General features: G+C 58.5%; 337 protein-coding genes, 1 tRNA gene, 5 pseudogenes and 1 riboswitch (1 of these 344 running past the window's edge). Of the genes and pseudogenes, 204 read left to right on the plus strand and 139 right to left on the minus strand.

Going from position 1 to position 374,482, the window contains the following annotated elements; all coding sequences use genetic code 11:
* From GOW56_RS04335 to GOW56_RS04360, 6 genes are all read right to left on the minus strand, one after another.
* Positions 1 to 223, minus strand: partial view of a bifunctional aldolase/short-chain dehydrogenase gene (locus GOW56_RS04335; RefSeq protein ID WP_217358786.1) — the 5' end (the start) only. 1,817 nt of this gene lie to the left of the window's left edge; 223 of the gene's 2,040 nt are visible here — the first part of the coding sequence; it begins with the start codon at positions 221 to 223; the stop codon falls past the left edge of the window.
* A 75-nt stretch (positions 224 to 298) separates the two neighbouring features.
* Positions 299 to 1,393: an S-methyl-5-thioribose-1-phosphate isomerase gene (gene mtnA, locus GOW56_RS04340; protein WP_171205079.1), complete on the minus strand. Its 1,095-nt coding sequence runs from the start codon at positions 1,391 to 1,393 to the stop codon at positions 299 to 301.
* Between the two features lie 121 nt (positions 1,394 to 1,514).
* Positions 1,515 to 1,970: a YaiI/YqxD family protein gene (locus GOW56_RS04345; protein ID WP_171205080.1), complete on the minus strand. Its 456-nt coding sequence runs from the start codon at positions 1,968 to 1,970 to the stop codon at positions 1,515 to 1,517.
* Positions 1,967 to 3,424 carry a Si-specific NAD(P)(+) transhydrogenase gene (sthA, locus tag GOW56_RS04350; RefSeq protein ID WP_152460208.1) on the minus strand — a complete coding sequence of 486 codons (1,458 nt, stop codon included), beginning with the start codon at positions 3,422 to 3,424 and terminating at the stop codon, positions 1,967 to 1,969. Before sthA ends, GOW56_RS04345 begins: the two co-directional genes overlap by 4 nt.
* A gap of 3 nt (positions 3,425 to 3,427) precedes the next feature.
* The gene (fghA, locus tag GOW56_RS04355; RefSeq protein ID WP_171205081.1) at positions 3,428 to 4,261 is read right to left on the minus strand and encodes an S-formylglutathione hydrolase; all 834 of its coding nucleotides are present in this window, start codon (positions 4,259 to 4,261) and stop codon (positions 3,428 to 3,430) included.
* 103 nt (positions 4,262 to 4,364) lie between these two features.
* Positions 4,365 to 5,294: an AEC family transporter gene (locus GOW56_RS04360; protein WP_171205082.1), complete on the minus strand. Its 930-nt coding sequence runs from the start codon at positions 5,292 to 5,294 to the stop codon at positions 4,365 to 4,367.
* Between the two features lie 146 nt (positions 5,295 to 5,440).
* On the opposite strand from GOW56_RS04360, the gene GOW56_RS04365 reads away from it, so the two are divergent.
* Positions 5,441 to 6,058, plus strand: coding sequence for a TetR/AcrR family transcriptional regulator (locus GOW56_RS04365; RefSeq protein WP_170345300.1), 618 nt, complete (start codon positions 5,441 to 5,443; stop codon positions 6,056 to 6,058).
* A 106-nt stretch (positions 6,059 to 6,164) separates the two neighbouring features.
* Here the strand turns inward: GOW56_RS04365 and GOW56_RS04370 are convergent, their stop codons facing one another.
* Positions 6,165 to 7,010 carry a CHRD domain-containing protein gene (locus GOW56_RS04370; protein ID WP_217358788.1) on the minus strand — a complete coding sequence of 282 codons (846 nt, stop codon included), beginning with the start codon at positions 7,008 to 7,010 and terminating at the stop codon, positions 6,165 to 6,167.
* 255 nt (positions 7,011 to 7,265) lie between these two features.
* Here GOW56_RS04370 and GOW56_RS04375 point away from each other — a divergent pair, with 255 nt between their 5' ends.
* Positions 7,266 to 7,688, plus strand: a complete 423-nt coding sequence (locus GOW56_RS04375; RefSeq protein ID WP_171205084.1) for a LysR substrate-binding domain-containing protein — start codon at positions 7,266 to 7,268, stop codon at positions 7,686 to 7,688.
* Between the two features lie 92 nt (positions 7,689 to 7,780).
* Here the strand turns inward: GOW56_RS04375 and GOW56_RS04380 are convergent, their stop codons facing one another.
* Both GOW56_RS04380 and GOW56_RS04385 read right to left on the minus strand, forming a co-directional pair.
* Complete coding sequence (locus GOW56_RS04380) at positions 7,781 to 8,482, minus strand: GntR family transcriptional regulator (protein WP_152460215.1); 702 nt, start codon at positions 8,480 to 8,482, stop codon at positions 7,781 to 7,783.
* 78 nt (positions 8,483 to 8,560) lie between these two features.
* Positions 8,561 to 9,922 (minus strand): formimidoylglutamate deiminase, encoded by a 1,362-nt coding sequence (locus GOW56_RS04385; RefSeq protein WP_171205085.1) that lies wholly within the window; start codon positions 9,920 to 9,922, stop codon positions 8,561 to 8,563.
* Between the two features lie 82 nt (positions 9,923 to 10,004).
* On the opposite strand from GOW56_RS04385, the gene hutI reads away from it, so the two are divergent.
* The 13 genes from hutI to GOW56_RS04450 all read left to right on the plus strand — a co-directional run bounded on the left by hutI (position 10,005) and on the right by GOW56_RS04450 (position 24,339).
* Entirely contained in the window at positions 10,005 to 11,216 is a 1,212-nt protein-coding gene (hutI, locus tag GOW56_RS04390; protein ID WP_171205086.1) for an imidazolonepropionase, read from the plus strand.
* Entirely contained in the window at positions 11,213 to 12,751 is a 1,539-nt protein-coding gene (gene hutH / locus GOW56_RS04395; protein ID WP_171205087.1) for a histidine ammonia-lyase, read from the plus strand. Before hutI ends, hutH begins: the two co-directional genes overlap by 4 nt.
* Complete coding sequence (hutG, locus tag GOW56_RS04400) at positions 12,748 to 13,542, plus strand: N-formylglutamate deformylase (protein WP_171205088.1); 795 nt, start codon at positions 12,748 to 12,750, stop codon at positions 13,540 to 13,542. Before hutH ends, hutG begins: the two co-directional genes overlap by 4 nt.
* Positions 13,539 to 15,221, plus strand: coding sequence for a urocanate hydratase (hutU, locus tag GOW56_RS04405; RefSeq protein ID WP_171205089.1), 1,683 nt, complete (start codon positions 13,539 to 13,541; stop codon positions 15,219 to 15,221). Before hutG ends, hutU begins: the two co-directional genes overlap by 4 nt.
* A gap of 142 nt (positions 15,222 to 15,363) precedes the next feature.
* Complete coding sequence (gene nadA / locus GOW56_RS04410) at positions 15,364 to 16,413, plus strand: quinolinate synthase NadA (RefSeq protein WP_171119198.1); 1,050 nt, start codon at positions 15,364 to 15,366, stop codon at positions 16,411 to 16,413.
* A gap of 6 nt (positions 16,414 to 16,419) precedes the next feature.
* Complete coding sequence (locus GOW56_RS04415; RefSeq protein ID WP_171205090.1) at positions 16,420 to 17,988, plus strand: L-aspartate oxidase; 1,569 nt, start codon at positions 16,420 to 16,422, stop codon at positions 17,986 to 17,988.
* The gene (nadC, locus tag GOW56_RS04420; protein ID WP_171205091.1) at positions 17,985 to 18,833 is read left to right on the plus strand and encodes a carboxylating nicotinate-nucleotide diphosphorylase; all 849 of its coding nucleotides are present in this window, start codon (positions 17,985 to 17,987) and stop codon (positions 18,831 to 18,833) included. Before GOW56_RS04415 ends, nadC begins: the two co-directional genes overlap by 4 nt.
* A gap of 126 nt (positions 18,834 to 18,959) precedes the next feature.
* Positions 18,960 to 19,940, plus strand: coding sequence for a biotin synthase BioB (bioB, locus tag GOW56_RS04425; protein ID WP_152460224.1), 981 nt, complete (start codon positions 18,960 to 18,962; stop codon positions 19,938 to 19,940).
* Positions 19,937 to 21,070 carry an 8-amino-7-oxononanoate synthase gene (locus GOW56_RS04430; RefSeq protein WP_171205092.1) on the plus strand — a complete coding sequence of 378 codons (1,134 nt, stop codon included), beginning with the start codon at positions 19,937 to 19,939 and terminating at the stop codon, positions 21,068 to 21,070. The genes bioB and GOW56_RS04430 overlap by 4 nt, the downstream gene beginning before the upstream one ends.
* Positions 21,067 to 21,687: a dethiobiotin synthase gene (gene bioD / locus GOW56_RS04435; RefSeq protein WP_171119205.1), complete on the plus strand. Its 621-nt coding sequence runs from the start codon at positions 21,067 to 21,069 to the stop codon at positions 21,685 to 21,687. The genes GOW56_RS04430 and bioD overlap by 4 nt, the downstream gene beginning before the upstream one ends.
* Positions 21,684 to 22,970 (plus strand): adenosylmethionine--8-amino-7-oxononanoate transaminase, encoded by a 1,287-nt coding sequence (gene bioA / locus GOW56_RS04440; protein ID WP_171205093.1) that lies wholly within the window; start codon positions 21,684 to 21,686, stop codon positions 22,968 to 22,970. Before bioD ends, bioA begins: the two co-directional genes overlap by 4 nt.
* Complete coding sequence (locus tag GOW56_RS04445) at positions 22,967 to 23,587, plus strand: DUF452 family protein (protein WP_171205094.1); 621 nt, start codon at positions 22,967 to 22,969, stop codon at positions 23,585 to 23,587. Before bioA ends, GOW56_RS04445 begins: the two co-directional genes overlap by 4 nt.
* The gene (locus GOW56_RS04450; RefSeq protein ID WP_171205095.1) at positions 23,584 to 24,339 is read left to right on the plus strand and encodes a methyltransferase; all 756 of its coding nucleotides are present in this window, start codon (positions 23,584 to 23,586) and stop codon (positions 24,337 to 24,339) included. The genes GOW56_RS04445 and GOW56_RS04450 overlap by 4 nt, the downstream gene beginning before the upstream one ends.
* A gap of 4 nt (positions 24,340 to 24,343) precedes the next feature.
* Here the strand turns inward: GOW56_RS04450 and GOW56_RS04455 are convergent, their stop codons facing one another.
* On the minus strand, positions 24,344 to 25,117 hold the full coding sequence (locus tag GOW56_RS04455; protein WP_171205096.1) for a DeoR/GlpR family DNA-binding transcription regulator: 774 nt from the start codon (positions 25,115 to 25,117) through the stop codon (positions 24,344 to 24,346).
* Positions 25,118 to 25,346: 229 nt separating this feature from the next.
* Between GOW56_RS04455 and GOW56_RS04460 the strand changes: the two genes are divergently transcribed.
* From GOW56_RS04460 to GOW56_RS04485, 6 genes are all read left to right on the plus strand, one after another.
* Complete coding sequence (locus tag GOW56_RS04460) at positions 25,347 to 26,279, plus strand: ABC transporter substrate-binding protein (protein WP_254447156.1); 933 nt, start codon at positions 25,347 to 25,349, stop codon at positions 26,277 to 26,279.
* A 74-nt stretch (positions 26,280 to 26,353) separates the two neighbouring features.
* Positions 26,354 to 27,376, plus strand: a complete 1,023-nt coding sequence (locus tag GOW56_RS04465) for a glycine betaine/L-proline ABC transporter ATP-binding protein (protein ID WP_171205309.1) — start codon at positions 26,354 to 26,356, stop codon at positions 27,374 to 27,376.
* A complete protein-coding gene (locus GOW56_RS04470) occupies positions 27,373 to 29,364 on the plus strand; it encodes a proline/glycine betaine ABC transporter permease (protein WP_171205098.1) in 1,992 nt (663 codons plus the stop codon). The genes GOW56_RS04465 and GOW56_RS04470 overlap by 4 nt, the downstream gene beginning before the upstream one ends.
* Before the next feature lies 1 nt (position 29,365).
* Positions 29,366 to 30,247 carry a phosphotransferase gene (locus GOW56_RS04475; protein ID WP_217358790.1) on the plus strand — a complete coding sequence of 294 codons (882 nt, stop codon included), beginning with the start codon at positions 29,366 to 29,368 and terminating at the stop codon, positions 30,245 to 30,247.
* A gap of 8 nt (positions 30,248 to 30,255) precedes the next feature.
* Positions 30,256 to 32,700: an FAD-dependent oxidoreductase gene (locus tag GOW56_RS04480; protein ID WP_171205099.1), complete on the plus strand. Its 2,445-nt coding sequence runs from the start codon at positions 30,256 to 30,258 to the stop codon at positions 32,698 to 32,700.
* 266 nt (positions 32,701 to 32,966) lie between these two features.
* The gene (locus GOW56_RS04485; RefSeq protein ID WP_171205100.1) at positions 32,967 to 33,746 is read left to right on the plus strand and encodes an inositol monophosphatase family protein; all 780 of its coding nucleotides are present in this window, start codon (positions 32,967 to 32,969) and stop codon (positions 33,744 to 33,746) included.
* A 23-nt stretch (positions 33,747 to 33,769) separates the two neighbouring features.
* Here the strand turns inward: GOW56_RS04485 and GOW56_RS04490 are convergent, their stop codons facing one another.
* The 9 genes and pseudogenes from GOW56_RS04490 to GOW56_RS04525 form a co-directional block, all read right to left on the minus strand.
* A complete protein-coding gene (locus GOW56_RS04490) occupies positions 33,770 to 34,780 on the minus strand; it encodes an iron ABC transporter permease (protein ID WP_152460237.1) in 1,011 nt (336 codons plus the stop codon).
* A gap of 1 nt (position 34,781) precedes the next feature.
* Positions 34,782 to 35,732, minus strand: coding sequence for an ABC transporter substrate-binding protein (locus GOW56_RS04495; protein ID WP_254447157.1), 951 nt, complete (start codon positions 35,730 to 35,732; stop codon positions 34,782 to 34,784).
* Positions 35,733 to 35,748: 16 nt separating this feature from the next.
* Complete coding sequence (locus GOW56_RS04500; protein ID WP_171119227.1) at positions 35,749 to 36,522, minus strand: ABC transporter ATP-binding protein; 774 nt, start codon at positions 36,520 to 36,522, stop codon at positions 35,749 to 35,751.
* Positions 36,519 to 36,875, minus strand: coding sequence for a DUF1636 domain-containing protein (locus GOW56_RS04505; RefSeq protein ID WP_171119229.1), 357 nt, complete (start codon positions 36,873 to 36,875; stop codon positions 36,519 to 36,521). The genes GOW56_RS04500 and GOW56_RS04505 overlap by 4 nt, the downstream gene beginning before the upstream one ends.
* Before the next feature lie 97 nt (positions 36,876 to 36,972).
* A riboswitch (cobalamin riboswitch) is annotated at positions 36,973 to 37,170 on the minus strand.
* A 100-nt stretch (positions 37,171 to 37,270) separates the two neighbouring features.
* Positions 37,271 to 37,887: pseudogene (locus GOW56_RS04510) on the minus strand (D-lyxose/D-mannose family sugar isomerase).
* A 64-nt stretch (positions 37,888 to 37,951) separates the two neighbouring features.
* Positions 37,952 to 38,878, minus strand: a complete 927-nt coding sequence (locus GOW56_RS04515) for a carbohydrate kinase (RefSeq protein WP_171205101.1) — start codon at positions 38,876 to 38,878, stop codon at positions 37,952 to 37,954.
* Positions 38,879 to 38,908: 30 nt separating this feature from the next.
* Complete coding sequence (locus GOW56_RS21730; RefSeq protein WP_254447164.1) at positions 38,909 to 39,967, minus strand: ROK family protein; 1,059 nt, start codon at positions 39,965 to 39,967, stop codon at positions 38,909 to 38,911.
* Positions 39,944 to 41,245: pseudogene (locus GOW56_RS21735) on the minus strand (GH1 family beta-glucosidase); the annotation flags it as partial. The pseudogene GOW56_RS21735 and the gene GOW56_RS21730, both read right to left, overlap by 24 nt.
* Complete coding sequence (locus tag GOW56_RS04525; protein ID WP_171205103.1) at positions 41,242 to 42,279, minus strand: LacI family DNA-binding transcriptional regulator; 1,038 nt, start codon at positions 42,277 to 42,279, stop codon at positions 41,242 to 41,244. The gene GOW56_RS04525 and the pseudogene GOW56_RS21735, both read right to left, overlap by 4 nt.
* Positions 42,280 to 42,499: 220 nt before the next feature.
* Between GOW56_RS04525 and GOW56_RS04530 the strand changes: the two genes are divergently transcribed.
* The 14 genes from GOW56_RS04530 to GOW56_RS04595 all read left to right on the plus strand — a co-directional run bounded on the left by GOW56_RS04530 (position 42,500) and on the right by GOW56_RS04595 (position 59,837).
* Complete coding sequence (locus tag GOW56_RS04530) at positions 42,500 to 43,858, plus strand: ABC transporter substrate-binding protein (protein ID WP_171205104.1); 1,359 nt, start codon at positions 42,500 to 42,502, stop codon at positions 43,856 to 43,858.
* 55 nt (positions 43,859 to 43,913) lie between these two features.
* Positions 43,914 to 44,921, plus strand: a complete 1,008-nt coding sequence (locus tag GOW56_RS04535) for a carbohydrate ABC transporter permease (RefSeq protein ID WP_171169556.1) — start codon at positions 43,914 to 43,916, stop codon at positions 44,919 to 44,921.
* A gap of 3 nt (positions 44,922 to 44,924) precedes the next feature.
* Positions 44,925 to 46,073, plus strand: coding sequence for a carbohydrate ABC transporter permease (locus tag GOW56_RS04540; protein WP_171205105.1), 1,149 nt, complete (start codon positions 44,925 to 44,927; stop codon positions 46,071 to 46,073).
* Positions 46,074 to 46,082: 9 nt separating this feature from the next.
* Positions 46,083 to 47,738: an alpha-amylase family glycosyl hydrolase gene (locus tag GOW56_RS04545; protein WP_171205106.1), complete on the plus strand. Its 1,656-nt coding sequence runs from the start codon at positions 46,083 to 46,085 to the stop codon at positions 47,736 to 47,738.
* Positions 47,739 to 47,741: 3 nt separating this feature from the next.
* Entirely contained in the window at positions 47,742 to 48,824 is a 1,083-nt protein-coding gene (locus GOW56_RS04550) for an ABC transporter ATP-binding protein (protein ID WP_171205107.1), read from the plus strand.
* Positions 48,825 to 48,895: 71 nt separating this feature from the next.
* Positions 48,896 to 49,645 carry a sugar phosphate isomerase/epimerase gene (locus GOW56_RS04555; RefSeq protein ID WP_217358792.1) on the plus strand — a complete coding sequence of 250 codons (750 nt, stop codon included), beginning with the start codon at positions 48,896 to 48,898 and terminating at the stop codon, positions 49,643 to 49,645.
* Positions 49,645 to 50,691, plus strand: coding sequence for a LacI family DNA-binding transcriptional regulator (locus tag GOW56_RS04560; RefSeq protein ID WP_171205109.1), 1,047 nt, complete (start codon positions 49,645 to 49,647; stop codon positions 50,689 to 50,691). Before GOW56_RS04555 ends, GOW56_RS04560 begins: the two co-directional genes overlap by 1 nt.
* Positions 50,692 to 50,713: 22 nt before the next feature.
* On the plus strand, positions 50,714 to 51,463 hold the full coding sequence (locus GOW56_RS04565; protein ID WP_171119251.1) for a basic amino acid ABC transporter substrate-binding protein: 750 nt from the start codon (positions 50,714 to 50,716) through the stop codon (positions 51,461 to 51,463).
* A 64-nt stretch (positions 51,464 to 51,527) separates the two neighbouring features.
* A complete protein-coding gene (locus tag GOW56_RS04570; RefSeq protein ID WP_171205110.1) occupies positions 51,528 to 53,174 on the plus strand; it encodes an amino acid ABC transporter permease in 1,647 nt (548 codons plus the stop codon).
* Positions 53,171 to 55,135 carry a beta-galactosidase gene (locus tag GOW56_RS04575; protein ID WP_171205111.1) on the plus strand — a complete coding sequence of 655 codons (1,965 nt, stop codon included), beginning with the start codon at positions 53,171 to 53,173 and terminating at the stop codon, positions 55,133 to 55,135. The genes GOW56_RS04570 and GOW56_RS04575 overlap by 4 nt, the downstream gene beginning before the upstream one ends.
* Before the next feature lie 147 nt (positions 55,136 to 55,282).
* The gene (locus GOW56_RS04580; RefSeq protein ID WP_152460253.1) at positions 55,283 to 56,407 is read left to right on the plus strand and encodes an extracellular solute-binding protein; all 1,125 of its coding nucleotides are present in this window, start codon (positions 55,283 to 55,285) and stop codon (positions 56,405 to 56,407) included.
* A gap of 116 nt (positions 56,408 to 56,523) precedes the next feature.
* Positions 56,524 to 57,636 carry an ABC transporter ATP-binding protein gene (locus GOW56_RS04585; protein WP_152460254.1) on the plus strand — a complete coding sequence of 371 codons (1,113 nt, stop codon included), beginning with the start codon at positions 56,524 to 56,526 and terminating at the stop codon, positions 57,634 to 57,636.
* Positions 57,637 to 57,648: 12 nt separating this feature from the next.
* Positions 57,649 to 58,569, plus strand: coding sequence for an ABC transporter permease (locus GOW56_RS04590; RefSeq protein ID WP_171205112.1), 921 nt, complete (start codon positions 57,649 to 57,651; stop codon positions 58,567 to 58,569).
* Positions 58,566 to 59,837: an ABC transporter permease gene (locus tag GOW56_RS04595; protein ID WP_171205113.1), complete on the plus strand. Its 1,272-nt coding sequence runs from the start codon at positions 58,566 to 58,568 to the stop codon at positions 59,835 to 59,837. The genes GOW56_RS04590 and GOW56_RS04595 overlap by 4 nt, the downstream gene beginning before the upstream one ends.
* A 40-nt stretch (positions 59,838 to 59,877) precedes the next feature.
* Here GOW56_RS04595 and GOW56_RS04600 read toward each other — a convergent pair whose 3' ends face one another.
* The 10 genes from GOW56_RS04600 to GOW56_RS04645 all read right to left on the minus strand — a co-directional run bounded on the left by GOW56_RS04600 (position 59,878) and on the right by GOW56_RS04645 (position 71,142).
* The gene (locus tag GOW56_RS04600; RefSeq protein ID WP_171205114.1) at positions 59,878 to 61,794 is read right to left on the minus strand and encodes a beta-galactosidase; all 1,917 of its coding nucleotides are present in this window, start codon (positions 61,792 to 61,794) and stop codon (positions 59,878 to 59,880) included.
* Positions 61,791 to 62,651: an SMP-30/gluconolactonase/LRE family protein gene (locus GOW56_RS04605; RefSeq protein WP_171205115.1), complete on the minus strand. Its 861-nt coding sequence runs from the start codon at positions 62,649 to 62,651 to the stop codon at positions 61,791 to 61,793. The genes GOW56_RS04600 and GOW56_RS04605 overlap by 4 nt, the downstream gene beginning before the upstream one ends.
* Entirely contained in the window at positions 62,648 to 63,253 is a 606-nt protein-coding gene (locus GOW56_RS04610) for a 2-dehydro-3-deoxy-6-phosphogalactonate aldolase (RefSeq protein ID WP_171205116.1), read from the minus strand. Before GOW56_RS04610 ends, GOW56_RS04605 begins: the two co-directional genes overlap by 4 nt.
* Positions 63,250 to 64,143 carry a 2-dehydro-3-deoxygalactonokinase gene (locus GOW56_RS04615; RefSeq protein ID WP_171205117.1) on the minus strand — a complete coding sequence of 298 codons (894 nt, stop codon included), beginning with the start codon at positions 64,141 to 64,143 and terminating at the stop codon, positions 63,250 to 63,252. Before GOW56_RS04615 ends, GOW56_RS04610 begins: the two co-directional genes overlap by 4 nt.
* 4 nt (positions 64,144 to 64,147) lie before the next feature.
* Positions 64,148 to 64,912 (minus strand): SDR family NAD(P)-dependent oxidoreductase, encoded by a 765-nt coding sequence (locus tag GOW56_RS04620; RefSeq protein ID WP_171205118.1) that lies wholly within the window; start codon positions 64,910 to 64,912, stop codon positions 64,148 to 64,150.
* Positions 64,912 to 66,618 (minus strand): IlvD/Edd family dehydratase, encoded by a 1,707-nt coding sequence (locus GOW56_RS04625; protein ID WP_171205119.1) that lies wholly within the window; start codon positions 66,616 to 66,618, stop codon positions 64,912 to 64,914. Before GOW56_RS04625 ends, GOW56_RS04620 begins: the two co-directional genes overlap by 1 nt.
* 58 nt (positions 66,619 to 66,676) lie before the next feature.
* Entirely contained in the window at positions 66,677 to 68,017 is a 1,341-nt protein-coding gene (locus GOW56_RS04630; RefSeq protein ID WP_171205120.1) for an alpha-glucosidase/alpha-galactosidase, read from the minus strand.
* Positions 68,014 to 68,862 (minus strand): carbohydrate ABC transporter permease, encoded by an 849-nt coding sequence (locus tag GOW56_RS04635; RefSeq protein ID WP_171205121.1) that lies wholly within the window; start codon positions 68,860 to 68,862, stop codon positions 68,014 to 68,016. The genes GOW56_RS04630 and GOW56_RS04635 overlap by 4 nt, the downstream gene beginning before the upstream one ends.
* A 1-nt stretch (position 68,863) precedes the next feature.
* Positions 68,864 to 69,790 carry a carbohydrate ABC transporter permease gene (locus tag GOW56_RS04640; protein WP_171205122.1) on the minus strand — a complete coding sequence of 309 codons (927 nt, stop codon included), beginning with the start codon at positions 69,788 to 69,790 and terminating at the stop codon, positions 68,864 to 68,866.
* Positions 69,791 to 69,882: 92 nt separating this feature from the next.
* On the minus strand, positions 69,883 to 71,142 hold the full coding sequence (locus GOW56_RS04645) for an ABC transporter substrate-binding protein (RefSeq protein WP_152460266.1): 1,260 nt from the start codon (positions 71,140 to 71,142) through the stop codon (positions 69,883 to 69,885).
* Positions 71,143 to 71,283: 141 nt separating this feature from the next.
* Between GOW56_RS04645 and GOW56_RS04650 the strand changes: the two genes are divergently transcribed.
* From GOW56_RS04650 to GOW56_RS04660, 3 genes are all read left to right on the plus strand, one after another.
* A complete protein-coding gene (locus tag GOW56_RS04650; protein ID WP_171205123.1) occupies positions 71,284 to 72,090 on the plus strand; it encodes an IclR family transcriptional regulator in 807 nt (268 codons plus the stop codon).
* Complete coding sequence (locus tag GOW56_RS04655; RefSeq protein ID WP_171205124.1) at positions 72,087 to 73,145, plus strand: ABC transporter ATP-binding protein; 1,059 nt, start codon at positions 72,087 to 72,089, stop codon at positions 73,143 to 73,145. The genes GOW56_RS04650 and GOW56_RS04655 overlap by 4 nt, the downstream gene beginning before the upstream one ends.
* A 318-nt stretch (positions 73,146 to 73,463) precedes the next feature.
* Complete coding sequence (locus tag GOW56_RS04660; protein WP_171205125.1) at positions 73,464 to 75,677, plus strand: NADP-dependent isocitrate dehydrogenase; 2,214 nt, start codon at positions 73,464 to 73,466, stop codon at positions 75,675 to 75,677.
* Positions 75,678 to 76,252: 575 nt separating this feature from the next.
* Here GOW56_RS04660 and GOW56_RS04670 read toward each other — a convergent pair.
* The 13 genes from GOW56_RS04670 to GOW56_RS04730 form a co-directional block, all read right to left on the minus strand.
* A complete protein-coding gene (locus GOW56_RS04670; protein WP_371807874.1) occupies positions 76,253 to 77,215 on the minus strand; it encodes a glycosyltransferase family 2 protein in 963 nt (320 codons plus the stop codon).
* Between the two features lie 266 nt (positions 77,216 to 77,481).
* Positions 77,482 to 78,591 (minus strand): LysM peptidoglycan-binding domain-containing protein, encoded by a 1,110-nt coding sequence (locus GOW56_RS04675; RefSeq protein ID WP_152460270.1) that lies wholly within the window; start codon positions 78,589 to 78,591, stop codon positions 77,482 to 77,484.
* Positions 78,592 to 78,635: 44 nt separating this feature from the next.
* Entirely contained in the window at positions 78,636 to 79,898 is a 1,263-nt protein-coding gene (locus GOW56_RS04680) for a transporter substrate-binding domain-containing protein (RefSeq protein ID WP_171205127.1), read from the minus strand.
* A 21-nt stretch (positions 79,899 to 79,919) separates the two neighbouring features.
* Positions 79,920 to 80,702: a PP2C family serine/threonine-protein phosphatase gene (locus GOW56_RS04685; protein ID WP_171205128.1), complete on the minus strand. Its 783-nt coding sequence runs from the start codon at positions 80,700 to 80,702 to the stop codon at positions 79,920 to 79,922.
* Between the two features lie 3 nt (positions 80,703 to 80,705).
* A complete protein-coding gene (locus GOW56_RS04690) occupies positions 80,706 to 81,743 on the minus strand; it encodes an FHA domain-containing protein (protein ID WP_171169600.1) in 1,038 nt (345 codons plus the stop codon).
* Positions 81,744 to 81,944: 201 nt separating this feature from the next.
* Entirely contained in the window at positions 81,945 to 84,131 is a 2,187-nt protein-coding gene (locus tag GOW56_RS04695; protein ID WP_171205129.1) for a serine/threonine-protein kinase, read from the minus strand.
* 341 nt (positions 84,132 to 84,472) lie between these two features.
* Positions 84,473 to 85,759 (minus strand): dynamin family protein, encoded by a 1,287-nt coding sequence (locus GOW56_RS04700; protein ID WP_171205130.1) that lies wholly within the window; start codon positions 85,757 to 85,759, stop codon positions 84,473 to 84,475.
* On the minus strand, positions 85,756 to 87,798 hold the full coding sequence (locus GOW56_RS04705; protein WP_171205131.1) for a dynamin family protein: 2,043 nt from the start codon (positions 87,796 to 87,798) through the stop codon (positions 85,756 to 85,758). Before GOW56_RS04705 ends, GOW56_RS04700 begins: the two co-directional genes overlap by 4 nt.
* A gap of 68 nt (positions 87,799 to 87,866) precedes the next feature.
* Positions 87,867 to 88,739 carry a hypothetical protein gene (locus GOW56_RS04710; protein WP_171205132.1) on the minus strand — a complete coding sequence of 291 codons (873 nt, stop codon included), beginning with the start codon at positions 88,737 to 88,739 and terminating at the stop codon, positions 87,867 to 87,869.
* Between the two features lie 23 nt (positions 88,740 to 88,762).
* Positions 88,763 to 89,164 carry a hypothetical protein gene (locus GOW56_RS04715; RefSeq protein WP_171205133.1) on the minus strand — a complete coding sequence of 134 codons (402 nt, stop codon included), beginning with the start codon at positions 89,162 to 89,164 and terminating at the stop codon, positions 88,763 to 88,765.
* Between the two features lie 52 nt (positions 89,165 to 89,216).
* Positions 89,217 to 90,968: a dynamin family protein gene (locus GOW56_RS04720; RefSeq protein ID WP_171205134.1), complete on the minus strand. Its 1,752-nt coding sequence runs from the start codon at positions 90,966 to 90,968 to the stop codon at positions 89,217 to 89,219.
* Between the two features lie 8 nt (positions 90,969 to 90,976).
* The gene (locus tag GOW56_RS04725; RefSeq protein ID WP_171205135.1) at positions 90,977 to 92,989 is read right to left on the minus strand and encodes a dynamin family protein; all 2,013 of its coding nucleotides are present in this window, start codon (positions 92,987 to 92,989) and stop codon (positions 90,977 to 90,979) included.
* Positions 92,990 to 92,991: 2 nt separating this feature from the next.
* A complete protein-coding gene (locus GOW56_RS04730) occupies positions 92,992 to 93,585 on the minus strand; it encodes a hypothetical protein (protein WP_254447158.1) in 594 nt (197 codons plus the stop codon).
* A 660-nt stretch (positions 93,586 to 94,245) separates the two neighbouring features.
* Here GOW56_RS04730 and GOW56_RS04735 point away from each other — a divergent pair.
* Positions 94,246 to 94,330 (plus strand) — tRNA-Leu (locus GOW56_RS04735).
* Positions 94,331 to 94,785: 455 nt separating this feature from the next.
* On the opposite strand, the gene GOW56_RS04740 is transcribed toward GOW56_RS04735, so the two are convergent.
* The 3 genes from GOW56_RS04740 to GOW56_RS04750 all read right to left on the minus strand — a co-directional run bounded on the left by GOW56_RS04740 (position 94,786) and on the right by GOW56_RS04750 (position 97,551).
* Positions 94,786 to 95,964: an acyl-CoA dehydrogenase family protein gene (locus GOW56_RS04740; protein WP_171205136.1), complete on the minus strand. Its 1,179-nt coding sequence runs from the start codon at positions 95,962 to 95,964 to the stop codon at positions 94,786 to 94,788.
* A 194-nt stretch (positions 95,965 to 96,158) separates the two neighbouring features.
* Complete coding sequence (locus GOW56_RS04745; RefSeq protein ID WP_171205137.1) at positions 96,159 to 97,178, minus strand: AraC family transcriptional regulator; 1,020 nt, start codon at positions 97,176 to 97,178, stop codon at positions 96,159 to 96,161.
* Positions 97,179 to 97,194: 16 nt separating this feature from the next.
* Positions 97,195 to 97,551, minus strand: a complete 357-nt coding sequence (locus GOW56_RS04750; RefSeq protein WP_171119286.1) for a hypothetical protein — start codon at positions 97,549 to 97,551, stop codon at positions 97,195 to 97,197.
* Positions 97,552 to 97,575: 24 nt separating this feature from the next.
* Between GOW56_RS04750 and GOW56_RS04755 the strand changes: the two genes are divergently transcribed.
* From GOW56_RS04755 to GOW56_RS04780, 6 genes are read left to right on the plus strand one after another with little or no spacing between them, the layout of a single operon-like run.
* Positions 97,576 to 98,889 (plus strand): amidohydrolase family protein, encoded by a 1,314-nt coding sequence (locus GOW56_RS04755; RefSeq protein WP_171205138.1) that lies wholly within the window; start codon positions 97,576 to 97,578, stop codon positions 98,887 to 98,889.
* A gap of 27 nt (positions 98,890 to 98,916) precedes the next feature.
* Positions 98,917 to 99,900 (plus strand): BMP family protein, encoded by a 984-nt coding sequence (locus GOW56_RS04760; RefSeq protein WP_171205139.1) that lies wholly within the window; start codon positions 98,917 to 98,919, stop codon positions 99,898 to 99,900.
* 16 nt (positions 99,901 to 99,916) lie between these two features.
* Entirely contained in the window at positions 99,917 to 101,275 is a 1,359-nt protein-coding gene (locus GOW56_RS04765; protein WP_171205140.1) for an amidase, read from the plus strand.
* Entirely contained in the window at positions 101,272 to 102,792 is a 1,521-nt protein-coding gene (locus tag GOW56_RS04770; RefSeq protein ID WP_171205141.1) for an ABC transporter ATP-binding protein, read from the plus strand. The genes GOW56_RS04765 and GOW56_RS04770 overlap by 4 nt, the downstream gene beginning before the upstream one ends.
* Complete coding sequence (locus tag GOW56_RS04775; protein ID WP_171205142.1) at positions 102,782 to 103,825, plus strand: ABC transporter permease; 1,044 nt, start codon at positions 102,782 to 102,784, stop codon at positions 103,823 to 103,825. Before GOW56_RS04770 ends, GOW56_RS04775 begins: the two co-directional genes overlap by 11 nt.
* Positions 103,822 to 104,763 (plus strand): ABC transporter permease, encoded by a 942-nt coding sequence (locus tag GOW56_RS04780; protein ID WP_171205143.1) that lies wholly within the window; start codon positions 103,822 to 103,824, stop codon positions 104,761 to 104,763. The genes GOW56_RS04775 and GOW56_RS04780 overlap by 4 nt, the downstream gene beginning before the upstream one ends.
* Before the next feature lie 257 nt (positions 104,764 to 105,020).
* On the opposite strand, the gene GOW56_RS21665 is transcribed toward GOW56_RS04780, so the two are convergent.
* The 4 genes from GOW56_RS21665 to GOW56_RS04800 form a co-directional block, all read right to left on the minus strand.
* Positions 105,021 to 105,857, minus strand: a complete 837-nt coding sequence (locus GOW56_RS21665) for a hypothetical protein (protein ID WP_174831712.1) — start codon at positions 105,855 to 105,857, stop codon at positions 105,021 to 105,023.
* A gap of 169 nt (positions 105,858 to 106,026) precedes the next feature.
* Complete coding sequence (locus GOW56_RS04790; protein WP_174831714.1) at positions 106,027 to 106,917, minus strand: cation diffusion facilitator family transporter; 891 nt, start codon at positions 106,915 to 106,917, stop codon at positions 106,027 to 106,029.
* Between the two features lie 164 nt (positions 106,918 to 107,081).
* Positions 107,082 to 107,990: a cytochrome c gene (locus GOW56_RS04795; RefSeq protein WP_171205144.1), complete on the minus strand. Its 909-nt coding sequence runs from the start codon at positions 107,988 to 107,990 to the stop codon at positions 107,082 to 107,084.
* 13 nt (positions 107,991 to 108,003) lie between these two features.
* On the minus strand, positions 108,004 to 108,471 hold the full coding sequence (locus GOW56_RS04800; RefSeq protein ID WP_152460289.1) for a cytochrome c: 468 nt from the start codon (positions 108,469 to 108,471) through the stop codon (positions 108,004 to 108,006).
* Between the two features lie 86 nt (positions 108,472 to 108,557).
* Here GOW56_RS04800 and GOW56_RS04805 point away from each other — a divergent pair, with 86 nt between their 5' ends.
* The 3 genes from GOW56_RS04805 (at position 108,558) to GOW56_RS04815 (ending at position 111,700) form a co-directional block, all read left to right on the plus strand.
* The gene (locus GOW56_RS04805) at positions 108,558 to 109,403 is read left to right on the plus strand and encodes a LysR family transcriptional regulator (protein ID WP_171205145.1); all 846 of its coding nucleotides are present in this window, start codon (positions 108,558 to 108,560) and stop codon (positions 109,401 to 109,403) included.
* 510 nt (positions 109,404 to 109,913) lie between these two features.
* Positions 109,914 to 111,056: a sensor histidine kinase gene (locus GOW56_RS04810; protein ID WP_171205146.1), complete on the plus strand. Its 1,143-nt coding sequence runs from the start codon at positions 109,914 to 109,916 to the stop codon at positions 111,054 to 111,056.
* The gene (locus tag GOW56_RS04815) at positions 111,053 to 111,700 is read left to right on the plus strand and encodes a response regulator transcription factor (protein WP_171169648.1); all 648 of its coding nucleotides are present in this window, start codon (positions 111,053 to 111,055) and stop codon (positions 111,698 to 111,700) included. Before GOW56_RS04810 ends, GOW56_RS04815 begins: the two co-directional genes overlap by 4 nt.
* A 248-nt stretch (positions 111,701 to 111,948) precedes the next feature.
* On the opposite strand, the gene GOW56_RS04825 is transcribed toward GOW56_RS04815, so the two are convergent.
* Positions 111,949 to 112,872 (minus strand): LysR family transcriptional regulator, encoded by a 924-nt coding sequence (locus GOW56_RS04825; RefSeq protein ID WP_171205148.1) that lies wholly within the window; start codon positions 112,870 to 112,872, stop codon positions 111,949 to 111,951.
* A 117-nt stretch (positions 112,873 to 112,989) separates the two neighbouring features.
* Between GOW56_RS04825 and GOW56_RS04830 the strand changes: the two genes are divergently transcribed.
* Genes GOW56_RS04830 through GOW56_RS04840 form a run of 3 tightly spaced genes read left to right on the plus strand, consistent with a single transcriptional unit; the run spans position 112,990 to position 115,623 of the window.
* On the plus strand, positions 112,990 to 113,616 hold the full coding sequence (locus GOW56_RS04830; RefSeq protein ID WP_171205149.1) for a pyridoxamine 5'-phosphate oxidase family protein: 627 nt from the start codon (positions 112,990 to 112,992) through the stop codon (positions 113,614 to 113,616).
* Between the two features lie 59 nt (positions 113,617 to 113,675).
* Positions 113,676 to 114,656, plus strand: coding sequence for an alpha/beta fold hydrolase (locus GOW56_RS04835; RefSeq protein WP_171205150.1), 981 nt, complete (start codon positions 113,676 to 113,678; stop codon positions 114,654 to 114,656).
* 55 nt (positions 114,657 to 114,711) lie between these two features.
* Positions 114,712 to 115,623, plus strand: coding sequence for a PhzF family phenazine biosynthesis protein (locus GOW56_RS04840; RefSeq protein WP_171205151.1), 912 nt, complete (start codon positions 114,712 to 114,714; stop codon positions 115,621 to 115,623).
* 177 nt (positions 115,624 to 115,800) lie between these two features.
* Here GOW56_RS04840 and GOW56_RS04845 read toward each other — a convergent pair whose 3' ends face one another.
* The gene (locus GOW56_RS04845) at positions 115,801 to 117,021 is read right to left on the minus strand and encodes an adenylate/guanylate cyclase domain-containing protein (RefSeq protein WP_171205152.1); all 1,221 of its coding nucleotides are present in this window, start codon (positions 117,019 to 117,021) and stop codon (positions 115,801 to 115,803) included.
* A 349-nt stretch (positions 117,022 to 117,370) separates the two neighbouring features.
* On the opposite strand from GOW56_RS04845, the gene GOW56_RS04850 reads away from it, so the two are divergent.
* The 10 genes and pseudogenes from GOW56_RS04850 (at position 117,371) to GOW56_RS04895 (ending at position 131,835) form a co-directional block, all read left to right on the plus strand.
* Positions 117,371 to 118,396, plus strand: coding sequence for a LacI family DNA-binding transcriptional regulator (locus GOW56_RS04850; RefSeq protein ID WP_171205153.1), 1,026 nt, complete (start codon positions 117,371 to 117,373; stop codon positions 118,394 to 118,396).
* Between the two features lie 95 nt (positions 118,397 to 118,491).
* Positions 118,492 to 119,796 (plus strand): annotated as a pseudogene (locus GOW56_RS04855) (sugar ABC transporter substrate-binding protein).
* A gap of 110 nt (positions 119,797 to 119,906) precedes the next feature.
* Positions 119,907 to 120,773 (plus strand): carbohydrate ABC transporter permease, encoded by an 867-nt coding sequence (locus GOW56_RS04860; RefSeq protein ID WP_152460300.1) that lies wholly within the window; start codon positions 119,907 to 119,909, stop codon positions 120,771 to 120,773.
* A gap of 12 nt (positions 120,774 to 120,785) precedes the next feature.
* Positions 120,786 to 121,616, plus strand: a complete 831-nt coding sequence (locus tag GOW56_RS04865; protein WP_152460301.1) for a carbohydrate ABC transporter permease — start codon at positions 120,786 to 120,788, stop codon at positions 121,614 to 121,616.
* A gap of 12 nt (positions 121,617 to 121,628) precedes the next feature.
* Positions 121,629 to 122,633, plus strand: coding sequence for an ABC transporter ATP-binding protein (locus tag GOW56_RS04870; protein WP_171205154.1), 1,005 nt, complete (start codon positions 121,629 to 121,631; stop codon positions 122,631 to 122,633).
* Positions 122,630 to 123,403 (plus strand): L-iditol 2-dehydrogenase, encoded by a 774-nt coding sequence (locus GOW56_RS04875; RefSeq protein ID WP_171205155.1) that lies wholly within the window; start codon positions 122,630 to 122,632, stop codon positions 123,401 to 123,403. Before GOW56_RS04870 ends, GOW56_RS04875 begins: the two co-directional genes overlap by 4 nt.
* Positions 123,403 to 124,908, plus strand: a pseudogene (locus GOW56_RS04880) (mannitol dehydrogenase family protein). Before GOW56_RS04875 ends, GOW56_RS04880 begins: the two are co-directional and overlap by 1 nt.
* Positions 124,909 to 125,115: 207 nt before the next feature.
* Positions 125,116 to 128,034 carry a M10 family metallopeptidase C-terminal domain-containing protein gene (locus tag GOW56_RS04885; RefSeq protein ID WP_171205156.1) on the plus strand — a complete coding sequence of 973 codons (2,919 nt, stop codon included), beginning with the start codon at positions 125,116 to 125,118 and terminating at the stop codon, positions 128,032 to 128,034.
* A gap of 745 nt (positions 128,035 to 128,779) precedes the next feature.
* On the plus strand, positions 128,780 to 130,519 hold the full coding sequence (locus tag GOW56_RS04890; RefSeq protein ID WP_371807875.1) for a type I secretion system permease/ATPase: 1,740 nt from the start codon (positions 128,780 to 128,782) through the stop codon (positions 130,517 to 130,519).
* Positions 130,519 to 131,835 carry an HlyD family type I secretion periplasmic adaptor subunit gene (locus GOW56_RS04895; protein WP_171205157.1) on the plus strand — a complete coding sequence of 439 codons (1,317 nt, stop codon included), beginning with the start codon at positions 130,519 to 130,521 and terminating at the stop codon, positions 131,833 to 131,835. The genes GOW56_RS04890 and GOW56_RS04895 overlap by 1 nt, the downstream gene beginning before the upstream one ends.
* Positions 131,836 to 131,846: 11 nt before the next feature.
* Here GOW56_RS04895 and GOW56_RS04900 read toward each other — a convergent pair whose 3' ends face one another.
* From GOW56_RS04900 to GOW56_RS04910, 3 genes are read right to left on the minus strand one after another with little or no spacing between them, the layout of a single operon-like run.
* Positions 131,847 to 132,854 (minus strand): ABC transporter substrate-binding protein, encoded by a 1,008-nt coding sequence (locus GOW56_RS04900; protein ID WP_171205158.1) that lies wholly within the window; start codon positions 132,852 to 132,854, stop codon positions 131,847 to 131,849.
* Positions 132,833 to 134,212: a sensor histidine kinase gene (locus tag GOW56_RS04905; RefSeq protein WP_171119310.1), complete on the minus strand. Its 1,380-nt coding sequence runs from the start codon at positions 134,210 to 134,212 to the stop codon at positions 132,833 to 132,835. The genes GOW56_RS04900 and GOW56_RS04905 overlap by 22 nt, the downstream gene beginning before the upstream one ends.
* Positions 134,202 to 134,870 (minus strand): response regulator transcription factor, encoded by a 669-nt coding sequence (locus GOW56_RS04910; RefSeq protein ID WP_152460309.1) that lies wholly within the window; start codon positions 134,868 to 134,870, stop codon positions 134,202 to 134,204. Before GOW56_RS04910 ends, GOW56_RS04905 begins: the two co-directional genes overlap by 11 nt.
* Positions 134,871 to 134,977: 107 nt before the next feature.
* On the opposite strand from GOW56_RS04910, the gene GOW56_RS04915 reads away from it, so the two are divergent.
* From GOW56_RS04915 to GOW56_RS04935, 5 genes are all read left to right on the plus strand, one after another.
* Positions 134,978 to 135,961, plus strand: a complete 984-nt coding sequence (locus GOW56_RS04915) for a tripartite tricarboxylate transporter substrate binding protein (RefSeq protein WP_171119311.1) — start codon at positions 134,978 to 134,980, stop codon at positions 135,959 to 135,961.
* 66 nt (positions 135,962 to 136,027) lie between these two features.
* Entirely contained in the window at positions 136,028 to 136,510 is a 483-nt protein-coding gene (locus tag GOW56_RS04920) for a tripartite tricarboxylate transporter TctB family protein (protein ID WP_152460311.1), read from the plus strand.
* A 1-nt stretch (position 136,511) separates the two neighbouring features.
* On the plus strand, positions 136,512 to 138,023 hold the full coding sequence (locus GOW56_RS04925; RefSeq protein ID WP_152460312.1) for a tripartite tricarboxylate transporter permease: 1,512 nt from the start codon (positions 136,512 to 136,514) through the stop codon (positions 138,021 to 138,023).
* Complete coding sequence (locus GOW56_RS04930; RefSeq protein WP_171205159.1) at positions 138,016 to 139,200, plus strand: CoA transferase; 1,185 nt, start codon at positions 138,016 to 138,018, stop codon at positions 139,198 to 139,200. The genes GOW56_RS04925 and GOW56_RS04930 overlap by 8 nt, the downstream gene beginning before the upstream one ends.
* Positions 139,197 to 139,964 carry a citryl-CoA lyase gene (locus tag GOW56_RS04935; RefSeq protein ID WP_171205160.1) on the plus strand — a complete coding sequence of 256 codons (768 nt, stop codon included), beginning with the start codon at positions 139,197 to 139,199 and terminating at the stop codon, positions 139,962 to 139,964. Before GOW56_RS04930 ends, GOW56_RS04935 begins: the two co-directional genes overlap by 4 nt.
* A gap of 4 nt (positions 139,965 to 139,968) precedes the next feature.
* On the opposite strand, the gene GOW56_RS04940 is transcribed toward GOW56_RS04935, so the two are convergent.
* The 7 genes from GOW56_RS04940 to GOW56_RS04970 form a co-directional block, all read right to left on the minus strand.
* Positions 139,969 to 141,165: an acetate/propionate family kinase gene (locus tag GOW56_RS04940; RefSeq protein ID WP_171205161.1), complete on the minus strand. Its 1,197-nt coding sequence runs from the start codon at positions 141,163 to 141,165 to the stop codon at positions 139,969 to 139,971.
* A complete protein-coding gene (locus GOW56_RS04945; RefSeq protein ID WP_171205162.1) occupies positions 141,162 to 142,559 on the minus strand; it encodes a bifunctional enoyl-CoA hydratase/phosphate acetyltransferase in 1,398 nt (465 codons plus the stop codon). The genes GOW56_RS04940 and GOW56_RS04945 overlap by 4 nt, the downstream gene beginning before the upstream one ends.
* Positions 142,560 to 142,731: 172 nt before the next feature.
* The gene (locus GOW56_RS04950) at positions 142,732 to 144,909 is read right to left on the minus strand and encodes a Tex family protein (protein WP_171205163.1); all 2,178 of its coding nucleotides are present in this window, start codon (positions 144,907 to 144,909) and stop codon (positions 142,732 to 142,734) included.
* A 163-nt stretch (positions 144,910 to 145,072) separates the two neighbouring features.
* Positions 145,073 to 145,813 carry an aspartate/glutamate racemase family protein gene (locus GOW56_RS04955; protein WP_171169686.1) on the minus strand — a complete coding sequence of 247 codons (741 nt, stop codon included), beginning with the start codon at positions 145,811 to 145,813 and terminating at the stop codon, positions 145,073 to 145,075.
* 39 nt (positions 145,814 to 145,852) lie between these two features.
* A complete protein-coding gene (locus GOW56_RS04960) occupies positions 145,853 to 147,091 on the minus strand; it encodes an FAD-binding oxidoreductase (RefSeq protein WP_171205164.1) in 1,239 nt (412 codons plus the stop codon).
* 1 nt (position 147,092) lies between these two features.
* The gene (locus tag GOW56_RS04965; protein ID WP_171205165.1) at positions 147,093 to 149,306 is read right to left on the minus strand and encodes a TRAP transporter fused permease subunit; all 2,214 of its coding nucleotides are present in this window, start codon (positions 149,304 to 149,306) and stop codon (positions 147,093 to 147,095) included.
* 80 nt (positions 149,307 to 149,386) lie between these two features.
* Positions 149,387 to 150,394 (minus strand): TAXI family TRAP transporter solute-binding subunit, encoded by a 1,008-nt coding sequence (locus GOW56_RS04970; protein WP_171119318.1) that lies wholly within the window; start codon positions 150,392 to 150,394, stop codon positions 149,387 to 149,389.
* Positions 150,395 to 150,538: 144 nt separating this feature from the next.
* Between GOW56_RS04970 and GOW56_RS04975 the strand changes: the two genes are divergently transcribed.
* Complete coding sequence (locus GOW56_RS04975; RefSeq protein ID WP_254447159.1) at positions 150,539 to 151,468, plus strand: LysR family transcriptional regulator; 930 nt, start codon at positions 150,539 to 150,541, stop codon at positions 151,466 to 151,468.
* A 44-nt stretch (positions 151,469 to 151,512) separates the two neighbouring features.
* Here GOW56_RS04975 and GOW56_RS04980 read toward each other — a convergent pair whose 3' ends face one another.
* Genes GOW56_RS04980 through GOW56_RS04990 form a run of 3 tightly spaced genes read right to left on the minus strand, consistent with a single transcriptional unit; the run spans position 151,513 to position 155,629 of the window.
* The gene (locus GOW56_RS04980) at positions 151,513 to 153,726 is read right to left on the minus strand and encodes a PAS-domain containing protein (RefSeq protein WP_171205166.1); all 2,214 of its coding nucleotides are present in this window, start codon (positions 153,724 to 153,726) and stop codon (positions 151,513 to 151,515) included.
* Between the two features lie 3 nt (positions 153,727 to 153,729).
* Positions 153,730 to 154,899, minus strand: a complete 1,170-nt coding sequence (locus tag GOW56_RS04985; protein WP_171205167.1) for an FIST N-terminal domain-containing protein — start codon at positions 154,897 to 154,899, stop codon at positions 153,730 to 153,732.
* Positions 154,900 to 154,945: 46 nt separating this feature from the next.
* On the minus strand, positions 154,946 to 155,629 hold the full coding sequence (locus GOW56_RS04990) for a response regulator transcription factor (RefSeq protein ID WP_171205168.1): 684 nt from the start codon (positions 155,627 to 155,629) through the stop codon (positions 154,946 to 154,948).
* 509 nt (positions 155,630 to 156,138) lie between these two features.
* Here GOW56_RS04990 and GOW56_RS05000 point away from each other — a divergent pair.
* The 4 genes from GOW56_RS05000 (at position 156,139) to GOW56_RS05015 (ending at position 160,539) form a co-directional block, all read left to right on the plus strand.
* Positions 156,139 to 156,663, plus strand: a complete 525-nt coding sequence (locus GOW56_RS05000) for a CoxG family protein (RefSeq protein WP_171119324.1) — start codon at positions 156,139 to 156,141, stop codon at positions 156,661 to 156,663.
* 28 nt (positions 156,664 to 156,691) lie between these two features.
* Positions 156,692 to 157,174 carry a (2Fe-2S)-binding protein gene (locus GOW56_RS05005; protein WP_171205170.1) on the plus strand — a complete coding sequence of 161 codons (483 nt, stop codon included), beginning with the start codon at positions 156,692 to 156,694 and terminating at the stop codon, positions 157,172 to 157,174.
* A gap of 80 nt (positions 157,175 to 157,254) precedes the next feature.
* Complete coding sequence (locus GOW56_RS05010; RefSeq protein ID WP_171205171.1) at positions 157,255 to 159,615, plus strand: xanthine dehydrogenase family protein molybdopterin-binding subunit; 2,361 nt, start codon at positions 157,255 to 157,257, stop codon at positions 159,613 to 159,615.
* Between the two features lie 132 nt (positions 159,616 to 159,747).
* A complete protein-coding gene (locus GOW56_RS05015) occupies positions 159,748 to 160,539 on the plus strand; it encodes a xanthine dehydrogenase family protein subunit M (protein WP_171119327.1) in 792 nt (263 codons plus the stop codon).
* A gap of 237 nt (positions 160,540 to 160,776) precedes the next feature.
* On the opposite strand, the pseudogene GOW56_RS22055 reads toward GOW56_RS05015, so the two are convergent.
* From GOW56_RS22055 to GOW56_RS05030, 3 genes and pseudogenes are all read right to left on the minus strand, one after another.
* Positions 160,777 to 160,935: pseudogene (locus tag GOW56_RS22055) on the minus strand (FAD:protein FMN transferase); the annotation flags it as partial.
* Positions 160,936 to 161,245: 310 nt separating this feature from the next.
* Positions 161,246 to 163,072, minus strand: a complete 1,827-nt coding sequence (locus GOW56_RS05025; protein WP_171205172.1) for a BCCT family transporter — start codon at positions 163,070 to 163,072, stop codon at positions 161,246 to 161,248.
* Between the two features lie 424 nt (positions 163,073 to 163,496).
* Entirely contained in the window at positions 163,497 to 164,441 is a 945-nt protein-coding gene (locus GOW56_RS05030) for a PDR/VanB family oxidoreductase (RefSeq protein ID WP_171205173.1), read from the minus strand.
* A 141-nt stretch (positions 164,442 to 164,582) separates the two neighbouring features.
* Here GOW56_RS05030 and GOW56_RS05035 point away from each other — a divergent pair, with 141 nt between their 5' ends.
* The 4 genes from GOW56_RS05035 (at position 164,583) to GOW56_RS05050 (ending at position 168,305) form a co-directional block, all read left to right on the plus strand.
* Positions 164,583 to 165,488, plus strand: coding sequence for a LysR substrate-binding domain-containing protein (locus GOW56_RS05035; RefSeq protein WP_171205174.1), 906 nt, complete (start codon positions 164,583 to 164,585; stop codon positions 165,486 to 165,488).
* A gap of 103 nt (positions 165,489 to 165,591) precedes the next feature.
* The gene (locus GOW56_RS05040) at positions 165,592 to 166,749 is read left to right on the plus strand and encodes an aromatic ring-hydroxylating dioxygenase subunit alpha (protein ID WP_171205175.1); all 1,158 of its coding nucleotides are present in this window, start codon (positions 165,592 to 165,594) and stop codon (positions 166,747 to 166,749) included.
* Between the two features lie 239 nt (positions 166,750 to 166,988).
* Positions 166,989 to 167,228, plus strand: coding sequence for a hypothetical protein (locus tag GOW56_RS05045; RefSeq protein WP_171205176.1), 240 nt, complete (start codon positions 166,989 to 166,991; stop codon positions 167,226 to 167,228).
* 45 nt (positions 167,229 to 167,273) lie between these two features.
* Entirely contained in the window at positions 167,274 to 168,305 is a 1,032-nt protein-coding gene (locus GOW56_RS05050; protein WP_171205177.1) for a GlxA family transcriptional regulator, read from the plus strand.
* On the opposite strand, the gene GOW56_RS05055 is transcribed toward GOW56_RS05050, so the two are convergent.
* From GOW56_RS05055 to GOW56_RS05095, 9 genes are all read right to left on the minus strand, one after another.
* Entirely contained in the window at positions 168,264 to 168,827 is a 564-nt protein-coding gene (locus tag GOW56_RS05055) for a sarcosine oxidase subunit gamma (protein WP_171205178.1), read from the minus strand. The genes GOW56_RS05050 and GOW56_RS05055 overlap by 42 nt on opposite strands.
* A complete protein-coding gene (locus GOW56_RS05060; RefSeq protein ID WP_171205179.1) occupies positions 168,820 to 171,774 on the minus strand; it encodes a sarcosine oxidase subunit alpha family protein in 2,955 nt (984 codons plus the stop codon). The genes GOW56_RS05055 and GOW56_RS05060 overlap by 8 nt, the downstream gene beginning before the upstream one ends.
* Complete coding sequence (locus GOW56_RS05065) at positions 171,771 to 172,058, minus strand: sarcosine oxidase subunit delta (RefSeq protein ID WP_152460339.1); 288 nt, start codon at positions 172,056 to 172,058, stop codon at positions 171,771 to 171,773. Before GOW56_RS05065 ends, GOW56_RS05060 begins: the two co-directional genes overlap by 4 nt.
* Before the next feature lie 12 nt (positions 172,059 to 172,070).
* Entirely contained in the window at positions 172,071 to 173,321 is a 1,251-nt protein-coding gene (locus tag GOW56_RS05070) for a sarcosine oxidase subunit beta family protein (protein WP_152460340.1), read from the minus strand.
* 213 nt (positions 173,322 to 173,534) lie between these two features.
* Positions 173,535 to 174,779 (minus strand): gephyrin-like molybdotransferase Glp, encoded by a 1,245-nt coding sequence (glp, locus tag GOW56_RS05075; RefSeq protein WP_171205180.1) that lies wholly within the window; start codon positions 174,777 to 174,779, stop codon positions 173,535 to 173,537.
* Complete coding sequence (locus GOW56_RS05080; protein WP_171205181.1) at positions 174,772 to 175,119, minus strand: hypothetical protein; 348 nt, start codon at positions 175,117 to 175,119, stop codon at positions 174,772 to 174,774. The genes glp and GOW56_RS05080 overlap by 8 nt, the downstream gene beginning before the upstream one ends.
* Before the next feature lie 331 nt (positions 175,120 to 175,450).
* Positions 175,451 to 176,881 (minus strand): NAD-dependent succinate-semialdehyde dehydrogenase, encoded by a 1,431-nt coding sequence (locus GOW56_RS05085; protein ID WP_171205182.1) that lies wholly within the window; start codon positions 176,879 to 176,881, stop codon positions 175,451 to 175,453.
* A gap of 78 nt (positions 176,882 to 176,959) precedes the next feature.
* Complete coding sequence (locus GOW56_RS05090) at positions 176,960 to 177,925, minus strand: LysR substrate-binding domain-containing protein (protein ID WP_171205183.1); 966 nt, start codon at positions 177,923 to 177,925, stop codon at positions 176,960 to 176,962.
* A gap of 2 nt (positions 177,926 to 177,927) precedes the next feature.
* A complete protein-coding gene (locus GOW56_RS05095; protein WP_171169733.1) occupies positions 177,928 to 178,701 on the minus strand; it encodes an aspartate dehydrogenase in 774 nt (257 codons plus the stop codon).
* A 146-nt stretch (positions 178,702 to 178,847) separates the two neighbouring features.
* Here GOW56_RS05095 and GOW56_RS05100 point away from each other — a divergent pair, with 146 nt between their 5' ends.
* The 8 genes from GOW56_RS05100 (at position 178,848) to GOW56_RS05135 (ending at position 187,863) form a co-directional block, all read left to right on the plus strand.
* A complete protein-coding gene (locus GOW56_RS05100) occupies positions 178,848 to 179,801 on the plus strand; it encodes a dihydrodipicolinate synthase family protein (RefSeq protein WP_171205184.1) in 954 nt (317 codons plus the stop codon).
* 105 nt (positions 179,802 to 179,906) lie between these two features.
* Positions 179,907 to 180,449 carry a 3-hydroxyanthranilate 3,4-dioxygenase gene (locus GOW56_RS05105; protein ID WP_152460347.1) on the plus strand — a complete coding sequence of 181 codons (543 nt, stop codon included), beginning with the start codon at positions 179,907 to 179,909 and terminating at the stop codon, positions 180,447 to 180,449.
* A gap of 23 nt (positions 180,450 to 180,472) precedes the next feature.
* Positions 180,473 to 181,447, plus strand: a complete 975-nt coding sequence (locus tag GOW56_RS05110) for a TRAP transporter substrate-binding protein (protein ID WP_171169737.1) — start codon at positions 180,473 to 180,475, stop codon at positions 181,445 to 181,447.
* A 63-nt stretch (positions 181,448 to 181,510) separates the two neighbouring features.
* Positions 181,511 to 182,044, plus strand: a complete 534-nt coding sequence (locus tag GOW56_RS05115) for a TRAP transporter small permease (protein ID WP_171205185.1) — start codon at positions 181,511 to 181,513, stop codon at positions 182,042 to 182,044.
* Positions 182,041 to 183,300, plus strand: coding sequence for a TRAP transporter large permease (locus GOW56_RS05120; RefSeq protein WP_171205186.1), 1,260 nt, complete (start codon positions 182,041 to 182,043; stop codon positions 183,298 to 183,300). The genes GOW56_RS05115 and GOW56_RS05120 overlap by 4 nt, the downstream gene beginning before the upstream one ends.
* A 121-nt stretch (positions 183,301 to 183,421) precedes the next feature.
* Positions 183,422 to 183,970: a thioredoxin family protein gene (locus GOW56_RS05125; protein WP_171205187.1), complete on the plus strand. Its 549-nt coding sequence runs from the start codon at positions 183,422 to 183,424 to the stop codon at positions 183,968 to 183,970.
* Positions 183,971 to 183,973: 3 nt separating this feature from the next.
* Entirely contained in the window at positions 183,974 to 184,351 is a 378-nt protein-coding gene (locus tag GOW56_RS05130) for a VOC family protein (protein WP_171205188.1), read from the plus strand.
* Between the two features lie 191 nt (positions 184,352 to 184,542).
* Positions 184,543 to 187,863, plus strand: coding sequence for an AAA family ATPase (locus tag GOW56_RS05135; RefSeq protein WP_171205189.1), 3,321 nt, complete (start codon positions 184,543 to 184,545; stop codon positions 187,861 to 187,863).
* 85 nt (positions 187,864 to 187,948) lie between these two features.
* On the opposite strand, the gene GOW56_RS05140 is transcribed toward GOW56_RS05135, so the two are convergent.
* Together GOW56_RS05140 and GOW56_RS05145 are read right to left on the minus strand one after the other, a co-directional pair.
* The gene (locus GOW56_RS05140) at positions 187,949 to 188,980 is read right to left on the minus strand and encodes a D-cysteine desulfhydrase family protein (protein ID WP_254447161.1); all 1,032 of its coding nucleotides are present in this window, start codon (positions 188,978 to 188,980) and stop codon (positions 187,949 to 187,951) included.
* Between the two features lie 149 nt (positions 188,981 to 189,129).
* Complete coding sequence (locus GOW56_RS05145; protein WP_170345468.1) at positions 189,130 to 189,822, minus strand: Crp/Fnr family transcriptional regulator; 693 nt, start codon at positions 189,820 to 189,822, stop codon at positions 189,130 to 189,132.
* Between the two features lie 187 nt (positions 189,823 to 190,009).
* Here GOW56_RS05145 and hemA point away from each other — a divergent pair, with 187 nt between their 5' ends.
* Positions 190,010 to 191,233: a 5-aminolevulinate synthase gene (gene hemA / locus GOW56_RS05150; protein ID WP_171205191.1), complete on the plus strand. Its 1,224-nt coding sequence runs from the start codon at positions 190,010 to 190,012 to the stop codon at positions 191,231 to 191,233.
* Between the two features lie 54 nt (positions 191,234 to 191,287).
* Here hemA and GOW56_RS05155 read toward each other — a convergent pair whose 3' ends face one another.
* The 6 genes from GOW56_RS05155 to GOW56_RS05180 are packed head-to-tail and all read right to left on the minus strand — an operon-like array spanning position 191,288 to position 196,704.
* Positions 191,288 to 191,575, minus strand: coding sequence for a cytochrome C oxidase subunit IV family protein (locus GOW56_RS05155; RefSeq protein ID WP_171169753.1), 288 nt, complete (start codon positions 191,573 to 191,575; stop codon positions 191,288 to 191,290).
* A gap of 4 nt (positions 191,576 to 191,579) precedes the next feature.
* Entirely contained in the window at positions 191,580 to 192,128 is a 549-nt protein-coding gene (locus GOW56_RS05160; protein ID WP_171169755.1) for a cytochrome c oxidase subunit 3, read from the minus strand.
* On the minus strand, positions 192,125 to 194,047 hold the full coding sequence (locus GOW56_RS05165; protein ID WP_171205192.1) for a nitric oxide reductase activation protein NorD: 1,923 nt from the start codon (positions 194,045 to 194,047) through the stop codon (positions 192,125 to 192,127). Before GOW56_RS05165 ends, GOW56_RS05160 begins: the two co-directional genes overlap by 4 nt.
* Positions 194,048 to 194,055: 8 nt before the next feature.
* Complete coding sequence (locus tag GOW56_RS05170) at positions 194,056 to 194,865, minus strand: CbbQ/NirQ/NorQ/GpvN family protein (RefSeq protein ID WP_371807876.1); 810 nt, start codon at positions 194,863 to 194,865, stop codon at positions 194,056 to 194,058.
* Between the two features lie 5 nt (positions 194,866 to 194,870).
* Positions 194,871 to 196,238 carry a cbb3-type cytochrome c oxidase subunit I gene (locus GOW56_RS05175; protein ID WP_152460361.1) on the minus strand — a complete coding sequence of 456 codons (1,368 nt, stop codon included), beginning with the start codon at positions 196,236 to 196,238 and terminating at the stop codon, positions 194,871 to 194,873.
* A gap of 16 nt (positions 196,239 to 196,254) precedes the next feature.
* The gene (locus tag GOW56_RS05180; protein ID WP_152460362.1) at positions 196,255 to 196,704 is read right to left on the minus strand and encodes a cytochrome c; all 450 of its coding nucleotides are present in this window, start codon (positions 196,702 to 196,704) and stop codon (positions 196,255 to 196,257) included.
* A gap of 267 nt (positions 196,705 to 196,971) precedes the next feature.
* On the opposite strand from GOW56_RS05180, the gene GOW56_RS21745 reads away from it, so the two are divergent.
* Positions 196,972 to 198,084, plus strand: a complete 1,113-nt coding sequence (locus GOW56_RS21745; protein WP_254447162.1) for a Hint domain-containing protein — start codon at positions 196,972 to 196,974, stop codon at positions 198,082 to 198,084.
* A gap of 18 nt (positions 198,085 to 198,102) precedes the next feature.
* On the opposite strand, the gene GOW56_RS05190 is transcribed toward GOW56_RS21745, so the two are convergent.
* On the minus strand, positions 198,103 to 199,299 hold the full coding sequence (locus GOW56_RS05190) for an NnrS family protein (protein WP_171205194.1): 1,197 nt from the start codon (positions 199,297 to 199,299) through the stop codon (positions 198,103 to 198,105).
* A 245-nt stretch (positions 199,300 to 199,544) separates the two neighbouring features.
* Between GOW56_RS05190 and GOW56_RS05195 the strand changes: the two genes are divergently transcribed.
* From GOW56_RS05195 to GOW56_RS05330, 28 genes are all read left to right on the plus strand, one after another.
* Positions 199,545 to 201,221, plus strand: coding sequence for a cytochrome D1 domain-containing protein (locus GOW56_RS05195; RefSeq protein WP_152460364.1), 1,677 nt, complete (start codon positions 199,545 to 199,547; stop codon positions 201,219 to 201,221).
* A gap of 124 nt (positions 201,222 to 201,345) precedes the next feature.
* On the plus strand, positions 201,346 to 203,130 hold the full coding sequence (locus GOW56_RS05200; RefSeq protein ID WP_171205195.1) for a NapC/NirT family cytochrome c: 1,785 nt from the start codon (positions 201,346 to 201,348) through the stop codon (positions 203,128 to 203,130).
* 55 nt (positions 203,131 to 203,185) lie between these two features.
* Positions 203,186 to 203,587: a plastocyanin/azurin family copper-binding protein gene (locus GOW56_RS05205; RefSeq protein ID WP_171119356.1), complete on the plus strand. Its 402-nt coding sequence runs from the start codon at positions 203,186 to 203,188 to the stop codon at positions 203,585 to 203,587.
* 198 nt (positions 203,588 to 203,785) lie between these two features.
* On the plus strand, positions 203,786 to 204,547 hold the full coding sequence (gene cobA, locus GOW56_RS05210; RefSeq protein ID WP_152460367.1) for a uroporphyrinogen-III C-methyltransferase: 762 nt from the start codon (positions 203,786 to 203,788) through the stop codon (positions 204,545 to 204,547).
* Positions 204,540 to 204,923 carry a cytochrome c gene (locus GOW56_RS05215; RefSeq protein WP_171205196.1) on the plus strand — a complete coding sequence of 128 codons (384 nt, stop codon included), beginning with the start codon at positions 204,540 to 204,542 and terminating at the stop codon, positions 204,921 to 204,923. The genes cobA and GOW56_RS05215 overlap by 8 nt, the downstream gene beginning before the upstream one ends.
* Positions 204,920 to 206,065 carry a cytochrome D1 domain-containing protein gene (locus GOW56_RS05220; protein WP_171119358.1) on the plus strand — a complete coding sequence of 382 codons (1,146 nt, stop codon included), beginning with the start codon at positions 204,920 to 204,922 and terminating at the stop codon, positions 206,063 to 206,065. The genes GOW56_RS05215 and GOW56_RS05220 overlap by 4 nt, the downstream gene beginning before the upstream one ends.
* Before the next feature lie 3 nt (positions 206,066 to 206,068).
* Positions 206,069 to 207,058, plus strand: a complete 990-nt coding sequence (locus GOW56_RS05225; protein ID WP_171205197.1) for an AsnC family transcriptional regulator — start codon at positions 206,069 to 206,071, stop codon at positions 207,056 to 207,058.
* Positions 207,055 to 207,504 carry an Lrp/AsnC family transcriptional regulator gene (locus GOW56_RS05230; protein ID WP_152460371.1) on the plus strand — a complete coding sequence of 150 codons (450 nt, stop codon included), beginning with the start codon at positions 207,055 to 207,057 and terminating at the stop codon, positions 207,502 to 207,504. The genes GOW56_RS05225 and GOW56_RS05230 overlap by 4 nt, the downstream gene beginning before the upstream one ends.
* Complete coding sequence (locus GOW56_RS05235; RefSeq protein ID WP_171205198.1) at positions 207,501 to 207,983, plus strand: AsnC family transcriptional regulator; 483 nt, start codon at positions 207,501 to 207,503, stop codon at positions 207,981 to 207,983. The genes GOW56_RS05230 and GOW56_RS05235 overlap by 4 nt, the downstream gene beginning before the upstream one ends.
* A gap of 3 nt (positions 207,984 to 207,986) precedes the next feature.
* Complete coding sequence (nirJ, locus tag GOW56_RS05240; protein ID WP_152460373.1) at positions 207,987 to 209,201, plus strand: heme d1 biosynthesis radical SAM protein NirJ; 1,215 nt, start codon at positions 207,987 to 207,989, stop codon at positions 209,199 to 209,201.
* The gene (locus GOW56_RS05245) at positions 209,176 to 210,729 is read left to right on the plus strand and encodes a nitrite reductase (protein ID WP_171205199.1); all 1,554 of its coding nucleotides are present in this window, start codon (positions 209,176 to 209,178) and stop codon (positions 210,727 to 210,729) included. Before nirJ ends, GOW56_RS05245 begins: the two co-directional genes overlap by 26 nt.
* On the plus strand, positions 210,686 to 210,949 hold the full coding sequence (locus tag GOW56_RS05250) for a hypothetical protein (RefSeq protein WP_171119362.1): 264 nt from the start codon (positions 210,686 to 210,688) through the stop codon (positions 210,947 to 210,949). Before GOW56_RS05245 ends, GOW56_RS05250 begins: the two co-directional genes overlap by 44 nt.
* 89 nt (positions 210,950 to 211,038) lie before the next feature.
* A complete protein-coding gene (locus GOW56_RS05255; RefSeq protein WP_174831718.1) occupies positions 211,039 to 211,503 on the plus strand; it encodes a DUF2946 family protein in 465 nt (154 codons plus the stop codon).
* Positions 211,504 to 211,547: 44 nt separating this feature from the next.
* A complete protein-coding gene (locus GOW56_RS05260) occupies positions 211,548 to 213,671 on the plus strand; it encodes a NosR/NirI family protein (RefSeq protein ID WP_174831731.1) in 2,124 nt (707 codons plus the stop codon).
* Between the two features lie 14 nt (positions 213,672 to 213,685).
* Entirely contained in the window at positions 213,686 to 215,593 is a 1,908-nt protein-coding gene (gene nosZ, locus GOW56_RS05265; protein WP_152460377.1) for a TAT-dependent nitrous-oxide reductase, read from the plus strand.
* A gap of 3 nt (positions 215,594 to 215,596) precedes the next feature.
* Positions 215,597 to 216,853 carry a nitrous oxide reductase family maturation protein NosD gene (locus GOW56_RS05270; RefSeq protein ID WP_171205201.1) on the plus strand — a complete coding sequence of 419 codons (1,257 nt, stop codon included), beginning with the start codon at positions 215,597 to 215,599 and terminating at the stop codon, positions 216,851 to 216,853.
* Positions 216,843 to 217,736, plus strand: a complete 894-nt coding sequence (locus GOW56_RS05275; protein ID WP_171205202.1) for an ABC transporter ATP-binding protein — start codon at positions 216,843 to 216,845, stop codon at positions 217,734 to 217,736. Before GOW56_RS05270 ends, GOW56_RS05275 begins: the two co-directional genes overlap by 11 nt.
* Positions 217,733 to 218,554 carry an ABC transporter permease gene (locus tag GOW56_RS05280; RefSeq protein WP_171205203.1) on the plus strand — a complete coding sequence of 274 codons (822 nt, stop codon included), beginning with the start codon at positions 217,733 to 217,735 and terminating at the stop codon, positions 218,552 to 218,554. The genes GOW56_RS05275 and GOW56_RS05280 overlap by 4 nt, the downstream gene beginning before the upstream one ends.
* Complete coding sequence (locus GOW56_RS05285) at positions 218,551 to 219,066, plus strand: nitrous oxide reductase accessory protein NosL (protein ID WP_171205204.1); 516 nt, start codon at positions 218,551 to 218,553, stop codon at positions 219,064 to 219,066. The genes GOW56_RS05280 and GOW56_RS05285 overlap by 4 nt, the downstream gene beginning before the upstream one ends.
* Positions 219,063 to 219,959: an FAD:protein FMN transferase gene (locus GOW56_RS05290; protein WP_171205205.1), complete on the plus strand. Its 897-nt coding sequence runs from the start codon at positions 219,063 to 219,065 to the stop codon at positions 219,957 to 219,959. The genes GOW56_RS05285 and GOW56_RS05290 overlap by 4 nt, the downstream gene beginning before the upstream one ends.
* A gap of 127 nt (positions 219,960 to 220,086) precedes the next feature.
* Positions 220,087 to 220,602, plus strand: a complete 516-nt coding sequence (napF, locus tag GOW56_RS05295; RefSeq protein WP_171205206.1) for a ferredoxin-type protein NapF — start codon at positions 220,087 to 220,089, stop codon at positions 220,600 to 220,602.
* A complete protein-coding gene (locus GOW56_RS05300) occupies positions 220,599 to 220,892 on the plus strand; it encodes a chaperone NapD (protein ID WP_171205207.1) in 294 nt (97 codons plus the stop codon). The genes napF and GOW56_RS05300 overlap by 4 nt, the downstream gene beginning before the upstream one ends.
* Positions 220,889 to 223,381, plus strand: a complete 2,493-nt coding sequence (gene napA, locus GOW56_RS05305; protein WP_171205208.1) for a nitrate reductase catalytic subunit NapA — start codon at positions 220,889 to 220,891, stop codon at positions 223,379 to 223,381. The genes GOW56_RS05300 and napA overlap by 4 nt, the downstream gene beginning before the upstream one ends.
* Before the next feature lie 27 nt (positions 223,382 to 223,408).
* On the plus strand, positions 223,409 to 224,227 hold the full coding sequence (gene napG / locus GOW56_RS05310) for a ferredoxin-type protein NapG (protein ID WP_171205209.1): 819 nt from the start codon (positions 223,409 to 223,411) through the stop codon (positions 224,225 to 224,227).
* Positions 224,224 to 225,141, plus strand: coding sequence for a quinol dehydrogenase ferredoxin subunit NapH (gene napH / locus GOW56_RS05315; RefSeq protein WP_171119373.1), 918 nt, complete (start codon positions 224,224 to 224,226; stop codon positions 225,139 to 225,141). Before napG ends, napH begins: the two co-directional genes overlap by 4 nt.
* A 12-nt stretch (positions 225,142 to 225,153) precedes the next feature.
* On the plus strand, positions 225,154 to 225,591 hold the full coding sequence (locus tag GOW56_RS05320; protein WP_152460388.1) for a nitrate reductase cytochrome c-type subunit: 438 nt from the start codon (positions 225,154 to 225,156) through the stop codon (positions 225,589 to 225,591).
* A gap of 29 nt (positions 225,592 to 225,620) precedes the next feature.
* Entirely contained in the window at positions 225,621 to 226,310 is a 690-nt protein-coding gene (locus GOW56_RS05325) for a NapC/NirT family cytochrome c (RefSeq protein ID WP_171205210.1), read from the plus strand.
* A 13-nt stretch (positions 226,311 to 226,323) separates the two neighbouring features.
* Positions 226,324 to 226,581 (plus strand): hypothetical protein, encoded by a 258-nt coding sequence (locus GOW56_RS05330; RefSeq protein WP_152460390.1) that lies wholly within the window; start codon positions 226,324 to 226,326, stop codon positions 226,579 to 226,581.
* Between the two features lie 69 nt (positions 226,582 to 226,650).
* Here the strand turns inward: GOW56_RS05330 and GOW56_RS05335 are convergent, their stop codons facing one another.
* Complete coding sequence (locus tag GOW56_RS05335; protein ID WP_171205211.1) at positions 226,651 to 227,433, minus strand: DeoR/GlpR family DNA-binding transcription regulator; 783 nt, start codon at positions 227,431 to 227,433, stop codon at positions 226,651 to 226,653.
* A gap of 150 nt (positions 227,434 to 227,583) precedes the next feature.
* Between GOW56_RS05335 and GOW56_RS05340 the strand changes: the two genes are divergently transcribed.
* The 7 genes from GOW56_RS05340 to GOW56_RS05370 all read left to right on the plus strand — a co-directional run bounded on the left by GOW56_RS05340 (position 227,584) and on the right by GOW56_RS05370 (position 239,654).
* Entirely contained in the window at positions 227,584 to 230,007 is a 2,424-nt protein-coding gene (locus tag GOW56_RS05340) for an FAD-dependent oxidoreductase (RefSeq protein WP_171205212.1), read from the plus strand.
* Positions 230,008 to 230,018: 11 nt separating this feature from the next.
* Positions 230,019 to 230,951: a choline/ethanolamine kinase family protein gene (locus GOW56_RS05345; protein WP_171205213.1), complete on the plus strand. Its 933-nt coding sequence runs from the start codon at positions 230,019 to 230,021 to the stop codon at positions 230,949 to 230,951.
* Positions 230,952 to 231,489: 538 nt separating this feature from the next.
* Positions 231,490 to 234,690, plus strand: coding sequence for an adenylate/guanylate cyclase domain-containing protein (locus GOW56_RS05350; protein ID WP_171205214.1), 3,201 nt, complete (start codon positions 231,490 to 231,492; stop codon positions 234,688 to 234,690).
* Between the two features lie 52 nt (positions 234,691 to 234,742).
* Positions 234,743 to 235,624, plus strand: coding sequence for an encapsulin (locus GOW56_RS05355; RefSeq protein ID WP_171205215.1), 882 nt, complete (start codon positions 234,743 to 234,745; stop codon positions 235,622 to 235,624).
* A 14-nt stretch (positions 235,625 to 235,638) separates the two neighbouring features.
* A complete protein-coding gene (locus tag GOW56_RS05360) occupies positions 235,639 to 236,463 on the plus strand; it encodes a DUF3237 domain-containing protein (protein ID WP_171205216.1) in 825 nt (274 codons plus the stop codon).
* The gene (locus tag GOW56_RS05365; protein WP_171205217.1) at positions 236,456 to 238,579 is read left to right on the plus strand and encodes an FAD-dependent oxidoreductase; all 2,124 of its coding nucleotides are present in this window, start codon (positions 236,456 to 236,458) and stop codon (positions 238,577 to 238,579) included. Before GOW56_RS05360 ends, GOW56_RS05365 begins: the two co-directional genes overlap by 8 nt.
* Positions 238,580 to 238,583: 4 nt before the next feature.
* Positions 238,584 to 239,654 carry a polyprenyl synthetase family protein gene (locus GOW56_RS05370; protein WP_171205218.1) on the plus strand — a complete coding sequence of 357 codons (1,071 nt, stop codon included), beginning with the start codon at positions 238,584 to 238,586 and terminating at the stop codon, positions 239,652 to 239,654.
* Here GOW56_RS05370 and GOW56_RS05375 read toward each other — a convergent pair.
* The 4 genes from GOW56_RS05375 to GOW56_RS05390 form a co-directional block, all read right to left on the minus strand.
* Positions 239,645 to 240,115, minus strand: a complete 471-nt coding sequence (locus tag GOW56_RS05375) for a hypothetical protein (RefSeq protein ID WP_171169799.1) — start codon at positions 240,113 to 240,115, stop codon at positions 239,645 to 239,647. The genes GOW56_RS05370 and GOW56_RS05375 overlap by 10 nt on opposite strands.
* Before the next feature lie 72 nt (positions 240,116 to 240,187).
* On the minus strand, positions 240,188 to 240,967 hold the full coding sequence (locus tag GOW56_RS05380; protein ID WP_171169801.1) for a carnitinyl-CoA dehydratase: 780 nt from the start codon (positions 240,965 to 240,967) through the stop codon (positions 240,188 to 240,190).
* 3 nt (positions 240,968 to 240,970) lie between these two features.
* Positions 240,971 to 242,986 carry an acetate--CoA ligase family protein gene (locus GOW56_RS05385; protein ID WP_171205219.1) on the minus strand — a complete coding sequence of 672 codons (2,016 nt, stop codon included), beginning with the start codon at positions 242,984 to 242,986 and terminating at the stop codon, positions 240,971 to 240,973.
* Between the two features lie 2 nt (positions 242,987 to 242,988).
* Entirely contained in the window at positions 242,989 to 244,149 is a 1,161-nt protein-coding gene (locus tag GOW56_RS05390) for an acyl-CoA dehydrogenase family protein (protein WP_152460401.1), read from the minus strand.
* Positions 244,150 to 244,307: 158 nt separating this feature from the next.
* On the opposite strand from GOW56_RS05390, the gene GOW56_RS05395 reads away from it, so the two are divergent.
* Positions 244,308 to 245,177: a GlxA family transcriptional regulator gene (locus GOW56_RS05395; RefSeq protein WP_371807877.1), complete on the plus strand. Its 870-nt coding sequence runs from the start codon at positions 244,308 to 244,310 to the stop codon at positions 245,175 to 245,177.
* A 54-nt stretch (positions 245,178 to 245,231) separates the two neighbouring features.
* Here GOW56_RS05395 and GOW56_RS05400 read toward each other — a convergent pair whose 3' ends face one another.
* A complete protein-coding gene (locus tag GOW56_RS05400; RefSeq protein ID WP_152460402.1) occupies positions 245,232 to 245,834 on the minus strand; it encodes a helix-turn-helix domain-containing protein in 603 nt (200 codons plus the stop codon).
* Between the two features lie 147 nt (positions 245,835 to 245,981).
* On the opposite strand from GOW56_RS05400, the gene glyA reads away from it, so the two are divergent.
* From glyA to GOW56_RS05475, 15 genes are all read left to right on the plus strand, one after another.
* Positions 245,982 to 247,235 (plus strand): serine hydroxymethyltransferase, encoded by a 1,254-nt coding sequence (gene glyA / locus GOW56_RS05405; RefSeq protein ID WP_171205221.1) that lies wholly within the window; start codon positions 245,982 to 245,984, stop codon positions 247,233 to 247,235.
* 11 nt (positions 247,236 to 247,246) lie between these two features.
* Positions 247,247 to 248,629 (plus strand): dihydrolipoyl dehydrogenase, encoded by a 1,383-nt coding sequence (lpdA, locus tag GOW56_RS05410; RefSeq protein WP_171205222.1) that lies wholly within the window; start codon positions 247,247 to 247,249, stop codon positions 248,627 to 248,629.
* A 14-nt stretch (positions 248,630 to 248,643) separates the two neighbouring features.
* Positions 248,644 to 249,588 (plus strand): lipoyl synthase, encoded by a 945-nt coding sequence (gene lipA / locus GOW56_RS05415; protein WP_171205223.1) that lies wholly within the window; start codon positions 248,644 to 248,646, stop codon positions 249,586 to 249,588.
* Between the two features lie 25 nt (positions 249,589 to 249,613).
* Positions 249,614 to 250,987: a sodium:alanine symporter family protein gene (locus GOW56_RS05420; protein ID WP_171205224.1), complete on the plus strand. Its 1,374-nt coding sequence runs from the start codon at positions 249,614 to 249,616 to the stop codon at positions 250,985 to 250,987.
* 78 nt (positions 250,988 to 251,065) lie between these two features.
* On the plus strand, positions 251,066 to 251,488 hold the full coding sequence (locus GOW56_RS05425) for a universal stress protein (protein ID WP_171205225.1): 423 nt from the start codon (positions 251,066 to 251,068) through the stop codon (positions 251,486 to 251,488).
* A 16-nt stretch (positions 251,489 to 251,504) separates the two neighbouring features.
* Positions 251,505 to 252,599: a glycine cleavage system aminomethyltransferase GcvT gene (gene gcvT, locus GOW56_RS05430; RefSeq protein ID WP_171205226.1), complete on the plus strand. Its 1,095-nt coding sequence runs from the start codon at positions 251,505 to 251,507 to the stop codon at positions 252,597 to 252,599.
* Between the two features lie 17 nt (positions 252,600 to 252,616).
* Positions 252,617 to 252,982, plus strand: a complete 366-nt coding sequence (gene gcvH, locus GOW56_RS05435; RefSeq protein ID WP_171205227.1) for a glycine cleavage system protein GcvH — start codon at positions 252,617 to 252,619, stop codon at positions 252,980 to 252,982.
* A gap of 144 nt (positions 252,983 to 253,126) precedes the next feature.
* Positions 253,127 to 255,982, plus strand: coding sequence for an aminomethyl-transferring glycine dehydrogenase (gene gcvP, locus GOW56_RS05440; RefSeq protein WP_171205228.1), 2,856 nt, complete (start codon positions 253,127 to 253,129; stop codon positions 255,980 to 255,982).
* 195 nt (positions 255,983 to 256,177) lie between these two features.
* Complete coding sequence (locus tag GOW56_RS05445; RefSeq protein ID WP_171205229.1) at positions 256,178 to 257,332, plus strand: phosphoserine transaminase; 1,155 nt, start codon at positions 256,178 to 256,180, stop codon at positions 257,330 to 257,332.
* Positions 257,333 to 257,396: 64 nt separating this feature from the next.
* Positions 257,397 to 258,992 (plus strand): phosphoglycerate dehydrogenase, encoded by a 1,596-nt coding sequence (gene serA / locus GOW56_RS05450; RefSeq protein WP_171205230.1) that lies wholly within the window; start codon positions 257,397 to 257,399, stop codon positions 258,990 to 258,992.
* A 119-nt stretch (positions 258,993 to 259,111) separates the two neighbouring features.
* On the plus strand, positions 259,112 to 259,840 hold the full coding sequence (locus GOW56_RS05455; protein WP_171205231.1) for a metallophosphoesterase family protein: 729 nt from the start codon (positions 259,112 to 259,114) through the stop codon (positions 259,838 to 259,840).
* Between the two features lie 36 nt (positions 259,841 to 259,876).
* Positions 259,877 to 260,755: a phosphoserine phosphatase SerB gene (gene serB / locus GOW56_RS05460; RefSeq protein WP_171205232.1), complete on the plus strand. Its 879-nt coding sequence runs from the start codon at positions 259,877 to 259,879 to the stop codon at positions 260,753 to 260,755.
* Between the two features lie 42 nt (positions 260,756 to 260,797).
* Positions 260,798 to 261,127: a helix-turn-helix transcriptional regulator gene (locus GOW56_RS05465; protein ID WP_171119968.1), complete on the plus strand. Its 330-nt coding sequence runs from the start codon at positions 260,798 to 260,800 to the stop codon at positions 261,125 to 261,127.
* Positions 261,115 to 261,543, plus strand: coding sequence for an SRPBCC domain-containing protein (locus GOW56_RS05470; RefSeq protein WP_171205233.1), 429 nt, complete (start codon positions 261,115 to 261,117; stop codon positions 261,541 to 261,543). Before GOW56_RS05465 ends, GOW56_RS05470 begins: the two co-directional genes overlap by 13 nt.
* Positions 261,544 to 261,566: 23 nt before the next feature.
* Positions 261,567 to 261,887 (plus strand): YciI family protein, encoded by a 321-nt coding sequence (locus GOW56_RS05475; RefSeq protein ID WP_171205234.1) that lies wholly within the window; start codon positions 261,567 to 261,569, stop codon positions 261,885 to 261,887.
* A 5-nt stretch (positions 261,888 to 261,892) separates the two neighbouring features.
* Here the strand turns inward: GOW56_RS05475 and GOW56_RS05480 are convergent, their stop codons facing one another.
* The gene (locus GOW56_RS05480) at positions 261,893 to 262,891 is read right to left on the minus strand and encodes an asparaginase (RefSeq protein WP_171205235.1); all 999 of its coding nucleotides are present in this window, start codon (positions 262,889 to 262,891) and stop codon (positions 261,893 to 261,895) included.
* A gap of 179 nt (positions 262,892 to 263,070) precedes the next feature.
* Here GOW56_RS05480 and GOW56_RS05485 point away from each other — a divergent pair, with 179 nt between their 5' ends.
* From GOW56_RS05485 to GOW56_RS05500, 4 genes are all read left to right on the plus strand, one after another.
* Positions 263,071 to 263,607, plus strand: coding sequence for an invasion associated locus B family protein (locus tag GOW56_RS05485; protein WP_171119964.1), 537 nt, complete (start codon positions 263,071 to 263,073; stop codon positions 263,605 to 263,607).
* Positions 263,608 to 263,749: 142 nt separating this feature from the next.
* Positions 263,750 to 263,920 (plus strand): hypothetical protein, encoded by a 171-nt coding sequence (locus GOW56_RS05490; RefSeq protein WP_171119963.1) that lies wholly within the window; start codon positions 263,750 to 263,752, stop codon positions 263,918 to 263,920.
* Between the two features lie 117 nt (positions 263,921 to 264,037).
* Positions 264,038 to 265,225, plus strand: a complete 1,188-nt coding sequence (gene rlmN / locus GOW56_RS05495; protein ID WP_171205236.1) for a 23S rRNA (adenine(2503)-C(2))-methyltransferase RlmN — start codon at positions 264,038 to 264,040, stop codon at positions 265,223 to 265,225.
* Between the two features lie 285 nt (positions 265,226 to 265,510).
* On the plus strand, positions 265,511 to 266,128 hold the full coding sequence (locus GOW56_RS05500; RefSeq protein ID WP_171119961.1) for a cytochrome P460 family protein: 618 nt from the start codon (positions 265,511 to 265,513) through the stop codon (positions 266,126 to 266,128).
* A 6-nt stretch (positions 266,129 to 266,134) separates the two neighbouring features.
* On the opposite strand, the gene GOW56_RS05505 is transcribed toward GOW56_RS05500, so the two are convergent.
* The 3 genes from GOW56_RS05505 to GOW56_RS05515 all read right to left on the minus strand — a co-directional run bounded on the left by GOW56_RS05505 (position 266,135) and on the right by GOW56_RS05515 (position 269,115).
* Positions 266,135 to 267,796, minus strand: a complete 1,662-nt coding sequence (locus GOW56_RS05505; RefSeq protein WP_171205237.1) for a U32 family peptidase — start codon at positions 267,794 to 267,796, stop codon at positions 266,135 to 266,137.
* Positions 267,797 to 267,859: 63 nt separating this feature from the next.
* The gene (locus GOW56_RS05510) at positions 267,860 to 268,198 is read right to left on the minus strand and encodes a hypothetical protein (RefSeq protein WP_170345537.1); all 339 of its coding nucleotides are present in this window, start codon (positions 268,196 to 268,198) and stop codon (positions 267,860 to 267,862) included.
* On the minus strand, positions 268,195 to 269,115 hold the full coding sequence (locus GOW56_RS05515) for a DnaJ C-terminal domain-containing protein (protein WP_171205238.1): 921 nt from the start codon (positions 269,113 to 269,115) through the stop codon (positions 268,195 to 268,197). The genes GOW56_RS05510 and GOW56_RS05515 overlap by 4 nt, the downstream gene beginning before the upstream one ends.
* A gap of 160 nt (positions 269,116 to 269,275) precedes the next feature.
* Between GOW56_RS05515 and GOW56_RS05520 the strand changes: the two genes are divergently transcribed.
* Entirely contained in the window at positions 269,276 to 269,659 is a 384-nt protein-coding gene (locus tag GOW56_RS05520) for a hypothetical protein (RefSeq protein ID WP_171205239.1), read from the plus strand.
* Here GOW56_RS05520 and GOW56_RS05525 read toward each other — a convergent pair whose 3' ends face one another.
* Together GOW56_RS05525 and GOW56_RS05530 are read right to left on the minus strand one after the other, a co-directional pair.
* A complete protein-coding gene (locus GOW56_RS05525; protein ID WP_171205240.1) occupies positions 269,660 to 270,757 on the minus strand; it encodes a cystathionine gamma-lyase in 1,098 nt (365 codons plus the stop codon).
* Positions 270,758 to 270,760: 3 nt separating this feature from the next.
* Positions 270,761 to 271,603, minus strand: coding sequence for a TIGR00730 family Rossman fold protein (locus tag GOW56_RS05530; RefSeq protein ID WP_152459318.1), 843 nt, complete (start codon positions 271,601 to 271,603; stop codon positions 270,761 to 270,763).
* 79 nt (positions 271,604 to 271,682) lie between these two features.
* Here GOW56_RS05530 and GOW56_RS05535 point away from each other — a divergent pair, with 79 nt between their 5' ends.
* The 3 genes from GOW56_RS05535 (at position 271,683) to dapD (ending at position 274,173) form a co-directional block, all read left to right on the plus strand.
* Complete coding sequence (locus GOW56_RS05535; RefSeq protein WP_171205241.1) at positions 271,683 to 272,594, plus strand: threonine/serine dehydratase; 912 nt, start codon at positions 271,683 to 271,685, stop codon at positions 272,592 to 272,594.
* Between the two features lie 44 nt (positions 272,595 to 272,638).
* Positions 272,639 to 273,238 carry a GntR family transcriptional regulator gene (locus tag GOW56_RS05540; RefSeq protein ID WP_171205242.1) on the plus strand — a complete coding sequence of 200 codons (600 nt, stop codon included), beginning with the start codon at positions 272,639 to 272,641 and terminating at the stop codon, positions 273,236 to 273,238.
* Positions 273,239 to 273,345: 107 nt separating this feature from the next.
* A complete protein-coding gene (gene dapD, locus GOW56_RS05545) occupies positions 273,346 to 274,173 on the plus strand; it encodes a 2,3,4,5-tetrahydropyridine-2,6-dicarboxylate N-succinyltransferase (RefSeq protein ID WP_171119955.1) in 828 nt (275 codons plus the stop codon).
* A 139-nt stretch (positions 274,174 to 274,312) separates the two neighbouring features.
* On the opposite strand, the gene GOW56_RS05550 is transcribed toward dapD, so the two are convergent.
* Positions 274,313 to 274,798, minus strand: a complete 486-nt coding sequence (locus tag GOW56_RS05550) for a hypothetical protein (RefSeq protein ID WP_171205243.1) — start codon at positions 274,796 to 274,798, stop codon at positions 274,313 to 274,315.
* 337 nt (positions 274,799 to 275,135) lie between these two features.
* Between GOW56_RS05550 and GOW56_RS05555 the strand changes: the two genes are divergently transcribed.
* Positions 275,136 to 275,480, plus strand: coding sequence for a hypothetical protein (locus GOW56_RS05555; protein ID WP_171119954.1), 345 nt, complete (start codon positions 275,136 to 275,138; stop codon positions 275,478 to 275,480).
* Here the strand turns inward: GOW56_RS05555 and GOW56_RS05560 are convergent.
* Positions 275,477 to 276,535, minus strand: coding sequence for a transporter substrate-binding domain-containing protein (locus GOW56_RS05560; protein WP_171172328.1), 1,059 nt, complete (start codon positions 276,533 to 276,535; stop codon positions 275,477 to 275,479). The two genes, GOW56_RS05555 and GOW56_RS05560, sit on opposite strands and share 4 nt — an antisense overlap.
* Positions 276,536 to 276,745: 210 nt before the next feature.
* On the opposite strand from GOW56_RS05560, the gene dapE reads away from it, so the two are divergent.
* Genes dapE through rnr form a run of 3 tightly spaced genes read left to right on the plus strand, consistent with a single transcriptional unit; the run spans position 276,746 to position 280,770 of the window.
* Positions 276,746 to 277,885, plus strand: coding sequence for a succinyl-diaminopimelate desuccinylase (gene dapE, locus GOW56_RS05565; RefSeq protein WP_171205244.1), 1,140 nt, complete (start codon positions 276,746 to 276,748; stop codon positions 277,883 to 277,885).
* 3 nt (positions 277,886 to 277,888) lie between these two features.
* Positions 277,889 to 278,464 (plus strand): TIGR04282 family arsenosugar biosynthesis glycosyltransferase, encoded by a 576-nt coding sequence (locus GOW56_RS05570; protein ID WP_171119951.1) that lies wholly within the window; start codon positions 277,889 to 277,891, stop codon positions 278,462 to 278,464.
* A gap of 47 nt (positions 278,465 to 278,511) precedes the next feature.
* Positions 278,512 to 280,770: a ribonuclease R gene (gene rnr / locus GOW56_RS05575; RefSeq protein WP_171205245.1), complete on the plus strand. Its 2,259-nt coding sequence runs from the start codon at positions 278,512 to 278,514 to the stop codon at positions 280,768 to 280,770.
* On the opposite strand, the gene GOW56_RS05580 is transcribed toward rnr, so the two are convergent.
* A complete protein-coding gene (locus GOW56_RS05580) occupies positions 280,761 to 281,147 on the minus strand; it encodes a DUF1801 domain-containing protein (RefSeq protein ID WP_171205246.1) in 387 nt (128 codons plus the stop codon). The two genes, rnr and GOW56_RS05580, sit on opposite strands and share 10 nt — an antisense overlap.
* On the minus strand, positions 281,144 to 281,842 hold the full coding sequence (locus tag GOW56_RS05585) for a glutathione S-transferase family protein (protein WP_171205247.1): 699 nt from the start codon (positions 281,840 to 281,842) through the stop codon (positions 281,144 to 281,146). The genes GOW56_RS05580 and GOW56_RS05585 overlap by 4 nt, the downstream gene beginning before the upstream one ends.
* Before the next feature lie 85 nt (positions 281,843 to 281,927).
* Between GOW56_RS05585 and GOW56_RS05590 the strand changes: the two genes are divergently transcribed.
* Both GOW56_RS05590 and GOW56_RS05595 read left to right on the plus strand, forming a co-directional pair.
* Positions 281,928 to 282,641 carry a YafY family protein gene (locus GOW56_RS05590; RefSeq protein WP_171205248.1) on the plus strand — a complete coding sequence of 238 codons (714 nt, stop codon included), beginning with the start codon at positions 281,928 to 281,930 and terminating at the stop codon, positions 282,639 to 282,641.
* 62 nt (positions 282,642 to 282,703) lie between these two features.
* On the plus strand, positions 282,704 to 284,020 hold the full coding sequence (locus GOW56_RS05595) for a lytic murein transglycosylase (protein ID WP_171205249.1): 1,317 nt from the start codon (positions 282,704 to 282,706) through the stop codon (positions 284,018 to 284,020).
* A 54-nt stretch (positions 284,021 to 284,074) separates the two neighbouring features.
* On the opposite strand, the gene GOW56_RS05600 is transcribed toward GOW56_RS05595, so the two are convergent.
* Together GOW56_RS05600 and GOW56_RS05605 are read right to left on the minus strand one after the other, a co-directional pair.
* Complete coding sequence (locus tag GOW56_RS05600) at positions 284,075 to 285,472, minus strand: aspartate aminotransferase family protein (RefSeq protein WP_171205250.1); 1,398 nt, start codon at positions 285,470 to 285,472, stop codon at positions 284,075 to 284,077.
* A gap of 77 nt (positions 285,473 to 285,549) precedes the next feature.
* Positions 285,550 to 286,233, minus strand: coding sequence for a GntR family transcriptional regulator (locus GOW56_RS05605; RefSeq protein ID WP_171205251.1), 684 nt, complete (start codon positions 286,231 to 286,233; stop codon positions 285,550 to 285,552).
* A gap of 140 nt (positions 286,234 to 286,373) precedes the next feature.
* On the opposite strand from GOW56_RS05605, the gene GOW56_RS05610 reads away from it, so the two are divergent.
* The 5 genes from GOW56_RS05610 (at position 286,374) to GOW56_RS05630 (ending at position 291,665) form a co-directional block, all read left to right on the plus strand.
* Positions 286,374 to 287,459, plus strand: a complete 1,086-nt coding sequence (locus tag GOW56_RS05610) for a polyamine ABC transporter substrate-binding protein (protein ID WP_171205252.1) — start codon at positions 286,374 to 286,376, stop codon at positions 287,457 to 287,459.
* Between the two features lie 75 nt (positions 287,460 to 287,534).
* Positions 287,535 to 288,662 (plus strand): ABC transporter ATP-binding protein, encoded by a 1,128-nt coding sequence (locus GOW56_RS05615; RefSeq protein WP_171205253.1) that lies wholly within the window; start codon positions 287,535 to 287,537, stop codon positions 288,660 to 288,662.
* On the plus strand, positions 288,662 to 289,552 hold the full coding sequence (locus tag GOW56_RS05620; protein WP_152459301.1) for an ABC transporter permease subunit: 891 nt from the start codon (positions 288,662 to 288,664) through the stop codon (positions 289,550 to 289,552). The genes GOW56_RS05615 and GOW56_RS05620 overlap by 1 nt, the downstream gene beginning before the upstream one ends.
* Positions 289,549 to 290,367, plus strand: a complete 819-nt coding sequence (locus GOW56_RS05625) for an ABC transporter permease (protein WP_152459300.1) — start codon at positions 289,549 to 289,551, stop codon at positions 290,365 to 290,367. Before GOW56_RS05620 ends, GOW56_RS05625 begins: the two co-directional genes overlap by 4 nt.
* A complete protein-coding gene (locus GOW56_RS05630; RefSeq protein WP_171205254.1) occupies positions 290,364 to 291,665 on the plus strand; it encodes an FAD-binding oxidoreductase in 1,302 nt (433 codons plus the stop codon). The genes GOW56_RS05625 and GOW56_RS05630 overlap by 4 nt, the downstream gene beginning before the upstream one ends.
* Positions 291,666 to 291,674: 9 nt before the next feature.
* On the opposite strand, the gene GOW56_RS05635 is transcribed toward GOW56_RS05630, so the two are convergent.
* The 3 genes from GOW56_RS05635 to GOW56_RS05645 are packed head-to-tail and all read right to left on the minus strand — an operon-like array spanning position 291,675 to position 294,484.
* Positions 291,675 to 292,541 (minus strand): phosphotransferase, encoded by an 867-nt coding sequence (locus tag GOW56_RS05635; protein WP_171205255.1) that lies wholly within the window; start codon positions 292,539 to 292,541, stop codon positions 291,675 to 291,677.
* Between the two features lie 53 nt (positions 292,542 to 292,594).
* Positions 292,595 to 293,257: a flagellar hook capping FlgD N-terminal domain-containing protein gene (locus tag GOW56_RS05640; RefSeq protein WP_171205256.1), complete on the minus strand. Its 663-nt coding sequence runs from the start codon at positions 293,255 to 293,257 to the stop codon at positions 292,595 to 292,597.
* Positions 293,258 to 293,260: 3 nt separating this feature from the next.
* A complete protein-coding gene (locus tag GOW56_RS05645; RefSeq protein WP_171205257.1) occupies positions 293,261 to 294,484 on the minus strand; it encodes a flagellar hook-length control protein FliK in 1,224 nt (407 codons plus the stop codon).
* A 110-nt stretch (positions 294,485 to 294,594) separates the two neighbouring features.
* Between GOW56_RS05645 and GOW56_RS05650 the strand changes: the two genes are divergently transcribed.
* From GOW56_RS05650 to GOW56_RS05675, 6 genes are all read left to right on the plus strand, one after another.
* Positions 294,595 to 294,870, plus strand: coding sequence for a rod-binding protein (locus GOW56_RS05650; protein ID WP_152459295.1), 276 nt, complete (start codon positions 294,595 to 294,597; stop codon positions 294,868 to 294,870).
* Positions 294,860 to 295,219 carry a flagellar biosynthesis protein FlgN gene (locus tag GOW56_RS05655; RefSeq protein WP_152459294.1) on the plus strand — a complete coding sequence of 120 codons (360 nt, stop codon included), beginning with the start codon at positions 294,860 to 294,862 and terminating at the stop codon, positions 295,217 to 295,219. Before GOW56_RS05650 ends, GOW56_RS05655 begins: the two co-directional genes overlap by 11 nt.
* A gap of 209 nt (positions 295,220 to 295,428) precedes the next feature.
* On the plus strand, positions 295,429 to 296,640 hold the full coding sequence (locus GOW56_RS05660; RefSeq protein WP_171119936.1) for a flagellin: 1,212 nt from the start codon (positions 295,429 to 295,431) through the stop codon (positions 296,638 to 296,640).
* A 77-nt stretch (positions 296,641 to 296,717) separates the two neighbouring features.
* Complete coding sequence (gene flaF, locus GOW56_RS05665; RefSeq protein WP_170345565.1) at positions 296,718 to 297,092, plus strand: flagellar biosynthesis regulator FlaF; 375 nt, start codon at positions 296,718 to 296,720, stop codon at positions 297,090 to 297,092.
* A complete protein-coding gene (flbT, locus tag GOW56_RS05670) occupies positions 297,092 to 297,493 on the plus strand; it encodes a flagellar biosynthesis repressor FlbT (RefSeq protein WP_152459291.1) in 402 nt (133 codons plus the stop codon). The genes flaF and flbT overlap by 1 nt, the downstream gene beginning before the upstream one ends.
* On the plus strand, positions 297,490 to 298,284 hold the full coding sequence (locus GOW56_RS05675; RefSeq protein WP_171205258.1) for a DUF1217 domain-containing protein: 795 nt from the start codon (positions 297,490 to 297,492) through the stop codon (positions 298,282 to 298,284). Before flbT ends, GOW56_RS05675 begins: the two co-directional genes overlap by 4 nt.
* Positions 298,285 to 298,384: 100 nt before the next feature.
* Here the strand turns inward: GOW56_RS05675 and GOW56_RS05680 are convergent, their stop codons facing one another.
* From GOW56_RS05680 to GOW56_RS05690, 3 genes are all read right to left on the minus strand, one after another.
* Positions 298,385 to 299,959: a DUF427 domain-containing protein gene (locus GOW56_RS05680; RefSeq protein ID WP_171205259.1), complete on the minus strand. Its 1,575-nt coding sequence runs from the start codon at positions 299,957 to 299,959 to the stop codon at positions 298,385 to 298,387.
* Between the two features lie 106 nt (positions 299,960 to 300,065).
* The gene (locus GOW56_RS05685) at positions 300,066 to 300,767 is read right to left on the minus strand and encodes a helix-turn-helix domain-containing protein (protein ID WP_152459288.1); all 702 of its coding nucleotides are present in this window, start codon (positions 300,765 to 300,767) and stop codon (positions 300,066 to 300,068) included.
* Positions 300,739 to 301,026 carry a hypothetical protein gene (locus GOW56_RS05690; RefSeq protein ID WP_171205260.1) on the minus strand — a complete coding sequence of 96 codons (288 nt, stop codon included), beginning with the start codon at positions 301,024 to 301,026 and terminating at the stop codon, positions 300,739 to 300,741. The genes GOW56_RS05685 and GOW56_RS05690 overlap by 29 nt, the downstream gene beginning before the upstream one ends.
* A 176-nt stretch (positions 301,027 to 301,202) precedes the next feature.
* Between GOW56_RS05690 and GOW56_RS05695 the strand changes: the two genes are divergently transcribed.
* From GOW56_RS05695 to GOW56_RS05710, 4 genes are all read left to right on the plus strand, one after another.
* The gene (locus GOW56_RS05695) at positions 301,203 to 301,661 is read left to right on the plus strand and encodes a hypothetical protein (protein WP_152459286.1); all 459 of its coding nucleotides are present in this window, start codon (positions 301,203 to 301,205) and stop codon (positions 301,659 to 301,661) included.
* Between the two features lie 110 nt (positions 301,662 to 301,771).
* Positions 301,772 to 302,389: a ribonuclease HII gene (locus GOW56_RS05700; RefSeq protein WP_171205261.1), complete on the plus strand. Its 618-nt coding sequence runs from the start codon at positions 301,772 to 301,774 to the stop codon at positions 302,387 to 302,389.
* 107 nt (positions 302,390 to 302,496) lie between these two features.
* Positions 302,497 to 303,597: a site-specific DNA-methyltransferase gene (locus GOW56_RS05705; RefSeq protein ID WP_152459284.1), complete on the plus strand. Its 1,101-nt coding sequence runs from the start codon at positions 302,497 to 302,499 to the stop codon at positions 303,595 to 303,597.
* A gap of 140 nt (positions 303,598 to 303,737) precedes the next feature.
* Positions 303,738 to 305,120 carry an adenylate/guanylate cyclase domain-containing protein gene (locus GOW56_RS05710; RefSeq protein ID WP_171205262.1) on the plus strand — a complete coding sequence of 461 codons (1,383 nt, stop codon included), beginning with the start codon at positions 303,738 to 303,740 and terminating at the stop codon, positions 305,118 to 305,120.
* Between the two features lie 79 nt (positions 305,121 to 305,199).
* Here GOW56_RS05710 and GOW56_RS05715 read toward each other — a convergent pair whose 3' ends face one another.
* Positions 305,200 to 306,336 (minus strand): alkane 1-monooxygenase, encoded by a 1,137-nt coding sequence (locus GOW56_RS05715; RefSeq protein WP_171205263.1) that lies wholly within the window; start codon positions 306,334 to 306,336, stop codon positions 305,200 to 305,202.
* Positions 306,337 to 306,397: 61 nt separating this feature from the next.
* Positions 306,398 to 307,453: an A/G-specific adenine glycosylase gene (mutY, locus tag GOW56_RS05720; RefSeq protein ID WP_171205264.1), complete on the minus strand. Its 1,056-nt coding sequence runs from the start codon at positions 307,451 to 307,453 to the stop codon at positions 306,398 to 306,400.
* Between the two features lie 81 nt (positions 307,454 to 307,534).
* Here mutY and GOW56_RS05725 point away from each other — a divergent pair, with 81 nt between their 5' ends.
* The gene (locus tag GOW56_RS05725) at positions 307,535 to 308,041 is read left to right on the plus strand and encodes a DUF721 domain-containing protein (RefSeq protein ID WP_152459280.1); all 507 of its coding nucleotides are present in this window, start codon (positions 307,535 to 307,537) and stop codon (positions 308,039 to 308,041) included.
* Positions 308,042 to 308,054: 13 nt separating this feature from the next.
* Positions 308,055 to 308,717: a DsbA family protein gene (locus GOW56_RS05730; protein ID WP_171205265.1), complete on the plus strand. Its 663-nt coding sequence runs from the start codon at positions 308,055 to 308,057 to the stop codon at positions 308,715 to 308,717.
* A gap of 39 nt (positions 308,718 to 308,756) precedes the next feature.
* Here the strand turns inward: GOW56_RS05730 and lpxK are convergent, their stop codons facing one another.
* From lpxK to GOW56_RS05755, 5 genes are all read right to left on the minus strand, one after another.
* Entirely contained in the window at positions 308,757 to 309,758 is a 1,002-nt protein-coding gene (gene lpxK, locus GOW56_RS05735; RefSeq protein ID WP_171205266.1) for a tetraacyldisaccharide 4'-kinase, read from the minus strand.
* On the minus strand, positions 309,745 to 310,983 hold the full coding sequence (locus GOW56_RS05740; RefSeq protein ID WP_171205267.1) for a 3-deoxy-D-manno-octulosonic acid transferase: 1,239 nt from the start codon (positions 310,981 to 310,983) through the stop codon (positions 309,745 to 309,747). The genes lpxK and GOW56_RS05740 overlap by 14 nt, the downstream gene beginning before the upstream one ends.
* Positions 310,980 to 311,780 carry a 3'(2'),5'-bisphosphate nucleotidase CysQ gene (locus tag GOW56_RS05745; RefSeq protein ID WP_171205268.1) on the minus strand — a complete coding sequence of 267 codons (801 nt, stop codon included), beginning with the start codon at positions 311,778 to 311,780 and terminating at the stop codon, positions 310,980 to 310,982. The genes GOW56_RS05740 and GOW56_RS05745 overlap by 4 nt, the downstream gene beginning before the upstream one ends.
* Entirely contained in the window at positions 311,767 to 313,113 is a 1,347-nt protein-coding gene (locus GOW56_RS05750) for a TldD/PmbA family protein (protein WP_171205269.1), read from the minus strand. The genes GOW56_RS05745 and GOW56_RS05750 overlap by 14 nt, the downstream gene beginning before the upstream one ends.
* A gap of 172 nt (positions 313,114 to 313,285) precedes the next feature.
* Positions 313,286 to 314,800, minus strand: a complete 1,515-nt coding sequence (locus GOW56_RS05755; RefSeq protein WP_171205317.1) for a DUF2125 domain-containing protein — start codon at positions 314,798 to 314,800, stop codon at positions 313,286 to 313,288.
* A 140-nt stretch (positions 314,801 to 314,940) separates the two neighbouring features.
* Here GOW56_RS05755 and GOW56_RS05760 point away from each other — a divergent pair, with 140 nt between their 5' ends.
* Genes GOW56_RS05760 through GOW56_RS05770 form a run of 3 tightly spaced genes read left to right on the plus strand, consistent with a single transcriptional unit; the run spans position 314,941 to position 317,023 of the window.
* Entirely contained in the window at positions 314,941 to 315,684 is a 744-nt protein-coding gene (locus GOW56_RS05760; protein WP_171172269.1) for an SDR family oxidoreductase, read from the plus strand.
* Positions 315,681 to 316,289, plus strand: a complete 609-nt coding sequence (locus GOW56_RS05765; protein WP_171205270.1) for an enoyl-CoA hydratase/isomerase family protein — start codon at positions 315,681 to 315,683, stop codon at positions 316,287 to 316,289. The genes GOW56_RS05760 and GOW56_RS05765 overlap by 4 nt, the downstream gene beginning before the upstream one ends.
* On the plus strand, positions 316,286 to 317,023 hold the full coding sequence (locus GOW56_RS05770) for a VOC family protein (RefSeq protein WP_171205271.1): 738 nt from the start codon (positions 316,286 to 316,288) through the stop codon (positions 317,021 to 317,023). Before GOW56_RS05765 ends, GOW56_RS05770 begins: the two co-directional genes overlap by 4 nt.
* On the opposite strand, the gene GOW56_RS05775 is transcribed toward GOW56_RS05770, so the two are convergent.
* Positions 317,024 to 317,320, minus strand: coding sequence for an HNH endonuclease (locus GOW56_RS05775; RefSeq protein WP_152459270.1), 297 nt, complete (start codon positions 317,318 to 317,320; stop codon positions 317,024 to 317,026).
* 48 nt (positions 317,321 to 317,368) lie between these two features.
* Between GOW56_RS05775 and GOW56_RS05780 the strand changes: the two genes are divergently transcribed.
* Positions 317,369 to 318,553, plus strand: coding sequence for a TIGR03862 family flavoprotein (locus GOW56_RS05780; protein WP_171205272.1), 1,185 nt, complete (start codon positions 317,369 to 317,371; stop codon positions 318,551 to 318,553).
* A gap of 1 nt (position 318,554) precedes the next feature.
* Here the strand turns inward: GOW56_RS05780 and holA are convergent, their stop codons facing one another.
* The 4 genes from holA to GOW56_RS05800 form a co-directional block, all read right to left on the minus strand.
* Complete coding sequence (gene holA / locus GOW56_RS05785; protein WP_171205273.1) at positions 318,555 to 319,583, minus strand: DNA polymerase III subunit delta; 1,029 nt, start codon at positions 319,581 to 319,583, stop codon at positions 318,555 to 318,557.
* Positions 319,580 to 320,071, minus strand: coding sequence for an LPS assembly lipoprotein LptE (gene lptE / locus GOW56_RS05790; RefSeq protein WP_171205274.1), 492 nt, complete (start codon positions 320,069 to 320,071; stop codon positions 319,580 to 319,582). The genes holA and lptE overlap by 4 nt, the downstream gene beginning before the upstream one ends.
* Entirely contained in the window at positions 320,058 to 322,595 is a 2,538-nt protein-coding gene (leuS, locus tag GOW56_RS05795) for a leucine--tRNA ligase (RefSeq protein WP_171205275.1), read from the minus strand. Before leuS ends, lptE begins: the two co-directional genes overlap by 14 nt.
* 72 nt (positions 322,596 to 322,667) lie before the next feature.
* On the minus strand, positions 322,668 to 323,150 hold the full coding sequence (locus GOW56_RS05800) for a DUF3576 domain-containing protein (protein ID WP_171119915.1): 483 nt from the start codon (positions 323,148 to 323,150) through the stop codon (positions 322,668 to 322,670).
* Positions 323,151 to 323,436: 286 nt separating this feature from the next.
* On the opposite strand from GOW56_RS05800, the gene GOW56_RS05805 reads away from it, so the two are divergent.
* Positions 323,437 to 324,492, plus strand: a complete 1,056-nt coding sequence (locus GOW56_RS05805; protein ID WP_171119914.1) for a porin — start codon at positions 323,437 to 323,439, stop codon at positions 324,490 to 324,492.
* 101 nt (positions 324,493 to 324,593) lie between these two features.
* On the plus strand, positions 324,594 to 325,253 hold the full coding sequence (locus GOW56_RS05810; RefSeq protein ID WP_171172254.1) for a YggS family pyridoxal phosphate-dependent enzyme: 660 nt from the start codon (positions 324,594 to 324,596) through the stop codon (positions 325,251 to 325,253).
* Here the strand turns inward: GOW56_RS05810 and GOW56_RS05815 are convergent.
* Positions 325,237 to 325,737, minus strand: a complete 501-nt coding sequence (locus tag GOW56_RS05815; RefSeq protein WP_171205276.1) for a L,D-transpeptidase family protein — start codon at positions 325,735 to 325,737, stop codon at positions 325,237 to 325,239. The genes GOW56_RS05810 and GOW56_RS05815 overlap by 17 nt on opposite strands.
* Positions 325,734 to 326,825, minus strand: a complete 1,092-nt coding sequence (gene ribA, locus GOW56_RS05820; protein WP_171172250.1) for a GTP cyclohydrolase II — start codon at positions 326,823 to 326,825, stop codon at positions 325,734 to 325,736. Before ribA ends, GOW56_RS05815 begins: the two co-directional genes overlap by 4 nt.
* A 162-nt stretch (positions 326,826 to 326,987) precedes the next feature.
* Here ribA and GOW56_RS05825 point away from each other — a divergent pair, with 162 nt between their 5' ends.
* Complete coding sequence (locus GOW56_RS05825; RefSeq protein WP_117872957.1) at positions 326,988 to 327,674, plus strand: response regulator transcription factor; 687 nt, start codon at positions 326,988 to 326,990, stop codon at positions 327,672 to 327,674.
* 216 nt (positions 327,675 to 327,890) lie between these two features.
* Here GOW56_RS05825 and GOW56_RS05830 read toward each other — a convergent pair whose 3' ends face one another.
* Positions 327,891 to 328,709 (minus strand): DUF2189 domain-containing protein, encoded by an 819-nt coding sequence (locus GOW56_RS05830; protein WP_171205277.1) that lies wholly within the window; start codon positions 328,707 to 328,709, stop codon positions 327,891 to 327,893.
* A 242-nt stretch (positions 328,710 to 328,951) separates the two neighbouring features.
* On the opposite strand from GOW56_RS05830, the gene GOW56_RS05835 reads away from it, so the two are divergent.
* From GOW56_RS05835 to GOW56_RS05850, 4 genes are all read left to right on the plus strand, one after another.
* The gene (locus GOW56_RS05835) at positions 328,952 to 329,740 is read left to right on the plus strand and encodes an exodeoxyribonuclease III (protein WP_171205278.1); all 789 of its coding nucleotides are present in this window, start codon (positions 328,952 to 328,954) and stop codon (positions 329,738 to 329,740) included.
* A 75-nt stretch (positions 329,741 to 329,815) separates the two neighbouring features.
* Complete coding sequence (gene trxA / locus GOW56_RS05840; protein ID WP_152459258.1) at positions 329,816 to 330,730, plus strand: thioredoxin; 915 nt, start codon at positions 329,816 to 329,818, stop codon at positions 330,728 to 330,730.
* A gap of 27 nt (positions 330,731 to 330,757) precedes the next feature.
* Positions 330,758 to 331,399: an LON peptidase substrate-binding domain-containing protein gene (locus tag GOW56_RS05845; protein WP_171205279.1), complete on the plus strand. Its 642-nt coding sequence runs from the start codon at positions 330,758 to 330,760 to the stop codon at positions 331,397 to 331,399.
* Positions 331,396 to 331,581, plus strand: a complete 186-nt coding sequence (locus GOW56_RS05850) for a Trm112 family protein (RefSeq protein ID WP_171119907.1) — start codon at positions 331,396 to 331,398, stop codon at positions 331,579 to 331,581. The genes GOW56_RS05845 and GOW56_RS05850 overlap by 4 nt, the downstream gene beginning before the upstream one ends.
* On the opposite strand, the gene GOW56_RS05855 is transcribed toward GOW56_RS05850, so the two are convergent.
* Positions 331,578 to 332,840 (minus strand): FAD-dependent monooxygenase, encoded by a 1,263-nt coding sequence (locus GOW56_RS05855; protein WP_254447163.1) that lies wholly within the window; start codon positions 332,838 to 332,840, stop codon positions 331,578 to 331,580. The genes GOW56_RS05850 and GOW56_RS05855 overlap by 4 nt on opposite strands.
* Before the next feature lie 52 nt (positions 332,841 to 332,892).
* Here GOW56_RS05855 and GOW56_RS05860 point away from each other — a divergent pair, with 52 nt between their 5' ends.
* The 4 genes from GOW56_RS05860 to GOW56_RS05875 all read left to right on the plus strand — a co-directional run bounded on the left by GOW56_RS05860 (position 332,893) and on the right by GOW56_RS05875 (position 339,083).
* Positions 332,893 to 334,221 (plus strand): amidase, encoded by a 1,329-nt coding sequence (locus GOW56_RS05860; protein ID WP_171205281.1) that lies wholly within the window; start codon positions 332,893 to 332,895, stop codon positions 334,219 to 334,221.
* A 108-nt stretch (positions 334,222 to 334,329) separates the two neighbouring features.
* The gene (locus GOW56_RS05865) at positions 334,330 to 335,511 is read left to right on the plus strand and encodes an aminotransferase class I/II-fold pyridoxal phosphate-dependent enzyme (protein ID WP_171205282.1); all 1,182 of its coding nucleotides are present in this window, start codon (positions 334,330 to 334,332) and stop codon (positions 335,509 to 335,511) included.
* Between the two features lie 14 nt (positions 335,512 to 335,525).
* Positions 335,526 to 338,447 carry a DNA translocase FtsK gene (locus GOW56_RS05870; RefSeq protein ID WP_171205283.1) on the plus strand — a complete coding sequence of 974 codons (2,922 nt, stop codon included), beginning with the start codon at positions 335,526 to 335,528 and terminating at the stop codon, positions 338,445 to 338,447.
* 39 nt (positions 338,448 to 338,486) lie between these two features.
* Positions 338,487 to 339,083: an outer membrane lipoprotein carrier protein LolA gene (locus GOW56_RS05875; protein ID WP_152459252.1), complete on the plus strand. Its 597-nt coding sequence runs from the start codon at positions 338,487 to 338,489 to the stop codon at positions 339,081 to 339,083.
* A gap of 14 nt (positions 339,084 to 339,097) precedes the next feature.
* On the opposite strand, the gene GOW56_RS05880 is transcribed toward GOW56_RS05875, so the two are convergent.
* Both GOW56_RS05880 and GOW56_RS05885 read right to left on the minus strand, forming a co-directional pair.
* Positions 339,098 to 339,679, minus strand: a complete 582-nt coding sequence (locus GOW56_RS05880) for a lytic transglycosylase (protein ID WP_152459251.1) — start codon at positions 339,677 to 339,679, stop codon at positions 339,098 to 339,100.
* 60 nt (positions 339,680 to 339,739) lie between these two features.
* Positions 339,740 to 340,621, minus strand: coding sequence for an AEC family transporter (locus GOW56_RS05885; RefSeq protein ID WP_171205284.1), 882 nt, complete (start codon positions 340,619 to 340,621; stop codon positions 339,740 to 339,742).
* 80 nt (positions 340,622 to 340,701) lie between these two features.
* Here GOW56_RS05885 and hspQ point away from each other — a divergent pair, with 80 nt between their 5' ends.
* Positions 340,702 to 341,028: a heat shock protein HspQ gene (gene hspQ / locus GOW56_RS05890; RefSeq protein WP_117872061.1), complete on the plus strand. Its 327-nt coding sequence runs from the start codon at positions 340,702 to 340,704 to the stop codon at positions 341,026 to 341,028.
* A 35-nt stretch (positions 341,029 to 341,063) separates the two neighbouring features.
* Here the strand turns inward: hspQ and ggt are convergent, their stop codons facing one another.
* The 3 genes from ggt to GOW56_RS05905 form a co-directional block, all read right to left on the minus strand.
* Positions 341,064 to 342,641: a gamma-glutamyltransferase gene (gene ggt, locus GOW56_RS05895; protein ID WP_171205285.1), complete on the minus strand. Its 1,578-nt coding sequence runs from the start codon at positions 342,639 to 342,641 to the stop codon at positions 341,064 to 341,066.
* Between the two features lie 216 nt (positions 342,642 to 342,857).
* On the minus strand, positions 342,858 to 343,307 hold the full coding sequence (locus GOW56_RS05900; RefSeq protein ID WP_171205286.1) for an ATP-binding protein: 450 nt from the start codon (positions 343,305 to 343,307) through the stop codon (positions 342,858 to 342,860).
* Positions 343,308 to 343,328: 21 nt separating this feature from the next.
* On the minus strand, positions 343,329 to 343,667 hold the full coding sequence (locus GOW56_RS05905; RefSeq protein ID WP_117872067.1) for an STAS domain-containing protein: 339 nt from the start codon (positions 343,665 to 343,667) through the stop codon (positions 343,329 to 343,331).
* 102 nt (positions 343,668 to 343,769) lie between these two features.
* On the opposite strand from GOW56_RS05905, the gene GOW56_RS05910 reads away from it, so the two are divergent.
* The 13 genes from GOW56_RS05910 (at position 343,770) to rarD (ending at position 357,893) form a co-directional block, all read left to right on the plus strand.
* A complete protein-coding gene (locus GOW56_RS05910; RefSeq protein WP_171205287.1) occupies positions 343,770 to 344,942 on the plus strand; it encodes an acetyl-CoA C-acyltransferase in 1,173 nt (390 codons plus the stop codon).
* Positions 344,943 to 345,015: 73 nt separating this feature from the next.
* Complete coding sequence (locus GOW56_RS05915; protein WP_171205288.1) at positions 345,016 to 345,471, plus strand: GAF domain-containing protein; 456 nt, start codon at positions 345,016 to 345,018, stop codon at positions 345,469 to 345,471.
* Between the two features lie 141 nt (positions 345,472 to 345,612).
* Positions 345,613 to 346,362, plus strand: a complete 750-nt coding sequence (locus tag GOW56_RS05920; RefSeq protein ID WP_171205289.1) for a hypothetical protein — start codon at positions 345,613 to 345,615, stop codon at positions 346,360 to 346,362.
* A 333-nt stretch (positions 346,363 to 346,695) separates the two neighbouring features.
* The gene (locus tag GOW56_RS05925; RefSeq protein WP_152459243.1) at positions 346,696 to 347,265 is read left to right on the plus strand and encodes a helix-turn-helix domain-containing protein; all 570 of its coding nucleotides are present in this window, start codon (positions 346,696 to 346,698) and stop codon (positions 347,263 to 347,265) included.
* Entirely contained in the window at positions 347,265 to 347,888 is a 624-nt protein-coding gene (locus tag GOW56_RS05930) for a LysE family translocator (protein WP_171205290.1), read from the plus strand. Before GOW56_RS05925 ends, GOW56_RS05930 begins: the two co-directional genes overlap by 1 nt.
* Before the next feature lie 4 nt (positions 347,889 to 347,892).
* Positions 347,893 to 348,273 carry a GFA family protein gene (locus GOW56_RS05935; protein ID WP_171205291.1) on the plus strand — a complete coding sequence of 127 codons (381 nt, stop codon included), beginning with the start codon at positions 347,893 to 347,895 and terminating at the stop codon, positions 348,271 to 348,273.
* Positions 348,274 to 348,288: 15 nt separating this feature from the next.
* On the plus strand, positions 348,289 to 350,736 hold the full coding sequence (locus GOW56_RS05940) for an FAD-dependent oxidoreductase (protein WP_171205292.1): 2,448 nt from the start codon (positions 348,289 to 348,291) through the stop codon (positions 350,734 to 350,736).
* A 15-nt stretch (positions 350,737 to 350,751) separates the two neighbouring features.
* Positions 350,752 to 351,228, plus strand: a complete 477-nt coding sequence (locus tag GOW56_RS05945) for a cupin domain-containing protein (RefSeq protein ID WP_171205293.1) — start codon at positions 350,752 to 350,754, stop codon at positions 351,226 to 351,228.
* Between the two features lie 12 nt (positions 351,229 to 351,240).
* Positions 351,241 to 352,293, plus strand: a complete 1,053-nt coding sequence (locus GOW56_RS05950; RefSeq protein ID WP_152459238.1) for an alcohol dehydrogenase family protein — start codon at positions 351,241 to 351,243, stop codon at positions 352,291 to 352,293.
* A gap of 11 nt (positions 352,294 to 352,304) precedes the next feature.
* On the plus strand, positions 352,305 to 353,198 hold the full coding sequence (locus tag GOW56_RS05955) for a homocysteine S-methyltransferase family protein (protein ID WP_171205294.1): 894 nt from the start codon (positions 352,305 to 352,307) through the stop codon (positions 353,196 to 353,198).
* Between the two features lie 5 nt (positions 353,199 to 353,203).
* Positions 353,204 to 354,181 (plus strand): GlxA family transcriptional regulator, encoded by a 978-nt coding sequence (locus tag GOW56_RS05960; RefSeq protein ID WP_171205295.1) that lies wholly within the window; start codon positions 353,204 to 353,206, stop codon positions 354,179 to 354,181.
* 89 nt (positions 354,182 to 354,270) lie between these two features.
* Complete coding sequence (locus GOW56_RS05965) at positions 354,271 to 356,724, plus strand: FAD-dependent oxidoreductase (RefSeq protein WP_171205296.1); 2,454 nt, start codon at positions 354,271 to 354,273, stop codon at positions 356,722 to 356,724.
* 263 nt (positions 356,725 to 356,987) lie between these two features.
* Positions 356,988 to 357,893, plus strand: coding sequence for an EamA family transporter RarD (rarD, locus tag GOW56_RS05970; protein ID WP_171205297.1), 906 nt, complete (start codon positions 356,988 to 356,990; stop codon positions 357,891 to 357,893).
* On the opposite strand, the gene GOW56_RS05975 is transcribed toward rarD, so the two are convergent.
* Positions 357,884 to 358,594, minus strand: coding sequence for an SGNH/GDSL hydrolase family protein (locus GOW56_RS05975; protein WP_171205298.1), 711 nt, complete (start codon positions 358,592 to 358,594; stop codon positions 357,884 to 357,886). The genes rarD and GOW56_RS05975 overlap by 10 nt on opposite strands.
* 2 nt (positions 358,595 to 358,596) lie before the next feature.
* Complete coding sequence (locus tag GOW56_RS05980; RefSeq protein ID WP_152459232.1) at positions 358,597 to 359,007, minus strand: nuclear transport factor 2 family protein; 411 nt, start codon at positions 359,005 to 359,007, stop codon at positions 358,597 to 358,599.
* Positions 359,008 to 359,103: 96 nt separating this feature from the next.
* On the opposite strand from GOW56_RS05980, the gene GOW56_RS05985 reads away from it, so the two are divergent.
* Positions 359,104 to 359,751, plus strand: coding sequence for an RluA family pseudouridine synthase (locus GOW56_RS05985; protein ID WP_171205299.1), 648 nt, complete (start codon positions 359,104 to 359,106; stop codon positions 359,749 to 359,751).
* A 2-nt stretch (positions 359,752 to 359,753) separates the two neighbouring features.
* Here the strand turns inward: GOW56_RS05985 and GOW56_RS05990 are convergent, their stop codons facing one another.
* On the minus strand, positions 359,754 to 359,945 hold the full coding sequence (locus tag GOW56_RS05990; RefSeq protein ID WP_171205300.1) for a hypothetical protein: 192 nt from the start codon (positions 359,943 to 359,945) through the stop codon (positions 359,754 to 359,756).
* Positions 359,946 to 360,051: 106 nt separating this feature from the next.
* On the opposite strand from GOW56_RS05990, the gene GOW56_RS05995 reads away from it, so the two are divergent.
* The 4 genes from GOW56_RS05995 (at position 360,052) to GOW56_RS06010 (ending at position 363,024) form a co-directional block, all read left to right on the plus strand.
* Entirely contained in the window at positions 360,052 to 360,744 is a 693-nt protein-coding gene (locus GOW56_RS05995; protein ID WP_171119887.1) for a YafY family protein, read from the plus strand.
* A gap of 126 nt (positions 360,745 to 360,870) precedes the next feature.
* On the plus strand, positions 360,871 to 361,542 hold the full coding sequence (locus GOW56_RS06000) for an OmpA family protein (protein WP_171205301.1): 672 nt from the start codon (positions 360,871 to 360,873) through the stop codon (positions 361,540 to 361,542).
* 132 nt (positions 361,543 to 361,674) lie between these two features.
* Entirely contained in the window at positions 361,675 to 362,217 is a 543-nt protein-coding gene (locus GOW56_RS06005) for an NADPH-dependent FMN reductase (RefSeq protein ID WP_171119885.1), read from the plus strand.
* Between the two features lie 15 nt (positions 362,218 to 362,232).
* Complete coding sequence (locus GOW56_RS06010) at positions 362,233 to 363,024, plus strand: acyl dehydratase (protein ID WP_171119884.1); 792 nt, start codon at positions 362,233 to 362,235, stop codon at positions 363,022 to 363,024.
* Here GOW56_RS06010 and GOW56_RS06015 read toward each other — a convergent pair.
* Positions 363,016 to 364,050 carry an FAD-binding oxidoreductase gene (locus GOW56_RS06015; protein ID WP_171205302.1) on the minus strand — a complete coding sequence of 345 codons (1,035 nt, stop codon included), beginning with the start codon at positions 364,048 to 364,050 and terminating at the stop codon, positions 363,016 to 363,018. The two genes, GOW56_RS06010 and GOW56_RS06015, sit on opposite strands and share 9 nt — an antisense overlap.
* 55 nt (positions 364,051 to 364,105) lie before the next feature.
* Between GOW56_RS06015 and mnmD the strand changes: the two genes are divergently transcribed.
* On the plus strand, positions 364,106 to 364,771 hold the full coding sequence (gene mnmD / locus GOW56_RS06020) for a tRNA (5-methylaminomethyl-2-thiouridine)(34)-methyltransferase MnmD (protein ID WP_171205303.1): 666 nt from the start codon (positions 364,106 to 364,108) through the stop codon (positions 364,769 to 364,771).
* Positions 364,768 to 365,637 (plus strand): DMT family transporter, encoded by an 870-nt coding sequence (locus GOW56_RS06025; RefSeq protein WP_171205304.1) that lies wholly within the window; start codon positions 364,768 to 364,770, stop codon positions 365,635 to 365,637. Before mnmD ends, GOW56_RS06025 begins: the two co-directional genes overlap by 4 nt.
* Here GOW56_RS06025 and GOW56_RS06030 read toward each other — a convergent pair.
* Complete coding sequence (locus GOW56_RS06030) at positions 365,611 to 367,584, minus strand: lytic transglycosylase domain-containing protein (protein WP_171172203.1); 1,974 nt, start codon at positions 367,582 to 367,584, stop codon at positions 365,611 to 365,613. The two genes, GOW56_RS06025 and GOW56_RS06030, sit on opposite strands and share 27 nt — an antisense overlap.
* A gap of 134 nt (positions 367,585 to 367,718) precedes the next feature.
* Here GOW56_RS06030 and dapA point away from each other — a divergent pair, with 134 nt between their 5' ends.
* Complete coding sequence (gene dapA, locus GOW56_RS06035) at positions 367,719 to 368,591, plus strand: 4-hydroxy-tetrahydrodipicolinate synthase (protein WP_171172202.1); 873 nt, start codon at positions 367,719 to 367,721, stop codon at positions 368,589 to 368,591.
* A gap of 135 nt (positions 368,592 to 368,726) precedes the next feature.
* Here dapA and GOW56_RS06040 read toward each other — a convergent pair whose 3' ends face one another.
* The 4 genes from GOW56_RS06040 to pta form a co-directional block, all read right to left on the minus strand.
* Positions 368,727 to 369,599 carry a DmsC/YnfH family molybdoenzyme membrane anchor subunit gene (locus tag GOW56_RS06040; RefSeq protein WP_152459220.1) on the minus strand — a complete coding sequence of 291 codons (873 nt, stop codon included), beginning with the start codon at positions 369,597 to 369,599 and terminating at the stop codon, positions 368,727 to 368,729.
* Positions 369,599 to 370,348, minus strand: a complete 750-nt coding sequence (locus GOW56_RS06045; RefSeq protein WP_171172200.1) for a 4Fe-4S dicluster domain-containing protein — start codon at positions 370,346 to 370,348, stop codon at positions 369,599 to 369,601. The genes GOW56_RS06040 and GOW56_RS06045 overlap by 1 nt, the downstream gene beginning before the upstream one ends.
* A 109-nt stretch (positions 370,349 to 370,457) precedes the next feature.
* A complete protein-coding gene (locus GOW56_RS06050; RefSeq protein ID WP_171205305.1) occupies positions 370,458 to 373,277 on the minus strand; it encodes a molybdopterin oxidoreductase family protein in 2,820 nt (939 codons plus the stop codon).
* A 90-nt stretch (positions 373,278 to 373,367) separates the two neighbouring features.
* Positions 373,368 to 374,375, minus strand: a complete 1,008-nt coding sequence (gene pta, locus GOW56_RS06055; protein WP_171205306.1) for a phosphate acetyltransferase — start codon at positions 374,373 to 374,375, stop codon at positions 373,368 to 373,370.
* Between the last annotated feature and the right edge of the window lie 107 nt (positions 374,376 to 374,482).

A 374,482-nucleotide genomic window follows, 5' to 3' on the forward strand; every position in this document is an offset into this window, starting at 1 on the left:
CAGATCCCTTGACATGCAGAACGCTCTGCGGATCGCCGAACAGATCAGGGCGTTCCAGTTTGACCGACGTGTTGCCTCCTCCGTGCATCAGGAGGTCCGGGTTCTGACCGATCAGCCGCGAGGTATAGACACGTTCGCCCAGCTCCTGATCTGCGGGATCTGTTCCGGCCCGATCCCGCCATTTCCGTGCCTCGTCGGCCCTGTACCAGTTTTCAATCATCATTCATTCTCAGCAAGTTAAGCGGGTGCATGATCCGCGTGGGCGATTGCACAATTCAGGACTGTGCTAAACAAAGTGTTAACCAGCCCGTTCGGGAAACAACCGGGCAAGCCCGTCGGCAGAAGCCTCGCTGACGCCGCGCTCGGTGATAAGCCCCGTCACCAGCCGGTTTGGGGTGACATCAAAGGCAGGATTGCCACCTTCCGTGCCATCCGGCGTCACGCGTACATCCGAGATACTCCCCTGCTCATCAACCCCCATGACATGAGTGACTTCCCTGGCATCACGTTCTTCGATCGGGATTTCGGCCACACCGTCGCGAACGGTCCAGTCAATCGTGGGTGAGGGCAGGGCGACATAAAATGGCACACCGTTGTCCCGCGCAGCCAAAGCTTTCAGATAGGTCCCGATCTTGTTGCAAACATCACCTTGGGCCGTGGTTCGGTCCGTGCCCGTAATCACCAAATCAACCAGGCCGTGCTGCATCAAATGACCGCCGGCATTGTCCACGATGTAACGATGTGGAATGCCATGTTCGCCCAATTCCCAGGATGTCAGCGCTCCCTGGTTGCGTGGTCTGGTTTCATCCACCCAGACGTGCAAGGGGATGCCCGCGTCATGTGCGTGATACATCGGGCTTGTGGCCGTGCCCCAATCCACAGTCGCCAGCCATCCCGCATTGCAATGCGTCAGCAACCGAACCGGTTCTCCGGCGGGTTTTCGGGCCGCGATATCCTTGATCAGTTCAAACCCGTGCCGGCCGATTGCGGCGTTGATCTCGACATCTTCGTCTGCAATCTCCTGCGCCAGCGACCAGGCGCGCTCGGCACGGTCACCCGGAGCAAGCGGCATCAGCGCTTCTCGGCATCTATCCAACGCCCAGCGCAGGTTGATTGCCGTGGGTCGGGTTGCATGCAAAACGTCATACGCGGCGTCAAAGGAGGCTTCGGAACTGTCCCGAGACATCTGCTCGGCAATTCCAAACGCAGCGGTCGCGCCTATCAAGGGTGCGCCCCTGACCCACATATCCCGTATCGCAGCTGCAAATTCATCAAGGGTTTTCAGGGTTACGACCCGAAAATCATGCGGCAACCACCTTTGGTCGATGATCCGAACCACGCCTGCCGGTTTGTCCCACCAAATAGACCGATAATGGGTGCCTTGTACTTTCATAACGCAGTCTCCGTATTCGAAAAGCCTGATCGGAATTCAAGCACAGGGTGCGTTCTAATGAGGTACTTGTAAACGGGCGTTTCGGAATTCGGGTTAGTAATTGATCCGGCAAAAGGAATGATCATCCCTTTCTGGCGGCACGTATTTCCCGTTCCAAGGCGTCCAGAAACCGCGAGCGGTCGGCTTTGCCGAAGGGTCGCCCACCGCCGCCGGTTCCCAACGGATTGGCCGCGCGCAGATCGGCCATCAAGTCACGCATTGCCAGTTGTTGGCCAATATTTGCCGCAGTGAAGGTTTCACCATTCGGGCGCAGCACGCGTGCGCCCGCTTCGACGCATTTTGCGGCCAAAGGGATGTCAGACGTTATGACGACATCCCCTTCTCCACAGCGGTCGGCAATCCATTTGTCGGCCTCATCCGCGCCTTCGGAAACGACAATGACCTGTACCAGCGGGTTGGCCGATGGACGAAGCCCGCCATTGGACACCAACGCCATCGGCACTTTGTGCCGCGTCGCGACCCGTTCGGCCTCGGCTTTTACGGGACAGGCATCGCCATCGACATACAGCGTCGTCACGCCTTCTTTGCCTCTTTCTTTGCTGGTTCCACCGGTTTCTTTTTGACTTTGAATTCCTCGGGTATAGGCATGCGGTTGAACGCATCTAGGCCCGCGATTTTATACGCTTCGGCAAGTGTCGGGTAGTTGAACGTGTTCTGAACGAAGTAGTCCACCGTACCTTTCAGGTTCAGCACGGCCTGCGCGATATGGATCAACTCCGTCGCGCCTTCACCAACGATCTGGACGCCCAGCACCCTGCGGGTCTTGAGCGAGAACAGCATTTTCAACATGCCGTGTTCCAGCCCCATGATATGCCCGCGTGACGTCTCGCGGAATCGTGCGACACCGACCTCGTAGGGGATGTTGCGCTCCTGCAATTCTTCTTCCGACATTCCGCAGGTTGATATTTCGGGCACTGAATAGATGCCATAGGGGTACCACGGGCTTTCCGGCAGCGTGGGCGTTTCAAGCGCGTGACAGGCAGCCACGCGCCCCTGCTGCAAAGAGGTTGATGCCAGCGACGGATGTCCGATCACATCGCCCGTGGCATAGATATGCGGTACCGCCGTTTGATATGTCTTGCGGTCTACCTTGATCCGGTTGCGGTGGTCCGTCTCCAGCCCGACGGCATCCAGATTGAGTTTGGACGTCGCCCCCATGCGTCCGGCCGCAAACAGAAGCATTTCAGCGCGAACGTGGCGACCGTTTTCAAGGGTCACTTCCACATGTTCACCGGCGTCTTCAATTTTCTCGACAGCCGAGCCCAAACGCAGGTCGACACCGTTTTCCCGGATCTGATGGGTAAAGTCGTGGATCAACCGGCTGTCGATGAAATCCAGAAACGTGTCGCGGGGTTCAATCAGCGTCACACGCACGTCCAGGGCTGAAAACATCGTGGCATATTCCACGCCAATGACCCCGGCACCGATAACGACCAGCGAGCGCGGAATCTCTGCCATTTCCAGAAATTCGTCACCATCCACCACCGTCTTGCCGTTGAACGGGACATAATCCGGGCGATAGGTTTTCGTGCCTGTCGCGATCAGGAACTTCGCGGCCGTCACACGCGTTGTTTCCCCGGCATCGGTTGCGACCTCTACTTCGTGCGGCCCGACAAATCTGGCCAGACCGTCCAAGGTTTCGACGTGGTTCCTGTTGAACTGATGCTCCAACACATCGACTTCATGGTCGAGGGTCATATGCAGGCGGGCTTTCAAGTCTTCTGCCCGGATCTGATCCTTTACCCGGTATGAACGCCCGTAAAAGCTGCGCTCGCGCCAGCCCGACAGGTTCAGAACCGTTTCGCGCAGGGTCTTGGACGGAATCGTACCGGTGTGGACAGAGACGCCACCAAAACGGTCTTTGCGGTCGATGACCAGCACACGCCGTTTCAGTTTGCCTGCCTGAATCGCCGCAGAACGCCCGGAAGGCCCCGACCCTATGATGATCAGGTCATAATCGTAGCTGCTCATCCCTCAGTCTCCGTACAGTGCCTCGGCATGGAAGATGACGTGATCTTCCATAAACGTGGACACAAAGAAGTACGAATGATCGTAACCCGGCTGGAAGCGATACGTCGCTTGCTGGCGACGTTCGGCGATGGCTTGCGCCAACGCTTCGGGGCGCAGAAAATCCATGAACTGATCGTTTGCACCGGTGTCGATCAGGATCGGACCGTCGAAGCCGGTTTTCTTCATCAACAAGGACGCATCGTGTTTTGACCAAAGCGCTTCGTCGTCACCAAGGTAGGCGCTCAGCTGTTTGCGGCCCCAATCCGCTCCGGTCGGGTTCGAGATCGGCGCAAAGGCTGACACCGAACGGAAGCGTCCGGGCAGGTTCATGGCAAGTGTCAGGGCGCCGTGCCCCCCCATGGAATGGCCCGTAATGGCCTGGCGTTCGCTGTCGATGGCGAAGTTTTCGCACAGCAGGGCGGGCAGCTCTTCGGCAACATAGTCCCACATCCGAAAATGCGGTGCCCAGGGTTCCTGTGTTGCGTTCACATAGAACCCCGCGCCCTGACCCAGGTCGTAATCTTCGTGATCTGCGACGCCGTCACCACGCGGTGACGTATCTGGAAACACCACGGCAATTCCCTGTTCCGCGGCCCACGCCTGAGCCCCGGCTTTGGTCATCGCGTTTTCATGGGTGCAGGTCAATCCCGACAAATACCAAAGAACCGGGACCGGGCCGTCCTTGGCCTCGGCTGGAAGAAACTGGCCAAAAGTCATGTCACACTTGCACGACGAGGAAGCGTGGCGGTACACGCCCTGCACACCGCCGAAACAGGCATTTTCCGAAATGGTTTCCATCAGGCACCGTCCTTGTTTTCGAGTCGCAACATGGCTAACGATCCGCGGACCCGGCGTAAAGTCTGTGCGCCTTCGTTGAGAGTATTTTTCGAAAAGGTGAAGGTCAGAATGTGCCCGCCCAGGCGATCACCATCGGCACGGTGAGAATACTTACGATTGTGGATAGAAGGATTGCCGCCGACGCGCGATGCGGGGCAATGCCGTAATGCGCGGCCAGCATGTAAACATTGCCCGCCACAGGCAAAGCAGCGGCAGAGATGGCAACAGTTGCGGGAAAAGTATCAATCGGTATCAGCCATAACAGAGCGACCGCAACGCAGGCCGGATGGATCACCAGTTTGCAGAAGCTCAACCATGCCGCGATCTGGACACGTTCAGCCGACTTGTCTGCCAATGATGCACCAATGGCGAACAATGCACCCGGAGTTGCTGCCCCACCGAGAATGATAAGAAAATCGCCAAGAGGTTCAGGAACAGGCAATTGCAGCGAGGACCAGATGAGACCGGCCGAGATGGATACGATCATGGGATTGCGGACCAAACCCAGTCCGATCAGCTTGAAGGTGGTCGGGGTCAATCTACCGTCACGGCCGCCGTTGATCAGGATCACGATGAGGGAAGAGAACACGACCAGATCGACGGTCAGGACCAGCATCACGGGCCCGATCGCAGCCTCGGAGAACAAAAGGGAAAGCATGGGCAGCCCGAGGAACCCGACATTGCCGATGGCCGCGCACTGAGCCTCGACCGCAGCAGTCGGAATGTCGAGCCCGCGCAGCCAGGCGATGGCCGACGCCAGAACGTAAACGGTCATGGTTCCCAGCAGATATCCTAGGATGAGCCGGGCATTGAAAATCTCGGCAAAGGGAAGGGTGGCTGCAAAGCGAAACAGCATCGCTGAAAGCGCAAAGTAAAAGACGAACTTGGTCAGATAGGCCGTGGCTTCAGCCGTGAAGAACCGCGTGCGCCCCGCCCAAAAGCCCAGGCCGATGATCGCGAAAAACGGAAGGGTGCGCAGAAAGATTTCGACCATGGGCCAAGTCCTAGCACGGTTTGAACGCGCTGCAAGTACCCGACATCAAAGCAAATGCATCGTCAGCTTCGCTGAAATATTCGAGAATCGTTGTATCTAAACCGAACGGTTTATAAACTGGCGCAGTTATCGATCGAGGAGACGACATGACCCAGACTGCCACCATCCTGCGCACCGGCCGGAAATTCGATCAGGTTCTGCGCGGGGCTCGAGAGGTTTTCATGGCGGATGGGTTTGAAGGGGCAAGTGTGGATGACATCGCTCGCGCAGCCGGTGTGTCAAAAGCAACGCTCTACAGTTACTTCCCTGATAAGCGCCTTTTGTTCATGGAAGTCGCCCAAACAGAATGCTGCCTGATGGCCGAGCGGGTCATCTCGATGATCGACGAAACCAAGCCGGCCCGCGAAGTGCTTCAGATCACGGCGACACAGCTGACCAGATTTCTTGTGTCAGATTTCGCGCAACAGGTTTTCAGGATCTGCGTTGCCGAACGCGACAGGTTCCCCGAACTGGGTCGCGCGTTCTATGAGGCGGGGCCACAAAATGGCCAGCGACAGATGGCCGAGTATCTGGAAAAAGCCGTGGCCAAGGGCGAATTGGCCATTGATGATGTACATATCGCTGCCGAGCAGTTTTCCGAACTGTGCAAAGTGCGGATCTGGACCCGGGCGGCTTTTGGCATTCAGAACACCTTCACCCAGGAAGAAATAGATCAGGTTGCTGCTCAGGCTGTTGACATGTTTCTTGCCCGTTACGGGGTCTGAACCACAAAAGTGATGGCCCGCGCCCGGAACAGGGGCGCAGACCACCGCTCACTCACCAAAACACTCGATACACAACAGTTTAAAGCTGTAAGTCTTGTAAAACCGTTTACTCGATGAAAGTTCCGGCCAGACCCTCGCTGACAGGCTGCGCCAGATACGCAATCACCGCGCGTTCGCCTGTGTTGACGAACAGGTCTTCGGGCATGCCGGGGACCAAGTCCAAAGCCGCCACTTCGTCGGATTGCTGATCGTTCAGTTTGACCCGGGTCTTGTAATAGCTCTCGCCTGTCCGTTCATCCTTGAATGCGTCGGCTGAGATATCAAAGAGGGAACCCCGGGCCTCGGGCACATCGGCCGGCGCAAAAGCCGGCAAACGAATCCGTGTGGCCTGACCCATTTTCAGCTTGTTGACGTCACCAAGTCTAATCCGGCCCGAAATCGCCGAATTGCAACCGATAAGGATGTCGTCGCCGCCTTTACCGTTCTGCGGATCATCGCCGACCGCGCCGTTCAGCGCATTGGTCAGATCGCTGACGACAATCACGTCGCTATCATCCGAGGCAACGACGTTCTCAATTGAAAACAGCACATCGGTCTCGGCCTGGTTCGAGATCACGTCCTGACCGATGACACCGATGCCCCCTGATGCGTTCACATTCAGCTTGGCGCCTGCATCCGCCAGCGTTTCCTGTACAACCGGGCCGTTTTGGCCGACCCACCCATTGTGCGGATGGATGGCCGAAACTGCGCCGGGGATGGGCGTGTTCAGGTCAGCTTCGTTCCGCCCGACAACGCTCAGTTCGCTGGAATACGAGACTTCTCCGGTCGCCGAATTCCGGGTGATGACTACGGTCGCGTGGCCGGTGACCTTGCTGTCCGAGGTCGGCCCGGGCTCTTGCTCCGCGTTCAGGCTACCGCTCAGGGTGACGGTGCGAATGTCAACCTTGGCCAACCAGAGCAAAAAACTTGAACAGGAATTGGGAACCGATCTTTTCCTGCGCCTCAACAACGAGGTGCCTCGACACTGTACGGTGCCCGTGTCGTTGAACTGGCTGGGCGCCTTCTGAACGATGCGCAGAAAATCCGTGACACCGCGACCGAGTTCCGCGACCCTGAAACAGTTCCTTTGACCGTCGGAATGCCTCCGACTTAGGCCCCTTATCTGACCGGGCATCTCTCTGAACCCTCCAGCTCGCTGTTTCCGTGGATGCGGGTCACGCTGGTCGAGGATCTGCCTGAAAAAATGTTGCGTATGGTCGATGATCACTTGCTGGACATGGCGCTTGCGGCGAAGATCAACAGCAGCGCCACTTTGGATTTCACTTCGATCTGGTCTGAACTATTGTTTCTGGCCCTTCGAAAAGGGCAACCGCTTTGCGCCTTGTCGTCCACCACCCCAGAGGATGTTCCGCCATATGATTTCATCCGGCTTCCACACGGTTTCGGATACGAACTTGAGGGGAGGCTTCCCAAACATGACGGATCAACCCGGATCAGCAAAGGTTTCGACCTGACCACGCTGAGGTTCGAGACGATCTGCCGCCATATTTGCCATTCCGACGATTGTACAATTGTCTCGGCCTTGGCCGCTGAACAACGAGAACCAAATCTCGGCTGCTTCGGACGCTGAACGGGCAAAGGTGACTGCCACGACAGTCAGGAAGGTGGGATCGAAGCGATAAGGTTTTGCCTCTATGTCAAAACCTGTTCGGTGCTCTGGCCTCAATACGTGGTGCGCATCTGGTATCCCTGGTGGAAAGTCATGCGCACGAAAGTAACCGGATCGCTGCGAAACCAAGTCGTACGTTCCAGCTGAAACAACGGTGTGCCGGGCGGTACCGCCAGAAACTCCTGCAAATGCCCTGTTGCGGGGACGGCCGAGAAGGCAATTTCAGCGTTTGAAAACGGCACCTCGGACAGCAGCCATTCATTCGGCCCGGTGGTCAGGAAATCTTCGTCGAGAACCTGAGGCACGGTGCTGACGTTGATCCAGCGTTCCTCGAACTGGAATGGACGGTTGTCGGCGTGGTGCATACATTGCAGATGGACGACCTGCGCACCTTCCGGGATATTCAGCTTTGCCTGCAACCACGCGGGGCAATCGATCAGTGTTCGGCTGACCAGAGCATAACGGTATTCGGCGTTCATTTCTTCGATGGTCTGCCGAACGACAGTGATCGGCAATTTCGCCTGCTTTACCGGTGTGGTCACAACACGCGTTCCACCCTTGCGTTTGCGGGTGACAATTCCCTGTTCGGCAAGTTCCCGCAGCGCCCGATTGACCGTCGCCCGTGCAACGCCGAATTCGGCTGCCAGTTCCATCTCGGTGGGCAACAGGCTGCCCTGCGGCCAGACACGGGTTTGAATGCGGTTCACGACTTCGTCCCGAATGTCCTGAAAGCCGAGAGGTTTTTGATCGGTCACGTGGTTTTCATCCAATTACGTACAAACATATTGCTATTATGATGCCATTTTTGTCAGCCCGTAAAGGCGGCAGCAAGCTCAAAGCCTCGGCATGAGATCAGCCATGGCCCGCCGATAGTCAGATACGATCCGATCCCGAGCAATATGTCGGCCCAGGCGCACCTGATGGCGGCCGGCCGACCACAGATCGGTCACTACGTGGTCCTTCGCGGCAAAGACCAACCCGTCGAGCAACTGTTCAGGACGCAGGGCACAAAGTGCCGGATCCTGGCTGTCAATGGCAACAAGATCCGCCAGCATCCCTGCTGCGATCTGGCCCGCCGCGCGACCCAGGGCCTGCGCACCGCCCAAAGCCGCATTGCAATACAGTGTCTGTCCTACCGAACCGTCCCCTTCGACCAGGACATTGCGCGACAGGTCTCGCAGGCGTTGGGAATACTCCAGCGTACGCAGTTCCTCTGTCATCGAAACCAACACGTTTGAATCCGACCCAACCCCGAAACGACCACCGACTTCAAGAAAGACGGCCCCATTGAAAGGGCCATCCCCCAAATTGGCTTCGGTGATCGGGCAAAGCCCCGCGACCGCGCCCGTTACAGCCATATCGCGGGTCTCCTTTTCCGTCATGTGAGTGGCGTGGATGAGGCACCAGCGATGGTTTACCGGTGCATTGCTCAGCAGCCATTCCACCGGGCGGGCGCCCAGACCCTCGTGAACCTGCTCAACTTCCATGGGTTGTTCCGCAATGTGGATATGGACAGGTCCCGTCTTTTTTGCGTCCAGAACCCGGGCAAGATCTTGTGGTGATGTCGCGCGCAAGGAATGTGGTGCAATGCCTATCTGACAGTCATCCGGCAGATCGCCCAGTGCCACTTGCGCTTGCTCGACCAACGCCAGATAGCGGTCTACATCATTGCCAAATCGTTGCTGTCCCGATTCCAATGGTTGCTCGCCGACCCCTGCGTAAGAATAAAGTACGGGCAGATGCGTCAGCCCGATTCCCGTCTCGTCCGCAGCAGCCATGATCCGCTGGGACAGCTCTGCAAGATTGTCATAAGGTGTGCCGTCTGGCTGGTGATGCAGATAATGGAATTCACCAACCGAGGCGTAACCGGCTTCCTGCATCTCCATATAGACCAGAGCGGCAATCGCCTGCACGTGATCAGGCGTCAGGTGCTGGGTGAAACGATACATCAGTTCCCGCCACGTCCAGAAACTGTCGCGACCGGCCTTTCGGTATTCGGTCATGCCTGCCATCGCGCGCTGAAATGCGTGGCTGTGCAGATTGGCCAATGCGGGCAGCAAAGTGTCGACGCAAGTGTCACCCTCTTGCGCCGTCGCGCCCTGTTGCAGCGACAATATCAGCCCTTGGCTGATTTCCACCCGCAGGTTCGTAGCCCAACCAGTGCTCAATAATGCGCGATTAGCGAAGATAGCCATTTTCCACCTCATTTTATGCATAGACATATAAATGATAGAAATGTACTAGAAAAGAAGGAAATGCATGGAGGGTGCGAGTCACATGCAGACGCAAACGCAGGTTTTGACGGATCTTGATGCCGCAACGATGACCGAAGGCGGCGCGCCATACGGTTTGGTCCCGGATGCCGCGATCGCGTTGCAGGACGGACAAATCGCATGGATCGGAGCTGTCGCTGACCTTCCTTCAAGATTCGCCGACCAGCCGCGGACTCGACTCGGTGGACGCCTGGTTACGCCTGCGTTGATCGATTGCCACACTCATGTGGTTCACGGTGGCCATCGCGCCACAGAATTCGAAATGCGCCTGAACGGCGCGAGCTACGAAGAGGTTGCCCGCGCCGGGGGTGGAATCATCTCGACCGTAAAGGCCACGCGCGCGGCCGGCGTGGAGGAGTTGGTCGCACAGGCATTGCCGCGAGTTGATGCGATGCTGGCCGTAGGGGTATCGGTCATCGAAGTGAAGTCCGGTTACGGATTGGATGACGATACCGAATTGAACATGTTGCGCGCGGCTCGGGCGTTGCCGGATCATCGTCCCGTCCGCGTTCTGACCAGCTTTCTGGGGGCGCATGCGGTGCCTCAGGACTATAAGGGCAGGGCGTCGGACTACATTCATCAGGTCTGCATTCCCACGCTTCGCGCCGCTCATGCCGAGGGATTGGTCGATGCGGTCGATGCCTTCTGCGAAGGCATTGCTTTTCAACCGGAAGAGTTGATCCCACTGTTTGAAGTCGCGACAGATCTTGGCTTGCCGATCAAGATCCACGCCGAACAATTGTCGAATTTGGGCGGCGCAAAACTGGCTGCCGGATACGGCGCGCTTTCGGCAGATCATATAGAATATCTTGACGAAGCAGGTGTTCAGGCCATGGCGCGGGCCGGAACCGTAGGCGTCATTTTGCCGGGTGCGTTCTACACACTGCGCGAAACACAGGCGCCACCGATTGACCTGTTGCGCCAGCACGGTGTGCCCATGGCGCTTGCCACGGATTGCAACCCCGGTTCGGCGCCGATGACCTCGCTGTTGCTGGCGATGAACATGGGATGCACCCTGTTTCGCATGACGCCAGAAGAGGCCCTGCAAGGCGTGACGGTTCACGCGGCCCGCGCTCTCGGGTTGGCTGACTGCGGTCAGATCTCAGTCGGGCGGCGCGCTGATCTGGCGGTTTGGAATGTCGAACACCCTGCGGAACTGGCCTATCGCATCGGCTTCAACCCTCTTCATACTCGCATATTCGGAGGTATATTTTGACGACGCTCACCCTCACCCCGGGCACCGTTACCCTGTCGCAGCTGGAACAGATCTTTCGCGAAGAGTGCGCTGTTCGGTTGGACCCCGCCTGCCGCCCGGCCGTCGAAGAAGCGCACAAGCGCATCGCCGATGCGGCGGCGGGAGAGGCCGCCGTATATGGCGTGAACACGGGGTTCGGGAAACTGGCAAGCGTCAAAATCGCGGCCGAGGACACGGCAACCTTGCAGCGCAACCTGATCCTCAGCCATTGCTGTGGTGTGGGCCCTGCGATCCCGCGCGCCCTTGCCAGATTGATGATGGTTCTGAAATTGCTGAGCCTGGGGCGCGGGGCCTCGGGGGTTCGGCCAGAAGTGATCACCCTGCTGGAAGGGATGTTGTCCAAAGGTGTGACCCCGGTGATCCCGGCGCAGGGTTCAGTCGGGGCTTCGGGTGATCTTGCGCCCTTGTCCCACATGGCTGCCGTCATGATGGGCGCTGGTGAGGCCGAATTCGGTGGCGATGTGATGCCCGGTGATGCTGCGCTGTCCAAAGCGGGTCTGCACCCGATCGAATTGGGCCCCAAAGAAGGGCTGGCGCTGATCAATGGCACCCAGTTTTCGACGGCCTTTGCGCTGTCCGGCCTGTTTGGCGCATGGCAGGCGGCGCAAAGCGCGCTGGTTACCTCGGCGCTGACGACGGATGCGATCATGGGTTCGACCGCCCCGTTGCAACCGGAAATCCACACGTTGCGCGGGCATCGCGGGCAGATCGAGGCCGGCGTGACCATGCGGGCGCTGCTGGCCGGGTCGGTCATTCGTGAAAGCCATCGGGATGGCGATACCCGGGTTCAGGACCCGTATTGTATCCGCTGCCAGCCTCAGGTGGTGGGGGCCGCGATGGATGTGCTGAGGCAGGCCGCAACAACGCTGGAAATCGAGGCCAACGCGGCGACGGACAATCCTCTGGTTCTTTCGGAAACCGGCCTGATCGTTTCGGGTGGGAATTTTCACGCCGAACCCGTTGGGTTTGCCGCAGACATGATCGCGCTTGCCGTGGCCGAGATCGGGGCAATTGCACAACGCCGCATTGCGTTGATCGTTGATCCGGCGCTCAGCTTTGATCTGCCGCCTTTTCTGACTCCCAATCCGGGCCTGAATTCGGGCTATATGATCGCTGAGGTGACGACTGCCGCACTGATGAGCGAAAATAAGCATCTGGCCAATCCATGTGTGACGGACTCGACGCCCACATCGGCCAATCAGGAAGATCACGTTTCGATGGCGGCCCATGGTGCGCGGCGATTGGGGCAGATGGTTGCCAATCTGGAACGTATTCTGGGGGTCGAACTGCTGTGTGCCACACGAGGGGTCGAGTTCCGCGCGCCGCTGCCTACGAGCGAAACGTTGCAGGCCGTGATGGCACGGCTGCGTACGGTGGTGCCGGCCTTGGGTGACGATCGCTATATGGCACCCGAGATCGAAGCAGCCTCGGCCCTGATTGCCAGTGGTGAGATTGCCCGTGGCACGGGCATCGCCATGCCGGAACTTGGCGCATGAGCGGCCAGGTCGAGATTTCGCGCGGTGACGGTCCGATCGTGCTGGGTCTGCCGCATACCGGCACCCATGTTCCGGCCACGATCGAGGCCAAGTTGAATGCGCGGGGCAAGGCTCTGGCGGATACGGATTGGAATGTCCACACCTTGTATGAAGGACTTCTGCTCGGTGCGACGACGGTTCGGGCAACCTTCCACCGATATGTGATCGACGCCAACCGGGATCCGTCGGGCGTGTCGCTTTATCCCGGCCAGAACACGACCTCTCTTGTGCCGCTGACGGATTTTGACGGCCAGGGCATCTGGGACATCCCGCCTTCGGAAAAGGATATCCTCGAACGACGGGAAGCTTTTCATGCACCGTATCATGCCGCCCTGAAGGCCGAGCTGGAGCGCGTGAAGGCGGCCCATGGGGTTGCGGTGCTGTATGATTGCCACTCGATCCGCAGCCATATTCCTTTTCTTTTCGAAGGTACTCTGCCCGATATGAGCATCGGCACGAACAATGGGGCGACCTGCGCACCGGAAATCGAAGCCGTAGCGCATGAATTCGCGACGTCCTCACCCTATACGGCTGCTCTGAATGGGCGGTTCAAGGGCGGATGGACAACGCGCCATTATGGGCGCCCCTCGGAAGGGGTTCACGCGATCCAGATGGAGCTGGCTCAGTCGACCTACCTGAAAACTGAAGCGCCGCCCTGGGCTTTTGACACCGACAAAGCCGACCGCCTGCGCCGGTGGCTCAAAGACATTCTTGACGCTATCCATGACACTGCATTGGAGCTTGCCCGATGACCGATCCTCGCAAAAATACCCGTGACATCTATCCTCCGACAGGGCCCGAACTGAACGCCAAAAGCTGGATGACCGAAGCCCCGATGCGGATGCTGATGAACAATCTGCACCCTGATGTGGCCGAGAATCCGCATGAGCTGGTTGTCTATGGCGGGATCGGACGTGCCGCGCGGACGTGGAAAGATTTTGACACCATCGTTGCTAGCCTCAAGGACCTGAAGGAAGATGAAACGCTGGTGGTGCAATCCGGCAAACCGGTCGCCATCGTTCGGACGCATGCCGATGCACCTCGGGTGCTGATCGCGAACTCGAACCTCGTGCCGCATTGGGCCAACTGGGACCACTTCAACGAGCTCGATAAGAAGGGCCTGATGATGTACGGCCAGATGACGGCCGGTTCGTGGATCTATATCGGGACGCAAGGCATCGTTCAGGGCACTTACGAAACCTTCGCCGAGGCTGGACGTCAACACTATGACGGGGACCTGACCGGCAAGTGGATTCTGACTGGTGGTCTGGGCGGCATGGGTGGTGCGCAACCTCTGGCGGCGGTCTTTGCAGGGGCGTGTTGCCTGGCTGTCGAGTGCAATCCAGACAGCATCGATTTCCGCCTGCGTACCAAGTATCTCGACGAAAAGGCCGAGACGCTGGACGAAGCGCTCGAAATGATCGACCGCTGGACCAGGGCGGGCGAGGCGAAATCGGTCGGTTTGCTGGGCAATGCGGCCGAGATTTTCCCCGAGATCTACCGCCGCATGCAGGCGGGTGGTATGCGCCCCGATATCGTGACCGATCAGACCAGCGCCCATGATCCGGTCAACGGCTACCTGCCGCTGGGCTGGAGCATGGCGCAGTGGAAAGACAAGAGGGAAGGCGACCCCAAGGCCGTGGAAAAGGCAGCCCGAGCGTCGATGAAGCAGCACGTGGCCGCCATGGTCGATTTCTGGAACGCGGGTGTGCCGACCTTGGACTATGGCAACAACATCCGGCAGGTGGCGCAGGACGAAGGCTTGGAAAACGCCTTTGCCTTCCCCGGTTTCGTGCCCGCCTATATCCGCCCGTTGTTCTGCCGTGGCATCGGCCCGTTCCGCTGGTGCGCGCTGTCGGGTGATCCCGAGGATATCTACAAAACCGACGCCAAGATGAAGGAACTTTTCCCCGACAACACGCATCTGCACAACTGGCTCGACATGGCACAGGAGCGCATCGCGTTTCAGGGCCTTCCCGCGCGGATCTGCTGGATCGGACTGGGCGACCGCCACAAGGCCGGGCTGGCATTCAACGAGATGGTTAGGAATGGAGAATTGAAGGCACCGGTCGTCATCGGTCGTGACCACCTCGACAGCGGCTCGGTCGCGTCGCCGAACCGCGAAACCGAGGCGATGAAGGACGGCTCGGACGCCGTTTCGGATTGGCCGCTGCTGAACGCGCTGGTCAATACCGCCTCGGGCGCGACATGGGTCTCGCTGCACCACGGAGGCGGCGTTGGCATGGGTTTCAGCCAACATGCGGGTGTCGTGATTTGTGCCGACGGAACCGATGCAGCGGCCAGACGTCTAGAGCGGGTTCTGTGGAACGATCCGGCTTCTGGCGTCTGGCGTCACGCAGATGCGGGTTATGAGGATGCCAAGGCCTGCGCACGTGAACATGGGCTGCGTCTGCCGGGGATTCTGGGCTGATTTGCCATTCATCTTTGAATTTGTCTGCATGGCTTAGCGCTAACGTCTCATTTTCCGGTTTCGAACCGGGGATGTTTCCGCTAGGGCTAAGCCGTTAAGCAGCCCGCCAGGCTAACGACAACTGACAAAGGTGGCTCGCCCGTTGCTCGATATTGCACAAGTCCGCACTGTTCTTTCGGACGTCTATGACCTCGCCCCATCGGCCACGTTGGCCAATGAGATGAAAGACACGTTTGCCCGTATGGATCGTGTGATCAGCCCGCCGGATTGGGCGATCTATGCGCCCTATGTGCGGGCGATCAACGCGCTCAAGAAAGAGCGTAACGCCGTGATCCTTGGGCACAATTACATGACACCGGAAATCTATCATGGTGTGTCCGATTTCGTGGGTGACAGCCTGCAACTGGCGATCAAGGCCAGCGAGGTGGAAGAGGATGTGATCGTTCAGGCCGGGGTTCATTTCATGGCCGAGACATCGAAAATTCTGAGCCCCGGGAAAACTGTTCTGATGCCCGACATGGATGCGGGGTGTTCTTTGGCAGAATCGATTACTGCCGAAGGAATCGACGAAATGCGGGCCAAATACCCCGGCGCGCCGGTTGTGTCTTACGTGAACACCACTGCCGAGGTCAAAGCGGCTTCGGATATCTGCTGCACCTCGTCGAACGCCTTGCAGATCGTGAATGCCATGGAGAGCGACACGGTCATCATGACGCCGGATCAATATCTGGCTCAAAACGTGGCGAATGAAAGCCACAAGAACGTGGTGTACTGGCCCGGTTCCTGCATCGTGCATGAACAATACACCGCACAGGACCTGCGCGACTTCCGGGAATGGAACCCCGGAACACGCCTGATTGCGCACCCGGAATGCCCGCCGGATGTGGTGGCCGAGGCGGATTATTCCGGTTCAACCAGCGGGATCATCAAATATGTGCATGATGAGAAACCCGAAAAGGCGATGCTGATCACCGAATGTTCGATGGCGTCGAACATCGCGGATGAACTGCCCGAGGTCGATTTCGTAGGGCCGTGCAATATGTGCCCGTACATGAAAAAGATCACGCTGGAAAAGATCCTCTATGCGTTGCACACGATGGAAGGCCAGGTCGAGGTCGCCGAAGACGTGGCAGAGCAGGCGCGCAAATCTGTTCAGGCGATGATTGATCTGTCCCGCAAGCTCGGCATCTGATCGGCAATGACCGACATCACCACGGATCGCGTCGTTATTGTCGGGGCCGGGATTGGCGCGCTTTATGCTGCGCTGAAACTGGCGCCGCGCCCGGTGGTGATCATCTCGCCTGATCCTTTGGGCGAAGGTGCAAGTTCGGCATGGGCGCAGGGTGGCGTGGCGGCGGCGATGGACCTGGCTGACAGCCCGGAAAGCCACGCCGTTGACACCGTCAATGCCGGGGCAGGCACTGTCGAGCCTGACGTTGCGGATTTGGTGACGCGAGAGGCGCGGGATTATATTCTGGACCTGACCACTTTGGGCACACCATTTGATCGCACCGAGGGTGGCGGGTATGTCCTGTCCCGAGAAGCCGCGCACAGTTTTGCCCGCGTCGTGCGGGTAAAGGGCGATCAGGCCGGCAGTGAAATCATGGCCGCCCTGATCGAACGAGTGCGCGAAACTCCTTCGGTGCAGGTATTGGAAGGGGTCCTTGCCGTTGCGTTGGAAGTGACGGATGGGCGCGTGGTGGGCGTGGTTTTGCAGGAGGCCTCGGAAAGCGGATCCGCGCCTGTGACGCTTCGTGCGCCTGCCGTATTGTTGGCGGGTGGCGGTTCTGGCGGGCTTTATGCCCTGACGACCAATCCGGCCCGCATCCGCGGACAGGTCATCGGAATGGCCGCTCGGGCGGGGGCGCTGATCGCCGATGCCGAATTCGTGCAGTTCCACCCCACCGCCATGGACGTGGGTGAAGACCCGGCCCCGCTGGCGACCGAGGCCCTGCGCGGAGAAGGGGCAATACTGATAAACAAGCACGGCGAGCGTTTCATGCAGGCCGTTCACCCTGATGCCGAGCTTGCCCCGCGCGACGTTGTGGCCCGGGCGATATTTGCCGAGGTACAGGCCGGCAACCGCCCGATGCTGGACACTCGCAAGGCTTTGGGCGCGCAAGTCAACGAACTTTTTCCGGCGGTTGCCGCATATTGCGCGCGCAACGGAATCGATCCGGTCCGGGATGCGATCCCGGTTGCTCCGGCAGCGCATTACCACATGGGCGGGATTGCCACAGGCACTGATGGCCGCGCGACGCTGGATCGGTTGTGGGTGTGCGGCGAGGCGTCTTCGACCGGCCTTCACGGCGCCAACCGGCTGGCCTCGAACGGTTTGCTCGAAGCGTTGGTGTTTGCACGCATCTGTGCCCAGGACATTGCGCGTTCGTTACCGGACACTTCCGCGTCGGAACCTGTGGCCCTTCGATTTGATCAAGCTGACATCCCTGATACGTCCGATGCGGTCAGTACGTTGCGCACGACCATGTCGCGCGATGTTGGCGTTGTCCGGGACCGCGCCGGGTTATGCCGGGCATTGCGCAGGATTGCCACGCTCGAAGAGCAGCATGGCACATGCCCGTCCTTCAGAAACATGTGTGCCACAGCAACCTTGATCGCCGCGACGGCATTGCAGCGCGAAGAAAGCCGCGGCGCGCATGAGCGATCCGACTTTCCGGAAGCTGCCGATGGCCCCGGCAAACGATCCCGGATGTATCTTAGCGACGCGCTGCACATTCGCGCCGAAGCCTGCAAGGAAATATCATGAGTTTTGCGACCCTGCCCGATCTGATCCTCGAACCCGTCATCCGCGCGGCGCTGATGGAGGATCTGGGAGCATACGGTGATGTGACCACCCGCGCCGTGATCCCACCGAACGCGACCTATACGGCCCGGCTGAATGCGCGTGAGGATGCCGTCGTTTCGGGCATGCAGGTGGCGACGATAGCGTTCCGGCTGGTCGACCCGACGCTTGAGGTTGAGGTGCTTGTCAAGGATGGCCAGCCTTGTCGGCGCGGCGACACGCTGATGATCATCAAAGGGTCCGCGGCCTCGATCCTGTCGGGTGAGCGGGTCGCGCTGAATTTTGCCGGTCGCCTGACCGGTATTGCCACAAAAACTGCCAGCTTTGTTCAGCAGACAAAGGGCACGAATGCCCGCATGACCTGTACCCGCAAAACCACGCCCGGACTTCGCATCGTCGAAAAACAGGCCGTGCTGCATGGCGGCGGTTTCAATCATCGCTACTCTTTATCCGACGCGATCCTGATCAAGGACAACCACATCGCCGCCGCCGGGGGTGTGCGTCAGGTTCTTGAGGCCGCCAAAGCGCAAGCCAGCCACATGATGGCCGTCGAGATCGAAGTCGATCGACTGGACCAGCTGGCCGAAGTCCTCAGGATTGGCGGCGCGTCCGTCGTATTGCTGGACAACATGGATGACGAGATGCTGCGCGAAGCGGTTGCCATGGTGGACGGGCGGATGAAGACCGAAGCCAGCGGGAATGTGACGTTGGGCCGGGTTGCATCAATTGCGGCGACCGGGGTCGATTACATCTCGTCCGGGGCGCTGACGCATTCCGCCCGAACCGTTGATCTGGGTCTTGATTTCTGAAAAATTTCTGAAAAGCGCGGCATTTCTGCTTGATTTGAGATCGTTTGCGCCAACACGGTTGCGCCTTCAGGTTTTATCGATAATAAATCCTCGGCAACGCAAGCTGCAGGAAGTTTTATAGATAAAATGATCATCCCTCATTCCGGCTGGACCCGAAAGTCTGCGCAAGCTGTTCATGACCTCCCGTTGATGGACCTTCTGTTCCGGGCACAGACCGTGCACCGCGAGAACTTTGATCCGAACAAGATCCAGACCTCTAAGCTGCTGTCGATCAAAACCGGCGGGTGCGCCGAGGATTGCGCCTATTGCTCGCAATCGGCCCGCAACGGATCCACCCTGCCTGCATCGAAGCTGATCGAGGTTCAGCGTGTACTGGCCGAGGCCAAAAAGGCCCGCGACGGTGGCGCGACCCGGTTCTGCATGGGGGCCGCCTGGCGCGAGCCCAAGCCGCGCGATATGCCTGCCCTGATTGCCATGGTGGAAGGCGTCAAGGCGATGGGCATGGAAACCTGCATGACGCTGGGCATGCTGGATGACACCCAGGTGGTTCAGCTGCGCGATGCCGGGTTGGACTATTACAACCACAATATCGACACGTCCGAACGCTATTATTCCGAAGTGATCACCACCCGTACTTTCGCGGACCGGATCGACACGATGAACCGGGTGCAGGAAGCCGGAATCAAGGTCTGCTCGGGTGGTATTCTGGGTATGGGTGAACACACTGGCGACCGTATCGATATGTTGCTGACTTTGGCCAACATGACCCCGCCGCCGGATTCGGTGCCGATCAACATGCTGATGCCACAGGCGGATACTCCGCTGGCTGATGCGGAACCGGTTGATCCAATCGACTTTGTGCGGATCATCGCAACCGCTCGCATCCTGATGCCCAAAGCCTATGTTCGGTTGTCCGCCGGGCGCAGCGACATGAGCGACGAGATGCAGGCGATGTGCTTCTTCGCCGGAGCAAATTCCATCTTTGTCGGTGAAACTCTTTTGACGGCGGAAAACCCCGAAGAAGACACCGACTCGATCCTGTTTGCAAAACTTGGCCTTCAGGCCGAAACGGCTGAAGACCATAAGCGCACGGAAGCCGCCGAATGAAAGCAGTCGAACGACTGGAATCCATGCTGGGTGCGCTGGAAGCCCGGCACCGCCGCCGGGTTTTGATCCCGGCGCGCGGGCTGGATTTTGCGTCCAACGACTATTTGGGGTTGGCCGGGTCAAGCCTGTTGCAAGAGGCCGCGCAGGCGGCGCTGGCGCGCGGCGTGCCCGTCGGCTCGGGCGGCTCGCGGCTGCTGCGGGGAAATCACCCCGAGCATGAGGCGCTGGAACACGAAGCAGCTGTGTTCTTTGGGGCCGAGGCCGCATTGTTCATGGGTGGAGGGTTTCAGGCCAATCAGGCAATCTTTTCCACCCTGCCGGCGGCCGGGGATCTGGTTTTGTATGACGAACTGGTTCACGCCAGCGCCCATGAGGGGATGCGCGCCAGCCGAGCGGATCTGCGCGCTTTTCGTCACAACGACGTCGCGGATGCGCGAAACGTTCTGACCGAATGGCGATCCGCTGGTGGGCAGGGTCAGGTGTGGGTTGCCGTTGAAAGCGTCTATTCCATGGAGGGCGATCTGGCTCCGCTGGAAGATTTGTCATGTCTGGCGCGTGAAGCCCAAGCTGTTCTGATCGTGGATGAGGCGCACGCAACCGGCGTTTTCGGGGCAAATGGCAAAGGTCTGGCGCATGATCTGAACGCTGACCTTCTGACCCTGCACACCTGCGGCAAGGGGCTTGGAGTTTCCGGCGGGCTGATCTGTGGCCCGCGGGCGATGATCGATACCCTGATCAACCGCGCACGGCCCTTTATCTTTGCAACGGCGCCGTCCCCTCTGAATGCTGCGCTGGTACGGGCTGTCCTGTGTGAACTGGCCGAGAATGACGATTTGGTCGCTGCTGCACGCAAACGTCTGCGCCATGCACATGAGGCGGCCCGTGAAACAGGGTTGCCTGACGCGGCCTTGAACAGCCAGATCATTCCCGTCGTTCTTGGGGACGAGGCCCGCACGATGGCGATGGCACAGGCTTTGCAACATCAGGGGTTCGACATTCGCGGCATTCGCCCGCCAACCGTTCCAAAAGGCACATCCCGTCTGCGCGTCTCGATCACCGGGAATGTCGGTCCCGAGGACATTTCGGCCCTGTTTGCAACCATCTCCAGCCATCAGTCGGAGGCCGCATGAGCGCTCTGGTTATTGTCGGAACCGACACGGGCGTCGGAAAAACAGTTTTTTCGGCTGGCCTGACGGCGGCCCTGAACGCCACTTACTGGAAGCCGGTTCAATCGGGGCTCGAGGATGCGACGGACACGGAAACCGTCTGCACCTTGTCCGGTGTGGACGTGTTGCCCGAGGCGTATCGCCTGAACATGCCTGCCTCACCCCATCTTTCTGCCGAGGATATGGGCATAGAGATCGATCTGTCCCGGCTCGCGCTGCCGCAAGTTGACGGGCCGCTGGTTGTGGAAGGGGCAGGGGGGCTGATGGTGCCTCTGAACCGCAAATCCTACTATCTGGATCTGATTGCCCAATGGCAGGCCCCGGTCGTTCTGGTCGCACGCACGGCGTTGGGAACGATCAACCACACCACGTTGTCCCTGATGGCGCTTCGACGCGCTGGGTCCGAGGTGGTCGGCGTTGCCTTTGTCGGAGATCCGGAGCCCGACGTGGAACAAACCATCGTCGAAATGAGCAAGGTGCGACACCTCGGACGCCTGCCTTATCTTGGCGACCTGACGCAGCAAAGCTTGTCAGAAGCTTTCTCGTCCATAGACGTGGCGACCATACGGAGGTTTCTGTGACCCCGCTGGAGTTTGACGCCCACCACCTTTGGCATCCCTATACCAACGTGGCCGATCCCGGTGCGATGCATCTTATCGACCGGGCCGAGGGCGTGTATCTTTATCGGGAGGACGGCGCAAAGATGATAGACGCCATGTCGTCATGGTGGTGCGCCATCCACGGCCACAAGCATCCCGAAATCACATCCGCCATGCAATCACAGCTGGAAAAGATGCCTCATGTGATGTTCGGAGGGCTGACACACCATCCGGCCATTGATCTGGGGCGCAGGATGGTCGACATGTTGCCCGAGGGGCTGGATCGCATTTTCTATTGCGACAGTGGGTCTGTTTCGGTCGAAGTGTCGATGAAGATGGCGGTGCAGTATCAAATGGCTCATGGCCGCACCCGCAAATTCGAATTTGCCACAATTCGGGGCGGCTATCACGGTGACACGTGGAAAGCGATGAGCGTCTGTGACCCTGTGACGGGTATGCACGGGCTGTTCCGAGGGGCTTTGTCGATCCAGCACTTCCTGCCGCGTCCCCAGGTTCGGTTGGGGGATGACTGGCCCGAAGACCCGGCGTTGAACGGATTGGAGGCGCTGGAACGACTGTTGGCCGACAAGGGCGATCACCTCGCGGCCCTGATCCTTGAGCCCATGGTTCAAGGCGCCGGGGGCATGTATTTCTATCATCCCCAATGGCTGCGCGCGGCACGCGCCATGTGCGATGCTCATGACGTGCTGATCATTTTTGACGAGATCGCAACCGGATTTGGCCGAACCGGCAAGCTGTTCGCCACCGATCATGCGGGCATAACCCCGGATATAATGTGTCTGGGCAAGGCATTGACCGGGGGGCATATCTCGTTTGCTGCTACCGTGACCAGCAAGCAGGTGGCGTATGGCATTGGCAATAGTGAGGCCGGAGTGTTCATGCACGGCCCGACCTATATGGCCAACCCTCTGGCCTGTGCCGCTGGTTCGGCCAGCCTCAGACTGCTGGCCGAGGGGGACTGGCAGCGCCAGGTGGCCGATATCGAAGACCAGATGCGGACCGAACTGGAGCCAGCGCGCAGTTTGCCGGGCGTTGCAGATGTCAGGGTTCTTGGCGCTATTGGCGTTATCGAAATGAAGGAAACGGTTGATCCTTCGGTTGCTCATCGGCTGGCCCCTGAAACCGGAGTGTGGCTGCGCCCCTTTGCGCGAAACATCTATTGTATGCCGCCTTACATTGTTTCACCTGATGAGCTCGGCCGGATCACCAGCGCGATGGTCGCTTTGGCCGGGGGGCAGCAATGAAACACCAGTGGCTGGCGCAATCGGATGACAGCAAGCTGACCCTGATCTTCGGGGGGTGGGCGCTGGGTGCTGCCCCGTTCCGCGGGCTGACCGGAGGCGGATCTGTTCTGCTGGTGGATGACTATACCCGGCTTGATGATCCCTTGCCCGATCTGGCCGGGTTTGACCGCGTCGAAATGCTTGCGTTTTCCTTCGGTGTCGCATCCGCGGCCCATTGGCTGGCCAGCACAGGGTTTCGCCCTGACCGGCTGGTTGCCGTCAGTGGTACGTTGCATCCTGCCTGCGCAGACCGGGGCATCGCGCCCGATATTGTCCGGGCCACGGCGGATCAGCTGTCATCGGCAAGTTTCGTCAAATTTTGCCGACGCGCCGGACTGTCTGTTGACATACCTGAACTGGACATCGAGCAGGCAAGAAAGGAACTTCACGCGGTCATCGAACGCGGCTCGGCGCCTGATCCCGGCTTTGATCGGGTTTGGATATCAGAGCGGGACCGGATCATTCCGACCAATGCTCAGAGGGCGGCCTGGGCCGCAACCCCGGATGTGGTCAAGGGCGTTGCCGCTCCGCACGTGCCATTTGAACCGGGCCAAAGCTGGGCGGAGTGGATGTTATGACGGCGCAATTGGCGGACAAGGTGCAGCGAAGCTTCAGCCGAAGCTTCCAGACTTACAACGATACAGCCAGCCAGCAGGCCTGGGTTGCCCGCAAGCTGGTTTCCGAGATGCGTCGGGTTGGGGCGCCGAACCGGTTTGATGTGGCCTTCGAGCTGGGATGCGGCACTGGCCATCTGACCCGGTTGCTGCGGCAGAACTTTGACCTTCCCGATTTTCACGTGAACGATATAGCGCCGCAGGCTCGGGCGACGGCAGATGCGGAAAATGCGGCCTTCATTGCCGGAGACGTCCGCCTGGTCGAATGGCCCGCAAAGCTGGATTTGGTCGCATCGGCCTCGATGATCCAATGGATGGAGGATCCGGCCGGTTTGCTGCAACAGGTTGCCGAGGCGCTTGAACCCGGAGGGTGGCTGGCGATTTCCGGGTTTGGTCCATTGCAATATCAAGAGCTTGCGCAAATCGGATCGACAGCCCGTGCACCGGGCCTATGCCTGCCTGACACCTTTGCAACCGCCATAGATGGGCAGTTTAAGATTCTGACGGTTGGCCAAAGTGTTCGGCCATCCTATTTTGACACGCCCAGAGATGTGCTGAAACATTTGCGCAGTACAGGGGTAAATGGCCGGGCTCAGGGTGCATGGACCCGGTCCACCTTGGCCCGGTTCGAAGCTGACTACGTTCAGAAGTTCGGAGCTGACGGCAGGGTTCCTCTGACCTACCACCCGGTGTGGGTCATTGCCGAAAAGCGTTAGGCGCTTATTCGGCGACGACAAGGTCGATTTCATTCGCCGATAGCATCTGGCAGATATCCTCGGGCGGGATCACATCGGTAAAGAACAGATTGATCTTGTCGGCAGGTTCCAATGTGACCGGCGCGCGCTTTCCCAGCTTTTCGCCATCGGCCACGACAATGCGGACCTGTGCGTTTTGAATGGCGACGCGGGCCAAGTTTGCTTCTTGCAGGTCGTGCAGCATAAAGCCCGGGTCCGCATTGACCGCCCCGACTGAAAGAATGGCGAAACGGACGTTCAAACGTTTGATCAGGTCCTGAGCTTCAACACCAAATGCGCCCCCATCGTGCGACCGCAGCTCGCCACCAGCCATGAACACCCGGTTGTTGTTTCTTGAAGCCAATGCCTGAGCAACAAAAACCGAGTTCGTCACGACAAAGAGATCGCTGTGGTTGCCAAGCGCCTGCGCCACATAAGCGGTAGTAGAGCCGATATCGAGGAAAACGGAGTCGCCGTCACTGATGACCTCGGCAACCGCCTTCGCCAGTTTCTCTTTCGCGTCAACCTTCTTGTCCAGGCGGCTTTGCAGCGACGGTTCCAGAATGTCTTCGAGAAGATGAACCCCGCCATGGACCTTGCGCACGATGCCGCGTTCTTCCAGATTGCGGACGTTTCGCCGAATGGTTTCCAGGCTGACCCCAAGTTCATTCGCCAGAACGCTTACCCGGCACGACCCGCCCGCGCGAAAAAGGGCGCGCAGGATTTCTTCTTCTCGTTGGTTTGTGGTTGGCAGGTTCATGTTTCGCGCTCTGATGGCATCGTCATAAGGGACGTTAAGCCATACCACAATACCCACATAAAGCAACGTTATCCGCGGGTATGGCTTTAGAAACTTGCTTCATGCAGGAAATAATGTGGCTTTACGTGGTTTTTATTGACACAAAACCCCACGATGTGGTCGTCTGTACTCAATACCACCGATTCATCGAAAAAAATCACGACAGGGAGAAGGTGTTATGAATTGTAAAATGGGAATTTCTGCGCTGGCCATCATGGCCGCCGGAGCCGCAACAACTGCATGGGCTGTTGAGTCCACGGACCCAATCAAACTGACGCTGCACGACTGGTCGGGGCAGTTGATCAATACCAAGATCATGGGTTCGATCCTGGAAGAAGCCGGGTACAACGTTGAATATGTTCAGGCGGATTACATTGCTCAGTTCGCCGGTCTGAAAACGGGTGACCTGCATCTGGCAATGGAAATCTGGGAAACCACCGGACGCGAAGCGCTGGACGAGGCAACCGGCACCGGCAAGGTCGTCAATGTCGGCGAAACCGGCCTGATGGCGATCGAAGAATGGTGGTATCCCAGCTACATGAAGGAACGGTGCCCGGGATTGCCGAATTGGGAGGCGCTGAAAGACTGCGCCGAGGAATTCGCGACGGCGGAAACTGCTCCGAACGGGCGTTATGTCGGCGGCCCGGTGACCTGGGGTGGCTTCGATGACGAGCGTGTCGAAGCGCTTGAACTGGATTTCGAAGTCGTCCATGCGGGTACCGACGCGGCCCTGTTTGCAGAATTGGAATCCGCTTATCAAAGACAGGATCCAATTGTTCTGTGGGTCTATGTCCCACATTGGGCGCCGGCAAAATACGAAGGCGAGTTCGTCGAGTTCCCGCCATTTACGCCAGAGTGTTACAGCGACCCTTCTGTCGGTGTGAACCCGAATATGGCCTATGATTGCGGCAAGCCGCGTGGCCCGATCTGGAAAGCAGCCTGGTCTGGCCTGCAAGAAAAATGGCCGGGTGCTTATGACATCATCGAAGCCTACAAAATCAACAATGATGAAATGAGCGCTATGGTTGGCAAGGCCGATCTGGACGGCGTGGAAATCGACAGCGTTGTTGCAGAGTGGATGGAGACCAACAAAGACCGCTGGTCTGGCTGGATCTTGAAGTAATCCACTGGCCAGAGCGGGCCTGTCGCTCTCTCGGACCGCTCTGGCCTTTTTCGCGAATGAACCGGACCACCCTGATGCCCCCCAAGACCAAACTGTCGTGCCGAAACGTCTGGAAGCTTTATGGCCCCAACGCAGATCGGTTGCTGCGGACAACCCCCGAACCTACGGCAGAAGAAATTCGCAAGGCAGGCGTGATCGGCGCAGTGCGCAACGCAAATATCGAGATCTCGGAAGGTGAGATTTTCGTCATCATGGGCCTGTCGGGGTCCGGCAAATCCACTCTGGTTCGGTGCTTGTCCCGGTTGATCGAACCAACCGCCGGTGAAGTTCTGTTCGACGATGCTGACCTCTTGCGCGCCAGCGAGAATGAGCTGATCGAAATCCGGCGTCACAAGATGGGCATGGTGTTCCAGCATTTCGCGTTGCTGCCGCATCTGACCGTTTTGCAGAATGTGATGTTTCCGTTGACGATTCAGGCCACACCCAAACCCGAAGCCGACGCCAAGGCCCGCGAGGTGGTGGAACTGGTCGGTTTGAAGGGGCGCGAGGATTATTACCCGCGTGAGCTGTCCGGCGGCCAGCAACAGCGCGTCGGCATTGCCCGTTCCTTGGTGACCGAGCCTGATCTATGGTTTCTGGACGAGCCGTTCTCGGCCCTCGATCCGCTGATCCGGCGCGAGATGCAGGATGAATTCCTGCGGTTGCAGGAGCGGTTGCACAAGACCATCGTTTTCATCACCCATGATTTCGAAGAGGCCGTTCGCCTGGCCGACCGCATCGCCATCATGAAGGACGGAGAGGTGATCCAGATCGCCACGCCGGAAGAGCTGGTGATGCACCCGGCCACAGACTATGTGGCTGAATTCACCAAACATATCCCCCGTTCAAAGGTCCTGACCGTCGGCGGTGTCATGGCCCCCGGCGCTGTGGGCGAGGGCAATCCGATCTCTCAATCCACCCGCATCTCGGACGTGGCGGAACGGATTATCGCGGCAGATGCGCCGATCCCCGTCGTGGACGCAGAGGGCCAGCCCATCGGAGCGATTGACCGCAAGGCCGTTGCGCATGTGCTGTTCGGCGGCGGAGACACGGCATGATCCGCCTGACCCGCAGCCAGATGGCAATTCTGCTGCTTGTTCTGATCACCATCGTGCTTGGCTATTTCGGTCGTGATTTGAGCAAGGCGCTGGATGCGCGCTGGTTGACCAAGTTCCCTTCGGCCTGGGTGATCCCGTTCAAAACCTACATTTCCTCGGCGATGACATGGCTGATCGAGGATGCCGCCATCGGGCCGGTGTCCTTCACCGATGTCACCCGCGCCATCGCGTGGTTGATCGAGCAGCCCTACAATCTGGTATTGGCTCTGCTGGCCGATGGCTTTGTCAGCGGTCAGGGAAATGACGCGCAGGTCATCCTGCCTGCGATCAGCTGGATCGTGGTCATCACCGCCGTTGTCGCCTTGGGTCAATATTGCCGTGACTGGGGATTGGCCGCTCTGGTCGGGGCCTGCTTCGTCTATCTTGCAGTTTTCGGACAATGGGACAGCGCCATGGTGACGCTGGCTTCGGTCCTGATCGCAGTGCCGATTGGAGCGGGCGGCGGGTTGCTGTTGGGCATTCTCGCCTATCGCCATCCGCTTTTTGAAAAGATCATCTCACCAATACTGGACCTGATGCAGACGATCCCGATCTTTGCCTATCTGGTGCCGATCCTGTTCATGTTTGGCTTTGGCCCGATCTCTGCCTTGGTCGCGACGATCATTTATGCGACCCCGCCGATGGTGCGGATCACAACGCTGGCGTTGAAAGGTGTGGATCCTGAGATTCTGGATTTCGGACGCATGGCGGGCACGACCCGGCGACAGTTGATGTGGCGCGTGCTTGTGCCCTCGGCCAGCCACAGCCTGATGGTGGGCGTCAATCAGGTGATCATGCTGACCCTGAACATGGTCATCATCGCCTCGATGATCGGGGCTGGGGGGCTGGGCTTTGACGTCCTCGCCGCGCTCCGCCGTCTGGACATTGGGGCAGGGTTCGAAGCCGGCATCGCCATCGTGGTACTGGCCATCGCCGTCGACCGTCTGAGCCAGGCCTTTGCCGAACGGATGGGGCAGGTGCATCATGAGGTCCCCGGCTCGTGGATCGCGCGTCATCGCCGAACGGTTCTGGTTGTGGTCCTGATGCTGCTGACCTGGGTACTGGGACAGTTCTCGCCTCTGTTGCTGGAATATCCTGAAAGCCAGACCATCACCACCGGCGCGTTCTGGGACAACACGGTCGAATACCTGAACGTCAACTATTTCGACACGTTCGAGGCCATCAAGGTTTTCTTCCTGACCTGGTTCATGATCCCGATCAAAACGGTTCTGCTGGGCATCCCGTGGCCATGGGCCATCGCGATGCTGGCCCTGCTGGGCTGGCACGCAGGCGGTTGGCGGCTAGCGTTGCTGTGTGGGGGAATGGCCTCGCTGATACTTGTCTCGGGCCTGTGGTCAAAGGCGATGGTGACAGTGTATCTGTGCGGCGCATCTGTTATTCTGGCGACGCTGATCGGGGTGCCTCTGGGTGTTCTGGCGGCGCTGAACAAACGCGCTGGAACGGCCATCAACCTGCTGATCGACACACTGCAAACCCTGCCCAGCTTTGTTTATCTGATCCCTGTCGTCATGCTGTTCCGGGTCGGCGATTTCACCGCCCTGATTGCCATCGTTCTCTATGCGCTGGCCCCGGCGGTCCGTTATGCCGCCCATGGTGTGCGCTCGGTAAGTGAGGAACTGATCGAGGCGGGTCTGGTTTCGGGCTGCACCCGCAAACAACTGCTGCGCCATATCCGCCTGCCGATGGCGTTGCCTGAAATCCTGCTGGGCGTCAATCAGACGATCATGCTGGCGCTGTCGATGCTGGTGATCACCGCCCTCGTCGGCACCCGCGATCTGGGGCAGGAGGTCTATATCGCCCTGACCAAGGCCGATACCGGCCGCGGTCTGGTGGCCGGCCTGTCGATTGCCTTCATCGCCATCATCGCTGATCGGTTGATCAATGCCAGTGCCCGCCAGGCCCGCATCCGCTTTGGACTGGAGAGTTGATATGAGCCATCCCGACCTGATGACCCGCATCCGCGCTCTGCCGATCTGGCAGGGAGAGATCGAGGCCACTCCGCTGACCGGTGGCATCACCAATGTGAACTACAAGGTCACGGACGGCAGCGGGTCTTATGTGGTTCGTGTGGGCGACGACATCCCCCTGCATCAGGTGATGCGGTTCAATGAGCTGGCCGCCAGCAAAGCAGCCAATGCGGCGGGTCTGTCGCCTGCCGTGCTGCATTCCTCGGGCGATTTGACAGTGCTGGAATTCATCGAAAGCCGCACATTGACGGAAGAAGATGTACGCCACCCGAACATGCTGCCCCGAGTTCTGGAATTGGTGAAGGCCTGTCATGTCGAAGTGCCGAAACACCTGCGCGGGCCGTCGCTGGTGTTCTGGGTGTTCCATGTCATCCGGGACTATGCCGCAACGCTAACCGAGAATGACAGCGCCCATGCAAAGCTGATCCCCGATCTGATAGACGCAGGCACGCTGCTGGAACGTGAGGCAAGGCCGTATGACATCGTGTTCGGCCATAACGACCTGCTCTGCGGCAATTTTCTGGACGACGGCAACCGCCTTTGGCTGATCGATTTCGACTATGCCGGATTCAATTCTCCGCTGTTCGATCTGGGCGGGCTGGCGTCGAACAACGGCCTGTCGCCTGAGCAGGAAGACTGGGTGTTGGAGAGCTATTTCGAAGCCCCGGTCAACGAGAACCTGCGCCAGCGCTATACGGCGATGAAATGTGCCTCGCTGCTGCGGGAAACCATGTGGAGCATGGTGTCCGAGATCACCTCGGATATCGACTTTGATTACGCAGCCTACACAGCTGAAAACCTGGCGCGGTTCCGCGCAGCCCTTACCGATTTCAAAAATACCTGAGGACAGACATGACCGACCTTCCGAATACAGCCAAAGCCGTCGTTATCGGTGGCGGGATCATCGGCTGCTCGACCGCCTATCACTTGGCCAAGCTGGGCTGGACGGATACGGTGCTGCTGGAGCGCAAGAAGCTGACCTCGGGCACCACCTTCCACGCAGCGGGTCTGGTGGGACAGTTGCGTTCGAACGCCAACATCACGCAATTGCTGGGTTATTCCGTTGATCTGTACAACAAGATCGAAGAGGAAACAGGGCTTGGCACTGGCTGGAAGATGAACGGCGGCTTGCGTCTGGCCTGCAACGAAGAGCGCTGGACCGAAGTGAAACGCCAGGCCACTACGGCGCATTCCTTTGGTCTGGACATGCAGCTTCTGACCCCATCCGAGGCGCAGGAGCTGTGGCCCTTGATGGATGTCTCTGACGTGATCGGCGCGGCTTACCTGCCGACTGACGGTCAGGCGAACCCGTCAGATATCACGCAGGCATTGGCCAAGGGCGCCCGCATGGCCGGGGCGAAGATATTCGAAGATACCAAAGTCACCGATATCGAGATCAAAGATGGCAAAATTCGCGCGGTAATCACCGAACATGGTCGGATCGAGTGTGAAAAAGTGATCTGCTGCGCCGGGCAATGGTCCCGCACCTTTGCCAGCCGCTTTGGCGTCAACGTTCCTCTGGTTCCGATGGAGCACCAGTACATGGTGACAGAACCTTTCGACGTGCCCGGCAATCTGCCCACTCTGCGCGATCCCGACCGGCTGACCTACTACAAGGAAGAAGTCGGAGGTCTGGTTATGGGCGGCTATGAGCCGAACCCGATCCCCTGGGCCACCAAGGGTATTCCGCAAGGTTTCCACTATACCCTTCTCGACAGCAACTTCGATCATTTCGAACAGCTTATGGAGCTTGCGTTGGGTCGTGTGCCCGCGCTGGAGAACGCTGGCGTCAAGACGCTGACCAACGGGCCGGAAAGCTTCACGCCCGACGGCAATTTCATCATCGGCGAAGCGCCCGAGTTGAGGAATTTCTTTGTCGGTGCGGGCTTTAACGCCTTTGGCATCGCGGCTGGCGGTGGTGCGGGCATGGCGCTGGCGGAATGGGTGCATAAGGGCGAGCCGCCCTTCGATTTGTGGTCTGCCGATATCCGCCGCTTTGGCCGCCCGCATTTCGACACCGACTGGGTTCGCACCCGTACCGTTGAAGCATACGGTAAACACTACACGATGGCTTGGCCGCATGAGGTACATGACTCGGGCCGCCCCTGTCGCAAGTCGCCGCTTTATGACACGCTGAGAAAGCAGGGCGCGTGTTTTGGTGAGAAACTGGGCTGGGAACGTCCCAACTGGTACGCGGACGTGTCAAAGGGCGAGGTGCCCAGGGATGAATACAGCTTTGGCCGCCAGAACTGGTTCGATGCCGTGGGGCGCGAACACAAAGCAACACGCGAAGCGGCGGTGTTGTTCGATCAGACGTCCTTCGCCAAATTCGCCCTCAAGGGTCCCGATGCTTTGGCAGCGATGAACTGGATCTGCGCCAATGATGTGGACAAGCCGGTTGGCGCGCTGGTCTATACCCAAATGCTGAACGACAAGGGCGGGATCGAGTGTGACCTGACCGTTGGGCGCGTGGCTCATGACGAGTTCTACATCGTCACCGGCACCGGCTATGCCACCCATGACTTCGACTGGATCAACCGCAGCATTCCCGAGGGTATGAATTGCCAGCTTTTCGATATCACTTCATCGAATGCAGTCCTGTCATTGATGGGGCCAAAAGCGCGCGATGTTCTTGCGGCGGTGACGCGCGATGACGTCTCGAACAGCGGGTTCAAGTTTGGCACGATCCGCACCATCGGCATCGCCGGGTGCCCGGTTAAGGCGCTGCGCGTGACTTATGTGGGTGAACTGGGCTGGGAACTGCACCTGCCGGTGGAATATGCACAAACCGTGTATGACGCCTTGATGGAGGCAGGGCGCCCGCATGGATTGATCAATGCGGGCTACAGGGCGATTGAATCGCTGCGTCTTGAAAAAGGCTATCGCGCCTGGGGCTCGGATATCGGGCCGGATCATACGCCGTTCGAAAGCGGCTTGGGCTGGGCCGTGAAACTCCGGAAAAATATTGATTTCAAAGGGCGCGCCGCCTCTGAGGCGCAAAAAACCGGCGGCGTAAAGAAGATGCTGGCATGTTTCACGGTTGACCCCGAGGTTGTTCTTCTGGGGCGTGAAACGATCTATCGGAATGGCGAAAGGGTCGGATGGCTGACTTCGGGCGGCTATGGTTACACCGTCGAAAAGTCGATCGGCTACGGTTACATCCGAAACGCCAACGGTGTCGACGCACAATACGTCACATCAGGGACATATGAATTGGATGTCGCCACTCAGAGGGTTCCTTGCGAAGTGACGCTGCAACCGCTTTACGACCCGCAGATGAGCCGGGTGAAGACCTGACCCGAGGGTGCAAGAGCAGATCTACCGACACACGCACGGCGATCGGAACACATGGGGAAAGCATGCAAACAGGGCAAATCCGCCCCGAGTGTCCGAATGTTCGTCGAATCTGACGGATTTCGATCCATAAGCCATTGATAAAGTTTCAGTATTGTCACACCTCATGCCCATCTGAAAACTGAACTGCAAGACTTCTCATTCAGCTTTCAGGGCGAACAACCTTTCATCCGTCAGAGATTGGATGACTTCAGCCGAAAGGACCGGAAATGGTAACCCCAGATGCGTTGACTGAACACGCGATGAAGATTGCTGATATTGCCGCGGAGTCCGCGATGCGGTTTTTTCGGGGGTCTTTGGGCATTGAATTCAAACAGGATGAAAGCCCGGTGACGCAGGCCGACAAGGCAGTTGAGGCGGAAGTACGCACCTACCTGAAACAGCATTTTCCCGGACACGGCATCTTTGGCGAAGAGCACGGTCAAGAAGCAGGCGACGGGCGTCATATGTGGGTGATTGACCCGATTGACGGAACCCGTTCGTTTCTGTCCGGCCATCCTTTGTTCGGGTTCCTTTTGGCGCACCTTGTGGATGGGCGCCCTCGGTTGGGGCTGGTCGGAATGCCGGCCTTACATGAGACCTATTTGGGTGTGGTTGGTGACGGGGCCAGACTGAACGGGCAACCGATAGAGGTGTCGAACACCACGCGTCTGGATCAATCGGTTTTGTACGTGAATGAAGGCGACAAAATTTATCGCGATCATCCTGACCTGTTCAGACGGCTGATGAATGCAGGGCAGACGCGCCGATTTGCCTATGATTGTTATCCCCATGCCTTGCTTGCTTCGAGCCATGTCGATGCTGTGGTGGATTACGATCTGCAACCTTATGACTATCTGGCGCTCTCACCTCTGATCACGGCTGCTGGTGGAGTGATGACCGATTGGCACGGGCATGCGTTAACCCTCGATTCAGATGGCGCGGTCGTTTCCGCCGCAACCCCTGAACTGCATGCTGAACTGCTTGACCTCATCAATGTCGAAAAATGACGGTGTTGCGCAACCTTGGAAAACTATCTCCCGCGATCAGATTTGAACAAATACAAAAAGACAAAAAGTGATCCTATCGACGTCGTGACGATTCCGACCGGCAACTCCTGCGGAGCCAGAAGAAGGCGTGACAAGATATCGGACAATGTCAACAGAATCGCGCCCACGATCGCCGAGACGATCAGCAGGTTTCGGTGCAGAGTTCCGGCGATGCCGCGTGCAATATGAGGCACCATCAGCCCGACAAAGCCGATTACACCGGCAACGGAAACGAAACTGGCCGTCGCCAACGCGGCAACGAAAAACATGCTGAACCGCAGTCCTTGAACGGGAATACCCAGTGACGATGCTGTGAAATCCCCGGTCAGCAGCGCGTCAAGCCACCGGCTGCGGTAAAGTGAATAGCTCAGGATCAGGCCCAATCCGATCAGGACAAGCGGGAACGTTTCCCATCTTGCCAGTCCCAGACCGCCAAGCATCCAGAATATCACCGAATGAGCAGCGCGATTGTCGCCAGAGAAAATCAGGTAGTTGGTGATTGCGGAAAACAGAAAGGACACCGCCAGGCCAGCCAGGATCAGTTTTTCGGGTGCGCTTGTGCGCAAGCCCTGAACCAGCGCCAGAACAATGCCGGACGCGATCAGACCACCGCAAAATGCCGCCAGCGGCAACGTCCAGATTCCCAGGACATCACCCGTGACGGTGATCACCAGAACGGCGCCGGCAGCAGCACCCGAGGACAGACCGAACAGAAACGGATCTGCCAGGTCGTTTCGCGTCGTTGTTTGCAAAACGACACCAACGACGCCCAGTCCCGCACCAATCACGGCGGCAAACAAGGCACGGGGCAGGCGAAGGTCGAAGACGATCCGGTGCAAGGGCGACATGTCTCCTTCCACCAGACCGGTTCCGAGGCCGATGGCCGAAAAAACTTCGCGTATGGGGATTGGGGTGGTCCCGTAGACGATCGACAACAGCAAAAGGGCGGTCAGAACAACCGCCCCCAGCACTATCAAACGGCCCAATCGGACCATATCAGTTGGTCTCCGGGTGCATCGCCTTCGCCATCTTCTCGATCGCTTCGATATTTGCCGGGCCGGGCGTCAGTTCCTCGTAACGCAGGCCAATCCAGCGCTCGTTCTTTACCGCGTCCGTTTGTGACATCACCGGGTGATCCTTGAGGAACTGAAAGGTGTCCTCTGCGCCGTTGCCGGATTGATAATCGAGCAGCACCAGAAACTCCGGGTTGGCCGCTGCCACGGCCTCCCACGACGTGCGACCCCAGCTGGTATCCAGATCATGCGTCACGTTCTCGCCACCCGCGGCTGCGATCATTGCATCGGGAATGGCGAACTTGCCGGCGGTAAACGGAGCATCGGCCGGCCCGTCCAGCAGGAACACGCGGGGCTTCGCTAGATCGGCTGTTTTTGCTTCGATGGCGGACAGTTGGTCCTTCCAGCGGGCAACCAGCGCCTCGGCCTTGTCCTCGACCTGCATGACCGTGCCCAGACGCAGAACGTCATCAAACAACAGGTTCATGCTGGCCTCGGGGCGATCCTTGTCCAGATGCACGCAGCTTTCGGACAGGATCATGGTCTTGATACCAAAGGGTTCCAGCGTGTCGGGCGTGACGTCACCGCCGGGTTTCATGCCATAGTACCAACCGGCAAAAAACAGATCGGGTTCGACGGCCACAAGGTTTTCAATGGTCGGGTATTTGGGGGCAAGCTCTGGGATATCGCCACGCTGAGCATCAAAATCAGGGCTTGTTTTGTACCAGCCGGTAATTCCGGTAAGCCCCACGATCTTGTCCTGAAGGCCGAGCGCAAAGGCCATATCCGCCATGTTCATGTCATGCACGACCAGACGTTCCGGCGCCGAGTCAAAAGCCAGCGGTTCGCCGCAATTGTCCACGGTGACGGCTTCCGCTGCCGCGCCACCTGCCAAGCCAGCGAAAACAACCACCGGCCAAAGTTTCTGCATCATATTTAAGTTCCTGTTATTATGACAGTTTCCGTTTTCGGATATCCAGTGCGGGGATCATGCGGCCTTCGTGCTGAAAGCACAGATAATCCACGCCGAATGTCTCACGTACCCGGTCTGGGGTCAGAACTTCGACAACAGGCCCGAACCCCGTCAGACGCGTGGCTTTCATCAGCGCCACATGGGTGGCGAATTCCGGGATCATGACCAGATCATGGACGATCATGACGACCGTTACCCCCAGATCAGCAACCAGAGACAGCATGTGCCCCTTGGCATCGGGGTCCAGATGGTTGGTTGGCTCGTCTAGAAACAGCAAGGACGGGTTCTGGGCCAACGCGCGCGCGATATGTGCGCGCTGACGTTCTCCGCCGGACAGTTGACCCATCGTTTTGTTGGCAAAATGCGACAGCTCGGTCGTCGTCAGAACCCGTTCCAGATCAGCCTTGTGCTGAGCCATCGAACGTTCGCCCTGAATCGGGATTTGCCCCAGCGCAACATAGTCTTGCAGGCGCATCCGCCCGTCAGGCATTTCCTGCTGCCCGACCACAGCAATGGAGCGGGCACGTTGGCGGGCGGACAGGGTCCGAAGGCTTTGGCCTTCTATCCAAACATCACCCAAGATAACCCGTTCGATCCCGCACAGCAGTTTCAGCAGAGTGGTCTTGCCGGCGCCGTTCGGCCCGGCGATTGCCAGAATTGATCCTTCTTCCAGACGAAAGGACACATCCTGCAACAGGATATCGCCATTAAGAGCATAGTACTCCAAATTCTCGGCAACCAGAAAACTCATGAAGCGCCACCGGACGGCAATGCGGGTATTCGCGACAAGGTCTTTGCGAAAAGGGCAGGGGGGCGGTCCGAGGCGCTGGTCCAGCCATCGTCACTGTCGCCGAACTGGGTCGCGAATTCGACCAAGGCGGACAGGTCGTGTGATGTCGTGATATCGCCAAACAGGTACTGCGCTTTGCCCGGGGCCTGAAATCCGACCGTCATGGCCCGTTCACAACCTGCCATGCAGGCCACCATTCGGGTTTCAAAACCGTCAGGCAACCGGGCATTCAGCTCGTCTTGCGCAGCCTCGGCAGACATCGCCCCCTGACATGTTGAACAGATCAGAACGTAGTGATCAGAATAGCAGGTCATAGCCATCTCCGTCGTTTGCCAGACGCAGACAGAGGGCACATACCCAGATATTACGCAAACACGCCATCAAGCCTCCTTCCGAGACGCCCCGCCTCGGGTTGGTTTATAGTGCGATGGCAGGTCTCCTGACTTGCGGGTCGTTGCTTGGCCGACCTTCCCAACCCATGCGGGTCAGTGGTGAAGTGGCGTCGCTCACCGCTTACAGTTGCGGGGGCAGTCACGGACTTGGCACATTCCAGCGCCGCACCGTGTTCCCATTTTCATCCCTTACGGAACCATCCCGCTCAGCTAGTCCGGCAATGCCAGACTTGTCAAGCGGCAGACGAAGGCGGTGGTAGATGGAATTGCAACAGCCGCGCCAGCTGTCCTGCTGCGCCAGCCCGGACCGAACGGTGTCAATAGTCTGATACAAGAAGGAAATCCGGCTCGAAATCTTTCTCGACCTTTGAAAACCGTGGAATTGGCTTTTCAAACACATTGTTCGTACGGTCGTCATTCACGGTCGATACCTCGCCAATAAGGCAATCGCCGCGCTCGGCCCAGAAAGCGTGCCAGATGTCGGGCATCAGAGTTACGCTTTACCCGGGCTTCAGCCGTACGTGCTCTTGGGGTTGCAAGGTTACGGGGCAGGCATCGCTGGGGACCGTCATCGGGTTGCTGCGGTCGACGCCACCGTTTGGATCCGGCGCATGAATTTCCAGAAAGAGATCGCCGCCGCCCCTGTTGATGATGTCTTCTGCCTTGATAATATGCCGGTGCACCGGAGAAAGCTGATTGTCTTTCGAGATCAACAGTTTTCTGCACAGAGCATCCCACGCCCGGATTTCAGATCCTTCGTCTAACCAGTGCGTAGAGTGAACGGGAATAGGTAATGTTCGTCGAAATGGCCTTGTGCGTAATCGGTAATATCCCATCCCAGCCCGCGGCTGCGGATCGTTTTGGCCAGAGGGCTGCGCATTTTCTCGGGCGATCAATCCGCAAAGAGCGGCTATGCGGCGCCGAAAGATTGAATGAACGTCTGGGCCTAGGGCTTGATGTGGTTGATTTCGGATCGTTTCATCATGCCATCCCGCAGATCAAAGTTCGTGCGCCCAAGGGGGTTCCGCCCCGGCTCGGGAAACGGTTACGGCCGCCACGTCAGCGCCCAGTTCCATGGCGGCTTGCAGGCTTTCAACCGTCAATCCGCGCAGACCTGACTTGGTCAGATGCCCAGCGCGGCTGAGCTCGGTCAGGACGCCGGCGTTGAACGTGTCACCTGCGCCGATCGTATCGACCACTTCAACGGGTTTCACAGGAACCGAGACTTCGGAACCATCCGCCAGGTAACCGTGCGCCCCATCACTGCCACGCGTGACGATGACAACGGAAGGACCCGCCTGCAACAGCACAGACGCTTTTGCGGATTCGGCTTCAGCGCCCGGAATGATCCAGTCCAGGTCCTCGTCTGAAACCTTGACGATATCCGCACGCGAGATCATACGGTTCAAACGCGTCCGAAATCGGGTTTGATCCTTGATGAAATCCGGGCGGATATTCGGGTCCAGCATCACTGCCCGGTCGGAACCGTGGCGGTCCAGAAGGGCGGCGTAGGCATCTGCGCAAGGTTCACACGCAAGGCTGATTCCGCCGAGATACAGGGCAGAGACAGCAGGAAGCTGATCGGGCATGTCTTCGGGCAGCAACATCCGGCCCGCAGTGTTTTCATCAACAAAGCTGTACGACGCGTGTCCATCCGAGAGCTGCACAAAGGCAAGCGTGGTCGGACGGTCCGAGGTGATCACATGTGTCGTGTCCACATGGCTCGCTTTCAGCGCATCGATCAGTTGTTGGCCGAACATATCCGATGACAAACCTGTCAGCATCCCTACCGGAACACCCAGACGTCCCATCGCGACGGCTGTGTTCAGAACTGCACCACCAGTATGTGGCACAAAACCAATTGCGCCCGATGCGGTCGGTTCTGAAATCATATCTATCAGCGCTTCACCACAGCACAGGATCATGTCTTGGTCCTTTTTGGTAAGAAACTTCGGTTAGTCTGGTTGCTGTCTCAGCGCATTCTTGCAGAAGTTGTTTGCGCCGATGATCCCGAACTCTGCCTGTTCAGATACGTATAGGTTCAGGGAGCGGCGCAAATCGCTGAAGCGGCCGCCGCCGTTGAACGCATCCTTGAAGTTGTCACTGAATAGCCAGCGGTTTTTCTCGGCAACGCCGCCGACGAGGAAAACGCCCCCCTCCGGCATCAAGGTGACCGCCAGATCACCCATCAAAGCACCCAGATGGGTGGTAAAAATCTGCGCGGCTTTTTCGGCGACCAGATCGGTGCCGTTACGGGCATCGTTCAGAATGTCCTTTGCAGAGCGCGCCTGAGTTCGCGCTTGACCGGCTGCCAATTCAACCGCCTGATACAGGATCGGCAGGCCGGTTCCGCTTAGGAACATTTCTGCTTCCAGCGCTAGGCTGTCCCCAAAGAAACAGCCCGGTGCGATGCGACGTGCCGCCTCAAAGATATCAACTTCGTCGCGATGGCGCGGGTACAGGCCCACGTGCCCGCCTTCGCCGGAAACCGTGTGATACCTGCCTTCGGAATATAGCAACGCACCAACGCCAAGCCCGGTTCCGGGCCCTACGACCAACCGTGTGCCTGCGGGCGGCGTTGCCTGACCCTGCAAGACCGCAACATCCGACCGGGTCACCTCGGCCACCGACCACGCCGCAGCGGTGAAATCATTTATGACAAAGGTGCGCTCTGCTCCTGTTGCTTTCGCCAACTCGGTTTCCGAAAGATCCAGGTTTGCGTTTGTCAGCTGAATCGTTCCGTCCCTGACCGGCCCGGCTCCGGCTGCTACGACGGCCTGTGGGTTGGTTCCGATCTCGTCCCTGAGATCATGGAACGCCTCGAGCAGATCTTCCAATGTACCTGTCGGGTGTTTCCGAAGGTCTGCCAATTCTCCGTTCGTGACGACGCCCAGACGTGTGTTCGTACCGCCGATATCCGCGACCAGATTCCAATGCTCATGCACGGCACCAAATGGTTGCGCTAACGGTTGAGAGACGCTCTGACCCTCGGACAGGGCGGATTTCAGCGCCATGAAAGACGCTTTGGGCGTTCTCACAAGTGTTTCGAAATCCACGTCCACCAGTCCAAACCTCTTCTCGTACCCGAAGGCCCATTCATAATTGTCCAGCAGCGACCAGACAAAATAGCCATTCACCGGAACACCTTGTGCCAAAGCGTCCAGCACGGCCGCAAGGTGCTTGTCGAGATAATCGATACGATCATCGTCCTGCACGCGCTCCTCACTCGCCATACCGTTTTCGGTGATATAGATTGGCAGCGCGCCCGTATAGTCTTTCCTTGTTCTGACAAGAAAGCGGGTAAGGGCAGAGGGATCGATTTCCCATCCCATCTGCGTTTTGGGTAACGGTCCGGGAACCTCTTGCAGGCTGGGCCAGGCGGCGTCCGCCGGGGCAATCAATTTTCGGGTATAGTAGTTCAACCCGCACCAATCGACCTGTGTGCCGATGGTTTCAAAGTCGTTCTGCCAGCCCTTGGGCAAGTGCGGCTCCAACCCCTCCAAGGCTGTTTGGGGATATTCCTTGTTGAAAACACCGCCAAGGAAGAACCGGTTGTAGATCGCATCGTAGCGATCTGCGGCAAGCCGCGCTTCCGCGCTGTCATCTGCTGGCTCGGACCATTCGAGGTTGAACACAGCACCCAGATTGCCCATCCCAAGACTGCGCATGGCCTGAATCGCTCGCCCGTGGGCCAACAAAACGTGATGCATTGCCCGGGCCGCGGCGCGGATATCGCGCAGACCGGGCGCATGGTGGCCTTCAAAATGGCTCAGCCAACTGACACACCAGGGTTCGTTGATCGGCGCGGCACTGAACATCCGGTCGCCGATCCGACCCATGACGACCTGCGTATAGTCCGCGAACCAATCCGCGATGTCGCGATTGCACCATCCCCCCTGATCCGCAAGCGCTGACGGCAGTTCCCAATGATAAAGCGTCACGCAGGGGCGGATACCGCGTTCCAGCAGGGCGTCCGCCAATCGGTCATAATAGTCCAGCCCGGCCTGATTGACCTGACCACGCCCGTCCGGCAGTACGCGTGCCCAGCTGGTCGAAAAACGATAACAGTCAAACCCGGCCTCGCGCACCAGATCGAAATCCTGCTCGAACCGGTTCAGGTGATCGCAGGCGACGTCTCCGTTTTCCCCGCGCACCACGTTGCCCGGCGACGCCGCAAAGGTATCCCAATGAGTTCGCCCCGCCCCGCCCTGCGCGTGGCCTTCAATCTGGTACGCAGAGGTGGCAACACCAAAGAGAAAATCTTTGGGAAAATCAGCGCGTGCGTGTTTCATGGTTGCACCTTGTTGGGCGCAGGGCCGGTTGACCTGCCCACGACCAGTTCGGCCTCCAGCAGCCGGGTTTTGACGGGATCATTCGGGGATTTGATGCGCTGGATCAACATGTCAGCCGCCATTTCACCCGCCTGACGGACGGATGAGCGCGTTGCCGTGAAAATCGGAACATCCTGCCCGTTCTTCAAATAGGACAGGTCGTCGTCATGGGCGATCACTGACACATCCGTACCCATCGCAAGCCCGTTTTCGGACAGCGCACGCCGTACGCCGATGGCAGAGATCATCGATGAACACAAAATAGCGGTCGGAGGGGACTCCAGGCGCAACATGTTCTGCGTTTCGTGATGGCCGTAAACCTCTGTCATTTCAGCGCTGCGCATCAGATCGGCATCGGGCGTAAGCCCGGCCTGACCAAGCGCCTCAAGATATCCGTCGCGGCGGCGTTGGGCAAAATCCATATCTTCCAGACCGTTGATCAGAGCGATACGGCGATGGCCAAGGTCAATCAGAAAGCGTGTGGCGCGCATGAACGAACTTTTGTTGTTGACGTCGATCCAGTCATATTGAGCGTCGACGCCGGTCGACCGTCCGTGCACGATGAATGGGACGCCCATGCGGGTCAGGACTTCGATCCGTGGTTCGTTCACTTTGGGGCCTTGCAGCACAACCCCGTCCACCGCGCCGCGCTGAAAAAGACTCCGATACGCTTCTTCAATCGAAGTGTCGTCGGCATTGGTGAACATCATGTCATAGCCATGTTCAGCGTATTTCTTTGCGGCACCGGCGACGAAATCCCCGAAGATCGGGTTGACCATTTCATGCCGGGACGAGCTGGGAATGACGTGGCCGATCACCATCGATCGTCCGGTCGCAAGCCCTTTGGCGCGACTGTTCGGCCGGTACCCGTGTTTGCGCGCCGCGGCTTGAACGCGCGCACGTGTATCCTCGCTCACTTCGGGGTACCCGTTCAGCGCCCGGCTGACCGTAGTTTGCGAAAGGCCCAGAACTTCCGAGAGCTGCTTCAGGTTCATTTTACGATTCAAAGCGCCTTAAATTGAGTGGCTCTTTTTTGTTTTGTGAGCAAATACGGCATCCGTCAACTTGTTTTGCGTTGAAAGCAGAAAATATAATTTCTTTAGGCGCTGGGAAGCAAAATATTGACAGGGCGCCAATGTTAGCGGATAACACACGTCATCCAAAGCGCTTTGAAAGCGAGTCTTTGAATACATGAAAGCTTGGGAGGAGGATTTGATGAAACACGGGCTTTACGCAGGTGCGGCGGCACTTGCCCTGATGGCCGGATCAGTTCAGGCAGAGGGTGAGATGATCCATGTCGTCGGCGAGGGCAGTTTTGACTGGGATGGGTTTCAGGCCTTTGCCGAAGCGAATGATCTGTCCGGCGAAAGCCTGACCATTTTCGGCCCCTGGCTGGCTGGCGAGGGCAAGTCCTTCGAAAACCTCGTGGCCTATTTCGATGAGGCAACAGGCGCGAATTCCAGCTATGTGGGTTCGGATTCTCTGGAACAGCAGATCCTGATTGATGCGGCCGCAGGCTCGGCACCTAATCTGACTGTTTTCCCGCAGCCTGGTCTGGCGGCAAACCTCGCAAAACAGGGCTATCTGACGCCATTGGCCGAAGGCACTGCGGACTGGATCAAGGAAAACTTCGCCGCCGGTCAATCCTGGGTCGATCTGGGTACGTTTGAGAACGCGGAAGGGTCTCACGATTTTTACGGGTTCTTCTTCAATGTGAACGTCAAATCGCTGGTTTGGTACGTGCCTGAAAACTTCGAAGACTTTGGGTATGAAGTGCCTGAAACCATGGAAGAGTTCAAAGCTCTGATGGATCAGATGGTCGAGGACGGCGAGACGCCCTTGTGCGTCGGTCTGGCCTCGGGCGGCGCAACGGGTTGGCCTGCGACGGATTGGGTCGAGGATCTTATGCTGCGTACGCAACCACCTGAAGTCTATGACCAATGGGTGTCGAACGAAATGAAGTTCGATGATCCCCGCGTCATAGCCGCGATTGAGGAATATGGCAGCTTTACCCGCAATGACGACTATGTGGTAGGTGACGCAGACGACACGGCGGCAATCGATTTCCGTGACAGCCCCAAAGGTCTTTTCGATAGCCCGCCCGCTTGCATGATGCATCGTCAGGCTTCGTTTATTCCCGCCTATTTTCCGGAAGGCACGGAATTGGGGGTGGATTCTGATTTCTTCTACTTCCCGGCTTATGCCGAAAAAGACCTGGGGACGCCGGTGCTTGGGGCAGGGACATTGTTCACAATCACCAACCCAAACCCTGCAGCCGAAGCCTTTCTGGAGTTCCTCAAAACACCTTTCGCCCATGAGATCATGATGTCGCAGGACGGTTTCCTGACGCCTCATCTGGGTGCAGATCCCGCGAACTATTCGAATGATTCACAGCGGGGACAGGGCGAAATTCTGACCAACGCAACGACCTTCCGCTTTGACGGGTCCGACCTGATGCCCGGTGCAGTCGGGGCGGGTACGTTTTGGACCGGGATGGTCGATTACTCGTCGGGTGCAAAAGATGCAGCCACCGTGGCACGTGAAATCCAGGCGTCCTGGGACGCAATCAAGTGACCAACTCATGGGGCGGTCCTGAGGCCGCCCCGTTTGCCAAACGGATGGGCGTATCATGACACCCGCACTACAAGGCCTGCTGACGATCGCCATCGGCGTGTCGGGTTGCGTGGGCTACTTCTATCTTTCCAACCAGTTTCTGGACAAAGTCCTGTTTCCGCCGCGCGGGCCAAATGCGGGCCGAAACATCAACCGCGCGAACTTGATCCGCCCGTGGTTGTTCCTGTTCCCGGCGCTTGCTGCATTGGGGCTGTATCTGGCGTATCCGGTGGTTGAGACCTTGCGCCTTTCGCTTACGGAACGCGTGCCCGGTGGCGGATACCGCTGGGTTGGCCTGGACAACTATACCCAAATGGCGGCCGAGCCGAAGTTTTGGGAGGCCATGCGCAACAACATGTTCTGGCTGATCGTCGTGCCGGCCATGTCAACGGCTTTTGGTCTTCTCGTGGCGCAACTGACCGACCGCATCCGCTGGGGCAACTTTGCCAAATCCCTGATTTTCATGCCGATGGCCATTTCATTTGTTGGTGCATCGGTGATCTGGAAGCTGGTTTATGATGCGCGACCAGCGGAACAGGACCAGATAGGCATCCTCAACGCGCTGTACATCTTCTTCGGCGGCACCGAACCCAACACGTGGTTAACAATTCCTTTCTGGAACAGTTTCTTTCTGATGGTTGTCCTGATCTGGATACAGACGGGTTTCGCGATGGTCATCCTGTCGGCGGCCTTGCGCGGTATTCCCGAAGAAACCATCGAGGCGGCCATTTTGGATGGGGCCAATCCCTTTCAGATCTTCTTCAGGATCAAGGTGCCGCAGATCAAAACCACGATCCTTGTTGTTTGGACGACGATCACGATCACTGTTCTCAAAGTATTCGACATCGTCTTTGCCATGACCAACGGCCAGTGGGAGACGCAGGTGCTGGCAAACTACATGTATGACAAGCTTTTCCGCGCCAATGACTGGGGCGTCGGGTCGGCCTCGGCCATGGTGATCATGTTGCTTGTTGCACCGATCCTTGTCTGGAACGTGCGCAACGCGCGCAAGGAGATGGAGTAAGCCATGAGCGATATTGCCGGAACCAAACCCGCGCTCAGATGGGTGGTGCATCTGTCAGTCGTCTTTCTTGTGACCCTTTGGGTCATCCCTACGCTTGGCTTGTTGATTTCGTCTTTTCGGACGGCAGATCAGATATCGTCCAGCGGCTGGTGGCGGTCGCTGTTTCCCTCCGAGCAAAATCTGACCCTTCGCAGTGCCGCGCCCGAGACGCAGGTTCTGGAAAACGGAGTGTATGTCATTCAGGGGGCGTTGTTCGGCGAAGATGAGCAAGCAACGATTTCCAGATGGGGTATCAGTTCGCGCGAGGTAGATGCATTTGAACCGGGCCAAACAGCAGAATTGCGCCGAGGTGGTACGATCACGGTGGATGCGGCCGGCAACTACCGGATGGAAAACACCGAGGAGTTCACCGGAAAACGTGGCGTGCGCATCTTTGTTACGGTCGAATTGCCGCCCGTGTTCACCTTGGAAAACTACCAAAAGGTTCTTCTGGATCAAAGCAGTACGGACAGCATGGCCAAGGCGTTCTTCAACACGCTGACCGTAACCATCCCGGCGACCATAATTCCGATTTTGGTTGCCGCCTTTGCAGCTTATGCACTGGCGTGGATGGATTTCCCCGGACGCGCCTTGCTGATCGCGGCTGTTGTTGGCCTTTTGGTCGTGCCGCTTCAATTGGCCTTGATCCCGTTGCTGAAGTTTCACCTCAATATCGGGATCGGCAAGGGCTATCTGGGTGTCTGGCTTGCGCATACAGGGTTTGGGATGCCCCTGGCGATTTACCTGCTGCGCAACTACATGGCCGGATTGCCGCGTGATCTGATCGAGAACGCCCGCGTCGACGGTGCCACCGAGTTTCAGATCTTTACCAAACTGATCCTGCCACTCAGCTTCCCGGCGCTGGCGTCTTTCGCGATCTTCCAGTTCCTGTGGACATGGAATGACCTGCTTGTTGCCAAGGTTTTCCTGATCGACGCGACCGGCCAGACAACCGTAATGACGAACCGCATCGTCGAGCTGCTGGGTACACGTGGTGGCAATTGGGAAATCCTTGCGACCGCTGCCTTTGTCTCGATCTTCGTGCCGCTGGTCGTCTTCTTCGCAATGCAAAAATACCTGGTCCGGGGCCTGCTGGCCGGATCTGTCAAATAGAGGCGTCTGATGAACGTGCAGAACAACCTTGAACAATGCAAAGCAACGAAACTGTCTTCGGACTGGTGGCGCGGTGGTGTGATCTATCAGATCTATCCACGCAGTTTTCAGGACAGCAACGGGGATGGAATCGGTGATCTGAAGGGCATCGCTGCGCGACTGGACTACATCGCCTCGCTGGGCGTTGATGCAATCTGGATCTCGCCGTTTTTCAAATCGCCGATGAAGGATTTTGGTTACGACGTCAGCGATTACCGCGATGTCGACCCCATGTTCGGGTCGCTGGCGGATTTCAAAGAGCTTTTGGATCAGGCCCATGCGAAGGGTCTGAGGATCATGATTGATCTGGTCCTGTCGCATACATCCGATCAGCACCCTTGGTTCATCGAAAGCCGTAGCAATCGGGAAAACCCGAAATCCGATTGGTATGTTTGGGCGGATCCCAAACCGGATGGCACGCCACCGAACAACTGGCTTTCGATCTTCGGCGGCTCGGCCTGGCAATGGGATGCCCGACGGCTGCAATATTATCTGCACAACTTCCTGACATCGCAGCCGGATCTGAATTTCCACTGCCCGGATGTTCAGGATGCGTTGCTGGACGTGGCGCGGTTCTGGCTTGATCTGGGGGTGGATGGCTTTCGGCTGGATACCATCAATTTCTATTTCCACGACAAGGCGCTGCGCGACAATCCTGCGCTGCCTATGGATCAACGCAACGCCACGATCGCACCGGCCGTGAACCCCTACAACCATCAGGACCACCTGTTTTCGAAAAGCCAGCCCGAGAACATCGCCTTCCTCGAAAGACTGCGGGCCTTGACGGACGAATATGAAGGCCGGGCTTGTCTGGGTGAGGTCGGAGATGCGCAGCGTGGGCTCGAGATCATGGGCGAATACACATCCGGGGATAAGCGGATGCACATGTGCTATGCCTTCGAGTTCCTGGAAAAACGTTCATTGACAGCAACTTACACCAAGCACGTTTTCGACCAGCTGGAAGCGAAGGCAGGTGACGCGTGGCCATGTTGGGCATTTTCCAACCACGACGTGCAGCGTCACGTCTCGCGCTGGAATCTGGATGACGCGGCAGCCCGCCAGCACGCGGTTCTCATGATGTGCCTGCGCGGCTCTGCCTGCCTGTATCAGGGAGAGGAGTTGGGCCTGCACGAAGCGGATGTGCCGTTCGAGAAACTGCAAGACCCCTATGGCATCGAGTTCTGGCCCGAATACAAGGGCCGCGACGGCTGCCGCACACCGATGGTTTGGGCGGCACAAGATGAACAATCGGGTTTCAGCACCGCAGAGCCCTGGCTGCCGGTAAGCGCACAGCAGGCCGGGCAGGCGGTGGACCGATTGGAGGCGGATCCAAGCTCTATGTTGAACCACTACCGTCGCGCCATTGCCTTGCGGCATGCGCATCCTGCTTTGGCAACGGGGGCGCAGACCGGCATGACGGAAACGGGTTCGATTCTGTCTTTTGTGCGTGAGGATTTGCATGAGCAGATATTCTGCGCGTTCAATCTGGGCACGGATTCTGCCGCGTTCAACCTGCCCGAAGGCAGTTGGCAGGTCATGGGTCAGGACCTGGGCGGTGTCGAAGGAAGCGGCAACGTTGTCCTGAACGCGGCGCAGTTCATCCTGATGTACAGGAAAAAGGGATAAAGCATGTCTGAACTCAACCTCACGGACGTCGCCAAGTCCTATGGCCCTGTCGATGTTTTGAAGAACATCAACCTCGACATCGAACAAGGCGAACTGATCGTTTTTGTCGGTCCTTCCGGATGCGGCAAGTCCACCCTGCTGCGGATGATTGCCGGGTTGGAGAAGATTACAGGCGGCACGCTAGAAATCGAAGGGCAGGTCATGAACGATGTTCCGCCTGCACAGCGGGGCATCGCGATGGTGTTTCAAAGCTATGCTTTGTATCCCCACATGACCGTTCGCGAGAACATGGCCTTTGCCCTGAAAATCGCGAAGATGCCCACGGCCGAGATTGATGCTGCCGTAGACCGTGCCGCTCAAATCCTTCAGCTGGAACCATTCCTGGACCGCCTGCCAAAAGCTCTTTCCGGAGGGCAGCGTCAACGGGTTGCCATCGGGCGCGCGATCGTACGTGACCCAAAGGTGTATCTGTTCGACGAACCCCTCTCGAATCTCGACGCGGCACTTCGGGTGGCCACGCGGATCGAGATCGCGCGTCTGAAAGAGGCCATGCCTGACAGCACCATGATCTACGTGACCCACGATCAGGTCGAGGCGATGACACTGGCCAGTCGGATCGTGGTATTGGCCAACAAGGGCATCGCGCAGGTCGGGACACCGCTTGAACTGTATGAGGCGCCTGACAACGAGTTTGTTGCGCAGTTCATCGGTTCGCCTTCCATGAACCTGCTGTCCGGCACAATCACCGGAACCGGCGAAATGACCACCGTCGAACTGTCATCAGGCGGGATTGCAAGATCCGCGGTTCCAACCGAAGACAGTGACCTGGGGAAAAAGGTCAATATCGGGGTGCGTCCCGAAGACTTGGCCATGACGGAAGAATCCGCGATTCTGTCCGGCAAGGTGGATTTCACCGAAGCCCTGGGCGAAGTCACGCTGCTGTATTTTGAGAAAACCGATGGTGCGGATGCAGTCATTGCAAAGCTGCCGGGAGTTCAGCGCAACCTGCGCGGCCAGACGGTCTCGGTCACGGCCGCACCGGACAAAGTGCATCTGTTCCACAATGGATTGTCCATGCGCAAATAGCAGCGAAACGCAGTTCTTGACAGAATTGCGTTTTGTGTTTCACCATAATTGAAACGTTTCAATGGTGAAAAATGCGGGTATCGGCGCAGCTTTACACGGTTCGGCAATGCGGTGACCTCACGGACCAACTGAAGTTGGTTTCCGCTTGCGGGTTTTCAGATATCGAAACCACCAGTCTGCATGACATGACACCGCAAGAGATGGCGCGCATCGTCCATCAATCAGGTCTTAACCTTCGTTCTGCACATTTCGATTGGGAGGAGTTCCACGAGCGTTTCGACGACATCGTTGAAGTACTGCACCTTTTGGAATGCCAGGTGGCGGTCATGCCTTGGCTGGCGCCACAGGCGCGGCCCGGCACTGTCGAGGGATGGAAGGCAGTGTCGGGCCAGTTGTCCGATTGGGCAAATCGACTAGGAGATCACGGCGTCAGCATGGCCTATCACAACCACGATTTTGATCTGTTCGGGGCGCCGGGAAAAACGCCTCTTGAACAGATTCTGGCGCAAGAAAACATCTATTGGCAACCTGATATCGGTTGGATCGTCGCGGCTGGTCAGGACGCGGCTGACCTGCTGGCGCGCCATGCGGATCGCATCCTGTCTGTTCATGCAAAGGACGTGGACCCGCAGGGCGGATCGGGCGACAGGCGCTGGCGCAATCTGGGTGAGGGTGTTGTCGATTGGGACGCCACGATACGAGCCCTTTCAACCACCAGGTGCACCGACCTTTTCGTCGAGCATGATGAAACCGCCGATCACAGGTGTACCTTGCAAACAGGCCGGTTGTTTTTGACTGAACGGCTTGGGGGCATCGGCTGATGGCGCGGGCAACGATCAAATCGATTGCCCGTATTACCGGCTATTCAGTCGGCACGGTTTCAAACGCACTGCGCGGCGCTTCTTCGGTAAAACGGGAAACGCGGGAGGAGATCCAAAAGGCGGCGTCCGAGCTTGGGTATCGGGTCAATCTGGATGGCCTGAAACTGCGCACCAATAAATCCTACAGGATTGCGGTATTGGTCAGCGTTTCGGGCAGTGCCGCTGAAGAGTGGGAGGGGGTGGAGTTTACCCGGATTCTGGCCGGAATATCCGACGCGGTTCAAGGGTCACGCTATGAGTTGAGCGTCTTCAGTGTACGAGATGTTGAAGCCGCATTGCAGACCCTACATTCCATCGTGCAGGAAGGGTTGGCAGACGGCGTGATCTTTTCCGGAACTCGCGTGAATGACCCGCGTATCGCCTATCTGCAAGATAAAGGTTTTCCGTTTGTCACATACGGGATGAGTGACAGTGCCCAACCACATCCTTACGTGGATCTCGACAGTCAGGCTGCTGCTTTTGATGCAACGGCTCGGCTGCTGGCATTGGGGCATAAGCGGATTGCGCTTATCAACCCGCCGGATGACCAGATCTATGCCCGTCAACGTCGCCAGGGGTATTCAGATGCTCTGACAGCAGGTAGCATGGAGTTTGACCCGGCCCTTGTTTATCCCGGCCCGACCACGGCGAAGACCGGGCAAAGGGCCTTTGCGGCGCTCATGCGAATGCACAACCGGCCAAGCGCCATCATTTGCGCGAACGAGGCGATGACCCTTGGCGCCTTGTCCGCTGCGGCCGACATGGGCGTTCAGGTCGGCAGGGATGTCGTTGTTATTTCAAACGACGATCTGAAGCTTAGCCAGTATTTCATACCCCCGCCCAGCACCTACTATTTGCCGATAGGCGAGACCAGCCGCATGCTGGGGGAATTCATGCTTAAAGCACTGGACGGCGTTGATCCGTCGGAAACGCAAAAAAAGATCAGGGCCACATTGATCGAGCGGCAACCTGACACCCCGGCGCCGGGCATGGCGCAGACCAACTGAGCCAACAGAGGAGAAACCGAACATGTTCAAAAACCTATTTGCCGTTGCAACGCTTGCAATGCTGACAGCGCCGGCGGCTTTTGCCGCCGATCTGGAAGGTCGCGTTCTCAAGATCGGAACGGATGCAACCTATCCCCCGATGGAAACCGTCGACGAAACAACCGGTGAAATCGTAGGCTTTGATGTCGATGTGATGAATGCAATCTGTGAAAAGATCAATTGCGTTCCGAATTTCGTAAACACCGCTTGGGACGGCATCTTTGCGGCGCTTCAACAGGGTGAGTTCGACCTGGTCATCTCGGGCGTATCGATCACGCCCGAACGTGAAGAAACTATGGACTTTTCCGAACCGTACATCGTTGTCAGCCAGGCCATTTTGCTGCAAGTCGACAACGCGGATATGACGCTTGAGGATTTCAAAGCGGGTGGCCAGAAACTGGCGGCACAAACAGCGACGACCAACGCCCAACTGGCGGAAGAGCTTGTAGGGCGCGAGAATGTCAGCCTCTACGACAACTTCTCGGCGGCTATTCTGGCGCTTCAAAACGCAGACGTGCAAGGGGTGATCATCGATGGCACCTCTGCCGCGGCCTACGAGCAGGAGTTTGCCGGAGAACTGACCGTGGGCATCACAGGCCTGCAATCGGATCCATTGGGAATCGTGTTTCAGGAAGGTGACCCGACGGTGGATGCAATCAATGCCGGTCTCGCCGCCATTCAGGAAGACGGCACGCTGGACGCGCTGAAGGCCAAATACTGGGGCACAAACTGATCCTTCAAGCCCTTCTGGGCCCGGGGGCTGAGGCTGCCGGGCCATGTTTCAGCGGAGAAGTTCCATGTCGCGTCTCAGCACGATCCGCCCGAGCAATCTTGTATTGCTCGCAGCCGCCCCTTTCATCATCTATCTGTTCGCCACATCCTCGAAATATCTGCGATCTCTGATTGCAATTCTGGGGATCGGCAACAATGCAGGGCCGATTTTCGTCGGCTTTCTGCTGATCGTCTCGGTTGCAATCCTTGGATATCTTTGCGCCCGGTATGCACGTTTTACCAATCATGCCCCCGGTTGGTTGCGCGCTTCGGCCCTTGCGGCGCTGCCCGCGTCAATTGCGCTTTTGGTCATAAGCTTTTTATCTCCACAGCTTTTGATGCCCTTCGCGGAATCCGTTTTCTTTCATGCGCTCAGCGAGAACACATCAACCCTGATCGACCGGTCCAGTCAGACGTGGGTGTTGTATCCCGAAGTCGTGACCCAGGTTCAAACAGGACTGCAAGTTCTTCTGGCCGCATACACAGCTGTTGTCGGCTTGAGCCTGCTTTCCACGGGGTTGCAACCCCCTTGGCGCAGGCGCGTTCTTTTGGGGCTGGAATGCCTTACAGGTGCGGTTTTGTTCTATCTGATGTTCATGGCCCACTGGCAGTTCGCGACGGGTGTTGCCATTACGTTTCGCGCAGCCATCTTCGCCTATATCTTCTCGGCCATTCTGGGCTTGATCTGGGTGGGGCTGCAATCGTTCAAACCACGGGCGCGCACCACGATTCTGTATGGTTCCATCAGCCTGTCATTGCTTGGGATATCAGCATTTTTCTTCATGCAGCCGCAGGTCAGTTACGTTCTGGTCGGAAGCACCGAAGGGCGCATCGCCATTGTGCGCGGCACGCCACAGGCGCAGGCTGACATCATCCGGTTTGGAGAGTTCGACGGTGCCGGCGAACAACAATACCGCATACGCAGCGCCACTGATGCAGCGGCCGCCCTGGAGCAGATTGAAACCGTAGACAGCGTTTCCGGAGCGTTTGTTCCCGTGGACGTTCATTCACAAGGCTATCCGGTTCTGTGGCAGACCAGTTTCTTGCCTGATAAATATCGAAATCCCGCACTGGCTTTTGCTGTATTCGGCTTTCTGCTGCTGACGCTGACCATTGGTGGCGCACAGCACAAGCTGCATCCCTTGGCGGTCGGGGCCGAATTTTTCGTGGACACGATACGCGGCATTCCGATGTTGGTGATCATTCTTTACATCGGCCTGCCCTTGGCGGGCGCGGTCAAGGATGCCACGGGGGGCGGCATTGATATGACCAACATGACACGCGGGATCATCGCGATTTCGGTCGGGTATTCGGCCTATATGGCCGAAATATTCCGCTCTGGGATCGAGGCCATCCCGAAAGGGCAGCTGGAAGCGGGCAGTTCGCTGGGCTTGTCGCGCTGGCAGACGGCGCGGCTGATCGTTCTGCCACAAGCCCTGAGGATCGTCACCCCGCCATTGGGCAACGAATTTATCGCGATGATCAAGGATACCTCGTTGCTGTCCATCCTGTCCGTCCGCGACATGACCCAAAGGATGCGAGAGTTTCAGGCAGCTAGCTTTCTGCCCTTTGCGCCGTTCAATACGGCAGCAATTCTGTATGTGGTACTCACCCTCTGTTGCGCAAGCTTCCTGAAATGGATCGAACGGCGCACGGCAAAGGACAACCGATGAGCAAACTGGAGCTTGGGGTTTGCTACTACCCCGAACAATGGGACCCGTCCCAGTGGCGCAGTGACGTCGCACGGATGGCCGGGATGGGTTTGGATTGGGTTCGGATCGCCGAGTTCACCTGGGGTCTGATTGAACCGGAACGCGGCCGGTTTCACTGGGACTGGTTGGATGACGTCATCGAGATTCTGGGGCGGGCCGGCCTGCGGGTCATGATGTCGACTCCAACGGCTGCGCCACCCAAATGGCTGATTGATGAGCACCCCGAAATTCTGCCGGTTGGCCCGGACGGTCGGGTCAGGGGTTATGGTTCCCGCAGACATTATTGTTTTTCCAGTGACGTGTACCTGGCCGAGGCGCAAAGGATCGCCACGGAATATGCCGCCAGGTATGGCCAGAACCCTCATGTCCATGCCTGGCAGATCGATAATGAGTACAATGACCACGACACCGTTCTCAGCTATTCCGATGCCGCACGGGCGGGATTTCGGCGCTGGCTGGCACAACGATACGGCACAATTAACGCACTGAACGAGGTCTGGGGGACCGTGTTCTGGGGGAGCCTCTATTCCGGCTTCGACCAGATTGAACTGCCCAATGGTTTGGTTGCTACACCCAACCCCACGCATGCCCTTGATTTCAGGCGCTATTCCTCGGACCGGGTGCGGTTGTTCAACAAGACACAGGTGGACGTGCTGCGCGAACATGCGCCGGGTCGAGATATCACGCACAACTTCATGGCCGGCAGTTTCGAATTCGATCACCACGCAGTGGCTGCCGATCTGGATATAGTCGGCTTCGACAGCTACCCGCTGGGTAATCTGATGGGCTCAACCCTGTCAGAGAAGGAAAAGCGCCGTTATCTGCGAACCGGCGCGCCAGATTATCAGGGATTTCATTGTGACCTGTATCGCGGTCAGGGGCGGGGGCGGGTATGGGTGTTGGAACAGCAGCCGGGGCCGGTGGACTGGGCGGCACAGAACCCTTCCCCAGCCGAAGGGATGGTTCGGCTTTGGACCTGGGCCGCATATGCACACGGCGCGCAAGCTGTGATGTTCTTTCGATGGCGACAGGCAAAGTTCGCGCAGGAACAATACCATACAGCCTTGCTGCGCTCGGATGACAGTCTGGATCAAGCCGCGCTCGAACTGGCTCAGATTGTGAAGGATCGCGAAAACCTGCCGTCAACGACGCGCGTTAAAGCCTCGGTGGCGATGATGCTGGATTACGCTTCGATCTGGGCGGCCGATATTCTGCCGCATGATGATGACTTCCCCAATTCCCATATCTTCCGCGAATGGTACACCGCCTTGCGCTGTCTGGGGGTGGACATTGATTTTGTGGGTCCCGAGGATGGTTTGGAAGGTTACGCCCTGATCGTGCTGCCGCAAAGCATGATAGTGACCCCGGATCTGGCCACAAGACTTGAGGTTTCGGGGGCAAAGCTTTTGATTGGTGCCCGATCCGGCAGCAAGACAACTCAAATGCAGACCCCTTCGAATCTGGCGCCGGGTGCGTTGGCGGATCTGACCGGCGTCCGTGTCGCCCGTGTCGAATCGCTGCCGGATATTGCAAGGGAATCTGTGCAGTTGCAGAACGGTCAGCTTTTTGACTTTGCTGGTTGGCGCGAAATCGTCGAGACCGAGGCAAATGTCCTGGCGCGCTTCAAAAGTGCCTATTGCGACGCCAGCCCAGCGGTCGTCCGGTCGGATCGTGCGACATATCTGGCCATGGTCCCCAGCGGTGCGCTCTTGCACGCGATCATGCGCGATGTCTTGGAATGGGTAGGGCTGAAGCCTCTGGACTGCGATCCAGACCTACGCGTAACCCGACTCGGTACGTTGCATTTTGCTTTCAATTTTGGTGACATGTCCAAACCCTTGCCCGGTGGTGGATCACGACGAATTTTGATCGGCTCGGATCCGGTTGGCGCGCGCGATCTTACCGTATGGCAGGTAAACTAACGCTCTGAAATTCAACCGAAACGTGTCAAGAACAAAAACTGGACATAAGAATTCCGTAAACTGTCACTTTTGGACTGACGAACGGGCACAGAAAGTCCTATGAATAAAAATACAAAAACAAACTCATCCAACAATGGGAGATCACCTATGGCTAAACATTCTTCATTTTCGAGACGCTCTGTGTTGAAAGGCGCAGGTGCCGCGGCACTTGCGGCACCCCTTTACAGCAAGAGCGCTCTGGCTTCGTCGGGCGAAATCAACATTCTGATGTGGTCGGACTACCTGCCGCCCAGCTTCATCGAAGAGTTTGAGACGCTTACTGGAATCAAGGTGAACTATACCGGTATCGGCTCGAACGAAGAGATCATCAACAAGATGAAGGCCACCAAGGGCCAGGGTTTTGATATCGTTTCACCGACCAACAACCGGTCGTTGCAGTGGGAACCGCTGGAGCTGCTCCAGCCCTTCGACATGAACAAGGTTCCGATCGATCTGGTGAACCCTGCCATGGCCAAGATTGGTACTGATGCGTGGAACTTTGGCGATTCAGGTGCGCACTGGCTGCCGCATATCTGGGGTACAGAAGGAATCGCTTACCGTACTGACCTGTGGCTACCGGATGGTGATGCGCCGTCCTATGGCGACGTGTGGTCGGAAGCGAACGCCGGGAAAACCATGGGCCGCGCGCATTCCATGATGCTGGGCGCCGGCCTTTATATGGAACGCGCTGGCGAGATGGAGCCGGGTTCGGTCTGGGCGGCATATGGTGATGAAGACACTATGCGTAAGGTTTGGGGCCAGATCACCGATTGGTGCGTTGCACGCAAGGACCGCATCAAACTGATCTGGAACGACGCCGACACACAGAAGAACGGTCTTCTGAACGAAGGCGTTATTGTTGGCCAAACCTGGGACGGCCCACCCCTTGCACTGAAATCCGCAGGCGAGCCGGTGCACTATCAGGCGCCTGTCGAAGGTGCGATGGCTTGGGTGGATGGTATGTCCATGCCGACTGGTGCCGCAAATATCGATCAGGTTTACGCTTTCATCGACTTTGCCTATCAGGCCAAGCCGGCCGGTGTTGCCATTGACAGCCACGGCTACAACTCGCCGGTATTGGGCGCCGACCAGTATTCCGGCGACACCTACAAGAAGAACTTTGCCGAGGCCTATCCGGGCGACTCGCTGGCCAATCTCAATCCGTGGCCGGCAGAAGCGCCGTGGTATGCTGAAACCCGGACCGAGTTCGTCAACAAGTTCAAGAGCGCTTAAGCGTTCCGAACCTTCGCCCTCCGCATCCTGCGGGGGGCACCCATCTGCGCGCCGTCCCGGCGTGGCGGACACTAATACTGTGTGGTGACAACACGCACCTCAGGGAGAAACCAAAAATGAGTGCAGGGGTCGGAGTCGATCTGGAAAACCTGTGGATCCGTTTCGGCGACTTTGTCGCCGTGCGCGATGCAAACGTCAACATCAACGGGGGCGATTTCTTTTCTTTCCTCGGGCCATCGGGCTGCGGAAAAACAACCATTCTGAGGGCAGTGTCCGGCTTTCTTGAACCAAGCGAAGGCAACGTCCTCATTGGTGGCAACAATATGCGTGGCATCGGGCCCAACAAGCGTCCGACGGCGCTGATCTTTCAGAACCTCGCATTGTTCCCGCTGATGAAGGTCTGGGAAAACATCACGTTTTCCATGGAAATCAAAGGGGCCAGTGCTGCCGAACGCCGCAGGCGCGCCGATGAGCTTCTGGACATGATTGCGTTACCGGGGCAGGGGGACAAGCTGCCAAGCGAATTGTCAGGCGGTCAACGTCAGCGTGTTGCGATTGCCCGGGCACTCTGCGCCGAACCGGACGTGCTGTTGCTGGACGAGCCCCTTTCGGCACTTGACCTGAAACTGCGCCAGCACATGCGGACCGAGTTGCGTGAAATTCAGCAGCGCGTGGGCATTACCTTCATCTACATCACGCACGACCAGGGCGAAGCGCTGACCATGTCGGACAATATCGCCGTCATGCGTGCCGGTGTGATTGATCAAATCGCCGACGGGAAGACGATTTACAACGATCCCAACACGGCTTTCGCGGCTTCATTCGTCGGCGAAAACAATGTGTTCCGCGGTAAAATCAAGCAAGTGATGGGCAAGGAAGCTTTGATCGCGACCAACCGTTCGGGTGATCTGGTGGCAAGGATTTCGACGGCCAATCAGGGCAAGATGAAAGAAGGTGATGATGCGATGATGTTCATCCGTCCCGAGGCCTTTGCAATTGCCCCCGATGGCGCAACGGGCGATCACTTCGTCACCGCCCGGGTCAATCATGAAGAGTTCGAGGGCAACGTCTTTAACATCTTCACAGAAGGTGAAGGTGGAAAAGAAATCAAGGTCTCGATCCCCAACCATGGGCAATCTTTCGAGGACCACACCGGACAGAACATCACGCTGGAATACGAGACGCACAACGCGGTCATCGTTCCTGCCGGTGAACTGGCAGCGGAATAGGGGGACGATCTCATGCCCCGATTTCTGAAAGAATTCTTCAATCGCAACGGCACCGGTATGGGCTTGGCGATCCTGGGTCTGGTTCTGTTCTGGACCATCGGCCTTATCATCCTGCCGCAGCTGTCGATGCTGGATTTCTCGTTCCGTCCAAACCTCCCGCCTCCAGAGATTGGCGGGCCGAAGGACGTCTATACGCTGGAGAACTACAAGTACCTGATATACGGCCCTGAAGGCGGCAGTCAGGATTACAACACGGTTGACCTGCGGGTGTTCTTCCGCACCCTCGTGGCGGCCGTTTGCGTCACGATTTTCAACCTGATCATCTGCTATCCGATCGCCTACTATCTGGGGCAGTCCGAAGGCAGCCACATCCGCATCTTCGCGATCATGCTGATCATCCCTTACTGGATCAACGAAATCCTGCGCGCCTTTGCGTTGCGCATTATCTTCGGTGAAACAGGTGTTCTGAACACGTTGTTCGTGGGGCTGGGGATCTGGGATGTGCCGTTCGACTTCATTCGGAACGATATCGCTCTCTATGCCGGGCTGGGCTATGCCTATATTCTGCTGATGATCTTCCCAATGTATAACGTCATAGAAAGTTTGGATAAAAATCAGATCGAAGCCGCGCGCGACCTTGGTGCGCCGTGGTGGCGGATACATTGGCGTGTGGTCATTCCTTATGCCAAGCCAGGGATCAGTTCGGGCTGTACGATGGTGTTCATGCTGTCTGCGGGCGCGCTGGCGGCACCGCAGATCCTGGGCGGGCCTTCGTCGCTGTGGTTCACACAGCTGATCTATCAGCAGTTCAACGATAACAACGACTGGCCGCAAGGGGCTGCTTACGCGATCGTCCTGCTGGTGACCTGTATCCTGTTCGTGCTGGCCATGATGCGCCTGTTCAAAGTGAACATGGGGGATATCGGGAAATGAACAATTCCTTTCTCCGCATAAGCATCTGGGTCTATCTGGCGATCTTCTTCCTTTATCTGCTGGGACCGCTTGTGATCATGTCGATCACCGCGTTCAACTCGTCCGGCTTCCCACGGATGAGCCCGTGGGAATGTCTGACCTTCCAGTGGTTTGGCGAGCTGTTTCAGGATCAGCGCATCCTGAACGGTATCAAGAACTCACTGATCATCGGGATCGGCACGGTCATCCTGTCAGTGGCCATGGGTCTGGCGGGTGCACTGATGCTGACCCAGATCTGGCCAAAACTTCGGGCGACTTACTATACGATCATTATCGCTCCGATCCTGATCCCGGGTGTTGTTCTGGGTATCTCGACGCTGGTGTTCTGGGATCGTATCAACCGGATGCTGGGACTGGGGGCGGACAGCTTCCTGTCAAATGGCATTTTTCTGACGGTGATCGGCCAATCAACCTTTATCGCCAGCTACTGCATGCTGGTGTTGGTGGCACGCTTGCAGCGATACGACGTGGCCTTGACCGAGGCTGCGCTGGACCTTGGTGCCAGCCACGCACAGGCCTTCCGCAAGATCCTGTTGCCGTTCATGCGCCCGGCGATTGCATCGGCAGCGGTGTTGGCGTTCCTCGCATCGTTCGAAAACTACAACACCACCACCTTTACCTTCGGTGAATACCCGACGTTGACGATCGAACTGGCCCAAAAGGTCCGTTATGGCATCACACCCGCGATCTCGGCGCTGGCCTTCATCATCGTGGCGCTGACAGTGTTCTTCGCTCTGCTGAACGAAGCCAAGCTGAAACGTCAGGAACTGGTGGCAGCGGCGCGCAAGAACGCGACGGTTGAAGAGCTGGCCGGCAAGATCAAACTGCCCAGCTTCTTTTCCGGCAACATGGCAGCGGTTCTGTTGGTTGTATTTGCCGTCGCAACGATCACAGTTGTCGGCACTGCGGCCACCTACAATCCGGCGCAGTGTATCGCCGATGTCCGCGAGCAGAAGAAGCTGGAAGCGGAACAGCGTATTCAGGAGTTGCGCAAACAGCGTGAAGAACGCCTCAAGCAACGCGAAGCTGAAGAAGCGGAACAGGGCGGTGCGCAATCCACCCCGAAACCGTCGAACAACAGCGGCTTTGGCAATGTTTTTGCACCGAACTCTTTAGGGGGTGACGAAAACGAAGGCGCAGATGGTGGGTCTGACTCCGAAAGCGCTCCGTCCAACAACAGTGGTTTCGGCGGGGTGTTTGACCCCAATAGCCTGCAAAGCGACGAATAGCAGCGCAGCTTCGTAACCTCGGCACCCGCCCGGACTGACCTCAGGTCAGTTCGGGCGGATTGCGTTTCAGGATTTTGACGTCACAACCTTCGACGGTGAGCCCGTTCCAATTCACCGGCCCTGCGTTGTAGTTGATCAGGAAGTCATGATTGGCCGTCTCGCGCAGTCGCAGGCCTTGCGGCATCCTGCGCAATGTCAATTCGGCTTCTTCCGCCGCCATGGCTATCACGCGGTCCCAAAGGTCTGCATCGGGAAAGCCTGCCAAGTACCATATTCCGTCCCCTGCCTTGAGAGCAGGTGTTCCGTCTTCGAAACTCAGCAGGTCTTTGGCCGTTCCTGACAATCGGTCGATCCAATGCCGCGCCGCGCCGCCACCCTTGACCGTGCGTTCAACCGTGGGCGGCAGAGTTTCGACCAGATCGACATCGCAATCGATCCTGCTCAGACCGGGTCTGCCCTTTTCAGGAATTTGAAAATCGCGGGTGATCGCGCCGCTGCGCGGTCCCAGAATGGCAAGATCGCATCTTTCTGCCAGGCGTTGTTCCAAATCAGGATCCATTGTGGCCAAACCGGGGGCAAAGATCACCGAGTAATCGGCAGGAATGTCCTTTGCCGAAACAAAGTCTACCGACAAACCGGCCCGTCGCAGCGCGCGATAAGCCGAAAAAACCAATCGGAAATAGTCAAATCCCGCGCCTTGTGGTTGTGTGGTCCACGCCCAGTCCGAGGCGTAATCAAACAGAATGGCCACTTTGGCCTGTATCTGTTGCACCGCACCCAACGAGTTCAGGTCATCTGCGGTCTGACGGGCTTCTGCCAGTGCAGCAGCAGGGTGATTGTTCGACGTCAGCAAGCCGGCATGCATTTGCTCTTGCGCAAACGGGGCTTGCCGCCATCGGAAATAACTCACCACCTCGGCGCCATGAGCAACCGCCTCCAATGACCAAAGCCGCACCATTCCGGGCAGCGGCGCCGGATTATACGGTGCCCAATTCACCGGGCCGGGTTGTTGTTCCATCACCCACCAACGGCCACGCCCGACCGCCCGGTAGAGATCATGATGAAACGCCTGCATGTCCGGATCGCCCTGTTGCAAAAAGGCGGTCTTGTGCGCGTCGTCGGCTTCCAGCCGGTCCGACAGAAAACCGATCGGATAACTGTCCCAGGTAGCGATATCCAGATCCGCGCCAACTTTGAAATGGTCGAAGTCCAGAATACGGCCCATGTAATTGTGCAAGAGCGGCGCATCAGTCAACGGCCGCAGCGTATCCACCTGTGCTTTGTTGAAAGCCGCGACCTGATCCGAACTGAAACGCCGGAATGCCAGTACATGAGCCGGGTTCGGCTCGGTCACGGTTTGATTGGGCAGGTCGATTTCGTTGAAGTCGCGATATTCCATCGACCAGAATACATTGCCCCACGCCTGGTTCAGCGTTTCAATTGTTCCGTACCGTTCGGCCAGCCAATGGCGAAACGCCTGTTGGGCAGCAGCGCTGTAGCTGAGAGTGGTGTCGTGACACCCATATTCATTGTCAATCTGCCACGCGACCACATGCGGGTTCTTACCGTACCGTTCACCCAATATCCGGGCGATGCGGGTAGATTCGTCGATATAGCCTTGATGGCTAAAGCAGTAATGCCGCCGGGATCCGAACTTGCGCGGGTTGCCATTTTCATCGGCAGCCAGCATGTCCGGGTGTTTGTCCAACATCCAGCGCGGCGGCGTTGCGGTTGGCGTGCCCAGCACGACCTTCAATCCGGCTGCTCCGAGTGTCTCAATCGCGCGATCCAGCCATTCGAATTGCAATACGCCGGATTGCGGCTCGATGCGGCTCCACGCGAACTCGCCAATGCGCACGCATGTCAGGCCTGTTTCGACCATTTGCGCGGCATCGTCGGCCCACATCGCCTCTGGCCAATGTTCAGGATAATAACAAACGCCCAGTTCCGGCTTCATAAGATGACCTTGTGTTCTGCCTGACCCTGACCTGCATTTCGCGCGGCAAAGGTCATGCCGTTGGTCGGTTGGCTGTCTATTGTTTCTGCGCTCAATCCCTGACGGGCCGTTGTGCAGAAAAGCATATTCAGTTCATCGCCCCCGAAAGCGGGACATGACGTATGGGATGCGTCAAATGCAACGGCCTTCAGAAACATGCCGTCGGCCGTGTATGCCGCAATCCGGCTGGCACCCCATTGTGCAATCCAGATATTCCCCTGGGCATCGATGACTGCACCATCCGGATTCAGACCTTCTTTGCGCAAATCCAGAAAAACTGCGCTGTCGCCTTCCGGCCACCCGGTTTCGGCGTTCAGACGCCAGTGCCTGACTTGTTTCGTTGCGGTGTCGCAGAAATAGGCCACCGAACGATCGGGGGCAAAACAGATCGCGTTTGAGATTGTTACATCTGGAACCAATCGCCTCAACTCGCCTCTCCAGAAGCGATAGATTGATCCGGCGCCGGGTTCCGCTTGCTTGCCCATTGTGCCGATCCAAAACCCACCCCAAGGATCAGCGCGGCCATCGTTTGAACGGGTGACGGGGTTGTCGGCTTCCAGAGGCGTGATCAAGTTCCGCTTTCCGGATTGCAAATCAAAACGCCACAGCCCCGTTTCCGACGCCATTAGAAGCGTGTCGTGATCCACCCAGCCAGCGGCCGAGACATGTTCATCGAAGCTCCAGCTTTTTGGCGCGTCCCGCTCGCGGGTCATCATGCGCTTGCCGATGATATCGAACCAGAAAAGCTGACGCCTTTCAGGATGCCACAACGGGCCTTCGCCCAACTCGCAGGGGCGGTCGTCAAAGATGGTGCTCATCCGGCGGCCTCGTCATAGGCCGTAACGATATGCCGGGCGCGCTCGGCGATTTCGGCGACATCCATTCCGGGTTTGAAAAGTGCAGAGCCTATCCCAAAGCCATCTGCGCCCGCTTTGATCCATTGCCCGAAATTGTCGGGTCCGGCACCGCCAACAGCAAAAACAAGCGCGCCTATGGGCAAAACTGGTCGTAAGGCGGCCAAACCCGCCGGACCAGCCATCACCCCGGGGAACAGCTTCAAACCGGTGGCACCGGCCTTGAGGGCCGCAAAAGCTTCGGTTGGGGTGTAAACCCCCGGCCAGCTTTGCAGGCCCAACGCGACGGAACGCTTGATGACCTCGGCGTCATAGTTGGGCGATACGATCAACTTGCCTCCGGCGACCGACACAGCGTCCACCTGATCGACTGTCAAAACAGTGCCCGCGCCGATCAGGGCCTGGTTTCCAAACGCATCAACCAAAGTGCCGATACTGTCGAGCGGATCCGGAGAATTGAGCGGCACTTCGATCCGGTCGATGCCGGCATCGATAATGGCGCGGCCAACGGCTTTGGCTTCGTGCGGTCGCAAGCCACGCAATATGGCGATGATGGGACGGCTCATGCGGTTTGCCTTGTCATGTTTCGGGCCAGCGCAAGTCCGGCCAGAGTTGCCTCGGTGGCGTTTGCGGTTTCCACGAACGCGCCTTGCCGTTGCAGGGCTGTTGCATATGTCTGCGACACGCCTTCCGCCCCGATAATGGCCAGTTGCTGCCCCAGCCAATAAGGCCGCGTCGCGGCCAGTTCGGCACCGATCAACATTCCGGAAAGGCGCGCACGCGCGGTGGCTTTGGCCTGACCTTGCAGCAAGTCCGCCGCTCGCAAGTTAAAGAGACGCGCAGCCAATTGTTCGGGCTTTGACAACGTATCCGCAACCGCCTCGGCGAAGGCGTCTTCGTCCCAGCCCGGGCCTACAGAGTGCCGCAGCACGGACTGACCACATAGCAGGTCGAACAACTCACCCGTCATGAAGGTACGAAAGCTTACAACCTCGCCAGCGCTTACCTGAACCCATTTCGTGTGGGTTCCGGGCAGGCAGATGACGCCATCCCAATTCTGGCGCGTGCCCAGAAATCCGGCAATCTGGGTTTCCTCACCCCGCATCACATCCGGTAGGGTTGTCTGTTTCAGACCAGGTATGACAAAGGCCCGAATGCGCGGGTCTGATCCGGGTACGCGGATCGGGACATCCGGCAAGGGTTCCGACGGCACGGTCGAATAAGGGGCTTCCACCCAGCCCTGTCGTGCGCCGACCATTCCGCAAGCGACCACATCTACCGGCGCGCCGGGCAACCAGTTTTCGATCAAATCCAGCAGGGCGGCTTGAAACCCGTCAGGCCCGACATGCGCCATGCCCTTGTCGGATTGCGCATGGTCCAGCGCAGTCGAACCCTGCATGGCCCAGGCCCGTAAATGAGATGTTCCCCAGTCGACGGCGATCCATTCAGTATTCATAACATCACCCCGAAACCACAACGCCGCCATCAACAGCTATACATTGCCCGGTCATCGCATGACTGGCCCTGGACGCCAGAAAAAGTGTTGGTGCTATCATATCCTCGGGCTTCAGGTGCTCTTTCAGACATTGCCGGTCCAAATGGGCCGCCAGATCCTCGGGCGTGGCCCATTTATCCAACTGTTTTTGCGTCAGAACCCAGCCGGGGGCCAGAGCGTTTACCCGGATTTTCCTAGGCCCTAGTTCTCGTGCCAATGACCGTGTCATCCCCGTGATCCCGGCATTCGAGGTCGTATAGATCGGATAGCCAGCATTGCCCATCATGTAACTGATCGAGCTGAAATTGATGATCGACCCGCCATCTTTCATTTGCCGGGCGGCTTCCTGACACGCGAAATAATAGGCTTTCAGGTTCACCTCGATCATCCAGTCCCAGAATTCCGTCGTGGATTCCTCAAGCGTATGACGTTGGTCGTTGGCCGCATTGTTTACCAAAACGTTCAAAGGGCCATGAGCCTCGGCAGCTTTGACCATCGTCGTGTGCAGCAGTTCGGTATCCGTCATGTCGCCTTGCAGGAACAGCGGCGCGCGGCCGTGCTTGTCGCGCATCTCTTCGACAAACCCGCTGGCATCCGACCGACCAATGAAGGCCACATTGGCCCCCTGTGCCATGAATCCATCTGTCAGCGCCGCACCAACGCCCGAGCCGCCGCCGGTGATATAGACAGAGGCCCCGTTGAGATCGTGGAATGTAGCTGGTTGGGTCATCAGTGGCTCTCTCTGGTCACGAGGCGGGTGTCTTTGCCAACAAGGAAATCCAGATCCGCCCCCTGATCCGCTTGCAGCACATGGTCGACGTAAAGTTTTGCATATCCGCGTGTGTAGTGCGGATCATCCGATTGCCACGCGGCGCGGCGGGCGTTCAGTTCGTTTTCGTCGACAAGCAGTTCCAGTTCGCCACTGCTGGCTGAAACACGGATGCGGTCTCCGGTTTTGACCAGCGCCAGCGTGCCACCCGCCTGTGCTTCGGGGCTGACATGCAAAATGACGGTGCCATAAGCTGTTCCCGACATGCGGGCATCCGAGATCCGGATCATGTCTCGTACACCCTCTTTCACCAATTTCGCCGGAATTGGCATGTTGCCGACCTCGGGCATGCCCGGATACCCTTTGGGGCCACACCCTTTGAGCACTAGGATGCTCTTGGTCGTGACCGGCAGGTCTTCACGGTCGATATTGGCCTTTAGGTCTTCGATGTTGTCGAACACGAAAGCCTCGCCCTCGGTTTCAAGAAGCGCGTCAGTGGCCGCCGAAGGCTTGACGATTGCCCCATTCGGCGCAAGGTTGCCGCGCAGAACACGCAGGCCGGCAGCGGGCTTTACAGGATCATCGAAGGGACGGATGACGTCGGTATCGAAACACTCGGCTCCTTCGAAGTGAGCCGAGATATCCTTGTTCAGAACCGTCTTTGCCGGGCGCAGGAACGATTTGAGTTCATTCAGTACCACCGGCATGCCGCCTGCGTAGCAGAAGTCTTCCATCAGGTATTTGCCCGACGGCATGCAGTTGACCAGCAGTGGTATTTCGGATCCGATTTCAAAGTCCTTCAAGGTCAGGTCAACCCCAACACGTCCCGCCAGCGCCAGCAGGTGAACCACCGCATTGGTCGAGCCTCCTAAGGCCGCGTTGGCGAGGATGGCGTTCTCAAACGCCTCTTTGGTCAGGATGTCCGAGGGCTTGAGGTCTTCGTCGACCATCTCGACGATGCGCCGGCCTGTCATGTGCGCCAGCGCCATGCGGCGGGCGTCGACCGCCGGAAGCGCGGCATTGGTGGGCAGGCTCATGCCCATCGCCTCGACCAGCGACGCCATGGTGGACGCGGTGCCCATGGTCATGCAGACGCCAGCGCTGCGCGACATGCCGGATTCGGCGTTCATGAAATCCTGCAAGGTCATTTCGCCAGCCCGAACCGCTTCGGAAAATTTCCAGACATCGGTGCCGGACCCGATATCCTGCCCGCGGTATTTACCGTTCAGCATCGGGCCTGAACTGACGACGATCGAAGGCAGATCGACTGACGCCGCCCCCATCAACTGCCCCGGCGTGGTCTTGTCGCAGCCGCCCAACAGAACGACCCCGTCAATACCATAGGCGCGGATCGAGTCCTCGACATCCATGGCCAGCAGGTTGCGGAACAGCATCGCAGTGGGTTTCATCTGGGTTTCGCCCAGCGACATGACGGGGAATTCTACCGGAACGCCGCCCGCCTCCCACACGCCGCGTTTTACGCCCTCGGCCAGATCGCGCAGGCCCGAGTTGCAGGGGGTCAGTTCCGACCAGGTGTTGCAGATGCCAATTATGGGTCGTCCATCAAAACCGTGGTCGGGAAAGCCCTGGTTTTTCATCCACGACCGGTGGATGAAGCCATCCTTGTCGAGTTTTCCATACCAATGTTGTGAGCGGCGTTTTGTCATTTCTGGCTTTGTTTTTCTTGGCGGAAGTTGGATCTGAGTATTTGTGAAAAGATGAAGATCAGGCGGCGCGGGCCGGGCGGCACCAGTCGGGCAGCCAATCGTTGTGGGCCGTCAGCAGATCCGTGACAAGGTTGCGGATCTGGCGCAGGTCCAGTTCGGCGGCGGTGTGCGGATCCATCATCGCGGCGTGATAGATGTATTCGGGGTTCTGTTCTGTCAGGGCCCGAACAGTCAGTTCCTGTACGTTGATCTGGGTGCGCATCAGGGCAATCAACTGCGGCGGGATGTCGGTCACGACAGAAGGCTGTACGCCGTTGCTGTCCACCAGGCAGGGGGTTTCGACCGCCGCGCCCATGGGCAGTTGCGGGATCTGGCCGGTGTTGGGCAGGTTGCCATAGGCCATGTAGGGCGTGTTCGTAACGATCGCGTTCATCAGGTCGGCCGCGAATTCGTGGCTGCGCGTGACATCGATATTGCGCCCGTCGGTCAGGGTCTTGGCCTGTTCCTTCCACATCTCGACCTGCTCGACGCAGCGGGTGGGGTATTCGTCCAGCGGGATGGAGAATTCCTCGATCAGGTCCTGTCGCCCGTCCTTGATGAACCACGGCACGTATTCGGCCAGGTGTTCCGAGCTTTCTGTGCAGAAATAGCCCAGGTGATCCATCACCTCGTACCGCACCTTGTTGGGGCAGCGCGGCATCAGCAGCGGTGCCTTCGGGAATTTCCCCGTCTGATAGCCCTGGCGCAGTGCCGGATACAGGTCGCGGCCTTGATGTTCCAGTTTCAGAAAGAATGCGACGTGATTGACGCCCGCGACTTTGTAGCGGAACTCATCTTTTGGCAGATCCAGATCGTGGGCCAGTTCCTCGACTGTATTTTGAACCGAGTGACAAAGACCCACATGTTTCAGGGTCGGGAAGCGTTCGGCCAGTGCCCAGGTGTTGATGGCCATCGGATTTACGTATTGTAGCAATGTCGCGTTCGGACAGAGTTGCATCATGTCCCCTGCGACATCCCAAAGCACCGGAACCGTGCGCAGGCCTCGCATGATCCCTCCGACGCCCAGCGTATCAGCGATGGTTTGACGCAAGCCATACTGCTTGGGGATCTCGAAATCGGTAATCGTGCAGGGCTTGTATCCCCCCACCTGAAACGCGGTGATGACGAAATCGGCCCCGTCCAGCGCCGCGCGGCGGTCGGTATGGGTCGAGACTGTCGCCCCGGCCCCGACCGAGCGGATCATGGAGCGCGCAACTGCTTCGCTTTCCGCAAGGCGCTGGGGGTCGATATCCATAAGCGCAAAGTGACTGTCGGCCAGTGCAGGGGTTAACAGAGCATCCCCAACGATGTTCTGCATGAAAATTGTGGACCCGGCACCGATAAAGGTAATTTTGGTCATTTCACAGCTCCGAGGGTCAAACCCGCAATGAAGTGTTTCTGCATCAGGAAGAACATGGCCACCGGTGGCAGAGCCGCCACGATGGAGCCCGCGCTCATCAATTGGTAAGCGGCGCGGAATTGCGCGTTGAAACTGGTGATTCCGGCAGTTACAGGCTGGCTTTCCGCGCCTTGCGTCAGGACGACGGCCCAGAAATAGTCGTTCCAGATGAATGTGAAGATCAGCACGCTGAGCGCGGCGATCGCGGGCTTCATCAGCGGCAGGACCACGTACCAGAAGATGCGCCATTCGCTGATACCCTCGACCCGTGCGGCCTCGATCAGTTCAAAGGGCAGGGCGCGGATGAAGTTGCGCATGAACAGGGTGCAGAACCCGGTCTGAAATGCGATGTGGAACAGGACCAGCCCGGTCTTGGTGTTGTAGAGCCCAAGTTGCAGGGTCAGGTCGCGAACCGGCACCATCAGGATCTGGAAGGGCACGAAGTTCCCGGCCACGAACATGAAAAATATCCAGAGGTTCGACTTGAACTTGTAGATGCCAAGCGCGAAACCGGTCATGCAACTGAGCGCCACCGCTCCGATCACGGTAGGGACGGTGATCATGAATGAATTCAGCAGGTATCGGGGCATGTCCGAATTGAAGAACACCTGCCCATAGTTGAACGCGCCCTCAAAGCTGGACGGCATTCCCCAGTAATTCGCGTTGGTGAAGTCACCAGCGGGTTTTACCGAGAAAAGAGCAACCGCCAGCAGGGGACCCAGCCACAACAGAAGGGCTAAGGGAAGCATGGCTTGATACGTGATCTGCGCCGCGCGGGGTTGTTTTTCGATGGGTTTGGGAAACATCTCAGCGCCCCTTCTCTTCACGGTACATCGACCACAGGAAGTAGGCGATGAAGCACAACATGATCAGGAAAAGGATCACGGCGATGGCTGCGCCATAACCCATGCGGAAGCCATATTCGGACAGGGCGACCTCGAACATGTAATAGGCCAGCACGCGGGAGGATCCGAAAGGTCCGCCTTGTGTCATGATTGAGATCAGGTCGAAAGACCGTAATGCGCCGATGATGGTCACGACAAACGCGATAAAGGTTGCGGGCCGCAATTGTGGAATGATGATGTGCCAGAGCATCTTCCAACCCTTGGCCCCGTCCAGGCGTCCTGCTTCGATTTGTTCCGGGTCTACAGCGTTCAGGCCGGTCAGGTACAGGATCATGCAATAGGCGGTTTGTGGCCAGAGGCCGGCGAAGATGATGCCATAGGTCACGAAACGCTCATCGCCCAACACGTTTACCGGGCCGAGGCCGAAGAAGCCGAGGAATTCGTTCAGCAACCCGAAGGTCGGATCGTAGAACCAGGTGAACACCAGCCCCACCACGACCTGAGAAATCACGAAAGGAAAGAAAAACAGGGACTTATACAGGCGGATGCCCCAAACGGTCTGATTCAGGAACAGGGCGATGAACAAACCTGCCGGAATCGCAGCCAGGTAAAGGATCAGCCAGATCAGGTTGTTTTTCATCGAGATGTAGAAAGCATCCCGATCCACCCACTCCCAATAAAGGCCTTCGTAGTTACGAAAGCCGACGTATTCCGCAGCGCCCAGGCCGTCCCACTCGTAGAGTGACAGGTTGAAGGACTGGAATACCGGGATAATCACATAGACCAAAAAGAACAGCATCCCGGGGGCCAGAAACAGCCAGGGTGCGATGCGTTGTTGGTTGCGATGGAACCAGCTTTCCTGTTCTGAGGCGTCGGCAGCAACTGTCATGGGAAACTCGGGTCTGTTGGAGCAAGGCGGGTCGGAACCCGCCCTACGATTCAAAGGAGCGTGGGCCGGGCTTTGGCCCGACCCTTGCCTAGTCAGTTATCGTAAATACGCTCGCGCGCGCGTTCGAGCTTGGCCAGTATCCGGTCCAAGTTGTCGGGTTTGACCATGAATTCCTGGAAACCTTCCATGGACACTTTGGCCATTTCCGCAGGCGCGTCGCGGTCCCAGAACTGGGCTACCCCACCGGGGCTGTTGGACGAAAGCATTTCAAAGCCCTGTTGCAGGAACTTGTCGTCATCCACAGCGGATTGCGCGTTGACCGGCAATTGGCCGAGATTCGCGCCGTTGTTGATTTCGGTCTGTTCGTCAGCAGAGACCACGAAACGCAGGAATTCGCGCGCAGCTTCCTTGTTCGAAGCATTGGCCGGGATGTGGAACGTGTCGGTCGGAGCGTCTTCGGCCAGCTCAACATCGGGATTGATCGCGACGAACTGGTAGAAATCCAGCTGGTCATCTGTCAGGCCCGCGTCGCGCAACGGCGCCACTGCGAAGTTGCCCATCAGATAGGCTGCTGCCTCACCATTGACCATGAAGGGCAGGGCTTCCTGCCAGCTATACGTCTGGTGATTGTCGATGAAGGCGCCCATGTCGATCAACTGTTTCCAGTTGGCGAAAGTCTGTTTTACCCGGTCATCTTCCCAGCTGACTTCGCCGTTGGCGAGTTGCTGGTGGAAGTCGAAACCATTGGTCCGCATGTTCAGATAATCAAACCAGCCACCGGCGGTCCAAAGGAACTTGGTGCCAATAGTATAGCAGGCCCGTCCGGAATCGACGATTTTCTGGCAGTTGGACAGTTCTTCTTCCCAAGTGGTCGGCTCGCTCAAACCCAGTTCATCAAAGATATCTTTGCGATAGTAGACACCCCACTGATAGTAGGTATAGGGCACGCCCCATTGCTTGCCGTCGATTGTCAAAGCGCCCTTGGTCGAAGCGAGGTTGTCGGCGATTTCGGGCTCGGCCCACAAATCTGAAACATCCTCGAACAGACCCGCCTCGACATATGGTTTCATACGGTTGGCCGCGTACCACGTGGCCACATCCGGTGTGTCAGCTGTCAGGAAATTTCGAATCTGCGTCTTGTACGCCTCGCGGTCGATAACGGTTGTTTCGATTTCCAACCCCGGATGCTGTGCCCCAAAACGCTCGATCATCGCCTCCATCGTCGCGCGTGGCGCCGGGTTCGATGTGTCCAGAAAAATCCGCAGATCTCCGGTGAGTTCCGCAGCAGCTGGCGCCGCCATCGCGACACCAAGCGCCAGCGCAGCCGTCGTGCGCTTGAAAGTTGAATACATGGTTTCCTCCCTGTTGGTCTCCTGCAAAGTTCCAAATAATGAAACCTTGTTTTATATATTGAAAACTACACATCGACTCGGTTACTGTTGTCAAGACCCTCGTGAGGATGGCGAGGGATAATCGGAGGAGAATGATGGCCCGTGTCAGGTGACGGAACTATAGGCAAAGCATGTGATGTGCTGGATCATGTAGCGTCGTTCGAGCGCCCAGTTCGATTCGCTGAACTTTTGGAAAACAGCGATTTTCCAAAGGCGACCCTGTACCGATTTCTGCAATCCCTGACCAACCAGGGAATGCTGTCTTATGACCGCGACAGGCAGACCTATGCGCCCGGGATGCGGTTGGTTCGGTTGGCCCATGCGGCATGGACGCAAAGCTCATTGGCCCCGATAGCGCGGCCTTTTCTGGATGCCCTCAGCCAAGAAACCGGTGAAACCGTGCACCTGGCGCAACTTGATTCCAGTCAGGTTCTTTACGTCGACAAACGCAACGCCGCACAACCGATCGAGATGTACTCTCAGGCTGGAAAAGTTGGCCCGGCCTACTGCACGGGGGTCGGCAAGGCGATGCTGGCCTTCTTGGACGAAGATGCGCTGAACAGGGCGGTGTCGCAGCAAAGCTATCACCGCTTCACCGACAAAACTCTGACATCCGAAAAGATGTTGCGGGCTGATCTTGACAGAATTCGCAGCCGGGGATTTGCCGTCGATGATGAAGAGCACGAGCTTGGCATCATTTGCATCGCCTGCCCAGTTCTGACGTCGAACGGGCGGATGCTTGGGGCGATTTCGATAACCGGGTCCACCGAACGAATGGATTTCGATCAACTCGAAGCCTGGGTGCCGCGCCTGCGGCGTGTGGCTGAACAAATCGGAACCGAGGCACAAGCCTGGCGGTTTCCCGAAACAGGCCCAGGTTCGAAAAACGACAGGATGCTAATGACATGACAGGTGTAACTCTGAATCGGGCAATCAAACGGTACGGTCAGACACAGGTCATTCATGGGATCGACCTGCAAATCGAAGATGGCGAGTTCTGCGTTTTTGTTGGGCCTTCAGGGTGCGGAAAATCCACGTTGTTGCGGATGATTGCCGGGCTGGAAGAAACCTCGGAAGGTGAGATTCACATCGGATCTCGCGAGGTGACACATATGGACCCGGCCAAGCGCGGCGTGGCCATGGTGTTCCAGACCTATGCGCTCTACCCGCATATGTCAGTGGCCGAAAATATGGGATTTGGCCTGCGCATGAACGGTGTCCCAAAAGCCGAGATCGACCAGAAGGTGCAGGAGGCTTCGAGCATTCTGAAGCTTGATCCCTATCTCAAGCGCAAACCCAAGGCCCTGTCGGGCGGGCAACGGCAAAGGGTTGCAATCGGGCGGGCGATTGTACGCGGGCCCGAGGTTTTTCTGTTCGACGAACCCCTGTCCAACCTGGACGCCGAATTGCGTGTCGAGATGCGCGTCGAAATCGCGCGTCTGCATCAGGAAATCGGCGCAACCATGATCTATGTGACCCATGATCAGGTTGAAGCCATGACGATGGCTGACAAGATTGTCGTACTGCGCGATGGCCGGATTGAACAGGTCGGCGCCCCGATGGATCTGTACCGTGACCCCGACAACCGGTTTGTTGCAGGTTTCATCGGTTCGCCTGCGATGAACTTTCTCGATTGCGATTATGCCGACGGCCATGTCACCCATCCCGCTTTGGGCCAGCCATTGCCGATCTCGGCAACTGTTCCTGCAGGAACGGACAAGGTGACGTTGGGGATGCGCCCCGAACATATCCACATCGACCGGTCTGCGGACACCTGCACAGTGGATCTGACCGAAGCGCTTGGGGGTGTTTCCTACTCCTATCTGCTGACGCCAAATGGTGACAAACTGATTGTGGAAGAGCGGGATGACCAGCGCAGCAAAACCGGCGACCGGATTGGCATATCAATTCAACCCGACCGTGCCATGGTATTTGATCCCGTGACAGGACAAAGGTTTCGATAATCCTTGGCCGCAACCCGAAGAACTTCGCGGGACCAGCCGTGCAGCATCATGGAAAACATGTGGCGTGACCTGAAGGGAAACGCCAAAGACAGGCGGGCGAAACGTTGAGCTGATGACATCAAAGGCCATCCACGCCCAGCCCGTGGCAAAACGCGCGGGCACAGATGATTGATTCCCAGCCCAACGTGATTTAAGGGAGGCCCTGTCAAATCAGAGTCACCCAGGGGCGGTATCATGATCGCGCCCCTCCCGCGCCACGCATATGTGGCTTCAACTCTTGGATCGCACGCCCCGAAAGGCTTAAAAAGGTAAAAGAATATGGCAGATAAATCGAACTTCGACATATTGTATACCATTGTAGACGAAGCGCCCGAACTGGCCAGCGCCTCGTTCCTGCCCATCATTCGCAAGTTCGCTTCGGCTGCTGGCGTCAGCGTGGGCACCAAGGACATTTCACTGGCCGGGCGCATTCTGGCAGCCTTCCCCGAGAACCTGACGGATGAGCAGCGTGTCTCGGACGATCTGGCCGCATTGGGTGAACTGGTAAAGACCCCGGATGCTAATGTGATCAAGCTGCCGAACATATCGGCCTCGGTTCCGCAATTGGTGGCCGCCATAGAAGAGTTGCAATCGCAAGGTTATGATATCCCTGCATACCCGGAAGAACCCTCGACCGACGAAGAAAAGGCGATCCGCGCGCGTTATGATGCCATAAAGGGTTCGGCCGTGAACCCGGTTCTGCGAGAAGGTAACAGTGACCGCCGCGCAGCCCGGGCAGTCAAAAACTATGCCCGGAAAAACCCGCATTCCATGGGTGAATGGGCCTCGGACAGCAAAACCAAAGTCTCGTCCATGTCTGGCAACGATTTCTACGCCAATGAGAAATCGGCGACCATCCCCGCTGCCCAGGCGGGTGATGCAAGGATCGAGTTTGTCGATAAAGACGGCAGTGTGACTGTTCTGAAGGATGCGTGGCCGTTGGAGGAAGGCACGGTGACTGATGCGACTTTCATGTCGGTCAAAGCTCTGTCGTCGTTCCTGGCAGAGGCCATCGAGGACACCAAGAAAGACGGCACAATGTTCTCGCTGCACCTGAAAGCCACGATGATGAAGGTCTCTGACCCGATCATTTTTGGCTATGCGGTCAAGGCCTGGCTGGCGCCAGTTTTTGAAAAATTCGGTGCGGAACTGGATGCGCTGGGTGTGAATCCGAACTCGGGTCTTGGCGACTTGCTTGAGCGGGTTCAAGACAATGCCGAGATCGTCGCCGCAATAAATGCGATCAAGGCTGATCGTCCATCCATGTACATGGTGGATAGCGACAAGGGCATCACCAACCTGCACGTGCCTTCCGACGTGATCATTGATGCTTCGATGCCAGCGGTGATCCGCGCGGGCGGCAAGGGTTGGGATGAAACCGGTGCCAAGGGCGATACCAATTGCGTCATCCCCGACCGGTGCTATGCAACTGTTTATGATGAAAGCATCAAGTTCTTCAAAGCCAATGGTGCATTGAATCCGGCCACTGCCGGTGCGGTCGCAAACGTTGGCCTTATGGCGCAGAAGGCCGAGGAGTACGGCAGCCACCCGACCACCTTCGAGGCACCCGCCGACGGCACGATCCGCATCGTTCTGGCCAATGGCGAGACCCTGCATTCGCACGAGGTCGAAAAGGGCGACATCTGGCGGGCCTGCACCGTCAAGAAGGCGCCGATCGAGAACTGGATCCAGTTGGCGATGGACCGTCAGCGCCTGACCGGATCCGAGGCGATCTTCTGGCTGGACGCGAACCGCGCGCATGACGCCGAGCTGATCAAATACGTTCAACCGGCGCTCGAGGCTGCGGGCGTGGCCGACAAGTTCCAGATCATGGCCCCGCGCGAGGCAACCCGTCAGACGCTGGAAACTATCACCGCCGGAAAGGACAGCATCGCCATCACCGGCAACGTGCTGCGTGACTATCTGACCGACCTGTTCCCGATCCTCGAACTGGGCACCTCGGCCAAGATGCTGTCGATCGTCAAGCTGATGAATGGTGGTGGCCTGTTCGAAACCGGGGCAGGGGGCTCGGCGCCGAAACACGTGCAGCAACTGGTCGAGGAAAACCATCTGCGCTGGGATTCGATGGGTGAATTCTGCGCGCTTGGGGAATCCCTGAACTTCCTGGCCGACGCCAAAGGAAACGCGAAGGCAGGTGTTCTTGGCGCTGCGGCAGAGGCGGCAACTCAGGGCATTCTGGACAACAACCGGTCGCCAAGTCGAAAAGTTGGCGAACCGGACAATCGCGACAGCCACTACTGGTTCGCGCGCTATTGGGCCGAAGCCTTGGCTGCCCAATCTGACGATGCCGATCTGGCAGCTGAAATGGCACCACTTGCAAAAGCGCTGGCAGACAAAGAAGAGCAGATCTTGTCGGAACTGGCCGCAGTCCAAGGACCGTCGGTGGATTTGGGCGGATACTATCACACTGACCCGGTCAAAACCGCCGCTGTGATGCGCCCCAGCGCTACGCTGAACGCAATCATCGGCTGATTGCCGTCGAACAGGCGGGCGAGTTTCGTCCGACATCAAGACACGAAGGGACCGCCTTTGCGCGGTCCTTTTCATGGAACGCGGGATTGCCAAAAGACCCGCCCCGAACCTTGCGCCTGACGATCTGTTGCTTGCTGTTGCTGCGCCGTTAAAACCTACCTTGTCAGGTTCTATGAACGGCTTGCGCAAAGTGTGCCCGGGAAGCATCTGCGCATCACTTTGGATTTCAGCGCTTGGCCGTCCGCTCGCCAGGCGCAAATTTCGATCGCTTTCCCGAAACTGCGAACAGGGCGGTCAGCAAGGATCGAAAGATCCTGATTTTTGGAAAAAATTTAAGATTTACGGGATTCCCCCAATAGCGCCGATTTTCAGTCCGCGTTAGGTATTTGGGGACAAAGAATTTCACTGGTGAGGCCTTAGGGCTATATCACTCACTCAGAAAAATGGCCAGCATTTGGGGTGCTGGCCATTTGCGTATCTGGTTCGCCAAATCCTTGAATAATCCAGCGTGTTCAGGCGCTTACGCGCGAACAGGCCGCCCTTTTGCCCGGCAGGAAACTGGGGGATGGTTTTGATCAGCCAAATCGACGGGTTTGAGCCTCGACAAGCGATGGCTTTATTTGGTCAACGCCTGACGCCGCGACACCTTTGTGCTGCAAATATGACAGACGACGTGCTTCCCTCCGGGCAAGAGCCAGAGATTCCAGAATCAAGGCACAGACGATGGACAGCATTGTCGCAACAAAACCGGATACTGCGACGACGACAGACGGGATTCTATCGACAAGCCCTGTTTCCAAAAATTCCCGGAATACGGATACAAACACAAAGAGCGAAGGTAAAAACATCAACACGGCCAATGACAGGAAAAACGCAACGGGCTTTTCATCCTTGATCAACAAGCCGATCATTTTGAGAATCCGCCACCCGTCAGAAAACGTCGCCAGCTTGGAGTTCGAATCTGGCAGGCGTGACGAGTATCTTGTTTGAACCTCACCGATTGGCATGCGCATCTGCATCGCATGAACTGTGAGCTCTGTTTCAATCTCGAACCCGTTTGATACCGCGGGGAAGCTTTTGACAAAGCGTCTGCTGAAAACGCGGTAACCCGAAAGCAGGTCGTTGATTTTGCTGTTGAAGAAGAATTTCACAAGCCAACTGAACAACGCGTTGCCAAATTTGTGGCCGCGTCGATAGGCTTCGGTTTCTTCATTCACACGGGCGCCGTTGACCATATCCAGATTCTGCGAAACGAGCAGGTCAATCAATTCCGGCGCCGCTGCGCTATCATAGGTCGCATCCCCGTCAGCCATAACGTAGACATCCGCATCAACGTCGGCAAACATTCGACGGACCACGTTGCCTTTGCCCTGGTATGTTTCGGAATAGACTAGGGCGCCTGCCTCAAGCGCGACCTTGACGGAGTCGTCGGTGGAATTGTTGTCATATACGTAAATCGTTGCGTCGGGCAGGGCCGCACGGAATTGCCGAACGGTTTCACCTATGGCAACGGCCTCGTTGTAGCAGGGCAAGATCACTGCAACGTCCAAATCCGATCTGGTCGCGGACGACGGTGAGTTATTCTGAATATTGAAGGCGCCCTGTATCATATGCAAATCACGCTCTTTCATTGGCATCAATTGAATGATGATCGTGCTTGGGGTTAGAAGGTGCTGCGCATTTGAGGCTGTTATGAAGCAGATAAGAGGCCAAAATTTGTCATTCTGAAAAACCTCGTGTTTAACGCTGACAAAAAAGGGGCCGATTGAAGAACCGGCCCCAAAGTTTCAGCTGAACCGAGGGATCAGTTCGACGCTGCCATCAGTTTTTCGTTGTGCTCGCGCAGCGTGTCGGAGACGATCGCATACCATTCCCCGGTTTCGCGCATCTCGTTCAGGCCTTTGTTCAACATCGCCAGGTATTGCTTGCCGAACGGATTGCTGCGGTGGCTGATAAAGCGCAGCGAGGAAAGCGAGGTCACGTACGGGTTCTCAACCAGGTCGTTCTGGTTCAGTCCCATTTCAACCATTGTGTCCGAAAACAGCTGAACTTCAAAAGTTGCAACATCTGCGGTGCCGGTAAGGACCGCGTCCAGGCATTCACGTGCGGTGATCGGCTGCATCAGCGTAATGGTTTCACCATTGTGCAGACCTTCCTGTTCCAGATCATGGATGAACCAGCCATCCATACGGCAGATGGTGGCGCCCTTCAGTTCTTCAAAGGTTGTCGCATTCGCATATTGGCTTTCCGGAATGGTGTAGAACCCGACGACAATGTCGTAGACCGGAACAGATGAATCGAACTGTGTGCAGCGCACCTCGGTTTCCCAGGACCATTCGTAAGTGCGGTTGGTGCAATCCGGCATGTTCCACGCCATGGACACGTCAAAGGCGCCAAGAGGCAGAAGGGTTTCCAGGTGCGAGTTCCAGTCATCCACGAAGCTTACGGAATAGTCGCGCGCGTTGCCGCCGCGCTGCAAAGCCGTGGTGCCCAGACGGGTGATTGCTCCGCCACCGTTCAGCGATTCATCTGCGAAAGGTGCCCAGCCATTGCCGGTCACCAGCTTGATCGGCGGCTGGTAGACGCTCGAACGTTTGACGCTGGCTGCACGTTGTTCTTCAGCTGCGATGATTTCCTGCGCGCTCTGACCATTGGGCAGGCTGCCGTCTTCACAGGGAAGGGCCAGAACCAGACCTGGCTCCAGAGCGTTGGGGTTGGTGATTTCGTTCCGGTTCGCGTTGAAGATCGGCTGATAGTTCGACGTACCGTAAGCTGCGATTGCAATGGTCGCCATGGTGTCGCCGTCTTGGACGGTATAGTTGGTACAAGCTTCCTGCGCCGCAGCAGCGCCCGCACTCAGCGCGGTGATAGCGGTTGCTGAAAGCGCTACCTTCTTTATCTTCTCGTTAAACATGTCCACTTCCTCCAGACTTTAGTTTGTCAGGCCAGATCGGGGCCTTATCCATTTTCCATTTGATGACGCAGGGCGGTTGACACGATGTCGCGCCATTCGCCTGATTGCTGCATGATTGCCAGACCCTGATTCAGCGTCTCAAGGATCGCTTCCCCATCAGGATTATCTTTGTGGGTCATGACGTTAAGCGACTTGATGGCCGCAAGGTTGGGGTTTTCGATAATCCGGTGCTTGTACCCAAGCCGTTCAATTGCCTCGGCTGCCAGATGTGCTTCGATGGCGACGATATCTGCGGTGCCTTCCATCAGAGCGTGAAAGCAATCATCCGGTGACGTTGGGCGCAAAAGTTTGATGACCGGTTCGTACAGGCTTACCGCGTCCATGTGAGACAGGGACCAACCCTCCGGCCGGCAGATCGTTGCACCGGCAAAGTCGGCATAGGTCAATGTCTCCTCATAGCCGGAACCTTCCCGGGCGAAGAACGTATCCACAACCTCGTAGAACGGGTTTGAGAAATTGTAGGTCTCGCACCGGTTGCGATCATCTTCCGACAGCGCAACGGCCTCTTCGCAATTGGGGCGCGACCAGGGGAAGGTGGCGTCAAATGCAAGCGTCGGCATCAAGAGGTCCAGATGGGATGACCAGTCATTGACGAACTGAATCTTGTAGGCCTGTTCGGGAGCGGCACGAAACATCGCTGTCTCAACCAGATGGGTATAGAGCCCCCGATTGGGCAGAGATTCATCGGTGAACGGAGCGTAGTTCCCACCGGTGATCAACAGCAATTGACGATCCCGAATCTCGGGCCGTTCACCCGTTCCGGCATTCCGGATCAAAGCGGCAGCTTCGGCGCGGGCGGCTTCGATCTCTTCTTTGGCAGCAGCCCGTGCTGCAACGACCGCCTCTTCACTTGCTTTCTTTGCCTCGGCTTCCGCTGCGGCAACACGTGCTTCTGCTTCGGCCACAGCTTTTTCAGCGCGTTCTTCTGCGGCTTTTACCAGTTCAGCCGCCATTTCCGCAGCCAGCCGCTCTGCCTCGGTATCAGCCAGCACCGGAGCGCGCCCGACATCTTCCAGACAGGGCAGCTCCAGAACGTCGCCGACGCGGATAATATTGGGGTTGGAACCGATAACATCCCGGTTCGCGTCGAAAATGATGCGAAAGTCTTCCGTCGCATACACTTCGATTGCCAATTCCCGTAAGCTATCGCCGCGTTGAATTTCATAACTTGAACACGCCTCTTGCGCGGATGCTGCACCCGTGGCGGCAGCAAGGGCAAGGCTTGATATAAGTAAGTGCTTTTTCATGGGTCCTGTTGCTTTGCCTGTTTAGGTTCTTGTAAGTTTCGCCACTGCGATAGAAAGATTGTCCTGATCCGGGTCACCCCTGGCCTGCACGGCCCTCAGCAATGCTTCGGCAATGTCTTGTGCCAGCCCCTGTTGATGATCCCGCAGAATGGCCTGAATTTCGGTGTCGCTGATATACTGCAACCCATCACTCCCAAGGATCAGGACATCGGCGGGCGACACGATCAATGGATCTTCCGGGCAATCCACTTTGGGAATGGCCCCGCCCGTAACCACGGACGTCAATTGATTGCGGTCCATTTCCCGGGCCACCGCTTCGGTGATCTCGCCAGAAGCCACTTTCGACGCAATCACGGGTGCCATCGAGTGGTCTTCGTTGACCTGCGTCAACGCTCCATCTCGAAACAGGTAAAGAGGGCTGTCGCCGATCGAAATCCAGAACACACGCCGCCCCAGAAGAAGGACACCCAACATGGTCGATCCCATGTTGAACCCTTGGCCCCGGGCCTCGGTGTAGTTGGCGATCGCGGCATTGGCTTGCATGGCGGCCAACGGAAGCGCATCTATCGCGGATCCTTCGTTCAGTGTTTCTGCCTCAAGTTCTGGGTCCAGCGCGTCGCGCCATGCGGCCACAATCATTTCTGAAGCTATTTCACCCGCCTCATGGCCACCCATACCGTCCGCAATCACAACATAACCCGCGTCCGACGCGTCAAACATGCGGGCCGCAATCGCGTCTTCCTGCGTTTCCCGCTGACCCTGGTTCAGGATCAGCGCAACATCATATGCCGGAGTTGCCAGCATCAATCAGGAATCCCGCCAATCAAAGCCGTCGTCACAGAAGGCCATGAACCGGATCGAGGTTTCGCTGATGCGGATCAGGTCTCCGCTGGACAGGGCCACGGTACTGAGAACAGGTTTGCCATTTAGACGTACAAGATTGGCCTTGCCGCCATGGCCCAAGTAACACTTCCGGTCTTCGGGGTCATAGGCGATGACTGCATGGTTCGAGCGCGAAATGCCGGTATCGCCAAAATCCAACTGAATGGCCTGGTCATCGTTGCGTCCGATTTGCATCAGGCCTTCGGTGAGCGTAATGCTTGAACCTCGTCCCGGACCGGCTGTTACTACCAGCCAGCCCACCGGGAATGTCTCTTGCGCCGCTTCTGCTTTCGCTACGGGTTCGGAGGATTCGATCAAGTCCTGAACATGCGTATCGGCGCGCTCAAATCCCAGAAATGTCGTCTTGACCCGTGAACGGCGATCCTCGACCGGGGCGGGGGCTGGTGCAACCTGCTCAATCACCGGCTCAGGGGTCTCTTCGACCTGCTTCGTTTCTAGGGCCGGAGCTTCGGCAACCTCAACCTCGCCGACTTCTGGCTCGGTAGGTTCGGACACGACCTCGGCCGTTGCTTCCTCTGGCGAAGTCTCGGCGGGTGTTTCCGTCACATGCAGGGTGACAACCTGCTCGACCTCAACCAGTTCTTCGACATGCTCTTCCACCAGAACGTTTTTCGGAGCGTCGTCCTCTTCCAAGTTGTCTTCTTCCGAACTGTCTTCGGCGAAGATCGACTCCTCGGCTTCGGTCACTGCCTCCGGCTCGGCCTCGTCGAACTCGGGCATCTTTTCTTCGGGGATCAGTTCATCCGTTTCCTCATAGGATTCGGATGTCATGTTTCCACCGGCCAGGGCGGCGCGCAAAGCGTTGAAATCCGCAATGGGTTCCTGCTTTTCTTCTTCGCTTGCGGCGCCGTCTACTGCGGCCGGTTTCTCGGCAACGTCTTCTTCTTTGGATTTGCCGGCACCTTCGAGAAGCCGGCTCAGAGGGCTTTTGTATTTGAACATGGTGTCGACACCTTCAAGTTAGTGACGCAGATAAGCCGCGTCGTAAGCTGCTACTGTTCCCTGCACGTCAGCGCAGAGCCACTCAATGGATACCCATGGGAACTGGTACATTCTGCGGCGGGCCGGTTCCCGCCAGGGTGGCAAACCTTGATACCACCCTCAGCAAACACACACTGGCAGATCACTTTTGAACCGGTCAGATTACTCCTGTGCAAGCTGCATGATTGCGGCCGTCTCGGCCCCATTGCGCAACACTGTCAGATTTGCCTCAGGCTGCTCGCTTGAAACGAGTGCGGCCAGCATCTCATCAAGGCTTTCCGAGCCGTCAAATGTGATGCCGGAATGGCTTTCATTCAGCAGGACATCGTCTTTTTGCAGGCTTCCTGCCGCGTCAGCCGGAACTGCGTTCACCGTGGTTTGCCATCCGCTATTGCCTTCGGCGCTAACGGTAAAGGTGTAACCATTTTCCAAACCAACGGATCGTATGGCGGGAAGGGCCAACAGACCATTTTGCGCCCGGGTCTGACCCAGCGGGCGATAGCGGGCAGCAACCCTTGTGTACCCATCGGCGTCAACCTTCAGGTTATCCAGAACCTGCGCCGCAAAAGGAACATCCTGACGGACTGGGCTGCCATTCAGGGTATAGATGACAGCGCCACGCTGTACCCAATCGCCGATCACGCTCATGTCCTGATTGGCGTCCACCCCCGTAACTGCAATGGTGGCTCCGGTCGAGCCGCGGCGGCGGGATGTCTGGAAGGGGATATCGACATCCCAATGCGCAAACGCCACCTGCTGTTCCGCCGGAACACCGGCGTTGGCAATTGCATCAGTTGCAGGTGTCTCGATCTCAGACACTGCTGCAATATCAGTCGCTTCTTCCGACTGTGCCGGAACTTCGGAACGTTCAGTGTCTGCGGAGGCTGTTTCTGTGGCAGCTGGCTCCGCAGGTACTGGTTGTGCCTGCTCGACAGGCTCTTCCGGCTTGGGTTCGGGTGCGATGGCCACTTCGGGTTCTGGATCGGTGGCCTCTGTGACAGAAGGATCTGTGACGGGCGCCTCTGTCTCGGCGGATTGTATGTCTGCCGCGGGCTGCGCGACCGGTGTTTCTGCCTGGTCTTCCGTCTTGTCGCCGGACATCACAAAGAAACCACCCGCGGCCAACGCAACTGCAACAACAGCCGCGCCTGCAATCAGCTTGCCGCTGCCGCCGGACCCGCTCTGAACCACTGTATCGACAGCGACCGGGGTTTCCTCTTTCTTAGAGATTTTGGTAAGATCGACATCTTTTTTGTCTTCGTTGCCAAGAACGATGTCCGAGTTTCCGGCCAGCAGGGCCGTAACTACGGCTTCGGCGTTCTCGCTTTCGGCCTTGATCCGGGCCTTTTCTTCCTCTTTATCTTTGCGATCCATTCCGACAATCACGGACACGGGCCGATAGGCGAATGTGTCGAACATGACGCCGGGGCCGCGGAACATGCGCAACCAATCCAATGCAGATTGAAGACGATCCGTGGCGTGAACTTCCATCGCCTTGTCAATCGCCTCGAGGAACCCGTCTGGGTATCCTTCGAAACGACCGGTCAATGGCGTGTAGGGGTCATCCTGCCCGTTGTTGAACGCGTTCAGGCGGCTCTGGCCGTCGATGGGGCGTTCACCGCTGATTGCGTGATAAAGCGTGGCGGCCAGAACATATAGGTCGCTGCTGGGCCCTTGATCCGCGCCCCGCACATAGAATTCGTGCGGAGAGTATCCATCCTTGATGACGCGCAGGGTCAGCAATGCTGCCGATTTGTTCGCCGCTTGCTCGCGTGCGGCGCCAAAATCGATCAGGACGGGGTCTCCGTTCTCATCAATCAGAATGTTGTCTGGCGAAATGTCCCGATGCAACATGCCGCTCTGGTGAATGAAAGAAACCGCGGACAACATTTTTTCGGTGACCTGAACGATGAAATCAGGGCCGCCGTCATTTTCCGGGTTTTCCACGTAATCCAGCAGGTCGCACCCACGGATGAGGTCCATTGCGATATATGCGGTGTCATTGTCTTCGAACACCTGATGCACATCTACGATATTGGGATGTACCAGACGCGCATGATTGCGTGCCTCCTGAATAAAGAGGTCAATGATCGAGCGCAGGTCGTCCTTGAAGGACGGGTCGTTTGGTTCGACCAGATCACCGTTGCGGCGGCACAGCGCTCCGGGGAAGCACTCTTTGATCACGACGTCGCGCTCCAGGCTGTCGCGCGCCAGGTAAGTGATCCCAAACCCGCCGTTGCTGAGATAGCGGAGGATTTCATACTGCCCGCGCAACAGCTTTGCGCCTGGCTGCAATCCTTCAATTTTCGGTTCGTCGTGCGTCGCGCCGACAGCCTGGTTGTGGCTCATTTCAATCCGCCCGTTCTATTCATTTTGCGGCTTAGAAAAACCGGGCCGACAGCCCACGAACTCACAACCAAAAACAACCGCAGGACACTTGAGAACGGTTAGACGTTTCAAATTTGACTTTATTGGGGCCGCCTGATGGCTTCACTATGGATCGTTTTTCGCATGATGGCATATGTTGTGCCTAATGGTATATTCGGATCTATATATTGACAATGAGTATGGGCTGATTGAAAACTTAAACCCGAAATCAAGCGTGTTGGTCCACGAATTCGAAACAATAAAGGGCCGATTCCTCGGCCCTTCGAATCGCTGCAATGCAGCTCAATCTTGACGGGAAAGCGTCAGGTTCCGGTTTTCGGTTGCGCCGCTGCGACCGTGCTGCCAGCCCAGGCAAGGTTGTCGCCCAGCTGCGCCAGAATGCTGATTGCGTCCTTCAATGGTGCGTCCCCGCTTTCGAATTGCAGCAACAAAAGCAAATCTGTCGCCTTTTCAAATTCTGCGGGAATCCAATCAGCTTCGGGGTCGATTTCGCCACCTTGTTCCAGCCGTTCCGCAAAATCTTCGACGATCTCCTGACAGCTGCTCAGAAACGCGGCCGGTTCGATGTCAGAGGTTTCACGTAGATCTTCATAGATGCTTGCTATTGCGGCCAGCCAGTCCTCGAGAATGGGGTTGTTCAACGGGGGCAGGGCAGACCCAAGCGTTGACTGCATCGATGTGGTGTCATTCGAAACAGGCTCTGGCTCTGCGCCCTTCAGCGCCTCAAGATAGGGCAGGAAGTCCTGCTGCAAATCTTTCCGCGCAGCCTCGAGATCGCCACGGCGCCGGTCGGATGCCGCTTCCAGCACGTGTTCCGCAAGGTTCTGCCCGCCGCAGGTTTCCCAAAGCGCAAAGTCGGGCTCGGGCTCTTGCGCCATGGCACGCACGGCGACCGGCGTACCAATTGGGACAACGGCGCGGAACATTCCTTCTTTTTCTTTGTTCAGGCGCGCAAGGACGCGGTCCAGGGCACCCTGCACAGGTGGCAGATCGGCATGTGTTACGGCAAGCAGGCTGTTGGCCCTCAGTTCGGGGGGTACCTGAGACCACAAGTGGCGCTCGGTCTCGCGCCAGGCATTGGTTCCATTTGTGCACCAGATGGCACAATCGACGAATTTCAGCAGATCCAAAGTCGGCTTGTAGGTATCATCCAGAGCACCCGAGCCCGGAAGATCAAACAGTGATATTTCCTTGAGAGCCGGTGTATTGATGCCGACCGATATGAAATCGGGCTGTTCCTCGGCCGCTTTTTCCAGCACTATGCCGGAATAGGTCTTTGGTTCTCTGTTCCACCAACCGACAGTCGTTTCGGGCGCATCCGCGTAGGCGACGATCACCAGCGGCAATTTCAGATGCTGCGGGCCGGTTGGCAGAATGTCCGCGCCAGCCAGCATGTTCGCCAGACTTGACTTGCCTGCGCCGAATTCCCCGGCGAAACCGATATTGACCGCGTTTGACAGACGTTCAGCGTGGGACAGAGCCCGCGCACGCATATCCTCCAACGCCTCGTCAGGCGTCAGGTTTTCAGTTGCGGTCAGGAAGCGCTCCAATTGGCGTACTTCCTTTTCAGTTCCGGGAAATTCAATCATTCCGCAGCCTCTGCTTGTCTTTCATCCGCATCGGGTGTTCCAAAAACCGTCTCCAGCTCAGCTGCAATGCGACGCGCTTTGTCGAATGCACCTTGCGCTTCCGCCTGGGCGTTCAGCTCTCCTGAGTTGGAACGGTGTTCGAGATGACCGGCCAGAAGGGCCATATAGTGGTCCAGAACCGTATTCAGCCGTTCCAACAGATCGTCGCGGGTCGTGTCGATCAGGTCATCCCCGATCAGCTCGAATTCCTGCACGATCAGCCGTTCTGCACGCGCCACAACGCTGTTGCGCGAGATCAGACGCGACAGCCAGTTTACACGCAATTCAACGGTAATGCCACGGGTCAGGGCGGTGGTGTCAGGCCGGAACCAACGTACAGCACTGGTGTTCATGCGATTGTCGACCGGTTCTTGCCATCCCGGCAATGCCCGCAAGGCGGCATTGCAATGCATGTCGATCGCGTAAAGCTCGCTGAGCATGCGCTGCCGAACAACTTGCGACGCCCCTTGTACCAGTTCACGCATACGCTCGCGCAATGGCGTAAAATTGAGCTCGGTCTCTCCGCCTTTTGCCAGCAAAGGCGACTGGCCGTCCGGCCCGCGCACAACGATAGCCACCGATTCCGAGACAGTGTCATCCATGACCCCGCGCAGATTCGACAGGACATCATCCATGTCACGCGTGATCTCCTGCGTTTTTTCAGCAATCAGCTTGCGTAGGTCGCCAAGTGTCTTGTCGCTTTCATCGGCATTTCGAACATCCGAGCCGTCTTCATCTTGCAGCGCCCGCAAACGAACCTGAGAGCGCTCAAGCTCCCCGCGTGCGAAGCTGTCGAGATGTTGCCAGGCCATCCGCAACTGTTCGTTGATCGGTCCGTCCGTCAAAGCCTGAGTGACATGACGACGCAGATCGGGCAGGCCCGACGCGATCATTGCGGCAAAGCGCAGAACCGCTTCGCGGCTGATCGGTCCCGGGCCTTGTTTGATCTCGGCCACACCGTTGAGGTATTGCTGCATCTGTTCCGGGTGAGCGCGCAGCCATGCCAGAACGTGGTCGTGGTTCACTCCGGTTTCATCGCCGGTCAGAGCATAATGCGCCCATTGCGCACTGCCCATCAGGACATCGATGTTCGAGTTGCCGAGCGCCTTTTCCAACCCGTCCAGTACATCCAGACGAACCTTGGCCGCGTCTTCGGCGCCGCCGCCCAATTCGTCCACACGGTTGATGAAGACGACGATCTGCCCAAGTTCCAGCGCTTGCATCAACCGGAACAATTTCAGATCCGCGCGCGACAATGCCTGATGCGCGGACAGAACCACCACAAAGAAATCGGATTCCTTCAGATACTGTCGTGAAATTTCTTCGCGGATCAGCAGGGGGTCATTCACGCCGGGCGTGTCGGTGACCGTCAGCGGAAACGGAAAATGGCCCAGGTCAAAATAGACCTCGGCCTTGCGGGTGATGTCGCTGTAAAGCCCGCGATCACTGCCCGGATCCAAAGCCCCGTCTTCGGACGGATCATCCCCGGCACAGACATATCTGGCGAGGTCATCTGACGTCAGTTCGTCCAGATCGTGCTGTTGCCCCAGCAGTTGTTCATAGCTGTCACCCAGACGTCGACGCGCCCGGACCTTCATGGCCTCGACCTGTTCTTCGATCATCTCGCGCTTATAGCTGTCCTCGTCATCGGGAAACATGTTGCGCAGTTCTTCACCTTCGGCGATCAGCGATTGCCATTGGTAATTGTCGAAGAAATGGAATTCGGCACCTTGGGTCCTGCCGGACGGGTGCCCGAAATGCATATCGGTGATAACAGTTGTCCAGGGGTTTACATCCGAAGGCAAATACTCGGCCTGACCGGTGAAGCCGTTGATCAGACGCGATTTTCCAGCCTTGATTTGCCCGACAAACGCAATTGACGGTTTCAGATTGCTAAGATCACCAATGATGCGCGAAATGAACTGGCGCGTTTCATCATTGGTTGCCCCGTTCATTTCTTCTGCTATGCGAATAAGTTCGCGGCGATTTGTTTCACTCATTACTCATTACCCTGGTTACAATAAAAAACAGATTGAAGTAGTCGAAAATTTGAATTCAACGGAGGCAATCATTTTTCGTCCTCCTGCAAAGAGGTCCACAGGTTGACGACCGCCCCCAGTTTGCGGGCTTCGTGGATGGCGACCGCGATCTGACCACCGTCACTCAAAACGGCCAGACCGGCCCCTTTCCCGCCCGATGGCCGCATGACAATCAACTGCGGGTCTTCACTCTCTTGCTGAGAGTCACCATCCCAGCCGGCAAGATCAGCCACAAAACGGGCCAGCGTGTCCTGGTCGGGATGCATCGGCTCAGATGGCTTGCAAACGCCTTCCAAAAGGGGTGCGGCTTCGTCCGAACTGTCCACAAACACACGACCCGAAGCGAAGCGGCTCGACGCTTCAAAAAAACGTTGGGCAAGTGTTTCCGCTGCATCGGGTGTTGCCTCGGCGGGCAGAGAGTCATCAACAGGTTTCTCAGCACTCGGGACGACGGAAACAATTGGCTCGGACGGAAGCTCGATGGCGGCGCAGGCTTTCTCGATTTCGCTGAAGGTGATACCTACCTCATCCACTTCAAGCGCTGTGTCCGGTCTGCCCGACGTCAACTCAAGCGGAGCAGGCGATGCGGAGATCTCCGACACCAATCCAGCCAGCTTATTAATCAATTCGGCGCGTGATTCCGTTTCAAAGTCCGGAATCTCACCTGCCGGTACCTTGAAAACATCGGTGATCCGGGAGCTGTTCACCTCGATTGCCAGACAATCCCCGTTTGTGGCAGTAAATTCCAACCGGCGCGGCAATACTGTGCCACGGATTGCCCGCAATACCGCTGAACGGCGCGCGGTCGCTGTTTCTCCTGCGATCCTCACGGTCGGAGACAGCCGTGCGACCGAGGTCCGCCTGATATCTTCAAGCAGGTCGAGAATGTCCGTGTCCATCATGCCGTGACCCCCTCTGGTCCCGTTCAAACCGTAGCCGCAACCGGCCCCAGACTGAGATGTGATTTGGTAAGCGCCAGTCCGACATTCGCACTGTTGCGACAGATATAGCAGACCACATGATCAGGATATTCCTTGGTCCGCAGAAAGATGTTTAGCCTGTCCTTGGAAAAAACGGCGACTTCCCCAAAGCCAGCGTTTTCTTCGTCTGCACTGCCAGCCTGACGCAAGAGCGCTTCAAAGGCTGCAACTCCGCGCCCCTGAAACAGATTGGCCACAGCCACCGCCAAAACATCCAACGAATCCGCGCAGTCGGGATCTGAAACAGAGCTGCCCAAAAGCATCCCTGTCTCCATGTCGATATACCCGGCTGCTATACAGTCGGGTATCGTTTCCATGGCGGAGTTCAGTGCGGTTTGAATAGACATCTAATCCATTGTTTTCATTTATGAGTTTCTCACTAGCTCGATTCGGATACCCTTACAACACATGCCATTCAGCGCCGCTATTTTCTTTGGCTTTCGGAATGGATCGAAGTGCCTCTTTGGTTTGCCTTTCGTTGTGTTCAATGGCGATCTGATCAAACTCGGCCAGAAAGGCCTTGAATACATTCTTCAGCCCTTCTGCATCTTGCGGCAGGTCTTCATTTCTCGAAACCTCCTGCCACATATCCGACGCGCTGAGAGGCGATCCGACCGCAACTTCGGGCAGGCCACTCAGCGTGGCAACGCTTCTTTCAACTGCGTCAACCTGTTCGGTGGTGGCCGCTTCGATCAAACCGCTGGTTTCGGGTTCCGGCTCATACTCATCCGCAGTGTTGCCGGTTTGCGCGGCCATCAATGCCGTAATCGAGGATACAGAAACTTCTATGCCGCGATCTTCAGCCAAATCGGCATGCTCGGATTCCTCTTCTTCGCCATCCGGCACGATCGGGGTCTCTTGCATCGAAGTGTTCAGCGAGGCAAGCACATCATCGGAATTGTCAACAGCCGCAAGAGGCGCGGGGCTGATTTCAGCATCATCCAGAGCGCCCGTGTCGTCATCCAATGCGTCCTCCAGATTGGCGTCAACGGACAGATCGAATTCGTCTTCGTCATCCTCAAGGCCCGCGACATTCGTCAATTCCAGCGGGTCGTTCGAGGTGTCCTTGAAAAAGGAACGCAGATCATCGCTTGTGTCGGGTTCAACGGGCAGCGGAACCGGCTCTGCCGTCATCTCTGCGCGCAGCCGTTCAGCCTCTTCCGCATCGATCCGAACCCGCTCGGCCTCATCCGAGCGCCGCTCGACCCGGGCAGGCCGTACCGGAAAGCTGGTTACAACTGTAGCGCCTTCAGCGTTCGATTGCCCGGCGGCCTCCAAGGGGTTCACCAACCTCAAGGGTGTGGCTTCGTCTTTGGCTGTCGGCTCGCTTGATGAACGGGCAGGGCGCAATGGTTTGACTTTGGGTGCGTCGGCCTGGCTCTTGTCGATCTGGTATCGAGCCAGCTGATCGGCGCGGTTGTCCATAATCTGTTCTGTGATCTCCAGGAAACTGTCGATCATCTTGCCTCCGCCGCTGCGCGACCACATCTCGGCATCGCCTGTCTTGTCACGGGCAGTGATTGCGTCGCGGGCCGAGAACAGAATGGACCGATTGAACAGGTGACCAGCTTCGCGGTTAACGCGGCGCAGTACTTTTTGACGGTCTTTGAGGCTCAGGGCATCTGCCCGCGTCACCAAAAGCAAAGAGTTGTGTTGCAACCTCTCGGGTAGGGAAACCCATGTCGCGCGTTCGGTTTCGCGCCAGGCTTGTGTCGCGTGGGTACACCACAAAACGCCGTTTGCCTGACCCACCGCGCGTTGCCACACATCCGTCGAGATCTTGGGGTCCGAAATGCCGGGTGTGTCGATCAGGTCGACAGCCTCCAGAATATCGGCCTCAAGGAAGATGCGGATGAACTGTGCGTCATTGACGCCAACGGTTTCAAGCTGATCCAGCTCGATCAGTTCAGTGCTTCCGTCATGGCGTTTGATATAGGGCGCTTGATTGCCCCAGCTAAACCAGACCGGTGGCAACTGGGTTGCCGTCACCTGCGTCGGCAAGGTCTGCGTTCGCAGCAAAAAGTTCATCAACGTGGATTTACCGGCGCTGAACTCGCCCATCAGGGCGAAAACCGGTTTGCGACGGGACCACTGCTCGATGCGTTCCCATGCCTTCGGAGAAACAAAGCGTGTTTGTGTATCTTTTGCCATTTTTTTACTTATGCCGCTTCGTTGCTTAGATCTTTCAGTATGTCACCCAGAATCTCGTCCTTGGATTTCTGTGGCTGCAAGCCCGCCATCGCCGCCGCAGTCTGACCCGGGTTCTTGTCGGCAGAAGACGAGATGCTCAGCAGTGTTTCCTTCTGCTCGCGCAGGAAATCCGTCAGGATCGCACGGACGTTTTCCAGAACCGCCGCGATCTGGTTTTCCTCGATATCCTTGGTGATCGAGTTTGCCTCGGACGCGATCAACCGCGTGTAATCCGCCGCATATGCCTCAAACCCCTTTCGGCGTTGCCACCAACGTCGCCACCAGGTGCTTTGCAAGTCCAGTGCGATCGTCCGGCCGATGCCGAGAGGCGGCGGAACACGGGGAACAATGGGCGCTTCGATGCTGAATTCGCCCAGATGGTTGCCGAGTATCTTATGATAAAGCGCTTCGACGTCCGCAGCAGCGGTTGCGTACAACGCCCCTGCATCCTTTCGCATGGCGCGGGCGAAACTGAAATAGGCAGCCTTTTGCAACGTCCGCAAACCCGCGGGATCGTATTGCCATGTGCCTTGTTCGCCATTTTTTTCAAGATGCGCGATCAGAGAGTCCGTTGCGCGTTTGACGAAATTGTCCTCGGCTGACTTCAGACGCTCCAACACTTTGTCGCGCAGCGCATTTGTCAACTGGGCGGCTTTCTTTTCGTATTCGGCTGAAACCGTGTTTATCGCCTCTTCGGGCGATACGCCGTCGAGATCCCGTGCAACGCCTTCGCAATCGGACAGATTCTTGGCAACCGCGGTCGCGCGGATCTGACTGGCAATGTTACGCGCCCGATGGCGGACGCGGTCCATCAGGCGCGCTCCGGCACCTTCTGCAATGCGCTCATTCATGGCCAGCAGCAGATCGGGCAGACCGGACAGCGCCCAGATTTTGTCGAGCGAGGCCGCCTGATCACCGAAGCCGGCGGCCAGGTAGAACGTGTTCAAAGCCTGGCGCGACTCTTCTGTCAGAATATCCGGGTTCCCGGTCAACGCCGCTTCGGCCCATAATGCGCTGCCAAACACGACGCTGGTATTCGTGTCGATATTGTTTTGTTTCAGCGTGTCCTGAATGCGGTCACGGATCTCTGGAACCTGGTTCACGGGATCGGACAGCTCGTCGATCCGGTTGACGAACAGGATGATCTGCCGGTTCTCGAACTGCGCGATAATGCGCATCAGAGCCATGTCCATGGTCGTCAGGGCTTGGCTTGCCGCCAACACCACAACGCAGACTTCGGATCCGCGCAGGCTGCGCAGAGTGATTTGTTCACGCACCATGAACGTATCGTTCACACCGGGTGTGTCGCACACTTTCAGCGCGATGGGGTATTGCGGAATGTCCATATACAGCTCGGCTGATTTGGTAACATCAGCAAACCGGCCCGTTTTTGGATCAATATCGGGATCATCTTCATCGCCCAGGCAGACATAGCGCTGAATCAGTTCCTCATCGAAATGATCATACTGATGACTTTGGCCCAGGATCAGGTCGAAATGTTTGCCAAGACGTTCCTCTGACTTGGCCTTCATCTCGGCGATCTGGCGGCGGATGTCTTCCATCTCGTCATCTGCGCCGGCGCGATTGGCCAATTCACCGAGACGACCGCCGCCGACCATCAGGTTGTCCCATTCTTCCTGCTCGAAAAACGTGAACTTGGCCTTTGTATCACCGGGCGGGCGCGTGTTGATGTTCAGGGTCGTAACCACCGACGTCCACGGGTTGACGTCTGACGGAAGCAGGCCAGGGCGCCCGGCAAGAATATTGACGATCGAGGATTTTCCGGCCTTGACCTGGCCCACCATCGTGACGCTGGCGGTAAAATTTTCCATCCGGGTCTTGAGGGTCGCCAGCCGTGCCGAGGAGCGCGCATCAGCCACCTCAGTCAGTTGATCAATCTGAGCCGTCAGTGAAGCCATGGTCGCCGTCATCGGTGCCAGTGCTTCGTTGCCTACAGACAAAAGGTGATCGTTGCGCGCCATACCTAACCTCCGGTTCCCGTTGCAACAATTTGGGGCGCATGCGCAACACGCCCTGCCGGAACGCTTGTCAGAGTGTCGATCCGCGCGATCAGGTCCAATGCATTGCCCAGTATTTCGGCCTCGGCCCGAGGTGAAATGGTCTCGTACGATTTGGAATCGGCCAGAACTTCGATCGAGCTGAAGCGGTCGCCGTTCTCGAGGCATGCAACGCGGCGCCCGGTCGGGAAACCTTCGGATTTTGCGGCGGGTAACGGCATGCGGGCGTTCGCAAGCAGATAATGTTCACCCGAATGCGTTCGAAGGGAAATGCCAAAGCCTGTGGTCGGGTGGTCGCGATTCAGAGTCTTGAGCTCACCAAGGAAACTCTCACGAGCGAAGAAGACAGCTTCTTGCTCGGCGGCAGCGGAGGGATTCAAATCGGTCACAGCAGAAAGCCTTGTATTGGAGTTGAGCAAAAAAACTCGTACCGGCGCCAAAGTGGCAAAAAGACTCATTAACTCCTGATAAACAACAAGTACCTTCAAGGCGGTGTTATTTTGGCGCGAATAAGATTTTTTAGCGGTTGAATTGTGGCGGCAATGTGGTCGATCTCTCATAAGAATGCCTCAACCGATGCGAGTATTTCGATGCGGCAGATCAGACCGAGAAACGTCCGGCAAGCTTGTATGCATGCATAGTCGGCGCAGTCAATTGGGGCAGAGGTGACGTCTTTTCCGGTGCATTCGAATGATTTGAGGGTCGAAAACCTTTTGGCTTCATACTTCTGAATAAAAACAATTATTTATGTTTCGCTGCTTTTCTGAAAACACCGGATCTGGAGGATGGAACCAAATGCCCAGGCAGTTCCAGCAGCACAGTCTGAGGCAGTTTTGCGGGTCAGACTGCATCAACTCTGGCCCGTTGTGCCTTGATTCTCCACCAAGTCTGGCGCCACAAGTTCCGACTTGAAGTGTTGGCGTCTATTCAACGTTAGCGCGTTTTTTGACGACTTGATTGTACCAGGCGTCAACATGTGAACCAAAAGCCGTAAAGCAGCTTCATATAGGTACTCTCAAACTGGTTGAAGGTGGGAGTCAGATGCCTCTGGTTTCTCGGCCGTTGTGTTGCTTGCGGTATCAACAAGACCGGAACAGGTTGCAATTCTCAACGAGGCAGCCCGGCAAGTCACAAACTTTGTATTCCTCGAATTTTCCCTCTCGCACTCCGATGCAAGCTTTGTTATTGACCGCTTCATTCCAGCGCAAACGCGCTTGGTTGCGGGTGTGGCGAAATTGGTAGACGCACCAGATTTAGGTTCTGGCGCCGCAAGGCGTGGGGGTTCAAGTCCCTCCACCCGCACCAAATAAATTTACCATAATCATCATTATACGTGTTGTGAATACGCCCGTCTTCAGAGATTGTGGGCACCTTCAAGCCCTTCGTTTTCCAAACATATCGGTGGACCCAATTGACTGGGATACTGCAATGCCCAATGGAGCATATCTGCTTTGGCAGATCCCGGGTTCGTCAGATTGCAATGTTCCGCAATCGCGATTGGCTTGTTTCGGGCTCGATTGAGTGGTCGGGATTTTTGATGTTCTCAACCCCCGTGCCCCTGCCCTTCGCTGGTCACCGTCCCACATGTCAGTGCCGTCAGAAAGCAAAGCTTCATACGCTTTGCGCGACCTTGTTCATGGCGAGTTAGCACCACGGTCAACCATTCAGGCAACTAGCCGCAATAATGCGGCCGGCCTTTTGATCTTGCTGATGTCTGCGCAGAATCTCAGATTGGCGCCGATCGAACCGGTGCGGGACATTCAGTCGGTCTCACCAAAACCTTTCGGTACCGGCAGATCAGGCAGAGTTGCCGCACGTTTTTGCAAGGCCCGCCCGATGACCACACGGCTGATTTCCGTCGTCCCGTCCACGATCCGCAGCATTTGCGCAAGGCGGGACAAACGATCCAGACCGTAGGGCTGCAACAGACCCGCACCACCCAGGACCTGCGTACAGGTGTTCGCAGCCTTCACGGCAGCATCGGGCACGAACCTTTTTGCATGGGCCGCCATCAAGGGGCCTTCGGGCGTGCCAAGGGATTCTGCCGCCTTTCGGTAGAGAAGCTTTGAGGCTTCAAGGTCGGTTGCAACCTCGCCCAGCATCCACTGAATCCCGTCCAGATCAAGGTTCCTGCCGCCAAACATCTTGCGGTTCTTGGAATAGGACAACGCCGTATCCAGCGCGGATTGCATCAATCCACAACATCCTGAGGCAATCGAAACACGGGCAATGTCGATGGCCATGAGCGCGCCCTGAAGACCCTGACCAATGGGCAGGATGATGTTGGTTTCATCGACCACGACCTTGTCCATGTACATTTCGGCCAAGGGCAGGAAGTTGTAGGACGGGGTATCGTAAAGCGGCCCAAAACTGAGGCCCGGTGCGTCGGCGGGAATGGCGATCATCGCCATGTCCTTGTGGCCGGGTGCGTCGCTGGTCTTGACCACAGTGAAATAGATACCCGCCTCGGTCGCCAGGCTGACCCATGCCTTCGCGCCGCTGATCGTCCATGTGCCGTCGCCATTGACCACGGCGCGCGAATACATGTTTGTTGCGTCCGATCCGGATTGTGGTTCGGTCAGTGCAAAGTTCGCCAGCTTGCGTCCAGATGTCAGGTCCCGCGCCCACTTTTCCTTGAAGGCATCCGTGCCATAGCCGCAGCCCGCAAAGGTACAGATGTTGTGCATCGACAGCGCAAAGGCATATGCGCCATCGCCCCGTCCCAGTTGTTCATAAACCTGTATGGCTTCTGCCAGCGGCAAGGCCTGCCCGCCAAACTCTTCGGGGGCGTAGAGCCCCGTCAGACCAGCGGCCCCGGCCTTGTCCGAAGCATCGCGCGGCCACTTCTTCGCGGCGTTCCAGGCATCCACATTGGGCAGGATCACCTGCTCGGCGTGGTCGCGTGCGGCTTGGAGTATGGTGTCGAGTTTGTCTGACATTGGTGGATCCTTTCACGACGGTCATTCTCAGATGGCGCCACAACCGGGAAGCCATGGATGAGCGGGATGATGAGTTTTTGAGGGCAAAACTTCCGATAAGAACGTTTTTCTACAGAAAGATATAGCGAGCCTGCCCGCTGGGGACCATCTCGTGCAATGACAGATCATTGTCCAAAAGTGACAAATCGGGCACCCTACATTTGCACCCTGCGGTATGAGCTCGGCGTGCTTCCGGTCCAGCGCTGAAAGGCCCGGTGGAAATTGGCCGCCGACGAAAATCCGACATCATGTGCGATGGCTTCAAGGCTTTTGCGCCCCGCCTGAAGATCACGGATAGCGATATCACGCCGCAGGGCATCCTTGATGGCCTGAAACGATGTACCATCCGCATGCAGCCTGCGGATCAGGGTGCGGGGGGTCATGTGCATCGCGGATGCCGTCTGGGTCAGGGTTGCCGCGTCCCATCCCGATTGGACCAGATAGGTGCGCACCCGCAGCGATTGGGTGTGCTCTCGCGAACTGGTGAAGATCCAGTCTCGGGGCGCGTTGTGCAAAAACCTGTCAAGGTCATTTGTGCTGCGCGCCTGCACTGGACCCAGCGCATTCGGATCGAACGAAATCGCGGTGGCACCTCGGCCGAACCGTAGTGGTGCTGGAAAGATGACCGCGTAGTCCTGATCAAAGTCGGGGCGCTCAAACACGAAATCGACAGCCTTGACCGGAACTTCGTGCCCCGCCAGCCAAGACATGAGCCCGTGGGCAAGTTTGAGTATCAGCATGTGCCCGAACCGCTGAAACTGGGCCGCGCCCCGTGGCTTCAGCGTAAGCACCAACATGTTGTCGGCGTCATCCAGAGCAAACTGGTAGTCATCCAGCAACAAGTTCCAGAAGGTCGAAAAGCGGTAAAGTGCCGATGAAAGAGACGTGGCTTCCCGGACTGTCGTCAAAAGATGTTGCAGAGCTCTCGGCCGGATCGGGCGGCTCCAAAGCCCCATCATCTCATCACCGGTCTCAACTGCGGCAAGTTGATAGAGACATACGATTTGATCCAGCGTGACGCGGCCATGAGGGAGACGCGTATCCGCGACCAAACCCGACCGGCCGAGAAGCGATGCCATCTGCGCCTCGGGGCATAGCGTGCGCAATGCCGTCAGCCAGTCATCGATAAACTGGCTGGAAACCGTGGAAAGGATCGTTGGTGCGACATTGGTCATGACGTGCAAGGAGGTATCACCAATTCCGGTCGAGATGAAACACGGCGCGTGCAGATGGCGGATTGTCAATGTCTTCACCACACAACGCTCTGGTTGAGCTTATTTCAGTGGGCTGGCGCCCCTGTTCGCCGCACCGGTCATCGAATATCGCTGTGCGCCGGCGGGCCAGAGCTTTTGTTTGCGTCAGCAAGCAATCTTGCGGATGAACTGGGCACTCTTTTGGCTCGGGCCGCCAGTGCCCCAAATCCCGGGCAGTAGACGGCCAAAATTTAATCAGTTGGGCTTTGATAATGAGCAGCTGAGAGGCTGAAACAGGCACCAATTCCAGAACACCGTAAAAATAAATAGCAATTTTTTTGAATACTTTTACCATGTGGTCAAATTAGGGGGCGGATGAATGTTTGACATCATCATCAGAAAGGCCATCTTGCCGGATGGCCGCGAACCGTTGGATATTGCGATCAAGGGCGACCGTGTTGCGGAAATTGCCGCTGACATCATGGGTGAGGCGCGCGAAGAAATCGATGCAACGGGCCGCCTGGTTTCACCTCCGTTCGTCGACCCGCACTTCCATATGGACGCCACGCTGAGCCTCGGGTCGCCACGTATGAATGTTTCGGGCACGCTTTTGGAGGGCATCGCGCTTTGGGGAGAACTGAAGCCCCTTCTGACGCCCGAAGCGGTGATCGAGCGGGCCATGCGATATTGCGATCTGGCAGTGTCGCAGGGATTACTGGCCATCCGTTCGCATGTGGATGTTTCGTCAACTCCGTTGGTGGGCGTCGAAGCTTTGCTGGAAGTGCGCAAGCTGGTTGCCCCCTATATTGACCTGCAATTGGTGGCATTCCCGCAAGATGGACTGTACCGCGCAGAAAATGCAGAGAAAAATCTGATCCAGGCGCTCGATATGGGGGTCGATGTGGTGGGCGGCATCCCGCATTTTGAACGCACGATGTCGGAAGGCGCCCGATCGGTCACGAGGCTGGCCGAGATTGCCGCAGATCGCGACCTGATGCTGGACCTGCACTGTGATGAAAGCGACGATCCGATGTCGCGCCATGTGGAAACCCTCGCCTATGAGACCACGCGCCTTGGGCTCGGGGGTCGTGTGACTGCAAGCCACGTCACCGCGATGCATTCATACGACAATTACTATGCCTCGAAGCTTGTTCCGCTGATCGCGGAAAGCGGCATGAACGTCGTGCCGAACCCGCTTATCAATATCACGCTGCAAGGCCGCTCGGACACTTATCCGCGCCGCCGTGGCCTGACACGCGTACCAGAATTGCGTGCAGCAGGTGTGAACGTTTCCTTCGGGCAGGATTGCACCATGGATCCATGGTATTCTCTTGGGTCCGCCGACATGCTGGAAGTGGCCCATATGGGCGTGCATGCGGTGCCGATGACATCCCGCGAGGCGATGGAATGGGCTTTCACATCCGTTACCCAGAACGGTGCCAGGACCATGGGTCTGCCTGACCCGACAATTCGCAAAGGTGGCCCAGCCAACATGGTTGTGCTGCAAGCGCGTGACCCGATTGAAGCTGTTCGCATGAAGGCCACACGTCTTGCCGTCATCAAAAACGGCAAGGTGCTGGCGCGTACCGAACCAAGACTGGCCGCGCTTTCCTTGCCCGGCCGCCCCTCGACCCTGGATCCAGCGGATTACGCGCCCAGGCCCAATACTCAGGAAGCTCAAAAACAAGAATAGTTGCCACCAACAGAAGAGGATACTCCGATGAAACTCACCACAACACGTCGCCAACTGATGGTCGGCGCTGCGGCCACGCTGGCCCTGCCGGCTTATGTCCGCCGCGCCAATGCACAATCTGCGATCCGCGTCGCTGGCGTGCATATGTCTCCGGTCGAAAACGCATGGAACAGCCGGATCCATGTGGCGATGCAGGAAGCCGCCGAGGCTGGTCTGATCGAATATGAGTTTTCCGAGGGTGTAGCTCCGACCGACTATCCCCGTGCGATGCGCGAATATGCCGAAGGCGGTGCGCAAATCATTTGGGGCGAGTCCTACGCGGTGGAACGCGAAGCACGCGAAGTGGCGGGTGACTACCCCGATACCGCGTTTCTGATGGGGTCTTCTGGCGGACCGGAGGGCGACAATTTCGGTGTCTTCGGCACCCGCAACCACGAGGCGGCCTATTTGGCCGGAATGCTTGCCGGCCGAATGTCGGAAAACAATGTCTATGGTTCGGTCGGCGGTTATCCGATCCCCGAGGTGAACCTGCTGATCAATGCTTTCCGGATGGGCGTCAGTGAAGTGAACCCTGACGCCACTTTCCTCAACGGTTTCATCGGAGCATGGTTTGATCCCGCCCGCGCGCAGGAAGCCGCGATTGCCCAGATCGATGCGGGCGCGGACATCCTGTTTGGTGAACGGATCGGAACGGCGGATGCGGCTCAGGCGCGTGGTGTGAAAGCCATCGGTTCACTTATCGATTATACACCGCGCTATCCCGGTACGGTCTTTGCCAACGCGATATGGAATTATGGGCCAACCATCGAAGCCATCGTGGCGGATGTTCAGGCCGGCAAACCCACCGGGCGCAACTATACTGAATATTCCTTCATGGCCCATGGCGGCAATGAGCTGATCTATGTCGCCGACGAAGTGCCTGCCGACGCCATCCCTGCGATGGAGGCCAAACAGGCCGCGATCCAATCCGGCGAATGGGACGTTCCGATCGACGAAAGCGAACCCTCCTGATCCCGGGGGTTTTGACGTGACCGACGCCACGGCTCTTGCTGCTGCCGTTTCTGCGGGGCAGATCACTGCCACCGATGCGATGGAAGCAAGCCTTTCCGCCTGCCACGCGCAGGCGGATCTGGGCGCCGTGGTGTTTCTGGACGAAGATATGGCCCGCGCCGGCGCGAGGGCGGCAGATGCAGCGCCATCTGATCGACGCGGGCCTTTTCACGGGGTTCCGTTCCTGGTCAAAGACCTCGGCGGTTCCGCCAAAGGGCTGCCCGCTGCTGCCGGGTCTGCGGCAATCCGCGCGCAAGGGCGAAAATCCGAAACTGACAGCTGCCTGTTGCAGGATTTGCGCCAGACCGGCCTGATCCCTTTTGGCGTGTCGGCAACACCGCCATTCGGCCTTTCCCTGACATGCGAACCAGATGGCATGGCTGCGGCCCGCAATCCGTGGAATCCCGCGTTGACGCCCGGTGGCTCATCTGGCGGCGCCGCGGCTGCGGTTGCAGGCGGCATCGTCGCCATTGCTCATGCCACGGATGCGGCCGGATCTATCAGAGTCCCAGCCGCGTGCTGCGGCTTGACCGGGCTCAAGCCGTCACGTGGTGCGGTGCCCGGAGGCCCTGATTTTACCAATCACCTGATGGGGATAGCGTCAGAACTGGTTCTGGCGCGGTCCGTTCGCGATGTGGAAACCGCCTTTCAAGCCGTAGCCCAGCCCATGGCCCCGGTACATCCGGCGGACCGCCCCCGCATTGCATTGGCACTGCCCGAGCGTTGCAGAACTGACCAGTGCAAAGCCGCCAAGGATGCGGCTGACGCTCTGCGCGATGCAGGCTGCGAGGTGCATGACATTTGTACCCCGGACGAGATGGGGGCCGAGGCTCATGCAATTGCCCGCACGATACTGGCTGTTTCGCTGGCCGAGTGGCTCATTGCACTCAGGATATCTGATGATCAGGTTCCACCGCTTGCCGCCGCCATGGCTGCCGAGGGCCGTGCCACATCTGCCACCGCGCTTTTTGCGACCTCAAGACAGCTTGCGCGCCTGACATATCGTGCTCGCAAGATTTTCAGTTCTGTGGATGCTGTCCTGATGCCGGTCCTATCGTCTGCGCCGCCCGTTATCGGCACTTTGGACCTTTCTGGCGCCTCCGCGGATGAACACATGGCGCGGCTGGAGGCCTTCGCCCCAAACGCAGCGCTTGCCAATGTTGCAGGCTTGCCGGCTTTGGCATTGCCTTTTGGCATGGCAAATGGCCTGCCAATCGGTGTGCAACTGATGGGACCACCCGGCTCGGATGTTGCGCTGCTGAAACTTGGTGCTCTGATCGAGGCGCGTGCGCCCGAACTTACCTTTCCGTCTCCAATCGCAGGCCTGCCCACATGAACAAGGTTCTGGAACTTCACGGCATAACAAAGCGTTTTGGAACGCTTACCGCCAATGATGATGTGACCCTGTCATTGGCCCAGGGTGAAATCCTTGCATTGTTGGGTGAAAATGGCGCAGGCAAAACGACGCTGATGAACATCCTGTTCGGCCACTACGCAGCAGACGAAGGCTCTGTCAGGGTGTTTGGCAAAGCGTTGCCTCCGGGTCTGCCCCGCGCAGCGATCGAGGTGGGTGTGGGCATGGTACACCAGCACTTTACGCTTGCGGGCAACCTCACGGTTCTTGAAAACGTCATGCTTGGTTCAGAACCCCTTACACGCGCACGGTCCGCTCGTGGCGAGGCGCGCGCAAAGTTGTTGAAGATCGCGGATCGGTTTGGTCTGCCCGTGAACCCCGACGACAAGATCAAGTCCCTTTCCGTGGGTGAACGTCAACGCGTCGAAATTCTGAAAGCGCTGTACCGAGACGCGCGCATACTGATTCTGGATGAACCCACGGCCGTTCTGGCCCGGCCCGAGGCAATGCGCCTGTTTGAGACGCTGCGCGACATGACGAAAGAGGGTCTGTCGCTTATCTTCATCAGTCACAAACTGCATGAGGTCATGGCGGCCTCTGACCGTGTTGCCGTTCTTCGTGGCGGTAGGTTGGTCGCGGAACGCAGGACCCCTGAAACCACCCCCGGAGAGTTGGCGGAACTGATGGTTGGCCGCAAGGTGGAACGACCCGTTCGTCAAGACCACGAGATTGGCGCGCCGGTTCTGGTCGCAAACGATGTGCGCGTGGAAGAAGACGGTGAATTGCGGCTGGATGACGTGTCATTCACCGTCCATGCAGGCGAGATCCTTGGTATCGTCGGCGTATCAGGCAATGGTCAGGCCTCGCTTGGCGGGCTGTTGTCTGGATTGATCCACCCTAACGCCGGGCAGTTGACACTGCTGAACAAGGATATCGGCCATCTGGGCCCGCGTGGCATGATCCAGGCTGGCGCCGGCAGGGTACCGGAAGACCGCCATGCAGAAGGTGTCGTGGGTGAATTGAGCCTGTGGGAAAATGCAGTTCTTGAACGTCTGCGCACACCGGAGTTTTCGCGCCGAGGCTTTGTCCGACAACGCGCCGCCCGAGAATACACCGCAGGGCTTATCGAACGGTTTGATATCCGAGGGGCCAGTCCCGACACGCGCACACGGCTGCTGTCTGGCGGCAACATGCAAAAATTGATCCTGGGGCGGGTCCTGACCAACGGACCGCGTTTCGTGCTCGCCAACCAGCCGACGCGGGGCCTTGATGAAGGGGCAATTGCCGCAGTTCATGCCGAGCTTCTGGCCACACGGGCCGAGGGTGCTGCGATCCTGCTTATTTCAGAAGAACTTGAAGAAGCCGTAGCTCTTTCAGACCGGATTCAGGCCATCGTAAAGGGTCGATTGTCGAAACCGATATCCGCTGATGAGGCTGACCCGCAACGCCTTGGCCTGATGATGGCAGGTGTCTGGAAGGAAGATGATGATGCGGCTTGAACGACGCACATATGTACCGCTGTACCTTGTGGTCATTGCGCCGCTGGCCGCGATCTTTACTGCGTTGTTATTGGCTGCGGGTTTAATCGCAGCGGCAGGTGTCAACCCGCTGACTGCCTATGGTGAAATGCTGACCGGCGCCCTTGGTTCGCGCCTTTCGATCACCGAGATGCTGACCCGCGCCACGCCGCTGATATTCACCGGGCTTGCCGCGGCCGTCGCCTTTCGGGCCCGTCTTTGGAACATCGGCGGCGAGGGGCAGTTCTTTGTCGGCGCACTGATTACCGCCTGGATCGGGCATTCTCTCGGGGTTCCCGGGTGGATCGGTATACCGATTTTGATGCTGGCGGGCATGGCGGCGGGTGCGGCCCTGTTGGCGGGCCCCGCTTATTTGCGCCTGCGTTTCGGGGTGGATGAGGTGGTGACGACCCTGCTGCTCAACTTCATTGTGATCCTTTTCGTCGGCCTCATGATCGAGGGTCCGATGCGCGATCCGATGGCCTTTGGTTGGCCTTCCTCAGTGCCCGTGGGCGGAGAGTACCGCCTGCCGGATCTTATTCCCCGCACGCGCCTTCATATCGGGTTGCTTTTTGCCATCGCGGCAGCAGGTGTTGTTTGGCTGATCCTGGCCCGCACGGTTTTTGGGGCTGAAACACGCGCCGCAGGCTTGAACGCCGGTGCCGCCGCCTTTGCCGGAATTTCCCTTCCCAAAACGATCATGGGTGTGGCCCTGCTTTCAGGCGCTTTGGCAGGGCTGGCAGGTTCCGTCGAAGTCATGGGCGTCACAGCTGGGGTCACCACGACCATGAGCCCCGGATTCGGATATGCCGGTATCGTCGTCGCAATGCTTGCCGCATTGCATCCGGCGGGCGTGGTCGCAGCCGCGGTTTTCGTTGCCACCGTCTTTGTCGGGGCCGACGCCATGAGCCGCGCAACCGGCGTTCCCAGCTTCATTGCCGACGTGATCGTGGCGCTCTGCCTGCTCACCATGATCGTGGCCCTTCTTTTCACAACTTACCGGGTGCGCCGATGAGTGATGCAATTGACCTGCTGCTGAATACCAGCCTCTGGGCGTCCGTGCTGCGCATTGCAACGCCGCTTATTTTCGGAGTCCTCGGCGCGTTGCTCTGTGAACGTTCGGGTGTTCTCAATCTGGGGATCGAGGGGATCATGACCATGGGCGCGATGAGCGGTTGGCTTGCCGTCTACATGGGCGCACCTTTGCTGGTGGGCCTGATGATTGCCGCGCTTTGCGGCGCGGTGATGGGATTGCTGCACGCCATGCTGACGGTCCCGCTTGGTTTGTCGCAACATGTATCGGGGCTTGGCATTACGCTGTTTGCGTCCGCGTTGGCTTACTACCTTTACCGGTTGCTTGTTGAAGTGGGCGATCTGCCCCCGACGATAGAACCTTTCCAGCCTCTCGATGTTCCGGGTGTTTCCGACATCCCCATTCTGGGTCCGATCCTGTTTTCCCAGGCCCTGCCGACCTATCTGGCGCTGTTTGCGGTGGCTGTGATGGCTTACGTCCTTGCCCGGACACCGTTGGGGCTGGCCATTCGCATGACAGGTGAAAACCCGCACGCGGTCGAGGCGCAGGGGCTGAACCCCATTCGCATTCGCATTGGAGCAGTGGTTGTTGGATCAGCGTTGATGGCAGTGGGTGGCGCGTTCCTGACGACAACGGCGTTCAACAGTTTTTTTCCGGGCATGGTTCAAGGACGCGGCTGGATCTGCATCGCGCTGGTTGTGTTCGCAAGCTGGCGGCCCGGCAAGGCGTTGATTGGCGCCGTGTTGTTTGCCTTTTTCGATGCATACCAATTGCGGCTGCAAACGGCGATTGAAGGCGTGCCATATCAACTCTTCCTGATGGCGCCCTATGTGCTTTCCATCGTCGCGCTCGTTCTCGTCGCCCGCAGGGCCGAGGTGCCTGCTGCGCTGATGGCACCCTATCGGCGCGGTGAACGCTAGGATCAGGGTTCACAACCAGTGGATGGGTTGTTGTTGCAAGCGCGAAAGGGGCAGGACATACATGAAACTTCGGGTCATGGCGGGTTGCGACATTTATACCCGTGCCTGTCGTATTAGGCGGGATCTTGCGTCAGCACTTTGGGCAAGAAGCCCTTGATCGCAATGCAGTACGCCAATAACCGGCGGCAATGACGATAGGAAAAGGCGGCCTCTGACGATGAGAAGCCGCCTTTTGTCTTTCGACCTGTTATTGTTGCCTAGTTGGCTGCCGCCTGCAATCTCCGGCGGTCAGCGGCGGTTGCATTTCTCTCGACAACGGTTCGGTTGAACGGGTCCTTCAATTCGTAACGGCCAAACTCGATCTCTTCTTTCCAGCCATTGGCATAGTTTACTTCGATATTGTTGCCCTGACGTTCAACCTTCGTCGGGCGGCTTCCCGCAGAACCTCCTTGGCCGGACGCGCGCACGTTGTCGATGGAGATACCATCTGCCAATGACCGGAGCCTTGAGACATCGGCACCTGTCGCCAGCCGTTCTTCCACAGTGCGGTTCTGAGCATTCTTTCTTTCATACCGACCGTTTTCGATTTCTTCTTTGGTTCCATCGGCATAACGCACTTCGATGCCGTTGGCGTTCGTCTCAACCTTGGTTACGCCGGCAGTGCGCGATGACCCGCCTCCTGACCGGGATTGATCCTTTTTGCCGCTGCCTCGGTTCGACCGCTTCGAGTCATCATCATCGTCGTCGTCATCATCGTCATCATCGTCGCGACCACCTTTGCCGGATCCGGAATTGTCGTTGCGATCATCGTCCCTGTCGTCGTCGCGGTCATCGTCCCTGTCGTCGTCGCGATCACCCCCGCGACCACTGTTGCCCGACCCCGAGTTGTCGTCCCGTTCGCCGCCACGATCATCCCCCCGATCATCATCGCCGCCATCCCCGTCTTTTCCGCTGCCGCTTTTGGCAAAGGCATAGGCTGGTTCAAGGTGCAAGCGCCCTTCCGCGTCAAACTTCGGCGCGTAAGGCGTTGCGGCAATCAACGAAGCCAGAGCTGCGGTGCTGAGAAGCTGGCCCAGTTTTCCTTGAAGTTTCATTTTTTCGCCTCCAGTTCTGTTCGACCCATCTCATGGTGTCGGTGACAGATTACCCGGGGCGTTGCTTCCCGACATCGGGCTTAGGTCTGACGAATTGCAGGCCGAACGTCCCGGCCAAAACCACGACTTCCGTCGTAATCGATTGCACCGAGTGGTTTAGGAGAGTGGTTTAGGAGACTTGGCTCGGTTTTGCTCCGTTGCCCTTCAACTCATCATCGGGCTCCAGATGAATGACAAAGACAGAACCAGGATAAATGCGTTCCAATGCGTGTTCGACTTCGTTGCAGATGTCATGCGCTGCGCTGACCGACATCGCGCCGTCCACAACGAGGTGAAACTCGACGAAGATGATATTTGCGGATCTGCGTCCCTTGAGGTCGTGATACTCCAGCGCAGCGCCAAGATTGTTTTCAATGGTGTCGGAAACAACTTGCAGGTCATGGTCGGAAAGGCTCACATCCATCAGGCCGTCAACGGACGCTCGAATGACTTTCCATCCTTCCCACAGGATGTTCAGCGCGACCAGAATTGCAAGGATCGGGTCAAGGATCAGCCAGCCGGTGACAAGTGCAAGCATGAGTCCCGCGATGACACCCGCTGACGTCATGACATCTGTAAAAATATGCCGCGAGCTTGCCTCCAATGCAGGCGACCCCTCGCGCCTACCGATTCTGAGCAATAAGTAGGCCCATGCGCCATTCACGCCCGTTGCAATGACATTGACGGCGATTCCAAGAAAAGGCGCATCCTCAAGATGTGGGGTGGGAAGTGCCAGCACGGCCTCTCTGATGATCAAGAACGCCGCCAACACAATCAATGCGCCTTCGACGACAGCGGAAAGATACTCGGCTTTCTTGTGACCAAAGGGGTGGTTTTCATCAGGGGGCTTGTTTGCGACCCGAACCGCAAAATAAGCCAGCAGGGCCGCCAAGACATTGACGGTGGATTCCATCGCGTCCGACAACAACGCCACCGAACCTGTCAGCCACCAGGCCAGCAGCTTCAGGGCCAGTACCGCCAGGGATATCGGAATGGACCAAAGCGCTATCTTTTGTGTCATTTGGCCACGACCCTCAATCAATCATGAACAGAAACGCGGGCGTGTGCTGCGTTCCGGTGCCCAGAACGTAAAACAGGAGTTTGGCGAAAAGGGAATAGGCCTTGCGGCTTCGTGCTGACGGCTGGCAAGGACATCTGGCATCGGCCGCATGGCGCCAAAAAGGGTTACTCTGACGGCGAGCCTGTCGGTGACGCGGGCACGGCCTTGAGATAGGCCGCAATCGCCAGACGGTCGTCATCCGTAAGGCGGGATGTGTTTTCGATGACTTCCACCATCTCACCACCCGCGCTGTCATAGTCCGGTGTGAAGCCGGATTTCAGATATTCGGCAATATCAGCCTCGGACCAATCCAGTTGGGCAGAAGTCAGCCCGGGGATGCGTCCCTTTCCGCTGGGGTTTGGTGCACCTGTCAGCCAGAGATCGCGTTTCAGGCCTCCTAACCCGTTACGCGGCGTGTGACATTCTGCGCAATGTCCCAACACCTCTACCAGGTATCGGCCTTGAATTTGTTGGTCAGTCAGATCGCCTTGCACAACCCAGCCCGGTTTCAGATACAACAGCTTCCACCCGCCCAGCCCGCGTCGAATGTTGAAGGGAAAGCCAACCTCTTGCGCTGCGCTTTGGGTTGGAACCGCCGGCAGAGTGCCGAGGAAGGCATGCAGTGAAACAACGTCCTCGGCTGACATGTTGGCGTAGGACGTATAGGGAAATGCGGGGAAATAGTGCTGTCCTTCGGGCCCGGTCCCGTGAAGCAGAGCATTGGCCAGATCCAATGCGGACCACGATCCGATGCCGGTAACCGGATCACTGGATATGTTCGGGGCTATGAACGTGCCGAAATCCGACGCAAACCGACGGCCGCCAGCGAGCACCAGCTTTTCCTCACCCGTTGCGTTCGGAGCAGAATGACAGGACGCGCATCCAGCCGCGTAAAACACTGTCTCACCTCGACTGAGATCCGGAACAACCCCATTCAGTTGTGTCTGGTCAACTGTTTTCGGACGGGTCAGCACCAAACCGACCAGCCCGACCAGTACAGCAATACCTGCGGCGAAAATGAACAAACGCCGCATGGCCAGCGCTCCTTTAGTCTTTCGGCGCCCTGTAAGCTTTGTGACATGCCGAGCACGATCCGCCCAGATCACCCATCGCCGCTTTCAGGGCATCGACATCCTGGCCTGCCGCCGCCTGCATCGCAACCGCGGCTTCAGCCATGGCCTGACCTTTTGCACTTACATCCGGGAAGTTCTCCCAGATGGCTGGCAAGGCTCGGGTGGACGGGTCGGACGCATTGTCGGATCCGGCAGGCCACATCGCAGATTGATCGATCTGCGTCAGAACAACCAGGTTATTTGCGGCCCGGGTTGCTGCCTCGGCATCATATTCAACCTCTCCCTTGGCCATGCCGCCCAATGTGCCAAGATTGAAGGCATAGAGCTGCATGATTGAGGTCCGAGCCTTCACCGCAGGATTTTCGCTTTCATGGGCGATGGCTGATCCAATGATGGCTACCGACAACAAACCTGTAGCAACGGCCGGGATTTTCTTGATCATTGTGTGTCTCCCTGTTCAATGCGTCGGATATTAACCTGAACAATTTTTCTTGTAATTGTTTGTTATTCGTCGTTCCTTGTTAATTTATGCACAACCAAAACTGGGATGATTTTCGGTACGCGCTGGCCGTAAGGAAACACGGATCGCTGAATGCGGCTGCCGGGGCGCTGGGTGTTACTCATGCAACGGTGCTGCGCAGAGTCGCCGCGCTTGAAGACCGTTTTGGATGCGTGATCTTTCAAAAACACCCGTCAGGGTACACCGCCCTGCCCGAGGCCAGAGCCATTCTTTCGGCGATGGAAAGCGTTGAAGAGGCCGTACTTTCCGTAGAGCGGGCAATTGTTGGTGCCAACCGGTCCCCTGCGGGTCAGGTCCGCATTGCGTCCACGGACAGCCTTTGTCAGCTTGTTTTGCCTCAAATTCTGACTGAGATATCGCGGCTCTACCCCGACTTGGAACTGACTTTGTTAAGCGGCAACAGCCATCATGATCTGTCAAGGTTGACCGCGGACATCGCCGTGCGACCCTCGATCAAACTTGAGGAAGGGCTTGTCAGCGAACGTGCAGGAACCCTGTCATTCGGCGTTTTTGACGACGGTTCCCCAAACCGAAAATGGATGAGGCTTGATGGGGCGTTGAGCCGCTCGCTTCCCGCCAAATGGTTGGCCGAACATGTCAGCGCCGATGAAATGACCAACGGAGCAGACAGCTTTTTGGTGCTTCAGCAGATGGCGGCCTCCGGGGCGGGCAAAGCGTTTCTGCCCTCGTTTATCGGGAACGCGGATCCTCGGCTTCATCGGTCGTCAGAAATTGATCCCGGAATAGATGTTCCGCTCTGGGTGGCGACTCTGGACGAGATAGCGCGCACTCCCAGATTTGCCATTGTGCAAAGAGCTTTGGTTGAACGCCTGTCCATTGCTCTGCCGGGGTGACAAAAAAATACTCGCCCGTAGGTGTGGCTCCTCCGAGGACGGCTTTGGGCCGATGCGCTGGTCGTCTGGACGGAGTTTTGAACGAACTCCGTGTACCTCCTGCAAGGCCACGCGCGCTTTCTGCCCGCCGTCTGCGCGATTGCGCGATCAAGGGGTCTGACAGGGTCCAAGTTTCGAATCCGAACACTGATGAGTTCAGACCAAGGTCGGTGGTGCGGTCAGGAATTGTCGTTCATAGTTGAACACGAAATGAGACCCGAGATTTCCGATCTGTCAGTTCGCAATTGGTCATTGTCGCGAGTTTTTCTTGCGGCCTGCGTTGTCGTGATGGGAACGGCCACCGCGATAGTTGGCGTGTGGGTGTCAAATCGGATCGAGAATGCAGTTGTCCAAAACTCCGCCAACTCCGCAGCGCTGTATATGGAGAGCATCGTATCCCCTCTCAGTCAGGAACTTGCATACGGGGATCGTCTTTCCGATCAAGCAAGGCGGGCACTGGACGAAATTTTCATGACCCAGCCACTGCGTGACCGCATTGTGTCCTTCAAGTTTTGGAAACAAGGCGGCGTGATCGCGCACGCATCGGATCCAACCATCATTGGACGCCGCTTCGACCCGACTGATGATCTGAGCCGAGCCTGGAGCGGAGAGATTTCGGGTTCTTTCGAAGATCTCGACCATGCTGAAAGCGCCGCAGAAGCAGCACTTGGGATCCCGCTACTTGAAGTGTACAGCCCGATCCGAGAACTCTGGTCAGGAGATATCATTGCAGTTGCAGAGTTTTACGAGAAAGCTGAACAGCTGGAAGTTGATATGGCCAGAGCCCGCCGGACAAGCTGGCTGGTCGTCGGGTCAGCGTTTGCGGCAAGTACAATCGTGCTGTTTTCCATCGTGGCAATCGGTGACAACACCATTCGACGTCAGGGGCGCCTGTTGGAGCGGCGTCTGAAAGAGAGTGAGCAGATGGCAGAGCAGAACGCCAGGCTGCGGTCGCGCGTGGTCGAAGCGTCGGAACGATATGCCACGCAAACAGACCGGTTTCTGAAGAAACTTGGTTCCGAGCTTCATGACGGTCCCGCTCAATATCTGTCCCTCGCGGCCCTCAGGTTGGAGGCGGCATTCTCGGACAGGCCTGAAAAGCCTGCTGAGGCCGAGGAGATTCAACAGTCTTTGCAGAAGTCCCTGGCCGAAATTCGAGCGTTGTCGCGGGGGTTGTCCGCTCCGGACATCGACAATCTGGCGCTGATTGATGTGGTGAAAAGAGCGATAGAAGATCACTCGGAACACAGCCCGTTGCGGCCGCATGTTTCACTTCAGGGAAGCCAGACGATCGAGTTGTCCGTGTCCGACAAGCTGTGTGTTTTCCGGTTCCTTCAGGAAACGCTTTCCAATGCCGCCAGGTATGCTCCGAATTCTCGATGCACCGTCATTTGCGAGGCGCATAACGATCGGGTCGTCATTCATGTCAACGATGAGGGGCCCGGATTTGACCCCTCGGACGGAAAAGTACTGCGTGACGATGGAGGCCAGGGGCTCTTGGGTTTGCGAGATCGGGTTGAGAGTATCGGCGGCAGGTTCGAAGTCAGGTCAAGCCCTGGCAAAGGCACCTCTGTCACAATGACACTATTTCCCAGAAAGATGAGTACGTCATGACAACATCTGTCGTAATAGCGGACGATCACCCGATTTTCAGGGACGGATTGCACCGGACATTGGACGAAGCCGATGGTTTCGAAGTTCTCGCTGCCGGCTCGAGCGCGGATGAGGCAATTTCACTTGTCGGCATTCATCAACCTGACATCGCCATCCTCGATCTTTCGATGCCCGGAGGCGGCATAAATGCGACGCGAAAAATCGCGGCCATGGCAAATCCGCCATTCATCGCGATATTGACGGTCTCGGAGAACAACAGTGACGTTGCGGATGCTTTGGAAGCAGGGGCAATCGGCTACATCGTCAAAGGTGTGACAGCCAGCGAACTGACGGCCTCACTGCGCAGCATCGCCGCAGGTGAAGGTTTCGTGTCGCCCGGGCTGGCCTCGCGCGTGCTGCTTCAGATCAACAGAGAGGCGGAAGCTTCCAAAGACAGTGATGTTCTGGATGATCTCACGCATCGCGAGGAAGAAATACTTCGACGCGTGGCGAAGGGGATGAGCAATCGGGAGATCGCAGATCAACTGGATCTTCAGGAAAAAACCGTAAAGCACTATATGACGGCAATCCTGTCCAAGCTCCACGCCCGAAACCGGGTCGAGGCCGCGCTGATCGCGCACGATGCTTGGGGCAAGACCGACTAAGCAGCGGGTCAAATGTGATTGTATGCTCAATGCTGGCCCTATCGCTTCGAAAAGCGTATGCACCCGGGATCTGAGATTTCAGTTTCGTGCCGGCAAATCCGGTTGGTGGCGAGCTTTGTTGCACATGTTCGCATATGGGCAGACCCCGCGCTGCATCACCTCAAAGGGCATACCCAGAGTGATCTGTCGGTCAGGACCGTGGTGATGCTGGCCGCGACCGGATGGCGTGGTTCGGCGGATCTTTTGGCCTAACTCTCAGGCCTGTGTCGGAATCCATCCAAATAGGGGTCGGATTTGAGACGCTTGGCCGCAAAATCGACAAAAGCGCGCACTTTTGCAGACACGGTGCGGCCCTCTTGATGCACAAGATGGATGGGGACCTCGGGTGGTTCATACGAATTCAGAACGGTCCTGAGCCGCCCGTCCGCAACGTGGGGTGCAACCTGATAGGACAAAAGCCGCCCGATGCCATGCCCTTGCAGCGCCAGCTCGATCACCGCGTCATTGGTGTTCATGCTGATGCGCGGGTTTACGCGCTTTGTCATAACCATTTCGCTTTTTTGAAAATGCCATTGGGCCGAGGCGTGCAGGGCGGTTGAGTTTATGATGGCGTGATTGGCCAGGTCGTCGGGTGTGTCTGGTTCGCCGCGCGTATCGAGATATGCCGGAGCGGCAAACACGACCTGCCTCACCGCACCGCATCTCAAGGCCATCAGGCTTGAGTCTGCAAGATTTCCAATCCTGATGCCGACGTCGAGGCCCTCATCCACCAGATTGACCACGCGGTCCACATAGAGAGTGCGCGCAGAGATCTTTGGATGCAGTTCCAGAAATTCACCCAGAATCGGAGTGACGAACATACGGCCGAACAACACAGATGCGGTCACGCTGAGTTCCCCGGTCGGTTCGGCATAGGAGCCGACGGCGGCACGCTCTGCCTCCTCGAGATCCATCAAAATGCGTCTGGCATCTTCAAAGAACCTTCGCCCGCTGTCCGTCAGCATGACTGATCGCGTGGTGCGCACAAAAAGACGAAGCCCCAGGCTGTCCTCCAGCATGGAGACCAGTCGGGTTACCGTTGGTGGCGACATATTGAGGTGGCGCGCCGCGGCCGCAAAGCCTTTCAGCTCGGCCACCTTCACAAAAACGCTCAGTGCGTGAAATCTATCCAAACAACTATTCCATATTTTGGAATAATATATTGCCAAATAGGGATATTCTGCAACACCAAGGCTTTGACTAGCTTCACCTCAACCCCAGGGCTCTGCCCGGCTGAGATGGAGAATTCAATGACACGCCCATTTGCAGAAATCAGTTTTACGCCTTCTGTACGTGCAACACAGGCCAAGAACGGATCGGCTGAAGGCTACGCAAAGTTTCTAGCCGGCGCTGTTCAGGAAGACCTCATCAGCCCGGTCGAAGCCAGCTTCATCGCACAAAGGGACGGCTTTTATCAGGCGACCGTCTCTGAAACCGGCTGGCCTTATGTTCAATTCCGCGGCGGACCGGCAGGCTTTCTGAAAGTGCTGGATGAACGGACGCTGGCCTACGCGGATTTTCGCGGCAACCGGCAATATCTGAGCGCAGGTAACCTGCTGAACAACGACCGCATTTCTTTGATCCTGATGGACTATCCCAACCGGAGACGCCTCAAGATCTGGGGCCGGGCGAAACTTGTTGATGGCGCGGATGATCCGGCCCTGATGCAACGTTTGCATGACCCGAATTACAGGGGCCACCCAGAGCGGGCCATTGTGATCAAGCTTGAAGCGATGGACTGGAACTGCCCGCAGCACATCCCCCAACGCCTGACCCTGGAAGAGTTTGAAGAGCACATGGCGCCGCTTCGCGATGAACTGGCGGAAGTGAAAGCTCAAAACGCAGAGCGCAACGAAAAGCCCGGCCATAAACGCTGACCGATGCTGAACCCCGCGCGTTCAGACGCGCCCCCAAAACCCCAAGAAAGGAAATACCCATGTCGCGCAATCTGAAATCCATCCTCAGCGCCAGTCTTCTCGCGCTTACCATCGCGGTGCCATTAACTCCGGCCCCTGCAATCGCCAATGAGACTGGCATTGAAGCCACACAAGCGGTCAGTTTCCGCGCCGAAAAAATCGGCGAGGTCAATATCGCCTATCGTGAGGCCGGAGACCCGAGCAGGCCAACCGTTCTGTTGCTTCATGGGTTTCCGACCTCGTCACATATGTTCCGCAACCTTATCCCCGAACTGGCCAAGCACTATCACGTGATCGCGCCCGATTTCCCTGGATTTGGGGCGTCGGACATGCCGCAAGCCGAAGACTTCGAGTATTCCTTTGCGAATATCGCCGAAATCATGACCTCCCTGCTGGATCGGAAGGGTGTCGATCAATACGCGGTCTATCTGATGGACTATGGTGCCCCGGTTGGATTCCGGATGTTTGCCGAACAGCCCGAACGGGTCACCGGCTTCGTCATTCAGAACGGCAATGCGTATGAGGAAGGGCTGCGCGAATTCTGGGACCCGATCAAAGCCTATTGGGCCGACCCCTCGAAAGAGAATGGCGACCAGCTTCGTGGGTTTCTTACTCTGGATGCGACCAAATGGCAGTTCACCCATGGTGTACAGAGGCCGGAACTGATCAGCCCGGACAACTATTGGCACGTCCAATACCTGCTTGATCGCGAAGGTAATCAGGAGGTGCAACTTGAACTTTTCCTGGACTACGGCACCAACGTCGCCGAGTACCCGAAATGGCAGGCGTTGTTTCGTGAGCATCAACCACCTGCGCTGCTGATGTGGGGTAAGAATGATCACATCTTTCCGGCCGAAGGCGCCCTGCCCTATCAACGCGACCTGAAGGATCTTGAGTTTCATCTGCTTGATACCGGACACTTCGCGCTGGAAGAATATGGGCCTGAAATTGCGGAACAGATGACTGCATTCCTGAACCGCATCAGCGCCGCCAGCAACTGATGCGCAACTGGCCGCGCCTCGATCAAGGGCGCGGCCTCATGTTTGGAGACGATCAATGAACACGCAAGCAAACACTGCCAAGGAAGTCACGGTTGAAATCGTGCACGGGTTTGTCGACGGTGGCACCGGAGGAAATCCCGCAGGCGTCGTTCTGGACGCTGATGATCTGAGCGCGCAAGATATGCAAACCGTGGCGGCAAGAATTGGATTGTCCGAGACGGCGTTTGTCTCGCGGTCCAAGACGGAAGGCTTCAAGCTGGATTTCTTCACACCGAACCGGCGCATCGCTCATTGCGGTCATGCAACAATCGCCGCCTTCTCTCACCTTGATGCGCTTGGCCGGATCCCCAAGCCCGATACGTCAAAGGAAACTGTTGATGGCCCCAGGCGCATACTCACGAAAGACGGCGCCGCCTATATGGAACAATTGGCCCCACGCTACTCGGGTGCTCAGGAATGGATCGAAAAGGGCGTGAAACTCGACGATGTGCTGAGCTCTCTCGGGGTCGACAAAACTGACCTGGATCAGAGGTTTACTCCGGTTTTGGTCAACACCGGCAACAGCTTCATCCTCGTCGGTCTTTCGGATGCGGCGGGCCTTGCCAAAATCAGACCAGATTTGGCCAAAATCAAGCAAATCAGCGAGCAACTGGATCTGATTGGCTATTATGTATTCACGAAAGACCCTTCAATCACCAGCCGGGACGCCACAACCCGTATGTTCGCACCCAGATACGCGATAGATGAAGAAGCCGCCACGGGGATGGCGGCAGGGCCACTTGCATGTGTGTTGAATGATTTCGGCGGCACGTCTCAGCGATCATTTGAAATCGAACAAGGGGTGTTTATGAACCCGGCAAGCCCGAGCCTGATAAAGGTCGAACTTGACATCGAGAATGGTGCGATCACGGGCCTCATGGCGGGTGGTTACGGAAAAGCCATGACCTCGGCCCGGATTGCTTTGTGACACGAAAAGGCCAGGTGTGTCCGCAGCATCAGCTTCGGATGCGCCCAGGTCCTTGAACTCGAATACGTTTCGTCCAAGGGTCCTGCGAAGGGACCTTAGTCAGCGCAGTGCGAGGCCCGGTCGCCCGCAGCCCAAATCGAAACCGGCCATTGAGGACAATGTAGAAGCTTGCGATTCTCAATCCATGTTGTCCGGATCAATGTGGCGATCCGGCATGGGACTGCCTTGATGCTCCTTTTCGACGAGAGAGTACAGCTCGATGGATCCGGCAAGCCCTCGAACTTCGTGAAACCCACAAGCAGAGAACAGGTCAGGCGAAGCAGCGGCAACGGCTGACGTCGCCAGAACTCTTTGGCCCAGGGATTTCGTCAACCCCTCGATACGGCTTGCGAGGTTGACTGCCCTACCCAGAACAGTGAAATCCAGCCTGCCGGGACTGCCGATATTGCCATAGCTGACCTGTCCGACATTGATCCCGATGCCTATATCCAAAGGCGGCTTCCGAGCCTCTTCGCGGCGATGGTTGAGTGCGGCCAAACCGGTCAATACGCTTTGAGCGGCCCGTGCTGCCCTTTTGCATTGGGCGTTCAAATCTTCCTGTGTCGCAACAGTGAATATCGACAGAATGCCGTCTCCCATAAACTTGAGAATGTCGCCGCCATTCTCTTCGACAGACTGCACGACCAGATCAAAATATCCACTCAACATGTCGAAAACGTCCTCTTCGGATGCCCTGTCCGAAAGAGCGGTGAAACCGCGCAGGTCAGAGAACATGACAACTGCGTCAAGGGTCGTGCGTTCCCCTCGCTTGATCCGCCCGTTCCACACAGCATCAGAAGGCCCATCGCCAAGATAGGTTCTGAGAAGGCCTTTGGACGACTTGCGCATCGTGACAGGTTCAAGAGCAGAGGACAGAGCGGGCAGTGCATCCTCTATTATTTTCAGATTCTGGGGCGAGAACCCGTCTGGCGACCGGGTGACAAAAGTACAGCCGTGCAGCGATCCGTCTCCGTAATAAAGCAGCGTAGCATAGTAATCGGTGCCACCCAGCTCAGCGAAATCAAGATATGATGAGTGCTCAGTCCTGGGGTTCAATTGCCGCAGACTTTTGTGAAGTGGCTTCCGATGTTCAAGAATGTACTCGAATGAGCTGCCGACATACCCATCCGTCAGCATGGTCTCATGTGTCACGTCATAGCTTTCGGTGCCATCCGGTGTCCAGACGATCCCCCATGCGATGAGCAGCGGATTGGCGAAACGCTGACCGATATTGACCCGCCAGAGCGGCACACCCGCCTCGATCAGAGACGAACAGAAATATGACACCACTTTTTCCGGGTCATCCGAACGACGCCCCTCGGCAATCATCCAATTGGTCAGTTGGGCAATAGCATCCATAGTTTAAAACCAATCGCTTAGATAAGATCGTCAAGAATTTGGGTTCAGCGTTCGATCATATTATTCTAGCCTTTTTCTTACCCCGTCCAAGCCTGCTGTTCGGTCCACAGTTATCGGCCGTAAGCGCCGGCCAAGCCACACGCAGACCTTCCTGGATACGTTTTGCCAGCCTTGTCATCAATTTGAATGAATCTTGCAAAAAGGCCGGCGTCACTCTCGAAATCCCTTTGAACGCCTTGTCGCGCGCTGGTTGCACGAGGCCGCTCTGGCTATTGATTTATTAGCGCGCGCAAAGAATATGTAAATCTATGATAAGTTCACGACGAACAAAACCAGCAGGCAGACTGGCATGACCAAGATAAAGAATATGGAAGAGTTTGCAGCGCTCAGCGGCATCTCGCGCCCCACGGTATCCAAATACTTTCACGATCCCGACAGCGTTCGCCCCACGACGCGGGCCCGAATAGAAGAGGCGCTGGAACGGTTCGACTATCGCCCCAACATTTACGCGGTGAACCAGAACCGGAAGCTTACCAAGAATATCGGTATCGTCGTACCGTATCTGGCCGATCCGTTCTTTGCAGAAATCGCACGCTATCTGGAACAAAGCTGTATCGCGGCCGGATACCGTCCGTTCCTGTTCAGCTCTCATGGTGAACAAAAGCTGGAAAACGAAATTCTGGACGGTCTGCAATCCATGAAGCCGGCAGGGGTACTTTTGGCGCCTCTCGGACGCGTTTCGGACAGATCAGCAATAGAGAAATTCTGTGCCAATGTTCCGACGATCTTGTTTGACAGTAATCTCGATGGTTTGGGGGCTGCATTCGTTGGTTCTGATAACTTCAGTTTTGTTTCGCAAACCGTCGAATACATGACCCGTACCGGCGAACCGCCCTCGTTTTTTGAAATGCGCACACCTGCGAACCCAAACGCCAACAAGCGAAGGAAAGCCTATATCAAAGTGATGGAACGTCTTGGGCTCGAGCCGCACATAATCAAAGTTGAAGGCAAGGGTTGGGCGTTTGAAGAAATCGGCCAAAGAGGGGCGCTGAAAGTTCTGGAAGAACGCGGTTTGCGAACCGACTCGGTACTATGCAGCAATGATCGACTGGCCATTGGCTTTCTTGCAGCTTGCTACAAACAGGGGATTCGCGTCGGTCGTGATGACAGTTGCGCGCTGCGCGTGGCCTCAAATGATGACCATCCCTTCGCGCAGTTCACTTGCCCATCCCTTACAACGGCGGCTCATGACTATGACAATGTTGCCGGTCGCAGCGTCGAAACCCTGTTTCAACTCATTGAAAGTGGCGGGAAATTCAAGACGCGATCAGAAACGTTGTTTCACGCAAGACTGGTTTTGAGGGATTCCGTGTAACCTGCAAATTTTAACGCGCGTAAAGTTTTTATTGACGCCGCGATAATTTACACACTGCTTTCTGTGTACGGCATCCAAGCTCAGGGAGGACAAGGATGTATTTGAAGAACGCACTTCGTGCGGCGACGGCTTTAACCTTTGTCGCAACGGCCGCGGCCCATGCAGAAACGATCACGATCGCAACCGTCAATAATGGCGACATGATTCGGATGCAGGGCTATACCGACAACTTTACCGAGGCGACTGGTATCGACGTGGAATGGGTGACGCTGGAGGAGAACGTCTTGCGTCAGCGTGTTACCACCGACATCACCACCAAGGGCGGTCAGTTCGATATCATGACCATCGGCATGTACGAAACGCCGATCTGGGGCGCGAATGGCTGGTTGGTTCCTTTGGATGGACTGTCAGAGGAATATGATGTCGGCGATCTGCTTCCTGCGATGGCGGGTGGCCTGAACCATGAGGGCACGCTGTATGCGGCACCGTTCTATGGCGAAAGCTCGATGATCATGTATCGCACCGACCTGATGGAAAAGGCCGGGATGGAGATGCCTGAGGCGCCGACATGGCAGTTTATCCGCGAGGCGGCGGCTGCGATGACGGACCGTGACAACGACATCAACGGCATCTACCTGCGTGGCAAGGCGGGTTGAGGTGAAGGCGGTGCCTTTATCACCGTGACTGCGAATTCCTTTGGTGCGCGATGGTTTGATGAAGACTGGAAACCTCAGTTTGATCAGCCCGAATGGAAAGAGGCGCTGACCTTTTTTGTCGACATGATGAATGAATCCGGCCCTGCCGGTTACGCGACCAACGGCTTTAACGAAAACCTGTCGCTGTTCCAGCAGGGCAAGTGCGGAATGTGGATCGACGCCACTGTTGCGGCGTCCTTCGTGACAAATCCGGATGATTCAACTGTCGCGGACAAGGTCGGGTTTGCTCTGGCACCAAATTCGGAAGGCGTCGACAAGCGCGCCAACTGGCTGTGGGCATGGGCACTGGCCATTCCGGCGGGAACCCAGAAAGAGGATGCAGCCAAGCAGTTCATCGAATGGGCGACCTCGAAGGATTACATCGAGCTGGTGGCGGAAAACGAAGGTTGGGCCAATGTCCCTCCGGGCGCGCGTACCTCGCTTTATGAGAATGCGAACTACAAGGACATTCCGTTCGCCAAGATGACGCTCGAGTCGATCCTGTTGGCCAACCCGCAGAACTGCTGTGCCAAGCCAACACCCTATACTGGCATCCAGTTCGTTGCGATCCCGGAATTCGCGGGCATTGCCACACAGGTCAGTCAGGAATTCTCGGCGGTTTATGCCGGACAGCAGACTGTAGATGAAGCGCTTGAAAAGGCGCAGGCCTTTACGGCTGAAGAAATGGAAGCCGCAGGGTACTGAGGCATCCCTCCCAGTAGGGGACAGGTGATCTGTCCCCTGCTCTCTTCCACTTCCACAACTCGCGTTTTTCTCGCAGGCTGAGTTACGCCTGAACAGAGAGGGTTTGCGTAATGGCTACTCAACACTCCCGATCCGTTGCTCGCCTGATGATGGCACCCGCAGTGGTCCTGCTGCTTGGCTGGATGCTCGTGCCATTGACGATGACGCTGTACTTTTCTTTCAAAAAATATCTGCCTCTGCGCGGGGGTGATCTGGGCTGGGTCGGGTTCGACAACTATGTCCGCTTTGTCTCGTCCAGTACATTCTGGCCCGCGGTGCAGGCAACATTGGTCATTGTTGGCGGTGTTCTGATCATAACCGTCATTCTCGGAATTCTGCTTGCCATGCTGCTGGATCAGCCGATGTGGGGGCAAGGCATTGTCCGAATTCTTGTCATCGCGCCGTTCTTCGTCATGCCCACCGTGTCTGCGCTGGTGTGGAAGAACATGTTTATGGACCCGGTCAATGGTTTGCTGGCCCATCTGTGGCGTTTTTTCGGGGCCGAGCCGATCTCGTGGTTGTCCGAGGCGTCGATGACCTCGATCATCATGATCGTTTCGTGGCAATGGCTGCCCTTTGCAACGCTGATCCTGTTGACCGCCATTCAGTCGCTGGACAGCGAGCAACTGGAAGCAGCCGAGATGGATGGTGCACCGCCGTTGAAGCGCTTTTATCACATCATTCTGCCGCATCTGGGCCGTGCGATCACCATTGTGATCCTGATCCAAACAATCTTTCTTTTGTCGATTTTCGCCGAGATCTTCGTGACCACCGGCGGCGCTTTCGGCACCCGTACACTCACCTACCTGATCTTCCAGCGCGTGTTGGAAAGCCAGAATGTCGGCCTTGGATCAGCCGGAGGTGTCTACGCAATCATCCTTGCCAATATCGTTGCGATCTTCCTGATGCGCATCGTCGGCAAGAACCTGGACGCGTGAGGAGGAAAACCCATGGCCCGCGCTGTCACATCTCGACGCAAATCGCTGAACACCGCCCTTGCCTGGGCTGTTGGACTGCTGATTTTCTTCCCGATCCTCTGGACGATCCTGACCAGCTTCAAAACCGAAGCGCAGGCCATTGCCAGCCCGCCCCTGTTTTTGAACTTTGACTGGACGCTGGAAAACTACGCCATCGTGCAGGAACGCTCGGACTATATGCGGTTCTTGTGGAATTCGGTGATCATCGCCGGTGGGTCGACCATGCTGGGCGTGATCATCGCCGTCCCCGCCGCCTGGGCGATGGCGTTTGTTCCGTCCAAACGAACCAAGGACATCCTGTTGTGGATGCTGTCCACCAAGATGTTGCCAGCCGTAGGTGTGTTGTACCCGATCTACTTGCTGTTCATCCAACTGGGCCTTCTGGATACGCGCGGAGGGTTGGTCGTGGTGCTGATGCTGATCAACCTGCCGATCATCGTCTGGATGCTTTACACTTATTTCCGCGAAATTCCGGGTGAAATTCTGGAAGCCGCGCGGATGGATGGGGCGACGCTGAAAGAGGAAATCCTCTATGTCCTAACCCCCATGGCCATTCCCGGCATCGCTTCGACCGTCCTGCTGAACTTTATCCTTGCGTGGAACGAGGCGTTCTGGACCCTCAATCTGACCGCTGTTGACGCGGCACCGCTCACGGCCTTCATCGCCAGCTATTCCAGCCCCGAGGGCCTGTTCTTTGCCAAGCTCAGCGCGGCCTCGACCATGGCAATTGCACCGATCCTGATCCTTGGCTGGTTCAGCCAGAAACAACTTGTCCGCGGCCTGACCTTCGGCGCTGTGAAATAAGGAGCATTCCTCATGGGACGCATACAACTCAAGTCCGTGACCAAAAGCTTCGGCGACGTTCAGGTCATCCCTCCGCTGGACCTGACCATTGAAGATGGCGAGTTCACCGTTTTCGTCGGCCCTTCGGGCTGCGGAAAATCCACGCTGCTGCGCCTGATCGCAGGGCTGGAAGACATCACCAGTGGCCACATAGAAATCGATGGAGCAGACGCAACAGACGTGCCGCCCGCCAAACGGGGGCTGGCAATGGTGTTCCAGTCTTATGCGCTTTACCCGCATATGACCGTTCGCAAGAACATCGCCTTTCCGCTGCGCATGGCGAAACTGGATCAGGCTGAAATCGACAAGCGGGTTGAAGGTGCGGCCGGCGTCCTGAACCTGACCGATTACCTGGATCGCCGCCCGGGCCAGTTGTCCGGTGGTCAACGCCAGCGCGTCGCCATTGGTCGGGCAATCGTTCGTGAACCGGCCGCGTTCCTGTTCGATGAACCGCTTTCAAACCTCGACGCAGCGTTGCGGGTGGGCATGCGGTTGGAGATCAGCGAGCTGCATGAACGCCTCGCGACAACGATGATCTACGTCACCCACGATCAGGTCGAAGCCATGACGATGGCGGACAAGATCGTTGTGCTCCAGGCTGGCGTGATCGAACAGGTTGGCAGCCCGCTGGAACTGTACCGAACGCCTCGCAACCTGTTTGTTGCAGGATTCATTGGCTCGCCAAAGATGAACTTTATCGAAGGGCCCGAAGCGGCAAAGCACGGCGCACGAACGATCGGCATTCGACCGGAACACATCGCGGTGTCGGAGTCCGAAGGAGAATGGTCCGGGCGTGTCAGCGTCTCTGAGCATCTTGGTTCGGACACGTTTTTCCACGTCCACGACACCGGACTGGCGGAGACAATCACTGTTCGTGCCGATGGCGAGGTTGGTTTCCGCCATGGGGATCGCATTCATCTGACCCCACGTGCCGATGTGATCCACAGACTTGACGCAGACGGTCTGCGGATCGAATGAAACGTCTGACGGGCAAAACCGCCCTGATTACAGGGGCTGCGCGGGGCATTGGATTGGCATTTGCCAAGGCCTATGTGGCAGAGGGCGCGCGGGTCGCCGTCGCCGACATCGACATCCAGCGCGCGCAGGGCGCGGTCGCTGGAATTGGCGCGGCAGCTTTCGCTGTCGAAATGGACGTGACCGACCAGCAGAGCATCGATCAGGCCATAGTCAAAACCGCGGCGCAATTCGGCCCAATCGACATTCTGATCAACAACGCGGCCATCTTCAGCGCCGCACCATTCGTCGAGATCGAGCGCGCCGACTACAATCGTGTGTTTGACATCAACGTCGCGGGCGCGCTGTTTACGATGCAGGCCGTCGCCAAACATATGATCAAACACGGAACCAAAGGCCTAATTATCAATATGGCCTCGCAGGCCGGGCGAAGGGGTGAACCATTGGTCGCTGTCTACTGCGCCAGCAAAGCGGCGATCATATCCCTGACCCAATCAGCGGGGCTGAACCTGATTTCTCATGGGATCAATGTAAACGCGATTGCCCCCGGTGTCGTCGATGGCGAACACTGGGATGGCGTGGACGCCTTTTTTGCAAAACACGAAGGCAAGCCCCTTGGCCAGAAGAAGCGCGAAGTGGCGGCAGCTGTTCCATATGGCCGCATGGGGCGCGCGGAAGACCTGACGGGCATGGCGGTTTTTCTGGCCTCTGACGAGGCCAAGTATATCGTCGCGCAGACTTACAATGTCGACGGCGGAAATTGGATGAGTTGATGGACCCTGTGGCGAACGCAAAAACCCCTGCACGGCTGCGGCAAGAGAGCCTTTCCAAGCTGCCAACCACCGTGAAGACTCCGATGTATGAACGTACGGATCTGACGCCGGGCATCGTTCATATAGGATTGGGTAACTTCCATCGCGCGCATCAGGCCTGGTATATCCATCGGCTCATGCAGCAGGGGTTGGCCCATGACTGGGCAATCGTCGGAGCGGGTGTGCGAAGCTATGACGCCGTCATGCGAGAACGATTGCTGGCGCAGGATTGCCTCACAACGCTGATCGAGTTGGGGCCAAACGGAATGTCCGCCGAGGTGATTGGCCCGATGATCGATTACCTGCCGATCGAAGAAAACAACGCTGCCCTCATCCACGCGATGGCCGACCCGGCCACCCGGATCGTTTCGCTGACTGTTACCGAAGGGGGATATTTTCTGGATGCCAACAGCGGCGCATTCGATTTCGATCACGCAGATATCCGTCATGACGCAGAAAACCCCAATCAGCCCCGTACGGCCTTTGGCGCAATGGTTGCGGCACTCAGACGACGGCGCGCCGAATGCCTCAACCCGTTCACGGCGCTCAGCTGCGACAATCTTCAGGGCAACGGAACGATTTTGCGAAACTGTGTTGTGGGATTGGCGCGCATGTCCGACCCGGAACTGGCCAACTGGATCGACAGGCGTGGCGCGTTTCCCAACTCGATGGTGGATTGCATCGTACCAGCGACGACCGACCAATTGGTATCGCAATGCCGCGCCCTTGGCGTCGATGACAGAGCGCCCGTCTCGCATGAGAACTTTCGTCAATGGGTCATCGAGGATGCCTTCTGCGCCGGACGTCCGCCCCTCGAAAACGTCGGCGCAATACTGACCAACAACGTCCATGGTTACGAGACCATGAAATTGCGCATTTTGAACGGAGGTCATCAACTGTTGGCGAATGTCGGAGAAGTACTGAGTGTTCCGACGATTGCCGACTGCATGAAGGACCCGGACATCGTGGCGTTTTTTCGAAAAGTGTAGGTCGAAGAAATCCTTCCGCATGTCGAAGCGGTTCCCGAAACCACTGCAAGTGAGTACCTTGAGTTGATCGAGAGCCGATTTGCGAACACGGCGATTCACGACACCACACGCAGGGTTGCATTCGACGGATCGGCAAGACATCCCGGATTTTTGCTGCCGTCGCTGCGTGATGCACTTGCATCAGGGTCTTCTGCAAACGGGCTCGCCCTCGCCGAAGCGTTCTGGTGCCGGATGTGCGCGGGTATTCGTGAAGATGGCTCCGAGATCACCCCCAATGATCCCCAGTGGGAAAGCCTGAACAGCACTGCAAAAGCGTCCAAAGCTGATCCTGAGCTTTGGCTGGAACAGGGTTTCTACAGCGGTGATTTTGGAATCAGCACACAGTTTTCCAACGCCTTTGCCCGCTGGCTGACCCTGATATGGCAGCGTGGCAGCCGGGCCGCCATTGCTGAGTATGTTGCCAACGGTTCAACGTAGCAAATCAATCTCGGCGCTCGGTTCAGCCAGGGATTGCGGGTTTCTGTTGCACTTATGCGACGGTTCTGCCGTTGAAAGAAAGTGTCATTTGAAACATGGTGTCACCTCCTGTTTCAAAAGGGTTGGTGCATAGTAGTTTGTCATAAAAAGAACAATTTAAGCGTGCATCTGAGCGCAATCTAATCTTCCGAGGTACAGGGCTGAGCAATGGCTACTACGACTATAATACCAAGACCTTCCGCTTCTTCTCCGCTCAGTCCAATACAAGGTTATGTTGCCTACGGTGACGGCAATCCCTCGAACACCACCACAATTTCTTATCACTTCGAACAATACGCGGGCACACAAGCGTGGACTGCGGAATACAAGGCGGAATTCCGAGCGGCTCTTTCTGCCATCGAGGCCGTCGCAAATGTGAGGTTTGTCGAATCCGGCAGCGCTTCCGCCGACTTGGTAGAGGTCATTGCGCCCACCAGCTTTTTTTTAAATCCCAGAACGCTTGGCTACCACTACACGCCATCGCGCAACCCCTCCGAAGGCGCTTTCAACACCGCCTACTGGACTGCCGGAGCAAATGGAAACGGCGATCCGGGCGGGTTTTTCTTTACTACGTTGCTCCACGAACTGGGCCACGCGCTAGGGTTGGGTCATCCCCACGACACCGGTTTGGGTACAACCGTGATGAATGGCGTCACATCGCCATTTGACTCTTTCGGGACCGGCAGCCTGAATCAGGGTGTCTACACGGTGATGTCGTATAATGATGGCTGGACCGAAAAGAACGGAATTCTCTCTGTCAACGCGACTTATGGTGGTTCAACGGGTCTTGGCGCTTTGGACATTGCTGCGTTGCAGGCGATGTATGGCGCCAATACCAACCACAACTCTGCCAACAATACCTACACGCTTCCTTGGGCAAACGTTGCGGGTACCGGCTATCAGTCTATTTGGGATACTGGTGGAAACGATACCATCCAGCATGTCGGCAGTTCGAAGGCGCGGATCGACCTGCGGGCCGCAACACTGGATTATTCCGAGACCGGCGGCGGCGTAGTGTCTTACGCAGAGGGCATAAAGGGCGGCTTTACAATCGCGCATGGCGTTGTGATTGAAAACGCGATCGGCGGGACCGGTGACGACGTGATCGTCGGGAATACCGCTCAGAACGTTCTGAATGGCAACCATGGTCACGATAAGATCTATTCAGTGTCCGACGGAACCAACAACAACACCGTTTATGGCGGTTTGGGGAACGACACCATTTATCTGGCGAACGGTTCCGGCGCAGACCAGGTTTTCGGCGGCCAGGGCGACGATTGGGCCATTGTGACCAACAATGCCGGCTCGTTTTCCGGAGGAAGCGGCACTGACACAATCCGATTTGTCAGCGCCATCAGCAGCTATCTGTTCATTAAAAACGGCACGAAATACGAATTTATCGATGCCGTTTCACGTATCACTTTCACGGTGGAAGATGATGTCGAGGCCATTCAATTCCTGAATGGATCACAGGCGTATACTCGTTCGAATATCGAAGCTGCCATGCAGCTTTCGGATATCGAGACGACCGGCACCACACTGAAACATGCAAGTCAGGGCATTTACGTTCTGGATGCAGGCAGCTCGAACGTGACGCTGGTATTTAATGGTCAGGCTGTTGGTCAAAACACGATCGCCGGCTGGCAGGCCATTCAGGCCGAGGCTTCGGGCGGCGGTTACAAAGTGCTGTGGAAAAACGTGAATGGGACGTACGGGGAATGGACGGTAAATGCCAATGGTCAGTTCCTCAGCAGCGGCAGCATCGGCAACGTGGCTGATGTTGAGGCCTTCTATGGTGCTGATTTGAACAATGACGGGCTGACGGGTCATGGTACGGTCACGGTTGAAACCACTGGCTCCACGACACTCGTTTCGTCAAGCCTGGGTTCATACTTAATTAATGGCACCATTGAACTGACCATAAACGGCGCCAAAGCCGGCTCGGGCAGTTTTCCTGGCTGGCAGGCCATCCACGCCGAGGCTTCGGGCGGCGGCTACAGGGTGCTGTGGAAGAATGCGAATGGCACGTTTGGGGAATGGGTGACGGATGCCAATGGTCGTTTTGTCAGCAGCAGCAGCATAGACGACGTCAGGGATGTCGAGGTCTTTTATGGCGCAAATCTGAACAATGATGGGCAAATCGGCCATATCACGACCAACATCGAATCCAACGGTTCCACGACGCTGGGATCGTCAACCAATGGCGCATATGTAATCGGCGGCAGCATCGACTTGAAGCTCAACCAGGCTAATGCCGGTCCTGGCAGCTTCCCGGGTTGGCAGGCGCTTCAGGCCGAGGCTTCGGGTGGCGGCTATCGGGTGTTGTGGAAGAACTCGGATGGGTCCTACGGTGAATGGACGACGAATGCGGCCGGTGAGTTCCAAAGCAGTACAACAATCACCAATGTTGCGGATGTAGAGGTCTTCTATGGTGTAGACTTGAACAATGACGGGCTGACGGGTCATGGAACGATCAGCATTGAATCCAACGGCGCGACAACGCTGGGGGCGACAACCCAAGGTGAATATCTGATTGGCGGCACCACCAAGTTGACATTCAACAACGCCACTGTCGGACCGAACAGCTTCTCCGGATGGCAGGCCATTCACGCCGAGGCTTCAGGTGGCGGCTACCGGGTATTGTGGAAGAATTCGGACGGAACTTACGGTGAATGGGTCACGGATTCCAATGGTGTATATGTCAGTTCCAACACCGTCCCTGACGTGGTCGCGGTCGAAACTTTCTATGGCTTTGATATCGATGGCAGTGGGACAGTGGGATACGGATTGCCCAAACTCGCTCGGTTTACTGAAGGCGATCAGAAAACGCCGATGGGCGAAGAAGTTTTGGGTGTGTCCGATTGGGATGAAACGGTCGATATTCTAAAGTTCGTCCCTGACCTTGAGGCTCCCGAAGACGTAGAAGACGACTACATACTGGTGAACTTGCATCAGGCTCAGGACGGGGCGCTTAACGTTTCCGAAGACTCATTGGCCGCCGTATTGAGTGGGAACTTGGACGTCAAGGATGACGAGGCCAGTCCGGCACTTACACCCCATTTGGACGAAGACAGCTTTTGGATTTAAAGATCCTTTGGCGCTGGAGGCGGCCCGTTCGGTTAAACTGACGGTGCCGTTTCTGGCGTAGATCGGCGAATAGGCTTGCGATTTCGATCGGTGTCCCGGCCCTGCAGGCCCGCCTTGTCAGCTCTGTCAAACCAAACAGCAGAGTGAAAGCAAATCGCCAAGGTTTTAGCGGAGCCGTAGCAACATACCCTGCCGCCAGCCAGCCTCCACCGGTGTTTCAAGGCAGTTCTGGCAACATCTAAAACCCATAGTGTGCCGCGCGAAGTACCGCGATCGATCACGGTGATACTCCAAACATCTTTGCGAGGAGGTATTATTCGTTTGTCCTATTGGCCCTGATAGTTTGTGCGGTCGCGCTGCTGAAATGCGCGAATGCGCATCTTCTGGGCGGTCTGAATAGGTGCTCTCATTTTGATCTCGGGCGCTGAACCAAACTTTGTAATCAGTCATTACCTGACGCGGAACGTGCTGGTCATCATTGGCGCATCCGTCGCCGGCAACCTGACCTTGCGTTGGCCCAGACCTCGGAACTGGTCAGGTGCTTTTGGCCGCGACCGCATAGTTACTGTGCGTCGGAACCACCGCGTTCAAACGTTGAGACAGTCTTTGCGACGTTGGCCAAAAAGTGCTTCTTCCAGCCTGCTGTCTGCGGTTTCTTGCTCAAAAAAACATGTGCAAACTTGGCAATGCTGAACTAACTTTCTAAATGCGGCGATGCCTGTCCGAATGATGTGGATTTTAAACTGTGAAACCTCAACACCGCCTGTCAGCGGCCCCTCGCCATGAATTGCGCAACGTGCGCAATCAGGGCATTGCCTTTCTGGCCTTGGCGTTTTTGTTCAGCATCTTCGTCAACCTGCTCATGCTGACAGGTCCGCTGTTCATGTTGCAAGTATATGATCGGGTTCTTGGTTCACGGGCAGTTGAAACTCTGACTGCACTGTTTTTGCTTGTTGCGTTGCTTTATGCGCTGATGGCTATGCTGGACTATGCACGCGGTCGCATCGTTGCCCGCTTTGGTGCACGGTTCCAGTCACAGCTGGATGAACGTGTGTTCGAAGCGACAATGCGTCGGTCTCTGGTGCCCCAGGTGCGATCGGCGCCGGCAACTGCACTGCGGGATCTCGAGGCCATTCGCACCTTGTGCTCTTCGCCCGTGTTACTTGCAGTAATGGATATTCCGTGGACGCCCGTCTTCCTGGGGGCAATTTTCATTTTTCATCCTCTGCTTGGCTGGTTGGCCGTTGCAAGTGGCGTACTGCTTGTGGTGATTGCTTTGCTCAACCAGGCCCTGACCAGCCGTAAGGTGGCCGAAGCACAATCCGCTGCGGCGCGGGCAAATGCCTTTTCCGAACACGCGAGGCAGGCAGCAGAAGTTGTACGGTCTCAGGGAATGCAGGCGGACGTGACCAGGCGGTGGTTGAACCAGCGTACGGAAGCTTTGCGTCAAAGCATTTCCGCCAGTGACTGGACAGGTAGCTTCACGTCGCTGACGAAATCGCTTCGGCTTTTCCTGCAATCTGCCATGCTGGCTTTGGGCGCGTGGTTGGTACTGCAAAACGAAATGACGCCCGGGGCGATGATTGCGGGCTCGATTCTCTTGGGACGGGCCTTGGCCCCGGTGGAACAGGCTGTCGGCCAATGGAGTTTGGTCGAACGGGCACGCACGGCCTGGAGTTCGTTGAACCGGTTTCTGGACCAGACGCCGCCAGAGGAACAGCGGATTCGTTTGCCGATCCCCAAATCCCAATTGGAAGCCAAATCCCTGACGGTAATCCCTCCGGGTGCTACTGCGCCAACGTTGCGGAATGTTAACCTGAAACTGGAACCGGGAAAGGCGCTTGGTGTGATCGGGAAAAGTGGGTCGGGCAAGACGACCCTGGCCAAGGCTCTGCTTGGGCTTTGGCGACCGGCGGCTGGCGAGATCCGGTTGGGCGGCGCCACGTTGGACCAATACGATCCCAACGATCTGGGCAGCCATATAGGATACTTGCCGCAGCAGGTGACCCTGTTCAACGGAACCGTTGCTGAAAATATTGCGCGGATGTCGGAAAACCCGGATTCAGAAGCGGTGGTTGCGGCGGCCAAGAAGGCCAAGGCGCACGAACTGATCCTGTCATTGGAAAAGGGCTACGGCACTTTCCTTGAAGGCAATGACAGTCAGTTGTCGGGCGGTCAGAAACAGCGCATTGCGCTGGCCCGTGCGCTGTATGGCGACCCGGTCCTTCTTATTTTGGACGAACCGAACTCGGCCCTCGACGCAGATGGCACCGAAGCTTTGAATGCAGCCGTGCGCGGCCTCAAGGAAGCGGGAAAGGCCGCCATCATCATGACGCACCGCCCGCAGGCCATTTCGGAATGTGACGATCTTGCTGTTGTGGAAAAAGGCCAGGTGGTGAGGTTTGGCAGCCGCGACGAGGTTCTGAACGCAATGGTCCAGAATGCGGGCGCGATTAAGCGCAAGCTTAGCCCCGTAGGTGAATAATGGCGAAAAAATCAACCAAGACACCCGTCCCCGTCTGGGGCATCAAAATACCTGCGCTGGTGGGATTTCTTGCCCTTGGCATTCTGGTCGGCGGGTTGGGCCTTTGGGCCGTGAAAACGCGGCTGGCCGGGGCGATTGTATCTTCGGGCGTCATTGAAGTTCAAAGCAACCGTCAGGTCGTTGAACATCCTGACGGCGGCGTGGTCGGCGAGATTTTCGTGCGCGACGGTGATACGGTTGCCTCGGGCGATTTGCTTTTGCGGTTGGATGACACATTTCTGTCTTCAGAACAGACGATTGTAGAATCTCAACTCTTTGATCTGCTGGCCCGCCGCGCCCGGCTGGAGGCCGAGCGGGATGGCCTGACATCCGAAGAATTGGCCACGCGCCTGGCTGAGGTTCAAAAAGAATACGATATCGATCCGGACCTGATTGCAGGGCAACAGAACCTGTTCGATGCCCGGCTGGAAACGCTGTCCAAGCAGGACGAACAACTGCGCAAACAGTTGGTTCAGATAGAAAGCGAGATCGCAGGCACGCAGGCTCAGTTGGTCTCGCTGCGCCGCCAGACAGAGTTGATCGCGGCGGAGTTGAAGGATCAGCAAAGCCTGTTGAGCAGGGGTCTGACACAAAACAGCCGCGTGCTGGCGCTGCAACGCGAAGAAGCCAGCCTGACAGGCGAAATCGGCAAACTTGAAGCCTCCGTTGCGCGCCTTAAAGGACAGATTGCATCAACCGAGATCAAGATTGTCGAATTGACCGCGACCCGGCGGGAAGAAGCGATCACCACTTTGCGGGACGTTCAGGCGCAGGTGGCAGAGCTGTGGGAGCGACGTTTGTCCCTGGCGGAACGTCTGGCCAGGCTTGAAATTCGCGCACCTGTCAGCGGAACGGTTTACGGCAGTCAAGTCTTTGCCCTGCAATCGGTCATTCAGCCGGGCGAACCCATGATGTATGTGGTTCCGCAGGACACGCCGCTGTTGGTGGCAGCGCGGGTGGATGCGATTCATGTGGATCAGTTGCATGTCGGGCAATCCGTTGCCCTGCGCTTTCCGGCGTTCAATCAGCGCGAAACGCCCGAACTCGAAGGACAGGTCAACAATGTCTCGGCGGACACGTTCACGGATGAACAGTCCGGTTTCACCTTTTACCGCGCCGAAGTGGTGCTGAATGACGGTGAGGTCGACCGGCTCAATGGTCAGGAACTTTTGCCGGGTATGCCGGTTGAGACTCTGATCAAGACCGACGAACGCACGCCGTTGTCCTATCTTGTGAAACCGATGGCAGACTACTTCAACCGCGCGTTTCGCGAATGATGCGGACGCGGTTATCGCTGGATGACCGCGTTTTCCCATTCAGCCAGAAAACGGCGGCGTTTCAGCCTGTCCAGAAATGTCATGAGCCCCGGGTCCAGCCCAATCGTTTCGCGATCGGTGCCAGTTTCGTGCGGGGCCAAGGGCGGCAAGGTAACGGGGTCGCCTACCCGTTTGGTTTGGTTGGAAATCAGGTGTTTGAGAAAAGACGTGGCGGCGTCCGGTTGCGGGGTGCCATTCAGCACCATGGCCGTGCGCATCATGGTCGTCTGAAAATCCGACGGCAGAATGATTTCCACCGTGTCCTTGCTTCCGGCGCGGGCTTCGGCGTAGCTGCCCAGAACGTTGTAAGCCACTGCAATCTCACCTTTGACGAGGTCATCGATCATATCCGCCGAACAACAGTACAGGCGTACGTCCAATCCACCCATCACCTCCATAAGCCGCCAATACGTCTCGGACGCGCGGGCATCCTGCGTTGCGAACAGATAACCCAGACCGGATTGACGGATGTCATAGGTGCCCACACGGCCCCTGAAATCATCGGGACGCAAACGAAGGATTTCGATTAGTTGTTGCCGGGTCTCGGGGATGGGGCCGCCGGCAAAGGCCGCGCGGTTAATCACGATTGTCGCCGGTTCCGAGGTGAAAGCAAAAAGGCTTTGATGCCATTGCGCCCAGGATGGCAGCGGTATGTCGTCGATGATGCGCCCGAAACCGTCGTTTGCCAGCTTCAGTTGCAGGTCCATCGCGCTGGATATGACGACATCAAAATCTTCCGGCGCGGCACGGACTATTCGGTCAATATCTGCGGTGCCTGTCACCAGGTATTCGACAGAGATACCGGGGTTTTCTTCGATGAAACCCGCAATCAAGGGTTCGAACAGAAAGGTGTCCGTGCTTGAGATCACGCGTAGATGCGCCTCATCCGCCGAGGCGTTGAAAACCTGCCTGTCCTCCCAGGTTTGGGTGGCAGCAACGACAGGAAGGCTGAAGAAAATCAAAGCGATAAGATAACGCACGCGCCGCCCCCCTGCCGGTTGGTCAATTCCAGTGTGCCACCATGCGCAGAAGCAACGTCCTGAACGATTGTAAGGCCCAATCCGGATCCGATGGTTCCGCTTGCATTCTTCCCGCGCTCGAAACGGCGTGTCAAAGTGTCGATCTCGTTTGGAGGAAACCCCGGCCCACGGTCTTTGACAATTATCTGAATGCGTGGTTCCGAAACAACCTCGATGCGTACGAAACTGTCGGCAGGCGCATATTTCAGTGCGTTGTCGATCATGTTGCGCACAGCGTTCTGAATAAGAATGGGGTCACCTGAATACGAAACCTTTGGATCGCCGCTCAGGGAAAGCGACAAGTCCTTCATCTCGGCGATTGGCGTAAGACGCTGCACCAGATCACGGACCAAAGCATTGAGATCAATGTCTTCGCGCTCCAGATGATCGGCGCGGAACGTGATCATCGCATGATCCAGCAATTGCCCCGCCGCGCGCGAGCTTTCATCAATGGCCCGCACCATTGAGCGTAACGCTTCGCGGTTTTCTTCCTTTTCGACCCTCTGCAATGTGGCATCGGCATAAGATCGAACGGTTGCCAAAGGTGTGCGCACCCGGTGGGCCGCCTCGGCGATGAAATCTTCCGATTGGCTCAGCGACTGATCCAGCCGCCCCATCAAAGAGTTCAACGACGCCACCAAAGGAGCCATTTCGCGGGGTACGGGCTTTTTGAACGGGCTCAGGTCCTGCGGGCCGCGCCGGGTGACAGAGGTCGTGAGCCTGTTCAATTGGCCAATCGTCGACGAGGTGGCCCAGAACGACAGCGCAGCGGCAAGGGCAAAGAACCCGATGCCCAAAATCGCCGCGTTGCGTGAAATCTGGTCCAGAGTTTCCGCAAGCGCATCCTGCGTTTGGCCCAACGCGACCTCGATAACGGTTTGTTTGTTCAAGCCCACCAAGGTTCGCCGAGCACTGACCTGACGTATGGTTTCACCCCGTATCCGACTGGTTTGAAAGCTCCACTTGCCGTCGAATTGCCCTGTGGCCGGCGGCAGATCATCATATCCAGACAGAAACGCACCATCCTGAAAAATCGCGTAAAAAACCCGGTCGTCGGACGGTGTGCTGAGCATGGCGAAGGCTGCATAGGGAATATCAACCTCCAACTGACCGTCGCGCAAGGCGGCCGCGTCTAGAATTGAGGTGACAGACGCCCCCAGGATGTTGTCCTGCCCTTGTTGCGCGACCTGTGCGGCATAGTTGCGAACCGCGATGAACAGAAGAAACGCCAATATCGCGGCACCACCGATCAAAGTCAGGACCAGCCTGTTCCGAAGCGATCCTGACACATAGGGATCAGGAGGGGGATCAGGAGGCATGATCCAGCCTGTATCCAAGACCGCGAAGCGTGGTGATCTTCAGGTCCGACGGTTCAAGATGTTTACGAAGGCGGCCAACGTAAACTTCGATAGCATTGTCCGAGACATCGTCATCATATGAAAAAAGCCGGTCGGTCAGTTTCTGTTTCGAAAAAACCTGACCAGGCGCGCTGATGAACAGTTCCAGAAGGCGCAGTTCCCGGTTGCGCAACGAAACAGTCTCATCCCCTACGGTCAGATGACCTGCCAATGGATCAAAGACTATTCCGCCCACTTCAATCGTTGTCCGTGAATTCCCGGATTTGCGACGCAGAACGGCGCGGCAGCGGGCCTCGAGTTCGGCGTGGTCGAACGGTTTGGTGACATAGTCGTCGGCCCCCAGATCCAGCGAACCGATTCGATCCGAAACCTGGCTGCGTGCGGTCAAAACGATCACGGGGGTGTCCAGGCGACCTGCGCGATGCCGTTTGAGAAAGTCGCGCCCGTCCCCATCCGGCAACATGATATCCAACAGAATAAGGTCGTATTCCTGAGTTTCGGTAAAGGCGGTCGCCTCGTCCAATTTAGACGCATGATCAACCACATGGCCGTCTAACCTCATGCGCGAACAGATGGCGTTCGCCAGATCAAGATTGTCTTCCACAAGGAGGAATTTCATGGGATTTTTGCTATTTTTCGTGCGTGACAGGTTGATGTCAGGTTGATGTGTTTTTGTTCCACCCAATCTGAGCCGCCATGCGGCTGGTTGTCAAATGGGAGGACATCATGACGACATTCACACTGGGCCGTCGCGCCCTGATCGCAGCTGTGGCCGCAATTGGCCTGACAGGGCCGGCTTTGGCTGATGGCCATCAGGTCGTGGACAGCATTCACTTTCTGATCCCCGGTGGCGCCGGTGGCGGCTGGGACGGAACGGCGCGCGGCACGGGCGAAGCGCTGACAAAAGCTGGCCTTGTCGGCACGGCGTCATACGAAAACATGTCGGGCGGCGGTGGTGGCAAAGCCATTGGATATCTGATTGAAAATGCCGACAGCAATCATGGCACTCTGATGGTGAACTCGACGCCGATCGTGATCCGCTCATTGACCGGTGTATTTCCTCACAACTTCCGCGATCTGACGCTGGTTTCGGGCACTATCGGCGACTATGCCGCGATCGTTGTGGGCAAAGACAGCCCGATCAACTCGATGGCGGATCTGCTTGCCGCTTTTGATGCGGACCCAGGCGGCACAGCGATCGGTGGCGGCTCGGTTCCCGGCGGCATGGACCATCTGGTGGCGGCGATGGTGATGGAAGCAGCGGGCAAGGATGCGCTTGGCGTGAAATACATCCCCTATGATGCGGGCGGCAAAGCCATGGCGGCCCTGCTGTCGGGTGAAATCGCCGCCTTGTCCACCGGTTTCTCGGAAGCGGTCGATCTGGCGAATGCGGGTGAAGTCAAGATTATCGGCGTGACATCCGAAGAGCGCGTTGATGCGGCTCCTGACGCGATGACGATGAAGGAACAGGGTATTGATACCACTTTCGTGAACTGGCGCGGCTTCTTCGCGGCCCCCGGCCTGCCCGAAGAAAAACTGGCCGCCTACCAGGAAGCGATTGCCAAGATGTACGACACCCCGGAATGGGAAGAGGTTCGTGCACGCAACGGTTGGGTCAACATCCACAACTCGGGCGCAGATTTCCAGACCTTCCTGGAGCAGCAGGAACAGCAGATCGGCGATCTTATGAAAAAGCTGGGCTTCCTCTAAGTCCGTTTTCGGCAGAGCGGATCCGCCGCTCTGCCTTCCCACGAACAGGAACAGGGAGAGGCTCTCATGGCGCTGGATCGCTGGATCGCGCTCATTCTTCTGGGTGTGTGTTTGACATATGGCTACGCCGCCTGGTTCACGATGGACGGCAGCCTGCCCCCTTTCATGCAGAGAAACCCGATCTGGCCCAGCACATTCCCCAAAGTGCTGTCGGTTCTGGGTGTCGTCACCACCACGATCATTTTGCTGGGCTTTGAAAAGGCGGAACCAAAGGAAGCCGATATCGATTACCGGCGGCTGGGGGAATACCACCTTGATCAAGCACTTATGTTGCTGGCCTTGATGGTGATTTACGCGCTTTGCCTGCGCCCTGTTGGGTTTCTGATCTCGACCTCGGCCTTTCTGATCCTCGGGTCTTTCATTCTGGGTGAGCGCAAATGGCACGTCATGCTACCCGTCGCGCTGATCGCCACAGGCGCGGTCTGGTATCTGGTTCAGGAAGTTCTTGGCATCTACATGCGCCCATTGCCGGGCATTTTCGGAGGCTGACATGCTCGAAGGACTTCTGATCGGTCTGCAAACGGCGTTTTCAATTCAAAACCTGCTGATGGTGATCGCAGGGTGCCTGATCGGCACGTTCATCGGCATGCTTCCGGGTCTTGGGCCGATGTCGATCATCGCCATCATGATCCCGGTCGCGATTTCCATGGGCGACCCGTCCGCAGCGCTGATCCTGCTGGCCGGAGTGTATTACGGCGCCATCTTTGGCGGTTCGACATCTTCGATCCTTCTCAACGCGCCGGGGGTCGCGGGCACTGTTGCGTCCAGTTTCGACGGCTATCCGATGGCCCGCCAGGGCAAAGCGGGCAAAGCGTTGACTGTTGCAGCTATTGCAAGTTTTGCCGGCGGTACGATCGGAGCCATTTTGTTGATGGTCTTTGCCCCTGCTCTGTCTTCGGTGGCACTGCTGTTCCACTCGGCCGAGTATTTCGCGCTTATGGTCGTGGGCCTGTCGGCAATCGCAGCCTTCGCAGGCACCGGTCAAGTGGCCAAAGCCGTCATCATGACGCTACTTGGGTTGATCATGGCAACGGTCGGTGAAGGTGCATTGTTCAACCTGCCGCGTTTCACAATGGGTATCATGGATCTGCAATCGGGCTTTGGCTTCATCACGCTTGCTATGGCCATGTTCGCCCTGCCCGAAGCGCTGTTTCTGGTGCTCAAACCCAAAAACCTTCAGGGGGATGACGGCGAGATCAAGGACCTGCGCATCACAGGCAGCGAAGCCAAGGCCATCGCACCGGTGATCGGCCGCCAATCTGTACAGGGCTTCTTCATCGGGGTTCTGCCCGGTGCGGGGGCAACGATTGCCAGCTTCCTCGGCTACGCGGTCGAGCGCAACATTGCCCCGAAAGAGGAACAGGACGAATTCGGCAAAGGGTCAATAAAAGGTCTGGCTGCGCCCGAAACGGCGAACAACGCGGCATGTACCGGTTCTTTCGTGCCGCTGCTGACACTGGGCATTCCCGGGTCCGGCACCACCGCGATCCTGCTTGGCGCACTGATTGCCCTGAACGTGACACCCGGCCCACGGCTGATGCTGGACGAGCCGCAGATATTCTGGGCCGTCATCATGTCAATGTTCATTGGCAACCTTGTTCTGCTGATCCTGAACCTGCCGCTGATCCCATATATCGCAAAGGTTCTCTCGGTTCCGCGCAATTACCTGATCCCCTTCATTTTGTTCTTCACTCTGATGGGGGCCTATATCGGGCAGAACAATGCGACCGAGCTTTTGATTCTTGTTGGCTTCGGTGTTTGCGCCACGGCGTTGAAATTTGCCGACTACCCGCTTGCGCCGCTGCTGATCGGTTTCATCCTCGGGGGGATGATGGAGGACAACTTTGCCCGCTCGATGCAGCTCTATGACGGTATTGCTTTCATCTGGGAACGTCCAATGACGCTGGGTCTGCTTGTTGTCGCGGTGCTGCTGGTGCTGTTGCCCAGCTATCGCGCACGCCGCGCGCGGGCCCGGGCCGCAGGGGTTGCCGACGGTGACTGAGCCATTGGCAGGAATACGGGTTCTCGATCTGACGAATGTCCTCGCGGGTCCGTATTGCTGCTATCAACTGGCGCTCATGGGCGCCGAAGTGATCAAGGTCGAACGCCCTGACGGTGGCGACCTTGCCCGCGTTCTGGGTACTGATCCTGCCAGAAACAAGGCCGGTATGGGCGTCAGCTTTCTGGCGCAGAATGCTGAAAAGAAGTCTATCACGCTCAACATGAAATCAGAACGGGGCAAGGCGCTTCTGAAACGCCTTGTACAGACGGCCGACGTATTGGTAGAGAACTTTCGCCCCGGTGTGATGGATCGGCTTGGACTTGGGTATGGCGTCTTGCGCGATGTGAACCCCAGCCTGATTTACTGTGCTATAAGCGGGTTCGGTCAGGATGGCCCGCGCCGAGGCGATCCGGCCTATGACCAGATCGTGCAGGGTATCAGTGGCGTGATGTCTGTCACCGGCGGTCCTGACACCGCACCCTATCGCGTTGGCTATCCTTTGGCGGACACGATCGGTGGGATGACGGCCGCTTTTGCAGTGTCCGCCGCCCTGAACGCGGATCCTCGCGGGGCCTATCTGGATGTGGCAATGTCCGAAGCCGTGATCTCGACAATGGGTTGGGTCGTGTCGAACTATCTGATCGCCGGTGCCATTCCCGGGGCCCATGGCAACGAAAACACGACGTCAGCGCCATCAGGAACATTTGCAACCGTTGACGCGCCCATCAACATTGCCGCCAACCGCGACGAACAGTGGCAGGCACTGGCCCGGCATCTGGGCCGGCAAGACCTGCTGGCCCACCCGGACTATGAAACGCGCGAAGACCGCAAGCGCAATCGCCACGCCCTGCGCGCGGCGCTGGAGGAGACCTTGCGGACCAGAGCGGCATCAGACTGGGTCAGCGAACTCAACGCAATCGGAGTGCCGGCCGGGCAGGTATTGACCGTGCCCGAGGCGCTTGATGACGAACAGCTTGCCGGTCGCGGCCTGATCGGGTCTTTGCGGGTGCAGGGCGAAGACATGAAACTTGCAGGCAGCCCTATTGTCAGGGACGGCGAACGGCAAATGCCCCAAACCGCGCCGCCTGAACTTGGGGCAGACAATAACGCGATCTGGTCTGAAATTGGGTTGTCCGGCGCGGAAATTGACGCTTTGAGCAAGGAAGGCATCATATGAGCGATGTGTCCGATTGGTGGACGACTTCCATCATCGATATGGAACCGGGCCGGATCGACCTGCGCGGAGAGCCGATTCAGAGTTTGATCGGACATCTCAGTTTCAGCGAGATGATCTGGTTCATAGTTCGTGGCGACCGACCATCTGGGGCGCATGCCCGGTTGTTCGAGGCCGCGCTGGTCGCCGCCGTGGACCACGGACCTCAGGCCCCTTCCATCGCAACGGCGCGCATGGCCGTGACCTGCGGGCTGCCCCTGAACAACGCGATGGCGAGCGCTGTGAACATGTTGGGGGATATTCACGGCGGGGCTGGCGAGCAAGCGGTTATGCTGTACCATTTCGTGGCGCAACATCCTGGCCGGTTGGATCAAACGCTGGACGAGTGGATCGAGCGTGAAGGAAAGATATTGCCGGGTTTTGGCCATCGGTTCCACACGCCAACGGATCCGCGCGCACCACGTCTGATGGCGTTGGTCCGTGATGCTGTGATGGACGGGGCTTGCGATGGTCAGTTCCTACAGATCGGGCAGGCGATCGAAGCAGAGTTGGCCCGGCGCAAGGGGAAGCCCGTTCCAATGAACATAGATGGTGCCACCGCGGTGATCTATGCCGAGTTGGGCTTTGCGCCCCCACTGGCACGCGGTCTGTTTTGCCTATCCAGATCTGTTGGCATTCTGGCCCATGCGTGGGAACAGATGCAGCAAGGCGGCCGGAACAAGGGACCGACCCCGCCTGCCTATCGCTGGACCTATGTCGAAACGTAGATCGCTAGGCAGTTCTGAGCCGTGGGCGGTTGGCCAACAGGTCAGCCGCCGCACGGGCAATGACCAGTTCTTCATTGGTCGGGATTGCCATCACCACGACGCGGGACAGATCGGTTGAAATGATCCGGTCATTGTCCGCATTTGCGTCAGGATTGAGCTCGATACCCAGCCATCCCATCCCAGAGCACACCCGGTCACGCACCAGACGTGAGTTTTCTCCGATCCCACCGGTAAACACCAAGGCGTCGATACCGCCGAGAATGGCCGCCATCGCGCCAAGCTCGCGCCGGATACGGAAGGTGAAATAGCTGATCGCCTGTCGGCTTTCGCGTGTGTCCGCCTTTTCCAGGGTACGCATATCGTTGGACAGCCCGGACAGGCCCAACAGCCCAGATTTCCGGAACAACAGGTCTGAGATTTCGTCAGCGCTCAGCCCTTCCTGGTCCATCAGATACAGGACCACGCCGGGATCAAGTTGACCACAGCGTGACCCCATCGGCAGCCCGTCAAGGGCCGAAAACCCCATGGTCGATCCGACGGAGCGCCCTCCGATCATCGCACACATCGATGCACCATTACCCAGATGGGCCACGACCACGCGCCCTTCGTGCAAAAGCGGCGCTGTCTTTGCCATGTGATCCGAAATGAACTCATAGCTGAGCCCGTGAAAGCCATAACGCCGAACACCTTTGTCGTAATACTCGCGCGGCAAGGCAAAAACGTCATTCTCCCACGGATGATTGCGGTGAAAGGCGGTGTCGAAACAGGCGATCTGAACCGCATTCGGAAAACGTTCCATCGCGGCCCTTGCTCCGGCCAGATTGTGCGGCTGATGCAAAGGCGCGAACGGCGACAGCTTATCCAGCTCTTGAATGGACGCCTTGGTCAATGGCACCGGAGCGTCGATGTCAGGTCCACCATGGACAACACGATGCCCGACCGCAGTCACGTCGCTGTTTGGAAATGAGCGCGCAAGCAGGTTCAAAACCCAGTCCAGCGCTGTGGCGTGATCGCGTATTTCTCCGGCGGTGCCGCTGGCAAGGACACTTCCGTCGGAAGACTTTGCCTTGACAAGCGGCTCTGGCTCTCCAATCCGCTCCACAGCGCCGGTGCACACCATGATCGGATCGTCATCGGTCAGCTCGAACAGACCAAATTTCATGGAAGACGATCCAGCGTTCAGTGTCACGACATGTGTCATGCGGGTGCTCCGGTGCGCGGTAAGGAAAAGACTTCGTGCAGTGCCGCCACCGCACAGGATGCCAACCGGGCTTTGTCGTCATCGGCGCGGCTTGTCAAAATGATCGGAGCTTTGGCCCCCATGACCAGACCGGCCCCTTCTGCATTGGCGATATAGGTCAGTTGCTTGGCCATCATGTTCCCGGCATCCAGATTTGGCACCACCAGAATATCGGTTTTGCCCGCGACATCCGACACAATCCCTTTGGAACGCGCAGCCGCAAGGCTGACGGCATTGTCCATGGCAAGGGGGCCGTCAACAAGCCCGCCCGTGATCTGACCGCGTTCCGCCATTTTCGACAGCAAAGCCGCGTCAACCGAGGATCGGATCGCCGGATTGACGGTTTCGATGGCAGACAGAACACCCGCCCTGGGGTTTTCGATCCCCAGAGACAGGGCCAGGTCGATTGCGTTCTGGACAATATCAATCTTGGTTTCAAGGTCCGGCTCGATATTGATCGCCGCGTCCGTCACCAACAAAGGTCTGGGTTGTCCGGGCACGTCCATGACAAAGACATGGGTAAAGCGGCGGCCGGTGCGCAGGCCGTTTTCACGCCTGAGCGCAGCCTTCAGCAATTCATCCGTATGCAGATGCCCTTTCATCAGCGCTTTCGCTCGACCTTCTGCAACCAGATCGACCGCCGCATTGGCCGCACCGACGTGATCGCTCTGCGCAATGATTTCAATCCCATCCAACGACGCTCCGATTTCGACGGCCGCGTGCGCGATTTTGTCCGGGTCACCGATCAGAATGGGTGTGATGATCGTCTCATGCGCGGCCAGCAGCGCCCCACCCAAGGCGTTGGGCTCTTCCGGGGCCACGACAGCGGTCGGCATGGGCGGCAGCGGGCGCACCTTTTCCAGCATGGCATCAAAGTGACGATGACGTTTCACCACCAGCCCGGGCAAATCCAACTCGGCGAACACCATCTCTTTCTCCGGCGCGATCACGACGGCCTGCCCGCTGACGATCACGGCACCGTCCGATGGGCGCGTAACGACCGTGTCAAAGACAACCTCCCGGTTTGGTCGCTTTTCCAGAACGGTGACTTTGGATACCAGCTCATCACCGGCATGCGCCCTTTCCACAAAATCAAATCGCTGCGATTTGTAGAGCGTCCCTGCCCCCGGCAGAACGTTCCCCAAAACGGCCGAGATCAGGGCCCCCACGAACATGGCAGGGGCAACCGCTTCGTTGATGTGGTCGCCGTCGCCGTCTTCGCTGGCCAGATGAAGCGGATTGTGGTTGCCGGAATTGTTGGCGAACACATAGAAATCATCGACCGAGCACGTGCGGGCCAGCTCGGCAGTATCACCGACCTGAAGCTTGTCGTAAGGCGTGTTGTGGTACTGCATGAACTGTCGATTCCATTTCGATCCGATTGGCGACGCTGCGAACTCTCTTGCTGATACCCAGTTCAGCGCGCAATGAAAACAACGCATGCCGGCTGCCCGTATCGGTCTGCACGCTATTTCCGGCGGGTAACGTCTTCATGTCGTTACGCCCGGATAATGTGCAGATTGCAGATCAGGCGCGCTGCTTTGCGCCGCCGCCCTGTTTGCGCATCGAAAGCCCGATCCGTTTTCTGGGTACATCCACCTCGACAACGCGCACTTTCACGACTTGCCCGGCCTTGACGACCTCGTGCGGGTCCTTGACGAAGCGGTCGGCCAACTGGCTGACGTGAACCAGACCGTCCTGATGAACGCCCACATCCACAAAGGCCCCAAAGGCAGCCACGTTTGTCACGGTGCCTTCAAGAACCATTCCGGGCTTCAGATCGGTTATCTCTTCGATGCCATCCGCGAAAGTGGCCGTGACAAAGCTGGGCCGGGGGTCTCGTCCGGGTTTCTCAAGCTCGGCAAAGATATCCAGAACCGTGGGCAGGCCGAAATCTTCGGTTACGAATTGTTGTGCCCGCAACCCTTTCAAGGCCCCCTCATGGCCCATGATGTGCCTGATATCCCGCCCGCAGGCCGACACGACGCGGCGGGCGACTTCATAGGCTTCGGGGTGCACCGACGACGCATCAAGCGGTTCGGCGCCGTCCCTTACGCGAAGAAACCCGGCGCATTGTTCAAAGGCACGCGGCCCCAGCCCGGCAACGGACAACAGGTCCTTGCGTGATTGGAACGGCCCGTTCAGATCGCGATGGGCGACGATGGCTTCGGCTTGCGCGGGGCCCAGCCCCGACACGCGCGCAAGCAAAGGTGCAGAGGCCGTGTTCAGGTCAACCCCGACCGCGTTCACGACATCCTCGATCGCGGAATCCAGGGATTGCGACAGGCGGTGCTGGTCAACGTCATGCTGATATTGCCCGACGCCGATGGATTTCGGTTCGATTTTGACCAGTTCTGCCAAAGGGTCCTGCAGCCTCCGGGCGATGGACACCGCCCCACGCAGCGAAACGTCCAGATCGGGAAACTCTCGTGCTGCCATCTCCGACGCGGAATAGACCGAAGCCCCGGCTTCGGACACTACCACCTTGGTCGGCGCTTTTACCGCCTTGGGGAGCAGAGCCAGCGTATCTGCAACCAACCGTTCGGTTTCCCGGCTCGCTGTTCCGTTTCCGATGGCGATCAGTTCGATCTGATGGGCCGAGATCAGATTCAGGATGGCAGCCTGCGCTCCGCGCAAATCGTTTTTGGGTTGAAAGGGATATAACGTGTCAGTGGCCACGACCTTGCCCGTTGCGTCAACCACCGCCGCTTTCACGCCGGTGCGGATGCCGGGATCGAGGCCCAAAGTGGCCTTGGCACCCGCCGGAGAAGCAAACAGCAAGTCTTTGAGGTTGCGTGAAAAGACCTGAATTGCCTCGTCCTGTGCCCGACTGCGTAGTTCGGCCATCAGTTCGACCATCATCGACAGCGAAAGCTTGACCCGCCATGTCCACCCGGCCACCTTGCGCAACCAGGCATCACCCGTTCCTTGGCCACGGGTCTGCAAATGCGCGGCCACGATGGATTCGGCCCGGGCTGCCCCGAACTCCGGTTCCGGCGCGATATCAAGTGAAACAATGCCCTCTTTTGACGCCCGCAGCATCGCCAATGCCCTATGCGACGGAACATCCGCCCATCGTTCGGAATGGTCAAAATAATCACTGAACTTGGCGCCTTCCTGTTCTTTCCCGTCGACAACCCTTGCACTGAGCAGTGCCTCGCGCTGCATGAAGGCCCGCAACTCACCCAGCAGAGTCGCATTTTCCGTCAATCGTTCGGTCAGAATGTCCCGCGCGCCGTTCAGCGCGTCACGAGGGGTGGCAACGGCCTCGCTCAGGTATGCCCCGGCCAGTGTTTCCGGGTCCGCATCGCGATCGGCCAGAATGGCTTCGACCAGGGGTTCCAGCCCGTTTTCACGCGCGATCATCGCCTTGGTGCGCCGCTTGGGCTTGTAAGGAAGATAGATGTCTTCCAGCTGTGCCTTGGTTTCTGCCCGAGCTATCGATTTACTCAGATCTTCGGTCAGCTTCCCCTGTTCTTTTATCGACTTCAGGATGGTTTCCCGCCGTGCCTCAAGCTCACGCAGATAGGTCAAACGCTCGGACAGAAGGCGCAATTGGGTGTCGTCCAACCCACCGGTTGCTTCTTTCCGATAGCGGGCGACAAAGGGAACCGTCGCTCCGTCGTCCAATAGATTGATCGCAGCACCGACCTGATCGGGACGTGCATTGATCTCGGTGGCTATGGTGCGGGCGATACGGTCCAAGGGGGCCTCCTGAAACGGCAATGGAAGGGCTTCTTAACCAGCCGTTTCAGCAAGGGAAAGTCCCATGTGCCGGTCCGTCGAAAAGCATCGGCAAATAGCGACTGTTTTCGCGGCTATTCGACATGTCTGAGCCATTGGACGAAAACACGAGCCTGCAAGGGCGTCAGCCCCACGGCATCAGCCCGCAATACCCTGTGCGCGCGCCTACATTGTGCGCCATTTGCGCCAGCGTCGTCAGGTCAAAGACCGGCAGTTTCAGGTCTTCCTGAATGCGTTTTGCATAAGGCGGAAGATCCGTGCATTCCAATACCACAGAGCGTATTTCAGGTGTTTCGCGCTTCAGCCTGCGTGCAGCGTCCAGCACTTCGGCCTCGATCAGATCTGTGTCCATACGGGTGCGCGCGTTGCGCAGGATGACTTCGGCAAACTCACTGGTGTGTTCCAGACCCTGTACGGCCACCGGAACACCCCCCGCTCCAACGCCTTCGAAATGGCGTTGCGTCAGCGCTGACGAATCTGCTGTAATCACCCCGACCGGTGCGGTGGCCCCGGTCATGTGAAAGGCCAACGGCACCTGTATCAGGCTCGAAGCGAAGACAGGCACCGATACGGCCGCAGCCAACTCTTTTTGGAACAGGGCGAGAAACCCGCAACTTCCGGTAATGGCGCGCACGCCCTCAGCCTCAAGCCGTTGCGCGCCTTTTATGAAGGGGTTCAGAAGATCAGGCGTCGGATTGTTCAGCAGCGTAGGCACCGTGACGCCATCTATCATCTCGTACAGCACCGGGAATGGCAGGCTGGAAGGGTTCTTGATATGACCGGGAGGTTTGGGAAAATAGCTTTCCAAACACAAAACCCCGATAGAGGCTCCACAGATATTCTGTCCACCCTGGTAGATTGGCATGACGGGGTAATCCTTCTTCGAAACGGTGGTTGTTGCGCGTCAAAATCGCGACAAGGCGAATGAATCCAATGGGATGTTGAGGCGTTGCCCTGACACCAGGTCAGCCACCAACTCACCTGTTTTGGGGGCCATCATCAAACCGTAATGGGAATGACCAAAGGCGGTGAACAGGCCCTTGTGTCCTTCAACCGGACCGATCGCAGGCAAACTGTCGGGAAAAGACGGGCGTCGGCCCATCCAGAACTGTGTATCCGTGGTGTTCAGATCCGGCATCATTGCGCGGGCCTGTGCGGTCAGAAGCGACTGTTTGCGTGGATCTGACGGCGCGTCGATGCTGCCGAATTCGGCCGTGCCCGCCACACGCAGACCGTCCTGCATCGAACTGGCCACCACCTTGGCATCCACGTCCATCACCGAGTTTTCCAGGCTGGCAGAGGGGGTCGGGAATTGGACATGGTATCCACGCTCGGCCACCAGTGGCACGGGCAAACCCAAAGGTTTCAGCAACCCGGCAGACCAAACCCCGGCGGCCAGCACGACAGTATCGGCGTGAAGCGCGCCGGCCGGCGAGGTCAAATGCCATTGTCCGTCTTCCATGCGCTTTAGTTCTTTGACTTCTGTCCGCACGAACTCGGCGCCTTGTTGACGGGCCTTGTCGGCCAAAACCGCACCGACCCGGCCAGGAGACGTGACCCGCGCCTGTCCCTTGATCAGGATCGCAGCCTTGAAATCTCGGGACAACGCAGGTTCGATCCGGCGCAATTCCGGTCCGTCGATCCGCTCTAGATGTCCGCCTTTTTCCTGCCGGATCAGATATCCCAGTTCTTTCAGGTCAGCCTGATCCGGGTTGCGAAACGCGTGGATATAGTTGGAATCAACAATAAGGTCTTCGTGCCCGGTATTTTGCAGATGTCTTCGGTACAGATCTATCGAAGGGCGGCACAGCACCTCCATTGCGTCCGAGATATTGCGTACGGATTTCACGCTTGAATTCTTCAGGAACCTCAGGCCCCAGGGTATCATCCTGGGCCAGTACGCAGGTCTGACGGTCAACGCGCTTTTCGGGTCCAACAGCATCCCGGGGATCGTTTTCCAGATACCCGGCGTGGCCTGTGGAATGACCGACCAGGGCGAGACGACACCGGCATTGCCGAACGATGTCTCCTGCCCCGGTTCTCCACGGTCGATCAGACGAACGGCAATACCGCGCTCCTGCAACGAGAGCGCACAGCACAGACCGACGATCCCGGCGCCGATGATGGTCACTTGTTCAGGCATGTCAGACCGTTGCTTGAATTCGGCTGCGGGCGATCACCTGTGTTACGATGACAGGAGACGCCACCGCCAATGCGATCAGGTCAGCCGCCAGCGTGGGCGCCACGAAGATAATCCCGGCAATGGCCATCAGGATGCGCGACACGAGGTTGAGTGGCTGCAACCAATACCCCACGACCGCTGCCGAAAGGGCGATGACGCCGGCAATACAGCTGGCGGCGGTATAGGTGAATTCCCAAAGATCGAACCCGGTGGAAGACACGAACAGCAAAACCGGCGCATAGACGAACGCCATTGGCGCGATGACCTTGCCCAGTCCCAGCGTAAAGGCGGACAGCCCGGTGCGGAACGGGTTGGAATTCGCAATCGCCGCCGCCGCATAGGCCGACGTACAGACCGGAGGTGTGATCTCGGAGACCACGCCGTAATACAACACGAACAGATGGCTGGCGATGGGTGGAACCCCCAACTGCGCCAGCGCCGGCTGCGCCACCGAGACGAGCATGATGTACAGCGCCGTGGTCGGGATGCCGGCACCCATCAGGATGCAAACGATGGCAATGAAGACCAGCGAGATAAACAATTGCAGGTCTTCCATCGCAAACAATTGCCAGCTGCCGAACGAAATCATGTTGTAAAGGTCCGCGGCGAGGTTTCCTGCGCCCTGAGTAACCATGAACCCGATGCGGAAACCGATACCGGTTGTGTTGATCACACCAACGACGATACCTACCGCAGCGGCTGCAGCGCCCACGGCCAGAGAGTATTTCACACCCAACTCAACCGCTTGCAGCATCTCGGGCACTTCGATCCGCTTCTGCGGGTTCAGCGTGGCGATTACCGACAATCCGCACAGAATCGCGGTCATTGACAGGTCGAACCCACCGTCGGAGAACTTCCAAAGCACGAAGGCCAAGAACGCCGCTGCGTAGATCAGTGTTGGCGGTTGCTTGATCCGCGACATGCCCGCGATCACCGCCAGAGATATGCCGCAGAAGGCCGACATGAAGGGCGTGTATCCAGTGAACAGAACCACCAGCAGACCGATCAGCGGCACGATATTGGCCCAACCCTCGGCCCAGACGGCCTTGAGCTGCGGCAATTGCTCTTTCGCCAGACCTTGCAGGTTCAGCTTGCGTGCCATCAGATGCACCACGGCAAAGACGCCGACATAGTGCAGGATCGCCGGAAAGATCGCTGCGATCACGATTGTGGTATAGGGCACCTCCAGGAACTCGGCCATGATGAAGGCCGCAGCACCCATGATGGGCGGAGTGATCTGACCACCGGCCGAAGACGCGGCCTCGACCCCGCCTGCAAAGTGACCGGGGTATCCAAGGCGCTTCATGTTGGGAATTGTCAGCGCGCCGGTCGAAACGGTGTTAGCCACCGAAGAGCCCGAGATCGTGCCGAAGAAGGCCGAGGATACCACCGACACTTTGGCCGGACCGCCCGTATAGCGACCCGCCAAAATGGTTGCGTTGTCAATGAACAGTTGTCCAAGCCCCGTTCGCTGAGCGATCACGCCGAACAGGACAAAGTGGAACACGATGGTCGAAACGACCCAAAGCGTCACGCCATAGATTCCTTCCTGCGGGAAGTACATTGACGATACGAAGGTTTTGAAGTTCACGCCCGGATGTTGCAGCAATCCGGGAAAATAGGGGCCCATCAGCGCGTATGAGATAAATACGCAGATGATCAGCGGCAATACCCAACCCAGCGTGCGGCGCGCAATGTCCAATACCAGAAGGATGATGATGACGCCGAGGATCACATCATAGATGTTTGGGTTGCCCATGCGGAAGGTTTGTTCCTCGATCCCCAGGAACGAGATGCCGCGCCAGGCGAAACCAACGTAAAGTGCGGCGATGATGCCAAGCGCCATGAACACCAGATCATAAAGAGGGACGTTGCCGATGCGGAAGCGACTGACTTTGAGAGCATAGAGGCTTTTGGCCCCGACAATCGGGATCGTGGCGTAGACCAGAATGAACAGCAGAGCCAGATAGATGCCCATATGCCAGTGGTCGGCAGGCAGACCGAACCCAGCCGTGAAGAATTCGTAGAATGCAAAGATCAGGGCGACGACACGCAACACCTTGCCTGCCGTGGGCGTGACCTGCCGGACAGCGGCGCCTTCGTCGAACTGTTCTTCGATGGCCGCGAGTTCCTCGGCCGTCAGTTCGTGGTCATCAAATTTCTGGGTCTCGGACATGATGGCCCCCCGATTTCGCATAATTCCAGAGTGCGGTGCCCCAAGAAGGGGCACCGACGACAGGTTTCAGTCAGGTGTGGTTATTGAAGAAGACCGGCTTCTTTATAAAATTTTTCGGCACCCGGATGCAGCGGAACACCCAGCGCTTCGACGCCGTCGAGCGCAGTATCAGGCGTGATCTGCTTGCCTTTTGCGTGGCCGTTGTCCAGCAGCTTGCGCGTGTTGTCGTTCCACAGGGCCTTGGTCAGCTGATAGACCAGATCTTCGGACAGATCCGATGAAACAACCAGCATCGCGCTTACCGCGGGGGTCTTGGTTTCGGAATCGATGCCTTCATATACACCACCCGGGATAGCGGACGGGATATAGGCAGGAATGATCTCGTTGATCTTCGCCAAATCTTCATCGCTGAAGGAATGCAGGTTCATGCCCTTGGTCGAAGACAGCTGCACCATTGCGGCAACTGGCCATCCTGCTGCGTAGAAATAGGCGTCCAGTTGACCATCGGCCAGACGTTCGGCGCTCTGGCTATTGTTCAACTCGGCCTCATCCATGTTGTCACGGTTGACGCCCCAGGCTTCCAGCATTTGCAACACGGCCACCTGCGTGCCGGAACCAGCCTGGGCAATACCAACGCGCTTGCCTTTGAGATCACTCAGATCGTTGATCGTCTGGCCTGCGGGAAGAACCAAGTGCAGGTCTTCCGGGAACAGGTTTGCGACGATGCGCAGTTTCGGGTGGGGTTTGCCTTCAAACTTGCCCTCACCCAGATACATCGAACGGGTTACATCTGCCGCGGCCAGGCCGGCCTCAAGCTCGCCGTTTTGCACGGCGGCATTGTTGAAGACTGACGCCGTTGTCGACTGTGCAATCGCGATCAACCCGGGCACGCCGCATTGGCCGCCCTCTTCGCAGGGGCGTGAGCCCGGAGGGGCCGAAATTCCGTTGGCGATGGTCCCGCCGATCGGGAAATAAGTGCCGCCTGCACCGCCGGTGCCGATGCGGAAAAAGGTTGGGTCCTGTGCAAGCGCCGGTGCAGCCAATGCACCCGCCAAAGCCAAACCCGTCAGGCATTTCATCAATCTCATCGTAAGCTCCCAGTTGTGGATCATTGGATTCGGTTTGTCCGAATTCTGATCCGTTCAGCCTATGGAGTTTTAGCATAAATACAAATTTGTTATATTTAACAAAACGAAAGTTTCGCTTATATATTAAACATGAACCTTGCTCAATTGACCGTTTTTCGTGAGGTGATGGAAACCGGGTCCATCTCTCAAACCGCAAAGAAGCTGAACAGGACACAACCTGCTATCAGCCTGGCAATCAAGAACCTGGAAAGAAGTCTTGGACTGACCCTGTTCGAACGAAAAGGCCGGCGTCTGATCCCAGTGCCAGAGGCGCATTACCTGCTGGCCGAGACCACCGGAATACTGGACAGATTATCTACGGTTTCCAGCACGATGCACGGGCTTCTTAAAGGAAGTTCGGGCAATCTGAACATTGCCGCCATGCCGGGGCCGTCCATTTTTGCCTTCCCAAATTTCATCAGCCGTTCAGTTGGCGGGAACCCGGACATCCGGGTTACGCTGTCAACCCGCAGTTCGCCACAGATAATGGAACTTGCAGGCACTCAGAACATTGATTTCGGGTTTGCTGATTTCGAACACCCGGTCGGAAAGAAGCCGCAATTCACGGCAGAGATCATCAGCGGAGATTGCTTTTGCGCAATGGATCGGGACAACCCGTTGGCGAAAGAAAAGGCTGTGACGATTTCGGATCTCGATGATGTGCCAATGGGTGGACTATACGACACCCACCCTTTTCAGAAGAAAGTGCAACGCGCTTTTCAGATGGTTGCCGCCACTTACAAACCAAGTGTGACGTGCCAGTATTTTCTTCCGCTCATTCCGTTTGTTGGATCGGGGCAGTGCTGCTCGATTGTCGATCCGTTGACCGTTGCAACCGAACGGAAGCTGAACATCTCGCATGGCCGTGTGGTATTCCTGCCTTTCAAGGACCCCCTCAGATATGAATACGCCATCCTATCGCCGGATCACCGTCCCCCGTCGCAATTGGCGCTGAAAATAAAAGCGGGATGGAAGGCGGAAGTTGTGTCGATGCTGGATCAGACCAACGCCAACCCGCGGACGGAAGACTTCTGAAAGACACCCGACCGCACTGCGAAATGGGCGACAACCGGAAGAACTCAGATGCCGCGCGCAACAGAGGCCTCCAGCGTCGATTTGAGCAGTTGCGGATCTATCGGTTTGTAAAACAGCGGCAGCTTTGCTTGTTTGCACTGCTGGACAAGCTCTTGTGATCGATTGGCTGAAATAATGCAGCCGGGCAAATGCCCGAATTCATCCGTCAGGGCACGCATGGCGTCCGTACCTGTTTTCCCGTTGTTCAATTGATAGTCTGCGACAACAAAATCTGGCAGGATACCTATTTCGCGCAGAAGGCCAATCGCTTCGCTTTCGCTTTCGCATTCAAGAACTTCGACGCCCCAGGATTCGATGGTCATGGTCAAGGCGCCGCGCAGGTTTTCATCGTTTTCGATCAACAGGGCGACGGTGTTGCCCAGCACATTCGAGTTTGGTTTTTGTACCACTGAAGAGCAGAGAGAAACCTCTGGTTTCGCCCGGGATAAAGGTATTTCGACCGAAAACCCCGTGCCCTTTCCAACTTCGGAAAACAGGTGGATGGGGTGTTGTAGCAACCCGCAGGCCCGCTCGACAATCGCAAGACCCAATCCCATGCCTTCGGCGGCGCTGGCATCTGAATGCAAACGCTGAAATTCCTGAAACACGATATCTCTTTGATCTGATGCTATGCCGATGCCCGTGTCCCAGACTTCCAAAGCAATTGCGTTCTTGCGATGCCTGACACCAACAAGAACTTTCCCGGTCTCGGTATACCGGATCGCGTTTGAAAGCAGGTTCTGCAATATCCGCCGAAGGTAACTGGCATCGCTTGTGACCCGAGCCTTTGTGTCAACAAAACGCAAACTCAAACCCTTGGCCTGGGCGACGGGCTTGAATGCGTCTTCCATCTGCAAGAAAAGTTCGCCCACCGACACCGTGGACAGATGCGCCTTGGCCCGCCCGGAATCCAGCTTTGAGATGTCCAGCAGGGCCTCGAGAATGTGTTCGACACTGTTCAGGGCGCTTTCTGCTTTTGCTGCAACGGTCCGGGCGGTGTCAGTGTCCAAACCGCTGCCCAGTGACGCAACATAGAGCTTTGCAGCAGACAGAGGTTGCAACAGGTCATGGCTGGCGGCGGCCACAAAACGCGATTTTGACGCGTTCGCCCGTTCAGCCTCGTTCAGCGCGTCCGCAAGTTCCATTGTGCGTGACGCCACACGTTGTTCCAGAAGCTCCTTGGCTTCATACAAGGCCTGCGCAGACCTCCGTTCCGCAGTTACATCGGTAAAGGAAATCACAAAGCCCCGATCGGGCATTTCCTGGGCAAAGACCGACAGGATTTTCGATCGCCCCCGATGCATCTGGAACTGAAGAGGGCGGCGATAGGTTGGTCGGCTGACCCAATCCAGCAGATCCGCCTCGGTTATGCCTTTCTGAAAGCTGATGTTGTCGCCCAGGCGATTGGACAGGGTTTCAAACCGCGTGCCCATCTGAAACTGAGTGATCGGTATGGCCAAAAGTTCGCTTGCGCGGGTGTTCCACCCGATCATGCGGTGCTTGTTGTCAAAGATGCAGACGCCCTGATCGATATGTTCAAGCGTGGCGCGGATCAGCCGCGCCTTATCGTCAAGAATGCGATCCCTTTCTTGCCGTTCGATCCGCATGATATCTGTCACGTCGGTTTGCAGGATCACGGTGCCCCCGTCTGGGGTGCGGTGTTCTGACACCTGCGTCCACCGATTGCCCGAAAGACGAACATTGAACACCACGTGGTCATCTGCGTGACGATCCAGACGGCTTTTGGCCCAGTCTTCTGGGGTCATTGTCTCTGGCAAGGACAGGAACCCGGATTGGCTGACCAGTTCCACGTAGTCGGCAAAGCGCAAGCCGGGGTTCAGCTGTTCCTGAATGTCGGGCATATGCATCCCGAACCGGCTGTTGCACAGCACCAGTTCTTCGTCACGATTGAACAGGGCAAAGCCTTCCTGCACCGTTTCGATCGCATTTGCCAAATCTGCGCGGGCTGCTTCGGTTTCCTTGTTGGCCTGCGCCAACCTGGCGTTGGAGTCATTCAGAAGCTCAAGCGCACGCTCAAGGTCATCCGTACGGGCGCGGACCTCTTGTTCAAGCACCGCCGCCCGTTGGAACTGAGCATAAGCCGCGCCAGAGGCATTGGTGGATTCTTCGACCCGCCGCATCAGGGCTTCGGCGATTTTCCTAAGCTTCTCGTTCTGACGATCAAGTGAGTCCGAGGGGTCTGTGAGATGCTCGATCATACCTTACTCTTTCTCGGGCGGGTATATCGCCACGCCGGTCAGGGTCTGGTTCACATGGATCGAATTGAATTGCTCTCCATAGGTCGAGAAACCGACCACGTGATGGCGGGACAGGATGTCCGAGATCGCGTGCGTCTTCTGCTTTTGCTGGGCCTCCAGCCGACGAAGGATGCAGTCACAACCCAAAATGGTGTCGGGTAGCTGCTTCTCGGTCAACAGGCTGATTTCTTCCTGTAGATGTTCAACCATGTCCCGAGGTTCTGCCAGCGTCAGGACCAAGCCTTCGTCAATCGCCGAAAAAAAGACGAGATCGCCATTTCCTGCCACCTGCTGGATCGCGCGGACATGGTGTTGCCCGCCTATTTGCACAACGACTGGATGGGCCGCGAATGTGAATGTGGTGAGCTGTTCCGGGTCTTTGCCGAGAATACGGGCGTATTCGCGGGCAGCGGGTTCGGCATTGATTTCCTGAACGATGCGTTTTGCCGGGTCTGCCTTGGTCACGACCATGCGATGGGCGGTGGGCAGAAGGTGATCGGTTTTGAACACCTTGATCGGACACGGCGTGCGAACCTGCGTGAGTACGGCTGCGTTGCTTCTTGCCTGCCCCTGATACAGAACATATGTGCGCCCGAATTTGGTTCCATCCCCCGCCGAACCGCCGAACAATGGCACCGGTCCCAGCCCCACAGCCAATTCCGACGTCAGTTCATCTTCTTTTGTCGACAGCCCGTCAATCATCAGGAACGTGAATTCATGGCTCCAGTCGGGCGCGTTTACCATCATCGCATTTCTGTTGTGGATCATCTCTTTGATGATGCTGTCGGAATCGAATTCGTTCAGATCCGGAACAAGAACCGTGCGTATGTCAAAATGGGATTGCGGCAGGCCGATCGCGACGATCTGATCTTCGCAATACCCATTATCCGCCAGCTCTCCGGCGGTGGTGCAACCAACAATCGGGGTCGGCGCAAAGGCGCGTTCGGCATCCGCGATCACCACGGATGCATCGGCGTTCGGGCTGACAAAAAGAATGACAAGCGCAAGTGCGTCATCACCCAACTGGCGTTTGAGTGTCTCGATCGACTGCCCGGTGTCGTGGCGTGCAAAAGCCGTTTTGACGATGCCTGGCGTACGGGCCCGGGCTGTTGCCCACCCGACTGCTTGGTCCATCGTGCCTCCTCCCTAAAAGCGCGACGATGACGTGAGAGTATGACGCTTAGCCTTGGTCTTGCAAGACACTGGCAAAGGACGCTTTCTTGACGATCAGAACCGCCTGCGTTCGGCTTTGGACACCCAGTTTTCGCATTATTGCGGTCACATGCGCTTTGACCGTCGTTTCCGCAATCGACAAGTCATAGGCGATTTGCTTGTTCAGTTTGCCTTCGCAGATCAGTTGCAGGATGCGCGCCTGCTGATTTGTCAGTGTCGCCAGTCGTTTGACCGCTTCGCCGTGTTCGTCCTCTTCCTCTGTGTCAATCAAAACGCAGCCCTCCGGCACGAAAACGTCACCGGCGTGCACTGTCTCGAATGCAGTGCGGAACACGTCGCGCTGACTGTGCTTGGGGACATAGCCAGATGCGCCGGCCTGTATCACCTGGCTGACAACGCGGTTATCCGTCAGCGACGACACCACGATCACCGGTGCGTCCGTGGAAGCCTTCAAGCGGATCAGACCTTCCAGACCGTCCACATCCGGCAAATTGAGATCCAGCATGACCGCATCGGGCTTCAGCCCACTTTCCAGCAGATCCAAGGCGTCCTCCAGTCGGTCTGCCGTATGGACTTCCCGGATCTGAGCCACACTTTGCAGGGTCATCGACAAGGCGTCGCAAAACAACGGATGGTCATCAACGATCAGAACGTTATCGAAATCATTGCGCGCGGCGGATTCAGCAAACATCTGGTATAGCCTTTTGCATTCAAATGGTCTCCAGCCTAACCAATCCTAGCAACGAATGAAAACCACGCATACTGGCGGAAGGTCGTATAACAACGCGCACCCCGGATCAGGATCAGAAGCGTGTGACATGTTCTATAACTGAACCGGATCAGCTCGCCGTTCTCTTGTCCGGGTTGCAGGCTGCCCGGCGATGCCCGAGCATGTCAGGAACGACCAAGTTTTCTACTCCGTCTTGGTCGCCCACCGCAGTTAATGCACTATCCGACGTCCAGGATATCAGAACTGCTGGCGACCTGAGCCAATATCAGTCGCGTTTCAATTTTCGGATACACAGCTATGATGCTGGTGTTTCCAAATCAGCGATGTCGCAGGAAGGGCGCATCGCCGAAATCTTCAAACGTCACGGCCATACACATTCGCCGCCCGCGCTGCGGTGACTACACCCAAGGTCTTATAGGCAAGGCTGCGAACAGCGCGTAGCGTAACAAAAATATACTTGGAGAAGTGAAATGGAACTCAATGACAGCCGCGTCATCGCCGCGCCGCGATCCAAAGTCTGGGCCTCGCTCTTGTCGGCAGAAGTTCTTAAGGAATGCGTGCCGGGATGTCAGGAGATGACAGGTTCGATCGAAGACGGGTTCGAGGCCACCGTCGTGCAAAAAGTAGGCCCGGTCAAAGCGACGTTCAAAGGCTCTGTAACCCTTTCTGATCTCGTGGAGCTTGAAAGCGTGAAGTTATCGGGTGAAGGTAAGGGAGGAGCCGCCGGATTTGCCAAAGGCGCGGCCGACGTCACCTTGTCGGATGCCCCCGAAGGCACACTGCTGACCTACGCGGTCGATGCACGCGTCGGTGGCAAACTGGCTCAGTTGGGGGGGCGCGTGATCGATGGGGTTGCCAGAAAAATGGCCGACCAGTTCTTTGAGAACTTTCAGAATGCGGTCGAACCTCAGGATGCGCCCGAGCCCGAAACCTCGGAAGAAGGCGAGTCCGGGGAAGAAAAGAAAGGTTGGATCAAGCGCGTGTTAGGCGGTTAATCCTTTGGAATTCAGGGAGGAGAAAGTCATGAAAATTTCCATGACCGTGAACGGCAAAGCCGTAAGCGGAGACGTCGAGGGCCGGACATTGCTGTCCGGTTTTCTGCGCGATCATCTGTCTTTGACGGGCACGCATGTGGGGTGCGACACTGCGCAATGCGGCGCTTGCGTGGTGCATGTGAATGGCGAAGCGGTGAAATCGTGCAACATGCTGGCTGCCGAAGCAGATGGGGCTGATGTCGGCACGATCGAAGGTCAGGCCAATTCGGATGGGTCGTTGAACGTGATCCAGCAGGCGTTTCAGGATCACCACGGTCTGCAATGCGGATTCTGCACTCCGGGCATGGTGATGAGCGCCGCCGCGCTGCTGAAAGAGAACCCGCGCCCGACCGAGGCCGAAATCCGGAAGTATCTGGAGGGCAACCTGTGCCGCTGTACCGGGTATCACAACATCGTCAAGGCGATCATGGCCGCATCCGGCCAGGACGTGGGCAGCATCGCTGCGGAATGATGCCGCTGCGGGCGTCAGAAGCACGCCCGTGGGATGAGTGAAGGATGCAGCAGCATCCGTTTATGGGAGGAGAACAAGCAATGCCCAAAGACAGTGGCATCGGAGCCAGTTCCAAGCGGCGCGAGGACGTGCGCTTTCTGATCGGAGCAGGCAATTATACCGACGACATCAACGTACATGGCCAGGCCTATGTGCATTTTCTGCGGTCCGACATCGCGCATGGCCGGATCAAATCCGTGGACACTTCGGCGGCCGAAGGCATGCCGGGTGTGGTCAAGGTGTTTACCGGCAAGGATTTCGAAGGCGTGGGCGGCATGCCGTGCGGCTGGGAAGTCACCGACAAGCACGGCGCGCCGATGCAAGAGCCGCCGCACCCCATTCTGGCGCAAGGCAAAGTGCGTCATGTGGGCGACCCGATCGCGGCCGTTGTGGCCGACAGTCTTGAGCAGGCCCGCGACGCGGCTGAGGCCATCGAAGTGGATAGCGAGGAACTGCCCGCGGTGATCGAAATGAAGGCAGCCGCGCAGGATGGCGCGACGCTGGTCCATGACGATCTGAAGAACAACATCTGCTATGACTGGCAGCTGGGTGAGGCGGACGATGCCAAGGTGAACGAGGTGTTTGCCAACGCCGCGCATGTCACCACGCTGGAGCTTGTGAACAACCGTCTGGTCGCCAACCCGATGGAACCGCGCGTGGCCGTGGCGGAATACAGCCGGGGCACGGATGAGTATACGCTTTATACCACTTCGCAGAACCCGCATGTGATCCGGCTGCTGATGTGCGCCTTCGTGCTCGGCCTGCCCGAGCACAAGGTCCGCGTCGTGGCGCCGGATGTGGGCGGCGGTTTCGGCACCAAGATTTTCCACTATGCGGAAGAGGCATTCTGCACCTTCGCTGCCAAGGCCTGCAACCGCCCGGTCAAGTGGACGGCCAGCCGGTCCGAGGCGTTCATGTCGGATGCACAGGGCCGCGACCATGTCAGCAAGATCGAGCTGGCGCTGGATGCCGACAACAATTTCGTCGGCCTGCGTACCAACACTTACGCCAATCTGGGCGCGTATCTATCCACCTTCTCCAGCTCGGTCCCGACCTGGCTGCACGGCACGCTGATGGCGGGCAACTACAAGACGCCGGTCATTCAGGTGAACGTGAAGGCGATGTTCACCAATACGGTGCCGGTGGACGCCTATCGCGGCGCAGGCCGCCCCGAGGCGACGTACCAGCTGGAACGTGTGATCGACAAAGCCGCGCGCGAACTGGGTGCCGATCCGATCGCCCTGCGTCGACAGAACTTCATCACGCAGTTCCCCTACGACACGCCGGTGGCGCTGACCTATGACACCGGGGATTACAACGGAACCATGGACAAGCTTGAGGCCGCCGCCGATCTGGCAGGTTTTGCAGCGCGTCGCGCGCAAAGCGAAGCCAACGGCAAGCTTCGGGGTTTGGGCATCAACTGCTATATCGAAGCCTGCGGCATCGCGCCTTCCAACATTGTCGGCATGCTCGGGGCCCGAGCGGGTCTCTATGATGCAGCAACTGTTCGGGTTAATGCGACGGGCTCCATCAGCGTCATGGTCGGCGCGCACAGCCATGGACAGGGACACGAGACGGCCTTTCCGCAGGTGGTGGCCGACATGATCGGTATCGACGAGTCGATGGTCGAGATCGTGCATGGCGATACCTCGAAAATCCCGTTCGGTATGGGCACATACGGTTCGCGTTCGCTGGCGGTCTGTGGCTCGGCCATGGTCAAGGCGACCGAAAAGGTGATCGACAAGGCCAAGAAGATCGCGGCGCATCTGCTGGAGGCGTCCGAGGCCGATATCGAGCTCAAGGACGGTCAGTTCAGCGTCGCGGGTACTGATAAGTCAGTGGCCTGGGGCGATGTGACCCTGACGGCCTATGTCCCGCACAACTATCCGCTGGAAGTGGAGCCCGGGTTGGAGGAAACCGCTTTCTATGATCCGGCCAACTTTACCTTCCCGGCAGGCGCCTATGCCTGCGAGGTCGAGGTCGATCCGGAAACCGGTCAGGTCAGCATCGAGAAATTCACTGCGGCGGATGATTTCGGCAACATCATCAATCCAATGATCGTGGATGGTCAGGTCCATGGCGGTATCGGTCAGGGCATCGGGCAGGCGCTGCTTGAGAACTGTGCCTATGACGAAAACGGCCAGCTGCTGAGCGCGTCCTTCATGGACTATGCGATGCCGCGTGCGGATGACTTGCCATTCTACGGTGTCGATCATTCCAGCCAGACGCCATGTACGCACAATCCCTTGGGCGTAAAGGGCTGTGGCGAAGCCGGTGCGATCGGGTCGCCACCTGCGGTCGTCAACGCGGTTCTTGATGCGCTGAATTCGGGCGGCAAGGCGGTGGACCACATCGACATGCCGGTCAGCCCGTCGCGCGTCTGGGCGGCGATGAACGGTTGAGTGGAGAGAGCGGACCGGGGGTCAGCCCGTCGCCATTGGTTTCTCGAACCAATGGCGCAACCAAAAATGACCCCCGAGATATTTACAGCCAGATGAAGGGCGGATCCGCGCCTTTCGGAAAGGAAAGACGAAATGTACAGTTTCGAGTTTGAGAAACCCTCGACCATCGCTGATGCGGTTGCTGCACTGGCCGCCGAGGATGCGCAGGCGTTGGGGGGCGGACAGACGCTGATCCCAACATTGAAGCAACGGTTGGCGGCCCCGTCCAAGTTGGTGTCGGTCAGCGGAATTCCCGAGATGCAAGGCGTTTGCATCGAGGATGACGGATCGGTGTCGATCGGTGGCGCGACGCCCCACGCTGTCGTCGCCCGCGAGGCCGCAGGGTCGTATCCAGCGCTTGCAGCGCTGGCCGGTCAGATTGGCGATCCGGCAGTCCGCAACCGCGGGACGATTGGCGGCTCGGTTGCCAACAATGACCCTGCGGCCTGCTATCCGGCAGGCGTATTGGGATCAGGGGCGACTATCGTGACCAATACGCGCCAGATTGCCGCCGATGACTTTTTCCAGGGAATGTTCACGACAGCACTGGATGAGGGTGAAATCATCACATCAATCCGTTTCCCGGTACCGCAAGCCGCGAGCTACCGGAAATTCCTTCAGCCAGCGTCGCGTTTTGCGCTTGTTGGGGTCTACCTGGCTCGCTTTGCGGACGGCGTACGCGTCGCGGTTACCGGCGCGAGCGAGGACGGCGTTTTCCGGTGGTCCGAGGCTGAACAGGCGCTGAACAAGGAGTTTCGCCCTGATGCCCTTATGGACCTGCGTGTAAATCCGGCGAACATGATTGCGGATCTGCATGGGAGCAAGGCGTATCGAGCCCATCTTGTTTCCGTCATGACCAAACGCGCAGTTGAAGACTGCTTGTAAAGAATTGGTCGGTAAAATCGAAAAGTCCCGGTGTGATCCGGGGCTTTTTATCCTTGCAGTGTCACCACTTTTCCATTGGGGCGGACACAGATCGCGATGCACTCGCCGGCTGCCCGCGCAAGGGTCGCGGCTATTTCTGCCTCGGAAGCATGACAGAATGCCGTTGAACGCGCGTCTGCCGTCGTAGCGTCCGGTGCCTGGACCAGACGTAGCGATGGCGCGGTCTTTCAAATGCGTGACTTCGACAAGTCCGTGCACTGGATCCGAGACGCCCAGCATCCTCTGATGGCCGCTTGCATAAAACTTTCCGATATTGACCAGAACCTTGTCCCAACCGGCTTTGCGCAAGGCGCAAACGACCAGATCGGTGGCGAAACCTTGAGCGATGCCGTACAGGGTAAGCGCTAGTCCCTGCCCATAGCCCTAAGGCGGCCTTTCATCCAAAGTTGCAGCCGCAAGGAAATCGACCCTGGCGGGTGATGCGGCCCTCGCCGGTCCGGTGTGCAAACTGTCACCACGTCAGCCAAGGGCGGCGGACGTACGGGGCATGCGGCCGGTCGACAGGGGGCAGATTTGGTTCGCCGATCAGTGCGGCTTTGGCCTCGGGGTGATATTGGGGTTTTTCACGTCAAAGGCGACGCTTTGCCAAAAAAGAACAGGCCGCCCAGATGGGGCGGCCTGACCAGGTTTTTCTTGTGCCTACGCCTTACTCGGCTGCCTGCGTGCTGCTGGCAGAGTGCTTGTCACGCTGACTGTCGCGGAACAGCGCCTTGGCCAGCGATACGCACATCAGGCCCATCACCATGGTGAACGGAAGCGCACCGATGATCATGGCATTGCGCAGCGCGTCCATAGGGTTGTTTTCACCCGCGGCCAGAATCAGCGCACCGATCACTGCCGTCAGGATCACACCCCAGATGATGCGGTGCTTGATACCGGTTTCCTGGCTACCACCCGACATGATGGTGTTCATCACCAGAATACCCGAGTCCGCCGAAGTCACCAGGAAGGTCATGATCAGGATCACGCACATGACGTTCAGCATGGACAATAGCCCACCGTCGATCATGTAGGACAGTGTGGTGAACAGCTTGTTGGTGTTCGATGCACCGATGATCGCACCTTCTGCCGCGCCTGCCAGTTCCAGATCGATCGCTGTACCGCCCAGAACGGTCATCCAGGCAAAACACACCAGCGCAGGTGCGAACACGCAGCCCAAGATGAACTCGCGGACGGTGCGACCTTTGGAGATGCGCGCCAGGAACAGACCCACGAAGGGCGAGAACGCGATCCACCATGCCCAGTAGAAGGTGGTCCAGCCTGCCTGCCAGCCGAATTGACGACCTTGCTCACCCGCAGCATAAGCCGCGGCCAAGGTTGCTTCGTCCAACTCGGCTGCTGCACCTTCCAGACCGCTTTTGAAGCCGTCGAAGCTACCCCAGGCGTTGGTCGCCCCACCCATCAGGTCTGCGGCATATGCTTGCGCCTCGGCCGGCAGGGCCGCTGCGAATGCTTCGGCCGACAGCGGGCCATAGGCGTTGAAGCTGAGCGACAGGAAGTGCAGGACATAATCGACCATGGCAGTACCATAAGTGGTCATGGCAAAGACAAACGAGCCGAAGACCACGAAAGTGCCCAGCAAGATGATCGACAGCACCAGATTCAGGTTGGACAGGTACTTAACACCCCGGCCAACACCGGATACCGCCGAAATGATCGACAGGCCCATGATGACGACCAAGCCTGAAATCAGACCAACCTTGCTGGGGGTCGGCACCTCGCCGCCCAAATCCATGATCCACTGCATGCCGGTGATCGCATAAAGTCCGTCGATGAACTGGCTGACGCCATAACCGATGGTTACGGACACGCCGAGGATCGTCGCGACAACGCCCAAAACGTCGACCACGTGGCCGAAAATGCCGTTGACGAAACGGCCAAACAGCGGAGTCAGTGCCGAGCGGATCGTCAGAGGCATATCGCGTGTGTAAGCGTAGTAAGCCAACGACAGACCGGTCACAACGTAGATCGCCCAGGCGTGGAAGCCATAGTGCAGGAAAGTGAAGCGGTAAGCCGATTGCAATGCCTCAGGTGTGTTACCTTCGACCGCGCCGGAAACGACAACCGGGTTAGATCCCCAAAGGCCCAGCGGTTCTGCTGTGGCGAAAACCATGAGCCCCACACCAAGACCGGCACCGAACATCATGGAGAACCATGAGAAGTTCGAAAACTCGGGCTTTTCCCCCGGCGTTCCCATGATCCGACGACCCGTGGACGGAATGATCGCAACAACGGCAAGGAAAAAGAAGAAAAAACCGACAATGACGATGTAGAAGCTGTTGAAGACCTCCAGCAACTGGCTGTTCAGGCTGCCCAATGTGCTGTTTGCATTCGCTGGGAAAACCAGGGCCCACAGGACCAGCCCGACCATGATGGCCTTGCTGATCAGGGCAATTGGGACGCTGTAGTTTTCATAGAATCCGGAATCAGCCGTTTCTATTTCAACGTCCGTGAAAGGTTCGGGTATCGACATATCGCGCGTTCCTCCTCGAGTGTGTCGTTTTTGTTCTTCTGAAAAAGTGCTGGAAAGCATCGCGTTGCACGACGTGGACAATCGTGCACGTTGCACAAACCGATGTTGAGTTGTGTTCAGCCCAAACTTGGGCTTGCAGTAATAACGCGTGCTCCCATTACGTCTCTTACTGCAAATTTCCTCCGACTACTTGCTGCCTGCTGTCATCACCGGTCCTAAGTGGTAAGTCAGCCTGTGGTTGAATATCGTCGCAGCATCCAAAGTGGTTGTTGGGTTTCCAGTTTCGAAAAACCTATAGCAAGGGTGAGATGTTCTAACTTGAGAAACCGACACTTCGATCACATGAAGCGACCACCGAATTCACTCGATTGCGATGTTAGCGAGAACACTACGGCGCCATGATTTGTTGTGACAACTGCGTCCTTCACAGCTTCAGGACCAGTTTATCGGACTTGGCCCGCGAAACGCAGGTGCACAGGAATTCGTGGCTTTCCTGCTCTTGCGGAGTGAGTATTCCGTCGCGGTGATCGACCTGCCCTGACACTACGTCAACAATGCATGACCCGCACAACCCTTCAGAGCAGCCGAAATCGACATGCACGCCGTTGCTTTGCAATACTTCGAGAATGGTTTCCTCCTTTCCAACCGGGTAGACCGCGCCGGTTGACTGGATTTCGATCTGAAATTCCGCGTTTGGGTCGTGGTCGATGTCAGAGGCGGGTGCAAATCGTTCAAAATGGATTGCCCCGCCACGCAAGGATGCACCTGCTTCCAGAACAGCATTCAGCATCGGTTCAGGTCCGCAGGTATACACATCCGCACCGACGGGCATCGATTGCATGACCGATGCCAGATCAAACCTGCCGTCTGTGTCATCGCAATGCAAATGATACCATTCATCCAGCCCAAGGGCCCTGAACTGCGCGTCCATCGCTGCAAATTCTTTCGATCTTACAAGGTAGTAGACCTGAAAATCCTGCCCGCGGTTCATCAGTTCCCGCGCCATTGCAACCAGCGGAGTCGCCCCGATGCCGCCTGCGATCAACGTGACATGCCGATCGTGGTTTTCGAGTTTGAAGTGATTCCGCGGCCCGCCGATTTCGACCATCGCCCCTTCTTGAAGCGCGTGCATGGCCACCGAGCCGCCACGCCCTTCATCTTCGCGTTTGACGGCGACATTGATTACACGGCCGTCCTGACTCCAACTCCACAGTGAATACTGCCGCACCAGATCGTCGGCCAGATGGATATCGACATGTGCGCCGGGTTGAAGGCTTGTGAAGCGGCCGTTTTCGATTTCAAAGCAAAAATCGGACGTGTCCGGGCTCAGCCGTGTTTTGCGCACGAGGCGGGCAACTTGTGTATCCATCACACATCCTGTTCGTTCTCGGTCGACTTTGGTTCTGTACCCGATCGCAAACAGCAGGAAAAAACATAGATTTCAATTGCAAAATTTCTCACATTCGGATGAATGTAACTCACCTCTACCTTTTTGAGCAACGCAGCAACCATGTCACGACGCCACTATAATCTTCCACCTCTCACGACTTTGTCGGCCTTCGAGGCCGCCGCGCGGCATCTCAGCTTCAAAGAAGCGGCCGGCGAACTGTCGGTTACGCCAGGCGCTGTCAGCCACCAGATAAAAGCGCTGGAAAGTGAACTGGGTTCGGCGCTGTTCGTCAGAAAGCACAGGGGCGTAGAGCTGACCGAGGATGGCCAGGACCTGTTTGAAGTGCTCGGTTCGTCGTTCCGGCAGATATCGAAGGTGCTTGAAAAGATTCGCAGCGGCGATTCAGAAAATCCGGTGACGGTAGGGTCCACTACCGCTGTGGCGGCGTTGTGGCTTTCTCCGTCGGTCATCCGGTTCTGGCAAGACTACCCGCACGTAAAAGTGAACCAGATGGCGCAAGACAAGCCATTCTCGGACAGACCGGATATCGACTTTTTCATCCGTTACGGTCGTGACGTGAACTCGCAGCTGAACCATACTAAACTGTACCGTGATACTCTGACGCCGGTCTGTAGCCCCGAGATGGCCATGGAACTGAAGGGGGCAAGCCTTGAAGACCTGGTCGAACGTCGCCTGATCCACCTTGAAACGCAGGACAACACCTGGACCACTTGGCCGTCTTGGTTTCACGACCTCGGATATACCGGAGTTGTACCGGTGCAGTCGCGCGTAAACAGCTATGCGTTGGCGTTGCAGTTGGCCCGGAAAGGGGCCGGGCTTGCATTGGGGTGGAAACGCTTGATCCAGCCCATGCTGACATCAGGAAAACTTGTTGCGCTGGAAGAATTCAGCCTCCCTGCCCCGAACAATTTTTACCTCGTCGGTCGCCCGGACGACCAACTGACAGAAGGTGCCCTGGCGCTGAAAAACTGGTTGCTGGATGAATTGTCCGGGGGTTCGGTTTAGTCTGCCTCAATCGGCCATGAGGTTTTTTGGTATTGAATGAAGCCGGCTCGACCGGCCAATGGGAGTAACGTTCAACACATTCCGAATTACTCAGGAGCAACCGATGAACAAGCATTCAGCGCTTTCGTCTGTTCTGACCCCGGTAAACACCGCCAAGGGCCTGCCGAACGAGCATTATATCGATCCCGATGTCTTCGCCGAGGAACGGGAGGCGGTCCTGTTCGCGAACTGGTCGGGCATCGGTTTTGGCAAGGACATTCCCGAAGCGGGAGATGCCTTTCCGATCGACTTCCTCGGTGTGCCGCTTCTGATGGTGCGCGACCGTGACGGGCAGATCGGCGTTTTCCAGAACACCTGCCGCCATCGCGGAATGATTTTGGTCGACAAGCCGCAGAAAATCCGCGGCGCGATCCGTTGCCCCTATCACAGCTGGTGTTACGGCCTGAATGGCGAACTGCGCACTGCGCCGCATGTCGGTGGCCCCGGACAGAACACACATGAAGATCTGGACTTTGCTGAACTGGGCCTGATCCGCATTCGTTCCTATGTCTGGCGCGACGTTGTCTTCGTAAATGTGGATGGCAACGCCCCGGAGTTCGAAGAGGTCCATCGCGAATTGATGGAACGCTGGAAAGATTTTGAACAGCCCATGTATCATGGCGGTGCCGGCGCGTCTGTCCGGCTCGAACTGGAGTCGAACTGGAAACTGGCGGTCGAAAATTTCTGCGAAAGCTATCACCTGCCCTGGGTTCACCCGGGTCTCAACAGCTATTCGCGTCTGGAAGACCACTACAACATCAATGAACTGGGCAAGTATTCGGGTCAGGGCACCTACGTCTATCGCCAGTTTGAAGGTCAGAACGGCGAAAAACTGGATGACTTCCAGAATCTGAGCGAAAAGTGGAACGAAGGGGCGGAATACATCGTCGTGTACCCGAACACCTTGCTGGGTGTTCAACGCGACCATGGATTTGCCTTCATCATCGATCCGATCACGCATGAGCGGTCGAACGAAAGGATCGAGCTGTACTACGCCAAAAAACCGGAAGACGCACCCGAGCACGAAGCGTTGCGCGCAAAGAACGCGCAGCTTTGGAAAACCGTTTTCGAAGAGGATGTGTTCGTGGTCGAGGGCATGCAGAAAGGCCGTCATGGCGTCAAATTCGACGGCGGCCGTTTCTCGCCCGCGATGGATGGCCCAACGCATTGTTTCCACCACTGGGTGGCCAATCAGATCGAAAAAGCCCGTGCCGAGGCATAAGCGGCTTTCCGGCCGGATCATGGGCTGAGGGCGCCACGGATGCGCCCTGCTCGATCATTTGCAATCAGGCGATGTTCCGCGATCGCGCAAAGACGCATGCGGATGCGTCTGATGGGTTCATCAAGGGCCGGTCCGCATCGCTAACGGCGCTGGGAAATCAGGACTCAGGCGCAAAAAGGTAGAAAGCGTATGATTGCGTACAGGCCAACACACTTCGCGTTTCCGGTAAGAGGCTGACCTTGGATCTGCAAGAACTCGACAAGCAACTGTTACAGGCTCATGCGGATAATGATGTGCCTGCGCTGATCCGGCTGTACCACGAGGCAGCCGACCGGGCCGAGCAAAATCAGGATCTCGACGCCGCTTGTTTTTACCTTACACATGCGTTTGTTTTCGCGCTGGAATACGGCGCGCCCCAAGCGGATGAGTTGAACCGAAAACTATACGAGCGCGGCCGCGCCCATCGTTTGGTGTTCTGACGAAATCGGTGTAGTTGGGGTATCGTGCTGGCAAAGAGACAAAGCATGACCCATTTCACCTTTCTGTGCCTCGGAGATTTCCCGCTTGCTGCCTTGTCCATGGCCATCGACCCCCTGCGCGTGGCCAATGAGATCAGCCGCAGCGATGGTCTTGGCTGGACTGTCGTTTCGGAAGATGGGCAACAGATCATGTCCAGCTCACGCCTCAGCATCAACCCTGACAAGGCATTGTCCGAGGTGGAGGAAACCGACGTCGTGCTGGTCTTTGCCGGGGCCTCAGCCCGGTTGAAGGATCGCAAGGCTTCGGGCGGAGCGCTGCGACGGCTATTGTCCCGTGGCGCGCGGATCGGTTCGGTCAGCGGCTCACTTTTTGCGCTGGCGGAAGAAAAGTTCTTCGATGGTTACAGTTGTAGCGCACATTTCTGTTACACCGCTGCTTTGAAGGAACAATTCGACAGGGTGAACCTGTGTGACACGCTCTATACGATAGATCGCAACCGAATGTCCTTTGCCGGGACTTCAGCGGTGTTTGAGTTCATGCTGGGCGTGATTTCGGACGAGGTGTCCGATGCGGTTGCCGTCGAAACCGCCTGCTGGTTCCAATACGCGACGTTGCGCGATGCGGATACGTTGCAGGTTTTGCCGGGCTACAGCAAAAATCAGACCCGCAATGCCCTGCCGCGCCCGGTTCGACGGGCCATCGAGTTGTTTGCAAACAACATCGAAAACAAGATCTCGATCGAGCAGGTTTCGAAGCGCGTTGGCATGTCCATCCGGCAATTGGAGCGGCATTTCAAGAAGGAAACCGGGATCAGCCCCGGAGGCTACTATCGCAGGCTGCGACTGGATGCGGCGCGGCAGAAACTGCTTTACACCGACCAGCCTTTGCAGGAAATCGCGCTTTCGGTCGGGTATGACAGCGCCAGCTCGTTTTCAAGCAACTATCGGCGCGAATTCGGTCTGCCGCCGACTCAGGAGCGCAAGGACCGAAGCCGCGGCGCCAGACACGCGGCTTTGTCCTTCGGGCACCGTCCTTCACAGGGCCCTGGCCACCTCGATCAGCATGTGGTGAACTGAAATCGCATAGCTGCGTGGCGCGTAGATCGAAAAATCCGTTCCCGCTTCATTGCAGCGCAGCAGGCATCCCACATGATGGATTGCGGTGCGGTTGAAGGCTCCGGCCTGCATCTGTTCGACATCCAGAACGGTCAGGCGTTGCAGCAAGCCTGTTGCACCCTGCCCGGTCATGTCGATGCTTGTAAACGCGTCCGACTGATCGGTCACCGACGCTATGCCGGCCAGCTCAGTTTCCATACGCCGGGCCAGGTCCAACGGGCCTGCAAAAGCTTCCTCGCAAAGATACTGATCCGGACCCAGCCAGTGCAGGCTGCTGGTTTCGCCCTTTTCCCATTGCCCCGCCTCAGGCGCAGGGATTCCGCAAACGGTTTGAAGTTTGGCTTTGACGGTTTCCTCCTGCCCCAACCGGGCCGAGACGGATGCCAGCGCCACATCCTCCCGTTCCTGAAAGGTCAGAGTTCCGACCACGTCCCGTTTGGGTTCACTGCCGCCAATGGCGGTCTTGGCAACAAAATCACGCACGGAGCCGTTCTCCTTCGGGGTCAACGAAATGCGCGCTGACAAGCTTCGCTTTGATGTTGGTGTCATCCACCGGGCTGACAATCTGCACGGTGTCGCCCAATCGCTGCGCCCCGCGTTTTACAAAGGCCAGGCCGATGCTGCTGGACAGGTGCGGCGAATAGGCAGCCGATGTGACATAGCCCAGATCGTTTTCCGGCAGGTGTGGCGCATCCTCGTCGAACACATGGCCACCGGCCAGCACGGTATCGGCGTTGTTGACCGGCTGAATGCCGACCAAAGCCAGGCCATCCGGATCGGTCAGTGCTTCGCGTGCGCTGAGCGTCGCACCGATACTGTCTTTCTTGGCTGAGACCATGCGCCCCATGCCCAGATTGTGGGCGCTGGTGGTTCCGTTCAGTTCGTTTCCGGTGGCATGGCCCTTTTCAATCCGCAGAACGCCAAGCGCTTCGGTGCCATACGGCGTTACGCCAAAGGGCTCTCCAAGCGCCATCAAATGTCGGATCAGCGCGTCACCGTACCGGGTAGGCACAGCCAGCTCATAGGCCAACTCGCCCGAGAACGAGATGCGGAAAAGCCGCGCCGGGATCCCCCCGGCAATGGTCACCTCGCCACACGCCATAAAGGGAAAACCTTCGTTGCTGATGTCATGGCCGTCATCAACGACCTTTTGCAGCAACTCGCGGGATTTCGGGCCCGCTATGGCATATTGTGCCCAGGCGTCGGTGGTCGAGATCATCTGCACATCCATGTCCGGAAACAGGCATTGATGCACGAACTCCATGTGGCGATAGACTCCAACCGCGTTTGCGGTTGTGGTGGTGACCACAAAGTGATCCTCGGCCAGGCGGGCGGCGGTGCCGTCATCCATGGCTATGCCGTCTTCGCGCAGCATCAGGCCATAGCGGGTTTTGCCCACCGGCAGTTTGGCGAAGCCGTTGCAATAGATCTTGTTGAGGAATTCCGCGGCATCCGCGCCCTGCACGTCGATTTTGCCCAGCGTGGTCACGTCGCAGACGCCGACACCGCTGCGTACAGCCAGAACCTCGCGATCCACGGATTCGCGCCAATGGGTCTCACCAGCCTTGGGGAACCATTGCGCACGCAGCCAGGGGCCCACCTCGACGAATACCGCGCCCTGTTCTTGGGCCCATTGGTGGCTGGGCGTCAGTCGCGTAGGTTTGAATTCTTTTCCGACCGAGCGCCCGGCCCAGGCCCCCATCGCCACGGGCGTGTACGGTGGCCGGAAGATGGTCGTGCCGGTTTCGGGAATGCTCTTGCCGGTGATCTCGGCCATCACGGCCAGCGCGCCGACATTCGCGGTTTTGCCCTGATCCGTCGCCATACCAAGGGTGGTATAGCGTTTCAGATGCTCGACACTGCGGAAGCCTTCCTGTTCGGCCAGTTTGACATCCTTGACGGTCACGTCATTCTGGAAATCCAGCCAGGCGCGGCCTTTGCCGGGCACATGCCACAACGGGGTGATACGGATCTCATCATCCTCGGCTTTCGGCAGGTTGACCGGACAGGCCCTGATCCCCAGGCCGTCAAGCGCCGCAAGTGCCGCATTGGTGCCCGAGGCGACCGCCCCGTGGCTGGTCAGGTTGCCCGCGGCGGCACCGGCGACAGCCATACCTTTCGGCAGCTCAGCCGGTGGGATGAAGGCTGCAAGCGGTTCGAACCATTGCGGGCGGCCGCGCTGATGGCATGTCAGCTGCACATTCGGATTCCACCCACCCGAAACGCCCAGACCGCTTACTTCGATGGGGCGGGTTTGACCATCGGCCATCTGCACGGTGATCGATTTCAGCCCCAAACGGCCCTGCGTGTTCGTGACCTGCGCCCCGGCCAACAATTCACATGCTGCAATGCGCGGTGCATCGTGGCGCGGGTCGATCACGGCAACAACTTTGATCCCGGCTTTGATCAGATCCTGTGCGGCACGGTGTCCTTCGTCATTGTTGGTGAAGATCGCCACGCGCTGGCCCGGTGTCGCAGCCCAGCGGTTTGCGTAGGCCCGCATCGCGCCCGCCAGCATTATGCCCGGTCGGTCGTTGTTTTCGAAAGCAATCGGACGTTCGGTAGAGCCGGCACAAAGCACCGTGTGCTTCGCGTAGATGCGCCACAGAATCTGGCGTGGTTTCCCCGCCTCGGGCACCGCAAGGTGATCCGAAACCCGCTCAAGCGCGCCGTGAATGCCGTGATCATAGGCGCCGAACACGGTGGTGCGCGTCAGAAGGCGCACATTGTCCATCGACGCCAGCTCTCCCAGTGTCTGCGCGATCCAATCGGCATTCGAAATGCCCTCGAACCGGTCACAGTCAGACAACAGACGCCCACCCATCCGGCTGTCTTCGTCGGCCAGAATAACCCGCGCGCCAGACCGCGCCGCCGTCAACGCCGCGATCAGGCCGGAAGGACCGGCACCGATAACCAGGACATCGCAATGCAAATAGCCCTTGTCGTAGATATCCGGGTCGGCCTCCTGCGTCAGGCTGCCCAGACCGGCCGCCTTGCGGATCATCGGTTCATAGAGCTTTTCCCAGAACGCCTTGGGCCACATGAAGGTCTTGTAATAGAAACCCGCCGTCAAAAAGGGCGAGAGCCGATCATTGATCGACAGCGCATCGAAGGCGAGTGAGGGCCAGCGGTTCTGCGATGTCGCCTCGAGCCCATCGAACAGTTCGACCGTGGTCGCGCGTGTGTTGGGCTCCTGCCGGTTGCCCGTACGCAGCTCGACCAGCGCGTTGGGCTCTTCCGAGCCCGAGGCCAGCACACCGCGTGGACGGTGGTATTTGAACGAACGGCCAACCAACCGCACGTCATTGGCCAGCAGCGCCGAGGCCAGCGTATCACCCTGATAGCCTTCGTAGGATTTGCCATCGAAGGTAAAGCGCAGCTTTTTGGACCGGTCGATCAGACCGCCCTGCAAACGATTGTTCTGGGTCATTTTCCCCGTCCCGTCTTGCGGGCTACATCCCGCGCCAGTTCTGTAGCCAGAATTTCATGGGTCAGCGTGTCGCGTGTCACAACAAGCCACGATCTGTCGCCCTGCTCGTGAAACCACAGCTCTCGGTGGGTTCCTGCCGGGTTGTCGCGCAGGTAGACATAGTCGTGAAACTCAGCGGCGGCCGTGTCGGATTGCCAGTCGGGCCGATTGATCAGGCTCGCGTCGCCCAGATAGGTGAATTCCGACGCGTCACGCGGGCCGAGCAGTGGATGATTGATGATCATGTCCGGGCTTCCTCAGTGCAGGTTGGGCTGTGCGCCCACGCCTTTTTCGTCAATCATCCGCCCGGTTCTGAACCGGTCCAGACGATAGGCAGTTGCAACGTCATGCGGTCGGTCGGTGGCCATCAGATGCGCGAAACAAAAACCAGATGCTGGCGTTGCCTTGAACCCGCCATAGCACCAGCCACCATTGAAATAGAGCCCTTCAATTCCGGTGTGATCTATGAACGGCGAACCATCCATCGACATATCCATCACGCCGCCCCACATCCGCAGCAGGCGCGCGCGGCCGATCATCGGCATCAGGGACATGCCGCCTTCGGCCACGTCCTCGACCACGGGCAGGTTGCCGCGTTGTGCATAGGTATTGTAGCCATCGATATCGCCGCCAAAGACCAGACCGCCCTTGTCCGATTGGCTGACATAGAAATGTCCGGCGCCATAAGTGATCACCCCGTCAAGCACCGGTTTCAGCCCTTCCGTCACAAAGGCCTGGAGCACGTGGCTTTCGATCGGCAGGCGCATCCCCGCCTGTGCCATCACGCGCCCGGAAGACCCGGCAACCGCCACGCCTACCTTCTTGGCGCCGATGTAACCCCGTGTGGTTTCAACACCCAGCAGTTTTCCGTTTTCGATGCGGAACCCGGTGACTTCGCAATTCTGGATGATGTCGACCCCCCGTTGATCCGCGGCACGGGCATAGCCCCAAGCGACACCGTCATGACGCGCCGTACCACCGCGACGATGCAACAGACCGCCCTTGATCGGAAAGCGCGCATCGTCAAAGTTCAGGAACGGGTACATCGCACGAACGCCCTCTGCATCCAGCAGTTCCGCCCCAGAGCCGGTGAACATCATCGCGTTGCCACGACGACGATACGCGTCACGCTGCGCGTCCGTATGACAGAGGTTCAGAATACCGCGCTGACTGACCATCGCATTGTAGTTCAGGTCCTGTTCAAGATTTTCCCACAGTTTCAGCGACAGCTCATAGAATGGCTGGTTGCCATCCAACAGGTAATTGGCACGAATGATCGTTGTGTTCCGCCCCACGTTGCCGCCACCGATCCAGCCTTTTTCCAGAACCGCCACCCTGGCGGCGTTGTGTTCCTTGGCCAGATAGTATGCCGTCGCAAGGCCGTGACCGCCGCCGCCGATCACGATGAAATCATAGCTTGATTGAGGCTCGGGATCGCGCCAAGCCGGTGTCCAGCCCCGGTGCCCTTTCAAAACCTGCCGCATTATCGCGAGTGCCGAATACCGCATGAATATGTGCCCTTAACCCTCAGTGCGCCGAAGCATCATGTGCCGCCGGGAAAGCCCCAGTCACGACGTAATCCGTCACGGAGTTTATCGGTTGCGACAATTTTCAGGCCGGTATTCGGATTGATTGGCGCGCGATCGGGCAGTTTTCCGGGTGCCCACCATGACCGCGGCGTTGCAGTTGCAAGATAAATCGCATCGCACCTGTTGCGGGGATCAGAACCTCAACAATTCAATCGAATGCCCGGCGGGCAGGTCTTCGATCTCGGCCGGTATGATCGCCAACCCGTCTGCCTGCGCCAGCAAGGCAACACGTCCACTGTAGGAGGGCGCCATCAGACGTACATTGGGAAGGCCACGCGGCGAAGTGCCGTCAATCTGGACCGGACGATACTCCTGCCGACCCGCGCGACGCTGAACGGGTTCAGCCAGCACGGCCTGAACAGGTATCTGAGGTCTGTGGCACAAGCCTGCGCGCCGCGCCATCATCTGCGACCCGATTATCTGCCATGTCACATAAACTGACACCGGGTTGCCGGGCAGACCAACGTAAAGAGCGCGCCCGCGCCGCCCGAACATGACCGGTTTACCCGGCTTCATCGCCACTTTCATGACATCGGTTTCGCCGCCAATCGCGCTGAAAAGCCGGGGCATGTGATCTTCATCCCCGACCGACACGCCCCCGGTCGTGACGATGAGGTCCGAGGCATCGCATGCCTCGCGCAGAACCTGTTCCAGACGGGTCGGGTCATCCTCGACCGGTCCCCGGTCGGTCAGTTCGATCCAGGGTTTTTGCAACAGCGCCAGCAGCATATAACGGTTCGAGTTGTAGATTTGGCCGGGGCCGAGGGGTTCGCCCGGTTGACGCAGTTCGCTGCCTGTCGAAAAGATCGTGACCTTCAGTTTTCGAAACACCAGGACCTCACCATACCCTGCGGATGCCAGGGCGGCCATCTCGCGCGGTCCAATTTGACAGCCCCGTCGCAGGACCGGACTCCCGGCACAAAGATCTTCCCCCGCACGCCGGATATGCTGGCCGGGTTTCGGGCGGCGGCTGAATCGAATCCTGTCGATCAGAAGATCGCAATCTTCCTGCATCAGCACGGCATCGAATTCAGGCGGCACCGGAGCGCCCGTGAAAATGCGCAAGGCGCTGCCTTCGGGGGCATCATGGTCGCCGCAGTCACCCGCAGCCAGGCGCCCGGCGATGGGCAGCTCGAACACCGGCCCGTCACCCAGATCACCGGTGCGGACGGCATAGCCATCCATGGCCGAGTTGTCGAAGGCAGGCATATCGACCTTGCTGGCGCAATCCTCGGCCAGAACCCGGCCTATAGCCTGTTCCAGCGGCAAAATCTCGGTTTCGGTAACAGGATCTGCGACGGAAAGACCGCGCTCAAGGGCGTCCTCGACAGTCAGATACATGTGGGCGTGGCGGTCACAGGCACATCCATCAGCCATTTTGAGTCTCCGAAAATATTAAGCGTCCTGCAAATCCCGACTGTTCGTCCGGATCGGGATTGGGCAGGTCGGCCTTGAATTTTTCCAAATCCGAGTTGGGATCAGCAGCGACCGGCAGCGTACCCATGCCATACCGACCATGCGCGGCGCGACCTATGCCGTCATCGCCTTCTTGCTCGGACGACAAATCTGGCTCGGGTTGGCCGCAAAGCTCAGACACGCGCGCGCAGTCAGAGTTCATGCCAAAGGTGGACGTTACGGTGGGCAGCCCCGCCAACCTCTCGAAGCCCTCGGTATCCCCGGCAGGGATTGGTGCAGATAGCGTCAGCCAAGTGTTCATCCGTCCCTCCGGAGCTCAGGCCACCCGGCGGGACCCCCCCGCAGGTCAGCCGAAACGCTGATCATCACCGGCAAAAGGACGCGATGGTTTTTGTCGCACAGTCCGGCCAGAAATTCCCGGCCAATGGACAGCAAGGCGGGTTTACTGTCATTGACATAGGTCATGATCCGCGTTCGGGCGCCCCATCAGGAAGGGCACATTGCCGCCTCTGTCGATTCCGCAGGTATTGAAATCACAACCGCAGCGCTGCGCTGGCCCTTTGGTCGGTTTCGAAAGGAAAAAGGCCGGCTTGGTCGCGAAAAGTCGACAAGTGCAGGTGTCGGGGTCTTTTTCAGCAGATCTCGGCCGAATGCCAGACGTTCTTGACCGTCATGTAATTCTCAAGGCCTTCGATTCCGCCTTCCCGACCATAGCCACTGGATTTCACGCCCCCAAAGGGCGTTTCCGGCATCGATGCTTCAAGCGTGTTGATCGACAAATTACCGACCTCGACCTCGTCAATCAGACGGTCGATGTAATCCGCCCGATTGGTGAAAGCGTACCCCGCCAGCCCGTAGGGAACTGAATTCGCCAGAGCGATCGCCTCATCCAGCGAAGCCACCGGGTTGATCACCGCAACCGGTCCAAACGGCTCTTCGCGCATGATCCGCGCCGCTTCAGGAACGTTCAATAACACCGTGGGTTCAAAGAAATATCCCCTCTCACCAACCCGCGATCCGCCTGTGGCAAGCGTTGCCCCCTGTGCCACTGCGTCTTCAACCAGCTCCGACAAGGCTGGAACGCGCCGGTCGTTGGCCGTTGGGCCCATTTCAACGGTTGCGTCAAGCCCATTGCCGACGACCGTGGCTTTGGCCCTTGCGACGAACCCGGCCGCATAGGCGTCAAAAACACTCTCATGCGCGAAGAAACGGGTTGGCGAAGTGCAGACCTGACCGGCATTGCGCATTTTGCGGACCGCGCCTGAAACGGCCGCCGATTGCACATCCGTATCTTCGCAAACGATGACCGGCGCGTGGCCGCCCAGCTCCATGAGCACTCGGGTATCGTGTTGGGCCGCCAAAGTGGTCAAATGACGCCCGACGGTTGTCGATCCGGTGAAGGCCACCAGGCGAACGGGGTCCTGCGGGATCAGATGGCCGGATATCTCGGATGGTTCACCGAACACCAAATTCAGAACCCCTGCTGGCAGACCGGCATCTTCGAACGCTTTTGCTATGTGCAAAGCGCCGGCAGGCGTTTCTTCTGCCGCTTTCAGGATCACCGAACAGCCCGAGGCCAAAGCACCAGCGATTTTCCGGGCAGGCTGGCTCATGGGGAAGTTCCACGGCGAAAATGCCGCGACAACGCCGACAGGCTGGTGATGAACTGCAAATTTGTGACCCTGCGCCGCCGGAATGATCCGCCCATAGGTTCGCATCGCCTCGCCCGCATCCCATTCAAAGAACTCGGCGCCGCGAATGACCTCCAGCCGGGCCTGCTTCAGAGGCTTGCCATGTTCCAGAGTAATGGAATGCGCGATTTCTTCCTGCCGCTGACGCATGAGGGCTGCCGCCCGCAGGATCGTATCCGCGCGTTCCCGCGGCGATGTGCGGCGCCACAGTCGAAAGCCTTCGACGGCCGCTTGCAGCGCGTCGTCCAGGTCTTTCACCGATGCGCAAGGCAATCGACCGAGTTCTTCCTCGGTTGCCGGGTTGACAACCGGGATATCGCGCCCGGTTTTTCGCCACGTGCCGCCAATGAACAGCCTGAGCTCTGGATACATGAAACCGGCGCCTCCATTTGCTGATTTTGATCGCGCGATGCCTCGCATGAGTTCAAGCGCATTGCGCGAATACGGATATCAAATTGGCGAATATCTGGTCTGTCTGCTCTGCGCCGCCCGATGCAGAGCCGTTTTGAAAGCGCGCCCCGCAGGCGACAGATCGTCGTCGGCACGGAAGGACACTCCAATCGGCCCCTGCCCGAAAGGAACCTCCCAGGCGAGCTGGGCAAGATGGTTGTTTTCGATATCCTGGACGACGACCTCGGCAGGCATAAGGCCGATCAGGTCGCGGGATTGCAGCAGCGCCCGGTTCGTCAGGTAGGACACGGATTCTATGGCGACCGGTGGCACATATTGCTGCTGGCCGACGAAAAAATGATCCGCCTGACGTCGCAACGTGGTTTCTTGCGGGGGAAGAATCCAGCCAAACGGCTTGGTTTGCGCAAAGGTCACGGCGTCCCGCCCCGCAAGCGGGTGTTTAGGGCCGACAATGGCCAATATCCGATCCTCGAACAGTTTTTCCTGTCGAATCTTGTCGCGATGCCGGTGCGACGGCAGGCGTCCTACAACCATGTCGATCTCACCCGACAGCAACCGGGGCATGAGCACCTCGTTGGTCCCTTCGCTGATCTTGACTGCAACGTTCGGGCGGTCTTTCAACAGCAGTTCAATGGCGGCAGGTAGCAAGCTAGTTGACGCTGCAAGCAGTGTTCCCACCACGACACGGCCGGAATTTCCTTCGTTCAGATCGTCCAGTTCCTGCGCGGCATTGGAAACCTGAGCAAATATCAGCTTCCCGTGACGTATGAGAGTTTCGCCAAAAACCGTTGGCACAACGCCTCGGTTGGTGCGCGTGAACAGCTTGACTTCGAAATCCAGTTCAAGATCCTGAATCATCTTGGTTGCCGCTGGCTGAGATATTCCCAGCTCACGCGCGGCATTCTGAATGTTCCCATGCGCGCCAACTGCAACCAGCAGACGCAGCTGTCGCAGCTTCAGGCGGGTCAAGGCGCGGTCAACGATGCGAGAGTGGCGTCCAACCATGGCTACAGAACAATCGGCTTGCAAAGCTGATCCAGCTTGGACAGCACGCTCATGGCCGCAAGCGCCGAGCTTCGCGGGTTGTCGGGCAGCGCGGTGCCGCTGATCCGGAACTGAAACGTGCCGAAATCGCCTTCGGCCTCGACCTCGTGAATGTTCTTGTGGATCGTCGGATCGGCGATCAGACGAACCTGTGTGTTATCGAACCCCACACCCGCCAAGGCGACGGCGGCGGCGACATTTGCGTTCTTTGGGTAGGCAAGCGCCGCCTCTCGTGCGGAACCCTGAAAATGAGTTTCAGCCGCGGTGATATTGCCGAGGTCAAGACTGTGTTCGGCAAGTGACCCCTTCCACCCCGCCGGCGGCTTGCGCCCCACATATGTGACGGATTTGAGCGGCCCGACCGCTGCGGCGCTGAGACAGTCCAGCCCGCCTATGGCACCGCTTGCCAGATGCAGCCGCGCCCCGCCCTTTCGCGCGGCCCTGTCCAGCCGGTTACTGACCTGCTGATCCGCAAGTGCGCCGGCAGAGACACTGATGATATCCAGCCCTCGTGCCAGAATGTCCGGACCCAAACCGGCCAATGCCTCGTGCCCCGCGCAATCCAGAACCATTTCGATCCCGGCCGGCAGGTCATCAACCGAACCGACTGACTTGGGCGATTTTGGATCAACGCGGTGTGGTCTGACCAGAATGGCTGCCAACTCATGCCCATGTTCTGGCAACATGCGCTGCACAAACTGCGCGATTGCGCCGGTTCCGATGACTGCGATCTTCATGTCCGGACCCTAGACCAGCATTGAAAAAATCTGAATTGGTAAGTTGGTGGTATATGTTTTTCAGATAACCATTTCCCTGAAATGGCACTGGACCGACCCGCCTGGTGTGTTTTGTTTCTGATGAAGCCACGGGGACCACGTTGGAAATGAAATACTCAAAACACGACGCAAAGGCCTATGCTCGCGAACATATGACTGGGATATGGGCAGCGGCACTGAACCCGTTCAATGATGACCTGTCTCTGGATGAATCGGGACTGCGTGCAAACATCCGCCATTGGATCGACGATCTGGACATCCAGGGTCTTTTCGTCGCCGGCAAACAGGGCGAGTTCTTTTCGATGAGCATCGAAGAGCGCAAGCGCAACTTCGAAATTGCCGTTGACGAATGCGCAGGCAAAGCCGGTGTAATCGTCTCGGTCTCGGATCAGAACATGAATACGGCCTTTGAACTGGCCCACCACGCTCAGAATTGCGGTGCCGACTACATCGTACTTCACGCCCCGGTTCTGAGTTTCGTACAGGATCGTGGCGAGGTCTTGTACCAGTATTACAAGCGCTTCTGCGATGAGTTGGATATCGGCATCGCCATGTGGAGCCATCCTGACAGCGGCTATTTGATGCAACCTGAAGAATGCGCCCGCATTGCGGATTTGCCGAATATCGTAGCCATTAAGTATTCGGTTCCGCGTGAGATGTACGTGAAGCTGACCCATATGGTGGGCGACAGGATCCACGTCTCGACCTCGGCCGAACATGAATGGCTGGACAACATACTGGAACTGGACTGGAAGCTGTATCTCTGTTCGTCCCCGCCCTATCAGTTGCAAAGCAAGGTCGATCAGCGGATGAACGAATACACGCGCCTGGCCCTTGCGGGACAGGCCGATGAAGCGCGGCGTGTCTTTGACAGCCTGAACCCTGTCCGCGATGCGATGAAACGCACACGTCCTGCGGGCAAACCCACTGCATTCGGAAAATACTGGCAAGAGTTGCTGGGTCAGGTCGGTGGCCGTGTGCGCCCGCCGATGCTGGAACTGACCGACGCGGAAAAAGCGATCATTCGCAAAGCATTTGATGAAAGCGGGCTGCGCGTCTGAGCCGGGTGAGGCCTGGCAGTATAAGGAAATCGGATAGCGAGATGCTGATAATTTCTTTGCGGTTGTGGAAAAACGCGCCAAACTTTCCGGGATAGGGAGTGGGACATGTCAAAACTGAAAGCGTTCAACTTTAAGGCCTGGATCGACGAGCATCGCCATCTGCTCAAGCCGCCCGTAGGGAATCGTCAGGTTTGGGAAGACGCCGATCTGATGGTCACTGTTGTGGGTGGTCCGAACAAGAGAACCGATTACCACGATGATCCGGTTGAAGAATTCTTCTACCAGCTTGAAGGCGACATGGTGCTGAAAATCTATGACGGAGAGGAGTTCTATGATGTTCCGATCCGTGAAGGCGAGGTTTTCCTTCTGCCTCCGCATGTGCGCCATTCACCACAGCGCCCTCAGGAAGGCTCGATCGGGCTTGTGATTGAACCCAAGCGCCAGACCGGAGAGCTGGACGCCATCGAATGGTATTGCTTTGAATGCGGATCACTGGTGCATCGAGCGGAAATGCAGCTAAAGTCCATCGTTGATGACCTGCCTCCGGTTTATCAGAAGTTCTATGCCTCGGAACAAGACCGCACCTGCCCCAATTGTCAGGCTGTGCACCCGGGAAAGGAACCGCCCGAGGGCTGGGTCACGTTGTAAAACAAGATCAAACAGGGGAAGTAATGAGACATTTCGCAAAAATCGCCGCCTCTGCGGCTGCGTTGGCACTGGCGTCCGTGGCCGCTCACGCCGAAGAGTTTCGGTTGGGTCTGATCACGCCGCCACCGCATATCTGGACCAAAGCCGCCGAAGCGTTTGGGGCCGAGTTGAATGAGGCCAGTGGTGGCGCGCATTCGGTATCGGTCTTCCCGGCCCGCCAGTTGGGGAACGAGGCCGAAATGCTGCAACAATTGCAGACCGGCGCGTTGGACATGGCTTTCATGACCGTGGCTGAAGTTTCGAACCGCGCGCCCGAGTTGGGGGCATTCTATGCGCCCTATCTGGCAGATGACATTGGGCACGCGGGGCGCATCCTGCGATCTGATACGGCCAAATCCATGCTGGAACCCTTGCCGGGGCAGGTTGGTGTCGTTGGACTGGGATATGGGATGGCCGGATTGCGCCAGATCGTCAGCCGGGGCGAGGTTTCCTCCGCCGAAGATCTATCGGGCCTGAAACTGCGGATCACGCCCTTCACACCGATCCTGGATTTCTACAACGCGGTAGGCGCAGCACCCACGCCCATGCCCTTGCCTGCCGTCTATGATGCGCTGGCCAATGGTCAGGTCGACGCCATCGACATGGACGCCGAGCTGATCTGGGTTCTGAAATATTATGAACACGCCGACACGATCGTGCAGTCGGATCACATGATGTTCCCGATGGTCGGGCTGGTATCGGCCAAGGTCTGGGCTGGTTTGTCTGAAGAAGACCGCGCGATGATCGCGGAACTCATGGCCAAGCATGTCGACAGCACCATTGATGCCTACGTTGAAAACGATGCCAAATGGCTGGAGCAGATCGAGGGCACTGGCAAAGCCTACAAAAAGGTTGATGCCTCGTTCTTTGGCGACGCGATCGAAGAGTGGAACGGGATCTGGTCCCAGAAAACCTCTTCCCTTGACGCTTTGCGGCAGACTGCGGCAGAAACAAAATAACGAAAACGGCATGACGAAAGGGGCGCAGCTCGATCCTGCGCCCTTTTTCACGGGAGAGCAGCGATGTTGTATCGGCTGTCGGCAGGCTTGGCGCGGGTCGAGTTGTGGTGCGCTGCCTTTCTGGCAGTCTGCATAACGGCTCTGATTTTGTTGAATGTCGTGACGCGAACGGCGGGCAACGCCCTGTTCTGGGTTGATGAGCTGGCGATCTACGCGATGGTCTGGATGACTTTTCTGGGCGCGTCTTCCGCATTGCACCATCGCAGCTCGGTGTCGATCTCCATCGTTTCCGACAACGTGCCCGAACGCGCGAAACCATTGATCCGCAAGGGTGTGGACGTGGTCGTGTTTGCTTTTTCCCTTGCGATGCTGTGGTTCTGCTGGCGCTGGTTCCTTCCGCTGGACATCGCCAGCAGCGGATTTGACGTGGCGGCGTTTCAAGGTCAGACATTCAATTTCATCTACGCCGAGCCAACGCTGACCCTGGGCCTGCCAAAGTATCTGTTCTGGTTGGTGATGTGGCTTTTCGCACTGGGCGCGACACTGCATTCCACCATGCATCTGCTGAGCCCCCCGGGCAAAGGGGCACAGCCATGAGCCCCATCGTCTTTCTGGCCACTCTACTTCTGTCCGTGCCCGTGGCGATCGTGCTGGCGATCACGGCCATCTGGTACATCTGGGAAAGCGGCAACACGGTTCTTTATGACAGCTTCGCGCAGAAAATGTTCGGCGGTCTTGAGAATTACGGCCTGCTGGCAATTCCTCTGTTCATGTTGACCGGAGAATTGATGAACGAAGGCGGCATGACCCGGCGCCTTGTCGCGCTGGCCCGGGTATTTGTCGGCGGGTTTCGTGGCGGGCTGGCCTATATCAACTTGCTGGCAAACATGTTCATGGCGGCCATCATCGGGTCTGCGACGGCGCAGATCGCGGTGATGTCGCGCGCCATGGTCCCCGCGATGGAGGAGGAGGGCTATGACAAGGGTTTCGCCGCTGCCACGACGGCCGCGGGCGGGCTGCTGGCTCCGGTCATCCCGCCGTCGATGATGTTTGTCATCTTCGGTGTTCTGGCTCAGATCCCGATTGGTGACATGTTCATTGCAGGAATCCTGCCCGGTTTGATCCTTGCCGGGGCTTTTGCATCGGTCATCACACTGATCGGGTGGTGGCAGAACTTTCCGAAGGGGCATTGGATGACGCGTGCCGAAGCCGTCCAGGCCTTGATCAGCGCGGCCCCCGCCCTGCTGATCCCGATGTCGATCATAGGCGGCATTCTGTTCGGGATCGCCACACCGACCGAATCCGCCGCAATCGCGTCCCTGATCGCGTTTCTGGTGGGCTGGTTGGTCTACGGGGACCTGAAGCCGAGCAACCTGGCACAGATGTTCAAACGCACGGCGGCCAACGCGTCGATGATCCTGTTCATGATCGCGGCCGCCAGCGTGTTCGGCTGGGTCATCATCTATGAGGAAATACCACAGCAACTGGCTGGGTTGATCACCTCGATCACTTCGGACCCGTTCGTGTTCCTGCTGATCGTGAACCTTGCGCTTTTGCTGGTTGGAATGGTGATCGATGGCATCGCCGCGATCATCCTGATCACTCCGATCCTGCTGCCGATTGCAACCGGTTCATATGATATCAGCCCTTATCAGTTCGGCATTGTTGCTTGCCTGAACCTTGTGCTTGGGCTGCTGACGCCCCCGGTCGGGATCGGATTGTACATCGCCTCGTCCATGAGCGGCACATCGCCCGGTTCAATCCTGAAATCGCTTTGGCCTTTCCTGATCGCAGTAACTTTGGTGTTGCTTCTGCTCAGCTATTACCCAAGCCTGTCAACGCTGCTGATCTGAACCAGATACGTTTGCAGGCGCATTCCGTCGCAGACATGACGCCGGGAATCTCGCTCTACTTAACTGCGCCCGTCAGCTAAGCTGGTCTGAACATGCCAATTGGTCACAAAAAAGGACAATCATGCTGCTCGACACTCCGATCTGCGATTTCGGTTGGAACGCCCCGGACTTCACGCTCAAAGACCCGAACGGTCGGGCCTTCAAGATGTCCGATCACCTGCAAAACGGGTTGCTGATCGCCTTCATCTGCAATCATTGCCCCTATGTCAAAACGATAACGGACCGGCTTGCCCAAGACACGGACCTGCTGATGTCCAAGGGGATCGGCGTGTTGGCGGTCATGTCGAACGACTATCGCGATTACGCCGAAGATTCGCCGCCGAACATGTTGGAATTCGCACGGCAGAACGGCTTCAACTTTCCATATCTCGTGGACGAGGATCAATCCGTAGGAAAGGCTTTTGGTGCTGTCTGCACTCCGGATTTCTTCGGTTTGAATGCGGATGGAAAGTTGCAGTACCGGGGCCGTCTGGACAATCTGGGCCGCGGCCAGACTGGCAAGCGCGAACCAGAATTGGTTAATGCAATGCTGCAAATTGCCGAGACCGGGCAAGGCCCCCAAGATCAGACACCCTCAATGGGATGTTCGATCAAATGGACCCGAGGCTAGGCCATGGGGATCACGTCACTGGATCATGTCAATCTGCGCACCACGCGTTTGGACGAGATGATCGAATGGTACTGCAACGTGCTGGGGATGCGGGTCGGGCCACGCCCACCCTTCCCCTTTCCCGGAGCCTGGCTTTATGTCGAAGAAAACGCCTTCGTGCATCTGGTCGGTGTCCAGGCCGAGGCCACGGGTTCGGACGCAGACCTGAAGCTTGAGCATTTCGCTTTTTCGGCGACAGGGTTGGATCGGTTCGAAGCGCATCTCAAAACAAATGGCGTCTCCTATCGCCGTGTGGAACTGACGGCGATCGACACCGTTCAGTTGAACGTCTGGGATCCGGACGGCAATCACATTCACATCGATTTTCGGACCGGCAAATAGAGATGGCAGGCTCCGATACCGTTTCGCGCAATGAAATTTCCTCACCCTTAAATTGAACACTTGACCGGAATTCGCGGGTCGTCCTTGATAGGGTGGTGTTTTCCCGGACTGCGCCCGGGGCTGGTCCTTTCAACCAGAGGGAAATGGGGAATGCTTGGATCGGCCTGGTCGCGGCCATGCATGGTGGTCAAATGGCTGACATAGATGAATGGCTGATCCGAAACGGCTTGTCCAAATATGTCAACGCCTTCTCCCGGCACGAGGTCGAACTGGGTGATCTGCCGGAACTGAGCGACGATGACCTTGTCACGATCGGCCTGCCCATTGGACCCAGGCGCCGCTTTCTGAAAGCAATACGGGATGAAACCGGGCAGCCTGCGGGATCACATCGCGCGCATCAGGAACCCAACATCATTGCAGAGCGCAGACAGCTGACGGTCATGTTCATCGATCTTGTTGGGTCGACGGCGATATCGCAAAAGCTGGATCCTGAAGATCTGGCCGAGGTTCTGAGGCTGTTCAAAGAGACCTGCGCCGCTGCGGTCGCCGCTTTTGACGGGCATATCGCCAGTTACTATGGCGACGGCATCATGGTGTTTTTTGGCTTTCCGCATGCGCATGAAGACGACCCGGAACGCGCCATTCATGCAGGTCTTCGGATCGTTCGCGAAATTCCGGAAATCCGCACGCATGCTCATCTTGAAGTCCGCATAGGGATCGCGACCGGCCTGGTTGTCGTCGGTGACCTGCGGGGAGAGAAGATGTTCGAGGATGGAACCGCCATGGGCGAGACCCCGAACCTTGCCGCACGGCTTCAATCGATGGCTGATCCGGGGACAATGATCGTCGCGCCGACGACACGGGAATTGGCGGGTGATGCGTTCGAATATGTGCGCCGTGGCACGTTTCAATTGAAAGGCTTTGCCAAAGAGGTCGAAGCCTGGCAGGTCACCGGCACGCGCCAGACTCTCAGCCGTTTTCTTGCGGCAGACGACGCCCGGATGAGTTCATTGGTCGGGCGCGCGCAGGAGCATGAAACCCTTCAAAGCAAGTGGAGGCTGGCCCGTCAGGGTCAAGGTCAGGTGGTGCTGGTCTCGGGCGAGGCGGGCATAGGAAAGTCCAGGCTGATCGAAGAGCTTCGCCGCACGATCCCGGACGCAAAACACCGACAGCTTCGATTTCAGTGTTCGCCCTTTCATGACGCAAGCGCGTTGTACCCGATCATTCGCCAGCTTGAAAACGCGGCCGAACTGCGGGCCGGTGACAGTGCGGACGAAAAATTGAACAAGATCCACGGCGTTCTGGGCGATCCTTCTGAAGGGTCTCTGAAACTGGCTGCGGCACTGTTGTCGGTCCCGTTTGAAGACAGGCTTGGCCCGCTGGACTTGACCCCTGAGCAGATCATGAAGCAGACGCTGGACATGCTGGTCAATCATGTGATCGGCTTGGCGCAGGAAACCCCGACCCTGTTGCTGTTTGAAGATGCACATTGGATCGATCCAACGACAAAGACTCTGCTTGATCAGCTTGTAACCCGGATAGAGGACGCGCGCCTGCTGATGGTCATGAGCTATCGGACAGGCTTTGATCCGGACTGGCCACAATCGCACAACCTGATGCACGTCGCGCTTCAACAACTGGATTTCGCGCAGGTCAAAGAGATCGTGAACGATGTTGCCAAAGGCAAGACCGTCCCGGACGAAGTTCACCGTCTGATTGCCGCCAGATCCAACGGTGTCCCGCTGTTCGTAGAAGAGGTGACGAAGGATCTGCTGGAATCCGATCTTCTGACCGAACGCGCCGACGCCTATACGATCGACCGGTCCACGCCATCACCCACTGTGCCGAAAACACTGCATGACGCGTTGATGGCTCGTCTTGATCGACTGAGCTCGGCCAAGGAAGTGGCACAGATCGGCGCTGTCATTGGCCCGCAATTCTCTTATCCGATGATTGCAAGCGTGTCCCGCTTTGATGAACGGGCGTTACGTTCCGGTCTGGATTTGCTGGTGGATGCCGGGATCGTGATCGTTTCAGACTCAGAGCTCGAGGAAACGTTCAGTTATCGTCACGCTCTCATTCGCGACACCGCTTACAACAGCCTGCTGAAACGCGAGAGGCGAACGCTGCATGCGCGTGTGGTCCAAGCACTGAACTCTGCCTCGTTGCGCGAAAACTCTGCCGGTCCGGAAATTCTGGCTCATCACTACACGATGGCAGATATGCCGGACGAAGCGATAGAACACTGGTATCTGGCCGGGCAACGTGCCGTTGAACGCTCGGCCGGGATTGAAGCAGCCACTCAGCTGGGGCGTGCGTTGGCGTTGCTTGAACAGCAGGAAGACTCGGTTGACCGCGACCGCATGGAAACAAAGATCCAGACATTGCGGGCCGGCGTTCTGCGCTCGACCGCTGGCATCGCGGCCGATGAAACGGGGGCGGTGTATGCCCGGATCCGCGACCTGTGCAATCGGCTGGGTGAAACGGAACAATTGTTTCCTGTGCTCAATGGGCTCTACGCGTATCATCTTGTCCGCGGTGAATACGACCTTGCCAAGGACGTCGCGGCGCAGTTGTTGGAGCTGGCCAATCTGACCGGGGAAACGCATCACACTATGATTGCGCTCCGGGCCATGGGTGCCGTCTTGTTGCATATCGGACATCTGGACGCGGCCCACGATCATCTGCTGCAAGCGCTGCACTTGTATGATCCACAGCAGCACAGCCGCCTCGCCTATGTCTATGGAACGGATCATGCCGCCATTACATCCTGTTTCCTGAGCGTTACGGCCTGGTTGCGCGGAGAACCGGACCGCGCGCTCGAAATCCAGCAGCAGGCGATCTCGGCGGCGCGGAAACTCAATCACGCACATAGTCTGGCCCAGACCCTGACGTATCTGTGTATGCTGCACCTGTTGCGGCGTGAACCGGAACAGGTTTACGACGTTGTCGCCCGCCTTGAAGAAGTGGCGACGAAACACACTTTCCCCTTCATGATACTGACGGCGAATGTCTGGCGATGCTGGGCAGACGCGCAGATCACGCCTGGCCCGGAAACGATCCGAGCAATGCGCGAGGCGTCCGAAGCCTGGTGGGCCAGCGGGGCTGGAAACTACAAGCCGGTGTTCCTGACGGCCCTTGCCGAAGCGTCACTGAAAGCGGGCGAACCGAAGGCCGCGCAGCGCCTGCTGGATGAAGCACGTGAACAGCAGGCACTGACCCATGAAGGGTGGGCTCAAGCGGAAACAGATCGGATACAGGCGTTGGCGCGGTCCATGGAAACTGCCGCAGATGATCTGTTCGCGGAGGCTCTGGAAACCGCGCGCAAACAGCGGGCAAGAATGTTCGAACTGCGCACAGCGGTGGATTACGTGCAAACCTGCGGCCAACTTGGCTGCACACCGGCCTCGCCGCCTGATCTTGGAAAGATTCTGGCCACGATCGTTGATGGCGCGCAATCCCGCGATGTCGTGCAAGCCATGTCTTTGCTCAATCACTCGAAAGCGTCGTAGAGTACTTTCCCGGCCAGTTCAGCGGGCAACAGCCTTTCATCCATCCCGTCGCCCCGTAGGACCACACGCGCAATGCTTCGCTGCGTCAACTCGGTTGCAACTCGTCCTGATATCCGAACAACGCCGGTTGGCCACCTGTGTGCAGCAGAACAACTTTCTGGCCTTTTTCGATGACGCCTTGTTCAAGCAGCCCAAGAAGCCCTGCAAAGGTTTTGGCGGAATAAACAGGGTCAAGAAAGATGCCCTCGGAGCGCGCCATCAGGGTCAACGCCTCGCGGGTTGCCGGACCGACCCGCCCATATCCGGGAGCCAAGGCGCCGCCCCAGGTACAAATGTCTTCCATGACCAAGGCAGGGTCGAAACCCATCATGGTTGCCAATCGCCCCAGGACCTTTTGCAGACGCGCTTTCTGCTGGTTCTGATCGCGACGCACGCATATGCCGTAGACAGGCGCAGACTGCCCGACCAAACGCAATCCGGCCAGAAACCCCGCATGGGTAGACCCGCTGCCAGACGGAACCACCGCCGCGTCGAAATCGCTGATCTGAGTATGCAACTCGGCCGCCCCCGCCACATAGCCCAACGCTCCCAGCGGAGGGTGATCGATGCCCAGATGGATCACGTATGGTTTTCGGCCCTCAGCCACCAGTTGGTCGGCGCGTTCGTGAAGAGCGTTGTCGGCGCCCGCCTCGTCCTCACCCTTGGGGTAGCTCATGTGTTCCGCCCCCAGAAGCTGGGCCAGAAGAACATTTCCGGATCGATGGTAGAATTCTCCCATATGCGCCACGCGGTCTTCCAATTGAAGAACGGATGACATTCCCAGTTTTGCCGCCGCTGCCGCCGCAGTGCGCACGAAATTGGATTGCACGGCACCCGTGATCAGGATGGTGTCCGCCCCCTGCCTCAGCGCCTCCCCCATGTAAAATTCCAGCTGACGGGTCTTGTTTCCGCCGAAGCTGAGCCCGGTCAGGTCGTCGCGCTTGATCCACAAATCCAGCCCCAATTGGTCAGAAAGTCGCTCTAGCCGTTCGACCGGTGTGACCGATGTCATCAACCTTGCGCGGGGATAGTTTGAAAGCGCTGCGTCTATCATGGACCAGGTGCCCTTCATTTTCATGCAAACGACTCGTGCCGATGGATGGCACTGCTGATCAGGATAATGAGGTTTTGGAAAGCGTGGAAGACAGCCGGTCATGCGCAAAAGCGCCCGACTGAACCCCCTGCTGAAGCGGGCCGGCGCCGAAGGGGCCGGCCGCCGGTGATCAATCACCTCTCGCTGGTGTCGCTTTCGGCGTAGTTGCGCAAATCGTCCATGTCGGCGATATCCGCGTGGTTCCTGTCGATCTTGACGCCAACGGGTTTCAATCGCGAAAACGCGCGGCTCAGGCTTTCGGGCTTCATCCCCAGACGTCCGGCGATCAGCATCTTGTCGTAGGGCAGTTCCACCTCGCACCGACCGGAATCACAATCGCACAGGTTCAACAGAAACTCTGCAACGCGTTGCGCCCCGGTTTGCGCTTTCAATTGCTCCAGCTGCGCCACCAGAGCATGCAGATGCGTGAACGTCGCAGCCAGAATTGAAACGCCGATTTCCGGGTCTTCCTTCATAAGGGACAACAGCACAGGGCTGGGAATATGCATCACTTCACAGGCTGAAACGGCTTCGGCGGACACGGGATACGGTACGTTGCGCAGCGCAACGGCCTCACCAAAGCTTTCTCCGCGGGTGAAAACGCTCACCACCGCTTCCGCCCCGGTCGGAGAGATGCGGAACAGCTTGACCCATCCGGCCAGGACAACGTGTACAGCCTTGGCTTCTTCCTCTTGCAGAAAGATCGTCTCGCCACGGTCATATTGCCGCCAAATCGCTTGCCGCAGCAAAGTATCCACATGCTGATCCGGCAGGCTGCGCAGAAGCAGAGACTGCCGCGCAATCGCCTTTTGTGCCTCGTGTGGCATGAAGGCACTCCCTTCTTCATCCAGTCCGGGCGATGGCCCGGGCAATCATCCCCAATGCCCTGCTATGCCAAAGCCGGCGTGGCTGTGCCAGTCTTTTTCTTGACGATCAACTTGACAATTGTCATGTCACGGGGCCCGTCGCTGCCCTAGGGTCGGTTCGCAGCCAGTTATCCGGGGAGCATGTCAGATGGATTTCGAGCGATTTTTCAGCCAGAGCCTCGACGCTTTGAAAGATGAAGGAAACTATCGGGTTTTCATCGACTTGCAGCGACGTTGCGGAGCCTTCCCGAACGCTCGCCAGACCGATGGTTCGATCCAGCGGGATGTGCGTATCTGGTGCTCGAATGACTACCTTGGAATGGGGCAACACCCTGCGGTCATCAACGCCATGCACGATGCGCTGGAGCGTTGTGGCGCCGGTGCGGGCGGAACGCGCAACATCTCGGGCACTACGCATGACCACGTGCTGCTTGAGGCAGAGTTGGCAGATCTCCATGGCAAAGAGACCGCTTTGCTGTTCACCTCGGGCTATGTATCAAACTGGGCCGCTCTGGGAACGCTGGCTGCGAAGATCCCCGGTCTGATCGTTTTCTCTGATGCGCTGAACCATGCCTCGATGATCGAAGGCATCCGCCACTCACGGGCGCAGAAGGTGATATGGAAACATAACGATCTTGCGGATCTGGAGGCCAAACTGGCCGACGCCGACCCCGACGCGCCCAAGATGATCGCCTTTGAGTCCGTTTATTCCATGGATGGTGATATCGCGCCGATCAAGGAAATCTGCGACTTGGCCGACAAATACGGCGCGATGACCTATCTGGATGAGGTTCACGCCGTCGGCCTCTATGGCCCGCGCGGTGGTGGCATTGCCGAGCGTGAGGGCCTGATGGATCGCTTGACCGTGATCGAAGGCACGCTGGGCAAGGCCTTCGGCGTGGTTGGTGGGTACATCGCAGCCTCGGCGGCGCTGTGCGATTTCGTTCGCAGCTTTGCCAGCGGCTTCATCTTCACCACGGCCCTGCCACCTTCGATCGCGGCCGGTGCTGCCGCATCTATCCGGCATCTGAAGCAGTCAAGCGCCGAGCGTGATCTGCAAAAGGCCCGCGTGGATCAGGTGCGCGCCCGTCTGGATGCGGAAGGGATACCGCATCTGCCGAACCCCAGCCATATCATCCCGGTGATGGTGGGCGACCCGGTGAAGTGCAAGTTCATCTCGGATACGCTTCTTGAAGAATTCGGCATCTACATTCAGCCGATCAACTATCCCACTGTCCCCAAGGGCACCGAACGTTTGCGGATCACGCCGTCACCGGTTCACACAGATGAGGATATCGATCATCTGGTCGGTGCCTTGTCGGCGCTCTGGCAACGTTGTCAGATCGCGCGGATCCCACAGGCCGCTCAGTAACCAGCCCCCCCTTTGCTTGATTTGTGCCGCCTCTCGGGGCGGCATTTTTTTGCCTCAGATCAGGTAGAGCGCAAAAATCACTACGGAAAATCCGGTCAACACCAGGGTGAACCCACGCAGCCAGCTTTGGCTGTTCTCCAAATCCAGGTAGTGTTTCAGGATCACGCGGGCCTTAATCAGCGCCAGCAACAGGATACCGCCAGCGATGATCGCGGTTGGTGCCCCAATCAAGGTCAGCAGCGCGGATCCCACGCTGAGGGCCAAGAGCGCAAGCCAGGCCTGGGTCAGAGGGTTCGGCGGCCCTTGGCGAGGTTCTTTGGTCAAAGATGAAGGTTGGGCCATCTGACTATCCCAACAGATAGATCACTGGAAACAGCATGATCCAGACCAGGTCCACCATGTGCCAAAACTGTGCGCCCGCTTCGACGCTAGTGGGGTCGTCGCGCCAGGCCACCAGCAACAGAATTCCAACCCCGGCGAGGACATGCGCGGCATGAAAGCCGGTCAGCATATAATAGAACAGAAAGAATGGATGCGTTTCGTATCCTATCCCCTGAGACGCCTTGTCGGCGTATTCCGCACCCTTGATGATCAGGAACACGACACCCAGAAGCGCCGCAAGGATCAACGCAAACCGGGCCCGCAAACGTTGCATGTTCCGCCGCCAATGCAGCGCCTGTGCGGCCAGATAGCCTGACGTCACCAAAACCGCCGTGTTCAAGGCTGCACCGGTGCGATGCAGATGCGACTGCGCCTCGGCAAAACCTGCCGGATCGGTCAGACGCACCCCCATGAAGGCGATCATCCCCGCGCCAAAGACCAGCAGTTCCGAAATGATCAGAACCCACATCAGGAACTCGCCCGGCAGTTCGTCGATCAGAGAGGCATCACTCATGCGCCGACCAACTGGCGATAGATCTGCGGCAGGGCCATGGTCAGGCGATGCGGATCTGGGATGACGGCGAAACCGCCCTGCCCGAACATGCGCGGAAACCAGCTTTTGCCGGTTTTATCGATGGTGACGCCGAACACTGACTGTCCGGCCCGGCGCGCCTCGCGTATGGCCATGCAGGTATCTTCGATGCCGTGGCGCCCCTCGTAATGGTCCAGGTCGTTTGGCTTGCCGTCGGTGATAACCAGCAGCAATCGGCGCTTGCGGGACTGGCTGGCCAGATCTGAGGAACAGTGCCGGATTGCCGCGCCCAACCTTGTATAATGTCCGGGGCGCAGCGACGCGATGCGCTGTTCAACTTTGGTTCCCATCGGTTCGTCAAACCGTTTGCAACGCTGCACATAGACGCGCTGACGCTTGAGGGAGCTGAACGCATGAATGGCGAAATCGTCACCGCAAGCGTTGAGGCCCCAGGCCAAGGCCGCCAGCGCCTCGCGTTCGATATCGATCACGGCACGCCCCGTGACCGCGCTTTCGGTGGATCGGCTGACATCCAGCAGGATCGACACCGCCAGATCGCGGGCCTCGGGGCGGGATTGCATCCAGACGCGTTCCGTCCCTTCACCATTTGCGCAGCGGTCAACCTGCGCCCGAACGGCGGCTTCCATATCCAGCTGGTCACCGTCCAGATGGCCCCGGGTCATCACGCGCCCCGGGCGCAGCGCCTCGAATTGGCGCTTGACGGCGAGAATGCGGCGCGCAGCGGCCGGATCCTTGCCGAACTCGGCGGCATCGTCGCGGATATCGGCATCCGAAAGCAGAACGTTCACATGATCCGGCAGGTATTGACCCGTCCGCACGTCCCATTCGGGATATAGAATACGGCCTGACAGGCGTTCGCGGTTGACGTCTTCGGGCGCCAGATCAAGGTGAAGCTTCAACTTGGTAGGCGGCGCCTTTGAGATCTGGCCAAGACCGATCTCTTCCTGATCGTCAGCCGCCTTCTTGGCGTTGTCGGGATCGTCGTCATCGATGCGACGGTTGATATTCAGAAACTCGGCCCAACTGAGGATGGCTTCGAACTTGTGCAGAATGAAACTGTCGCTGCGCTCGGCCTGATCCGATTTGCGGCGCCGGGCACGGTGTGTCTTTTCACCGGATTCCTCTGGCGGGCCTTCGGTATCGGGGTTTTCAACCTCGTTGTGTTCCGAGAACCCAACTGCCCGCAACTCCGGCCACAGGGGAACCGGACGCATCGGCTGATAGCCGCGCGGTGCGATCAGGTCGTCGTCAAGTGCCAGAAGGTGCTCGGCCTGATCCGACAGGGGCTTGGGATCGCCCAGCATATGACGGATCAGTTCTTCAACCGCGGCCTCGGCAGGCGGCAGGCTGGGGATGTCGCGCTGAAACAGCACGCCCTTGCACAGCTCGGTATACAGCGGACGCAAGCCAGGCGCATCGTCCAGAGTCGCCTCGACCATATGCCGGGCGGCGATCAAGGCACGCAGGTCGGCACGCAGTGGATCATCTTCGTCAATTCGGGTTCCGGCATGGGCGGCGGCGGCGGCCAACCAGACATAGAGCGCGCCGTTTGCCTCGCGTGCGGGGAATACGGCCAGACGGTCAGGCAGACGCAAAACCTCTCCGTCGAACGAGGCGCGCGGCATCAATTCCACTTCGGTTGCAAGTTTGCGGCGCCAACTCAGGCGGTGACGCGAAACCTCGGGTGAGACCGGGCGCAATTCAACGCCCGGACTACCCCCAAGCCCCCGAAAGAGGACTGCCAGCCGCCCCGCGACCTCGGAAAGGTCGACCGCGGCTCCAACATGCACCTGGGGTGCATCGAGGCGGCTGGCAAGGGTGTGCCACAGTTTCCCGATCGTTTCTTCGGGTTCCCATGGCTCAAAGTCGATCCTGACCATCGCCGGCCTCACCCAAAGACGGCGGTGACAAGATCGAGGAGCCCGCGTTTGATATCCTCGTCATCGGTCAGAGGTTCGATCATGGCGGCAAGGATGGCGCGGTCGGTGGACATGCCCTGCGCGATCAGCGTCGCGGCATAGACGACCAGCCGGGTGGACACGCCTTCCTCGAGGTCCTGACCCTTGAGCCCGCGCAGCTTGCCCGCCAGCCGTACCAGCGGCTTGCAGCGTTCCAGCGGCAGGCCGCTTTCCTGCGCGACCACCTCGGCTTCCATCTGAGGCGAGGGAAAGTCGAACTCCAGCGAGATGAACCGCTGCCGGGTCGAGGGTTTGAGGGTTTTCAGGATGTTCTGATAGCCGGGGTTGTAGGACGCCACCAGCATGAAACCGGGCGCGGCCTCAAGCTCTTCTCCGGTGCGGTCGATCGGCAGGATGCGCCGGTCGTCGGTCAGCGGGTGCAGCACGACGGTGACGTCCTTGCGCGCCTCGACCACCTCGTCGAGATAGCAGATCGCACCTTCGCGCACCGCGCGGGTCAGAGGGCCATCGACCCAGACGGTTTCGCCGCCCTTCAGCAAGTAGCGCCCGATCAGGTCGGCGGCGGCCAGATCGTCGTGGCAGGCCACTGTATAAAGCGGGCGGCCAAGTTTCGCAGCCATATGGGCCACAAACCGGGTCTTGCCGCAGCCCGTCGGGCCTTTCAGCAGAACCGGCAGGTCGTTTTTGTAAGCGGCGGTGAAGACATCGCATTCATCGCCCTGGGCCAGGTAGAAGGGGGCGTTTGCCGCCCCCTCTTTCAGGTTCATGGAGCCATCCATATCCATCACTCCGCTGGGGTTTCGGCTGCGCCGGGTTCAATGACCTCTTTGCGAGGAACCCAGATCGAGTAGATGAACAGCAGCGCCCCAAGGACAACGACCAGACCAGAGCCAAGACGCATCCAGTAGAAGATCGCGATCTGGTCCTGCACGTCCATGAAGTAGTCTCCGACGACACGTTGCATGTGAGTCTGCACGGTTCCCCCGAAGGTCAGCACGAAGGTCATGAAGACCATGCCGCTGGTCATCAGCCAGAACGAACCCATATTCAGAACCTGATTATAGGGATCACGGTTCTTCAGGATCGGCATAGCGTAGCTGAAGATCGCCAGATTGAGGCAGACATAGGCGCCGTAGAAGGCCAGGTGCCCGTGGGCTGCGGTGATCTGCGTGCCGTGGGTGTAGTAGTTCACCCCGTGCAGCGTGTGCAGGAAGCCCCAGACACCGGCACCGAAGAAGGCCAGCGTGGCACAGCCCAGCGACCACAGCAGCGCGGCCTTGTTGGGGTGGTCCCGGCGGCCCTTCCAGACCATGACGAAGGCAAAGGCCATCATCGCGAAGAACGGGATCACCTCGAGGCTAGAGAAGATCGACCCGATCCACTGCCAGTATGCAGGCGTGCCGATCCAGTAATAGTGGTGACCTGTGCCAAGGATGCCCGAGAACAGTGCGGCGGCGACGATGACATAGAGCCATTTTTCGACCACCTCACGGTCCACACCGGTCAGCTTGAGCATCAGATAGGCCAGGATCGAGGCCATGATCAGTTCCCACACACCTTCGACCCACAGGTGGACGACATACCACCAGTATTGCTTGTCCAGCGACAGGTTGCCCGGGTTGTAGAAGGCGAACAGGAACAGCAGCGCCAGACCCCAAAGGCCCAGAAGCAGGATGTTGGTAATGGCTGTCTTCTTGCCTTTCAGAACGGTCATCGACACGTTGTAAAGGAAGATCAATGCAGCCACGACGATACCGGCCTTGACCCATTTGGGCTGTTCCAGGAACTCACGCCCCTCTTTGCCCAGCAGCCAGTTGCCTTCGAACAGGTTGAAGACATAGGTGACGACCACGCCCAACGTACCGACAACAAGGATGATCAGTTGCAGATAGGCCAGCTTGGGGGAGTGGATCTCGCGCTCGGCTTCTTCCGGGATCAGGAAGTAGGCCGCACCAAAGAAACCCAGGATCAGCCAGACGATCAGAGAGTTGGTGTGCAGCATCCGCACGATGTTGAACGGCAGAAGCTCACTCAGGAAATTGGGGAATACATAGATGAAACCGGCCAGAAGGCCGCCGATCACCTGTATCGCGAACAACGCCATGGCTACCGCAAAGTAGGCATAGGCGATTTTTTGGGATTCGTATTTCATTGTTTCGTTCCCTTTCTCAGCCTGCCTCGTTGGGCGGCCAGCCCTGCGCGTCGATGTTGTCCGTCCAGATCAGGAAGTTGGTCAGGTCACGGAGTTCTTCGTCGCTGAGGTTGAAATTGGGCATTTGCCGACGACCGGGAATGCCGGTCGGTTGTGCTTCCATCCAGCCCTTGAGGGATTCAAAGGCTGATTCCGGGTCGTCCAGCACGCCCCAGCGGGTCATCACGTTGCCGACTTCCGGAGCAAAGTAGGCCCCTTCACCCAGAATCGAATGACAGTTCACACAGGCGTGTTTTTCCCAGACATGCTTGCCCCGCACCACACTGTCATCCAGCTTTGCGGCATTTTCGGAATTGACGATATACCAGTGGGAATGGGCCGAAAGGGCCAGAAAGATGAGAATGAAGAACAGTGACCCGCCATAAAAAATATTGCGGGCCATGCTCTTTGTCATGACGTCTCGCATTGCGCTCTCCTTTGCGCAGATTAGCTAGTGTCTGCAACATGACTGGCGGGACGCGGGAGTGCCTTAACGAAAGTCAAGACTTCTCAAGTATGCTCTGGAACGAGGTCAGATGCCTGACAAACAGCAAGAACCACGAAAAAGCCTGGGGTTCGCCTTGATATCTGAACCAATCGTGAGGAATGTCGCGTCGACATTTTAGTATGGCAGAGTTATCCAAGCGCTTGAGAGAACAAGTGTAAATTCCGTGTCAGAGAGTGATGGGTGAAAATGGCAAACTATTCCTACATCGGTTATACGCCCGGCGTAATCACGGTGAATACGATTGGGCCGGATACGGTTACATTGGATGTCAATTTTGATCCTGACACGGATCGTCGTTTGTTCAGCGTGACAGACGCAGCCGGTGGATTTATTCAAAACGGCGGCGGACCACCCATTGTCGATACTGGCGATGTTTTCAACGGTGACCGCTTCGACAACGAAGACGGCGATGATCTGACGCAGACCGGCACCATCACCACCCTTGATGGCTCGACCACCTTTCTTAGTGGCCCAATTTACCTGGAAGAATCCTATGTTCTGTCCAAACCAGGCGGGGGTACGATTACAGTTTATCGTGTGGAAGTTGACGGAACTTTGGGTGGTTACATAACCTCTGAACCCCTTGTGCCCGGCACGACATACTCGATGAACATCGTGAATGTTACGCCGACCAATGCTCCTGACACAACTGATCCGACCACTATCATTGACGTGCCGTGCTTCGTAGCCGGAACGTTGATAATGACTCCAAAAGGTCCGAGGTCCATCGAGGATTTGAAGGTGGGTGACGCGGTCGTCACCGCCGACAACGGACCGCAACACATACGCTGGATTGGCACGCGACATCTGGATCAGGCGGCGCTTCGCGCCCGTCCCAGGCTGAAGCCCATCCGGATCGAGGCCGGTTCACTGGGCGATCACTTGCCCCAGCGTGATCTTTTCGTGTCACCGCAACACCGTATGCTGGTCCGGTCGCCGATTGCCGTCAGAATGTTCGACGCCGAGGAGGTTCTTGTTCCTGCTCACATTCTTGTCGGCGTGCCCGGCATTTCAATCGCTGATGACACCCGTGCTGTGACCTATGTCCATCTTTTGTTCGACCGTCACGAGATCATCTATGCGGAAGGCGCACCTTCCGAAAGCCTGCTCACCGGTGCGCAGGCCTTGTCCAGTGTTCACCCGAACGCACGGGCGGAAATTCTTGAATTGTTCCCTGAATTGGATCAGCGCAATTACGTTCCGCTGGCCGCACGACGGATACCGGAAAAAGGGAAACGCGCTCGGGCTTTGGTCCATCGTCATATCAAGAACGCGCGGCCACTGGTCGCTGAACGATAAGCGCCGCCCGAACAGGCGTCAGGGCTGTTGCACGGCGCGGGGGCCGGTCAGGGCAGGCCACATGGCAAACAGATACAGCCCCATTGCCGCGATCCAAAATCCATCCGCTGTCAGCATCGCCGTCATGTACCCTCCTGTCATGTCGGATCCCAGCCAACGCACAAGCGCTGCAACCGCCATCAAACCATAGGCAATCGCCATGGGCTTTGGCGCGACAAGGGGGCGACCGCTGTGGCCCAAGGCGGCGCGGCTCATTACGGCAAGGGTCATGCCACCAACGCAACCAATGCCCAGAACGTGGAGCGCGCCGATCTCATTTCCCATCCCGATGGCCGCCAACCCCCAGAGAACCAGACCCAGGGTCAGCATCCCGAGGCCCAGATGCAGGGCGATCAGGATCGGTTGACGCAAGGCCCAGCCTGTTCTCCAACGCGCCATTCGCATCAGTTGAACACTGCCCATCACCAAAGCAACGGCCCCCGCAACAGGCCCGACATCAAGTGCAAGCACAAGCAGGGGCAGCAACAGCGCCAGAATCATCGTCGCCCTGTCCAGCCAGGCCACGGATACCGGCCACGATGCTTCGGGTTGACCCGCTCTTTTCATGGCATTGCGTGTAAAAGCCGGCGTAATCCGGCCACCCAGGATCGCGATCATCGAACACAAGGTCAAAAGCCCGGCCCGGATACCGGTGTTCAGCGTATCCACCGTGACCCCCATCCATTCCAAATGAACCATAACGTTCGAGGCCAACATCAGAACCAGAAGATACAGAAACACCATATTCTGGGGCTTGGGCCGACGAACCAGTTGACTGGCAATCTTCAGCGCCAGAATGGGAACAAAGCTCAGGTCCACGAGTGCGACGAACAGGGGTGGCAACACTCCGGAAAACCAGACCGCCAGACGCCCGGCCATCCAGATCAATGCGACAAGCGTGATAAAGCGGGCCCGCGCCTCGGGCGCACCGGTCCAGTTCGGCACGGCGGTCAGAAAAAACCCCCCCAAGGCGGCCGTTGCATACCCGAAAATCATCTCATGCGCGTGCCACATCACCGGCGGCATCGCGTAACTCTGTTCCATGTAGGGCATCAGCCCGTCGAGCGACGCCAACCATACGCCCCACGCGACTCCTGCAAACATACCGTAAAGACCCGCCGAAAGAAAAAAGACCCGGAACCCTTCACTGAAAACACGCGCGATTACAGCTGTCATGCCTGCTCTCCATAGCTTTTCCCGCCGTTGAACAATGTGTAGTGCCCGCATGACCCGGCGCCCTTAACCAAAATCAAGACTGGGCTTAAACATGTGTGAGAAACACAAGATTTATTGGCGGTTTTGATCTGTGTTTTCTTTCCAAAGTGCTTTGTCTGAACCCTTGCCGTTGACTTTGGTCAAGGATGACATCCACGTGATGTTTCACTCTCGACACCGCCTCACCACGCATATGGAGAGTGATCATGTCACTTGGAATCAGCTACAACAAACCCGGCCGCGCCTTAGGGGTCGGATTGGCAATGTTGTTGGGCAGCGTCGCTGCTCCGACCTTCGCCGAAGAGCCAACTTTGAGCGAAGAAGCCTTTGAATCGTCTAAACAGCTCTATTTCGAACAATGCGCAGGCTGCCACGGCGTATTGCGCAAAGGGGCCACGGGTAAAAACCTGGAACCGCATTGGAAGAAGACCGCAGCCGACGGCACTGTAACCGAAGGCGGCACCTTGCAACTGGGACAGGAGCGCCTTGAAAAGATTATCGCCTGGGGAACCGAAGGCGGCATGAACAACTTCTCGGACATCATGACCGAGCAGGAAATCAAGGATATGGCGACCTACATCATGATGGAGCCGCCAAAACCACCTGAAATGTCGCTGGAACAGATGATGGCGACGCGTAAGGTCTATGTCGAAGAAGAGGACTATCCGACCGAGCCGCTGCACGGCCGCAACTGGGAAAACTTCTTTGTCGTCATCGAACGTGACGTAGGCAAGGTGGCCGTGATCGACGGCGACACCAAAGAGGTGCTGACCCACATCCCCACTGGCTACGCCGTGCACGTTCTGAAAGCGTCCGAACACCACAGCCTGACCGAGCCGGAACACCCCGGTCGCTTCTGGTACACAATGGGTCGCGACGGCAAGATGACCAAGATCGACCTTTGGCAGACGCCGGACAAGATGTTGGTATCCGAAGTCAAGATTGCATATGACGCCCGTGACGTCGCCGTTTCCGGCGATGGTAAATACGTCATCGGTGGTGGCTACTGGCCGCCGCACTTTGCTATCGTTGACGCGAAGACCATGGAACCGGTGAAGGTCGTATCGACCCGCGGCGTGAACGTCGACGGTGAGTATGTGGAAGAAGCCCGTGTGGCAGCCATCTACACCACTCCGAATGAACCCACCTGGATCGTTGCCGTGAAAGAGCTGGGACAGTTGTGGCAGGTCGATTACACCGATCTGGACAACCTTCGGATCGACAAGATCGACAGCGCCAAGTTCCTGCATGACGGGTTCTTCGATCCGACAGGCCGGTATTTCCAGATCGCCGCAAACGCGTCGAACAAGATGGTGGTTGTCGATACCGAAACCCACAAGCTTGAGGCGATGATCGACACAGCCGCGCTGCCGCACCCCGGTCCGGGCGCCAACTGGGTCGACCCGAACTGTGGCCCTGTGGCAGGCACAACCCACCTTGGTGTCGGTACCGTGACCGTTTGGGGCAACGATCCTGAAAACCGTCCGGATGACGCCTGGAAAGTCTGCTACGAAGTGGAAACCGACGGCCCCGGCCTGTTCGTCCGCACCCACCCGAACTCGGATTATATTTGGGCTGACCAGACCAAGCATCCGGAACCGGAAGTGCAGCAATCCGTGCAGGTCATTTCGAAAGAAACCGGCGAAATCGTGAAGACGATCCAGATCACTGAAGACGAAGGCAGCGCCGCTGTTCACTTCGAATTCAACGCTGACGGTACCGAGGTATGGGTTTCCAAGTGGAACCTGTCGGACTCGAAGGAACCCAATGGTCAGATCGTGATCTTCGACGCGAAGACGCTGGAAGAAATCGGCCGCATCGACGGGCTTTATGCCCCGACCGGCAAGTTCAACGTCTACAACCGGTCGAACCACGTCACCTGACAAGGTCAGGACGACCACAGGAAAGGGCGGGCCCCTCGCCCGCCCTTTCCTTGTTTGAGTCATCAGCCAAACTCACCGGCCTGCCACCAAGGGCCAGACAATACAGCCAAAACGGAGCCCGGATATGACCTCCGAACCGGAAAAGAAAAAACCGATCTGGCGCCGGTATTTCCTATGGGGAATGCCTGTGGCCGGTATCGCCGCGGCCTTTGCCGCCGGCATCATCTTCTGGGGCGGGTTCAACACCGCAATGGAAGCCACGAACACCAAGGAATTCTGCATCTCATGTCACGAGATGCGAGATTTTGTTTACGAAGAATATACCGGCACGATCCATGACGTGAACCGGTCGGGTGTGGGGGCAGTTTGTTCCGACTGCCATGTTCCCAAAGACTGGACACATAAGATGATCCGTAAGATCAAGGCGTCCAAAGAGCTGTATGGCAAGATGGTCGGTACCATCAACACCCGTGAAAAGTTCGAGGCCAAACGTGTACATCTGGCCATGAACGAATGGGAGCGGATGAAGGCCACAGACTCGCGCGAATGCCGCAACTGTCACGATTTCGAATCGATGATGCCCGAATTCCAGAAACCACGCGCCCGTCAGCAGCACCTCAATGCGATGACTGTCGGACAGACCTGTATCGACTGCCACAAGGGGATTGCACACTCGGATGCACGCGACCGGGCGGACGAAGAGTATCTGGAAAAGCTTGAAGCACCGAATCCGGACTTCATCCGGCCCATCCCCCCGGAATATCTGGCCAGTCTCGAAAAGATTGAAGCCAAAGAGGCCGCTGAAGCAGAAGCAGAAAAAGCCGCCAAAAAGGCTCAGCAAGAGGCCGTTCAGGCCCAGATCGCAGCGGCTGTTGACGCTGCTTTGGATGAAGAACGCGCAAAAACCTCCGGTGAAGACGCCGCGGCGCCCTCTGGCGGAGCAAGCGACGTTGCGCCCAACATCGACTGGAACGCAGTGGCCGCGGCGGATCTGAAACTGTTTTACCCTGGTCAGGCCTCGTTTGAATGGGTCCAGAACGGCAAGTTCCATGGTGGCGCGCGCCCCCTGACCAAAGGCGGGGATCAGTGCACCACCTGTCACGCCAAGGAACTGGACACCATCGGCAACAAGATCGTTGCGGGTGGAGATCTGGAACCGACCCCGATTCCGGGCAAACGCGGTGTCATCGACGCAACCGTTCAGGCGGCGCATGACGACGAAAACCTGTACATTCGCCTGCAATGGCCGGACGCGGGTCACAACCCTGCCCCGTTCGTCGATGGCGGCAAGATGGACCCGGACAACCAGATCAAGGTTGCCATGATGATTACCGGCACTGGCATCGAGCTTGGAGATCAGGTGGGATGCTGGGCTTCGTGCCACGCCGACAACACCTATATGCCTTTTGCGCCCGAAGCGGATGCGATCGCGGCCAATGCGGATGTTGCCGGTCGCCTCAATGCCACGGACACCGTTACCAAATACATCAGCGAAAGCCGCACGGATGTTGAGGTCAAGGGTCGCCGCGGCAAGGCCCTGGGTGGCTGGGACAAGCTGAAGGCCGAGGAACAGATCGAGCAGTATCTGGCCGACGGCACCTATCTTGACCTGATGCGTGTCTACGCCGACGGAAGCGCCACCAATGGCTATCTGTTGGAGCAGCGCGTGGTCAATGATGGTGAAATCGCCGCATCGGCCGAACTGTCCGGTGGCATGTGGACCGTGGTGTTTACGCGCCCCCTGAATTCGGGCGCGCCCGGTGATGTGCCATTGGAGGCAGGCAAGACCTATACCGTTGGCTTTGCCATCCACGACGATTTTACCGCAGCACGGTTCCACCACGTGACGCTGAATACCAGCCTGGCGCTGGATGATGACAGCGCGTTCATCAACGTGGTCAAACAATGACGGATCGGGGCCGGGTCAACCGGCCCCGGCCACTCTTGGAAAGGAGACATGGACCATGAAACCCCAACGCCTTCTTCCCGCGCTGCTGCTTCTGGCCGCGCCCGCCTGGGCGGACGAAACCGCCGAAATCTGCGCCGAGGCCGAAGAGCGCTATGTCGAGTTGTTCGGTCAGCCTTCGTCGGCCGTCGAAGACGCCGAAGTAGTGCTGATGTACAAATACAATTTTTGCCCATCCGAATTGACCGTGAAGGCAGGCACAACTGTCCGATGGGTGAATGTCGACAAACGCACCAGCCATTCCGTCCTGTTGAAGGATGGCAGCCAACCTGAAAGTGATCGCCTGTTCCCCGAGGAATCTGTTGAACTGACCTTTCTCACGCCCGGCTCACAGGACTATCTGTGCGGCCCGCATTGGGAGACACAGAACATGATCGGAATGATCACCGTCGAACCCTGAAACAAGGCACAATACAGGCAGGATGAAGGAGCGCGGGCGCAAATCCCGCGCTCCTTAACTTATGTCAAGGAGGTTGGTTTTCGATTGGGCCAATCTTCCCCCATGACACGCCCGGCTCACCCAGCAACGTCTTGCAAACGCAACGGATCTGCATGGGATACCGGGTCTCGAAGACTTTCAGACCAAGCGAGTTTGCACATGAGCGGTAAGGTTTTTCTGATTGGCGCAGGCCCCGGCGACCCCGAGCTGATGACCCTGCGCGCACTGCGGATGCTGCAAGAAGCGGATGTCGTGGTTTATGACCGGCTGGTGTCCGCCGACATTCTGAACTTGCACGCGGAAAGCGCCAGGCTGATCCCTGTCGGCAAGGCCCCCAAATGCCACACCGTTCCGCAGGACCGCATCAACGAAATACTGCTTGAAGAAGCCAGCGCTGGTCACACGGTTGCCCGGCTGAAGGGTGGCGACCCCATGATCTTTGGCCGCGGCTCGGAAGAGGCTGCCTATCTGATGGCCCGCGGTGTCGCTGTCGAATACGCACCGGGCATCACGGCGGCCCAGGGGGCGTCTTGTTCGACGGGTGTGCCGCTGACCCATCGCGGGCTGGCGACTTCGGTTCAATATGTCACCGGACATCGGCAGGCCGACAAAGTGCTGGATCTGGACTGGAAACGTCTTGCCGATCCGGACTCGACACTGGTGGTCTATATGGGCGTCGCCAATATCGGTCAGATCGCCATGGGGTTGATGACCGAGAACCTGCCAGGCTCGACACCGGTTCTGGCGGTGGGCAAGGCCACGACACCTGATGAGCGTCGTCTAGTGTCACGACTTGACCAGTTGGCCACGGATGTGCGTGCAGCCGACCTGAAGGCGCCGACGCTGTTTATCATTGGCAAGGTGGTTTCGCTTTATGCCGAACGGCCTGTGGCCGAGCTTCTGGAACAGGCCCATGGCTAAGCTGGGAAGACGAGATCAAGGGATTGACCCAACACGCACCGACAGGTCGCCGGGGCGCTCGGGATGGGTGGCGCGAACCTGTCTGACCATTGCGGTTCTGGCCGCGACCTCCGCCTTCGCGGCGGATGTCATCGATCCCGACACCCTGAAAAGACTTGTGCATCAGGATTGCGGTTCCTGTCACGGCCTGTCCCTGAAGGGCGGTCTTGGTCCCGATCTGCGCAGTGAGACACTTGAACACTACGACGCGGATGTTTTGACCAGCGTCATCCTTGACGGCATCCCCGACACCGCAATGCCCCCGTGGCGGCCCCTGATCAGTGAAGAAGAGGCCGAATGGATCGCCCGTTACCTGCTGGAACAGGAGGCACAATGAAACACTTCATTCTTGGCCTTGCAGCCACATTGATGATGACTACAGCGCAGGCTGAACCGACCGCGACAGGCGACCTTGGCCTGGTCATCGAACGCGCCAAGGGCTCGGTGCTTCTTGTGGATCAATCCGACCGTGCAGCTCTGGCCCGGATCGAGGGATTGGGTGATCTGTCGCATGCGTCTTTGGTCTATTCGCCCGATGAACGGTATGCCTATGTGTTTGGTCGCGACGGCGGGCTGACCAAGATCGACATCGTGACCCGCCAGATCGTGAACCGCGTCGTGCAGGCCGGCAACGCCATCGGCGGGGCGATTTCGGACGATGGCAAGCTTGTCGCGGTGTCGAATTATGAACCCGGTGGCGTGCGCGTATTCGATGCGGACACGCTTGAGATGATCGCTGACATCCCGACCGACAGCAAAACCATCGGCCTGGTCGATGCGCCGGGTCGGCGGTTCGTTTTCACGATGTGGGACACTGGGGAAACCTGGATTGCCGATTTCGCAAAGGGCGCACCAGAGATCACCAAGATCCCGGACATGGGCAAGAACCCCTATGACGCGCTGATCACTGCCAATGGCCGTACCTATATCACCGGTCTGTTTGGCGAGGACGGCCTGACCGCGCTGGATCTGTGGGCCGAAACCCCCGAACCGATCCGGGTTCTTCCCGATTACGGGCGTGGTCAGGAAGAAATGCCGGTCTACAAGATGCCTCATCTGGAAGGCTGGGCGCTGACGGGCCGCGAGTTCGTTTTGCCCGCTGTCGGCCATCACGAGGTTCTGTGGATCGACGCCGACACTCTGACCGAAACGGGGAGGACCAAAACCCACGGGCAACCGGTCTTTGCCATGGCCCGTCCCGATGGGCGGCAGGTCTGGGTGAATTTCGCCCACCCGCTGAATGACACCATTCAGGTGATCGACAGTGTCAGCAAACAGATCATCCACGAATTCAAACCCGGCCCGGCGGTATTGCACATGGAGTTCACGCCACGCGGGCATGAAGTCTGGATCAGCGTGCGCGATGCCAACAAGGTCATGGTCTACGACACGCACAGTTTTGAAAAACTGCGCGAGATCGACGCGGACAGCCCGTCCGGCATCTTCTTCACCGCCCGTGCGCACAGAACGGGGCTGTAACCGATGCGACATATCACGGACCCGATCGACCGCCGCCTGCTGGACGAATTTCAGCGCGACTTCCCGATCACCGAGAGACCGTTCCAGATGTTGGGTAACGCACTCGGGCTGGACGAAGCCGAAGTCATTCATCGCTTGTCCCGAATGCGCGCCACAGGCCGTATTACAAGGGTTGGCGCCACCATCACGCCCGGCGCGGTGACGGCCAGCACCCTGGCTGCCGTGGCGGCTCCGGAAGATCGGTTGGAGGAGGTCGCCGCCCTGATCGATGCCGAGCCCGGGGTGAACCACAATTATCAACGCGAAGACGCTTGGAACCTGTGGTTTGTCGCGACCGGACCGGACCGCGCGCATGTCAACGATACCCTGGCGCGGATCAGTCGATCCACCGGATTGCAGGTTCTGGATCTGCGGCTGGTGCGCCCTTTCAACGTGGATCTTGGTTTTCGCATGACAGGCGGAGCCAAAAACGTACCCACGGCACGAAAGGTCGATGCATCCGTCATGCGCAAGGGCGATCGTTGCCTGCTACAGTCTCTGAGTTCCGGGCTATTTTTGGTCTCAGAACCCTACGCCGCTCTGGCTCGTTCGCTGAAACGGGATGTGACAGACGTGATGGAGCGGGTCGAAGCCCTGCATGCCGCCGGAATAATCTCGCGGCTCGGCGTCATTGTGCGTCACCGGGCGCTTGGCTGGTCGGCCAATGCGATGGTGGTCTGGGATCTGCCGGCAGAACAGATTGAAACCGCGGGTCCGGCTTTGGCCGCCTTCCCGGGGGTGACCCTGTGCTATGAGCGTAATCCGGTTCCTGATGTCTGGCCATATCGCCTGTATTCCATGATCCACGCCCGCACACGCAAAGAGGCTTTGGATGTTCTGGCCGGTGCGATTGCATTGCCCGAATTGGCCGGAGCACGGAACAAGGTCCTGTTCTCAACCCGCTGTTTCAAACAGACCGGCGCGCTGATTCAGGCAAAGGAGGTCGCCGCATGACGCTGGACCAAACGGATCGGGCGATCCTGAATCGCATGCAAGAGGATCTGCCGCTTACTTCGCACCCTTACGCAACCGTCGCCGCAGAGCTTGGCCTGTCCGAGGCGGAATTGCTGTCGCGTCTGAGACGTATGAAAGATGACCGCGTCATTACGCGCTTCGGTCCATTTTTCGACGCCGCGGCCATGGGTGGGGCTTTCTGCCTTTGCGCAATGGCCGTTCCAGACGAAGAATTCGAAACCGTCCTGACCAAAGTCAATGCACATCCCGAAGTGGCACATAACTATGAACGCACGCATCGGCTGAACATGTGGTTCGTGCTGGCCACCGAAACACCCGAAGGGATCGAAGCCACCGCCGATGCCATCGAACGGGAAACGGGAGTCAATGTTCTCCGTTTCCCCAAACTTCAGGAATTTTTCATCGGCTTCCGGGTGGCGGCATGATCGACGCAACAGACAGACAGATTATCGAGTCCCTCCAGGGGGGACTGCCGCTGGTGGCCGCACCCTATGCGCAGGTCGCTGCCGATCTGGGCCTGACCGAGGCCGCATTGCTGGACCGGCTGGCCGCGCTGAAGGCGCGCGGGGTGATCCGACGGATCGCAGCAGCCCCCAACCATTACAAGCTGGGAATGACATCTAACGGCATGACCGTCTGGGACGTGCAGGATGACCTGATCACCGAACTGGGTGCTCATATCGGGGCACTGCCTTTCGTCACCCATTGCTATGAACGGCCCCGCGCCCTGCCAGACTGGCCCTACAACCTGTTCGCCATGGTTCATGGCAGCTCGCGCGACGAGGTCGAGGACAAACGCGGCCAGATCGCCGCGATTCTGGGATCGGCCTGCCGCGGCAGCGACATCCTCTATTCCACGCGCATCCTGAAAAAGACCGGGCTGCGCCTGAAACAGAAAGGCTGAAACATGTTCCGCCTGACCGAATACATGCATCAGCTGGTCAAGCCGACACCGGTGCGCAAACGGCGCCCCGGCCCGGTAAAGCCGGTTGTGATCTGGAATCTGACGCGGCGCTGCAACCTGAAGTGCCGCCATTGCTACACCGTCTCGGCGGATGTCGCGTTCCCGGGTGAGCTCAGCCATGAGCAAGCCATGGTAACCCTTGAGGATCTGGGCCAGTTTCGCGTCCCGGCCCTGATCCTCTCGGGTGGGGAACCGCTGGATCGGTTCGATTTCTTCGACATTGCAAAACGCGCCCGTGATCTGGTGCCAATGCTGGCCTTGTCGACCAACGGGACCCGGATCTATGACGAAACCGCCGATATGATAGCGGATGTGGGCTTCAACTATGTCGGCATCTCGCTGGACGGGATCGGAGCGACGAATGACTGGTTTCGCGGCGTCGAGGGCGCTTTTGCGGACGCACTGCGCGGTGTGCGAGAGTGTAAAAAGCGCGGCATCAAGGTTGGCCTGCGGTTCTGCCTGACCGAAGGAACGCAACATCACTTGCCTGACTTGCTGAGCCTTTGTGATGATGAAGGTGTCGACAAGTTCTACCTGTCGCATCTTGTCTATGCGGGGCGCGGCGACAAGAACCGGGGCGAAGATGCCGCGCATCAGCGCACGCGCAAGGGCCTGGATCTGTTGCTGGAACGCGCCTGGGAAGCCGCATCGGGCGGTCGTCCGTTGGATATCGTGACCGGGAACAATGACGCTGATGCCGGATATTTCCTGAACTGGATTCGCACGCATTTCGACGCCGACAAGGCTGCACATGTGCGTGCGCACCTGGCCGCGTGGGGTGGAAACTCAAGTGGTTTGGGTGTTGCCAATATCGACAATCTCGGCCGGGTCCATCCAGACACTTACTGGTCCGATTACACGGTGGGCAACGTAAAGACCAAATCGTTTTCCGAACTCTGGACCGGCGATGATCCGATGCTTGCCATGCTCCGCACCCGCCCACGCCCGCTGAAGGGGCGCTGCGGAGCCTGCGAACTCAAGGACGTGTGCGGCGGCAATACCCGCATCCGCGCCCTGCAATTGACCGGTGATCCCTGGGCCGAGGATCCGGCCTGTTACCTGTCCAACCAGGAAATCGGTGTGGATGATGCAGGGGAACGCCTTCAGGTCACACCGTTTCGGGGGAAAAGCCATGATCCGGCGCATCAGTTCTTTTAAGACACTCACATTCGGTACTTTGTGCTCGGTGTTGCTGGCGGGCACCGCCTGGGCGGATGCCCAATCGGATTACGCCGAACATTGCGCCTCATGCCACGGCGAGAACCGTCTGGGCGGGGTTGGCCCCGCGCTGATCCCTGAAACGCTCAAACGCATGCGGGGTCCCCGGGTTGCTGCGGTAATCGCGGAAGGGCGCGCGGCAACACAAATGCCGGCCTTCTCGCACGAGCTGGATGCTCTGCAAATCGAAGAGCTGGCCGGTTGGTTGAAATCGCCGTTGGAATCCGACCCCGAATGGGGCGAGGCCCAGATATTGGCCAGCCGGACGCTGGACGAGGAATATGTACCGGTGGATGCGCCTGTCTGGGACAGCGACCCGATGAACATCACCTTGGTGGTGGAAACCGGCGATCACCATGTCAGCGTTCTGGACGGTGACACGTTCGAGGTTCTGGACCGGTTCGAAACCCCCTTCGCCGTGCATGGCGGCCCCAAGTTCAGCCCGGATGGGCGGTATGTCTTCATCATGTCCCGCGACGGGTGGGTCCAGAAGTACGACATCTGGGCGCTGAAACAGGTGGGCCGTGTGCGTGCCGGCCTGAACAGCCGCAACATCGCAATGTCGGGCGATGGCAAATGGGTGGCCGTGGCGAATTACCTGCCCAACAGCCTGACGGTGCTGTCCACCGAAGACCTTTCCGTCGCAAAGGTCATCGAGGTCAAAAGCAAGACGGGCCTGCCCAGCCGCGTCTCTGCGGTCTACCAGGCCCCGCCGCGCGAGAGCTTTGTTCTGGCGCTGAAGGATGTGCCCGAGATTTGGGAAGTGTTCTACGGCGCCAATCCCCCGCAATCCGGGCTTGGTCATGATTTCCGCATCGAAGGTCAGTTCAAGAACCCTGATCCTTTCCCTGTGCGCAAGATCACCACGGCTGACTATCTGGACGATTTCTTTTTCGACCAGAGTTATGAATATGTCATGGGGGCGTCCCGCGATGGCAAGGGCGGGCAAGTGATTGATCTGGTGATCGGGCACAAGGTGGCCGATCTGGATTTGCCCGGAATGCCGCATCTGGGCTCGGGGATCACATGGAAACACGGCGATACGACCGTGATGGCCACGCCGCACCTGACAGACGGCGCCGTGTCGGTGATCGACATGCAAAGCTGGGAAACCGTCAAACGGATCAAGACCGAAGGCCCCGGTTTCTTCATGCGCAGCCATGAGAATTCGCCTTATGTCTGGGCCGATGTTTTCTTTGGCCCCAACAAGGACGCGATGCACGTCATCGACAAGCAAAGCCTTGAAATCGTGAAAACACTGCGCCCTGCGCCGGGCAAGACCGTGGCCCATGTCGAGTTCACAAGAGATGGCAGCCACGCGCTGGTTTCGATCTGGGAAGATGACGGCGCGGTGATCGTCTATGACGCGCAGACGCTGGAAGAAATCCGCCGCCTGCCGATGCGCAAACCTTCGGGGAAATACAATGTCTGGAACAAGATCACCTTCTCGGAAGGAACCAGCCACTGAGGGGAAATGGCCGGTTTGGAAACTGGCCATTCTGCTGTATCCGGCCACGGCGTTGACCGTTGCCATCAACCTGTTTTTGCTCGGGCTTATCCTGCACAGCGTCGGGTTCGGCGCAATTGAACCGGTGCCGGCGATCATCTGGTCGATTCCGCTGGGCATCCCTGCGGCATGGCTGGCCGGTCGGTGGCTGCGCGGATTGATGGACGAGGCCGACGGGTAGGTGCAAATTTTCAGGCACCTGACCTAAGTCAAGTCTTCGCCTGGAAGAATCCCCTAAGTTTTTGAAAAGAACGCCGAGCTGGATTCTCAATGCCTACCGTCCGCCCCCCGCATAGCCTGTTTGATCGCGTGTCCCGCGCGGTGTGCGGTTTGGTGGGTATTTTCCTGTTGCTTTTGCAGATGCTTGGCCCGGTGCTTGCGAGTCCCGGGGACAGCATGTGGATCGAGATCTGCTCGGAGGCAGGGGCGGTCTGGGTTGAAGTGGACCTTGAGGAAGGTACTGATGACCCGACCGCGCCTTGCCCGAAATGCGCCGATTGCGCGCTGTGCGCGGTGACAACGGCAGCCCCGCTGCCGGATCTGCCGCTGCTGATGCAATCCGAAAATGTACGGATAGTACCCGCTGCAATCGGGGATCTGTGCATTTTGTACAACTCAAGGCGACTGTGGCCCGAAACCCGAGGGCCCCCGTTCGCGACCCAAGAAGAATTTGAACGCGCCCTGCGCGCGTCCGTGGCGTCCACCCTAGCAATCGGAGGTGCGCCGTGGTCGTAAGTCGCGCAATCCATTTCCTGCTGGCTTTCACTCTGTCCTGCCTGATGGCGATCAACGCCCATGCCGACAGCCTGGCCAGTTTCCTGCCCGACATCGAACCTGCCGATCTGGCCCCCGGCGCCGATGCCTTTGGCCCGGTGCGCGATGACGTCAAGGTCGCCCCCGTCCTGAAGGGCGGCGAGACCGTTGCCTGGGCATTCCTGACCTCGGACTTTGTTGGCACGACGGGCTATTCCGGCAAACCGATCCACGTCGTTGCCGCCATCGACAACGACGCTGTGTTGACCGGTGTGCAACTGGTCAAGCATTCGGAACCCATCGTGCTGATTGGCATCCCCAATTCCCGCATGGTTGAATTGACCGAAGGCTATGCGGGCCTGGACCTGAAGGTTGAAGCCGAAACCGGGGGTGAGGGGCACGACCTCGACATCATCTCGGGCGCGACGGTCACGATCATGGTGATCGACGACAGCCTTGTGCGTGGCGGTATCAAGGTGGCGCGTGCATTGGGTCTGGGCGGCCTGTCGCCGTTGCAGGCCGACGGGCCAAGGCGCGAAGTCGATATGGCGCAGAATGCGGTCTATGACTGGTCGACCCTTTCGGGTGACGGCTCGATCCGGCGGCTGACGCTGGATGTCGGGCAGGTCAATGCCGCCTTCGAGGCCACCGGAGACCAGCGCGCGATCAAGCGCCCGGAACCGGGCGAACCGGATGACACTTTCATCGACATGCATATGGCGCTTGTCTCGGTTCCGTCGATCGGCACGTCACTGCTGGGCGACGCCGAGTACCAGAACCTCGTGAACTGGTTGGACGAGGGCGAACAGGCCATTCTGGTGCTGGGGCGCGGTGCCTACAGCTTCAAGGGGTCAGGCTATGTGCGCGGCGGGATTTTCGATCGGATCCAGTTGATCCAGGGCGACAACTCGGTCCGATTCTTCGACAAACAGCAAGTACGCCTTGGCAAGGTTGCAGCCCCGGATGCACCCAGTTTCACGGAGCTGGACATCTTCAAGATCCCCGCCGATGCCGAGTTCGACCCGACCGAGCCGTTCCGCCTGCAACTGCTGGTACAGCGTGCCGTGGGTGCTGTTGAGAAAACCTTTCTGACATTCGATCTGGGCTACAAACTGCCCGACCGTTACCTGCTGCCCGTCGCAGCCCCAAAGATTGTCGACGATGCGACCGGCGAAGCCGCCGCCAAGGCTGCCCTGTGGCAGCGCATCTGGAAGGATCGCACCGTCGAAATCGCCGTTCTTGGCGTCATGCTGCTGGTCCTGACCGCGACGTTCTTCTTCCAGTTCCACGCGACGATGAATGCGCGGGTCTTCTACTGGTTCCGCATCGGCTACCTGACAATGACCCTGTTCTTCATCGGCTGGTACGCCAACGCGCAGCTGAGCGTGGTGAACCTGATGGCTCTGGCGGGCAGCCTGCGCACAGGATTCTCGTGGGATGCGTTCCTGCTGGACCCGCTGGTGTTCATCCAATGGTTCGCCGTCGCCGCCGCGCTGTTGTTCTGGGGTCGCGGGGCCTATTGCGGATGGCTGTGCCCGTTCGGCGCGTTGCAGGAGTTGACCAACAAGATCGCGCGCGCCCTGAAAGTACCGCAATGGACGCTGCCTTGGGGTCTGAACGAACGCCTGTGGCCGGCGAAATATATGATCTTTCTGGGTCTTTTCGGGCTCAGCTTCATCTCGATCCCGTTGGCCGAGAAATATGCCGAGGTCGAGCCGTTCAAAACGGCGATCATTCTGAAATTCATGCGCGACTGGCCTTTCGTGGTCTTTGCGCTGGTCCTGCTGGGGATCGGGCTGTTCATCGAACGGTTCTATTGCCGCTATCTCTGCCCGCTGGGCGGAGCACTGGCGATCCCTGCCCGTATTCGCATGTTCGACTGGCTGCGCCGCTACAAGGATTGCGGCACGCCCTGTCAGACCTGTGCCAATGAATGCCCCGTTCAGGCGATCCACCCCACCGGTGAGATCAATCCGAACGAGTGCGTCACCTGCCTGCATTGTCAGGTGCTCTACCAGTCCGAGGACAAATGTCCCGTCGTTATCCGCCAGCTGAAACGGCGGGCCAAGACAGGATCGGTCCAGATGAAGACCCCGCTCGGACAACCACCGGCGAACCATCCGAACGCCAAACCGCAATCCGTTTCCTAAAAGGAGGAACGAACATGTCGGAACATGACAACAAACTAACCGTCACACGCCGTGGGATGCTGGGTGCAACAGCAACCGGTGCCGTGCTGGCCGGGACCGGTCTGGGCTCGACCCTGATGACCGCGAAACAGGCGAGCGCCGCGGCCAATGCCAATCTCGAACCGGGCGAACTGGACGAGTATTACGGTTTCTGGTCCTCGGGTCAGACCGGCGAGCTGCGCATTCTGGGCTTTCCGTCCATGCGCGAGCTGATGCGGGTGCCGGTGTTCAACCGCTGCTCGGCCACGGGCTGGGGTCAGACCAACGAGTCACTGAAGATCATGACCGAAGGGTTGCTGCCTGAAACCAAGGAGTTTCTCGCCAAGCGTGGCATGAAGACCTATGACAACGGCGACCTTCACCACCCGCACATGTCGTTCACCGACGGCACCTATGACGGCCGCTATCTGTTCATGAACGACAAGGCCAACACCCGCGTCGCGCGTGTCCGCTGTGACGTGATGAAATGCGACAAGATCACCGAGATCCCGAACGCCAAGGCGATCCACGGTCTGCGTCCTCAGAAGTTCCCGCGCACCGGCTATGTCTTTGCCAATGGTGAAGATGAAACACCGCTGGTCAACGATGGCAGCGTGCTGGACGATCCGTCGCAATACGTGAACATCTTCACCGCGCTGGACGGCGACACCATGGAAGTGGCGTGGCAGGTGATCGTGTCGGGCAACCTCGACAACACCGATTGCGACTATCAGGGCAAATACGCCTTCTCGACCTCGTACAACTCAGAAATGGGCATGAACCTGGCCGAGATGACCGAGAACGAGCTGGACCACGTCGTCGTCTTCAACATCGCCGAGATCGAAAAAGGCATCGAAGCCGGCGATTATCAGGAGCTGAAAGGCGTAAAGGTTCTGGACGGGCGCAAGGGTCAGAACAAGAAATACACCCGTTACATTCCGATCCCGAACTCTCCGCACGGCATCAACACCGCGCCAGACGGCAAGCACGTCTGCATCAACGGCAAGCTGTCGCCGACCGTCTCGATCATGGACGTCACCAAGCTGGACGCCCTGTTCGAAAGCGATGCCGACCCGCGCTCGTGCATCGTGGGTGAGCCGCAGCTGGGCCTTGGCCCGCTTCACACCGCCTATGACGGTCAGGGCAACGCCTTCACCACGCTGTTCCTGGACAGCCAGATCGTGAAGTGGAACATCGACAAGGCCATCCGCGCCTACAACGGCGAGGACGTGGACCCGATCATCTCGAAGGTCGACGTGCACTATCAGCCGGGTCACAACTCCACCTCCATGGGTGAAACCAAGGAAGCCGATGGCAAGTGGCTGATTTCGATGAACAAGTTCTCGAAAGACCGCTTCCTGAACGTGGGTCCTCTGAAACCCGAGAACGAACAGCTGATCGACATTTCGTCGGACGAGATGAAAGTGGTGCATGACGGCCCGACCTTTGCCGAGCCGCACGACTCGATCATCGTTCGCAGCGACATCGTGAACCCGGTCAACGTCTGGGATCGCAACGATGTTACCTGGGAAGACGCCCGCAAACAGGCCGAAGCCGATGGCATCGATCTGGAAGAAGGTGCGGAAGAACCGATCCGGGACGGCAACAAGGTGCGGGTCTACATGACCTCGCAGGCGCCGACCTTCAGCCTTGAGAAGTTCACCGTCAAACAGGGCGACGAGGTCACAGTTTACATCACCAACCTCGATGACGTGGACGACGTGACCCACGGCTTCTGCCTGGGCAACTACGGCATCGCGATGGAAGTCGCACCGATGGCAACCGCTTCGGTCACCTTCACCGCCGACCGTCCGGGCGTGCACTGGTTCTATTGCCAGTGGTTCTGCCATGCGCTGCACATGGAAATGCGCGGCCGGATGCTGGTCGAACCGCAAGGAGCCTGACCCATGCGCTGGCCCCTGCTCATACCGCTCCTGCTCGGCTCGCCCCTTTGGGCGGCGGATTGGGATGTGCCCAACCGGGCGGGGGCCATCAATGAAATACTGGCGCAGGCGGCGGATGGAGACACCCTCCGCCTGAGCCCCGGTGTTTATGCCGAACATCTGGTTCTGGAACGGCCCGTCACCATCGACGGGCTGGGACAGGCCACCATTGACGGGCAAGGCACCGGCAGCGTCATCACCGTGACCGGCCCGGGCGTGACCGTGCGCGGCCTGACAGTGATCGGCTCGGGTTCAAGCCATGACGGGATCGACAGTGGCATCCAGCTGACCAAGACGGCCCGCGCGCCGGTGGTCGAAGACAATGTGCTGCTGGGCAATCTTTACGGCATCGACATTCATGGTGCCAAGGACAGCATCGTGCGTGGCAACCGGATCGAAGGACGTCAGGACCAGCGGATGAATGACCGTGGCAATGGCGTTTATGTCTGGAATGCACCCGGTGCGCGGGTTGAGGACAATGATATCCGCTATGGGCGCGACGGGATCTTCGTGAACTCGTCCAAGAAGAACACCTTTACCGGCAACCTGTTCCGCGATCTGCGCTTTGCCGTGCATTACATGTATGCCGATAATTCGGTGGTCAGCGACAATGTCTCGATCGGCAACGATCTGGGCTATGCGGTGATGTTCACGACCAATGTGAAGGTCGCAGACAACGTCTCGATCGGTGACCGTGAACATGGCGTGATGCTGAACTATGCCAACAAGAGTCAGATCACCGGTAACGTGGTGATCGGTGCCAAGGAAAAGTGCACCTTCCTTTATAACTCCAACAAGAACGAATTCACCGACAACTGGTTCCAGGGATGCGGCATCGGCATCCACTTCACCGCCGGCAGCGAACGCAACCGCATCGTTGGCAATTCCTTCATCGGGAACCGGACACAGGTGAAATACGTCTCGACCAAATGGGTCGAGTGGTCCGAAGACGGGCGCGGCAACTACTGGTCCGATTTTGCCGCCTATGATGTGGATGGCAACGGCATCGCCGATGCCCCCTATCGCCCGAATGACAGTATGGACCATGTGCTGTGGACCCAACCCGCAGCCAAACTGCTGCTCGGCTCTCCTGCCGTGCAGCTGGTGCGCTGGTCGCAATCCGCCTTCCCGGCACTGTTGCCCGGTGGCGTGATGGACAGCAATCCATTGATGCAACCCCCTGAACCCCCAGCTATGGAAAAGGTGCCTCATGACGGATAAGGCCCTGACTATTGACCATGTCAGCAAGGACCGGGGCAAAACCCGCGTTCTTGACGATATCACCCTGTCTCTTGCCCCCGGTCAACGCGTTGCGCTGCTGGGCCATAACGGCGCCGGCAAGTCGACCCTGATCAAATCCATCCTTGGCCTGACGCCGATCCAAGGCGGAGCAATTCGGATCGGAGACGCCACCCCCGGCAGCGCCCAGGCGCGGCGGGAAACGGCGTATCTGCCCGAGGCGGTATCCTTCCACCCGGCCCTGACCGGGCGCGAGCAACTGACCCTGTTTGCGAAATTGTCCGGCACCAGGGCGGATGTGGCCGGTCTGCTGGAGCGCGTAGGTCTGAGCGATGCCCTGGACCGCCGGATCGGCACCTATTCCAAAGGGATGCGACAACGTCTGGGTCTGGCACAGGTGCTGCTGGGTCAGCCGAAAGTGGCTTTGCTGGACGAACCTACCAGTGGATTGGACCCGATCTCGCGCCAGGACCTCTATGCCATCATCGACGAGTTGGCCGCGCAGGGCATCGCCGTGCTGATCGCCAGCCACGCGCTGACCGAGGTCGAGGCCCGTACCGACCGGATCGCAATCATGCGCAAGGGCCGGATGGTGGCTGATGACACGCTGAACAATCTGTCGGCCCTTGCAGGCCTGCCGATCCGTCTGAAAGTACGTGCAAGCGCCAACGCCGACGTGCTGGCCGCCGAACTGGGCGGCAACAGGATCAACGGCGCTTCGGTCGAGCTGCTGTGTTCCCCCGCCGACAAGATGGAGGCCCTGCGCCGGATCGCCGGATTGGGTGATGCCGTGGCGGATGTAGAAATGACCCCGCCCAAGCTGGAAGACCTCTATCGCCATTATGCACAGGAGGAGAGGCCATGACCCGCTTCCTCGCCATTACCCGTACCGAAATGCTGATCCTTCGCCGCAATCGCTGGCTGCTGGTGGCGACGCTGATCATGGTGCTGTTCGCGCTGGCCCTGACCTTCGCAGGCAGCGCACCAACCGGCACACTGGGTGTCGATATGCTGACCGTTTCGGTTGCGTCGATGACCACGCTTTCGGTCTACCTCGCGCCCCTTCTGGCGCTGATGATCTCGTTCGACGCCATCGCCGGTGACGTGGACCGGGGCAGCCTGTCGCTGCTGTTGTCCTACCCTGCGGGGCGCGGAGAAATCCTGTTGGGCAAATTCACCGCACACCTTGCAGCGCTGGCCTTCGCCATGACGGTCGGTTTCGGTACCGCCGGCGCGGTGGCGGCCTTCTTTGGTGGTGCCGGGCCGGAAAGCCTGATGGCGTTGGTCCGTCTCATCCTCACATCCATCCTTCTGGGCGCCGTGTTTCTGGCGCTGGGATACCTGCTGTCTGCCCTGGCTAAGGGGGCCACGGCGGCGGCAGGTCTGTCGGCCGGGCTCTGGCTGGTTTTTGTTGTCCTCTATGATCTGGGCCTGTTGGGGGCTGTCGTCATGGACAAGGGCGGCACCTTTACCCAATCCGTCTTTCCATGGGTGATGGTGGCCAACCCGGCCGACGCATTCCGCCTGTGGAACATCGCCGCGACCGAAGGAGTCGCAATGGCTTCGGGCATGACCGGGGCCGCGCAGGCCCTGCCTGTGTGGGCCGCGCCGGCATCTTTGTTGATCTGGCCAGTGATCGGTTTTGCCCTCGCGCGGCTGGCATTCCGGAGGGTCGAGCCATGAAACCCCTCGTTCTGGTTGCCCTGATCGCGTTGGCGGCCTGCAAGGAAGACCTGGCCGAGGCCCCCGATCCGGTGGATCTGACCCCGGACGCGCTGAGCTATTTCTGCCAGATGAACATCGCCGAACATGGCGGGCCCAAGGGGCAGATCCATCTGGAAGGATATCCCGCACCGTTGTTTTTTGCGCAGGTGCGCGACATGGTGGCATACCTCAAAAGCCCTGAACGTGATGCCGACATCACAGCCGTCTATGTCAGCGACATGGGTATTGCGCCAAGTTGGCGGCAGCCGGGTATCTCGAACTGGATCGCCGCGGATGGCGCGACCTTTGTTGTCGGCGCCAATGTGGCAGGTGGCATGGGCGCCCGCGAAGTGGTGCCTTTTGCCGATCCTGCCGATGCTCAGGCATTCATTGAGATCTACGGCGGAACGGCACTGGGCCTGCCGGACATTCCGGACACCGAAGTGCTTGGCCCTGTCGATCTTGAACTGTCGTTGGAGACCCCCGTATGACCGCCTTGTCGCGCCGCCGATTTCTGATCATCTCAGCCGCTTGTGCTGCGGCCACACCACTTGCGGCCTCGGACGCGCGCTGGCACGGGACCGCGTTGGGTGCTACCGCCAGCCTGCGCCTTGTGGGCCTGACGGACGCCGAAGCTGCACCCATCATGGCCGCCATGGAGACCGAGATTGCCCGGCTGGAAAACATCTTCAGCCTGTATCGTCCGCAATCGCAGCTCAGCCGGTTGAATCGCGATGGTGTGCTGACGGCGCCCGCTCCTGAATTGTTGAAGGTGCTAAGCCTCAGCTCAGCGCTGCATCAGGCATCGGGTGGCGCATTTGATCCGAGCATTCAACCCGTGTGGACGGCATTGGCTGCGGGCACGCGCCCGGATGATCTGGTTGAAGTTCAGCAGGCGATAGGCTGGGAAAAGGTAATTTATGACGCCTCGGCCATTCGCCTTCCGGTGCCCGGAAAATCGGCGCTGACGTTGAACGGTATAGCGCAGGGCGCGATCACCGACCGGATCGCCGACCTGCTGCGTGCTCATGGTCTGCGTGATGTTCTGGTCAATATGGGAGAGGTTGCCGCCCTGGGTGCGCGTGGTGACGGTGCGCCATGGAAAGTGGGATTGGCGGCGCCGGACCAAACGGTTCTGAAGCGGATTGAATTGAACGATCGGGCAGTGGCGACATCTTCAACGCTGGCGACTCAGATCAGCCAGGGAGTCGGACACATCATTACCTTGGATGGGCCTTCAAGCCGCGACAGGACCGTTTCGGTTTCTGCCCCGAAAGCGGCAATTGCGGATGGGTTGTCCACTGCACTTTGCGCGGCATCCGCCGGCAGAGCCAAAGAGATCCTGGAGTTCTTCCCCGACGCCCGTATCGAATTGAACGTTTAATGAAGAATTACAAATCTCAGACCGAACAAAAAAATATAAAAGTATGATATAGGTCAATTCGTGCGCTGCTTAAGGCAGCTAGGAAGTAAGGACGCGAACCTATCAATCCAATTTCGAGTCGCCAGCTATGAGCCAGATGACCAGCAGACGCGCTTTTCTAAGCGCGCGTGCCCTGCGGGAGGACCCAGATGCGATCCGTCCGCCGGGTGCAGTTGCAACTGGCTTCAGCGATCTATGCACACGTTGCGAAGACTGCGCTGCGGCTTGTCCTGAAGACATCATCACATTCGACGATGCCGGTTTCCCCGTTCTGGACCTGTCCGCAGGCGGTTGCACCTTGTGTGGTGACTGCGCTGACATTTGTCCGACCCCGGCGTTGCTGTCGGAACGTGTTGCCGAATGGCCATGGCGCGCACGAATAGATGACTCAAGCTGCCTGTCGACGAACGGCGTAAGCTGTCGCCTGTGTCAGGACAATTGCGAACAGGATGCCATCCGCTTTCGCCTGCAACTGGGCGGACGCGCGGAACCGGCGCTTGAAACAGAAACCTGCATCGGCTGCGGCAGCTGTTCCGCCGCCTGCCCCGCCGGGGCGATCGTGATGCACCGCCCCGCCCCACAACACCCGGAGGTGACCCAATGAACATCTGTGGCTGTCTGGTCCACATCGCCCCCGATTACACCGATGCCGCACGCGCGGCGATGGCCGAAACCCAGGGCGTCGAGCTTCATGCCGAAGCCGAGGACGGCCGTTTCGTAGTTGTTGTCGAGGATACGGCCGACAGGTTGGCCTCGGACACCATCATGGATCTGCACCAGATCCCAGGAGTGATCTCACTGTCACTGACTTATCACCATTTCGAAGATCTCGCGGAGACGGCTCCGCGTCCTGATGCTCCAAGCCAACCGTCCACCAGGAGGCCCATGCAATGACCATCTCTGAATCCCGTCGTACATTTCTGAAAGCGTCCGCAGCGGCAGCCACTGCCTCGGCTGCGGGCATTCCCATGGCCACAGGTCAGGCCAACGCTCAGGTCGGCGCGCCCGATATTCGCTGGGACAAGGCTGCCTGCCGGTTCTGCGGTACAGGCTGTTCGGTTCTGGTGGGCACCAAAGAGGGTCGAGTGGTGGCCACGCAAGGTGACCCCGACGCACCGGTGAACAGGGGCTTGAACTGTATCAAGGGCTATTTCCTGTCCAAGATCATGTACGGCAAAGACCGCCTGACCACACCGCTTTTGCGCAAGACCAACGGCCAGTATGACAAGAATGGCGAGTTCGAACCGGTCAGCTGGGATGAAGCCTTTGATGTGATGGCCGCCAAATGGAAAGAGGCCCTTGCCAAGAAGGGCCCGACCAGCGTGGGGATGTTTGGTTCGGGGCAGTGGACGGTCTGGGAAGGCTATGCCGCCGCCAAGATGATGAAGGCCGGGTTCCGGTCGAACAACATTGATCCCAATGCGCGTCACTGCATGGCCTCGGCCGTGGTTGGGTTCATGCGCACTTTCGGCATTGATGAGCCGATGGGGTGCTATGACGACCTTGAGCACGCCGATACTTTCGTGCTGTGGGGATCGAACATGGCCGAGATGCACCCGATCCTGTGGTCGCGCCTGACCGACACCCGCCTGACGAAACTGGGTTGCGAAGTACATGTGCTGTCGACTTTCGAGCACCGCTCGTTCGAGCTGGCCGATAATGGCATGGTCTTTGCGCCGCAAACCGATCTGGCGATCCTGAACTATATCGCGAACTACATCATCCAGAATGGCGCGGTGAACGAAGAGTTCGTCAAAAACCACGTCAACATCACCAAAACCGCCACCGATATCGGTTACGGCCTGCGGGACAACAACCCCCTGCAACAAGAGGCTGAAAACCCGAACTCGGGCAAGTTGGAGCCGATCAGCTTCGAGGAATATGCCGAAGCCGTTTCGAAATACACGCTGGAATACACCTCGGAACTGTCCGGTGTTCCGGCTGACAAGCTGGAGCGTCTGGCCAAGCAATATGCCGACCCCAACCGCAAGGTGATGAGCCTGTGGACCATGGGCTTCAACCAACATACCCGCGGGTCCTGGGTGAACTCGCTGATGTACAACGTGCACCTGCTGGTGGGCAAGATTTCGGAACCCGGCAACTCACCCTTCTCGCTGACCGGTCAGCCGTCGGCCTGCGGTACGGCGCGCGAGGTAGGCACCTTTGCGCACCGCCTGCCCGCCGACATGGTGGTGATGAACGAAAAGCACCGCGAGATCTGCGAATCCGCCTGGAACGTGCCCGCCGGCACCATTCCTGACAAGCCCGGTTTCCACGCCGTGCTGCAACACCGCAAGCTGAAGGATGGCGATCTGAACGCTTATTGGGTTCAGTGCACCAACAACATGCAGGCTGCGCCGAACATCAACGAGGAAGGCTATCCCGGCTACCGCAACCCGGAAAACTTCATCACTGTTTCAGACCCCTACCCGACGGTCACTGCGGTTTCCGCTGACCTGATCCTGCCCACCGCCATGTGGGTCGAGAAGGAAGGCGCCTATGGCAACGCCGAGCGCCGCACCCAGTTCTGGCGGCAGCAGGTCAAGGCCCCGGGCGAGGCCAAATCGGACCTGTGGCAGGTGATGGAGTTCTCGAAACGCTTCACCGTCGAAGAGGTCTGGGGCGAAGAATTGCTGGCCACCATGCCCGAGCATCGCGGCAAGACCATGTATGACGTTCTTTTTGCCAATGGCAGCGTCGACAAGTTCCCGCTGTCGGAAACCGCCAAAGGCTTTGACAACGACGAATCCGAGCATTTCGGCTTTTACGTGCAGAAAGGTCTGTTCGAAGAGTACGCCAACTTCGGGCGCGGCCATGCGCATGATCTGGCACCATTCGAAACCTACCACCAGGCCCGCGGTCTGCGCTGGCCGGTCGTGGATGGCAAGGAAACGCTCTATCGTTTCCGCGAAGGCTATGACCCCTACGTGTCCGAGGGTGCCGGCGTGGAGTTCTATGGCCACAAGGATGGCAAGGCCAAAATCATCTTTGCGCCATACGAGCCCGCAGCAGAGGAGCCGGATGCGGAATTCGATCTGTGGCTGTGCACCGGTCGCGTGCTGGAACACTGGCATTCAGGGTCGATGACACGCCGGGTGCCGGAACTGCACCGCGCCTATCCCGCTGCCGTGGTCTACATGCATCCGCAGGACGCAAAGGATCGGGGATTGCGCCGGGGTCAAGAGATTGTTCTGTCGACCCGCCGCGGCGAGGTCACCAGCCGTGTCGAAACCCGGGGTCGGAACAAGGTGCCACGCGGTTTGGTCTTTATGCCGTGGTTCGATGAGCACCAGCTGACCAACAAGCTGACGCTGGACGCAACCTGCCCGCTGTCGAAAGAGACCGACTTCAAGAAGTGCGCCTGCAAGGTTGAGCGCGCGTAACCAGCAAGGATCATACGGGGCGTTCCCATGTCTCTTGTCGATAAACCCCTTTCGCCGCAGCGGCGCCGGTTCCTGCAGGACTCGGCGCGGGCGGCGGGCGGCTGCGTGGTCGCCGGATCGTTGCTGGCCTATCTGGCCCGCGACGCCCGCGCCCTGCCCGCCGATGCATTGCGCCCGCCCGGCGCATTGCCCGAGAAGGAGTTCCTGTCGGCCTGCATCCGTTGCGGTTTATGCGTGCGGGACTGCCCGTACGATACCCTGAAACTGGCCGAGCTCGGCTCGGATGCGGTGGCGACGGGAACGCCATTCTTCACCGCCCGGGATGTTCCCTGCGAAATGTGCGACGACATTCCGTGTGTCGCCGCATGTCCAACAGGGGCGCTGGACCCCGGGCTGGAGAATATCGACGATGCCGAGATGGGTGTTGCCGTTCTGGTCGATCAGGAAAACTGCCTGAATTTCCTCGGTCTGCGCTGCGACGTCTGCTATCGCGTCTGCCCCGTCATTGACGAGGCGATCACTTTGGAGACGGCGCACAATACCCGATCGGGTCATCATGCCTTGTTCATTCCAACCGTTCATGCCGAACGCTGTACCGGCTGCGGCATGTGCGAGAAAAGCTGTGTTCTGCCTGAGGCCGCGATCAAGGTTCTGCCAGCACGGCTGGCGCGCGGCAGTTCGGCCGAGCATTACCGCAAGGGTTGGGAGGAAAAGGCAGCCAAAGGCGCGCCGGTGGTCGAGGGGATCATCGATCTGCCGGATCGTTTGCCCGGACCGGGAACCGACAATCTTGCCGCGCCCGGCGGTTTTGCCCCTGAATTTGATCTGCCGGGGGTGGGGCAATGAGTACTCGCACGCACATGCCCGTCGGTCAGGAGGCCGTTGAAGGCAAAGGGTGGATCGGGGCGCATCGCTTTTTGCTGGTGCGCCGCGCAAGCCAGCTGTTCTTTCTGGTTCTGTTTCTGCTGGGCCCGTGGTTCGGCATCTGGATTGTCGAGGGCACTTTGGCGGGGTCACTGACGCTGGGCGTGTTGCCTTTGACTGATCCGTTCATCCTGTTGCAAAGCTTGGTTGCAGGTCATTGGCCCGAAATGACCGCGCTGATCGGTGGGCTGATCGTTCTGATGGTCTATGCCCTGATTGGTGGCCGTGTCTATTGTTCCTGGGTCTGCCCCATAAACCCGGTGACGGACGCGGCCAACTGGGTGCACCGCAAACTGGACCTGCCGAAAGGCTGGCAACCAAAACGCGGCACCCGGCTGTGGATTCCGGCAACCGTGCTGCTGGTCTCGGGCCTGAGTGGTGTGATCGCGTGGGAGCTGGTCAACCCGATCACCATGCTGCATCGCGGGCTGGTATTCGGCATGGGCTTTGTCTGGGCCATGATCGCGGCCATCTTCGTGTTTGACGTTTTCGTCTCACGCCATGGCTGGTGCGGCCATCTGTGCCCCGTGGGCGCGTTCTACGGGCTGATCGGGTCGAAAAGCCTGCTGCGGGTCAGTGCAGCCAATCGCACGGCCTGTGATGACTGTATGGATTGTTATGCGGTCTGTCCTGAAAATCAGGTGATCTCACCCGCGCTGAAAGGCAAGCCGGGAAGCTCGCCCCTGATCCTGTCACCCGACTGCACAAACTGCGGACGCTGCATCGATGTCTGCGCAGTCGACGTCTTCAACTTTACTCACCGGTTCGACGACCATGTCGTTCAACCTTCCGATCCAGTTGCCGCGCCTGAGCCGCGCGCTGCCAGACCTATCTAGGGGAGTGCCAAGATGAAAAGATCAATCGTTACAGGCGGAATTGCCCTTCTACCCGTAGTGTTGCTGAGCGGATGGGCCTTTGCCCAATCCGCTCAAGTCGAAACCCTGCGGGGCGCGGACGTAGACGAGCCGATCCCTTTGGATCAGATTCACAAAAATGTCGAAGGACGGATGCAACGTAATTATCGCCAGCAGCCACCGCTGATTCCGCATTCGATCGAGCAATATCAGATTGATGTGCGCACCAATCAGTGCCTGTCCTGCCATGACTGGTCCAAGGCAGGTGAGCGTAACGCACCGACCCTTTCAATGACACACTATCTGGATCGCGAAGGCCGCGAATTGGACCGCGTCGCCGGGACCCGTTATTTCTGCAACCAATGTCACGTTCCGCAGGCGGACGCACCGCCGCTTGTTGAAAACGTGTTCCAGCCCTCGACCGGCAACTGATCCAAAACAAGACTGAAAGGAGCACCGACATGGCAGACTCCCCCGAAAAACGCGGCTTTCTGGGTCGCCTTTGGAACGCGATCTGGACGCCGGCGGTAATGTTCAGCTCGGGCTTTCTGATCCTTGCCGGATTTCTGGCCGGTATCCTGTTCTGGGGCGGATTTCACTGGACCCTGGAACTGACCAACACCGAAGAGTTCTGCGTCTCGTGTCACACGATGGAAACGAACCTGGGTGAGTATCGCGAGACGATCCACTACAACAACCACTCCGGCGTGCGTGCGATCTGCTCAGACTGCCACGTTCCGGATGAATGGAACCACAAGATCAAAGCCAAGATCATGGCCGTGAAGGACGTCTATCATGAACTGGCGGGCACCATCAGCACACCCGAGAAATACGAGGATCACCGCCTGGCGATGGCCTCGGCCGTCTGGAAGAAAATGAAGGCGTCTGACAGCCGCGAGTGCCGCAACTGTCACAACTTTGACTACATGGACTTCACCATTCAGGAAACCCGCGCTGCCTCGGAACACCAACGCGCCATCGACAACGGTATGACCTGTATTGATTGCCACCAGGGTATCGCCCACAGCCTGCCACCCAACTATCTGGAAACATACGAAAAGGTGACTGCTGGATTGGAAGATGAAGTTGTGCAGGAGCACGCTGCCGCGGGTGACGACATCCGCGATTTCCTGAACAACAGCTCGAATTGATGTGGGGGCAGAGATGTTAGAGTTACTTGGAACCATCGGTGGCAACGTCCTGAGCTTGCCCGGCATACTCGGTCTGGCGCTAGGCATGATGACCCGCAAGCTGTGGCTGGGTGCGGCATTGGGCGGCGCAGTCGGCGTATTCGAAACGCTGGTTTTCGCAGGCTTCCGGTTTGCGCATGTAGAGCCACTGGAACTGATCATCGCTATTGTGGTCGGCGTCTGTGCAGGCAGCCTCGGCACTGCCATTCGCATCAAGGGCGCAACAGCCTGAAACACAGCCGGTTTCACCGTTTCGGTGGAACCGGCTAGTTACGTCGGGCCGGGCAGTGTCGTCACCAAGTCAATGACTGTCTTCTTGTGATTTCACGCCCGCTATCACCAATTCCGCATCTCCGGGCAAGGACTGGAAGGATGCGGGCAATGTGCGATCGGTGATGAGCACGTCTTTTTCTGTCAACCCGGGCAGGCGCAAAGCCGGGCTGGTCTGGGCCTCGTTGAATTTTGTGGAATCAACCGCCATAAAGGTTTGGTCCGCAATATCAGACATCGCGCGGGCCATATCAGCTTCGCATTGATCATAGACCATGAAGCCCTTGCTGGGATGCACCAGTGACGCCGACAATATGGCAGTCCGGGCCGAGAACCCTGCAATTACGTCATAGGCGACCCGGTCGAAAGCGGCGCCGTCGTGGTTGCGCAACTGCGTTCCCGCCATGAAGACCCTGTTGCCCTCTTCCATCGACAACGTGGCGGCGATGAAGGCCGAGTTTGTCACCACAGTGAGGTTTTTGCGCGCGCGAAGTGCCTGAGCAACGAAGCCCGAGGTCGACCCCGTGTCGATGGCAATGGCCGAACCGTCCGGTATCCGCGCCGCAACGGCGTCGGCAATCGCGACTTTGGCGGCACGGTTCTGCGCCATGCGGGCCAGAAACGGAGGATCCAGCACATTTTGAGTGCTGACCAATGCACCATGCACCTTGGACAGGCTGCCCTTGGCGACCATCGGCTTCACGATTCGCCTTACGGTCTGGTCCGACACGTTGAGAATGCGCGCCAGCTCAATGACCGAAATTCGCCCATGCAGGTTTACCGTGCTGAGAATGTCTTGCTCGTATTTCGACATGAAGCGCCGCGATATTTGTTGATTTCATCAGGTTACTTGCAAGGTTGACGCTGTTCAAGCGACTTTTTTCAACACGTTTCAAACATTTTTGTTGCTTTTTGTTGCTTTGCGACTTTTGATGACGACATGTTATTTGAAATGGGTGGACGCATGACAACGCATTCGGTCAGACATCTCGTCATTGGCGGGGGCATCATAGGATGCTCCATCGCGTATCACCTCGCACGGTCCGGTGAGACGGATGTTGTTCTTCTGGAAAGGGCGTCCCTGACCGAGGGGGCTACTTGGCATGCGGCGGGGCTTGTCGGGCAGTTGCGATCATCGCGCAACACGACGCGGATGCTGAAACGGTCCGTGGCGCTGTATGATCGTCTGGCCGAAGAAACCGGGATGAAATTCGACTGGAAGAAAGTCGGAAGCCTGCGCCTGGCGGCAAGCAAAGAGCGGCTTCTGGAAGCAAAGCGCCTGGCGACAATGGCCCGCAGCTTTGATCTGGAGATGGAAATAATCTCGGCCGCCGAAGCCAAGGCGCTTTTCCCCTATGTCGACGCGAAAGGGTTGGAAGGCGCGGCCTTCATCCCCTCGGACGGTCATGTCGATCCCGCAGGCTTGTGTCAGGCAATCGCATCCGGCGCCCGGATGCACGGTGCCCGGATCCGCCAATCCGTAGAGGTCACCGATTTTGAAATCCATAACGATCGCATCACCAAAGTGATGACATCGGAAGGGGATTATGAAGCGGACACCGTCGTTCTGGGCGCCGGAATGTGGAGTCGCGAGCTGGCCGCGAAACTCGGGGTCGTTGTCCCGGCCTGCGCTGTCGAGCATCAATACATCGTGACTGAACCCCTGCCCGACGCCGATCTTGTAAAACGCCTGCCAACCCTGCGGGATCCCGAGCGGCTGGTGTATTACAAACCGGATGCAGGCGGGAGGCTTGTGATCGGCGGGTATGAGGACAACACGCTGCCATTCGGCGACAGGGGTATTCCGGGCGCGTTTGTCCGGCAGCTTTTGCCGGACAACCTGGAGCGGTTTGCCCCCCTTGCCGAACTGGCAGGTCAGGTTACGCCGGTCGTCAACACGGTTGGAATCCGGCAGGTGATCAACGGCCCCATCCCTTATTCCGCGGATGGCGATTTTGTCATGGGATGGGCGCCTGAACTGCGAAACCTGATGCTGGCGACCGGATTTCTGTACGGCATCGCGGCAGGTGGTGGCGCAGGAGAGATGATCGCGGAGTGGATTGTAGAAGGCCGCCCGAGCCTTGATCTGTGGCCTCTGGACGTGCGCCGGTTCAGCCCGCATCACGCCACGCGCGCCTTCATGTATCCTCGCGCGGTCGAGCATTACGCGCATCACTACAAGATGCGATATCCGGGGCAGGAGGCGGAAACGGCCAGAAACCTGCGCCTGTCGCCCCTGCATGAGCGGCTGAAACAACATGGCGCGGTGTTCGGGTCAAAAAATGGCTGGGAGCGACCGCTCTGGTTCGCTCCGGCCGGTGTAGAGCCGGTGGATCAGTTGGATTTCCTGTCGCCGGGTTGGAAAACCTATGCCGAACAGGAACATAAGGCCGCGCGCGACGGGGTCGTTCTGATCGATCAAACCAGTTTCTCAAAGTTCGAACTGATCGGCCCCGGCGCACTGGAAGCCCTTCAAAACCTTGCCGTTTCAAATATGGACCAGCCGGATGGCACGGTGATCTACACCCAATTGTGCAATGATCGCGGCGGGGTTGAAGCCGATATCACCGTCACCCGATTGGGGCAGGACCATTTTTACATCGTCACCGGGTCCGGATTCGGCGTGCATGACGCGGATTGGATCCGACGTCACCTGCCCCGCGATGGGCGCGCGCAGCTGATCGAAATGACGTCGGCACGCGCCGTCATCAATATCTGCGGCCCCAAGGCGCGGGATGTGATGCTGGCCGTCGCGGAAGAAGACGTCTCGAACCAGGCGTTTCCCTTTGCAACGGCCCGAGAGATCACCTTGGGAACGGCAAAGGTTCGCGCGATCCGCATAGGTTACATCGGAGAGCTGGGATGGGAGTTACATATCCCGACCGAGTTCGCCCTGCATGTCTATGACTTGCTTTGGCAGGCCGGTCAGAGCCATGGCATCCGCGACATCGGCTACCGCACGATCGAGTCCTTGCGGCTGGAAAAAGGCTATCTCTACTGGAGCGCCGACATCACCCCCGACTATTCACCAATCGAAGCGGGCCTTGGCGCGCGGGTACATCTGAAATCCAAACAGGGCTTCATCGGGCGACCGGTGCTGGAGGCGCAGAAAGCGACCGGTCCTGACCGGCGGCTCTGTACATTCATCACCGACGAGCGGCTGCCGATCACCGGAGGGGAAACCATACTGCATTCCGGCAAAACAGTCTCGCTGGCGTGCAGCGGTGGCTATGGGTTTACCGTCGGCAAGAGCATCCTCTACGGTTATCTGCCTGCGGGACTGGCTGGTGGGTCAGATTTCGAAGTGGAGGTGTTCGGCGAACGCCACGCCATCCGCCGCGTGGACGGGCCGCTTTACGACCCGGCAAACAGCCGGTTGAAAGCCTGAGGGAGAGAGCGATGCAGAATGAACCAACAAATGAGATTATTCAGGCCCTTCGCAACGTGGCGGGGTTCGAAACCCTTGCCGAGGCGGACATTCACACCCAGCGGCTGGGCGGGTTGACCAATCTGGTCTATCGCGTCGAAGGCGGGCCAAGGACGGTGATCGTGCGCATCCCCGGTGAAGGCACCGAAGCCTATATCGACCGCGCAGTTGAAATCCACAACGCACGGGTGGCGGCGAAAACCGGGGTCGGCCCCGAAGTTCTGTGGGCAGACGCGGCATCCGGCGTGATGATCAGTGATTGCGTGCCCGACATCGTGACGATGACACCCGAGATGTTTGCGACGCGCCCCGGGTCTGCCGCCCGCGCGGGAAAGGCGCTGAGGCAGTTGCACGATGCCCCCGAGCCGTTCAAGTTTCGGTTCGAGCTGTTTTCGATGATCAACGACTACATGAAGGTGGTTGCGGACAAGAACGCTACCCTGCCAGAGGGTTACGCGGACGTCGTGGCCGAGGCGGCCCCAATCCGCGAGGTGCTGCGGGACAAACCCGGGACATTGGTCCCGAGCCACTGCGACCCGCTGTGCGAGAATTTTCTGGATGACGGCCAGCGCATGTGGATCGTGGATTACGAGTATTCAGGCATGAACGATGCCCTTTGGGATCTGGGTGATCTGTCGGTCGAAGCCGGGCTGAACGACGAACAGGAACTAGAAATGCTGACCGCCTATTTCGGAAACGCGCCGAGCGAGGCTCAGATCGGGCGCATGGTGATCTACAAAGCCATGTGCGACCTGCTGTGGACGCTGTGGGGATTGATCCAGCATGCAGATGAAAACCCCGCCGAAGACTTCTGGGCCTATGCCACCAACCGGTTCGAGCGGTGCAAGTCCCTGATGCTGGCTCCGTCCTTTGCGGCCCATGTGAAAGCCGTGGCCGAGGAATAGGGTTTCATCCACGGCCGGATCCGCCCTGGATACCGGATGTTTCCTGCCTCGTCTCAGATCTTTGAGCCGCTTTCCATGGTGCCGGGATGCCCGAGAAGAACGGGCCGGGCAAAATACGGGATGCGCCTGGAGCTTAGATGTTTCCATTCGAAGCACGTTCGGGCGTCGGCTTCTTGCTGGTGCTCGGGTTGTGTCTGCCTTTCTGTCCGGTATCTCATGTCGGCCACGGCACTTTTGCACCTCTGTCAGCCTTGACGTGACGTCAGGCGCAGCCCTGCCTATCCGGTCGTTCGGCCGCCCTGAAACCTTGCCAACAAAGTCAACTTGAGACTTGAACCTTATGATTTCCAAGGAAATGCGCGTGACGACGTGGAAATTCTGAAGTAAACCGGTCAATCAATGTAACAAGTTAACAGTGCCGCCTGTTCCTGCTATGGATTCAGCATGAATACCTCTCTACTTTTGGATTATACATATACATTATGTATATGTATTAAGGGGAAAACAGGGGGACAGTTATGGAAGGAGTCGCAAGACAATGACGCGAGTCCTTGAGGCATCACCACGCATTTCAAAAGTCCTACATCTGGCAGATCTGAATGACTATGCCACTCTGTTTCAGAGAGAGGGCGTTGACGACGAGATTCTGGACGAATTGACTGATCCGGAACTGCGTGATCTCGGGTTGACGGTTGGTGAAAGGAAGCGCTTTCGAAAGGCGCAGGCCAGGCTGAAATCGCAGGAAGCGTCGAAGCGGCCCGAAGTCCAGTCCAAGGCCGAGCGCCGGCAGCTGACTTTGGTTTTCTGCGATCTTGTGGGGTCGACACGGCTGGCTCAGCGATATGATCCGGAAGACCTGATGCAGATCATGAACCTGTATCTGGATACGGCGATCGGCACCCTGAAGCAGCACGGCTGCCATCTGGCCTATCGGCAGGGCGACGGCATAATGGTGTATTTCGGATACCCCAAGGCCATGGAAGATGATGCCGAACGGGCCGTACGAGCCGTATTGGAGACCATCGAGGCCGTTCAGAACCTTGAAAACGAGTTTGGAGAAAAGCTCGACCTGCGCGCAGGCATTGCGACCGGTATGGTTGTCGTGGGCGTCGTTTCTTCGAAAAGCCTGGGGTCTCAGGACTTTCTGGTGGGTGAAACGGCGAATCTTGCATCCCGCCTTCAGGGGCTGGCCGAACCGGGTGAAGTGATCATTTCTTCAGAAACCTGGAGGCTGACCCAGGGTGCCTTTGAATTCGAACCACGTGGCAGCCACGAGCTGAAAGGCTTTGACAATCAGCGCAAAGTCTATCGCGTGGTTTCGGAAATCATATCCACCAGCCGGTTCGACGCGCGGGTGGGTCAATCTGCGGTCGATCTTGTCGCCCGGCATGACGATCTTTCAACCCTGACCCGGCTTTGGAACGAAGCGCAGGAAGGCTCGGGCCGGCTGGCGCTTGTCGGGGGGGCTGCGGGAATCGGCAAGTCGAGGCTGATCAAGTCACTGTCTGAATCAATAGGGGTCAAACCCTTTACATTGCAGTGCATCCCGCACCTGACCAGTCTTCCGCTGCACCCGATTGTCGGAGAATTGAGGCGCGTTTCGGGCGACAAATCAAATGAAAGTATCCGGGCGGCGATTTCGGACTTCGTGCAATCGGCCTCTCGGCTGAGTGACGCGGACTTGCCCGTTCTTCTGGATCTGGCGGGTATCGAGACCGGCGCCCCGTCAGAATCCGACCCGTTGAAGAAGGCGCGCAAATCTCTTGACGTGATGCTGCGCAGTCTGGGCAGCCTGTGTGACAGGCGCGGCACGTTGTTGTTGGTGGTCGAAGACGTTCATTGGGCCGATGCGACCACGTTGGATGTACTGGATGCACTTGCATCCGCCTTGAGCAACTTTCCGGTACTGGTGGTTCTGTCGCACCGACCTGAATACGAACCTCCGGAACATTTGGAAAGCCGAGCCGCGCGCATTGATCTGTCTCCGCTTGGCACTACCGAGGCATCCGAACTGGTCCGGCGCGTGGCCGAGCCGTACAGCCTGCCTGTTATCCTGATCAGGCAGATCATCGAGAAGGCGGATGGCGTGCCGCTGTATATCGAAGAAATGACAAAGGCGGTTCTGGACCAGCTGCCCCAGGATGCCCCGATCAACGCCGAGGTTCTGGATGCGCTGAGCGTCCCGGCCACCCTTCAGGACTCGCTGATGTCGCGTCTTGACCGGATGGAACATGCCAAACCAGTCGCCCAGCTCGGATCGGTCATCGGGCGCAGTTTCACCGCTCAGATGATCCACGCGGTGGCGCATGAAGACATGGATGTGGAAAGCGCCCTCATGCAGCTTATGGCGGCTGGCGTCGTGCTGATCACCAGCGATTCAGGGTCGGCCACATACACGTTCAACCACGCGCTGGTTCAGGATACGGCCTATAACTCGTTGCTACGGGAAGACCGGCAGAAAGTGCATCTGAAAATCGCCCAAGCATTGCTGGACGGTCACAGAGCATTCGGCAGCCCGGCCCCCGATACCGTCGCGCATCACTGCGATCTTGGCGGATTGAAGGATGAGGCTGTCACGAATTGGGTCACAGCAGGTGAACTGGCGTTGTCCCGACTGGCGAACCTGCCCGCGATTTCCGCTTTCCGGGCCGCCCTGCGCAACATCGGAACCATGAAGGCCAACGCGGATCGCGACGGTTTCGAGCTTCGGGTTCAGATGAACATTCTGCCCGCCTATATGGCGATCTACGGATGGTCGTCCGATCAGGTCGGCGAAACTGCCGCCCGGGCGATGGAACTGGCCCAGTCTTTGGGCGACGGCGAGACGCTTTTTGCCGCAACCTTCTGCCGTTGGACCCATTTCTTTGTTGCCGGTCAGATGAACCGAGCGATGGAAATGGGACAGGCGCTGGACATGATGGCCGGCATGTCCGAAGACCCCGTCGCCAACGTGCTTGCGGCACGGGCGCTGAGCTTTACGCATTACTTCCGCGGGGAATTTGCGGAATGCGAACAACAGCTGGAGCGCGCATTCGCCCTGATCACACCCGAGTTGGATATGGCCATGATGCCCATGACCCAGTCTTCCACGGCCGCGTCATTGCTGGCCATTCAGGGATGCCTGCTGTGGCAGCAAGGAAAGTTCGAAAAAGCCGAGGCCGCGCGTCTGGAATCCATCGAGGTCAGCAGGGCGCTGAACCACGCACCCAACCTTGTCTACGTGATGGGCGCTTGCAGCATGTTCCTGCCCTATGCGGGGGAATGGGACCGGCTTGACGTAACGATGAAAGAAGCCAGAAAAGTCGCGGATGAGGAAGGGTTTCTTTACCTTCACGCGATGCAGGACATCTATATGGGCCTCGCGCAGGCCGGAAAGGGCGACATCGCAGGTGTTCCGGAACGCATCGAGACATGCATGAACCTGATTTCCAAATCTGGTGGAAACTTTACTTTTCCTCAGAATCAGATTGTTCTGTCTGAGTTGATGATTGATCACGGAGATGTTGATCAGGCTTTGGACCGGCTGGAAACCGTCTGCATACCCGGCTGGGAGCGCGGCGAGACGTTGAACAAACCTGAATATCACCGTGTGCGAGCAAAGGCTTTTGCCGCAAAGGGGGACTTGGACGCTGCAATCAGCGAGGCGGAGCAAGCGCTTTCGCTTGCCCGGGATTGCCGTGGAGTTGTTCAGGAGCAGCGGGCCCGCGATCTGCTGGACAGATTGAAAGAAGAAAAATGAACAAGATTGACTGCCCCGCCGAATTGGGCAGCAGCACCGAGAGGGATTTGCAATGACCGATGCATTGGATTGGAATGAAGATCAGTGGAGCGCGGTGAAAAAGGCCGTCCATGATGAGGCGCTTCGCGCCCGGGTGGCCGCCAGTTTCCTGCCCCTGTACGGACCGCTGCCCGCTGACACGCAGTCCGTCCCGCTGAACAAGCTGGATCTGGTCGAGAACTCATCTGGTGCATCCAAAGAACGTCTTGACGTGAACGATTATGATACGCTGCGCCTTACCACCGTATCGGTGAACGTGTACCTGAAAGGCGCACAGGTGGCTGATCCGGAACTGACGGCGGCTCAGATCATGTTCCGCCGAGCGGCCGCCGTTGTGGCACGGGTAGAGGATGACATCATTTTCAACGGTCAACCCGGCACCGGACAGGCCCCCAAACACGCCGGCGGCGCGCCCGACTCGTTGCCGCAGATCTATACGATCAGCGGCGGTGGCAAATATCCGGGATTGCTTGAAGCGGGCGAAGGCAAAACCAAATCCACGACCAAAAAGAACTATAGCGGAACCGATGTTTTCGAGGCCGTCGTCGAGGGCATCAGCGCGCTGGAAACGCATGGCTATCTGGGCCCCTATGCCTGTGTGATGGGCAACGGTCTGTTCCGTGCGGTCACGACCCCGCTGCCGAATTCGATGGTGCTGCCACGTGACAGCATTCTCCCGTTCCTGGACGGGCCGTTGCTGCGTTCCAGCACCCTGCCCCCGGACAAGGCAGTGCTTGTGTCCCTGCTGGGTGCACCGGTTGAAATCGTCGTGCCCTCGGATATCGCCGTGAAGTATCTGCAAACCTCTGCCGAGGGCGAGCACGTCTTCCGCGTGCAGCAGAAGTTCCATCTCAGGATCAAGGAAGCTAAGGCCGTCCGCACCATAACCTGTTGACCGGAGATCGGGTCGTGCGCGAGTTTTCAGATCGGGACGTGACGCTGCGTTGGTCCGAGGCGATCAACGCAGACGGTCTCAGTCGGGTGTTGGTGGAAGCCGGTCCATCCGTGTCGTCGCATGACACGCTACGTCTGATCTGTTCGGAAGATGGCGGCCCCGAGCGTGCCATTCGCGGGTGGCCCTTGTTGCGGGACCCGCAAACAGGGTTTCAACAATTCGCAGCCATTCTTCCGTCGGTCAAACAGGAAAAAACCTTGTCCTGGCGTCCGGTGCTGACGTCGGGAGGGCGCGAGTTTGACCCCGGGCCCGAAAAAGAAATTGAACCTGCCGCACCGGAACCGGCAAAAACCGCAGTGGCGCCGCCGGTACTGGAACATGTCGCCAAATTTGTGGTGCCGTTCGAAAGCAGCTTTCACCCCTCGGGCGAGACGCCGGACGGGATTTGGCTGCATTTCGCCATCAAAGAAGGGGGCACCGTCGAAGGCCCGCATCTGAAAGGGGTGATCGAACCGATCGGAGGAGACTGGATGCGCGTTCGGCCGGATGGTGTGGGGCTGCTTCATGCAAAGGCACTTATAAGACCGTCCATCGGACAAGCTCCGATCCTGTTCGAAGATACGGGTGTGTGTGACTTCGGCCCGGACGGATATGCGGCATTGTCCAAGGGCAATCTGCCCGCTTCGGCTCCGGTACGGCTTGCACCGCGTTACCTGACCTCGAATCCGCATTTCAGCTGGATGAATCGGGTGCAGGGTTTTGGCATTGGCGAAGCCAGCCTGTCAGACATAACCCTGCGCTTTGACGTCTATTCCGCGAAAGGAATTTCCGATGCCTGACAAGGTTGTCATTCTTGGGGGAGGCGTGGCTGGCATGAGCGCCGCGCACGAACTGATTGAACGCGGGTTCGAGGTAGAAGTCCACGAACGCCAGCTGATCCCCGGCGGCAAGGCCCGCAGCATTCCCGTGATGAAGGGTGAAGGGGATCATGGCTCGAAAGCGAAACACATCAAGGCGCTGGAAAAATGGGCCGAGATGGATGGGGCCAATTATCCGCCCGGCGTGAAACGGCCCTGGCTGCCCGGTGAACATGGGTTCAGGTTCTTTCCGAACTTTTATCGGCATATCACCGACACGATGGCCCGCACGCCGTATTACGACAAGGGCACATGCTTTGACAATCTGGTCCCGACCACGCAAGTTCTGGTCAGCCAGTTCGACAAGCCCGGCATCATTGTCCCGGAACGGTTCCCCCGCACGCTCAAGGATGTTGCGGATGCCTTCAAGACCATTGCCTTCGCGCTTTCGCCGAGGGACCAGATCGCGTATGAGGATGTCGAACATTTTGTCGCCTGCATGTGGCGGATCGCGACGTCCTGCAAGGAACGCCGGTTTGACGAATATGAACGGATCGGTTGGTGGGATTTCATCGGCGCGCAGGACCGTTCGGAAGCCTATCAGAAGTTCCTTGCCATCGGCCTGACCCGTTCGTTGGTGGCCGCCAAGGCCACGACGGCAAGCACGAAGACAGTGGGGGACATTGCTGTTCAGCTTCAGCTGGGTATCGCCACGCCCGAACCCCACTGCAACAGGCTGCTGAACGGGCCCACCAATCTTGTCTGGATTCAACCGTGGCTGGATTACCTGACTAGCAAGGGGGTCGTGTACAATTTTGACTCCAAAGTCACCGGAATCGAGTGCCGGAACGGCAAGATCGTCGGCGCAACGGTCGAACAGGATGGCGAAGAAAAGCAGGTCACGGGGGATTGGTTCATCAGCGCCATGCCGATTGAACGCATGGCACCGCTTGTGACCCCGGAAATGATGGCGGTTGACCCCGCACTTGCCAAATTGCCTTTGCTGGCCGATGACGTGCAATGGATGAACGGCATTCAGTTCTATCTCACCAAGGATGTCGCGCTGACCCACGGCCACGTCATTTTCATCGACAGCCCATGGGCTTTGACGGCTGTGTCGCAAAAACAGTTCTGGCCGGGGATCAACTTCGAAAACTGGGCCGAAGGAAAGACCAAAGGCCTGCTGTCAATCGATATCTCCGAATGGGACAAGCCGGGGCTGAACGGAAAAACCGCGCGCGATTGCAGCCGGGAAGAGATCGCAAAAGAGGTTTGGGAACAGCTCAAGCGCAGCATCAACGTGGATGGCCAGACCATTCTGCGGGACGAGGATATGCATTACTGGTTCCTCGATCCTGATATCGTTCAAGACCCGAACGACCCCAAGCGTCAAAGCAATGTCGAACCCTTGTTGGTCAACCGTATCAACAGCTGGCGCTTGCGCCCGGATGCGGCCACGCTCATCCCGAATTTCTTCCTGGCATCGGATTACGTCCGCACTTTTACCGACCTTGCCACGATGGAAGGGGCGAACGAGGCCGCACGTCGGGCCGTCAACGCCATTCTTCAACGCAGTGGATCGGATGCCGAGCCCTGCCAGATCTGGGACCTGCATGAACCCGACATCCTGAAACCGCTGCGCGCCTATGATTACGCCCGCTATCAGGCTGGCCTTCCGTGGGACAATCGGTTCGCGGTTGCGGTCGAAGCCGCGCTGAAAATGGGTCAGGACACGGCAGGAGTTGATCGTGGCGGTGATGGCCCTCTTGCCGCCATAGGCGAACCGGCGGCGGAATATTCAAAACCCGGCGGCATCACCGAGGAGCCAGCCGTTGCCGAAGCGCTTCGAATGATCTGCCCCCCGAAAGAGCTGTTCGACCTCATCGCGAATTACGAGCCCACCGCGGATCTGCCGATCCCGGGGGATGAGCTGGCGGAAGATGTCGCGTATGATCTGGGTCGGGACAGTGGTCAATCAGGTGCCTTGTCCAGGGCGTTGCCAATTTCGGATGCACCGCTTTCTGCGTTTGGCGGCGGTCCGGAACGATCCGGCGCGCGGGAAGACAAAAGTCGCGTGATCATCACCCAGAAGGGCTGAGCCTGTGAAATCCGGAACCGCGCATTTGGATCCTGCGGCAAAACAGGATTTTCTGAAAACCCTAACCTTTTACGGGGATCAGGCGCGCGAAACGCTTTTGGGCCTGTTGCCGACGGGTGAGCCTCAGGCTTATCTGTATGGCCCGATGCGCGATTACATCGAAACCTCGGGCAAGGGCCTGAGGCCCGCCCTGCTGTTGGCCACATGCGAAGCCTTCGGCGGAAACAGCGAGAATGCAAGGGTCTCGGCCGCAGTTCTAGAGCTGCTGCATAACGCTTTTCTGATCCATGACGACATCGAAGATCAAAGCGATTTCCGGCGCGGGCGCGAATGTATGCACAAGCGGCTTGGGGTTCCCCTGGCGATCAATACCGGCGACGGGATGCAATCGCTTGCCCTGCGTCTGCTGCGTCAGAACTTGGGGCCGTTGGGCCCGGAAACCGGTATGCGCGTGGTGGATGAGTTCGACCATCTGTTGCAGCAATCCATCGAAGGTCAGGCGCTGGAGCTTGGCTGGATCCGCGACAACCGTTTGAACGTCGATGCATCAGATTATCTGAGGATGTGTCTGAAAAAGACCTGCTGGTACAGTTTCATTCACCCGATGCGCATCGGGGCCCTGATTGCGCGGCCACATGATGTCGCGTCCGGCGCGCTGAATCTGGATGATTTCAACGCCTTCGGCTTTTTCCTAGGTGCAGCGTTTCAGATTCAGGACGACGTCTTGAATCTCGTCGGCTCACAGGACAGTTACGGCAAGGAAATCGGCGGCGACATCTATGAAGGCAAACGCACGCTGATGCTGGGCCAGCTTGGCCTGAAGGCGGAAGAGCCTGAACAGGCACGGTTGGCCGAGATGTTGTCAAACCCACGCGATGCCCGGTCGACGCAAGATGTCGCCTGGGTGCTGGAGCGCATGAGCCATTACGGCAGCATCCGCTATGCGCAGGACGCAGCGAATGATCTGCTGGCCGCGGCCCGTAATGAGTTCGCGCGGGTGTTCGCGGGCGCAGAAGACGGGCCGCGCGCGTTTCTGGGACAGTTCATGGACTATCTGGTGACCCGTCAGGTCTGAGCGCCCGCCACCTCGAAAATCACCACAACCGAGGTCTGGTCCGTTCCGGTACAGGCGATCCGACCGTGATATTCACCGGGTTCGGAGAGGTCGGGTATGGTCACCGCAACAGCAACATCCGTTGCTTCCCCCGGCTCAAGCTGGATTTGTGGCGGGATCACACTGATGCGGTTCGCCGGCAGAATGTCGCCGTTCGGATTGGTCAGATCGCCCGGTTCGAACTGCATCTGAACAGGGGCCGCGCCTTCCGGTGCTTCAAAGGACAGCAGAATGGTGGCGGTGCTGCCGGGATGGCAGGATTTGCGACACCTGAACGGACCGTCCAGATGTTGCCGCGGGCTCCGCTCTGTTTCGAGCACGCGGCGCGCAATATCGGAAATCGGTTGATCGTCGAGCTGCGGCGCAATCGGGCTGACCGCCCGAGATGCACTAACATATGGTTTTCGTTCGAAATACGGCATGCCTAACTGTGCACGTGCCGTGCGGATCAGTAAATGGTAAATTCACGCTCTGCGATCACGGGAAACGTCTGCCTATTTCCCTTTCCAGACCGGGTCTCTTTTCTCGGCAAAGGCGCGCGCGCCTTCCAGCTGATCTTCGCTGGCATAGAGAACGTCCACGGTTCTGAGCTGACGCTTGGTGATGCGGTTCATGGCATCCTGAAACTTGGCATCTTCGGCATCGCGTACGATTTCCTTGATCGCGGCATAAACCAGGGGCGGTCCCGAGGCCAACAACCGGGCCAGTTCCCAGGCGCGGTCCATCAGTTGATCCGAGGTGACGATCTCGTTCACCAACCCCCAGCGATTGGCTTCCTCGGCGTCGAACCAACGGCCCGTAAGCAGCAACTCCATCGCGATGTGGTAAGGGATGCGCTTGGGCAGTTTGACGCTGGCCGCATCCGCGACAGTCCCCGAGCGGATTTCCGGCAGGGCGAACGTGGCGTGATCGGCGGCAAGGATCATGTCGGCTGACAGGGCCAACTCCAGCCCGCCGCCACAGGCGATGCCGTTGATGGCCGCGATCACGGGCTTGTTCAGGTCGCGCAGCTCTTGCAAGCCGCCGAACCCTCCGACGCCATAGTCCCCGTCTACCGCATCCCCGTCGGCGGCTGCTTTCAGGTCCCAGCCGGGGCAAAAGAACTTCTCTCCGCCGCCCGTCAGAATGGCCACGCGCAGCCCTGGATCGTCGCGAAACGCGGCGAACACCTCACCCATCCTGCGGCTGGTGACAAGATCGATGGCGTTGGCCTTGGGCCGGTCCAGCGTCACCTCAAGGATCGCTCCGTCGCGGCGGGTTTTGATCGGGTCCATATCTCAGGCCTTTCTTATCAGTGCATCCACGGCAACGGCCTTGTCCGGCGTGCACAGGAGCGGGTTAATCTCGACCTCGCCAAGCGTGTCGGCATTTTGCATGACATAGGCCTGAACGGCCTCGACTGCGGCGATGATTGCATCCATATCAGCCGCCCGTTGGCCGCGATAGCCTGCCAAAAGCGGGGCAATTTTCAATTTGCCAAGCGCGGCACGGATATCCTCGGGCGTGCTTGGCACCAGCACTGACGCCGTGTCGCGCAGGATTTCGGTCAGCACGCCCCCCGCCCCCAATGTCAGGACAAACCCATGCGCCGGGTCACGGACGACACCGACCAGCAATTCAGCAACGGTTCCGGTGATCATCTCTTCGATCAGGATGCTATCTGTGCCAATTTCGGCTGCGACATCGGCCACGTCCTCGGCCTTGATGCCCAGCCGAACAGCGCCGTGTTCGGATTTATGCGCAAGCCCAACACCTTTCACGGCAAAGGGGGCTTCCATGTCCTGCACGGCCGAGTGGGCCTCTGCCGGGCCGCAAACCGTGCGGCTTTGCGGAACGTGCAGTCCGCATTCGGCCAGCGCCCCTTTCGATTCGCCTTCGGTCAGGGTTTGGGTCGCCTCAGCCTTTCCAGGCAACCAGACAGGATGTGCGGACGGTGGCGAAATCTGACCCGCGGCGCGCGTGGCCGCCAGCGCTTCGCGCAATCCCATGAATGGAACGACACCACCGGCCATGAGGTCTTGGGCGACGTCTTCAGGCAGAAGTTCAGGCAGCGTCGCAACAATCGCAAACCGGGCGCCGGTTTCAGCACGCACTTTCAACGCAGCTCGGGTCGCGCAACTCCAGTCGGTCGGATTCGTCGTCGGATAGTCGACGATCGAGAACGTCAGGTCGATGTCGTCACCCGTCATGCCCGACCAGGCCTGCGCCATCGCCTCTTCGTCGCGCCAGATATACGTGTGATAATCCAACGGGTTGTTCAACGCGACCATAGGGCCAAGCGCGTCACGCAAGCGCGCCCTTTTGTCATCGCTCAACTGCGGGAAACTCAGGCCCGTGCCAACCGCCATATCCGCGATCAGGCTCGCCTCACCCCCTGAACAACTGATCGAAGCGATGCGGCCACCCGGCAGCGGCCCATAGCAGTGCAACAGTTTCAGCGTCTCAAGAAAGTCCGGCAACGCGGACAGACGCGGAATGCCCAGCCGGTCCAGAAGGGCCTGCGCGCCCGCATCGCTGCCTGCAAGAGACGCAGTGTGCGAGACCGTCGCGGCCTGTGCCTGTTCCGACGCACCCACTTTCAAGGCGACCAGCGGGATGCCCTTTGAATAGGCCTTGGCGGCCAGCGCCTCCCATTCCCAGATGTCCTTGAACCCTTCGATATGCAGACCCACGGCGGTTACACGCGGATCATCGATCAAGGCCCAGGCGATTTCGGCCTGGCTGGTCTGGGCCATGTTTCCGCAGGCCATCATGTAGGCAATCGGCAACCCACGTTTCTGCATGGTCAGGTTGATCGAGATGTTCGAGCTTTGCGTCAGGATCGCCACGCCCTTGCCCACAGGGGTGGCCCCGTGCTGGTCCGGCCACAACAGCGCCCCATCCAGCGCGTTGATGAAGCCATAGCAGTTCGGGCCAAGAATGGGCATGTCACCGGCTGCGGCAATCAGTTGATCCTGCAAGTCCCCGCCGGTGTCATCTTCGGCAACGGCCTCGGAAAAGCCCGATGCAAAGCACACCGCCCCACCTGCGCCCATACTGGACAGGACACGAACGGCCTCGATGGTGGCGTGGCGGTTGATACCGATGAAAACCGCATCCGGGGCTGCGGGCAGGTCCTCGATGTGGCCGAAAACCCTGTGACCCGCAATTTCCGACGCTTTGGGATGCACCGGCCAGATTTGACCGGCATAGCCCATGCGTTCGGATTGCAGAACAACCTGCTGACACCACGCGCCGCCACCGATGACAGCGATGGTTTTCGGGCGCAGCAGCCGGGTCAGGTCTTTGTTCATGGTCAGGCGCCCAAGGGACGTAGAAGATCGCGGCTGATGATGTGGCGCTGAATTTCGCTGGTGCCGTCCCAGATGCGCTCGACCCGGGCATCGCGCCAGAACCGTTCGATCGGGAAATCGTCCATCAAACCCATCCCCCCGAAGATTTGCAGTGTGGTATCCGTCACCCGCGCCAGCGTTTCCGAGGCATAGAGCTTGGCCGAGGCAATCTCGCGGTTTGATGGCAGATTTTGATCCAGACGCCACGCGGCGGCGAGTGTCAGCCAATCGGCGGCGTCGATCTCGGTGATCATGTCGGCGATCTGGAAGCCGACGCCCTGAAACTTGCCGATGGGCTGGCCGAACTGTTTGCGCTCGGCCGCATAGTTCAGCGCATAGTCAAAGCAGCGCCGCGCGCGACCGACCGAGAACGCCGCAACCGTCAGGCGGGTTGCGTAAAGCCATTCGTTCATCACGGCAAAACCGCCATCAACCTCGCCTAGGACCTGTGCGTCAGGCAGACGGCAGTTGTCGAAATACAAGATATAGTTCTTGTAGCCCTTGTGGCTGACCGAGTTGTAGCCCTCGCGCACTTCAAACCCCGGAGTACCGCGATCCACCAGGAAAGTGGTGATGCGTTTCTTCGGGCCCTTGGGAGTTTCGTCCACGCCGGTCGCGATGAAAACGATGAAGAAATCCGCATGTTCCGCGCCCGAGATGAAATGTTTCGATCCGTTGACAACCCAGTCGCCGCCATCGCGCACCGCCTGGCATTTCATACCACGCACATCCGAACCCGCATCCGGTTCGGTCATCGCCAGAGCGTCCATCTTGTCGCCACGTACGGCAGGCAAAAGATACCGTTCGCGCTGCTCGTCGTTGCAGGCCATAAGGATGTTCTGCGGGCGCCCAAAGAAATGCGTCAGCGCCATTGACCCGCGGCCAAGCTCGCGCTCGACCAAGGTGAAATCCAGATGAGACAGACCTGCCCCGCCGACTTCCTCGGGGAAGTTGCAGGCATAAAAGCCCAGATCTATACATTTCTGCTTGATCTGCTCACCCAGCTCAGGAGGCACGGTTCCCGAGCGCTCGACCGCGTCTTCATGCGGGTAGATTTCGTTTTCAACAAAGCTTCGGACCGTCGAGACGATCATGTCCTGTTCTTCTGTCAGACCAAACTGCATGGCGCGTGTTCCCTGGATCAGTGGTTGACCAACCAAACGCCATCGCCCATGGTCTCGGCATGCAGAGTTGATATCAAATCATGCCAAATTCGAAAATTTTGACGCGACACTACAACATCCTGCTCTTCAACGGGTTTTCGAACCATTGCCTTGCAAATATGGTCGAACCGCTCAGGGCTGCGAACAACCTGTCGAGGCAGATTTTGTATTCATGGCGTTTCTGTTCCATTGACGGAGACCCCGTGCAAAGTTCCAGCGGCCTTGTCGTTACACCGAATGGTCCAATCTCTGACCAGCAAGGCGACGTTCTGGTGGTCATGCCGTCTTATGGATATCGCAAGCTGGACACGCGATCGACCACACGCATCGTGCTGGCTGCGGCCCGAAAACACCGGCAAGTGGCAGGGTTGGATACCGGCAGCTGGCTGCTGGCCCGGGCCCGTTTGCTGGATGAGCACCGGGCAACCATTCACTGGGACGAACTTTCCCGGTTCGAAGAAAGCTTTCCGGCCGTGGATGCGGTGCAGGAACGTTTTGTCATCGATGGCAACAGGCTGACCTGTTCCGGGGCGATGGCCGCGTTCGATCTGGCCTCGGCCATTATCCGCAGGGATCACGGCCCTCTTCTGTCCATGGAAGTCGGGCATCTTCTGATGAGCCGAAATGGGCAGGATCATTACCCTTTGCCTCTCAAGTCCGAAGACACTTTGGTCAATCGCGCTCTGGCTGTCATGCAGGCGAACATTGAAACACCGCTTTCGATCAGGGAACTGGCCCGCAAGATCGGGTGTTCGCAAAAGCGGATCGAAATGCGCGTTCAGGCGGAGCTCAAGACCACGCCGCAGGCGCTTTACCGCCGAATGAGACTGAACCTTGCACGCAATCTGGCAGAAGATACCGAGCAGTCCATCGCCGAAATCGCCGGTCGATGCGGATATGAAAACGCCAGCGCCATGACGCGGGCATTCAAGGCAGAATTCGGCCAGACACCCACTGCGTTTCGCCACCGTAGCCTGCCAGACGGCTGAAAGGGGTACGCATGGCGATGCCCGCTTTCCTGGAAAACCAAAGAACCCTGGGTGCTATTCCAGCGAAACCCACAGCACCTTGGCGTCTTCTTCGCTGGTCGAAATACACCCATGCCCCATTCCGCTATCATAATAAAGCGAGTCACCGGCCTTCATTGGCAAAGGGCGGTAATGTTCAGAAACGAAGATGAGTTCACCGCTGAGCACATACATGAATTCTTCTCCGGAATGTCGGATCCACGTCTCGAACTCCGACAGGTCCCGCGCCTTGATTGTCGCGATATAGGGCAGCATTCGCTTGCTGGTCAGTTCGGGGCAAAGCAGTTCATGCAGGTAAGTGGGCGTATCCTTGAATTCTCCCTCGCCCTTCGGAGTGAAATCACGGCGGCCTGAAATGCCGGATTGACCCGACTGAAGAAACAACTGCGGGGTGCTCATATCCAAGGCCTGTGTCAGACGCCGTACAATGTCAAAGCTTGGCTTCGTCTGGTTGTTTTCGATCTTGGACAGCGTCGAGCGCCCGATACCCGCAGCGCGGCCGGCTTCTTCCAGAGTCCACCCTTTCGCGCGCCGCGCATCGCGGATGGAGCGGCCCAGAGCCTCTCCTTCATCCTGAAATTCCTGTCCGGAAACATCATTTCGGCTTTCGTCGCCCATTGAATTCCCCCTGTTTTATCAAAGGTTACATGCCTCCCAATATATACGCAACTTCTTGAATAAGAGATTTTTGTTGCCTAAGGCGCATTATTTCCCTTATAGGAAACAAAGTTTCGCACTGAGGATTCGGGGCAAAAGGAGGAGACTATGTTCAAAACGTCGCTGATTGAGGCAGATCCCGTCATTGCTGCGTCCATCTCACGCGAGCGTGAACGCCAGGCGGAACAGATCGAGTTGATCGCCTCGGAGAACATTGTCTCGAAGGCCGTGATCGAAGCGCAGGGTTCGGTCTTGACCAACAAATATGCCGAAGGCTATCCGGGCCGCCGCTATTATGGCGGCTGCGAATATGTCGATGAGGTCGAAGTCGAGGCGATCAAACGCCTCAAGAAGCTGTTTGGCTGTGAATATGCCAACGTTCAGCCCCATTCCGGCGCACAAGCCAACGGGGCCGTCAAGTTAGCGCTGCTGAACCCGGGCGATACCATTCTTGGCATGTCGCTGGACGCAGGTGGCCATCTGACCCACGGTGCGAAACCGGCGCAGTCCGGTAAATGGTTCCGGCCCGTGCAGTACGGCCTGACCGATGCAGGGCTGATCGATTATGATCAGGTCGCCGAATTGGCGCGGGCGGAAAAGCCCAGGCTGATCATCGCAGGTGCGTCCGCCTACTCACAAAAGATCGACTTTGCCAGATTCCGTGAAATCGCGGACGAGGTTGGCGCATGGCTGCTGGCCGATATGGCTCATATTGCCGGATTGGTGGCGACCGGCCTGCACCCCTCGCCTGTAGGACACGCACATGTCGTGACCTCGACCACGCACAAGACGCTGCGCGGCCCTCGTGGCGGCATCATCCTGACCAATGACGAGGCGCTGGCGAAAAAGATCAACTCGGCCGTATTCCCAGGCCTGCAGGGTGGCCCGCTGATGCACGTCATCGCAGGCAAGGCGGTGGCCTTTGGCGAGGCACTGAAACCCGAATTCAAGGAATACATGCAGCGCGTCGTTGACAGCGCATCGGCCTTGGCCAGCGTCATGATGGCGCGCGGATGTGACATCGTTTCCGGCGGCACCCAGAACCACCTGATGCTGGTCGATCTGCGCCCGATCGGCGTAACCGGCAAGGACGCCGAGGCGGCGCTCGAACGGGCCGGCTTTACCTGCAACAAGAACAGCGTTCCCGGAGATCCGGAAAAACCCACCATCACCAGCGGCATCCGTCTGGGCACCGCCGCCGGGTGCAGCCGTGGCTTTGGCCCGGAAGAGTTCAGGCAGATCGGCCATCTGATCGGTGATGTTCTGGAGGCGCTCGCGAAGTCTCCTGACGGTGACGAAACCGTCGAAAAGGAAACCCGCAAACAGGTTCGCGCTCTTTGCGCAAGCTACCCGATCTACTGAGAGCGCGCGAAATGAATACCTATGACCTCATCGTTATCGGGGGCGGACCGGGCGGCTATGTTGCCGCGATCCGCGCGGCTCAGCTGGGGCTGAATGTGGCCTGTGTCGAAGGGCGCGGCGCACTGGGCGGTACCTGTCTGAACGTGGGGTGTATCCCCTCCAAAGCGTTGCTGACCTCCTCGGCCAAATATGCCGAGCTTGCGCATCTCTCCTCCCAAGGCATTGCGGTCGAGGGGGCCAGCATCGACGTCAGTGCGATGATGGGGCGCAAGGACAAGATCGTCGGTGATCTGACCAAGGGCATCGCGTTCCTGTTCAAGAAGAACGGCGTCGATCTGATCGAAGGCTGGGCCAGCATCCCGGCCACTGGTCAGGTCAAGGTCGGCGACAGCGTATACGAAGCAAAGAACATCCTGATCGCGACAGGATCCGAGCCGACCTCACTGCCGGGGATCGAGATTGATGAGCAGGATGTGCTCAGTTCCACCGGCGCAATTGCGTTGCAGAGCGTTCCGGATCATCTGGTGGTGATCGGTGCGGGTGTCATCGGACTGGAGCTGGGTCAGGTCTGGGCACGATTGGGTGCCAAGGTCACTGTGGTCGAATATCTGGATCGCATTTTGCCCGGCATCGATGGCGAGATCGCAAAGCTGGCGCAGCGGGCGCTGTCCAAACGCGGTTTGAAGTTCCAACTGGGCCGAGCCCTCAAATCGGTTGAGAAAACCGCGGCTGGCCTGACCCTGACCGTGGACCGCCTCGGCAAGGACAAGCAAGAGGCGATCGAGGCCGACAAGGTTCTGATCGCTGTGGGCCGTCGCCCGGTGACGCGCGGGCTTGGGCTGGAAGAGCTGGGCGTGGCCGTGAACCCGCGTGGCTTCGTCGAAGTCGACAGCACATTCCAGACGTCGGTGCCCGGCATCTATGCCATTGGTGATTGTGTTCCCGGCCCGATGCTGGCCCACAAGGCCGAAGAGGACGGCGTTGCCTGTGTCGAGATGTTGGCCGGCGAAGCCGGTCATGTCGATTACAACACCGTGCCGGGTGTGGTCTACACCGATCCCGAAGTGGCCTCGGTTGGTCAGACCGAAGAGGCCCTGAAAGACGCGGGCGTCGAATATGCTGTCGGCAAGTTTGTCTTCATGGCCAATTCGCGGGCGCGTTCGACGGGTGAAACAGATGGCGCGGTCAAGGTTCTGGCCGGTTCTGATGGCAAGATCCTCGGAGCCCATATCTGCGGTGCCCATGGCGGCGATCTGATCGCCGAGCTGGTGCTGGCCATGACCAAAAGCGCGACCGTCGCCGAAGTTGCAGCATCCTGTCATGCGCACCCGGCGATGGGCGAGGCGGTCAAGGAAGCCTGCCTCGATGCCATGGGCCGCGCAATCCACGCGTAAGTGAGGACAGCCAGATGACCATCCAGCTTCGACCACGTCACCCGGAAAAGGCCAAGAAGGCCGACAGTGTCATCCCGCGCAAACCGAAATGGATTCGCAAGAAGAAGATCGAAAGCGCCGCGTACTACGAAACCCGGCGTCTGATGCGTGAACACGATCTGGCAACGGTCTGCGAAGAAGCGGCCTGCCCCAATATCGGCGAATGCTGGTCCAAGCGCCATGCAACCATGATGATCATGGGCGAGATCTGCACGCGGGGCTGTTCGTTCTGCAATGTGGCCACCGGCCGCCCCGATGCGCTGGACGCGTTCGAACCCGGCCGGATTGCGGCGGCGGTCAAGAAACTGGGCCTGCGCCACGTGGTGATCACGTCGGTTGATCGCGATGATCTGTCCGACGGCGGGGCCGAGCATATCGCCCAGACAATCCGCGCCGTACGCCATCAGAACCCCGGCACCACTGTCGAGGTTCTGACCCCCGACTTCCTGGGCAAAGGCGACGCCGCAAAAATCGTCTTTGACGCAGCGCCGGACGTGTTCAACCACAACCTGGAAACCGTCCCGCACCTTTATCCGACGGTTCGCCCCGGCGCGCGCTATTATGCCTCGCTGCGGCTGTTGGACGATGCCAAACGATCGAACCCCGAGATTTTCACCAAGTCAGGTCTGATGGTCGGGCTGGGTGAAACTCTGAACGACGTGCGTCAGGTGATGGATGATCTGCGCGCGGCCAACGTCGATTTTCTGACGGCCGGGCAGTATCTGCAACCGACACCGAAACATCATCCGATTGACCGGTTCTGGTCACCCGAGGAGTTCGCCCAACTGGAACAGATCGCCCGTTCCAAGGGCTTTTTGCACGTGTCAGCCACGCCGCTGACCCGTTCGTCGTTCCATGCCGACGAAGATTTCACTGCCCTCAAGCAGGCCCGCCAGCGGGCCATCGCGACCGGGGCATAAACCAAACGCAAATGGGAGGGAAACCATGGAAGCGTTAAATTCAATCGTAGGGGCCATCAATGGCGTCGTGTGGGGGCCGCTGATGCTGGTTCTCATCCTCGGCGTTGGCTTCTTCCTGCAGGTCGGGCTGAAATTCATGCCGATCCTGCGCATTGGCACAGGCTTCAGCCTGTTGTTCAAAGGCCGTGAAGGGCAGGGCGAAGGGCAGATCAGCCCGTTCAACGCACTGATGACTTCGCTGTCGGCGACCATCGGTACAGGTAACATCGCCGGTGTGGCCACTGCTGTCTTCCTGGGCGGTCCAGGCGCCTTGTTCTGGATGTGGATGACCGCCCTGGTGGGCATGGCCACCAAATATGCAGAAGCCGTCTGCGCCGTGAAATATCGCGAGAAAGACGAACTGGGCAACTATGTCGGCGGCCCGATGTACTACATCAAGAACGGTCTTGGTGCGAAATGGGCCTGGCTGGGCGTGGCTTTTGCTCTGTTCGGCGCGGTTGCTGCCTTCGGCATCGGCAACGGTGTGCAAGCCAACGGTGTTGCTCAGGTGCTGGAAGCCAATTTTGGCCTGAACACCTCGGTCACTGGCGTTGTTCTGATGGTTCTGACCGCAGCCGTTATCCTGGGTGGTATCACCCGCATCGGTGCGGTTGCTGGTAAGCTGGTCCCCTTCATGGCCGTTGCATATATCATCGCGGGCCTGCTGGTTCTTCTCATCAACATCGGCAACATCGGACATGCGCTGTCGCTGGTCTTTACCTATGCGTTTACCCCGTCCGCCGCCGAAGGTGGTTTCGCAGGTGCAGCCGTCTGGGCCGCCATCCGCTTCGGTGTGGCACGTGGTGTGTTCTCGAACGAGGCCGGTCTGGGTTCGGCCCCGATCGCGCACGCCGCTGCCGAAACCAAGGGTCCGGTCAACCAGGGCCTGATCGCGATGCTGGGTACGTTCATCGATACCATCATCGTCTGCTCGATCACCGGTCTGGCCATCATCGCGTCGGGTGCATGGACATCGGGTGAATCCGGTGCGGCGCTGACCAGCCACGCGTTCGAACTGTCACTGCCGGGTATCGGCGGGTACCTGATCGCCATCGCTCTGTCGATCTTTGCCTTCACCACCATCCTCGGCTGGTCGTTCTACGGCGAGAAATGTGTCGAGTTCCTGCTGGGCGTGAAATCCCTGATGCCCTACCGCGTTCTGTGGATCGTGATGATCTACTTCGGCGCAACTGCGGATCTGGGCTTCATCTGGCTGTTGGCCGATACATTGAACGCCATGATGGCCATTCCGAACCTGATCGCCCTGGCGCTGCTGAGCCCGATCGTCTTCAAACTGACGAAAGAGTTCTTCGCCTCGGGCGGCAAGTCCGAAGAGCCGGGCGGCACACCTGCCGAATAAGCTCGGCCCCACCAAAACGGGGGGCCAACCCGGCCCCCCGCCTTTGACATAGAATTCCATATCTCGAGGAGAGACGTGATGGCCACGAAAATCCTGCTGCCCATTGATCACACCGACGACCGCTCGTGGAAACTGGCCCTGCCGGTCGCGCTGGAGCAGGCCAAATTCTACGGCGCCGAACTGCATGCGGTTGCCGTCATCCCCGAGATCATCCAGCTGCCGAACCTGCCCGCCAACTATGGTGCCGGCGCCAAAGACCACGTGCGGGGTGCGGTTCAGGCGATTCTGGATCATGCCAAGGCTTCCGACGTGCCGGTCCACATCGAAGAAGGCAGTGTTTACCGCGAAATCCTGAAGCTTGCCTACAAGGAAGGCTTTGATCTGATCGTCATGGCATCGACCAAGGGCGATTTCCCGAACTACGAGATTGGCCCTAACCTGGCCCGTGTCGTGCGCAATGCGCATTGCACCGTCATGGTCGTCCGCGACCAGTCCCGCTGATTGAAAGGTTGAAGAAATGACCACACCGAAGCGCACGCCTCTCCACTCTTTGCACGTCGAGCTTGGCGGCAAGATGGTTGATTTTGCTGGTTGGGAGATGCCTGTTCAGTATCCTTTGGGGATCATGGGAGAGCATAAGCAGTGCCGTGAGAAGGCGGCGGTGTTTGATGTGTCTCACATGGGTCAGGTGATCCTGCGCGGTGAGAATGTGGGTGAGAAGCTGGAAGCTTTGTGCCCGCAGGCCTTTGCGACGCTGAAGGAAGGCAAGGCGCGGTACGGGTTCTTTACGAACGCGGAAGGCGGGATCATGGATGATCTGATCGTGTCGAATGCTGGGGATCATTACTTTGTGGTGGTGAACGCGGCGCTGCGCCATCAGGACATTCCGCATATGAAAGCGAACCTTGACGGCGTCGAAGTGACCGAGATCTTCGACCGTGCGCTGGTTGCGGTCCAAGGTCCCAAGGCCGAGGATGTGGTGGGCGCACTCTGCCCCGCGGCCCGTGACCTGAAGTTCATGGAAACCACCCTGGCCGATATCATGGGCGTCGAATGCCGCATCTCGCGGCTGGGCTATACCGGCGAGGACGGGTACGAGATCTCGATCCCCGAGGACAAGGCGATCGAGATCACACGGGCCTTCCTGGCACATGAGGATTGCGAGGCCGCCGGTCTGGGCGCACGCGACAGCCTGCGGCTTGAGGCGGGGCTGTGCCTGTATGGCAATGACATCGACCAGAGCACCTCGCCGATTGAGGCCTCGTTGGCTTGGGCGATCCAGAAGCGCCGCAAGGAAGAAGGTGGTTTTCCGGGTGCGGAGCGTATCCAGCGCGAACTGGCCGAGGGCGCATCGCGCAAGCTGGTGGGCATCAAGCCCGACGGCCGCGCGCCGGCGCGTCAGGGCGTGGAAGTGCAATGCCTTGAGGGCAACAGCATCGGTCAGATCACCTCGGGCAGCTTTGGCCCGACGGTGGGTGGCCCGATCGCGATGGGCTATGTGTCCGCGGGCCATGGCGCGCCGGGCGAGAAGGTGAACCTGATCATCCGGGGCAAGGCGCAACCGGCGCAGATCGTGGCGCTGCCCTTCGTCAAACAGAATTACAAGCGTTGAAGTCAGGAGAGAGAAGCATGGCAACCTATTATTCCGAAGAGCATGAATGGCTGAGCGTCGAAGGCGACACCGCCACGCTGGGCATCACCAAACACGCGGCTGAACAGCTGGGTGAGGTGGTCTTCGTCGAGCAGCAGGAAGTGGGTGACGAGTTCGAGAAAGACGGCGAGATCGGCGTGATCGAATCCGTCAAGGCGGCCTCGGAACTCTATGCACCGGTCGATGGTGAGATCGTCGAGGTGAACGAGGCGCTGGCCGACAATCCCGGCGCGCTGAACGAAGACCCCGAGGGCGAGGCCTGGATCTACAAGATCAAGATCAGTGACGCGTCGCAGCTCGAGGATCTGATGGACGAAGCCGGATACAAGGCCTTCATCGGGTAAACCCGAACGGAGTCCCGGCATGGGGCTCCATCGAATCAATTGATGCCGCCGAATTTGGGCCCCGCCCTTCATCTGGCAAGAAATATCCCCGCCGGAGGCTCCCGCAGCCTCCGCCGGCCCTGACCTATCCATGGGAGCGCTGCAATGGCCTTCAAACTGACCGACTACGAAGCCTATGATTTTGCCAACCGCCGCCATATCGGTCCCAGCCCTACCGAGATGCGCGACATGCTCAAGGTGATCGGCTTCAAGACGCTGGACGAGCTGATCGACGCCACCGTCCCACCGGCGATCCGGCAGAAACAGCCGCTGGACTGGGGCCCGGCGATGACGGAACGCGATGCGCTTTTCCACATGAAACAGGTGGCGGGGAAGAACAAGGTTCTGACCTCGCTGATCGGTCAGGGCTATTACGGCACCACCACGCCTGCGCCGATCCTGCGCAACATTCTGGAAAACCCGGCCTGGTACACCGCCTACACGCCGTACCAGCCCGAGATCAGCCAGGGCCGCCTTGAGGCGCTGTTGAACTTCCAGACCATGGTCAGCGACCTGACCGGGCTGGATGTGGCCAACGCATCGCTGCTGGACGAAGCCACAGCCGCCGCCGAAGCCATGGCGATGGCCAAGCGCGGCGGCCGGTCCAAGGCCAACAACGCGGCCTTCTTCGTTGACAAGAACTGCCACCCGCAGACCATCGCGGTGATCAAGACCCGGGCCGAGCCTCTGGGCATCGACGTGCAGGTCGCCGACCCGGATCAGCTGGACGCGGGCGCGGTATTCGGCGCGATCTTCCAGTATCCAGGCACCTATGGCCATGTGCGCGACTTCACCGCCGAGATCGCGGCGCTGCATGAACACAAGGCCATCGCCATCGTCGCCGCCGACATCCTGTCGCTGGCGCTGCTGAAGTCACCGGGCGAGATGGGCGCGGACATTGCCATCGGCTCGACCCAGCGCTTTGGCGTGCCGATGGGCTATGGCGGCCCGCACGCCGCCTACATGGCCACCACCGACAAGCTGAAGCGATCCATGCCGGGCCGGATCATCGGTGTGTCCATCGACAGCCGCGGCAACAAGGCCTACCGCCTGTCGTTGCAGACCCGCGAGCAGCATATCCGCCGCGAGAAGGCGAATTCGAACGTCTGCACCGCGCAGGCGCTGCTGGCGGTGATTGCCTCGATGTATGCGGTCTATCACGGCCCCGACGGCATCAAGGCGATCGCGCAATCGGTGCACCGCAAGACCTCGCGCCTGGCCGCCGGCCTGGAAGAGGCGGGCTTTGCCGTGGAACCGGAAGTGTTCTTCGACACCATCACGGTCGAGGTCGGCCACCTGCAGAAGACGGTGATGGAGGCCGCCGTGGCGCGCGGCGTCAACCTGCGCAAGGTGGGCGAGACCCGCGTCGGCATCAGCCTGGACGAACAGACCCGCCCCGAGACGATCGAGGCGGTCTGGGGGGCCTTCGGCATCGACCGCAAGGATGACAGCTCGAACAAGCAATACCGCCTGCCGGATTACGCGCTGCGTGAAAGCGCCTATCTGACCCACCCGATCTTCCATCAGAACCGGGCCGAGGCCGAGATCACCCGCTATATGCGCCGCCTGGCCGACCGCGACCTGGCGCTGGACCGGGCGATGATCCCGCTGGGATCGTGCACCATGAAGCTGAACGCCACGATCGAGATGATCCCGGTCACCTGGCCCGAGTTCAGCAACCTGCACCCGTTCTGCCCCGAAGATCAGGCGCAGGGCTATCACGAGATGATCGCCGATCTGAACGACAAGCTGTGCCAGATCACCGGCTATGACGCGATCTCCCAGCAGCCCAACTCGGGCGCGCAGGGCGAATATGCGGGCCTGCTGACGATCCGCAACTATCACTTTGCGCGCGGCGAAGGGCACCGCAATGTCTGCCTGATCCCGACCTCGGCCCATGGCACCAACCCGGCCTCGGCGCAGATGGTGGGCTGGCAGGTCGTGCCGGTGCAGGCGGATGAGAACGGCAATATCGATGTCGCCGACTTCCGCGCCAAGGCGGAAAAGCACTCGGATCATCTGGCCGCCTGCATGATCACCTACCCGTCCACCCATGGCGTGTTCGAGACCACCGTGCAGGAGGTCTGCCAGATCACCCATGATCACGGCGGTCAGGTCTATATCGACGGCGCCAACATGAACGCCATGGTGGGCCTGTCGCGCCCCGGCGATATCGGCGGCGATGTCAGCCACCTGAACCTGCACAAAACCTTCTGCATCCCGCATGGCGGCGGCGGCCCCGGCATGGGTCCGATCGGCGTCAAGGCGCATCTGGCCGAGCACCTGCCCGGGCACCCGGAATACGGCACCGCCGTGGGTCCGGTCTCGGCGGCGCCCTTCGGCTCGCCCTCGATCCTGCCCGTGTCCTGGGCCTATGTGCTGCTGATGGGCGGCGCGGGTCTGACCCAGGCGACCAAGGTGGCGATCCTGAACGCCAACTACATTGCGGCGCGGCTCAAGGATGCCTATCCGATCCTCTACACCTCGGAATCGGGGCGGGTGGCGCATGAATGCATCCTCGACACCCGGCCGCTGGACGCCGAGGCGCATGTCACCGTCGATGACGTGGCCAAGCGCCTGATCGATTCAGGCTTCCACGCGCCGACGATGAGCTGGCCGGTGGCCGGAACCCTGATGGTGGAGCCGACCGAGTCCGAGCCCATGGCCGAGCTGGATCGTTTCTGCGATGCCATGCTGTCGATCCGGGCGGAAGCACAGGACATCATCGATGGCAAGATCGACGCGGAAAACAACCCGCTGAAAAACGCCCCCCACACGGTGCGCGATCTGGTCGGCGACTGGGACCGCCCCTACACCCGCGAACAAGCCTGCTTCCCGCCGGGTTCCATGGGCGTCGACAAATACTGGTCCCCCGTCAACCGCGTCGACAACGCATACGGTGACAGAAACCTCGTCTGCACATGCCCCCCAATGGACGCATACGCAGACGCCGCGGAATAGCATCAAAAACCCCGCCGAGTTTCGGCGGGGTTTTTTCGCCAATCGGAAACTCCTGTTCTGATTTGAGCCCTTTTGGGATGTCGTTTTCACCCAGCGAAGCGTCTTTTTCGCTTGCTGCGGGTGCGAAGGGCCCATAGCTCTGTGCGTGGGACACCCCTCCCCAACGAGGGGCGTGTATCTGGAAGGGTAATACAGATGAGCACTCAAAAACCGGCGACGCGGCCGGCCAATCCGCGTTTTTCCTCGGGCCCTTGCGCCAAACCCCCCACATTTGATCTGACCAAACTGGCCGATGCGGCCTTGGGACGCTCGCACCGTGCCGCCGTTGGCAAGGACAAGCTGAAAGCGGCCATCGAAGGCACGCGCGAGGTGCTTGGCATTCCGGCAGATTACAGGATCGGCATTGTTCCCGCCTCGGACACGGGCGCGGTTGAGATGGCTCTTTGGTCGCTATTGGGCGAACGCAAGGTCGAGATGCTGGCGTGGGAAAGCTTTGGGTCCGGTTGGGTGACCGATGTGGTCAAGCAGCTTAAGATCGACGCCGAGGTGAAGACTGCCGATTACGGACAGATCGTGGATCTGGCATCGGTCGATTTCGCCAATGACGTTGTATTTGCCTGGAATGGCACCACCTCGGGCGTGCGCGTGCCGAACGGTGACTGGATCGCCGATGATCGTCAGGGTCTGACGATCTGTGATGCGACCTCGGCTGCCTTTGCGATGGACCTGCCCTGGGACAAGCTGGATGTGACCACTTTCAGCTGGCAGAAGGTTCTGGGCGGTGAAGCCGCGCATGGGATGCTGATCCTGTCGCCGCGCGCCGTTGAACGGCTGGAGAGCTACACGCCGGCATGGCCGCTGCCGAAGATTTTCCGCCTGACCAAGGGTGGCAAGCTGATCGAAGGCATCTTCACGGGGGCGACGATCAACACGCCGTCAATGCTGGCGGTTGAGGATTATCTGTTTGCACTGGATTGGGCCCGTTCGGTGGGCGGTCTGAAGGGCCTTATTGCCCGCGCGAACGCCAATGCCGATGCCGTGCATGCGTTCTGCGATCGGAACGACTGGATCGAAAACCTGGCCGAAGACGCTGCGACGCGGTCCAACACATCCGTCTGTCTGAAATTCACTGATGCCCGAATTCAGGACGGCGCAAGCTTTGCCAAGGCCGTGGCCAAACGGCTGGAGTCCGAGAATGTCGCGCTGGATATCGGGGCCTATCGCGACGCGCCTGCGGGCTTGCGGATCTGGTGCGGCGGTACGGTCGAGACCTCGGATATCGAAGCGATGTTGCCTTGGCTGGCCTGGGCCTTCGAGGCCGAAATCGCGGCGCAAACAGAAGCCGCCTGATCGCATCCCATCTTCACCGGGCCGCATCGGCCCGGACCTCTCAATACATTCAAGGACCACAAACATGGCTCCCAAAGTACTCGTTTCCGACAAACTCAGCGAAACCGCCGTGCAGATCTTCCGCGATCGCGGCATCGACGTGGATTTCATGCCCGATCTGGGCAAGGACAAGGACAAGTTGGCCGAGGTTATCGGCCAGTATGACGGTCTTGCCATCCGTTCGGCCACCAAGGTCACGCCGACCATTCTGGAAAAAGCCGACAAGCTGAAGGTGATCGGCCGCGCCGGAATCGGCACTGACAATATCGACAAGGAAGCGGCGTCGAAAAAAGGTGTGATCGTGATGAACACGCCATTCGGCAACATGATCACCACTGCCGAACACGCCATTGCAATGATGTTTGCCGTGGCGCGGCAGATCCCCGAGGCCTCGACTTCGACCCATGCGGGCAAGTGGGAAAAGTCCAAATTCATGGGGATCGAGCTGACGAACAAGACGCTCGGCGTCATTGGTGCGGGGAACATCGGTGGCATCGTGTGCGAGCGCGCGCTTGGCCTGAAGATGAAAGTCATCGCCTATGATCCCTATCTGGGCGAAGAGAAAGCCGCCAAGATGGGCGTGGAAAAGGTAGAGCTGGACGAGTTGCTGTCCCGCGCCGACTTCATCACCCTGCACGTGCCGCTGACGGATCAGACCCGCAATATTCTGAGCCGTGAAAACCTTGCCAAAACCAAGAAAGGCGTGCGCATCATCAACTGCGCTCGGGGCGGTCTGGTGGAAGAGGAAGCCTTGGCAGAGGCGCTGCAATCCGGTCACGTTGCGGGCGCCGCGTTTGACGTGTTCAGTGAAGAACCCGCCAAGGACAATCCCCTGTTCAATCTGCCCAACGTGGTCTGCACGCCGCATCTTGGTGCAGCAACGACTGAAGCGCAGGAGAATGTGGCGCTGCAAGTGGCCGAGCAGATCTCGAACTATCTTCTGACAGGTGCGGTCGAGAACGCTTTGAACATGCCCAGTGTGACGGCGGAAGAAGCCAAGGTGATGGGGCCGTGGATCAAGCTGGCCAGCCATCTGGGCAGCTTCATCGGCCAGATGACGGATGAGCCGGTCAAGGCGATCAATATCCTGTATGACGGTGTGGCCGCTGAAATGAATCTGGCGGCGTTGAACTGCTCGGTGGTTGCCGGGATCATGAAGAAGTTCAACCCCGAGGTGAACATGGTGTCGGCCCCGGTTGTTGCCAAGGAACGAGGGATCAAGATCTCGACCACCAATCAGGACAAATCGGGTGCCTTCGAAGGCTATATCAAAGTCACCGTTGTGACCGACAAGCGCGAGCGTTCCATCGGTGGCACCGTGTTCAGCGACGGCAAGCCGCGGTTCATCCAGATCAAGGGCATCAATATCGACGCCGAGGTCGGTGCCCATATGCTCTACACCACCAACGAAGACGTGCCGGGCATCATCGGTGCTTTGGGGCAGACCATGGGCGAGAACAACGTCAACATCGCGAACTTTACCCTTGGTCGATCCGAGGCTGGCGGAGAAGCGATTGCGTTGCTTTATGTCGACGAACCCGTTCCGGCCGAGGCACGCGCCAAGCTGGCGGAAACGGGTCTGTTCACGCAGATCAAGCCGCTGGAATTTGATGTCACCTGACGTGGCCTGTTGAGTTTGAGAAACAGTTCAGGACCCGGTTGACCGAAGGCCCGGGTCCTTTGTTTTCTCGGGCTGCAATCTGCGGCACAAGCGAGCTGAACCCTACCGTCGGAGGATCTATGACACAGCCTGTCTACGTTGTTGGTGATCTGCACGGGCAGGTGGCCGAGCTGGAACGCGCGCTGTCTCGGATCCGGGGCGATGGCGGCCCGGATGCCCAGATCGTGTTTCTGGGTGATTACGTGGATCGCGGCCCTGACAGCCGCGGGTTGATTGAGCGTCTGATTGCCGGGCGCGATGCGGGCCTGAACTGGATCACTCTGCTGGGCAATCATGATCGCATGTTCGCCTGGTTCATGGAGGATACGCCGCGTCACGATCCGCATTTGCTTGTCGGTTATCATTGGCTGCATGAAAGGCTGGGTGGGGTCGAGACCCTGCGCAGTTATGGCGTGGAATACGAAGGCCAGATTCGCCTGGAAGATCTGCATCAGATGGCGCAGGCGGCGGTGCCGAAATCGCACCTGACCTTTTTGCGAGATCTGGTTCTGATGCATCAGACGCCCGAGCTTGCCTTGGTTCACGCAGGCATTCGCCCGGGCGTGCCGCTAAACGCGCAGCGGGACAACGACCTGGTCTGGATCAGGCAGGATTTTCATGCTCATCGGGGTCCGCATCCCAAGCTGATCGTGCATGGCCATACTCCGGTAGACCGGGCAACGCATTATGGAAATCGCGTCAATCTGGACACAGGTGCCGGATATGGGCGCCCGGTGGGTGTCGCGGTGTTCGAAGGGCAGACCTGCTGGGAATTGACCGATCAGGGCCGTTTGCCGTTGACCCCCTAGATCACCTCGCCCGGCCAAGAAATTTGGAGATTGAATATGTATGTCGCCACTTTGCTGACCAATCCGGCAGCGCCTTCGCTGGACAGCGCATTGCCCGAGTCATTGCGCAATGCGTGGGGTGGCGGGGGCATCCTCTGGCTCAACCCGGATGAGGCGGCAGAGTTCGAGTTGAACGCCATCCCCGACAATCGCTGGGACGTTTGGGCAGACCTGCAAGGGATGGGGGTGGACCTGATCGTGCAACCTGCGCAAGGACGGCGCAAACAGATGCTGCTGGCCGATATGGACAGCACGATGATCCAGCAGGAATGTATCGATGAACTGGCGGATCAGGCCGGCGTCGGCGACCGGGTCAAGGACATAACGGCCCGTGCCATGAACGGAGAGCTTGATTTCGAAGGCGCCCTGATCGAGCGGGTTGGTTTGCTGAAAAATCTGGATGAACGCGTCATCGGCAAAGTTCTGCAGGAACGGATCACCCTGATGCCCGGAGGCAGGGAATTGCTGGCGACGATGCGGGCCAACGGGGCCTATACAGCATTGGTATCCGGTGGCTTTACGGCCTTTACCGCGCGGGTGGCAGAGCTTTTGGGGTTTGATGAAAACCGGGCCAACACTTTGCTGGTGGAAGATGGCAAGCTGACCGGAGACGTCGCGCGTCCTATTCTGGGGCGTCAGGCCAAGGTCGAAGCGCTGGCGCAGATTTCAACGCGTCGGGGCCTGTCGGAAAGTGACGTGATCGCCGTGGGTGACGGGGCCAATGACCTTGGAATGCTTGGCCGGGCCGGGACCGGGGTTGCCCTTCATGCCAAACCGTCGGTGGCCGCACAATGTGATGTGCGGGTGAATCACGGCGACCTGACGGCGCTGCTTTACCTGCAAGGCTATTGCCGCGCCGATTTCGTAGGCGGCTGATCAGGGCTATCTTTTATTTAACGCTTGTGTTAAATAAGGGGTATGAACACACTTCTGACCACGTTTTCCGCTTTGTCCGATGCCACCCGGTTCTCGATTGTCGAGCAACTGATGGAGCAGGGCGAACTGCCTGCCGGTGATCTGATCGACGGGCGCGGCATGTCCGGCGCCGCGATTTCGCGCCACCTCAAGGTGTTGCGCGAGGCCGGGTTGGTGCAGCAGCGCGTGCAGGGAACCCAGCGCATGTATTCCATCCGATCCGAAGGATTGCGGGCGATTGCCGACTGGACGATTTCCAAGCGGCAATTCTGGGAAGGCAGCCTGGATCGTCTGAGTGAAATAATTGAAAGGGAGAATTCATGGCCGACCTGAAACTGGAGCGGGAATTCCCCGTCAGTCCCGAAGAACTGTTTGCATGGATCAGCGATGGTGCCAAGCTGTTGCAATGGTGGGGGCCCGAAGGGATGCACGTGCCGGACCACAACCTGGATTTCTCGCGCACCGGTCCTTGGTACTCGGTGATGGAGAACGGCGAAGGTCAGAAATACAAGGTCTCGGGCCACGTGACGCATGTCGACCCGCCTAAATCGGTGGGTTTTACATGGGTTTGGCATGACGATCAGGATCAACGCGGTGCCGAAAGCCACGTGACCCTTTCCGTTGCCGCAACCGAAAACGGTGCCCGCCTTGTGCTGGACCACCGTGAACTGGCCGATGCCGAAGCAGCTGCGAATCACACTCAGGGTTGGACGTCTTCGCTGCGCAAACTCGAAGCACTTTGCACTTAGGTTTTTTGTCACGGAGGAGCGATATGCCCAAGTTTCTGTTTGTCTATCACGGGGGTCACACCCCGGCCGACCCCGCCGAGATCGAGGCGACCATGGCGGCCTGGGGCGCCTGGTTCCAGGATATGGGCGACGCCCTCGATATCCCCGGAAACCCAGTGGGGCAGTCTTACACCGTCAGCAACAACGGAGTGGTCGATAACGGCGGCGCAAACCCGGCCTCGGGCTTCACGGTGATCAAGGCTGACAATATCGACGCTGCGACCGAGATGGCCAAGGGCTGTCCGATGGTCGTCAACGGCACAGGCTCGGTTGAAGTGGCCGAAATCCACGAAATCGAGATGTGAGGGCCTTAGTCGGGGAAACCCGTCGCAGGCTTGATCACGCCGCATTCCAGCCCGCGACGGCTGTATTGCGTGGCGTTCATGAATTTGCGGGTGGCCGGGTGTTCGGCCTCCAGCACGCCAAGGCTGACAAGAATGGCGGCAATCGCGCATTCACTGGCGCGGGTGGTGCCATCGGTGATCTTCAGCGCAACGCCCATGCGTTTTTCCGGAATGATGGCCACGAACACGGCCTCGGCCCCGGTTTTGATGGCAACACGTCCGTTCATCGCGAGCATCAGTTCGGTGCAGGCCCGGTTCTCACCGGCAACAAGTTCCGGGTGTTTAACCATCGCGGCCACCAGCTGCATCGCTGCATCGCTGGAACGGTCGGACCGGTCTGCGGCTGAAGCAAACCACGCCATCGAACGTGCCAAACCGAAAAGCGATGTGGCGAAATTCGGGGCGGAACAGCCATCGATGCCGTATGCCGGGCTGGTCTCGCCCGTTGTTTCTTCGACGGCAGACAGGCAGGCTTGTTGCACCGGATGATCAATTTCAAGGTATTCCGGCCCGGCGCCCATATGCTGTGCCAGAGTCAGAAAGCCGCAATGCTTGCCGGAACAGTTGTTGTGGATCTGGCAAGGCGTGTCGTCCGCCAAAATCAGCCGGTCGCGCGCGGCGGTGTCGGCGGGCTCCTGTGGGCCGCACCGAAGATCGTGCTCGTTCAACCCCAGATGGTCCAGCCACGCCGTCACGCGATCCGTGTGGATTGCCGCCCCGTTATGCGAAGCGCAGGCCAACGCGAGGTGTTCGCTGGTCAGCCCGTATTTCGCCGCCGCCCCTGATGTGACCAGCGGAAGCGCTTGAATCATCTTGGCGGATGACCGCGGATATATGACGGATTGCGGGTCGCCCCAACTGCGCACGATCTGGCCCGTGTCATCGCAAATAACCGCATGACCCAGATGCAGACTTTCCAGCAGAGGGCCGCGCCAAAGTTCTGTCATGGGTACGGGCTGCGTCATCTGGACCTCCGAAATTTATGCGCAAAATTCTGCCAATCGCCCTTTCGCCTGTGGCGAAATCTGCGTTAGTGTGTGTATGTCGGCAATCATCGGAAGACGCAAACGAATAGACGAACTGGCAGGGTTCGCAGACGTGTCCGATGGGTATGAGGTAAGGGTCGAGCTAGGAGGCTGGACAAATGGGATCAATGCTCGTTCGCACAATAGCGGGCCTGTGTGTGGCAGGCATCGCAGCAACATCTGCAATCGCCCAACAGGCGACAAGCACCAACCGCGTTGCTGCAAAAACGGATTGGAGCGTTTTTGTCGAAGACGATCCCACCGAATGCTGGAGCGTCTCGGCACCCAAGGAAACCGTAAACACCCGCGGTGGACGTGTGGTTTCCGTACGGCGCAGCGATATCCTGCTGTTTGTGTTCTATCGCCCGAATGCCGAGGTGAAAGGCCAATTGACCTTTACCGGCGGCTACCCGTTTGCCGCGGGTTCGACGGTGAACCTGAATGTGGACGGGACCGAGTTCGAACTGTTCACAGAAGGCGAATGGGCCTGGGCCGCATCGGATGCGGATGATGCCAAGATCATCACCGCCCTGAAGCGCGGAACCGAGGCTGTTCTGACCGCCCGGTCCGAGCGCGGTACGCAGACGAAAGACACCTTCTCGCTGCTGGGCTTTACCGCAGCGATTGAAGACGCTGAGAAGCGCTGCACCAACTGATCTTGTCGCGTCGAGTGTTGAAAAGGCCCCGCCTCGTAGCGGGGCTTTTGACGTCTGGTCATCTGCCAGTTTTGATCCGTATCAAAGTTTCGCACTCGGCAATGTGAACTAAGTGGTTCAGCCACCTAGAGAGGACATCGTGATGAAACAGAAAACTTGGATCACTCTGGTTCTTGCCGCATCCGTCGCCGTGCTGAGCGCTTGCGAGAAGAACGCTGATTCCTATCCGATATCGGGCGAGCAATGTGGCCCGGAAGATCCGGTTCAGACCCTGGACGCCAGTGATTGCTACACACCGCCGCCGGTAAACTGATCAAAAAGGCCCGGCATGTGCGTCGTGCCGGGCCTGCCGGCTTAGGAAACCTTTTGAACTTTGCGCAGGTTCCTATATAGAGGCGCATCCCAAGCCCGATTCCTTTGAGATACGCCAATGTCGCCCAAAGCGCCGATCACCCAAGACGTCATGACCATCCCGCGCAAACTGCCCGACGGGAAGATCAACCTTGTCGGCCTTACGCGCGACAGGTTGCGCGACACCTTGATTGAACACGGCACGCCCGAGAAACAGGCCAAGATGCGCACCGGCCAGATCTGGCAGTGGATCTATCAATGGGGTGTACGCGATTTTGCCCAGATGACCAATCTCGCCAAAGCCTATCGCGCACAACTGGCCGAGCATTTCGTGATCGAAATCCCCGAAGTGGTGACGCGTCAGGTGTCCGAGGATGGTACCCGAAAGTATCTGTGCCGCATCGCCGGCGGGCATGAGGTCGAGGTGGTCTATATCCCCGAAGAAGATCGCGGAACCCTGTGCATCTCGTCTCAGGTGGGCTGTACGCTGACCTGTTCGTTCTGTCACACCGGAACCCAAAAACTTGTACGAAACCTGACATCCGCAGAAATCGTCGGCCAGATCATGATGGCGCGCGACGATCTTGAAGAATGGCCAACCCCCGGCGCACCCAAGGACGAAACTCGCCTGCTGTCGAACATCGTTCTGATGGGCATGGGCGAGCCGCTTTACAATTTCGAAAACGTCCGCGACGCGATGAAAATCGCCATGGACCCCGAGGGCATTTCTCTGTCACGCCGGCGGATTACCCTGTCGACCTCGGGCGTGGTGCCCGAGATTGCGCGCACGGCCGAGGAAATCGGGTGCCTGCTGGCGATCTCGTTCCACGCCACCACCGATGAAACCCGCGACGTTCTGGTGCCAATCAACAAACGTTGGAATATCGAGGAACTGCTGACAGCTTTGGCCAGCTATCCCAATGCTTCGAATTCCGAACGGATCACGTTTGAATATGTGATGCTGGATGGTGTGAATGACAGTGACGAAGATGCGCATCGTCTGATCGATCACATCAAGCGACACAACATTCCGGCCAAGATCAACCTGATCCCGTTCAACGAATGGCCCGGCGCACCGTACAAGCGCAGCTCGAACAACCGCATCCGCGCCTTCGCCAACATCATCTATCAGGCCGGCTATGCCTCGCCCATCCGCAAGACACGCGGTGAGGACATCATGGCGGCTTGCGGTCAGTTGAAGTCGGCGACCGAGCGGGCGCGCAAATCACGCAAACAAATCGAGGCCGAAACGGGTCTGAGCCGATAGGGTTTGGTCCATCTCGGCTTGGCTTGATCGGATCGCGCCTTAAGTGTTTTCTGGCTCTGTCTGCACGTCACAATTGTTTTGTTCAAACTTAATGTTTCAGATGCTGAAACCACATGCATAATTTGCTATATTTCTCGAGCCCGTCGCTGAATTTGCCTCTTCAATTCGATACACAAGCCGGTGAGGTGTCCGGGTCAGAGATGGCGAGTTATTGCGATTCCGCTAGACTGTTCCAAGTGGTGCAGAAAGCGCTCAGGTGAACTGAATTTCAGGTGGGCCACGATTATGAATGCAAGTTCTTTTTCGATCATCCGTTTTGGTGCCGCTGCGCTTGCTATCGTCTCGGGTTCAGGCTTGGCCTTTGCTGACGGCCAGGACGCTCATATCGCAATCGAAAACCCTGCCGAGTTGAGCAAACAAGAGGCTTTGGAACACTACCGATCCCTCAATCGCCGCATGGCGCGTGGCTACGCCGTGGCGCAACTGGACCTAATCCTCAACTACCAAAGCTGGCCGCTTTTCAACGATGCGCCCTATATTTCGGCAACCCACGGGCAAAGGTATGTGAACAGCTATGCCAATCGCATGGCGCATAACTACGCGACGTTGCAGGAAGGTGAAGAACTTCCCATGGGGTCGGTTCTTGCCAAGGACAGCATGACCGTGACGGATGAAGGTCACGTGCATCCCGGTGCTATGTTCGTAATGGAGAAACTGGCAGAAGATGCCAGCCCGGACACGGCGGATTGGCGTTACATCATGGTCTTGCCGGACGGCTCGGTCTTTGGGGACACTATGGGCGACCGCGCCGGTGCCGTGGCCTATTGCCATGTCTGCCACGAACAGGTGGCAGATCGGGACTATACGTTTTACGTGCCGGAAGAGTATCGAACACGCGACTGAGCCGGCTCAGGCTTGTTGCGCGCCCGGCAGCTTCAGTTCCGTCGCCTCGCGGCGGCTGAGTTGTTCGCCTTGTTTGCGCTTTGACAGAACTTCACGGGCCAGCGCGTATTTGTCGTCCTGCCAGAAAATCAAGCAGCCGTTGCAACCTTTGCCACAGCAACCCTCGGTGCCGATGCGGTTGGTTTTGAAACGGCGTTCGTTACCGTCTTCGCCGATCTTTTCAACCAAGGCGTCGCGACGGCGGGCATAGGCGCCAGGGTTGTCACGGCCCGAGGTTTCCAAACCCTGCACCAGCTTGTCAAAGCGGATGCGGCTCCAGTGTTCGTCGGTCAGGGCGCGTTCCTTGCGCAGAACGGAATAGACGGGGAACCGGGCGCGCAGATCGTCGATATCCTCGTGGTCGAACAGGGTGAAGGGCAGGCGGATCACTGTTTTGGTGCTGCCATGCACCACGTCCATCCGCGCACCATCGGATGCGCGTTCGAAATCATAGACCCGCAGCAGAACCGTCTCGCGCGAGATGGGCGAGACGAAATCCAGCACATCGCCCGGTTCCAGCTTGTTCTTTACCTCGACCAGAAAGGCATCCTCGGTCACTTCGGTGACGATCCCGGCATATTCCCACTGCGCGATGGACGCCGTGTGCTCGTAATCATGGGCGTAGTTGGTCAGCCGCCCCTCGTGGAAGGCCAGCGTGTAGCCGCGGTTTCCCACGGTCTCCAACTCGCGCATATAGGGTTTCGGGTCCCAGTTCTGGGGGTCGGCATAGTAATCGTCGATGGCCATGCGATAGGCGCGCGCGACGATGGCGGCATAGTATTCCGATTTACCGCGCCCCTCGACCTTGAGGCTGTCCACGCCGATCTTCAGGTATTCGTCCAGCTTGGGCATGATGCACAGATCGCGCGAATTGAGGATGTAGGAACCGCGGTCGTCTTCCTCGATGGGCATCAGATCACCGGGGCGACAGCCTTCTTCCAGCAGGAATTCGAACAGGTCGGCGTTTTCCTCGGTGATGCGCAACTCCTGATGGGTGCCGTCCTTCAGGCGCAGTTTCAGCGCATAGTTCCAGCGGCAGGAATTGGCGCAGTTGCCCTGGTTCGCGCCGCGTTCCGCCATGAAGTTCGACAGCAGGCAACGGCCCGAATAGGTCATGCACATGGCACCGTGGACGAAGGCCTCGAGCTTGATGTCGGGGCATTTTTCACGGATCTCCACCAGTTCGGGGTAGGAAACCTCGCGCGCCAGAACCACCAGTTCCGCGCCCTGATCCTGCCAGAACTTCACCGACAGCCACGAACAGATATTGGCCTGGGTCGAGATATGCAGCGGCAGTTCCGGCGCGCGGTCCCGCACGTACTGAAACACGCCGGGGTCGGCGATGATCAACCCGTCCGGCTGCACTTTGCGGACCGTGTCGATATATTCGTCCAGCTTCGGGATGTCCTTGTTGTGCGAGAACAGGTTCAGCGTCAGATAGGCGCGCCGGCCATGGCTGTGGCAGAACTCGACACCCTCAATCACCTCTTCCAGCGAAAACTCGGATTTTGTGCGCAGCGACATATCGGGCGTGCCCAGATACACCGCATCCGCCCCGTAAAGGACAGCGAGTTTCAGCTTGCGCAGATTGCCCGCAGGCATCAGCAATTCGGATCTGGACTGGGTCATGGCGCCACCTGTCAAAGGATCAAGCCGGCCTTCTAATCCAAATGTTTCGAGTCCAAAACCCCGTTATCTGCGACGGAATCGCGCTGTACCGATGACCTTGACCAGTTGCTGCCGCACAGGTTCGGGTTGCGCCTCGATCGCGTTCAGAACTTCGCGCAGTTCGGCCCGCAGCCCATGCAACTGGTCGATCAGTGAGATCATCATCGACAGTGCATCGGCCTCCATGTCGTACTGTTCGTGCAACTCGCAGGCCAGTTCCAGACGGGCGACGTCGATATTTTGATAAACCAGCCCTTGATCCGATTGTTCCGGAATCACGATTTCCGCCGCCAGGTATTCGGTCAGGCGGTCCGAGGTCAGACGGGTGACCGTTTCGATCAGTTCCTTTTCGGTCAGGGTCATGACGGCATTCCTTTCCGCGGATCGTAGCTGTGTGTTTTGCGCCAGGTCTCCATGAACTGTTTCAGATCGTCATCGATTTTGTTGGGCATCGAGACGGTCAGTTCGATCAACTGATCCCCACGCTCGGACGAGCCGCGTTTTTTGACACCCTTGCCCCGCAATCGCAGGGTTTTACCACTGCTGGTGCCCGCCGGTACGCCGACATTCACGCCGCCATCAATCGTAGGGGCGGGGACTTTGCCGCCCAGAATCGCCTCATCAATGCTGATGGGCAGCGTGATGTGGATGTCGTCGCCCTGACGATCAAACACCGGATGACTGGCGACCGAAACAGTTACCAGAGCGTCGCCAGGAGGGCCTTCGCCATATCCCGGGGCCCCTTTGCCCCGCAGGCGGATGGTTTGGCCGTCGGTAATACCTGCGGGGATTTTGACTTCGATCCGGTCGCCGTCTGGCAAGGTCAGTTTCTGGCTGGCACCGAACACGGCATCCAGAAAGCTGATCTGCAGCGAATAGTTCAGGTTGTGCCCCGGCGCGTGAAACTCATGGCCGCGCTGGCCGCCAAAACCGCCACGGCCCCCCATGAACTCGGCGAAGATGTCGGACATGTCGTCCGGGTCTGCCTGACGTCCGCGATAGGGGTTTCCAGCGGCTTCAGCATATTCACGGTAGTACTGTTGTTGCGGACGTTCCTGCCCCGAGGCGTCGATCTCACCATTGTCATACCGGGCACGGGTTTCCGGGTCTTTCAGCAGATCGTATGCGGCGGCGGCGGCTTTGAACTTTGCCTCAGCCTCGGCATCGCCGGGCTTCAGGTCCGGATGGCATTCCTTGGCGATGCGCCGATAGGCTTTCTTGATATCGGCGGCGCTGGCGTCTTTGGCCACGCCAAGAACGGAATAGGGATCGTCGCTCATCTCACACTCATGGCTCAGGGACAGGTCTGATCTTGATGAATGTGTTCTACCATGCGATTTCAACGGGTAAAACGAAAGAGGCGATTGAATTGTTTCGTAAAATCCTGCAGGTCTGTTAACATTTGCATGTTTCTAATTGTTGATTGACGGAGATCGTCACATGTCGCGTAGAATTAAATCGGCTTTGGCCTTGCTGGCGGGGAATGCCATTGGGTTGTTGCTTGCCTCGCTGATACTGTCGGGATTTGCGATCAAGCCGATCTCGTTCATCGTGGTGGTGATTGTCTTCACCGTCGTGCAGGTTGTCGCTGAACCCCTGATCCTGAAACTGGGCGAAAAGAAAGCGCCCGCCCTGAAGGGCGGTATCGCCTTGATCGTGACTTTCGTGGGCCTTTTCGTGACCGACCTGGTTGCCGCCGGGCTGACCGTTGGCGGGGTTTCGAACCTGCTGGCTGCGACGCTGCTGGTTTGGCTGGGGGCGTTGATCGCCAGCGTGGTACTGCCGATCTACGTGTTCAAAGAGCTGCGTGAGCCCAAAAAGTAATCACACAGCGTTCAGGCTGGTTTCGATAGCGTGCCATAGTTCGTCCACTGGTTCACATCCGACGGACAGGCGGATGAAGGCCGGATCAACGTCGTCGCCCCAGCGCGCGCGCCGCTCGGCCGAGCTGTGGACGCCCCCGAATGACGTGGCCGGGCGCAGAAGCGGGCAATTGTTGATGAAGGCTTCGGCCTGTTCTTCGCTGTTCAGCGTCAGGGACAGAAGAAAGCCGAAACGTGTGGTCTGTTCTTGCGCCAGTTTATGCGACGGGTCGTTGGCCAGCCCGGGATAGCGCACCTGTTTCACTGCGGGATGTGCCGCCAGGCGTTCGGCCAATACTTCGGCCGAGCTGCACATCCGGTCGAACCGAACGTCCAGCGTTTCAAGGCCGCGATGCAGCAGCCATGCTTCATGTGGCCCCGGTATCGAGCCAGAGACTTTCCGCCATTCCCCGACCCGTTCCATGATGTCGCCGTTGCGGCTGGCCACATGACCCATCAGCATGTCGGAATGCCCGCCCATCGCCTTGGTATCGGACGAGACGACCACGTCGATGCCCAGATCAAGAGGACGCTGACCCAGCGGAGTCATCGTCGTATTGTCGGCAATGGTTATGCCCCCGGCAGCGCGCACCCGATCCGCCACCTCGGTCAGATCGATCATGTCCAACCCGGGATTCGAGGGGCTTTCGGCAAAGACCACATCGAACCCGTCAAAACCGCCTTCGGCAAAGGCGATGGTGGGGCGTTCTTCAACGATCAAACCCAGCCGCGACAGGAAACGATCGGCCAAAAGGCGCGTCACGTAATAGCCGTCGGAGGGGATCAGCAGGCGTGATCCGGCCTTTACGGTGGCAAACAGTGCCGCGGAAATCGCCGCCATGCCCGAGGGAAAGCTGAGGCAGGGCGCGTCCTCCAAATGCGACAGAACATGTTCCAGATGCACCCAGGTCGGGTTGTCCACCCGACCGTAACTCGCCCGCCCGTCCGGGGTGCCCGGCAGGTGGTACATGCTGCTTTGGGTCAGCGGCAGCGCTACGGGTTCGCCCTTGCTCAGGGCATTTCCACGCAGATGCAGCATCTCTCCGGTCTTGGGTGCCATGGTTCAGCGCCCCGGGATTTCGTCGCGGGGCGGGGCGGGCTCCCAGTTTTCGATGATCTCGACCGCCTCCTGCGCCGTGTCCACAAAGCGGAACAGATCAAGATCCTCGTCCGAGATGGTTCCGGCATCGGCCAACGCTTTCCAGTTGATGACCTTTTCCCAGAATTCGCGCCCAAACAGCAGGAAGGGCACGCGGTCCATCCGGCCGGTCTGAATCAGGGTCAGGGATTCGAACAGCTCGTCCATGGTTCCGAAACCGCCGGGGAAAATCGTGATGGCGCGGGCGCGCATCAGGAAGTGCATCTTGCGGATGGCGAAATAGTGGAAGTTGAAGCTGAGATCCGGCGTCACATAAAGGTTCGGGGCCTGTTCGTGCGGCAGAACGATATTCAACCCGATAGAACATCCGCCCGCATCCTGTGCCCCACGGTTGCCTGCCTCCATCACACCGGGACCGCCGCCCGTGACGATCACGTTTTCACGGCAGCCGGTCTCGTTCGATTTCACGGTCATCAGCCGCGCAAACTCGCGCGCCTCGTCATAATAGGCCGACAGACCAGCCAGCGTTTCCGTTCGTGCGGTGTGTTTCTGCGATGGTTCAGGGATGCGCGCGCCGCCGAACATCACGATGGTCGAGGTGATCTCGCGTTCGCTCATGATCATCTCGGGTTTCAACAATTCCAGTTGCAGACGCACCGGGCGCAGCTCGTCCCGGCACAGGAATTCGTCATCGGCAAAGGCAAGGCGATAGGCGGACGATCGCGTTTGCGGCGTGTCCGGCACTTCGCTCGCGGTCGAGCGATCTGTCTGCGCATCGCGAAACGGATTGTGGCGGTCTTCTCTCATGGGTGATCGATCCCTGCTTGCGTGTTTTCCAAACAGCTATAGGGTTCGCGGGCAGAGTGCCAGTCACGGAAAGACAAGAATGAATTGGAAGAGCGAAATATCAGCGGCGCGGGATCGTATCGCCGGACATACGCAGGTGACGCCGGTGATCGAGAGTCGAATTCCGGGCCATCCCATTGAGCTGAAGCTGGAGCACATGCAACACACGGGCAGTTTCAAGGCGCGCGGTGCGTTCAATACGTTGCTGAGCCTCGACGTACCCGATGCGGGTGTCGTGGCTGCATCCGGCGGCAATCATGGTGCAGCGGCGGCCTTTGCGGCGCAGGCGCTTGGATATACGGCCAAGATTTTCGTGCCCGAACTGGCGGGGCCATCCAAGATTGCATTGATCCGGCAAACCGGAGCGGATCTGAGCGTTGTGCCCGGCGAATACGCCAATGCGCTGACACAGGCGCAGGCGCATGAAGCGGAAACCGGAGCGATGCAGATTCACGCCTATGATGCGCCGGCTACCGTGGCGGGGCAGGGGACCTGCTTTGCGGAATGGGATGCGCAGGGTCTACAGGCAGATACGGTTCTGGTCGCTGTCGGCGGGGGTGGGCTGATCGCCGGGGCGTTGGCCTGGTTCGACGGAGCGCGCAAGGTCGTGGCGGTCGAACCCCAGACCTCCTGCGCATTGAATGCGGCGTTGCAGGCCGGTGAACCGGTGGATGTTTCCGTATCCGGGATCGCGGCAAACGCGCTGGGCGCGCGCCGGATCGGGCAGATCTGTTTCGACCTGGCACAGGGGATGACGTCGGTCCTGGTGTCGGATGATGCCATCGCGGCGGCGCAGAAGATGCTGTGGCAGGCGCATCGTATTCTGGTGGAGCCGGCGGGCGCCACGGCGTTGGCAGCCTTGACCTCGGGCGTGTATCGGCCCGAACCAGGCGAGCGCGTGGCCGTTCTGGTGTGCGGCGCGAATATCACGCCGGACCCGCTTGCGGGGTGAATTATCTGGTTGAGGATAGCTGCCGTAGATTTTATCTATAATTTATGACCGCTACGATCTCGGACACGATTTATCAGAACCTCAGCCAGCAAATCATAACCGGAGAGCTGGGCGCCGGGGAAAAGCTGCGGCAGGATCATATTGCGCGCACCTTTGACACCAGCCATGTTCCAGTGCGGGAAGCCCTGTTGCGGCTTGAGGCGCATGGATTGGCCCGGCACGAGCCACGCCGGGGCATGCGGGTCACGGCGCTGGACCCGGCAGAGGTGCGAGAGGTCATCGAAATGCGCGTGGCGTTGGAAACACTGGCGTTGCAGCAATCGGTTCAGAACATGTCTCCGGTCGCATTGGACAAGATCGATCGCGCACGCATCGCCTGTGACGAGGCGCAGACGATGCCCCAATGGGAGGCGTTGAACAGAGCATTCCATCGCGCCATCCTGACACCTTGCGGGTTGCCCCGTCTGTTGCACACCATCGACGATCTACATATCGCAAGCGCACGCCACTTGTTTGCGCACTGGCGGTCGAAATGGGTGCAACAAACTGACAAGGATCACGCCGCACTTGTTCAGGCGCTCAGGCGGAAGGACCTGAGCACGGCAAAAGGTATTCTGACCCGACATATACGCCGCGCCAGCTGAATAGCGCCTTTCAGACGCAAAACGGCCCGTGTTCGTCGCATTGCGCCATTGGCCCGGCTTGCGTATAGGCCAAACCAACATGAACAGATTCTGTAGGGAGACGCCCCATGTCCAACGCGCAACTGGAAGCCGCCATCGAAGCCGCCTGGGAGGCACGCGACACGATCACACCCGCCACGGCAGGTGAACAACGCGAAGCGATCGAAGACACGCTGAATGCGCTGGACAGCGGGTCTCTGCGTGTTGCCGAAAAGCTGGAAAACGGTGACTGGCACGTGAACCAGTGGGCCAAAAAGGCGGTTCTGCTGGGCTTTCGCATCAAGGACATGGAAATTCAGACTGGCGGTCCGCAGGACGGCGGCTGGTGGGACAAGGTGGACAGCAAGTTCGCTGGTTGGGGTGAAGATCAATGGCGCTCGGCTGGATTCCGTGCGGTTCCCAACTGCGTTGTGCGCAAGTCGGCCTATATCGCGCCGGGCGTGGTGCTGATGCCATCCTTCGTCAACCTTGGTGCCTATGTGGATGAAGGCACCATGGTCGACACCTGGGCGACCGTCGGCTCATGCGCGCAGATCGGCAAAAACGTCCACCTGTCGGGCGGTGTGGGTATCGGCGGCGTGCTGGAGCCGATGCAGGCCGGCCCGACCATCATCGAGGACAACTGCTTTATCGGCGCGCGCTCCGAGGTGGTCGAGGGCTGCATCGTCCGCGAAGGCTCGGTTCTGGGGATGGGCGTGTTCATCGGCAAATCCACCAAGATCGTGGATCGGGAAACCGGCGAAGTGACATATGGCGAAGTCCCGCCCTATTCGGTGGTCGTCGCGGGTTCGATGCCGTCAAAGAACAACATCAGCCTGTATTGCGCGGTGATCGTGAAGCGGGTGGATGAAAAGACCCGGTCGAAAACCGGCATCAACGAATTGCTGCGGGACTGATCGCCCCGGTTGTACAGAAAGGCCGGAGCTGACCCGCTCCGGCCTTTCCAGTTTTTGGGGTGTTACGCGTATGTGACCGAACCTTGGTCAGAGCCGGTCCTGAGATTGTGTCCAGGCTCGGACGAACGCTCTGTGTGGATCAGCGATTTTCACCCTGCATAGCGTCAACTTCTGAGCTTCCTGCGTTGGTTTCCGTGCCTTCGCTTTCGTTGTCGCCGCCGCTTTCGCTGTCGCCTTCGCTTTCGTTGTCGCCGCCGCCTTCGTTTTCTCCACCACTCTCGTTATCGCCGCCGCCTTCGTTATCGCCTTCGCTTTCGTTGTCGCCGCCGCCTTCGTTTTCTCCACCACTCTCGTTATCGCCGCCGCCTTCGTTATCGCCGCCGCTTTCGCTGTCGCCGCCGCCTTCGTTATCGCCGCCGCTTTCGCTGTCGCCGCCGCCTTCGTTATCGCCGCCGCTTTCGCTGTCGCCACCGCTCTCGCTATCGCTACCGCCTTCGCTTTCACCGCCGCCGTCTTGGGCGTAAGCTGCACTTGGCGTCACAAAAGACAGCACGGCGACAGCAGGTACTCCGGAAAGCACAATCACACTTGCAGTTGTCATCATTAACTTGGACAGAACACTCATTTTAATTCTCCTGTAAAAAATGACTTACGCAGTGGCTGCATCTTAGAGTTGGCTTCTCGTCACCGTTGTGAAAGGCAGGAAACGCGTCGAACTCAGCAGGAAATGGCCAAAATTGAGGCCAAAATGTGGCAGAAATGTGCCCGATTCAACTCAGGGAATGGAGATGAAACGCTGCTCAATTTTTGGGCGAAAACGGGAAAAGGGCTTTGCTGAGTCGCATTTCTGCAAGTCCTCAGTGCCTATGGGCGGGGCAAGGGGCTGCGTCAGATCCCATACTTAAAGCTAGGATCGATGGAAGCAGTTGACCCTTCAAAACGCCGCGCGTAATGCAGGGCCCATGGAAAAGCGCAAGAAGCCCTCACGTCAGCAAGTCTATACCCTTCTGGTCCAGATCGGCCGTAAGGATGGCGACGGGCTGCCGGACGGTGCGACGGGGGCAGCACTGATCTGCTACGCCAGTGGCGTGGACGAAGCCGAGGCCGTGCGCGAGACGGTTGCTATTCTGAAGCAGGCCGACACCGCGCCTTTGGATGTCACCGGGTACGGGACCTTGGCCGAGCGTGAGGCACAGGGACATGAAATCGAACCTGACGAACGTGCCCTGATGCAGCGTGCTCTGGATGAAAACGCCGTGATCGTCGCGCAGATGACACCGTTCTTCGGAGACGAGGCGCAGGCCTAGTTCCGCATACCGAACCACTTGCGATAGATTTCGTCATAAGTTCCGTCTTCACGCAATGAAAGCAGAGCCTGGTTGACATCCTCGACCAGAGGCGACCCGGTCGGGAAAGCGATGCCATAGTTCTCGCGCAGGAAAACGCCGCCTGTCATCGACGCCGTTCGCCGGCCTTCATGGGCCGCATAGTAGGACAGGATTGGCGCGTCGAATACGACGGCATCCAGTTGTTTGGACTGGAACGCATCCAGCATCTGCTCCAGCCCGGGATAGCCGGTGAATTCAATATCACGCCGGTTCAGAAAACTTGCCGCGGTCGAGTCTGTGATTGTCCCGACACTTTTGCCATACAGGTCATTCACCGAATTCACGCTGCCTGTGATCGCATCCACGGTCATGACCGAGGTGATGCGGGCCGTGAAAACGGACACGATGAACAGTGACGAAACAACCAGAACGACACCCAGAAGCCGGCCGAACGGCGTGCGCGGCATCCTCTCTTCGAACCCGCCGTTCACGACGAGGTTCAGCGCCCACCAGAACGAGGGAAACCATGCCTCGTTCAGCTTGCGATCGAAATAGGGTTGAGCACTACGCTCAAAGCTCCACATCAGCATGCCGCCGCCCAACAGAATGGCGAAGGCCAGGCCGATGGCGATAAACAGCTCTTTTGAGAGCAGCGCATGCAGCAGCGAAGGCTGGCGCGCGGCTTCCGATGGCACCATGATCTGTAGGCCCGCCTCAAAGATCGGCTGGCTGAAGTCCATTTGCGTTTCCCGCAGCGCAGTGATCGAGATATTGGCGACCGCAAGATCGGCGGACCCATTCTGAACCGCCTCCAGCATATCTGAGAATGAATCGACCCGATTGATGGAATAGTCCCAGTTCAGCGCCTCTGCCAGCGCGGCGAGCAGATCCATCGAAAAGCCGGTTTCCGCACCGTCCTCTACATAGGAAAACGGGGGGCGGGTCACCGTCGTAACCGTTAGAGACTGTGCCATGCTCTGCTGCGCGAGGACGGCGAAAGTCAGGCAGATCAGTGCGTAGAATGCGCGCTTCATTTTCATTCACCTGTTTCGCGGCCCTGTAACGCGATTGTGCGGCGGGCGGCAAGATGGTCGCCGGGTAAACCGCCATGATTTGTTAGGGTGTCGCTTTGATATCTGCACATTTGGTCGCAACGATATTTTTGCGAATTGGGGTTGGAAAACCGGCCAATTCGTTGAATCTGTGCGCGAACCCGCGAAAGATACAGTTCCAGAGGCCATTGCATGACCGACCCCGTCCAATTCACAGCCGATCTGATCCGTTGCCCATCGGTCACACCTGCCGAAGGTGGCGCGCTGGTTCTGCTGGGATCGGTGCTGGCGGATGCGGGGTTTGAATGCACGCGTGTCGACCGTGGTGGCGTCAGCAACCTGTTCGCACGATGGGGTCAAAAAGGCCATCCGCGGAGTTTCGGGTTCAACGGCCATACTGATGTTGTGCCGGTCGGCGACGAGGCCGCGTGGACGATGCAGCCTTTCGGGGCCGAAATACGCGATGGTGTGATGTATGGGCGTGGGGCAACGGATATGAAATCCGGCGTTGCGGCGTTTGCGGCGGCGGCAATCGATTTCGTGCGCGACACCCCACCGGACGGAGCCATCATCCTGACGATCACCGGCGACGAGGAAGGCGACGCGCTAGATGGCACGACCGCCTTGCTGGATTACATGGACGGCGCGAATGAACATATGTCTGTCTGTCTGGTGGGTGAGCCCACCTGCCCGAACAAGATGGGCGAAATGATGAAGATCGGCCGTCGCGGGTCGATGACCGCATGGTTTACGATCACCGGTGTTCAGGGGCATTCGGCTTATCCGCATCGTGCCAAAAACCCTTTGCCAGCCATGGCGCGGCTGATGGATCGGCTGGCGGGGCACGAACTGGACCAGGGCACGGACCACTTCGACGCTTCGACATTGGCAGTGGTGACAATCGACACCGGGAATGCGGCCACCAACGTAATCCCGGCGCAGTGCAAGGGAACGGTGAATATTCGTTTCAATGATCTGCATTCCGGGGCCAGCCTGAGTGACTGGCTGAAGACGGAAGCAGATGAGGTGGCCGCTCAGTTCGGCGTTGAAATAGATGTCACAATCAAGATTTCAGGCGAAAGCTTTCTGACCCCGCCGGGGCCCTTGTCGGATCTGGTGGCCAAAGCGGTAGAGGCGGAAACAGGCGCATCGCCCGAGCTTTCGACGACCGGTGGTACGTCGGATGCGCGTTTCATCAAGAACCATTGCCCGGTTGTAGAGTTCGGTCTGGTCGGTCGCACGATGCATCAGGTCGACGAATGCGTCGAGGTGGCCCAGATCCAGCAACTCAAATCGATTTATACCCGAATCCTGACCGACTATTTCGCCTGATCCATGCAGCGCACATTGGTGATCATGGTGAAGGAACCTCAACCGGGCCGCGTCAAAACACGGCTTGGACGAGAAATCGGCATGGTCGCGGCGGCGTGGTGGTTTCGACACCAGACCCGGTCCTTGATCCGGCGGCTGCGAGATCCCCGTTGGCGAATCGTTTTGGCCGTCTCACCCGATCAGCAGGGTCTAAACAGCCGGGTATGGCCTGCGGACCTGCCGCGCGCCGCGCAGGGGCGTGGGGACCTGGGGGATCGCATGGGGCGGATGCTGCGCGGGATGCCCAAGGGGCCGGTTTGTCTGATCGGTGCGGATATTCCGGGCATTTCGCGCCGCCATATTGCCCGTGCTTTCGACGCATTGGGGCGTTCTCAGATGGTGTTTGGGCCAGCACCGGATGGTGGCTATTGGCTGGTCGGCGCGCAACGATATGCAGCCTTGCCGGCAAGTCTGTTCCAAAACGTGCGCTGGTCGACAGAACACGCATTGGCCGACACGCTGGCCTCGATTTCTGGCGGTCGGGTGTCATTGCTTGATCAGCTGCGCGATGTGGATACGGTTGCCGATCTTGAACCCTGAGGCTTTTTGGTCATGACGCGGTCGCAAACGCGTGCTAGGCCGGACGTATGACTCGCATCCCTACCAAGCAGGAGGTCCTGGACTGGATCTCGGCGAACCCCACCCTGACCTCAAAACGCGATATCGCCAAAGCCTTTGGCATCAAGGGCGCGGATCGGATTGATCTGAAACGTATCCTCAAAGAGCTTGAGGCCGAAGGCCATCTTGAGAAACGCAAGCGCAGTTACCGCGACCCGGATCGCCTGCCGCCGGTCAGCGTGTTACAGGTAAAGGCGCCGAATGCCGATGGCGACCTGTTCGCGCGGCCACTGGAATGGCATGGCGAGGGGGTCGAGCCCAACGTTCTGATCATTGCTCGCGCCAGCGACCCGGCGCTGGGCGAAGGTGATCGCATTCTGGCTCGTCTGACCGTGGTGCATGAGGAAGATCACAATTACGAAGCCCGCCTGATCCGCCGTATCGGAACGAACCCTCGGAAAATCGTGGGTATCTTCCGCAAAGGGGCCGAAGGCGGGCGGATCGTGCCGATCGACAAGGCCGGATCGACCGAATGGCTGGTGGCCGAAGGCGCTGCGCTGGGCGCCCGGGATGGCGAACTGGTTGAGGCCGAGCAAGCCGGGCCGAAAAACCGCATGGGGCTGCCACGCGCGCGCATCGTCGAACGGCTGGGCGACCCGACTGCGCCCAAGGCCGTTTCGTTGATCGCGATCCATCAGCACGGCATCCCGGATGATTTCCCCGACAAGGTGATTGCCGAGGCCGACAAGGCCAAGCCTGTCGGCCTGAAAGGCCGCAAGGATCTGCGGGATATGCCTTTGCTGACGATCGATCCCTCGGACGCGCGCGATCATGACGACGCCTGCTATGCCCATGCAGACGATGATCCCAAGAACCCTGGAGGGCACGTCATCTGGGTCGCCATTGCTGATGTCGCCGCCTATGTGCGGCCCGGCACCGCGCTGGACCGCGAGGCGCGCAAGCGCGGCAATTCCAGCTATTTCCCCGACCGCGTCGTGCCGATGCTGCCCGACCGTCTGTCGGGTGATCTGTGTTCGCTGCACGAAGGCGTGCCGCGCGCCTGTATCGCGGTGCGGATGCGGATCGATGCAAACGGCAACAAGATCGACCACCGGTTCGTGCGCGGGCTGATGCGCTCGGCCGCGTCCCTGAACTATGCCGAGGTGCAAGAGGCCATCGACGGCACCCCCAATGACCGGACCGGCCCACTGCTGGAGTCGGTTCTGAAACCGCTTTATGCTGCATATACCGCGCTGAAAAAGGCCCGTGCTGATCGCCAGCCACTGGAGTTGGACCTGCCGGAGCGCAAGATCGTTCTGAACGACAAGGGCGAGGTCGAAAGCGTGGCCTTCCGCGAGCGGCTGGACGCGCACCGGCTGATCGAGGAATTCATGATCCTGGCGAACGTGGCCGCCGCCGAGACGCTGATCGCCAAGCGCAGCCCGCTGCTGTTCCGGGTGCACGAAGAACCCGCGCCCGAAAAACTGGAAAGCCTGCGCGAGACGGCGCAGGCCGCCGGGCTGAATCTGGCCAAGGGGCAGGTGCTCCAGACCCGTCACCTGAACGCGCTGCTGAATGCTGCCGCCGGCACCGAGGATGCCGAGCTGATCAATCTCAGCACCTTGCGGTCGATGGCGCAGGCCTATTACAGCCCGGAAAACTACGGCCATTTCGGGCTGGCGCTGCGCAACTACGCACATTTCACCTCGCCCATCCGGCGCTATGCCGACCTGATCGTGCACCGGGCGCTGATCTCGGCCCATGGCTGGGGCAAGGACGGGCTGACCGAGGACGAAATTGCCCGGCTCGAAGAAACGGCCACGCATATTTCAGATACCGAACGCCGCTCGATGATGGCCGAGCGCGATACGACCGACCGCTATCTGGCGGCTTATCTCAGCGAACGTGTGGGCAACGAATTCACCGGTCGGATCAGTGGCATTGCCCGGTTCGGGGCCTTCGTGAAAATGGACGAAACGGGCGCGGATGGCCTGGTGCCGGTGCGGTCTTTGGGGCGCGAATTCTTTCATTTTGATCGAGAGGCCGGAACGCTGATGGGCTCGGATTCCGGGCTGATCATCGCCATCGGCCAGCGGGTCACGGTGCGGCTGACCGAGGCGACACCTGTGACCGGCGGGTTGGAGATGGAACTGCTGTCCATCGACGATCAGGCCCTGCCGCGCGGGCGCGGGCCCGCCAAGCGGTCGACGAGACGCAAGGCCGCCAGCACCAAACGCAAGAAGGACAAGATCAAGCGCAAGGTCGAACGCAAGCGCCGTCAAAGGTGATAGGTCAGCGCCCGGGCAATCAGCCAGCCATGGCGGGTTTCATCGATCTGGCTCGGGTCATCGAACAGAATGGCCCGGTTTCCGTCAATCCGGTCCTCGCCCGGAAAGGCCGTGGTGAAATCACCGATCAATCGGCTTTGGCAGTGCACGAACAGTGCGAAATCCGCGGATTTGTGAGCCCCCAGCCGGATCGTTGATCCTTTGGGGGCAAGATAGGCGGGCTTGCCCCAGCGCAGCTCTTCTCGCAATGGATTGGCGGCGGGCAGAGACTCTGCTGTGTTCAGTATCAGGTCGCGAAGCGCCAGGGCCCCCGCGCGTGCTTGCGGGGGCATGGCTTCAAAGGCCGAGGCGACCGAGGGGTCATCAAAAGGTTTCATGCAATCGGTATCGCCTGTTCCATCCGGTCTACGTAACTGTTCAACAGATTATCCTGTTTGATCCTGCGGGTCAGTGGGGTATCGGCAGGCGTTGCGCGCATGGCGGCGAGCATCGGGCCGACGCTCATATCTGCTGAAGTCGGTTGATCCGCCAGCAGGAAGCGGGGTTGCCACAGATGGGCCGAGATCGCCTCGAGATCGCGTTCGACCCGGTCCATGCGCTCGGGCAACGAGAACCGGCCGATCCCTTGTGACGTGATTCCTTTCAGAACGGATTTTCGGATCGCATTGGACGCCGGCTTTCGGATCAGAGCCGGAATTCCTGTGAAAAAGGTTTCGCGAAGGATCGGCCAGACCTCGTCATTGCCCCAGCGGTCCAGAACGATGTGGAAATACAGATGCTCTTCGGCCATTCGTACCAGCGCGCGGGATTGCGCTTTTTCCACATCCGAAAGCCCCTGATCGAACTCCGCCCCCTTCTGTTCCAGCCAATCGCGGATCAGATCGCTGTCTGGTATCAACCGCTCTGGCGTGCGCAGCACTGGCAGTTTTTGATGCGGCATCCTGCGCGGGTCAAGCATGTCCGAACGCTGCCAGACCTGACCGGAGTGCTGAAGCATCAAGGCTGTCTTGACGCAGAACGGGCTGGCGCTGAACAGTCCGAAGGCGGAAGGATAGGTGAGAAGGGTCAGCATCGCATGGCTCCGTGTTTTTGACGTGCCGGATGAGTAAACCGGCCTGATGACAGTTTTTGTCATTAGGGATAGGCTAGGGTTCATCATGTCCCGCACCGCCCGATTGTTCCAACTGATGCAAGCTCTGCGTTCTGGCCCATCGCCCAGAACGTCTGAACAACTGGCGCAGGATCTGGGTGTTTCTGCCAGGACGATACACAGGGATATTGACGCGCTGCGTGGTCTGGGGGCCGTTATTGACGGTGAGGCAGGGTTTGGGTTCACCCTGATCGAAGATGCCACATTGCCGCCATTGGGTTTCACCGATGACGAGCTTGAGGCCCTGGTTCTTGGCCTGCGCGAAGTTCAGGTGATTGGTGACCCGGCCTTGTCAGATGCAGCCAGCGCCGCCCTGCGGAAATTGCAGGGGCGATTGCCACAGCGACAGTCCCATCGGCTGAGCCACGCGGTTCTGGCGGCAACGCGGTTCAATCGCCCGCCCGCGCCGACCATCGACGTGGCCATTTTGCGGCAGGCGACGTGGGACGAACGCGCGATCGAGTTCTCGTATACGGACGCAAAAGGCGATGCCACACAAAGACGGGTCAACCCGCTGAGCATCGTCTATATGGATCGATCAAATGTGTTGCTCGGCTGGTGCCACCTGAGACAGGATTTTCGCGTCTTCCGGTTGGATCGCATTCAGGACATGTCCGTGACAGATCAAAGCTTTAGACCGAACCGGGTGCCCATGCTGCGCGAAGTTTTGGCGCAAATCCGCGCAGCGCGCGACGCGCAAGAACGCGATGACGATGCCTGAGACTTTGTGATTCGCCGATTTTGCGCTACCCTGAGGTCGAGCAGTAATCAGGAAAAATCGGAATGCAAAAATGCGTAGGCGGCGTCATGACCGTCGCATTATGGGCATCCATGGTGCAGGCGGACATATCAGAAAAAACGACTTGGCCAGACAGTGCAGTGCCAGGCGAAAAGATACAGCTGGCCTCGGCGGATGTGGCGGTTTCGATCCGTCCGGTCCCGCGCCCGGCGGTTGAGGCTTTGCGGGTGTCCGCGGCCGTGACCGCACGGTTTCAGGCCTGGCTCGGCGCGTTTCAGGAGCGCGCGAAGCAGCAGGGTATATCGGAAAGAACATTGAACAGGGTGTTCTCGGACATGATCTTTGACGAGGACATCCTGAAACGAGACCGCAATCAGGCTGAATTTTCGAAACCGATCTGGGAGTATCTGGATTCCGCCGTCTCGGACACGCGCGTTTCCAATGGTCGTGCCGCGATGCAACGACATCGGCAGGTGTTTCAGCAAATCGAGGCGGAATATGGCGTTGAAAAGAAAGTGGTCACGGCAATCTGGGGGCTGGAAACATCATTCGGCTCTTATCGTGGCAGCAACCGGACGCTGAGTTCCTTGGCGACGCTGGCTTTTGATGCACGGCGGGCGCAGTTCTTTGAAACGCAGTTGATCGCCGCCCTGAGGATCGTGCAGGCAGGTGATGTCAGCGCCAAAAACATGCTGGGCAGCTGGGCAGGTGCGATGGGGCACACGCAGTTCATGCCAACCTCGTATCTGGATCACGCAGTTGATTTCGATGGCGATGGTCGGCGTGACATCTGGTCGGATGATCCGACGGATGCGCTGGCCTCGGCCGCGTCCTATCTGGCACGGCACGGTTGGAAAAAGGGGCAGCCCTGGGGCGTCGAGGTGCGCCTGCCCGAAGGGTTCGACTATGCCACCGCCAAACGGGACTACACCCTGCTGCCGTCAGATTGGGCGGCGCGTGGCGTGGTGGGGCGTGACGGCAAACCTGTCCCGGATCACGGGCAAGCCGCAATCCTTTTGCCCGCCGGGGGGCAGGGCGTGGCGCTGATGATTTTCGACAATTTCAGCGTGATCGAGGCCTATAACGGGGCCGATGCTTACGTGATCGGTATCGGGCACCTGTCCGACCGGCTTGCGGGTGGCGCACCGTTTCAGTCCGACTGGCCCCGAGGCGAGCGGGCACTGAGCTTCACCGAGAAGAAAGAGCTGCAAACCCGCCTGACTGATGCGGGGTTCGATACAAAGGGTATCGATGGGCGCACCGGGCCGAACACCATCAATGCGGTTCGCGCCTACCAACTGGCGCAGGGTTTGGTGCCGGACGGCTATCCAACTGCGACACTTTTGGAGCGGCTGCGATGAACGATAAGAGGCGACCCAGACGGGCCGCCCCTTTGTAGAAGCCTTTTTCTGAACTCAGGATGCGGCTTTCATCAGCCCCTGAGCGATGATTTCCGCCTGTGCTTCGTCCAGAGATTTGTAAATCCGCACGAACATCTCGTCGATATCCGCCGGGGTCAGGATCAGCGGCGGCGAGATGATCATGCGGTCGCCCACGTGGCGCATGATCAGATTGTTGGCAAAGCAACGGTCACGGCAGATATAACCGATCGTGCCGGGCTCGGACGCGAACTTGGCGCGGCTGGCTTTGTCGGGTGTCAGAGCGATGGAGGCCATCATTCCGACGATCTTCGCCTCACCCACCAGCGGGTGATCGGCCAGCGCCTCCCATTTCTGTTTCAGATAGGGGGCGGCAACATCGCGCACATGCTCGACGATCTTCTCTTCTTCCAAAATGCGCAGGTTCTCAAGCGCCACGGCAGCGGCGACGGGGTGGCCGGAATAGGTGTACCCGTGGTTGAATTCCGTCCCGCCGATCACTTCGGCGATCTCGTCATTCACGATGGACCCGCCGATCGGCGCATAGCCCGAGCTGAGCCCCTTGGCGATGGTCATGATATGCGGTCTGATGCCCACGGTTTGCGATCCGAACCAGTTGCCGGTTCGGCCGAACCCACAGATCACCTCGTCCGCAATCAACAGGATATCGTATTTGTCGCAGATGCGCTGAATCTCCGGCCAGTAGGTATCGGGCGCCACGATCACGCCGCCTGCACCCTGAACCGGCTCGGCGATGAAGGCCGCGACACGGTCCTCGCCCAGCTCCTGTATGGCCTCTTCCAGCTCGCGCGCGCGGGCCAGGCCGAATTCCTCGGGCGACATGTCGCCGCCTTCCGCCCACCAGTTCGGTTGGTTGATGTGGTGAATGTTCGGGATCGGAATGCCGCCCTGCGCGTGCATGCCTGCCATACCGCCCAGCGAAGCCGACCCGACGGAAGACCCGTGATACGCGTTTTTCCTGCTGATGATGATATTCTTGTCCGGCTGCCCCTTCTCGGCCCAATAGGTGCGTACAAGGCGGATGTTGGTATCGTTGGCCTCGGACCCACCAGCTGCGAAGAAGACATGGTTCAGATCACCCGGTGCCAGCTCGGCGATCTTGGCGGCCAGTGCGATTGCGGGCACATGGGTCGTCTTGAAGAAGGTGTTGTAGTAGGGCAGTTCGCGCATCTGACGCGCCGCGACATCGGCCAGCTCATCACGGCCATAACCGATATTGACGCACCAAAGACCTGCCATTGCGTCCAGAATTTCCTCACCTTCGCTGTCGGTCAGGTAAACTCCGCTGGCGCGTGTAATCACGCGTGCCCCTTCCTGTCCCAGCGCGCCATTGGCCGAGAAAGGATGGATGTGATGCGCCGCATCCAGCGCCTGCAATTCGGCGGTCGGCATATGGTTGGTTATGGTGGACATCGGAGAATCTCCTACAAGAACGCAGTTGCGGTTCACAATATGATCAAATTCATCGCTGTCAATCGAATCGGGTTGAGTCAGGTGGAAGTCAGGGCCTCCGCGATCAATTCCATGCCTTGCTCAATGTCCTGTGCCGTTGCTTTTGCGGCTTTTTCGGCGTCTCGGTTGCGCAAAGCGGCAATGATATCCTTGTGCCGATCCGGCAGGCTTTGAGTCCCGAATCGACCACATACGACACGCAGCGACGGACCGAACCGCAACCAAAGCCTTTCGGCCAGATCGCTGAGAATCGGTGCGTTTGCGTGTGAGTACAAGGTTTCGTGGAACGCCTGGTTCAGACGCAGATATCCGCCTACATCCCCGTCAGCAATCATACGGTCCAGATGCATGTCGAGTCGCTCCAGATGATCTATATCTTCGGTTTGCAAATTCGACGTTGCGCGCCTTGAAAGCTCTGATTCTATTGCGGTTCTGGCAAAGATCATTTCCTGGATGTCGCCCGGGGAAAGCAGCGGCACACTTACACGCCGATTGCCTTGGAACACCAATGCCCCGTCCGAGATCAACCGGCGGATGGCTTCGCGCACCGGTGTCATACCAACACCCAGCGAATCAGTCAGGCCCTGGATCGTGACAGGCTGGCCCGGAACCAATTCGCCGAACAGGATCTGTGATCTGAGCGTTTGATAAACCTGCTCATGCGCGGGCTGTTTCCCTTTGTCGTTTGTCGACGCAGATGCCTTATTTTTGATCAAATCCAATTGGTTCTTCCCATTTCGACTAACCCTGACTTGTCAGGTGACAGACCTCGTGAAACCATACGCTGGATCGAGGAAAAACGCAAAACTTGATCAAATCCAAAAAAACGGGAAAATAGCCGTACACTTGCAGGGAGAAGAATATGACAATCAAAACGCTGACCATGACAGCGGTCATCGCATTGGGGACTTCGGCGGCATTCGCCGAAGAGGTGCGTGTTTACAACTGGTCCGACTACATCGACGAAGAATTGCTGAGCAAATTCGAGGAAGAAACCGGCCTGACTCTGATCTACGATGTGTTCGACAGCAATGAGGTTCTGGAAACCAAGATGCTGGCCGGTGGTTCGGGATACGATGTGGTGGTGCCGTCGGGCACATTCCTGCAACGCCAGATTCAGGCGGGCGCATTTCAGGAACTGGACATGGCCAAGTTGCCGAATGCGGTAAATCTGTGGGACGTGATTCAGGAGCGTACCGCAGGGTATGATCCGAACAATGCCTACTCGATGAACTACATGTGGGGAACGACGGGCATCGGTGTGAACGTCGACAAGGTCAAGGAAGTCTTGGGTGACGATGTGGCCCTGAACAGCATGGATTTGGTTCTGAAGCCGGAGAATATGGAAAAGCTGGCCTCGTGTGGCGTTCACTTCCTTGATGCGCCAGCCGAAATGATACCGATGACCTTGCAGTACATCGGTGAAGACCCCGACAGCCATGACCCGGAAGTGATCAAGAAGGTCGAAGACGTTCTGACAAGCGTTCGCCCCTACATCCAGAAGTTTCACAGTTCGGAATACATCAACGCGCTGGCCAATGGCGATATTTGCGTAGCCGTGGGTTGGTCCGGTGATATTTTGCAGGCGCGGGACCGCGCGGCCGAAGCCGACAACGGTGTGAACATCGAATACCACCCGTTCGCAGAAGGGTCGTTGATGTGGTTCGACCAGATGGCAATTCCCGCCGACGCGCCGAATCCGGAAGGTGCGCACAAATTCCTGAATTTCATTCTGGATGCCAACAACATGGCTGCTGCGTCCAACTACGTGTACTACGCCAACGGCAACAAGGCGTCTCAGGAGTTTCTTGAGGAAGACGTGATCGGCGATCCGGCAATTTATCCGGATGAAGCCACGATGCAGAACCTGTACATCACGACTCCGTACCCCGCGAAGACACAGCGGGTCGTGACCCGTCTTTGGACCAAGATCAAGTCAGGCACCTGATCCGGTCAAAAGCGCGGGGCGGTCTGGCGATCGCCCCGCCGCACTATTGTCCAAACTGACCATGCGGGGGCTGCTTTGAGTTCTGACGTTTTTGCGCCGTGGAATGACCCACAGGCGAAACCCTTGATCCAGTTCCAGAACGTGACCAAGCGCTTTGGCGAGTTCACGGCGATCGACAACCTGTCTCTGGATATTTTCGAACGTGAGTTTTTTGCCCTGCTAGGCCCTTCAGGGTGCGGCAAAACAACGATGATGCGGATGCTGGCCGGGTTCGAGACCCCGACCGAAGGCCACATCTTGCTGGGCGGGCAGGATATCGACCCCATCCCGCCGAACAAGCGGGCCGTGAACATGATGTTCCAGTCCTATGCCCTGTTCCCGCATCTGAGTGTCTGGGAAAACATAGCTTTCGGTCTGCGCCGAGACAACATGCCCAAGCACGATCTGGAAGACCGGGTCGAAGAGATGCTGCGCCTGACCCGGCTGGAACAATTCGCCCGTCGCAAACCGCATCAGATCTCGGGCGGTCAGAGGCAGCGCGTCGCGCTGGCGCGCTCGTTGGCCAAAGCGCCCAAGCTTCTGCTGCTGGATGAACCGCTGGGGGCGTTGGACAAGAAGCTGCGTCAGGATACCCAGTTCGAATTGATGGATATCCAGGAAAAGACCGGCACCACCTTTGTCATCGTCACCCATGATCAGGAAGAGGCGATGACAGTTGCCACCCGCGTCGCGGTGATGGATCAGGGCCAGTTAAAGCAAGTGGCCACCCCGGATCGGATCTATGAAAACCCTGAATCTGTTTATGTCGCTGACTTCATCGGAGATGTGAACATCATCGAAGGCCGCGCGACGCCATCCGGAGAGGACGCCTATCAGATCGATTGGGCCGAAGGTCAGGCCCCGTTCACGGCATCTTCGCCTGCCGGTTTCTCAGACGGTCAGCCCTGCCATCTGGCGATCCGCCCCGAGAAAGTGACGATCTCTGCCGAACGGCCCGTCGATGCGGTCAACGCCGTGCAGGGCAAGGTTCACGACATTGCCTATCTGGGCAATCTGTCCACCTATCACGTTGAATTGGCAAACGGCACAATCATCAAGGCGCAGACGGCCAATACTCGCCGCATCTCGCGCCGTTCTTTCACCTGGGAAGACCCGGTCTGGCTGTCCTGGACAGCCACGGCTGCGGTTCTGCTGGCCAACTGATGCGCCGCGCCGTTCTGATCGCCATTCCTTACGTCTGGCTGTTGGCCCTGTTTCTGGTGCCATTCTTCATCGTTCTGAAGATTTCGCTGTCGGATACCGCGCTTGCCATCCCGCCTTATACCCCGACTTTGGACCTGTCAGCCGGTTGGGCGGGGATAAAGGAGTTTTTCAGCCAGCTTGATCTGGAGAATTATGTCTGGCTGACCGAGGACGACCTGTATTGGAAAGCCTACCTGTCCAGCGTCAAGATCGCTTTGATTTCGACATTCCTGACACTGCTGGTAGGTTATCCCATTGCCTACGGCATGGCCCGCGCGCCTCAGGAATGGCGACCGACACTGATGATGCTGGTCATCCTGCCCTTCTGGACCTCGTTCCTGATCCGGGTTTACGCTTGGATGGGCATTCTGTCGAACGAAGGGTATCTCAACCAGATCTTACTGTGGACCGGCATCATCTCGACGCCGCTGACGATCCTGAACACGTCAACTGCCGTCTATATCGGCATCGTCTACACCTATCTGCCTTTCATGATCCTGCCGATCTATTCTGCGTTGGAACGGTTGGACGGATCATTGATCGAAGCGGCCGAGGATCTGGGGTGTTCCCGTTTGCAGGCCTTCTGGCTGGTGACCATCCCGCTGTCCAAACCCGGTATCATTGCAGGGTGTTTCCTGGTGATGATCCCCGTGATCGGTGAATTCGTGATCCCATCCCTTCTGGGTGGTTCCGGTACGCTGATGATCGGCAAGGTTCTGTGGGAAGAGTTCTTTTCGAACCGTGACTGGCCGGTGGCAAGTGCGGTGGCCATCGTGCTGCTGCTGATCCTTGTCATTCCCATCGTGCTGTTCCAGCGCAACCAGCAGAAACAGGCGGAGGCCGAGGGATGAACAGATTGAGCTGGTTCAACACGGTTTCGCTGACGCTGGGTTTTGCGTTTCTGTACATCCCGATGATCATCCTGATCGTCTTCAGCTTCAACGAAAGCAAGCTAGTCACGGTCTGGGCCGGGTTTTCGACGAAATGGTACGGAGAGCTGCTTCGGAACGAAGCGTTCCTTGATGCTGCCTGGGTCACGATCCGGGTCGCGGTCTTTTCGTCGACGCTGGCGACTATTCTGGGAACGGCCGCCGCTTATGTGCTGGTCCGCAGCGGGCGTTTCTTTGGCCGGACACTGTTTTCCGGCATGATCTATGCACCGCTGGTCATGCCCGAAGTGATCACCGGCCTGTCGCTGCTTTTGCTGTTTATCGGCATCGGCCTGGATCGGGGTATTCTGACCATCGTTCTGGCGCATACGACCTTTTCGATGTGTTTCGTTTCCGTTGTCGTATCCTCGCGCCTCATCACCTTTGACCGGTCGTTGGAAGAGGCTGCGCTGGACCTTGGATGTTCGCCCGCGCAAGCCTTCCGTCTTGTCACCCTTCCGATCATCGCACCTGCGGTAATCTCGGGTTGGTTGCTGGCCTTCACCTTGTCACTTGATGATCTGGTGATTGCATCCTTCACTTCGGGGCCGTCGGCAACGACATTGCCGATCAAGATATTCTCGGCCGTGCGCCTTGGCGTCAGCCCGGAAATCAACGCGTTGTCGACGATCATGATCGCTGTGGTGACGGTCGGGGTAATCACGGCCTCGCTTGTGACCAAACGCGCGATGGTACGGCAGCAGCAGGATGAAATGGCCGCAGCGCGCACCGAATGAAGCGGATTTTTCCAGACTACGCCTATGGCAGCGACCCTCGCGACGGCTGTTGGTGGGACGAAACTGTTGCCAGCCCGGATTGGCCAGAGTTCCAGGGTGACATGCATGTGGATGTGGCCATCATTGGCGGCGGATTTACAGGCGTTTCGGCTGCTCTGCATTTGGCTGAAAAAGCTTCGGTTGCGGTGTTCGAAGCCGGCGCACCGGGGTGGGGAGCCTCGGGCCGAAATGGCGGGTTTTGCTGTCTTGGCGGCTCAAAACTTGGCCATGCATCCATGCAGCGCCGATTTGGCTGCGATGCCGCTTTGGACTATGCGGCAGCGGAACAGGAAGCGGTCCGACTGGTCGCCGATCTGTTGGCACAACATCAGATCGATGCGGATACCCACTCCAGCGGGGAAACCCAGCTGGCGCATTCCAGGCGGGCGATGGACATGCTACGCCGCAATGCCGACGAGGCGGGAACCCTGCACGAAGCCAGAGACCTGCCCGGGAAGGGCATGGGTGGCGCGTTTTATGGTGGATACACTTCGCCGGTTGGTTTCGGGTTGAATCCCCGCAAATACCTGTTTGGGATTGCCAGAGCCGCCGAAGCAATGGGCGCGCATCTGTTTCAGAATTCCGCGGTTCTGAGCGTTGAAAAAACGGCGTCCGGCTTTGTGTTGCAAACGCAGAGCGGGCCAGTCAAAGCGCAGGCGGTGTTGGTGTGTACCAACGGCTATTCCAGCGAGGATATCCCGGCCTGGATGTCCGGACGATACATGCCTGCTCAGTCGACCGTCATGGTAACGCGACCCCTTGGTCGAACCGAGCAGATGGCACAGGGATGGACATCGGATCAGATGTGCTATGATACGCGCAATCTGTTGCACTATTTCCGCCTGATGCCGGACGGGCGCTTTCTGTTTGGTATGAGGGGCGGCCTGCGGTCATCGGCCGAGGCTGAAGCAGCCATTCGGCGAAAGGTTCAGCAGGATTTCAAACATATGTTTCCTGCTTGGTCGACGGTCGAGGTCACTCATATCTGGTCCGGTTTGGTGTGCCTGTCGCGGGCCCTGACACCTTTTGTCGGCCCCGTTCCGGATCAACCGGGGATGTTTGCCGGTTTTGCATATCACGGCAATGGCGTCGCCATGGGCACGTATTGCGGTCGAGCATTGGCGCGGTTGGTTCTGGGGCAGGACGCCAGGCTGCCGGTCGTGATGATGCAAACACCGGGTCGGTTTCCTTTGGGTCGCTGGCGCCGTGTTCTCATGCCGCCAGCCTACGCCATGCTGGCGCTGGCCGACCTGCGATGAGGCGGGGCGTTACAGAATTGCGGTTTCCAAGTTCAACCCTGTCGCGTAATCGGGCGCACCATTTTCAGCGCGCCAGAGGCAATACGTCGCCATGCGCCACGCATACCATGGCCTGAGTTGTTCATAGCGCGCGACGATTTCGGGCCTGCCGTAGGCCGAAAGAAACTGGTCTTCCTCTTTCTTCGACAGCGGTGAGCCTCGGTAAAGCTGCTGCATTGCAGGCGACAAAAACAGCGCAAGGTCTTCGCAGGGATCGCCCAGGGCCGGGCATTGCCAGTCGATCAAGGTCAGACCACCGGTCGCCACCAGGATATTGCCTGCCACGGGGTCGCCATGGATCAGGCACGTCTGTTGCGTGGGTGCGACCGAATTTGATGGTTGCAAATCAGCGAGTTTGTCGCGCCCGTTTGACGTACAGCCTTGCAGAATTCTTTTTCCATGAGCGCGCAAGTCTGCGCTGCCATTGCATCCGGCTGGCGCCTGGACGGCAATGGGCAGGGTATGAAGCTTGCGCAGCAAGGCGCCAACCTGTGCTGAATCCTGCCGCCAGGGGGCTCCGGGGGCGTGGTCGTAAAACACCCAACGGGCTTCTTTGTATTGCCCTGTGGCCCGCAGCCTTGGCACGAAGCCCGTGGTGCCAAGCGCCTTCAGGCATAGGGCCTCCAACTCTGCATCATTGCGAAACAAAGGATTGCGCAATGCCGTGCTGTAGAGTTTCAGGACTTTGTCACTGTCGCGGCCCTTGACCTTCCACACCTTGTTGGTGCGCCCGCCATACAAGGTCTCGAACCGAGGATGCGCGTTGACCAATCTTTGCGCGTGAAGATGGTCAACCAGATCACGAGGGGGGGCAGGCAGGTCGGGCAGAGGTTCCATCACTTCTTATGGCGAGTCGATTTGCCAAGGTTTGGCCCGTCCCGCCCGACAGATCAAGCACCTGTTCGGACTGCGGTGACCTGAGTTGCGGGAATCACCTGACCGCCCTGCAAGGTCAGCAAAACAGCATCGTCGCCAACCTGTGCTTCGACTACGCGATTGTAGGCGGCGACAGGTTTCTCAGAGAGCAACTTGTCACCTTTGTAGCTTTTCAGGGTTGCGCTGTAGTTGCCTGATGCCAATGGATTGCCTGAAGAATCCACTCCGGCCCAAACAAACTCCTCGGTTGTCGTGGGCACGGTAACATTATCGATTACCGTGCCATCACTGTCGCGGATCACCAATTTCGTCGCGTCCGCATCAGGGTCGGCCCGGGCGAACAATGTCACGGGCTGGCCCTCAAAGTGAAAGGCTGATGTCGAACGGACGTCCATGCCCACCCAACTTGCAAGCTCGTTCAGTTTCGTACCGCCCAATGCGTTGGCCAGGGTGGACAAGAGGTCATTGGTCTGGACTTGTTGCTCGACCATCGAGAACTGCGCCAACTGAGACGCATACTCGGTCGAATCCATCGGCTCCAACGGATCCTGATTCTTTGCCTGCGCCGTTAGCATCAGCAAGAATGTCTCAAAGTCCGACGTAATCGCGGACTTTTGTGATGCCCCGGCCTTTTGTTGATCCGCAACGGGCTGCGTGGTGTTGACAGGCGTAATCATTGGTCAAAACCTCATGTCGATGCCCCGGCCCGAGGCCAGATTCTGTGGATGGGAAGTTGTGTGATCGATCCGTTCGTGCGGCGCAGCTTCTGAATGTGAAGGGGATTGTGTGTCAGCGTCGTTTGCGTCCTTTTGATGTGCGCCAGAACCCCAAGAGGTTCCCAGATCAAAGCTCAGATCCCCATAACCCAGCTTCTGAAACTCTTCTGTCAGAACGGACAAATGACGCCGCATTAAATCGAGGGTTTCCGGGCGCTCGGTCGCAATGGTGATTTGCAGCCCGTCCTCCCGCCCGTTCAGAACAATGGACACACGCCCAAGCTCTTCCGGATTCAGCGCTATTTCCGTTGCTCCTGATCCGGTGCGGGTCAGGACAGCCGCCGACAGCTGACCAGCAATCGCCCGGGCGATTTCCGCTCGGGCGGCAGTGGACGGAGCCGCAAATTGAGGCACGGACTCACGCGAGGTCAGCGGCAAAGGTTCCTCTCTGGCGGCCGGCGGGGCCTCAGCTTCGACAACGGGTGCCACGGGTTCGGCTTCAACGGCAGTTGCCATCAGCTGAAGCTGCGCCACCGAGGGCGCCCGGTCAGGCGCTGACGATTTGGGCGTCAGAATGTTCACTTCGGGCAACGGCTTCTTTTCAGGGTCCAGCGGGAGGGGGACGGCCCCCGTTTGTTCGACCGTGCCTTTGGGCTTTGCAAGCTGATCAAACATCTGGCCGATTTCGGTCATGGCTGTCACGTGCACAGGTTGGGGCGTCGGACCCTGCACCTTCTGCGAGAGCGCCGGAACCGGGGAAGGTGTGTCGCTTTGTGTGGGCAAACCTTTTGGTACCGATACCGGTGGTTGATCCGGTGTTTCAGAGGGTGCTTGATTTACCTCCGCCACCCGAACCGGCACCACCTTTACCTTGCCCAAGTCCGGGGTTTCCAGGAATGCAGAAGGGGGTTGCTGTTCGCCGATGTGTTCTGAAATCGGGGTGGGATGGGCCGTTGCAGATGCCTCGGCCGATGTCTCCGGCACAGGTTCGGGCTCTGCTTCGACACTTTTCAGCTCGGCATTGATGGCAGCGTTTTCGCCTTCTGGGTGGCCGGTGGCACCAACCTCCTGCCGGAGGACATCCTGAAAGCTCTCCGAGCCAGTGTTTTGGCCCGGAGCCTTACGCGATGTGACGGCTTTCTCGGGTGTAGTAGGCATTGCGTTCGCCAGCGTTAGGGGGTTGGGCATTTTGCTCCGGCTCCGTGTGACTTGTCGGAACACTGCCTGTAGGAAGTTACGTTTATTTTAACCGCTTTAACCTTTGATCGAGAAAGTTCGATGCAAATTCGGAGAATGCCATGAAGGTTTCCACCCTTCCTCACGTATCTCAATCACAGTCACCCCAGACCCGGCTGGAAAACGCCGCCATAGAGCTGGAGGCCGCGTTTCTGGCGGAAATGCTGAAATCTGCCGGGGTGGGAAAGACCCGTCAGTCCTTTGGCGGTGGCGCCGGTGAGGATCAGTTTTCTTCGATGCTTGTTCAACATCAGGCGCAGCAACTGGCCCGGTCCGGCGGCGTGGGCCTTTCCGAAATTCTGTTCAAGTCACTGATGGAGAAAACCGATGACGTCTAAGGCCGATAAAGCGTTGATCAAGTCTTTGGAAGAAGTCCTGGATTTGGAACGTGCCGCACTTGTACAGGGAGATCTGGACCGTTTGTCCAGCATGGTGCCTGAAAAAGAAAAGCTGATCGGGGCAATCAATGATCTTCAGGTGCTGGAAAGTGAGGCACTGATTCGCGTTCAACAGAAAGCCGAGCGCAATCAGGCGCTGCTGAACAGCGCGGCTGAAGGCATCCGGGCGGTCGCCAGCCGAATGGCTGAATTGCGGCGCGTTCGGCAGGAATTCAGCACCTATGGTGCAGACGGACAGCGAAGTGAATTCGCGGTGCGCAGCACGGCAAAGCTGGAAAAGCGGGCATAGGCAGAAGTTTGATTCAAATCCGAAATTTCTGGGCCGGGCGCTTTAGCACTCCGTTAGGGGATCGAGTTCAAAAGTGGTGTTGCACCTGAGATCAACAGGTGGCGCGAACGGCCACGCGGCGCGTCGCACAGGTCAGAAAGACACCAATGCCCGCAAATAGTGCGGGGTGAACATGGGCAAAATGGCCCGAACGGAAAAGGATGAAAGCTATGTCCAGCATTCTGACAAACAATGGCGCGATGGTTGCGCTGCAGACTCTCAAGTCGGTCAACAAAAACCTGGCGATGACCCAGAACGCAATCTCGACCGGCAAGGATGTCGCGACGGCCAAGGACAACTCGGCAGTATGGGCGATTTCCAAAGTGATGGAGTCGGACGTCAAAGGTTTCAACGCCATCAAGGACAGTCTTGCGCTTGGCGAATCGACCGTCGCCGTTGCGCGGAATGCCGCGGAAACCGTCACTGATCTGCTGACCCAGATGAAAGGCAAGATCGTCGCGGCGCAGGAAGACAACGTTGATCGCGGCAAAATCAATGATGATGTGACTGCACTGAAAGATCAGATCGCGTCCGTTGTCAGTGCGGCGCAGTTCAATGGTCTGAACCTGGTTGACGGCTCTGCCGGTTCCGCTTCGATCCTTGCATCGCTGGATCGTGACAACACAGGTGCTGTGACCTCGTCGTCCATCACCGTTGCAGGGCAGAACCTGTCGACCGGTGGTTATGTCACCAAGCAGGTTTTTGACGGTTCGACCGGCGCATCGACAGGCAACGATCGCGTCGGCGCAACCATCGATAACGGCGCAACCGCCGCAACCGCGCTGGTCACCGACGAATCCAGCGGTGTTTTTGCCGCCGGGGACAAGGTCGTCGTAGCGATCAACGATCAGGTCGTATCCTATACCGTTTCCGCCGAAGACGCTGCCGCGACAACAACCGGTGATCTGGTTGCTGTTGGGTTGAAATCGAAGATTGAAGAGCTTGGGATTACCGGTCTGACCGTCGATTATGACTCGGGTACAGCCGGAACTTTGTCTGTTACCAACGGTACGGGCTCGGACATTTCGTTTTCGGCTCAATTCGTGAACGCCGGTGCAGGTGGTCTGGGCGCGCTGGCCGGCATTGATGTTTCGACCGGTGCGGGTGCGACCGCTGCCCTGGCCGCCGTTGAGTCGCTGATCGATACTTCGATCGACGCGTCGGCTGCTTTCGGTTCCTCTCAAAGCCGGATCGAAACTCAGAAAGAGTTCATCTCGAACCTGTCCGACTCGTTCAAGTCAGGTATCGGTTCGCTGGTCGACGCGGACATGGAAGAGACTTCGGCGCGGTTGCAGGCGCTTCAGGTTCAGCAACAGTTGGCGACGCAGTCGCTTTCGATCGCCAATCAGGCACCGCAGTCGATTCTGTCGCTGTTCCGCTAATTCGCGAAATCGGTTGGGGCGCGGTCTTCGCGCCCCATCAATGACTGCCTGATGACGGCCCTTTGGAAGGATTTCAAGTGACACCGCAAACCCTAGCCCATCAAACCTATGCGCAAACCGCCGCGCCGACTCGGACGCCTCGAGACACGGAATACGAAGCGATTTCAAGGATCACACGGCGTCTGAAGGCAGCAACGGCACAAAAGGCAACGGATTTTTCGGGCTTTGTACAGGCCGTGCACGAAAACCGGCGGCTATGGGGGGTGCTCGCCACCGGCGTTGCCGATTCCGAGAATGCCCTGCCCAACGACCTGAGAGCCAGGATCTTCTACCTTGCCGAATTCACCGAACAACACAGCAGCCGCGTTCTGGGAGACGGCGCAACCGTTGAACCGTTGGTGGAAATCAACACGGCCGTATTGCGCGGATTGCGCCAGATGAGGGCAACTTGATGAGTGGTCTGGTCCTGAAGCTTGCCCCGAAAGAAAGGGTTCTGATCAACGGGGTCGTGATTGAGAACGGCGATCGCCGCGGCCGGTTTTCGATCATGACGCCACAGGCAAATGTACTTCGACTGCGGGATGCGATTCATCCGGATGAGGTGAATACGCCGGTGCGCCGCGTCTGTTATGCCGCGCAGCTTGTATTGTCGGGGGACATCGAACCTGGCCAAGCACGTCAGCAATTGTTGCGCCGCGTGGAAGAGCTGAGCCAGGTTTTTACGGATGCAGATAGCCGCCGGGTCTTGGCCGAAGCCACGGATGCCCTGGTTGCAGAGCATTATTACAAGTGCCTCAAATCGCTTCGCTCGCTTCTGCCGCGCGAAGAGCGGCTGATGGCTTACCAGCAATGACATTCCAACCGGTTATCCCAAGCGGCGGAATCGTGGGCTGGCGGTTTCTGCAACGTACCTATGAAAGTCAGCTCCAGAGTTTTTCGTCGTCAGCTGCGAATGAAAGAGAGACAAAGTATTTTCTGGACAACATCGGAAAAATCCAATCCGCTGAAGAGCTGGTTTCGGATCGCAGGTTGTTGCAGGTCGCTTTGGGTGCGTTCGGCTTGGAAGGAGATTTGGACAACCGGTTTTTCATACGCAAAATCCTCGAGGATGGGGCACAGGCGGATGACGCGTTGTCCAATCGATTGGCCGACAAGCGATACCGGGAATTTTCTGACGCCTTTGGGTTTGGTCCCGGTGCTGTCCGAAAAACCGCGCTGACGTCCGACATGGAGCAAATCGCCCAGGCCAATTTGACGGCCCGGTTTGAAATTGCCGTTGGCGAGTCGGATGAAACGATGCGTATTTCGCTCCATGCACAACGAGAGCTTTCAGATCTTGCCAACAGAACCTCAAGCGCAGACACAAAGTGGTTCGATCTGATGGGGTTGCCGCCCTTGCGCAGCATGATGGAAACGGCACTTGGACTGCCGTCATCCTTTGCGCAGCTGGACATTGACAAACAACTGGTCGAGTTCAAGGCCAGGTTGCTCAAACTGACCGGCTCGGAGGATCTGGCACAGTTTTCGAACCCAAAGTCCATCGAGAAACTGACCGACACCTATTTGGCCAGAAGTCAGATTTCGCAACTTCAGAACACGATCTCGCCGGCGCAGACCGCATTGATCTTGTTGGGGGCCGCTTGAGCAGAACGCCTCCGGATCGAAGTGATCGGTGGAGCATGATCGCAAGGGCGTCACGCTGATCAAGGCAATGCGGTTTTCTTCAGAACTGCAACGAAAGGCCTCAACCGTTCAGAATCTCATCGGCTGCGGTTCGCAAAGCATATGATCTGACGGGTCGGGACACGTTGTGCAGATTGACGTCTCCCAGCGGTACAGCATTGGAACAGGCCGGTTCGATGTCTTCTGAAACGACAATGCGGTGCCCTTGCGACTTGCCGAACTCGCCCAAACGTGCGGCGATGTTTGCGGCCTGACCGATAACTGTGAAATCAAGCCGTTCGCGAGATCCCACATTGCCGTAGGTGACACGCCCATACGCGACGCCGATCGAACAGTCGCAATGCCTGTCCGTACCTTCTTTGCGCAGCTCTCCCAAAGTTTCGACGATTTTGATCGCCGAGCGCTGGGCATTGGTGCGGGCCGTACTGGCATCCTCGTCCGTTGCAGGGAAGACGGCCAGCACAGCGTCGCCAATGAACTTCAGGACTTCTCCGTTGTTGTCATGAACAATGCCCGAGACCGTTTCAAAGAACTCGTTCAGGAGATTGATATACTCGCCCCGGCCCAGCTTCTCTTCAAGGCTCGTTGAATTGCGGAGGTCGCAGAACATGATGGCGGCGTCGATCTCATCCCCGTCACCCCGCCTGATTTCGCCGCCCAATACGCGCGCGCCGGTGCGTTTGCCGACATAGGTTTCCAACAGGACCTGCGCGTTTTCGCGCTGCATGAACACTTCGTAGAAACGGGCGATTACCGAAGAACATTCAAAGACAAGGCCCAGATTTTCGGTGGTAAACCCGTCCGGGTGATCGCAGGTCAGCGTCAGAACATTGGTGCGCCCGTCGGAAAACGGCAAGGGCATGGCCACGTAATCTGTTGCGCCCTTGGCCCGCAGATCCTCCATGATCGGGAAGCTGTTTTGCGGGTTTTCATCATTCAACCTTTGCCGCACGCCACCCAGGCCGTTCGAGACATGCCGCAAGGGGCTGTTGATGAAAGCTGGGTGATCATAGATTTCGTATGTCGGAGCCCTAGTCAGAATCTCTTCTTCATCTTTTTCCCAGATATAGTGCTTGCCCGCGATCAGGGGATGAAGAGACCAGGCCAGAATGCTCAGCCTTTGTATTGCGATGCCGTGCTCCAACATCTTTTCGGCCAGCGCTTTGGTAAAGCTTTCGGGTGTTGCCGCGGTCGAAGCACCACGCATCAACCAATCAATCAGGGGCCCGCTGATGTTGCCGTCTTCAGGTTCACGAAGGCGGTTGTCGCCCAGATCGATTTTCGTATAGGCACCGGGCACAAAGCCGATACAGCCTTGAATGGCCGCGCTTTCGGGCAGGGCTTCTTCATAGGCCCAGACAGAATTGGCCAGGTTTTCGGACCCCAGATTGATGTCATGATACGTGGCAGTGCCTTTGAACGGGCAGAATGTTTGCAGGTCTGTTTCTTCGCTCAGATCAACACAGACATCCGCGCGGGGAACATAGATCGTGGGCGGCAGGCGCGTTTCATACATGACCTTGGCATCTGTGCTTTCAGCCAAAAGCACATCATTGCGGTAAATGGCAATTCTGCCATTCAGCGATTCAACCGAGATTCCATACCCATTGATTTTTGGTGCGGCGTGGACGTTCATATGCGACCTCCCTTGCCTGGGTTTTTTCTAGAATGGGGCTTTGCATCCCACATTCCAAGAGGCGCAGAACGGAAAAGTGTCAACGCATACGGTCATGCAGCAAGGCTCAGACCATTTGTATCACGTCTTTTTCGATGGACAGCATATACCCTTTTTTGGCGATGTTCTTGACCAGAAGTTCACTGACCATCTGGTTGCCAAGCGCATCCCGCAACCGTTTTATCCGTGTCGCGCCTGCGGCTTCGTCGCAATCGGCCTCATTGCGGCCGGAAATCATCGCCTCGATCTGAGCGCCGGACAAAACCTCATCATCCAGCCGGGATTCAGCCAGAACCGAGAGGGTTTCCATCGCGGCGGGCGTGAGTTTGAAATCCATGTTGTTGAGGTAGACGGTGTTTTCCTCGCGGCTGATCAGCAACGAGGTCACCTGAATGCCGGTGCGTTCGATCTGCGCCATGCGTCGGTTCAGCAGTACCAGCATAACCAGAAAGACCAACGCCGAGGCCATCATGGCGCAGGCAAAAACCAGCAGCACATAGATCACCATCCGATAACTGGACAGGGTGTCGGCGAAGGCGGTGCCGGACTGGGCCAGAATTTCAAGCAACCGGATTTCGGTTTGCGAGGTCAGATCGGTCTCGATGAACAATCGCTCGACCCGCGCGTTGAATGCGTTGGCGTCCGGCAGGGTCCAGAACAGGAAAACGGCGGCGGTGATCAGAATGGCGACAATGGCTGCGACGCCCAGCACGACCAGACGGACCCCCGACCGGCGTGCGTCAGAAACGGAGATAGAATTTTCCGGCATTGCCTTTCCTCTGATCCAACCCTTCCGGCCCGAAAACGGACTGCACTTCAAGCAAGGTCCAGCCTGACGCGCTCAGGCGCTGGGCGATTTCTGCCTGGGCCAGGCCCTTGTCGCAGTTCGAGACCTGAATGACCCCATAGTGCAGACGCAACGGGTTGTCTTTCTTGGCCTTGTAATCCGCATAGCAATCCGCCGCAGACGCAGCAGAGCCAAGCGATATCAGGACCGCAAAGGTCAGAGAAGAGAGGATCTGTTTCATAGGCCGCATCCTGCGCATGAGTTGCCGCGATATTCAATAACCCAAGGGGTTTGCGGGTTCTGATATCCGATAACACCGGGCCGTTATTGCTTGTCTGGACCGGTCGCCCCCAGTGTCAGGGCAATCAGGACGCGCTCCGTCACACGGTCGCCCAAACACTATGAAGGACACGCATCATGCACAGGAAATTCATCGCTTTCATCGTTGCGACCGCGGTTGCAATAACCGGGGTTTCTGCGTCTCAGGCACGGGCTGCGGACGCAAAGGACATTCTTGGCGGGCTGGCGGCCATCGCGCTCATCGGGGCCGGGGTTCACTATTACAACAAGGAAAAGAAAAAGGATCGGGCGACTCGCCATCAGACCTATACCCCGGCACCTTACACGCCGCAGCCGGTGCGCCCTCTGCCGCCGCGCGTGGCGCGTTATGATCTGCCCCAGCGCTGCCTGCGCACATTCAACGGGTATTCACAGGATCATCCGCTGCTTGGGCCGAAATGCCTCAAGAAGCACTACAAACATGCCAATAGCCTGCCGCAAGAGTGCAAAGTCGGTTTCTGGAATGGCCAAAAGGTCAAGCGGGCATACGAACCCGCGTGCCTGCGCCAGAAAGGATACCGTGTCGTTTACCAGTAACACCGGTTGAGCAGGAGCGGCGCCAAAGACGCGCCGCGTGAGAGAGGGCGGTGTGGGCTGCCCTCTCTTTTTTTCTTGCGGTGCTGTGTGAAACACGGTTTTCCAAAAGGATGACAAAACCAGATTTCGAACTTGAACAGGCGCTGCTGGACCGGGGCCATTGCCGTATCGCGGGTGTGGATGAGGTCGGGCGCGGCCCTTTGGCCGGCCCGGTCGTCGCGGCAGCGGTGATCCTGAACCCACAGGCCATCCCCAAAGGGTTGAATGATTCCAAGAAGCTGACGGCCAGACGTCGGGCCGCGCTGGATGCCGAGATCCGGCACAGCGCCGAGTTTGCCGTGGCCGAAGCCTCGGTCGCCGAGATTGACGAGATCAACATCCTCAGGGCATCGCATCTGGCGATGTTGCGCGCAGTCGAGGCACTGACACCGGCCCCCGATTTCCTGCTGATCGACGGGAACATGATTCCACGCGGCCTGAAAACCCCGTCGCAGGCCGTCGTGAAGGGGGACGCCCGATCGGTGTCGATTGCAGCCGCGTCGATCCTTGCGAAAAACTGGCGCGATCAGGTGATGGTGGATTTGGCGCAACAGCATCCGGGATATGGATGGGAAACCAACGCCGGTTATCCGTCAAAACAACACAAGGAAGCACTGCAAAATCTTGGCGTGACCCCACACCATAGACGTTCGTTCAAGCCGGTGCACAATATCTTGTATCAAGAGTAAATCGTAAGTCGCTGATTCAAAAAAGAAATTGACGCCGATTCGTCTTTGACTCATCCTTGTCTCAACCAAATGAGCGCAAAAGCGCCGTGGACACTTGAGGCAGTGATATGACGACAACCACCAAAAAGGGCGCAATAGCGCCCCCTTTAAACACGATTCTATCCGGGGACTGCATCGAAGTGATGAACAGTCTTCCCGAGGCATCCGTTGACCTGATTTTTGCGGATCCGCCCTATAATTTGCAGTTGAAAGGTCAGCTGCATCGCCCGGACAATTCTCAGGTGGATGCGGTGGATGATCACTGGGATCAGTTTTCCAGCTTTGGTGCCTATGACCAATTCACCCGCGCGTGGTTGAAGGCGGCACGCCGTCTGCTCAAGCCAAATGGTGCGATCTGGGTGATCGGCTCTTACCACAACATTTTCCGCGTTGGTTCGGCGTTGCAGGACGAGGGCTATTGGATTTTGAACGATGTGGTCTGGCGCAAGTCAAACCCGATGCCCAACTTCCGCGGCAAACGTTTTACCAACGCGCATGAGACGATGATCTGGGCTTCCAAGCGCGAAGGTGCCAAGTACACCTTCAACTATGAGGCGCTGAAGGCCCTGAACGAAGGCGTGCAGATGCGCAGCGACTGGGTGCTGCCGATCTGCACCGGGCATGAACGTCTGAAGGATGAAAACGGTGACAAGGCACACCCGACGCAAAAGCCGGAATCACTGCTGCACCGTGTTCTGATCGGCTCGACCAACCCCGGGGACGTGGTGCTGGATCCGTTCTTCGGCACCGGAACGACCGGAGCCGTCGCCAAGATGCTGGGCCGCGAGTTCATTGGTATCGAACGCGAGGAAAGCTACCGCAAGGTGGCCGAGAAGCGCATTGCCAAGGTCCGCAAGTTCGACCGTGAGGCTCTGGAAGTCAGCGCCAGCAAGCGCGCCGAACCCCGCGTTCCCTTCGGCCAGCTGGTCGAGCGTGGGATGCTGCGCCCGGGCGAAGAACTCTATTCAATGAACAGGCGTCACAAGGCCAAGGTCCGGGCCGATGGCACATTGGTCGGTGACAACGTCAAAGGCTCGATCCATCAGGTGGGCGCCCATCTGGAAAATGCGCCGTCCTGCAATGGCTGGACCTATTGGTGCTTCAAGCGTGACGGCAAAACGGTTCCGATCGACGTTCTGCGCCAGCAGATCCGGGCCGAGATGAACTGATACAAAGAACACCGCCGGTGCCTGTGGCCTGACACAAGGCACTACGCCTTGCCCCGCCGATCCTACGGCGGGGTCTTTTGTTTTCGGATCAACAGTGATTGCATGTTGTTGACCCTGACACTGCAAGAAAGATCACGGCCATGACCGAGACAACCGCGCAGCCCCGCCGCAGTCTGTTTTTCACGGAACTTGACACGTTCGATCTGGACAACAAATACACCGAGGCCGCGTTGGAGCGGCACAAGCGTGAAGGGTTGGAACTGGCCGTTCGCGCGCGCTGGGTGGCGATGGCACTGACCGGGGTTCTTCTGGTTTTCCTGAACCCGCAATGGGAGGTGCTTTGGTATCACTTCATTCTGCTGCTGATCTGCGCCAACGGTTGGCTGATCCGCCGTTCCGGTCGGGTGGGGCAATCGCGGGTCGAGCTTCTTTTGATCTTCGTGGATTTGTTGATCATGACCCTTGGAATGATTGTGCCCAACCCGTTCAGCGACGATGTCCGCCCTCTGGCCATGCAATACCGGTTTGACAACTTTCAGTACTTTTTCGTCATCCTGGCGGCTGGAACCCTAGCCTATTCCTGGCGCACGGTCATTGCCATCGGTTCGTGGACGGCATTGATGTGGACGATCGGTTGGATCGTTGCCTCGTGGGTGGCAACGCCGATTCCGGGGATCAGCGAAAAGGTTGCAGAGGCTTTGCAGGGCTATCCGGATGTTGCCGAGCTGTTGGATCCAAACAGTTTCATGATCCCTCAACGTATCCAGCAAGTGATCGTATTCATAATGGTCGCGGTAACGCTGGGCATTTCGATGCGGCGTCTCAATCAATTGTTGATGAACAACGCGGGATTGGAACGGGAACGGGCCAACCTGTCGCGGTATTTCTCGCCCAATGTGGTGGATGAGCTGAGCCAGAACGATGAGCCGCTGAAACAGGTCCGCAAAGAAGATGTGGCCGTTCTGTTCATCGATATCGTCGGGTTCACCAAATACGCCGCCGGGCGGGATCCATATGAAGTGATCGAGGTTCTGCGCGGGTTTCATGCCCGTATGGAAACCGAGGTATTCCGGCACCACGGGACCTTGGACAAGTATCTGGGCGACGGTTTGATGGCGACCTTCGGCACTCCGGTGCCAACGCCCCTGGACGCGAGCAATGCCCTAGACTGCGCGCGTGCGATGGTGGGTGTGATCGACCGTTGGAATCTGGAACGCCGCCGGGCGGGTGAGCCTGAAATCCATGTCGGCGTTGGGGTGCATCACGGCTCGGTCGTACTTGGGGATATCGGTGCCAACCGGTTGGAATTCGCGGTGATTGGCGATGCGGTCAATGTGGCGGCCAAGCTTGAGGCACTGACGCGTGAGTTCAAGGCGCGTATCGTTGTCAGCGATGCCGTACGCCTGCGGGTTGAGGAAGAAAACCCGCAGGCGCCGGAGGTCATGGCCGGTTTTGTTGCCTGCCGCGACCAACCCGTGCGAGGGGTCGAGGCGCCGATGGATGTCTGGGTGATGAAAAGCTGAGGGCCTCCCGCCCGTCAGAACAGCATCGCAGATGCCGTGCTGACAGTTGGGCCAAGCAGCGCGCCTGTGCGCGCTGCGGTCACGATTTTGGCATGGGGTTCAAGGATTTGTTGTAGGGGTGCCAGTCGGTGATCTCGGGATAATAGTGGCGTCGCCACGCGCGAACGCGCGGGTTCATGACCCGCCGCCAAAGCGGCGGTATCATCGCGGCCACAGTCATGACGGGATAGCCATAGGGCAATTGCGGTGCCGTGTCCGACGCGTGGTGTTGCAGCAGCGGAAACCGGCGATTGGGTTTGTAATGGTGGTCCGAATGGCGTTGAAGATTGATCAGCAACCAGTTCGAAGCTTTCTGCGAGGCATTCCAGGAATGGCGTGGCAGGACATGCTCGTACCGTCCTTCGCCCAGGTGTTTTCGGGTCAGGCCGTAATGCTCGACATAATTGACCAGCTCGAGCTGCCAGATCGCGACACCAGCCTGAAGCAGAAACAGCGCCACGCCGGACCATCCTCCGATCAGGCCGGCCAGTGCCAGCATCCCACCTTGCAGCGCCCAGTACCGCCAGAACGGGTTTGAACGATCTGTCCACGGTCTGTCGATACGGGCCAGCTTGTTGCGCTCGGCCTTGAGGGCCGAAACCCAGCATTGCCACAGAACGCGGGGATAGTAGCGATGGAAACCTTCGTTGTAGCGCGCCGTTACCGGATCGCGCGGGGTGCCAACATGGCGGTGATGGACCAACAGGTGCTCGGACCGAAAATGAGAATACAGCACCATGGCAAGAAGGATGTCCCCAAGCCAGCGTTCCAAGCGGCTTTTCTGGTGCATCAACTCGTGGCTGTAATTGATCCCAATCGTGCCCGAAATGACGCCCATGCCAAAGAAGAGGCCGATTTTCTCAAGCGTTGACAGATGGGTGTTGTGGGTTGCGTACCAGATCAGACCAAAAAGGGTGACGAACTGGATCGGGGCCCAGAGTTTTGTCAGCAATATGTACCATTGCAGCGCCGTGTCCGGCGTCTCGGGGTCGGCGTTTTGAGTGTTGAGCCCGGTGATCCGGTCCAGCACTGCAAAAGCCCACCAGGTTGCGGCAGGAACCAGCAGCAGTGACCATCCACCGGTAGCAGCTGAAAACCAGACCAGCGGAATCAGCAGCAGCGACACCCAGAAAGGGGATGCAGATTGCCAGCGGGACAGTGTGCCTGTTGCGATCATCTTTTCTGCTCCGACTTTACGGAGATATCCTAGCCATGGCCCGAAGACTTGCACAGCGGACTTATTGTCCTCGCCAAAGATCATAGACCTTGCGCATCACGGTTGGCAGGTCGCCGGGCCTGAAGCTGTGTTTGTCTACAACTGTCAGATGTTCGGGTATGTCGTGATCGGTGGTATCTGTGGTCCAGATCCGCAAAATCAGGTGGAAATGCGTAAACGTATGGCGCACTTCGCCCGGCAACATCGTCCAATTCGCAGGGAATGGAGGCCGTTCGGCCGGGGCATCGTTCCACTCTGATCCGGGCCAGCCCAGCATTCCGCCCAGCAAACCTTTGTCAGGCCGGCGTTCCAGCACCATGGCCCCGTCTGCACTTTGCGCAACATACACGTGCCCACGGCGCGTGGGTTTGGGCTTTTTGGGTGTTTTTCGTGGCAGGTCGGCCTGGGTGCCTGCAATGCGGCTCTGACAGGGGTCACGCAGGGGGCAGATGCCACATGCCGGCGACTTCGGCGTGCAGATGGTTGCCCCCAAATCCATGACCGCCTGCGCGTAATCGCCGGGACGTATGGCCGGGGTCAGGGCCGACGCCTTTTCCTTCAGCAGGGGTTTGGACCCGGGCAGCGGATCGTGAATGTCATGGAGCCGGGCCATGACCCGTTCGACGTTTCCATCCAGCACGGTTTCAGGCCGATCAAACGCGATGGCCGAGATCGCAGCGGCGGTATAGGGGCCTATGCCGGGTAGGTTCAGCAGCGCTTCTAAGCTGTCGGGAAACCGGCCATCGTAGTTCTGCGTGACGGCACGGGCGCATTTCAAAAGATTGCGGGCGCGGGCGTAATAGCCAAGCCCGGCCCATTCCCCCATGACCTGCTCGTCCGGTGCGGCGGCCAGAGCCTGAACCGTGGGCCAGCGGGTGGTGAAGCGCAGGAAATAGTCGCGAACGGCGGCAACTGTTGTTTGCTGCAACATCACTTCGGACAGCCAGACCCGATAGGGGTCGGGGCGCATCCCGGCGGCGCGATCCGCCGGACCGATGCGCCATGGCATTTCGCGGGCGTGGCGGTCATACCATTCCAGCAACGCATCACTGACGGTGAATTCAGCAGAGTCACGCAAGTTTTATTCAACTCCCGGTCGGGTTTCGCTGGCACATGGTGGCCTGCCCAGTACAATAGAGGTGTAGGAGCAGGAAACCAGATGCAACGCAGACGTTCTTCGACCCGCGGGTTCAAACGCACCGCATCCTTGCTGAACGATCAGATCCGGCGCGCCGGGGAAAGCCGGGGGTTTGCCGTGTCGCGGCTTTTGACCCACTGGGCCGAGATTGTCGGCCAGGAAACCGCCGCCATCGCGCGCCCGGTCAAAGTGGGTTATGGCAAGGGCGGATTTGGTGCCACCCTGACCGTGTTGACGACCGGGCCACAGGCTCCGATGCTGGAAATGCAGAAGGAACAGCTGCGCGGCAAGGTAAACGCGGTCTATGGCTATAACGCCATCAGCCGTGTCCGTATCACCCAGACCGCTCCGACCGGATTTGCCGAGGGGCAGGCCAGTTTCGACCACAAGCCGAAGCAAGCCAAACCCCAGATTGCGCCTGACATTGCCACCGAGGCCGACAAAATGTCACGCGATGTACATGATGAAGATCTGCGCGCGGCTCTTGAACGTCTCGGGCGCAACGTTTTATCCAAACAGAAACGCTGAGAAAGGGCTGAAAATGAGCCGTATTGCAACCTTAATCTGTGCGGCCGTCGCCGTGGCCGCTGGCGGCTATTGGCTGACAGGGTCGAACACCAATGTCACCATTCCACTGGTCAGTGCCGCCGAAGCGCAGGAGGCAGACCTGGATACTTCGACGATCGTCGAGATGGTGCTGGGCGCCGAGGATGCACCTGTCGAAATCATCGAATATGCGTCCTATACCTGCCCGCATTGCGCGAGTTTCCATCAGGGCGCCTTCAAACAACTCAAGAAAGACTTCATCGACACCGGCAAGGTCAAGTTTACCTATCGTGAGGTGTATTTTGACCGCTACGGCCTTTGGGCATCGATGGTTGCACGCTGCGCTGGCCCCGAAAAGTTCTTCGGTATCACAGACCTGATCTATGAAGGGCAGGCAGAATGGACACGCGCAGGTGGTCCGGCCGAGATCGTGGACGAGCTGCGCAAGATCGGTCGTTTGGCCGGCATCGATGGCGATCAGCTCGAGGCTTGCCTGCAAGACGGTACCAAGGCGCGGACATTGGCTGCGTGGTATCAGGAAAACGCCGAACGCGATGGTATCCAGGCGACGCCATCATTTGTGGTGAACGGCAAGAAGGTCGACAACCAGTCCTACGCTGACTTCAAAAAGCTGATCGAAGACGAACTGGGTGGCTAAACACCCTTTTCCGGTTGGCCCTGTCTGGGCCGACCGGGCCTATTGTGGTGCAGGTGCTGCCTTCAGCAGCATGTCGCGGACCTTGTCGGTTTCGCCGACCCGCAGACGCACCGGCAGAGTGATCACTTTGCTCCGAAAAGCCGGGGGCAGACGTACGGCATCTTTCTCGGTCGTTATCATCTGAGCACCCAGTTGGCGCGCCTCGTTTTCCAGACGGGCCATCAGTGCCTGAGTCAGAGGCTGGTGATCGTCCAGGGCTTCGGCGCGGACCAGGTCTACGCCCAGCTGCCGCAGGGTTTTGAAGAACTTCTCGGGGTGGCCGATACCAGCAAATGCCAAAGCGCGTGTGCCGGTCCAGTCCATGCCGGTTTGCAGGGGCTCGATTGCTCCGGTGACATGGGGAACGGACAACTTGTCGCCCCACTGAGCGGTGAAAGCCATTTGCGCGGCCTCATCGCCCAGAGACAACACAAGGTCGGCCCGTTTCAACCCGATGTCGACCGGTTCCCGCAGTGGCCCGGCAGGCAGGCACAAACCGTTTCCGAACCCGCGTTGAGCATCGACAACAATGATCGAAAAATCCTTGGCCACCGAGGGGTTTTGAAACCCGTCATCCAGCACGATTACCGTGGCGCTCGCCGCTGCGGCGGCCCGTGCGCCTGCCGCCCTGTCCTTGGCAACCCAGACTTCAGCAAACATCGCCAGAAGCAGCGGCTCGTCTCCTACTTCGGCAGCCGTGTGCCGGGCCGGATCGACCTGCACCGGCCCGTCCAAAGAGCCTCCGTGCCCCCGCGTGACGACATGTGGTTCGTGCCAGGCGCCTCGAAGCTGTTCAAGGGTCCAGATCACCGTTGGTGTTTTACCTGTTCCACCAGCATTGAGGTTGCCGATACAGATCACGGGCACACCCGGCTTTTCGCCGGCCTCCGAGGCGATCCTTCTGGCGGTTGCCGCTGCATATAGGCGCCCCAACGGTGCCAGCAGACGCGCCCTCAGATCCGGTTGGTCCGGGGTCGTGTTCCAGAAATCAGGTGCCCGCATGATCCGCACTCCGCTGATCCAGAATATCCTGCACCATTTCGATCAGGGCGTCAGCCTGCGGTGCGCCTTCGGTCAACAACTGCCATCCAGCTAACGCCATGCCGGCAGCTTGATCCGGTGCCAGAAGCTGCACAACGGCGTCGCCCAGTTCGGTTGCAGTTTTAACCTCTTTGGCGGCGTTCACCTGTTGCAGGCTGGAATAGAATTCCTGATGGCGGTGCACATATGGTCCGAACATGATCGCGGACCCCAGCGCGATTGCTTCGGACGGGTCCTGACCGCCCGCGCCGCGTTCCAGCGAGCTGCCCATGAAGGTCACTGGTGCCATGCGATGCCACAGGCCCAGGTTTTCGGGGTCCGATGTCAGGACGACCTGCGTGGTGTCTTCAATCATGTCCCCTTCATCCCAGTTGACGCAGCGCAGGTCCATCGATTCCAGCCGCCGTCTCAGCGGCGTGACTTCCGGCTCGTTTGCCACGTGCAACACCAGAACCAGCCGATGCAGCATCCGCAGCGCCTGACGGTGGGCTGTCAGAACCGAGATGAATTCCTTGTCCTGAACCCATGCCGCCAGCCAAACCGGACGCCCGGCAAGTGTATGAGTGGTCTCGATAAGTTCGTCTTCTGGCCAGGGCCGGGGGTTGGGGCTGATCCGCAAAGGCGGTGATTCCGCAACTTTTCCGGATTGGATTCCGAGGCGGCGGATCTGTCGAGCCGTCTCGGCGGATGGCGTGAGAATCTTACGGAAACAGTCAAAGGTCACCCGTGTGATGTCCGGCAGCCAACGGGCGTTCCGGGACAGTGTGACGCTGAATTGGGCGTCGAACAGGACCAGCGGGATCGCCTGTTCGTCAGCGCGCGTGACAATGTTGGGCATCAGATCGCCACCGACCCACAACCCCATGTTCGGACGCCAGTATTCGATAAACTCGCGGGCGGCGCCACTCTGTTCCTGTGGCAGGTTGATCAAAGGGAACCTGCTGTCCGGCCAGTTGGACAGATCCTCATCCGGGGGTGCTGTCAGCAGGAAATTCAGCTTGGCCCTGACCTGCGACAGCCGACGGCAGAAGTCGGTCACAGCCCGCAGCCGATCCGGGGTGGCAACATGGATCCATAGCAACTCACCTTCGGGGCGCGGCAGGTTGGATTGCGGCGCAACCCCGTTGCGCAACCCCCATGACAACACCCTATAGGCGGCCAGGCTGAGTGAGCGCGGTTTGCTCATGTTCCGATTCCCGGCCCGGCCGGATCCAGCAGTGCCGACAGTTGCTGATGAATCGAGGCGCTGGCGGCGATCACGCCGTTCAACCTGGGATGCATATTGTTGAAGATCAGCCGTTGACCCGTACGGTCGGAACACACGCCGCCGGCCTCTCGGATGATCAGGTCGCCGGCGGCAATATCCCATTCCCAACTGGGGCGCAGGGTCAGCATGCCATCGAACCGACCCTGCGCAACCAAAGCCATGCGATAGGCAAGTGACGGGCGGTAGGCGCGTTCGAAATCTGGCGCCTGCGCGTCGCGCCAGTGCCGAGCGTCAAGATTTGGCTTGGCGGCCAGAATTTCTGATTGCAAAAGCTCTGCGGTATCCGAGGTCGTGATCGTCTTACCATTGAGAGTCGCGCCCTGACCCTGTGCCGCCGTGTATAGCAAATCCCGCATCGGCAGGTAAATGACCGCCGCCGTCACCTCGCCGTTATCGGCGACGGCTATGGAATGTGCCCAGGTGCGCGCACCTTCTGCAAAGCTTCGGGTGCCGTCGATCGGGTCGATGATGAAAGTGCTGCTGCGGTCCAGCCGGTCGGTGGAATCCTCGGATTCCTCACTGAGCCAGCCATAGCCCGGTCGCGCCGAACACAACCGCTCCTCCAGCATCGTGTTCACGGCAAGATCCGCCTCGGTCACTGGGCCGGCGCCATCGGGTTTGTCCCAGCGCTGTGCTTGCGTGCCGGAATAGCGCGTGGCGATCTTGCCGGCCTCCAGCGCCGCCTCGATCAGCAGGGGCAGATCAGTTGCCGGCAAGTGTCATTCCTTCGATCAGAAGCGACGGAACCACGCGCGACAGGTATGGGCGGGCATCGTTTGCCGGGATGATCCGGCGCAGCATGTCCCGCAGATTGCCCGCGATGGTGCATTCATTGACCGGATGCGTGATCTCGCCATTCTCGACCCAGAAGCCCGATGCACCCCTTGAATAGTCACCGGTATTGGGGTTGATCGTCGATCCGATCATGGACGTGACCAGCAACCCGGTACCCATATCGCGCAGCAGGTCGGCGCGGCTTTGGTCACCTTGTGTCAGGCTCAGGTTCCAGTTGCTGGGCGATGGCGGGCCCGAGACCCCACGAGCGGCATTTCCCGTGGACGCCATATCCAGTTTTCGCCCGCTCGACAGGTCCAGCGTCCAGCCGGTCAGAGCGCCGTTTTCCACGATTGCCCGGCGTTGTGTCGGCAGACCCTCGGCATCAAAGGGACGCGAGCCCGAAATGCGCGGGCGGTGTGGGTCTTCGATCAGGGACAGGTGCGCAGGCAGAACATCCTGCCCCAAGCAATCCTTGAGCCAGGATGCGCCTCGCGCGATCGCCGCGCCATTGCTCGCGGCCAGAAGGTGGCCGATGAGCGAGGACGAGATCCGTTCGTCGAAGAGCACCGGAAAACTTCCCGTCACAGGTTTGCGCGCACCAACCTGTTGCACGGCGCGTTCGCCTGCTGTGCGCCCGATTTCTTCCGCGCTGCGCAGGTCGGATTGGAACGTCCGGCTGTCGCCGTCATAGTCCCGTTCCATCCCCGTGCCTTCGCCCGAGATCGCAACACAGGAAACTGACCGGCTGCTGCGCGCGTACCCGCCGGTGAACCCGTTTGTCGCGGCCAGATGCACATGGTGGGTTCCGTAACTTGCGGCCGCATCCGACACCTGGGTAACGCCGGCGACGGCCAGTGCTGCGGCCTCGGCCGTCAGAGCATCCTGCATCAGGGCTTCGGCAGACGGGGCCGGGGCGGGGTCTGACAATTCCAGTGACTCTATGTTCCAGTCTGTGACCAGCTGGTCCTTGTCAGCCAGCCCGGAAAACGGATCTTCGGGGGCCTCTCTGGCCATTGCGACAGCTCGTTCCGCCATGGCGCGCAGGGTTTCAGGGCGGCTGTCGGAACTGGACACAATGGCGGATCGTTTGCCCAGAAACACCCGCAATCCCAAATCAGTGCCTTCCGAGCGTTCGGCATGTTCCAGCGCGCCGCCCCGCACTTCGACGGAAACAGAGGATCCGTCGATAACGATGGCATCCGCCGCGTCCGCGCCTGCCTTGCGGGCCACGTCAAGCAAGTGATGGCTGATTTCTTCTGGTGAGCAGGTCATGAGGCCTCCGGGTTGATTGCCAAGGACCTAGCCTTGGACCGCCCGTCTCGCAAGACCTGTGACCAGATTGTGCGTTGAGGATCGCGGTGAACCCGTGCCGTTTCAGAGGTTTGGGCAGGGGTTGGCAGGACAGAGAAAGGGCCGCATGTTGCGCGGCCCTTTCCGTTGATTGTCACTTGATACGTTGACCATTCGCTAGGATCTGGCCGTCTTCGGTGAACTCGATCTTCGAGTTCAGTGTGTCAGGTTCTTCGCCCGGAACTGCCATCAGACCCATCATCATGCGGGCGCCCAGCGCGTCTTCGTCCGAGATGATTCCCATTCCGATCAGGGTGTCGATCAACTGGTTGGCGCCAACCAGCTGAAGGTTCGCCACGCCGCTTGGGCTGGGCAGGCCATCAAACTCTTCGGTGTTGGTGTTGTCGAAAGCAAAATCACCGTCACCGGTCAGTTTGGCGCCAACTAGCGAAACCAGCAGTTCGTTGATCTTCAGCGAGTGCAGTTCCCCCGGCGCTTCGTCGGATTCGACGTCGATTTCAGGATCGAAGATATTCATCAGCACTTTCGCGGTTCCCGTCGCATCCAGCGCAATCGTCGCCGGATCACGCGGCAGCGCGCCCGCAGGATCGAAAATGCCCCACAATATGTCCGACATGGTGAAATCGGTCAGGTTCAGCCCAAAGCCGAAGGGTTGAACCTCGTCCGATTGCTGGATGGGGAATTCGAAGTTCAGGCCCGCCTTGGCCATCGAAAGTTCGATCGGGAACGGCAGGCCCGCCGTGGTAACGGCCATCTTCGTGCTGTTCTGGTCAATGTCATAGACGATACGCTCTGCATCGATGCTGGCTGCAAAACGCCCGCCTTCGGACGTGCTGTTCATCGAGAACGCCTGACCTTCGCTGGTCCCGCTCAGATCCGTGCTGCCCGCGGCATAGGTGAAGGTGCCGTCAAACGAAAAACCAGCCTTGTAAAAGGCTTCTGGGTCCGAAAAGTCAAAATCCGGCGGGACCACGTTGTTGCCCTCAAATGCCAGTTGATCGAGTTGACCGTTGATCAACCCGCTTTCGCCGCTTTCAGGATCCTGAAAGTTCAGATCATAAGTTAACGTGGCTGCGTTGAACGTCTGGCTGATGTTCCGATTGTCACCGATCTGCATCCGCGAGCTGCCGGACAGATCGCTTGCTTGGACATCGATGCCAAACACATCATTGGGCAGAGCCTCACCATCGACCTCAATCGAATCCAGTTTCACGCCCAGATTGTCAGCCTTGTAGTCATAGGTCATGTCGTCCGGTGTGCCTGACACGACCATTTTCAGTTGGTTGTGGGAATAGGTGACAGTGGCTGCGAAGTTTTCGTCTTCGGCCTGACCGGTGATTTCCATGGGAAAGCTTTCCGGCAGGTCAATGGTAACGGTCCCGTCACCATTTTCGGTCAGTGTCATTTCCGGCATGACCATCTGAAACTGTCCGTCCTCTTCGGGAAGGGCCACTGAAAGTGTCATGTTGGAAATCGTGGTGACGTCGCCCGAGATGCTTTCGTCTCCTGTGACGGTGTAACCCATCGAGGTGAAATAGCTCTGCCAATCGGACCAGACGTCATCGGCCGACAGATCGGCAAACGCCCCTTGGGTGGCAACGGCATAAGCCAGGGCAGCGCCGCAGCTGCGGCGAAGGAAAACGGACATAAGGTAACCCTTCTTGATCAATTTGTGGCGCATGGTCGGTTTTGTGGCGGGTATCGTCAAGGGGGCAAGGGCTGGACCCTTTCCCCGTTTACGCGCTACGGCTGTAGCCGACAGAGATTGCAATGCGTGAGGAAGGGCAAATGCAGGGAAAAACTGTTCTCATAACCGGGGCCAGCCGAGGAATTGGGGCCGAGGCAGGGCGCGTTTTTGCCGCAGCCGGCGCCAATGTCGCATTGGTGGCTCGCAGCAAGGACCAGATTGACGCTCTGGCGGCCGCATTGGGCGATCAGGCCATCGCATTGGCCTGTGACGTCAGCGATTTCGCGCAGGTGGAACAAGCCGTGGCCACATGCGTGGACCGGTTCGGTGGGTTGGATGTTCTGATCGGCAACGCGGGTGTGATCGATCCGATTTTTCATCTCTCGAATGCTGACACCGAGGCGTGGAGCAAGGCCATCGACATCAACCTGAAAGGTATTTTCTACGGGATGCGCGCTGCGTTGCCGGTGATGCGGGCTGCGGGAGGGGGGAGCATTCTGACGATCTCGTCCGGTGCTGCATCGAACCCGGTCGAAGCCTGGAGCCACTATTGCGCCTCGAAGGCCGGGGCCAAGATGCTCACGGAATGTCTGCATATGGAAGAAGCCCATAATGGTATTCGCGCCATGGGCCTGTCACCGGGGACGGTGGCCACCGATATGCAGCGGTCGATCAAGGCCAGCGGCATAAATCCCGTCAGTCAGCTGGACTGGGATGTGCATATCCCTGCGGACTGGCCCGCACGGGCGCTGTTGTGGATGTGCTCGGATGATGCCGATGAGTTTCTTGGCACTGAAATTTCGCTGCGGCTTGAAGACATCCGCAAACGGGCCGGGCTGATATGATCGATTTGACCAAAGAGGACGGCCTGTGGACCGTCACGATCAACAATCCCGGCAAGGCGAACGCCCTGACCGGGGCCATGCTCGCGGAACTGGCCGAGATCGCCGAATCCGCGACAGAGGCCAAGGCGTTGATCCTGACCGGCGCGGGCAAAGTGTTCAGCGCTGGGGCAGATCTGGACGAAGCGCGCGCCGGTCTGGCCAAATCGGATGTCTGGGAAAGGCTGTCCGGCGCCATTGCCGCGTTGCCCTGTCTGACCGTTGCCGCACTGAACGGCACTTTGGCAGGCGGGGCCAACGGTATGGCACTGGCCTGCGATCTGCGCATTGCCGTGCCATCGGCCAAGTTCTTCTATCCGGTGATGAAGCTGGGGTTTCTGCCACAACCGTCCGACCCCGCGCGGCTGACGGCTCTGGTCGGACCGGCAAGGGCCAAGTTGATCCTTGTGGCGGGTCAGAAAATCACCGCGCAGGAGGCGTATGAATTTGGCCTCGTGGACCGAATTGTGGATCCCGATCACCTGATGCAAACCGCACGCGATCTGGTGGCCGACAGCGTGAACGCCGACCCCGAGATCGCGGCGGGAATCGCAAGGTTGTGCTCATGAGGCTGTCTGCACTGCGCCTGCGGGTCGCTGACCCGGGTCGGCTGGCCGCGTTTTATCGCGACATTCTGGGCATGTCCGTCGGCCCAGCAGAAACCGGCCACCGTGTCGGCTATGACGGTGCAGACGCAGATATTTTGTTGCTGCCAGGTGGAGGAGGGTACACCCATGACAAGGGGCAGCGGTACTGGAAGATAGGAATCACTGTGCCGGATGTCGATCTTGCTGCGGTTCATCTGCGCAGGTTCGACGTTCCAGTGAGCACGCCGAACCAGTTTCTGGACATCGGCTACATGTGCCATCTTGCGGATCCCGAAGGATTCGTCATCGAACTGCTGCAACATGATTTCGAAGGCAACCGGCCGCCGCATGCCGCGAACCCCGACGCGCCTTTTGCGCAGGCTCGGATCGGTCAGATTACCCTTCGAACCGGCGATATTGCCGCCGAAGACGCATTCTGGCGCGCCCGGGGCATGTCGTTGCTGTCGATGCAGGAGGTCGCCCCTTACGGCTTTGACCTGCATTTCTATGCCTTTACCGACGAAACCCCGCCCAATCATGATCTTTGGGCTGTTGAAAACCGCGAATGGCTGTGGAAACGCGCCTATACGACGTTGGAATTCCAACATGTTGCGGGCGCACAATTCGCCCATGTACCGGACTTTCGGGGTATCGAGATCGAAGGCCTGTCCGAACCTCTCACAGATATTGTCGGCGACCAGATCCTGCCAGGTTGATCAGCGCCCGCGCCGCTTGCCCGGAACTTTCGAACGAAACCCGGGTGGACGTTTGCGGACCCAAGTCAAAAATTTCTCGAGCCTTGGATGCGCACGCAGGGCCTCAACTGTGTTGAAACTGCGTGCCAGTTCGGCTTCGGTCAGGGTGGCGTGCACCTCTTTGTGGCAGATCTGATGCAGCAGAACCGTTGGTCCGCCCTTGCCTCCTTTGAGTTTTGGGATCAGATGATGCAGGCTGCCACCCCCGTTGGGGATCGGGCGGCCGCAAAGCGGGCAGATCGGATCGCTGTTCGTCATGATGATGTGAAACTTGCGCCTGTGACGGGCGAAGGCAAGAGGGTGCGAATGGCGCAGGCAGTGGTGATCGGAGCAGGCCCCGCCGGGTTGATGGCGGCAGAACAGCTGGCCGCAGCCGGGCATTCCGTGTTGGTGGCCGAGGCCAAACCTTCGGTCGCGCGCAAGTTCCTGATGGCCGGGAAATCGGGGCTGAACCTGACCAAGGACGAGCCGCTTGGTGACCTGATCCGCGCCTATGGTGAAGCGGCGGATTGGTTGCGTCCGATCATGTCTGACTTTGATGCCGAAGCTGTTCAGCACTGGGCGCGCGGGTTGGGGCAGGCGCTGTTTGTCGGTTCGACGGGGCGCGTGTTTCCCGAAGCAATGAAGGCCTCACCCTTGTTGCGGGCCTGGTTGGCACGATTGGGCAAGGCCGGGGTCGAAATCAGGACCCGCTGGCGTTGGACTGGCTGGGAAAATGATGCGCCGGTGTTTGACACTCCGGACGGGCGGCGCAGTGTTTCGACGGATGTCACCGTGCTGGCACTGGGCGGTGCAAGCTGGGCCCGCCTTGGCTCGGACGGTCACTGGGCGCAGATATTGGACGGAAAAGACGTGGCTTTGGCACCCTTTGAACCCGCAAACTCAGCCATTTCCGTTGATTGGAGCCCACATATGCAGCCCCATTTCGGGGCCGCATTGAAATCGATCCGATGGATGGCAGGCGATTTGGAAAGCCGAGGAGAGGCTGCGATTTCCAGAACCGGTCTGGAAGGCGGAGGGCTGTATACGCTGACACCGGCCTTGCGCGCGGGGCAGCCATTGTTTGCTGATCTGACGCCTGATCTGGACCAACAGGCTCTGCTGGCGCGGTTGTCCGCGAAACGGTCGAAAACAACACTGTCCCAGTGGATGAGAAAATCGCTGAACCTGTCTGCTCAGAAAATCACCCTGTTTCATGAAATGGCAAAACGCGGCGGCCACTCTCAACCCGTGCAAGTGAGCATATTGAAAAAGCTGCCTATCCGGCATGCCGGCCTTCGCCCGATGGACGAAGCCATTTCGACCGCAGGTGGTATCAAACGGACAGCGCTGGATGACGGGCTGATGCTGACAGCCCTGCCGGGTGTGTTCTGCGCCGGGGAAATGCTGGATTGGGAAGCCCCGACCGGGGGCTATCTGCTTACGGCTTGCCTGGCAACCGGGCGCTGGGCCGGTCGGTCTGCCGCGGACTGGCTGGAAAAGGCTGAGTGACCTAGCGGGACCGCGCCAACATCGCCAAACGGATCATCGCGCGTTCCACCAGCGCCATTGCGGGGGCTGTCTGCCCCGCAGACCGCAGCGCCAAATCCGTATCGGTCAGAACCGTCAGCGCGGTTTGCAGCTTGGCCGCCCCCCAACCTTGTGCCTGCCGCAGGATACGGTCACGCCGTTTGCCGTAAACCGGCGGACGCAGCTTGCCGATGCCCTGCGCAGCACCACCGGGATCAGAAGCGCAGGCATAGAGTGTCCGAAAATGCCGCATCGCTCCGATGCACAGAGTCACGCCATTGGTGCCCTGCGCCTGCAATCTCCGGATCAGCGGCCCGATCTCACCGGCGCGGCCTTCGGCAACGACGTTGAGAACATCATCCAGCGCCGCCTCGGTCGAGCGCGGGGCGCAGGCCTCGATATCTTCGATTGTCAAATCAGTGCTGTCACCGCGTTTGTAAAGAGACAGTTTTTCAATCGTTTGGGCGAAATCACCGGGGCTTAGGCTTACTGCCAATTCGCTGATTGCAGACATGACATCTCGGGGCACGTTTTTCATACCCGACTCGGCAAGAACCCGTTCCACTTCGGCGCGTGAGGGCGGGTCGTCATAAATGCCGACGGCATAGGCGGCAGGGTGGCCTTCGAACGCCTTGCGGATTTTCGAGCTGGGTTTCAATTGCCCCGCGGTCACGATGATCTGGGCGTCTCCGGGGGCCCAATCTTCGAGCGCGGCCAGAATTGACGACGCCGCGGTTTCGGTTGCGTCTTCCACGAAAACGGCACGTGGACCGGGAAAGAAGCCGACCGCCTTGACCGCGTCCAGCAGCAGGGCGGGATCACCACGCAGATCGCCACCGGGCATGCGGGTCAGGCGCATTTCTTCTTCGGCTTGGGGGCCAAGCAGAGCGGCCAGCACCTGTTGCCGCTTGAGCGCAACCCGCATCGCATCCGCGCCATAGATAAGCAGCCCGGTCTTGTCCGCGTCCGGCTTGGCAAAATACCCCTCAGCCTCGCGCGGGCTCAGCTTCATGCGGCCAGATCCGGTGTGGCGTAAAGACGGTTCATGATCTGACCCGACAGAATCATCATCAACCGTCTCTTGGCATCGCGCTCATCCGCCAAGGTAGAAACGGTCGATCCTGCGGCAGAATATGACACGAAATCCGCCACCGAGCCCGAGGCGATGATCTGACCGGTTGCGTTGGACCGCAGGTTGTATTGCGCGCGTCCGTCGATCGTGTAGCGTTGCGTTTCGTTTGTGGTGGTGATTGCTGCGCCACGCGTCACGGTCGAAACTTGAACATCCAGCTTGTAATCGTTCCCCGACCCGGCGCTTCGCCCCAGTTGCTGTTCCAGATTTTGGACCAGCAAATAGCTTTCCACGGTGTTGGGCGCCGACACCTCGACGCGGCCATATAAGGCCGAACCCGATCCACCAGGTGCATAGACGGGCTCAAAGCCGCAGGCGGCCAGCGCCAGCGGCATCAGCAAAAACGTTCTGCGATCAAACGACAACATTCACAATCCGGCCCGGAACGACGATCACTTTCTTCGGCGCATTCCCTTCCAGCGCCTTTTGAACAGCTTCGGTGCTGAGCGCAATTTTTTCAACCTCGGCTTTGTCCAGATCCTTGGCCACGCTGATTTCCGCGCGACGCTTGCCGTTGATCTGAATCGGCAAGGTGACGGTGTCATCAACCAGCATCGCCTCGTCGGCGACGGGCCATGGCGCAACGGCCACAAGGCCTTCGCCGCCCTGATGGGCCCAAATATCTTCCGCCAGATGCGGTGTCATCGGCGACATCAGCTGTGCCAGCGTTTTGATGGCCTGCTTTTGGGCCGCAGCACCTGCCTTGGATTTCGCCAGCGTGTTGGTGAAGGCATAAAGCTTGGCGATGGCCGCGTTGAAGCCAAAGCTTTCAACACCCAATGTCACATCGCGGATGGTTTTGTGCATCTCGCGCAGCAGTTCCTCATCGCCTTCACCCGTGGCGTTCGGGTCCATGGCGCCGATCTTGTCGCAGAGATTCCAGACACGGTTGAGATGCTTGTACGCGGCCTCGGCCCCCGCAGCCGTCCATTCCACGTCCCGTTCGGGTGGCGAATCGGACAGCACGAACCAGCGCGCGGTATCGGCGCCGAAGGCCGAGATGATGCTGACCGGGTCGACAACGTTCTTCTTGGACTTTGACATTTTGGCCGATGGGATGATCTCGACCTCTGTGCCGTCAGCCAGTTTTCCGTCCGTGACCTCTTCGGGCAGGTGATAGACCGGACGACCGTTGGCATCGCGGGTCTGGTAGATCTCGTGCGTCACCATGCCTTGGGTAAACAGCGCGTCGAAGGGTTCGATGGCTTTGTCCGGCAAATGCCCGGTGATGTTCATCGCGCGGGCGAAGAACCGCGAATACAGCAGATGCAGAATCGCGTGTTCGATCCCGCCGATATACTGGTCAACATTCATCCAGTATTCCGCCTCGGCCAGATCGGTGGGCGTTTCCGCGCGCGGAGCGGTGAAGCGCGCGAAATACCACGACGAATCCACGAATGTGTCCATCGTGTCGGTCTCGCGCTTGGCAGGGGCGCCACAATTCGGGCAGGCGCAGTCGCGCCAGGTCGGGTGACGGTCCAGCGGGTTGCCCGGTTTGTCGAAGGTGACATCATCGGGCAGGCGAACTGGAAGGTTCTCTTTCTTTTCAGAGACCACACCACAGCTTTCGCAGTGAACGACAGGAATCGGACAACCCCAATAGCGCTGACGGCTCAAGCCCCAGTCTCGCAGGCGATATTTCGTGACCCCTTCGCCCCAACCGGCTTTTTCGGCGAAATCGATGGTGGTGTTGATCGCCTCTTCTCCGGTTGCTTCGGTCAAGCCTGCGAAATGGTTTACCCAGCGGACTTTCTCGGTCTTTGGCGGGACAAAGGCGATCTTGTCGACCGGCGTGTCGTCGTCCAGCGCAAAGAACGTATCGATCACCGGCAGATCGTATTTGCGGCAGAAATCAAGGTCGCGTTGGTCATGGGCCGGGCAGGCGAAGATCGCGCCGGTGCCGTAATCCATCAGGATGAAATTGGCGATCCAGACCGGCAGTTCCCAGTTCGGGTCCAACGGGTGCTTGACGCGGATGCCGGTGTCGAAACCCAGCTTTTCGCCAGTTTCGATGGCCTCTTCCGTGGTGCCGCCCTTGCGACATTCAGCAACGAATTCAGCGACCTCCGGGATTTCGGCCTCAAGCTGTTTGGCGATCGGGTGATCGGGCGAGATCCCAACGAAGGATGCGCCCAGCAGCGTGTCGGGGCGCGTCGTGTAGACAGTGATCGGTTCCCCACCATCGGTGCGCTCGAACCCGAATTGCAGGCCGCGCGACTTGCCGATCCAGTTTTCCTGCATCAGTCGAACCTTGGCGGGCCAGTTTTCCAGCGTGTCCAGAGCGTTCAGCAGTTCTTCGGAATAATCCGAGATCTTGAAGAACCACTGCGTCAGCTCGCGCCGTTCCACCAGCGCACCCGAGCGCCAGCCGCGCCCGTTTTCCACCTGTTCATTGGCCAGAACGGTCATGTCGACCGGATCCCAGTTGACCACGGCGTTCTTGCGATAGACCAGCCCTGCCTCGAGCATGTCGAGGAACAGCGCCTGCTGCTGGCCGTAGTACTCCGGATCACATGTGGCGAATTCACGGGACCAGTCGATCGACAGGCCCAGTGGCTTCATCTGGGCGCGCATGTCGGCGATATTGCCGTAAGTCCACTCTTTGGGGTGGCCGCCGATCGCCATGGCAGCGTTTTCCGCCGGCATCCCGAACGCGTCCCAGCCCATGGGGTGCAGAACATTGTGCCCGGTGGCCAGCTTGTGCCGCGCGATGACGTCGCCCATCGTATAGTTGCGCACATGCCCCATATGGATTCGGCCGGACGGGTAGGGGAACATCTCAAGCACATAGTATTTCGGCTTGTCCGCCTTGTGGTTGGCGGTGAAGATTCCTGCCTTGTCCCAGGCTTCTTGCCATTTTGCTTCGATTTCGGTGGCCGAATAGCGCGACATTGTGCGGTCCTTCGTGAATGAAAACGCCGGGTAGGAACCCGGCGTGGTATTAGTGTGATTTTCGGCGGAGTGCTAGAACTTGTTGTCCGCGATGCGCAGCTGACGCGCGCGGGACAGAATCGCATCCTCCACCGCGCGGGTTGTTGCCGCGCTTACCGGGGCGCCTCCGCTGGATTGCAGGGCAACGGACAAAGACCGGGCCGCAAGCGCCGGATCACTGATGTGTACGGTCGCCCTGTATGACCGTCCTCCGCCCGGAGGAGTGCCGTAACCCGTTACGATCACTCCGGTAAACGGATCGACCTCCTGCACAGGCAAGAAGTTCAATATGTCCAGAGAAGCTGCCCACAAGTACCGGTTTACATTGGTGGTCTGCTCGGCCGTGCTGCGGTCGAAAATGTCCCACAGCGTCGAACGTTCAGGATCGTTCAACTCGCGTTCATCGGAATTACCGCTGGCGGGATTGGCGGAATATGTCGAAGTGCTTCGATTCTGCCCGCATGCCGCAATAGTGGTGGTCAGCATGATTAATCCCAAAATCGTAGGCAGGCGCATTGTCAGCAGGTCCTGTTTTCACTTGTTGTGCAGTATTCAGGGCATACTCCTAGCCAAGGACCCTCGCTGCAACAAGCCTATTCTTCTGAAATGTAAGCGTGTCAGCCTGATCCGGGCAAAAACGAACTGTGGCATCCTTGCACCAATCTGACCCCAATGACGTGACCGGGTTTATGCCAAGCTTGCGCAACAGGGGCAAAAAGAGCGAAACGGTGTCCGTGCTGAGACATATGCCGAGGCATGTGTCGAGTAGATAACTCTTTTGAATGAAACCGAGGGAAACAAGATGAAAAAAGTTCTCTTCGCATCGACGGCGCTGATCGCGACCGCAGGCGTTGCAGCAGCTGAAGTTAACTTCAGCGGTTATGGCCGTTTTGGTATTGGCTACACTGAAGATCGTAGCGAAACCACCATCGTACGTGGCCCTGGCGCAGATGGCCTGAACGGGACAGCCGACGACGTCCTGGCAAGCTCGACCGCTCAAACCGACGACGTCATTCTGGTGTCGCGCTTCCGTCTGAACATCGACGGTATCGCAGAAACCGACGGCGGCGTACGTTTTGAAGGCCGTGTTCGTCTGCAGGCCGACGAAGACGCCAGCAACGGTGAAGCAAACTCGGCCGGCCTGAACGGCGCGCGCTTCTCGGTCATCTACGGTGGTCTGCGTGTTGACGCGGGCAACGTCGCAGGTGCCTTTGACAACCTGGCAAACTACTACGGCAACGAAGTAGGTCTGGAACTGTTCGCTGGTCAGTACTCGGGCGTTAACTATAACTTCCTGGCGTACTCGTCGACCGGTTCGGGTGCGAACGCTGTGTTCTTCCAGTACTCCGTAGGCGACTTCTCGTTTGGCGCATCGTATGACCAAGCACAGGCTACCGTTATCGGAGCTGGTGGTACAACTTCGACCACCGTTGACGCAGACCGCTGGGACATCAGCGCAACCTACACCTTCAACAACATCACTGCTGCTGTGGCCTATGGTCAGACCGACGCGGGTGTTGCCGGTGTAAGCGATCCGAGCCTGACCGTTCTGACCCTGGGTGGCGAATGGGGTGACTTCTCGGGTACTCTGTTTGTCGCGGACGACGCAACCCAAGTTGCTTCGACCGACGGTACTGCATGGGGTCTGTCGGCTGCCTACAACTTAGGCGCTGCAACCACCCTGCTGTTCACCTACGGTGACGGTAACGCTTCTGCTGACACTCAGCAGGTTGCTATCGGTGCGATCTACGACCTGGGTGGCGGTGCATCGCTGCGCGGTGGTCTGGGTGTAAACGACTGTGACTCTTGCGCAGACTCGACCATCAAGGCTGACTTCGGTGCTCAGTTCAACTTCTAAGCTGATCTGAACCGTAAGGTTTAAGGGCGGGTCTTCGGACTCGCCCTTTTCTTTTGCGCCGACTTGGTGTTTTTCTGCGCCAAAGACAGATTGAGGGCCCCATGTCGTTGCAAGAAATCACCTCACGCATTGCAAATTCCGAAGCCAGATCGGACCGCCCTGCCGGTTCCGTCAAACTGATCGCTGTATCCAAAGTACAACCGAATGAGCGGGTTCAGGCGGTGCTGGAGCAGGGCCACAGGTGTTTTGGTGAGAATCGCGTACAGGAGGCGGCCAGCAAATGGCCCGCTTTCAAAGAGCAATTCGATGCCGTCGATCTGCATCTCATCGGCCCGTTGCAGACCAATAAGGCCAGGCAGGCGATGGAACTGTGCAATGCGATCCATTCGGTCGACCGCCCCAAACTGGCCAAAACCCTGGCGCGGCTGGCGCAAGAGGTGGGATACTGCCCCGACCTGTTCATTCAGGTCAACACGGGTGAAGAAGCGCAGAAGGCAGGCGTTCTTCCTGCGGATGCGGACGGGTTTATAGCGGAATGCCGATCGCTGGATCTTCCGGTGCGCGGGTTGATGTGCATCCCGCCGGTCGATGAAGAACCCACTTTGCATTTCGCCCTCTTGGCCAAGATCGCCGCACGCAACGGGCTTGAGGGGTTGTCGATGGGGATGAGCGGTGATTTCGAGCAGGCCATCGCCTTGGGCGCGACCCATGTTCGTATCGGGTCGGCCATTTTTGGCGAGCGGGTCAAACCTCAGGGATGATCAGGCGCGTTCCAAGGGAAATTCGCCCTGCAATCCAATGCAGATGGTCCCGACGGAAGGCAATGCAGCCCTCGGTCGGGTAGCCGGGCCTGCGCCATTGATGCAGAAAAATCGCCGATCCCTTGCCGGGAACGGCATTCGGCCAGTTCCAGTCGGTCAACAGGACCAGATCGTAAAGCGGATCAGCCCGGCGCAGTTTTTCATGACTGAACGCATAAGGGGCGGGCACCATGTGATTGTAGTGGCTGTTCTCGACGTCATCCGACCACAAGTCCTGCGGCCCAATCGGGATCGCCCAGAAGTTGGGGGCGACCAGCCGGTCGGGCCGGTAGAGCAAGCCGACGATTCGATGGCATCCGGTAGGCGTCGCCCCATCACCCTCGTGTTTCGTGTTGCTCAATCCGCCTTTGCCAATCGAGCAGGGGAACGTTCTGCCAAGAAAGCGAACGCCACGCGGGGTGAGCACAAGATCGTCTGGGGTCACAACAGGTGCCCAGATTTCGCGGCTTTCGTGGCCAGGTATCCCCGGTTGTGCGCGGTTTCACCCACTTTCAAAGGAACGCGCTCGGTCACGGCGATCCCCGTGCGTTCCATCATCGAGATCTTGGCAGGGTTGTTGGTCAGCAGGCGCACCGAGTTGAAACCCAGAGATTTCAGGATATCCGAGCCGAGTCGGAAGTCGCGCTCATCATCCTCGAAACCCAGCCTGTGGTTTGCTTCTACCGTGTCAAAACCCTGGTCTTGAAGAAAATAGGCACGCATCTTGTTGGCCAGCCCGATACCACGCCCTTCCTGGTTCAGATACAGAAGAACGCCAGCCCCTTCGGCCCCCATTTGTGCCAGCGCGCCGCGCAATTGAGGACCGCAATCGCATTTCAGGCTGCCCATCAGATCGCCCGTGAAACAGGCGGAATGCAATCGGGCCAGCACTGGTTTGTCCCGATCCGGGCGGCCTATTTCGACTGCGTAATGTTCTTCTCCGCCATCTTCGGGGCGGAAAACATGCAGGCGGCCGGCCTCGGATACTTCCATCGGAAGACGCGCGGCAACCACCTCATGCAGGGCGCTGCGGTCCGCCAGATGCGGGGCGGCGCGCGTGTGGTCAATGCAGGTCAGGCCGTGCGATACGGCAAAGGCCCGACCGTCTTCGACCGGCACGACGACCGCGGCGGGAAGAATGCGCGCGGACTTGGCCAACGCAATCGCGATGCGGTGCAAATTGGCGTTGCCGTGGCGCTCGGTCATCAACGGGCCTTTCATCGGCGCGTTCAGATCGTCAGAGGGATCAGCAACCGCCTGCACCCAAGTGATGTCTGCATCGGCGGGAATCGAAACGCGCGCGAGATCGCCGTCATAGGCCCGTGCCTTGAGTGTTTCGGCCCGCCGCCCGGTAATGGCCACCACCGGGTCTCCGAGCTTTTTCAGATCGGCCAGGCGCTGCGGGTTGAGCGTTTCCGCAGAGATCGCCAAAACGCTAAAGCCACTGTCATCGGTCAGCACCACTGGAACGCCCATGCGCAGATCGGCCCGGGCCCGGGCAAGAAGTTCGGTGATATCGGGAATGAGGCTCATCTATGTTACCCTATAACGCTCAGCCCTTCTCCTAGCTGTTTCGAAAGGAAATGTGAAACATTTCTGCCAACTCTGACACGAAGGCGTGAAACCGTTGCAGCAAATCTTGTTGATTGCATATTCCGCGCGCAAGTGATGGAAAAGCGTTTGGAGGATCGGGAAATGGCTCAACTCAAGAAAATCCTGTTGGTGGACGATGACGAGGATCTGCGCGAGGCGCTCAGCGAGCAACTTGTCATGACCGAAGACTTTGACGTTTTCGAAGCGTCAGACGGCCAGTCCGCGATGGAGCGTGCACGCGAAGCGATCTATGATCTGGTCATTCTTGATGTGGGTTTGCCGGATACCGACGGGCGGGAACTGTGCCGCCTGATGCGCAAACAGGGCGTCAAGAGCCCGATTCTGATGCTGACCGGTCATGACAGCGATGCCGATACGATCCTGGGCCTGGACGCCGGCGCGAATGACTATGTCTCCAAACCGTTCAAATTTCCGGTATTGCTGGCCCGGATCCGCGCTCAGCTGCGGCAGCACGAACAATCCGAGGACGCGGTATTTGTTCTTGGCCCCTATACGTTCAAGCCGGCGATGAAGATGCTGATCACGGAAGAAGACCGCAAGATCCGTCTGACCGAGAAGGAAACCAACATCCTCAAGTTCCTGTACCGATCAACCGACGGTGTCGTGGCACGGGATGTGCTGTTGCACGAAGTGTGGGGATACAATGCCGGGGTCACGACCCACACGCTGGAAACCCACATCTATCGCCTGCGTCAGAAGATCGAGCCCGATCCGTCCAATGCGCGCCTTTTGGTCACAGAATCGGGTGGATATAGGCTCGTGTCTTAACTGGTTGTGGATTGATGTGGATCAAAGTGATACTCTGCACTCATAATTAGGTTACTCCCAACCCGTGCATGTCCGGGTTATGACATGTACCTCCCTGTTGGACTGCCGGGCCGAATGGCCCGGCTTTTTTTCGTTGCTGAGGGGCGGTTTCCACAGAAGGCAGACAGCAGCACTGACCGATATTCGACCAATGGTGGAGGTGAGCTCCGCCGCGGTTCACCCTTCCGCCGGGGCAACGGCGCGCTGGTAAAGGTGCCACGTGGTGTGGCCAAGGATCGGAAGGGTAAAGATCAGGCCCAGAAACGCCGGAACCAGCGACAGCAGTATCGTGACCGAGATGATCGCCGCCCAGCTGAGCATGACCGCCGGGCTTTCGGATACGACGCGCAAAGAGGTCAACATGGCAGAGATGAAGTTGGTTTCCCGGTCCAGCAGCAAGGGCATGGCGACAACGGTCACCGAAAACAGCACGGCTGATAGGAACGCGCCGACACAGGTGCCTACGGCAAGGAAGATCCAACCCTGCGGCGTAAAGAAAACGGTGTTCAAAAACCCGTCGAAACCCGAGAAGGATGCGTTCTGGAGGATGATCGCCAGCCAAAGCCGGACCTGGTAGATCCACACCCAGAAAATGAAAAGTGTGACAAAGGCCATCCAGCCCAATTCGCGTTTGCGTTGATTGGCCATGACGCTGAGGATTTCAGCCCAGCCAAAGCTTTCGCCTTTCTGCAAGCGGCGCGACATTTCATAAAGCCCGGCGGCGGCGAAAGGCGCGACCAGCGGAAAACCGACAATGGCGGGAATGATCATCCAGATCTGGCCAAGCCAGATCAGGGCCCAAACCAGCAGAATTCCGAATACTGCATAGAACAGACCGAAAAAGCCGCTCAGGACAGGGCGGGCCAGAAAGTCGGAAAACCCGGCTTTCAGCGACGCCCTGATGTCATCCGTCGTGATCTTGTTGACCTGCGGCATGTCCCGCTGCTGCGGCGTCAGATTCTCCGGTGGCGTGGAACCTGCGGTCTCGGATGCCATGACACACTCCTCCCAAAGCATGGTGCCGGGCCGGTCTGTTCGCGAACAGACCCAGCGGTGAAACAGACATTCCTCATTCGCAGACAAGTCTGCATCAGGCGAGATATCAGGGCAAGGGAAAGCACGAATGTGACGCCCGCCTAACTGCCGGCCTGTGGTCCCGGCATCGGGCCGCCTTTTCTCGTGGCAACTGGCGTTGTGCCACGCTAACCTGCGCCAATCGCGACAAAGGAATCCCCGACATGCCTTTCACCCTTGCCACATGGAACATCAATTCTGTTCGCCTGCGCGAGCCTATCGTGCTGAAATTGCTGCAAGAAGAAGCCCCTGAAGTATTGTGCCTGCAAGAGTGTAAATCACCGGTTGAGAAAATCCCGACTGAAGGGTTTTCCGAGCTGGGCTACACCCACATGATCGCGCGCGGGCAGAAGGGGTATAACGGCGTCGCCATCCTGTCGCGCCTGCCGATGGAAGAGGTGGGCGACAAGGATTTCGCGGGTCTCGGACATGCCCGCCATATTGCCGGGCGGTTGGAAAATGGTGTCACGATCCACAATTTCTATGTCCCGGCGGGCGGCGACGTGCCGGACCGGGAGGTGAATGAGAAATTCGGCCAGAAGCTCGACTATCTCACTGATATGCGCGATTGGTTCCGTGCGGAAAAGCCGGCTAAATCCATCCTTGTCGGCGACCTGAACATCGCTCCGCGTGAGGATGATGTGTGGTCACACAAACAACTGCTGAAGGTCGTCTCGCACACGCCCATCGAGGTCGAGCATCTAGCCGAGACACAGGAAGCAGGTGGCTGGGTCGATATCACCCGTCAGGATATCCCGGAAGGGCAGCTTTACAGCTGGTGGTCCTATCGCGCCCGGGATTGGGATGCGGCGGACAAGGGGCGCCGGCTGGACCATATCTGGGCCACGGCCGATATCTCGAACGCGGGCCATTCCAGCCGTATTCTGCGAGACGCCCGTGGGTGGGAAAAACCAAGCGATCACGCTCCGGTCTTTGCCAGTTTCGACGTCTGATCCGCAACTCAGCACTTGGTTTCCGCGGCAAGCGGCTGCATATAGGGCGCAAGTTCGAACGAAAGAGTGATTGCCATGGACCTTCTGAACGGCGGAAACGCCCCAGCAACCGATCTGATCAAAGACGGGACCGAGGCCACTTTCATGGCCGATGTGGTGGAAACCTCGCAGGAAACACCTGTGATCGTTGATTTTTGGGCACCTTGGTGTGGCCCGTGCAAAACCCTTGGGCCGATGCTGGAAGAGGCTGTGACAGCCGCGAAAGGCGCGGTCAAGATGGTCAAGATCAATGTGGATGAAGCGCAGACAATTGCCGCGCAAATGCGCATCCAGTCGATCCCGACCGTCTATGCCTTTTTCAAAGGCCAGCCTGTGGACGGGTTTCAAGGCGCGTTGCCGGGATCCGAGATCAAGGCTTTCGTGGACCGTGTGATCGAAGCCGCTGGTGGTGAAAGCCCGGGGGGCCAGCTGGATGATGCCGTGCAGGCTGCCGAGGAAATGCTTGCCGAAGGCGCGGCTGCGGACGCGGCTCAGACCTTTGCCGCAATTCTGGGCGAAGATCCGAACCACGCCGCGGCGTACGGTGGTCTGGTGCGGGCGCATATCGCCACCGGTGATCTGGAGCAGGCAGAAGCGATCCTGAACGGCGCTCCGGCCGAGATTTCCACATCGGCCGAGCTGGAGGCCGCACATGCGCAGCTGGAGCTTGCAAAGCAGGCAGCAGATGCCGGCCCCGTCGCCGAGCTGACGGCGGCTGTCGAGGCGGATCCGGACAACCATCAAGCCCGCTTTGATCTGGCGCAGGCGCTGCACGCGAACGGCAATGTGGAAGAAGCCGTGGCACAATTGCTGGAACTGTTCCGCCGGGATCGTGAATGGAATGAAGGCGCAGCCAAGACACAGCTTTTCACCATCTTCGATGCGCTCAAGCCCAATGACCCGATTGTTCTGAACGGACGTCGCAAACTCAGTTCGATGATATTTGCCTAATCTCTCATCAGAGCTAGAGTCGGGTACATGATGCATCCCGCCGACCTGCCGGAAACGGTATCTGTTTTTCCATTGCCCAGGGCGCTGCTGCTCCCGCGTTCGCGCTTGCCGCTTCACATATTCGAGCCGCGCTATCTTCAGATGCTGGACGACGCGCTGAAAACCAAGGAACGGTTGATCGCAATGGTTCAGCCGAATCCTTCGGTCAATGACGACGACAAGCTGCACCGTATTGGATGCGCAGGGCGGGTGACGCAGTTTTCGGAAACCGAAGATGGCCGGTACCTGATCACGTTGACCGGTATATCCCGGTTCAGGGTCATGTCAGAGCTGGATTCGTTCACGCCCTACCGGAGGTGCGCGGTCTCGTGGGACGGGTTCGACCGTGATCTGGGAAAGGCCGAGAAAGACAACGGGTTTGACCGCAACGCGTTCCTGACACTGTTGGAGCGTTTCTTTTCGTCCCGTCAATTGTCCACCGACTGGGATTCGCTCAAGGACGCAGAGGATGAACTTTTGGTGAATTCCCTGTCGATGCTTCTGGATTTCGACCCAGAGGACAAACAGGCCCTGCTGGAAGCCCCCTGCCTGCGCACCCGGCGCGAAACGTTGGTGACGCTGATTGAGTTCGCCTTGCGCGGCGGATCAAACGAGGAAAAACTGCAATGACCGATCCTGAACACGCCTTTGATCGCCACATGCTCGAGGCGATGATCTGCCCTCAGACGCATACGACCCTGCACTATGACGCCGAAAAGCGAGAGCTTGTTTCAAAAGCGGCGGGTTTGGCTTTTCCCATCCGCAACGGCATTCCGGTCATGCTGGTCGATGAGGCCCGGCAGCTGGATTAAATCGGGCGCCCTTGCAACAGCTTGGGCAGATCCCCGGTCAGCCCGGCCGCTTCGCGAACGAAACCGCGACGGAGGCCGGGCAAAGCGCCGACAACCCCCATGCCAATGTCACGCCCAAGCCGCAGCAGCGGGTTGTCGTTGGAAAACAGCTTGTTGAAGACATCCGTCGCCATCGCCAGCGAGGCCGTGTCGAAACGGCGCCATTCCTGATAGCGCTCCAGTACCATCAACGAGCCGATATCCTCGCCGCGCCGTCCCGCCAAAGTCAGAACCTCAGCCAGAGCGCCGACATCGCGCAGGCCAGCGTTCAGGCCCTGACCGGCAATGGGGTGCATTCCGTGCGCGGCATCCCCGACCAACGCCATGCGATCGCTGATGAAGGAATTGGCGATGGTCAGGTTCAACGGATAAGTGAAACGATCGCCCGCCAGACTGATTTCACCAAGAAAATCGCCAAATCGCGGGCGTAGCACTTGCACGTAGTCATCCTCGGGCAGGGCGTTGATGTGCTGTGCGGTGTCGGTGCGTTCGCTCCAGACGATGGAACTGCGATTGCCAGTCAACGGCAGAATCGCCAGCGGACCGGGTGGCATGAAAAACTGATGTGCAATGCCATTATGCGGCAGCTCATGTTCGATGGCGCAGACCAATGCCGTCTGGCCGTAATCCCAACCGGTGCGTTTGATGCCGGCCCGTGACGCGGTTCCGCTGCGGCGGCCGTCACAGCCAACTAGCAGGCTGCCGCCCAGGGTTGTGCCGTCATCCAACGTCACGGTCACGTTGGCCGTGTCGGTCTGTTGCGAAACGACGGATTTGCCGCTTACCTGGGTGATGCACGGCTCTTCGGCCATCGCGCCCAGAAAAGCACGGCGCAGGTGGCGATCCTCGACCATATACCCCATGGGGCCTTCTTCGATTTCGGCATGGTCGAAATGCATGAAAAAAGGCGATGGCCCCGTTCCGGCATGTCCATCTGTGACCTTGATTTCCAGCATCGGTTGGGCGTGCTGCGCGACGCGGTCCCAAATGCCGATGGCATCCAACAAACGCTGTGAGGCCAGAGCCAGCGCATAGGCGCGCCCGTCGAATGCCGCGTTTCTGCGCACCTTTTCGACCAACGCATCGATCACCGTGACCGAATGACCGGTTTGTGCCAGTGCCAGCGCCAAAGCCGGGCCGTTCAACCCGCCGCCCACGATCAGAATGTCAGAAGCCTGTGTCATGCCCTGCAATATGCGCGCCCTTTCGGGATTGTCCATGTGCAGTCCTGTCGCTACCGTCACCCAAAGACGAAAAACCGGGAGGGATGAGATGCAGGATTGGTTGACAATGACCGCGTGTGATTTGGGCCGTGGCATTGGCATGGGTCAGATCGATCCGGTCGAACTGACGGAAACCTACCTGTCCGCTATTGACGCTCATCCGCATCGGGACCGCATCTATGCCCGCATTACCCATGACCGCGCCCGGGCTGAGGCTGAAGCCGCTCGGCAACGAGCGCAACTGGGCCTGCGCCGGTCGCTGCTGGATGGCGTCCCGATCAGTTGGAAAGACCTGTTCGACACCGCCGGCACCGTGACCGAGGCGGGTTCGGCTCTGCTGAAGGATCGCGTGCCGGATGCGGATGCGCTGGTGCTGCGCAATGCGACTCAGATGGGCACCGTTTGCCTGGGTAAAACACATATGAGCGAGCTGGCCTTTTCCGGCCTCGGGTTGAATCCGATCACCGAAACCCCGCCCTGCATTCATGACGAGGCAGCAGTGCCCGGGGGGTCGTCTTCGGGGGCTGCGGCCTCGGTCGCCTGGGGGTTGGCGGCGTGTGGCATCGGCTCGGACACGGGTGGTTCGGTGCGTATCCCGGCGGCTTGGAATGATCTGGTGGGGCTGAAAACCACTGCGGAGCGGCTCAGCCTGGAAGGTGTGGTGCCGCTGTGCCTGCGTTTCGACACGGTTGGGCCTGTGGCGCGTTCGGTCGAGGACGCAGCGCATATGCTGGCTCTGCTCGAGGGGGGAACACCTGCTGATCTGCGTGGCGCTTCGCTGAAAGGACGCCGTTTTGCCGATTTGCAGAACATTGCCAAGGACGACCTGCGTGACACACCGCGCAAGGCATATGACGAAGCCGTTGCCCAACTTGCCGACGCGGGGGCCGAGATCGTGCCGTTGGAAGTTCTCGAGTTGAACGAGGCCATGACGTTGACCAGCATCGTATACACGACCGAGGCCTATGGGCTGTGGCGCGATGTCATCGAAGCCAATCCCGATGCGATGTATCCCGAGATTCTCGAACGCTTCCGCATTGGCATGGGCTATTCGGGCCCCGACTATGTGGCAGCCTGGGCCAAACTCAAGGCATGCCGCAGCGCCTGGGACGCGGCAACCGCCGGGTTTGACGCGGTTCTGGCGCCGACAGCGCCGATTTTGCCGCCCAATCTGGAGCGCTTGCTCAGCGATCACGACTATTACGTAACCGAGAATCTTCTGGCCCTGCGGAACACGCGGATTGGCAATCTGATGGGGCTGGCGGCGCTGAGCCTGCCCACAGGAACGCCCGGCTGCGGGTTGATGATGCTGGGCTATCCCGGCTCGGAAGAGGCGTTGTTGCGGCTGGGTTCGGCAGCGGAAACGGTGCTGGCCTGAATGCCACAATCCCCTGATTCGGAACCTCTTTGTCTGGACGAAGAGGCACACGGACTGTAATCTGCCAAAAAAACGGGGCGCCAATGACCCCGATATTGAGGCAGTACCATGGTTTTCCCCGAGCGGTTTTCGAACCTACCGGCTTATGCATTCCCGCGTCTGCGCGCCCTGTTGGATCACCACCAGCCGGGCGGTGATGTCGTTCACATGACCATTGGTGCACCGACACATGATTTTCCGGCTTGGGTGACGGATGTCATCATGGAAAACGCCGCCGGGTTCCAGGGATATCCCCCGAACGAAGGGTCGGATGACCTGCGCACGGCGATTACGGATTGGATCAAGCGGCGATATGGGGTTCAGATGGACCCTGATGCCAACGTGATGGCGCTGAACGGCACGCGCGAGGGGCTATACAACGCCGCCATGGCTTTGTGCCCGGAACAGAAGAACGGTCAGCAGCCGATCATCCTGTGCCCGAACCCGTTTTATCAGGTCTACATGGTCGCCTCGCTGTCGGTGGGCGCGCAGCCTTATTTTGTGCCTGCCACCGCTGCCACGGGCCATCTGCCGGACTATGCCGGCCTACCTGCGGACGTGCTGAACCGCACCGCCGTGGCCTATATCTGTTCACCTGCCAATCCGCAGGGGGCCGTTGCCTCTCGCGAGTATTGGGCCGACCTGATCCGTCTGGCCGAGCAGTACGATTTCCGTATTTTTGCGGATGAGTGCTATTCCGAGATTTACCGTGAAGAAGCCCCGACAGGTGTTCTGACTGTCGCGCAGGAGCTGGGCGCTGATCCTGAACGGATCACGCTGTTCAACTCACTTTCCAAACGTTCGAATCTGGCCGGTTTGCGGTCGGGGCTTATCGCCGGTGGCCCAAAGACGATCAAACAGGTCAAGCAGTTGCGCACCTATGCCGGGTCGCCTCTGCCTCTGCCCTTGCAAGCTGCCGCGGCAAAGGTTTGGGCGGATGAGGAACACGTTCGCGAAAACCGCGCGCTGTATCAGGAAAAGTACGCCATTGCGGATGAGGTATTCGCAGGCGTGCAAGGCTATATGGCGCCCGAGGCCGGTTTTTTTCTGTGGCTGCCGGTCGAGAATGGTGAAGACACCGCATTGAAAGTCTGGAAGGAAACCGGTGTCCGGGTCCTGCCGGGCGCATATCTTTCACAAGGCGATCCGGGAAAGAACCCGGGCGAAGGATTTATTCGGGCTGCATTGGTGGCCCCAAAAACAGAGTTGCAGCGTGGTCTGATCACACTCCGCGACTGCATCTATTCGTGAGGTACGAGGGCAAAATGGCATCATATAACGCGCGCAACCGCGATCCATTGCTGGACAGCACAACGCAGGCAGCCCTTGAGCGACGCAGCAAAGAGTTGATCGGCATCGCCCTGATCCTGCTGGGTTTGGCTGCGGCCGCGATGATCTGGTCCTACACGCCCGATGATCCAAACTGGATGGTGTCCACCGACGCGCCGGTGCAAAATTGGATGGGGCGGATTGGGGCCTCGATCGCCGCACCCTTGTTCATGATCGTCGGCTGGGGAAGCTGGGGCATCGCATTGGTTCTGATCGGTTGGGGTTTTCGGTTTGCGGGCCATTTCGGGGAAGATCGCGCCATTGCGCGTCTGATTTTTGCGCCGATCTGGATCGCCGTCGTCTCGGTGTATGCCGCAACCCTCGTTCCTGATGCAGACTGGCGCGCGACTCACAGTTATGGTCTGGGCGGTTTGTTCGGTGATACGGTCATGGGCGCGTTGCTGACGCTGTTGCCGATTTCGTCACATTTTCTGGTGAAGCTGATGTCGCTGGCCATGGCGGTCGGGATGATTGCGCTGGGTATTTTTGTGCTGGGTTTCACCAAAACCGATGTCAAGCGGGGTTTCCGCGCCTTCCTGCTGGGGCTTGTGATGGCATACGACATACTGATGACCCTGATGGGCCGTGGTGCAGCTTCGGCTGCGCAGGCAGCACGAGATCGTCGCGCGCAATGGGAAGAGCGCAAACTTGCGCGAACCGCAGCGGCCGAGGCCGTGTTCGAGGATGATCTGGCTTATGCCGATCCAATCTTTGAAGAACCTGAACTGGAAAGTCCCGAACCTCCGGTCAAGTCCGGTCTGTTGGCGCGTATGCCGTCACTCATCAGGCGCCCCGATCCCATGCCCGAGCCAGAGCTGGTCGATCCGGAACCAATCGCGGGTTTCGACGAAATGCCGGGTGAAGATCGCATCCGTTCGAAAATCTCGGCCGCTGTGCGCAATCGCAAAGTGGCGACCGGTGAGTTGACACCCGAACCCGACCCGAACCTTCCGCTGACCAAGGGCCGTGGCCGTCGCCCGGGCCCGCTGATCCTGAACGCAAGCCAGCCGGATGGCCTGCCAATGGAACCGCCGGTGACATCAGCAGGACTGCCGCCCGAGCCGCCCGTAACAGTGGGTGACATGCCAGACTGGCAAGAGTCCACGCCGTTTGAAAATGCGCCCGAACCCATGCGGAACCACTATGCATCCGAGCCGGATCTGGAGGACGAGGTATTCGAGGATGTCGAAGAAGCTGTTTTGCAACCACGCCCGGCGATGAAAATCCCGGTAGCCGAACCGCGCAAGCCCGTGGTCGCGCAACCGGTACGCCGTACACCGCAACCGTCTCGCCGCGCACAGGCCGAGGCACAGCCTGCATTATCCTTTGAAGAGCGGCACTCGGACTTCGAACTGCCACCTCTGGGCCTTTTGTCGAATCCGGCCAGCATTCAGCGCCACCATCTGAGCGATGAAGCCTTGGAAGAAAACGCGCGGATGCTGGAAAACGTGCTGGATGATTATGGCGTGAAGGGTGAGATCGTCAGCGTTCGCCCCGGCCCGGTCGTCACCATGTACGAACTGGAGCCCGCTCCGGGGCTGAAGGCAAGCCGCGTGATCGGCCTGGCCGATGACATCGCGCGTTCGATGTCGGCACTGTCAGCGCGGGTTTCGACCCTTCCGGGCCGTTCGGTGATCGGCATCGAACTGCCGAACGAAAACCGCGAAATGGTGGTTCTGCGCGAAATCCTGGCCAGCCGCGATTTTGGCGATGGCAACCAGGCACTGCCGTTGGCCTTGGGCAAGGATATCGGCGGCGAGTCCGTCGTGGCAAACCTCGCCAAGATGCCTCACCTACTGATTGCTGGTACAACCGGTTCCGGTAAGTCGGTGGCGATCAACACCATGATCCTGTCGCTGCTGTACAAGCTGACGCCGGATGAATGCCGCCTGATCATGATCGACCCGAAGATGCTGGAACTGTCGGTCTATGACGGCATCCCGCATCTGCTCTCACCGGTTGTGACCGACCCGAAAAAAGCGGTGGTCGCCCTGAAATGGGTCGTGGGCGAGATGGAAGATCGCTATCGCAAGATGTCCAAAATGGGCGTCCGCAACATCGCGGGCTATAACGGCCGGGTGAAGGATGCGCTGGCCAAAGGCGAGATGTTCAGCCGCACGGTGCAAACCGGGTTTGACGATGAAACCGGTGAACCAACGTTCGAGACTGAAGAATTCGCACCCGAAGCGATGCCCTATATCGTTGTCATCGTCGATGAGATGGCCGACCTGATGATGGTAGCAGGAAAGGAAATCGAAGCCTGCATCCAGCGTTTGGCGCAGATGGCGCGGGCCTCGGGCATTCACCTGATCATGGCCACACAGCGCCCCTCGGTTGACGTGATCACCGGTACGATCAAGGCGAACTTCCCAACGCGGATTTCCTTCCAGGTGACATCGAAAGTCGACAGCCGCACGATTCTGGGTGAAATGGGGGCCGAACAGCTGCTGGGGCAGGGCGACATGCTTTACATGGCCGGCGGTGCCAAGATTACCCGCTGCCACGGGCCCTTTGTCTCAGATGAAGAGGTCGAGGAAGTCGTCAACCACCTGAAACAGTTTGGCCCGCCGGACTACATTGGCGGAGTTGTCGATGGTCCGGCCGAGGAAAAGGCTGACAATATCGATGCCGTTTTGGGCCTGAACACAGGCGGCAATACGAACGGAGAGGACGCGTTGTACGATCAGGCGGTGGCAATCGTGATCAAGGATCGCAAATGCTCGACCTCGTATATTCAGCGAAAACTTGCCATTGGCTACAACAAGGCTGCGCGGCTTGTTGAGCAAATGGAAGACGAAGGTGTTGTTTCGTCAGCAAATCATGTCGGGAAACGCGAAATCCTCGTCCCCGAGCAATAGGATATTTAATAACAAGGGCAGAAGGCCTATCTGTACGGTATGAAACAGATTGCTTTTGCCCTTGCTTTGACACTGGCCGCACCCGCCGCATGGGCGGCGGAGAAGCTGCCGCTCTCGCAGATTTCCAATTACCTGAACGGGTTGAAGACGGTTCAGACGACATTCACCCAGGTGAATGACGATGGCTCGCTGAGCACCGGCAAGCTGTGGATGCAGCGCCCCGGCAAGATGCGGTTTGAATATGACCCGCCCAACAGTGCCGTGGTGCTGGCAAGATCCGGAAGCGTTCAGATCTTTGATCCGAAATCGAACCAGCCGCCCGAGCAATACCCGCTTAAGCGCACGCCGCTGTCCATCGTGCTGGCGCGCAACGTGAACCTGAGCCAGGCGAATATGGTTGTAGGTCACAGCTTTGACGGCACGGCCACCGTCGTCACCGCGCAGGATCCCAAGAACCCCGAAGCGGGCCGGATCGAACTGATGTTCACGGACAATCCGGTCGAGCTGCGCAAGTGGGTGATTCACGACAATGCGGGCAGCCAGACAACGGTATTGCTGGGCGCCATGAATGAAGGCGGTCGCCTTGATCAGAAGCTGTTCTCGGACAAAAAGAGAAGCGGGTCAGGCAATCGCTGACCCGCTTGTATGTGTCAATACCGGCAGTTTGCCAACTGTGCCTGATATAGTTGTGCGCGTGCGTCCACGTCATTGGCAACGTTCAACAACCAGGATTTGCTGTTGTAGCTGCCACGGGCGTACCCTGTGTGACCTTCGTGATAGGCCAGGTATTGATTGCGCGTATCTGCCGGGTGGATACCGTTTCGCTCGTAGCTTTTGTTCATGTACCAGCCGATAAAATCCGAGGCGTCGCGGATGCGATCGCGCTTGGCCCGGCGTTTTCCTGTTTCACGCTGGTACTGTTCCCATGTGCCGTCCAGTGCCTGACCATAGCCGTAAGCGCTGCTTTGACGACCCATCGGGATGACGCCCAATACGTATCTATGCGGAGTGCGCGCATCGTGCCGATAGCGGCTTTCCTGATAGATGGTCGCCATCTGAACGTGAACCGGTACGCCCCATTTGCGCTCGGTGTTCTTGAAGGCTTTGATATAGTCGGGTTTTTCACGCGCAATACTGCACGCATCGTTTAATCTGCTGGGCGGCTGTTTAGAGCCGCCCCCACAGGATGCCAGAAGCAGCACCCCTAGGAGTACGAAAAGAATTCTGCTCATGTGCCTCGTGCCTTTTTTGTGTATTCTAGCGCAGATTGAGCGCTGAGGAAATCACAATCGCTATAAAATGATAGCCAGAACAGCCGGTAACACCGCTACGGAAAGCACTGTGGACACCATGACCATGCCGGCGACGGCGTCGGAATCGGCCCCAAACCGTTCGGCCAACAGGTAAGAGGTTACGGCAACCGGCGTACAGATTTGAAGAACCAGAACGCCAAATGCGATCGTATCCAAATCAAACCATTGCCCGATTCCCCATCCCAGCGCAAAGCACACCGCCAGTTTCAGCGCTGACAGCCACAGCGCCCGCCCCAAGCTGTGCGAGGTCAGACGGGCGATTGCCACACCCAACGTGACCAACATCAGCGGGACAGCCATTTGCCCCAAAAGCTCCAGCGTGTTGGTCAGAAATGTCGGCGTCTGCCATCCTTGCCACAAAAACACTGCGCCAAGGATCGTCGCCCAGGCCATTGGTTGGCGCGCAACCTGTCCCCACGCACCTTTCCCGGCGACCAGATAAATCCCGTAAGTGAAAGAAAACAGCGCGGTAACTGACAGAAAGACAACAGCATATCCCAGACCAATCTGACCAAAGGCAAAGATGCACAGCGGCAGGCCCAGATTTCCGGTATTGCCGAAGATCAAAGGCGACAGATATGTTCGCGGGTCCAGTCTCAGCCCTCGAACGATCAACCAGAACACAACCACCAGCAGCAGATTTGCGACCAGCGTCGCCATCGTGAAGCGCGACAGATCACTGCCCGGGATCTCGGTTTGCATCAGGGCAACAAATATCAGACTGGGCATTGCCAGCATAGTTGCAAAGCGGGTAACGAATTGCAGGCGGTATTCAAAGCCCAGCTTAACCCATGTAAAACCAACAGCCGCCAATAGAAAAACCGGCGCCACGATTTCGAACACTGTCAGTATAAGGTTCACAGACTGTTTCCCTGATTTTCACATCAATGATTGGCTTTTCCGCCCGGAAACGGGTAAAAAAAGCGTTGGGGGCTGATACAATGCTAAAGACACGTGCAAAATACGGCTTGGGCCAGGTGGTTCGTCACAAGAAACACCCTTTTCGAGGGGTGATTTTTGACGTGGATCCCGAGTTTTCGAATACCGAAGAATGGTATCAGGCCATTCCGGAAGACAGCCGCCCAAGGAAAGAGCAACCGTTCTACCATCTGCTGGCCGAGAACGACCAATCCTTCTATGTTGCTTATGTTTCAGAACAAAATCTGGTTGCAGACTATTCAGGCGAACCGGTCGAGCACCCGGATATCCCCAATATGTTCGGACCGTTCGAAGATGGTTCATACCCCCTGCATTTCCACCTGAACTAGCAGAGCCGAACCGGCGGGCATAGGTCTGCCGCAGATCAATATCCAAGCGCACAGCCGTCCTTGCGTGGGTCGCTGGCGCCTTCCAAAACGCCGTCGTTCCGGATTCGGATCGCTTGCGCTCCGCCAAGAGGTGTTTCCGGCACTTCAATATTGTGGCCGATATCGGACAATTGTTTCGCGATTGCCTCGCTGTACCCACGTTCCAGTTTCAGAACCGATCCGTCGAAGAAAGCGCGCGGCGCATCGATGCTTTCCTGCAACCCAAGCCCGAAATCGGTAAGATTTGACACGAAACGCGCGTGTCCGGTTGGCTGATAGGCACCGCCCATGACACCAAACGGCATCGTGACCCGACCGTTCTGCGCCAACATTCCCGGAATGATCGTGTGCATCGGGCGTTTGCCGCCGCCCAGTTCGTTGGGGTGGCCGGGTTGCAATGTGAATCCAGCCCCGCGGTTTTGCAGCAATATGCCGTATTTTTCCGACGCGATACCGGACCCAAAGCTGTGAAAGATCGAATAGATCAACGAAACAGCCATTTGGTCGCGGTCGACGACTGTTATGTAAACCGTGTCCTTGTGAACCGCTTCGGTCAGAGGCGCCGCAGCAGGCATCGCCTTTTGGGGATCGATCAAAGCAGCCAGTCTGGCAGCGATATCCGGATCCAGAAAGCGCTCCACTCTTGCCATGTGGTCGGGATCCGCGATGAACCGGTTTCGAGCGTCATAGGCCAGTTTGGTGGCCTCGGCTTCGATATGAATACGCTCTGCTCCGAATGGATCCATCGAGGCCATGTCAAAATGCTTGAGGATATTCAGCAGCAAAATCGCGGTTGCGCCCTGGCCGTTCGGCGGATGTTCCACCAAATCCACACCTTTGTAGGCCCCATGTATCGGCTGCGTTTCAGTACATCTTGTGTGATGAAAATCCTCAGCGGAATGGACACCACCCCTTTTCGAAAGTGCGGTGATCATATCATCGGCGATTTCACCTGAATAGAACGCGTCGCGACCGTGGGCCGCGATCTGGCGCAAAACCTCCGCCTGTCCCGGCGCACGGAAAACCTGCCCGATCGACGGGGCTTGCCCGTCAATCAGATAGTGGTCGCGGGCGGCGCCCTGAAGTGTTGCGGCACCCGATTTCCAATCGAAAGCGACCCGAGGAGCCACCGGAACACCCGCTTCAGCATAATGAATCGCCGGTTTCAAAATCGCGCCCAACCCCAGGCGACCCTCGGTCTGGGCCAGGTGGCAGAAGGCATCGACGGCTCCGGGAATGGTCACGGCATCCGGCCCATTCAAAGGTACGGATGACAGGCCCTGATCGCGCAACACCTGGGAGTGCGCGGCAGCCGGCGCGCGACCCGATCCGTTGAGTGCGCGTATCCTGCTTTCGCCGGCGCGATTGAACAGAACGAAGCAATCGCCGCCCAATCCGGTCATCTGAGGTTCGCAAATCCCCAAAAGAACAGCCCCGGCAATCGCGGCATCCATCGCGTTGCCGCCCTGGCCCAAGATATCGATGGCCACTTTGGCCGCCAGCGGATGCGACGTCGCGCACATGCCTTGCGTGGCAAAAACTTCGGATCGGCCCGGATTATGCAGATCACGCATGGCGAATTCTCTCTCGTTGGAACAAGAGAAAGCTATTCACTGATCAGCGATTGTCCAGCGATTTCAGGATGGGAAGTTCCTCGGCGCCATTCACTGGGTGGGGGCTGTGATATGTGGCGCCGAGGGAAGCTATCTGAGCTACGAGTCACTGTATGGCGGTTGTTTGCGGCGCGACAATGTTTCGAAAATGACCTTATTGTGACCAATTATGGTCGATCACCCGTTGGGTTCAAAGTCAAACCGCAGGGACAGACGGTTGCATCCCCCGCGCCGCTCGTACCTGATATCACTGGTGAGGCGATGAATCAGGAACCAGCCGAACCCACCTTCGGGGAGGTCTTGCAGATCCGTTCCAATCGGAGCGGGGGTGCCATCCGGAAGTCGGTATCCAGGCAGCGGGCGCCCCGTATCCGAGATCAAGATGTCCAGAAGATCCCTGTCCAATCTGCAGGTGACCTGAACCTTGGCCGCGGCGATGCCATTGTAAGCGTGTTCCACGACGTTGTTGATGGCTTCAGCCAAAGCAATCTTCACATCACCGGCTTTATGCGGGGGCAATCCCCGTTCCGCCAGACCGACGCTGAGCCTTGCAATGCCCTCGCTGGCCTCTGATTCCGTCGCAGGGAAGGTCACTTCCAGACAGGTCTTGTTTTCAATCGGCTCCACGCCATCTATCCCCTGCTGCCGTCAGGCGTCTGTCTCTGACAACGCGTCATCCAGTGTTTCAAAAAGCCTGAAAACCGTATCCATGCGTGTCAGGCGAAAGACCTTTTCGACCACTGGCTGCAATCCGGCCAGATCAAGCCTCCGATCCTTGCCCAGCTGTTTCATGGAGGCAACGATTGCACCCAGACCGCTGGAGTCAATGAACTCGACATCGGACAGATCCAGCACAACGCGATGAGCGCTGTCCTCGGTATTGGCGCGCATGTCTTCCTTGAACTGAATGGCCATTGCAGCATCGATCCGGTCGGCATGAACGGTGATGATCTGAGTTTCGCCGGTTGTCTTGCTGGTCAGCCCCATGATCCTGCCGCCTTCCAAACTGAAATTGAGTCGTAGAAATACGCTAGACGGCAATTCTTACCATTCGGTATTCAAGAGCCCGAAAGCAGGAGGAAAACCCGGATGAGAGACGTTGTAATAGCAGGGGCCGCCCGTACACCGATGGGCGCGTTTCAGGGCATGTTTGACGGTGTTGCTGCGGCTGACCTCGGGGGCGAAGCAATCCGCGCGGCTTTGCAGCAGGCAGGGGTGCAGACGGTCGACGAAGTGCTGATGGGCTGCGTTTTGCCGGCGGGGCAGGGCCAGGCACCTGCGCGGCAGGCCGGATTCGCGGCGGGATTGGGCGAAGAGGTTCCCGCCACGACGCTGAACAAAATGTGTGGTTCGGGGATGAAAGCCGCCATGATGTCCTTTGACCAAATTGCATTGGGTCACGCAGATACGATGGTTGCGGGCGGCATGGAAAGCATGACCAACGCGCCGTATCTTCTTCCCAAGATGCGCGGCGGTGCCCGCATTGGCCACGGCCAGGTGGTTGATCACATGTTCCTCGATGGCCTTGAAGATGCCTATGACAAAGGCCGCCTGATGGGGACTTTCGCCGAAGACTGTGCCGAGGCGCATCAGTTCACCCGTGAAGCACAGGATGAATACGCGCTGCAATCTTTGTCCAACGCGCTGTCTGCGCAGGAAAATGGTGCATTCGATCAGGAAATCACGCCCGTTACCGTCCGGACGCGCAAGGGTGAAACTCTGCTGGAGACAGATGAGCAGCCAAAATCCGCCCGCCCCGAGAAGATCCCGACGCTGAAGCCTGCCTTCCGCAAGGACGGTACGGTGACCGCGGCCAACTCGTCTTCGATTTCGGACGGCGCGGCGGCGCTGGTCCTTGCGTCGGCAGAAACCGCCGAAGCGCAGGGCATGACGGTTCGGGCCCGGATTTTGGGGCATGCGAGTCATGCTCAGGCGCCCGGCCTTTTCACGACGGCTCCGGTTCCGGCGGCGCAGAAGCTCTTGTCACGCATTGGCTGGAGCAAGGATGACGTCGACCTGTGGGAAGTGAACGAGGCCTTCGCGGTTGTGCCGATGGCATTCATGCACGAAATGGGCTTGCCGCGAGACAAGGTGAATGTGAATGGCGGCGCCTGCGCCCTGGGCCATCCCATCGGTGCCTCTGGTGCCCGCATCATCGTTACGTTGTTGAATGCGCTGGAAAAACGTAACCTCAAACGGGGCGTCGCGGCGATCTGCATTGGCGGGGGGGAAGGCACGGCCATTGCCATCGAACGCGTTTGACCCTTCATCTTTTTCCAAATACTCCGGGGGGTTCGGGGGCCGTGCCCCCGACCATCCGAAGGGGTTGCAATCAATGACTGCCGATTATGAAACGCTTGCCAAAACCATCGCGGCCCTGACCGAAGGCGAAACGGACCAGGTTGCTCTTATGGCCACAGTCGCCTGCGAGGTTCACCATTCCGACGATCGTTTTGACTGGACCGGGTTTTACCGTGTCACCGAACCGGGCGTTCTGAAGATCGGCCCCTATCAGGGTGGGCATGGTTGTTTGGTCATCCCGTTCGAACGGGGCGTCTGCGGTGCTGCGGCAAGAACGGGCGAAACGCAACTGGTGCCGGATGTCGATGCGTTTCCGGGTCACATCGCCTGCGCCAGTTCAACTCGGTCCGAACTGGTTCTGCCCGTGCGGGATTCGTCGGGAAAAGTCATCGCCGTTTTTGACATTGACAGCGACCAGCCGGATGCTTTCACGCAACAGGATGCGCGAAATCTGGAAGGCATTTTGACCGCCGTGTTTGCCGGGCACTGACCGTTGCGGTCGTTGCGGATGTGCATCAACCCAAGGGATTCCCGGGCGATTGAACGGCCCGGCTGACTTCGTCTTGCAGGCTTCGAAGCGATCTCCTATCAAAATCCTTAGCGAAGTTTCGTTTTGGGGTGTTTCTCAGGGATGCAAGAGTCTGACATCAATCCGACGGTCGCGGATGAAGCGCCTCCAAAAGGGATCAGACGCGCCCATATGGCGACATTCCCGGATCGCATCGGCGTATTGCCCCATTCGGTGGCAAGCATCGCGCATCAGGTCGACAGAGTTTTCATCTGCCTGAACGAATATCAGGAAGTTCCCGATTTTCTGGGCGAGTTCGACAACGTCACCGCCGTGATCCCTGACCGGGATTACAAGGATGTCGGCAAGTTCATTTTCCAGCCGGATCCGGCAGATACCGTTTTTCTGGTCGACGATGATATCGAATATGCGGACAACTATGTCCGTCAGACCATACGCCGGGCGCGGGGGGTCGGACTGGAAAAACGTGTCTTCGGCTATCATGCCACGACGTTCACAAACCCGACGCCCAGGTCGATACGGCAGCGCACGTTGTTGCGTATGAACCAACGGCTGACCTACTCGACCAGGGTACACCAGCTGGGAACCGGAACCGTCATGGTGTCCGGGTCGCTGTTCCCGACACTGGAATACATGGAAGGCAGCGAGAAATTCGTCGACGTGCGTTTTGCCCGTTACTGTTTCGAAAATGGTATCGAAATGTGGACGCTGCCCAGAAATCGCCGCCGATTTCCCAGCTTGCTTGCCGGGCTTGAGCCGGAAAAGCGCGAAACGATCGCCGACAGTTTCACCCGTCGTTGGCCTCAACACGTGTTGGACGAAGTGAAGGTCTTTGCCGGCCTTCAATTCTAAAGCCGGACGGGCTTTGCACGGTTCAGGCTTTTTCGGACCTGTTTCTGTCGCGAAGGGTTTCCCATGTCGCCGCAGCGCGACGGGGGAACGATATGTGCTGTCTTTTTGAAATGAAGCCCTTGTACGGCAAAAACTGAAATTCGGCTGCTGCGCCCCTGCGGTTTTTCTGGTGTTTCAGGGGCCTGTGCGCCTGCTGGTCCTCAATTCTGTCTTTCGCACACGATGAGGATCGACACCCCATTGAAACCGGGCGTGAAAAAACGCTTGGAAATTTCACCGACTTGCTCCATCGTGAAAAACGAAGGAAGAATTTCACGAGATTCGGAGCGGCCTGTGAACAGCCAAGCCCCCCAAAGCGCGACCCTTGGTGCTGACCTGAGGGCCTTGCGCAAGGCCAGAGGGTTGACCCTGACCGAGATCGCAACTCGGCTGGATCGCTCTGTCGGTTGGTTGAGCCAGGTAGAGCGCGATTTGTCCGAGCCTTCAATCTCGGACCTGCGCCAGATTGCAGAATGCCTTGGCGTGCCAATGTCGATGCTGTTTGCGCATTCCGCTGCCCCAGCAGACGAACAGGGCTACGTCGTGCGCGCCGGGTCGCGTCGCCCGATGGGGTCGGGCGAAGAAGGCCTGATCGAAGAGTTGCTGTCGCCGGATCTGACCGATGATTTCGAAATGGTGCATTCCACGTTCGAGCCAAATTCACGGATGCAGACACCGGCCAACCGCCCGACTCAGGAAGTGGGCTATATGATTTCAGGTCGATTGAACCTGACGATCGGGTCGCGTGAATTCCTCGTGGGGCCAGGCGACAGTTTTCGGATCAAACATGAACCTTATCAATGGGCCAACCCCTATGAAGAGCCTGCTGTGGCCATCTGGGTCATTGCTCCGCCGGTGTACTGATGTCATTCGAGGCCTGGACCATTTTCGCGTTGTTCTGGGTGGTATTCGTCACCACACCGGGGCCGAACGCGGTCAACTGCATCTCGAACGGGATGAGCCTGCCGTTTCCAAAGGCCATGATGGGTGTATTGGCCATACTGACGCAGGCCAGCATGTTTTTGATTCTGTCCGCGCTGGGCGTCACAGCCCTGATTGCCGCTTCTCCGACCGGGTTTTTCGTAGCCAAGCTGGTCGGCGCGGGCTTTCTGATCTGGTTGGGCGTGCGGGGATGGATGAATGCCGGCAAGCCCGCTCCGGTCTCGGAACGCCCGGCCCGGCACGTTTATCTGCACGCGCTGGCAGTGGCCACGATCAACCCAAAAAGCGTCGCGGGCTATCTGGCCGCGTTTTCGCAATTCGTGCAGCCGGACGTGCCGATCTGGCAGCAGATGGTCGTGATCATGCCAACCGCACTTTTCATCACAACGCTCAGCTATACCGGTTTTACCGTGTTGGGCGCTTTGATGGGCAAGGCGGCGCTGGGCGCAGTGTTCAACATCTGGGTGCGCCGGGTGATGGCGGCCTGTTTCATAATCTACGGCGTGTCGTTGGGAACCAGCACCGCGCCTGCGGCAAGGGGGTAGTCTTATGTACAGAGGGTCCTGCCTTTGCGGTTCAGTTACCTTCACCATCGACGGAGACCTTTCTCCACCTTCGGTCTGCCATTGCGGGCAGTGCCGAAAGCAATCCGGCCATGTCTGGGCCTCGACCACGACCCATCAGGACAATCTGAGTTTCTCGGCCCGCGACACGCTGAACTGGTTTCGCGCATCAGACATCGCACGGCGCGGGTTTTGCAACAAATGCGGCTCATTTCTCTTCTGGCAACATACCGAAGAGGACACGATTTCGATTGCCATGGGCGCGTTCGATGCGCCCACGGGCCAAAAGCTCTCGAAGCACATCTTTGTGGCTGACAAGGGCGACTATTACGACATCACGGACGATCTGCCCCAACGGGCACAGTAACAGGGACCAAGACACATGAGTGATTTTCCGACAAAAGCCCGCGTGGTCATCATCGGTGGCGGTGTGGTGGGGGCTTCCTCGCTGTATCATCTGGCCAAGAAAGGCTGGACCGATTGCGTTCTGCTGGAAAAGAACGAACTGACCGCAGGCTCGACCTGGCACGCGGCCGGTAACGTTCCGACCTTTTCGACCTCGTGGGCGATTATGAACATGCAGCGCTATTCGACCGAGCTGTATTCGCGTCTGGGCGAAGAGGTCGACTATCCGATGAACTACCATGTTTCGGGGTCGATCCGTCTGGCGCACAGCAAGGAACGGATGCAGGAGTTCCAGCGGGCCATGTCGATGGGTCGCTATCAGGGAATTCCGATGGAGATGTGGACGCCGGAGCAGGCCAAGGCACGCTACCCTTTCCTGGAAACTCATGATCTTGAGGGAGTCCTGTATGACCCGACCGACGGTGACATCGACCCGGCGCAGCTGACGCAGGCGCTGGCCAAGGGCGCGCGTGACATGGGCCAGAAGATCATTCGGTTCTGCCCTGCCACAGGCGTGAGCCAGCATGACGACGGCACCTGGACCGTCCACACCGAAAAGGGCGATATCGACTGCGACTATGTCGTCAACGCCGCCGGCTACTACGCGCAGCGTGTGGGTGAATGGTTCAAGCCTTATGGTGGTCGCACCGTGCCAGCGATGGTCATGAGCCACCAGTATCTGCTGACTGACGAGATCCCCGAGGTCGAGGCCTGGTCGAAGGAAAACGGTGGCAAGCTGCCGCTGCTGCGCGACGTGGATATCTCCTACTACCTGCGACAGGAAAAGCACGGCTTCAACCTTGGCCCATACGAGCCCAACTGCAAGGGCCACTGGATGACCGAGGACGACCCGATGCCCGAGGATTTCAGCTTCCAGCTGTGGAACGACGATCTGGACCGGATCGAGGACATCGTCACCGACGCGATGGAGCGGGTGCCGCTGATGGCGACCTCGGGCGTGGGCCGCGTGATCAACGGGCCGATCCCTTATGCGCCCGACGGCCTGCCGCTGATTGGCCCGATGCCCGGCGTCAAGAACGCCTTCGAGGCGCATACCTTCACCTTCGGCATCGCCCAAGGCGGCGGCGCTGGCAAGGTGCTGGCCGAATGGATCGTGGATGGCGCCACCGAATGGGACATGTGGGCCGTCGATCCCCGCCGCTATACCGACTACACCGATCAGGATTACTGCAATCAAAAGGGCATGGAGGTCTACGGCAACGAATACGCCATGCACTTCCCGCATCATGAATGGCCCGCCGCGCGCGACAAGAAGCTGTCGCCGGTTCACGCCAAGGTCAAGGAACTGGGCGGCGTCATGGGCGTCTACAACGGCTGGGAGCGCGCCAACTGGTTCGCGCAACCGGGCGATGACACCTCCGAGGAAAGCACCCACACCTGGGGCCGGTCCGGCCCGTGGGAGCAGCGGATCAAGGAAGAATGCGAGGCCGTGCGCGACCATTGCGGCGTGCTCGACCTGCCGGGTTTCTCGCGCTTCATCGTCAAGGGCGAAGGCGCGGCCGAGGCGCTGCGCGGGCTGGTCACCGGTGGCCTGCCCAAGGTCGGGCGGATCAACCTGGTCTACATCGCCGACGACCGTGGCCGCATCCTGACCGAGATGTCCTGCATGCGACTGGGCGAGGATGATTTCGTGATGATCACCGCCGCCACCGCGCAATGGCACGACCGCGACATCCTGATGAACGCGATGCCTGCAGGCGTCACGGTCGAGGACGTGACGACCACCCGCGACACGCTGATCGTGACCGGGCCGAAATCGCGCGAGATCCTGTCGGGTCTGACCGATGCCGACCTCTCGCTGGGCTGGCTGACCCATCAGGCGGCCACCGTGGCCGGACAGCCCGCCCACCTGATCCGCGTGTCCTTCGCCGGCGAACTGGGCTGGGAGGTGCATGCGCTCAACGAGCACATGCCCGCGATCTATGACGCGATCCTTGCCGCCGGGGCCAAGCCGTTTGGCATGTATGCGCTGAACAGCCTGCGCATCGAAAAGGGATACCGCGCGTGGAAGGGCGATCTGAGCACCGACTACTCGCTGCTGGAAGGTGGGCTGGAGCGCTTCATCAAGTTCGACAAGCCGCAGGACTTCCCGGGCAAGGCCGCGTTGCTGGCCGAAAAGCAGCGTGGAGTGAAGAAGTCTTTCGTTACGCTGGTCGTCGAGGCCGGTGACTGCGATGCGCCTTACATGTCCTGCATCTGGCAGGGCGATCAGATCGTGGGCGAGACCACATCTGGCGCCTGGGGCTATCGTGTCGGCAAGTCCGTCGCGCTGGGCATGATCAAGGCCGATCTGGCCAACCCGGGCACCGAGCTCGAGGTGGAAATCTACGGCGAAAAGTGTCGCGCCGTGGTACAGGAGGATCAGCCGCTGTGGGATCCCATAAACGAGCGGCTGCGCGCCTGACACAAGGAGGCCCATATGCGCCCGCGATATTCCAAGCAGGGATCCGGTGAGGGTCCTAACTATGACTGGGAGAACGACCATACCTTCGTGAAGGTTTCCGGTCAGGACACGGGCGGGGCGTACACCCTGATGGAAGACAACTTGAAGGCCAGCTTCGCGCTTGGCCTTCATCGCCACGACAGCCACGCCGAGACTTTCTATTTTCTCGAGGGCGCCGTGGATTTCTATGTCGACGGAGACTGGCACCTGTGCACGCCGGGCACCACCATGCATGTTCCGGCGGGTGTGCCGCATGCCTGCCGGGTTGCCGACAAAAAACCGGCACGGATGCTCATGATCTTTCAACCATCCGGGTTTGATGGTTTCCTTGCGGAACTGGCAAGCATGACCCCGGCGGATTTCGAGGACGAGGCCAAGATGGCCGACCTGAATGCCCGATATGACATCGTGCCGATGGGACCGGTTCCGCCCCATCCCGACGACCAGACCTGAGAAGCCAGCGAAATGAATGCTCCAAAGACGATGTCCGGTGTCTATCTGACGGGTCACGGTGGCCCCGAAGTTCTGGAATGGCGAGATGATATCCCGGTTCCTGAACCCGGGGCAGGGCAAGTTCTGGTTCGGGTCGCCGCCGCAGGCGTGAACAACACGGATATCAACACACGGGTCGGTTGGTATTCCTCGGACGTCACCGGCGCGACGGATGCCGTTGATCAGAAGGTCGAAGCGGGCGGTTGGGGCGGTGCATTGCACTTTCCCCGCATTCAGGGCGGAGATCTTTGCGGCATCGTGGAACAGGTTGGGCCGGGTGTTGCCTTCAAACCCGGGCAGCGCGTGACCTGTCCGATAAACCTGCCGCGCCCGCGCCCGGGAAACCCGCAGGGCTTCATTGCGCTGGGTTCCGAAATCGACGGGGCTTTTGCGCAATACTGCCTGGTTGAAGCCGATGATCTCTATGACGTCAGCGCCTCGCCCCTTTCGGATGTGGAAATCGCCGCCATTCCTTGCGCCTTCGGGACGGCGGAAAACCTGCTGACCCGCGCAGGCGTGACTGCCGGGCACAAGGTGCTGATCACCGGCGCCTCGGGTGGCGTCGGGCTGGCGGCGGTGCAACTGGCCGCCCTGCGCGGGGCGTCGGTTTGGGCTGTAACAGCGGGCACGAAAGCCGAGATCGTGAAATCCCAGGGGGCCGAGAATACGTTTGACCGGAACGACCCGCTTCCGCAGGATATGTTCGATGTGGTGATCGACGTTGTGGGTGGCCCGGCCTGGCCATCGCTGATCCTTTCCCTGAAATCCGGCGGGCACTATGCCGTTTCGGGGGCAATAGCAGGCCCGATTGTCGAAGCTGATCTGCGGGACATATATCTGCGCGACATCACCATACATGGGTGCACGCACCAGGCGCCCGAAGTCTTTGACCGTCTTGTTGAACTGGTGAATACCGGACGGATCAAGCCACTGGTTTCCCGGACCTATCCGTTGAAGGATATTGGTATTGCACAGGCTGATTTTCAGTCAAAGACTCTTCCGGGAAAACTGGTATTGGTGCCCTGAGGAGTAATGACATGGCGGATATCACTCTTTTGGACGGCTCTATCGGGCAGGAACTGGTAAAACGCAGTGGCGACCGGGCGACACCGCTGTGGTCGACGCGCGTGATGATCGATCACCCCGATTTGGTCGCGGAAGTGCACCGCGATTATTTCAGCCGGGGTGCGACGGTCGCGACAACCAATACTTATGCCGTCCATCGCTCTCGTCTGGTGCGGGTGGGGATGGAGGATCATATGCCTACCCTGATCGACACCGCCCTGACACAGGCCGTACGTGCCCGAACGGAAACCGGGGGGCGGATTGCGGGTGCACTGGGGCCATTGCTCGCTTCATATCGCCCCGACCTTAACCCGGACCCTGCGGACGCGGCTGAAAAGTTCGCCGAACTTGTGGCCATGATGGCCGCGCGGGTCGATCTGTTTCTGATCGAGACCGTATCTTCGATACAGGAAGCCGAGGGCGCAATGCGTGGCACGGCCGGATGCGGAAAACCGGTTTGGCTGTCCCTGTCGGTCAATGATGACGATGGCAGCCTTCTCAGGTCCGGCGAAGCGTTGGCGGACATTGCTCCGCTGGTGGAAGAGTTTTCACCCGATGCCGTGTTGATCAACTGTTCCCGCCCCGAGGCGATCCCGGCGGCGCTGGAGGTTCTGTCCGGCGTGAATCGGCCATACGGGGCCTACGCCAATGGTTTCACGCATATTTCGGATGGCTTCCTTCAGGATGCGCCGACCGTGGATGCCCTGCAAGAACGGCATGACCTTGGCCCCGGGGCTTATGCGGATCAGGTGATGCGGTGGATCGATCAGGGGGCAACGATTGTTGGCGGGTGCTGCGAAATCGGGCCGGATCATATCGAAGAACTGGCGAACCGGTTGCGGGCCGCCGGTCATAACATCGTTTGAAGAAAATGGCGGCAGAATCTACTTCGGACGCTCCAAAACAGGCCATCCGGCATTTCGACATCCTTGTCGCGCCGGGTTTCGTGCTGTTGGAGCTGGCGTCGTTGGTAGAGGTATTGAGGCTGGCCAACCGCGTATGCCCAAGCCCTCCGTTCACCTTCACCTATCGCTCGCTCAAAGGTGGCCCGATTGCCAGCAGCAGTAACGCCGTGGTTCAAACAGAAGCGGTGCCGTCACAGCCAAGGGCGGATTACCTGTTCGTAATCGGCAATTCAGACCCGGACCATCCGGATTTGTCGTTGGGGCGGGTGGTGTCGGACTATACCTTCCGGGACGCCAAGGTGTTCCTGCTGGCCGAAGCCGCCAGCCGCTATATCGACGAGCAGGGAACAGCCGACCTGGCAACCCATTGGGAAAACGCATCGTTCCTGCGGGAACGCGGCGCCCGGTTCGAAGCCAAACTGTCGATCGCAACCGAAAAGGGCGCGGTTGTGACATGTGCCGGGATGGAGGCCACGACGGATATCGCCTTGGCGGTGATCGGGCGCCATATCTCGGGGCCTGCGAAGATGACCGTGGCCGACATCATGCTGCATGAGAATATCCGCGATTTCGCTTCGATGCAGCCATTCTCGGGCGCCAAATTGACGGCGACAGGCGATTCGAAGCTGGATCAGTGCATAAAGCTTATGCAGGCCAATATCGAAGACCCCCTGCCGATCAATCAGATCGTCGAATCGCTGCACCTGTCGAACCGGTCCCTCGAGCGTAAGTTCAAAACCTTTTTTGGAACCACTCCCAACGGATTCTACCGGGAAATGCGACTGGCCAAGGCAAATAACCTGTTGCTGAACACCACGATGAGCGTACGCGAAATTGGTTTGGCCTGTGGTTTTCCGAACGGGTTTTCGTCTGTTTACAAAAGCTTCTTCGGGGTCACGCCCTTTGTCGTACGTCGGCAAAAGCGAGCGGCATCACATCGGTGAAAACTGCGGATTTCGTGACGTTTTTGGTGCATTTGTTGTCGATCTTCCGTGGCAACCTATGCCAAACCTGACACAGCGGAGATTTCAGGATGGTTGATCTTCTCAGCAAGGCCCGAGCGGTCATCATCGGCGGTGGCGTCATCGGATGCTCGGTCGCTTATCATTTGACCAAGAAGGGTTGGAAAGACGTCGTGTTGCTTGAGCGAAAGCAGCTGACAAGTGGCACCACCTGGCATGCAGCGGGTCTGATCGCACAGCTGCGCGCCACCGCAAACATGACCAAGCTGGCGAAGTACAGTCAGGAGCTGTATGGCTCACTCGAAGAGGAAACCGGTGTCGCCACGGGCTTCAAGCGCTGCGGGTCGATCACCGTGGCGCTGACCGAGGAACGCAAAGAGGAAATCTATCGTCAGGCTGCGATGGCGCGGGCGTTTGGCGTCGAGGTCGAAGAAATCTCGAATGAGCGCGTGCAGGAACTGTATCCGCATATCAATCTCGAGGGCGTCAAGGGTGCAGTTTATCTGCCGCTGGACGGGCAGGGTGATCCGGCCAACATCGCGCTGGCTCTGGCCAAGGGCGCCCGCCAGCGCGGCGCCATCGTCAAGGAACGGGTAAAGGTCACCGATATCGTCAAACAGGGCCGCAGCGTGACCGGCGTGGACTGGGTGGCCGATGACGGCAGCGCCTCGGGCCATATCGAGTGTGACATGGTGGTCAACTGCGCCGGCATGTGGGGGCACGAAGTTGGCCGAATGGCGGGCGTAAACGTCCCGCTGCACGCCTGCGAACATTTCTACATCGTGACCGAGAACATCGACGGCCTGACGCAGCTTCCGGTTCTGCGGGTGCCGGACGAATGCGCCTATTACAAGGAGGATGCAGGCAAGATTCTGCTGGGTGCCTTCGAGCCCAACGCCAAGCCCTGGGCGATGGAGGGCATCCCAGACAGTTTCGAATTCGACCAGCTGCCCGAGGATTTCGACCATTTCGAACCGATCCTCGAGGCCGCCTGCAACCGCATGCCGATGCTGGCCGAGGCAGGCATTCACACCTTCTTCAACGGGCCCGAAAGCTTCACGCCCGACGACGCCTATCACCTTGGCCTTGCGCCCGAGATGGACAACGTCTGGGTCGCCGCCGGCTTCAACTCGATCGGGATCCAGTCGGCGGGCGGCGCGGGCATGGCGCTGGCCGAATGGATGGACACAGGTGAAAAACCCTTTGACCTGGGCGATGTGGACATCAGCCGGATGCAGCCCTTCCAGGGCAACAAGCAGTATCTTTTCGAACGGTCCAAGGAGACGCTGGGCCTGCTCTATGCCGACCACTACCCCTATCGCCAGAAAGCCACCGCGCGCGGCGTGCGCCGGACGCCATTCCACCACCACCTGAATGAACACGGTGCCGTGTTCGGTGAACTGGCCGGGTGGGAGCGCGCCAATTGGTTCGCCAACGAAGGGCAGGAACGCGAATACAACTACAGTTGGAAGCGTCAGAACTGGTTCGAGAACTCGGCCGCCGAACACCGCGCTGTGCGCGAAAACGTGGGCATGTACGACATGTCCTCGTTCGGCAAGATCCGGGTCGAGGGCCCCGATGCCGAGAAGTTCATGAACTATGTCGGTGGCGGCGACTATGCCGTGCCCAATGGCAAGATCGTCTACACGCAGTTTCTGAACCGTTCCGGCGGGATCGAGGCGGATGTCACCGTCACCCGCCTTTCCGAGACCGCCTATCTGGTGGTCACCCCGGCGGCGACGCGCCTGGCGGATCAGACCTGGATGATGCGTCGTTCGGGCAATTTCAACGTGGTCATCACCGACGTCACGGCGGGTGAAGGCGTTTTGGCGGTGATGGGTCCGAATGCGCGGGCCTTGCTGGAGAAAGTCTCGCCCAACGACTTCTCGAACGCGGCAAACCCCTTCGGCACCGCGCAGGAGATCGAGATCGGTATGGGCCTCGCCCGCGCCCACCGCGTCACCTATGTGGGTGAGCTGGGCTGGGAGATCTACGTCTCATCCGACATGGCGGGCCACGTCTTTGAAACGCTGCACGAGGCGGGGCAGGACATGGGGCTGAAGCTGTGCGGCATGCACATGATGGACAGCTGCCGGATCGAAAAGGGCTTCCGCCATTTCGGCCATGACATCACCTGCGAAGATCACGTGGTGGACGCCGGGCTGGGCTTTGCCGTCAAGGTGGACAAGGGCTGCGACTTCATCGGCCGCGAGGCGGTGATTGCGCGCAAGGAAAGCGGCCCGAAATCGCGCCTTGTGCAATTCCGCCTGACCGATCCCGAGCCGCTGCTGTTCCACAATGAACCGATCGTCCGCGATGGCGAGTATGTAGGCTATCTCAGCTCGGGCAACTATGGCCACACGCTGGGAGGTGCGATTGGCTTGGGTTACGTGCCGTGCGAGGGGGAGAAGGCCGCGGACGTTCTGGCCTCGACTTACGAGATCGACGTTTGTGGCACGAAAGTCCGGGCCGAGGCGTCGCTCAAGCCGATGTATGACCCGAAATCCGAACGGGTCAAGGTGTGACCACGGGGTTCGGTGGGGGCTCTGCCCCCGCCGCCTTCGGCGACTCCCCCGGGATATTTTCGGCCAGATGAAGATTGGTGCCCCTTGTTCATCTGGCCACAAATATCCCGGAGCGCGAGGCAGAGCCTCGCATTTCAGACCTCGCGTGAAAAGCGTGGTCTGACAACTCATCAAACATTGTTATGTGACACTTCACTGTTTTCAGAGTTTTCAACCCGTTCATTTCTGCCTTAAACCGAACCGGTATCAACCGGAGACCCGATGTGGCAGACACGCTTCTACCTTCACAGAACACGGACACACCAAAGGGGCTTGCGCTGGCAGTCACGGCCTATGTCCTGTGGGGGTTCTTGCCTCTGTACATGAAAGCGCTGGATCATATGGGCGCGGTCGAGGTTGTGGCGCACCGTGTTATCTGGTCAGTGCCTGTGGCCGGGTTGTTGCTGGTTGTCCTGGGCCGAACCCGGGATCTGAAGGCCGCGCTTGGCAATCCGAAGATGTTGGGTATGGCCGCTTTGACAGCAGCGCTTATTTCCGTGAACTGGGCGATTTACGTATGGGCCATTTCCACGGGCAACGCACTGGATGCGGCGTTGGGTTATTACATCAACCCCCTATTCAGTATCGCGCTGGGGGCAATCCTGTTGAGGGAACCCCTGACACGGACACAATTGTTCGCGGTCGGATTGGCCGCGCTGGGTGTGGTAGTACTTGTGGTGGAAGCCGGTCGTTTGCCTTGGGCGGCTCTTGGGTTGATGATCAGCTGGGGATTCTACGCGTTCTTCAAGCGCTCGCTGCCGATTGGGCCGAACCAGGGTTTCCTGCTTGAGGTCCTGATCCTTTTGATTCCGGCACTGGTCTATGTCACCTTTCTGGGTGTGCGGGGCACTGGTCATTTCGGTGTCGCGATGACGGACACATTGTTGTTGTCCTGTGCAGGGGTCGTGACGGCGGTGCCGTTGCTGGTCTATGCAAACGGCGCCAAACTGGTGCGCCTGTCCACGATGGGCATCCTGCAATACATCGCACCGACCATGATCTTCATTACAGCGATAACCCTGTTCGGCGAAAAGATTGACACGGGCCGGATGATCGCATTCCCACTGATCTGGGCGGCTCTGGTCGTTTACTCGATCCCTATGATCCGGCAGGCGCGCGGTCAGGCCTGAAGCAACAGGCGCGCGGCTGCATCCGCCCAAAGCGCATACGCCCGGGGGCTGGGATGATAGCCATCCGGTGCAGCCAATGCCGGATCGTCCGGCAGGTCGAGTGGCAGGTGTTGAACATGCGGGAATGCAGCCGCAACCTCTTGCAACCCCTGATCCAGGCGCGCGGCCTGGCATCCAAGCACCCAGGCCAGCGGCTGAGGCAGGGCCGGAAACCTGTTCATCTGCGGGACTGCGGTTGCGACGATGCGACGAGCCCCCAGGTTTTTTGAAAGCAAGCGGATAAGGCGGGTCTGGCGGCGCGCAAATTGCTGGCGTGTCACAGCCCGGGTGACATCATTGACGCCGAGTGCCGTAACGACAGCATCGAATTCGCCTTCCATTTGCGAAAGACGGTCGATCGTGTCCTGGGTGGTGTGCCCGGTTGTCGCTTCCAGCTGCCATTCGACCGCATAGTGCCCGGCCAGACGGTTGACCAGATTGCCGGATAACGCCTGATCCTGCGTGCCTGCGCCCACTCCGGCTGCCGAACTGTCACCGGTGATCAGAAGCCGCAGACGCGGCCCGCGCCCTGTGCGGCCTTCGCGCGGGCCAGTCGGTTCCGGCAGCAACTGCGCGTTCCTGCGTACCGATAGGCCCTGCGCGGCAAGCACCGGAAGCAAGGGAACCCGCAAAATCTGATCGGCAGCCAGTGAACGAGGCATTGTCAGCTCAGCGCGTTTTTGAATTCCAGAAAACGAGCGTCTGTCATGACCCGCGCCATCATGGCATCGCGCAAGGCACCTACCGTTTTGTAGGGGCGCATGACGACCTCGAAAACCTGGATCAACCCATCGTCGTTCAACGTAACAAGATCCACGCCGATACCATCCAGATCACCGACTTTGCATTGAAACTCCAATGCCCAGTCTTTCCCGTCGCCCATGACGCGCCGATAACGAAAATCTGAAAACACCTGCCCGACATGCCCCAGAACGGCAGCGACCGGTGCGCGCCCTGTCCAGGTGCTGTAGTATGTGGGCGGCAGGAACTGCACATCTTCGGCCAGGAGCTGATGGATCAAGGCCTCATCGCCCTTTGCGACAACCTCTTGCATGCGTTCAATTGTCGGGTGCATGGCATCTCCTCCACTTTTGAAGAGAAGGTCACCGAACATGGGCGGGCATGCAAGGACGACGTTGCGGGAGGTCACGAGCTGGGATAGGCACCCTGCATGAACGACACCTATGATCCCCCTCAAACCCCACTGGATGTGTTGCATGAAGATGCACAGCTGATCGTGGTGAACAAACCATCGGGCCTGCTTTCGGTTCCGGGGCGGGGCGCGAATCTGTCAGATTGTCTGTTGACCCGGGTGCAGGATGCATTTCCACAAGCACTGCTGGTGCACCGGCTGGACCGGGACACGTCCGGTGTCATGGTCTTTGCCCAGACGCCGCACGCGCAGCGCAACCTGAGCATGCAATTCGAGCAGCGTCAGACCCGCAAAACCTATGTCGCCCGTGTCTGGGGGCAGCTGGAACCTAAGACCGGCACCGTGGACTTGCCTCTGATCGTGGACTGGCCCAACCGGCCCAGACAGATGGTTTGCCATGCGACGGGCAAACCTGCCGTGACGGACTGGCGTGTCGTGAAGACCGAAGGCGATACGACGCGTGTGCGTCTGTTTCCCAAAACGGGCCGGTCTCATCAACTTCGCGTTCATATGCAGGCGCTGGGCCACCCGATCCTGGGCGATCCATTCTATGCGACGGGCGATGCGCTGGACTTCCCCAGATTGATGCTGCATTCAGAAGAACTGCGTCTGAAACACCCGGAAGGTGGGGTTTCGATGAAGTTTCGGGCCCGGCCCGAGTTCTGATCTCAGGCCGTACTGGTCCGGAGCATCTTCAGATTTCCCAGCGAAAATCGTCTGGATCGTTTCTTTGATACGGGCTGCTTGCACTGCCGGGCCATGGCGATTTCGCGCTCGATCTCGAAGGCGCGCAGGGTATGGTCCTGAGACCATTGCCCCAACCTGAGCGTCATCATGACATGGGTGTCGAGGTATGGCATTTTTCGTGCTCCTTCTTTCGATGCCATTCCAATCTGGCCCATCATTCCTGACACCCTCTTGTCAGTGGGGTGTGCTAGGATGTCAGCATGTTGACAGGAGGATGCAATGCGCCGTTCGACCCGATTGTTTGAAATCATCCAGATCCTGCGGGCTGCGGGCGCTCCGGTCACGGCAGAGGCGCTGGCCGCAAGGTTGGAGGTGTCCGTGCGCACGGTTTATCGGGATATTGCCGAGTTGCAGGCGCAACGGACGCCCATCGAAGGTGAGGCCGGTATCGGGTACGTGATGCGGCGCGGCTACGATCTGCCGCCGCTCAATTTCGATGCAGAAGAAGTTGAGGCCTTGTGGGTTGGCCTGTCTCTTCTTGCGCGTACCGGCGACAGTCACCTGCAAAGGGCCGCCAGCCGGATATGCCAGAAGATCGACGCATTGCATTGCCCAGCGGATTGGTTGCAGGTTGCCCCATGGGGTGCCCCGGCGGATGATCCAAACAAGGGTTGCGTTTCGATCGCGCATTACCGCGAAGCCATCAGGGCAGAGCGGAAAATCCGTATCACCTATGAAGATGGCGAAGGCGAACGCACGGTTCGGGTCGTGCGCCCTGTGGCGCTGATCTATCACATCGAATGCACGATGCTGGCAGGCTGGTGCGAACTGCGCAACGGGTTTCGCCATTTCCGCACCGACCGTATCTGGTCCAGTGAATGCACCGAAGATAGCTTTTCAGGACAAAGCGGGTCATTGCGCGAGCTCTGGCAGGAGCAACAGAACGCAGAAACGTTCGTAGAAGCGGTTTGAATACGTGTTTGGCGGGTATTCGCCGACTTCACCGCATTGTTGCTTGAGCCGCCAAGCCTGCCCAGTGATATACTGCGGAAAACGAAGCACGCCCGAATAACGGGTGCTGGAGCAGAAGGTGATATCATGACGATTTCCAAGTTTTTCGTGGCCACAGGTTTGTGTTCAGCCCTTGTGTTGGCGGCCTGTACCGACCCGGGCACGCTGACAGTACAAGACGACCCGAACCAGAACGCCAAACAGGGCGCCGTTCTGGGTGGGCTGGTCGGCGCTGGAATCGGGGCGATTGCCAATAATTCGAACCCCGGTCTGGGCGCGTTGGCCGGTGCTGCAATCGGTGCTGCCGGGGGCGGCGTGATCGGCAACCAACTGGACAAGCAGGCTGCGGAGCTGCGTCAACAACTGGCAAATGACGGAATTACAATCGTCAACGCAGGCGATCGCCTGATTGTGACGGTCCCGAATGACATCACCTTTGACACCGACAGTTCGACCGTGCGCCCGGCGTTGCGGTCTGATCTGGTGAAAGTGGGCCAGAACTTGGTCAACTACCCGAATTCGAACGTGCAGATCATCGGGCACACTGACAGCGACGGAGACGCAACCTACAATCAGGGCCTGTCAGAGCGTCGCGCGAATGCCGTGGCCGACATCCTTCAGGCCAACGGTGTCAGCCACAACCGCATTCGCACGATCGGGCAGGGCGAAAACAACCCTGTCGCGTCCAACCTGACGCCCGAAGGAAAATCGCAAAACCGGCGTGTCGAGATTGTCGTGGTGCCCAGCGGAAACGCGTAACCACTGCGCGGCATGAACAGCGGGGCCGCCCAATGGGCGGTTCGGTTTGCGCAATGACTGTGCGTCAAATGGGGTTTGGATCAGGGTGAACTCGGTCTAACTTGCGACAAACACAGAAACGGAGCTTTCCTGATGTCCCAACCGACCCTTCTTGGCCTGTCCGGGTCCCTGCGCCAGAACGCGACCAACCGTAAGCTTCTGCGCGAGGCGGCTCGGTTGTTCGATCCGGCAAGCTTTGTCGAAGCGGATTTGAACCTGCCCCTCTACGATGGTGATCTGGAAGACGGCGAAGGGATTCCTGAGGCGGTTCATACGCTGGCCAATCAGATCGCACAGGCCGATGCTGTGATCATTTCGACACCTGAGTACAACAAGGGTCCATCAGGCGTTCTGAAGAACGCGCTGGACTGGGTCAGCCGAACGCAAGGCAATCCATGGGCCGACAAACCGGTTGCGGTAATGTCGGCGGCCGCTGGTCGTGCAGGCGGGGAACGCGCGCAGATGATCCTGCGGGCCTGTATGGTTCCATTTCAGCCGCGCATCCTGCAAGGGCCCGAAATCCATCTGGCGAACAGTTCGAACGAATTCGACGATCAGGGAAAGCTGCGTTCGGACCGGTACGAAAAGTCTTTGCATGACTTGATGCAGAAACTCCGGGCCGAGGCCGGTTTCTGATCGCGGGTCAGGCAAATGACGCAAGAGCGACAGACCGATCTCTTGGATCCGGCCCGCGCGACCGCATTTCAGGTGGCGCTGGGCGGTGTGCCGTCGATCGCCAGTGGTTCGGAATTGCCGCCCTTCTTCCATCGGCTTTATTTCTGGACCCCGCAACCGGCCGCCGAATTGGGTCGGGATGGGCATCCCAAGGTTGGGGGCCTGATCCCGGATATGGGATTGCCGCGCAGAATGTGGGCCGGCGGGCGGTTGACCTTTCACGTTCCTCTGATCGCAGGGATCACCGCCGAAAAGAAATCGGTTCTTGAAAGTCAAAGCGCCAAGGTAGGGCGGTCCGGCCCGTTGGGCTTTGTCACTTTGCGGCACGAGATCTGGCAGAACGGTCAGTTGCGCGTGACAGAGTGGCAGGATCTCGTTTATCGCGAAGATCCTGCGCCGGATGCTGAAATGCCCCAACCGCCCAGAGCGCGCACCGATGAGACCGATTGCCGCGAAGTCGGGTTCGATTCAACGTTGTTGTTTCGATACTCGGCCCTGACCTTCAATGGCCACCGTATTCACTATGATCTGGACTATGCGCGCGATGTTGAAGGATATGGCGGGCTGGTCGTGCACGGGCCGCTTCTGGCGCAGCTTCTGATGCTTTTCGCGGTTGACCTGATCGGTCCGCTCGCCTCGTTTTCGTTCCGCGCGACTTCGCCATTGATGCATTTCGAAACTGCCCAGTTGTGCCGGAGGGGTGAAAACATGTGGGTGCGCGGCCCTGGCGGGCGGCAATGCATGCAAGCCGTCGTGCAGTCACAATGAGGCTTCGGGCCGGAACTCATCAGGGATCGTATCCCGATCTTCAAGCATAAGATCGGCCATGACCTCGGCGATTTTGGGGGCCATGCCGAAACCGATTTTGAACCCGCCATTGGCGATGAACTGCCCCTGATGCAGGGGATGGGCGCCCAACATCGGCGCACGGCTTTTGCTGCGCGGGCGCACGCCGGCCCAGCGTTCGATCACCTCGGCCCCGTGCAACAGGGGCAGGACGCGCGTGGCGCGGTCTATCACGTCGTCCAGAGCTTCGTCCGTGCTGGTCGGGTCCTCATAATTCCGTTCCGAGGTCGATCCGATCGCAAGTGTTCCGTCAGCATGCGGGACAATGTGAATCGCGTCGGCGAATAGTTGCGGCACTTCCCCCGCGTCGAAGCGCAACAGGGCGGCCTGCCCTTTGACACCATTTCCGACGATCTTGCCGTAGGCGTCGTTCAGTTCTTGCAATCCTGCAAGGCCCGTGGCGTGGATGACCTGCCCCTTGTCCTCGGCATCACTGACAATGTGGACGCCCATGACCTCAAGGGCTGCGACCAGCGCGGCACAGGCCCGCCGGGGGTGCATTCGTGCCGTCAGCGTATCGCGAATGACAAAGCCTGTGGGGCTGGGTGGGCACCATGAACCCGCTTGGGCCGTGGTGATGACACGCCATTCCGCCCGACCTTGCCAAAGCTCATCTGCGGTGCCTTCGCGCTGGCGGGCCCGTTCCAGACCACGCGCGTCCGGGATCGGCTGAAGGCGGCCCAGCCGGCCATAGCCGGGAGAAACCCCGCCGGTGTCTTCGATCTGTCGCCAGAACGGTTCAGCCATGATCAGACTGTCGAACTGAAATGCTTTCTTGGCGTTCCAGTTTTCCGGCACATGCGGGGCCAATGCGCCGACCAGACCGCCGCTGGACCCGGCGCCGGGACCGGACGGATCGACGACCTGCACTTTCGCACCGCGGCGCGCACAAATCCAGGCGATGGACAGGCCGAAAATTCCTGCGCCGCGAACCGTCACATCGACCATTGCCAATTCCCTTTTCCTTGTTCAGTGTCGCGCCGCTTAGCTACAGGATTCCCCAATGGCAGACCAGCGCGCCGAATTGACGTGGACCGAAGATCAGATACCGGTCTCGGACCGCTTCGACGACCCATATTACTCGTTGCAGAACGGGCTGGAAGAGACGCGCCATGTGTTTCTGGCGGGAAATGACTTGCCTGCACGGTTTGCGCCGGGGTTTCACATTGCCGAGTTGGGTTTCGGCACCGGCCTGAACCTGCTGGCCGCCTGGTCGGAATGGGAGGCATCCGGCCAGAAAGGGCCATTGCGCTTTACCAGTTTCGAAGCCTTTCCCATGGCACCGGACGACATGCAGCGCGCGCTAGGGGCCTTTCCCGAATTGCATCCGTGGAGCAGCCGGTTTTTGGCGCATTGGACAGGGCGCACATGTATGTTGGATTCGCTTCGGTTTGAGGTGGTGATCGGCGATGCACGCAAGACATTGCCGAACTGGGACGGAATGGCAGATGCCTGGTTCCTCGACGGGTTTTCACCAGCCAAGAACCCCGAATTGTGGGGCGCGGACCTGTTGCAGGACGTGGCAAGCCACACTGTCACGGGCGGTACCGCGGCCACGTATACGGCCGCAGGTTTCGTGCGCCGGGGACTTGAGAGTGCAGGTTTCAAGGTAACCCGCATGCCCGGCTATGGTCGCAAGCGGCACATGACACGGGCACACAAAGCATGACCCAGAAGAACAATGTCGGCGCGGGCATCGCTTTGATGGTGGGCGCGACAATTGTCTTTGCCTTGCAGGACGGTATCTCGCGCCATCTGGCCGGAACCTACAACACCTACATGGTGGTCATGATCCGCTATTGGTTCTTTGCGGCTTTTGTCATCGCTCTGGCCGCGCGGGCCCCCGGTGGGCTGAAGGCGGCCACAAAGACAAGTCAGTTGGGTTTGCAGATCCTACGGGGCTTGTTGCTGGCGGCCGAGATCTGCATTGCGGTGTTCGGCTTTACGGTCCTTGGCCTGATCGACAGTATGGCGGTTTTCATCTGTTATCCTCTGCTTGTCGCCGCGCTGAGCGGGCCGGTGCTGGGCGAAAAGGTCGGATGGCGGCGATGGGCTGCGATCGGTGTCGGCTGCATCGGCGTTCTGATCATCCTGCAACCGGGCGCCGGGGTCTTCAACCCGTGGGCTGTCATACCTTTGATTTCTGCATTGCTGTTTGCGATCTATGGTCTTTTGACGCGATATGTCGCCCGCCAGGACAGCGCGGCGACCAGCTTTTTTTGGACCGGTGTCGCCGGTGCCGTGGCGATGACCGTGTTTGGCATGTGGTTCTGGGAGCCGATGGCGCACGACGACTGGCTCTGGATGGCGCTGCTTTGCGTCAGTGGGGTGTTCGGGCATTGGTTGCTGATCAAGTGCTACGAAGTGGCCGAAGCCAGTGCGGTTCAACCCTTTGCATATTTCCACCTGGTTTGGAGCGCGATCCTGGGTATTTCGATCTTTGGCGAAACGTTGCGCCCCGAAGTCGTGGCGGGCGCAACCATCGTCGTAGCCGCAGGTTTGTTCACCTTATGGCGCGAACGCCGCCAGAGATGATCCGATCAGCTCCTGCGAGAACGGAATCGGAAGGGCGGGTTGCCCCAGGCGGGCACGGTAGACCGGCAGGCTTTCGGTCACGCGCATCACGTAGTTCCGCGTTTCGCTGAACGGGATCGTCTCGATCCAGTCGACGATATCGACCTCGCCTGTGCGTGGATCACCATAGCGTTCCATCCACGAGATCGGGCGCCTTGGCCCCGCATTGTACCCCGCCGCCATCATCACAACGTTGCCGTTGAAATCGGCTGCCAGACCGGAAAGATAGTTGGCCCCAAGCTTTGCGTTGTATTGCCAGTCCGTGGTCAAACGTCCCGTCTGATGGCCGCTGAGAATGCCCAGCTCGCCCGCGACCAGCTTGGCCGTAGCGGGCATTACCTGCATCAGGCCGCGTGCACCCGCACCGCTGACGACAACCGGGTCGAACTCGCTTTCGCGGCGCGCGATGGCCAATGTCATTTCCTTGGCCATCGGCAATCGCATATCTGCAACGGGATGGACTGGGTAATAGGCTGCGGGCAGAACGGTGCCCGTCGTTGCCGCCCGTTTGGCGATCATCACGGCCAGATGCGGCTGTTTCAGTTCGATAACCAGGTCGCCCAATTGATTGGCCTGCACTGGATCAAGGCTTTCGACCAGATGGGTCAGGAACCGCTCGGACAGGTTTGCTTCTCCGGCTTTCAACAACAGCAATCCGGCCTCCAAAACGCTGGAATCGGCAAACTCCGCCTGCCGCCAATGCGGCGCGCGACGCGGATTGGCCAGTTCCGCATCAAACGGTCGTCCGATCCGTTCTGCGGCCAACAGACCGTAGAATGAGGTCTGGTAATCGGCCCCCATTGCATAGGCGTCATACGCCTTGTCCGCGTCACCCAATGCCGCGTAAGCGCGCCCAAGCCAATAGCCACCACGGCCTTTCGAGATCGGAGATTTCACGGCGTCCGAAAAGTTCTGGAAGTGGCGAACGGCGGTGGCAGGATCGTTCAGTTTGCGAAGCGCCAGAAAACCGGCCAGCCATTCAAGATCGGCATAGCCGTAACCCATTTCGGGGGTCATGTGATGATTGGCGGCCACGTCATATGCGCGCGCCGCACGGCCCGATCGCATCTCAAGCCGTGCAAGACGGCGCCGTCCCTCCGCCCATTTGTCAGGCTCACCCAGTGCGTCAGGCCCGGTAGAGCGTGCCAGCATCAGATCGACGGCGCTGTCATCCAGTTCTTTCTTGTCGCGCCAGACAAAACGATCGAAGGCCAGCCCGGGCGCATCCGCCAGAGACTTGGGAACTGCTGCCACCTTGGTGTCCACACCGGGTTGGCGTTTCTGCAATGCTATGCGCGCTTCGGCCAGTTTGCGTTCGTCCGGACCGACCAAAGGCAACATCTGTCCGGCGCTTACAAGATGACCGTCCCAAAGCATTCTGTCCAGCCGCGCCGCGTGATGCGGTTTCAGAAGTTTGGCAAAGTTCTCCAGATAGCTTTTTTGCAGACCCGAACCCATTGGCATGGTGCGCCAAGCGGTCACAATGTCGGCCTCCGCTTCTCCGATGCGTCCCTTGGCTTTCAGGGCGACGGCATAGTTCAACGCGCCCTCTGCCGTCTGAGGCGGCATGTCGGCATAGAATTTCAGAACCCTGTCTGGATCGGCACCGGTGAAAACAGGCTCGCTCTTGCGGCGCAGCCATGCCAGCCCGGGCCAGTCCGGGCGACGTTCGAGAAACACCAACACGTCGCCAGAGCTGCCGAAGCCCTCGCGCAGCCAGTGCCAGACAATGATATCGCGCGATACAGAACCTCGCTGGCCGGATACGCGCAACGCTGCGTTCCAGTCGCCTTTGCGCATTTCGTTAAGTCCAGCGCGCAAATCAGCAGCAGCATCTGCCCGTGCTGAATGCGTCGCAGTCACCGAATACAGAATCACAGCAGTCAACAGTGCCAGAAAGCGTGTCATCCCTTGCATTTCCCAACCAACCGAGGATAGAGCCTGTGAGGATAAACCGTGCGTCGCCGGGATCAACTCACAAAGCTGGAAACGTGAGGAACCGCGGCGTAAAAACTGCAAAATGCACCTTGAAGGAGCGTGTCATGTTCAAAGGCTCGATGCCAGCCCTCGTCACCCCGTTCAACAACGGCGAGTTGGACCTGAAAACGCTCAAACATCTGGTGGACTGGCAGATATCCGAAGGCTCGACCGGGCTGGTGCCTGTGGGAACAACCGGTGAAAGCCCGACGCTCAGCCACGAAGAGCATGAAACGGTGATCGAAGAGGTTGTTAAAACCGCTGCGGGCCGCGTTCCTGTCATTGCCGGTGCCGGGTCGAACAACACGGTCGAAGCTGTCCGCTTCGTTCAGTTCGCGGAAAAAGTAGGAGCGGATGCGGCACTGGTCGTCACGCCGTATTACAACAAACCAACTCAGCGCGGCCTGATCGCGCATTTCCAGGCGCTGCATGCGGCCGCGGATATCCCGATTATCATCTACAACATTCCGGGCCGCTCAGTCATTGACATGACACCTGCCACGATGGGTGAACTGGCCAAGCTTCCTCGCATCGTCGGGGTCAAGGATGCAACGGGCGATCTGGCCCGTGTCAGCCAGCAGCGTGCAACTTGCGGCGCGGATTTCTGCCAATTGTCCGGCGAAGACGCCACGGCCCTTGGGTTTAACGCCCATGGTGGTGTTGGCTGCATCTCGGTCACCGCAAACGTGGCCCCCAAGCTCTGCGCCGAATTCCAGCAGGCCACGCTGGCCGGAGATTATGCAAAAGCGTTGGAGTATCAGGACAAGCTGATGCCGCTGCATGAGGCGATCTTCATCGAGCCGGGCCTTGTCGGTGCCAAATATGCACTCAGCAAACTGGGCCTTTGCAGCACCGAAGTGCGTTCACCCCTGACCGAGCTGGAAGACAGCACCAAGGATGCAATCGAGGCCGCAATGGCCCATGCCGGCCTGATCTGACTGGTATTTCAGAATACGACGAAGGGCGGCCTCAAACCTTGAGCGCCGCCCTTTCTTTTTGATGTATCCAGACTTCATCTGGCCAAAAAATATCCCGGGGGAGTCGCGGCTTGCCGCGGCGGGGGCAGAGCCCCCTCAGCGTTTGCCGTAATACAGCCCCACGACATGTTCGGCCTGCGCAAAGAACAGCCAGCGCGACGTTGCAACACCTGCCAGATGCGAGGCCACGGCCAGCAGGGCGAAGACGTGATTGAACGGCAGCAGCAACAGCAGAACCGGCAGCACGAATGCCAGAACGAACGAGATCAGCCGCAGTTTTTCGGCGTGTTTGCGCCCGACCACGTGAACGAATTCTCGCAGCAGATAATTGGTGCCGGTATGGGGCGGCTCAAAGGCGCGGACGGATCCGCGTGCGCCAAGCCCGGTGGCTGTTCCCAGATCCGTTCCCGATAACGCAAACGCCTGATCCCCCTTGCGCCAGTACAGTATCTGCACCAGCGCCGCGATCAGCAGCAGCGGCAGAGCTGCGCTTGTCTGACCTGCCAGCAATGCACCACCGGCCAGGCTGAAGCTGAGAAACATGGCAGGTGTCAGGTTCATGTTCCAGCGTGGGATGGTCTTGAGCTGCGTGTAGATCATCGAGGTCGTGAACACTGTGGCCAGCGACAACCCTGCGCCGATCCAGCCCAGAAAACCCCAGCGTTGGTCCAGAAACACCACGCCAATCGCATAGAGCCCCATGATGACCAGCGCGAGGACGGCACACCAACCTTCACGGCTGAGCCAGCTGGTTTTCCATTGAGTGAACGCCTTCAAGGCCCGTTCCGGATGGCCCAGGTGGAAGGTCGAAGCCAAAAGCCCGCCGACGGCCAGACCATAGGCAATGGCGAAGAACACAAAAGCCACCCAACCCGAGACAGCCGGAAACCCCAGGCCAAGAAAGAACAGCAGTCCAAATCCCAGACCGGACAGGGTGGTGAACAGAATGACGGAGGGTGCGGGATGCATCAGAGTTTCTCCAACGTCTTGTCGAGCCAGCCGAGGAACCCTTTGGGCTCGTCAGCGATGGGTGCCAGCAGGGGGGCCAGTATGTCGATCTGGTCTTCCACGGTGTCCTTGGGGCGCGGGGGCAGGTATTTGTTGACGGGTTTGGTGCCCATTTCCGGCATCAGGTCCATGCCGCCCCGTTCTGCAACCAGCTGGCTGACATCGCTGTCAGGGTCGCCCAGATCGCCAAAGTGCCTTGCGCCCGCAGGGCAGGTGCGAACACAGGAGGGGATACGGTCGACCTCGGGAAGGTTTTCGTTGTAGATGCGGTCCACGCACAGTGTGCATTTCTTCATCACGCCCTCGGCCACATCCAGTTCCCGCGCACCGTAAGGGCAGGACCAGGCGCACAGGCCGCATCCGATGCAATCGCTTTCATTGACCAGGACGATGCCATCCTCGACCCGTTTGTAGCTGGCGCCGGTGGGGCAAACGGTAACACAGGGCGCGTCTTCGCAATGCAGGCAGGATTTCGGGAAGTGGATCAGCTGGGCATGCCCGTCGGCAGGTTGCACTTCGTAGGAATGCACGCGGTTGAGAAAGGTGCCCGAAGGGTTTGCACCATAGGCGTCCTGATCCGAAAGAGGGGCCCCGTAATTTTCCGTGTTCCAGCCTTTGCAGGAAATAACGCAGGCGTGGCAGCCGACACAGGTGTCCAGGTCGATGACCAGGCCCATCTTGCGGTCAGTGGAGTTTGGTAGCTGGGTCATGTCAGGGAACCTCTGCTGTTGAGGGCAGGTGAGGGGGCCAGCCCCCTCTTGAGCCTGCGGCTCAATTCACCCCCGGGATATTTTTGGCCAGATGAAGTGCGGATCCGGGTCATTTGCCCACCTTCCAGGCCAGGTTCTCAGGGCCGGTTCCGACAGGAGATTTGATCGGGTCGAAATTCGGCTGGCTTTGCGCATCGGCAGGTGCGTCGGCTTTTTCGATTTTGACCTTCAGGTCGAACCATGCCGCCTGACCAGTGATCGGGTCCGAGTTGGCCCAGCGCATTCCATCATTTTTGGACGGCAGCAATTCGTGAATCAGGTGATTGAGCAGGAAACCTTTGGTCGCTTCTGGCGCGTCGTCCTGCAAGGCCCAGGCGCCCTTGCGTTTGCCGATGGCGTTCCATGTCCAGACCGTGTTGTCATTCAGCGCGGCCATCTCCATCACCGGCACGGTGATTTCACCGTGGGGGGAGCTGACTTTTGCCCAGTCGCCGTCTTGCAGGTTGTGTTCTCGCATCAGTTTGGTCGGGACGTACAGCGGGTTTTGCCCGTGCAACTGGCGCAGCCACGCGTTCTGTGTGCCCCAACTGTGATACATGGCCATTGGGCGCTGGGTCAGGGCGTTGACGGTGAAGCCTTCATTTCCGTGCTGGTCGGTTTCGTACCAGATCGGCAGCGGATCCATGGTGTCCTTGATGCGCTGGCGCAGGTGCTCGGGCGGCTGGCGGTCTCCGTGACCTTCGGCAGCCAGCTGGAACCGGCGCATCGGTTCGGAATAGAGCTGGAACAGATAGGGCTGAGGGCTGTCATAGATGCCCATCCCGACGGCCCAGTTCTGATAGGCGGTGTTCCACGGTTTGTAGTAATCCGCGCCTTCCGGGATATGCGCCACATAAAATCCGCCGTTTTCGATATACCGGTTCAGCTGATCCGAATTGACCTCGCCGCGGCCTTCCTTGTCGCCGTCTGGACCCCGGAAACCGGCCAGCGGGCCGATGCCAGGGCGTCGTTCGTGGTTTACGATGTAATCCGCGTAGTCTTTCCACTTTGGGCTGCCGTCTTCATTCGTGAAACCCGGCAGGCTCATACGGTTGGCCAGCTCGATCAGAACCGACTGGAAACCACGCACGTCACGGTCGGGTTCGACCACTGGCCAGCGAATGGCGTCTGCTGCGGCGTCGGCCTCGCAGATCGGGCGATCCAGCAGCGAGATACAGTCGTGCCGCTCGAGATAGGTGGTGTCGGGCAGGATCAGGTCGGCGTAAGCCACCATTTCCGAAGAATAGGCGTCGGAGTAGATGATGCGCGGGATGACGTAATTGCCGTCATCGGTCTTGGCCGTCAGCATCTCCATCACACCTTTGGTGTTCATGGAGGAATTCCACGACATGTTCGCCATGTACATGAACAGGGTGTCGATCTTGTAGGGATCACCAGCCGCTGCGTTCGAAATCACCATGTGCATCAAGCCGTGCACGGACATCGGGTTTTCCCAGGTGAATGCCTTGTCGATGCGTTGCGGCGTGCCGCAGTCGTCCAGCAGCAGGTCTTCGGGACCACGTGGAAAGCCCAGATGCGGGCCGTTCAGCGGACGTCCCGGACGCCTGTCGCCATGAGGCGTCGGGTGTGCTTCGACTGGTTTGGGATAGGGTGGCTTGAAGCGGAAACCGCCCGGTACCTCGACTGTTCCCAGCATGATCTGCAGCACATGCAGTGCGCGGCAGGTCTGGAATCCGTTGGCATGGGCTGATACGCCCCGCATGGAATGGAAGCTGACGGGTCGACCAATCATCTTCGAGTGCTTTTCACCCCGAAAATCAACCCATTCCTGATTCAGTTCGATCGCTTCGTCAAAAGCGACCCTGGCGATTTCAGCGGCAATGGCCCGGATACGTTTGGCGGGGATGCCGCAGCGATCGGCCACCGCCTCGGGCGCGTGTTCGTCGCTGAGGTATTTTTCGGCCATCAGGTGGAAAACGGGGCGGTGCGTCACACCGTCCTTGTCATAGGTCGCCGACAGGTCCGGGCGCACGCCGGGCTTGTCGAATGCGGTTGGCTCGCCCGTCTTGCGATCAATAACCAGCGGCTTGCCGTCCTCGTCGCGCAGGAACAGGCCCTTTTCCGCACCCTCGCTTGCGTTCACCAGAACCGGCGCATTGGTATAGCGGCTCAGGTAATCCAGATCGATCTTGCCGGCTTTCATCAGAACGTGGATCAGCGACAAAATGAACAGCCCGTCTGTTCCGGGTGTGATGCCTACCCAGTCGTCGGCAACAGCGTTATAGCCCGACCGGACCGGATTCACTCCGATCACCCGTGCGCCGCGCGCCTTGATCTTGCCGATCCCCATTTTTATCGGGTTGCTGTCATGATCTTCGGCGACGCCGAACAGCATGAACAGTTTGGTGTGATCCCAGTCGGGTTGTCCAAACTCCCAAAACGCGCCACCCATCGTGTAAATGCCACCGGCCGCCATATTGACCGAGCAGAAGCCGCCGTGGGCTGCGTAGTTCGGAGTGCCGAAATTCTGGGCCCAGAAACTGGTGAAGCTCTGGCTCTGGTCGCGGCCTGTGAAAAAGGCCAGCTTCTGCGGTGCGGTTTCATGCAGTTCGTTCAGCCAGCCCACAGCAGTGCTGAGCGCCTCGTCCCACTCGATTTCGCGAAATTCACCCGAGCCACGTGGGCCGACACGCTTCAGCGGTTTGCGCAGCCGAGAAGGGGCGTTGACCTGCATGATCCCGGCAGAGCCCTTGGCGCACAAAACACCCTTGTTGACCGGGTGGTCCCGGTTTCCTTCGATATAGGCGACATTGCCGTCTTTCATGTGAACGTTGATGCCGCAGCGGCAGGCGCACATATAACAGGTGGTTTTGCGGACCTCGTCCGAAACTTTCGGAGACGTTTCAAGGATCGGCTGCTGATGGGTCATTGGCGGGTCCTGTCGGTTGTGTCGGGAGGACTTTGTCACTTTCCTTCCGATTTGAGAACATCGTTCTGGAAACGACGTGAGTTCTGAGTTTTATTCCCTGATAGCTTGCAGTGCCGTCACGGCGATCATCTGGGTCACATCTTCGGCGCTGCATCCGCGGGAAAGATCATTGGCGGGTCGGGCCAGCCCCTGCAAAACCGGGCCGATCGCGGTGTAACCCCCCAGTCGTTGCGTGATCTTGTAGCCGATATTGCCCGCGTCGAGATTGGGAAAGATCATCACGTTGGCCTGACCAGCGACCGAAGATCCGGGCGATTTGCGATCCCCGACCGAGGGCACGAAGGCCGCGTCGAACTGAAGCTCGCCGTCGACCTCGAGATCCGGGGAACTTTGGCGCAGTGTTTCAGTGGCCTCGATCACCTTATCTACGTCGGGATGCTTTGCGCTGCCCTTTGTCGAAAAGCTGAGCATGGCGATCTTGGGGTCTACCCGCAGCAGTGCCCGCGCCGATCTGGCCGAGGCGATGGCAATTTTGCTCAACTCGTCAGCGCTGGGATCGATGACCAGGCCGCAGTCCGAATAGAGCATTGCCCGCGCTCCGGGCTGAGCGATTTCCGGCGGGTACATCAGGAAAAAAGACGATACCATTCCGGCATCTGGGGCCATGCCGATCACCTGAATGGCCGCGCGTACAATGTCTCCGGTCGTGTGAACGGCACCACCTACGGTTCCAGTGGCCCGCCCGCTGCGTACCAGCATGGCGGCATAGACTGGCGGTGTTTCAACGGCGGCACGGGCTTTGGCCGGATCGACGCCCTTGTGTTGGCGCAGTTCAAAATAGGTTTGGGCAAATTCCTCGGTCAGGTCCGAGGTTGCCGGGTCGTGAACCATGACGCCGTCAGAGCGAGCGGCATTCTGGTTCTTGAGGGCGGCTTCGACCTCGGCTTGTGGACCGACCAGAATGACATCGGCCAGTCCGGCCTGGTGGGCGGCCAGCGCCCCCGCAACGACGCGGGGATCACTGCCTTCGCATAAAGAAATCACAGGGCGCGAGGCCGGGGCGTTCTGACGCAACAGTTCAATTGGTGTCATTGTCATACGCTCTGGCCTCGTCCTTTGATCACGCTTCCTGAGCTTTCATGTCGTCGGCCGAGATTCCTGCGACGGCGACGGGTTTTTTCATTGCGTCGCGGCGGAAGGGTTCG

This window comes from Ruegeria sp. HKCCA0235A (assembly GCF_013033235.1).
Taxonomy (GTDB): Bacteria; Pseudomonadota; Alphaproteobacteria; order Rhodobacterales; family Rhodobacteraceae; genus Ruegeria.

Bases quoted from the DNA above. Each gene is read 5' to 3' on its own strand.
- leuS (WP_171205275.1), bottom strand. From the start codon at position 322,595: ATGTCGCGCTATTCGGCCACCGAAATCGAAGCAAAATGGCAAGAAGCC.
- GOW56_RS04795 (WP_171205144.1), bottom strand. From the start codon at position 107,990: ATGCGGCGTTTGTTCATTTTCGCCGCAGGTATTGCTGTACTGGTCGGG.
- GOW56_RS05300 (WP_171205207.1), top strand. From the start codon at position 220,599: ATGAACATCTGTGGCTGTCTGGTCCACATCGCCCCCGATTACACCGAT.
- GOW56_RS04870 (WP_171205154.1), top strand. From the start codon at position 121,629: ATGGGACGCATACAACTCAAGTCCGTGACCAAAAGCTTCGGCGACGTT.
- GOW56_RS05475 (WP_171205234.1), top strand. From the start codon at position 261,567: ATGCCCAAGTTTCTGTTTGTCTATCACGGGGGTCACACCCCGGCCGAC.
- GOW56_RS04530 (WP_171205104.1), top strand. From the start codon at position 42,500: ATGAAACACGGGCTTTACGCAGGTGCGGCGGCACTTGCCCTGATGGCC.
- GOW56_RS05725 (WP_152459280.1), top strand. From the start codon at position 307,535: ATGCAACGCAGACGTTCTTCGACCCGCGGGTTCAAACGCACCGCATCC.
- GOW56_RS04535 (WP_171169556.1), top strand. From the start codon at position 43,914: ATGACACCCGCACTACAAGGCCTGCTGACGATCGCCATCGGCGTGTCG.
- GOW56_RS05965 (WP_171205296.1), top strand. From the start codon at position 354,271: ATGGTTGATCTTCTCAGCAAGGCCCGAGCGGTCATCATCGGCGGTGGC.
- GOW56_RS05065 (WP_152460339.1), bottom strand. From the start codon at position 172,058: ATGATCATCAATCATCCACTGCTCGGCCCGCGTGACGCGTCGGAATTC.
- GOW56_RS05040 (WP_171205175.1), top strand. From the start codon at position 165,592: ATGAACAAGCATTCAGCGCTTTCGTCTGTTCTGACCCCGGTAAACACC.
- GOW56_RS06010 (WP_171119884.1), top strand. From the start codon at position 362,233: ATGACGCAAGAGCGACAGACCGATCTCTTGGATCCGGCCCGCGCGACC.
- GOW56_RS05520 (WP_171205239.1), top strand. From the start codon at position 269,276: ATGTCGCGTAGAATTAAATCGGCTTTGGCCTTGCTGGCGGGGAATGCC.
- GOW56_RS05335 (WP_171205211.1), bottom strand. From the start codon at position 227,433: ATGTCGAAATACGAGCAAGACATTCTCAGCACGGTAAACCTGCATGGG.
- fghA (WP_171205081.1), bottom strand. From the start codon at position 4,261: ATGGAAACCATTTCGGAAAATGCCTGTTTCGGCGGTGTGCAGGGCGTG.
- napF (WP_171205206.1), top strand. From the start codon at position 220,087: ATGAGCCAGATGACCAGCAGACGCGCTTTTCTAAGCGCGCGTGCCCTG.
- GOW56_RS05905 (WP_117872067.1), bottom strand. From the start codon at position 343,667: ATGGGGCTGACCAGCAAGACAACCGGCGAAACTCAGATCATCACCGTT.
- GOW56_RS05425 (WP_171205225.1), top strand. From the start codon at position 251,066: ATGGCCACGAAAATCCTGCTGCCCATTGATCACACCGACGACCGCTCG.
- GOW56_RS05835 (WP_171205278.1), top strand. From the start codon at position 328,952: ATGCCTTTCACCCTTGCCACATGGAACATCAATTCTGTTCGCCTGCGC.
- lipA (WP_171205223.1), top strand. From the start codon at position 248,644: ATGACCATCCAGCTTCGACCACGTCACCCGGAAAAGGCCAAGAAGGCC.
- GOW56_RS04360 (WP_171205082.1), bottom strand. From the start codon at position 5,294: ATGGTCGAAATCTTTCTGCGCACCCTTCCGTTTTTCGCGATCATCGGC.
- GOW56_RS05855 (WP_254447163.1), bottom strand. From the start codon at position 332,840: ATGGACAATCCCGAAAGGGCGCGCATATTGCAGGGCATGACACAGGCT.
- napH (WP_171119373.1), top strand. From the start codon at position 224,224: ATGAGTACTCGCACGCACATGCCCGTCGGTCAGGAGGCCGTTGAAGGC.
- GOW56_RS05010 (WP_171205171.1), top strand. From the start codon at position 157,255: ATGCCCAAAGACAGTGGCATCGGAGCCAGTTCCAAGCGGCGCGAGGAC.
- GOW56_RS04685 (WP_171205128.1), bottom strand. From the start codon at position 80,702: ATGCTGGCAACTCCGGCATATGATGTTGCGCTGATCCTGAACCAGGGT.
- GOW56_RS05480 (WP_171205235.1), bottom strand. From the start codon at position 262,891: ATGACGCAGCCCGTACCCATGACAGAACTTTGGCGCGGCCCTCTGCTG.
- GOW56_RS04985 (WP_171205167.1), bottom strand. From the start codon at position 154,899: ATGGACCAAGCAGTCGGGTGGGCAACAGCCCGGGCCCGTACGCCAGGC.
- bioD (WP_171119205.1), top strand. From the start codon at position 21,067: ATGAGCGCTCTGGTTATTGTCGGAACCGACACGGGCGTCGGAAAAACA.
- GOW56_RS05740 (WP_171205267.1), bottom strand. From the start codon at position 310,983: ATGAGCAAACCGCGCTCACTCAGCCTGGCCGCCTATAGGGTGTTGTCA.
- GOW56_RS05700 (WP_171205261.1), top strand. From the start codon at position 301,772: ATGACAAAACCAGATTTCGAACTTGAACAGGCGCTGCTGGACCGGGGC.
- GOW56_RS05235 (WP_171205198.1), top strand. From the start codon at position 207,501: ATGATCGACGCAACAGACAGACAGATTATCGAGTCCCTCCAGGGGGGA.
- GOW56_RS04905 (WP_171119310.1), bottom strand. From the start codon at position 134,212: ATGCCTCCTGATCCCCCTCCTGATCCCTATGTGTCAGGATCGCTTCGG.
- GOW56_RS04885 (WP_171205156.1), top strand. From the start codon at position 125,116: ATGGCTACTACGACTATAATACCAAGACCTTCCGCTTCTTCTCCGCTC.
- GOW56_RS05760 (WP_171172269.1), top strand. From the start codon at position 314,941: ATGCAGGGAAAAACTGTTCTCATAACCGGGGCCAGCCGAGGAATTGGG.
- lptE (WP_171205274.1), bottom strand. From the start codon at position 320,071: ATGTTGTCGTTTGATCGCAGAACGTTTTTGCTGATGCCGCTGGCGCTG.
- rlmN (WP_171205236.1), top strand. From the start codon at position 264,038: ATGTCGCCCAAAGCGCCGATCACCCAAGACGTCATGACCATCCCGCGC.
- GOW56_RS05165 (WP_171205192.1), bottom strand. From the start codon at position 194,047: ATGGTCAGGATCGACTTTGAGCCATGGGAACCCGAAGAAACGATCGGG.
- GOW56_RS05270 (WP_171205201.1), top strand. From the start codon at position 215,597: ATGCGCTGGCCCCTGCTCATACCGCTCCTGCTCGGCTCGCCCCTTTGG.
- GOW56_RS05485 (WP_171119964.1), top strand. From the start codon at position 263,071: ATGGGATCAATGCTCGTTCGCACAATAGCGGGCCTGTGTGTGGCAGGC.
- GOW56_RS21730 (WP_254447164.1), bottom strand. From the start codon at position 39,967: ATGGCGCTGAAATCCGCCCTGTCCGAGGGTCAGAGCGTCTCTCAACCG.
- GOW56_RS06040 (WP_152459220.1), bottom strand. From the start codon at position 369,599: ATGCATCCCGCACCCTCCGTCATTCTGTTCACCACCCTGTCCGGTCTG.
- GOW56_RS05995 (WP_171119887.1), top strand. From the start codon at position 360,052: ATGCGCCGTTCGACCCGATTGTTTGAAATCATCCAGATCCTGCGGGCT.
- GOW56_RS05685 (WP_152459288.1), bottom strand. From the start codon at position 300,767: ATGCCGGAAAATTCTATCTCCGTTTCTGACGCACGCCGGTCGGGGGTC.
- GOW56_RS05500 (WP_171119961.1), top strand. From the start codon at position 265,511: ATGAATGCAAGTTCTTTTTCGATCATCCGTTTTGGTGCCGCTGCGCTT.
- GOW56_RS04720 (WP_171205134.1), bottom strand. From the start codon at position 90,968: ATGGCAAAAGATACACAAACACGCTTTGTTTCTCCGAAGGCATGGGAA.
- GOW56_RS05580 (WP_171205246.1), bottom strand. From the start codon at position 281,147: ATGAAACCTTTTGATGACCCCTCGGTCGCCTCGGCCTTTGAAGCCATG.
- bioB (WP_152460224.1), top strand. From the start codon at position 18,960: ATGATCATCCCTCATTCCGGCTGGACCCGAAAGTCTGCGCAAGCTGTT.
- GOW56_RS05110 (WP_171169737.1), top strand. From the start codon at position 180,473: ATGAGACATTTCGCAAAAATCGCCGCCTCTGCGGCTGCGTTGGCACTG.
- GOW56_RS05600 (WP_171205250.1), bottom strand. From the start codon at position 285,472: ATGTCCACCATAACCAACCATATGCCGACCGCCGAATTGCAGGCGCTG.
- GOW56_RS05770 (WP_171205271.1), top strand. From the start codon at position 316,286: ATGAGGCTGTCTGCACTGCGCCTGCGGGTCGCTGACCCGGGTCGGCTG.
- GOW56_RS05200 (WP_171205195.1), top strand. From the start codon at position 201,346: ATGACCTCCGAACCGGAAAAGAAAAAACCGATCTGGCGCCGGTATTTC.
- GOW56_RS04415 (WP_171205090.1), top strand. From the start codon at position 16,420: ATGACCGACATCACCACGGATCGCGTCGTTATTGTCGGGGCCGGGATT.
- GOW56_RS04620 (WP_171205118.1), bottom strand. From the start codon at position 64,912: ATGACCCAACCAGCTACATTCCACGATCTCAACGGGGCCTCTGTCTAT.
- GOW56_RS05395 (WP_371807877.1), top strand. From the start codon at position 244,308: ATGGTCGAACCGCTCAGGGCTGCGAACAACCTGTCGAGGCAGATTTTG.
- nosZ (WP_152460377.1), top strand. From the start codon at position 213,686: ATGTCGGAACATGACAACAAACTAACCGTCACACGCCGTGGGATGCTG.
- GOW56_RS05755 (WP_171205317.1), bottom strand. From the start codon at position 314,800: ATGTCCGTTTTCCTTCGCCGCAGCTGCGGCGCTGCCCTGGCTTATGCC.
- GOW56_RS05090 (WP_171205183.1), bottom strand. From the start codon at position 177,925: ATGGTTGGACGCCACTCTCGCATCGTTGACCGCGCCTTGACCCGCCTG.
- GOW56_RS05060 (WP_171205179.1), bottom strand. From the start codon at position 171,774: ATGACCCAGAACAATCGTTTGCAGGGCGGTCTGATCGACCGGTCCAAA.
- dapE (WP_171205244.1), top strand. From the start codon at position 276,746: ATGACCGACCCCGTCCAATTCACAGCCGATCTGATCCGTTGCCCATCG.
- GOW56_RS06030 (WP_171172203.1), bottom strand. From the start codon at position 367,584: ATGACACGCTTTCTGGCACTGTTGACTGCTGTGATTCTGTATTCGGTG.
- GOW56_RS05505 (WP_171205237.1), bottom strand. From the start codon at position 267,796: ATGACCCAGTCCAGATCCGAATTGCTGATGCCTGCGGGCAATCTGCGC.
- GOW56_RS05085 (WP_171205182.1), bottom strand. From the start codon at position 176,881: ATGTATCCAGAGCTCAGGCTGTTCATTGGCGGCACGTGGCGAAAAACC.
- glp (WP_171205180.1), bottom strand. From the start codon at position 174,779: ATGGCTGATGGATGTGCCTGTGACCGCCACGCCCACATGTATCTGACT.
- GOW56_RS05290 (WP_171205205.1), top strand. From the start codon at position 219,063: ATGACCGCCTTGTCGCGCCGCCGATTTCTGATCATCTCAGCCGCTTGT.
- GOW56_RS04990 (WP_171205168.1), bottom strand. From the start codon at position 155,629: ATGTTTGCTGAATCCGCCGCGCGCAATGATTTCGATAACGTTCTGATC.
- GOW56_RS05015 (WP_171119327.1), top strand. From the start codon at position 159,748: ATGTACAGTTTCGAGTTTGAGAAACCCTCGACCATCGCTGATGCGGTT.
- serA (WP_171205230.1), top strand. From the start codon at position 257,397: ATGGCTCCCAAAGTACTCGTTTCCGACAAACTCAGCGAAACCGCCGTG.
- GOW56_RS05350 (WP_171205214.1), top strand. From the start codon at position 231,490: ATGACGCGAGTCCTTGAGGCATCACCACGCATTTCAAAAGTCCTACAT.
- GOW56_RS05630 (WP_171205254.1), top strand. From the start codon at position 290,364: ATGAAGCGGATTTTTCCAGACTACGCCTATGGCAGCGACCCTCGCGAC.
- GOW56_RS04935 (WP_171205160.1), top strand. From the start codon at position 139,197: ATGAGCGATGTGTCCGATTGGTGGACGACTTCCATCATCGATATGGAA.
- GOW56_RS05830 (WP_171205277.1), bottom strand. From the start codon at position 328,709: ATGGCATCCGAGACCGCAGGTTCCACGCCACCGGAGAATCTGACGCCG.
- GOW56_RS05880 (WP_152459251.1), bottom strand. From the start codon at position 339,679: ATGAGCAGAATTCTTTTCGTACTCCTAGGGGTGCTGCTTCTGGCATCC.
- GOW56_RS05570 (WP_171119951.1), top strand. From the start codon at position 277,889: ATGCAGCGCACATTGGTGATCATGGTGAAGGAACCTCAACCGGGCCGC.
- GOW56_RS04540 (WP_171205105.1), top strand. From the start codon at position 44,925: ATGAGCGATATTGCCGGAACCAAACCCGCGCTCAGATGGGTGGTGCAT.
- lpxK (WP_171205266.1), bottom strand. From the start codon at position 309,758: ATGCGGGCACCTGATTTCTGGAACACGACCCCGGACCAACCGGATCTG.
- GOW56_RS05585 (WP_171205247.1), bottom strand. From the start codon at position 281,842: ATGCTGACCCTTCTCACCTATCCTTCCGCCTTCGGACTGTTCAGCGCC.
- flbT (WP_152459291.1), top strand. From the start codon at position 297,092: ATGAGTGGTCTGGTCCTGAAGCTTGCCCCGAAAGAAAGGGTTCTGATC.
- GOW56_RS05455 (WP_171205231.1), top strand. From the start codon at position 259,112: ATGACACAGCCTGTCTACGTTGTTGGTGATCTGCACGGGCAGGTGGCC.
- GOW56_RS05030 (WP_171205173.1), bottom strand. From the start codon at position 164,441: ATGGATACACAAGTTGCCCGCCTCGTGCGCAAAACACGGCTGAGCCCG.
- GOW56_RS04770 (WP_171205141.1), top strand. From the start codon at position 101,272: ATGAACAAGGTTCTGGAACTTCACGGCATAACAAAGCGTTTTGGAACG.
- hutU (WP_171205089.1), top strand. From the start codon at position 13,539: ATGACCGATCCTCGCAAAAATACCCGTGACATCTATCCTCCGACAGGG.
- GOW56_RS05750 (WP_171205269.1), bottom strand. From the start codon at position 313,113: ATGACCTGCTCACCAGAAGAAATCAGCCATCACTTGCTTGACGTGGCC.
- napA (WP_171205208.1), top strand. From the start codon at position 220,889: ATGACCATCTCTGAATCCCGTCGTACATTTCTGAAAGCGTCCGCAGCG.
- GOW56_RS06025 (WP_171205304.1), top strand. From the start codon at position 364,768: ATGACCCAGAAGAACAATGTCGGCGCGGGCATCGCTTTGATGGTGGGC.
- GOW56_RS05050 (WP_171205177.1), top strand. From the start codon at position 167,274: ATGACCCATTTCACCTTTCTGTGCCTCGGAGATTTCCCGCTTGCTGCC.
- sthA (WP_152460208.1), bottom strand. From the start codon at position 3,424: ATGAGCAGCTACGATTATGACCTGATCATCATAGGGTCGGGGCCTTCC.
- GOW56_RS05680 (WP_171205259.1), bottom strand. From the start codon at position 299,959: ATGAACGTCCACGCCGCACCAAAAATCAATGGGTATGGAATCTCGGTT.
- GOW56_RS04575 (WP_171205111.1), top strand. From the start codon at position 53,171: ATGAGCAAACTGGAGCTTGGGGTTTGCTACTACCCCGAACAATGGGAC.
- GOW56_RS05730 (WP_171205265.1), top strand. From the start codon at position 308,055: ATGAGCCGTATTGCAACCTTAATCTGTGCGGCCGTCGCCGTGGCCGCT.
- GOW56_RS05465 (WP_171119968.1), top strand. From the start codon at position 260,798: ATGAACACACTTCTGACCACGTTTTCCGCTTTGTCCGATGCCACCCGG.
- GOW56_RS04955 (WP_171169686.1), bottom strand. From the start codon at position 145,813: ATGCCAATCTACCAGGGTGGACAGAATATCTGTGGAGCCTCTATCGGG.
- GOW56_RS04505 (WP_171119229.1), bottom strand. From the start codon at position 36,875: ATGACCTGCTATTCTGATCACTACGTTCTGATCTGTTCAACATGTCAG.
- GOW56_RS05610 (WP_171205252.1), top strand. From the start codon at position 286,374: ATGACAATCAAAACGCTGACCATGACAGCGGTCATCGCATTGGGGACT.
- GOW56_RS05645 (WP_171205257.1), bottom strand. From the start codon at position 294,484: ATGCCCAACCCCCTAACGCTGGCGAACGCAATGCCTACTACACCCGAG.
- GOW56_RS05180 (WP_152460362.1), bottom strand. From the start codon at position 196,704: ATGCGAGACGTCATGACAAAGAGCATGGCCCGCAATATTTTTTATGGC.
- GOW56_RS05445 (WP_171205229.1), top strand. From the start codon at position 256,178: ATGAGCACTCAAAAACCGGCGACGCGGCCGGCCAATCCGCGTTTTTCC.
- GOW56_RS05625 (WP_152459300.1), top strand. From the start codon at position 289,549: ATGAACAGATTGAGCTGGTTCAACACGGTTTCGCTGACGCTGGGTTTT.
- GOW56_RS04895 (WP_171205157.1), top strand. From the start codon at position 130,519: ATGGCGAAAAAATCAACCAAGACACCCGTCCCCGTCTGGGGCATCAAA.
- GOW56_RS05780 (WP_171205272.1), top strand. From the start codon at position 317,369: ATGGCGCAGGCAGTGGTGATCGGAGCAGGCCCCGCCGGGTTGATGGCG.
- GOW56_RS05345 (WP_171205213.1), top strand. From the start codon at position 230,019: ATGCAGAATGAACCAACAAATGAGATTATTCAGGCCCTTCGCAACGTG.
- napG (WP_171205209.1), top strand. From the start codon at position 223,409: ATGTCTCTTGTCGATAAACCCCTTTCGCCGCAGCGGCGCCGGTTCCTG.
- GOW56_RS05005 (WP_171205170.1), top strand. From the start codon at position 156,692: ATGAAAATTTCCATGACCGTGAACGGCAAAGCCGTAAGCGGAGACGTC.
- GOW56_RS05145 (WP_170345468.1), bottom strand. From the start codon at position 189,822: ATGCCACACGAGGCACAAAAGGCGATTGCGCGGCAGTCTCTGCTTCTG.
- GOW56_RS05540 (WP_171205242.1), top strand. From the start codon at position 272,639: ATGACCGCTACGATCTCGGACACGATTTATCAGAACCTCAGCCAGCAA.
- GOW56_RS05355 (WP_171205215.1), top strand. From the start codon at position 234,743: ATGACCGATGCATTGGATTGGAATGAAGATCAGTGGAGCGCGGTGAAA.
- serB (WP_171205232.1), top strand. From the start codon at position 259,877: ATGTATGTCGCCACTTTGCTGACCAATCCGGCAGCGCCTTCGCTGGAC.
- GOW56_RS05955 (WP_171205294.1), top strand. From the start codon at position 352,305: ATGGCGGATATCACTCTTTTGGACGGCTCTATCGGGCAGGAACTGGTA.
- GOW56_RS04700 (WP_171205130.1), bottom strand. From the start codon at position 85,759: ATGATTGAATTTCCCGGAACTGAAAAGGAAGTACGCCAATTGGAGCGC.
- GOW56_RS04940 (WP_171205161.1), bottom strand. From the start codon at position 141,165: ATGACACATGTCGTGACACTGAACGCTGGATCGTCTTCCATGAAATTT.
- GOW56_RS05470 (WP_171205233.1), top strand. From the start codon at position 261,115: ATGGCCGACCTGAAACTGGAGCGGGAATTCCCCGTCAGTCCCGAAGAA.
- GOW56_RS05950 (WP_152459238.1), top strand. From the start codon at position 351,241: ATGAATGCTCCAAAGACGATGTCCGGTGTCTATCTGACGGGTCACGGT.
- GOW56_RS04460 (WP_254447156.1), top strand. From the start codon at position 25,347: ATGGGAATTTCTGCGCTGGCCATCATGGCCGCCGGAGCCGCAACAACT.
- GOW56_RS04865 (WP_152460301.1), top strand. From the start codon at position 120,786: ATGGCCCGCGCTGTCACATCTCGACGCAAATCGCTGAACACCGCCCTT.
- GOW56_RS05620 (WP_152459301.1), top strand. From the start codon at position 288,662: ATGCGCCGCGCCGTTCTGATCGCCATTCCTTACGTCTGGCTGTTGGCC.
- GOW56_RS05105 (WP_152460347.1), top strand. From the start codon at position 179,907: ATGTCAAAACTGAAAGCGTTCAACTTTAAGGCCTGGATCGACGAGCAT.
- GOW56_RS04945 (WP_171205162.1), bottom strand. From the start codon at position 142,559: ATGCAGTACCACAACACGCCTTACGACAAGCTTCAGGTCGGTGATACT.
- GOW56_RS04705 (WP_171205131.1), bottom strand. From the start codon at position 87,798: ATGAGTGAAACAAATCGCCGCGAACTTATTCGCATAGCAGAAGAAATG.
- GOW56_RS04760 (WP_171205139.1), top strand. From the start codon at position 98,917: ATGAAACTCACCACAACACGTCGCCAACTGATGGTCGGCGCTGCGGCC.
- GOW56_RS05340 (WP_171205212.1), top strand. From the start codon at position 227,584: ATGACAACGCATTCGGTCAGACATCTCGTCATTGGCGGGGGCATCATA.
- GOW56_RS05675 (WP_171205258.1), top strand. From the start codon at position 297,490: ATGACATTCCAACCGGTTATCCCAAGCGGCGGAATCGTGGGCTGGCGG.
- GOW56_RS04845 (WP_171205152.1), bottom strand. From the start codon at position 117,021: ATGGATGCTATTGCCCAACTGACCAATTGGATGATTGCCGAGGGGCGT.
- GOW56_RS05215 (WP_171205196.1), top strand. From the start codon at position 204,540: ATGGCTAAGCTGGGAAGACGAGATCAAGGGATTGACCCAACACGCACC.
- gcvH (WP_171205227.1), top strand. From the start codon at position 252,617: ATGGCAACCTATTATTCCGAAGAGCATGAATGGCTGAGCGTCGAAGGC.
- GOW56_RS04660 (WP_171205125.1), top strand. From the start codon at position 73,464: ATGGCAGATAAATCGAACTTCGACATATTGTATACCATTGTAGACGAA.
- GOW56_RS04375 (WP_171205084.1), top strand. From the start codon at position 7,266: ATGCGGGTCACGCTGGTCGAGGATCTGCCTGAAAAAATGTTGCGTATG.
- GOW56_RS05375 (WP_171169799.1), bottom strand. From the start codon at position 240,115: ATGCCGTATTTCGAACGAAAACCATATGTTAGTGCATCTCGGGCGGTC.
- GOW56_RS05860 (WP_171205281.1), top strand. From the start codon at position 332,893: ATGCAGGATTGGTTGACAATGACCGCGTGTGATTTGGGCCGTGGCATT.
- GOW56_RS04690 (WP_171169600.1), bottom strand. From the start codon at position 81,743: ATGTTCAAATACAAAAGCCCTCTGAGCCGGCTTCTCGAAGGTGCCGGC.
- GOW56_RS05535 (WP_171205241.1), top strand. From the start codon at position 271,683: ATGAATTGGAAGAGCGAAATATCAGCGGCGCGGGATCGTATCGCCGGA.
- GOW56_RS05230 (WP_152460371.1), top strand. From the start codon at position 207,055: ATGACGCTGGACCAAACGGATCGGGCGATCCTGAATCGCATGCAAGAG.
- GOW56_RS04545 (WP_171205106.1), top strand. From the start codon at position 46,083: ATGAACGTGCAGAACAACCTTGAACAATGCAAAGCAACGAAACTGTCT.
- GOW56_RS04455 (WP_171205096.1), bottom strand. From the start codon at position 25,117: ATGAACCTGCCAACCACAAACCAACGAGAAGAAGAAATCCTGCGCGCC.
- GOW56_RS05420 (WP_171205224.1), top strand. From the start codon at position 249,614: ATGGAAGCGTTAAATTCAATCGTAGGGGCCATCAATGGCGTCGTGTGG.
- GOW56_RS05595 (WP_171205249.1), top strand. From the start codon at position 282,704: ATGCAAAAATGCGTAGGCGGCGTCATGACCGTCGCATTATGGGCATCC.
- GOW56_RS04875 (WP_171205155.1), top strand. From the start codon at position 122,630: ATGAAACGTCTGACGGGCAAAACCGCCCTGATTACAGGGGCTGCGCGG.
- GOW56_RS04805 (WP_171205145.1), top strand. From the start codon at position 108,558: ATGCACAACCAAAACTGGGATGATTTTCGGTACGCGCTGGCCGTAAGG.
- GOW56_RS05550 (WP_171205243.1), bottom strand. From the start codon at position 274,798: ATGAGTGTTCTGTCCAAGTTAATGATGACAACTGCAAGTGTGATTGTG.
- GOW56_RS04920 (WP_152460311.1), top strand. From the start codon at position 136,028: ATGGCGCTGGATCGCTGGATCGCGCTCATTCTTCTGGGTGTGTGTTTG.
- GOW56_RS05850 (WP_171119907.1), top strand. From the start codon at position 331,396: ATGACCGATCCTGAACACGCCTTTGATCGCCACATGCTCGAGGCGATG.
- GOW56_RS05330 (WP_152460390.1), top strand. From the start codon at position 226,324: ATGTTAGAGTTACTTGGAACCATCGGTGGCAACGTCCTGAGCTTGCCC.
- dapD (WP_171119955.1), top strand. From the start codon at position 273,346: ATGTCCAACGCGCAACTGGAAGCCGCCATCGAAGCCGCCTGGGAGGCA.
- GOW56_RS06045 (WP_171172200.1), bottom strand. From the start codon at position 370,348: ATGACCCAGCTACCAAACTCCACTGACCGCAAGATGGGCCTGGTCATC.
- GOW56_RS05930 (WP_171205290.1), top strand. From the start codon at position 347,265: ATGTCATTCGAGGCCTGGACCATTTTCGCGTTGTTCTGGGTGGTATTC.
- GOW56_RS05810 (WP_171172254.1), top strand. From the start codon at position 324,594: ATGTCGTTGCAAGAAATCACCTCACGCATTGCAAATTCCGAAGCCAGA.
- GOW56_RS04675 (WP_152460270.1), bottom strand. From the start codon at position 78,591: ATGTTTAACGAGAAGATAAAGAAGGTAGCGCTTTCAGCAACCGCTATC.
- GOW56_RS04625 (WP_171205119.1), bottom strand. From the start codon at position 66,618: ATGACAAAACGCCGCTCACAACATTGGTATGGAAAACTCGACAAGGAT.
- GOW56_RS04615 (WP_171205117.1), bottom strand. From the start codon at position 64,143: ATGAATACTGAATGGATCGCCGTCGACTGGGGAACATCTCATTTACGG.
- GOW56_RS05125 (WP_171205187.1), top strand. From the start codon at position 183,422: ATGCTGCTCGACACTCCGATCTGCGATTTCGGTTGGAACGCCCCGGAC.
- GOW56_RS04980 (WP_171205166.1), bottom strand. From the start codon at position 153,726: ATGATCGAGCATCTCACAGACCCCTCGGACTCACTTGATCGTCAGAAC.
- GOW56_RS04630 (WP_171205120.1), bottom strand. From the start codon at position 68,017: ATGACCAAAATTACCTTTATCGGTGCCGGGTCCACAATTTTCATGCAG.
- GOW56_RS04365 (WP_170345300.1), top strand. From the start codon at position 5,441: ATGACCCAGACTGCCACCATCCTGCGCACCGGCCGGAAATTCGATCAG.
- GOW56_RS05160 (WP_171169755.1), bottom strand. From the start codon at position 192,128: ATGAGTGATGCCTCTCTGATCGACGAACTGCCGGGCGAGTTCCTGATG.
- GOW56_RS05845 (WP_171205279.1), top strand. From the start codon at position 330,758: ATGATGCATCCCGCCGACCTGCCGGAAACGGTATCTGTTTTTCCATTG.
- GOW56_RS04495 (WP_254447157.1), bottom strand. From the start codon at position 35,732: ATGATGCAGAAACTTTGGCCGGTGGTTGTTTTCGCTGGCTTGGCAGGT.
- GOW56_RS04750 (WP_171119286.1), bottom strand. From the start codon at position 97,551: ATGGTAAAAGTATTCAAAAAAATTGCTATTTATTTTTACGGTGTTCTG.
- GOW56_RS05910 (WP_171205287.1), top strand. From the start codon at position 343,770: ATGAGAGACGTTGTAATAGCAGGGGCCGCCCGTACACCGATGGGCGCG.
- GOW56_RS04600 (WP_171205114.1), bottom strand. From the start codon at position 61,794: ATGAAGCCGGAACTGGGCGTTTGTTATTATCCTGAACATTGGCCAGAG.
- GOW56_RS04970 (WP_171119318.1), bottom strand. From the start codon at position 150,394: ATGAGATTGATGAAATGCCTGACGGGTTTGGCTTTGGCGGGTGCATTG.
- GOW56_RS04560 (WP_171205109.1), top strand. From the start codon at position 49,645: ATGGCGCGGGCAACGATCAAATCGATTGCCCGTATTACCGGCTATTCA.
- GOW56_RS04960 (WP_171205164.1), bottom strand. From the start codon at position 147,091: ATGCCTGAACAAGTGACCATCATCGGCGCCGGGATCGTCGGTCTGTGC.
- GOW56_RS04835 (WP_171205150.1), top strand. From the start codon at position 113,676: ATGTCGCGCAATCTGAAATCCATCCTCAGCGCCAGTCTTCTCGCGCTT.
- GOW56_RS04580 (WP_152460253.1), top strand. From the start codon at position 55,283: ATGGCTAAACATTCTTCATTTTCGAGACGCTCTGTGTTGAAAGGCGCA.
- GOW56_RS04445 (WP_171205094.1), top strand. From the start codon at position 22,967: ATGAAACACCAGTGGCTGGCGCAATCGGATGACAGCAAGCTGACCCTG.
- GOW56_RS05985 (WP_171205299.1), top strand. From the start codon at position 359,104: ATGAACGACACCTATGATCCCCCTCAAACCCCACTGGATGTGTTGCAT.
- GOW56_RS04745 (WP_171205137.1), bottom strand. From the start codon at position 97,178: ATGACCAATGTCGCACCAACGATCCTTTCCACGGTTTCCAGCCAGTTT.
- GOW56_RS05000 (WP_171119324.1), top strand. From the start codon at position 156,139: ATGGAACTCAATGACAGCCGCGTCATCGCCGCGCCGCGATCCAAAGTC.
- GOW56_RS05390 (WP_152460401.1), bottom strand. From the start codon at position 244,149: ATGCAGTTTGGTCTGACAGAAGAACAGGACATGATCGTCTCGACGGTC.
- GOW56_RS05875 (WP_152459252.1), top strand. From the start codon at position 338,487: ATGAAACAGATTGCTTTTGCCCTTGCTTTGACACTGGCCGCACCCGCC.
- nirJ (WP_152460373.1), top strand. From the start codon at position 207,987: ATGTTCCGCCTGACCGAATACATGCATCAGCTGGTCAAGCCGACACCG.
- cobA (WP_152460367.1), top strand. From the start codon at position 203,786: ATGAGCGGTAAGGTTTTTCTGATTGGCGCAGGCCCCGGCGACCCCGAG.
- GOW56_RS04610 (WP_171205116.1), bottom strand. From the start codon at position 63,253: ATGAGCCGTCCCATCATCGCCATATTGCGTGGCTTGCGACCGCACGAA.
- GOW56_RS04465 (WP_171205309.1), top strand. From the start codon at position 26,354: ATGCCCCCCAAGACCAAACTGTCGTGCCGAAACGTCTGGAAGCTTTAT.
- GOW56_RS05130 (WP_171205188.1), top strand. From the start codon at position 183,974: ATGGGGATCACGTCACTGGATCATGTCAATCTGCGCACCACGCGTTTG.
- rnr (WP_171205245.1), top strand. From the start codon at position 278,512: ATGACTCGCATCCCTACCAAGCAGGAGGTCCTGGACTGGATCTCGGCG.
- GOW56_RS05245 (WP_171205199.1), top strand. From the start codon at position 209,176: ATGATCCGGCGCATCAGTTCTTTTAAGACACTCACATTCGGTACTTTG.
- GOW56_RS05590 (WP_171205248.1), top strand. From the start codon at position 281,928: ATGTCCCGCACCGCCCGATTGTTCCAACTGATGCAAGCTCTGCGTTCT.
- GOW56_RS05325 (WP_171205210.1), top strand. From the start codon at position 225,621: ATGGCAGACTCCCCCGAAAAACGCGGCTTTCTGGGTCGCCTTTGGAAC.
- GOW56_RS04645 (WP_152460266.1), bottom strand. From the start codon at position 71,142: ATGTATTCAACTTTCAAGCGCACGACGGCTGCGCTGGCGCTTGGTGTC.
- GOW56_RS05655 (WP_152459294.1), top strand. From the start codon at position 294,860: ATGACGTCTAAGGCCGATAAAGCGTTGATCAAGTCTTTGGAAGAAGTC.
- hutG (WP_171205088.1), top strand. From the start codon at position 12,748: ATGAGCGGCCAGGTCGAGATTTCGCGCGGTGACGGTCCGATCGTGCTG.
- GOW56_RS04925 (WP_152460312.1), top strand. From the start codon at position 136,512: ATGCTCGAAGGACTTCTGATCGGTCTGCAAACGGCGTTTTCAATTCAA.
- GOW56_RS04385 (WP_171205085.1), bottom strand. From the start codon at position 9,922: ATGGCTATCTTCGCTAATCGCGCATTATTGAGCACTGGTTGGGCTACG.
- GOW56_RS05960 (WP_171205295.1), top strand. From the start codon at position 353,204: ATGGCGGCAGAATCTACTTCGGACGCTCCAAAACAGGCCATCCGGCAT.
- hspQ (WP_117872061.1), top strand. From the start codon at position 340,702: ATGCTAAAGACACGTGCAAAATACGGCTTGGGCCAGGTGGTTCGTCAC.
- GOW56_RS04525 (WP_171205103.1), bottom strand. From the start codon at position 42,279: ATGAACCTGAAGCAGCTCTCGGAAGTTCTGGGCCTTTCGCAAACTACG.
- GOW56_RS04555 (WP_217358792.1), top strand. From the start codon at position 48,896: ATGCGGGTATCGGCGCAGCTTTACACGGTTCGGCAATGCGGTGACCTC.
- GOW56_RS06050 (WP_171205305.1), bottom strand. From the start codon at position 373,277: ATGACCCATCAGCAGCCGATCCTTGAAACGTCTCCGAAAGTTTCGGAC.
- GOW56_RS05400 (WP_152460402.1), bottom strand. From the start codon at position 245,834: ATGGGCGACGAAAGCCGAAATGATGTTTCCGGACAGGAATTTCAGGAT.
- GOW56_RS04815 (WP_171169648.1), top strand. From the start codon at position 111,053: ATGACAACATCTGTCGTAATAGCGGACGATCACCCGATTTTCAGGGAC.
- GOW56_RS04740 (WP_171205136.1), bottom strand. From the start codon at position 95,964: ATGTCAGACAAACTCGACACCATACTCCAAGCCGCACGCGACCACGCC.
- GOW56_RS04710 (WP_171205132.1), bottom strand. From the start codon at position 88,739: ATGATGGACACGGACATTCTCGACCTGCTTGAAGATATCAGGCGGACC.
- GOW56_RS04780 (WP_171205143.1), top strand. From the start codon at position 103,822: ATGAGTGATGCAATTGACCTGCTGCTGAATACCAGCCTCTGGGCGTCC.
- GOW56_RS04810 (WP_171205146.1), top strand. From the start codon at position 109,914: ATGACCCAGCCACTGCGTGACCGCATTGTGTCCTTCAAGTTTTGGAAA.
- GOW56_RS05650 (WP_152459295.1), top strand. From the start codon at position 294,595: ATGAAGGTTTCCACCCTTCCTCACGTATCTCAATCACAGTCACCCCAG.
- GOW56_RS05275 (WP_171205202.1), top strand. From the start codon at position 216,843: ATGACGGATAAGGCCCTGACTATTGACCATGTCAGCAAGGACCGGGGC.
- nadC (WP_171205091.1), top strand. From the start codon at position 17,985: ATGAGTTTTGCGACCCTGCCCGATCTGATCCTCGAACCCGTCATCCGC.
- GOW56_RS04635 (WP_171205121.1), bottom strand. From the start codon at position 68,862: ATGTTTCCCAAACCCATCGAAAAACAACCCCGCGCGGCGCAGATCACG.
- GOW56_RS05120 (WP_171205186.1), top strand. From the start codon at position 182,041: ATGAGCCCCATCGTCTTTCTGGCCACTCTACTTCTGTCCGTGCCCGTG.
- GOW56_RS05715 (WP_171205263.1), bottom strand. From the start codon at position 306,336: ATGATCGCAACAGGCACACTGTCCCGCTGGCAATCTGCATCCCCTTTC.
- GOW56_RS05095 (WP_171169733.1), bottom strand. From the start codon at position 178,701: ATGAAGATCGCAGTCATCGGAACCGGCGCAATCGCGCAGTTTGTGCAG.
- GOW56_RS04430 (WP_171205092.1), top strand. From the start codon at position 19,937: ATGAAAGCAGTCGAACGACTGGAATCCATGCTGGGTGCGCTGGAAGCC.
- GOW56_RS04695 (WP_171205129.1), bottom strand. From the start codon at position 84,131: ATGAGCCACAACCAGGCTGTCGGCGCGACGCACGACGAACCGAAAATT.
- GOW56_RS05175 (WP_152460361.1), bottom strand. From the start codon at position 196,238: ATGAAATACGAATCCCAAAAAATCGCCTATGCCTACTTTGCGGTAGCC.
- GOW56_RS04915 (WP_171119311.1), top strand. From the start codon at position 134,978: ATGACGACATTCACACTGGGCCGTCGCGCCCTGATCGCAGCTGTGGCC.
- GOW56_RS04500 (WP_171119227.1), bottom strand. From the start codon at position 36,522: ATGAGTTTTCTGGTTGCCGAGAATTTGGAGTACTATGCTCTTAATGGC.
- GOW56_RS05530 (WP_152459318.1), bottom strand. From the start codon at position 271,603: ATGAGAGAAGACCGCCACAATCCGTTTCGCGATGCGCAGACAGATCGC.
- GOW56_RS04730 (WP_254447158.1), bottom strand. From the start codon at position 93,585: ATGAGAGATCGACCACATTGCCGCCACAATTCAACCGCTAAAAAATCT.
- GOW56_RS05990 (WP_171205300.1), bottom strand. From the start codon at position 359,945: ATGCCATACCTCGACACCCATGTCATGATGACGCTCAGGTTGGGGCAA.
- GOW56_RS05190 (WP_171205194.1), bottom strand. From the start codon at position 199,299: ATGACAGCTGTAATCGCGCGTGTTTTCAGTGAAGGGTTCCGGGTCTTT.
- GOW56_RS05385 (WP_171205219.1), bottom strand. From the start codon at position 242,986: ATGAACAAAGACCTGACCCGGCTGCTGCGCCCGAAAACCATCGCTGTC.
- gcvP (WP_171205228.1), top strand. From the start codon at position 253,127: ATGGCCTTCAAACTGACCGACTACGAAGCCTATGATTTTGCCAACCGC.
- GOW56_RS05775 (WP_152459270.1), bottom strand. From the start codon at position 317,320: ATGACGAACAGCGATCCGATCTGCCCGCTTTGCGGCCGCCCGATCCCC.
- GOW56_RS04755 (WP_171205138.1), top strand. From the start codon at position 97,576: ATGTTTGACATCATCATCAGAAAGGCCATCTTGCCGGATGGCCGCGAA.
- GOW56_RS05825 (WP_117872957.1), top strand. From the start codon at position 326,988: ATGGCTCAACTCAAGAAAATCCTGTTGGTGGACGATGACGAGGATCTG.
- GOW56_RS06015 (WP_171205302.1), bottom strand. From the start codon at position 364,050: ATGGTCGATGTGACGGTTCGCGGCGCAGGAATTTTCGGCCTGTCCATC.
- GOW56_RS04470 (WP_171205098.1), top strand. From the start codon at position 27,373: ATGATCCGCCTGACCCGCAGCCAGATGGCAATTCTGCTGCTTGTTCTG.
- holA (WP_171205273.1), bottom strand. From the start codon at position 319,583: ATGAAGCTGAGCCCGCGCGAGGCTGAGGGGTATTTTGCCAAGCCGGAC.
- GOW56_RS04515 (WP_171205101.1), bottom strand. From the start codon at position 38,878: ATGATCCTGTGCTGTGGTGAAGCGCTGATAGATATGATTTCAGAACCG.
- GOW56_RS05805 (WP_171119914.1), top strand. From the start codon at position 323,437: ATGAAAAAAGTTCTCTTCGCATCGACGGCGCTGATCGCGACCGCAGGC.
- GOW56_RS04485 (WP_171205100.1), top strand. From the start codon at position 32,967: ATGGTAACCCCAGATGCGTTGACTGAACACGCGATGAAGATTGCTGAT.
- GOW56_RS04850 (WP_171205153.1), top strand. From the start codon at position 117,371: ATGACCAAGATAAAGAATATGGAAGAGTTTGCAGCGCTCAGCGGCATC.
- GOW56_RS05080 (WP_171205181.1), bottom strand. From the start codon at position 175,119: ATGAACACTTGGCTGACGCTATCTGCACCAATCCCTGCCGGGGATACC.
- GOW56_RS06005 (WP_171119885.1), top strand. From the start codon at position 361,675: ATGTCCCAACCGACCCTTCTTGGCCTGTCCGGGTCCCTGCGCCAGAAC.
- GOW56_RS05920 (WP_171205289.1), top strand. From the start codon at position 345,613: ATGCAAGAGTCTGACATCAATCCGACGGTCGCGGATGAAGCGCCTCCA.
- GOW56_RS05170 (WP_371807876.1), bottom strand. From the start codon at position 194,865: ATGGATGGCTCCATGAACCTGAAAGAGGGGGCGGCAAACGCCCCCTTC.
- GOW56_RS04910 (WP_152460309.1), bottom strand. From the start codon at position 134,870: ATGAAATTCCTCCTTGTGGAAGACAATCTTGATCTGGCGAACGCCATC.
- mnmD (WP_171205303.1), top strand. From the start codon at position 364,106: ATGGCAGACCAGCGCGCCGAATTGACGTGGACCGAAGATCAGATACCG.
- GOW56_RS04590 (WP_171205112.1), top strand. From the start codon at position 57,649: ATGCCCCGATTTCTGAAAGAATTCTTCAATCGCAACGGCACCGGTATG.
- GOW56_RS05025 (WP_171205172.1), bottom strand. From the start codon at position 163,072: ATGTCGATACCCGAACCTTTCACGGACGTTGAAATAGAAACGGCTGAT.
- GOW56_RS05710 (WP_171205262.1), top strand. From the start codon at position 303,738: ATGACCGAGACAACCGCGCAGCCCCGCCGCAGTCTGTTTTTCACGGAA.
- GOW56_RS05640 (WP_171205256.1), bottom strand. From the start codon at position 293,257: ATGATTACGCCTGTCAACACCACGCAGCCCGTTGCGGATCAACAAAAG.
- GOW56_RS05155 (WP_171169753.1), bottom strand. From the start codon at position 191,575: ATGGCCCAACCTTCATCTTTGACCAAAGAACCTCGCCAAGGGCCGCCG.
- GOW56_RS04830 (WP_171205149.1), top strand. From the start codon at position 112,990: ATGACACGCCCATTTGCAGAAATCAGTTTTACGCCTTCTGTACGTGCA.
- GOW56_RS05690 (WP_171205260.1), bottom strand. From the start codon at position 301,026: ATGAAACAGATCCTCTCTTCTCTGACCTTTGCGGTCCTGATATCGCTT.
- GOW56_RS05800 (WP_171119915.1), bottom strand. From the start codon at position 323,150: ATGCGCCTGCCTACGATTTTGGGATTAATCATGCTGACCACCACTATT.
- GOW56_RS05975 (WP_171205298.1), bottom strand. From the start codon at position 358,594: ATGCCTCGTTCACTGGCTGCCGATCAGATTTTGCGGGTTCCCTTGCTT.
- ggt (WP_171205285.1), bottom strand. From the start codon at position 342,641: ATGCGTGATCTGCATAATCCGGGCCGATCCGAAGTTTTTGCCACGCAA.
- GOW56_RS05250 (WP_171119362.1), top strand. From the start codon at position 210,686: ATGTCTGGAACAAGATCACCTTCTCGGAAGGAACCAGCCACTGAGGGG.
- GOW56_RS05490 (WP_171119963.1), top strand. From the start codon at position 263,750: ATGAAACAGAAAACTTGGATCACTCTGGTTCTTGCCGCATCCGTCGCC.
- hemA (WP_171205191.1), top strand. From the start codon at position 190,010: ATGGATTTCGAGCGATTTTTCAGCCAGAGCCTCGACGCTTTGAAAGAT.
- GOW56_RS04790 (WP_174831714.1), bottom strand. From the start codon at position 106,917: ATGACACAAAAGATAGCGCTTTGGTCCATTCCGATATCCCTGGCGGTA.
- lpdA (WP_171205222.1), top strand. From the start codon at position 247,247: ATGAATACCTATGACCTCATCGTTATCGGGGGCGGACCGGGCGGCTAT.
- GOW56_RS21745 (WP_254447162.1), top strand. From the start codon at position 196,972: ATGGCAAACTATTCCTACATCGGTTATACGCCCGGCGTAATCACGGTG.
- GOW56_RS05555 (WP_171119954.1), top strand. From the start codon at position 275,136: ATGGAAAAGCGCAAGAAGCCCTCACGTCAGCAAGTCTATACCCTTCTG.
- GOW56_RS05940 (WP_171205292.1), top strand. From the start codon at position 348,289: ATGAGTGATTTTCCGACAAAAGCCCGCGTGGTCATCATCGGTGGCGGT.
- GOW56_RS04640 (WP_171205122.1), bottom strand. From the start codon at position 69,790: ATGACAGTTGCTGCCGACGCCTCAGAACAGGAAAGCTGGTTCCATCGC.
- GOW56_RS04595 (WP_171205113.1), top strand. From the start codon at position 58,566: ATGAACAATTCCTTTCTCCGCATAAGCATCTGGGTCTATCTGGCGATC.
- GOW56_RS05865 (WP_171205282.1), top strand. From the start codon at position 334,330: ATGGTTTTCCCCGAGCGGTTTTCGAACCTACCGGCTTATGCATTCCCG.
- GOW56_RS05510 (WP_170345537.1), bottom strand. From the start codon at position 268,198: ATGACCCTGACCGAAAAGGAACTGATCGAAACGGTCACCCGTCTGACC.
- GOW56_RS05035 (WP_171205174.1), top strand. From the start codon at position 164,583: ATGTCACGACGCCACTATAATCTTCCACCTCTCACGACTTTGTCGGCC.
- GOW56_RS05870 (WP_171205283.1), top strand. From the start codon at position 335,526: ATGGCATCATATAACGCGCGCAACCGCGATCCATTGCTGGACAGCACA.
- GOW56_RS04490 (WP_152460237.1), bottom strand. From the start codon at position 34,780: ATGGTCCGATTGGGCCGTTTGATAGTGCTGGGGGCGGTTGTTCTGACC.
- mtnA (WP_171205079.1), bottom strand. From the start codon at position 1,393: ATGAAAGTACAAGGCACCCATTATCGGTCTATTTGGTGGGACAAACCG.
- GOW56_RS05135 (WP_171205189.1), top strand. From the start codon at position 184,543: ATGGCTGACATAGATGAATGGCTGATCCGAAACGGCTTGTCCAAATAT.
- GOW56_RS05225 (WP_171205197.1), top strand. From the start codon at position 206,069: ATGCGACATATCACGGACCCGATCGACCGCCGCCTGCTGGACGAATTT.
- trxA (WP_152459258.1), top strand. From the start codon at position 329,816: ATGGACCTTCTGAACGGCGGAAACGCCCCAGCAACCGATCTGATCAAA.
- GOW56_RS05070 (WP_152460340.1), bottom strand. From the start codon at position 173,321: ATGCGGTATTCGGCACTCGCGATAATGCGGCAGGTTTTGAAAGGGCAC.
- GOW56_RS04680 (WP_171205127.1), bottom strand. From the start codon at position 79,898: ATGAAAAAGCACTTACTTATATCAAGCCTTGCCCTTGCTGCCGCCACG.
- GOW56_RS04570 (WP_171205110.1), top strand. From the start codon at position 51,528: ATGTCGCGTCTCAGCACGATCCGCCCGAGCAATCTTGTATTGCTCGCA.
- GOW56_RS04450 (WP_171205095.1), top strand. From the start codon at position 23,584: ATGACGGCGCAATTGGCGGACAAGGTGCAGCGAAGCTTCAGCCGAAGC.
- GOW56_RS05660 (WP_171119936.1), top strand. From the start codon at position 295,429: ATGTCCAGCATTCTGACAAACAATGGCGCGATGGTTGCGCTGCAGACT.
- GOW56_RS05205 (WP_171119356.1), top strand. From the start codon at position 203,186: ATGAAACCCCAACGCCTTCTTCCCGCGCTGCTGCTTCTGGCCGCGCCC.
- GOW56_RS05320 (WP_152460388.1), top strand. From the start codon at position 225,154: ATGAAAAGATCAATCGTTACAGGCGGAATTGCCCTTCTACCCGTAGTG.
- GOW56_RS05280 (WP_171205203.1), top strand. From the start codon at position 217,733: ATGACCCGCTTCCTCGCCATTACCCGTACCGAAATGCTGATCCTTCGC.
- GOW56_RS04965 (WP_171205165.1), bottom strand. From the start codon at position 149,306: ATGTCCGAGACCCAGAAATTTGATGACCACGAACTGACGGCCGAGGAA.
- GOW56_RS05195 (WP_152460364.1), top strand. From the start codon at position 199,545: ATGTCACTTGGAATCAGCTACAACAAACCCGGCCGCGCCTTAGGGGTC.
- GOW56_RS05915 (WP_171205288.1), top strand. From the start codon at position 345,016: ATGACTGCCGATTATGAAACGCTTGCCAAAACCATCGCGGCCCTGACC.
- GOW56_RS06000 (WP_171205301.1), top strand. From the start codon at position 360,871: ATGACGATTTCCAAGTTTTTCGTGGCCACAGGTTTGTGTTCAGCCCTT.
- GOW56_RS05515 (WP_171205238.1), bottom strand. From the start codon at position 269,115: ATGAGCGACGATCCCTATTCCGTTCTTGGCGTGGCCAAAGACGCCAGC.
- GOW56_RS04860 (WP_152460300.1), top strand. From the start codon at position 119,907: ATGGCTACTCAACACTCCCGATCCGTTGCTCGCCTGATGATGGCACCC.
- GOW56_RS21665 (WP_174831712.1), bottom strand. From the start codon at position 105,857: ATGAAACTTCAAGGAAAACTGGGCCAGCTTCTCAGCACCGCAGCTCTG.
- GOW56_RS04565 (WP_171119251.1), top strand. From the start codon at position 50,714: ATGTTCAAAAACCTATTTGCCGTTGCAACGCTTGCAATGCTGACAGCG.
- GOW56_RS04605 (WP_171205115.1), bottom strand. From the start codon at position 62,651: ATGAGCACCATCTTTGACGACCGCCCCTGCGAGTTGGGCGAAGGCCCG.
- GOW56_RS04655 (WP_171205124.1), top strand. From the start codon at position 72,087: ATGACAGGTGTAACTCTGAATCGGGCAATCAAACGGTACGGTCAGACA.
- GOW56_RS05365 (WP_171205217.1), top strand. From the start codon at position 236,456: ATGCCTGACAAGGTTGTCATTCTTGGGGGAGGCGTGGCTGGCATGAGC.
- GOW56_RS05380 (WP_171169801.1), bottom strand. From the start codon at position 240,967: ATGGACCCGATCAAAACCCGCCGCGACGGAGCGATCCTTGAGGTGACG.
- GOW56_RS05705 (WP_152459284.1), top strand. From the start codon at position 302,497: ATGACGACAACCACCAAAAAGGGCGCAATAGCGCCCCCTTTAAACACG.
- GOW56_RS04715 (WP_171205133.1), bottom strand. From the start codon at position 89,164: ATGTCTATTCAAACCGCACTGAACTCCGCCATGGAAACGATACCCGAC.
- GOW56_RS05220 (WP_171119358.1), top strand. From the start codon at position 204,920: ATGAAACACTTCATTCTTGGCCTTGCAGCCACATTGATGATGACTACA.
- GOW56_RS04775 (WP_171205142.1), top strand. From the start codon at position 102,782: ATGCGGCTTGAACGACGCACATATGTACCGCTGTACCTTGTGGTCATT.
- GOW56_RS05560 (WP_171172328.1), bottom strand. From the start codon at position 276,535: ATGAAGCGCGCATTCTACGCACTGATCTGCCTGACTTTCGCCGTCCTC.
- GOW56_RS05765 (WP_171205270.1), top strand. From the start codon at position 315,681: ATGATCGATTTGACCAAAGAGGACGGCCTGTGGACCGTCACGATCAAC.
- GOW56_RS05695 (WP_152459286.1), top strand. From the start codon at position 301,203: ATGCACAGGAAATTCATCGCTTTCATCGTTGCGACCGCGGTTGCAATA.
- GOW56_RS04725 (WP_171205135.1), bottom strand. From the start codon at position 92,989: ATGGCGCGCAACGATCACCTTTTGTCTGTAGGCAACGAAGCACTGGCA.
- GOW56_RS04840 (WP_171205151.1), top strand. From the start codon at position 114,712: ATGAACACGCAAGCAAACACTGCCAAGGAAGTCACGGTTGAAATCGTG.
- GOW56_RS05140 (WP_254447161.1), bottom strand. From the start codon at position 188,980: ATGAAAATGAAGGGCACCTGGTCCATGATAGACGCAGCGCTTTCAAAC.
- GOW56_RS05525 (WP_171205240.1), bottom strand. From the start codon at position 270,757: ATGGCACCCAAGACCGGAGAGATGCTGCATCTGCGTGGAAATGCCCTG.
- GOW56_RS04550 (WP_171205107.1), top strand. From the start codon at position 47,742: ATGTCTGAACTCAACCTCACGGACGTCGCCAAGTCCTATGGCCCTGTC.
- GOW56_RS05285 (WP_171205204.1), top strand. From the start codon at position 218,551: ATGAAACCCCTCGTTCTGGTTGCCCTGATCGCGTTGGCGGCCTGCAAG.
- hutI (WP_171205086.1), top strand. From the start codon at position 10,005: ATGCAGACGCAAACGCAGGTTTTGACGGATCTTGATGCCGCAACGATG.
- GOW56_RS05635 (WP_171205255.1), bottom strand. From the start codon at position 292,541: ATGGAACCTCTGCCCGACCTGCCTGCCCCCCCTCGTGATCTGGTTGAC.
- ribA (WP_171172250.1), bottom strand. From the start codon at position 326,825: ATGAGCCTCATTCCCGATATCACCGAACTTCTTGCCCGGGCCCGGGCC.
- GOW56_RS05115 (WP_171205185.1), top strand. From the start codon at position 181,511: ATGTTGTATCGGCTGTCGGCAGGCTTGGCGCGGGTCGAGTTGTGGTGC.
- GOW56_RS04585 (WP_152460254.1), top strand. From the start codon at position 56,524: ATGAGTGCAGGGGTCGGAGTCGATCTGGAAAACCTGTGGATCCGTTTC.
- pta (WP_171205306.1), bottom strand. From the start codon at position 374,375: ATGACAATGACACCAATTGAACTGTTGCGTCAGAACGCCCCGGCCTCG.
- GOW56_RS05945 (WP_171205293.1), top strand. From the start codon at position 350,752: ATGCGCCCGCGATATTCCAAGCAGGGATCCGGTGAGGGTCCTAACTAT.
- GOW56_RS05100 (WP_171205184.1), top strand. From the start codon at position 178,848: ATGAAATACTCAAAACACGACGCAAAGGCCTATGCTCGCGAACATATG.
- GOW56_RS05255 (WP_174831718.1), top strand. From the start codon at position 211,039: ATGCCTACCGTCCGCCCCCCGCATAGCCTGTTTGATCGCGTGTCCCGC.
- dapA (WP_171172202.1), top strand. From the start codon at position 367,719: ATGTTCAAAGGCTCGATGCCAGCCCTCGTCACCCCGTTCAACAACGGC.
- GOW56_RS05260 (WP_174831731.1), top strand. From the start codon at position 211,548: ATGGCGATCAACGCCCATGCCGACAGCCTGGCCAGTTTCCTGCCCGAC.
- GOW56_RS05980 (WP_152459232.1), bottom strand. From the start codon at position 359,007: ATGCACCCGACAATTGAACGCATGCAAGAGGTTGTCGCAAAGGGCGAT.
- GOW56_RS04475 (WP_217358790.1), top strand. From the start codon at position 29,366: ATGAGCCATCCCGACCTGATGACCCGCATCCGCGCTCTGCCGATCTGG.
- GOW56_RS04480 (WP_171205099.1), top strand. From the start codon at position 30,256: ATGACCGACCTTCCGAATACAGCCAAAGCCGTCGTTATCGGTGGCGGG.
- glyA (WP_171205221.1), top strand. From the start codon at position 245,982: ATGTTCAAAACGTCGCTGATTGAGGCAGATCCCGTCATTGCTGCGTCC.
- GOW56_RS05935 (WP_171205291.1), top strand. From the start codon at position 347,893: ATGTACAGAGGGTCCTGCCTTTGCGGTTCAGTTACCTTCACCATCGAC.
- GOW56_RS04800 (WP_152460289.1), bottom strand. From the start codon at position 108,471: ATGATCAAGAAAATCCCGGCCGTTGCTACAGGTTTGTTGTCGGTAGCC.
- gcvT (WP_171205226.1), top strand. From the start codon at position 251,505: ATGACCACACCGAAGCGCACGCCTCTCCACTCTTTGCACGTCGAGCTT.